The organism is Kitasatospora sp. NBC_01250, assembly GCF_036226465.1.
Lineage (GTDB): Bacteria > Actinomycetota > Actinomycetes > Streptomycetales > Streptomycetaceae > Kitasatospora.
This window is the reverse complement of record NZ_CP108476.1, coordinates 1-456906: the sequence shown is the minus strand read 5'-3', so window position 1 is coordinate 456906 and position 456906 is coordinate 1. Positions and strand designations below refer to the sequence as shown.

Sequence of the window (456906 nt, the reverse complement as noted above, 5' to 3'; positions counted from 1 at the left end):
CGGTGGTCTGCGTGCAGAACTCCTACGGCCTGGACTGGCGTCGCGCCGACGAGAGCGGAATGGTGGACCTGTGCCGGGAGCAGGGCATCGCCTTCGTCCCGTTCTTCGCCATCTCGGGGCTGCGACGCGAGGCGGTCCCGGCGCAGGAGCAGGACGCGCGTGTTCACACCGTCGCCCGCGCCCACGGTGCGACGCCCGCCCAGGTCCGGCTTGCCTGGACCCTCCACCGCGGTCCGCACGTGCTGGCCATTCCCGGCACCGCGAACCCGGCGCATCTCAGCGAGAACATCGCCGCCGGCGCCCTGCGCCTGACGGAGGAGGAGCTGACCCTCCTCGACAAGCCGGCCGGGACCGACGCCTGAGGCGGCGATGTGACGGACCGTTGTACCGCGCGGGATTTCAGCCGGACGGCGTGACCGGGGACCACATGCCGAGCCACTGCTCGGCGCCCCAGGCCTCGAACCGCTCCACCTCGGTGAACCCCAGCTTCGCCGCGAGACGCATCGAGCCGAGGTTGGCGCTCTGGGTGGCGAGCACCACCGGTTCGCCGGGAAGTGCGTCGGCGAGCCAGCCGAGTGCCGCCGCGCACGCCTCGGTGGCGTACCCGGATCCCCACGCCCGCGGCAGGAACAGGTAGCCGAGACTGGCCTTCCCCGCGGCAGCCGGGCGACGGGCCTCCACTGCTCGCCTGAGCAGGATCTGGCCGATCATCGACCCGTCGAGCTCGACGACGAAGCTCCCGGGCCACGGCTCGGGCACCGCGGGCATTTCGCGCTCCAGCTCGTCCCGCGGCCGGGGGCCGCCGAGAAAGGTGTGCACCTCCGGCGAGGCGAGCAGCTCGATGAATGCCGCACGGTCCCGGGCCTCGGGCGCACGGAGCACGAGCCGCTCGGTCGTGATCGGCTCGGGCGGCCACGTTATGGATCCCAGATCTCCCATCCGCGCACGCTAACACGTGGTCGAACCAACCGAACGCGACAGCTACTGGGCGACCGGCGGGCTCATCCGGACCTCGTCGCCGCAGATGGTGATCTGGGCCGGCTTGCCGCTCCGGTCCACCACCGGGACCCGGACCACGGTGGCGTCACCCGGGGCGGCGACATCGGCGGATCCGGCGGTGACCAGGCAGTTGCCGCTGTCCGGGCCCTTGCCGTTCAGCTCGGAGTAGCGCAGGGCGATCACCGCCTTCCGGCCCGCGCCCAGCGTCACCGCAGCAGGGGTGCCCTTGCCGACTCCGAGGGCCTGCGGCCCCTTGCCCACGTGGAATTCGAGCTTCGGGTAGCCGGCCAGGGTGCAGCTGTCGGAGCCGGAGTTGAGGGCGACGAGTTCGGCGTTCGCCGGGTCCTTGGCGTCGGTGCTCGCATCGGCGAGGTTGGTGAGGGTCCACTTCAGGTTCTGCGCGGAGCACTTGGCGGCCTGCGGGCCGCCCGAGCGCGTCGGAGCCGTGGCACCGGCCGGTGTGGCGGAGCCCGGAGCCGTGGCCCGGGCGGGCGTGGCCGACTGGCCCGCGACCGGCGTGACGGCCGCCGGTGCAGGGGCCGCCGGTGCCGCGGACTGGCCCGCGATCGGTGCGGCGGACACGGGTGCGGCGGATGCCGGCGCGGCCCCGGCGGCCTTCGCCGGGCCGGCCGTCGAGCTGGAACCGCAGGCCGTCAGGCCGAGACCGGCCAGCAGCGCGGAGGCGGAAACCGTCAACAGGAAACGCGAGCGCATGGGGATCCCCCCGGATCATCGGAACAGCTGAGGGGCCACCTCTGCCCGGGGCCCGGCTGTGCGTACTCGGAGGAGAGGACACGGCGCAGGGCTCGTCCGGTTGCGCCTGGATGAGAATTTCCTGAGAGAGATTCAGAAGTCGTTCGGCCCACCGTCATCGGCCGGTCCCCGGCCCAACCGGTGTGTACGGGCATCCACCGCGGAACCTGGGGGCGCAGCACCCATGTGATCTTCGCACCCGGCTGAGATCGTTGCGGGGGCCGCACGTTGGCCGGCCGCCATGATCGGTTCGCGGGGACGCGTGAAGAAGGGCCGCAGATGAGCAGTGACATCGGTTCCACCGTCGGGGCCGTGGGCTCCCTGGCGGCGGTCGCCGAGCTGTTGGTGGGACTCTCCGGCCAGCTGGAGCGGTGGCAGGCCGAGTTGGCGCTGGCACAGGCGCAGGTGAGGTCCCTGACCGAGCAGAACGAGCGTCGCCGCCGCGAGGAGGGCCGCCCGGCGGTGCTGACGTGCGAGGAGGCTGTCCGCCTGGTGGCGGCTGTGCTCGCCGAGGGTGCGCAGTGCGTCTGGCACGTCCGCACGTCCGACACGACGTTCCTGGACCGTCTGAGAACGCGGGGTGCGGTCTGGCCGTCGCCCCGGCTGGCCGTGCGGGAGTTGCTCAGCTGCCCGGCGAGCCTGGCGGGGACGATGGTGCCGGGGGAGGACGGTTGCCTGGTCAGGACGGTCTGGACCGAGCTGGACGAGGTCCTCATCATCGACGAGGCCATCGCGCTGATCCCCGCACCGGGCGCGGTCCAGGTCACCGTGGTCCAGCAGCCGCCCTTGGTACGGCAGTTGGCGTTGTTCTTCGAGGCCACCTGGGCGCAGGCGGTGCACCCGCAGGAGTCGGTGCCGATCCCGGGCACCGAGGTGGAGCTCAAGCAGCGGATCGTCCGGATGCTCGCGGAGGGGGCCAAGGACGAAGCGGTGGCCCGGCGGCTGGGGATCTCCCTGCGGACGTGCCGACGCCATATCGCGGAGATCCTGCACCAACTGGGCGCCTCGAGCCGGTTCCAGGCCGGAGTCCGAGCGGCCACGCTCGGCGCCGTCCCGGCCCTGGGCCGAGGCTAGGCCAGTCCTTGCCTCGGCTGACAACGCGCTCGAAGGGCGAAAACCCCTGGATGTGTTCCGCGCCGTACGAGATGCTGCCGGGCATGATCGAGCGTGACTTCGCGATCCGGGTGGCCCAGGAAGACCTCGACCGCAGGTACTCGCCAGAAGACCAAGACCTGGCGTGGCGTGGCCGCCCGCCACGACCAGGCTCACGAGAGCTGGGGAGGGTGGATCATGGAGGACCCGGAGTTCAGTGTGCTGCTGACCGGGGTCGGCGACAGGAGGTTGGACCTTGTCCGGGTCGTCCGGTCCGTGTCGGGCCTGAGTCTCTGGGACAGCAAGCTCCTGCTCGATGCAGTCCCGGCCGTAGTCGTGAAGGACACCTGGTACGAGGCCGCGGACGAGGTGGCGAGGCGTTTGGAAGCGGCCGGTGCCCGTGCTGCTCTGTCGTGCGGGTGGTGCTCGCGCACCATTCCGTGTGGAACTGGGCCGGTGGATCCAGGTCCCTGTGAAGCACCGTACTGGCCGGCGGAGAACTGCCGCGCGAGCTCGCCGAAGCACTGAACTCGGCGACGTGAAGCGACTGGTCGGCACCGCCTGAACGGCTCGGCCTGCTCGGCTATCGCCGTTCGCGCCACCGAACCCAGTAGTCGACCCCGTCGACCCGGTACCGGTCCCCGTCGTCGTAGCGCCACTCGGCGACCAGCAACCGTGCGCCTGCGGGCGCTTGCCGGTGCGGGGTGAGCAAGGCCGTCAGCTCGTCGTACCGGGCGTCGACGCCGCCGTGGCCGGGGTGCCGCTCAAAGCCAGCGGTGCCGTCCTCGTACCGCTGGTTCCACTCGACGAAGAGTGCCCACTGCTCCCGCTCCAGCCCGGCCAGCGCCGCGTCCGCCGGCCACACGACGTACTCGTCCGGTGCAACGGCGAGGTCGATGTCATGGCACCGGAAGTAGTGGGGCACTCCGCCCACGCCGACGAGCCCGCCGCGGGGACCGTCGTACCAGTCCAACTCGCTGGACACATGCTCGAACCCGTCGGCGGCCAACTGCCGCTCGTCCCAAACCTCAGCCACCGGGGCAGGCTACCGGCAGCCGCATGTCACCGCGTCGGCGGGCTCGGCCCAGGTGCACACCGCCGTCGCCCACGGTGGTGTCCCGCTCGGGGCCGGATTGTCGCCCAGCCCGCCGGTGAACAGGTAGCGGTGGCTGACCGTGGTGAGATGCCCCAGGACGCCGAGGCAGTCGTCGACGAAGTGCGTGAGGCCCAACCGCGTGCAGATCGGGGCCTTGTCGGCACGCTCGCGAACGAAGTGCAGGTTCGCGGTGGGGATGCCGGTGCGACGGAAGAACTCGTGGTGGTGCAGCCACGCCCGGGTGTTCGCGGCCACCTTCGGGCCGGCCTTCGAGATCAGGTGCACCCGTCCCTCGAAGGGCTCCGCCGTCAGCCGGGCCAGGACTTCGAACACGCCCTCCACCGCCGGAGTCAGCAAGGGCTGCGAGCCGAAGAACGAGGTGTCCTCGCCGGCGGCGACGCGGTCGACGATCACCCCGCCCACGTCCACCCCGAGCATCGACAGCACGTACGCGCCGGGCGCCTCGGCCGGCGACCCTGGCCTTCGGCGGAGCAGCACCTCATCCCCAGGTCGCACACGGACGCCCGCCGCTGCCCCCGACAATGGGCCGATGGCCACCATCTCCCGAACTCCGTTCACGGCCCCTGGCAGACAGGGCCGGGGACCGTGGCGCGCGCTCGCAGAAGTGAGCGGCGGCGCGCTGCTGATGGTCCTGACCGATCAGATCGTGCGGAGATCGGGCTCGTTGGGCGGCATCCAGCTGCTCCTCGCCGTCGCCGCCCTTGCCCTGCTCGCCGGCCGCCGTCGCTTTCCCACGACGAGCCTGCTGGGCATCTCCGTCGTCGTGGGCCTGCTGCCCACCGCCGCCGGGCTGCCGGCCGCCGTGATCGCGTACACCACGGCCAGGCACCTGGTGACTCCTCGGCGCCGCATCGTCGTGCTGCCCGCCTCGGCCGTGCTGGCGATGCTGGCGTGTGCGGCGTTCGCCCCGGTCATCGGGATCGGGCGCCATGCGTTCGGGCTCGCGCTCGGTGCCGTACTCGCCGCAACCACCCTGGTGGTGCCGGGACTTCTCGGCATCTCGAGCGGACAGGAGGAGCGGCTGCTGCGGGCGCTTCGGGAGAGGGCCGCCGCCGCGGAGGGGGCCCGCCTGCTCGCGGAGAGCGAGTCCCGGATCCAGGAACGGTCCCGGATCGCCGCCGAGATGCACGACCTGATCGGCCACCGGCTCAGCGTGATCTCGCTGCACACGGGTGGCCTGGAGATGGCCCTGCAGAAGGAGTCGCCCGAACTGCGCGACGAGGCGGTCCTGGTGCGCCGGGCCGTCGCGGAGGCGATGCGGGAGCTGCGTGAAGTGCTCGGTGTCCTGGGCCCGTTGGGACGGGACACCGGGACCGACGCGCTGACCGACACGACGGGGACCAGGTCAGACGTCGAGGCGCTGGCCGAGGAGTCGCGCAGCGGCGGCATACCCGTCGAGCTCACCTGGGACGGCCCGGACCTGAACGACCGCGCGGCCCAGGTGCGGCGTGCGGTGCACCGTGTGGTGCGCGAGTCGCTGACCAACGTGCACCGGTACGCGGCCGGGGCCCAGGTCACCGTGGCGGTCACCCACACCGACCGCCGGGTGGACGTGCGGGTGCGCAACGAGCCGCCGCCCGTGGCCCCGCAGGCGGGGACCGGCCTGGGCTCGGGGCGCGGCCATGTCGGGCTGCGGGAACGGGTCGCACTGCTCGGCGGCACCCTGGAGGCGGGCCCGACGCCGTCCGGCGGCTTCGCGGTGACGGCACGGATCCCGGCGCGGCCGGACCCGGGAGCGCGCCGGGCCGTCACGGGCGCTCCGTCGCCCGAACCGATGCGTGAACCGTCGCCCGAACCGATGCCCGAATCGTCGCCCGGACTGCCGTCCGCGCCGCGCCCCGGCCTCTCGCCCACCGCTGTCCAACGCCGTGCCGTCAACGCCCTCAGCGGGCTCCTCGGCCTCATGGGCGTGGGTGTGATGATGCTGTGCGGCCTCCTGCTGGTCGCTCACGCGTTCCCGGCACCCGATCCCGTTCCCGGCGCTCGCGATCAGCAGCCGCCCCGGATCGGGATGCCGCGCACGACGGTGCAGCAGGCCGTGTACGACAGCTCGGAGGCGCGCGCGGCGGCGACGGGTCACGAGCCGGCCCACGCGCAGTCCGTGACGAGCTGCATGTACTCGGCGGCGTCGTTCGGCGACTCCACGCCGCCGGCCGGGGACAGCGGCCGTGCGGACTCCGCCGCCGCGGGCACCGGGCAGGATCCCGACCGCCTCGGCATCACCCGCTACTGCTTCCGTGGCGATACGTTGGCCACGATCGACCGCTTCACCGTGCCCATGGTGTCGCGCACAGCACCCTGGGAGTCCCCGTGACCGACCTGCCCGCTCGCGACCACCGCCCGATCCGGGTCCTGCTCGCCGACGACGAGGAGCTGATCCGGCACGGCGTGCGGCTGATCCTGCGTCATGCCGAGGGCATCGAGGTGGTCGGCGAGGCGGTGAACGGCGAGGAGGCCGTGCGGGTCGCCGCTGAGACCCGTCCCGACGTGGCCCTGATCGACATCCGGATGCCCGTGCTCGACGGGCTCGCCACGATCGAGCGCCTGCTGGCCCTGCGCCCCCGGCCGCAGGTCGTCATGCTCACCACCTTCGGCGACGAGAGGAACGTGACGCGGGCGCTGCGGTCCGGCGCCACCGGCTTCCTCCTCAAGGACGAGGGCCCGCAGGAGCTGATCAGCGCGGTCCGGGCCGCCGCCGCGGGCGACGCCGTCCTCTCGCCCAAGGTCACCCGCGCCGTCATCGGGCGCATGCTCGACGCGGATCCCACCCGGCCGGGACCTGAGGGGGCGTCAGCACCGCTCTCCGCCTCGGTGCCCGAGCAGCGGCTGGCGGCGCTCACCGGCCGGGAGCGCGACGTCCTGACGCTGCTGGGCCAGGGCCTCGCCAACGCGGAGATCGGGCGTCACCTGGGCATCGGCGTGGGCACGGTGAAGACCCACGTCAGCGCCGTCCTGGTGAAGACGGGCACCGACAGCCGGGTCCAGGCGGCGGTCCTCGCCTACCGGACGGGGCTGCTGGACTGAGCGGGGCGGCTGCCGGACCGAGCAGCCGTCCCCGCACGCCGTCTCTGCCGGAGGACAGAGACGGCCGTCCGCCCTGAGGACTACGCACGCCCCCGGCCCCGACCTTCGACAGACGCCTCATCCACACCCTGAGGCCGACGGTTCGACAGCACGGCGCTCCGAGGATGAGAGGAAGCCACCGAACCTCCTCCCCCTCCTCCCCGCGACTCCGGAGCCGACATGTCACCCGAGGCCACCCGCGCCCGCTCGCTCCTGCGCCCACGAGGTGTGCGTGCGACGGCCATCGCTCCCGCCGCGCCGGGACCGCGGACCGCCGCACCAGGGCAAGAGCGCATGGTCGTGCTGCCCCCGATCCTGCTCACCCTCGCCCTGGGGCTGTGGGGGATACGCCGCCGGAACAGCATGTGGGGCGACGAGGCCGTCACCTGTGAAGTGGCCCACCGGAGTGCCGCTCAGATCTGGCGCACCATCCAGCACGTGGACCTGGTGCACGGCGTCTACTACCTGCTCATGCACGGGCTCTTCGCCGTCTGGGACGGCGGCCTGCTCACCCTGCGACTGCCCTCGGTGGTCGCCATGTCGCTGGCGGCGGGCGGCGTCGCGCTCCTGGGCCGGCGCCTGGCCGGCCCCCGCGCCGGCCTGCTGGCCGGCCTGGCCCTCCCGGCGATCCCGCTGGTGCAGCAGTACACGCAGGAAGGGCGCTCCTATGCGATCGTCTGCGCCCTGGTGACCTGGTCCACCTGCCTGCTGCTCGATGCCGCCGACCGGTCGTCATGGCGGCGGTGGGCCGGCTACGCGGTGCTGCTCTGGGGCGCGGTCATGGTCCACGAACTCGCCGCCCTGGTGATACCCGCCCACGGGACGGCCCTCGTGCTCGCCGAGCGTCCACGGGCGCTGATCCGCGCCTGGGCCACGGCCGCGGGGTGCGTGGTGGCCGGTGCGCTGCCGCTCATCGTCCTGAGCGAGCGCCAGGCCGGACAGGTGGCGTGGATCGGCTGGCCGGACGCCCTGCAGCTGCTGGGCCTGACGGCCATGGCGCTGGCGGGCCTGTGGTGCGCCCGCCACCAGGTCCGGGCCGGGGAGCTGTCGCGCCTGTCCGCTCTCGCACTGCCGCTGCTGCTCCTGCCGGGCCTGCTCCTGCTCGCGGCGGCCGTCGTCAAGCCGCTCTTCGTCGACCGCTACGTCCTCTACTGCGCCGTCGGGTTCGCGCTGCTGCTCGGCGCCGAACTCGACCGCCTCTGGGGCTCGCGACCACTGCCCCGCTGGGCCGGGTGGGTTGCGCTGGCGGCGGTGCTGGCGGCGCTGGCACCGGTCAGCCTCTACCTGCGCACTCCCCAGAGCCGGCACGACGACGCCACCGCCGTGGGCCGCGCCGTTCGGCAGGCCGCCCGCCCGGGCGACGGCCTGCTGTTCATCCCGACGGGGCACCGCGTGTGGGTCTCGGCCCACCTCCAGGACACCCGGGGCCTGACCGACCTCGCCCTCGCCCGGGACCCGGTCTCCTCCGACACCCTGGACGGCGTCGAACTCCCCGCCCAGGACATCCCCGCCCGGATGCGCGCCTTCCCTCGCATCGTCGTCGTCCACGACGCCGCCGACGAGCCCCCCGACGACGACCCGAGGGAGACGGCCAAGAGCTCGACGCTGCGCGACGACTTCCACGCCTGCGACCGCACCGCCGAGGTCACCGGGGCACGCATCACCGCCTACTGCCGCAACAGTTGACGACGGGCCGGGTCAACTCGACGGAGTGCTCGGGCGGGTCTCGGTCCAGTCGACCATCAGCCGTCGTTCGGCGAAGAACCACGCGCCCTCGCGCCTGACGAACCGGTCCAGGTAGCGGATGGACGCGATCATGACCGTCCGCTCGGCATCCGTGCCGTACGAGAGGTGGTGGGCCAGGCAGTAGCTCTCGCCGCTCGCGCGGTCGCCCTCCAGCGTCACGGTGCTCTGGCCGTTGAAGTGGGTGGTGGCCCGGTAGGTGTTCAGGTTGTCGAAGACCGGCGCGAGGGCCTCGCGCCCGTGCAGTTCCTGGGTCGGCTCGGAGGCGGTGGCGTCCATGAAGACCAGGAAGCGACAGTCCTCGGTGAACAGGGCCAGCTGTCCCTCGGCATCGCGGCGGTCGGCGCAGTGGGCGTAGGCGTCGATGAGCTCCCTGATGGCCAGCCGGTCGGCGGCCTCCTGCGGCGGGACCGATTCGTGAGCGGACACGGCGACTCCCTCGTGATGTGAGTGACACCTGTATCAGAGCACCGCCGGCGGAGCCGCTCAACCGGTCGACGCCCGCCGCAACCGCTCCGGCGCGAGCGGACCACCGCCCGGTCCTGCCGTCGGCGTGGGCGGCGGGCAGGACCGGGACAGCGTGCGGGCCGGTCGGCCGGGGGAGCGGTGAGGGCGGGTCAGATGGTCTTGGTGCGCTGGTCGCGCTGCTGGCGCCAGGCGGCCATGCCGCCGTAGATGTGCATCCGGGCGCGCGCGACCGCGCCGATCGGGCGGTGGTCCTTCAGGGCGTGGGCGATGCTGAAGGTGAGTTCCTCGGCGAGCCGGTTGCGCTCGGCGGTACGGAAGTCCTGCTGGGCGATGGTCACGGTGGCGACCTTCACGAGCGGTGCCTTCTCCTCGTCCCACCGGACGGCGATGTCCTCGACGGGCATGGTGTCGGGGTCGGTGCGGACCTGGACCATGAAGTCGAAGGTGGCCTCGGTCTGGGAGAGGTGCTCCTGGAGGTGGTCGCTCAGGTAGTAGTCGTCGTGCTTCTCGCGCTTGGGGCTGGTGTAGGCCGAGGTGGGCAGCAGGACGTACTTGACGACCAGGTCGGGGCCCAGCAGGGAGGCGGTGTTGCTCCAGTAGGGGATGTCGGCGGGGGAGGTGGGGGTGATGACCGCCTTGGCCAGGCCGGCCACGACGTGCGGGTGGGTGGGGAGCATCTTGGCGGCGAACTTGGCCTGGCCGAGCGTGATGACGCCGTGGAAGAGCTTGACCGTGCCGAGCGGGATGGCCGGGGTGTTGAGCAGGATGAAGTCCTGGGTGGTCGGCTCGTCGCTCTCGGGGATGCGGTCGCCGGGCACGTCGTGCAGCTTGATCGCCGCCCCGCGCAGGTCCTTCACGCCGTCCGACTGCGGCTTGCCGTTGCCGCTGGAGAAGCGCAGCCAGCCCTCGTAGGTCCTGGGCTCGGCGAAGACGCCGATGCGCAGGTGGTCGGGCAGGCTGGGCTCCACGGCGAAGGCGATCTTCACCAGGCCGGTGTGCTTGGCGTGGGCGGCGCGGCCCGTGGCGCCGGGCGGGAAGTCCTGCTCCTGCTGGTGGTGCATCGCCTCGATCATCTCGGCCACGAGTCTGTCCTCGTCCGGCTCGAGCGTCTCGTACTGGGTGAGCGTGCTCATGGGCGTCCTCGCAGGGGAGAGGGGTGGGGGTCGCGCGGGCGGCCGGGCAGGCCGCTGGGTGCCGCCCGCCTAGCGATACCAGGCTGCGGGCCGTGGAGTTGGGGGCGCCACGCGAAGGGGCCCGCCAGGCGGCCAGGTGGCCCACAAGCGGCGATGGTGGCGCGGAGCCGGTCGGAATGGCGCCGCTCTCTGATCACATTAGCTACTTATAGTGCTTTTACAATCACTCACTGTAGTGCTGTGGTGGCGTGGGGCTCCGGCTGTGATCACGCCCGACTGGAACGGAGACGGTATGGCACGCAGCAGACGCTGCCGGTCGCGCGGCGGGTTCGCCGCGGCGATCGGGCTGGCGCTCGTCGGAATGGCGGCAGGCTGGGGAGGGGGCACGGCCCAGGCCTCCCCGATGCGGGACGTGGCGTCCCTCGGGCCCACCGCCGTGCTGTCGGCGGACCACGCGGGCAAGAAGTCCGCTTCGGGCGATGACGCGGACAAGAGGTCCGAGAAGTCCGGGACCCGAGCGCTGACCTGTCAGCCGGTGCCGCTGTGGGCGAACAGCGGCGGCGGCAACGACCACCTCTTCGAGTACAGCCCGACCGGCACCCAGCTGGCCAGTGTGCCGTTGGTGCGCGACTACGGCGACATCGCCTGGAGTGCGGACGGCACCACGCTGTATGCGGTGAGCTGGAACACCCTGCCGCCGGTGCTGTACACGATCAACCCGGCGACCGGCGCGGAGACGAGTTCGGTGACGATCACCGGCCCGGCTGCTGGTTTCGCGGGGTACGCGACGAACGCGCTGAGCGCCCGGCCGGACGGCAGCCTGCTCGTCGGGTCGTTCTACTCGAACGAGATCTGGACACTCGACCCGACCACCGGGGTGAGCACACTGTTCCCCGCCTCGTTCCCGGCCGGGCTCGTCTCTGCGGGCGACTTCATCACCCTGCCCGACGGTGACGTCCTGGCAGCCGCGTTCGATCCGGGCACGCTTCACCCGACCGACTTCTTCCGCATCCACCCGGACGACACGATCACTGAGATCGGCAACGTGCCGGGCTCCGTCTACGGTCTGGCCCAGTCCGGCGGCAGCATCTACGCCTTCCGAGCGAACGGCACCATCGAGACGCTGAACTCGGTCCCGACCGGCTCCTCGACCGCGGAGATCCCCACCACCGTCGTCGTCAACACGGGGGTCCCCTTCTTCGGCGCCTCCGCCACCCAGGACAGCGGGAACTGCAACCTGCCGGCCGGCACCTCCTACACCGTGGCGAAGTCCGTCTCCCCGGCCGGCCCGGTGAACCAGGGCGCCACCTTGACCTACACCGAGACCGTCACCAACACCGGCACCAACCCGGCCACGGCGGCCGGGTTCAGTGACGACCTGTCGGCCGTGCTCACCGACGGCACGATCGTGCCCGGCTCCGTGACCGCCAGCTCGGGAACCGCGAGCGTCACCGGCACCACCTTGACCTGGTCGGGCACGCTCACCGCGCCGCCCGCTACCGGCTCCACCGTCACGGTGACCTACCAGGTGAAGGTCAACGACCCCGACACCGGCACCTTCGCGCTGACCAACACCGTCGCCCCGACCATCGCGGGCGGGACCTGCGCGAGCGCCACCGGCTGCACCACCACCGTGCTGGTCACCGTCCCCGCCCCCACGGTCACCAAGAAGGCGGCCGAGGCCTCGTTCGTCGCCGGGCAGACGATCCACTACACCTACACCGTGACGAACAACGCCCCGGTGGCGCTGACGAACATCGCGCTCACCGACACCGGCCCCGGCGCCCCGAGCGTCATGTGCCCCGAGAGCACCCTCGCGGCCGGCGCCTCGGAGAACTGCACCGCCAGCTACACCGCGACCGCCGCCGACGCCACGGCCGGCAAGATCGTCGACGCCGCGAACCTGACCGCCACCGTCGGCACCCAGAACGTGACGGCCACCAGCAACACGGTCACCGTCCCGCTGCGCGCGCTGACCATCACCAAGTCGGCCGTCCAACCGGACTTCACGGCCCCGGGCGAGACGATCAACTACACCTACACCGTCACCAACACCGGCCAGGCCCCGCTGACCAACGTCACGGTGACGGACCTGACGCCCGGCGTCACCGTCTCGGGCTGCGGGACCAACCAGCTCGCGCCCGGCCAGTCCACCACCTGCCAGGCCACCTACGTCACCACCGCGGCCGACGTCGCCGCCAAGAGCATCCCCGACCAGGGCCAGGCCACCGGCACCGACACCGGCGGCCAGACGGTCACGACCACCAGCAACCAGGTCGTCACGCCGCTGGACGCCGTCTCGGTGACCAAGAAGGCCGCTCAGGACCAGTTCACCGCCGCCGGACAGACCATCACCTACACCTACACGGTGACCAACAACGGCGCCCAGCCGCTGACCGGCATCACCGTGGTGGACAACGGCCCCGGCACCCCGACCGTCAGCTGCCCGCAGACCACCCTGGCCGCCGGCGCCTCGGAGAACTGCACCGCCGGCTACGCCACCACCGACGCCGACGTCGCCGCCGGCAAGGTCGTGGACACCGCGCAGGTCACCGGCACCACCCCCAGCGGACAGAACCTCACCTCCGCCAGCAACACCGTGACCGTCCCGTACGCCGGCCTGAAGATCGTCAAGGCCGTCCAGGAGACCGCCTACTCCGCCGCCGGACAGGCCCTGCACTACACCTTCACCGTCACCAACACCGGCAACGTGGCACTGAGTTCGCTCGCCGTCACGGACTCCGGCCCGGGCACGCCGGTCGTCTCCTGCCCGGTGGCCACCCTGGCGCCGGGCGCCTCCACCACCTGCACCGCGACCTACAGCACCACCGAGGCCGATGTGAAGGCGGGGAAGATCACCGACACCGCCACCGTCACCGGTACCACCCCTGACGGCGCCTCCGTCACCGCCACCAGCAACACCCTGACCGTCATCGCCTGCACCCCGTGCAAGGACGACGACCACGGCGGCTGCGACGGCCACAACTCCGGCGGCACGGGCGGCTGGGGCGACCACAAGCCCGGCCGTCCCGGCCAGTGGGACGTCCACCCCGACGGCGCCACCGCGGGCACCGCTCCCGCCACCGGCCACGACGGCGGGAACCGTCCGGTGCCCCCGCAGGCCCACACCCAGGACCACGGGGGCTCCCTCGCCCACTCCGGTGCGCAGGTGGCGTCGGCCGGCATCGCCGGAGTCGGGCTCCTGGGTCTGGGAACCGTCCTGACCCGTATCGCCAAGGCCCGCAGGCGCCTGGACGGCGGCACCAGGTAGTCGAGGCACCGCCGGCTGAACACCGAGAGCCGGCGGGAATGGAGCGGCCCGGGAACCACCTGGTTCCCGGGCCGCTCCAGTTGCTGCGGCGGGCACCTGGACCGCGCGGACGTACCCTCCCCGCACCCGGTCAGGGCGCGCCGGCTCCCGGACCGGCCCCGCCCAGCACGGTGGCCACCGCCCCGGCCAGCGCGCTGCGGACGCGCCGGGGCGGGGCGAAGCGGCTCTGGTTCATCGCGCCGTGGCGCAGGATCAGCAGCGTGTCGGCCGCGCCCTGCGGGTCCGGATGGCCGGCGGCGGTGAGAAGTTCGAGCAACCGGGCGCGGAACCAGTCCATGTGCTCCTGGATCGCCCGGCTGACCGGATGGTCGGGGTCGGGGTAGTCGGCGGCGGCGTTGATGAACGGGCAGCCGCGAAAGCCCGGCTCGCAGAACTGCGCCGCGATCCCCTCGAAGACGGCCTTGACGGCTTCCTGCGGGGAACGCCCGGTCACCGCCGCTGCGGCGGCCTCGCGGAACACCCGGTCGTGCTCCCGGACGTAGGCGAGCACCACCTCGTCCTTGGACGGGAAGTGCCGGTAGAAGGTCGCGTTCGCGACCGCCGACTCGCGGATCAGCTGGTCGATGCCCACACCCCGCACGCCCTGGGCGTAGAAGAGCCTCATCGCCGCGGCCAGGATGCGCTCGCGCGGTGGGCTGGAGTCGTTCGTCGTCATGACTTGACGCTAGCAGAAGGAGCGTTCTACCTTGAAGAGAGAGAACGGTCCTTCTACTTCGTTGGTACCGCTTCCCACGACTGCCGCCCGCAGGCGGCCCCAGCATGCCCGAACCCACCAAGGAGTCACCCCGCATGCCCGCCAACCGCACCCCCGTCATGTTCATCCACGGCCTCTGGCTCCACTCCACGAGCTGGCAGCCGTGGGCCGACCGGTTCCGCGAGGCCGGCTACGAGCCGATCCTCCCCGAGTGGCCCGGGGTGCCCGCCACCGTCGCCCAGGCCCGCAGGAACCCCGACCCGCAGGCCGGCATCGGCCTCGCCGAGATCTCCGCCCACCATGCCCGCATCATCCGCGAGCTGGACACCCCGCCCATCCTGATCGGCCACTCGGTGGGCGGCTTCATCGCCCAGCACCTCCTGGGCCAGAACCTCGCACGCGCGGCCGTCGCCGTCTGCCCCGGCCAGATCAAGGGCGTCAAAGCCGTCGGACCCGCCCAGGCGAAGTCCGCCTTCGCCTTCCTGCGCAACCCCGCCAACACCAAGCGCGCCGTCTCGCTCAACCCCGCGCAGTTCCGCTACGCCTTCGCCAACGCCGTCGAACAGGCGGAATCCGACCAGCTCTTCAACGACTGGACCATCCCCAGCCCCGCCCGCCCCCTCTTCCAGCTCGCCCTGAGCAACTTCGCCCCCGGCTCACCCGCCAAAGTCGACACCGCCAACCGCACCCGCGGCCCCCTGCTGCTCCTGTCCGGCAAGCTCGACCACACCGTCCCCGACGTCCTGACCCGTTCCACCCACAAGCAGTACCGCAAGTCCCCGGCCGTCACCGACTACCACCGTTTCGAGGACCGCGGCCACTCCCTCGTCGTCGACCACGGCTGGCGCGAACTCGCCGACCACTCCCTGACCTGGCTCGACCGGCACCCGCACTGAGCACCTTGCCGGTCGCCCCTCCCTGGACCTTCGCTGTCCGCCGCTGGTCGGCCGGCCTGTCCGGCGGCGGACCACAATCGGGAAGCCGTGGACCCGGTGGCCCTGCGCAGCACGATGGGGCGGCGGTCGGCTACTTGAGGGCGGCGGTGGCGAGGCGCAGTTCGCGGAAGGCCTGGTCGAGCTGGTCGTGGACGGTGGCCGCGCCGCTCAGGAACCCCTCCTGCGCGCCGGCCGCGCCACCGACGTGGCCGGCCTGCCGGACACCTCCACGGGTAGCGCACCCCGGCGAGCGGGCGTGAGCGGCCGGCGCATGGGTTTCGTCAAATCGGCTGTCGGGGGATGCGGGTCACTCGCTCTTCTCCCGTAGTGTCCGAGCGCGGTCAGATGTTTCGTCCGTGTGAACCGGGTGCCTTCCGCTCGTCGTTGACAAGGGGCTCATCATGAAGACCTCGCACCTGTGCGCAGCACCGCCCGTGCCATCCGCCCAGCCCAGCGCTCCGGTGGCGGCCGAGGCCGCCGACCTGGTGCGACAGCTCGGCGCGGAGGGGCTCCGGCCGGCCGAGGAGGTGGAGTGCCGGGTCGGGGAGATCGTGGCGGAGCTTGCTGCCACGGGGAGTTACCGACAGAGCGTGCGGGAGCTGTTGGCGGGGACCAGGATCGCCTGGCGCAACAACCCGCAGTGCGTCGGCAAGTTCTACTGGAAGGCACTGGAGGTCCGGGACTGCCGCGAGGTCGGTGTCGGCGGCGGTGTCGGCGGTGATGAGGGCGACGTGTTCGAGGCGTTGGTCGAGCACCTCCGACTGGCGTGGAACGGTGGGAGGATCCGCCTGCTGCTCAGCGCGTTCGCTCCGGCCGAGCCCGGCAGGCCCGGGCCCAGGGTGTGGAACGGCCAGCTCATCCGCTACGCCGGCTACCGGCGGCACGACGGGTCGGTGCTGGGTGACCCGGGGACGGTCGAACTCACCGAAGCCGCAGTGCGGTTGGGGTGGCGCGGGCGGGGGACCGAGTACGACGTGCTGCCGCTGGTGGTCCAGTGGCCCGGGCGCGAGCCGAGGTGGTTCGAGCTGCCGCCGGACGCGGTGCCCGAGGTGCGGATCAGCCACCCCGAGTACCCGTGGTTCGAGGATCTCGGCCTGCGCTGGCACGCGTTCCCGACGATCTCCGACCAGGTCCTGCACCTGGGCGGCCTGCGCTACACGCTGGCGCCGTTCAGCGCCTGGTACACGTGCACCGAGATCGGTGCCCGCAACCTGTCCGACACCAACCGCTACGACAAGCTCCCCGCGGTCGCCCGCGGCATGGGCCTGGACACCAGCCGCGACCGCACGCTCTGGCGCGACCGCGCACTGCTGGAGCTCACCGCGGCCGTGCTGCACTCCTACGACCGGGCGGGGGTGTCCATCATCGACCACCACTTCGCCACCAAGCAGTTCGTGCGGCACGAGGAGCGCGAGCTCAAGCACGGCCGCCGCTGCCCCGCCGACTGGTCGGCCATCGTGCCGGCCACCAGCGGCTCGGCCACCCCGGTCTGGCAGCGCCGCTACGAGCCGACCAGGGAGCGGCCCAACTTCTTTCCGCACCAGCTGCCGTGGGCGGCCGACAGCTCAGCCCAGGTCGCGGGCGCCGACCAGGAGGTGTGAGGGGCCCTCGGCCTGCGCGAGCCGCCACTCGCGCTCGCGGGCCCTGCCGTGCGGATCCGCGTCGAGGATGCGCAGCGCGTCCCCGGAGGCGGTCGGTTCGGGCCGCAGTTCGGCCCCGACGCGGTGCGGCAGGGTGGAGCGCACGATCTCCCAGCGGCCGTCACGGATCCGGCCGAGCGACACCTCGCAGTCCAGGAGCGCGGCGGCCTCGGCCCGCCCGGCGCAGCCGAGCACCTGCTCGGCGAGCGGTGCCGAACGCGGTCCGGAGGTGTGCAGTGCGGTGGTCCGGTCCCGGGCGTAGCCGAACCAGGCGCCCACTCTGACGAGTTGACCCGCGCAGCCCTCCGCCGGATCCTCCAGTACCGCGCCCGCCAGGTAGTCCGACGGCTGGCCGTCGCGTTCCCAGTGCTCCAGGTAGTCCTCGTGCACGCCGTGCTCGATCAGCACGCCGTCCTCGAAGCGCAGGGTGCCGGCGTCGGCCAGCGGGGCCGGCGGATGCAGGTCGATCAGCCGGGCCCAACCGAACACCTCGCCCTCCTGTTCCAGGACGCCGGCGAACGCCTTCTGGGTGCTCAGCGCCAGGAGTTGCGGGCGGTCCAGCTCGGCCGGCGGCCTGCCGCGGACCGTCTCGGCGAGGCCGGGCGGCTGGCGCAGATCCGTGAACAGCGCCAGGCCCTGCAGCCAGGTCGTGCGGGTGGTGGTGTCCGTCGAGCCGTCCGCCTCGCGTGCCAGGGTGCGCCGCCACACGCCGTGCAGGTCCGCGAGGGCGGGGTGGTGAACGCGCATCGGGGCTCCGATCCTTGGGTTTCCGACGATGGGGGGCGGGACACGCCGCAGCGTGGCTCACCCTCTCATGTGCTGCCCCGCACTCGCGGGCCGTAGACCGCGTCCGGGCCCACGGGAGGTCCGACATGGGGTTCTGTCAAGGATTCATCAGGGCGAGTGACGCCGACTTGCCCCGGGGTGCGTGGCGGGCTTGAATCATCGTCATGACCCGTCCGGCACGCCACCACGACCGTCCGCCTCATCCGCGGACGCCGGCTGCCGCCATGGTCGCCCGCGCCGTCGGTTAGCGCCGGTACCCTCCCGCGGCAGGCCGTGCGTCGATCGCGCACCGCGGGCGGGCGGTAGCAGCAGCCCGCCCGCACATCTCAACACCTCCCGGGAGCAAGGCCGACGGCCCTCCCGGACGTTCTCCCACCTCAATCGCACCCCGGCACCCGGTCGGCGCGCGTCCGCGCGCCGGCCGGTACCCCGGGTGTGCCCATACACCCATGGATGGACCATGTCCGCTGTCCTGTCCGCTCGCGTTGCCCTCGTCACCGGAGCCTCCTCCGGGATCGGCTGGGAGACCGCCCGACTGCTCGCCGAGCTCGGCGCCACCGTCATCGTCCACGCCCGGACGGCGGAGGAGGGGGAGGGCGCCGTCGAGCGCCTGGTGAAGCTGGGCGCCAGTCGCGATCAACTCCACATGTTCGCAGCGGATTTCGCCCGTCTCGCCGAGGTCGCCGAGCTGGCGGAGACGGTTGCGCGAGCGTTTCCGAAGCTGGACCTGCTGGTCAACAACGCCGCCGTGATGGCCCCCGAGCGGTGTACGCTCACCGAGGACGGGGTGGAGATCTCCTTCCAGGTCAACTTCCTTGCCGCGCACCGGCTCGCCAAGCTGCTGCAGGCGCCGCTGACCGCCGCCGGCAGCGCGCGGATCGTCAACGTCTCCTCCTCGCTGCACCGCACGGCCTCGATGAACTGGGCCGACCCCAACCGCGTCAAGAAGTACTCCCGCGTCGCGGCGTACGCGCAGTCGCAGTTGGCGCTCTCCATGGCGGCCGGCGACATGGCGCCCGAGGACAGCGGGATCACCTCGGTGAGCGTGAACCCGGGGCTGTGCGACACCGCGCTGCTGCCGTTGTACGGCCGGGTCGGCGCGCCGGCGGCCGAGGGGGCGGCGGCGGTCGTGCGGCTCTGCCTGCCCGAGATCCGCCTCGCCAACGGCGAGTACTACGACGGCGGCGACATCGCACCGACCGCCGCCACGGTGCACGAGGCGCGCTCCCAGCGCCGCCTGGGCAAGCTCGCCGACTCGCTCGCGACCAAGGCCTGACACAACCAGGGCCTGACACCACCAGGGCCTGACAGCACCGCTACCAGCACAGACACCACGGAGAACGATGTCCAAGCGCGCCCGCAAGAAGAGGTCCCGTCGCAAGAAGAAGGCGAACCACGGCAGGAAGGCCTGCCTGTAGCCGCCAGCTGGCCCACCCGACCCGCCCGGCGCCGAGTGCCACCGGCGCCGGGCGTCCACCTGCCGAAGCCCTGGGAGTCCGCCGACCCCCAGGGCTTCGGCCTGTGCGCGGTCAGCTGCGTGTGCGCGCCCGCTCCGCCGCGCTGCGTTCCACGCAGAACTCATTGCCCTCGGGGTCGTGCATCGTCACCCAGCCGGTTCCGTCGGGCCTCCGGTGGTCGCCCTGAACGGTGGCGCCGAGCGAGAGCAGGCGCTCGACCTCCTCGTCCCGGGAGCGGTCCTGGGGCTGGAGGTCAAGGTGCACACGGTTCTTGGCCAGTTTGCGGTCGGCGACCGTGACGAACAGCAGGGTGGTGCCGGCAGCCGTGACCACGGCCTCCGGATCCCCCGGCAGGTCGTCGTTGGCGAGCGAGCCGTCCAGCGCCTGGGCCCAGAAGCCCGCAAGCGCATAGGGATCGGTCGAGTCGATGGTGACATGGCGGATCAGAGAGCTCATGCCCGCGATCCGATCATGAACGCCTGCTGCCGTCCAGAGGCGGACTGCAGCGGGACCTGCGGGAGCTGAGGGAGCTGCGGGATCTTCGGGAGCAGGCTCTCGCGCGGCTGCCCGACGTAGTAGCAGACCTCGGTGCGGACCGGCCGGAAGCCGGCGGTGCGGGCGAGCGCCAGGCTCGCCTCGTTGCTGCGCGGGGCCGACCAGGTGGGCACGCGGCCCCGGGCGCGGACGGCCAGGGTGAGGCCGTTGACGCAGGCCAGCGCCAGGCCCGAGCGGCGGAAGGCGGGCAGCGTCAGCACGGCGACGTCCTCGTGGGCCCGGCCCTGCCAGTAGGTGCAGGCGACGGCGGCGAGCCGGTGGCCGTCCGTGAAGGCGCCCCAGGCCCGGCCGCTCGCCGCGAGGCCGTGCGCGCCGCCCCAGGTCTCGGTGATCCAGCGGAGCGACGGTGGCAGCGTCGCCACCTGCGAGGCATCGCCGGGCGTGAGCGCCCGGACCTGGACGCCCTGCGGGGCGCGCGGCCGGTGCGGGCGGTACTGCTGGACGCTGAGCGTCCGCTCCCAGGGGCTCACCAGGGCGAAGGTGCGTCCGAGCAGCGGCAGGAAGCGCTCGGGCGCGGTGAACTGACCGTGCGCCAGCGACGCGAGCCGTTCCGGGGCGAGCCGTCGCGGGTCCCCGCGCAGCAGGCGGTGGCCTGCGCAGTGGATCGCCTCGACGCGCGGACACCTCGGCCGGTCGGTCAGCCGACCGCCGAGGCCGGTGGTGCGGACGTGGGCATCCATCGCGTCGAATCCGGGTCGTTCCGGCAGGGACCAGTGCACGGTTCCCAGCTCAGCAGAGGCGGCCGGTGAACCGGGTGGCCTTGACGCCGGGCTGATGCCCGCGGCGGGATTACTGACGGGTCCTTCGCACCTCACGGTGCGGACCGGCTGCCCCGCCGGAAGCTGCGGTGCCTGCTCCCAATGGACCACGCATGGTGAGCGGGCCGTCGCACCCCGGCACAGAATCGTGGGGACCGACGACACGTTGGGCGGAGCCCCCATGACCGACCTTGCCTTCATCGGCGTCACGATCCTCGTGTTCGCCGTCCTCGCCCTGATCGCCAAGGGGGTGGAGCGGCTGTGACCACGCCTGCGCAGTGCTGCGCCGCTTGGGGGGCGCGATGACGGCCGACAACATCGTGGGCCTGGTCGTGGCCGCCGCGATCGTCGTCTACCTCGTCCTCGCCCTGGTCCGCCCCGAGAGGTTCTGAGGTGACCCCGACCCTCGCGGGCTTTCTGCAGGCGCTGGCACTGGTGGCGGCGCTCGCTCTCTCGCACCGCCCGCTGGGGGACTACCTGGCGCACGTGCTGAGCAGCGCCAAGCACCTGCGTGCCGAACGCGGTGTCCACCGGCTGATCGGCGTCAACGGGGACTTCGACCAGACCTGGATGGCGTACCTGCGCAGTGTGCTCGCCTTCTCCGCCGTCTCGGTGCTGTTCCTCTACGCCTTCCAGCGGTTGCAGAACCACCTCTGGCTCTCGCTCGGGTTCCCCGCGGTCCACCCGGCGACGGCCTGGAACACCGCGGCCTCGTTCGTCACCAACACCAACTGGCAGTCGTACTCCGGCGAGTCGACGATGGGTCACCTGGTGCAGATGGCGGGGCTCGCCGTCCAGAACTTCCTGTCGGCCGCGGTCGGCATCGCCGTGGTGGCCGCACTGATCCGCGGTTTCCGGCGCACCGGCACGGACCGGGTCGGCAACTTCTGGGTGGACCTGGTGCGGGTGACGGTGCGGCTGCTGCTGCCGGTCTCGGTGGTCCTGGCGATCGTCTTCGTGGCGTCGGGCATGGTCGAGAACCTGCACGCGGCAGCCCAGGTCAGCACGGTGGGCGGGGGCAGCCAGAGCATCACCGGCGGTCCGGTGGCCTCGCAGGAGGTCATCAAGCTGCTGGGCACCAACGGCGGCGGCTTCTACAACGCCAACTCGGCGCACCCGTTCGAGAACCCGAATCCGTTCACCAACTGGCTGGAGATCTACCTGCTGCTGGTGATCTCCTTCTCGCTGCCGCGCACCTTCGGCACGATGGTGGGCGACCGGCGCCAGGGCTACGCGATCGTGGCCGTGATGGCGCTGTTCTGGGTGGCCTCGGCCGCCCTCCTGACGTTCTTCGAGTGGCAGCACACCGGCACCGCGCTGCACGCGGCCGGAGCCGCGATGGAGGGCAAGGAGGTGCGCTTCGGCATCGCCTCCTCCGCGCTCTTCGCCTCCTCCACCACCCTGACCTCCACCGGCGCGGTCGACTCCTTCCACGACTCCTTCTCGCCGCTGGGCGGCGGGGTGACGATCTTCGACATGATGCTGGGTGAGATCGCGCCCGGCGGGACCGGCTCCGGGCTCTACGGGATCCTGGTGCTGGCCGTGGTCGCGGTCTTCGTGGCGGGCCTGATGGTCGGGCGCACGCCCGAGTACCTGGGCAAGAAGCTCGGCGGCCGGGAGATGAAGTTCGCCTCCCTCTACATCCTGACCACGCCGGCGATCGTGCTGATCGGCACCGGCACGGCGATGACCTTCAAGGCCGAGCGGGCCGCCATCCTGAACAGCGGTCCGCACGGATTCTCCGAGGTGCTGTACGCCTTCACCTCGGCGGCCAACAACAACGGCTCCGCGTTCGCCGGCCTGACCGCCACCAGCACCTGGTGGAACACCGCGCTCGGCCTGGTGATGCTCTTCGGCCGCCTGCTGCCGATGGTCTTCGTGCTGGGGCTGGCCGGCTCGCTGGCCCGCCAGCAGCCCGTCCCGGTCACCGCGGGCACGCTGCCGACCCACCGGCCGCTGTTCGTGGGGATGCTCTGCGGTGTGGTGCTGATCGTGGTCGGCCTCACCTACTTCCCCGCCCTGGCTCTGGGGCCGCTCGCGGAAGGCCTGCACCGATGACCGTTCCCAGCGCCCGGACCGGCGGCGAAGCGCCGGGCGAGCCGCACGACGCGCACCGGGTCTCCGGCGGACTGATGGACCCGGCGCAGCTGCTGCGCTCGCTGCCCGACGCCGCCCGCAAGCTCGACCCCCGGGTGATGTGGCGCAACCCGGTGATGTTCGTGGTCGAGGTCGGCTCGCTGCTCACCACCTACGCGGCGATCCGCCACACCAGCGCCTTCGCCTGGGTGATCACCGTCTGGCTCTGGCTGACCGTCGTCTTCGCCAACCTGGCCGAGGCGGTGGCCGAGGGGCGCGGCAAGGCACAGGCCGCCACGCTGCGCCGGGCCAAGTCCGAGACGACGGCCCGTCGCCTGGCCGGCTGGCCCGCCTCGCAGACCGAGGAGGAGGTCCCCGGCACCGCGCTGAAGCTCGGCGACCACGTCGTCGTCGAGGCCGGTCAGGTCATCCCGGGCGATGGCGACGTGGTCGAAGGGGTGGCCAGTGTCGACGAGTCGGCGATCACCGGCGAGTCCGCGCCGGTGATCCGCGAGTCGGGGGGTGACCGCAGCGCGGTGACCGGCGGCACCAAGGTGCTCTCCGACCGGATCGTCGTGAAGATCACCTCCAAGCCCGGCGAGACGTTCATCGACCGGATGATCGCGTTGGTCGAGGGCGCCGCCCGGCAGAAGACGCCGAACGAGATCGCGCTCAACATCCTGCTGGCCGCGCTGACCATCGTCTTCCTGCTCGCGGTCGTGACGCTGCAGCCGATGGCGGCCTATGCCGGAGCCGAGCAGACGATCGTCGTGCTGGTCGCCCTGCTGGTGGCGCTGATCCCGACCACCATCGGTGCGCTGCTCTCGGCGATCGGCATCGCGGGCATGGACCGCCTGGTGCAGCGCAACGTGCTCGCCATGTCCGGCCGTGCGGTCGAGGCGGCCGGCGACGTCTCGACGCTGCTGCTGGACAAGACCGGCACGATCACCTTCGGCAACCGCCAGGCGGCCGGGTTCACCCCGGTCACCGGCGTCGAGGTGGGCCAGCTGGCGGATGCCGCGCAGCTGTCCAGCCTCGCGGACGAGACGCCCGAGGGCCGCTCCATCGTGGTGCTGGCCAAGGAGAAGTACGGGCTGCGGGCCCGCACCCAGGCCGAGATCGGCCAGGCCGAGTGGATCGAGTTCACGGCCCAGACCCGGATGAGCGGCGCCGACCTGCACGAGGACGAGGGCGAGCGGCGGATCCGCAAGGGCGCGGCCGGCTCCGTCGTCGCCTGGGTGCAGGAGAACGGTGGCCGTTCCGGCGAGGAGATCGGCACGCTGGTCGAGGCGATCTCCTCGGCCGGCGGCACTCCTCTGGTGGTCGCGGACCACCACGTCGGTGGGGCCGCCCGGGTCCTCGGGGTCATCGAGCTCAAGGACGTGGTCAAGCACGGCATCCGGGAACGCTTCGAGGATCTGCGCCTGATGGGCATCAGGACCGTCATGATCACCGGTGACAACCCGCTGACCGCCCAGGCCATCGCGGGTGAGTCCGGCGTGGACGACTTCCTCGCCGAGGCCACCCCCGAGGACAAGATGGCCCTGATCCGCCAGGAGCAGGGCGGCGGGAAGCTGGTCGCCATGACCGGTGACGGCACCAACGACGCCCCCGCCCTCGCTCAGGCGGATGTCGGGGTGGCGATGAACACCGGCACCTCGGCCGCCAAGGAGGCCGGGAACATGGTGGACCTGGACTCCGACCCCACCAAGCTGATCGAGATCGTCGAGATCGGCAAGCAGCTGCTGATCACCCGCGGCGCCCTGACCACCTTCTCGATCGCCAACGACGTCGCGAAGTACTTCGCGATCATCCCGGCGATGTTCGCCAGCGTCTACCCGGGCCTGCGGCACCTCAACATCATGCACCTGCACAGCCCGACCTCGGCGATCACCTCGGCGATCGTCTTCAACGCGCTGGTCATCATCGGCCTGATCCCGCTCGCGCTGCGCGGGGTGCGCTACCGGCCCTCCTCGGCCTCCGCCCTGCTGCGCCGCAACCTCGGCGTCTACGGCGTCGGCGGGCTGATCATGCCGTTCGTCGGGATCAAACTCATCGACCTGGTCGTCCAGTTCATCCCCGGTCTGCACTGAGCGAAGGAGCCCGCGCGTGGCACGTCCCCTGCCGGCCCTGGTCCGGCTGCACCTCACCGGCCTGCGCCTGCTGCTGGTCTTCACCGTGGTCTGCGGCCTGGCGTACCCCCTGCTGATCACCGGCATCGCCGAGCTCGCCTTCTCCCACCAGGCCAACGGCTCGCAGCTGAAGCAGAACGGCCAGGTGGTCGGCTCCAGCCTGCTGGGGCAGAACTTCGACCTGCCGAAGCAGAACCCCGCGGATCCGAACGAGGCGGCCCGGCCCGACCCGAAGTGGTTCCAGCCGCGTCCTTCGGCGGCCGGCCCCACCGGCTACGACCCGCTGGCCTCGGGCGCCTCCAACCTCGGCCCCAACGACGCGGGCCTGACCCGGACCGTGCGCGAACGCCGCGCCGCGGCCGCCGCGTTCGACGGCGTTCCGCCCGGCCAGGTGCCCCCGGACGCGCTCACCGCGAGCGGCTCCGGGCTCGACCCGGACATCTCGCCCGCCTACGCTGATGAACAGGTCGACCGAGTGGCGAAGGCGCGCGGTCTCGACCCGGCCAGGGTCCGTCAGCTGGTGAAGGACCACACCCAGGGCCGCGACCTGGGCTTCCTCGGCGAACGGCGGGTGGACGTCGTCACGCTCAACCTCGCGCTCGCGCGGCTCGGCTGACCCCGGCCGGCAAGGAGGCGCGCGGTGGTCGAGCAGAAGGCGACCCGGGCCGGGCCCGGCCGGCTGAAGGTGTACCTCGGCGCCGCGCCGGGCGTCGGAAAGACCTACCGCATGCTCGACGAGGCGCTGCGCCGCCGGGCCCGCGGCACCGACGTCGTCGTCGCCTTCGTCGAATGCCACGGCCGGGAGCGCACCGAGTCGCTGCTCGACGGCCTGGAGTGCCTGCCGCGCGCACACCGCACCTACCGGGGAGCCGAGTTCACCGAGCTCGACGTCGACGCGGCGCTCGCCCGCCGCCCCCAGGTGGCGCTGGTCGACGAACTCGCCCACACCAACGTCCCCGGCGGGCGCCATCCCAAGCGCTGGCAGGACGTCGAGGAACTGCTGGCCGCCGGCATCGAGGTCATCACCACGCTCAACATCCAGCACCTCGAATCCCTCACCGACGTCGTCCTCAAGGTCACCGGAGTCCCGCAGCACGAGACCGTCCCCGACGAGCTGGTGCGCCGCGCCTGGCAGATCGAGCTGGTCGACATGGCACCGGAGGCGCTGCGCCGCCGGATGGTGCACGGGAACGTCTACGCCACGGAGAAGGTCGACACCGCGCTCGGCAACTACTTCCGGACCGGCAACCTCACCGCGCTGCGCCAGCTCGCCCTGCTCTGGCTGGCCGGCCGGGTGGACGAGCGGCTGCAGGACTACCGCGTGGAGCAGGGCATCAGCGGAATATGGGAGACCAGCGAGCGGGTCGTGGTCGCCCTCACCGGCGGGCCCGAGGACGACACACTGATCCGCCGCGCCGCTCGGATCGCCGCCCGCACCGGCGGTGGCGACCTGCTCGCCGTCCACGTCGCGCACGGCGACGGGCTCGCCGATGCCCGCCCCGAGGCCCTCAGCGCCCAGCGCGGCCTGGTCGAGAGCCTGGGCGGAAGCTTCCACTGGGTGGTCGGCGAGGACATCCCCACCACCCTGCTGGCCTTCGCCCGCTCGCAGAACGCCACCCAGCTGGTGCTCGGCACCAGTCGCCACGGCCGGCTCGCCCGCGCACTGGGCGGCCGCGGCATCGGGGAGACCACCATCGCGCTCTCCGGCGACATCGACGTCCACATGGTCACCCACGAGGCCGCCGCAGGGCGGGGGCACGGACGCTTCGGCGGGACCAGGCAGCACGGCCCGGGCGGTCACGAGGCCACCGTCGAACCGGCACCTCGCGGCACCGCCCCGGAGCTGTGACCACTGCCCCTGACCGGGCCGACGTCAGGGGTTCGTCAGGAAGCGGCGACGGCGCGTCTCGGACGCGTTAAGAGCCGGCGATGGCGCGCATCGCCAGGGTTCCATGGATCAGCGGGACGGCCGACCACGAGTCGACTGTTTCGAAGGTCCAGTCCGTATCGCGGCTGGAAAGCGAAGGCCCTCTGCGGGGCCTGAGGATCGAGGAAGTGCAGCACCATGGCCGAGACCAGCCGGGTCGTCGTCGGAGTCAGCGGATCGAAGCGGAGCGCGGCGGTCCTGCGGCGCGCGGTGGACGAGGCGACCAGGCGCGGTGCCGTCCTCGTCCCGGTGATCGCCTGGACCCCGGTCGGCGGGGAGCGGGCCCACCCCTGCCCGTCGCTGGCGGCGCTCTGGGAGCAGGCGGCCCGTACCCGACTGGACGACGCGTTCGCGGACGCCCTCGGCGGCTACCCGACGAACCTGCGGATCGACCCCGTGGTGATCCGCGGCGAGGCCGGCCGCGCCCTCGTCCGGATCGCCGACCGCCCGGGCGACGTGCTCGTGGTGGGCACCGGCCGCCGCGGCCCGCTGCAGCGGCTGGTGCACGGGACGGTCAGCCGCCACTGCGTGGCCCGGGCCCTGTGCACCGTGATCGCCGTGCCCTCCGGAGCGGTCGTCGCGAGCACGGCCCGTGCGGCGGACGACGCGCCGCGGCTGATCGCGGCGTAGTGCGGTTGGCGGCGGGCACCTGCCGGCGCGGGCCGGTGAGCGCCGAGCAGTGTCGCTGCCGGTCGGCACACCAGGCTGACGCCGACCACGATCGCAGCAGGACCGGTCGGCGAGGTCCGCGACGCGTGGTCCGGGTGGGCCGCCGCCCGGGTGCTGCTCGGTCAGCGGGCGGCGGAGGTGCCGCGCGCGGGCCGGGCGGGAACGGTCCGTGCTGTTCGGGTCGCGGCCAGCAGGACCGTGGCGGCCGTGATCAGGAGGGCGCCCTCCACGGCGACGCTGATGAGGGCCAGGGGTTCGGTCCAGTTGCCCCTGTCGTCGCTGTAGTCGGGCAGGCCGGGTCCCCGGGAGAGGACGAAGCCGACGAGCGGGCCGAGCGCCACGGCGGCGGCGAGCAGCCAGTCGAGCGGGTAGGCGCTGGCGCGGGCGGTGCGTGGTCGGGTGCCGGCCAGCAGCAGGACCGCACAGAGCACGCCGGTCACCTCCAGCAGGTAGTAGCCGACGCCGACGTAGTGCGGCGTCTTGTCGCCGGGAAAGCCGCCCTGGTCCTGGACGTGGATCCAGGACACCGCCAGGCAGAGCAGTGCTGCCGCCGTGCGGGCGAGCACGCGGGCAGGGGGGACAGCGGTCAGGGGCATCGGAGCCTCCGGGGCAGGGGAGAGGAACGGGGCGCGGGCGGGGAACGGCGGGCCGGGTGCGGTGCTGGACCCGGAGAGCCGGACGGGCAGGCCGAAGTGTCGCCGAGGGAAAGCGACTTGACGTTGCCCGGTCAATGCTGGCGTCCGGCCGGCACGATCGCCATGTTCCTGCCTGCTGAGATTCCTCTGAATCGTGGCCCGCTCAGCGCTCCCCGGGCGCATGGCCCGCGACGTCACCCGGGCCACCGAACGCGCCGAGCACCTCATCGAGGCGTTGCTCGTTGCCTGCTCGGCCTGCTGCCCGGATCACCCTGACGGCCGAGGGCCACCTCGCTCCGCTCCCGCTGACCCAGGCCGAGGCCGTCCCCGCGCCCGCGCGGAAGCCGCGCCGCCCGGGCCGGCTGCTCGCGGTGGAGCGCGCTGCGCGACGGCGGACCGAGTGCACCGCTTACCCCCTCAGCGTAGGAAGCCGTGCCCGGACCGTGCGCCGGACCGGAAGGTGATGGAGGCTGGAGAGGCAGGCCGAGCAGATCCTGGACGGGAGCGGCCGACGAAGGAGGGCCGCGTTCCTGTCCGGACCTGAAACGCCACGACGTGCGGCGGCCACCAGCGCACACGAGGAGGCATCGTGCACCCGGACCCCGCTCCCACGTCCGCCGCGCTCGCCCGTCGGATCGCCGACCGGTCCGCCGAACTCGGTCTGACCGAGGCCAGGTTGGCCGCCAAGGCCGGGATGTCCCCGCAGTACCTGACGCTGCTGATCGAGGCCGGTACCGCATTCGACCCGTCCGGGTTCCTGCGCCTTGCCGCCGCCCTCGAACTCACCTACCAGGAGCTGCTGGAGGGACGCCGGGACGCCGCTCCCGGCAGCGGTGGGCCGGCCCCGCATCCGGTGCTGTCCCGCCTGACCGGGACGGAGTGCTGGGAGCGCCTCGGCACCCACGGTGTCGGTCGCGTGGTGGTGCCGGCCGAGCCCGCGCCGCAGGTGTTCCCGGTCAACTACACCGTCGACGCGCACACGGTCGTCTACCGCACCGCACCGCACAGCGCGCCGGCCGCCGCGCCCGGCAGCACCCTCTCCTTCCAGGTCGACCGGATCAACGACCACCTGAGCCAGGGCTGGAGCGTCCTGATCGCCGGTACCGCCCAGCCCATCGAGGACGCCGCCACCATCGGGCGACTGGCCCTCCTGCCCGGGACCGAGCCCTGGGCGGGTGGCAACCGCCCGCTGTGGATCCGCATCACTCCGGACCGGATCAGCGGGCGCCGGGTGGGGCCGGGGTGAGCCGTCGGCGGGGCGGCGGCAGTGGACCTCCGGCGGGGTTTCGCGAGAACCGGCCATGCACTGGACAGGCCCGCTCGGCCCAGCCGTGGGCTCGCTGCCCCGGGCGGGCCGGGGATCGGCACGGTAGCGCTGGACGGTGGGGGCGAGGAGGTCGGCGCCGTTCGCCTCGTCGCACGGCCCGGGCGCCGTTTGCGGGCCGACGACCGCGACGGCCCTGCTCCGGGCCGGCTGTGCAGGCGTAAGCGCCCGGTCACCGCGCCATCAGCACGGCGACGCCGGTGACGCGCCCCGCCGCGAGGTCGGCCAGCGCGGTGTCGGCGTGGCTCATCGGGTAGCGCTGCACATGGACCGTGGGGCGGTGCCGGGCGGCCTCTGCGAGGTAGGCCCGGCCGTCCTCGCGGGTGTTGGCGGTGACGCTGCGCAGCGAGCGCTCCCGGAACAGGTGCTGCTGGTAATCGAGTGGGGGGATGTCGGAGAGGTGGATCCCGGCCACCGCGAGGGTGCCGCCGCGGTCCAGCGCGGCGAGCGCGACCGGCACCAGATCGCCCACCGGGGCGAAGAGGAGGGCCGCGTCCAGCGGTTCGGGCGGCGTCTCGTAGGCGTCGCGCGCGGAGGCCGCGCCCAGCTCCAGGGCCAGGCGCCTGGCCTCCGCCGCCCGGGTGAGGACGTGCACGCTCGCGCCCCGGGAGAGCGCGAGCTGGGCGGTGAGGTGTCCGGAGGCGCCGTACCCGTAGATGCCCAGCCGGCCGCCCGGCGGCAGCTGGGCGCGTTCCAGGGCGCGGTAGCCGATGATGCCCGCGCACAGCAGGGGAGCGATCTCCTCGTCGGGGCGCTCGTCGGGGAGCGGGTAGGCGTAGCGGGCGTCGACCAGGGCCTGTCCGGCGTAACCGCCGTGGGTGTCCCACCCGGTGTACCGGGAGCGGGGGCAGAGGTTCTCGTGGCCCGCCCGGCAGTACCGGCAGGTGCCGCAGGTGCCCGCGAGCCAGGCCGCGCCCACCCGGTCACCGGGCCCGAACTCCCGTACCTGGGAGCCCGTGTGCAGGACGCGGCCCACGATCTCGTGCCCGGGCGTGCAGGCCGGCAGATGCGGTGCGAGGTCGCCCTCGGCCAGGTGCAGATCCGTGCGGCAGACCCCGCAGGCGCCGACGTCGATCAGCAGCTCCCACGGCCCGGGCTCCTCCAGCACCCGCTCCACCCGGCGCAGCGGGGCGGAGCCGATCGGGCCGGGGCGTTCCACCACCCAGGCCGTCGTGCGCTGGTGCGGATATCCGGACGCGGTCATGGCCGACTCCTCCGGTAGAGGTGCGCTGCTGCGCCGTCGTTCCATTCTGGGGCGCGGCCGGCCGCGACGCGGGTGGGGCGACGGTCGACCACCCACCGTCACTGCCGACTACGGAACGGCGCCGTCGGCCGGCTCGGCGCGGTGCAGCGGGTTCGGCTGGGGGAGGTAGATGTCGCCGCGGCCGGGAAACAGCCGCATCGTGAGCAGCGCCTTCTGCGGCAGGCCAGGGCCCAGCAGCGCCGCGGTGTCCTGGGCCACTCGCCCGGCCAGCCGGGGCGTCGCGCTGCGCAACACGTCCGCGCGGGTCTCCTCGACGGCGGCCCGGACCACGTCCCACAGGGCCTGTGCGGGCAGCCCGTGGTCCAGCCGCAGCCGGTCGATCAGGATGCCCAGATTGGCGTGGAACACCGCGTGGCAGAGCTTGGCGCGGACCTCCCCGATGTCCTCGGTGGCCGTCAACGAGTGCGGATACGGGGTGAAGTCGGACCCGGTCGCGCGGAAGCGGCCCAGGTGCAGGCGCAGCCCGGCGCTGTCGCGCAGCACGAGCCGGGTCGGACGCGGGTGGCGCAGCACCAGCAGGGTGTTCTGCAGATGCGCCTCGATCGCGATCCCGTGGCGCCACAGCAGGGGCAACGCGGCCGAGCAGAGCAGGTCGCTGTACTCGCGCAGGAAGACCAGCGCGGCGGCGCGAGGTGCGATGCCCTCCGCGATGGCCCGGGCGTTGACCACCTCGGTCAGCAGGGGGCGTCCGGTCACCGGTGAGCGGGCCAGCAGGGCGACGCAGCTGACCATGGTCTCGCCCGGGCGGAGCCCTTCCGCCGGGTCCGGGCGCAGCAGGGCGGACAGTCCCCGGTGGCGGGCGTCCGGAGCCGACGCGCCTTCCGGTGGGCTGAAGGCGACGCCGGCCAGCTCCGGGACGAAGTCCACCCGTCCGGTGGCCCGGGGCTCGGCGGCCAGCAGTTGCTGCAGGAGCGGGCCAAGGCGTGGGCTGTTGCGGGTCGTTGCGGGCGAGATGGTTCGGCGTCCCCCGGTGAGTCGTATGTCCAGGGCGAGTTTGAGGGTGACTCGCTTCCCGTCCTGGCCCGGCTCGGTGGTGACCACGGTGCGGATGCTGGACGTCGGGCGGCACTCCAGGGCGGCCTCGGGCAGTCGCACGATCCGACCGGCGTCGAGGTCGGCGCCGTAGACGGACGGGAGCGCGTTCCGTGCCTGCCAGGGGTGCACCGGGACCAGCACGTAGGCGTCCGGGTCGTGCCCGCGTTCCTTCAGACCGCGCACGGCCCGGGCGGCCGTGGCGGGGTAGGCCGCTGCGAGCAGGTCGCCCACGGTGCGCCCGTCCTCGTCCGGTGTCTGCAGAACGGAGTCGCGGTGGACGGCGGCCAGTTCCACGGTCACCGTCGCGCCGGATTCCGGGGTGTGGGCGAGCACGTCGGCGGTGGAGAACCCGAGCCGGGTGCGGCGGCACGGGTGCAGGGCGTGGCCCTCGGTCTCCAGGCCGTCCAGCAGAAGGGTGACGTCGGAGGGTGAAAGTCCGGCGGGAACCGACGTGAGCAGGCCGGCAGCCCCCGTGGCCTGGAGTGCTTCTCTCCGGCGCCCGGCCATGGCCCGGCTCAGGGCCAGGTTGGCGGCGGAGTCGACCAGTTCCTCCCGTACGGCCTCCCAGTTGCCGCTCGCGGTCCGCAGCTTGTCGACCACCTGCTCGGGCCGGTCCGCGTCGCACGGTCGGCCGGTGGCGACGCCATTCACAACGCCACTGACAGGGCCACCGACAGCGCCACTGACAGGGCCACCGACAGCGCCGTCGACGATTCCTTCGCGTTGCAGTGCCGCGAGGAGGTCCTGCGCTGTGTCCCGTCGCGCGCCGTCGAGTTCGGTCAGCCATCGGATGGCCAACTCCGGTTCGCGGGAGCGAAGTTCGGCCAGGACACCGGCCGCCGCCTCGCCGTCTGCTCGGCGCAGCGGGTTCGGGCCGCTGAAGTGGGGCTGCTGCGCCACCTGCCCGGCCAGGCGCAGCCGCAGCAGGGCCTTGAGCGGCCAGGGATCTTCGAGCAGGGCCAGGGCGTCGGCACAGGCGTCCGCTGCCTCGGCCGTGTTGGGCGCCCGGGCGATCAGGTGGCGGAAGGCCTGCAGACAGACATCCCGGACGACCGGCCACAGCTCCTGCTCCCGGCAGTCGGCTGCCTCGGCCAGGGCAGGCACCAGCTCGCCGAGTTGGTGCGTGAAGAGCGCGAAGTACAGCTTGGACCGCAGCGGGTCGGTGCCCGAGGCGTGCAGCGCTGAGCCGGGCGCCAGCGTGACCGTGTGCCCCCGAGCGGCCAGGCGCGAGGACAGGATGCGGATGCTGCCGAGATCCCGGACCAGGACCCGGCTGGGCAGCCCGCCGCGCAGGGCGAGCAGGGTGTTCTGCGCATGGGCCTCCAGCGCGATCCCGTACTGGGTCAGCAGGGTCAGCGTGGGCGGCACGATCAGCTCCAGGTACCGGCGGAGCCAGCTGTGCACCGCGTCGGCGCGGGACGTCTCCCGGCCCGCCAGTTCGGTGACCACATCGTGAACCACCGTCCGGCCGGTGAGCGGTGACCGGGCGAGCAGCGCCGCGACCGGCAACGCCACCTCGTCCGGCGCAAGGAGGGTTTCCGGGTCCTCGCGCAGGATCGCTCCCAGGGACCGGCGGCGGGCGCTGTGGTCGGCCCCGGCCTGCTCGACGGGCACGAAGCAGACCCCGGCCAGCTCCCGGCAGATGGTGAGGGTCCGCAGGCCCGGTTCTTGCGCGGCGATGTCCGCCAGAAGCGCCGAGAGCCGCGGGCCGTTGTGCGCGGCCTGGAAGGAGACACCGCGGACCGCGTTGGTGATCTGCACCTCCAGGGCCGTCTTGATGTGCAGGCCGGCCGCAGCGCCCGGCTCGCGGACGGCCAGGGTGCGGGTGGACAGCAGCGGACACGCCGGGAGCGTGGCGGACAGCGGCACGACGAGTCCAGCCGTCAGGGCGTCACCGTGCAGTCGCGGGAGGGCGTGGTCGCGCTGGTGCGGGTGGACCGGCAGGAGCACGTACCGATCGGGGGCGTGCCCGGCCTGCGCCAGTTCGGCCCGGGCCGCCGAGACCGCGGCGGGAAAGGCCTGTGCCAGCACCGCCTCGGCCGCCGCCAGGCCGGCACCGCGGTCGCCGGACTTTGTCCTGCCCCGGCCGTCCGCCCCGGAGGCCCCGCCCCGGCCGTCCGCCCCCGAGGCTGCCTCGCGTGCCACCGCGACCAGGGCGAGCGGGAAGGCGGCGCCGGATTCGGGAGCGTAGCGCAGCGCGTCGGCGGCGGACATCCCGAGCCGTCCCTTGGCCGCCGGGTGCAGGGGATGACCGTCCACGACCAGCTGCTCGAACCCCACCAGCGGCGAGTCGGCGGGCAGCCGCTCCAGCAGAGCGGTGAAGGGGCGCAGCGGATCCCACGGACCGTCGGCTCGCGCCTTGCCCGCCTGCCGAGCCGCCCCGTCCAGCGCGAGCGCATGTCCCTCGACGCTGGCCGCGACCTCGCTGCGGACCCGTGCCCACTCCAGTCCGCTCGCCGGCACCAGCCCGCGGCGGAGCAACACGTCGATGAGGCGGACCGGTTCGGTGATCGGCTCCCGCGCGTCGGCGCCGGTCCGCAGGGCGACGACACCGTCGACCACCAGCCGCCCGGCCGAGGTGACGTGCCGCACCGGAATGGTCAAGCCCTGCTGCTCGGCCTCGTCGAGGTCCAGCAACTCCTCCCGGACCAGGGCCGAGACCAGCCGGTCGAGGCCTCGCGCACAGGCGGCCTGCCTGGATTCGTCGGAGACGGCATGCGCCTGCGTCTGCTGCGGCGCCGAGCGCGGGACCTCAGCCATCCGTTGTCCCCCCAAGGTTCGATTCCCTGCGACGGTGCAACGGGCTGCTGCGAGGCGGACACATCAGCGCGGTGCGGTGAGTTCGTCCGTCAGCTCTCGCTGAGAGGCCGCCCGGCGACCGCTGTCGACGGGGTGCCGTCCACCCCGACCGGGACATCGCCGGCGACCATGACCCGGTGCAGGACGCGCGGGGAGCCGAGCTGCTCACGGTCCTGGGCGCCCAGGTGGATGGTGGCCCGGTTGTCCCAGAACGCGACGCTCCCGGGCTCCCACCGGAACCGGACGGTGTACTCGGGCCGGGTGGCCTGGTCCACGAACATGTCGAGCACGGCGCGGCTCTCGGCCCGGGAGAGCTCGACGAACCGCTCGAGGTAGTACGGGTTGACGAGCAGCAGCCGCTCCCGGGTCTCCGGATGGACCCGCACGAGCGGGTGGATCGAGACCACCGGCTGCTCCTGCAGATCCTTCAGGTAGGAGTCGGGGCCCGGCTTCGGCAGATACCCGACACCTCGCCGGTGCTCGGCCCGCAGGCTCTCGGCGAGGCGCTGCAGTGGTTCGGACAGGCCGGCGTAGGCGGTGGCCAGGTTGGCCCAGGTCGTGTCGCCACCGTAGGGCGGGGTGGCCTCCGCCCGCAGGATGGTGGCAGCCGGGGGATCGATCCAGGGAGTCAGGTCACTGTGCCAGTCGTGGAGCAGTGAGTTCCGCCGCCGGTCCCGCCATTGCGCGCGGTCCTGCCCGTAGCGTCCGGCCAGTTCGAGCCGGTCGACCATCGTCTGCACCTGCGGGAACTCCGCCGGGGAGGCGTCGCCGCGCGAGGGCGAGACGATGGGTTCGCCGAACCGGCGGGCGAAGGCGAGATGCCCGGCGTGGTCGAGGTGCTGCTCACGGAAGAAGACCACCTTCCACCGCAGCACCGCGGACCGGATCGCGTCGACGACCTCGTCCTCCAGCGGGCCGGAGAGATCCACACCGGAGATCTCGGCTCCGATGTGGGTGGCCATCGGTCGCACGTCCAACCCAGCGATGGCTGGATCCGTCACCGCATGCCTCCTCGGACGCAGTGCCACCTGCTTCGTGGCTCCGATCTTCGCCGCACCGGGTGGCAGCATGCCCCGGTGAAAGTCGGGTGAAACGCTGCCCGCATACGCACCGGAGCGGAACGCGGTCGAGGACCTGGGGGCTCGCACACATGACGCCGCGTCAGACAGCACCCGCTCCCGCAAGGCAGCGCGGGCAACCGGGACTTGCCGGTGCGGGGTGGGGCTGCCCCCATCGCGGGCGCGGGTGGTAGCTCCATCGTGGGTCGCCCGGCTCCTCCCTAGCGTGGCTGTCGCACCGCTGTCGTGGTGCGTTCGTCATTCCGCGAGGAGGCAACTCATGCGTAACAGACACCCGCGTCGCATCGGTGCCGCGGTGCTCGTCGCCGCGCTGGCCGCGCTGGCGTGCGCGCCGGCGGCCGGCGCGGCCGCCGCCCGACCAAGCTCGCTGCAGGGCGAGGTGAACGCGATCAAGGCCACCGGCAACGAGGGCGTCGTGGCCGAGGCGACCGGCGCGCGCGGCCACCGTTTCGCCACCGCGGGACAGGCCGACACCAGCACCGGCGCGCCCGCCGTGCGAAACGACGCCTTCCGGATCGCCAGCCTCACCAAGACCTTCACGGCCACCGTGCTGCTCCAACTGGCCGGCGAGGGACGGCTGTCGCTGGACGACAGCGTCGATCACTGGCTGCCGGGCGTGGTCTCCGGCAACGGCAACGACGGCAGCAGGATCACCGTGCGCCAACTGCTGCAGCACACCAGCGGGATCTACGACTACACCCACGACCTGCCCGTGCTCGCCTCGACGTCGGGCTTCCTGGCCAACCGGTTCACCAGCTACACCCCGGCGCAACTGGTCGCCATCGCCATGCGGCACGCCCCGTCCTTCGCCCCCGGCACCGACTGGCAGTACTCGAACACCAACTACATCCTGGCCGGCATGATCATCAACCGGGTCACCGGGCACACCTGGCAGGACGAGGTCACCGCGCGCATCATCCGGCCCCTGGGGCTGCGGCACACCAGCGCACCGGTCGCCGACCCCTTCATCCCCGGCCCGCACCTGCACGGCTACTCCACCTTCGGGTCCGGCCCGACGATCGACGTCACCGCGCTCAACCCGACCCTGGGCGACGCCGCCGCGGAGATCATCAGCACCACCGCGGACCTCACCACGTTCTACACCGCGCTGATGCGCGGTCAGCTGCTCGCCCCGGCCCAACTGGCCCAGATGGAGTCCACCGTGCCGGCCCCCCTCTGGCCCGGCGCGCGCTACGGCCTCGGCCTCTGGTGGGTACCGCTCTCCTGCGGCGGCGGCTACTACGGCCACTCCGGCGGCGCCCCCGGCTACAACACCCTCGTCGGCGCGACCCCCGACGGCCAGCGGGCAGCCGTGGTCGCGAGCACCGGCGACGGCGACGCGGACAGCCAGGCCGCCCTGGACACCCTGGTCGACCAGCAACTGTGCCAGGCGGGCCCCGCGTAGCCACCGGACGGGGCACGTGCCGCTGGACTGCATCCAGGGGGCGACACCCCGATGGGCGAGGGAGGTACGGGTTTCCGTACCAAGCACTCGGGGGTGAGCACGATCGATTCCCTGACCTCGTCCGCCGAGGATGACGTCATGGATGACGTCATGGTCGACAGGACAGAGAACACCTGCTCGTCGAGCCCCCACGCCGCTGTGCGGGCCGAGGAGCTGAGCCGGCAGTACGGCCGGGGCGCCGGGAGCGTACGCGCGTTGCACGCGGTGACGCTGGAGCTGTGGCCGGGCACCTTCACCGCGGTGATGGGGCCGTCGGGTTCGGGCAAGACCACGCTGATGCACTGCCTGGCCGGCATGGACCGACCGACCGGCGGGGCGGTCTGGTGGGGGGACACGGAGGTGTCGCGGCTGGCGGAGCGGCGGCTCGCCGTGCTGCGGCGGAGCCGGGTCGGCTTCGTGTTCCAGGCGTTCAACCTGATGCCGGCCATGACGGTGGCGCAGAACGTCGAGCTGCCCGGGCGGCTGGCCGGCGAGCGGGTCGACCGGGCAGCGGTGCGGGCGGCCCTGGAACAGGTGGGCCTGGCCGGCCGCGAGCGGCATCGGCCCGGCCGGCTCTCCGGAGGCCAGCAGCAGCGGGTGGCCATCGCCCGGGCGCTGGTCTGCCGGCCCTCGGTGCTGTTCGCGGACGAGCCAACCGGGGCGCTGGACCGCCGTACCGGGCACGAGATTCTTGCGCTGCTGCGCGACGGGGTGGACCGGCGGGGGCAGACCTGCGTCATGGTGACCCATGACCCGGTCGCGGCGGGCTACGCGGACCGGGTGGTGGTGCTGGCCGACGGTCGGGTGGTCGACGACCTCGACCGGCCGTCGGTGCCAGCGGTCGCCGACCGGCTGAGCCGGCTGGGTGGTTGACCGTGCTGAGCTTCGCCTTCGGGCAGATCAGGCTGCGGCCCGCAGCGTTCGCCGGTCTCGCGGCGGCGCTGTTCCTCGCGGTCGCCACCCTCACGCTGTTCGGCTCCCTGCTGGCCGCCGGTATCGCCGCTCCCGCCGCGCCGGGACGGGCGGTGGCCGGGCCCGGCCTGACCGTGATCGCCGCCGGGTTCGGGGAGATCGCCGTGCTGGTGTCGTTCTTCGTGGTGGTCAACACCCTCGGCTTCGCGATCCGCCAGCAGCACTGGGAACTGGCCCTGTTGCGCACCGTGGCGGCCACGCCCGGCCAGGTCCGGCGGCTGGTTCGATGGCAGGTGCTGGTGACGGTGCTGCTGGTCGCCCCGGCGGCCCTGGCCACGGGGGCGGCGGGAGCCCGCTGGTTCCTGCACGCGCTGGTGGTACGCACCATGGCCGCCCCCACGGTCCACGTCCCCGCTTCACCCGTGCCGCTGCTGGTGGCGGTCGTGGCCGCGCTGGCCGTGGGCCTGCTGTCGGCCTCGGTCGCCGCCCGTCGGATCACCCGGATCGCGCCGGCCGAGGCCATGGCGGCGAGCACGACCGAGCACCACCGGACGGGCTGGTTCCGGGTGGTCGCAGGGCTGGGCTGGCTGGGCGGCGGGGGTCTGCTGCTCCGTCTGGTCGCCACGCAGCCGGCCGACAAGGCGGGCCAGGCGGCGCTGTTGGCGGCGCTGGTCCTGCTGGTGGCGGTCGCGCTGCTGGGGCCCTTGCTCGCCAGGGCCGTCGTGACGGTGCTGGGCGCCCCGGTCCGGGCCTCGGCCAGGTGCTGCGGCTGGTTGGCCGACGCCAATCTGCGGGGCTACGCCCACCGGCTGTCGGCCGCGGTGGTGCCGGTGTCCCTCCTGGTGGGGCTGTCCTGCACCATGGTGTTCATGACCACCACCGTCGAACACGCGACCGGGCGGCCTGCGGACGCGAGCCTGTCGACGGTGAACTCGGCCAGTGACGTCTGGTTGCGGCAGGCCGAGCTGGCCATGCTGGTCTGCTTCGCCGCCGTCTCGACGGTCAACACCCTGGCCGCCCTGACCGCCGACCGCCGCCGCGAGTTCGCCCTGCTCACCCTGCTCGGGGCGACACGTCGTCAGCTGGCGCGCACGCTCTGCGTCGAGATGCTCCTGACCGCGGCGGTGGGCGTGCTGCTGGGCACCGCGGTCGCGGGCACCACCGCGGCGGCGTTCAGCCTGTCCGTGACGGGCTCCGCGCTGCCGTCCGTGCCGTGGCGGGCGTACGCCTGGATCGTGCTCGGTGCCCTTGCCCTGACCGCACCGGGCATCCTCGGCGCCGGTCTGCGCGCCACCTCGGGCCGCGCGACGGAGCTGGTCGGAGGGCAGCGTGGCTGACCGCGGGCGCGGCCTGCTCCGGCGCTCGCGGCCTGCCGTACGCGCCGGGGACATCGCCTTCGCCGTGGTCGGGCTGCCGCCGGCGATCATCGGCTTCGGCTATGTGCTCGCGGTCCTCTACGCGGGCACGCTGCTGTCCCTCACCGTGCTCGGGCTGCCCCTGGTGGCGGCCGCGGTCCGCGGGGCCCGCGCCCTGGGCACACTGCACCGGCACCTGGCGGGCCGGTTGCTCGGGGAGGCCGTCGAGCCGCCGGCGCCCCTGCCCGCGGCCCACGGCGTGATCGCCCGGGTCCGGACACTGCTGACCGACCCGGTGGGCTGGCGGGCTCTGCTCTACCTGGGCCTGCGCCTGCCGGTCGGCGTGCTGACGTTCGCCGCCGCCGTCGTCCTGCCGCTCGCCGCCGGATGGTTGATCGGCTTTCCCCTCTGGGTGCGCCTGCTGGCCCCACCGGACCGGCCCGCGTGGTGGCTCGACCCGGTCGGCCTGCTGCTCGGCGCTGCGCTGCTCGTCGCCGTGCCCGCCGCGGTCCGCGCCATGAGTGGGCTCAACCGCCGTCTCGCCCGGCAGTTGCTCGGTCCCGCCCGTGCGCACCGGCGCCTGCGGGCACTCGAACAGGCCCGCAGCACACTGGCCGCGGAGAACACCGAGAACCTGCGTCGGCTGGAGCGCGATCTGCACGACGGCACCCAGGCGCAGCTGGTCGCCATCGCCATCACCCTGTCGCTGGCCGACGACGCGCTCACCCCCGAGGGCGGCGCCGACCTCGCGCGCCTGCGCACGCTGCTCACCCGCGCGCGTGAGCAGACCGATGGCACCATCGCGGGCCTGCGCAGGCTCACCCGGGGCATCCACCCGGTGGCCCTGGACGCAGGCCTCGGCGAGGCGTTGCCCACGCTGACCGACGCCGGCCCCGTCCCCGTCACCACGCGTCTGGACCTGCGGGAGCGCCCGGACCCGGCGATCGAGCGGGCCGTCTACTTCTGCATCGCCGAACTCCTGACGAACATGGCCAAGCACAGCGGAGCGCAGGCGGCCACCGTCGAGGTCCGCTCCGCGCAGGGACGGGTCCGCGCGGTGGTGAGCGACAACGGCCGGGGCGGGGCTCTCCCGGGTGCCGGAAGCGGCCTGACCGGCCTGCGCGAACGGCTGGCCGCGGTGGACGGCACGCTGCGGATCGCCAGCCCGGTCGGCGGGCCGACCGTCATCACCGCCGAACTCCCCACCCGCATCTGATCAGCCAGCATCTGATCAGCCCGCGGGGGATCAGCCCGCATCCGATCAGCCTGCATCCGAAAAGCCCGCGGGGGATCAGTGCGCGGGTGGTGCCGAGCCCGCCTCGGCCAGATACGCCAGCACCACCTTCACCCGGCGGTTCTCGGCCTCACGGGCCGGCAGGTCGAACTTGACGAAGATCGCGGCCACGTGCTTCTCCACCGCCCGCTCCGACACCACCAGCCGCGCGGCAATGGAACGGTTGGAATGGCCCTGTGCCATCAGCTCCAAGGTCTCCCGCTCCCGTGGCGTGAGCGACTCGATCCGACTGCGGCGCCGCCCGCCGCGGATCAGCCGGGTGACGATCTCCGGGTCGAGCGCGGTACCACCCGCGGCCACCCGATGCAGCGCCTCGACCAGTTCCGAGGTGCGGGCGATGCGCTCCTTCAGCAGATAGCCGACCCCGGCCGCACTTCCCTCCAACAGCCGCTGGGCCCAGACGGTCTCCACATGCTGGGAGAAGACCAGGACACCGAGCCCCGGCCGGGCGGCCCGTAGCTCGACGGCGGCACGGATGCCCTCGTCGGTGTACGTGGGCGGCATCCGTACGTCCACCACCGCCACGTCGGGGCGGCGGTCGGCCGCCGCCGCCAGCAGCTCTTCCGCAGTCCCGGCCGTGGCGACGACCTGGCACCCTCTCGCGTTGAGCAGCTCCACCATGCCGTCGCGCAGGATGACGGAGTCCTCGGCCAGTACCACGCGTAGGAGACGGTCAGTCATGATCCCATTGTCGACCGGCCGGGCAGGGCCGGTGACACCGCCCCCCCGCTGCCCGACCTCCAGGTCATGGCGGGTCCGTGGCAGAGCCCGATCGCGCCACTGCGTCCGGACGGGTGGCAGGTGGCGCGGCCATGCCCCGTCGGTTCGTGTACCGGGCTATGTTGCTGTGCCATCAAGGACCACCACCTGCGCAACTACCTGGCGGCGTTCGAGAAGAACCTCGCCACGTCCGGCGCGCGGGGCTGAGCCCGACCGCCGCGGGCACGGACCGGCCTACGGTCGGCTCTCACCCGCCCCCTCAGCCGGGCGCGCCCATGCGCTGCGTGCCGACGACGGACAGCAGGCGCAGTGCCTCCGCCGACGGCGAGCCCGGAGCGGCGGTGTAGATGATGAGGTGCTGGTCCCGGTCGGTGATGTCCAGGACGTCGCAGCTGACGCTCACGGGGCCGACGAGGGGGTGCTCGAAGGTCTTGCAGAGAGTGGGGCGGGCGGTCACATCGTGGGTGGCCCAGAGGCGGGTGAACTCCTCGCTGCCGGCGAGGAGTTCCTCGACCAGACCGGCCACCTCCGGGTCGTCCGGGTAGCGGGCCGCGGCCGCTCGCAGGTGCTGGGCCGACGTCCGGGCGAACTCGTCGGCGTCCGAGACGCCGTACAGCCGTCGGCCGTGCCGGTGCGGGCCGAGGAAGGCGCGTCGCAGGAGGTTGCGGTCCCGACGGGACAGCGCGGAGAAGTCCTCCATCAGGGCGGTGGCCAGTCCGTTCCAGGCAATGACCTCGTACGTCGCGGAGATCACGATCGCCGCGGTCTCCGGCAGCCGCGGCAGCAGATCGGTGATGCTCTGCCGCACCTCCCGCGACGGCCCCGGCGGCGGTCCGGGCGGGGCACCGCCGAGGTGGTGGAGGTGATCGCGCTCGGCGTCCGACAGACGCAGCGCGCGGGCAAGTTGGGCCAGAACCGCGCGCGAGGGGTGCGGGGCGCGGGCCTGCTCCAGACGCGCGTAGTACTCGGTCGAGATGAACGCCAGTTGTGCCACCTCCTCACGGCGCAGTCCCGGGGTGCGGCGGCGCGCCCCTGCGGGCAGCCCCACGTCGGCGGGGGTGATGCGCTCGCGCCTGCTGCGCAGGAAGTCACCAAGCTCTCGTCGTACTCGTCGATCCACCTCTCCAGTGTGCCCGGGCGCCGAGGCACCCAGCCAGGTACTGCCGGTGCCTGGATGAGCGCGTCGGCCGGGCACAGGCTCGTCGGCATGAACAACACACCGACCACCTCGCCCATCACGACCTCGGGCCTGCTCACCGACAAGGTCGCCTTCATCACGGGTGCCGGTCGCGGCATCGGCGCCGCGGCAGCGCGGCTGTTCGCCCGGGAGGGTGCCCGGGTGCTCCTCGCGGCACGCACGGAGGCCCAACTCAAGGCGGTGACCGAGGAGATCCGGACGGCCGGCGGCACCGCGGACTACGCGGTGTGCGACCTGGCCGACCCGGCAGCCGTCCGTGCCGCCGTCGACCGGGCCGTGGAGCTGTACGGCCGGCTCGACGTGGCCTTCAACAACGGTGCGACGGGTCAGCCGCCCGGCCCGATGGACCAGCTGTCCGAGGCCGACTTCGACCACGTCTACGCCGTCGATCTCAAGGGCCCGTGGCTGGCCATGACCGCCGAGGTCGCGGCGATCCGCGCCACCGCGAAGCGCGGAGCCATCGTCAACACCTCCAGTGTCGGCAGCCTGATGGCCAATCCCGAGCTGCCCGTGTACGGCGCGGCGAAGCGGGCGGTCAACAGCCTCACCGCATCGGCAGCCGTCACGTACGGACCGGAGGGCATCCGCGTCAACGCCGTCGCGCCCGGCGTCATGGACCGGCCCGCGATCGCGCAGACCCTGTCGATGAGGGTGTGGAGATCGCTGAACATGTCGGTGTCCCACAGCCGTACCGTGCCGTCGTCGCTGCTGGTGGCCAGGGTCTTTCCGTCGGGGCTGAAGGCCACCGACGAGACGATGCCGGTGTGGCCGGTGAGGATGGCCAGTTCACGGTGGGTCCGCACGTCCCAGAGGCGGGCCGTGCGGTCGTCGCTGCTGGTGGCCAGGGTGTTTCCGTCGGGGCTGAAGGTCACCGACGAGACGATGCCGGTGTGGCCGGTGAGGATGGCCAGTTGACGGTGGGTCCGGACGTCCCACAGCCGCGCGGTATCGTCCCTGCCGCTGCTTGCGAGGGTGGTGCCGTCCGGGCTGAAGGCCACCGATTGCACCATGTCGGTGTGGCCGGTGAGGGTGGCCAGGGCGTGGTGGGTCTGCACGTCCCACAGCCGGACCGTACCGTCCCAGCCACCGGTGGCCAGGGTCTTTCCGTCCGGACTGAAGACCATCGAGCTCACCCAGCCACCCTGGTCGGCGAGGGGGGCCAGCGCACGGTGGGTCCGTACGTCCCACAGCTGCACCGTCTGGTCGGCGTAGCCTCCGCCGGTGGTGGCCAGGGTTGCTCCATCAGGGCTGAAGACCACGTGCTCTGGTGAGCTGGTGAGGGTGGCCAGCGCGCGGTGGGTCTGCACATCCCACAGCCGCACCGTCTGGTCGACGTAACTTCCGGTGGCCAGGGTCCTACCGTCCGGGCTGAAAGCCATCGAGCTCACCTCGCCCCGGTGGCCGGTGAGGGTGGCCAGGGTGTGGTGGGTCCGGGCGTCCCACAACTCGACCTGCCCGTCGTCGCTTCCGGTGGCCAGGGTCTGCCCGTCGGGGCTGAAGGCCATCACGTCCATCGAGCCGCCCTGTCCGGTGAGGGTGGCCAGCGCGCGGTGGGTCCGGGCGTCCCACAACTCGACCTGCCCGTCGTCGCTTCCGGTGGCCAGGGTCTGCCCGTCGGGGCTGAAGGCCATCACGTCCATCGAGCCGCCCTGTTCGGTGAGGGTGGTCAGCGGACGGCTGGCCCGCATGTCCCACAGCCGCGCCGTGGCATCTTCAGCGCCGGTGGCCAGGGTGTTTCCGTCCGGGCTGAAGGCCACCGAGCGCACCGAGCCGGTGTGGCCGGTGAAGCTTGCCAGCGCACGTCGGGCCTTCACGTCCCACAGCCACACCGTGTGATCGTCGCTGCCGGTGGCCAGGATCTGCCCGTTCGGGCTGAAGGCCACCGAAAACACCGTACCGCCCTGTCCCGTGAGGGCGGCCAGCTGACGGTGGGTCCGAACATCCCACAGCCGCGCGGTGCGGTCGTTGCTGCCGCTGGCGAGGGTGCTTCCGTCGGGGCTGAAGGCCACCGACTGCACCAAGGCACCGTTGTCGGCGGTGAGGGTGGCCAGCAGGCGCTGGGTCGGTACGTCCCACAGCTGCACGAGCGCGTCGCTGCTGCCGCCGGTGGCGAGGGTCTTTCCGTCCGGGCTGAAGGCGACGGACAGCGTCGAGGAGTCCTTGTGGCCCGTGAGAGTGGTCAGCAGATGCTGGGTCCGCACGTCCCACAACCGCACCGTCCCCTGCTTGCCGCCGGTGGCCAGGGTCTGCCCGTCGGGGCTGAATACCACCGGGGTCGCCGTGTCGTCGAGGGTGCTGAGAAGGTGTCGGGTCTTCACGTCCCACAGCCGCACCGTCCCGTCCTCACTGCTGGTGGCCAGGGTCCTTCCGTCCGGGCTGAACGTCACCGAATCCACCGAGCCGCTCTGTCCGGTGAGGGTGGCCAGTTGACGGCGGGTCTGCACGTCCCACAGTCGCACCGTCCGATCTCGACTGCCGGTGGCGAGGGTGTTTCCGTCCGGGCTGAAGGCCACCGAGGCCACCGGCCCGGTGGAGCCGGTGAGGGTGGCGCGTGCGGGTGAGGCGAGGGTGGTCAGGAGTCGGGTTCGGGTGTCGGCGGTGGGGTGGATGCGCTGAGCGGCCAGAGCGAGGCGGGCGGCGAGGGCGGGGTCGGCTGCGGCCTGGAGCTGGCTCTGGGAGGTCAGTTGCTGGGTGGCGGCCAGGTCGCGGTGGTCGTCGCTGCTCCGGGCGTTGATGGACGCGAGGCCGGAGGCGACGAGGACGAGGGCGGTCAGCAGGACGAAGCCGGCCAGGACGAGGCGCCGCCGGCGGGTGCGCCGGCGCTGGGCCTGGACGCTGGCATCGACGAACCCGGCTTCCTCGGCGGATATTTCGGCGGCTCTGAGGCCGAGCCACCGCTGTGCCTCGGCGATTCGTCTGCGGTCGAGGGCGAGTTCGGGCGGTTGGTCCTGTTCCTGCCAGGCCCGCAGGGCGCGCCGAAGCTCCTCCTGCCAGCTGCGGAACCCACGGTTGCGCTCGACCCAGCGCTGAAGTCGCGGCCAGCTCTCCACCAGTGCCTGGTGCGCGAGTTCGGCCGTGTCCAGCTGCGAGGGTCGGCGGGTCACGACCACCAACCGGGTGCTGGCGAGGCGGTGGATCAACGACCAGTCGTGCTCGGAGAACTGTGTGCGGTCGGCGACCCTTCGTGTGTCGGGGCCGCGTTCGCCGGCGTCCAACTGTTCGGCGGGGCGGACCAGCTGGATGAAGATCCGCTCCAGTGCCGCCTGCTCGGAGTCGTCCGCCCACTCCCACAGGGTGCGTTCCGCGTTGCCGACCAGGGCTCCTTCGACCCCGCCGAGCGCCTGGTAGGCGGAGCTGGTGAGGAAGCCGCGTTCCTGCCGTGCCCACAGCTGGCTCAGGGTGTACTCCAGCATGGGCAGTGCGGCGGCACCGCGCGGGGTGTCGTGCAGCAGCTGCTCGACCAGACCGTCGGCGAAGCGGATGCCCGCGTGCCCCTCCAACGGGCGGGTGATGGCCAGGAGCAGCTGATCCCGCGTCATCGGCGGTACCACGATGTTGGTCGCTTCCCACGCCGCACGAAGGACGGGCAGCTTCTCGATCTGCGGCAGGAAGTCGATCCGGGCGACGACCACCGCCTGAGCCGGCCGGCTGCCATCGGTTCGACGCGCGGTCAGGACGCCGATCATCGTGTCCAGCTTGCGCGCGGTCTCCGGCGCGTCCGCGAGCAGGGTCTCGAACTGGTCGACGACGAGCAGGAGTCTGGACCGCCTGCCCTGTCGGGCCAGTGTCTGCTCGAGCGCGGCGCGCAGTCCGTGCTCGTCGCCCAGCCGGCGGGTCAGGTCGGTCCAGCGTTCGTGCCAGTCGGCCGTGGTCGTGTCCGGGTCGCCCGCAGCCGCCAGCGCCCAGGCGAGCAGTTCCTCGGCGGTCAGCCGTAGGCCGTGGGGGAGTTGAGCGATCAGGTAGCTGCCGTCGTCGACCCGTGCCAGCAGGCCGGCGCCGGTCAGCGAGGACTTGCCGACGCCGGAGGCGCCGAGGACCGGCAGGACCGGGACCTGCTGTTCCACGAGGAGGTCGAGCAGTTGACGCGTCTCGTGGTCGCGCCCGTGGAACACCGCGCTGTCCTGCTCGGTGAAGGGCAGGAGCTCGCGAAAGGGACTGTCGGCGAGCAACCGCTGGCGCAACTGCGGCCATTCGCGGGCGAGCGACTCCACCGTCAGCGCGTAGCCGGTCCGGCGCCGCTGGTCGCCTTCGACGGCGACGACGACACCGACCACCCCTTGGTACTCCTCGTCCCACACGGGCGCCCCGCTGAAGCCGCCGGCCAGTGGAAAGCCCGCGTCCTCGTCGCAGGTCAGCTGCCACCAGCCGGTGCCCTCCCGGCCCTCGATGGTGCCGCGGGTCCAGATCCCGGCGTCCTTGCCGCCGTTCGGGCCCGGGTATCGCGGGAACCCGAACGCCCGCCAGCGGTGCCCGGCCAGGTCGTCCGCCTCCAGGATCCGCAGCGGGACGGCGCCGGCCGGTGGCTGATCGGTCAACTCCAGCACGGCGACGTCACCGCTGTTGTCCGCGGCCACCGGCACGCTGAAGTGCACCGTGGCTGCTGCCACCGGGTGGCCGGGCAACAGCGGGAAGTCGACGGTCACGGGGAGGTTCGCGGGCAACGGCTGGTCGTCCCGAAGACCGGCGATCGCGGAGATGACATGGGAGCAGGTGAGCAGGAGCCCACCGGGGATCAGGAAGGCGCCCCCGACCGGGCGTCCGCCGTCCAGGACACGTGCCGTACCCCGCTCCCAGGCCATGCTGCCCGGTCTGTCCGGCGACCGGCTCACTCCTCGCCCTCTTGGCGGCTCCACTCCAGTTCCAGGGTGATGTGCGCATCGCCCGACGCCTTGGCCACGACGAGCCCCGCCTCGGCCGTGACCTTGATCCCGAACTCGGCCCGTATGTGATCGGGGCTCCTGGGCAGGTCCTTCAGCCGCTCCAGCAGTGCCGTGGCGAGGTGTCGCACCCGGACCAGGCCCGCCTCGAAGGTCTCGGTGGAGGACTCGACCAGCCCCTCGCCGCGGCTCGCCCGGATGACTCCGGAGCCCTCTCCCTCGGAGAGTTCCACGACAAACGTCTCACCGTTGTCGAAGGGCACACTCAGGTACATACGACTGCCTCTCCTCGATTCCGGCAAGTCGCCGAATTCGCCCACACGTTGAACGGCACTCCGCTGCTGTGCGGCCATGCTAGGCCGTGTCTCACCATTCCCGCCAGGCGCGCGACGCCGGCCCGCAGCGTCAGCTGCTGATGTCGCTGCCCGCCTGGACGCACCGGCGAATCATCCACGTACGACCCAGTACGAGGATGCTTCGCCGGCACGCCCAGCCGGGCGCCACCCAGCCGCCAGGCTGGGTGGCGGGGGTACCTCCCGGCCGAAGGCTGGGGGAGCCGCGCGCTGATCCGACGCGAATTGTGAGACACGGCCCAGGGGAGCGGGCGCCACCGGACGAGGGAACGGCGAGGACGGTCTGCCTTTTCGCAGTCCGGGGCGGACGGCGGAAGCGCCCGGTCGGCGCGTCCGGAGGCCGCCCCGGCGGCACTCCGCCGGCCGCGGGTGCGGGAACCGCTCAGCCGTGGGCCTCCACCAGGCGGGCGAGGACGGCACGGCCGCGGTCGATGAGCATGGCGTTGTCCACGGTGAGGCCGGTGGTCAGGTAGGAGACGGCCAGTCGCGTGGTGAGGAGGGGAAGCGCCCGCCGTTCGGCGTCGGTGAGGTCGCGGGCGAAGCCGGTGAAGAAGGCGTCCTTGAGGTCGGGGCGGATCGGCCACAGCGCTCCGTGCAGCCAGATCAGGTCGCCCACCGCGCTGCCGTGGGCGGACAGCTGGAAGTCGATCAGGCCCAGGGACTCGGCCGACTCGTCCCAGAGCCAGTTGCGCGGCGAGAAGTCACCGTGCTGGTAGACGATCGGAAGCTGCTCGGCCAGAGCGGGAAGCTCGTGGACCACCTGCTCGACCAAGGCGTACTGGTCGTCGGTGAGTTGTCCGGCCGTGCGCTCCAAGCACCGGGAGGCTTCGTCCGCCTGGGCGGTGGCCGACGCGACGATCCGGCCGCGGACCTGGTCGGGGTCGGTGACAGGGTGGTCGTGCCAGCGGCGGAGCAGCTGGCCGGCGAGCTCGTGCGCCCGCTGCTCGGCCCGCGGCTCCAGGGGCAGATCACGCACGACGCGGCCCGGCAGCGGGGTGGTCAGCAGCGCGCGCAGGTGCGGGTCCGCCGAGAGCAGGCGCGGCGCCTCGTGGTCGGCGAGAACGCCGGCCACGTGCTCGTAGGCGTACACCTCGCGCTGGTAGTCCTCCACGGACGGGCTGATCTTCGCGAACGCCGCACCTGCAGGCGTGGAGAGCCGCCAGACCCGGGAGCTGTCGCGGGGCCAGGACACGTCCGTGACGGCCTCCAGCTCCGGCAGGCGGTCGGCGAGCCAGCGCTGGAGCGGGGGCGGCAGCAGCGGCGTGTCGGCGGTGGCGTCGATCATGGTGTGGGCGTCTCGCAATCGCGGTTGTAGGCAGCCTAGGAGGCTCGTGAAGATCTTGGGTTCTGGCCTCGCCGCGCGAGCGGCGGGGCCAGACTGTTTCTTGTGGCGATGGGTGAGTGGTCCGGGGAGACGGTCGGGCCGGATGTCTGGGAGACGTGCCGGGGGTTGATCCCGGTGGGCAGCGTGTTCGCGTTCCTGGCCGAGCACCGTGGTGAGTTGTTCCCGGCGGTGATGTTCGCGGACATGTACCCGTCGGCGAACGGGCGGCCGAGCATGCCGCCGCAGATCCTGGCCGCGGCGATCGCGCTGCAGGCCCTGCACGGCCTGTCGGACTTCGAGACGGTCCAGGAACTGCGGTGCGACCTGCGGTGGAAGGCCGCGTGCGGACTGGGCCTGAACGACACCGCGTTCGACCCGTCGCTGCTGGCCTACTTCCGCCGCCGGCTGGCCCGCTCTCCCCGGCCCAACCGGATCTTCGAGGCCGTGCGTGAGGTCGTGCGGGCCACCGGCGTCCTCAAGGGCAAGCACCGGCGGGCGCTGGACTCCACCGTGCTGGACGACGCGGTCGCCACCCAGGACACCGTCACCCAGATCATCGCCTCCGTCCGGGCGGTGATCCGCGAAGTCCCCGGCGCGGATGCGGTCGCGGCCGTGCACTGCACCGCCCACGACTACACCGACCCGGGCAAACCCCGCATCGCGTGGAACGACGAGCAGGCCCGAGCCGACCTCGTCGACGCCCTGGTCGGCGACGCGCTGCGGCTGCTCGGGCACCTGCCCGAGCAACAACTCGGCGAGAAGGCCGCGAACGCGGTCGGCCTGCTGGCCCTGGTCGCGGGACAGGACGTCGAGCCCGCCGAGGACTCCGACGGACGCGACGGACGCTGGCGCATCACCCGGGGCACCGCCCACGACCGGATGGTCTCCACCGTCGACCCCGAGGCCCGGCACGTGCACAAGACCCGCACCCACCGGCAGGACGGCTTCAAGGCCCACCTCGCCATCGAGCCCGAGACAGGGTTATACACCGCGGTCGCCCTGCGGCCCGGCGCTGGAGCAGAACACCACGAGGCCGCCGTCGGACTCGACCTGCTCGCCGACGAGGACGCCCCGGTGGACGCCTTCGCAGACACCGCCTACTCCACCGGCGACGCCCGCCAGGCCCTGGAACAGCAAGGGCACCGACTGTTCCTCAAACCCGCCCCACTGCGGGCAGCCGTCCCCGGCGGCTTCACCCTCGACGACTTCACCATCGACACCACCGCCGCCACCGTGACCTGCCCCGCCGGACACACCGTCCCGCTCTCCGATCCCGGCGGCCGCCACCAGCAGCGCAAGGCCACCTTCGCCGGCCTGTGCACCGGGTGCCCCCTGCGCGAGCGGTGCACCAAGGCCAGGGCCGGACGCACCCTGACCATCCGCCCGCACCACGACCTCCTCACCGCCGCCCGCCGCCAGGCCGCCACCGACCCCGACTGGCAAGCCGACTACCGCCGCTGGCGACCACCCGTCGAACGCGCAGTCGCCTGGATCGTCCACCGGGGCAACCGCAGACTCCGCTACCGCGGCACCATCAAGAACGACACCTGGCTCCACACCCGAGCCGCCGCCCTCAACCTCCGCCGCCTGATCAACCTCGGACTCACCCACACCGGCAGCACCTGGCAACTCACCCCGGCAACCAACGCATAACCAGAGGGGCAGCCCGGCCTACGGCCGGACAGCCCCTCAACAAGATCTTCACGAGCCTCCTAGGCCGTGTCTCACAATTCGCGTCGGATCAGCGCGCGGCTCCCCCAGCCTTCGGCCGGGAGGTACCCCCGCCACCCAGCCTGGCGGCTGGGTGGCGCCCGGCTGGGCGTGCCGGCGAAGCATCCTCGTACTGGGTCGTACGTGGATGATTCGCCGGTGCGTCCAGGCGGGCAGCGACATCAGCAGCTGACGCTGCGGGCCGGCGTCGCGCGCCTGGCGGGAATTGTGAGACACGGCCTGAGCCGCTCGACCGGATAGCACCGCATCGCGGCCGACCTCGCCCCGCCGCAACACCCGCTCGGGTGCACGGAATGTGCCCGCAGAGTGCGCCTGCGGCGCGTGCCGGCTCGTACGTGCGCCGGGCGCAACTTTGTTCATCATATGAGTATTCGTCTTCCGTTTTTCAAATAGGCCGAATTGTGGAAATCCGAGGAGTGAAGCGGAAAACACGAGGAAGGCGAGGTGACGTGGTGAAGGTCGAACGTCTGCTGGCCGACTGTCTCGAGGACGTGCGCGACAATCCTCTGGGCGTGGTGCCGGTTGATTCCACCGGCCCCGGATACGACGCCGCGCGCCACACATTTCTGACGGCCGGTCTGGCCGCCCTGCGCGACGACGTGCCGGAGAGCGGCTGGGTCCAGATCAACCTCGCACCGGGGCCCGCGGCCTGGCACCGGACGTACCAGGTCGTCGCGGACACGGCCCGCAAGCTGATCGCCGCCGGGGAGGCGCGTTCCTTCTTCTTCATGCACAAGCCACCGGGCCTGCGCGTCCGCTTCGATGCCGGCCGACCGGAGGTCGAACCGCTGCGCCGTGAACTGACGCACTGCTTGCAGGATTTGGACGGACAACAGCGCCCGCCGATCTGCGGACGGTACGAGCCGGAGACGTATCTCTTCGGCGGCCCGCAGTCCATGAAATACGTGCACGATCTGTTCACGGCGGACTCCTTCGCCTGGCTCGATCACCACGACGCCATCGCCGCGGCAGCAGAGGAGGGCGGGCCGGAGCCGATTGCGGACTGGCGGTTCTCGCTCCACCTCCTCGGTGAACTCCTGCACGGCCTCGGCGTCGTCGGCTGGGAGCACCGCGGGGTCTGGCAGGTGGTCCGGGACGACACCGGGCGCAGGCTGGGCACCGAGCTGGACGACGACGCCCGGCGTGCCGCCGCCGGCATCCTCGCGGCCTGGCAGGCCGGCGGGCCGGCCCTGCTCGCTTCGGCGCCGCCGGAGCGGCGAGCGGCGATCCAGGCGCACGGGGAGGCCGTGCGCCTGGCCGCCGAGCAGTGGCGCACCGGGTACTTCGAGTCCGGTGAGGCGCTGATCGGCCCGCGCCGCGCCGCCGCCTACCACGTCATCTTCCACTGGAACCGGGGACGGCTCTCCGGGGCCCGGCAGAGCCTGCTGACCCACGCGCTCCTCGGTGACGGGAGGTCATGACGTGCATGAGGAACGGAAGCCGGGCCCAGCGGCACTGCTCCGGGTGGCCGGCGTGCCCTTGGCGGCATGGGCATCGGCAGGAAACCCGGAGCTGTTCGCCCAGGTCGCCGAGCACGCCCGGCAGGACGACGAGCGAGGCGGGCAAGCCCGCGCGCTGGCCGAGCGGTTGGGCGCCACCGTCGTGCCGCACGACGGCCTCACGCCCGCCGACCGCCGCGCCGTGCTGGCCCTGCGCCGTCGGCTGCACGCCGGCGCCGTGCCGGGACCGGCCGACTGCCGGCTGCTGGACCGGTTGCCCGTCGCCGGTGGCCTCGCCGCGGACGCCGCGCGGCTTTCCCGCCAGGGGGAGTCCGCGACAGCGGCCCTGCGGCGACTGGAGTGCGCGGTGGCGGCCGAGCGCGAGCGCGTGGGCGCTCTGGGCTGGTCCCTGGTGTGCGGGTCTCCCGTCATGCGGGCCTTCCTGGACGAGGCCGACCCGGGAGCCGCCGCGGACGTGGCCGCGCGGCTGGCGGCGGGCGAGCCCTGGGGCGGGAAGCGGCTGCGCAAACGCGGGGCGTACCTGTGGCGGGCGCTCGGCCGGGCCGCGGCGAAGACCACCCCGCGCGGCTGGGTCGGTCAAGTCGGCCTCCTGCCGGTCACGGTCACGGTGACGGACGACGCAGGCGACGAGGTCGACGCTGCCGCCCCGCGCCTCCTCCCACCCGGCTCGGCCCTCGGCGAGTTGGCAGCCGACGCCGTCGAGAACGTCCACGCGATGCGCGCCCGGCTCGGCGCCCTGGACCTGCGGGTGGCGGACCCGGCCACCCTGCTGGCCCCGGCACCGCTGCACTTCCTCCAGCCGGCGGGCACCGGATCCGACACCGGCGTGCTGCGCTGCTGGGTGATCGACCCGCACGAACGCGCCCGGATGCGGCAGGTCGTCCTGCGCCGCGTCCGCCCGCTGGAGGCCGTGCTGGCTCTTCTGGCCGACGGCCCACGCCCGTTGGGCGACCTCGAAGCGGCCCTGCTGGGCCCGGCGGCGACCGGCACCGCGGCGAGCGGCGCGGCGCCCCCTGACCCCGCGGTGCTCCGCGGCCTCCTCGCGCACCTGCACGGGCTCGGCGTGCTCCAGGCCTGCGCGGCCCCGCGCCGCAGCGCCACCGGCTGGCACGCCGCCGAGGCCGTCCGCACACTCGGCACCCTTCCGCAACGGATACCGACACCGACACCGACACGGATACCGGGCGACGATCCCGCCGCACCCGCACCCGCACCCGCACCCGCGCCCGCACCCGCACCCGCGCCCGCATCCGCGTCCGCACTGGAGTCGGCACCCCACGCCACCGACGCCGACGCCCCCGCCGACCGCTCCCACCCCTGGTTCACCGACTCCTACCGCACCACCGTCTCCGCCGTACCCGCAGCCGCCGCCCGCCAGGTGCAACGGGGCCTCGCCATCGCGGCGCGCGTGGCCTGGCTGCGCGAAGCCGATCGGATCACGCCGCCAGGCACGCCCCGGCTGCCCGCGGAGCTGGCGCAGCTCACCGAAGAACCGTGTCCGCTCGGCGAGATCCTCGCGCGCCACCTGCCCGACGGCTCCACCCCGCCATCGCAGACAGCGCAGACCCTGCGCCGCTCCACCGGCTGGCACCCCGCCGAGACCCCCGGCTCCGGTTACGCCAGGCTGCTGACCCACCTGTCCGCCCGGACCGGCAGCGCCCAGGCCGACGGCAGCGCCCGGACCGGCAGTTCCCAGGCCGGCAGCGCCCAGGCCGGCACCGCGCAGGTCGACCTGGACGACGACCTGCTCGACGCCCTCGGCGCGCCACCGGCTCGAACGGCACTGCCGCCCTGGCCCCTGGACTGCCTGCTGCGTCCACTGGCAGGCCCCGGACCGGTCGCCGTCCTGGAGAGCGCCTCGGCGGCAGGCATGCTGGACGCGCGCTTCGCCGACGCACTCCACACCCTGTACGGCGGATACGACAACCTCCGGCGCTACCAGGACTTCCTCACCGCCGTGGAGCGCCTGTCCGGGGCCCGCTTCGTCGAGGTACTGGTCCCGCCGCTGGCCGAGCGCGCCGCCAACGCCGTCCGACGCCCCGTCATCACCGGCTGGTGGACAGGCGACCCGGACCCGACGCCGTACCAGGGCCCGGCCGGCCTGACGGCCCGCTACCTGCCGCTGGACCGCATCACCCTGCGACGGGACGGCGCGCAGATCATCGCCGAGGCCGACGGGTGCCGGATCCTGCCCGTCCACCACGCCACCCGCACGCCGCTGCCCCCGTACGACCTCCTGCTCCGGCTGCTGTTCTCCGCCGGCCACCCGGCGGTCGCGAAGGTCATCTGCCTGGACGGTCTCGCCGAAGCGTTCCCCGACACGGACCACCTGCCCCGGGTGACCGTCGGCGGCACCCTGGTCGTCAGCCCCGCGGCCTGGCGGGTGCCCCGGTCCCGGCTGTGGCAGCCGGGGGAGAGCGACCTGGCCAAGGTGCGCGCCCTCGCCGACCTCGGGCGCTCCGCCGCACTGCCGCGCTTCGCCTTCGTCCGGGCCGTGCCCCACGCGAAGCCGGTGCCCGTGGACTTCAAGGCACTGACCGCCGTACCCCTGCTGGAGCGCATCTGCGCCCAGCAACCCGGCGAGGACCTGTTGGTCGAGGAGATGCTGCCCGCCCCCGGCGACCTGCTGCTCCAGGACCCCCTGCACGGCGGCGCCGCCGTCGCCGCCCAACTGCTGCTGCGACTTCCGCACGACCAGAGCGCCGAGCACCTCGCGGCGCTCGCCGCCGCCGCACTGCGCGGCGAACCCGACGTCCCCGGGGCACTCGCTCCCAGTGGGCGGGCCACCGGGGCGGCCCACACCGATCACCAGTCCTGAAGGAGGACAACCATGCCCGACACCATGGCGCTCACCGACCTCGACGCCCTGATCAGCGACCTGGACGAGCGCATCACCGAGACCACCCTGCCGACCCCCGAGGCCTCCTCCGGGGAGTGCAGCGGCCTCTGCACGGTGGCCTGCGCCACGGTCCTCATCTGCAGCGGGATCATCGGCGTCTGTTGATGTTCCCTCAGGTACTCCGAGGGCTCCTCGGAGTACCTGACCGCACCACCCGCACCACCCGGCAGCGGCCTCTGACGGCCGCACCACCGGCGTCCCGCCCGGCCTGTTCGGCCGCAAGGGCGGGGCGCCGGCCCGTCACGCCCGAGGAGGTACCGTGCCGCAGCACACCCAGAAGGCCGAAAGAGCCGAGCAGACCGAGCACACCACCGCCGGCACCGCCGTCACCGAACTCGCGGCCCGGCTCCTCGACGCCTGGTCCGCCCGGCCCCGCGACGGCCGGCCAGGAGCCGAGCCCCCCTCCGACCCGGGCGTTCCCGTCCTGGCGTCCCTGCTGCACGCCGCAGGGACGCCGGAGGCCGCAGCCACCGCGGCGCGTGCCGTGGCGGTCTGGGCCCGCACCGCCGGTCGGGGGCCGGGCCACTGCGGGCTGTACAACGGCGGCCTGGCCGGAACGCTGGTGGGCCTGCGCCTGGGCGCCCGGGCCCAACCCGGGCTGCAGCCCGTCGGCGACCGGCTCCGCGACCACCTGGTCCGCACCGCGCCGGCCCTCGGCTGGCGACGCGAGCAACTCGCCTTCGAGGACTACGACCTGATCACCGGACCGTCCGGCATGCTGCTCGCCCTGAGCGCGGGCACCCGCCCGACGCCGGCCGAACTCGGCCCCTTCGCCGACCAGCTGACGCAGCTGTGCGACGCCGACGAGCTGCCACGGCTGCGGACGGCGGGCTACGCCGGCCATCCCCACCTCGCCTGGATCGACGGACGGATCAACACCGGCATGGGCCACGGCACCGCCGGCGTCGTCGCCGCGCTCACCGCCGCGGTCCGCCGCCTCGGCCCGCACCCCGACCTGACAGCCGCCCTGCACCGCGCGACCCGCTGGCTGATGCGGCAGTCCTTCGACGACGCCCGCTCCATCCGCACCTGGGACGGCGCCGGACTCGACGCCCCGCCGCCCGCCGGGCCGCGCGCCCGCCAGGCCTGGTGCTACGGCACCCCCGCAGTGTCCTGGGCGCTGTGGGACGCGGCGGACGCGCTGGGTGACCAGGAGACCGCCGCCTGGGCCGCGGCAGCCTTCAGCACGCTCGCCGAACACTACGACGAGGACTTCCACCTCTTCGGCGACCAGCCGGCCGATCCGCTGGCCCTGTGCCACGGCGCCGCGGGCGTCCTGGCGGTGGCCGACGCCTTCGCCCGCCACGCCCGCCTGCCCGCCGCGGACACCCTGAAGGCCCGCCTGTTCGCGCACCTGATGGACCGCCTGCCCGCGGTGCAGACCCTCGGCGGGAGCGGCATGGGACTGCTCGGGGGAGCAGCAGGCCCGCTGTGCGCCCTGCTCACCGCGGGCCACGGCGCCTCCCGAGCCTGGCTGCCCTGCCTCGGCCTGCGCTGAGTCGGCCGCACAGCGCGATCGCCCAGCTGCCGACCGGCCCCGTCGAACCGGTGGAGTACCGCGCCCCAACGCGGTACTAGGCCGTGTCTCACAATTCGCGTCGGATCGGCGCGCGGTTCCCCCAGCCTTCGGCCGGGAGGTACCCCCGCCACCCAGCCTGGCGGCTGGGTGGCGCCCGGCTGGGCGTGCCGGCGAAGCGTCCTCGTACTGGGTCGTACGTGGATGATTCGCCGGTGCGTCCAGGCGGGCAGCGACATCAGCAGCTGACGCTGCGGGCCGGCGTCGCGCGCCCGGCGGGAATGGTGAGACACGGCCTAGCCGCCCCGGGTGCTCCGCACCAGGTCGGCGGCGGCCTCGGGCCAGCGGGTGTACGCGAAGTCGAAGCCGGCCTCCAGTAGCCGGCCGGGGACCACCCGACGGCTCTTCAGCAGCAGTTCGGTGTCCGATCGCAGCGCGAACGCGCCGAGCTCGGCCATCCACCTGGTCGCCGGCAGGCCCAGCGGGACGCCCCATGCCGCCCGGACGCCCTGCATGAAGTCGCGGTACGGCAAGGGGGTGGGAGCCGCAAGGTTCACCGGTCCGCTGAGGTCCTCCCGGCCGACCAGGAAGTCGAGGGACCGGACGAGGTCACGGCCGTGGATCCAGGACATGTACTGGGCGCCGCCCGCGACCGGACCGCCGAGCCCCAGCCGTGCCAGCCACAGCAGTTGGTCGAAGGCGCCGCCTCGCCCGGGGCTCATCACCATGGCGGTGCGCAGCGCCACCCTGCGCGTCCGCGGGGTGTCCGCCTGCGCCTGCGCCTGCTCCCAGGCCTTGGCAATCTCGACGCTGTAGGCCCAGTACGGCGGGACACCCGGTTCGGCGCCGCCGAGCAGGCCGGTGGTCTCGTCGTTGGCCGCGTCGAAGCGGTGGGCGTAGATGGTGGCGGTGCTCATCTGGAGCCAGACCTTGGGAGGCCGGGCGGCCGCCGCGATCGCCTCGCCCACGACCCGGGCGGAGTGCACGCGCGAGTCCATCATGGCCCGGAGATTGGCCGGCGTGTAGCGGCAGCTGACACTCCGTCCGGCGAGATTGACCACGAGGTCGCTGCCATCGATCTCCGCGGCCCAGGGGCCGATGCTCCGGCCGTCCCAGTGGACCTCCCGGCCACCGCCCGACTGCCTGGTCAATATGACGACCTCGTGGCCGGCAGCGGTCCACGCGCGTTCCAGCAGCCTGCCCACGTGCCCGGAGCCCCCGGGCAGCACGATCTTCATCGGATCCCCCTTGGATGGTGCCTGGGGGAACTCTAGCCAGAATCTGAACGCGTTCAAAACATGGCCGCTCCGCGCGGCCGGCCGGCAGCCGGGCCGGAAGACCCCGGCTGCCCCTCCGCCCGGAGGGCGTGTCAGATCGCGGCGAGCCGGTCCACCAGCAGGTCCACCCGCCGCTCGGCTTCCGCCGGTGGCAGCCGTCCCGCCCGGGTCAGGGTGGCCAGTCCGTGCAGGGACGCCCAGAACACCTCGGTGAACAGTCCCGGGTGGACGCCGTCCCCGGCGACGTCGCCGAGGCTCTCCAGCAGGGCGGCGAAGGCGTCCTTCAGCGGCTCCGGGGTGTCCTCGACCGCGAAGGCCAGGCCGCCGTCGAGCTGGAACATGGCGTCGTAGACCGCCGGGTTGCGTTCGGCGTAGTCGAGGTAGGCGAGGGCGAGGGCGGTGACCCGGGTGCGCGGGCCGTTCGCGCCGCAGGCCGCGGCACGCACCGCCGCGGCCATCTCGGCGGCGCCTTCGAGGGCGACGGCGCCGATGATCTCGCGCTTGCCGCGGAAGTGGCTGTAGAGGACGGGCTGGCTGTATTCGATGCGCTCGGCGAGCCGGCGGGTGGTGACCGCGTCCCAGCCCTGCTGCTCGGCGAGTTCGCGGGCCGTCGCCACGATGAGGCGCTCGCGGGCCGCCCGATCGCGTTCCTTGCGTTCCTGTACCGACATGATTCGATCCTAGCATCGCTAGACAAGTGAGCGGCAGCAGTACTAGCGTTATCTCATTACCTAGCAGCGCTAGATCCCAGGAGGGGTCGTCATGCTCGACGTACTCGAGGTCGTCACCATCGTGGTCTTCGGCGTGATGGTGGGGGTGGAGTTCGCCGTCGCCTTCGTCATCAACCCGATCCTCGACGCACTTCCCGGTGACAGCGGCCAACTCGGCCGCGCCCACGGGGGCCGGATGCTCGGCGCCGTGATGCCGGTCTGGTACATCGGCTCGCTCGTCCTCGTCGCGGCCCGGGCCGTCGCTGGATGGCACCAGCACGGCACCGGCCTTGTCGTCACCGCCGGAGCACTGCTGATCACCAGCGTGATCATGTCGCTCCTGCTGCTCGTCCCGATCAACAACCAGAGCAAGACGTGGACCCCCGAGAACCGGCCCGAGGACTGGAAGGAACAGGCGAAGCGCTGGGACCGCTTCCACTACGTCCGCGTCGCCGTCCTCATCGCCGCCTTCGCCCTGCTGGCCGCCGCCCTCGCCTGAGCCCGCGGGTACCCGATGGGCGCCGGACAGGTCCTGGCGTTCGCAGACGCCGGCGGTGCGGCCGCGTGCGAGGACCGGGGAGTCGATGGCGGCGAGGAGGGCGCGGGGCCGGGACTTGATGAGCGCCGCACGGTCCGGGCGGTCCAGGAGACGGGTGCCGAGTGCGTAGATCTGGAAGACGTAGCGGTGCGGCCCGTGGCCCTTGAGGGATTCCGGTCCGTAGTATCCGCGGCCGATGAGGGATCGCAGGAGGGTGACGCCCGGGGCGGGACTCTTCTTGGCGAGTGCGCCGGGGAGCAGTTCGTGTGGCGTCCGGAGGCCGGAGGCTTGCGGCGGGCGTTCTCGGGGTGCGCCCGTCGCTGAGGCCGCGCGCGGCAGGATTGTTGCACATCAACTGTTGTCGTCCCAGCCTCGTGCCCGAACAGCACGGCGCGGCCGGCTGACGGAGCCTCTGCCGGGGGCGCAGAGGCTTCTCGTCATGGTCGGCCGAGAGGAACGCTGCCGAGAGGAACGCTGGCGAAGGTCTCCCACTCGTACATCCGGCGGTCGCGGTGCAGGACGATCAGCTCGGCGCCGGCCACGCGGACGACGGCGCGGCGGTCGGCCAGGGGCTCGAGGGCCCGCAGAGCCGGGGCGGCCGGGCCGACGGCGTTGGAGTAGGCGACCGAGACGTGGGGGTGGAAGCCGTCCGCGGACTCGGGGACCTCGGGGCGCACGTGGGCGATGGCCGCGCGGATGGCACCTCGGACCTGGCGAACGGCGTCGGCCGGCTCGGCCGGCAGGAGCAGGGCCTCGGGGACGACGATCGCCGGGCCCAGGGTCATCGTGAACGCGGGGACGGTCGCGAGGGTGTGGGCTGCGGCCCGTACGACGGCACGCGCGTCGTCCTCGCCCACCTCGGTCGTGAAGCCGAGCCCCTGCATGGTCAGGTGCAGCCACGGGTCGGGGATGAGGTCCAGGCCGGGCACCTCGGCGAGCGCGGCCCGGTGCTCCGCGGCGAACCGGTGCACCTCGGGGCTGCTCTGAAAGGTGAGGTGCCAGGCGTAGCAGCGCGTGCCCGGCTGCCACCCGGGGCGCCACCACCAGTGGTCGGTCATCTCGGGCAGCTCGGCCGTCTTGCTGTTGTCATCGGTCATGGTCGTGGAATCCCCTCAGCAGGCGGCCTGGTCGCGGGCAAAGGCGCAGCCCAGCACCGGCAGAACTCCCGGACCTGGGACGACCCGGGCCGCAGGCCCCCATACCCGCCGAAGCCCTCGGGAACCGTGCCGCTGAAGGTCGGAGGGTAGGGCGCGGGGCATGAGCGAGGGTGGGGAACCGCGCGTCTTTCAAGTACCGCCCGCACTTCCCGCCACCCGCACTTCCCGCCGCTCGCACCGGCGCCGACCGCACCGACCGGGCCCGACCCCGACCAGCCGGATCCCGGCTGGTGACATCGGTACGTGCGGTGTCATACCGCTGACGGCACCTGGTGGAGTGCGGCGGGGGTGAAGTTGCCGGTGCGGGCGACGCTCTGGGCGATGGTGCGGACGGCGCCCACGAAGCGGGCGATGTTGGTGGCGGCGAGGGCGGTGTCGGGGTAGCGGGCGAACAGGTAGAGGCCGTCGGGGGAGCACATGGCCCACAGGCACGCCTTGCCGCTGTCGGAGATCCGGGTCAGCAGCCGGGCGTTCCACCGGGTCCAGTCCTGGGCGCCGGGAAGGTTGCGCAGATCCATGTACGAGAGCAGCGAGAACGGATCGGGCGCGGCCTTCCTGAAGTCCACCCCCAGGAGCTCGGAGACCCGGAAGAACGGGACCCGGGCCGCCTGCCTCGCCTCGCGGGCCGACCCCTGGGCCAGGGGGAGGGCGGCGCGGAAGTCGCACTCGGGCGGCAGGTCGACCTCCACCGGGCCGACACCCACGAACCAGCCGACCGAGGAGGTCCACTCCGGTCGCGAACGGGTGTGGAAGGGCATCACCGTGCGGTAGGGCCCTGGCGCGCCGAGCTCCCGTGCTGCCAGGGCTGCTGCCGCGAGCACCCCGGAGGGCAGGGTGGTGTGTTCGGACTGGCAGACCTGCGCGAAGGCATCGGTCTCGGCGGGATCCAGCAGCCACTCGAACAGCGACTTCTGGGGCAGGAGTTCGCCCTCCTCCTGGGTGCCCAGCGGCAGCGGGAAGCGCGGTGGCCGGCCGCCGCTGTCCGCGATGAACCGCTCCCACTTCAGGACGGTCGGATGCTCGCGGCTGATCAGCAGTGCCTCCCGGCGTTCCACATCGCAGTAGCTGACGTGGCTGCCGGCCGCCGCCACCGCGGGAGTCCGCCTTTCGAGGGCGGCCAGGTAGAACTCGCGGACCTCCTGCACCATCCCGAACAGCGTGTAGCCGTCGAAGTGCATGTGGTCGAAGGCCAGCACCACCGTCACCGAGTCGGCCCGCTGAACCGTTTCCCCCACGAAGCTCGGCCAGCGCAGCGTGTGGGTGCCGGCGTCGAGCCGGTCGCGCAGAAAGCGGCTCAGCGTCGCGGGATCACGAAAGGTCCCGAGGACTTCGCTGCTCACCTCGATCGCCTCCGCGGGCAGCGTGAAGCGGTGCAGCTGCCCAGCCGACCTGCGGAATCCGCTGCGCAGCGTCTCGTGCCAGCCCATCCAGTCCACCAGGGCCCTGCCGAACGCCGCCACGTCGAGCTCGCCCGGCAGCTCGAACGCCACACCCGCCCAGTCGGCGGTCCGCGCCCCGCGCTCCTCCAACCGGGCCATGGTGAGGATGTGGGACTCCTGGTTGTACGAGGGTGGCGTCGAAGCCCGCTGCGCCTGATGGGCGGCCGAGATCACGGACGGGTGCAGCGTCCACTCCCGTACCTGCCCAGGCCGCACCGGATAGTCGTCCAGCTCGGTCATCTTCATGCACGAGACAACGAACCAGCACCGCAACGGGCACTGGCCCACGGACAGGGATCGGCGTGCGCGCCGCTCCAGGCTGCCGGGGCGGCTGTACGGCACTGATCCGCCACCCGGCCCGGCCCGGCCCGCACGCATCCGCCCGAGGCGCGGGGCACCATGGGAAGAGCACCCCAACGCCGCGCAGGAGCCGGCACGTCTGCAAGCCCCAGCGCGCGGCGCACCCGATCGGCCCACCCTCTGGGAGGACGTGCAATGTCTGCCCGACCCCTGGCGGAGCCACTGAGCGTCTACCTGAACGACCACCTGACCGGTGCGTTCGGCGGCGCCGCGCTCGCCCACCGCATGGCCGACACCCACCCGGACAGCCGGCGCGCAGCCGAACTGCGCCGCCTGGCCCGCGACGTGGAGCAGGACCGCGACGACCTCGTACGGATCATGAACAGCCTCGCCGTACCCGTGCGCCACTACCGCACCTGGCTGGGTCTCGCGGGTGAACGGATCGCACGCCTCAAGCCCAACGGGACGCTGGTGCGCCGCTCCCCGCTGAGCGACCTGATCGAACTGGAGGCGATGCGCGTGGGCGTCGAAGGCAAGACCGCGCTGTGGCAGGCGCTGCGTGCCATCGCCGACGACGACCTGCGACTGAATCCGGACGAGCTGGATCGGCTCATCCAGCGTGCAGCCGAACAGACACGCACACTGAACGGCTGGCACCAGGTGGTCAGCGCCGAGGTCCTCACCGGAGAGGGCGGCACAGCGGGCGCGGACAGCGGCACGCTGCCTCGCTGAACCCCGGTGTCGGCCGGGCCGCTTCCTCCGTCCGAGCCCGCCGGCGCCTGGCCGTGGGAGCAGGACACGGTCCTGCTCCCACGGCCAGGCGCCGGGTTGTGCCGCGGTCGCGCGGTGGCCGGAGCCGAGCAGGATCGGGCCACCGCGGCCGGGCGGTCAGTGTTTGAACGCGTCCTTGATCTTGGCGCCGGCCTGCTTGGTGTTGCCCTTGACCTGGTCGCCGCGGCCCTCGGCCTCAAGGGTGCGGTCGCCGGTGGCGCGTCCGACGGTCTTCTTCACGCCGCCCTTGACTGCTTCGGCCTTGTGGGCGGCCTTCTTACCGATACCCATGACGGGTTCCTTTCGTGAGTGCATCAGACGGGGCGGGTACGGCGGCCGGCCTACTGGAGGCCGGAGCGGTGCCCGAGCAGATGCGGCCTGCGGTGCCCGGTGTCGGGCGCAGGCTCGTCCTCGGCCTGCGGTGTGCTGCTCTCGGCCGGCGCCATCGGCGTGGCGCGCGTGCCGGCCGTCTGCTCGCGGGATGCCTCGCTCTGTCGAGTGATCGCGTCGTCGCGCTGGCCGGCCAGGTCGTTCCGCTGCCGGGCGAGGTCGTCGCGCTGCGCGGCCAGCGCATCACGCTCCTGGGCGAGGCTGTCGCGGTCGTCGGCGACCGAGGCCGCCTCCGCGCGGGCGTCGTCGCGCTGTTCCACCACGTCGTCGCGGCGCTTGCGGGCGGCGGCCGTCTCACGGCGCGAGTGCCGCAGCCCGTGGCGGGCTTCGGTGGCGCGGCGCGAGGTCCGACGCGCGCCGGTCAGCAGGAGGCCGAGCCCCAGCATGGCCACGGCTCCGACGATGATCCCGTAGAGGAACAGCGTGCCGGTGGAGCCGGTCATGTGGTGCCCGAACACCGAGAACGCGTTGGTGAGCGCGTGGGCGCTACCGGTATTGCCGAAGATTCCGGCTATCGCGACGACGGCCGCGACGACCAGGAGGATGAGTCCTAGGATAATGATCATGACGCGCTCCTCAGGGATCTGCGTCGTATGCCTGAAGCCGACTCGCGCCCTCGGTCGGCGCCTTTCACCTCTGATGGTCGGCGGGCGGCCGTGGACGGCGAGCCGGGCTTCCTGGGATGCGCATGTCCGGTTCCGGGTGGACCAAACGCGGTTCACCGAACGGGCGGGCTGCTGCGCGGTTCGTGCGCGCGCGGGTTCGGGTGCGGGTGCGGGCGCGGTGCTACTTCGCCGATGCGGGGCGGCCGATGTGTGCGGGCTCGCCTCCCAGTGCCTGGTAGAGGTCCATCCAGCGCACGTCCGTCGGGGTGGGCGGATGTCCGTCACAGAAGGTCTTGGTGCCGTTGGCCGTGTAGTAGCGCATCATCATCAGGATCGACTCGGTGTCGGCGCCGGGGCCGGCGGTGTAGCGGTGGCCGGGTTGCTGGGTCTGATGGGCCTGGCAGGTGCGGGAGGCGGTGGTGGCCCGGGCGTCGAAGACACCGTCGCTGGACGGCGAGCATCCGCTGGCCAGGCCGCAGGCGAGCAGGAGGGCCAGGGCGGCTGGGGTGTGGCGCTTCACGGTGATTCGGCTCCCTCGGGGGGTGTTCGGGAGGGCGGTTCAGATGAGGGGGTAGAGGCTGCGCAGCGTCAGGCCCAGTCCCACCAGGACGACCAGTGCTGCGGTGAGGGCGGCCGCGTGCGGGGCGATGCGGCGGACGGTGGCGAGCAGGCGCGGGTTGGTCATGGCGGAGAGCCGGTCGCCGAAGCGGACGAGGGCAAGGCCGACGGCGGTGAGGGTGGCCGCCATGCCCAAGCCGTAGGCGAGGACCAGGGTCGCGCCGAAGACGGTGCGGCCGAGCGCGATGGCGCCCAGCAGGACGACCAGTGCCGAGGGGCTGGGGACGAGGCCGCCGGCGATGCCGAGGCCGATCAGCCCCCGAGTGGTGAACGGCTGACCTGCTTCGACGGCGCTGTGGTCGTGGTGGAGGGTGTGGCGGTGACCGAACAGGCCGTGGCGGTGGGGCCGGTCGTGGGGGTAGAGGTGGAGGTGGAGGTCGGTCCGGTGTTCGTGCTGGTGCGGAACCCCTTCGCGGTCGTGATCATCGGCGTGGTCGTGGTCGTGGGTCAGCGTGTCGGCGTGCTGGTGCTCGCGCCGGCCTGCCGTGGTCTCGTGCTGGTCCGCAGCGTGGTCCCCGGCGTGGCCGGCGGCGGGTGCCGCCACGGCAGCGAGCAACTGGTGGGGGTGTTCGCCCGTCGGAGCGCCCGCTCGGGGCGTGCGTGACCGACGGGCCTGCCGGACCGCGTCGATCAGCAGGCCGGCGCCGACCAGGGCGACCAGGGTGCCGCTGGCCACGCCGAGCCAGCCGAGCAGTGTGTCGCCGGCCAGGCCGGTGAACACCGTCAGGAGCATGCCGATGACCAGGACGCCGGCCGTGTGCGTGAGCGTCACGGTCGCGCCCACGGTCAGCGCGTCACGGGGCCGGCCCCGGCGCCCGGCGAGGTAGGCGGCCATCACGGTCTTGCCGTGACCGGGCAGCAGCGCGTGGCCCGCGCCCAGGGCGATGGAGAGCAGGACGGCCAGCAGACCGAGCGGCACGGTCAGGTGCCGGGCCGCGGTGAGAGCGCTCAGGTGCTTGGCGATCTGCTCCACGCGGGCGGTGGGCCCGTCCGCGCTGCCGAGTGCGGGCAGCATCCCGAGCGGGGCGGAGGCGCCGCCGCCTGCTTGCGCGGTGAGCTCGGCGCTGGTGTCGCCACGGGGGGAGTCGAGCAGGTCGCGGGGGTAGTCCCGCAGCTCTCGGGAGGGCGAGGTGTCGGGCACCGTGCTGTGGGTGAGGCGGACCTGCTCGCCACGGGCGGTGATCTCGTTCCAGCCGACCCGGCCGCGGTCGACGCCGGTGTCCACCCGCAGGGTCAGCGGGGCCGCGGTCAGGTCGGCGGGGGCCTCCAGTCGGCATTCGAGGCGGCTGGTGCGAAGCCCCGCCTGCCCGTTCTGGTAGTCGAAGGTGGCGGAACGCACGGTCAGGTGCAGTGGCGCGGGGGTGGTGATCCGGAGGCGGTCGGCGCTCTGGGCGCACCGTGCCCGTGCCCAGGCGGCTCGTTCGGCGTCGCTGGCCGTCCCGGCGCCGGGGTGGACTTCGGGGGCTTCCTGCAGGGTGGGGATCTCGGCGCTGTCGGTCACGGCCAGGACCTCGACGCGGTCGGGGTGCAGGGTCAGTCCCGTGTAGTGGTTGACCGAGAAGTTGCCCAGCGGGTGGGCGACGGCGCTGGGGGCGAGGGCGAGCAGGGCCGCCGCGCCGCCGGCCGCCGCGGCTGCTCGCCACAGGTGATGACGGTAGGTCATGGGGACTCCGGATGGGCAGGGCAGCCGCGCGCCCGGGGAAGGCTGCCGGGACCCGTCCGGCGGGCTGATGGTCTACCTGGCACGATGACCGCGCCGGTTGCCGCGCGGACGCATTGGACGCGGCGCGACGGGCCTGCTCACCTGCTTGGCGTACCCGGCTCACTCGTGCGGCGGGCCGGGCCCGCGCGGGCAGGCGGCGGCCCCTTCCAGGACGGCGCCTTGCGCGGCCGGCGGAGTGAGCGGCCGGCGCCGATCGGCTCAGTGCGGTGGCAGCGCTGTGCCGGTTGGTGCTGACTGGGGAGCAGCTCAGGTGTCTGGCAGAGGTGCCCGCTGAATCCCGTGGACGCGCAGCGACGCGGAGACGGCGCTGTCCGTCTGGGCCGGGAGCGTTCACCGCTCTCCCCGATTCCACCGCCGGCAGGGCTGTCGGCGGTGTTCCCCCCATCGGAAACGGATGGCTCATGCAGCACCCTCGTTTGCTCCGCCGCAGCGGTGGATCCGCAGGCCCCGCCGAACGCTCGATCGCCTCCCTCGGCGTCCTCGCACTGGCGGCCGCCGCCTCGATGGCCGGGCTGGCGCCCGGCGTCAGCTCCGCCTCCAGCCACCGCGAGGCACCGCTGATCTCCGGCGACCCCAAGGCGGACAACACCGACGTCTACGCCTTCACCAGCCCGGACAAGCCGGACACGGTCACCCTGGTGGCGAACTGGATCCCGTTCGAGGAACCCAACGGCGGGCCGAACTTCTACCCCTTCGCCAACGACGCCCGGTACAACATCAAGATCGACAGTCAGGGCACCGGCAAGCCCGACACCACCTACACGTGGACGTTCAGCGACCACATCCGCGACGACGCCAACCAGTTCCTCTACAACACCGGTGTGGTCAAGGCGCTGGACGACCCCAACCTGAACTTCCGCCAGACCTACACGCTGACGGTGACCGGCCCGGACGGGACCACCAAGACCCTGGTCAAGGACGCGCCGGCGGCGCCGTCCAACGTCGGCAAGGCCTCGATGCCCGACTACGCCTCGCTGCGCCAGCAGGCGATGGTGTCGCTGCCGGGCGGCGGGCAGAGCTTCGCCGGGCAGGCCGCCGACCCGTTCTTCCTGGACCTGCGGGTCTTCGACCTGCTCTACGGCGGCAACCTGTCCGAGACCGGCCACAACACGCTCGCCGGCTACAACGTCAACACCATCGCGCTCCAGGTGCCGAAGAAGGACCTGGCACTCAAGGGCGATGCGACCCGCAACCCGGTCATCGGCGTGTGGGCCACCACCGACCGCAAGGGCGCCGTCGTCACCGCCGACAAGGGTGGCGAGAGCAAGGGCGGCGAGGGGACGAACGCCGGGGACGGCGGCTGGCACCAGGTCTCCCGCCTCGGCAACCCGCTGGTCAACGAGGTCGTGGTGCCGCTGAAGTACAAGGACGCGTTCAACGCCCTGGCCCCGGAGAACGACCACACCGTCACCCCGGTCGTCGACAAGGTCAAGGACCCGATCGTCCCCAAGCTCATCCAGAGCATCTACGGCATCCCCGCCCCCGCGACGCCGCGCAACGACCTGACCGAGATCTTCCTCACCGGCATCTCGAAGAACTCCGGCGGCCCGATCCAGGCCGACCTCAACTCCCAGCTGCTCAACGCCGACGTGAGCAAGGACAAGTTCACCCCGGCCGAGGAGCTGCGCCTGAACATGGCGGTCCCGCCGAGCGCCAAGCCGAACACCTTCGGTGTCCTCGGCCAGGACCTGGCCGGCTTCCCCAACGGCCGCCGGCTGACCGACGACGTCGTCAACATCGAGCTGCAGGCCCTGGAAGGTGCCGCGCAGACCGGCAAGATCGTGCCTGCCCTGGCCAACGGGGACGGTGTCCACACCCCCTACCGCCAGCCCGGCACCACGTTCCCCTACGTCGCGCTGCCCAACACCGCCGCGGTCGACCAGGCCGACACCGCCAAGCCCGACGGCGGCGTGCACGCGGGCCTCGGCGGCGCATTGACGAACAGCGGCTTCCCGGTCATTCCGGCGACCGCGTTCGGCGGTGGCGTGCTGCTGGCCGGCGCCGGATTCATCGCCCTGCGCCGCCGGCGCGCGAACCAGGCGTGAGCACCGCCTCCCCATTGGGCCGCCCGCCCCGCACCAGCGTGGGCGGGCGGCTGCGCCGCCGGATGCGCACGGCGCGGCTCGCCCGCCCGGCCGCGGCCCTGATCACGGCCGTCGGGGTGGCCCTGGCCGGATCCGGCGCCACCGCCTACTTCCTGGCCGCGCCGCCCGGGGCCGTGCGCAGCGCGGCCCGCACGGACGTCGGGGCACTGCCGGTGTCACCGGACGCATCCGCCCCAGCTGCCGCTGCCGCAACGTCCGCGGCCCCGCCGGTGCGGCTGCGAATACCCGTGATCGGCGTGGACAGCTCACTGGCCGACCTGCACGTGCAGCAGGACGGCCACCTCGCCGCGCCGGACGATCCCGACCAGGTCGGCTGGTGGAGCGAAGGGCCCCGCCCCGGCGACCAGGGCGCCACCGTCCTGGTCGGGCACGTCGACTCCCGCACCGGGCCCGCCGTCTTCTCCAACCTCTCGGCCCTGCACCCGGGCGACTCCATCACGGTCGAGCGCGCCGACCGCAGCAGGCTCGGCTTCACCGTCAAAGCGCTGCGCCAGTACGCCAAGGACGACTTCCCCGACGACCAGGTCTACCCGACCACCGGACCCCCGCAGCTGCACCTGATCACCTGCGGCGGCGACTACGACCGCACCCACCACGACTACACCGACAACCTCGTCGTCTACGCGACCCTCAGCGACAAGGCCTGACACCGTCGAGGCCGCCCCGCGTCGGCACCCTGAACTCCGGAGCACCCGTGACCCCTCGCCCCGCACCGCGCTCGAGGTGGCGGCGCGCCACGCTGGCCGCCGCCGCAAGCACCGTCCTGGGGGCGGGCCTCTTCCTCGCGGGCGGGCTCGGCCTCGCACCCGCCGACACCTCCGGAGCCCCCGTGGACGCGGGCACCGGTCGGGCGGGCAGCAGGTCCGGTGACACGCTCACCGGTGAGATCGGGGCCATGCAGGAGCGCCTGCGCGCCGCCCCGGACGACGCCCAGGCACTGGCCACCCTCGGCATGGACTACGTCCAGCAGGCGAAGGCCACCGCCGATCCCGCCTACTACCCCAAGGCCGAGGACGCGCTGCACCGCTCGCTGACGGTCCAGGGCGAGGACAACTTCACCGCGATGGGCGGCATGGCCGCCCTCGAGGCCGGCCGCCACCACTTCCGCGAGGCTCTCGACTGGTCCCGCAAGGCGATCGACGTCAACCCGTACAACGCCACGCTGTACGGAACCCTCGCCGACGCGTACACCCAGCTCGGCCAGTACCCCGAAGCCGCACAGGCCGTCCAGCACATGGTGGACCTGCGCCCCGGCACCCCCTCGCTCTCGCGGGCCTCGTACGTCGCCGAACTGCGTGGCGACACCGCCACCGCGCGCGAGGACATGCGGCGCGCACTGCAGGACGCCGGTGCCCCGGCCGACCAGGCCTTCGCCCGCTACTACCTGGGCGAAATCGAATCCAACAGCGGTGACCCGGCCGCCGCCCTCGCCCAGGCCAGGGCAGGCCTGACGACGGCGCCCGGCCAGGCCGCCCTGCTCCAGGCCAAGGCGAGGGCGGAGGCGGCCCTCGGCGACACCGAGGCGGCCGTCAACGACTACCGCCAGGCCGTCCAGCGCGTCCCGCAGCCCGACTACGTGCTCCAACTCGGCGAGCTCTACCAGTCCCTGGGCCGCAGTCAGGAGGCCGAGGAGCAGTACCGGGTCTTCCGTGCCGAGGAGAAGCTCCTCACCGACAACGGGGTCACCCTGGATTCGGACGCCGCGCTGTTCGAAGCCGACCACGGGAACCCCGAACAGGCCCTCACCCTCGCCCGCCAAGCGCTGCTCTCCCGCCCCTTCCTGGAGACCCACGACGCCCTGGCCTGGGCCCTGCACGCCTGCGGTCGCGACCGCGAGGCACTCGCCGAGGCCGACCAGGCCCTGACCCTGGGCACCCGCAACGCCCTCTTCCACTACCACCGCGGCGTGATCGAGAAGGCGCTCGGGGCCTCCGCCGAGGCCCGCACCGACCTCGGCCGGGCCCTGGCGATCAACCCCCACTTCAGCCCGCTGCACGCACCGAAGGCCACCGCTGCCCTGGCCGAGCCGGCGCCCGCCGACGGCAGGGCGCACTGAGGTCAGCGGGCGGTGCCGGTCCCGGCGGTGCCTGGGGTGCTTGCGGTGCCGGCGCTGCTTGCGGCGAAGATCTCCTGGGGAAAGGCGCCGTTCGCCGCGGAAGTCGCGCTCAACCGCGCGGCGATCTCGCTGAGCCGGCCGAGCGCCTCCTCGCCCAGCTGGCGGTAGGGGGCGCCGGCCAGGCGGTCGGTGCGGTCCTCGATGTCCTGGCGCAGCTGGCGGCCCGCCGCGGTGAGGGCGTCGTCCGCGTCCAGCAGACCGCGCTCGCGCAGCCGCTCCTGCGCTGCGCTCCACTCGTCGTCGCTCCAGCCGCGGGTGTGCTTGGCCATGGCGGGGACGAAGCCCTTGCCCGTGGTGGTGTGGGTCACCAGCGCTTCGAGGCCGTCGAGTTCGGCGTCGAGCAGCGCGGCGATGTGCCCGTCGCCGCGGTGCTCGCGCAGCAGGGTGGCGGCGTGCCAGAGCGCGAGGTGCGGCTCCTGCGGCACCGGCAGGTCGGCGTGCGCCGCGAAGAGCGGCCGGCCGGCGGGGGAGCAGGCCTCGACGGCGCGCAGCGCCAGCTCGGCCGCCTCGCGGACCTCGGCACCGGCCACGGTCTCCGCCCCGAGCGTGCGCAGCTGCGCGGCCTCGACCGCCCGCAGCCGGGCGGCCAGCACCGCCTGGGGCGAGGCGATCTCCCACGCGCGCGGCAGGTGGCGGGCGACCAGCGCCGGGTTGAAGTTGTAGAACGTGGCGGCCACCGCGCCGGCGCCCACCGCGCCCATGGCCGCCGAGCGGCCCGCGAAGTAGCTCATGGAGCCTCGCGAGAGACCGAGGGCATGGAACTGCTCCTCGGCCTCGGGCGCGAAATAGACCATCGAGTGCAGGGAGTTGAGCGCTTGGTAGCAGCGCCTACCGGCGAGTAGCGTCATGACGGCACCGTACGCGATCACCTGTGGCGGCGGCCAGCCTCACGGTGGCGATCGGCCAGCGCCTCGGGCAGGCTCTCGGCCCGCTCGGCGCCAGGGCCTGCCCGGCGGATCCTGCCGGGCGCACGCCCACCCGGGTCCCACGCCTCGGTGCGCCCGAAATCCGCCCGGCAGGCCCGTACCTCGTCGGCCTCACGGTCCGGGCGCGAGCGCCACGTCCATCCCCCGGGCGGCGACGATCCGCGCCGTGCCGTCGGAGAGCCGGTAGCAGAGGCCGACGACCGCGGTACGCCCAGCGGCGACCTGCTCGGCGAGCACCCGGGACCGGTCCAGCATCAGGTCCACGGTGTGCTGTATGTGCGCCTCGATGAGCTCCTCGGGCGCCTCCAGCCCGGCCGCGCGCGCAGCGAGGACGCTCGGAGTGACCCGCTCCACGACGTCGCGCACGTACCCCGCCGGCGGCAGCCCGTTCTCCAGCGCGGCGCTGGCCGCTGCCACGGCGCCGCAGGAGTCGTGGCCGAGCACCACGACCAGCCGGCAGTCCAGCACGCTCACGCCGTACTCGATGCTGCCCAGGACCTCCGAGCCGATGACATGACCGGCGGTCCGCACGACGAACAGGTCACCGAGCCCGCGGTCGAAGATGATCTCGGCGGCCAGGCGGGAGTCCGAGCACCCGAAGAGGACCGCGAAGGGGTTCTGCACGGGGGCGAGCGCGGCGCGGCGCGCGGCATCCTGGTTCGGATGCTCCGGTGCGCCCGACACGAATCGCTGGTTGCCGCTGAGCAGCATTTCGAGCGCGTCACCGGGGGTGAGTGGAACAGAGCTGGACATGATCACAGCCTAGACGAGAAGGTTCGCCGTCACAGCGGGCGATCAATGGCGGGGTCCGGGCCGTGAAGTGGAGTACGGCTGGGGGCCGCCCCCGCAGGGTGGCCTCCAGCCGTACCTCCGCCAATCGGTCAGGCGGCAGACCGATCAGAAGATCTTCATAGCGTCGAGTTCCACCCCGCCGGGGTGGTTCGGGAAGGTGAAGTAGGTGTACTTCCCGACCGGGTTGTCGGGTTGCCACCTGTTGTCCGACTCGTACTGCACGACGTTGTTGCCCGTCGAGAATGCGTCGAGCCAGCAGGGGCCGCCGGTGCACTGCTGATTGTCCGGGAACGAGTAGGTCCCGGCGTTGGCGAAGCAGATCTCCTCGGCGCGCGGGCTCTGGTTCTCCTGATGGAACCAGACCTGCAGGTAGTCGTTGCTGTTGCAGAGGACGGCGTCGATAGCCGGTTTGGCGGTTTCCGCCGACGCGATTCCGGTGGGGGTGATGGCCAGCCCGGCCGTGGCCAGGACGGCGACGAGAGCGGCCACGGTCTTGTTCTTCAGGTGCGCCACGGGGGTCTCCCTACAGTCGAGTACGAATGCGATGTCGGAGTTGGCGGGGGTACGGCTGGCCGGACGAGCGCCGGACAGCCGGACAGCCGTACCCCCGCCGACCGGTCGGGCGGCAGACCGGATCAGAAGATCTTCATGGCGTCGAGGTCCACCCCACCGGGATGGTTCGGGAAGCCGAAGTAGGTGTACTTCCCGACCGGGTTGTCGGGTTGCCACCTGTTGTCCGACTCGTACTGCACGACGTTGTTGCCCGTCGAGAATGCGTCGAGCCAGCAGGGGCCGCCGCTGCACTGCGGGAACTGGAACGTGTACGTCCCGGCGTTGGCGAAGCAGATCTCCTCGGCGCGCGGGTTTTCGTACTCCTGATGGAACCAGACCTGCAGGTAGTCGTTGCTGTTGCAGGGGACGGTGCTGATTGCCGGTTTGGCGGTTTCCGCCGACGCGAATCCGGTGGGGGTGATGGCCAGCCCGACGGTCGCCAAGCCGGCGGCGAGAGCGGCCACGATCTTGTTCTTCAGGTGTGCCACGGAAGTCTCCCTCTGGTCCAGCACGAACGCGATGCCGTTGCCTCGGACATGGGCGGCCGGACGAGCGCCGGCCGCCGGTCGCGCGAGGATCGGCCTGCCGACGGGCCCGGGTGCCGCCCCGCCGACGGTCCTACTGTGCGACCACGGAGCATCTCATGTCTATTGACCATTCCGTATGGGCCAATACGCTGCGTGTATCGCCCTGCTCACAGGGGTATTTGAGGCACTGTCAGAGCGCCAGCAAGGGACCCGTCCGAAATAATGTCCGAATTCCCGTCGCCTCAGGTGCTCTTCGACCTGCGCCTGGTGTGGTATTTCACCGTCGTGGCCGAGTACCGGCATTTCCGCCGCGCCGCCGAGGCGCTGCACACCACCCAGCCGTCCTTGAGCCGGCAGATCCGCCGCCTTGAACAGCAGCTCGGCACCCGCCTGTTCGAGCGCACGCCGCACGGCAACCACCTCACCCAGGCGGGCGAGGTCTTCCTGCCTCTCGCCACCGCGCTGCTGCACCGCGCCGACCAGGCCGCGGCACACACCCGCGCCGCCGCACAGCCGGACCGCATCACCGTCGGCTACACGCCGGGCTTCATCATCACCGCGGCCGTGCGCGCCCTGCGCCGGCAGCACCCCGGCGCCGAGGTGGCGACCCGGCACCTGGCCGTGCCCGACCGGCCCCGGGCGCTGCTGGACCACCGCGTGGACGCCTTGGTCACCCGGCTGCCGTTCGCGACCGACGGCCTGGAGGTGACCCCCCTCTACGACGAACCCCGCGTCCTGCTGGTGCCGTTGGAGCACCGGCTGGCCGGCCGGGAATCGGTCACCCTGGACGACATCGCCGACGAACCCCTGCCCAAGGTGCGCGGTTGCGACCCGATGGTGAGCGCCTTCTGGCGCATCGACCCCAGACCCGACGGACGCCCGGCCCCGGACGGCCCCCTCGCCGAAACCACCGAGGACCTGATCGAACTCGCCGCCACCGGGCAGGCCGTGTTCATCACCGTCGCCGCCGGCCCCGTGCGCCCGGACCTCACCGCCATCCCACTGGAGGGCGTCGAGCCCAGCCGCGTCGTGCTCGCCACCCGGGCCCGCGACCGCAACCCCCTGGTGGCGGCCTTCCGCGCCCACGCCCGCGCCCATCTCACCGGCCGGGACCCGACCGGGCCTCCCCGGAGTCTCCAGCGAAGGACCGACGGATGATCGAGGTCGAGGTCGAGGACGGCGCCACCCTGGCCACGTCACTGAACCTGGACCCGCGCGAGAGCCTGCAGCCCGCCGACGCCGACAAGAAGGATGACCACCACCACCGACTACTCCGCCGCTCGTGCAGCCACCCTCCAGGCGGCCGCCGATCTCTTCGGCCCGGGCAGCGACACGGTCGCCACCGTCGCCGCCGCCTGGAACGCCGTCAACGTCACCAGCTGACCACCACCCGCCGGGCGCACCGCGCGCCCGGTACCACCCCGCCGGAGGCGACGTCCGTGCACGGCGCGATCAGCCGGTGCCGCTGGAACGGGTCGTCCGCTGACGGAAGGCGCCGGCCTGCTGCTGGCAGTGGTCGCGCTGGACCGGGGGCCGACCGCGCGGGTATCCAGGCCGGCCCCGGGAGCACCGGGAACCGGCCGCGTCGCTCCACTGCTGCCGCGCGATCGGCAGCGCCGAGGGCTACAGGTGGACACGCCCGCCTCACGGCGAGGGCAGCGGGACGGCGTGCGGGGCCTCGTGACGTTGCGGGGTCAGGGTGCGGGCGGAGGCGGGGAAGGCCTGCTCGGCCCAGATGACCTTGCCGTGCGGCGTGTAGCGGGTGCCCCAGTGCTCGGTGAGCTGGGCCACCAGGAACAGCCCGCGGCCGCCCTCGTCGGTGCTCGCCGCGTAGGTCAGGTGCGGCGAGGTGTTGCTGCCGTCGGAGACCTCCAGGATCAGGCTGCGGTCGCGCAGCAGCCTGACCCGCACCGGGGCCGAGCCGTAGCGGATGGCGTTGGTGACCAGTTCGCTCAGGGCGAGCTCGGTGGCGAACGACAGCTCGCCCAGGCCCCATGCGTCCAGCGTCGCCGCGCTCCACGCCCGGATGTCGGCGACGGCGGCCGGGTCGCCCGGCACGTCGCGCTCGGCGACCCGGTCGGGGCCGAGCACCCTGGTCCTGGCGATCAGCAGTGCCACGTCGTCCTGCGGGCGCTCCGGCAGCAACGCCTCCAGCACTGCCCGGCAGTGCTCCTCCGGCTCCCGGCCGCGCTGCGACAGCGCCGCGCGGAGCAGGTCCATGCCGACGTCGAAGTCCCGGGTGCGCTCCTCGATCAGGCCGTCGGTGTAGAGCACGATCTGGGTGCCCTCGGCCAGCTGCACCTGGGTCGTCTCGTACGGCATCCCGCCCGCGCCGAGCGGCGGGCCGGTCGGCAGGTCCGGGAAGACGACCCTGCCGTCGGGATCGACCAGCGCGGGCGGCGGGTGGCCGGCGGTCGCGATGGTGCAGAGCCGGGAGGTCGGGTCGTAGATCGCGTACAGGCAGGTGGCGCCGGTGACGCCGATGCCGGTACCGCTGTCGCTCTCCTCCTGGTCGATCCGGTTGACCAGCTCGTCGAGGTGGCCGAGCACCTCGTCGGGCGGCACGTCGAGCGCGGAGAAGTTGTGGACGGCGGTGCGCAGCCGGCCCATGGTGGCGGCGGCGTGCAGCCCGTGGCCGACCACGTCGCCCACCACCAGGGCGACCCGGCTGCCGGGCAGCGGGATCACGTCGAACCAGTCGCCGCTGACGCCGGACTGCGCCGGCAGGTAGCGGTGGGCGACCTCCAGCGCGCTCTGGTCGGGCAGGGCGCGCGGCAGCAGGCTGCGCTGCAGGGTCACGGCCATGGCGTGCTCGCGGGTGTAGCGGCGGGCGTTGTCGATGCTGACGGCGGCCCGCGCGACCAGCTCCTCGGCCAGCGAGCGGTCGTCCTCGTCGAACGGCTCGGGCTTCTGCGACCGCCAGAAGTTGACGACGCCCAGGATGATGCCGCGGGCCTTCAGCGGGATGGTGACCAGCGTGTGGACGCCGTAGTCGAGGATGTGCCCGGTCCACTCGGGGTCCTGGGCCTGCCAGCCGGGCGCGACCCGCAGATCGGGGACGACCTGCGAGCGGCCGCTGTCGAAGCCGCGGGCCATCGGGGTGGACGGGATGAAGGCGGTCAGTCGGCCGCAGGGGTAGAACGGGTGGTCGTCGCGGATGCCGTGGACAGCGGTGCGGCGCAGGTTGACGGCGCCGCCGGTGGGCTCCTCGCCCTGCAGCACCGGGTCGGCGAGGTCGACGGTGACGAAGTCCGCGAAGCCGGGCACCGCGACCCGGGCCAGCTCCTCGGCGGTGCGCTCGACGTCGAGCGTGGTCCCGATGCCGACACCCGCCTCGTACAGCAGGGCGAGGCGCTGGCCGGCCACCTCGGCCTTGCCGGAGAGCGCGAGCAGCTCGGTGGAGTCGCGAAGAGTGGCGACCGTGCCCATGGCGCGGCTGTGCGGGGCGGTCGGCCGCTGGTTGACCGCGACGAGCCGGCTGCCGACGTGGAGCAGTTCGTCGGTGACCGTCCGGCCCGACAGCAGCAGGTCGGTGGTCTCGGGGGTGAGGCCCTCGATGTCGCCCAGGTGCCGGCCCTCGGCCCGGGCGGGCAGACCCAGCAGCTCGCGCGCCTCGTCGTTGGCCAGCAGCAGTTGCCCGTCCTGTCCGACGATGACCACGCCCTCGCGGACCGCGTGCAGGACGGCGTTGTGGTGCTCGTACATCCGGGCCAGCTCGCCCGGGTCCATGCCGTGGGTCTGGCGCTTGAGCCTGCGGGCGATCAGCGCGGTGCCGGTGGTGGCGATCACGACGGCGACGGCGCCGGTGCCGAGGATCAGTGGCAGCTGCCGGTTGTCGGCGGCGGTGACGTTGTTGACCTTGAGCCCGGCCGACACCAGGGCGGGTATCGATCCGTCCGGGGCGGTCACCGGGACGGTCGCCTGGACTTCGTGGCCCAGCGGGCCGTGCACGCTCTCGGTGTAGATCTGCCCGTGCAGGGAGGGGCCGATGGTGCCGACGAACCGGTGGCCGATCTCGCTCGGCATCGGGTGCGTGTAGCGGATTCCCTGGTCGTTCATGACGACGATGAAGTCGACGCCGGCGACTTTGCGGGTGGCCTCGGTGATCGGCTGGAGAATCGCCGAGGGATCGGGCGACTTGAGTGCGGCGAGCAGGCCGGGAGAATGCGCGAAGGTCTCCGCGACCGCGACCGACCTGTTCTTCGCCTCGGTATCGCTGCTCCGCCGCGACTGCAGGACCTGCGCCAGGATCGCCCCGAGCACGAGGAGGACCACGACCACGAGTTCCAGCGCGAATACCTGAGTGGCTACGCTGCGTCGGTTTCTCGCTGTCGGTGGCTTTCTGAATACGACCCGCGATCGGTCGGTATGTTCGACCATGTTGTCATGTTTAGCACCATGCCCGGATTTTCCTGCCAGGTTCTTCTCGTTGTCTCGTTCCTCGGATTTCTGCCATTCGCATTCTCGGCCCCGGACAGTCACTCCCGGTGACTGCGTTCGGCCCGCCCGGCGGGCCGTCGTGCTGCGGTTGCACCACCGTGCGCGGGTGCCGCGCCGGGATCCGGGGACACCCCGAAGCCTCCGCGAACCACCAGTAGGCTGATGTGCCGGCCCAGGTGATGTCAGCAGGCCTTGGCCGCACCGCCCCGAGGAGACACGTCATGGCCGATCACCCCCACGCCCACCTGCTCACGGCCATCGAGCTGGCAGCCTCCGCGCGAGCGCACGGCAACCATCCCTTCGGCGCCCTGCTCGCCGACTCCGGCGGGGGCGTCCTGCTCACGGCCGAGAACACCGTGCTGACCGACCACGACGTCACCGCCCACGCGGAGACCAACCTGGTCCGGCAGGCCTCCCGCGCCCTGGCCCCGGCCCAGCTCACCGAGGCCACCCTGTACACGAGCACCGAGCCGTGCGCGATGTGTGCCGGCGCGATCTACTGGAGCGGCATCCGGCGGGTCGTGTACGCGCTCGCCGCGACCGAGCTGAACGCCATCGCGGGAGTGGACCCGGACGAGCCGGTGCTCGACCTGCCGTGCCGCCAGGTCTTCGCAGCCGGCGGGAACAGCGTGGAGGTCTCCGGGCCGCACCTCTTCGAGGAGGCCGCAGCGGTGCACACGGGGTACTGGGGGTAGCCGCCCGGCCTGGACGCGGTCCGTCGGGTGGCGGGGCGGCCCGGGCTGCTGGTGGTCCCGCGCGGGCGCGGCCGAACCCGCCTTCCGATCCCCGACGGGCTCTCTCCCGATCGGGCCGCCGTCGCCGGTGGTCCGATTCGGCTCGTCCGGCCGCAGCCGGTTCCGGCCTGGTCGGCGCAGCGAAAGCCGGGTGCCTGCCGATTGCGCCGCCGGACGTGCGAGGGCCTGGCGGTGCGGCACACGATGGCGGGTGTGGGCGGTGTCCGCCGTCCACCGGGGACGTGCCGCAGTGCACAGTCCATCGCCCAGCGGGTGGGCCGACGGAAAGGGATGACGCGTGGACGGGCCTGGAACTGGTGTGGTGGTGACCGGCTTGGGCGCGACGACTCCGCTGGGAGGCTCGGTCGCGGACACCTGGGAGTCGCTGCTGGCGGGCCGCTGCGGGGTGCAGGCGCTGGAGGAGGAGTGGGCGGCGGCGCTGCCGGTGCGGATCGCGGCGCGGGCGAGGGTCGAGCCGCGGGAGGTGCTGGGGCGGGTGGAGGCCCGCCGACTGGACCGCTCCGGGCAGTTCGCACTGGTCGCCGCCCGGGAGGCGTGGGCGGATGCGGGGACGCCGGTGGTGGAGGGGGCGCGGCTGGGCGTGGCGGTGGCCACCGGCATGGGCGGGGTGACGACGCTGCTCGCCGCGCACGACCTGATGCGTGAGCGGGGGCCGCGTCAGGTGTCGCCGCTGTCCGTGCCGATGCTGATGCCCAACGGGCCCGCGGTGGCCCTGGGGGTCGAGTTCGGCGCGCGGGCCGGGGTGCATGCGCCGACGTCGGCGTGCGCGTCCGGGGCGGAGGCGATCGCCCAGGGCTTCGAGATGATCCGCGCCGGTCGCGCGGACGTGGTCATCGCCGGCGGCGCGGAGGCCGCGGTGCATCCGCTGCCGATCGCGGCGTTCGGCAACATGATGGCGCTCTCCAGGCGCAACGACGATCCCGCGCGGGCCTCACGTCCCTACGACCGCGACCGGGACGGTTTCGTGCTGGGCGAGGGCGCGGGCATCCTGGTCCTGGAGTCGGCCCGGCACGCCGCCGCCCGTGGCGCGCGGCACTACGGCCGGCTGGCGGGGGCGGGTCTGACCAGCGACGGCTACCACGTGGCCGAGCCGGCCCCGGGCGGCGGGTCGCTCGCCGAAGCCGTCACGCAGGCCCTGGCCGCCGGTGGCATCGATCCCTCGCAGGTCGCGCACGTGAACGCGCACGCCACCGCCACCCCGAAGGGCGACCTCGCCGAACTCGCCGCCCTCAAGGCCGCGTTCGGCCCGCTCGCCACCGGGCTCGCGATCTGCGCCACCAAGTCCATGACGGGCCACCTGCTGGGCGCGGCGGGCGCGGTGGAGGCCATCGCCACCGTGCTGGCCCTGCACCACCGCACGGTGCCCGCCACCGTCAACATCGAGGAACTCGACCAGGCCGTGGACCTCGACATCGTCCGGGACAAGCCGCGCGACCTGCCGCTCGGTCCGGTCGCCGCGCTCAGCAACTCCATCGGCTTCGGCGGGCACAACGTCGTCCTGGCCTTCCGCGTCGACTGAGCCGTCCCGGGCGCCCGCCCTCCGGAACACCGCACGCACCAGCACCAGAAGGGACCCGCGTGCCCACCAGCACCAGCCTCGGACCTGACAGCCTGCTGCGCCGGATGTTCTCGCCCACCGGCCGCACGGACCCCTACCCCTGGTACGCGCAGCTGCGCGAGTGCGCCCCCGTGCACCGCACCGCGACCGGGACGTACGTGTTCAGCCGCTACGCCGACGCGGCCTCGATCGCCCGCGACCCCGCCTTCGCCGTGAAGGACGCGGCCTGGTTCGACGCGCACACTCCCCACTGGCGCTCCAGCGCCGGGATGCGCCTGTTCGGTGCCGCCATGCTGTTCTGCAACGGGTCGGACCACCTGCGCGTCCGCAAGGTCATGTCGGCCGCCTTCACCCCCCAGCGCCTCCATGAGTTGGAGCACCTGGTGCGCGGTATCACCGGGCAGCGGCTCGAGGCCCTGGGCCGGCTCGCTGCCGACGGCCGCTGCGTCGACCTGCACGCGCTGCTCACCCTGCCGCTGCCCCTGGCGGTCGCCTGCACTCTCACCGGCGTGCCCGCCCAGGACAGTGGCTGGGTCTACGAGTTGGTCCAACCGCTGCTCGCGCTGCTCGACCCGTACGTCGACACCCGCGCCCTGGAACGCTGCGACACGGCCGCCGCGGCTCTTCGCCCCTACCTCTCCGCGCTGCTGGCCGAGCGCCGCCGACGCCCCGGGGACGACCTCGCCTCCCAGCTGGCCCGGGCCCAGGCAGCCGGCCGGCTGACGCAGGACGAGTCCGAAGCAGCACTGACCCTCGCGATGGCCGCGGGCTTCGAGACCACGACCGTCCTGCTCGACCATGCGATCAGCGCCCTGATGGCCGACCCCGGACAGTCCGCCGCCGTCGCCGAGGATCCGCGCGCCGCCGCTGCCGCGGTGGAGGAGACCCTGCGCCACGACCCGCCGGTGCAGTTGTTCACCCGGATCGCCCGCCGGGACACCGCCGTCGGCGACCTGCCGGTGAAGGCCGGTCAGGAGGTCCTGGTGCTGCTCGCGGCCGCTCACCGCGACCCGGAGCGCTTCCCCGAACCCGACGCCTTCGACCTGCGGCGCGACACCGGCCAACTGCTCTCCTTCGGCGGCGGCGCCCACTACTGTCTGGGCGCCGTGCTGGCCAGGATGGAGGCACGGGTCATCCTGCCGGCCCTGTTCCGCCGCTTCCCGGGGCTGCGGGCGGCCGGCCCGCCCCAGAGCAACCACCGCATCACCATGCGCGGTTGGACCACCCTGCCCGTCACGCTCGGCCCCTGACCGGGACTGCTCGGGCCGGCGGCACCCGCACAGGGTCCGTTCGGGCCTTCACGGTTGCCGAGGGCGGGAGTGCACCGATCTACTGAGGACAGAACGGTGCGTAGTCGAATCAATGCGTACCGGCAACGGCGCTGTCCCCAGCGCGACCTCCCGAAACGGACGGACCCCATGCTCCTGCTCGCCCCCAAGTCCGCGGCCCGCGTGTCCCGGCTGCTCGCCGCTGCCAGCGCGGCCGGTCTGCTCACCGGTGGACTGGCGCTCGCGGCCCCCACCACCGCCTCCGCCGCGACCCTCGTCGCCACCTGCAGCTCCACCTCCACCGACTCCTTCGCCCAGCCCCTTGACCCGGGCAGTACCGACAACCCGCAGTCCGAGACGTACCGCGGCACCGGGACCATCACCTGCCTCGACGTCGGCGGCAAGCTCCTCGCCCGCGGCACGACCAAGTTCAGCGGCTCGATCGCCGCAGCCGAGTGCACGGGCGACGAGACATCGGGCAGCTACACCGTCGAGGTCGACTGGTCCGACGGCACCAGGACCACGGGCACCTACACCAAGTTCGACGAACTCGACGCCGACGGCACCGGCGCCGTGACGATCAGCGGCACCACGGACGTCGGCAGCACCAAGTTCGCCGGCTACGCCTCGACCATCACCGGGACCTCCAGCGGCACCGGCTGCGGAACCCAGGCCGGCGAGAGCAGCAAGTCGCAGACCTCGGTCGTCACCTTCTCCAAGCTCTGACCCTGACCGGAAATCTGGCAGCACCGCGAAGGCGCGGGCCGGTGCGGGCGGACACGACCCGAGGGCCGTCTCCGCCCGCACCGGCCCGCGCCAGTAGTCACCCCACCCGGCCACGGGCCCGGACGACGACTCGAACCAGGGGACACACCCGCCCATGACCCAGACCATCCAGAGCCTCCCCACCGGCCGGGAGCGGTACTTCGACCCCTTCGACCCCGCCCTGCACGCCGACCCCTACAGCCGCTACGCCCTGGCCAGGGAGTCGGCGCCACTGTGCCAGGGCCCGCACGGCCTGACCGTGGTCACCCGCCACCGCGACGTCTCCGCCGCACTGCGCGACACCCGCCTGGGCCACGGGCCGACCACCGCACCCAACCGGATCTTCTCCTTCCTGGGCCTCGATCCGCCCGAGCACGGTCCGCTGCGCCGGGTGGCCGCCCAGTTCTTCGGCCCCCGGACGATCAGCGCGCTCGCACCCCGCATCAGCGGATTCGTCGACGACCTGCTCGACACCGCGCTGCAGAAGCAACACGTCGACCTGCTCGGCGAGTTCGCCTACCCGCTGTCGCTGCGCGTCATCTGCAGCCTCTTCGACCTGCCCGAGCAGGACCAGCCCTGGATCCGGGCCCAGACCCCGCCGATCGGCCGGCTGCTCGATCCGCCCTACTCCATCAGCGGGCCCGACCTCGCCGCCGCCCGACAGGCCGCCGCCGTCTTCGTCGCCTACCTGCGTGAGCAGATCACCCACCGGCGCCGACACCCCGGCCCCGACCTGCTCAGCCGGTTGATCTCCCATGCCGACTCGGGCCCGACCCTCACCCCGCGCGGCCTGATCCCCATGTGCGCGCTGCTGCTGATGGCCGGTTACGAGACCACCGCCAACATCATCGCCAACGGCGCCCTCGCCCTGCTGCGGCACCCCGCCCAACTCGAAGCAGCCCGCGCCCGTACCACCGACGGCCTGCTCGACCCCGCCGCCATGGACGAACTCCTGCGCTACGACTCGCCGATCCAGATCACCTTCCGCACCGTCCAGCAGGAGACCGCCGTGGCCGGCACCGCCCTGTCGCCGGGCACCCCCGTCGCGCTGCTCATCGGATCCGCCAACCGCGATCCGCGCGCCTTCGCCCGGCCCGAGCGACTCGACCTGCAACGCGCGCCCAACCCGCACCTGTCGTTCGGAGCGGGCATCCACTTCTGCCTCGGCGCACCACTGGCCCGCCTGGAGGCCGGCCTCGCCCTGGGACACCTGCTGGCCCGCACCCGCCACCTGGAGCTGGCCGGGGACCCGTCCCACAAGGACATCACCGCCGCCGTCCGCGGCCTGAACGACCTCCCCCTCGCGCTCACCCCTCGCTGAGGGGGCGCTCCCGTCGGTCCCACCGCTCCTGCACGTCCGGGTAGATCAGCTCCAGGTCGTTCGGCAGGGCAGCCTTGATCCGCCGGGTGCGCTCATCGGCCAGGACCTCCTCCCGGCCCTCCTCCACGGCATCCAGCGCCCGGGCGGCCACCGTCTCGGGACCGATCTTGAATCCGCCCACCGCGGCGGCCATCTCCGTGTCGATGAACCCGGAATGAACCGCGACCACCAGCGTGCCCTGAGCGCGCAGCTCGACGCGGGCGCCGTTGGTCAGCGCCCAGGCGGCTGCCTTGGACGCGCAGTACGAGCCCATGCTCGGCAAGGTGATCCAGCTGGCCGCGGACAGCACGTTGACCAGCGCTCCTCCGCTGTTGCGCCCGAGAACGGGGGCGAAGGCCCGGCACATGGACAGCGTGCCGAAGTAGTTCACCCCCATCTCCGTCTCGGCGGCTCCGTTACGGTCGACCGCCAGGAACGGACTGCTCATCAGCACACCGGCGTTGTTGATCAACAACGTCACGTCGGAGCACGTGGCCGCTGCCGCCGCCACGTGCTCGGGCACGGTGATGTCGAGCCGGACCGGAACGCCACCGGATTCACCGACCCCGCGAGGATCACGCGCAGCGCAGTAGACGGTCCGCGCGCCACGCTCCAACAGTGCACGGACGAACGCCCGCCCGAGCCCCCGATTCGCACCGGTGACCAGCGCGACCGAGCCTCTCACCCGCACGCTCGCCTCCCGAACGCCTCGTCACCGAAAAGCCACCGACCAGTGATCATCCGGGGTCGGGCGCCCGGTGATCCCCGGGCGGCACGCCGCCTCACCCGTTCGAGCGGCCCGTCTGGGCCGAGGGGGCTACCGCACGGCGTCGCCCGACACCGCGGGGGACAGGGTGGGAACACGAAACGACCGCTCTCCCTGCCACCGCGATGGAGCCCTCGTGTCCCAACAACAGCCGCCGGGAGGCGCCTTCGCCACCTCGGCCTGCCCCCACGCCCAGCTGGTCACCGGCGAACCCGAACGCTGGGACGCACACCGCGACTACCGGGCGCTGCGTGAGCAGGCCCGGGTCCAACAAGTCGTCGTTCCCGGCGGACTCGTGGCATGGCTGGTCACCGGCCACGCCGAGGCGCAGCAGGCCCTGACGGAACCACGGTTGGCCCATGACATGCGCCGACTGCCCACGGCCGACCAGGGCTTCGGCGGCAGGCGCTACCCCGACGACATCTTCGCCGTCGAGGGCCGCCACCTGCTCAACAGCGACGGCCCTGACCACGCACGCCTGCGCGCCGTCCTGGGGCCGCTGCTTTCACGCAGCGCCACGCTGCGCTGGCGGCCACTCGTCGACCGGGTCTGCGCGGAACTGCTGGACGAGCTGGCCGAGGCGGACACCGCCGATCTGGTGGCCGACTACGCCCGGCCGCTGCCCGCCCGCGTGACGGCGCAGATCCTCGGCGTCGGAGCCGGGCACGTCCCCCGGCTGACCGAGCTGACGATCTCCATGGTCACCGCCCGCGACCCCGACCTGCCGGCCGTGCACCGGGACCGCGAGGAGCTGTTCCGGCTCTGGGCACGCATCATCGGGGCCAAACGGCGGGAACCGGGCGATGACCTGCTCACCCGGCTCCTGCGGAGCTGTGACCGCGGCGACCTGTCCCCGCAGGAGCTGGCGTCCGTCGCCTGGGGCGTCTTCTCGGGCGGCATCGCCTCGACCACCACCGCGATCACCGCCGGGGCGATCGAGCTGATGCGCACCACCGATCCGCTCGGCGCTTTGGCGCACGAGCCGGACGCGAGCCGTCTCGTCGAGGAGATCCTGCGCCTCACCAGCCCGTTCGCCTTCGCCGCCTGGCGCTTCGCCACCGAGTCCGTCACGATCGGCGCGACCACGATCCCGCAGGGCTCGGTCGTCCTGGTCGGCCTGGCCGCCGCCAACCGCGACCCCCGGGTCTTTCCCGTCCCGGACGCCCTCGCCGGCCGCGGACACGGCCGACGTGCCCACCTCGCGTTCGGCCGCGGCGCCCACTACTGCCCCGGAGCGCAGCTGGCCCGGATGGAAGTGGCCACTGCTCTGACCTCGCTGTTCGAACGCCTCCCCACGCTGCGGCTCGCCGTCCCGGAAAGCGCACTGCGCTGGCGAGGCGTCCTGCTGGAACGCTGCTACGAAGCCGTCCCGGTGCGGACCGGCGCGATCCGCGTCGCATGCTCCGCCCGGTAGCCGGCACTCCACCGAACCGTGCGGGTCGGGGCGACCGGCCCAGGACGCGGCCCGCTGGACCCTGGGGGCGCCAGCGCGCGGCGCGGCGGACCGGGATCCGTCAGCTCCCCGGACCGCGGACCACCACCACCGGGCAGCTGGCGTGCTGGACGCACTGCTGGCTCACCGACCCGAGCAGCGCCTCGGCGAAGCCGCCGTGCCCGCGGTTGCCGACGACCAGGAGCGTCGCCCCGTGGGCGGCGTCCAGCAGTGCGGCCGCGGCGTGGCCGCGCACCACCAGCGGGCGGATCTCAACCGGATGACCGGTACCCACCGCTGTGCGGATGGTCTCGGCGAGGGCTTGGCCCGCGTCCTTCTCGTAGTCGGGGACCTCGGCCGAGAGGGAGGGCCAGCCGTAGGTCTTGGGCAGCTCCCAGGAGGTCAGCGCCTCGACCGCGCTGCCGGTCAGCTCCGCCTGCCGCACGGCCCACCGCAGTGCGGCCTTGGACGAGTCCGAACCGTCGACACCGACCACGATCCGAGGCGCTTCGATCGCTTCCTCGGTCATCGTCGCTCACCTCCGTCCGCCCCTGGGTGCCCTTTCCACCATCCCCGGAAACGGCTCGACCGGCCACCGTACGCCGGTGGCGCGTCAGGAGCCTTGGAGCCCTCACGAGGGGATCGCCACCGGTCACTGCGCTCGTTCCGGTCACTCCGGGACGGTGAACGCCTGCGAGATGCCGCCGTCGAGCGGCAGTGCGGCTCCGGTGATGAAGCCCGAATCATCCCCGGCGAGGAAGGCGATCGCCCCGGCAGCCTCCTCCAGCGTGCCGAACCGCCCCATCGGCGTCCGCATCGTGCGGTCAGGGTGCGGATGCCGCTACCGGAGGCGGGCGGGTGAGCAGCGGCTTCCCGTGCCCGCGCGGGTGGGCAGGTGGTCAGGGGCGCAGGATCAGGCGGATCGGGTCGCCTTCCTTGGTGTGCAGGCGCCGGACGGCCTCGGCGGCGTCGGCCAGCGGCAGCACGTCGGTGATGGAGCGTGAGAAGTCCAGCCGGCCGCCTTCGGCCAGGGCGATCAGCTGCGGGACGGCGTTGTCCTCGGAGCCGTAGTGGCCGAGGATCTGGTGCTGCAGGTAGCTGAAGCGGGTGCCGTCGGTGACGGTCAGTGGCTTGTCGGTCAGTCCGACCAGGACCAGGCGCCCCTTGGGGGCGAGGACGGTCAGGGCCTGTTCGCGGACGGCCGCGACGCCGGCGAAGTCGAACGCGGCCTCCAGCGCCCGGTTGCCGGTGGCGGCCAGGACCTGCTCGCGCAGCCGGGGGTCGGCGGGGTCCAGGGCCAGGTCGGCGCCGAACTCCAGGGCCCGCCGGCGGGCGGCCGGTGCCGGGTCGACCGCGACGATCGGGCAGGCCCCGACGGCGCGCAGCAGCTGGACGGCGTGGGCGCCGAGCCCGCCGACGCCCCACACGCCCACGGCCTGCGCCGGGCGGACCCCGGCGGTGGTGGTGATGGCTCCCCAGGGGGTGGAGACCGCGTCCGGGATGATCGCGGCCTGCTCGAACGGGATCGCGTCGGGCAGCGCGAACAGTGTCCCGATGCCGGCCAGCGTGTACTCGGCCCAGCCGCCGTCGTAGTCGACACCTCGCGTCAGGAGACGGCCGTCGCGCGCCTCGCCCGCCTGCAGCACGACCCGCTGCCCGGCCGTCCAGCCGGTCACGTCCGGTCCGAGTTCGGCGATGGTCCCGGCGACCTCGTGTCCGAGGGTGACGGAGTCGCCCGGCGGGTAGGTCGGCGTGAGGGTGCCGTCGATCAGGTGGACGTCGGACAGGCACACGCCCGCTGCCTCGACCTTCACCAGCACCTGCCCGGCGCCGGGCACGGGCCTGGGCACGTCCTCGATCGCCAGGGTGTGGGAGGGGAGGTGCAGCCGCGCGGCGCGCATGAGGTCCATGGCGGGTCCGTCCGTTCGTCTCGGCGGCCTGCGTCTTATCGCAAGTCGTCTTGCTTTCCAACGTACGTCCGTGGGTTTCGTATCGCAAGAGAGCTTGCGTTAGGCTCGATGGTGTGACGGACGACAGAGAGGCACCGCCGCTGCGGCGCCGCGGTGAACGGATGCGGCAGGCCGTCCTGGCCGCCACTGTCGACCTGCTCACCACGCAGGGCCTGGCCGCGACCACGGTGGCCGCCGTCGCCCGCGCGGCCGGCGTCCACGAGACCTCCGTCTACCGGCGCTGGAGGACCCGCGAGAACCTCATCTTCGACGCGCTGGCCACCCACTCGGACACCGCGCTCCCGGCACCGGACACGGGCGACGTGCGCACCGACCTGTCGCTGCTGTTCGCAGCGCTGGCCCGGTACCTGGCGACGCCGGCCGGCAGCGCACTGCTGCACCTCGGCACGGTGCGCGGCGAGAGCGACCTGGAGGAGGGGCGGCGCTCCTACTGGCAGGCCCGCCTGGAACGCGCCGAAACCCTCGTCCGGCGCGGCATCGACCGAGCAGAGCTGCCGGCCGACACCGACCCCCACCTCCTGGTGGAAGCCATCGCGGGCCCCCTGCTCGCCCGGGTCCTGCTCACCGGTGAACCGCTGGAGGCGACCCTGGTGCCGCGCCTGGTCGACCTGGTCCTGGACGGCGCGCGCGCCTGACCCGGCAGCCGCGGCGCGCCTGCCGCAGCGTCCGTGCCGCTTGCGCCGCTTCCGCCGCGGCAACCGCGAATCTGGTGTCGTGGCTGGTGTCGATTTCGCCGAGGGCTGTTCGTCCAGAGGGTGAGTCGAGCCGCACAGGAGCGGTCCGCGGATGGAAGGAGCAGGTCATGCGGTCTGTCACGGCCACGATGTCGGTCACCCTCGATGGGGTGGTCCAGGGCCTCGGACGCGCGGATGAGGACACCCGCGGCGGATTCGCCCACGGGGGCTGGGGCGGGCCGTACAACGACCAGGTCATGGGCCGGGAGATGAGCCAGAGCATGGCCAGGCCCGGCGACATGCTCTTCGGCCACCGGACCTGGCAGGACTTCATCACCGTGTGGGCGGGCGCGACCGACGGCAACCCGTTCACCGCGCACATGAACGCCGCCACGAAGTACGTCGTGTCCCGGACCCTCGAGGACGCCGACGCCTGGCAGAACTCGATCCTGCTGAGCGGGGAGGCCGCCGAGACGGTGGCCGACCTCAAAACCCGGCCCGGCAACGACCTGTCGATCATCGGCAGCGCCTCGCTGGTCCACGCCCTGCACGCCGCCGGCCTGATCGACCACTACCAGCTGCTGATCCACCCGCTGACCCTGGGCGGCGGCACGCGCCTGTTCGAGGGCCCCGCGCCGCTGACCGAGTTCGAGCTCACCGACTCCGTCCCCACCACCACGGGCGTGATCATCGCCCGCTACACCCGCCGATAAGGGAGGGACCATGCCGCAGTACCTGCTCTCGATCTACCAGCCGGACGGCCCGGCGCCCGACGCCGAGACCATGGCCCGGATCACCGCCGACCTGCACCGGCTGAACGAGGAGCTGCGCGAGAGCGGCTCGTGGGTGTTCACCGGCGGCCTGCACGCGCCCGGCACCGCCACGGTGGTGCGGGCCGACGGCATGATGACCGATGGTCCGTACGTCGAGGGCAAGGAGTGCATCGGCGGCATCTGGGTGATCACCGCGCCCGATCTGGACGCGGCGCTCTCCTGGGGCCGCAAGGCGGCAGCCGCCACGACGCTGCCGATCGAGGTCCGCCCGTTCCAGGACGTCGAACCGTTTTGAGCCGCAGTCCGATGACGCCCCAACAGATCGCGGCCGTCTTCCGCGCCGAGTACGGCAGAGCCGTCTCCGTCCTCGTGCGCGGGCTCGGCGACATCGACCTGGCCGAGGACGCGGTGGCCGACGCCTTCGCGACCGCGCTGCTCAAGTGGCCGGTCGACGGCGCCCCGCCCAGCCCGGCCGGCTGGATCATCACCACCGCCCGCAACCGGGCCATCGACCACCTGCGCCGCGAAGCCGTTCGCGCGCACAAGTACGCCGAGGCCGCACGTATCGGCACCCCGGCGGCCGAACCCGTCGAAGGGGGCGCCGTGCCCGACGACCGGCTGCGGCTCGTGTTCACCTGCTGCCACCCCGCGCTGGCCCGCCCCGCCCAGGTGGCGCTCACCCTGCGGCTGCTCGGCGGGCTCACCACGGCCGAGACCGCCCGCGCCTTCTTCGTGTCCGAAGCCACGATGGCGCAGCGGCTCGTGCGGGCGAAGGCGAAGATCCGCGACGCGCACATCCCCTACCGGGTGCCGTACGAGGCCGACCTGCCCGAACGGCTCGACGCGGTGCTCGCGGTGCTCTACCTGATCTTCAACGAGGGCTACGTCGCCACCTCCGGCGCAGAGCTCGCCCGCGGCGACCTGTGCATCGAAGCGATCCGGCTCGCCCGGCTGCTGGTCGAGCTGATGCCGGACGAGCCGGAGGCCGCGGGACTGCTCGGGCTGATGCTGCTGACCGAGGCGCGTCGCCCCGCGCGCACCGACGCCGACGGCGCTCTGGTGCGGCTCGCCGACCAGGACCGCTCGCGGTGGGACGCCGGCCTGATCGCCGAGGGCAGGGCGATCGTCCGCGCCTGCCTGCGCCGAAACCGGCCCGGCCGCTACCAGTTGCTCGCCGCGATCAACGCCGTGCACACCGACCCGGTCACCGACTGGACGCAGATCCTCGCGCTCTACGACCACCTCGCGCGGCTCGACCCCGGTCCGATGGTCGCCCTCAACCGCGCGGTCGCCCTCGCCGAGGTCGAGGGTCCCGCGGCGGCACTGCGGCTGGTGGACGACCTGGACCACGGCACCTCCCACCTGTTCCACGCGATCCGCGGCGACCTCCTCGCCCGCCTCGGGCGGGGAGGCGAGGCCCGGCAGGCCTTCGAGGCCGCAGCCCGGCTCACCGACAACCAGGCGGAACACGCCTACCTGATCGCCCGGCGCGACCGGCTCGGCGAAGCACCCGGGTGACCGCCCCGGTGCAGCACGGCAGGCACATCTCCGGCAGGATCCGCCGGGCAGGCGTGCTGGGCCGTGTCTCACAATTCGCGCGCCTGGCGGGAATTGTGAGACACGGCCCAGCGTGGGCGCACGGCGTAGGTCAGGTGTGTCACCCGCGGCGACGGCTCCGAACGGATCGGCTCCAGCGCGATCCTGGACGCGTCCACGCCCTCGAACAGGCGGGTTCCGGAGCCGAACAGCACGGGTGACAGGGTGATCGAGAACTCGTCGACCAGGCCGGCGTTCAGGTGCTCCAGGATCGCCGCGCCGCCGCCGGCGATGCGCACGTCGCGCTCGCCGGCGGCCTCGCGGGCCTGCTCCAGGGCGTGCTCGATGCCGTCGTTGACGAAGTGGAAGGTGGTGCCGCCGGGCCGCACCCACGGGTCGCGCTCGGTGTGCGTCACGACGAACACCGGGGTGTGGAAGGGCGCCTCCTCCGGCCACGACTGCTCGCCGAGGTCGAACATGCGCTTGCCCATGACGCTCGCGCCGGTGCGCTCGTACGTCTGCCGCGCGATGTCGTTGTCGAGTCCTTCCTCGCCGCCCTCGCCGAGCCGCAGGTTCTCCCGGAAGAACCGCTGCGGGAAGATCCACTGCTGCAGTTCCATCCACTGTGCCATCCAGCGCCGGACCTGCGGGTCGTCCTGCTTCTCGGGCGCGAAGAAGTTCGCGACGGACGGGGACTCGGGGGCGATGAACCCGTCCAGCGACATCGACACGCTGAAGAACACCTTGCCGGCCATCAGCGCTCAGCTCCCTTCCGGAGGGTCTCGGTGACGTAGGCAGCCAGGTTGCCCAGGGTCTGCCGACCGCCCTCGACGGCGTGGTACTTCTCGACCGCCTCGTCGCGCAGTTCCTTGGTGGGGAACAGCGTGCGCATCTCGATCCGGGTCGCCGCGCCGTCCGGTGCGAAGGTCAGGACCGACTCGAAGGCGTTCGGGTCGTCGCAGGACTCACCGTGCAGCAGCACGATCCGCTCCGGCGGGGCGATCCGCTGCCAGCGGATCCACTCGGAGTAGTCGGTTCCGTCCGGCCCGTGCAGCACGAAGACCCACTCCCCGCCCTCGCGGAACTCGAAGGACCGCGTGGTGGTGGTGAACCCCTGCGGACCCCACCACTGCGAGAGGTGCCGGACCTCGGTGAACGCCTCGAACACCAGCTCCCGTGGGGCGTCGACGACCCGGGAGACCACGATCTCCCGGTCCGCCGTCGCCGGCTCCGCCCGCGTTTCCTGGCTTGCCCCTGCCATCGGTCATTCCTCCTGCCGTGTCTGCTTGAGGTCCTGCACGTAGCTGTCCAGCCGGTCGAAGCTCTCGTTCCAGAACCGCTCGAACCCGCCGGCCCAGTCGTGGACCGGTCGCAGCCCACGGGCGTCCAGGCCGTAGAGGCGCTGCTTGCCCGCCTTGCGGTCCCGCACCAGCCCGACCTCCCGGAGCACCCGCAGGTGTTTGGACGCCCGCGGCTGGGTCATCCCCAGCTCCTGAGCCAGCTCGGTCACCGGCCGCTCGCCCGCCCGCAGCAGCGCCAGGATCTCCCGGCGCTGCGGCTCGGCGATCGCGTTGAAGACGTCCGATGTCGTCGCTGCTCGTGCCATAGCACCGATCATATGCCCATATCGGCATGCGTCAAGCGGAGAGGAATCCAGTGGGTCCGGTCGGGTGACGGTGGCGGCACGATCAGGCCGTCACCGGTTCTTGAACTCCTCGATGGCCGTCCGGGACGCCTGGTGCATCGCCTGGCTTCCGGCGTGCCCGCAGTCCTCGATGATGTGCAGTCGCGAATCCGGCCACGCCTTCGCCAGCTCCCACGGCGCCTGGACCGGGCAGCTCATGTCATGTCGGCCGTGGACCATCACCCCGGGGATCCCGGCCAGCTTGTGGGCGTTGCGCAGCAGTTGACCGTCCTCCAGCCATGCGTTGTTGCCGAGGATGTTGGCGCAGATCCGGACGAACGCGATCTGCGCGTCGACCTCGCGATCGCTGTACAGGCCGGACACGCCGTTGGGCTCGGTCGAGATGACCGCGTCCTCCCAGGCGAGCCAGGTGGCTGCGGCCTTCTCCCGAACGGCCCGGTCAGGGTTCTCCATCAGCCGCGCGTACGCCGCCGGCAGGTCGCCGTCCCGCTCATCCTCGGGAACGCCGTCGCGGAAGCGGTCCCACGCCTCGGGATGGAACCGCCCGGCGCCCCGGTAGAGCCAGTCGACCCCGGAGCGGTCGGCGATCATCACCGCTGAGACGACGATCTCGCTGACTCGCTCGGGGTGCTGCTGTGCATAGGCCAGCACGAGTGTCGAGCCCCAGGAGCCGCCGCAGAGCAGCCACTTCTCGATGCCGAGGTGCTCGCGCAGCCGCTCCATGTCGTCGATCAGGTGCTGCGTGGTGTTCAGACTCATGTCCGCCGCCGGGTCGCCGGCGTGCGGGGTGCTGCGACCGCAGTTGCGCTGGTCGAAGCGGATCAGGCGGTAGCGCTCGGGGTCCCAGGCCCTCGTCGGCCGCTGCGGCGCGCCCGACCCCGGGCCGCCGTGGACGTTCAGGGCGGGCTTGCCGTCGGGGTTGCCGAGCTGCTCGTAGTAGATGCGGTTGCCGTCCCCGGCGTCGAGGAAGCCAGTGTCGTAGGGACTCGTCGGAGGGTAGAGATCAACCATAAGCGTCGACCCTAGGGGAGTGGTCGTCACCGCGCTGCGAAACCGGGAATCCTGGTGATCAACTGACCCTCACCGCACGGCCCCTACAGCGGCAGCCCCAGTTGCTCCGCGAAGAAGGCGAGCAGGTCCGCGTAGAGGTCGGCCAGGCGGGAGGTGGAGCGGGCGCCGTGGCCGGTGCCGCGTTCGAGGCGGAGCAGGACGGGGCGGGCGCTGGTGGTGGCGTGTTGCAGGGCCGCGCACATCTTGCGGGCGTGCAGGGGGTCGACCCGGCTGTCGCCGTCGAAGACGGCGAGCAGGACGGCGGGGTAGGCGGTGTCGGGGCGGACGTGGTGGTAGGGGGAGTAGGAGAGCAGGGCGGCGAGTTGCCCGGGGTCGGCCGCGCTGCCGTACTCGCCGACCCAGCTGGGCCCGAGTCCGGAGAGCTCGTAGCGGGCCATGTCCAGCAGCGGCGCCACGCAGGCCGCCGCCGCGCAGCCCGCCGGGCGCTGGGTGAGCGCGGCGCCCACCAGCAGGCCGCCGTTGGAGGAGCCCCAGAGGCCGAGGCGCTCGGGGGTGGTCCAGCCGGCGTCGACCAGGTGGTCGGCGGCGGCGTGGAAGTCGTCGAAGGTGTTCTGCTTGCGGTCGAGGGTTCCGGCGCGGTGCCACTCCTCGCCCTCCTCGCCGCCGCCGCGCAGGTTGGCCACCGCGTAGACACCGCCGGCCTGGACCCAGGCGAGGGCCTCGGGGGAGTAGACGGGGGTGAGCGACTGGCCGAAGCCGCCGTAGCCGGTGAGCAGGGTGGGGCGGGGGCGGTCGGGGGCGCCGGTGGGGGAGAGGACGAACATCCGCACCGGGGTGCCGTCGCGGGAGGTGAAGGTGGTCTGGACGGTGACGGTGCCCGCGGTGCCCGCGGTGCCGGCGGAAGGAGCGGCGACGGCGCCGGAGGGCTCCTGCCACGGCGTCAACTCGCCCGTCCGTGCGTCGTAGCGCAGCACCGTGGTCGGGGTGGCGAAGCCGGTGCAGGTGAACCAGGCCTCGTGCGCGTCCTGGGCGGCGACGCGCAGGCGGCCGACCGTGCTGCAGGGCGGGAGCGGCAGGCGGGTGAGCTCGCGCCCGTCGGCGAGGTCGTGGACGGTGGCCTCGGAGACGGCGTGCCGGGTCCGGACGACCAGCAGCAGCGGGCGGTCCAGGTCGGCGCCGTCGAGGACGGCGAAGTCCTCCAGCACGGCGTGCGGGTCCTGCGGGATCAGGTCCCGCCAGGTGTCGGGGGTGGGCCGGTCGGCGGTGGTGGTGACCAGCCGGCCGCGCGGGGCGTCGAGGTCGGTGACGAGGTGGCACAGGGGGCCGCGGCGCGGGCGCAGCACCGTGCGGGCGTCCAGGTCCTGCTGCACCGGGCGCCAGCGCGGCGCCTCGGGCGGTGCGCCGGTCAGGTCGGCGAGCCAGAGGTCGCGCCGGCGCGCGGTGCCCGCACCGGCGCTGACGGCGAGCAGGCGTCCGTCGGGGCTGATCCGCACGGTGTAGTGCTGGGTGCTCTCCCGGCCCGCACCGAACACCACCGGGTCGGTGTCGGGATCGGTGCCGAGAAGGTGCAGCCGGACCCGCCGGTGGTACTGGTCCTCGGCGCGCAGCCGGCGCACGTAGTAGAAGCCGCTGCTGTCGGGCAGCCAGGCGACCGTGCTGCGGCGGACCCGGTCGATCGGCGGGTCGAGCAGTCGGCCCGAGTCGACGTCCAGCACCAGGAGCACGGCGTTCTCGGTGCCGCCGGGGGCCAGTTGGTAGCTGAGCAGCCGCCCGTCCCAGGAGGGTTCGAACTCCTCCAGGGTGGTGCTGCCGCTCGGGTCGACCAGGGCCGGATCGACCAGGACCCGCTCGGTGCCGTCGGGTTCGACCACCACCAGCTCCGGCAGCTCGCCGCCGGGGCGGCAGCGGGCCAGGAAGAGCCGGTCGCCGGCCGGCCGCGGCGCCGAGGGCGTGCCGACCCGGTCGAGGAGGACGCGCAGCCGCTCCCGCGCGCCCGCCCGCGAACGCCAGCCGTCGGCCGCGGCGCGATAGGCGGCCTCCTGCTTCTCGGTCCACTCGCGCACCGCGGGATCGTCGGCGTTCTCCAGCCAGCGGTACGGATCCGCGGGTTGGCCCGGCTGGCCCGGCTGCTGGGCGGGTGGGTCGGCGGCGCGGGTGTCGCTCACGGGCGGTCTCCCTCGGCGTGGGCGAGAACGGCGCTGTCGGCGACGGCTCGCGCCCTGGTGGCCGTCAGGGCCAGCCAGCCGCCCAAGGTGGCCGCGCCGGTCAGCAGGGCGAGCACCAGCCAGGTCCGGGTGCCGCCGATCGCCTGGTACGCCGCGCCGGCCGCCACCGGGCCGAGCGCGGCCAGGCCGTTCAGCAACAGGCTGGTGGCCGCGCTGACCCGGCCGACCAGGTGCCGCGGCGTCTTGCCGAGCAGGGCCTGGAAGACCGCCACCCCGGCTGCCGGGGAGAGCAGCATCATCACGGCGAGCAGCGCCCCGACCAGCACCGGCTGGAACGCCACCGTGAACACCGCCAGCTCGGCGGTCCAGATCACGCCGATGGCCAGCACCATGGCCGGGATGCTCAGCCGCCGCACCAGCCACGGCGCGAACAGTGCGCCGACGATCCCGCCGGCCCCGATGCAGGCGATGACCGCCCCGATCACGGTGCCGGAGGCGCCGCGTTCGCGCAGCTCCAGGATGACCACCACGTCGACGGCGGCTGCGACCAGGTTGACCACGGCCGCGTAGAACAGGACCACCAGCAGCTCGCGGTGGGCCGCGAGCCAGCGCAGGCCCGCGGTCGCGCCGCGCTCCGCCGGCTCCGTGGGCTCCGCGGCGCCGGGCGCGGCCGCGGGGCGGACGGTGATGCGCAGGATCAGCAGCGCGGAGGCGGCGTAGCTGACGGCGTCGACGGCGAACGGCAGCATCCGGTCCACGGCGAACAGCACGCCGCCGAGCGCGGGCCCGGCCAGCGAGACCGTGTTCAGCATCGCCTGGTCCGCGCCGAGTGCCTGGGAGAGCTGCTCCTCGCTGACGACGTCGCGGGTGAGCACCGAGTTGGCGGGTCCGAACAGCGCGGAGGCCAGCCCCTCCACCACGGCGACCAGCAGCAGCTGCCAGTACTGCGGGGTGGACCAGAGCGCGGCCAGCGGGATGCTCGCCAGCGTGGCGCAGCGCACCAGGTCGGTGGCCATCATCACCACCCGCCGGTTCCAGCGGTCGACCAGGGCGCCGGCGGGCAGCCGGAAGCCGAGCCGGGTGACCAGCGAGACGGTGGCCACCAGGCCCGCCTGGACCGCGCTGCCGCCCAGGCTCAGCACCAGCAGCGGGAAGGCCAGGCCGGAGATCGCGGAGCCGAGGTTGGAGGTGAGGTTGCCGAGGAAGGACCGGCGCAGGTCCGGGTTGCTCCAGAGCACGTGATCACGCAGCGCCGCCACGGCCGTCCTCCCCTTCACAGCCGGCCGCTGGCGAGCAGGTAGTCCAGGACCCGGCCGTCGACCTCGTCCTGGAAGCGGTCCATCACCCCGGTGTCGGCCTGGGCGTACTCGTAGCCGCAGCTGACCCAGCGTTCGGGCACGCTCGTCGGGTCCAGGTAGCCGTGGTCGATGTGGCCGACCTCCATGCCGGGCTTGCCCGCCGACTGCCAGCTGCTGAACAGGGTCCCGTCGGCGTTGACCACCGCGCCCTGGGCGCCGCCGGGCGTCGAGCAGATCTGGCAGGTGGTGTGCATCGAGGGGCGCACCACCCGGTAGCCGCGCTCCAGGCTCTCGATGCTCCACTCGACGAAGCGGTCCGCGACGGAGGCGGTGCGGCCCAGGTCGTTCTGGTAGCCGATGCCGGAGTCGCCGACCCAGGCGAAGGTGACGGTGCAGCGGCTGGGGTCGGTGCGGCCCTCCAGCTGGGCGAAGAGCTCCCCGACCCGGTCGGCGTTGTGGTGCGAGACGTTGACCCGGAAGTTCCAGCGCAGGCCGGTCCGTTCGGTGGCGCTCGCCACGTTGGCCACGATCCGGTCGAAGGTGCCGCCGCCGGTGTGGGTGACCCGGGTGGCGTCGTGGTCCGTCCGGCTGCCGTCGAAGGTGATCTGCACCGCCTGCAGCCCGGCGTCGTGGAGCTGGACCGCCCGGCGCGGGTGCAGCAGCACGCCGTTGCTGGTCATCGCCGCCCGGTGCAGGCCGATCGACCGGCAGCGCCGCAGCAGCTCCAGGCACCCGGCCGGGTTGAGCAGCGGCTCGCCGCCGAACAGCAGCAGGAAGAGGCGTTCGAGGCCGGCGTCCGCCATCCGCGGGGCGGTGAAGCCGACGATCCGGTCGATCGTGCGGGTGTCCAGCAGTTGCCGCTCGATCCGCGGTGGCCGGTGGCCGCCTTCAGGGTCCTGGCCGGTGTTCTGGAAGCAGTAGCCGCAGCCGAGGTTGCAGGCGGTGCTGGTGAGCACGGTGAGCGAGAAGGACTTGGTGGTGCGTTCGCGGAAGGCGCCCTCGTCGCGCAGGAATGTGTCGATGTCCGCGCGCAACGAACCGTCGGGAAGGACGTGTTCGGGTTTCAGCAGGGTCCAGGTGCCGTTGCCGATGAACCACCAGCCGCGCTCGGTCCTGATCATCCGCGGCGCGTCGACGTCGTCCAGCCGGGTGCCGATCACTGATACCTCCGGAGGTCACGGGCGGTCGCCGTCCTGGCGTGCGCGGTACGGCGGGGAGGCTAGGAGCGCGCGGTTTGGCCTCGGTATGCGCAGAGTTGACCGCTGGGCGGACGCCGGCGGCATACCGGACGCAAACCGGGGGCCAGGCGCTCCGCCCTAGCCTCGAACCCTACCGGGAGCCCGCCCGGCGTCAGCGAAGGGGCCTGATCGAGGTGACCGAACCGACACCCGCGGGGCCGACACCCGCGGGGCCGACACCTGCTGGGCCGACGCCTGCTGGACCGACACCCGCCGGGCCGACGCCTGCTGGGTCCACACCCGCAGGTTCGCCGCTCGACGACCGTGCTGCTCCCGCGCGGAGCGCGCCGGCTGCGGGGGCCGCCGGGGTCGCGGGGGTCGTGGGGGCTGCCGAGGCCGCCGACGAGCCGACCGAACCCGACGTCGTACTGCACGCACTGGACGAGGAGTTTGGCGAAATGCCTTGGTGCATCGGCGATCTGACGGTCTGACAGATGACCATCCAGCCGGGCGGCTGCACGTCCTGCGGTGTGGACCTGCCCGCGGGGGCGAGGTTCTGCGCCCACTGCGGCCTCCCGGTCGACGGCGCGCAGGCGGCCGAGGAGCGCCGGGTGGTCACCGTGCTCTTCTGCGATCTGGTCGACTCCACCCAGCTGTCCGGACTGCTCGACGTCGAGCTGCTGCGCACCATCCTGCTGCGCTACTACGCGCTGATGCGCGAGCGGATCGAGGCGCACGGCGGGATCGTGGAGAAGTTCATCGGGGACGCCGTGATGGCCGTCTTCGGCCTCACCGCGACCCGGGAGGACGACGCCCACCGGGCGCTGGCCGCCGCACTGGAGCTGCCCGCCGCGCTGGAGGGGCTCAACACGGAGCTGGAACGCGAGCACCGTGTCCGGCTGCGGATCCGGATCGGGGTGCACACCGGCGAAGCGGTCACCACCGTCGACCCGGCCCGCCGGCAGGCGCTGGTCTCCGGCGAAGTCGTCAACATCGCCGCCCGGTTGCAGGCGGCGGCCGAACCGGGCGCGGTGCTGCTCAGCGACCGGACCTGGCGCGCGGCCGGGCCCGGACCCGCCGTCGAGCGGGTCGGCGCGCTGCACCTCAAAGGCGTGGCCCACCAGGTCGAGGCCGGGCGACTGCTGGGGATGAGCGCCCCCGACCCGGAGCGGGCGCGCCGCTTCGACGTGCCGTTCCTGGGGCGCGACCGGTACCTGAACGAACTCGACCTGGCCTGGCGCAGGGTGGCGGAGGGCTGCGACGTGCACGTGCTGACGCTGCTCGGCGAGGCGGGCATCGGCAAGTCCCGGCTGGTGGAGGAGTGGCTGCGCCGCACCGCCCCGGGCACCGGTCCGGTCGGCACCGGGCGCTGCCGGGCGGGCGGGACCGAGGGTCCGCTGCAGGCGCTGGCCGGCTGCCTGGAACCGCTGGTCGCCGAGCCGGCCGCGGACGAGCGGACCACCGCGGCGGTCGCCCTGCTGCGCGGCGGGCTGCTGCTGGACGGCGCCCCGGCCCCGTCGGTCGACGCCACCTGCGCGGCGATCGCCCAGGTGCTGACCGAGCGCAGCCGCGCCCACCCGGTCGTGCTGGTCCTGGACGACCTGCAGCACGCCGAGCCGCCGCTGATCGACCTGCTGGAGCGCCTGGTCGACGAGGTGCGCGGGCTGCCGATCCTGCTGCTCTGCCTGGCCCGTCCCGAGCTGGTCGACACCTGCCCCGGCTGGGGCAGCGGCCTGGCCAACACCAGCACCGTGACCCTCACCGGCCTGTCCGCGGCCGATTCGGCGGTGCTGGCCGCCCACCTGGTCGACCTCGCGCTGCACGACGGCGCCGCCACCGAGCAGATCGTCGCCCAGGCCGACGGCAACCCGCTCTACCTGGAGCAACTGGCGGCCACCGTCGAGGAGACCGGCTCGGTGCAGCAGCTGCCGCCCACCCTGCAGGCGCTGCTGGCGGCCCGGATCGACCGGCTGGCCGAGGCCGAGCGGCGCACGCTGCGCCACGCGGCCGTGGTGGGGCGCGAGTTCGACGCCGCGGACCTGGCCGAGCTGACCGAGGGCGACGAGGCCGAACGCACCGCCGTGCTGCGCACCCTCACCCGGCGCGGGCTGGTCCAGCCGGTCCGCCGTACCGCGGGGTCGGTCCACTGCTTCGTCAACGGCATCACCCAACGGGTCGCCTACGAGGGGCTGACCAAGCTGCGGCGCGGCGAACTGCACCAGTGCTACGCCGAGTTCCTGCTGGCCACCGGACGGCCCGATGCCCTGGTCGGCACCCACCTGGAGCAGGCGCACCGCTACCTGAGCGCGGTCGGGCGACTCGACCAGGCGACCGCGACGCTGCGCCGCCGGGCGGTGCGGCACCTGGTCCGGGCCGGCACCGGCGCGCTGGGCCGGGTCGACCTGCCCCGGGCGCTGGCGCTGCTCCAGCGGGCCTCGGAGCTGACCGAGCCCGGCGACGCGGGCCGCCCCGAACTGCTGCAGCGCCTGGGCGAGGTGCACCTGACCATGGGCAGCGCGGCCGAGGCCCGTGCGGCGCTCACCCGGGCGGTGGCCGAGGCGGAGGCCGTCGGCGCGCCGGGCGTGGCCGCCCACGCCCGGCTGCACCTGGCCGCCGCCGCCCGCGACCAGCGCGAGCTGGAGCGGGCCGCGGCCGAAGCCCTGCCGGTCTTCGTGCGCACCGGCGACCGGCTGGGGCTGGCCCGCGGCGCGCTGGTGCTGGCCGGCGGCCACCGGCAGCGCGGCCGCCACGCGCGGGCGCTGCACGAGCTGGACCGGGCGCTGAGCCACGCGCTGGCCGCCGCGGCCGACCGGGAGGTGGCCAACACCCTGGGCACCATGGGCCTCTCGCTCTGGCGCGGCCCGGAGCCGGCCGACACCGCCGTGGCCCGCTGCCGGGACCTGCTGGCGGCGCACGGCGCCGATCGGCCGGCGGTGCGCAGCACGCTCGGCTTCCCGCTCGCCGTGCTGCACGCGGTGCGCGGCCACGCCGACCTGGCGGCCCAGAGCCTGGCCGCCACCCGGCAGGCGATGGACACCCTCGCGCACGCCGAGGGCCGCGCCTTCGGGCCGCTGCTGGAGGGGATGCTGGCCCAACTGGCCGACGAGCCCGCCCGGGCCGCGCGGGCGCTGACCGAGGCACTGGCAGCGGCCCGCGCCATGCAGGCCCAGCCGCTGGCGCGCAGCTGCGCGCTGGAGCTGGCCCGGCTGCGACTGGCGGACGGCGACTGCGCGGCTGCCACGGCGCTCCTCGGCGGCCTGACGGTGCCGCAGGACCAGCCGAGCACGGCGGCCGACTGGTGCGGGGTGCGGGCGCGGATCCACGCACTGCGCGGCGAGCACGCCCAGGCGCTGGCGCTGGCCCGCCGTGCGGTCCGCCTCGCGCACCGCACCGACTCGCCCGCCGACCGCGGCACCGCGGCGCTGGACCTGGCTCACGCCCGGCGGGCCGCCGGCCTGCCCGAGCAGGCCCGCGCCGCCCTGCTGGCGGCCCGCCGCCAGTTCGCCGCCAAGGGGCACCTGGTGGCCCTGGCGCGCACCGACCGCCTGCTGGCCGAGTGGGCCGCCCCGTGACGACCCCCGCTGCCGCCCTCACCTGGAACCTGCTGGACCGCCGCCCGCAGGACATCGCGATCGCCGCCGCGGGAGCCGAACGGATCACCCCCGCATGGGCGTTCGGCGGGGCGGACGGCGCCGGGGTGCGGGTCTGCCTGGTGGACAGCGGCGTCGAGGCCGGCCACCCGCTGATCGGCGGCCTGGCCGGCAGCCACGCGGTGGTGCTGCGCGGCGGCGAGGCCACGGTGGTACCGGTGCCCGCCGAGGACATCTGCGGCCACGGCACGGCCTGCGCCGGGATCGTGCGCCAGGTCGCACCGGCCTGCGAGCTGCACAGCGTGCGGATCCTGGGCGGGAACGGCAGCGGCAGCGGCGAGGCCCTGCTGGCCGGGCTCGGCTGGGCGATCGACCAGGGCTTCGACGTGATCAACCTCAGCCTGTCCACCTCCCGCCCGCAGTTCAGCCAGGGGCTGAGGGAGCTGGCCGACCGGGCCTACTTCCGCCGCTCGGTGATCGTCGCCTCCGCGCACAACGCCCGGGTCGAGAGCTTTCCGTGGCGGTTCTCCTCGGTGGTCTCGGTCGGCAGCCACGCCGAGGACGACTCCAGCCTGGTGCTCTACAACCCCACCCCGCCGGTGGAGTTCTTCGCCCGCGGGCAGGCCGTGCCGGTCGCCGCGCTGAACGGCGGCAGCACCCGCAACACCGGCAACAGCTTCGCCGCCCCGCACGTGGCCGGGCTCAGCGCGCTGATCCTCTCCAAACACCGGGACCTGACCACCTTCGAGCTGAAGACCATCCTCTACCTGACGGCAGCCAACGTGCGAGGAGCCCGATGATGACCGAGCAGCCTGCGGGCGACCCGTTGGACCCCGCGGCGCTGGCCGCGGTGATCTCCGGCGTGCTGGCCGACCCCGGCCCCGACGACCGCGAACTGCTGTCCTCCGTCGTACAGGTGGCGCGCTCCATCTTCGGTGCGGCGGCCAGCTCGATCTTCCTGTTCGACCGCGAGGGCGACGAGCTGGTCTTCGAGGCGGTCTCCGGCGAGGGCGAGGAGTTCCTGGTCGGCACCCGCTTCCCGGCCCACCGCGGCATCGCCGGCTGGGTGGTGGACACCGGGGAGCCGATGACGGTCAACGGCCTGTCCGGCAACCGGCTCTTCGCCCAGGACCTGGCGGAGCGCACCGGCTACGTGCCCGACGCGATCATGGCGGCCCCCGTGCTGCACCGCGAGGAGGTGCTCGGCGTTCTCCAGGTCCTCGACCCGCACCCGCAGTCCCGCTCCACCCTGGCCGACCTGGACCTGCTGTGTGCCTTCGCCGGCCAGGCCGGCCTGGCGCTGGCCGGGCTGCTGCGCGCCCGCGCCGCGCGCGGTGCACTGGCCAGGGGCGGCGGGGAGTTCGAGCAGCTGGCCGGGATCGTCAAGCTGCTCGCCGAGCTGCCGGCGGACCGGCGGGCCAGCGGACTGCGGCTGGTGGAGTCGTTGCACGAGGTGCTGGCGGGGATGGCGCGGTAGCGCTCACCACCGGGGGGAACCTGACGTTCGATCGATCTGACTCACCGTCAAAATTCTGTCAGCGCGCGGGTGGTGTGGCGGCCCGGTGCAGCGCGGCGGCGTAGCGGTGGGCGAGTGGCGCGATCCGGTAGCGGACGGTGTGCGCCACCACCTCCGCCTCGTCGCCGGCGTCCGCGATGCTCACCAGGTGCGCCTCCAGCAGCTCCTCGGCCACCCGCTGGGCCGGACCGCTCAGACCGTCCACCCCGTCGATCACCGCCTGCAGGCGCGCCAGGTCGAAGGGGGCCGCAGGCAGCGCGCCCAGCGCCCCGAAGGCCGCCCGCTGCGCCGGGGCCAGCCCCTGGTGGAAGCGGCGGTAGCCGTCGTGCAGGCAGGCCTCGCCGACCCGCAGTTCGTCCAGCGCGGCCGGCAGGCGCACCAGCTGGTCGGCGTACTCGCGCAGGGACAGGTGGCCGAGCACGGTCAGCTTCGCGGCCAGCGCCCGGACCACCGCGGGCGACAGCCCGTAGAGCTCCCGGACCCGGTCCAGCGACTGCTCGTGGCCCGCCACCCGCGGCCCGCCCAGCACCCGGGCCAGCAGCTCCCCGGCCTCGGCGGAGCTGAACTCGTCCAGCTCCACGCGGTGCACGCACTCCAGCGCGCCGAACCGGCGGGCGGTGGTCACCAGGGTCCGGCTGCGGCTGCGCCCGGGCAGCAGCCGGCGCACGTCCGCCTCACTGGTCGCGCCGTCCAGCACCAGCAGGAACTGCCGCTCGGCGAGCCAGGAGCGCCACAGCGCCAGCGCGGCGGCCTCCCCGGCCGGCGGGTCGATCTCCAGCCCGGTACTGCGCAGCAGTTCGGCGAGCACCTCGGGCCAGGGCCGGGGAGTCCCGTCCGGGTGGCTGAGCGAGCAGACCACCTGGCCGTCCGCGAAGTGGTCCGCCACCAGGTGGCCGGCGTGCACCGCCAACGCCGTCTTGCCGGACCCGGCCGGCCCGCTGACCAGCACCACGCCCGGACACGGCCCCGCGCCGGTCAGTGCCGCCCGCAACTCCGCCACCACCTTGTCCCGGCCGACGAAGTCGGACAGGTCGCAGGGGAGTTGGGCTGGTCTTATCCGCACCCCGACCGGCGCCGCAGCGGTCGGCGCCGAGGCCGGCCGGGAAGCGGGCGACTCGCCGAGCAGGATCTCCCGGTAGAGGCGGCGCAGGTACGGACTCGGGTCCAGGCCCAGCTCCCGGGCGATGAACTGGCGGTGCGCCTCGAAGCAGGCCAGCGCCTTGCGCCGGCCGCCGACCTGGTCCAGCGCCGTCATGTGCAGCGCCACCAGCCGCTCCCGGAAGGGGTGGTGGCCCGCCAGCTCGCCCAGCTGGTCGAGCAGCCCGTGCGCCCGTCCGGTCTCCACCTCCAGCTCCGCCCAGTCCTCGTAGGCGGCCAGGAAGCGCTCGGTCAGCCGCTGGGACTCCTCGGCCGCGAACGGGCTGTCGAGCAGGTCCACCAGGGGCCGGTCCCGCCAGAGCCGCACCGCCCGGCCGAGCAGCTCCGCGGCACCCGCCCGGTCGCCCTGGTGCTGCGCGTGCCGGCCGGCGGCGGTCAGCTCCTCGAAGCGCAGCAGGTCGGACTCCTCCGCATCCGCCACGAGGGTGTAGCCGTAGGGGAGGTGGTCGATGTGGTCGGGCATGATCTTGCGCAGCGCGGAGACGTACACCTGGAGGTTCTTGCGTGCGGTGCGCGGTTGGCCGTCGGGCCAGAGTGCCTCGATCAACTGGTCCACCGAGAGTACCGTGTTGGCCCGACAGAGGAGTGCGGCCAACAGCAACCGCTGCTTGTAGGGCCCGAGTTCGAGCGGGCGCGAATCGCGGCTGACCCGCAGCGGACCGAGCAGCGTACAGCACAGCCGACCGGGCGGAACGACGTCACCGCGCATGCGGTCCCCCTCGCAGTCGGTTCGGGCCGTTCCGTCAGCTTCGGCGAAGCAGCCCTGACCCGCAAGAGTGCGGGCAGGAAGTGATGGACCGGCAAAGGTCCCGTGCGTCGTGCCCAAGCCCCCAGGCAGCCGCGCGCATACCGCGGCCCAACCGGGCGCCCCTAGCGTCGCCGGTGGTGTCGGACGCGGGTTCGACCCGGACGGAGGAGGTCCCCATGAGCAACCCCGACGTGCAGGCACACTTCAGCGACGATGACGAGGACGGCGCCGCAAACGGCTGCGTCATCCAGTTCAACGCCGTCCCGGACGACGTGGAGGCGCACAGCGCCGGTGGGGATGACGAGGACGCGGCGCCGTGTGGTGTTCAGTTCGGCGTGGCGGCTGTGCCGGGTGATGTGGTGGCGCACAGCGCTGGTGGGGATGACGAGGACGCCGCGCCCTGCGGCATCCAGTCCGGCGCGTCCTGACCACCCCGTCACCGCGTCCCACCCCGATCGCCAGTCCGGGCCGGCAGCTCTCGCCGACCCGGACCGCCTCGTACCCGGAGGTACCATGGACAGCCTGCGCAGGCTCACGGAGGATCCCGTCGGGCTCGAACGCGCTTGGGACCGCGAGCCGTTCGTCAGCTCGGGGCTGGATGATCTCGGCGACGTGTTCTCGCTCGCCGCCGCCGAGCGGATGATCCACACCGGCCTCCCGCTGACCGCCGTGCGGCTCTTCCGCGACGGGAAGCTGCTGCCCGACGAGCACTACCGGCGCTACCGCGGCACCAACCCGCGCAGCCGCGAGCAACTGGCCGACGGCGGCCGGATCGCCGAACTGGTCGGACAGGGCGCCACCCTGGTGCTGGAGGAACTGCAGACGCACGCCCCGGAGGTGGCCGCGTTCGCCGCCGAACTCGCCCGCGAGACCGACTACGAGGTGGACTGCGCCGCGTTCCTCACCCCGCCCCGGGGCCGCGGCGCCGCGCCCCACTACGACCTCGTCGGCGTCTTCCTGCGCCAGCTGCAAGGCTCGAAGCGCTGGCGGGTCGGCCGCCCGGTGCGGCCTCTGCCCAGCCGCGTGCTGACGGTCGACCCGAAGGCGGTCGAGCCGGTGCTGGACGCGGTGCTCAAGGAGGGCCAGAGCCTCTACATCCCGCGCGGCTTCGTGCACGCGGGCGAGACCGGCGACGAACCCTCCCTGCACATCACCATCGGCTTCAAGGGCGTCAGTTGGGAGAGCGTCCTGCGCACGGTGGTCGCCGGGGCCGCCGAGCGGATCGAGGAACTGCGCGAGTTCCTGCCACCGGCGTTCGCCACCCTGGACCGCGAGGCACTGCTGCGCGAACGCGTCACCCAGCTGACCGCGCACCTCGCGGACCTCACCTGGGCCGCCCTGCCGCCCGCCGCCCTGCACCCGCGCCAGCCCTCGGCCGACCCCGTGGCCGGCTCCCTCACCGCCGCCCTGCGCCGGGCCGGCGAGCAGCCGCGTCGGTCCGGCTGACCGTCCCCTCGGCCACTGGCGTCGAAAGCGCATCGCCGGAGGAAACCGGTCACCGATCTGACGCGTCCTTACTTCACGGTGCTGAACGGGCACTTGATGCGGCGTAAGGTGCTGTGCAGGCGCGTACCGGAAGGGGCACGGGGATGTTGGCTCAGGAACTGGCGGTGTTGGCCGCAGCAGGCGGGACCGCGGTGGTGCAGGCGGCGGGGACGGACGTGTGGGCCGGATTGCGGCAGGCGGTGGCTCGTTGGTTCGGCCGCGGTGACGAGCTGCGCGAACGGGCGGAGCTGGAGCGCCTGGACCAGGCCGCCGGCGAGCTGGAGTCCGCCGGGGTAGCCGGGGCCGAGCGGGTGCGGATCCGCCAGGAGGCCGCATGGCAGACCCGGATCGAAGCCGTGTTGGAGAGCCTGGACGGGGCCGAGCAGACCCGCGCCGCCGAGGAGCTGCGCGCCCTGCTGGCCCAGTACGCCCCCTTCGCGGTATCGGTCGGTGACGGCGGTCAAGCGGTGGTCGGGGATGTGCGGATCCGCGCCGACCACGGCTCCGCAGCGGCGTGGACCATGGGGAACGTGACCTTGGGAAACCCTTCGCAGCCGGGTCCGCAGCAGGGCTGAGCGTACCCGGAGACATCTCGGCCACTCCTGCTCGGCTCTTCGACGTCTTCGCCGATCACGGCAGCGTTGCCGTCGGCTACGCCGAGCAGGTCCACCACCACGCCCCACCTCGAACTCCGGCCGCCTGGCCGCATCAGGTCGGGGTGATCCCCCCTCGGGCCGGATCCTTCCAGCACCGGGCCGAAGTCCACCAGTTGCGGGACGCGGCCGACGGCGGAGGCACCACGGTGGTCAGCCAGGTGCTGACCGGCAGCGGCGGGGTGGGCAAGACGCAGCTGGCCGCCGACTACACCCGCACCGCCTGGGAGCAGGACGGGGTGGACGTGCTGGTGTGGATCAGCGCGAGCAGCCGCCAGGCGATCAAGGACGGGTACGCGCAGGCCGGCATCGAGGTGCTGGCGGCGGACCCCAGGAAGCCGGAGCAGGCCGAGCGGGCGTTCCTGGCCTGGCTGGAGCCCAAGGCCGGTCAGCAGCCGTGCCGGTGGCTGGTGGTCCTCGACGACCTCGCCGAGCTGTCCGATGTGCGCGGGCTGTGGCCGCCGGACAGTCCGCACGGGCGGACGCTGGTCACCACCCGCCGTCGCGATGCCGCCCTGGCCGGCCCGGGCCGGCGTTTCGTACAGGTGGGGGTGTTCGCACCCTGCGACGCCGCGGCCTACCTCACCACCGCACTCCGGACCCACGGCCGCCACGAGCCCGCCGAGGAGATCGACGGCCTGGGCGCCGATCTGGGCCACCTGCCGCTCGCCCTCGCCCAAGCCGTCGCCTACATCGTCGACGCCGCCATCACCTGCGCCGACTACCGACGGCTGCTGGCCGACCGGAAGCGGAACCTGGCCGACCTGGTGCCCGAGGCCGACAGCCTGCCCGACGACCAGGCGGCCACCGTGGCCGCCACCTGGTCACTGTCCATCGAACGGGCCGACCAGCTCCGCCCCGGCGGCCTCGCCCGGCCCATGCTCCGATTAGCCGCGATGCTCGACCCCAACGGCATCCCCGGCCACGTCCTGGCCGGCGCGCCCGCCCTGGCCCACCTCGGCGAAGACCGTGCCACCGGCGAACAGGAACCCGCCCCGGTGGCGGCCGAGGAAGCGAGAGGCGCATTGCGTGCTCTGCACCGCCTCAACCTGATCGACCACACCCCCGACACCCCCCACCACGCCGTTCGCGTCCACCGGCTCGTCCAGCGCGCCACCCGCGACACGTTCACCACCACCCAGCACGACCGGGTCGCCCGTACCGCCGCCGACGCGCTCGTCGCCGGATGGCCCGACGTCGAGCGCGACACCGCCCTCGTGCAGGCCCTGCGCGCCAATTCCGGCGCCCTGACCGGCCACGCCGAAGACGCCTTGTACGATCCCCGCGCCCACCCGGTGCTGCAACGCGCGGGCCGGAGCCTCGGCGACGGCGGCCGGGCCGGTGCCGCCCGCGAGTACTTCGAGCGCTACGTCGTGGAAACAAGGCGTCGCCTCGGCCCCGACCATTCCGACACCCTCTCCGCCCTCAACAGCCTCGCCTACGCTCGGGGGCTCTCGGGAGACGCAGCCGGAGCCGCCGCCGCGTTCACGGAACTGCTGGCGCTCGTCACGCAGTTGTTCGGCCGCGACCACCGCCACACCCACATGGTCCGCCAGAACCTCGCCCACGTCCGGGGGGAATCGGGGGATGCGGCCGGCGCCGTCGTCGCCTACCGCGCCCTGCTGGCCGACCGTGAGCGGGTGCTGGGCCCCGACCACCTCCACACGCTCGTCACCCGCCACTACCTCGCCTCCGCCCGGGTTCAGTCGGGGGATACGGCTGGGGGCGCGGCCGCGCTCGCGGAACTGCTGCCGGACCTGGTGCGGGTGCTCGGCCCCGACCACCCCACGACCCTCGCCACCCGCCACGGCCTCGCCCACGCCCGGGGGGAGTCGGGGGACACGGCCGGAGGCAGGGCCGCGTTCGCGGAGCTGTTGGCGGACCAGGAGCGAGGGCTCGGCCCCGACCACCCTCACACGCTCACCACCCGCCACAATCTCATTGCCCTGCAGGGGAAGTCGGGTGATGCGGCCGGCGCCGTCGTCGCCTACCGCGCCCTGCTGGCCGACCGTGAGCGGGTGCTGGGCCCTGACCACCCCGACACCCTCGCCACCCGCCACGGCCTCGCCAACTCCCGCGGGGAGTCGGGGGATCCGGCCGGCGCCGCGGCCGCGTTCGCGGAACTGCTGGGCGACCGTGAGCGGGTGCACGGCCCCGACCACCCCCACACCTTGACCACCCGTTCCGCGCTGGCCCACTGGCGCGGGACGGTGGGGGATCCGGCCGCAGCCGCGACCGCCTACGCGGAGCTGCTGCCGGACCTGGCGCGGGTGTTCGGCCCCGACCACCCGACAACCCTCAGCACCCGCCACGGCCTCGCCCACGCGCGGTGGAAGGCGGGGGACCCGCGCGAAGCCGGCGCCGCGTTCGCGGAGCTGCTGCCGGACCTGGCGCGGGTGTTCGGCCCTGACCACCCCATAACCCTCAGCACCCGCCGCGGCCTTGCCCATGCTCAGGGGGAGGCGGGGCATGCGGCCGCGGCCGTGGCCGCGTACACGGAACTGCTGGAGCACCTGCTGCCGGTGCTGGGCCCGGACCACCCGGACACCCTCACTGTCCGCGCCAGTCTCGCCCACTTTCAGGGCGAGTCCGGGGACACAGCCGGTGCTGCCGCCGCGTTCGCGGAGCTGCTGCCGGACCTGGTGCGGGTGCTCGGCCCCGACCACCCCGAGACGCTCACCGTCCGCTCCCATCAAGCTCGTTGGCGCAGCGAGGCAGGAGATGCGCGGGCCGGTGCCACCGACTACGCCGCACTGCTGGCCGACCGTGAGCGGGTGCTGGGCTCCGACCACCGCGACACCCTCTCCGCCCGGCTCCACCTCGCTCGGCTCCGTGGACGAGAGGGTGATGCGGCCGGAGCAGTGGCCGCGTTCGCCGAACTGCTGCCGGACACCGTGCGCCATTTCGGTCCCGACCACCCCCAGACCCTCGCCGTCCGCGCCAACCTCGCGGACTTCCGGTCCATGGCGGGGGACGTGGCCGGAGCTGCCGCCGACTACGCCGACCTGCTGCCGCAAGCGGTGCGGACACTGGGCCTCGACCACCCCCACACCCTCATGATCCGCAACAACCACGCCCATCTTCGCGGGCGAGGAGGTGACGCGGCCGGAGCCGCCGCGGAGTTCGCGGAACTGGTGTCGGCCATGGAGCGGGTGCTCGGCCCGGGCCACCCCCAAACCCTCAACGCCCGTCACTCCCTCGGGCACTGGAGTCGGGCCGCGGCGGGGCACGGCAGGGGACCGGGACGTTGGTGGCGGCGCTGAGAGTGCTCAGTCGATACAGAACTCGTTGCCCTCGACGTCCTGCATCACGATGCACGAATCATGGCCGTCGTACAGCAGTTGAACCCGGACCGCACCGAGCGCGAGCAGTCGTGTGCACTCGGCCTCGAGCACGGCGAGGCGCTCCTCACCCACGAGCCCGGTGCCGACCCTCACATCGAGGTGCAGCCGGTTCTTGGCGGCCTTTCCTTCGGGAACGCGCTGGAAGTACAGTCGCGGGCCCACACCTGAGGGATCACTGCAGGCGAACCACGAACCCCGATCCTCAGGGGCTCGGGAGTCGTCGTACTCGTCCCAGGTGGCGGACCCCTTCGGTGGCGGCGGTGCGACGTACCCCAACACCTCGCACCAGAAGCGAGCGACGCGCTCGGGTTCCGCGCAGTCAAAGGTGACCTGGAACTGCTTGATCGATGACATGCGCGCACGATAGCAGGGGGGCTCTCGCCGGCCAAAGATCAATAAAGGGCCAACCCTGAGGCACCAAGCAGCTGTTGACGCTGGAAGAGTCCCTCCGGGCGGTCCCTCCGGCCGCACCGCCCTCAGGCACGCAGAGCGGCGTCGAGCTCGCGGATGAACTCTCCCGTGCGACCGCCCCCGGCAGGCGCGGCGGGCAGACGGCCGAGTACCGCGGTGACCGCCGGCGGGGCATGATGCCGCGCCCATGCAAGGGTGCCCGCGCCGACACGCGGGTCTTCTCCGGACACCAACTCCTCTGCCCGTGCCGCATGCGCTGCCGCGCCGAGGATGTGCTTCACCTGATGGGCATCCGCCAGGGGATGAAGGTACGCCGCGCCCGCCGCATGGCTGGCCGCCCGCGCCGCGTCGACCGCGGCGGGCGAACCGGCCTCCCGTGCCGCTCTGAACGCCGCCCACGCGCTCTGCCGCAGGGCGGCCGTGCGCCGCCCGCCCTCGGCGAAAGCGCGTGCCGCATCGATGGCGTCGCGAGGGCGCGGGTCGGCAGGGAGATCCCGTTCGAAGATCGACAGCGCCCTGCGCGCACAGTCCGCCGCGAAGCCTGTGATCTCACGGAGTTCGCGTTCGCTCAGCTCGATCCTGTCCGACTCCATGCCCCCAAGGATAGGGGCCGGGTCCGACGCCACCACGCGCCCCGACCCGCACAACGGTGACAGCGAACGACGGCTGACGCTCCGATAAGTCCTGCGCATTCGAACGGATCGTTGGATACTGTTCGCCCGTGACTGATCAGCAGGGGACAGGGCTGTCGGCGGAGCCCGGCAGCGAGCCGGGCAAGGAACCGGACATACGGGTGGGCGCCCAGGTGGTGGCGGCGCTGGCGATGGGCGGGGTGCTGGTCGCCGGGCTGCTGGTGCTGCAGCACCGGCAGGACGCCGCGGGCAAGCCCGCCGCGGCGGCGACCTGCCAGGCCGCAACCGCCGACGATTCCCCCAGGTACCCGGCGCTCTGCGCCGCGTTGAACCGGCCCGACCTGCCGGTCCTCGTCGGGGCACCCATGGACCGGGTCACCGTCGCCGGGCCCGGTCCCACCCACTGGACCAGCTCGGACGGCACCAAGGAGGTCGTCCACGGCGCCGAGGTCCAGATCGGCCAGATCTCCCTGCGCCTGACGGACGACGACGACCTGGACGTGACCGATGCCGAGATCATGGGCACCGCGGCACACCACCGCGCTCAGGTGCTCGGCCACCTCAGCACCACCTACGAGATGAACACCTTCGGCTTCAGCTTCTCGCTCGGCGGCGGCCCCGCCTCGTCCGAGCCGGGCGGGGTCGCGCACAACCTCGTGATCGGCAAGCACCCGGACGGGCACGGCGGTTCCTACGAGCTCGCGATCTGGCGCCAGGACGCCGGAACCCCGGACGAGGCAAGCCTGTACCGGATCGCCGAGGCGGTGCTGCCGAGCCTGCCGGGATGGGACACGGGCACCATGGCCCCGAGCGCTCCGCCTGCCACCCCGTCACCGGCGGCGGAGACGGTCCAGTAGCCCGGCAGACTCTCAGGGCTGTGGTTGTCACAGACGTGGGCGGCGGGGGCGTGGGACGCGGCCGATGCGGAGGACGTCCTGCAGGAGACCTGGCTGAGGTGGGCCGACATCGACCGCTCCCAGGTCCACGAGCCGCGCGCCTACCTCGTTCGGGCCGTCACCCGCCAGGCGCTCAACCGCCTGCGGACGCTCTCCCGCCGCCGCGAGGAGTACGTGGGCGAGTGGCTGCCGGAACCCCTGCTGACCCACCCCGATGTCGCCGACGACGTGGAACTCGCGGAGAGCGTCTCGATTGCGATGCTGGCCGTCCTGGAGACGCTGCGCCCCACCGAGCGGGCGGTGTTCGTGCTCCGCGAGGTGTTCGGCGTCCCGTTCGAGGAGGTCGCCGAGGCCGTGGGCAAGAGCCCCGCCGCGGTCCGGCAGATCGCACGGCGGGCCCGCAGCCACGTCGCCGGCACCGACCGCAGCGTCATCGGGACGACGGCGGTGTGGCTCGACGGCGCTCCCGCGCTCCGGATCGGATCCGCCACCGCAGGGGCCGCGGTCAGCCTCACGGTCGAGAACGGGCGCATCACCCGGATCTACGCGACGGCCAACCCGCAGAAGCTCACCCGACTCGACACACCGGTCGACCTCATCCGGTAGACCGCCGCACGGCCCCAGGCGGTGCGTGCCTACCGGCGCCTGCGTCGGCGCGGATGCCAGTGCGTGGCGGGAACAGCCGTGCGGCCCCGGGGAGCGCAGCTCGGCGACCATGGCGCGCCGTGCCCGACCTCCTGGGCGTTCCACCGCAAAAAAATTTCGGCGGCGATGTCGAGAACCCGCGTCCGGCTCCGTCCCCGGGGTGAACGCGACCACAATGGGTCGCACGATCACCGAGGAGAACCACGATGGCCAAGTACCTGCTGCTCAAGCACTACCGCGGCGCCCCGGCGCCGGCCAACGACGTGCCCATGGACCGGTGGAGCCCGGAGGAGATCTCGGCCCACATGCAGTACATGAACGACTTCGCCGCCCGGCTGGAGAAGACCGGCGAGTTCGTCGACGGTCAGGCGCTCGCCCCCGAGGGAGCGTGGGTCCGCTACGACGGCGAGGGGCGCCCGCCGGTCACCGACGGACCGTTCGCGGAGACCAAGGACCTCATCGCCGGCTGGATGGTGATCGACGTCGACAGCTACGAGCGCGCCGTCGAGCTGGCCGGGGAGCTGTCGGCCGCCCCCGGGGCGGGCGGCAGGCCGATCCACGAGTGGCTCGAGGTGCGCCCGTTCCTGGGCGCGGCACCCTGCATCACGGAGTGACCTCAGCGATGAACGAGGCCCTGCTGAGGAGCCTCACCCCGAGCGTGCTCGGGATCCTCGTCCGCCGCGGAGCCGACTTCGCGGCGGCCGAGGACGCTGTGCAGGACGCGCTCGTCGAGGCGCTGCGCGTCTGGCCGGCCGACCAGCCGCGGGATCCGAAGGGCTGGCTGGTCACCGTGGCCTGGCGCCGGTTCCTCGACCAGGCGCGGGCGGACGCCGCCCGCCGCCGGCGCGAGGACCGCGTCGACGAGGAGCCGCCGCCCGGGCCCGCGCCGGCGCTGGACGACACGCTCCAGCTCTACTTCCTGTGCGCCCACCCGTCGCTGACGCCCGCGTCGGCCGTCGCGCTCACGCTGCGCGCCGTCGGCGGGCTGACCACCCGCCAGATCGCCCAGGCCTATCTGGTGCCCGAGGCGACCATGGCACAGCGCATCAGCCGGGCCAAGCGCACCGTCTCCGGCGTGCGGTTCGACCGGCCCGGCGACGTCGCCACCGTGCTGCGCGTCCTCTACCTGGTCTTCAACGAGGGCTACTCCGGCGACGTCGATCTCGCTGCCGAGGCCATCCGGCTCACCCGGCAGCTCGCGGCCCACGTCGAGCATCCCGAGGTGGCGGGGCTGCTCGCCCTCATGCTCCTCCACCATGCCCGGCGGGCCGCGCGGATCGCGCCTGACGGCAGCCTGGTCCCGCTCGCCCAGCAGGACCGCGGCCGCTGGGACACCGGGTCGATCGCCGAGGGGGTCGCGATCCTGCAGACGGCGCTCGCCCGCGACAAGCTGGGCGAGTTCCAGGCCCAAGCCGCCATCGCGGCGCTCCACGCCGATGCGCCCACCGCGGAGGAGACCGACTGGGTGCAGATCGTCGAGTGGTACGACGAGCTCGCAGGCCTGACCGACAGCCCGATCGTCCGGCTCAACCGCGCGGTCGCCGTCGGAGAGGCGGACGGACCGCGCGCCGGCCTGGCGGCGCTCGCCGCGCTGGACGCCGCACTGCCCCGCCACGCCGCGGTGGCGGCCTACCTCCACGAGCGTGACGGTGACCTGGCGACGGCGGCCCGGCTGTACGCCGAGGCGGCCCGCAAGGCCCCCAACCTCGCCGAGCGCGACCACCTGACGCGCCAGGCCGCCCGGCTCAACGCCGACGGTGGCCACTGACGGGCCGGTCACCCCACGGTGTCGTCCGGAGTCATGCACAGTGCTGCCCGACTGCCCGACTGCCCGACTGCCCGACTGCCCGGCGTCAGTGGATGCGGGGGCCGCTCGGCCGGAGTTCCTCCTCGCGCGTCGACTCCCGTTCTCGCCAGGCGCCGGGCGGTTCGCCGTGGTGGCGGCGGAATGCGGCCGCGAAGGCGTAGGGCGAGCCGTAGCCGACACTGCGGGCGATGCCCGCCAGGCCGAGTCGGCCCGTGCGCAGCTGCTCCCTGGCCAGCGCCGCCTCCAGCAGCCCGTTGCCGATGTCGCCGGAGAACCGGTAGGCGCCGCAGAGGCCGCAGGCGTCCGCCACGTCACCTGCCTGAGCACCTACGGCGCCGACACCGCCCCACCGGGGATCGACATCAAGGCCGTCGAAGCCGACCTCGCCGCCCGAACGGGCATCACCCACTGCGTGGTCCGCCCCGCCTGGGTGATGCAGAACGTCACCGACAGCCACCTGCCCCTCATCGGCGGCGCGATCACCGTCCCCGCCGGCAGCGGAACCGAGGCCTTCGTCGACGCGGCCGACATCGCCGCCGTCGCGGCCGAGACGCTGCTCGCCCCCGAGGCCCACGCCGGCGCCGTGTACGCGCCCACCGGTCCGCAGGCCCTCACGGTCGGCGACGTCGCCGACCTGATCGCCGCCGTGACCGGACGGCCCGTCGCACACCAGGACCTCGACCCGGAGGCCTGGATCGGCGGCGCCGTCGCCGCCGGGATCGTCCCCGCCGACTACGCGATGATGCTCCGTTGGCTGACCGCCACCGTCATCAGCGCTGACCGTGCAGCGGGACACGCTGCTCCGGCTTGCCGACGGCGACCGGGCGCTGCTGCCCGACCGCGCCGTGGTGCTGCTGGAGCGGATGGCCAGCCTCGGCTTCACCGCAGACGAGGTGGCGGCCACCAGGGAGGGCTGGGTGCTGGCCAGGGCCCTGGTCCCGGAGAGCTTCGACGACTACCTCGACCACGGCGAACAAGCCCTGCGGGACACCCGGTTCGTCGCCCTGGTCAGGCGCGGTGCCGAAGCCGTGGCCTGGGATCCGGACGACCCGCGCATCGACGAGCTCGCCACCGCCATGGCCGACCACTACCTCGCCAACCCCGCACAGCTGAAGACCGTGACCAGCTTCCAGGCCCGCACCGAGACCGCGACCCGGTACCGGCTCATCAGCCGCTTCGGCAACCAGTCACCGGCCGGGGCCCGGATGGCCGATCTGATCGAGGCCAAGCTCCGCGCCGCGGGCGTCCCCATCCCGCGCCCCTGACGGCGGCCGGGCGGCCGGGCGGTCCGGCGGTCAGGCGGCCCGGCGCCGGTCGGCGGCATGCGCCCCGTGCTCTACCAGACCCGGTAGGGCCGGAACTGCACGCTGATCCGGGGGCCGGTGGGCCGGGCGGTCTTCGGGACGGCGTGCTCGAAGGTTCGCTGGCAGGAACCGCCCATCACCAGCAGGTCGCCGTGGCCCAGGGTGTGGCGCCGGGTGGGACCGGTGCCACCGTGCGGGCGCAGCAGCAGGGCGCGGGGTTCGCCGACGGAGAGGATCGCGATCATCGTGTCCTGGTCGGCCGCTCGTCCGCCGCGGTCGCCGTGCCAGGCCACGCTGTCGCGCCCGTCGCGGTAGTAGCAGAGCCCGGCGGTCAGGAACGGCTCGCCGAGTTCGGCCGCGTAGTGCTCGCTCAGCCTCCGGCGGGCCCGGGTCAGCACCGGGTGCGGCAGCTCGGCCCCGGGACCGTAGTGCGCGAGCAGCCGCGGGACGTCGACCACCCGCTCGTACATCGGCCGCCGCTCGGCCCGCCACGGGACCTCGGCGGCGAGGTGTTCGAACAGTTCGTCCGCCCCGGTGAGCCACCCCGGCAGCAGGTCGACCCAGGCGCCGTGTCCGAGCTCGACGCGGCGGACGGCGGTGAGCGGGCCGAGCCCGAGGGCGTCGGCGCTGCCGAACAGGGTGCTCTGGAGGTGCTGCATGGGGACAGGGTAACGCGATAATCGCTCGCATGTTCGATTAATTGGAGGCTGCGGTGCCTCGCACAATGCCGTTGGCGGACCATGGCGACACCTGCTACCTTTCCGGAGGCCGTGCGAGAGAACGAGGAGGTGGTACCCGTGAACGCAGTATCGACATGGGTGCTCCCCTCCGGGGTCACGGTCGGGCGATAGGTCGTCCGGGAGCGCCTTCATGAGCACTCCCGAAAGGCACGACCATGCAGTTCACTTCCGAGCAGCGCCTCGACAACGGCGTCCTCGAGCGCGAGTTCACCCTCGGCGAGATCCCCGGCACCCTGTGGACGCCTGAATCCGCCGCACCCGTCCCGCTGATCCTGATGGCCCACAACAACGGCCTCCCCAAGCGGGAACCCCGACTGGTGGCCCGGGCCCGGCAGACCGCCGGGTACGGCTACGCGGTGGCCACCATCGACGCCGCCGGGTGCGGTGACCGGCTCCGTTCCGCCGCCGACGAGCAGGCCCGCGCCGAGCTCCGCCGGGCGATGCAGGCCGGCGAGCCGGTCGATGAGATCTTCGAGTCCTTCGTCGGCCCGCTGGTCGAAAAGGTGGTCCCGGAATGGCGGACCGCCTTGGACGCCCTCCTCGCACTGCCCGAAATCGGCGGCCCGGTCGGGTACTCGGGGTGGACCGCCGTCGGCATCCGCCTCGCGGTGGTCGAGCCGCGCATCGAGGCCGCCGGCTTCTTCGCCGGGGGCTACGTGCCCCACGCCCAGCGCGAGGAGGCCCGGCAGGTCACCATTCCGCTGCTGTTCCTGCTGCAGTGGGACGACGAAGGCAACCCCCGACAGCGGTCCCTGGACCTGTTCGACGCCTTCGGCTCCAAGGAGAAGACGATGCACGCCAATCTGGGCGGGCACGCCGGTACCCCGTGGTTCGAGGTGGAGGAGGGGGACCGCTTCTTCGGCCGGCACCTGAAGTGAGGCCGGGCCGTCAGGCCCGCAGCACACGGTAGGCGCTGCCGTCCGGGCTGCCGCCCATCGAGGACAGGTCCCGGCCCTCCTCGATGGCGGTGGCCGGCAGCTGCCCCCCGCTTCTCAGTTCCTGCCCGACCCGGACCCGCGCCGCCCCGAGGTCGACATCTCCTTCAAGGCCCACCTGCCCTACGCCGACTTCCGCCGCCCCCATCGCGGGCCTGTCTGACCGTTCGCGTCGAATCGGCGGGTGCAGGTCGCGCCGGCCTGGGGGGCGCGTCGACCGCACGGCGGACATGGTCGGACAGGACCTACGAACGGCGGGCCAGCAGGTGGGCGTCGAGGAAGCCCCGTTCGGAGGCCGGGTCGTGGAGCAGCCGGGCGAAGGGAACGAGCCCGGCGTCGGCCAGCAGGTCGGCGAGGCGGTCCACCGGCCAGCTGTAGGCAGGCGTCACCTTGTGGTCGAATCGGACCGGCTCCGGTCCGTCGGTCCCGAAGCAGGAGACCAGGAGCAGGCCGCCCGGTGCCAGGACGCGTGCCTGCTCGGCGAGCAGCTCCGGCAGTTCCTCCGGCGGGGTGTGGATCATCGAGTAGTGGGCCAGGACGCCGCCGAGCGCGCCGTCCTCGACCGGCAGGGACTCCATCCGGGCCTCCTGGAAGCGCAGGGCCGGATGGGCCCGCCGGGCGTGGTCGACCATGCCCGGGGAGAGGTCCAGTCCGAAGGCGTCCAGGCCCAGTTCGTGCAGCATGGCCGTCAGGTGTCCGGGCCCGCACCCGACGTCCGCGGCCCGCGGGTTGCCCGTCGCGCGCACCAGCTCGGCGGTCTGCGAACAGCGACGCGTACCGCTCGACGACCCCGTCGTAGGCCGCCCTGGTCTCGTTCTGATGATCCGCCACGGGAAGGATTCTAAAGCTGGCCTGATTAAGTGATCTTGTGGCAGGTCGAGGTGAGGCGACGGTCGCGGCGTGGGAGCGGATCGAGCCCTTGTTGCCGCAGGTGGACGGGCGTCGCCGTCCACGATCAAGCACGCCCACCAAGCGCGCGGCCGGCGCCGGCCGCATGGCTTCGACAGCGTCCTCTACCGCGACCGCTCCCGTCCGGCCCGCGCGGGGCCGGACGGGCCGGTGGGAAACCCTTGGGGTGTCAGCTCTCCGCCCAGTACAGGGTGGGGACAAGCGTCGGGTTGCTCTGGTAAAGCAGTTCCATCACCGGGTCGTAGTCAAAATCGCCCTGCTTGAAGTTGCTGGTGATGCTCCGGGCGTCCTTGCAGAACTTGGCGTCCTTCGAGTTGAACCTGGTGAGCCACCAGTCCTCGTCCAGGATGAGCGGGCGATAGTTCTCCTTGCTGACCGGGTCGGTGATCGCTTCGATGAACTTCGAGGCGTTGCTGTAGCTCTTGTCGGGCAGCAGCCAGAAGACCAGACCCCGCTCTTTCTTCTGCAGGACGAGAGACTTGAAATCATCATCGAATTCGAGGTACTTGGACGGCTGCGACCGTGCTTCGAGCATCTCCTCCCTGTTCGTCGGGAACAGCCAGCTCCTCTTTGCGCCGAAGAAGAAGATCGCGTTGTCGAGCGTTTCGTCAGGGATGGACTTGTACTGCTTCGAGAGGAATGTTGCACTGAGAAAGGCGTAGCGCCGATTGTCCTGGTCGACCATCGTTGGCCCCCTTCTTGTCTTTCTTGTCCCGATGAACTGCCAACGCCCAGTTCTCCCCAGGGCAGCAGCGGGGAAACACCCGGACTCCGGCTTCACCCGAACGGGTGCGGCCGACGGAAGCCCGTCAGCGGGACGGGCTTCCGGACGCCCTTCGGGCCGCGAGCCGGTGTCCTGTCGCAACTGCAACGCGGCAGAGCTTGGGCAAGCCTCGTCGTTCCAGCCCAGCCGAGGGTGCCGTGGAATCGGTGATGGTGATTCACGGTCCCACCGGGGAACGGTGGAAGCCATGAGCGATGCATCGGAGCTGGTCCCGGTCACGCCGGGCGGCAGGCTCGGTCCTGTCGCCCGGCACCCCGGTCTGCGCGACCCCCGCTATCTGGCGCGGCGAGGCGCGCTCGTCGCGTTGGCGCGCGGCCACCGGGTCGGCGATCCCTCGCCGTCGGTCGCGTACCGCACTGCGGAGCACGCGACGTGGCGCACGGTGCACGCGGCACTGGAGCCCGCCCTGCGGGCCCACGCGTGCCGCGCGGTGCTGGCCGCCCGCGAGGACGCGTGCATTCCCGCAGACCGCATCCCGCAGCACGACGAGGTCGGGGCGCACCTGCGGGCCCGGACCGGATTCGCCTTCACCCTGGCCGGTGGCTTCGTGCCGAACCGGCGGTTCCTGGGGGCGCTGCGGCACGGCTACTTCCACGCGGTGCAGTTCGTCCGGCACCCCGCAGCGCCGCTGTACACGCCCGAACCCGACGTGATCCACGACGTGTTCGGCCACGGTGTCCACCTGGCCTCGACCCGGTTCGCCGAGCTGTACCGCCTGATCGGCAGGGCAGCCGCACAAGTGCGCACCGAGCAAGCCCTCGGCCTGCTCAGCCGGGTGTACTGGTACACCCTCGAATGCGGCGTGGTCGCCGAGGCCGGGGCGGTCAAGGCGTACGGCGCGGCGCTGCTCTCCTCACCCGGCGAGCTGCGCCGACTGCCCCGGTGCGAGATCCGCGACTGGGACCTGCGCGCGATGGCAGGCACCGCGTACCGGGTCGATGCCTACCAGCCCGTCCTGTTCGCCGTACGCTCGATGGATCATCTCACCGATGCCCTCGCCGCGTTCTGCGCGGACTTCGACGACGACACCGGGGCCCGGCTGAGGACCGCTGGGAGTGCCCGCCGGTAGGGGGCCTCCACAAGACCCATCACACCAGGTCAGGAGCACCCTGCCCACGTCTGCCTCCAAGGAACGCACCCCAGGGGAAGCCACCGGGTTGACGCTTCGACAAGTGGGCCGCTGCGCGCGGTCGTTCCGGCCCGCCGGTGGCTCCGGCCCTGCCACAGCGCTCACCTGACGGCGGGGCCGGCTGGTCGGCGTGCCACCGCCTTCGGCCCGGACCGCCGGACGGTTGTGGCCGCCGCAGCGCCGGTGTGAAAGCCCCGGGGGAGGGTAGCCGAGCAGAGCAGGGGTGGGACCGGGACGGGCGCAGGCGGAGAGCGCCGGGATGAGTGGACGAGGAGGCGTGCGATGGGCGAGACGTCGATGAGGGCCACCGGGTGGGCGCGGTCCTTCCCGGTCAGTGGCGGAGTGCGAGCCGGCCGACGGTGGGCGCGCGTGCACCTGGACGCCCTGGGGTGGACGGTCCACGCGCCGGACACGGCCGACGATGTGCTGCTCACGGTGTCGGAGCTGATCACCAACGCCCACCTGCACGCGCACAGCGACGCCCAGCTCGTCCTGCTCTGGGACCGGCGTTGCCTCCACGTCAGCGTCCACGACGCCTCCACCGAGCTGCCGCAGCTACGATCGCCGGACCCGGTGCGGCCCAACGGGCGCGGCCTCGCGATCGTCGACACCCTCGCCGACAGCTGGCGCGCGCACCCGCAGGGGGGCGGAAAGACCATTACCGCGTGCTTCCACGCGCCGGGCAGACCCGGTCCCGCGCCCGCGCCGCTGACCGACGGAACGGCCGACCGCGCCCCGGGGTAGCCACCGGGCGGTGTGGTCACTTGCCCGGAGACGGCGGGCGCGACGAGGATGGTGGTGCCGCCTCGCGGCGCACAGACCTCACTGGAGCCGGGCCGTCGCGACGGGGACCAGATCCGGTGAAGGAGCGTCCATGCTGACCGAGCCGACGGCATCCGCCGAGCTGATGGCACCCGGCCGGGCCGGGCAGGGCCCTGAGCGGCGCCGCGCCGTCGCGGCGGCCCCGAGAGGCGAGCGGCGGAGGGGTGGTGCGACCCAGTGACCCCGCCGCCCCTTCCGGGCCCCCTCGCCCACCTCGCCCCTCTGCTGGACCACTACGGCTACCTGGCGCTCGCCACGCTGGTCTTCCTGGACAACGTCCTGGTCCCGGTTCCGGGGCAGACGGTCCTGATCGCCGCAGCGGTGTACGCCGGCGCCGGGCGGCTGAACATCGTGGCCGTGATGTGCGTCGCCGCCCTGGCAGCGGTCCTGGGGAGCTGCCTCGGCTATGTCATCGGCCGCCGTGGCGGGCGGCCCTTCGTCCACCGCTACGGCCGCTACGTGCTCCTGACCCCGGAGCGCTTCGCCAAGGCCGAGGGCTTCTTCCAGCGCAACGGCGGCAAGGTCGTCACGGTGGCCCGGTTCATCGACGGACTGCGCCAGACCAGCGGCGTCCTCGCCGGAACCACCGACATGCCGTGGCGCCCCTTCCTCCTCTTCAACACCCTCGGAGCCGCCCTGTGGGTCGGGCTGTGGGGCGGTCTCGGCTACGCGGCCGGCGCCGACATCAACCCCCTCTACCACGAGGCCGTCCGCTACCAGACCTACCTGCTCATCGCCCTCGCGGTCGCAGCCGCGGCGCTGCTCGTCCGCTTCCTCCTGCGCCGACGCCGCTCCTCGGACGGCGACAGCTGAGCAGCCGGCCCTCGGCCGCCCAGGTACCCGGCACGGGGCGTGGGGGGTTCAGCGGGAAAGGTGCGTGAGTCGCCTGCGACCGGGGGCGATACGACTCACGCGGCCCGCAGCTCGTCCGCCCCGCGCTTGGACAGCCTGACGCGCACGAGGGCGGCCGCGAGCCGGGCCAGGTCCTTGGGCGGTACGAGCTTCGCGAGGCCGTCCGGGGTGTGCGGAAGACCGAGTCCGGCGGCGGTCGCGCAGGCCCGCTCGTCGAAGAACGGACGCAGGTCCGGCCACACGGCCTGGACCTCCCGGCAGAAGATGTCGGCGCCCACCGGCCCGATTCTCGGCACCTCCTGCAGCAGCTCCCGGAGCCTTCCCAGGTCGCCCCCGGCCTGTGCGCGCATCTTCCGCAGGTCGCCGCGGTAGCGGTCGAGCAGCAGCTCGGCGCCGTCGCCGAGTGCGGTCGCGGTGCTCTCGTCGTACCGGACGTAGTGTGCCCGCCCGAGTGCGTCCACCCGCTCCTGCCAGCCGGCGCTCGCCATCGCCTGCGGTGTGCGCAGCCCGGCGGTGAACAGTTCCCTGGCGGCGGCCGTGGCGATCTCCGCCTTGATCCGGATCGAACACAGGACGGTGAGGACCAGCAGTTGGTACAGCGGTGCGGGCTTGTCACGAAGGGTGATGCCGGCTTCGTCGGCATAGGTCCGCCCGTGCGCGCGCAGCAGCCGGGCGACCATCTCGGCGGTTTCCATCGGAGTGCTCCTTCCCGCCGCCGTCCCGCGGGCCCGGACCGGACATCCGGCCCCTGACAAGGCAGCTACCCGTGCCGCCCGCGATGACACAGGATGCCGCTCCCACCGGGGAAGGCCTCTTCGTCCCGCGGCACCTGGTCACCTCCGGGCAGACACGGCATCAAGGCGGTGATACCGCCCCGTCACTGTTCTCGGTGGTCCCGCCGCCCCGTTCGCACGGGCGCGGGACGCCGTCGTCGCGTCATGCCGACCGCCTCAGGACCGGGCGCGCTGCGCCGCCTCGTCGAGCGCGCTCACGGCAGCCCGGTGGGGCGCGAGCGCGAGGCAGGTGAGGACGGCGCCGAGGGTGGAGAGGGCCGCGAGGGCGAGGCCGAGGGTGTGGATGGCGCTGGTGAAGCCTGCTGCCAGGGCTGCGTGGTGCGCCTCGGCCACCTCACCGTGGACGGCCTGCCCGGCGATGCGGGTGGCGGAGTCGGGGGAGAGGCCGCTGCCGTCCAGCCGGGCGGCGGTGAGCGTGGTGAGCAGGGCCGCGGCGCCCGCGACGGCAACGGACTCGCCGGTGATGCGCATGGTGTTGAAGATGCCTGCTGCGGCTCCGGCGTTCTCGACCGGAACGGTGCTGACCGCGGCGTTGTCCATGACCCCGAACGCCAGGCCGACCCCGGCGCCGAAGGGCAGCAGCGGAAGAGCCAGCGCCGGCCAAGATCCGTCGCTGCGCAGGGTCACCAGGAGCAGGGCGCCGGCCACGATCAGCGCGGACGCACCCGTCAGCACCGCCCGCACGGAGGTGCGCGCGGCCAGTCGGCCGGCGGCGAGCGGCAGGAGCAGGACCGGGGCGGTCATCGGCAGCAGGAGCAGACCGCTCGCCACGGTGCTGCGGCCGCCGACACCCTGGAGATAGGCGGGCAGGTAGACCAGCAGGACGACGAAGCCCAGGGTGACCGTGAAGGGCTGGCAGACCACGGCGACGAACTCGGGCCTGCGGAACAGGCGGACGTCGAACATCGCACGGTCGGCCAGCCGGATCTCCACCGCGGCGAACAGCGCCACCAGCCCCACGGCGGCGGCGAGCAGCAGCAGGGTGCCCGGCGCGCTCCAGCCCGCGGCGCCGGCCCGGACGAAGGCGAAGGACAGACAGGTCAGCCCGGCGGTGAAGGTGACCAGCCCGGCCACGTCGAGCGCGGGCTGCTCGGGGTTGCGGGACTCCGGGGCCCGCAGCGCGCACCGCCAGGCGAGCACGGACATGGCCGCCACCAGGAGGAACACCGGGCGCCAGCCGGCCGCCTCGACCAGGGCCCCGGCGACCAGCGGTCCGATCGCCAGGCCCGTGCCGAAGGAGGTGCCGAGGATCCCGAAGGCCAGCTGTCGGCGCCGCCCGGAGGTGGAGTGGGCCAGCACCGCCGCGCCCGAGGCCAGTACGGCTGCGGCTCCGCAGCCCTGGACCACCCGGGCCGCGTCGGCGACGGCCATCGAGGGCGCCAGCGCGACCAGCAGGGACAGCGCGCCGACCAGGGCGATGCCGGTCAGCAGCACGCGGCGCCTGCCGAGCCGGTCCGCGAGGCTGCCGGCGGCGAGCGGCAGGGCGGCGAAGGTGATGTTGAAGCCGTTCAGCATCCACTGCGCGGTGCCGACCGAGGAGCCCAGGTGCGCCGACATGTTCGGCAGGGCCACCGCCGCCCCGGTCACGGAGAACGGCAGCATCATGCTGGCGGACCCGACCGCGACCACCGTGGGCCAGTAGCCGCGCCCGGGGCAGGGAGCAGGGGGAGAGGAGAGGGAGGGAGGAGCGGAAGCAGTGGACATGCCCTCGATCGTTCGCGATGGCCGGCGGCCGATGAAGAGACTGCGGTTCCCTGGGTCCCACAGGGCCACCTTCCGGCCACCGCACCCCTGGCCGCGCCCGCCATACTGGGGCGCATGGCCGACACGATCATGATCGCCAACAGCCTCGGCGACTACCTCCGAGCCCGGCGGGCCCTGGTGGCACCGGCGGAGGCGGGCCTGCCGACCACCGGCCGGCGCCGGGTGCCCGGCCTGCGCCGCGAGGAGGTCGCGGAACTGGTCGGGCTCAGCACCGACTACTACGTACGTCTGGAGCAGGGGCGCGCCGAGCACCCCTCGGACGAGGTCCTTGACGCGCTCAGCAGGGCACTGCGGCTGGGCTCCGCCGAGCGCGCCCACCTCCACGACCTGGCCCGACCACCCCGCCGCGCCGGCGCGGCGGCAGCGGTCACCGGACGGGGCGAGGCGCTGCGTCCTGCCCTGCGGCAGGTGGTCGAGGCCGTCCCGAACGCCCCCGCCGTGATCATGAACGACCGCAACGACGTCCTGGCCTGGAACCGGCTGGCAGCCGCGCTGATCGCCGACTTCCCCAACCTCGCGCCGCGCGAGCGGAACATGGCCCGCCGGATCTTCCTGGACCCGGACGCGCGCGACATCCACCTCGACTGGGACGAAGCCGCCCGCACCACCGTCGGCATGCTGCGCATGGCTGCCGGACGCCGTCCGCACGACCCGGAACTCGTGCGCCTGATCGGCGAACTGTCCCTGGGCAGCGACACCTTCCGCAAGCTGTGGGCCGGCCACCACGTCCACGAGAAGACCCACGGACCCAAGCACTTCCGCCACCCCGCCGTCGGCGAGGTCATGCTGAACTACGAGACCTTCCAGGTCCCCGGCGCCGCCCACCACCTGCTGGTGATCTACACGGCCCAGCCCGGCAGCGCCGCCGAGGAGGCCCTGAACTTCCTCGCGAGCTTCGCCTGCCGGTGAGGTGCGGCCCGGTGACGCCTGCCGGTCCGGTGGCGCCTGTCGGGCTGCTCAGCCACGGGTGATGCCGGGGTTGGCGGCGATGATCTCCTCCGCCGTCCGCCACACCAGGGGCAGCGCGGCGACGGTCTCCTGTGCCCGGGTCAGGAGGTCGCCCGTGGAGGTGATGCCGAGGTCTGCCAGGAGCTCGGCGAAGGCGGGCCGGAGGGCGCGTTCGCGGTGCGGGGCGTCGGTGGCCAGGATCTTGTGGCAGCGCGCGAAGGTCGCGGTGATCCAGAACCCCGCTTCCCGGTGGTCGCCCCGGCGCGCGAGCTCGTGGCAGGCGTCGACGGCGATGGGCCTGGCCGCCGCGGTGATGTCGGAGCTGAAGAGGAACGGTGTCCGGGCGCACGCCGCCGCCTCGTCGAAGGTCCGCGCCAGGGCGTCGACATGCTGGTCGACCCGCTCGGCCGTCAGGTCCTGGCACCCCGTCAACCGCAGCAGGCCCGGGTACCGCTCGGCGAGGCCGTACTCGTCAAGGACCTCGCGTGCCCGCAGGTAGCGCAGCCGGACCGTCGGGTTCCGCAGGGCGGCGACGAGCAGGAGATGGGTGGTGACGCCGGTCGGGAAGAGCCAGCCCGTCACCTGGTCGTGCCAGGGCGCCGTGGTGTCGAAGGACGTCAGGGAAGTCTCGATCCTCCGGCGGACGTTCTCGCAGCGGCGCCGCACCCATGCCTCGTCGGCGAAGGAACGCGCGACCTGCGCCTGCAGCTCGCGCAGGTCGCCGGTCGGATCGTCGATGACGGTGTCGCGGCTGAGCCCCGCGGCGAGGTGGTAGTCCGCGAGCACCGAGGGGGCCGACCGGAGCTGCTCCCAGGAAAGGTACGTGACCTCCAGCAGTGCGCCCCGGTGCTCGAACTTGCCGAGCTTGGGCCCCGCGACGGGCCTGCCGGTGACCACCACGAGGTCCACGTCGGTGCCGACGGGCAGCGCCGCGTCCGGAGCCAGGGCCACCGTCGAGCCGGTGAAGTACGCGCCGCGGTAGTCCTCGTGGCGCCGGACTTCGCCCATGACCCAGTGCGCTGCCGTATCACGTGCCGTCGCGATGTCCACGGGCGCCATTGTGCCGTGGGCCGGGGCCGGCGGACCGAAGGCCGGCGGATCGAAGGCTCGCGGACGGGCGTCGGCGGACCGGGTCGGCGGCCCGCGTGCTCCGTTCGGGTGATAGCGGGGTTCGGTGGTGCGGTGGGGCGGGCAGAGCCTTCGGCATGACCTCTCCCTCGGCCAGACACCACCACCAGCACCGCCGCCCGGCCGCCGCGCCCGGCTCAGCCGCCTCAGCGCACCTCCAGCCGCCGTCGGCCGCCGCCCGGCCACGCGGCGCGGGCGGGTGCTGCCGGACCTGGTCCAGCGAGCACCGCACCCGGGGCGGGGAGGTGGTCCGCACGACCTGGCACGAGCCCGCGTGCACGACCTGGAGCCGTCCGTGACCGGCTCCGGCCACTCCGGGCGCCTTGCAGCCCGCCTGCCCCTGCGGGGCCGACGCCAGGCGCTCAGGGCCCGGTCGTCCGTGGCGGCCGGGCCGTCGCGGACGTCGCCCGGAGTGACGAACCCGTGATCGCCCGGGCGAGCAGCGTGGACGACTCCTGACCGGTCGCGCGGACGTACCGCCTCTTGCCCGGCATCCACCGTCCGGTTCACCGGCCGATCGGCCGGTCAGCCCGTGGGTGGAGACCGGGGGAGGGGCGAACTCCACCTTCGGATCCACCCGTAGGTGCAGGTGCCCGCAGCCTCGTCACAGCAGGCTGGAGCACATGACAACGACCGAATGGATCACCGACCTCGCCCTCATCCTCGTCGTCTTCCGGCAGCTGCGGGAAGGTCGGCTCGACCTCAGGTCCTTCCTGATCCCGCTGGGGATCGTGACCTTCGTGGCCTACTCGTACCTGGACAGCATTCCGACTGCGGGCAATGACCTGGTGCTGATCGGGGTGCTGATGGGCGTGGGTGCGGTGCTCGGCATCGCCGGCGGCATCTACACCCGGATCCGCACGGCCGGCGGGCACATCCTGATCAAGGCCGGTGCGGTGTCGGCGATCCTGTGGGTCGTGGGCATGGGCGCGCGGATGGGGTTCCAGATGTGGGTCGAGCACGCCGGCGGGGCCGCCGATGTCGCCCGGTTCAGCCTCACCCACCACATCACCAGCGACCAGGCGTGGGTGGCGGCGTTCGTGCTGATGGCGCTCACCGAGGTGGTCACGCGGCTGGCCACGATCTTCATCCGGAGCCGCACCCTGACGGTGGCCCGCCCCGTGCGCGTCTACGACCGCACCGCCTGACCATCCGTCGGTTCCGCCCCCGCGCGAAGGCCGCGGGCCCGCTCTCCGGGCCCGCGGCCTTCGCGCACCAACGTCCTCTGGTGCAACGTCCGACCGCTGGCCCGGCGGGCCGTCGCTGGTTCGCAGTGTGCCGCCAATACCTCCGACGGCTGGGGCATGTGCAGCGTGGGCCGGCGCTCGACCGTGCGGATCACGGTGACCGACAGCTTCGGTGCCACCGCGTCCGCGCGGGCGAGCCTCATCTGCCTGGACCAGTAAACTGCCGCAACCGGCCGGGCACTTGGGCCGGACATCTCGGCGGCGCCCCTGGCTCCACAAGGCGCGAGCGGCCGGCGTTGCACGCCGTCCGCTCGCTGCCAGGCTCTCGCGGCCTTCCGCCGCCGTTGCCGGCGCTCCCTACTGCCGTGCGGCACCCGGTTCTTGCGCGGGCAGGCCGCGCAGCAGTGTGTCCAGGAACAGCTCGAAGCGCGGGGTGCTGTCGCCGAGGTCGAGCGGGTGCTCCTGGACGGCGAGCCAGCTGACGATGGACGTGATGAAGATGTACCAGCTCTGCTCGGCCAGGTGCGGGGAGACCCCGGCGCCGGTGAACGCGGTGGTGACGCTGCTGCGCAGGCGTCCGAAGGTCTCGGTGGTGTGGCGGTGCGGCCGCGAGAGGCGGGTGGCGTAGCCGGGCAGGGCCAGGAAGTGGTCGTGCATGCCCCAGGCGAGGTCCGCGAGCCAGGGCCGCCAGTCGGCGCCCCGGGGGCCCTCGGCGGGAAGGATGCGTTCGACCATGACCTCGTTGATGAGGTCGGACAGCTGGTCGCGGTTCTTGACCCAGCGGTAGAGCGCGGCGTGGGTGACCCCGAGGCGGGTGGCGAGCTCCCGCATGGTCAGGGTGTCGAGGTTCCCGGTCGAGACGGCGGCGTCGACGATCAGCTCGCGGCTGATCTGCGCGGGGCGTCCCCGGCGTGATCGGGTTGTCGGGGTATCGGCCATGGCCAGGACTATACGAGACCGCGGTCGGCGGGTGCCCGTGATCAGCGGGCTTCCCATCAGGACTGGACCAGCGCGGCGTAATAAGTAACCATTGGTAGCTAAGTGGGCTGTGCCTCGTCGGACGCCCGCCGACAACCCATGTCGTGACAGAGCTGGGAGGAAGCGCAGATGCACGCAAACGTGGTGCAGGGTACGGTCGCCGACGGGTTCGAGCCGGTCCGGGAGGAGCTCGCCGCGGTCGCGACGGGGGAGGGCGGCGACCATGCCGCGCAGCTCGTGGCCTACCGGCACGGGGAACGGGTCGTCGACCTGTGGACGGGCCCGGAGATCACCGGGGATTCACTGTTCGGCGCGTACTCCGCGTCCAAGGGCGCCGCGCACCTGGTCGTCGCCTCACTCGTCCAGGAAGGCGTGCTGGACCTGGAGCAGAAGGTGAGTCACTACTGGCCGCAGTTCGCGGTGGAGGGCAAGGCGGAGGTGACCCTGCGCGAGCTGCTGGCGCACCGGGCCGGCCTGGTCGGCGCGGATGCGGGGTTCACGATCGAGGAACTTGCCGACGACCGGCAGGTCGCCGAGCGTCTGGGCGCACAGCGCCCGTACTGGCGGCCGGGCACCGCCTTCGGCTACCACGCGCTGGTCATGGGGGCGCTCAGCGGCGAGGTGGTGCGCCGCGCCACCGGGTGCAGCGTCCAGGAGTTGTTCGCCGAGCGCGTGCGCGATGCGTACGGAGTCGACTTCCACCTCGGACTGCCGCAGGAACAGGAGTCACGATTCCTCCGTGCCCGACCGATGGTGACGACCCCCGAGCGGCTGGCCGCGCCGGCCGCGTCCGCGAGCGGTCCGAACAGCCTGTCCGGCATCGCCTTCAACCGCAATCACCCGCAGAACCCGGGGGTGTGGGAGCTGCCGAACTTCCAGGTGGTCCGCAGCTCGGGGACGGCCTCGTTCGGCGGGGTGGCCTCGGCGCGCGGCCTGGCCCGGATGTACGCGGCCACGATCGGCTCGGTCGACGGCTCGGTCCCCCTGCTCAAGCCCGAGACGCTCGCGATGGTCAGGCAGATTCAGTCCATCGGCCACGACGTGGTCCTCGGTGCGCAGAAGGCGTTCACCATCGGGTTCCACGCCACCTCCGAGTACTACCCGCAGCTCGGCCAGGGCTCGTTCGGCCACAGCGGCGCGGGCGGTCAGCAGGCCTTCGCCGACCCGCGCAACGGCATCGCCTACGGCTACACCCGTCGGCGCACCCCCTTCCCCGCTGCCGCCGCCCCGGAGAACGACCGCCTGATCCGCGCCCTGTACGGAGCCGCCGTCGGACGGTGACCGCCCGACGGGGGCAGTGGTCACCCGGGTCGCACACTTCTCCTCGTCCGTCGGGCAGGCGGCGCCGGTCGGCCCCGACGGCGGAAATCCGATGTGCCGGGGATGATCTTCGTGGCAGGCTCCGCCTGACCGACCGTCATCCCGTAGGGAGCCGCTCCACCGTGCGCCGTAGTCTCGTCCAGGTCGCTGCCGCGACCGCCACCACCCTCGCCGTGCTCACGGGGTGCGACAGCGCCGGCCACTCCGCACCGGCCGCCGCACCGGGCTCCTTCGACCCGGCCCAGGCCGTGGCGAACGCGAGCAAGGAACCGTATGCGGTGTCGGTGAAGGTGACCGGCGGGCCCGACGCGATGGTTCTCACCGCGCGGCAGAACGTCAACACCCTGCAGACCGGCCACCGGGAGCAGAAGGACCCCGACGGCAGCACCATGGAGTTCATCACCACCGCCGACGCCGAGTACATGCGCGGCTACGACGCCAGCGGCCGGTGGAAGAAGATCCCGAAGTCCAACGACGCCTGGGAGCTCGACTTCACGGGCTACGCCCCGCTGCTGCTCGCCCAGGGGAACGCCACCCGCAAGGGCATGGAGAGCCGGGACGGCGTCCCGGTCTACCACCTCGCCGGCCACCTGGGCATCGAGCAGGTCGCCGGCGTGACCCCGGAGTTCTACCGGGCCACGAAGTCCAGCGGCGTCACGGGCTTCGACCTGGACCAGTGGATCGACGCCCAGGGCCGCACCCGCTACGTCGAGGAAGCCATGGTCGTCGACGGCGCCATGAGGGTCATCAAGGCGACCTACAGCGACTTCGGCCCCGCCGAGACCTTCACCGCCCCACCCACGGACGCCGCCTGACCCTGCGCCGGGCCCACCGTGCGGTCCCGTCGGCCGGTCACCCCGGCCGCCGGCTGCTCCCGCCACCTCGGTGCCCGGCCGCGCCGGGGCCCGGGTCAGCCCTCGTGGACCGGCCGGCCGGCGCCGTCGCTCGGGGGAGCGGCCGCTCATGCCTCCTGGTGCGTGCCGGGCGCGGCGGAACGGGGGCCGAGGACGGTGTCGACGTGGGCCATGAGCGAGGAGCGCAGGCCGTCGGGTGTCATCCCCTGGTCGTCGAGCAGGTGGGCCACGAGGTCGGCGCGGATGGTGGCCAGCAGCGCGTGGGCGGTGAACGCCGCGTCGTGGACCCCGGGCACCTGATCCAGTGCCGCCCGCAGCACGGCGTGCCACCAGCCGTAGTGCTCGGCCTGGTAGGGGCTGCTGAGTCCGGCGTCCTCGGCGGCCGCCATCAGGTTCCGGTTTTCGATCTTGAAGCGCAGCGAGGCGTCGAGGAGGTCCAGCACCCGCTGCCGCGGCGAGGACCCGGCAGCGTCCTGCGCCTCCTGCACGGCCTGCTGCACGGGTTCGAGACGGGCGGCGATCACGGCACCGACCAGGCCGGCGCGGTCGCCGAACCGGCGGAAGAGGGTGCCCTTGCCCACGCCCGCGGCCGTCGCGATGTCGTCCATCGACACGCTGAGGGGGCTGCTGCTGGCGGCGAACAGGGCGTCGGCGGCAGCCAGGACGACTTCGCGGTTGCGCAGGGCATCCGCGCGCTCGGGGCGCTGGGTCACAGGTCCTCCTCGGTCTTCGGCCTGTCCCGGCCCCGGGGAATGATATGCGGCTGCCTCGCGCGGGCGGCGGCTCGCGCCCGGCTTCCCCGGCGGCGATGCGATGCGGTGCGGTGCGGGCCGAACGGCGACCGCCGGCGCCGGACGGCCGTGGCGCATCAGCTGCCCTGCGACAGCTCCCGTTCGACGAAGGCGCGGAAGGTGCCCGCGGGGCGGCCGGTGAGGCGCTCGACGGTGTCCGAGGTGCGGTCCTCGGCGCCGGCGGCGATGGCGCGGTCCATGCCGGCCAGCATGGTGGCGAACTCCAGCGGGATCTCGGCCGCCCAGCGATCGCGCAGTCGCTCGAAGGTCAGGTGGCGGTGTTCGACGAGCCGGCCGGTGGCCTCGGTGATGATCGCGGCGACCTCGTCGTAGCTCAGGGTCTGCGGCCCGGTGAGGACCAGGTCGGTGTTGGGCGCCCGGTCGTCGAGCAGGGCGTGGACCGCGACGGCGGCGATGTCCTCCGCGTCGACGAACCCGACGCGCCCGTGTCCCGCGGCCGTGAGGATGGCGCCGTTCTCGCGGATGCTGCGTGCGTGCGGGCTGGAGCCGGCGAAGTTCTGCATGAACCAGGAGGGCCGCAGCACCGCCCACTCCTCGAACAGGTCGGGCAGGTGCGCGTGGACCCGGCCCACCGCCGGACCACCCGCGGGGATCGCCGAGGAGCTGAGCAGCACGGCGCGGCGCAGCCCTGCCGCGCGGGCCCTGCGGAGGAAGGGCAGCATGACCGTGGCCGGCTCGGAGGAGCCGACGGGCGGGACGAGGTAGGCACGGTCGACGCCGTCCAGGGCCGCGTCCCAGGTCGCGGGCTCGTTCCAGTCGAAGCGGACGGCCTGCGCGCCTGCCAGCGGGGTGGCGGACCGGCCGGCGGCCTTGGCGCGCCGGCCCTTGCCGACCAGGCCGGCGGTGACGCGGCGACCGGTGGTGCCGGTGGCCCCGGTGACCAGGGTGCTGCTGGTCGGGGTCGTCATCGGTGTGCTCCGGTGAAGTCGGCGCCGGGCCGGGAGACGGCGAGGGGGTTCCAGTAGTCGCGGTAGGAGGTGATGAGACCGTCCTTGACCGTGACGACGGCGATGTAGGTCAGGTCGAAGGGGCTGCCGGTCTCCACCAGGCGGCCGACCCCGCGCATCTCCACCACGATGGTCGCGGGGGTGGTGGTCTGGTGGATCGTCACGTCGGGGAAGTCGTGCAGGTCGATGTGGTCGGGGTAGTGGCGCATGTAGGCGGCGACCGCGGCCTTGCCTTCGAGGCGAGGGGGCCAGCCTTCGGGTGCGAAGGGGAATTCGAGGACGCCGTCGTCGTCCCACAGGTCCACCCAGGCGGAGATGTCCTTCTGAAGCAGCAGGTGCAGGCCGTGGCGGTACAGCTCTGCGGGGGTCATGGGGGGCGTCATGGTCAGGGCTTCCATTCGCTTCGAAGTCTCGAAGTGTCGAAGTGTCGAAGTCTCGGGGTGTCGGCGGTTGCGGCCCGTCGGGGCGGCGCATCCGCAGGAGACGTGAAAGCGGACCGGCGGTCCGCATGGCATGGAGCATACGGACTGCCGGTCCGCTTAACAAGGCCGGGCCCAGGGGGAAAGCTCGCCGCCGGACCGTTCGATCGCCGTGCTGGCAGGATGGCGGCATGGAACGTGTGCTTGGAATCGGTGGGTACTTCATGAGGGCTGCCGACCCGGAGGCCCTGGGCGCCTGGTATCGCGAATGCCTGGGCCTGGAGGCCGACGAGAACGGCCTGTGGAGCCAGGGAGCGGGGCCGACGGTGTTCGCGACCTTCGGGTCCGAGACCGACTACTTCGGGTCCCGCACCCAGCAGACCATGCTCAACTTCCGGGTCCGCGACCTGGACGCGATGCTCGCGCAACTGCGCGCCAAGGGAGCGGAGGTGGCCGAGGGGACGCAGGAGATGGCGGGCGTCGGTCGATTCGGCTGGGTCACCGATCCCGCGGGCAACCGGATCGAGCTGTGGCAGCCCGCGTGACGGCGCTCTCACGCAGGCGTGGGGGCCGGCCCGAGCCCGGGCCGGCCCCCACGGGACGCCGGTGGTGGTGACCGGTCAGGCCTGCTGGCCGGTGGCGGCGAGCACGATTTCGCGGATGGTGACGTTCGGCGGCTGCTGGTAGGCGTAGACGATGGCCTCGGCGACCGTCTGCGGGTCCAGGGCGCCGCCGGCGGACTTCTTCCACGCCTCGTAGTCGCTCTTGATCCGCTCGTCGGTGGTGTGGGAGAGCAACTCGGTCTCCACGGCGCCGGGGGCGATGGTCACCACCCGCACACCCGAGGAGGCGACCTCCTCGCGCAGGTTCTCGGACAAGGCGTGGACGGCGAACTTGGTGCCCACGTAGGCGCTGTGGTTCGGGTAGGTCTTGCGGCCGGCGACGGAGCTGACGTTGATGATCGTGCCGGTGCCGCGGGCGACCATGCCGGGCAGGACGGCGCGGATGCCGTAGAGCACGCCCTTGATGTTCAGGTCGATCATGCGCTCCCACTCGTCGGCGTCCTGGTCGGCGATGCGTCCCAGGAGCATGACCCCGGCGTTGTTGACGATCGCGTCGGCCGGTCCGAACCGCTCCTCGGCCTCGCGTACCGCGGCCTGCAGCGCGTCCCGGTCGGTGACGTCGACCCCGCGGCACAGGGTCTCGGGCAGGCCGAGCTCCTCCAGCTTCTGCAGCCGCCGCGCGAGCAGGAGCAGCGGGTGCCCCTGGGCGGACAGGAGGCGGGCGGTGGCCGCGCCGATGCCGGAGCTGGCGCCGGTGATGACGATCAGGGGCTTGGACAAGGCGATCCCTCTTCAGACAGGTGCGGACGGTGTGCCGTTCTCCAGTTCACCACCCGTGCGGCGGCGCCGCCGGACATTCGGGTGGCCGACACCCTCCGCGCCGGGTTCGGCGCGACTCATGGCCCGACGGCTCGTTGATCAGTGGGTGGGACAGAGGCAGTGGTCGCGTGCCTGGATCGTCCCGGACGAACTGCGAGGTTCGGTCGCGCGGTTGCCGCCGGCAGCCGGTCCACCGTTCGCGGGAATCGTTCGGCCGATCAGGGGCAGGAGGTGCGGTACAGCGCACGAGACACACCACTACCACGACCACCCGGAACCGACTGGAGGCTGAGATGGACACCCGTGGGCTGATCGAACAGACCGGTGAGATGGTCAAGGGCGTGATCAAGGAGTACGCCGGCATGGTGACCGGTGACGAACAACTGCTGGCCGAGGGCCGGGCCGACCGCGAGGGGGCCGACACCGGCGCCGGTGCCGACGCCGACAGCGGCGCCGACGCGAGCAGCGAGCGGACCGAGGCTCCGGCAGGGCCTGCGGGAACGGGACGACCGACGTAGGGAACCCGTCGGGGCCGGCTACGACTCCCGGTCGATGTGTCACCAGGGCGCGGGCGCATACCGTCGTCCTCGTGACCCTTGACCTTGATGCCTACTTCGCCCGGATCGGCTGGAACGGCCCGGCGCCGCAGCCCTCCGCTGCCGCGCTGCGCTCGCTCAACCTGGCCCACGTCCGCGGCATCCCCTTCGAGAACCTGGACCCGGTCCTCGGCACGGTGCCCTCGCTGGCGCTCGACGACATCCAGCGCAAGCTGGTGCACGGCGGCCGGGGCGGGTACTGCTACGAACAGAACACGCTCTTCGCGGCCGTCCTGGAAGCGCTGGGCTTCGGCGTGACCCGGCTGGCCGCACGGGTGCGCAGGGGCGTGCAGCCGGGGGAGACCAGGCCCAGGGCGCACATGCTGCTGCTCGTCGACGTCCATGGTCTGCCGGGTCCCTACCTCGCGGACGTCGGATTCGGCAGCGACGGCGGGCTGCTGGAGGCGGTTCCGCTGGTCGCGGGGAGCGAGTTCGGCGGGGAGCGGCGGCACCGCCTGCTGCGCGAACGGGGGCAGGGACGGGAGCCGCTGGAGTACTGGGTCCTGCAGTCCCGTCAGGAGGACGTCTGGTGCGACCAGTACGCCTTCACCCTGGAGCCGTACGAGACGGCGGACTACGAGATGTTCAACTGGCACATCGCCACCGGCCCGCGGTCCCCGTTCCGCAAGACCCTCTACGTCCAGCGCACCCTCCCCGGCCGCCACCTGTTCCTGACGGGCCGGCGGTTCACCGACACCCGCGCCGACGGCACGGTGCTGCAGCGCGACCTCGCGGACGGCGAGGAGGTGCTCCGTGTGCTCGCCGAGGAGTTCGCGATAACCCTGCCCGAGGGCGTCGTCCTGCCGCAGTGACGCCGGCGCGGGGCAGCGGCCGGCCCTCCTCGCACGGGAACCCTCAGGACAGCTCGCCGGACCGGCTGCCGTCCGGGGCGGGCGGCAGCCGGAAGCCGACCTCGGCGCCGCCGCTGGGGGCGGCGGTGGCGAAGACGGTGCCGTGGTCGGCGGCGACGAGGTCGTGGACGATGGCCAGGCCGAGCCCCGAGCCCGGGGTGGACTGGGTGGCGGCGGCGCGGTAGAAGCGCTCGAAGACGGCCTGCCGGTCACCGGGGGCGATGCCCGGCCCGTGGTCGCGCACGGCCAGCCGGGTGCCGGTGATGTGGACCTCCACCGGCGCGCCGTCGGGGCTGAACCTCACCGCGTTGCCCACCAGGTTGTCCACGCAGCGCTGCAATGCACGCGGGCGGGCCAGCACCGCCACGGGCTCTTCGGCGCGGACGCTGATCTCGCGCCCGGTGCGGCGGCGGAAGCGCCGGGCACTGTCCTCGGCGGCGGGCGGCAGGTCGACCGGCTCCGGGTCCTCCGCGGTCTGCTGGTCGGTGGCCAGCTCGACCAGCTCGCGCACGAGTTCGTCGAGTGCGACGGTCTCGGTGACCAGCGTGGCGAGGATCTGCTCCTCGTCCTCGGGGGCGAGCCGGCCGCGGGCGCGCTGGAGGAGTTCGGCGCAGCCGCGCACCGAGGTCAGCGGGGTGCGCAGCTCGTGACTGGCGTCCTGGACCAGGCGCTGCTGCTGCTCACGCGAGTGGCGCAGCGCGCCGACCATCGACTCGAAGGCGCGGGTGAGGCGGCCGACCTCGTCGCGTCCGGCGGCGGGCAGGGACGGGGTCAGATCGCGGGTGGTGGTGATGTGTTCGGCGGCGCGGGCCAGGCGCTGCACCGGGCGCCGGTCAGGCCGCTGGCAGAGCGGTGACAAAGGTGTGTAAGAACTCCGGCGTGGTGGGCGGCGCAGGGGGAGTGGGCACGCTGTCGAGGGTGGACGCGAGGGCCGGCCGCTCGCGGCCGGCGGCATCTCCGACTCCGGGCGGCGGCTGTTCAGCGGCCCAGGGGCGCGGCTGCGGCCCGGGCGGGCACCGCAGCCGCGAGCGGGCACAGGCGTCAGGCGCCCATGCCGTTCCACTCCGCGGGCTGCACAGCGGAACCGGTGGAGCTCCACTCGGCCGGAACGATGTCCGAGGTGGAGCTGTTCCAGTCGGTGGGCTGGACGCCGGCGCCGGTGTTGTTCCATCCGGCGGGCTGTGCGGCGGAGCCGGTGTTGTTCCAGACGGTCTGCTGGATGCCGGAGCCGGTGTTGTTCCAGACGGTGGGCTGGACGCTGGCGCCGGTGTTGTTCCAACCAGCGGGCTGCACAGCGGCGCCGGTGTTGTTCCAGCCCGACGGCGCCGCTGCCGCGTCGCTCTGCGCGAAGGTGGTCACCGCCGCCACCATGCCCGCGGCGCCGAGCAGCAGAGCCGCCAGGCCCAGCCCGGCCACCTTCGGGCGCAGCCCGCCCGCACGGCTCGGCGCTGCGGTCTTCGTCACTCCTGCGATCGTCATCTTGATCCCCCGTTTGTCTGGTCACGCAGCTGGCGTGGGCACGGCCGACGTTCGGCCGTGCGAAGGGGATTGTGCCAGTTGATGATCAAGAGCGACAGCGATTTACCGTCACCTGAACATGCGGTCGCCGCTGGTGGCCATCCGGTGGGTGCCGCCGTGGTGGTCGACCCAGTCGCGGACGAGCTTGATGGCATTGGCGCACTGCCAGCTGTCGTCGTACTCGCGCACCCCGGTGAAGTCGCCGTAGCCCGCGATGATGCCGTCCACCCGTGCATCGCCCAGCAGCTTGTCGACGTACCACGGGTCGTTGTAGGTGGCCGTCCAGGACAGGGTGGCCGCGAGCTGCCCGGCCGCACGGTCGGCGGCGCCCTTCTTCAGCTCCGCGCACGTGTTGTAGGTGGCCTCCGTGCAGTTGCCGAAGCCCTTGGTGATGTTGGTGTCGCCGTAGTCCATCGCCCGGTGACCGACCGGGATCCCGGCACCGGACCGGTCGAACGCGCCGCGGACCTGGTCGCGGGTCCCGGTCGTCGTCATGCCCTCCAGGCGGCCGAGCTTGCCTTCCAGGCTCTGCCAGCCCCGGCCGCCCACGTCCGGGGTGCTGCCGCCGTGGTATTCGTAGAAGCCGTAGAGGACCTGGATCCCGGCGGCCGTCAGCCGCTGCGCCTTGTCGTGCAGTCCGGTGACGCTGCAGCCGCGGTTCGGCTGTTCCCCGCAGTAGTTCGGGTCCTTGATGTCCAGCCAGACCAGCGACAGCCGGCGACCCGCGTTGGCGTTCGACACAATGCGGTCGATCATGCTGTCGAAGCTCGGCCCCAAGCGATTGTCACCCGCCGAGGAACAGTCGTGGTAGGCACGCCATTCATTGGGGTTCCACCAGGCGCAGACATCGATCTCGATTCCGTTCGCGCCGTGTTTGAGCGCTGCGTCCACGCCGTCCACGGTGTCGACCCGGTGCGCGATGGCGTAGATCGCCTGCCGCTGGTCGGCGGCCGCCGCCGGCGTCGCGCCGAGTGCGGTGACGCCGGTGATCGCGCACAGCGCCGCCATCAGGGCCGGCACCATGCGCGCGCCGACACGACGCCTGAGGTGAGAAGTCAAGATCAGGTACTCCTTAGGAGCTTCAGAGGGCGGGGTCGACGCCGTGGCCGGCGGCGAGCCGTCGGATCCGCGGCGGAATCTGTCAGGCTGCTCGGCCGGATCGCACCCGGGCGCGAGCGTGCCGCCGGGTTCCGATCGAATGCCCACGGCGGCTCGCCCAGCTGTCGGCGCGGCGGATCCGTGAGCAGAGCTTCGATGTTCCCTGCGGCCACGCGTTATTGACCTGGACTTTGCTGGGAATCATCTGTTGCTTTGCCAAGCCGCGATGGCTCAAGCGTGGAGTTGGGGAGGGCGAGTGCGCCAGAAAGATCTGATGTTCTGTCTGGAAACGGTCAATTCGTGTCCGAAACGGATTCGCTTCCCCGTGTCGGGGCCGGCTGCCATCATGGGTCGGACGTGGCGCTGTCGCTGCCGCTGTCTCCGGGCGGTCGGTGGCGACAGCGCCGTTGCCGGCCGCTGTCCTGGTGAATCGCCCAGTGTCAGGCGACGGTTACTCCGCCTTCGGTCGAGTCGGTGGAGCGGCTGAGGTCCTCCCAGGCGTCGAAGTCGTCCTGGACGCGCTGGCGCCCGGCGGCGACCAGGCGTAGCGCGTCCGAGCCGAGCAGGATGTGCACGGGAGGCTTCTCCACGTCCAGGAGGGCGAGGATGGCGTCGCCCGCGCGATCGGGGTCACCGATGCCCTGACCCGCGAGGGCCTGGCGGCGGGTGCGGATCGGGTCGAACAGTGCGTCGTAGTCGGCGATGCTGCGTGGTGCGCGGACCAGTGACCTGCCTGCCCAGTCGGTCTTGAACGCGCCGGGAGCCACGGCGGTGACCCGCACGCCGAACTGGCCGACCTCCTGGGCGAGGGTGTCGGTGATGCCTTCCAGGGCGTGCTTGCTGCCTTCGTAGAACGCCAGTCCGGGGAAGGTGGTGAGCCCACCCATCGAGGTGATGACGAAGATGTGGCCGCCGCGCCGCTCCCGCATGCCGGGCAGGACCGCCTTCACGGTCGCTACCGTGCCGAAGACGTTGACCTCGAACTGGCGGCGCAGGTCGGCCATCGATGACTCCTCGAAGGTGCCTTCGAGCCCGTAGCCGGCGTTGGCCACGAGCACGTCGATCGGGCCCAGTTCCGCTTCGGCGGACCGCACCACGGGGTCGATCCGGTCGGCGTCGGTCAGGTCGAGGACGAAGGCACGGGCGCGGTCGGGGTCCAGCGCCCGGAAGGCGGCCGCGTGCTGCTCGGTGCGCACGGTGCCCGCGACCCGGTGCCCGGCCGCCAGGGCTCGTCGGGCGATGGCCAGTCCGAGGCCGGTGCTGACGCCGGTGATCAGGAATGTCTTGCTCACTACGGGTGTCCCTTCGTGAATGAGTGTCAGGCCGCAGGCGTGCGTGGGCACGGCGGCATCGACCCCGCGCGTACGGCGGGGCCGTGTCTGGGTGGTGCTGGTGCTGGTGCTGGCGCCGGATCGCCCGGTTCGGGCGGTGGTGAGGACCCGTCGGGCGGTGGTCAGGACTCGGCGGTGGTGCCCCGGGCGGTCGCGGCGGCGGGTTCGCTGCCCCAACTGGCCAGCAGTCGCAGGCGCTCCTGGGACGGCGAGCCGGACGGCGCGCTGTAGACGACGAGCGATTGGCCCGGGTCGGCGACCGAGGTGAAGATCTCGTACTGCAGTTCCAGGTCACCGACGACGGGGTGGCGCAGGCGCTTGACGCCGGTGCTGCGTTCCTGGACGCGGTGTTCCGACCACCACGCCGGGAACTCGGGTGAACGCATCATCAGCTCACCGATCAGGGTGGCGATGCGCTGATTGCGCGGCTGGGCGGCGGCGGCCAGCCGCAACCCGTGCACGTAGTCGCGGGCGACGCGTTCCCAGTCGCACCACACCAGCCGGGCCCGCGGATCCAGCAGCGTCCAGCGCGCCATGCTGCGTTCCCGGCGCGGCAGCTCGGCCACACCGGGAAACAGCAGCGCCCACATCGTGTTCCCGCCGACGACAGTGAGGTCCCGGTCGCTGACGAAGGCGGGAGCCAGATCCATCGACTCCAACACCTGGCGCAGCGCCGGTCGGAGCCGTGACGCCTGCTCGGCCCGGTCCTTGTGCCCGGCTGCGATGCCCGCGAGGGCGAACAGGTGCCGCCGCTCGATGTCGTCGAACCGCAGCGCCTCGCAGAGGGCATCCAGCACCTGCTCGGACGGCTGCCGGGCGCGGCCCTGTTCCAGCCGGGTGTAGTACTCGGTGCTCACCCCGGCCAGCTGCGCGACCTCACCGCGCCGCAGACCGGCGACCCGGCGACCGGCGCCGAACTCGGCCGGCAGACCGATCTCGTCCGGCGTGAGTCCAGCACGGCGGGCCCGCAGGAAGTCGCCCAAGTCGTTGTTGCCCATGCCCTCAGTCTGCTCGTCACCCCGCCGATCACCAAGGGCCTGGCTGGCCCTGCCAGTACTACACAGCGGGTCGTGCGAGGCCGCGTCCGGACGGGACGTGGCGGGTGGTCATCCCCTCCATCCGGTGTGGTGCAGCCAGCCCTCGAAGGTCATCAGGTTTGCTGACCGACGTGGGCCGGACGCTGGTGGAGCCGATCGCCGTGCTGACCGAGTGGGCTCACGAGCACGGCGCGGCCGTGGTGGAATTCCAGCAGCCCACAACGGACGACGGACGTCGGCTCGTCAGGCGGAAGTCTCCGAGAGACCGTCAGTCTGTGGTCCGCTCCCAGGAGAAGCAGTGAGGTCGGCCACCACCAGCTCGGCCGCCCGCACCGGGTCCCCGCCGGCGCGGGCTAGCAGCGCGGCCGCGGCGTAGCTCGCGCCGACCGTCTCCCGGTGGGTCACTCGCATCCTGTGCACCGAGTCGTAGCGCGGCGAGCTGAGCGCCGCGCCGATCCCGGGGCGCAGCCGCTCCAACTCCACGACGACCGCCCAGGCGTCGTCCTCCAACCGGGCCCGCCGCACCGGGTCGCAGGCCGCGATGGCCCGGTCGGTCTGGGACGCGTCGAACTCGTAGGCGGCCAGAGACGGCAGGAGCTCGGGAACGCCCAGGATCTCCGCTGCGTCCAGGGTGAAGATCTGGGACCCGTCATCGGAGTCCAGCAGGTGCGCGATCAGTGGGACGGCCCGTGGGTCGTGCCGCCTGGCCAGCCCACGCGCGCCCTCCTGCCGGACCTCGTCGTCCTCATCGGTGGTGCACTTCCACAGCGCGTCCCTGATGGCGGTCGTGTCCTGCTCCAGTTGGAACCCCAAGGCGAAGGCCGCCCAGTTGCGGACCTCGGAGTCCTGGTCCTGGGCGAGCCGGATCAGCGCCCGGACATCGGGCCCGTCGGGCAGTCCGCTGTTGAGGGTGCCGAATACCAGGGCGACCCCATGTCGCACCTCGGTGTCCTCGTGGCCGGAAAGCCCTACCAGGACGGGAACGGCGCGCGGGTCCTGCGCCGCGCCCAGGCCGATGACGAGGGCATGCAACACGCAGGCCTCGGTCTCCACCTCGGCCAGCGCCATCAGGGCGGTTGCCGCCTCGCCACGCAGGCACTCGTGCGTGGCGGCCACGTCGCGCACCAGATTGCAGCCCACCTTCCGCTCCAGGACCTCGGCCGACGCCAGCAACCCCAACCCGCAGCGCAACGCGGTCTCCCCGCTCTCCCCCTCCGCCGCCTCCCGGACCAGGTTCCAGTAGGCGTGCCCGTCCTGGTCCTCCTCCGAGGTCTGCTCCAGTCGCGCCGCAGCCATCAAGCGCCCCGCCAGACCCACCGCGTTGTCCATGCGCGCATTCTTACCCGAACGGCTTGCTGCCGGGTACTGAATTCCTACGCCGGCCGGTCCCCGACCTCCAGCTGCCGCCTCGGGCCGGCACCTGCTGCCCGCCGCCGGTCACCACCGCGCCGCCCACGCAGCGTCGCCGGGCAGGAGGCACTGGCCCGGGTCTGACGGTGCATCACTTCTCGCTCGCGGGAGTCCAGGAGGGACACCACAGTTCTGTGGTGTCGGTGGCTCACGGTAGCGTGCCGGGATGGAGAAGACCGTCACCTATCTCGAGATGACCGCTCGCGAAGAGCTGAAGCCCGGACGGGTCGTGCCTGCGTTGGAACTTCGACGCGAGGAGGGGCTGACGGCGCTGGCGCGCTCGGTGCAGGCCCGGGTCGGTGCGGCCCACGGGTGGCGCAGTTCGACGCGCTCCGACCAGGAATGGCACGACTTGGCGACGGCGCACCCGCGCCGCCAGTACTGGTTGATCAGGCTGGCGGGCGAGACAGCCGGGATCGTCGCGCTGGAGCCCCAGCCCGGCGGCGACGTGGAGATCCGCACCTTCGGACTCCTGCCCCAGTACGTCGGCCAGGGGCTCGGCGGGCATGCCCTCACGCTGGCGCTGCGGCAGGCCTGGGCGACCGAACCGTTGGAGGCTGCGGCCGTCCGCAGGGTGTGGCTGCACACCAGCTCCAACGATCACCCGGGCGCGCTCCTCAACTATCAGCGCCGAGGACTTCGCGTCTACCGCACCGAGGTTGAGGAGTAGCCGCGCAAGCCCGGGCCGCTCATGCGTGAGTTGGGGTTCGGTCTCGATCAGTGTGAGCCAGGAGGGTCACGTCGTGTGTGGTGTGCCCGGTGCTGCTGGGCGTCCTCGGCGACGAACACCGACCAGACCATCTGGATGGTCCTGGTGCGGGAGATAAACCGCAGTCCGTATCGGTCGGCGGCGGGTTCGGTGGTCAAGGCCAGGTCGGCTGTCCGCTCGCGGACAGCTCGGGCGGCCGCGCTGGTCGAGGGCGTCAGGGTGATCTTCCGGCCCGTGTACCGGGCGGGGAGTAGCTGGTCGACGAGCGGCACCGGAGCGGGGTGGGTGGCCACCACCGGGACGGCGGGGACCTTGTGGTCGAGATCTCGGGCGATGCCGTACAGGGGAGTCTCAAGGACGAACGCGGCAGCCAGCGCGATCCGGGTGTCCATGTAGAACTCGTTGATTCTCGCGTAGGCGTTGGCGATCACCACATGGCTGATCTCGCCCGAGCGCAGGGCGTTGCCGGCCTGCTCGTACGTGTCGTACAGCCCCACCTGTGGTTCGCACTTGGGCGCGCCGCCGTGGAGTCGGTCCCAGAGGAAGCCGGCGGCTTCCTCACTGCTGGTGCCCTGGGGGCCGAGTGTGCCGACCAGTCGGGCAGGGCGGTGCCGGATGATCTCCCGGGTGAGCAGATCTCCTGCTCCACCGGGAAGGTCGACCCCGCCCGCCGGCCATGCTCCATGGCCGGCGGGCACCCGGTGTTCTGCGGCGAGGTGGTCGGAAGCTGCGGTGGTCACCATGGGTTCAGCCTTGGTCGATCCGGACGGAGGTGAGCCAGTGGTGGTGTCGAACGTCTCCGCCGCCGCGGATGGTCCGGGCGTAGTGGTGGGCGAGGCTTCGGGCGATCGGGCCGGGTTCGCCGACGCCGATCGGGTGCCCGGAAACCTCGTTGACCGGGGTGATTCCGATGCCGGTGCCGGTGAGAAAGACCTCGTCGGCACAGCGTAGATCGGACACGTCCAACTCGTGTTCGGCAGTCTCGATGCCGAGATCGGCGGCGAGGGCCAGCACGGTGTCCCGAGTGATGCCGGGCAACAGGTCCGCGGTGGCGGGCGGGGTGAGCAGTCGGCCGGAACGAGCTGCGAAGACGTTCGCGGTGCTGGCCTCGCAGACCCGGCCACGGTCGTCGAGCAGGATCGCGTCGTCGTATCCGGCCGCCCTGGCCTCGTCGGCGGCAAGCGCGTTGTTGACGTACCCTCCGGTGACCTTGGCGTGGATCGGGATCGCAGCACTGCGCGGCCGTACCCAGGAGCTGACCGTGCAGCGGATGCCGCCAGGCGGGGTGTAGGCGCCCATCGGGAAGCCGGTGATCGACAGGGCGTCGGAGACGCCGCTCAGGCCGACGCCGGGCCGCGTGCCGGGTAGCAGAGCGAGCTTGTAACCGAGTGGCCGCAGGTAGGTGTCGGCGGTGGTGCCGTTGCGCCGGAGCAGCTCACAGGTGATCTCGACCAGTTCGTCGACGGTGTGCCCGGTCTCGATGCGCAGGAGGCGGCAGGAGCGCAGGAAGCGCTCGTAATGGTCGCGGACCCGGAAGAGCACCAGTTTCCCGCCATCGGCGCAGCTGTGCGCACGGATGCCCTCGAAGACCCCGGTGCCGTACTGCAGGGCCTGGGTGGTGAGCGGCAGACCGGCCTCGGCGAACGGGACGAACGCACCCTGGTGGTAGGCCATGGCGGCGATGGCGGGCCTCGCCCGGGTGGTCATCGAGTCCTCCCGGCCGCGATCTTGGCGGCGGCCGACGCCTCGGCGTCCTGGCCGCCCGCACGCAGGTCGATGACCCGGGCGGCCTTCCAGCTGACCATCGCGCCGGTGGTGGTGATGCTGCCGAGGGTGCCGGTGCCGACCTCCAGCTCGGTGCCGAGTTCGTCGCGGCACTGCTCGACCGCGCGGGCGGCGCCCTGGGCGACGGCGGCCGCGCCCGCACGGCCTGGCAGCTGGAGGGTCAGGGAGAGCCGGTCGGTACCGTCCACGCGGTCGATGGTGATCTGGTAGTCCAGGTAGCCGCGCAGATGACGCAGCAGCAGGTGCTCCAGGTCGTAGCCGGTGATCAGGTGCCCGTTGAGGGCGAGTCGGTCACGGACCCGGCCGAGGGCGGCGATCGACGGAGCCGGAACGCTCTGCCCCGGACGCGGATCGGTGATCCTGACCAGGTCGCCGGTACGGTACCGGACCAGCGGCTTGGCACCCTGGTACAGGTGGGTGACGACCAGTTCTCCTTCCCGGGTGCCGTCCGCGTCGGGCTGCACCCAGCGGTCGGTCTCCGGGTCGACAACTTCGTTGTACGAGATGAGCGGAGCGGTGTACAGCCGCCCGTCGGTGGCGGCGGCGCCCATCACCGAGGCCTCCTGCGAGGCGTACAGGGCGTTGTAGGCGTGAGCCCCCCAGATCTCGCCGAGGTTGGCGATCAGGCTGGGCGAGGCGAGTTCGCCGGTGGTCATCAGGACGTCGAGGCGGAAGTCCCGGCGCGGGTCGAGCCCGGCGGCGACGGCCCGTTTGGCGAGCATCAGTGCCATGCCAGGGGTGCAGAACAGGCCAGTGATCGGGAAGGACCGCATCACCTCCAGAGCCCGGTCGAAGCCGACCATCGGGGAGTGCGGCCACATCTTCGCCACGGCCAGGCCGAGGTTGCGGCAGACGTCGCCGAAGGTGTCCGAGAAAGCGTGCAGCTCGGTCGGCCCTGCCACCCCGATGACCTGGTCATCACCGTACTGGCGGAAGACTGTCCCGTAGTAGTGCGTGAGGACGGTGTTGTTGGCGAGCGAGTCGATATCGTCGCGCGGGCAGGGAGTGGAGCAGCCGGTGGTGCCCGTGGTCTCGTAGAAGATCCAGGCGTCGGCGAGCGGCCGGGACAGCAGGCCGTGCTGGGCGGCGCGCAGGTCGTCCTTGGTGGTGAACGGGATGCCTGCGAGGGCGCGCTCGTCCAAGGCGGTGATGGTGGACGGGTCGACTGCGGCGAGGTGGGCACGGTAGAAGGAGGAGTTCTCCTTGACATAGCGGAGTGTCCGGCGCACCGACGTGAGCTGGTGCTCTGCCAGACCGGTCCGGTCCCACTGGCCGGCGAGGAACGAGCGGTGCTGGTCGCGGAGTTCGACGGCCGGGCCGGCCAGCTCGGGACGGTAGATCGTGAACATGGGCGTCCTGTGCGGTTGGGGGAGCGGGGTGGGCTCAGACGAGGGCGGGTTCCGGCTCGACGAGGTCGGCCACCACCCAGTCGCTGATCGGCCGCCACTTCTCGATGGCCTGTCGGTGGAACGGGTGGACGAGGTAGCGCTCCAGCGCTTCCTGGTCCGCGAGCAGGCCGATCACCGCGAAGTCGTAGGCGATCGGCCGGGCCGAGGTGTTCCGGCCGGTCTGCCAGTGCAGCAGTTCGGGGACTTCGGCGCCGATGCGGGCGGCGATCCGCTCGGCCTCGGCCACGGCCGGGTCGTCCCAGCTGTAGTCCGGTTTGAGCTTGAACAAGGCGATGTGGCGGATCATCGGTTCCTCTGGAGGGCGGGCGTCACGGCGGCGGAGGCCGACCGCCGCGACGGTCCGAGGTCAGTGCGCGCGGGCGGCGAGCAGCCCGCCGGCGTGCAGGTGGTGGACGTAGTGGTCGAGGAGCGCGGTGTCGACGGCCGGGCAGGACCGCTTCCAGTTCGGCCAGATCTGCTGGATGCGGGTCTGGTCCATGCGGGGGAAGACGGATTCCAGGAACAGCTCCTTGACGCTGATGTCCGCGTGGTTGGCGCGGGTGGCGAACAGCGGCGCGAACGGGGCGACCAACGTGTCAGGGTGTTCGCGGACGTGTTCCAGCACCAACTGCACCCAGTCGCGGTAGGGCAGCTCCCGGATGGTGTGCCCGGCGGCGCGCAGCCGGCCGACCATGTCGCAGAGCAGTGCGGGGCGCGGATTGGTCAGGTGGAACACCCCTGCGACGTGCGGGTAGGTGGTCGCCACGCCGACGATCGCATCAGCGACGGAATCGACGGGAACCAGGTCGAACGGCAGCCGGATGGCCGGGGCGGCCCCGAGCCGGGTGATCGCGTCCAGGAGAGCGCACAGCGCGGTGTCGGTGTTCCACGCGCCGGTACGGCTGTGCCCGGTGATCTCGTACGGCCGGTAGACGGTGACCGGCAGTCCGGCCCGGGCGGCGTGTTGCAGCAGGCGTTCGGCGACCCACTTCGACTCGCCGTACCCCAGGCTGATCAGTTCGGGATGGCTCAGCGGGCTGGTCTCGGTGAACTGCCGGACGCCCGCGGCACCGCTGCCCGCCAGCACGGCGACGCTGGAGACGTGGTGCAGCGGGATGCGCCGGGCCGCGGCCAGGCCGATCAGCTCGCGGACCGCGGTCACGTTGGGGCCGCGCAGCGCGCTGTACGGGTAGATGAAGTTGACGTGGGCGGCGTTGTGCAGGACGAGGTCGATCGAGTCCGCGAGCCGTCGCCGGACCGCCGTCGCCAGGCCCAGCCCGGCGCGGGACAGGTCGGCCGGGTGGACCTCGATCCGTTGCGGATCGGGCTGCTCGATCCCGTACCGCAGCAGGTTGGCGCGGACGCGGTCGCGCGCGTGGTCCGGGTCACCGGCCCGCACCAGGCAGTGAACGACGATGTCGGGGTGGCGCATCAGGCGCTCCAGCAGGAAGGCGCCCAGGAAGCCGGTGGCCCCGGTGAGGAGAACGCGACGCACTGGGCCGCTACCGACCGCCGGCCGGTCGAGCGGAGGCAGCGTCAGATCGAGCGAAGCCTCGGCCTCGAAATAGGCGTGCTCGGCCGGGTCGGGCACCGGAGCGGAACCGGACTCGCGGAATCCGGCCAGCGCGGCACGGTGGGCCGAGAAGGCGGGCTGGGCCAGCAGGCTGCGCAGCAGCGGTCGGAACCGGTCCGGGGGCAGACCGAGTGCGGTGAGCGTGCGGTTCACGACGTGTGCCGCAAGCAGGGAGTTCCCGCCGGCTTCGAAGAAGTGGGTGTCCGGGTGGACCGACACACCCAGGCTGTCGGCCCAGATGCGGCGCACGGGGTCGTCGTCCGCCGGTGCGCCGTCCTGCCCCGGCCTGTCGTTCGCGGGTGCCTGGAGGTCGGCCCGCAGGGCGGCGTAGTCGATCTTTCCGTTGTCGGTGAGCGGGAACCGGTCCACGGGTCTGATCGGAGTGGGGATGCTGTGCGCTGGCAGCCGCTCGGCCAGGAACATGCGCACCTGCTCCGGGTGAACGGGACGGTCCGGGCGAGCGGAGGTGACGAAGGCACTCAGCGTCCTGCTCATGTCGTCCTCCCCCCGAAGCAGGACGGCTGCCTCGGCGACGTCCGGGTGCGCTCGCATCTGCGCCTCCAGGGCGTCCAGTTCGATCCGGCATCCGCGGATCTTCACCTGGCGGTCGGACCGTCCGAGGAATTCCAGGGTTCCGTTGGGGTTCCACCGGGCCCGGTCGCCGCTGTGGTACAGCCGGACGCCGGCCCGGCCGCCGACGGCCATGGTGACGAACGCCCTCCTGGTCTCCTCCGCACGCCCCAGATAGCCCAGCGCCAGCCCGTCACCGCCGATGTACAGCTCGCCTTCCTGGCCGGGGAGCGCCGGGCTGCCGTCCTCCAGCAGGACGTGGCACTCGCTGCCCGCCACCGGCTGCCCGATGGGAACGGAAGCCGCATCCCGCGCGATGCTGCGGAGGTCATGCGTGGTGACCAGGATGCCCGCCTCGGTCACGCCGTAGCCGTGGATGAGCTGGCGCGGCGCACCGCTGTCGAGGACCGCACGGGCGAGCCCGACGGCCATGGCCTCACCACCCGTCAGCACCATCTCCAACCCTGCGAAGATGCCGGGTCGGAAGCGGACCGCGTGGTGGAACAGGCTCATGGTCAGGAATGCGTGGCTGACCTGCTCGCGGTCCATCAGGGCCTGCAGCGCACTGGGATCGAGCAGCTCGTTGGGCCCCGCCACCACCAGGCAGCCGCCGTTGAGCAGTGTCGACCACACCTCCATCAGTGACCCGTCGAACGACAGGCCGAAGGTCTGCAGGACCCGCTTGCCCGGCCCCGCGCACCACGGAAGACCGTCGAGACCGAGCCGCGCCACCGCCTTGTGGGGCACCACCACCGCCTTCGGCCGTCCCGTGGTACCCGAGGTGAACAGGATGTACGCGGCATCCTGTGCCTGGCGCGTCCGGTCGCCCGGAGCGGGCTGCGCAAGCCCGGTCGGCCGGTGCTCAACTGCTTCGGCGAAGGGCAGCCATCGCACCGGCAGCGACTCGCAGACGGATCGGTGACCGGTCAGCAGCACAACCACGTCCGCCCCGGAGTCGACCATCATGTCGCTCATCCGTGCGGACGGGTGATGGGCATCCAGCGGGACGGCGACGGAACCCGCCTTCAGCACGCCGCACAGCGCGACCGTGGACTCCCAGGATCGGGTACCGAGCACCCCGACCGTCATCCCGGGGCGCACACCGCGGTCCGTCAGCGCGCCGGCGACAGCGGCAGCCATGTCGTCGAGTTCCCGGTACGACAGCTCCCGCCCTCCGTCCCGTACCGCCGGCGCCCCGGGGGTCCGGGCTGCCTGCCGGGTGAGCAGCTCAGAGAGCGAGAGGTCCCCCGAATCCGGTGCGGCCGGCCGAAGAGGGGCAGCGGCTTCCACGACATTTCCCATGATGATCACCTCGGTTGACCCTGTGAGATTCCGCGCCCTTCGATGCCGGGACCGTCAGTCGATCCGCTTCCACGAGATCCAGGCGATTCTCATGATCCCGCCGCGCACCGCCGCGGTTGTTCCGCGCACCGTCTCGCAGGTGGCCTGGTAGAGGCGGTCGCCGCCGATGGCCCGAGCCTCCTGCTCGCGCTCCGAGAGCCGGGAACCGGCCGCCTCCAGGGTGCGCAGCATGTCCTCGTGCTGGGTCACGATGCTGACCGGCTCCCACAGGCCGGAGCCGGCGTTGAGGAGGTCACCCAGGCGCGGCATGATGGCCTGCCGGGAGTTCCTGAGCACCTCCGCGTCGAGTTGCTCGTGCAGGTCGTCCCGGGTCTCGGCCGGTCCGGCAACGCATACCTCGGCGGCGAACCGGCCGCCCGGCACCGTCCACGCGTGAATGCGCCGGAGCATCTCCCGCATGGCCTTCGGATCGCTCCCGCAGTCGGCCGGAGCGCCTGCCAGCACGTGCTCCAACGACTGCACCGCGACCACGGAGTCGAAGCCGGCCGTCTCGACGGGAAGGTCCCAGAAGTCGCAGTCGCTGACCTCGACGGCGGGATTGCCCAACGATTTGACATGCCCCGCCTGGGACGCTGACGTGGTGATCCCGAGAGCGTGGCCGACCTTGCGCTCGTCGACGGCGAAGGTCAGGAGACCGCCGTATCCGCAACCGATGTCGAGGACCTTTCCACCGGGCTTGAAATCCGCAAGATCGGCCATCAGGTTGAGCTTCTGCTCCTGGGCCCGGTCGAGGTCCAGGTCCGGGCAGCCCTGCCACAGCGCGGAGCTGATGGTCAGTCTCGAATCCGCCCAGACCCGGACGAATTCCGGACTGCTCTCATAGAAGTCGACGTTCGTGTCACCGGACATGGTGAACCATCCTCACTCTCGGGATGCTGGCTACGGAAAACAGCCGATCAGGACAGAAATCAGAAGAACCGCGGACTGTGCCCGACGGCGGAAAGAATGGGCGAGGAGATCCGAGGTGTGCCCGCGGCCGGGCCGCGAGCACACCTTCTCCCGGTGCTCGGATAAGGGGAGCGGCCCGGGTTCAGTGCCAGAACTCGAAGGTTCCCACGACGTCGTTGGACGTCAGGCCCGCCTCCTCGCAGGGCTTGGGGTGGGTGGTCATGACGATGCTGGTCTCCTCGAGGCTGTCACCCTGGTACGGGCCGGACAGCACCTTGCCGACGGCCCTGGTCAGGACCTCGTCACCGTCGTGGTTGTCGAAGGCGAAGGCACCCTCGATGTGGCTCTTCTCGCCGGTGGACCAGATGATGTCCTGCGCCCACCTCGCGCTGTGGAAGTCCGCGGCGGTGCAGCTGGCCATCTCGTGGCCGACCTCGTGCACGGCACCGTCACCCGTCGGGGCCTCCTGGTCGTCCCCGGTGTTGCAGTTGGTCAGTACGCCGTCCACGGTCCAGTGGATCAGCTGCGGGTCATCGGTCACCTTGTCCATGACCTTGGCCTTGGCAGTTCCCCGGCAGGCAAGGTCGATGGTGCGGCTGTCGGCCTTGGGCTTCGCCTCCGCCAGGGCCGGGCCGGCGGTGAGCAGCAGCGCGATGCCGGCGGCAACCGCGACCGTACGGCCACGCAGCGTCGAACGACGCGAGCCGCCCGTACGAATTCTCGATGAGGTCTGCACCTCTCAGTTCCTTCCACTTGTCAGCTGATCGGGAAACAGGCCGCATGCGGAACGCATCGGCAACGATGCGCAACCGGTCGGACATCTGTTCGGGTGCAGTAAATCCGAACGAACAGAAAAATGTCACGCACCAAAGATCGTGTTCACTCGAATGCGGGCACGGACAAGGAAGAGTCGCCAGAGAGAGGCGACAGTATTTACGTGTATATGACGATATGAATTCTCTTGAGCCGCGGGAAAGCGCCGACTCGGACGATTCGCAACCAATCCGGTCTCTCTCAATTCATCGGCTCGGCCGCATGCTGTCGATACCATCGCGGTGACTGGCCAGCCACACGTCACATGGGCGGTCGCGGGGTCCTCAACGAGAAGAGTTCACGATGCTCCTGATCGACCGCGCCACCGTGCGCAAGGTCTACCCGATCCGGGAGGCCACACAGGTCATGGCGGAGGCGATGCGCCGGTACAGCAAAAAGATGGTGGACCTGCCCCTGCGCACCATTCTTCGCCCGGAGAAGGACACCGGCCTGCTCGGCACCATGCCGGGCTTCGTTTCGGGAGAGGGGTGGGCGGGGTACGGGGTGAAGGCCATGGTGCTCAAGCCCGAGAATCCGGGCCGCGGTCTGGAACTGCACATCGGCGTCGTCCTCGTCTTCGACCCCGACACCGGCGCTCCGCTCGCGCTGATGGATGCCGGAGCAGTGACCGCCATCCGCACCGCCTCGGTCTCCGCCGCCGCCACCGATGCCCTGGCACGGCGGGATGCCGGGGATCTCGCCGTCCTCGGCTCGGGTGTCCAGGCCCGCAGCCATCTGGAGGCCATGCAGGTGGTCAGGCCACTTCGGAGAGTTCGAGTCTGGAGCCGCACCCGTGCCAACGCCGACGTGTACCGCGCATGGGCGGCCACCGAGCTCGGCATCGAGGTGGAGGTCACGGACAGCCCCGCGGAGGCCCTGGCCGGGGCGGATCTGGTGTGCACAGCGACAGCGGCCAAGGAACCCCTCGTCGAGGCCGCAGACCTTGCCCCCGGAGTGCACGTCAATGCTGTCGGTGCTTCCTTCCTGGACCACCGCGAGCTCTCCTCCGCGGCAGTGGCCAAGGCGTCCTTCTTCGTGGACAGTCGGGAATCCGCCGCAGCGGAGTCCGGTGACCTGCGAGCGCCGATCACGGAGGGGCTGATCGGACTTGACCACATTCAGGCGGAACTGGGCGAGGTGCTGCTGGGAGCCCATCCGGGACGCCGCGAGGAACGCGAGGTCACCGTCTTCAAGTCGCTCGGGCTCGGCGTGCAGGACATCATGTCCGGCTTCGCCATCGCCGAGGCAGCGGCGGCTCAGGGACTGGGCCAGTGCATCAAGCTCGACTGACTCGACGGCACCGGAATCTACGCCCCTCCGGGCAGGCCCCTGCCACCGCCCGCACTGAGCGCAACGCTCAACAACCGTGCGCGGGCACCGCGTTTTGATAGCGGCCAGTTGGGCTCGATCTGGCCGCTGTCGTTCACGCCGCACGCACTTTTGACGCTCCGGCTCACGCCGCTACCGGCACGCACTCGGCGAGCAGGCCGACGATGTCGCGCCAGGCTCGCTGCGCGTGCTGCGGGTGGTGGCCGACGCCGGGGAGCACGGTGTGGTCGACCGGCGGGTGGTGGAAGGCGTGCAGAGCTCCGCCGTAGACCACGAGGCGCCAGTCGACGCCCGCGGCCTGCAGTTCGGCGGTGAAGGCGTCCCGCTGCTCGGCGGGCATGATCGGGTCCTCCGATCCCACCCCGGCCCACACGGGGCAGCGGATGCGCGCGGCCTCGCCCGGCCGCCCCGTGGTCAGTGCGTTGACCGTCCCGATCGCGCGCAGGTCGACGCCGTCCCGCCCGAGCTCCAACGCGATGGCGCCCCCGGTGCCGTAGCCGATGGCGGCGATCCGGTCGGGGTCGGTCCGGGGCTCGGCGAGCAGTACGTCGAGCCCCGCGTGGCCGATGCCCCGCATCCGGTCGGGGTCCGCGAGCAGCGGGGTCACGTACGCCAGCATCTCCTGGGGATCGGTGAACCAGCGCCCGCCGTTGATGTCGAAGGCCAGCGCCACATAGCCCAGTTCGGCGAGGGCGTCGGCTCGGCGGCGCTGGAAGTCGTTCAGGCCCGGACCCTCGGGCCCGATCAGGACCGCGGGCCGGCGGCCGGCCCCGGCGGGGAGCGCAAGGTGCCCGATCATCGTCAGTCCGTCGGCCGGGTATTCGACCGTGCGTGTGGTGACAGTCGTCATGAGACCAGACTGTAGCGACCGTCGAGCCCGATCGGGCCGGTCTTCACCGTGGGCAGAACGGCGCGGTCGCGCACGGATGCTGGTCGGGCCGCGAGCCGGTCCGCGAGGCCCATCAGGACACGCGCGGGGCCGCCTCCACGGAGTCCAGCAGCAGCTGCGCGACGTCGACCACCTTCAGGTGCTCCTTGGCCGCGCCTTCGTTCTTCTTGCCGTTCACCGAGTCGGAGAGCATCACCAGGCAGAACGGGCAGGCGGTGGAGACGATGTCGGGGTTGAGCGACAGCGCCTCGTCCACCCGCTCGGTGTTGATCCGCTTGCCGATCCGCTCCTCCATCCACATCCGCGCGCCACCGGCGCCGCAGCAGAAGCCGCGTTCCTTGTGACGGTGCATCTCCTGCTGGCGCAGCCCCGGGACCTTGTCCATGATCTCGCGCGGCGGGCTGTAGACCTTGTTGTGCCGACCCAGGTAGCAGGGGTCGTGATACGTGATCAGGCCCTCCACCGGGTTGACCGGGACCAGCTTGCCCTCGTCGATCAGGTGCTGCAGCAGCTGGGTGTGGTGGATGACCTCGAAGTGGCCGCCGAGCTGCGGGTATTCGTTCGCGATGGTGTTGAAGCAGTGCGGGCAGGTGGCCACGATCCGCTTCTTCGGGGCGTCCTCCAGCGCGGCGTTGAGCGTCTCGACGTTCTGCGCGCCGAGCATCTGGAACAGGAACTCGTTGCCCAGGCGGCGGGCCGAGTCGCCGGTGCAGGACTCCTCCTTGCCCAGGATGGCGAACCGGACCCCGGCGGTGTGCAGCAGTTCGGCGAAGGCCTTGGTGGTCTTCTTCGCCCGGTCCTCCAACGCACCGGCGCAACCGACCCAGTAGAGGTACTCGACCTCGGCCGGCTCGATGTCCTGGCCGATCACCGGCACCTCGATGCCGGTCTCCTTCTTCAGCTCCTTGACCCAGTCCAGGCGCGCCTTGGTGGCCATGCCCCACGGGTTGCCCTTGTTCTCCAGGTTCTTGAGCATCGTCCCGGCCTCGGTCGGGAACGAGGACTCGATCATCACCTGGTAGCGGCGCATGTCGACGATGTGGTCGATGTGCTCGATGTCCACCGGGCACTGCTCGACGCAGGCACCGCAGGTGGTGCAGGACCACAGCACGTCGGGGTCGATCACCCCGTTCTCCTCGGCGGTGCCGATCAGCGGACGCTCCGCCTCGGCCAGTGCCGCCGCCGGCACGTCCTTCAACTGCTCCGCGGTCGCCTTCTCGCTGCCCGAGCCCTGCCCTCCCTCCGGAGCGGTCTTGCCGCCGCCGGCCAGCAGGTACGGCGCCTTGGCGTAGGTGTGCTCGCGCAGGCTCATGATCAGCAGCTTCGGCGACAGCGGCTTGCCGGTGTTCCAGGCCGGGCACTGCGACTGGCAGCGGCCGCACTCGGTGCAGGTGGAGAAGTCGAGGATGCCCTTCCAGGAGAAGTGCTCGACCTGCGAGACGCCGAAGACGGCGTCCTCGGCCGGGTCCTCGAAGTCGATCGGCCGCCCGCCCGAGTGCATGGGCTGCAGCGCGCCGAGCGCGACCCCGCCATCCGCCTCGCGCTTGAACCAGATGTTCGGGAAGCCCAGGAAGCGGTGCCAGGCGACGCCCATGTCGGTCTTGAGCGAGACCGTGATCATCCAGATGAAGGACGTCGCGATCTTGATCGTCGAGGTCAGGAGGACCAGGTTCTGCAGGGTGCCGGTGCTCATTCCCCTGAAGGCGAGGACCAGGGGGTAGGACGCGAAGTGCGCGGCGTCGTAGTGGCCGATGCGGACGAGGGCTCCCTCCAGGCCGCCCAGCGTCATGTCGCAGATGCCGATGATGAGGATGACGGCCTCGACGAAGTACGCCTGGCCGAGGTTCGAGCCGGCGAAGCGTGACTTGCGGCCGGCCCGCCTCGGGTGGCTGAGCTGGCGGATGGCGATGAGCACGAGAATGCCGAGCGTCATCGTCGTGACGAGGAACTCGAGGAACATCTCGTACGGCACCCAGTGGCCGATGATCGGAAGCGTCCAGTCGGCGCTGAAGAGTTGGCCGAAGGCGTTCGCCAAGGTCAGTACGAGCGAGAGGAAGGCGATGGCGATGAACCAGTGTGCTGCACCGACCACCTTCCACCGGTTCATCCGGGTGTGGCCGAGGAACTCCCGGAGCACCGTGACCGTCCGCGCGACCCGGTTGTCGGTGCGGGTGCCCGCGGGGACGTCCTGGCCGAGTCGGACGACCCGGTAGACCTGCGCGAAGGCTCGGCCGAACAGTGCCACGCCGACCACGGCGAGGACCAGCGACACGGTGATCGCGGCGAGTTGCATGAGGGCTCCTCCAACCTGCGCGAGCGGAAGCTCGATCCTACTGGCGGGTAACCTTGTGCTGATGAGCAGTCAGATTACCGAGCATGGAAGGCTTCCTGAAGATGTGCGGCTGGTGATCTGCGTCGCCGGGACCACCACGGCGCGAGGCACGGTGTGCGGGCAAGATGGTGTGCGGACTTCGGGGCATCCTCGTCCGGCCACTGGTGGCGGGCCGTCGTCTACGCTCGACCTGTTCACGTATTCCACGGGAAGGGGGGTGAGGTCCGTGCTGCACACAGACCTGGTCGAGGTGACGTCACCGGAGGAACTGGGGGAGCTGCTCGGCGAGCCGACACCGGGCGCGCTGGTCAAGGTGCGGCCGAGCCTGCACGAGCACGACCGCCAGTGGCTGGCCGCCTCGCCGCTGTGCGTGGTGGCGACTTCGGGGGCCGACGGAAGCTGCGACGCGTCACCGAAGGGCGACCCGGCCGGGTTCACGCTCGTGCTGGACGACACGACGATCGCGATCCCCGAACGTCCCGGGAACCGCCGGGCCGACGGGTTCCGCAACATCCTGGCCAATCCCCACGTGGGGCTGCTCTACCTGATCCCCGGCCGCCCCGACACGCTGCGCATCAACGGCCGCGCGCAGCTCGTGCGCGACGCGCCGTTCTTCGACGACATGGTGGTCAAGGGGAATCGTCCGCAGCTGGCCCTGCTGGTCGAGATCGACCAGGTCTTCTACCACTGCCCGAGGGCCCTGCTGCGGGGCGGAGTCTGGCAGCCGGAGACCTGGGAGCCGGACGCGGCGCCCTCCCGTGCGGTGCTCGCGAAGGCCCACGATCGCCGTCCGGAGAGCGTGGCGGAACTGGAGGCGTACTACGGCCCGCAGTACCTGGAGCGCCTGTACCAGTAAGGGCCTCCTGCACAGCTTCCCTGCATGCTGCCGAGTCGACGAGGCAACAGGAGGCCCTGGTTCCCGCCAGGAGCGGCCGAACCAGCGGCGCTTGGCCCGGGGTTGCTGCTGGGGCTGGGGCGTTGCGCCGTTCGCCGGGGCCACCGACGGGTCGTCGTACTCGCGGGAGATCACCTGGACCCGGCCCGACTCGGAAAAATCAGTTGGTGGGGTAACTGCGTTGCAAGACCATGGCCGCATGCGCATCCTCGGCCTCGTCTTCGCCGGCACGTCCACGCCCTATCGCTCGCAGATGGCCGGCTTCCTTGGCGACACCCTGTTGTTGCCCCGTGCCCAGGTGGACGGCGTTGAGGCTGACTTGTTCGAGCTGCCCGACGGATCCAGCTTCGCGGTGTCCTCGCCCGGCGGGATGGGGGATGCGCCCCGTTCTGTCGGCTTTCTCGTCGACGATCTCGCTGCTGCCGCGGTGGTCCTGCGTGAAGCAGGCGTCGAGGTGGGCCCGGTCGGCGAGAACGAGCGCGATCGGTACCTGCACTTTCGCGCTCCGGACGGCGAGCTCTACGAACTGGTGGAACGCAAGGGCGGAACCGTGTGACCTTCAGGGGGGTCGATCTCGGGGCAGGTCGCCGGTGGCCGGGCCTCAGCAGTAGCCGTGGAGCTTGGCGCTGCCCTTGGGGGCGAGGCTGGGCCAGGGCCGGCCGGCGCCGGCCGCGGCGGCAGAGCGCAGAAGGTCGACGAGGGTGCAACCCGGGTAGCCCTGGAAGCTCTGGTAGGCGTTGCGGTAGTAGCAGCTCCAGTAGCTCACGACCCGCCGTTGCGTGCGGGCGAAGAAGGCCGGGTTGGCCACGATGAACTCACCGTAGGCGTGGCGGAAACCGTCCCCGGGGACGCCGAGGCCGCGAAGTCCATGGGTGATGTCGACCAGGATCTCCAGGACGTACTCGCCGACGAGTTGAACGACGAACGGGATGACCCACGGGTCCGCAGAACCGAGGACCTGCGCCAAGTGGCGTTGCCTGACCCGGCCGTCGCAGTGCCGCGAATACAGGCAGTGCAGAACTCGTCGCTGACGCAACGAGAGGGCAGCAACGGCTTCCGGCGGCGGCTCGTCGTTGTAGATGCGCTCGGGGATGGCGAGTTGCTCTCCCCACACCAGGACCGAAAACTGCCCGACCGGCCGGTGCAGAGGCGCAGGTGCGACCGCCAGAACTGCTTGAACGTCATCGGCCAGATCGGCTGGGAACGCCGCGGTCAACAGTTCACCGGGGGTGGGGAGTGGTTGCACGGTCCGAGCATACGTGCAGCCCTGTGGGCAGTCCCGGCGACCGTGAAGCGGCTGACTGCGTGGTGGGCCCGGCCCGGCCCCGCGCCGCGGCGGCCGCTCTCGGCCGCCTACAGCGCCAGGAACTCCTCGGCCGCACGCTTCGGGGCAGGCGGCACGTCGGTCGACTCCGAGACGATCGAGTGGACTTCACGCCTGAGCCCGGGGGACTCGCCCCAGGAAGCAGTTGTTGATCCTAGGCCGTGTCTCACAATTCGCGTCGGATCAGCGCGCGGCGTTGGGCGCCCGGCTGGGCGTGCCGGCGAAGCGTCCTCGTACTGGGTCGTACTTGGATGATTCGCCGGTGCGTCCAGGCGGGATGCCCGGCGTCGCGCGCCTGGCGGGAATTGTGAGACACGGCCTAGGCAGGGCGTCCGAGGCCGCCGCCTCGGACGCCCTGCCGCTCGCGCATCCCCCGCCGTGAACGCGCGCGGCGTGTCACCGGGCGGGCCGGGGGTGCTTGTTCTTGCTCGGCCTTACTCGGCCTTACTCGACGACGAGGGTGACCGGGATGTTGCCGCGGGTGGCCTTGGAGTACGGGCAGTACGCGTGCGCCTGCTCGACCAGGGCCTGGCCCTCCTCGCCCTGCAGGCTGTCGGGGAGCTCGACGCGCAGCGTGACGGCGAGGCCGAAGCCGCCGTCGGTGTCCTTGCCGATGCCGACCTCGGCGGTGACCGAGGCGTCCTTGGTGTCGATCTTCGCGGCCCGGCCGACCGCGCCCAGGGCGCTGGCGAAGCAGGCCGCGTAGCCGGCGGCGAAGAGCTGCTCGGGGTTGGTGCCCTCGCCGTTGCCGCCCAGGGCCGCGGGGAACGCGAGCTGGAGATCGAGTCGGCCGTCGGAGCTGACCGTGCGGCCCTCGCGGCCGTTGGCGGTGGCGACAGCGGTGTACAGGGCATCCATGAGGAATCGTCCTTCGTGCGTCGTCGACCACCCGGTGGGGTGCCCGGGTGGGCCGGCCGAGTGGTTCGGCCGCTCCACCAGCATGGCACACAATTAAATTGTGCGCAATCAAATGATGTGCGATCGAGTTGTATCCTTGGGGCATGGCCACTGCGAACCCGAGCACCCAGCCGCCGAACGGCGAGGATCTGCCCCCCGACCTCGACCTGTTCCAGCTCGACCTCCAGGTCTGCTTCGCCGTCCACGCAGCCGCCCGCTCCTTCGACCGGGTCTACCGCCGCCTGCTCCAGGACCTCGGCCTGACCTATCCGCAGTACCTGGTGATGCTGACGCTCTGGGAGCACGGCGACCTGCCGGTCAAGCGGCTGGGTGAACTGCTCCGGCTGGACTCCGGCACGCTCTCCCCGCTGCTGAAGCGCCTGGACGCGGCCGGCCTGGTGCAGCGCGAGCGCAGCCCCGAGGACGAGCGCTCGGTGATCGTGCGCCTCACCGCGGAGGGCACCGCGATGCGCGCCGCCGCCCAGCGGGTGCCCCGGCAGATCGCGGTCGCGAGCGGGATGACCGCGGAGCAGGGCCGCGAGCTGCGCACCCGGCTCGAGCAGCTGACCGCCACCCTGGACCTGTTCGGCACCGAGGCGGCGGTCGGCGAGGCACTCGGTGAGGGCTTCGGCGAGGCCTGAGTGGGTCCGCCGCCCCGGCGCATCCCGCGGGTGTCGGGCCGCCACGGAGTCGGGCCGCTTGCGTCCGGCGACGGGGGCCGCCGCGTGCGCCTGGTGACCAGTGGCCTCCGGCGCCACGCGCGCAGCCCTGTTCGCCATATGCCCCAGCAGCCGCAGTGCAGTTGGGCGCTCCCTGCCGGGCGACGGCGTTTTTCGGACGGGTTGCGCTGCCCCCGTTGACCGTCGTCGGCGTCCGGCGATTGGCTCTCCCCGAACCCACCGGCGGGGGAGCAGAGGTGGGCCGGGGACAGCCATCCGGGGAGGACCGGTCAGCGTGAAATCGATCAGCCGAACGGCACACACAAGAGGCAGACTCGCCCTCGGCGCCTGCGTGTTGGCGACTGCTGCGGCCGTCGCCGGCACTGCGGTGCCTGCCAGGGCCGCGGCTCCGGCCTGGGGCCCCACCGCCCAGGTCGACCTCGGCGCGAACGGCGTCCAGGCGGACCAGGCGTCGACCGGCCTCGGAGTCAGCGCGGACGGCCGCTACGCCCTGTTCAGCTCGTCGGCGACGAACCTGGTGCCGGACGGGGCGAACATCGGCTTCGGCCTGTACGTTCGCGACCTGCGCACCGGGCGCACCGAGCTGGTCAGCCGGGCCGACGACGGCACTGCGCTGACCGCGCTCGACGAGGTCGCGGGGATCAGCGGCGACGGCCGGTACGTCGTGTTCTCCAGCGGCGCGGCCCAGGTGGCGCCCGGGCAGCCCGCGGACGGTGCGTACAACGTCTACGTCCGCGACCGCGTCAGCGGCCGCACCCGACTCGTCAGCGCCGGGACCCCCAGCGGCGGAGCCCAGGACGACCTCGGCGCCTACCACCCGGCCATCAGCGCCGACGGTCGGAGCATCGTCTACATGTCGGTGCGCACCGACCTCGTGCCCGGTGCTCCCGTCAAGCCGGACACGCGCAACATCTACGTCACCGACCGCATCACCGGCCGCACCCGCCTGGCCTCGGTCGGCGTGGACGGGCAGGCGGCCGACAATAACTCGGACAACCCGACGATCAGTGCGGACGGCGGTACCGTCGGCTTCACCTCGAGCGCCTCGAACCTGCTCCCGCCGTCGGCCCGGACGCCGAACGCCGCCGCCTCCCCGGCCATCGGGCGTTACACCACCCTCTACACCCGCGACCTGAACCGGGGCACCACCACCCTCGCCGGCCTCGCCGCCGACGGCACGGCCGGGTCGGCATCCCCGACCATCCGGCTCAGCCCCGACGCCCGCTACGCCGCCTACGCGCTCGGCGCGGCCCCGCTGCCGGGCGGCAAGGCCCGCACCGAGCTGTTCGTCCAGGACCTGCGGACGGGCCAGGTGAGGAGCATCCGCACCTCGACCAACCCGGCGGCGATCTGCTGGGCGGACCCCTCGGCGGCCATCAGCGCCGACGACCGGTGGGTCTACTTCTCCGGCGGCTGCTCCGACACGGTCATCCACGCCTCGCAGGCCCGTTTCGACCTCTACCGCCAGAACCTGGCGACCGGCCGCACCGAGGCCGTCAGCACGGCCCCGGACGGGTCGCAGCAGGACGGCGCCGCCTACGGGCCCTACCTCTCCGACAGCGGCAGGACGGTGGTGTTCACCGACGACAGCACCGACCTGCTCCCCACCGGCACCACCTCCAACGACTGGCACGTCTACGCCCGCACACGCGGCGAGGACTGAACAGACCTCAGGTGGGCCCGATGCGAAGGTCGGGCCCCACCGGCCTGCCGGCTCCGGCGGATCTGGCCGGGAAGCTGCCGACGTCGCCCGGTTCGGCGCTGCTCACCGGATCGTCTGTGACGTCGACACCGAGGCACACCGGAGGCGGCCGGGCTGCGGTGCCGCCCGCTCGCCGAGACGGTGCGCGACACCTGGGCCTGGCTGCAGGAGCGCGGCCCGCGCGAGGAGCCCTACACCCAGGGCCTGCAGGGCGACGTGCTCGGTATCGACCCGCAGAAGGAGCGCCGGATCCTGGCGGGCGAACTCTGACGACGATCAGGGCAGCATCCAGGACGGGGCCCGGCGGTCGAGCAGCTCTGCGCGCCCACGGGACAGCTCCCGCTTCGATGTGTACGATACGAGTACCGTACACATGGGAGATGGTCATGGTTCGAGGACAACCACGCGTGGACGCGATCCTCGCGGCTGCGACGGAGCTGCTCGCCGAGGTGGGCTACCACGCGTTGACGATGGACGCCGTCGCGGCCAGGGCGCATGCCAGCAAGACGACCATCTACCGGCGCTGGCGCAACAAGGCCGAGCTGGTCAAGGCCGCGCTCGACGCGCAGGACCAGGACTTCAACGACAGCGTCGCCGACACCGGCTCGCTGCGCGGCGATCTCGTCGCCGTCCTGCGGATGCTGCGCGTCAAGGCCGCCCAGCTGCCGCCGAAGGCGTACCACGAACTCGCCGAGGCCATGCGCGAGGACGAGGAGCTGGCCGCGTTGATCGAGGCGCACCTGGCGGACGGTGACCTCTCGCCCTGGCACGAGCCCCTGCACCGGGCGGTGGGCCGCGGCGAGGTGCCGGCCGGTGTCGACGAGGACCTCGTGCACGACGTCGCCGAGGCGATGATCCTGCGCCAACTGCAACTCGGCGAGGCCCTTGACGAGGCCTTCGTCGATCGGCTCGTGGACGACGTGCTGCTCGTCCTGCTCACCCGTGGAGGAAAGCGATCATGACTGTCGTGATAGCCGGCGCCGGCCCGACCGGGATCACGCTGGCCTGCGAACTCGCCCGTCGCGGCATTGCCTGCCGGGTGCTGGACCAGGCGCCCCGGCTGTTCGAGGGCTCGCGCGGCAAGGGCATCTCGCCGCGCACGCAAGAGGTCTTCAGCGACCTCGGCGTGCTCGACCGGATGCTCGCCGACGGCATGCCGTTCCCGAAGTTCCGCCTGTACGCCGGGCACGATGTCGTCTCCGAGCAGACCGTGAGCGAGCTGCTCGGCGTCCAACCGCTGCGGCGCAGCCCCGAGCTCCCCTATCCCGAGACCCTGCTGCTGCCGCAGTGGCGCACCGACGAGATCCTGTACGAGCGGCTGCGCGAACTCGGCGGTCAGGTCGAGTTCGGCACCGAGGTGACCGGCTTCGACCAGGACGAGGACGGCGTCACGGTGCACACCTCGGCCGGCCCGATCCGGGCCAGCCACCTGATCGGTTGCGACGGCGGTCGCAGCCGGCTGCGCAAGGCGCTCGGCGTCGGCTTCGCGGGCGAGACGCTGGAGACCGAGCGCACGATCATCGGGGACGCCCGCGTGGACGGCCTCGAAGGCGTGTTCTGCCACATGTTCACCAAGGCCGGCGACATCGGCGAGCGGTTCTCGCTGTGGAGCATGCCCGGTGGTGAGTACTACCAGTTCGTGGCCACCATGCCGACCGAGCGGACGCCGGAGCTGACGCTGGACGCGATGAACCGGCTGCTGCGCGAGCGGTCCGGCCGCGACGACCTGCACCTGCACGGGCTGCGCTGGATCTCGCTCTACCGGGTCAACGTGCGGATGGTCGACCGGTACCGGGTCGGCCGGGTGCTGCTGGCCGGCGACGCGGCGCACGTCCACTCCGGGGCCAGCGGCCAGGGGATGAACACCAGCGTGCAGGACGCCTACAACCTCGGCTGGAAGCTGGCCGCGGTGCTCTGCGGAGCGCCCGAGGAGCTGTTGGACACCTACGAGACGGAGCGGATGCCGGTGGCCGCGAACGTGCTCGGCGTCAGCACCCGGCTGCACCGGCTGAACTTCCAGCGCTCGACCGAGCCGGTCGCGGTGCACCAGCTCGACGTCAGCTACCGCGGTGGCCCGCTCGCCGTGGACGACCGGCGCACGCCCGGTCGACTGCGGGCCGGCGACCGCGCGCCGGACGGGCTGCTCGACGACGGCACCCGGCTGTTCGACGTGTTCCGCGGTACGCACTTCACGCTGCTGGCCTTCGGCCGCCGCCCCGACGCCGATTTCGGCAGCGGCGTCCGGGTGCACCGGGCCGCCAAGTCCGAGGGCTACGACGTGGACGGCGACGCCCTGGTCCTGGTCCGGCCGGACGGGTACGTCGGCGTGATCTGCGACCGGGTCGAGACCGTGCGCGAGTACTTGGAGCGGGTCTCCGGCACCGCGTGAGCCGCACGGACGCCTCGCCAGGCCGCAGTTGTCGCCGCGGGACGGACAACTACCCGGTAACCCGGTTCGAGGTCGCGTGGAGGGAGCCGAGCAGGGCGAGGGCCTGGGCGCTGGAACTGCCGGGCTCCGCCTGGTAGACGATCAACTGCTGGCCGGGAGCGTCGCGGACGTCGAAGGCCTGGTAGGTGAGGATCAGCGGGCCGACCTCCGGGTGGCGCAGGTGCTTGGCCTCCTGGGTCTTGCCGCGCACGGCATGGGCGCTCCACAGACGGGTGAAGTCCGTGCTGTGCCCGGTGAGGGTGCGGACGAGTTCCCGCAGCCGGGGGCTGTCGGGGTCGAGCCCGGCCGCCTGCCGCAGGTGGCCCACGACGGCCTGGGCGGTGTGGCCCCAGCGTTCGTAGAACTGCCGGCCCGCCGGGTCGAGGAAGGCCATCCGCGCGAGGTTGTCCACCTGGTCGAAGGGGGAGTGCAGCGCCTGGGCGAGGGCGTTGGCCGCCAGCACGTCCAGGGTCCGGTTGATGACGAACGCCGGTGCGCCCGGGTAGCCGTCGAGGAGTTGGCGCAGTGCGGGGCCGACCTGGTCCGTGGTGTGGGCGAAGCGCTCGCTCGGTACCGTCCCCGCCACCTGGTGCAGGTGCGCGTGCTCGTCCGGGTCCAGCTGCAGGGCACGGGCGAGCGCGTCGAGCACCTGGGCCGACGGGTGGCGTTCGCGGCCCTGTTCCAGGCGGGTGTAGTAGTCCGCGTTCACCCCGGCCAGGACGGCGACCTCCTCCCGGCGCAGTCCGGCGACCCGGCGTACCCCGTGGCTCGCCATGCCCGCGTCCTCGGGCCGCAGCGCTGCCCGGCGTGCGCGCAGGAACTCTCCCAGCTGATTGTCACTCACGGGTTCACCCTAGGCGGCCCGGGCGGCACCGTGCCTGGGTGCACCGCACCCGGGCAGGGCACGGCCTGGTCGTTCGTCCCCGTCCCGCCCAGACTCGGTCGGGCGCAGCGGATCCGGAGCTGGATCCGGGGCCGCGTCCGTATCCGGATCCGCATCCGCGGAACGGGGTCCGCCACCACGAACACCCGGTGCTCCACCGGGGGGAGAAGTCGTCATGACGCAGACAAGCAAGGTCGTCCTGGTCACCGGAGCGAGCAGCGGGATCGGCGAGGCCACCGCCCGCCGGCTCGCCGCCGATGGTCACCGGCTGTTCCTCGGGGCGCGGCGCACCGATCGTCTCGAGGCGCTCGCCGGGGAGCTCACCGCTGCGGGCGGCACCGCGGCGTTCCGGCGCCTGGACGTCACGGACGCCGCCGACGTCCAGGCCTTCGTGGCCGCCGCCCGTGCGTGCCACGGCAGGGTGGACGTGCTGGTCAACAACGCCGGGGTGATGCCGCTCTCGCCGCTGGAGGCGCTGAGGACCGAGGAGTGGGACCGCATGATCGACGTGAACGTGCGGGGAGTCCTGCACGGCATCGCCGCGGCGCTGCCGGTGATGCGGGCGCAGGGCGGTGGGCACTTCGTGAACATCGCGTCCGTCGGCGCGTACGAGGTCTCGCCCACCGCTGCCGTCTACTGCGCCACCAAGTTCGCGGTCCGGGCGATCTCCGAAGGGCTGCGCCAGGAGTCCACGGGGGACATCCGGGTCACTCTCGTCTCTCCCGGCGTGACCGAGTCCGAACTGGCCGAGGGGATTTCGGACCCCGTCGCCAGGGAGGCGATGAAGGCCTACCGCGCGGTGGCACTGCCCGCCGCCGCCGTCGCGCAGGCCATCGCCTACGCCGTCGCCCAGCCCCCGCAGGTCGACGTCAACGAGCTCGTGGTCCGCCCGGCGGGGAGTGCCCAGTGACCGCCGCCGATCTCCCGCCGGTCGTGGTGGTGGGCTCGGCGCCCGCGTCGGCCGGGGCCGGGCGCTGAGGCCGGCCGCGGGGAGGCCGCGGTGCCTCCCCGCGGTGGCCTGAGGACGGCTCAAAGCTGCACTGTGACTCTACTGTTACAAGCTGGAGAAAATATTCTTACTCTTTTCCCAGTGTGAGAACGTACGGTCAGCGCCATGGTGTCGAAGCCCCCTTCCAGCGCTTCTCGTCCGCTGGTGTTGCTCTCCTCAACTGTCCGCCTGGTCGGCGCGAGCGGCGTAGCCGGCGTCCTGGTGGCCGGAATGGCTCTTCCGTTCGTAGGCGGAATCGGCCTAGGCGCGAAGGACTCGGTCGACAGTTTCAACAGTCTGCCGAGCGACTTCAAGACGCCGCCGCTCTCGCAGGCCTCCACGATCTACGACGCGGACAACGGTGTGATCGCCACCGTCTACGACCGCGACCGCACGGTGGTCCCGAGCGACCAGATAGCCCCGCTGATGAAGTCGGCGCTGGTGGACATCGAGGACAACCGCTTCTACCAGCACGGTGCGATCGACCCGAAGGGCCTGCTGCGGGCGCTGGACAGCAACGCGAGCGGTGGCGGCACCCAGGGCGCGTCCACGCTGACCCAGCAGTACGTCAAGAACGTCTTCGTCGACGAGGCGGGCAACAACGCGGCGGCCGTGCAGGAGGCGCAGCGCCAGACCGTGGGCCGCAAGATCCAGGAGATGAAGTACGCGATCAGTGTCGAGCAGACCCTGACCAAGGACCAGATCCTCACCAACTACCTCAACATCACCTTCTTCGGCGAGAACGCCTACGGGGTCCAGGCGGCGGCCCAGCGGTACTTCAGTACCGACGCGAAGGACCTGACGCTCCCCGAGGCCGCCCTGCTGGCCGGTATCGAGCAGTCGCCCACCAACTACGACCCGATCGTGCACCCGGACAACGCGAAGGCCCGGCGCGACACGGTGCTGAAGAAGATGGCCCAGTACGGGACCATCACCGAGGCCGAGGCCAAGCAGGCGATCGCCACGCCGATCCAGCTGCACGTCACCTCGCCGCAGCAGGGGTGCATCACGGCCAAGGCGGGCGAGGGCTTCTTCTGCGACTACGTGAAGCAGATCATGCTCTCCGACCCGGCCTTCGGTCCCAGCGCCGCGGCGCGGCAGGCGCTGTGGAGCCGGGGCGGGCTGCAGATCCACACCACCCTCGACCCGAAGGACCAGAACGCCGTCAACCAGTCGATGGCGGACAACGCGAACGCCTCCGACAAGCCGGCGGCCGTGATGAGCGTCGTGCAGCCGGGCACCGGCAAGATCCTGGCGATGGGGCAGAGCCGGCCCTACGGGCTGGGGACCAACCAGACCACGATCAACCTGAACGTCAACAAGGCGCTGGGCGGCGGCCAGGGCTTCCCGACCGGGTCGACCTTCAAGCCGATCGTGGCGGCGGCCGCGATGGAGAGCGGCATGGGCGCCGACACGAACTTCAACGTGCCGTACAGCATGCCCTGGCCCACGATGAAGGACTGTCAGGGCAACGTGTACAAGGCGAAGGGCCAGACGGTCCACAACGACTCCACCTCGGAGGCCGGCAACATGGGCATGCCGCAGGCCCTGGCCGAGTCGATCAACACCTACTTCGCCATGCTGGAGGGCCAGACCGGTCTCTGCTCGGTGGACCAGATGGCCAACCGGCTCGGCATCACCCAGCAGGCCGGCGGCGACAAGCTGCAGGTGGTCCCCTCGATGACGCTGGGCGTCAACTCCCTGACGCCGCTGCAGATGGCCGGCGTGTACGCCACCTTCGCCGCCCACGGCACCTTCTGCGCGCCGACCGCGATCAGCTCGGTGACCGGCCCGGACGGCAAGGACGTGTCGGTCCCGTCGGGCAACTGCTCCCAGGTCATGTCGCCGACCACCGCCGACACGATCACCGCGATGCTGCAGGGCGTGGTGCAGGACGGCGGCACCGCCAGCGGTCAGGGCCTGGCCGGCCGCCCCTCCGCCGGCAAGACCGGTACCACCAACCAGGCCGAGCAGGCCTGGTTCATCGGCTACACCCCGGACCTGGTGGGTGCCACCGTGGTCGCCGACACCGGCAACCAGGAGCCGCTGCAGGGGCAGAACTTCGGCAGCGGCCCGATCGAGACCGCGTTCGGCGCCCAGGTGGCGGGCCCGGTCTGGCACGAGGCGATGCAGGCCATCACGGCCGGCACCCCGGTCAACGACTTCCCCGACATCCAGCTGCCCAGCGCACCGCCGCAGGACAACTCCAACGGTCCGACCGACGGCGCCTCGCCCACCGACGGTGCCTCCCCGACCGACGGGGCCGCCGGCGGCCAGTGACGCGGTCGAGCGGCACCGCCGCCGTGCTGCGCCGATCCCCCGGCCCCGGCCGGGGGATCGGCGGATGCGGCCGATCCGCCAGGATCCGCGAGAGGGGCCCGGGTCGCCCGGTCGTGCAACTCCTGCGGGAGAGGTGACCGTTCGGGCAGCGCGCGTGGCCCGCTGTCCGCCCTCCCCGCCCTTCCCCCGCGGCGGTCGCCGGGGCAGAGTCGTGTGTCGAGGCGATGCAGCAGGTCTCATGCGAGGGGATCTTCCATGCGGCGCACCACCGTGTCCCGATCGAACACCGGCTCCGACCGTGAACGGGTCGGGCCGGGTGCGCCCGTGCGCGGTTCCGGAACGCGCTCCTCCGGCGCGGCCCCGGTCGCAGGCGGCAGGCCGCTGCCGGGTTCGCCGGCCGCCCTGCAGCGGGCGGTCGGGAACGCCGCCGTCGCACGGATGATCGAGCGCGAGCGGGGCCGGGAGGGCGCCGGCCACGCCGCCGTGCAGGCCTTCGGGGGCGGCGGCGCGAGCGGGCCCGACGTCGTGCGGGAGGCCGCGGCAACGGCCGGGCGCGGCGGCAGCCGACTGCCGGCCGGCGTGCGGACGACGATGGAGAACGCCTTCGGCACCAGGCTCGACCACATCAGGGTCTCGGTCGACGAGCAGGCCACCGCGAGCATCGACGCCAGGGCGTACACCGTCGGCGACAACATCGTCGTGCAGAGCGCGAGCGTCCTGCGCGACGTGGAGACGATGGCCCACGAGATCCACCACACCACCCAGCACGACGCCCCCACCGGCCTCAGCGATCCCGACGACCGGTGGGAGCGCGAGGCGTCCGCCGTCGGGGCCCGGGTCGCCCGCGGCGAGCGCGTCCACCGCTGCGCCGACGACGAGGAGCACCGGGGCGGCGCCGTGCACCGCAGCGCGGTCCAGCGCCGCGTCGGCTTCGAGTTCGAGTCGCAGTGGCGGGTGCGCGACCACAACAACCTGACCGCGGAGGACGACCAGCGGCACCTCGACGAGGTCGCCCAGCGCGACGCCCAGATCGGCGTGCAGGTCCTGGTGCGGATGGCCGACCGGCGGCAGAACAGCGACCTCCTGGACGAGACGGAACGGGCCAAGGCCGGCGAGGAGTTGCAGAACGCCTGGCTCACCGCCCTGCCGGGCAGCCCGGTGCGGTACCAGGCCACGGAGGAGGGCAGGGCCCGGCTCGCCCGGGCGCGGCAGGACGACCCCGGCTCGTACGCGCGGCACGTGGATCTCGCGACCCTGTCACTGCTCCAGAACGGCCGGATCCGGGAGACCCCCATCCCCGGCCGCGACGTCCCCAAGATGGGCACGGTCGGTGGCGGCGCGGGCTACCGGCTCACCTCGGACGTCAGCCCGACGGGCGGCTCGGCCCTGGAATGGGTGACCGATCCGCTCACGACGAAGGACGAACTCCTGCAGGTGATGGCCGAGATCACCCAGGTGTCGGGCGCGCTGGACGCCCGCAAGGACCAGGCGTCCTTCCCGCTCCAGGAGGTGGACCTGGGCGGTTTCAGGGCGGCCCCCGGGATCATGGTCTTCCCGCTGGACGGCGCGCTCGTCTACGCGCCGCAGATGACCGGCGGGTTCAAGCTGGACGAGCTGCCCCGGCTGGTGGAGTACCTCCAAGCGCCGGACAAGCGCCCCACGTTCACCACCCCCGCCGCCTTCGAGCAGCGCAAGGAGGCCAAGCAGGATCTGCACCAGGACAGCATCCGGCTGGCCGACGGCATCCGTCGGGCGGCCGAGGCCCGGGCCAAGCGCCTGCCCGAGGAGATCACCGGCGGCGCGGACACGGACGGGCTGGTCGGCCTGGCCACCCTGATCGGCAGCTACCTGACGTACGGTGCCGAGCTGGGGAACCGGGCGAACTCGAAGTCGATCGCGGGCGGTCTGATGTCCCGCACCTCCTTCGCCCACAACTTCACGCTGCTGCCCCGCCCGATGCGGGTCTACTACCGCGAACACCCGGACGAGTTCGCCGCGTTCGTCCTGGAGGCGGCCGGTCTCAGCCCGACCGACGAGCAGGCCCTGGTGTACCCGAGGAGCGTCGAGCACGGGGACGCCGGTCACCGCGTCGAGCGGCAGATCCCGCTGACCCGCCATCAGTGGCTCAAGGGCATGCCGGCCGGCAAGGACCTGCTGCGGAACTACAAGCACCTGAACGAGGCGGAGAAGATCCAGGCCAACGAGGCGGACTGGAGCCACATCCACGGCTCGCTGGGCGCCCTGGGCTCGGTGGACGACAAGGTGGGCACGCCCGGCAGGGAGGAGGTGGCCCTGGTGGCCGAGCTGCGCCGGATGAAGGACGGCCTGCGCACCGCCGACCTCACGCCCCTGGCCGTCGCCGCCTTCGAGCTGGTCCAGCGCCTGAACGAGGGAAGGAGCCTCAAGTACGAGAAGAAGAAGCGATAGCGGCCCGCCCGCTGGGTCGGTGACGTCTCGTCAGCTCGCCTGCTGGGGCCAGGGGTTGAGGGCCAGGATCAGCCGATTGCGGGTGAAACCGGGTGATCCCGGCGTCCCCACGAGCACCTTGTCCGTCCGGCGTCGGGCCCTGGGCCGGTGGAAGGCCGACCTGACCGCGCCCAGGCCCCTCGGCTCGTAGAGCACGGCCGGCGGATCGGAGGGTGGCCGTCCGGGGCGATGGGTGGTCGTCGCGGCACGGCCGCCCTGGCGGTGCGGGCTGTCGGCAACGGCCGGGCCGGTCATGCGCTTTGCGTGCGTGACGAGTGCGGAGCTGTTCACGGGTGTGGCCTTCCTTCTCCTGGCGAGCGCAACTCGGCTCGGGCGACTGGTGTCATGGCTTCGGGACGCCCTCCTGGAGTTCGGGAGGCGTCGGCGGAGTAAAGTGTTCGGGCAACGCCTTGAGGTGACACCCGTTCCGGGCGCAGGCGGTGGTCACGTCGGCAGGTGGTGCGCACTGCAGGTTCCGCTGGATGTGCAGTCGACCAGTCCCCGTTGTCTGGCCGCTCGCCCAGTCGGCGCCACCGGTCGGGTCGCCGTCCGGTTGCGGTGAGTCTCGATCGTGCATACCCCAGGCGGACCTTGTCAAGGATATTTGACGCCGGCGAACGCCTTGGTGATCGACCGTCAAGTATTCTGGATGTGTACGCTGCGCGCCCCACATCCGTGAAGGAGACACAAGACAGATGGCCGAGGACAGCATGGCCTACCAGACGACCATCGCGGAGCGGCTGGACCACCTCATGCGGACCGGCCATCCCGAGGGGACCGGGCCGCAGAGCTACGAGGCCGTCGCGCTGGCGAGCCAGGAGCACGCGAGGCTCCACGGCGGTCCGACCGTCAGTCGTCAGACGGTCTTCAACCTTCGCAACGGCAAGCTCGCGAATCCGAGCATCAACAGTCTCCAGGCCCTCGCCAACGTCTACGGCGTCTCGGTCGAGCACTTCCTCAAGAACGGTCCCCTCACGGACGACACCCGCAGCCGGGCCGCCGACCTGGACCCGCCGGCGCCCGGCGCACCGGCCGTCCTCGGGCGGTTGGACACCCTGCTCGGCGCACTGCAGCCCGAAGACCCCACCGCGCCACGCACCGACCAGGACCGCGCCGCCATCATCGCCACCTGGGGCGGCCGCATCACCGGCGAGCACCTCGCCGTGCTGCGCTCCGGCCGGTGGGACGAACGGCTCCGCGCACCCCTGCGCGACTTCGCCGAGCACATCGGCATCCCGTCCGACTACTTCGTCGACGACGAGACGGCCGCCGCCGCCTCGCCCGACCTGGGCGTCCTGACCGCCCTCAAGCAGTTCGGCGCCCGGAGCATCGCGATGCGCCGCGTCGCCGAACTCCCGGACGACGCACTGCAGGCACTGGTCCCGGTGCTCGAGCACCTCAGCCGACAGGGGCCCCGTCAGCGGATGTGACGGACCGCCCGGCGCCGGGCACAGGGGTTCGCATAGGCTCCGTGCTGCGCCCCGGATCCCGCGGTCGGCTGTGCCGGGCCGCGCCAACGGCCGGGGGTCGGTATGGAGTTTGTTCGCTGGACGGACGCTGACGGTTTAAGGGGACCGGAGATGGACGGCACGGAGCTGCGAAGGCGCTGCACCGAGGCAGTGGCTCAGATCAGGATCCCGAGCCCGTTCGACATCAACGCGTTGGTCGACGCCGTCGAGGGCCGGCGCGAGCGGGAGATCTCCCTCGTGGCCATGCCGCTGCCCGTGCAGCCGGGCAGCCCCTGCGGGCTGTGGGTGGCCACCGACCAGGTCGACTACATCCTGTACCACCGGGACACCAGCAAGGCCCACCAGGAGCACATCGTCATGCACGAGCTCGGGCACATGCTGCTGGGGCACGGATCCACCGACGCCGATCAGGACGAGGCCGCGAAGCTGCTGATGCCCAACCTCAAGCCGGAGTTCGTCCGGGCCGTGCTCGCCCGCTCCCTCTACACCAGCGAGGAGGAGCAGGCCGCCGAGCTCGTCGCCTCGCTGCTTCCCCTCCAGGCCCGCCGCAGCGGCGGGCCCGCACCGCAGCGGCCGGTCAGCCCCGGCGTGGCGAACCTCGTCCACCACCTCGGCGCTGCCCTGGAGCGCAACTCACGAAGGACCTGACCCTGTGCTGCTGCTCACCGTCGTCTACGGCGTCCTGTCGGTCATCACCTGGGCGGCCTTCGTCTACAAGGTCCGCGACCTGATCGGCAATTGGCGCAACCGCGAACTGCAACTGCTGTGCCTGGCGATCGCCACCTTCGCCGCACCGTTCGTCCTGGCCTCGCCGCACGTCTACATCCTGATCGACCGCGTGATCGGGACGCCCAACATCGCCTCGCTGATCATCTACATCTGCGTGGCGATCTGCCTGACCTCCTTCGTCGCCCTGCTGGTCTCCTGGTCCTCCGCCCAGGCCAGGCTCCGGGCCCGGCACTGGGTCGGACTGGGCTACGCGCTGGCGACGCTCGCCGTCATGACGATCTTCTTCTTCCTGGGGGACACCGGCTCCGTCGAACACCCCATCGACTTCGACGTCACCTTCGAAGCAGTCCGCTACGTCGACGTGTTCCTGCTCAGCTACCAGCTGCTGTTCACCCTCGCGATGGGCATGCTCGTCGTGCTGTGCCGACGCTACGCCGCCATGGTCGACCGCCCCTGGACACGACGCGGCCTCAGGATCGTCACCGCCGGCGCCTGGTTCGGCCTCGGCTACTGCGTGCCCAAGGTCGTCAACATGGTCTGGGACCTGTTCGGCTCCTCCCCGCTGCACGTCGTCAGCAGCATCGTCGCACCGCTCTCCGCCAGCGTCTCCGCGGCGCTCTTCAGCCTGGGCTTCACCATGCCCGCCTGGGGCGCCGGCGTCAGCCAACTGCGGGACCTCACCGCCGTCTACCGCTCCTACCAGCGCCTCTACCCGCTGTGGCGGGACCTCGCGGTCGCCTTCCCCGAACTCGTGCTGATGTTCGCACCGACCGAGCGCACGAACCGCTGGTCGCTGCGCACCGCGCACCGCATCTTCGGCCGCCAGGTCATCGAGCTGCGCGACGGCAGCATCGCGCTGCGGCCGCACAACGGCCCCGAGGACGGCCTCGACTCGGTCCCCACCCTCAGGGACCTGGAACTCCTCGTCACCCGCCAGCAGGTGGAGATCCGCGACATCCAGCTCCGGCTGCGCCCGCACTACACCGAAGCGGTCGCCGCCGCGGCCCGCGAGCAGGCACAGCTCCACCGACTCGCGGCGAAGGACATCGAAGCCGTCGTCGAGGCGACCCAACTGGCCGTCGCCCTCCATGCGCACAACGCCGGCATCCCGCTGCCGGCCCTCGCCGTCCAGGGGATCGACGACCCGGCCGGCGGAGACCGCGCCGAAGAACTCGCCTGGCTCGTCAAGGTCGCCGCGGCCTATGGCAGCTCGCCCGTGGTGGCCGACGTCAGGACACGCTTCGCCGGCTCCGACACCGGGGTGTCGGCATGACGGGGCCCGGGCCGGGTGCCGAGGCGCCCGAGCTCTTCGACACCGCGCTGCTGCACGACCCGCACGGCGGCTACGGCCGGCTGCGTGCCCAGGGCCCGGCCCTGCGCACGACGACACCCGACGGGGCCCCGGTCTGGCTGGTCACCCGCCACGCGGACGTGCGGGCCGGGCTCACCGACCCGCGGCTGTCCCTGAACAAGGCCACGGCCACCAGCAGCGGGCAGCACGGCGCCTCCATGCCCGCCGAACTCGACGCGCACCTGCTGAACATGGACCCGCCCGACCACAACCGGCTGCGCCGCCTGGTCGCCCCCGCCTTCACCCCGCGCAACATCGCCCGGCTGCGCCCGGCCGTCCAACAGCGCACCGACGCACTCCTCGACACCTTCCACCACGGCTCGGCCGACGTCATGGCGGACCTGGCGACACCGCTGGCACTCGCGGTCATCTGCGACGTGCTGGGCATCGCCGAGCAGGACCGACGCGACTTCCGTACCTGGACGAACGCGCTGCGCTCCCCGGCCCCGGACGCGGCACGCGCCTCCCGCCAGGCGCTCAAGGACATGCACACCTTCCTGGTCGCGCTGATCACCCACAAGCGCTCCCACCCGGGCGACGACCTGCTCACCCAGATGATCTCCGCGCGCGACCACGACGACCGGCTCTCGGAAGCGGAACTGGTCGCGATGTCCTTCCTGCTGCTGTTCGCCGGCTACGACAACAGCGCCAACCTGATCGGCACCACCGTCCTGGCCCTGCTCACCCACCCCGACCAACTGGACTCCCTGCGCTCCGGCACCCTCGACATCGCCCGGGTGGTGGAGGAGGTCCTGCGCTGGAACGGCCCGTCCATGCTGGCCTCCAGGCGGTTCGCCCGTGAACCCGTCCAGATCGGTGACGCCCGGATCGCCGCCGGAGAACGCATCTGGATGTCCCTGGCGTCCGCGAACCGGGACCCGCAGGCCTTCGGCGACCCCGAGCAGTTCAACGCCGACCGACCGGAGAACAGCCACCTCGGCTTCGGCCACGGCATCCACTTCTGCCTGGGCGCCGCCCTCGCCCGCCTGGAGGTCGAAACCGCCGTCCTCACCCTCCTGCGCCGCTACCCCTCGCTGCGCCTGGCCGGCCCCGCCACCGAGCCCACCTGGTGCGACTCCTTCCGGAACCGGGGCCTGCTCCACCTACCGGTCACCTGGGCGTAGGGGGAGCGATCCGGGCAGCGGAACCCGGTGATTTGCGTAGTCGGAGCCCGTAGTTCTACCGATGCCCCCGTGCCCCGCCGCGGGGGAGAATCGCCCGCGGCGACAGGAGCCGAGGCCGATGCGAGAGGAACCGTGTGATGGGCTGTGTGGGTCGTGCGATCGGCTTCGTCCTGCTGGTCACGGTCGTCGGCACGGTAGCCATGATCGTGTGGTGGAAGTCGGGCGACCAGTCGGGCATGCTGAGCCACGCTCAGCTCCAGGCGCTGAGACTGTCCGGCACCTGGAGGAACAAGGACGGCGCAACCATCACCTTCACCAGCCAGCCGACCGCCGCCGACGGTGCCCAGGGCAGCGCCACCTTCAGCAACGTCCTGCACTTCTTCACCTACGGGCAGGGCACACCACCGATGTCGGGCACGGGACACTGGCAGCTGGGCAAGGTGTGGTACGGGCCCACCGGCGTGCTCATCAGCTTCAAGGACAGCGCATCGCAGCAGAACTCCCCGACCTCGGTGGTCCTGCTCGCCGAAGGCAGTCCGACCTCTCCCACGCTGATCTGCGACAGCAGGAAGTCGACTCCCGCCTGCGATTTCACCAAGGTCTCCTGAACCTTGGCCCCGGCAGAGCGCCCCGTGCCCGCCGGTCCGCGGACGGGCGCCGCACGTAGCCTGACGATCGCGACGCTGAACACGCGCGGGACCCCGCTGCTGGGCACCCACCGGGCCGAGCGGTCCGCGGCCGTCGGCGCGGAGTTCGAGCACTCGCCCGTCGAGGTCGTCGGCTTCCCAGAGGTCCACACCTACCAGCATGTGCGGCAGCCCAGGGCCGCTCTGCCCGCGTTCCCGCACGTGGCGTACGCCCGCACGCCGGTCGGGCCCGCCGGCGGGTTGGCGATTTTCTCACCGCACTGCATCGACTTCATCCTGGCCCGGCGAGGACATCGTGGCCGAGCACGCGGAGCTGATCCTCGACCAGCAGATCGCGATGCCCTCCGGCCGCGGCTTCGTCTCCGACCACCTCGGCCTGCGCGCGGACCTGCTGGTCCGCGGTGGGTGAGGTCCGGCGCCACCTCTCCAGCTGAGGCCGGGCGGCTTGACCTTCCTTGTCGGTGCTGACGAGTAGGGTGCGATCGCAACGTCGGCCATCGCTATGGGGAGGATTCTTGGGAGCCAGGACCGGTCTGCTCGTGTACTCCGATGGAGCGGCGCCGGACCTACTGAAACGGGTCGGTGCGCCGGATCTGGAGCGGACGACCGCGATGATGCGATGCCTTTACCCGGGCTGGGGCATCGAAGCGACCTCCGGCTCGACCTTGGCGGACGGGGCCCATCCTCCGGACGGTCGGGTCTACGCGGGAAGTTGGCCGGGGGTGGACCTGGTATGCGATGGACGTGTCATGGTCGACCTCCCGTCCCGACTCCCGGACGAGCTGGTGGCGGCAAGTGCGGGCCGGCGCATGGTGCTGCACGCCATGCACAGCGTGGTGGACTGGCTGGCATTCGGAGTCTGGGAGGATGGGCGTCTCATCCGGTCGCTGAGTCTGTCCCCGGACAGTGGGATCGCCGAGGACATCGGCGATCCCCTTGCCTTCGAGCAGCCCTACTGGGCCGGGGACCGCGCAGCGGGGGCCATCGCATGGCCGGGCGAGGACGAAAGGCCGTACCCGCTGCCATTTCACCCACTGGACATGGGCGAGGATGCGCTGCGCGCGCTCTGTGGGTTCGTCCTGGAAGGCCGCCCGGAGCCCAGGGACGTGGAGGCGGACGCCGTCGACCTTCACGGCTTCCTTGTGCGGGATCCGAACGCCCCGGATCCCGCGGAGAAGGAGGCGGCACTCAGGGCAGCCGTGGCGGCCATGGGCCCGCCGCGTGCCTACCTGCTCGGCGCCGACGGCACGTTGGTCGAACGAGAAGCACCTGGGGGTGGGTTCTCGGCGGCTTGACGAGGGCCCACCCCTTGTTCGCGCTCCCGGTTACTGGATCTTCGCGGGCCCGAGCGGCCTCCAGGCGCACCCGGCGACTGCGAGCATGACCACAGCGGCCACCCAGAACGGAGTGGTGAGTCCCAGGCTCTGGGCGAGAAACCCGCCGGCGATGGTCCCGATGGCGGCTCCGCCGAGGTCACACAGGATCCGGACGCTGCCGACGCGTCCACGCAACTGGTCCGGGACGGTCTGCTGGTAGAGCGTCGAGGCGACCGAGCCCCACACCATGGTGTGGATGCCGAAGAGGATGAGTACGGGGGCGGCGATCCACACATGCGTCGTCGCGGCGAGCGCGGCATGCGTGAACGCCTCGATGAACAGCCCTGCGCGCAGCAAGGTGGCGGCTCGGTAGCGCTGTTTGAGGTAGCGGACCGAGAGGGTGCCGAGGGTGCCGCCGATGGCGAAGGTGGTCAGCAGCAGGCCGTACCCGAGGCCGGTCACACCCAGACGTTCGCGAACGTAGAGGACGAACACCGAGAATGCGGCGCAGAAGACCGCGTTGCCGATGCCCATGCTGAGCGAGACGGTTCGCAGTACGCGGTGGCGGGCGAGCCAGCGTGCCCCGGTCGTCACATCCCTGCGAAGCGGGCTGCGAGCTGAGCTGGTGGCCGGAGGCGGGGTGGTCCGGACAGGGCGGAGAGTCGCTGTGAGCGCGGCGGCGACAGCGAAGGTCAACGCGTCGGTGGCGAACGGCGCCCCCACGGCGAGGGCGAAGAGCCAGGCGCCGAGCGGTTTGGCCATGAACTGGTTGCCGATGGTGAAGGTGAGCGAGAGTCGGGCGTTGGCTTCGGCAAGCCTGTCCTGGGCGACGACGGCCGGCAGCAGCGCTCCGCTGGCGGTGTCGGCGAGGGTGTCGGCTGTGCCGAGAGCGAAGAAGACGGCGTAGATGAGCGGGAGACTCACCGCGCCGAGTGCCGCGGCGGCGGCCAGCGCGCCGAGCGAGACCGCGCGCGCCAGGTTGACGGCGACGATCAGCCTGCGTCGGTCCAGCCGGTCGACGAAGACTCCGCTGACCAGGCCGAACAGTAGCCAGGGCACCTGCTGGCTGAACGCCGCGACGGCGACGGGCACAGGCTCACGGGTGATCGAGGCGACAATCATCGGGCCGGCAGCGAGGGTGATGCCGTCGCCGACGGTGGAGATGGCTGATGCGGCCCAGAGCGTGCGGAATCCCGCGCCGAGCGGCGCGGTGTTTCGGGCAGACAAGGATGGCTCCTCGGTGGGAGAGAACGGTCGGAAGGTCCGAACCCGTCTCGCCGAAGGAGCTACGGCGCAGATCGATGGTCTGCGAACGGGCGCGATCAGCGCGCCCGCAGCTCCCGGGACGAGGCGGTAACCGTGTCCAAGCCGAGGCGCATGCCACATCCCCATCTCTCGATCGGTATCTGCAGGCACGTTACCGGGCCGCGTAGCCACGACGCCATGGGTTTTTGCGCCGTGCGCGGCCCGAATGGTCGTCAGGAGGCCTCAGGGGCACCGCCGGGGCCGACGATGATCTAGTGTCCGCCACCGCCGCCTGAGCGCGGAGGTCACCCCCCGCCGGGATGACCCCGAGTCAGGGAGGGTTGTGTGCTGATCGCTTCCGCGCTGCCTTGGCGGGTCCAGGTGGGTCGAGTGCGTGGAGAGGACCACGTCCGCGAGCACGTCGTCCACCACTTCGGCGACGAGCTAAGCGCCGAGCAGTTCGCCGGCGCGCTGTCGAACGCCGAGGCGGCGTAGGTGTCTTGAGGTCCGGCCCGTGTCGTGGCCTTCGCAGCTGCCCGGCCTCGCCCCTCCTGCGCCCGAGGGCGCGGCAGCCTGCGCCGGTCGGTCGGTCGGTCGGTCGGTCGATCGGTCGGCCCGGCCCGGCGCTCAGCGTCGAGGCGTGAGTGCGGCAGGCCCGGTGGCCGCGTTCTGTGACGCCGTATCGATCACTTCGTCAAGGACGTCGCGCGAGCGGACCAGTTCGACGATCATGCGGTCGATGCGGTCGCGCTCCGCCGCCAGCTCGTCGACCAGCTGCGGGGTGGCGGCCTCGTTCGGGCGACCGTCCGTATCCCTCATGCAGGGCAGCAGTTGGGCGATCTTCTTGCTGTTCAGGCCCGCGGCGTAGAGCGTCTGGATGCGTACGACGCGGTCGACCGCCCACTCGCCGTAGTTCCGGTGGCCGCCGGGGGTGCGCTCCGCCCGCAGCAGTCCTTGCGCCTCGTAGTACCGCAGCGAACGCTCGCTCACCCCGCTGCGCCGCGCCAGCTCACCGATCCGCATTCCCATCCCCACCCCGTGTGACGACGACTTGAACCTGACACCGATGGCAACTTCTACCATGCCGGCATGACGAGCACACCGTTTCGGGAGGAGACGTCGATGAGTGAGCTGACCGGCAAGGTGGCGCTGGTGACCGGGGGCAGCCGCGGCATCGGCGCGGCGACAGCCAAGCGGCTGGCCGACGCGGGGGCAGCGGTGGCGCTGACCTATGTCGAGGCCGCGGACCAGGCGCGCGAGGTCGCCGAGCAGATCGAGGCGGCCGGCGGCCGGGCCGCGATCATCCAGGCCGACCTGACCCGGCCGGAGGCCGCAGCGCAGGCGGTGGAGCAGACGGTCCGGGAGCTGGGCCGCATCGACATCCTGGTGAACAACGCGGGCTTCCTCACCTACGGTCCGCTGGCCGAGGTGTCCGCCACGGAACTGGACCGGGTGCTCGCCGTGGACGTCCGGTCGGTGTTCCTGGCGGCTCAGGCCGCCGCCCGTCACATGGGGGACGGCGGGCGGATCATCAGCATCGGGTCGTGCTTCAACGGGCGGGTTCCCGGCTCGAACTTCGTCCTGCAGGCGATGGCCAAGTCCGCGCTCGTCGGGCTGACCAAGGGCCTCGCCCGGGAACTGGGGCCGCGCGGGATCACCGCCACCATCGTGGATCCGGGCCCGATCGACACCGACATGAACCGGGCCGACGGCGGGACCGCCGATTTCCAGCGCTCCCTCACCGCGCTGGGGCGTTACGGCGAGGCCGAGGACATCGCCGCCGCGGTGACCTACCTGGCAGGCCCCGGGGGCCGCTACGTCACCGGCACCGCCCTCGCCGTGGACGGCGGGTACACGGTCTGACGGCGCCTCGTCCCTGCCCCCGTCCCCGTCCCTGTGCCCTCGCACCCGACCGGCCGCGAGGGGACGGGGACATCGTCGTGCTCCTGGCCCACTGGATGGAGCCGCACCCCGCGGCCTCACCTCCGCCGCACCGGATGCCCGAACCGTCAGGCGGCAGCGGCCAACCACGCCCGGGGCGCGCGCTGGTGGCCCCACCTGGCCCGGAACACCGCGCGCAGTCGCTCGGTCCCCGGCTCGACGCCATCGCCGCGTTCCGTAGGGTGGGCCGTTCGGAGGATCAGACGGCACGAGGGGTGGGCACGCGTTCGATGAGGTTTTCCAGGACGTGGGACGGTTGGCGAGTCCCGGCGCGGTCGCTGCGGCGGGCGTGGCGGGCGTGGCGGGCGTTGTACCGACGGTGGCCGCGGCGGCGGATCCTGCTCCTGATCGCGCTGGCCCTGGTGGCCGCGCTGCTGCTGCCGGTGGCCGGGATCGGCATCGCCCTGCGCCTGGAGGCCGGCGGCACCCCGGCGCCGCAGGCCCGCACCCGCGGGCAGGACGCCGCCTGGCTCGGTCACGCCTGGGTGGACGGCAGCAAGGGCCCGGCCGACCTGGCCGGCCTGCCGCAGCTGGTCCGCGGCGGGATGCGCGACCTCTACGTGCACGCGGGGCCGCTGAACGACGACGGTACGCTGCCCGCTTCCCGCTACCCCCGGGCGGGCGAACTGCTGGACGCCACACACCGCGTGCTGCCCGGGGTGCGGGTGCAGGCCTGGCTGGGCGACTTGGTGGAGCCGGAGGAGCACGGGCTGCACCTGGACGACCCTGCGGTGCGCCGGCGGATCACCGACTCGGCCGCACAGGTACTGGACGCGGGCTTCGCCGGGGTGCACCTGGACCTGGAGCCGGTGCACTCGGGCGACGCCGGCTACCTCGCGCTGCTCGGCCAGGTGCACACGCTGACTGCCGCCCGGGGCGCGCTGCTGTCGGTGGCCACCCCGCAACTGGACCCGCTGCCCGCGCTGCACACCGTGGCGGGCGTGTTGGCCGGGCACCCCAAGTGGTGGTCGCAGGACTACTTCGGGCAGGTGGCCCGCCGGGTGGACCAGGTGGCGGTGATGTCCTACGACACGGCGATGCCGCTGCCCTCGCTCTACACCGGCTACGTCGCCCAGCAGACCGCGCTGGCTCTGGAAGCCACCCCGGACCCGGTCGAGCTGCTGATGGGCCTGCCCGCCTACGATGCCGAGGAGATGGGCCACCACGGCTCCGCCGAAACGGTCCCGGCCGCGATCCGCGGGGTGCGCCTGGCACTCGGCCGCCACGCGCCGACCCGCGCGGCCTTCGGGGTCGCGGTGTACGCGGACTTTACCGCCACGCCGGCCGACTGGGCGTCCTACCGGCAGGACTGGTGCGGCGTGGAGTGAACCCCGCGCGGCAGAGGAGCCCCTGCGGCACCCTGCTGCGCGCCGCAGCCGCATCGGTGCCTTGTCCGCAACTCGTGCGGGTGAGATGCCGTGTTATCGCCCCGGGGGCGCCGATCAGCCTGCAGAATATCCGGGTCCGTAGATCGTGCACACCGAAGGATCACCATGGCGGAAGAGCTGTACGCGACACTGAAGACCAACAAGGGGGACATCGTGATCCGGCTGCTGCCGAACCACGCCCCGAAGACGGTGAAGAACTTCGTGGAGCTGGCGAAGGGCGACCGCGAATGGGTCGACCCGAGCACCGGGCAGCGGAGCACCGAGCCGCTGTACGACGGGACGGTGTTCCACCGGGTCATCGAGGGTTTCATGATCCAGGGCGGCGACCCCCTGGGCAACGGGACGGGCGGCCCCGGGTACAAGTTCGCCGACGAGTTCCACCCGGACCTGGCGTTCACCAAGCCCTACCTGCTGGCGATGGCCAACGCCGGGCCGGGGACCAACGGGTCCCAGTTCTTCATCACGCTCGGGGCGACCACGTGGCTCACCGGCAAGCACACCATCTTCGGTGAAGTGGCCGACGAGGCCAGCAAGAAGGTCGTCGACGCCATCGGCACGACGGAGACCAACCCCCGCAACGACCGCCCGGTGCAGGATGCGGTCATCGAGAAGGTCGTCATCGAGACCCGCTGACCACCGACAGCAGTCCGGGCCCGGGGGTTCGCGACACCACTCTCCCGTACTGAGCCCACCCCCGACCTGGCCCGCTCGAGGACTGCCCCACACCGGTCTCGGTGTGGGGCAGTCCTATGAGGCCGCAGGCCCGTCAGGCCCCTCGCAGGGATGTCCTGGAAGCCCCCGCCGGACTGGCTGGGCGCGCTCACGTCACGCCCGCCCCCGAACGATCACGTACAGCCTTCCGCGCGCCCGGTCGGCTTCCAGTACCCAGGGCAACCGCTGGGATTGGGCGTGATGATGGATCGATCGGCCCACGACCCGCCACGCATCCCCTCAGGGGGCCGGGGAGTTCGCTCCCGCCTCCCGGCGGCAGGATCCCCGTCAGGAACTCGCCACACCCTGGGGCAGGTTGGCGATCGCCTGCCGCAGACTCCCTGCCCTCCCCGTCCGCTGCGCACCCGCGGACAAGGCTGCCGCGGGGCGCCCGCTCGAAGCCGACAACCGCCGTTCGGCAGGATCGGCAATAATCACAGGGCTTTGACCATTCTTTACCTGTGCCATAATCCTTGATGGGAGAGCCGGCCGGCGGACGTCACGGTGGCTCTCGCCGGCCTCGCGCACCGATGTCAGCGGCCGCGCGGGAGCTGCTCGGCCAGTACCGTCGGCAGGCCCGTCCAGTCGCAGGAGACGAACGAGGCGTGTGCGGCGGCGAGTTGGGCCACCCGGGCAGCTGCGTCGGCTGCGGTCGGGGCGGTGTCGGACAGGGCGGGGGTCACGTTCTGGGCGTCGGTCATGACCAGCAGGTAGTGGTTGGTGTCGTACCAGGAGGTGTCGATGCCACCGTCGACGTAGGCGTGGGCGTCGCCGTCGAAGACGACGAACCACGGGCGCAGCGAGGCGTCGGGGTAGCGGGTGCGCGGGTCGCCGGGGGCGGCGTTGAGCACGGAGGGGAAGACCTGTGCCTGGCCGAGCGTGCCGGCTGCCTGGAGTGCGGCCAGGTGCTGGGCGTACTCGGTGTCGGTCCACAGGTGGTCGAAGGGGTTGCTCTGCTCGAACGTCCCCGGGATCGCCTCCAGGATCACCTTGCCGGCCAGTGCCGAGCGGGTGGGCCAGTTGCCGGCCCGCGCTGCCGCGTCGAGTGTCGGGTAGCTGCCCAGCAGGTCCGCCGGGCGGTAGACGTCGGCGCCCAGGTGCGCCTGGACGAGCGCGTCGAGCTCGGTCGGGCCGAGGCCGACCGTGGCGTCGAATCCCGCCTTCATCTCCAGTTTGACCATGATCGGTGAGTGGCCGGGGTGGGCCGCGAGCCAGATGCGCAGGTCGTCGAGGCAGCTGCCGAGGTCCTTGTTGGCGCCGCCGCGGTAGAGGTCGGCGGCGGTGGTGGCGTCGACGCAGTTGTTCTGGTTGCCGAGCGGGTTGGAGTGGCTGACCTTCCACTCGTGGGTGAACGGATCCACCCAGGTGTCCAGCTCGATGAGCGAGGTCCCGGTGTCCAGGGCGTCGGCCAGGTGGGGGAACTGGCTGGTGTCGTCGTAGGTGTTGTGGATGCCGACCGAGGTGGCGGCCGCGAGCGAGAGGCCGCCGGTGTCGGCGGCGGTGGACGTCCCGGTGGCGAGTGGGAGCGCGCAGGCGACGGCGGCGAGCAGGACGGCCGCACGGCGGACCGGGCGAGCCAGGGCGGCTGGGAAGGACATGGGACCTCCGCGGGTGGGGGCGGACCTTCTGGCATGTACGCGGTCAGGCTAGCGGGCGCCGGTGGAGTTCATATGGCGATACGTCAAATACCGTCGAACACATGGACGGCGGCGTGGACCTTCTCCGGGGGGCGCGCCGGGGCCCTGCTCGTGGATGGAGGGTCCGTCAGCGGTCCGGGTCCTGCTGGGCGCCGGAGACGGCTTCGGCCCGCCGCTGCGCACGGTCGTAGCGCCCCGCCAACGGGCCGTAGGTCAGCCCGTGCAGAACCAGGCTCATCAGCACGGTCATCACCATCACCTGGCCCACCAGGTCCGCGGCGTGCGGGTCCGCGGGGGCCAGGCTGATGAAGGCGAGCAGGCCGAAGACGATGGAGGCCAGGCCGCGCGGTCCGAGCCAGGCGAGCAACAGCCGGTCGGCCCGGCTCAGGCCGCTGCCCACCAGGCAGAGCAGCACGGGCGCGATCCGCACCACCGTCAGGGTCAGGAACGCGTAGGCCACCACCCGGGCGTCGAAGGCGCCGGTGAACGCCTGGGTGACCAACTGTCCGAAGACGAACCAGAGCGCGAGCGAGAGGAGCGTCCCGATGTCCTCCAGCAGGTGCGGTGCTTCGGGCGGCAGCGCGCGGGAGGCCGGGGTGAAGAGCAGGCCGGCCACGAAGGCGGCGACGAAGCCGTTGCCGTGCAGCTCGGTGGCCAGTGCGTACGCCATCAGCGGGAGCGCGACGATCCCCAGGCGCAGTGCGGCCGGCCGGGTCCACTCGGCCAGCCAGGCGCGGCGCAGCAGCCAGCCGCCGGGCTTGCCGACCAGGGCGCCCGCGACCACTGCCCACAGCAGCGCGTCGAGGGCGTCGCCGAGGTCGTCCGAGGGGGTGTGCGCGGCACCGTGTGCGACGCCGCCGTGGGCCTCGAAGCCGGCGAGGCAGAGCAGGAAGAGCGGGGCGACGATCCCGTCGTTCAGTCCGCTCTCGACGGTGAGCACCCCGCGCAGCCAGGAGGGCAGCCGGACGTCGCGGATCAGCTCGACCGCGGGGGCCAGGTCGACGGGTACGGTGATCGCGGCGAACAGTGCGGCCAGCCACCAGTTGTGGGCGGGGAAGAGCAGGACGCCCGCCAGTACGGCGACACCGAAGGTGAGGGGCAGGGCGAGGACCAGCAGCCTTACCAGCAGACCCCGTTGGCGGTGCATCACCTGGCTCGGCACCGCGGTGGCGTCGACGAAGAGGAGGACGGCGAGGATGATCTCGACCGCGTGCTCGGCGTCCGAGGTGGTCAGCGTGATCCGGACCAGCGGGTGTGGTCCCACGGTCAGCGCCACGCCCGCGGCCGTCATCGCGACCGGCGCCGTGATGCTCCACCGGGTCAGCCGGCCGGCCACCAGGGACCAGGCGAACAGCGTGCCCATGCTGACGACCAGCGCGATCACGGATGCACCTGCCTTCCCTGGTTCTGTGGTCCCCGGTTCTGTTCGTCCCCGGTTCGTGATCATGACGGCGGCACAGCCGTCATGATCATAGGGCGCGCCACCGCACCGGACGCGGGCTCCGCCGTTCCCGCGTGTCCCGTTGGCGTGTCCCGTTCGTGGGTCCCGGCGTCGAGTGCCGGCGCTCACGGGGTCGGGCGTTGGGGCGGGGTGGCGGTTGTCCGGTCAGCGGTCGTGCGAGGCCAGGTCCAGCACGACGATGTCGCTCTCGTGCAGACTGCCCGCCACGACGGTCCCGTTGTGCTCGGCGACGCTGGTCACGAGTCCGTAGGATCCGTCGCTCGCCCGCAGGTCGTGGACGAGGCGGCCGTCGAGGTCGAAGGCCATCACCTGGGCCAGCGGCGCCGGCTTGGGGCGGACGGCCTCGGGGAGGTTCCACACCAGGATCCGCCAGAGCCCTGCGAGCGGCAGCAGCTTGTCGAGCAGGGCGTTGCGCGGGGCGGCGATCGAGACCCACAGGAGGCCGTCGCTGCCCAGACTCATGTTGTCCGGGAGCCCGGGCAGGTTGTCGGCGAACGGCTCCACGGTTGCGGCCCGGGCGCCGGTGAGCCAGTAGCGGCTCACCCGGTATCCGCCGGTCTCGGCGAACAGCAGGTGCGAGGCGTCGGGAGCGAGCACGAGGCCGTTGGCGAACTTGAGGTCGTCGAGCAGCACGGTCACGGTGCCGTCCACGTCGCGGCGTACCAGCATGCCGGTGCAGGAGTGTTCGATGATGTCGCCGAGGTAGTGCTCGAGGTCCCAGCGTCGCGTGGAGACGGTGAACCAGATCGTTCCGTCAGGACCTTCGACCACATTGCTGGTGAAGGTGAGCGGGCTGCCGTCGACCTCGTCGACGAGGACCTGGACCGACCCGTCGGGGCCGACGCGCAGCAACCCGCGGTCGTGGTCGCAGACCAGCACGCTTGCGTCGGCGCAGGGCTCGAGTCCCAGCGGGCGGCCTCCGGTGGTGCCCAGCACGGTGCGGGCCCCGGTCGCGGGGTCGAGGCGGACGATGCTCCCGTCGGCGAGCCCGGTGAGCAGACCACCCTGCCGGTCGAAGATCACGTCCTCGGGCCCGTGCCCGCCGGTCGCCAGGCGGCGGGCGATCCGGAAGCGGCTCGTGCCGTCCGTGCCGCCGTGCCCGGGGGCGGCCGGCGGTGGGGTCCAGCGGCGGGGGGAGATCAGGCGGCGGTGCGGTTTCACGGCGGCGTTCCTGCCTGCAGATGGGGCGATGTCGGGGCTCAAGTGTGCAGCAGCGGAGGTGATACGGCGTCATCGCGAGTGCTGCGGCGGGCTGATCGGTGTCCGTCCGCAGCCGGAGGCGGGGGAGCGGATCGTCTGTCGGGAGCAGGGCCCGATGGGGCTCTCCGCCTACCCGCCCGCAGGTACTGCTGTTGCGTGGGTCTACCTCGTCGGCCGTGCTCAACCCCTGGGGTTGGCGCGGGCGTTGGAATTCTCCAACCACGGCTCGACGCGCGGTGGGCTGCGGCGGCGGCAGAGTTCTCGCTGTCGCCCCTGGCCAAAGGGTCGGATGGGGGACATCATGAAGCTGGCTCGGACCGCCGTTGTCGCAGCAACGGTGTTCGCAGCGCTCGTTCCGTCGGCCGTCGCGTTCGGCGCGGACTCGACCACGGACCCGGTCGCGGACCCGTCGAGCGTGACGGACATATCCGGTGCGTCCGACTCGTCCGATGCGCCGGCCACCGCCGCGCGGCCGCACCAGGACTGGGCCACGCCGACCGGCGCCCTGCACACCCCCGGCAGCACCAAGCACGACTGCAGCGGCAGCGTGGTGCGGAGCGGATCTGGTGTGGAGTACAGCCCCTGGTTCGCGGACACCTTCGCCGCCGCCTACGACTCGGTGAAGTAGGCCATCGCCGGGTGCTGTTCACGCCGTTCACGCCGTTCGTGCCGAGATAGCCGCGATGGCTGCGACGGCTGCGACGGCTGCGACGGCCGATTTGTGCACGGCTTCGGGCGGCATCAGGGCCCATGGCGGCGTCCGAAGTGTCCAGGAGTCGAGGCAGCGCCATGTGCGGCCTGGGCCCGGTTCGCTTCAGTAGGGCGGTGGTGGGGGATCCCGGGGAGTCAGTGGCCGAGTTCGTCGATGCGGGAGAGGACGGCACCGGCGCCGTCCTCTGCCGCTATGCGCCGGGCGATGTCGGCCGCGCGGCGTCGGACGGTCTCGGCACTGGCGGCCGTGATCGCGGCGGCGAGGTGCTCGGCGGTGAGGTCCGGGAACGGGAGCGGCTGAGGGGCGACTCCCAGCCGGTGCAGGCGTGCCGCCCAGAACGGTTGGTCGGCCATGACGGGGACCGGCACGGCGGGGATCCCCGCGCGCAGTCCGGCTCCGGTGGTGCCCGCTCCGGCATGGTGGACGACGGTGGCCGTGCGGGGGAGCAGCCAGTCGTGGGGCAGGTCGCCGACGGCCAGGAGGTCGTCACCCGTCCCTCCCAGTCCGGCCCAGCCTGCCTGCACCACCGCGCGCACACCCGCCCGCCTCACCGCGGCGGCCACCAGCTCGCTGAGCCGCTCGCCCTCTCCGGGTGCCATGCTGCCGAAGCCGATGAACACCGGGGCCGGACCGGCTTGGAGGAGGTCGACCAGTTCGCCCGGGGGCTGCCAGCCCTGCGGTCGAGCGGGCCACCAGTAGCCCGTCACCTCGGCCCCGGACGGCCAGTCGGCCGGACGCGGCACCACCAGCGGACTGAAGCCGTGGAGGACCGAACCGGTACGCCCGGGCGGTGCCGGGGGCGTTGCGGCGGGCAGTCCCAGGCGGTGGCGCAGCCGGGTCGCAACGCCGGTGAGGAGCGCCTCGCCGCCTCGGAGCACCGCTTGGCCGGCCGCGAGATTGCCGTCCGGCCCCAGGTCGTCGACGCCCCGGGCGCCGGGCAGCGGGAACTCCCTGGTGGCGAAGGCGGGCGCGAGGTACGTGCCGATGACCGGCGTGCCGAACGCCTCCCTGGCCGCCCGGCTGAGCGCCGACGGGCCGAAGGCGGTGAGCAGCAGGTCGGCACCGCCCGCCACAGCCTCCACCACCCCATCGGCGAGTCCGTCCAGAAACGCCGCCATCACTGCCCGGGCCTCCTGCGGGGACGCCGCCTGGCCCCTGGAGCGGATGAGTGCCCGCGGGTCTCCCGGCAGCGGCCGGTACTCCAGATCGCACGCCTCGACCAGCGTCGCGAAGGGCGGGTGAGCGGCCACGGCAACGTGGTGCCCCGCCTCCAGCAGACGCCGGCCCAAGCCCGTGAACGGCGCGACGTCCCCTCGTGAGCCGGCCGTGATGATCACAATCCGCATGGAGCGATTCTCCACCACGGCGGTTCGCGCCCGAACGCCCCTGACCGCCAGCGGGACCGCTCCGCTGCGGAACGAGCCGGAGCGGGGCCGGTGCGACTCCGGTGCCACTCCCGTGCCCGGCGCTGTTCGCGCCGAAGGCCCGGCCGGGGCCCCGCACCCGGCTGTCCGCTGTCGCGCTGCCCCCGGGCGCCGGTGGCCGGTGCTGGTGCCGGTGGCCCGGGGTGTTGGTGAGGTGCTAGAAATCCCTGGTGGACGATCACCCCGAGCCCCTGACCCTGCGTGTCTTCGTGGCACTGGCTCCGCCGGACGCCGCGAAGGACGAGCTGGCCCAGGTCCTGCGGCCCGCTTACGCCAGGTATCCGCGGCTGAGGTGGAACCGGATCGAGGACTGGCACATCACGCTGGCCTTCCTCGGCGAACTCCCCTCCACGACCGTACCGTTGCTGCGGTCGGTGCTGGCCGGCCGGGCGGCGTCGCACCCCGCCCTGCAGCTGGGCCTGCGCGGTGGCGGCCACTTCGACGAGCGACTGCTGTGGAGCGGGATCGACGGGGACCTGGAGGGACTGCAGCTGCTCGCCGCCGATGTCCGGGAGCTGGTCAGATCCTGCGGGATCGAGTTCAGGGACCGCGCGCTGCGCCCCCATCTGACGCTGGCACGGTCGCGCCGCGACGATCCCACCAGCGTGCCGCAGGCTGCGGCCGAGCTCAGCGGGTTCGTGGGCCGACCGTGGCAGGCCGAGCGCCTCCACCTGGTCGGCAGCAACATCGGCCGTGGGCCTGGGCCGATCCGGTACCGCGACATCGAGGCGTGGCGATTCGGCGACGCGATCCCGGCCGAGGACAGCAGCGCCCCCGCCGAGCCGTAGGCGGTCCGGGGGCAGCAGAGGAGCTCGTCGTCCGAGCGGCGGTCGATCGGTAGACGGCCCTCGACCTCGCCGGCGGGCCGACGGTGGTCACACCGGCGCCGCGTCGGGCAGGGACCACCCGAACGGCCACAGCGCGTAGCCGGTCGGGTGTTCGTCTCCCTTGGTCGGGCGGGTCCGCTGGGCACATGACCATGGTGCGGCACCGGGCTGACGGCCTGCTGACGCGAGCCTGACGCTCCGTCGTCGCTGATTCGGCGCAGGCGTTCAGGCGCGGAGCAGCCGTCAGGCGTGCTGCCCGGCCGCCGAATTCACGGGAAACTCGAAGCTTCCAGGCTCTTGCCCAGCGCATGACAATAGGTCACTCTGTACTGCCCCCCAAGCCCCCCACACGGCTCGGGCGGGCTCGCGAGCATCCTGTTCGTCCCCCCACGGAGGAGCCAGCATGCGCAAGTTCCTGATACGCGTCGCCACCCTCGCGGCAGCGGCCACCGCTCTCGCCCCCGTCGCGCCGACCACTGCGGCGGCAGCCCAGCACCTGGCGTTCCGCCCCCTGAGCTACAACATCAACGGCTACAACTGGGGCGGCTACGCCGCTACCGGCAGCGGCTTCACCTCGGTCTCGGCCACCTGGACCGAGGCGCGCGCGACCTGCAACTCGACCAACGACCTCTACGCCCCCTGGGTCGGCATCGACGGGTACGGATCGTCCAGTGTCGAGCAGACCGGCGTGGCGACCGACTGCTCCAGCGGCAGCCCCGTCGACCAGGCCTGGTACGAGATGTACCCGGCGAACCCGGTCTACCTGAGCACCAGTTCGTACCCGGTGTCGGCCGGGGACGTCATCAACGCCTCGGTGACCTACGCCGGGAGCAACAAGTACAACCTGAAGCTGACCGACTCCTCGCGGGGTTGGACCTACAGCACCAGCAAGACCCTCTCCGCGCAGCGGGCCAGCGCCGAGGTGATCATCGAGTCGCCGAGCGGGGCCTACCCCAACTTCGGTACGCTGAACTTCAGTTCCGCCACCGTCAACGGCAAGTCCCTCGGTTCGTCGAACCCGGTCGCGATGGACCCCTCGAACGGCGCCTACGAGGCCCGCACCAGCGCGCTCGGCTCCGGCGGCACCAGCTTCAGCGAGACCTACCTGCAGGAGTAGTCGCACCGGCGCTGGGGCGGCCACCCGCCCCAGCGCACGCGGTTCGTCGGTTCGTCGGTTCATCGGGCCGTCTGGTGCAGGAGTTGATCCGCTCCACATCCTTCGATGTGCGCGGTCAACGACGCTGTGGCGCACCGGACTTCACGGCGGAGGACGCCGGTCGGGGATCAACCGGCCGGTCCGAGTCTGCGGTTGGTGCCGGAGCGGGCGATGTCGAGGTCGAGGAACGAGGTCAGCGGGGTGCCGTTGTTCCAGAAGCCGAGCAGGTCGACGTCGATGAGGGTGAGCCGGTGTTTGGCGGCGAACGTCCGGGCCGGCTTGGTGAACACGCAGGAGGCGACGAACAACGGGACGTCGGCGTGGTGTTCCAGCCGGGCGGTGCCGTTGAAGAGCTGGATGTCGCGGCTACCGACCGAGCGGTGCGGGGCGTAGCGCTTGCACTGGATGACGAGGCGGCGACCGTCGGGCAGCGTGGCGGTCACGTCCGCGCCCAGGTCGCCGGCGCCGCCGACGCGCTGGACGGAGCTGCAGCCGTCGCGGCGGCACAGCGCGGCGACGTGGTCCTCGAACTGGCGGTCGTCCATGGCCCAGACGGTGTCCATGGACCGGCGCGCCGCCAGGGCGGCCTCGCCGGCGAGGCGGGCCCGCTCGGCTGCGGACTCCCGCCGCCCGGCCCGCACCAGACCGGTCAGCAGCACCCCTGCGGCCAGCGCCCCCAAGACGATCACCAAGACCACCACGCCGGGTCCCCCCTCGTCGCCCACCTGACTGCCGTCCTTCTTGCTGCCCACGCAGTCAGGTGTCTACGCGCTGCTTCAGCTGATCCGGTCCCGGATGCACGGATCCACGGGTGCCCGATGCCGGCCCAGGCCACCTGGTCGTGATCCACCGACGGATCGCCCTGGGCGCGGATCAGCCCCGGTTGTGGTCACCGGTCGAGCCGTCGACGAGCTCGCGCAGGATGTCCATGTGGCCCGCGTGCCGTGCGGTTTCTGTCGTCATGTGGATGAGCACCCAGCGCAGCGACACGGCGTTGCCGGCGTAGGACGTGCCGAGGTCGTCGAGGCCGAGCTCGTCGATCACCTGGTCGGCGGCGGCCCGGGCACGACCGTAGAACTCCAGGATGTCCGCGGTGGACTCGTGCGGTTCCACCCGCATGTCGGAGGTCTCGTCCCGATCGAAGTCGAAGGGCAAGGGCCCCGTTTCGCGGCCGAAGGTCTCGCGGAACCAACCGAGCTCAGCGCCCCCGAGGTGCTTGACCAGCCCCAGCAGGTTCGTCCCCGACGGCGTCATCGGCCGCCGCAGCTGCTCGTCGTCGAGGCCTTCGAGCTTCCACAGCACCGCATCGCGATGCCGGTCGAGGGCGGCGTACAGACTGTCCTTCTCGTCACCGGTAAAGGGCACGCTCTTTGTCATGCGCGGACGGTAGCAGCCGCGGGGCACCCCAGCTTCGGGAGCCCCGGAGCACTGCCCGGCGACACTGCCCCCGAGGGCCCGACGCCTCGGTCGAGGCCCAATGGGACCATCACGAACAGTAACTTCCCGGGTACTCGACGTAGGGTGGCGTCATGGCGTGACAGCTACGAAGGAGGACGTCATGGCAGGCAAGGCCAGCATCGTTTTCGCGCACGGACTCTGGGCCGACGGGTCGTGCTTCAGCAAGCTCATCCCCGTGCTGCAGGCCGAGGGCCACCAGGTCTACAGCTCGCAGCACGGCCTGGACTCCCTCGAAGGCGACGTCGCGTGCGTCACCCGGGCCATCAACCACGTGCCAGGCCCGGTCGTGCTCGTCGGGCACTCCTACGGCGGGACGCTGATCACCAAGGCGGGCATGCACGACCGGGTGGGCGCGCTGGTCTACATCGCCGCGCTCGCGCCCGACGAGGACGAGACCTCGCAGAGCCAGCAGGAGAAGTTCCCCAGCATGCCGGTCTTCAAGCACCTCGACGTCGCCGACGGCCGCCTGTGGCTGCTCGAGTCGGGCATCGGCGACTTCTGCGGCGATCTGCCCGCGTCCGAGCAGCAGCTGGCCCTGGCGACGGGCGCGGTGCCGGTCGCCGACCTGTTCACTCAGCAGGTCCCCGGCACCGCCTGGCGTACGAAGCCGAGCTGGTACATCGTCGCGAACAACGACCGCACCGTGAACCCGGAGCTGGAGCGGGCCGCCGCCGAGCGCATGGGCGCGAAGACCTACAGCGTGGACAGCAGCCACGTGCCCATGCTGTCGCACCCCGACTTCGTCCTCGACGTCATCCGCGACGCCGCGAAGGCCCTGGAGGCGTAGCCAGGGCTCTCCTACGGATCGGCGGGCCGACCAAGCTTCGTGGTCGGCCCGCCGCGCGAGCGTCCGATGGCGTGGTGGACGGGTTCGCCGAGGGCTCCTGCACCTGCTCGAACTGGAGCGAGATGACGCGGATGCCCTCGGGGCGAAGCCGGTGGGAGAGGATGTCGGCGAAGCTGGCCTGAGCGGCTTTGGCAGCGTAGAACGCGGGGTGTGCCTGGGCGCGGTGGTTCCGGGGTTCCTGCCCGGCGGGGCTTTCCGGTCTTTCCGGGTGCACGCAACTGGCACCGCGTCGGAGCGCGTCCTGCTGCGTGGCGACGTCAGAAGTCGTTGCCCGCCATGGCCGTACGAGCGAACCGTGTGGCCGAGAGGATCAGGAGCCGTTCCATGCCGGACGAGACCACCGTGAACCCCGTCGCCTGGCCGCCTGCCCCGATCAAGACCGGGCGGCTCGTGCTCCGTGAGGCCGAGGCCCGGGACCGTGCGGCGCTGATCGAGCTGGCCGCCTCACCGGAGGTGGGCACCTACGTCGGCGGCGCTCGACCGCGTGACGAGCTCGAGCGCGCGATGCCCGAGGTGCCCGGACAGCGCTTCGGCTTCTTCGTGGCCGAGCTCGACGCGACAGCGATCGGCATGATCACGCTCGATCGGCGCGACCCGGAGCGCAAGGGCCACATCCGTTCGGAAGGCGGGGAGCCCGAGCTCGGCTACCTGTTCCTGCCGCAGGCGTGGGGGCGCGGGTACGCCACCGAGGCATGCGCGGCGGCGCTCGACTGGTTCGCCGACGCGCATCCCGGCGAGCCGGTGGTGCTCTCCACCCAGACCGCCAACGCGGCCTCGATGCGCGTCGCGGCGAAGCTGGGGTTCACCGAGGTGGAGCGGTTCGAGGACTACGGCGCCGAGCAGTGGCTCGGCGTGTGGTCGCGGGGCACGACGTCCGACTGACCTTGCCCGACAGAGGGTTCGCGCCGAGCGGGTGGGTGCGGCAGGGCCACCTTCCTCGCGGTGCCTGCCCCTACCGTGGTGGGCATGCACACGAAACGGCTGAGCGAGTTCCTGCGGGCCCGGCGCGCGCTGGTGCGTCCCGAGGACCACGGGATGCCTGCGGGGGCGCGCCGTACTCCCGGTCTGCGACGCGAGGAGATCGCGGTCCTCGCCGGGGTGAGCACCGACTACTACGTGCGGCTGGAACAAGGGCGTGAACGCAACTCCTCGCCCCAGGTCCTGCGGGCCCTGGCGGCAGCCCTGCTGTTGAGAGGCGAGGAAGCCGCCTACCTGCGCGCGCTGGTCGATCCGCCGCAACCAGGGCGCCCCAAGCCGGCCCGGGAGTACGCGGGCCCGCAACTGGTGTCCTTGCTGGACACCTGGGCGGACACACCGGCTCTGGTCTACGGCCGGTACCTCGACCTCCTGGCCCTCAACCCCCTGGGTGAGGCGCTGTTCTGCTGGCTGGGCAGCGAGACCAGTCTGATCACGGCGATGTTCCTCGATCCGGCCGCCCGGGACTTCTACCGCGACTGGGCCGTCGTCGCGCAGGGCTGCGTGGCCGCGCTGCGAGCCGCCAACCCCACGGCGGACGATCAGCGGCTGCAGGAGCTGGTGGGCGAACTGTCCGTGCGCAGCCACGACTTCGCACGGATGTGGGCGCGCCATGAGGTACGGGCCAAGACGGCCTCGGTGAAACGCTTCCACCATCGGCTGGTCGGAGACCTCACCCTGGGCTTCGAGACCTTCTCCGTCAACAGTGCCCCCGGCCAGCACCTCGTCGTCTACCGGGCCGAACCCGGCACCGCCGCCGAGCGGTCACTGGCCCTGCTCGCCGGCCCCACCCTCACCCATTTCCACGATACTTCGAGCGAAGGGCACCTCCCGCATGACCTCCCCTGACGTACCGGTCTGGTTCATCACCGGCTGCTCCTCCGGCCTGGGCCGGGCACTGGCCACCGCCGTGCTGGAGCGCGGATGGCGGGCAGTGGTCACCGCCCGAGACCCCCGCGCGGTCGCCGATGTGATCCGTGGACACGAAGAACGCGCCCTCGCACTGCCGCTGGATGTCACCGACTCCGGGCAGATCGCGACGGCGGTCGCCCGGGCGCAGACCGCCTTCGGAAAGATCGACGTCCTGGTCAACAACGCCGGCTACGGCTACCTCGCCGCCGTCGAGGAGGGCGAGGACGACGAGATCCGCTCCCTGTTCGACACCAACGTCTTCGGCCTGGCCGACACCACCAAAGCCGTCCTGCCGGGCATGCGCGCCCGCCGCGCCGGCCACATCGTGAACGTCTCCTCACTCGGCGGCCTGGTCGGCTTCGGCGCCACCGGCTACTACCACGCCACCAAGTTCGCCGTGGAGGGCCTGTCCGAGTCGCTCGCCGCCGAAGTCGCCCCCCCTGGGCATCAAGGTGACGATCGTCGAACCCGCCGCATTCCGCACCAACTGGTCCGGGCCCTCCATGCGCCAGTCCGCCACCACCATCGACGACTACGCCCCCACCGCGGGCACCCGGCGCGCCGGCACGCTGGCCACCTACGGCCACCAGCCCGGGGACCCGGCACGCGCCGCCCGGGCCGTCATCGACGCCGTCACGGCCGAACAGCCACCGCTGCGCCTGCTGCTGGGCAAGGCCGCCTACGACATCGCCACCGCCAAGCTCGACACCCTCAAGGCCACCTTCGACGACTGGCGGGAGGTCACCCTCAGCACCGACTTCCCGGCGACGCAGGCCGCAGACTGACGGCGTGCCTCACCGATCCCGAGGCTGACCACGGGCGCGCGCGGCCGGCGTTGGACAGGCTGCCGCCGGTCGGTCACCGCTCGGAAGGCACCGGGCGCAGGGCCGCTGCTGGCATCATGGGTCCCGGCCGCGCTGTTTGTGGCGGCGGCCGGCCTCAGGCCCGGGCTCAGGTCGCCAGATCCGCCAGCAGGCTGCGGCGTGCGGAGTCCACGTGCTCCGCTGCCCGGCGGTCCAGTGTCCGACGGTCGCCGGAGCGCAGCAGTACGGCCAGTTCGCGGTGCTCGTCGACCACGCGTGCCCGGTAGTGGCCGTAGCCGGCGTCCACGCGGCGCAACTGGAAGAGGTGCAGCTGGGAGCGGATGGCCTGCCAGGCGGTGACATCCGGTCATCGTTCGCACCAGTCAATCCTGTACGGACGGCTGCCTGGCCCCTCCGTGGATTCCCAATGTTGACATCAAGACATTGCCCTGGGCAGGCTGATCCGGTCAGCGAGTCCGCTGGAGAGGAGCCCCAATGCTGTGCGACGAGTCGATGGTGTCCGCCCGATGAGGGGCGTCCTGGTGACCGGCGGCTCGCGCGGCATCGGCCGTGCGGTCGCGCTGGCCTTCGCCCGCGGCGGCGACCGCGTCGCGGTGCAGTACGCCGGCAGCCGCGCGGATGCCGAGGAGACGCTGCGGCAGTTGCCGGGGGAGGGGCACACGCTGCTCCAGGCCGATCTGGGGGAGCCCGGCGCGGCCGAGCGCGCGGTGGCCGAGGCGCTCGCCGCCCTGGGCACGCTGGACGTCCTGGTGAACAACGCAGCCGTCGCTCCCACGGCCGAGACCCGGCACCCGATCGCGCACACCCCGCTGGCCGACTGGCAGCGGATCTGGCGGCGCATGGTCGAGGTCAACCTGCTCGGTGCCGCCGACCTGAGCTGGGCCGTGGCCCGCCATCTCGTGGAGCGCGGTGCCGGCGGCGCCATCGTGAACATCGGCTCACGCGGAGCGTTCCGGGGCGAACCCGACTTCCCCGCGTACGGAGCGACGAAAGCTGCGCTCCACGCGCTCGGCCAATCGCTGGCCGTGGCACTGGCTCCGCACGGCATCGCGGTCACTTCCGTCGCCCCCGGATTCGTCGCCACCGAGCGACAGGCGGCGAAGCTGTCCGGCCCGCAGGGCGAACGCCTGCGAGCGGAAAGCCCGTTCGGCAGGGTCGGCACCCCGGAGGAGATCGCCGCCACTGTGCACTTCCTGGCCTCTCCCGCGGCGGTCTGGGCCTCCGGAACCGTCGTCGACCTCAACGGTGCGTCCCACCTGCGTACATGAGCCCAACGGCGGCAGCGGGCGAACAGCCAAGCTGACGAACACCCCGGACGCATCACCGAACCGGACGCCTCACCGAGCCGGACGCAGACCCTGGGCCGGACAACTCAACTCCGCCGTCCGCCAGCTGGATTCGATCCTCAGCCCGCACGGCTGGAACCGCCAGGCCGGTGTCGGCAATCAGGAACGTCGAAGGTGGCGGGCCTTCATCGAGCGAGACCGGCCTCTCGGTCCGCGGCAGCGATCTGGTCGAAGAAGCGCTTGTGAACCCAGTGACGCTCGCCAAGGATGCTCACCTGCCCCCAACGGCCGGAGACCGGGCCGAGCCGGGTCTGCCGTGGCATCGTGCCCGCCAGACGCCGTGGGCCGGCGCCGCCGGAGAGCTTGCCACTCTCCAACACGGGGATGGCGCCCCAGATGAACCCCTGCCGTACCTCGCTGCCGGCGGGAAGAAACGGTGCCGCACGCCGCGCCAGATCCGGTCGCGGCTCGGGGACTCGTGGACCGCTCTCATCAGTTCCGTCGATCAAGGCGACCCCTTCCCCCTGCCGCGCATCCCCAGCGCACGAAGCTACCGTACCGCCCTGGCACGGCGTTTCGTCTGCGGGCGGGCGTGACGGTACCTCCAGGAGGGTTCACTGACGGATGATCAGAACCACAGACCCGCCCGCGGCCAGCACGAGCACCCCGGCCGAGCACGCAGGAGTGCGGTGGCGTGCTGGGCGCTCATGCGAACCTCGACGAGGGTGCGCCAGTGCCGTTCCGCCCGGAGAACCTTCCGCGCCGTGCCTGCGTCCTACCTCGCGACCGCCCCCACACATCCAGGAGAACAGAGCATGGCCGACCGAGACGTTGAGCAGACCGAGGAGCAGGATGGCTCCCACGGCGCCTGGTGGGCGGAACTCGGGACGTGGGGAGCCGTCGCACTGATCGTCTTTGGGGGACTCGCGGCCGCGTGGGTCTCTTTCAGGCTGCCCGGCACACCGGAGGAGCCGGCGTCCGGCTACTACCAGGCCGCCAGGGTCGTCGCCATCGGCCTGGTGACGGTGGGATTCACCGTGTTGGGCCGCCGCCGCGCCCGGGCCGCAGCAGTCGAGGACGTGAGCGAGCAGGAACGCGCCTGATCCCCACCGGCCGGTAGCAGGCGCTCGGGCAGGGCAGACTGCTTGGACCGGACGTATCCATGCCCGGTGCGGGGGAACTGAGCACGACAGCACGACAGCACGGCAGTGGCCGGTCGTCCGGAGGCCGCGCTCATGCGCCGGCTCCGTGCACCGACCACAACGACCGCGCTCGCTCTGTGGTTGGCCCCGCGGCAGTACCTGCCCAGGAATTGAGCGACGGGGGTTCGATGACCACGCACACGGACGGTGAGCCGTACGGCCCGTACGGCTCACCCGAGTCGAACGGGGCGGCGCAGCCGCACCTGGCGGCACCGACGCAGGGTGAAGCGGATCCAACCGGGCAGCAGCAGTCGACGGCGTACGGGGAGCCGGTGTACCCCTACCCGCCGGTCCACGAGCAGCAGCAGCCGTACGGACAGCCGCAGGGCGACGGGTCGGCCGACGGCTTCGGGCCGGTGCAGGCCTACGGCCGGACAGGGGGATACAGCCGGCTGCCAGGGCAAGGCGGGCAGTCGGGCGCCGAGCAGTACTCCGCGGGGTACTACCGGACCGAGCCGGAGCCGTACGCGGTCTCCCAGCCGTACGTCCTGCCTGCGGACTACGGCATGCCGATGGCCTTCAACGACCCACCGACGATGTCCCTTCGCACCGTCTCCGTCCAGGACGCCTACCCGCCGCAGGCCCCCGCCCGACTGCCACAGCAGCGGGAGACCGGTGAGGCGTCGGCGAAGCCCGCGGGGGAGGAGACGGCCGGGCGCCATGGTCTGATCATGGCCCTCGGCACGCTGGCGTCCCGGGCGCTGGGCTTCGTGCGCAGCGCGACGGTGGCCGCGGCGATCAGCGTCGGCGCTGTGGCCGGCTCCTACACCATCGGCAACACGATCCCCACCGTCATCTTCGTGATGCTCGTCGGCGGCGCGCTCAACTCGGTCTTCGTGCCCGAGCTGGTCAAGGTCGCCAAGACGCACAAGGACGGCGGCGCCGCCTACACGGACCGTCTGCTCACCCTGTGCGGCGTGGCCCTGGTGGCGCTGACCCTGGTGGCGGTGTTCGCCGCCCCGTGGATCGTCAGCGTGTACGCACCGAGCTACACCGGGGCGCAGCGCGATCTGACGGTCACCTTTGCTCGCTACTGCCTGCCCGAGATCCTCTTCTACGGCATGTTCACCCTGCTGGGGCAGGTGCTCAACGCGCGCGGCAGGTTCGGCGCGATGATGTGGACCCCGGTGCTGAACAACCTGGTGGTCATCGCGGTCTTCGGGCTCTACATCGTGATGGGCGGCCACGCCAAGGCGGCCGGTGACGTGACCTCGGGCCAGGCGATGCTCCTGGGCGTCGGCACCACGCTGGGCGTGGTGGTCCAGGCGCTGGGCATGCTGCCCTCGCTGCGGGCGGCGCAGTACCGCTTCCGGCCCCGGTTCGACTGGCGCGGCGCGGGCCTGGGCCGGCCACTACGGGCCGCGAGCTGGGCGCTGCTGCTGATGATCGCCACCCAGGTGGCCTTCACCGAGCTCACCGCGCTGACCACCGCCGCCGACGCGCTCGGCGCCAAGGTCCACCTGGACGGGGTCGGCAATGCCGCCTACTCCAACGCCTACCAGCTGTTCGTGGTGCCGCAGGGCGTGATCACCGTCTCGCTGGTGACCGCGCTCCTGCCCCGGATGTCGCGGTCCGCGACCGAGGGCAACCTGACCGGGATCGGCGAGGACCTGGCCGGTGTCCTGCGCACCTCGGCCGCGATGATCGTCCCGGCGACCGTGCTGTTCGCTGCCTTCGCCGGTCAGATCTCCGGCCTCGCCTATGGATACGGCGCCGCCGCCAGGAACGGGACGGGTCTGACCGTCATCTCCGAAACGCTGCTGGCGTTCGCGATCGGCATCCCGTTCCTCTGCGCCCAGTACACGCTGGCCCGCGGCTTCTACGCGATGGGCGACGCGCGCACCCCGTTCTGGCTGACCGTGGTCTCCTCCGGCACCAACGTGCTGCTCTCCTACCTGGCCTACCTGCTGCTCGGCCCGCGCTGGATCGTGGTGGGAATGGCCAGTGCGCAGACCGTGGCCGGTGTGATCAGCATGGTGATCACCGGGCAGGCGCTGGCCCGCCGGCTGCGCTCGCTTCCCGCCGCTCCCGACGACCCCGAGGCTCGCACCCGGGTGCTGCGCGCCGCGCTGAGCGCACCGATGCGCAGCGGCCTGGACGGGCGGTGGGTCTACGGGCTGCACCTGGGGCTGCTGCTCGCCTGCCTGCCCGGGGCGCTGGTGGGGCACTTCGTGGCGGGCCGGATCGGCGGGATGTTCGGCACGGCCAGCACTGTGAACATGTTCCTCGGCAACGCGACAGGGCTCGCCGTCGGGTCGCTCTGCGTACTGCTCTCGCTCTTCGTGCTGGCCAAGCCGGCCGGCGCCGCCTCGGCGGTCGCGCCGCTGGCCCGCAAGCTGCGGCTGCCCTACCCGCAGGCGCCCAAGCCCGGCGGACGGCGGCGGCGTGGCCGGGGCTGAGCGGCCGTCAGACGGGCACGGCGTCCGTCGTGGAACTTCTTGACGCTCTGCGACCACATGCAGGACTGTGCCTGCCTGCGGCTCGCTGTAGGGCGGGCCGCAGGCAGGCCCGGGGTCAGCTGAGGGCCTTGGCCAGCCGGGTCAGGCCGTCCGCGATCTCGGCGGGGGTGTGGGTGGTGAACGACAGGCGCAGCGTGGCCGGGTCCGGGTGGCCGGCGAAGAAGGGAGCGCCGGGCACGTAGGCCACGTTGTGGGCGACCGCCTGCGGGAGCAGGGCGGTCGCGTCGTAGCCGGAAGGCAGGCTGGCCCAGAGGAACATGCCGCCGTCCGGACGGTTCCAACTGCTCCCGTCCGGCAACGCGTCGGCCAGTCCGGCGAGCAGGGCGTCGCGGCGCTCGCGGTAGGCGTCGCGGACGGTGACGAGGTGGGCGTCCAGGTCGCAGTCGGCGAGGTAACGGGCCGCAGCGGCCTGGTCGACCGTCGAGGTGTGCAGATCGGCGGCCTGCTTGGCGATCACGCAGGCGCGCCGGATGGCGGCAGGTCCGCGCAGCCAGCCGAGCCGCAGGCCGGGAGCCATCACCTTGGAGAAGCTGCTCAGCAGCACCGTCCGGTCCTCTGCCCCGGCGCAGCCCGAGATCCACTGCACCGGCTCGCCGCTGAAGCGCAACTCGCCGTACGGGTCGTCCTCGACGATCCACAGCCCGCGCCGCGCCGCGACCTCCGCGATAGCCCTGCGGCGCGCGAGCGGGAGGGTCCGGCCCGTCGGGTTCTGGAAGTTGGGCACCAGGTACAGCAGCTTGGGCCGCTCCGCCGCGATGAGCGCGTCCAGCGCCTCCACCATGATGCCGTCACCATCGGTGGGGACCGGGACAATCCGCGCGCCCGCGAGTCCGAAGCACTGCAACGCGGCAAGATAGGTCGGGTCCTCGACCAGAACGGTGTCGCCGGGCTCCAGCAGGGCCGAGGCCAGCAGCGACAGTCCCTGCTGCGAGCCGCCGGTGATCAGCAGATCCTCGGGATCGGTCGGCAGTCCGCGCGTGCTGAGCCGGGCGGCGACGGACGCGCGCAGCAACGGGTCGCCCTCGGTGGTCGAGTACTGGAGCACCTGCCGCGGCGACTCGCGCAACACCGCGTCGTAGGCCGCACGGATGCCCTCGGCGTCGAAGAGCTCGGGAGCGGGCAGGCCGCCCGCGAACGAGATGACCTCGGGGCGAGCGGTCAGCGCCAGAATCTCCCGGACCGGGGACCCGGCCACGGCGGTGGTGCGGGCGGCAAGAGCAGGGGCAGGGGCAACGCCGAGATTAAGTGTTGTCGTCATACTGGCCCACCTTACGAAGACTCAGTCGTTCGTCCAGCAAGATTCCATGATCCGGTCGCCGTGCGGCCGGCCGGGTGCGACGCGGTGACGGTGCTGGTCGCCGGGATCAACGAGCGGCCTTGACCAGCACCTTCGCGCAAACCCTGGGCCGTGTCTCACAATTCGCGTCGGATCAGCGCGCGGCGTTGGGCGCCCGGCTGGGCGTGCCGGCGAAGCGTCCTCGTACTGGGTCGTACTTGGATGATTCGCCGGTGCGTCCAGGCGGGATGCCCGGCGTCGCGCGCCTGGCGGGAATTGTGAGACACGGCCTAGGTCCAGACCTCGGCGAGCAGGCGGTTCACGGATGCGGGCTGATCCTGGTGCGGTGCGTGGTCGGCCCCCATGATCCGGGCGTGGCGGGCGCCGATCCGGTCCGCGATGAACTCGCCGCACGCCATCAGGGCCTCGCCGATGAACGCGCGGTACTCCGGGTGCGCCCCCTCCCAGGTGCCGTTGACCACCAGCTTCGGAAAGCCGGCCAGCAGGAGCGGGGCCAACGGGATCTCGGCGTCCCAGGCGACGCGCTCCGCCATCGCCGACGCGGTGGCACGCAGCAGCTGCGGCGTGAACTCGGGCACCGGGAGGCCGTAGCCCTCCGTCGAGTAGCGCAGGTACTCCTCGGGGCTCATCGGCGCGCGCTGCTCGCCGAAAGCCGCCCGGATCCGGACCAACGCAGCCCCCACCGCCGGGTGCTCCTCGGCGACGCGCAGCGCGGAGGGCTCGATCAGCGTCAGCGACTGAACGGCCTCTGGACGGCGCGCCGCCGCGATCATCGCACCGGCAGCGCCGTAGGAGTGCCCCACCAGGTGCGCGCCGGCGCCGAGCAGCTCCACGATGTCCTCGGCGTCCACCTCGTAGTCGCTGCGCTCGATGTCCGGACTCTCCCCGAAGCCGCGCCGGTCCATCAGCTCCAGCCGGAACCGGTCGGCGAGCGGGCGCTGGCCCCGGAAGGAGTCGGTCCCCCAGCTCATCGTGCCGTGCACGAGAAGCACGCGGGGAACGGTCGCCGCCGATGCCTCGTCCTGCCACAGCGTCACATGCACTGATTCGCGTTCCATGCGGTTCATCCTACGAACCGTCAGCCCTGGTGAAGGGAGCCGAGTGCGAGCGAAGGCGTTCGGACGGTTGGGCTCAGCAGCCGCCCGCGCAGAGCGTTCGGCTGGGCCTCAGGGCCGCGTCGTTGAGTGGATCTTCCCGATGTGGCGGGTCAGTACGGCAGCTGTAGATCGTGATCTTGTCCTCGAGCGGCCCTCTGCGGCCCTCTATCCTGCCGACCCGCCTGCTGGGTCCTCTGTGCCGTCGACGACCGAACGAACGCACCTCATCCAGTCCTCCCACGCAGCGGGGTCCGTCGTCCCGCCGTCCGCCTCGATGCCGATGTCGCCGAGGAGCGTGAGAAGGTCGTCCCCGGCGCGGTTCGCGAACTGCCACACGAACCGCGACATGGCGACGAAGGCTTCGCGCTCGTTCAACTCGTAGCGACTCATCAGGGCTTTCCATCCTCGGGCGGCGCCCGGGAGTCCAGGGCCGTGGGCCGTGACCTTGCTCGCCTGGGCAACAGCGCGGCCACTGAAGACCATCGTGGTTTGTGAAGACAGTGAAGGATCAGGCAGTGGCCGCAGGTCACAGCGTAGACGTTGAACGATGGCAGGCGATGTTCGAGGGCTTGATGGGCCGTGTCGCAGGTCGGTTCGCCCGGGTGGAACCCCGACGCCGGGCCCGCTCACTGGTACTTGGGCCGCTGTGTCGGACCTGCCGTGCAAGCACTGCTGGACGATCGCCGAGCACGCCGGGGACACCAGCCCGCACGGGATGCAGCACCTACTGGGCCGTGCCAAGTGGGACGCCGACGCGCTGATCCTGCGGCCCGCCCACACCGCAGCGCACCGCCTCCGCTGGTCCCACTGGCGACGACGCCACCAAGCCCGAGCCCGCGACAGCCACCACCTGCGACAAGCAGCAGCTCAACCATGATCACGATCTACAGCTGCCGTATTGGGCCGAGCCGTGCAGCCCAACCCGCCATGTCGGGAGAGACGTCCTCCACCTCGGATGAGTGGCCGTACGGGCCCCGGGTAAACCATGAGCCGGTGGCCCACAGCACTCGTCACACGGTCTTGCTGCTCGTCGCTCTGGTGAGGCGTCGCCGATGTGAGGATTCGTCCGGTCGTGGTGACGCGAGCATCACGCCGTGCGGCAGGGGCGGTCCCTTGTAAAGGAATCCGCTCTTCGCGCATATCACCCTCACATGCTCCAGGTGCTCCCCGAGTGTCGCCCCGACGACCGGGACGCTGAGGGCATCCAGCCGCAGCCCACGGCATGGCGTATGCGAACGGTCCCTCTGGGTGCAGGTCTTCGGCGGGAGTCGGGCGGATCGTCGGCAGATCGAACCGGGTGCTGCCCGCCGAACGACCGATCTCCGCCGCGGGGGCTGATGTGAGCTTCGCCACGTAGGCGGGAATTGCGTACCCATGTGCGGTTGCGGCATGGTGAGGCTTCTGTCAGGCCCCGCGTACGGCCCGTTTGTTGGGCGTCAACTGAATACCGATGGTCCGTACGCCGCCCGAACTCCTTGCCCGCACCGGCTCGTCCGGTACCCGGGCTCCGGGCCAGCGTCTCCCGTGACCAGCTACAGGTGGAGGCCAGTGACCAGGGCACATTGCGTCCTCAAGGTCACGCGGGGGGCGACGCTGGAAGGAAACCATGTGACTCGGATCTCGGTCCGGGGAGTTGCTGTGGTCTCTGCCACCGCCGTCACCGCCGTCGGTGCCGTCGTGGGTGTGGCCTCGAGCAGCGAGGGCGCTACGCCCCAGTCGGTCGACGTCGCGGGAGCCACGCTCCTCGCGGACGTGCCGTCAGCCGCCCAGGCGCAGATCGTCAGCGACAACTTCGCTGTCCAGTCCTCGGCTCAGCAGCAGTCGGCCGACCTCGCGGCGCAGACGGCCGCTCAGGAGGCCGCCCGGCTGAAGGCCGCCGCTGACGCGCAGGCGAAGGCCGACGCCGACAAGGCGGCCGCCGATGCCGCCGCAGCTCAGAAGGCCGCTGCTGACGCGAAGGCCAAGGCCGACGCCGCCGCGCAGCAGGCTGCCGCCCGCGCCGCGGCCAGGTCGCAGCTCGCCACCACCACGGACTCCGCCTCGCCCGGCGACTCGTCCTCCGGGGGCTCGCCGCAGTCGATCGCGGCCAGCTTGATGGACAGCACCCAGTTCCAGTGCTTCAGCAACATCGTCACGCGTGAGAGCGGCTGGGACGTCACCGCCCGCAACCCCTCCTCCGGCGCGTACGGCCTGGTGCAGGCACTGCCCGGTTCGAAGATGGCCTCCGTCGGCTCGGACTGGCAGACCAACCCCGCGACCCAGATCAAGTGGGGCCTGGGCTACATGAACAGCACCTACGGCAGCCCGTGTGACGCCTGGTCGTTCTGGCAGGTCCACCACGCGTACTAGCGTGATCGTCGGGCAGCCGCGCCTTCCGTGAATCCCTGACGTCGGCGCCGCTGTGACGAAGAGCCGTCGGGGCGTCTCCCTCGCACACACGGGGGAGGCGCCCCGGCAGGCGTGGACAGGTTCAGCTTGCACTGGCAGACAAGGGAGACGCCCTCGGCGGGCGTGTTGTTTTTGGTCACACAATCTCAACAGCCACCGGGGGCGCCTCAGTTACGCCCGCCCTCCACTGCGGGCCCGGTCACAGGCGTGCGGCCGAGCGGCCGTCGGGCAGCTTGCGCATCCAGCCCCGCCCGGCGAGCTTGGACAACTTCCCCCGCAGCGGCTCCAGCTTGCCCCGCACCGCCACCTGAAGCCCCAGCACCTCGCCGACCTGCCGGGTCGGCACCGGGCCGCCGCTCGCGCACGATAGCGAGGATGCACGCCGGCAGTCCGGCGGCAGCGCGTCCTCGGCCACGGCGGGCCCCCGGGTGCGGGACAGCAGCACCGCTCGGCCCGCCACCTCCACCGGTGCCGGTTCGGCCGCCGCCTCCGCGGCCAACTGTTCAGCCATCCGCCGCCAGACCCGTTCGGCGACGGCGAGTTCGTCACGCTCGACCCGCAGCTCCTCCACCTGCTTGACCAACTGGTCTTCCAGTTCGTCCAGCCCCGCGCGGCGCGCCGCGATCCGTGCAGTGATTTCGGACTCCACCATGAATCGGACCGTAGGCGGCACAGGGCCGACGACGCGGAGGAACCCGCGAAACCGCCCCGGGCCGCCCCGTCAGACGATCAAGACGGCAGACAGCCACCCGCGACCGGCCCGAGCACCCCCACCGAGCGCCATACCAGACCCTCCGACCAGCACGTTCGAGGATGGCGAAGCTACAAGACCGCAGAGTCCCGCCCGCGATCAGCACGGGCGCCCGGAGAACCGCCACGTCAGCCCCTCCGAACAGCACGTTTCGAAGGTGGCGAAGCCTCACCGCTGGTATCGGCTGGCCATGGCGCGGAAAACCTGCTTCGGTTCCCATCGTGATTCGTCGAGCATGCGTACGACGCCGTAGGAGGCGATGTCGCGTGCGCCGGGCTTGTCGCAGTTGGCGAAGCTGAACCAGAAGGCGGTGTCGACTCCCTCGGTCTCGAAGATGTCGAGGAGTTCTTCCAGGTAGCGGACCTGTTCGTACTCGTCGGGGACGGCGTCGGCGGGTGGCTGCCAGGCCATGCCGCCGAGGTCGCCTGCGCCGCGGTAGGCGCAGGTTCCGTACTCGGTGACGGCGACGGGCTTGCCACGGGTGACGAGCTCGCGCACGTGTTCGCGGAACCCGTCGGCGTTGTGGGCGGCCCGGTAGGCGTCGACGCCGATGAGGTCGAACGGGGCCCAGTCGACGTCCTCCCAGGGGCCGGCGGCGTAGCTCACGCGTCCGCCGAAGCGGGACCTGACCGTGGTGCAGGCCTGATTGAGGAACTCGTTGAGGCGCTGCTGTACCGGGCCCAGTGAGGTCCACCATTCAAGGCCGCCGGATACCATGCCCTGCAGCCGGTCGAGGTAGGTGGCACCGGGCAGGAAACCCTGGCCGAACGCGCTGAGCTCGCATCCGGCGACGAATACGACTTGAGCGCCGGTGCTCCGCACTGCCTCCGCGCGTTGGGCGCTGTCGTCCAACACGGCCAGCGTGTCCTCGGGTGACAGGTCGACGGGGAAGGGCGAAAACCACACCTCCAGCCCGGCGGCCGCAGCGGCCGTCGCAGCGACCTCCAGCCGCTCCGGTTCACCTCCGGTGACGCGGACGGCGTCGCAGTGGAGGTCGCCGGCGAGCACGGCCATCTCCTGGTGAACCGCCTGGGCATCCAACAGGGTCCGGGTGAGTCGGCCGCCGAGGAAGGTGCCGGTGTCGTAGGTGATGCCCCTTGCGCGCATATCACGGCCTTTCGTTCTTTGTCGTGCTTGCGCCTGTACCGGTCACCGCTGTGCGGGCCAGTCCGTGTTCCAGCAGGTCGAAGGCGAGCTCCACCTGGTCCGCCAAAGCCTCGCTGGCGGCTTCGCCGGAGGATCCGTCGAGGAGCAACTGGAAGAACGACTCCTGGAGCACCAGCAGTGACGCGGTGACCTGTGCGGCCATCAGGGCCGCAACGTTCGCGTCGTACTCCAGGGCCAGGGCCCGCGTCAGCTGCTGCCGCTGCTCGTACAGGAGCGCTTCGGCGCTGGCACGCAGCGCAGGGCTGCCGTGGATGACCCGCACCTGCGTGACGAGCGAGTCCAGCTCCGCCTGCCCGAGCCGCCTTGCGGCGATCGCACGGTGATGATCGCGCAGCGCCGCCAGGAACGAAATGCCCGGCGGCCGGGCGGTCACCACCTCGGACAGGTCGTCGCCCGCCACGTCCGCCAGAACCAGCGACTCCTTGGTGGGGAAGTACACGAAGAGCGTCGCCCTGGCGACCTCCGCCGCCTCGGCGATCTCGTTGACCGTCACCGAGTCGAAACCGTGATCGATGAACAGCCGTAACGCGACCGCGGCGATCCGCTGGCGCGTCTGCTCCTTCTTGCGCTCCCTGAGTCCTGCCATGCCATCAGGATAATCAGACTAAGTCTGAAAACAACCCCAGTCTGATAATTGCCCCGCTCGCCGGACCGCGTGGGCCGCAGCGCGCTCCAGTAGGACCGATGGATCGGGATCCTGATCAGACGCAGGGACCGGCGAAACCGCCCCGGCCCTCCCCGTCAGACGATCAAGACCGCAGACTCCCGCCCGCGACCAGCCTGAGCACACCGGAGAATCGTCACGCCAGACCCTCCGACCAGCACGTTCGAAGATGGCGAAGCCTCACTGTTCGGTGCATCGGAGGCGGAGGGGAAGCGCGACGTGCTGGAAGGGCGGATGCTCTGGCTCGCCCTGGAGGCGGTGAGGCTCGGCACCAACGTCGTGGTGGACCACGGTTGTTGGTCCCCGACCGGCCGCCCGGGGCCACGTGACTGGCCCGCGCCCTTTCGCTGGGCGCGGGCGGCTTCGCCCCGAGGGGCCTGTGCGCTGTGATGCCTGCGGGCCGGCGTCGGGGGACGCATCAGCGACGACGAAGATCCGTACGCCGGACTGAGGCACGCGGTACCGGTGGATCTCCGTGGCCGAGGGGTCGTTGTCCGGTTCGACCGAGACGCCCGGGGCGGCCACTGCCGCGCTCAGCTCCTCGAACGTCGTCCGGGGCGGGAACGCACCGTACGAGTCTCGAAGGGGCCCGGACACCGCGGAGGGGCCGTCCAGGCGTAGGCGGTGGACCTGCACGCTGATGCCGAAACAGGACCACCCGTTCCCGCCCGGTTGGAAGTCGACCTCGACGAGTCCGTAGTCCCGTCGGATGAAGCCCGGCGAACCGACGTCCAGATAGTGGGGGCGGGCTCCCGCTGCTCCGTGTTCTACGGGCCGGCGAGGATGTGTACGACTCGGATCTCCGTGTCCAGGATCCGGTGGACGATCGTCATACCGGGAACCGCGCGGTCGCCCGGGGCGACCACCAGACGGCCCGACAGATCACCGCCGGGGGTGTACGGCCTGCCGATCTCCGGGTCCCGCTGGATGCTCCGGAGCGTGTGCAGCAGTTTGCGACGCTGGTCCGGGGTCAGGGTGACGGCGACGGTGCGGGCGGAGTCGTCGAGGTAGACGTCGGGCAGGTCAGACACCGGTCTCCTCCCACTCGGGGAAGATCTCGCCGATCGGGGTGCCAGGGCGATCGCCGGCGCTGCGCAGTGCGTCGCCGATCTCGGGGATCGCCCGCAGGCGCAGGACGTGCTGCCAGGCCTCCAGGTACCGGTCGATCTCGTGCAGCGGCACGTCCTCGACCTCGCTGTTGAAGACTTGCAGGTCGCCGGCGGGGAGGACCGCCCGGAACTCCCTGATGGTCTGCGGGAGTCGGCTCTGAGGCAGGTGCTGCCCGATCGGCTGTGCGGTCATGGCGAAGAGTCCGTTCGCTGTGGCGAGGGCGGCTGCGCCCTGTCGGGACGGGCCTACGCTACCCGGTGGCGCGGCTCGTGCAGGCACGGTCGGTCGACCTTGTTCACCTTGGACCAGCCCCGGAGGCCGGGTTCCGTTTCCGCACCTCGCATCGTCGTCCGCTGGCACACCCTTTCGGCCGGGCGTCGTCAGCCGTGGGTTCGCGGCTGGTTGCCGGGTCGGTGCCTTCCGGCTCGGTTCAGTGCGTCCCCGACCTGGGCTGCCAACCTGGTGACGAGGTCGGCTGCGGACGGCAGGTCCGTGATGAGGTCGGCCGCCTCACCGTGCCCTGCCCCGCACCCACGCCGCTCACCGACGTGCCGAAGGGCGGGGCGCGGTCAGCGCGCCGGTCGGCAGCGGCCCGTGTCGCGCACCCTGGGCCGGCCCCGCCGGGGGTGTGACGGCCCGGGGTGCCCGGCGTTCAATCATGGAGCCCGGGGGAGCCGCCGAGCCATGTCCGTGCGACGTCTTCCAGCGATCCGAGCAGCGGGTTGGGGTCGTCAGTGCGCGTGACGAGCACGACCTCGCAGGGAGCGATGTCGATGACGGGCACCAGGGCGATGTCCTCGCGCACGGCAGCGCGTCGATCGCCGGCAGGGAAGATGGCGACACAGTGGCCGGTGGCGATGAGTTCCAGCTTGTCCTCGTAACTGTCGTCGATCGCGGGCGGGGGCGGTGCCGGGCGGTTGCCGACGGGCTTGGGCGTGCCCCAGAGGACCGGAGTGCTGGCGCAGGCGACCAGTCCCTCGTCCGACAGGGCCCGCAGGCTGACGGCCTCTTCGTTCGCCAGATGATGACTCGCCGAGGTGACCAGCACCCGCGGCTCCTCGTGGAGCTTGGTCACCCGGAAGCCGTCCGTGGGCAAGGGCAGGGGCCGGTACGCGACGAGGGCGTCGACCCGCCCCTCGGCGAGGGCGCGCGTGTCCCGCCAGTCGAGGTGCCTGGTGCGGACCCGGCCGTCCGGGTGCCGGCGGCGCAGCTCCTGTACCCAGGCGGTGATGACCAGTCCTTCGGCGCAGCCGACGGTGATGGCGGGGGACTGGACGGCGGCTCTGGCCGTGTGAGCGGCTTGCTCGGCCTCGTGGAGCAGTCTCCGGGCCCTGGGAAGGAAGGCCTGACCGGCGTCGGTGAGGCTGCTGCCCTGCGGCGTGCGGTCGAGGAGCCGGACACCGAGCTGGGCCTCCAGCCGCTGGATCTGACGGCTCAGCGACGGCTGCGCCAGGTGGAGGCTGGTGGCGGCCCGGCCGAAGTTGCCGTACTCCGCCACGACCGTGAAGTAGCGCACGAGCCGCAGGTCGAGGTCCATCCGCCCAGGGTACGTCCCGCGCCGTCATGCGCCTGGGGCATGACGGCATGCGGAACGGGTCTTGGACAGGGTGTGCGGGTGGACGTTTGGCTTGAGGGCATGACCACTTATGACGGCAAGAAGATCGTGATCACGGGCGGAAGCAGCGGTATCGGCCTGGCTACGGCCCGGTTGTTCGCCGACGGTGGGGCACAGGTACTGATCACCGGCCGGACCCGGTCCACCCTGGACGCCGCGCTGGAGCAGTTGGGGGACAAGGCGATCGCCGTGCGCAGCGACGCCGCGTCCCTGGAGGACGTCAAGGCGCTGGCCGGCACGGTCCAGGAGCGGCTCGGCGCGGTGGACGCGCTGTTCGTCAACGCCGGCGTCACCGCGTCCGCGCCGTTCGACTCGACGACGGAGGAGATGTACGACGCGCTGTTCGGCGTCAACGCCAAGGGCCCGTACTTCACGGTGCAGGCGTTGGCGCCGCTGTTGCGCGAGGGAAGCGGCGTGGTCCTCACCACGTCGGTGGTGAACGTCCTTGGCCTGGACGCGCTCAGTGTCTACTCGGCGAGCAAGGCAGCCCTGCGGTCGATGACGCGCACCCTGGCCCGCGAGCTGCTGCCGCGCGGGGTGCGCGTCAATGCCGTGAGCCCCGGGCCGATCGACACGGGCATCCTGGACCGCTCCTTGCCGGCCGACGTCGTCGAGACGATGAGGGACACCTTCCGGAGCGGCAACCCGATGCAGCGGCTGGGGTCGTCCGAGGAAGTGGCCGCCGCGGTGGCGTACTTGGCGTTCGGTGCGACCTTCTCGACCGGAGCGGAGTTCCCCGTCGACGGAGGAGCCACGCAACTCTAGCCCGGGAGGACACTGGCGCCGTTGCGGGTGGCGCGGGTGATGGTGCGGTGGTGCCCGGACCGGTCAGCGGTCAGCGGTCAGTGCTCGGACAGTCCGGGCACCGGAAGCCGTGGCGATGGACGACGGAACCGTCGTGGCCGGTCAGGACGGACCGTTGTGGCCGGTCAGGACGGCGGACCAGCTCAGCCACACGGCGTCACCGTCCTTCCGCGGCAGGCCTCCGGCCGCCCGGGGATTCGCTGCTCCCGCGGGAGTACGCCCGAAGCCGTCCGCCGGAGGACGCCGGCAGCAGCGCCGATCCGGTGGACTGAACGGCGCCGGACCTGGGCCTCCCAACCGGCACCGTCCCGACAACCAGAGGCTGTTGACCGTGTCGCCCTTCACCCCGCCTGCCCGACGGTCTGCAGGAGCAGTCAGCGGCGTACTGTACGCCGTCCTCTTCGTGGCCGGCCTCGTCGCCGGCGGTGTCACCGCGCCGTCCGGGCCGTTTGCGACCCCGTACTCGGGCGACGACGTGGTGCGGCGCTACCTGGCCGCCGATCCCGCTGCGCTGCACCGCTCGCTGCAGCTGACGGCTCTGTTCCAGATGCTCTCGGCCTTGGCGCTGCTGGCCTTCGTCCCGTGGCTCACGGACTTCGTTGGACGCCACGGCACCGCGGTGCGGGCGGGCGTGGTCCGGGCGGCGGGCACTGCGTCCGGGGTCCTGCTGGTGTTGTCCGCGAGCGCGGGTTGGGTCCTGTCGCTCCTGGGCTCCGCCACGGACCTGTCGGTGTCCCGCGCCCTCATGGACCTCGCCTTCATCACCGGCGCCGCCCCCGCCATCGGCACGCTCGGCCTGGCCCTGTGGCAGGTGTCGCGCACCGCACGGGGGAGTCGGGCGCTGCCCGCGTGGCTGTCCTGGACCGGGCTGGTCCTGGCCGACACGCGCGTTCCGTCCCGGATCAGGGAGCGGAGTTCGGCACGTCCGGGTTCTGCGCGAACGCCTGGACCGGGGAGCCGAACGCGGTGGTGTCCTCGGTGCTGACCTTGGCGCAGCCCGGTGCGGCGGCGGCGTTGAGCGCGTTGGTGTCGCCGGGCGCGGTGGTCGGGGCGGTAGCGGGGGGAGCGCTCTGCGGGGCGGTGGTGTGGACGGCGTCCGCGGCCTTCCCGGCGTTCGGTGGCGTGCTCGGGGGAGCCGCCGCGGGGCTGCCGGTTCCGGAGAACGACCGGTCGGCCAGGATCGCCCGGAAGACGGCCGACGCCCCGGGGGCCGGTACGAGGTCCTGCGCGAAGACCGGATCGGCGCCGGTGTAGGGCGAGTTGGGGGTGGTCAGGAAGGTGATCCGATTGGTGGGCACGTCGTTGAGCTGGTTCGCGAGGTCGGCGAGGTCGGCGAGCCCGTTGAGGGCGGGGTCCACGGTCAGGGCCTTGGTCGCGGCGCTGGCCAGCGAGTAGAGCGTGACCGGGTTGGTCAGCGTGCCGGCGCTCTTCAGCTTCTGGACCATCGCGGACAGGAAGATGTGCTGGGCGTCCTCACGGCCGAGGTCGCTGCCGTCGCCGAAGCCGTGCCGGGTGCGCAGGAACTCCAGCGCCGCCAGGCCCTGCAGGGTGTGGGTTCCGGCAGTCAGCTTGAGGTGCGAGTCCGGGTCGTAGACGTTGTTGTCGACGCAGACCCGGACTCCGCCGACGGCATCGGACATGTTCACCACCCCGGAGAAGTCGATCATCATGAAGTGGTCGACGGTGATCCCGGTCAGCTGGTGGACGGCGGCCACCGTGCAGCCGGGGCCGTACTGCAGGCTGCTGGTGATGACGGCCTGGCCGGCGCCGGGGTGGACCTGCCCGGTCGTCGGGTCCGTGCAGCCGGGCAGACTCATCACGACGTCGCGCGGGATGCTCAGCACCGTCGCGTTGGTGCGGTCGGCGGCCAGGTGGACGAGCATCTCGACGTCGGCGTTGGCCCCAGGGCCGCAGTCCCCGCCGATCGCGCAGTCGGCGGCGGAGTCGCGGGTGTCCGAGCCGATCACCAGGATGTTCTCCGGGCTGCGGCCGGCCGCGTCCTTCGTCTCCGGGGCCTGACCGCCGGTCCCACTGAACAGCGCGCTGCTCCTGATGTTGCCGTCCAGGTCCACGTACACGTACGCGCCGGCGCCCAGTAGCAGGGCCAGGGGGACGCCGAGCCACAGCACGATCCGGCGCCTGCGCCGCCGCTGCTTCGTCACCTGGTCCGCGCCGTCGCGGGAGGGCTGGTGGTCACCCATGCGTGTGTTCGTTCCCCGTCCGTGCCGACGGCAGGTCCTCGGCCGAGTCGTCGCCGCGCCGCCTTCGCGCCGCCTTCGCAAGGCGCAAGGCCCCGCCTCTGATGAACCATCAGTGTGCCTCCGATCGGTCCCCGGTGCCGCGCGACGCACCCTGAACCGTCGGGCGTCCGCCCGTCCGGAGGCTCCGCCTGCGCACGTCGCCGTCCGGTCCACCGGCGACCCGGTGGAGTGCGGCGCGGGCCGACCCGGAGAGCGGGCGTCGCACGGGCCCGGCCGGCCGGGCGCTGCCGTCAGGTCTGTTCGACGACCGGCTCCAGGAGCCCGGAGCGGGCGGCGATGGCGCCGGCCTGGAAGCGGCTGTCGGCGTCGAGGGCGTCCAGCAGCTCGGAGATGTGGCGGCGGCAGGCGCGCACGGACAGGCCCAGGCGCTTGGCGATGGCTTCGTCCTTGAGACCGTTGGCCATCAGGGTCAGGATCGCGGCCCTGATCTCGGTGGCCGCCGTCCGGGTTGCCGAGGGGCCGATCCGGTAGGGCGAACCGAGGCTCCAGGCCTGTTCGAAGGCCGAGCAGAGGTAGTCGAGGATCGACGGTTCGCGCACGACGATGGCCCCGGCGGGATGGTCGCGGTGCGGCAGGAAGGCGATCTGACGGTCCAGGATGATCATCCGCCCCGGGATCTCGGCGACGGTGCGAATCTGCGAGCCGGCCGCGAGGGCCTCCTCGGCGTAGGCCTGGGTCGCGGGGTGGAAGCGGGCCGTGTGCTGGTAGAGGCTGCGCAGGACGATCCCGCGGTCGAGCAGCTCCAGGTCCCTCGGCAGGGCTTCGGCCAGGGCCGCCGGCGGGCGGCCGCCGCCGGGCTGGCAGGCCATGATCTCCCTCTCGCAGGTCGCGGTCAGGTCCGCGATCAGCGCCCGGACCGCGAACATGTCCGTCAGCACGTCCACTCCGCCCGACCGCTCCAGGTGCAGCGGATCGGCATAGGTGGGCTTCAGCGCCGCCAGGCGGGAGCGCAGCCGCACGGTGCGTTCCCGCTCGGCCGCGAGATCGGCCTCGGCCCGACGGTGCGCGCTCTCCCGCGGGCCCACCAGGGCCGCGATGGCGACCTCCGGGCTCGCGGCGACCACGCCCTGCGCGCCCACCACCAGCACGTGCCGCTCCACCAGTGCCGCCACGGCCGCCCTGGCCGCCTCGTCCCCGCACCCCACCTCACGCCCCACCCGGGTGAGGTCCTGCTCCGAGGGGCGGCGCTGTGCCACCACCCACGCGTAGACGTCCGACACGACGTCCTCGTCGATCAACTCCACTGACGAGCCCCCGAACTTCGCTACGGCTTCACCCGGTTCGGGCGTTTTTGGCAGCCGTCCTGTTGTGCCCCCGTCACATGATGATCCCCCAAGTCCATGGCGGCCGATACCCGTTGCACGGCACTGTGGGGCCGGCCGATCGGTGCGGCCTCCGGGGGCCGGAACGACCGCTCGACCTCACCAAGTCTCAAAGGGGGATCTTCGTCATGCGCAAGCTCGTGTTCCTGGGTCTGGCGGCCGTCGCGCTCTTCGGCGTGACGGCCGGGGCGCAGGGCGGTACCGTCACGGCGTCCCACGCGCACACCGTCCTGGCGGACACCGGCTGGGGCCACCCGTGCACCCGTTCGGGTTCACCGGAGATCAGCTGCGGCGGTCCCCGCGTCAACCACTGAGCGACCGGTGTCCGCACCCGGGCTCGCTGATCGGCGGGGGCCGACGGGGCCCGGGGGAGTTCGACAGAACCACCAGGATCCACAGCCGGCGGCACACGCCGCCACAGCCGAGGTGCCCGGCCGCGAACGCGGCCGGGTCGGCTGACCTCACGACCCACACGAAGGAGAAGATGACCATGGGCAAGAAGACGATCGGGACCGCGGTCGCGGCGGCAGGCATCGTGGCGGCGCTGACGATGGGCGGCGGCACGGCGTTCGCCAACGGCCAGACCGTGGGCACCCCGGGCGACAACGTGCCGAGCCCCACCATCGCCTCCAACACCAGCACCCACTGCCTGAGCTACACCGCCAACGAGCACGACGGCTGGAACTGGGGCGGATTCCGCGTCGTCGACAACGACACCCACGTCCAGGTCGGCGGCGGCAACATCGAGGCGTTCAGCCTGGATGTGACCGGCAACATCTGCGGCCTGTACGGCAAGCACTACTACATCCAGGTCTGGGGCGGCAGCGGCTTCGGCAGCCTCTCCAACTGACTGTCCCACCGGACCGACGCCGGGGCCACCGAGGTCCCGGTGCGGGGCGCGCCTGCCACCGCGGGGCAGGCGCGCCCCTCCCGCATGCCGTGCCGCGCGTGACGGCCCGGCCCGGCAGCAGCCGCCCGCACCCCGATCGCCGCCTGGCCGACCGGTGCCGCAACCGGAACCGCAAACCCGCCCCGCGCCCCTTCGCCGACTGGGCCGTGCGCAACATCGCCGCGTTCCGCTGAGACCGGAGACTCTCCGGGAACGCCTGAGGGGCCCGGCGCGCGGGTCGCGTGCTGGGCCCCTCGGGGGTGACCCGCTGGGGGTCGCTGATCGGGTGATCAGTAGTTGTGGTGGACCTGCCAGTAAGCCCAGGCCTGGTTGGGGCTGCCGTAGCGGCTGTTCATGTAGTCGTAGGTCCACTTGATCTGGGTGGAGGCGTTGGTCTGCCAGTCGGCGCCGGCGGAGGCCATCTTGTTGCCCGGCAGGGCCTGGCCCAGGCCGTAGGCGCCCGAGGAGGGGTTGGTGGCGGTGATGTTCCAGCCGCTCTCGTGGGAGACGATCTGGTCGAAGGAGGCCAGCTGGTCGGCGGGGACGATGCTGGCGGCGATCTGCTGCGGGGTGGCGGCAGAGGCGGCGGTGGGGGCCACGGCGGCGCCGATGGCGACGATGCCGGCGGCGGAGGCGAGCAGGGCGGCGGACTTGCGCATGCGGGTGGAGATCACGGGCATGTGGAGTTCGACCTCAGATCACTTGGGCACCTGTCCCGTGGCTCGGCGGACCCGGTGGGGCCCGGCGGGCGGGTGTCGGTGCCGGGGCGGTCGGTCTCACAGTGAGCGACCGCCGGACGGGAGTGCGGCAGCGGATCGAACCGCCGCCGCAGCTGGCGACTCAGCCATTGTTAGCGGGCCGGTCGGCCGGCTCCAAGGGGTGCCCGCTACGACGGTGCGTCGTAGCGGTGCCGGGTGAACGCGCCGGTGGGGCGCGGGCGGCTGGGTGTGGTTCGGGCGGTTAAACCTGCTCTGGCGCGGCTTTTTGGGCGATTTGCAACGTTTTGACCTGCGGAAACGGTGCGGACCAGGCCGCAGGCACGGGAGCGCGGCCATGGTGGCGGCCGGCCGGGCGGGCCCGGTGGACGGGAGTGGTGAACGGTCTACGAGGAAGGGTAGGAGGTGCCCCCAGCGCGTGAGGACCATCACGGCCCACCCCCGTCCGGCACCCGCCCCAAGGGGACCCAGCTCACATCATGGTGACTGTCGGCAACCGCTCGATGGCGGCGGTCCGTACCCGGGGGGCTCAAGGAGGTCGGGCCCGCCGGGGTGCGCCGGTGGTTGCGGCTTCGTACAGGGCCCGGGTGGCGGAGCCGACGTAGGCGCTGTAGGACACCTGGGGGTGTTGCCACGGCTTGGTCAGGCATCGAGTTTCAGGTCGACGGAGCGGCCGGTCCGATGCCGGACGATCAGGATCACGATGCCGATGACCAGCCAGCAGGCCCCGCCGATCTGGGCATGGGGGCTGGCCTTGGCCAGCACGTAGCCGATGATCAGGAAACCCAGCAGCGGTACCACCAGGTGCATGCCGTACGTGCGTTGACGCTTGCGGAGCAGGAAGTGGCACGCGACCGACAGGTGCAGCAGCAGGAAGGAGAACAGTGCGCCGAAGTTCACCAGCGACGAGAGCAGCGCTACCTGGCCGACCAGGCTGAGCCCGAGTGCCAGGCTGATCAACGAGACCAGGAGGATGGCCCGTTCGGGGACCTGGCGGTCGGCGTCGACGTGGGACAGGAAGCGCGGCAGGAAGCCGTCCCGGGCCATCGAGAACAGGAGGCGGGAGGTGGCGGCCTGGGCGACGAGCGCGTTGGCCACGGCGGAGGCCAACGCGCTGGTGAGTGCGACGACGTTCTTGAGCCAGACTCCGCCGGCCGTTCTGGCGACGTCGTAGAACGCGGTGTTCTCCGCCGCCTGGTCCGGTAGCGAGGTGCGCCCCGGCAACAGCAGCGCGGCCAGGTAGGACTGCACCACGAAGAGCGCCGCGACGATGCACAGCGAGAGCAGGGTGGCCCTGCCCACCACCCGGGCGCCGCCCTTGACCTCCTCCGCCAGGGTGGAGATGGCGTCGAAGCCGAGGAACGAGAGTACGGCCACCGACAGCGCCGAGAACACCACCGGGATCGAGAAGACCTGTGGGTTGTACAGCGGGTCGAGGCTCCAGTGCGCCCCGTTCACCCCTCGGACGACGGCTGCGGTGCTCAGGGCGACGAACAGCGCCAGCACGATCAGCTCGGCCAGCAGGAACAGCTTGTTCATCCAGGCCGTGGTCCGGATGCCGAGCAGGTTCACCACCGTGTTGAACACCACGAAGACGGTGATCCACAACCACTGGGGGACGCCGTCACCCACCACCGCCTGAAGGGCCACCGCACCCGTCACGTACAGCAGGGTGGGGACCAGCAGGTAGTCCAGCAGGATGGCCCACCCCGCCAGGAATCCGACCTCCGGGCGGATCCCGCGCGCCGCGTAGGCGTAGACCGAACCGGAGATCGGGAACTCGCGGGACATCTCGCGGTAGCCCAGCGCGGTGAAGAGCATGGCGACCAGGCCGACGAGGTAGGTCAGCGCCACCATGCCCCGGGACAGGTCGAAGACCACGCCGAAGATCGCGAACGGGGCGATCGGCACCATGAAGACCAGGCCGTAGACCAGCAGGTCGCGCAGGCGCAGGGTACGACGGAGCTGTGACCGGTATCCGAACCGGGACAACGGGTCCGTGGTGCCGGATTCGTCCGGGGCCGCACCGGGTTGATCGGACATGGACGTTCCCTCCGGACTGCCGGCGGCCGAGGCGGTATCCCGTTCGGTCAGTATGCGACATCCGTGGGCTGCTGAGGCCGCAAGGAAGGGGTGCGGGGCCCGGCGGGTCCGCCCGACGGCGACGTTGTCACATGCCACGGTGGGCCCGGGTGCGAAGGGCAGGCGAGGGTCGCACCTCATGCGTGCGTGGCGCACGCTATTCGCCGTGCGAGAGCGGTGGTCACGGGCGTCGCTTTCGTCATATTGACGATAAGTGAGAGGTGCAGTTATCGTCAGCGAGACGAGAAGGTGTCTCGGAAATGAGGACCCATGGCTGACATCACGAAGCGCTTCGGTCTGCTGCACCTGCGGGCCGCCCCCACCGCCCACATCCGCCACCTGCGCGGCGGCACCGTGGCCCACGAGGGCACGGGACTGGCGTTCTGGTTCCGGCCGTTGGCCGCGGCGATCTCCGAAGTGCCGGCCGACGACCGGGAGCTGTCGTTGCTCTGCCACGCGAGGACCGCCGAGTTCCAGGACCTGGCCATCCAGGTGACCCTGACCTACCGCATCACCGATCCCGAACTGGCCGCGACCCGGCTGGACTTCAGCATCGACCCGGAGACCGGGGCATGGCGGGCCGAACCGCTGGAGCAGCTCGGCACGCTGCTGACCGAGACCGCCCAGCAGCACGCCTTGGAACTGATCGCCCGTACCACGCTGGCGGTGGCGCTGGCCGAGGGCGTGCGCACGGTGCGTCGGGCGATCGCCGAGGGGCTGGCGGACGACGCGCGGCTGGCGGAACTCGGCCTGGTGGTGCTCGCGGTCCGGGTGACCGCGCTACGGCCCGAGCCGGAGCTGGAGCGGGCGCTGCGCACCCCGGCCAGGGAGCAGGTGCAGCAGGAGGCCGACCGGGCCACCTACGAGCGGCGAGCGGTCGCGGTCGAGCGGGAACGCAAGATCGCCGAGAACGAACTGGCCAACAGGATCGAACTCGCCCGCCGGGAGGAGGAGCTGATCGCCCATCAGGGCGTCAACGCCTACCGCGAGGCGGAGCAGCAGGCTGCCGCCGACCAGGTCCGGGCCGAGGCGGAGGCGCAGCGCCGTACCCGGTTGGCCACCGCGGAGGCCGAGGCCGCCGTACTCCTGGCCGACGCCCAGGCCGCGGCCGAGCGGGCCCTGAGCGAGGCCAAGGCGGCCGGCCAGGCCGCCTGGCTGGCCGCACACCAGCAGGCCAGCCCCGAGGTGTTGCAGGCCCTCGCGCTCGGCCGGCTGGCCGAGAACCTGCCGAAGATCGACAGCCTCACGCTCAGCCCGGACCTGCTGACCGGTCTGCTCGCCCAGCTGGGCCGCCCGGCACCGGCCGGCGGTGCCCGGTGACCTTGGTCCCGCGCGTGGTGCTGGTCCACCGGCACACCGAGTACCAGGAGTTGCTCGCCCGGCACGGCTCGCGGGGCCAGGCCGCCTTCTTCCTGGCCCGTCGCGGCCGGTCGCTGGACGAGGTGGAGCAGCGCCACCGGCGGCTGCAGGCCGCGTTGACGGCGGTGGCCGCCGCAGTGCCGCCGGACTGGCGGCGCAGCCGGATCGAGCGCGGTGATCTGGACCGGTTCCTCTTCGGCCCGGAAGACCTGGTGGTGGTCGTCGGTCAGGACGGACTGGTGGCGAACGTCGCCAAGTACCTGGCCGGCCAGCCGGTGATCGGGATCGACGCCGAGCCGGGCCGTAACCCGGGTGTCCTGGTCCGTCATCACGCCGAGGACGCCGCCGAGTTGCTGCGGCTGGCCGCCTCCACCGCGGTGGACCTGCGGTCGGCCGAGTGCACCATGGTGGAGGCGGTCGCCGACGACACCCAGCGGCTGCTCGCCCTCAACGAGATCTACCTGGGCCAGCGCGGTCACCAGACCGCCCGCTACCGCCTCACTCCGCCCGGCGGCGGCCCCGACGAGGCGCAGGCCTCTTCCGGCGTCCTGGTCGGCACCGGCACCGGGGCCACGGGCTGGTGCCGCTCGGCCTGGCTGGAACGCCGCAGCGAGGTCCCGCTGCCCGCCCCGGGCGCGCCTGCCCTGAGCTGGTTCGTCCGGGAGGCCTGGCCCTCGCCGGTCACCGGGACCACCCAGGTCCAGGGCTGCTGCGGCGTCGGCCAGGAGCTGACGCTGACCGTGGAGTCGGACCAACTGGTCGCCTTCGGCGACGGTGTGGAGTCGGACGCCCTGCAGCTGAGCTGGGGTCAGACCGTGCGGGTGCGAGTGGCACCGGAACGACTGCGGCTGGTGGGGTGAGCGGTCGACTCGCGCTCGGCGTGCGCCGGAGAACCCTTGGACCACTCATCCGCCGCCACCGCCTTGAAGCGCCGAGCTCAGTGACCGTGTCAGGACGGACAGATGAGTGACCCGAGCGGCGGACAGGGAATGACCAGCGTGCTGACGCCAGGGCGCCCGACGAAGGCGCGGGCAGCGGCGGCCTGGCGGCGCTGGGACTCCAGGTCGTCGGCGCGCCAGGCGTCCCGCCGGGCGCGGGCGTTGTCCCAGTTGTAGGAGACGGCGCTGATGGAGGCGTTGGCGGCGGCGCGGCTGATGTCCGCCTTCATGATGGCGCGTTGGAGCGCGGTCTGGGTGGCGGCGAGGTCGATCCGGGCGATCAGGACCCCGGGGGTGTTCGGCACCCGGGTCGGAACGAGGGCCTGGGGGAGCAGGGAGATCCCGGTGTCGTGGCGGCCGATGTTCTCGGTGGAGGCCCTCGCGGCGTCCCGGGACATGATGTGCATCTCCTGGTGTATCCAGACGAGTTCGTCGAGGTCGGCCATGGTGATGCGGATCCGCTGGTAGATCGCGCGGAAGCGGGGGTCCTCGTGCAGCGGCCGGAGCGCGGCGGCGTGGAGGGCGACGCAGTCGTTGAAGCCGGCCGTGACGGCGGCGTCGAGGTGGAAGAGTGCCTGGTCGATCTCGCGGTGCAGGAAGGCCAGGGCGGCGAGCCCGCTGTGCCCGGCGCCGACCAGCCAGGCCGCGTCCGGGCCGAGCGCGGTGGCGCGCGCGATGACGTCGTGGAAGCCCGTGGCGACGTGGGCGGCCGAGGCCGCTGGACTGGTCAGGTTCGCCACCAGCAGTTCCTGGACACGGGACGCGAGCGAGTTGATGGTGTCGGCCATGGATCTCCTCAGGCAGGGGTGGCGCACACGGTCGGCACGAACCTACGGCACTGGCCCGACAAGGCCTGGTGCTCCGAACCGCCACCCGTGGTACCGCAGGATCCCGTTTCCGGCCGGCCCGTGAACGCGAGCACCTCGTACGGAGACGCGCTGAAGCACCGGATGCTCCGGGGCGACCGCCAACGCGGCGCGAGAGCCGGGCCAGGGATCGGCGGTCCCCGGATGAACGCTCCGCTCCCGCACGTCGCGGTGCGGGCGCAAGCTGGGTGGTAGAGCGACGACGACGGAGGAGAACGCGATGCAGACACGAACCCTGGGCACCACCGGCCCCACCGTCTCCGCGATGGGTCTGGGCGCGATGGGCATGTCGGGCGTCTACGGGGAGGCCGACCGCGCGGAGAGCATCGCCACCGTGCACGCCGCGTTGGAGCGGGGCGTCACACTGATCGACACCGGCGACTTCTACGCGATGGGCCACAACGAGCTGCTGATCGCCGAGGCGCTGCGCGGCCGGGACCGGGACGGCTACCAGCTGAGCGTCAAGTTCGGCATGCTGCGGGCGCCCGGCCCGGGGTTCGGCGGGATGGACGGCCGGCCCGAGGCGGTGAAGAACTTCCTCGCCTACTCGCTGACCCGCCTGGGCACCGACCACATCGACATCTACCGCCCCGCCCGGCTGGATCCGGCGGTACCGATCGAGGAGACGGTGGGCGCGATCAAGGAGATGATCGACGCCGGGTACGTGCGGCACCTCGGCCTCTCGGAGGTCGACGCGGCCACGATCCGCCGCGCGCACGCCGTGCACCCGGTCGCCGACCTCCAGATCGAGTACTCGCTGATCTCCCGCGCGGTGGAGGCGGACATCCTGCCCACGCTGCGGGAGCTCGGGATCGGCCTGACGGCGTACGGCGTCCTCAGCCGCGGTCTCATCTCCGGCCACTGGTCCGCCGGCCGCACCGCCGGCCCCGGTGACAGCCGCGGCTTCAACCCGCGGTTCTCGAGCGGGAACGTGGAACACAACCTCGCCCTCGTGGAGGCACTGCGCCGGGTCGCCGACGCGAAGAGGTGCACGGTCGCCCAACTGGCCATCGCCTGGGTGGCCGCCCAGGGCGAGGACATCGTGCCGCTGGTCGGCGCCCGCACCCGCGAGCGGTTGGTCGAGGCACTGCCCGCGATGAAGCTGACCCTCACCGCGCAGGACCTCGCGGAGATCGAGAAGGCGGTGCCGGCGGGTTCGGCGCGCGGCGACCGGTACCCGTCCGCATTCATGTCCGGCCTCGGCACCGGCAACTGAGCCCCCCCGCACCGCACCCCAGCACCGCACCGCACCGCACCCCAGCACCGCCGCGCAGGGCAGGGCGGCACGACCGAACGGACCCGTGGCAGCGTGGTCCGCCGCTGCGGCGGCGCCGTGCTGGAACAATCTCGACCGTGACCGATGAGACAGCCGTCCCAGGTCCCGCGGAGTCGGTGCGGCCGCTGGAGCTCTTCTTCGACCTGGTCTTCGTCTTCACGATCACCCAGGTCGCCTCGCCCCTCACCGTCGCGCCCACGCTGCTCGGCGTGGGCCGGATGGCGGTGCTCCTGATGCTCGTCTGGTGGATGTACGCCGGCTACGCCTGGCTGACCAACGCGCTCGATCTCGACCGCACCGGCCCTCGCCTGCTCCTGCTGACCGCCATGGCGGGGTTCTTCCTGATGTCGATGGCCGTCCCGAAGGCGCCTGGGCACGGTCCCTGGGCGCTCATCCTCGGCGCCGGCTACCTCCTGGTCGTCACGGTCCACCTGGTCGGATTCATCGGGACCTCCGGCCACCGCGGGATCATGCGCATCGGTCCGCTGAACCTGGCCAGCGCCCTTGTGGTGCTGGCGGCGGCGGCCGCACCGCCGCACGCACGACTGTGGTTGTGGACGCTGGCGGCCGCCATGGAGGTGATGACACCGCTGGTCACCAGGGCCAGCGGGTTCGCGGTCGGTGCCGGGCACTTCGTCGAGCGCCACGGACTCGCGGTGATCATCGTGCTGGGCGAGTCGATCACCGAGGTCGGAGCCGTGACCTCGCGGGAGAACAGCGTCACCACGTCCATCCTGGGCGCTTTGCTGGCGCTGGTGCTGAGCGCCGAGATGTGGTGGCTCTACTTCGGGCGGGAAGAACGCGAGAGCGAGGCTCGGCTGGATCGGGTCCCGGCCGGGCACCGATCGCGCGTCGCTGTCTACTCCTTCGGTTACGCCTACTACGTGATCATCTTCGGCATCGTGGTCGCGGCGGTCGGCATGCAGAAGGCCATCGACGAGTTCCTCCGTCCCTCCCACCACCTCGCCGCCCTCCTGCTGCCCCTCGGCACCGCCCTCTACCTGTCCGGCCTCGCCTGTTTCCACCGCGCCCTCGCGGGCAGCTGGCCCCTGCCCCGCATCCTGGCCGCACTCGCCACCGCCGCACTCGTGACGCCCGCCGCGCTCTGGAACAGTGGCGCCGCCGCGCTCGCGACGGCGGTCCTGGCCCTGCTCGCCCTGATCGCGTGGGAGGCCGCCGAGCCCGCGCAGCCGAAACTGGAGGAGGCCCCGCACACCTGACGTTCCCCCAGGAATCCGCCGGTCGGTCCGCCGAGTCCTTGCCCCGCTCTGCTGCTTCTCCTGGAACACGGAAGCGCGGGCGGGCCGCCGCCGCAGGCACCACGGGCGGGTGTGCTCAGGGGGTCGCCGCGGGGACGAGGTGGTCGAGGCCCTGAGCGCTGCCCGTCGCGGCCTCGGCCGAGCGCGGCAGCATGATGCTCTCGTAGGCACGGACGGCGTCGCTGATGCTGGGCTCGGCCACCAGGGCGTGGGCGAGGTCGGAGCCGTCGAGCATGGCGAGGTTGGCGCCCAGCCCGACCGGGGGCATCAGGTGCGCGGCATCGCCGAGCAGCGTGACGCCGGTAACGTGCTCCCAGGTGTGCGGGGCGGGCAGCACGAACAGGGACCGGTTGACGAACCCGCTGTCGCCGTTGCGCAGGATGTTGCGCAGGCTCTCGTCCCAGCCCTCGAACATCCTCAACAGCTGCGTCCGCACGGCCTGATGGTCGCCGAGGTCGACACCGGCGGCCACGTGCCAGTCCTCCGGCTCGCGGAGCGCGATGTAGGCACGGATGTGGCCGTTGCTGTTGCGCTGGGCGACCAAGGTCCGTCCGGCGCCCTTCGCCAGCATCGATCCGTTGCCGACCAGCCGGGCGAGGTCGGGGTGGCGGGTGTCGCAGTGGTCGAATCCGGTCTCCATGAAGGTGACACCGGTGTAGCTGGGGGCGGCGTGCGACAGGGCCGGCCGGACGCGCGACCAGGCGCCGTCGGCGCCGACCACCAGGTCGAAGTGTTCGGCGGTGCCGTCGGTGAAGAGCAGTCGGCAGGTGCCGTCCGCCAGCGGGGTGACGGCGCTCACGGCTCGGTTCCATCGCACCGTGCCCTCGGCGATGGACTCCAGGAGCAGACCGCGCAGTTGGCCCCGGTCGATCTCCGGCCGTCCGTCGGCGTCGGGGGAAGGCACCTGGTGCGCCAGGACGCCCGCGGTGGCGAAGTCGAGCACGCGCCACTCGTCCCCTTCGGGGCGGGCGAGGGCGTGGAAGTGGTCGAGGAGCCCCGCCGCGCGCAGCGCGGCCTGGCCGGTGTCGGCGTGCATGTCGAGGCTGCCGCCCTGCGGGCGGGCGTCGGCGGATGCCTCGCGTTCGAAGACGGTGACAGAGCGGCCGTGTCGCTGCAGGACTCGGGCGCAGGTGAGGCCGCCGAGGCCGGCGCCGACGATCGCGATGCGGGGATGACGAGCGGAGTTCATGGAGTGCCCTTCGGGAGGTGGGTGGGTCACCGGGAGGCCCGGCATCACCACGAAAGCACACTCGCTCAATAAGTGCAATGACTACACTTTTGAAGTGAATGCAGTTCGCGATAGAGTGTGCGCGTGACCGAACCGACCGGGCGCCGCGAGCGCAAGAAGGCCCAGACCCGCCAGTCCCTGGCCGACGCCGCACTTGAGCTCTTCCTCGGGCGTGGCTACGACCAGGTCGGCGTCAAGGACGTCGCCGACCTCGCCGACGTCTCGGTGACCACCCTGTTCAAGCACTTCCCCGTCAAGGAGGCCCTGGTCTTCGATCAGGAGGACGACCTGGAAGCCGCACTCGTGGCCGCCGTGCGCGATCGCCCCCCGGGCCAGTCGATCCCGCAGGCGTTGCGCGAGCACCTCCTGCTGAAGCAGACCCAGCTCGCCATCCATGCCGCGGACCCGCGGTTCGCCGACTTCACCCGCCTGGTGCAGGAGACCCCTGCTCTGCGCGACTACGCCCACCACATGTGGACACGCCACGAAGCGGCCCTGGCGAGGGCCGTCGCCGCAGCCGTGGGCGCGCCCGAGGGCGACGTCAGCTGCGCCGCCCTGGCCCACTTCGCCCTGGAGGCCCGCAGCCTCGTCCTGCGGCACCCCGAACCGCGCCGGGCCGCCGAGGAGGCCTTCGCGCTGCTCGAACACGGCTGGGCGGCCACCCACCCGGGCAACTGACCAGGCCCGCAAGGAATCCCGGCGGGCGCGGATGCAGTGCGGGCTCTCGGTCCTGTCCTCGTAAGGCTACGGCAACGGACATGCAGCGCGGAGCACGGCACAGGGACGGGGGCGCAGAGTCCGGACCCGCTGGAGGGCGGGGCCGCGGGAGCCGGCCCGGCTGCAGTACGGCCCGTCAGGGCGTCCCAGCCGCTCCGAGGATGGAGACGATTTCACTTCGTGCCTCTGGACCATGGGAAAGTCGCGGGGCAAGGTCACGGGCAGAGCAGCGGAATCGGGCACGCCAACCGAATGGCATGGCCGCAGCCTTGCACGAAGAGGTCCGGCATGATGATGCGCTGCTCGCACTCGTGATGGGGACTGGAAGTCCGGACGGCGCCTCGTCGCTCGTACGGTGCCCTCGGGGCACCTCTCCGGTGCGTCCCTTCCTCGCTGCACGATCGAGGAAGGGACCCTGCCGGTGTCAGTCCGTCAGCATCCGCAGGAGGCGCTGCTCCTCCTGCTCGCCGAGCCCTTCGCGGTCCTGGGGCAGCGCGCCGCGTGCGGTGTCCCAGGCGAGCGTGTCCACCAGGGTCCGCGCGAGCGGACGGAGCGTCAGCCCGGCGGCCAGCGCGCGCGAGACGTCGACCCGGTTGATGGCCTCGCACGCAGGGTCGGCGATCCACATGGGAACGCCCATCCAGGGGTCGACCCCGGCCGCGAGCAGCCGCTCGCTCGGCACCCAGACCGTCTCGGCGCGAGCGCCGGCGAGCGCGCGGCACGCCTCGAAGAACGCGCCGAAGGCGAGCGTCGGGCCGGTCACGTTGAAGACGCCGCTCCGCTCCTCGCCCACGCAGCCGACGATCCAGTCGGCCACATCCCGGACGTCGATGAACTGGGCGGCATCCGCCGGGTCACCGGGAAGCAGCACACGCCCGCCACGGGCGAAGCGGCGCGGCCAGTACGCGAAGCGGTCCGTCGGGTCGTGCGGCCCGACGATCATGCCAGGGCGGACGATGGACGCCCGCTGCGCGAACGCGTCGAGCACCACGCGCTCGCAGGCGGCCTTGCGGGCCCCGTACGCCTCCTCGGGCGGCATGTCCTCACGCAGCACGAGCAGTTCGCCGTCCTCGTTCTGCGGCGTGCTCTGGTCGGCGAGGACGGACAGGGAGGAGACGAAGACGTACCGCCCCACCCGGCCGCGCAGGGCGTCGACCGACAGGCCGACCACCTGCGGGTCGTAGCCGGCCACGTCGACGACCGCGTCCCAGCGCCGGTGGGACAGGGCGGACAGGTCACCGGTGCGGTCGCCGATGACGGTCTCGACCCCGGGGAACAGGCCGGGGTTGGTGCGGCCGCGGTTGAACAGTGTCACCTGGTGACCGTCGGCCAGTACGGCCTCGACGACGGCGCGGCCCAGGAAACGGGTACCGCCGAGAACGAGAAGACTCAGCGGGCGGAAGGTACTGCTGCGCATGGTGTGCGACTCCGGAAAGGGATGCTGGGGTCCGGGCCGCGGCGGCATGACGCCGACTCAGTCGGCGACCCGGATGAGGACATGGCGAAGCTCGCTCACGGCACCCATAACCCCACCTCCCTCGGTCGCGTTCGACACCGGGCACTGTAGCGGCAGGCGTCCACCGCGACCAGGGATTTTCCGTCATCGGCGCAGGCGGGCTACGAGCCAGGGCGAGGGCACCGACCTGGTACCGGGCGATGAGTCGTCGCCCGTTGGGCGCGGGCGAGGGGCCTTCGATGTTCAACCACGTAGGGCACCTGACTGTTTCCCGGGGCCGAAGCTGGTGAAGGGGGCATCCATGTGGCGGGGGCCGAGGCCCGGGGCAGCCCGGCGAGAGTGTGGACGTCCGGTCCGTCCGGTGTGGTGAATCGCCCACGAAACTGGCTAGCTTGACACCGGACCGCCCGGTGTCGAACGAAGGAGCGGCAGCCATGAGCCAGCAGAGGATGACCTTCAGCGCGATCAGGGTCGGTGACGGTGGCGATGGGCAGTGGGCAGCCCACGCGCAGGCGCTGTGGCCGGTGGCGCAGGGGTGGTTGACCGAGGAGGGCCGGTCCCCGCAGGGGGCGGACCGTGCGCGGAGGCTTTTCGAGTCGCACATGCCGGAGCTGGTCCCGGTGCTCGACCGGCTCGGCCGCCAACTCGACCGGCCCGCAGGGGAGACCCTTCTCACCCACGCTGCCCTACGGCCGTTCTTCTCGGGCTGCACCCAGATCGGCGGTGCGGGCACCCTGTTGCGCAACTATGACTTCAATCCCGACGAGTGTGAGGGGGGCCATCGTCTCGTCCCATTTCCTGCGCCCGGTGATCGGGACGCAGGAGGCGCTCTGGGGCCTGCTGGACGGGATGAACGACGCCGGCCTCGCGGTCTCGTTGACCTTCGGTGGACGGTTCGTCCACGGCCCCGGCTTCTCCATCCTCATCGTGCTCCGCTACCTGTTGGAGACGTGTGACACCGTGGGGGAGGCGATCGGCAGGCTCCGGTCCCTCCCGATCGCGATTCCGCAGAACGTCACGCTCGTCGACTCCCAGCGCGCGGTGACGGTGTTCGTGGGGCCGGACATGCCGTTGACCGTGGCTGCGGACGCGTGCGCGGCCAACCATCAGCACCTGCCGGTGCCCGAGGAGCAGGAGCGGTTCTCCCGGACCGGGGAGCGGCTGAGCGCCGTACGGGCAGCGGGGACGGATGCGGCGGCGATGCTGAAGCCGCCGCTGTATCAATCTGCTTACGAGGAGGGGCTGGGAACGGTGTACACCGCCCACTACCGGTCCGGCGAGGGCCGTGTGACCTACTACTGGCCCGGCGAGTCCTGGGAGCAGTCCTTCGGTGACTTCGCCGCGGGGTCGCGCACCGTGACCATGGGCGAGGCCAACTGAGCCTGTTCCTCATCGGCCCTGCGGCCCGCTGAACGCCTCGCGGGCGGCCCGCAGGTCTCCCGCGAGGAGTTCGGCCCAGGCTCAGACGGTCGCCTTGAGGGTGACGGGGATGTTCCCTCGGGTGGCGTTGGAGGACGGGCGCACCTGGTGGGTGGTCTCCACCAACTGGTCGGCGGTGGCCTGGTGCGGGCCGGGCAGATGTGCCGACAGTGCGACCTCCCGTGAGAAGCCCCCGTTGTCGAGGGCGATCAGGTTCACCGTGGACCTGACGGTCGACTCGGCCAGCTTCACGCCCTGCTGACCTGCTATCAGGCACAGCCCGTGGTGGAAGCAGACGGCGTGGTCGGCGGCGAAGAGCTGCTCCTGTCGCCGCCGGGGCCGCCCATCTCCTCCGGGACCGCGAGGAGTTCGTCGAGCGCGCCGTCGGCGGTGCGGACCTCTCCGTCTCCACGCCGTCAACCGCGGCAACGCCGAAGCCCTCTTCCCCCGCCTCGCCCGCGCATGACGCCAGGGACCACGCGTGACGCCAGGAGCACAGCGACGGACCGGTCCGTCGATTCCCGGCGTGCGCACCTGGATGTGCCCGGTCGGGCCGGTTCGGTCGGCCCCACCCCGCCTACCGCTCCGTCAGGCACCGACGTGCATACTTGCCGGACGATCAGCGGGACGTAGAGGTGATGACGCGGTGAAACTGGCTGAAGCGCTCGCGCAGCGCGCGGCTGCGGTGCGGCGGGTGGAGCAGTTGCGGGCGCGCGTCGTCGGCAGCGCCCGCTACCAGGAGGGCGAGGAGCCGGCCGAGAACGCGGCGGAGGTCCTGGCCCAGGCCGGAGAGGTGCTGGACGAGCTGGAGCGGCTGATCCGTCAGATCAACCGGACCAACTCCACCGCGGTCATCGAGGGCGGCGGCACCCTCACCGACGCCCTCGCCCGCCGGGACGTCCTGCGGCTGCGCCACTCGGTGACCACCGCGGCCGCCGACGCGGCCTCCGGACGCGACCAGCGCGGAGCCGTGCGGCAGTTGAGGTCCGAACTCAGGATCCTCTCCGCCCTGCCGGTCGCCGAGCTCCGCGCCCAGGCGGACGTCCTGGCCAAGGAGATCCGCGAGGTGGACACCCTGATCCAGCGCACCAACTGGGAGATCGACCTGATCGAGGACTGACCCCACAAGCTGGGTGTGGGAAGCAGGTAGTCGTCACGGAGGCGTGCACACACCGCGGGTCGGCGGTCTATCCGGCCCATGGCGCGTGAAGAGCAACGCAGGGGGTTCGATTCCCCACCAAACAAGGCAGCTCAGCATCGCGTACAGGTGACAGAGCACACCGCACAGCTCACCACCACGTGCAGATCCGGACGACGAGGGCGGGAACGGGGCGCCCCACACCCGGAGCGAGGGCCGTGCAACACCAGCACGGTCCTCGCACCGTCTCCGCCCCGGCACCACTCGCGGACACCATCGGTGCTTGCCCGTGGACGACGTACGTTGTGACGACGTACGTCGTCCTGACCGCGCACGGCTCAGGTCACGCCGGCCCACAGGCAGACGGCGAGGCCGAGACCGATGCAGGCACTGGTGATCCGGGCCGCGGCGGGGGGCACCCGGCGGGTCACCGCCGGGCCGAGCGCGCTGCCGAGCAGGATGCCGAGACCCAGCGGGACGGCCGCCGCCCAGTCCACCGGCCAGAACACCAGGAAGACCGCGCAACAGGCCGCGTCGGCTATGCCGAGCACCATGTTCTTGAGCGCGTTGGCCTGGGCGAACCGCAGGCCGGTGGTGATCATCAGCACGCTGAGGGTCATGATGCCCGCCCCGGCGCCCCAGTAGCCGTCGTACAGCGCGCACAGGCCCAGGCTGATCGGCAGTACGCCCCTCGGCGCGCCCGTGCCGTCGCCGCGGGCCAGCCAGGCCGAGATCCTCGGTTGCGCGAGCAGCGCCACCGCCGCCAGGGCCAGCAGGAAGGGGGCGATCCGGTTGAAGGCGGTGGCCGGGGTGACCAGCAGCAGCCCGGCACCGAGCGCGCTGGCCAGGCCGGCCAGCGGCGACCAGCGGCGCAGCCACGGCCCCTGGCCGCTCAGCTCCGGCCGCCCCCCGAGCGCCGAGCCCGGCCAGTTGGCCAGGAACGCCACCGCGCTGGTGACATTCGCGGCCAGCGGTGTGAGCCCGGCCGCCAGCATGGCCGGGTAGGCGATCAGCGAAGTGGTACCGCCCGCCGACCCCACCATGCCGCTGACCGCCCCCGCGACCAGCAGCAGCACGACGCGAAGCACGTCTCCCCCCCCTCACGGCAGCCAGCAGCATATCCCCAGGACTTCCCCGGGGACGATCAGTTGATGATGTGACCCTGGTGATCGCGTGCAGCACGGGCTCCGTGCACCTTGGGCAGGGGTTCGTCGGCGATGTTGTCCAGCGCGACCCGCTCCCGGCCGGCCAGCCGGTGGTCCAACGACACCAGGAGGAGGCGGGGTTCGTCGTAGACCGGGTGATCCGGAGCGCCACCGGCCGGCTCCCCGCCTGGCTTCCCGTGTCGCGCCGGCTCGGTTCGACGGAGGCCCGGGGCGGGGGAGGACGCCTCGCCGGCGAGAGAGCTGACCGGTGGTGTCATCGTGCCCTCGATCGTCGCTCCCGGAGCGTCCGTAATCGTCCGCTTCACCGTATGGCCACGAGGCGGCTGATGTCCTTGAGGCGTCGATGCATGGGTCGGCTTTCTGTGGTTGCCCGATGATTCGTCAGTCGCGTGATCTCGTCGGTCGCGTCGCGCGGGCCTGGGCACGATCCGGGCAGGTCCGCGGCCCTCTGCCGGTCCTCCTCGGGGCACGGGTGCCGGGGTCAGAGCGCGCAGTAGGCGTTGGCGAGGGCGGTGCCGGTGTCGATCTGGCCACTCGTGTGAGGGAGCAGGTGGAACTCGTTGTTGGCGTGTGCGACCTGCTTGGTGCCGTCCTCGCTGCTCAACCAGGTGCTGTAGTAGCCGAGTATCTCGCCGTTGTGCCCCCAGGCCCACTGGCCGCAGGGCAGTTGGACGTGCTCGATGCCGAGGCCGTAGGTCGTGGTCCCGGCGCTGTCCACGGGCACCGTGGTCTTGAGCTCGGCCTCCTGGGCAGGCGGCAGCAGCTTGCCGGTCAGCAGCGCCTTGCCGAAGGCGGTGAGGTCGTCCAGGGTCGAGACCATGGCCCCGGCCGAGCCGTAGAGCTGCACGTTGGAGACCGTGACGTCGTTGGTGTAGAAGGTCACGGGGTGCACGTAGCCGTGCAGGTAGTTGCCGTACAGGTTCGGGTCGCTGGTCGGGAAGGTGGTGTTGGTCAGGCCGAGCGGCGCGATGATCCGGTGCTGGATCTCGGTGGCCGGGCTGTTTCCGGTCACCGCGGTGATCACCATGCCCGCCAGTACGTAGTTGGTGTTGGCGTAGCTCCACGTCTGACCGGGTGCGCTGGCCGGCTGCCGCGAGGCCAGGGCGATGTCCACCAGTGACTGCGGCGCAAAGGCCTGGTTCGGGTTGAGGTCGAGGACGTAGGGGCCGGCCACCCCCGCGGTGCCGGCGTAGTCGGGCAGGCCGGAGGTGTGGTTGAGCAACTCCCGGATGGTGATCTTCGTGCCGTCGTAGCCGTTGGCGTCGACCGCTCCAGGCAGCCACTTGGCGACCGTGTCGTCGAGCGAGAGCCGGTGCTCGGCCTCCAGTTGGAGCAGCACGGTGGAGGTGAACGCCTTGGTGTTGCTGCCGATCCGGAACTGCGCCTTCGGGTCGGCGGGCGCGTTGGTGGCGAGGTTGCCCGTGCCGGCCTCGACGTACTGGGTGGTGTCGCCCTGGCGGACCAGGCCGATCACCCCGGGGTACCCGTCGGCGACACCCTCCTGAGCGCCGGCCTGCAGGATGCCGGCAGCGGTCGGCGTGTCCGCATGCGCTGTGCCGGCACCGGCGAGGGCGGCGAGCAGCAGTGTCGTGCTGACCGCGGTCAGGCGTAGGGACTTCATCGGACTCCTTCGTCCACGGGTGGTCTGGTTCGTTCCCGCGGGGGCGTCGGGCCCCCTCGGGCGCGGTGGTCAGCGCTCCCGCGCGGGTTGACGCGGCGTCGGGAGCTGCCGACCAGGCACCTCGATGCTGGTCCACGGGCCCGGCAGACGCCCAGGCCAGCACACCGGCCATCCATGGCCGGTCGTCCTGGCCCGGGCATGGCGGGTTCACGGAGCCGCGGACCATCGATCGGGACGTGGCCGACGGCGAGCGCACGTACGCCCCCGGCGGCAGGCGCTTCCCGCTGATCGCCTTCCACCAACGGAAGGGTTACTTCCCCAAGGCGTACCAGGGGCCCCAGTTGCCGGACGTGTCGTGGACACGGTTCCACCACTGGCCGTCCGTACCCTTCGCCATGATGGCGAAGTTCTCCCCGCTTGCCGGGTTGCCCTGGACCTGAACCTGACTCAACACGTAGCCGCCCAGGGAGTTCCAGTCGCTCATCTGGCTGCCGGAGTCAACCGTCCAGCGTTGCCACACGGCGTGGTCGGTACCGACGACGAAGACCTCTTGGTTCCCGCCCGGCAGGTTGGCGAAGGTCTGCCCGTCGCGGCCGTAGTCTCCCCCGCAGAGAAACTGGCCGCCCCATTGCTTGCTGCCGCAGTTCGCGGGGCTGGCCTCGGCGGGAGCCGCGGTCAGCCCCACGCCGGCGAGGACGCCCGCGATGGCAACGGCGGCCTTGATCTTCTTCACACGCACTCCTGACGTCGTCGATACACCCCCGGCGCTTCCCGAGCGGCCGGCCGGATACCGGACAGCGCCTGGCCGCCGGGCCCGGCAGAGGGTCCAACCCTCGTGACGTCCCGTCATCTCGGAAAGGTTCATCCCCACCCCCCACCCCCCACCCCGACCGGGCAGCATCCGGCCGGGTACGGGAAGAGGAATGCGGGGCTCAGCTTCCCGCCGGCCCGCGGCGCAGTGAACGGACCGCCACCCCCACCACCCGGTCCTGCGCCACGTAGCCGAAGTGGCGGGAGTCGAGGCTGAGACCCGGGTTGTCGCCCAGGACCAGGAGCTGGCCCGGTGGCACGGTCGAACCCGGTGGGCAGCCGAGCCGGGTGGCCAGGGGCGGCGGGACCAGGTCACCCGGAGCGGCCGCTATCCGCTTGATGAGCAGTCCGCGCGGCCCCGCGCCCGGGACGCGCCTGGCACCGTCCGGTCCGAGCACCACGATGTGGCCGCGGGACAGGCGGCGCGGGTGCCGGCGCATCACCAGGACGCGGTCGCCGTTGCGCAGGGAGGGCTCCATGCTGGGGCCGGTCACGGTGACGGCGAGCAGGCGGGTGCGCAGCAGGCGGCGGACGAGCCGTTCGATCACGACGCCGTCCGGTGCTCGCCGAGGGCGACCCGCACGGCCGGTGCGTCGGGTGACCGCGCTCCGTCGTCCTCGGCGGGTGCGTAGCCGCTGGCCTGGAGGCGGAAGAGCCGGGCGTAGGAGCCGTCGCGACGGACCAGCTCCTGGTGCGGTCCCGCCTCGGTGATCCGACCGTCCTCCAGGACGGCGACGGTGTCCGCGTCGCGCAGGGTGCTGAGGCGGTGTGAGATGAGCAGCCCGGCGCGGCCGGCGCGGTGCCGGCGCAGGCGCCGGTGGACGGCGTACTCGGCTTCCGGGTCCAGGCCGGAGCTGGGTTCGTCGAGGATGAGCAGGTCCGCGTCGGTGCGGACGAGCGAGCGGGCCAGGGCCAGCCGTTGCCACTGGCCGCCGGAGAGCACCAGGCCGGTGTCGGCGTCCTGCTTGTCCTGCTCGCTGAAGAAGATGCGGCTGAGCAGGGTGTCGTAGCCGTTCGGCAGGCGCGCGAGCCGGCCGTGCACGCCGGCGAGCTCGGCCGCCCGTTCGATCCGGGGATCGTCCGCCAGCGCCGTGAGGTCGCCGAGAGCGATGTTCTCGCGTGCCGTGAGGTCGTACTCCATGTAGTCCTGGAAGGTCGCTCCGATCCGTCGGCGCAGTTCGCGCGGGCACAGTTCGCGCAGGTCCGTGCCGTCCCAGAGGATCTGGCCGCGGGTGGGGTCGTAGAACCGGCAGAGCAGCTTCACCAGGGTGGACTTGCCGGCGCCGTTGAGGCCGGCCAGGCCCACGGACCGCCCCGCGGGGATCACCAGGTCGACGCCCTGGAGCACCCAGGGCTGCCCGTCGCCGTAGCGGAACCACACGTCCCGGAACTCCACCGCGTGACGTAGCGGAGGCACGTGGACGGGCCGTGCGGGCAGCGGGAGGTCGGGCGGCGCGCCGGTGACGGCGATGAAGTGGCGGAACATCAGCACGGCCTGGTGGGTGCGGGCCAGTTCGAGCGCGAGGTTGGCGAGTGCCGCCTGTACCGCGGGCAGGGCGGCCACCAGCAGTGTGACGTCCCCGACGGTGACGCGGCCGTAGCGGGCCGCCGTCACGGCCCACAGCAGGCCGGCGCCGGCCACCACGGCCGACAGCAGGGCGAGTGCGGCCTGGACGGTGAGCTCCTGACGGTCCATCCGCGCTTTGGCGGTGTCGGAGGTACGGCGCTCCACCAGCATCCGCTCGCGCAGGAACCGCCCCACGCCGAAGAGCCTGATCTCCTTCGCGGCCCGCAGGTTCGTCAGCAGGGCGCTGTAGAACAGCTCCCTGCGTTCCACCGGGCCGACGGCCCAGGCCACCGCCGCCCGGCGGCGGCTGAGTGCGATCTCGGCGCACAGGACCGGTATGCCGGACGCCAGGACCGCCGCCGCCATCCAGGGCCCGAGCAGGGTGAGTGTCCCGAGGAACCCGGTGAGGGTCACCAGCGCTCCGATGAGCCCGATCCCGCTGCCGGCCGCGTCCACGGGGGCGGAGCCGCCGAACTGCTGGGCCAGCCGCAGCCGGTCCAGGAAGCGCGGGTCCTCGAAGCGGCGCAGTCCCACGAACCGGTCGACCGCCGTGTGCAGTTCCAGCTGGGCCCGCAGCCCCACCGCCCGGCGCAGCCGCGCCTGGACGTACTGCAGCAGTTGGGGGACGACCGCTGCGGCGACGCCGCAGCCGACCAGCGGCAGGGCCAGAGCGGTGAGCTCCGCGGCGCCGGGGCCGGCCCCGATCCCGCTGCCGGCCCCGCTGCCGGCTCCGCTTCCGGCTCCGGCGACGAGGCGGTCGAGCAGGGTCCGCAGGATCCAGGCCGCGGCCACCGGTAGCGCCGAGGCGGCGAGGGTGAGCAGCAGCCAGGTGGTCAGGCCGACCGGCGCGGCGCGGTGCACCAGGCGGATCGCGGCGGCCAGGACGCGCGGCGCTCCGCGGGGGTCCTGCGCATCGCCGTTCGGCACCGGCGCGCTCACAGCGCGGTGGCGACGGCCGCCTGCGGCCAGACGTCGGCCTCGGTCACCACGAGCCGCCCGTCCGCTGTGCGTCCCACCCGCGCACAGGTGGGGAAGGCGCGGACGGCGAACGCCGTGGACACGGGCCCGTCCTGGTCCTCCTGGACGGCGGGCACCGCGGCGGCCAGTGAGGCGAGCATCGGCGCGCAGGCCTCGGCCTCTCCGACGACGACGGCAAGGACGCGGTCCCGCTCCTGCGGCCGGTCCGCGAACCGTGCGACGAAACCGGGCAGCTTGTCCCGGCAGGGCTTGCAGGTGGGGGAGAAGAACGCGACCAGGGTTCCGTCCGCCAGGTCCTCGTGGCCGAGCGCGTCGTCGGCCGTCCCGGTGCTCCCGGTGCTCCCGGTGCTCCCGGTGCGGAAGGTTCCGACCGGGGTTCCGACCGGCGCAACGGCCCGCCCGGGTGCCCCGGCCACGGGCCTGGCGGCGTTCGCCAGCTGTTCGGAGTGCTCGCGCAGCCGCCTGACGATGCCGAGGGCGAAGACGAGGTTGAGCAGGGACAGGGCGCCGACAGCGGCAACGGCGACGGTGAGCGGGCTCACGGTGGGTGTTCCTTTCAGGGCAGCGGCCGGAAGAGTGCGACGAGGTCGTCGAGCACCGAGGCGAGCAGGCCGAGGACACCGCCCGCCAGGAAGGCGGTCGCAGCTGTCGCAGCCGTCGCGGTCGTCGCCGGTGCGGCGTGTCCCGGCCCGGACAGGACCGTGGCGGTCAGGCCGGCCCCGGCCAGGGCGAGCAGTGCGGCGTTGCGCACGGCGTGGACGGTGCCCAGGGGAGTCGACGAGCGGCCGAAGCAGCGGCACGGGGTGCTGCTCCCGGCGCGTGACGCGGTGACGGCCAGCACGGTGAAGGCGGCCAGCAGGACAGCGCAGAGGGCGAGCCCGGCCACGGCGGAGCCCGGCACCGCGAGCGTCACCACGATCGTGGCCTCCGCGGCCACGACCAGGGCGGCGAGCGGCCGCGCCCGGTCGGCGAAGGCCGGGACCAGGGCTCGCACGGACTCGGTGAACTCCTCGAAGGCGCGCCGGCCGCGCACCTTTCCGTGGACGGACAGGGCGAACACCAGCAGCAGGCAGCCCCGGCTGACCCAGGTGACAACGTCCATCGCGTGAAATCCTCTTGGTGCTCGGAGATCCGGCGGGAGGCGGTGCCGGCACTGCCTCCCGCCGGGCTTCTCACCGGCTCGGCGGCTCTGTCAGCGGGCCCTGCCGTCAGCAGTTGGCGCAGTGGGAACTGACGAAACTCGTCGAGCCGTCGGCGCAGTGCAGGTAGGTGAACAGCATCTTGCGGTTGGTGCTGCTGCACGCCTCGGGAGGACCAAAGCTGCACCGCTGCTCGGTCCAGCAGTTGGTGGCGGCGGCGGCCTCCGCCTTCGGGACCAGGCGGTCGACCAGGGAGTCGGAAAGGTTCTGGAGCCACTTGCGCATGGGTCGTCCATTCGTCTCGTTGCGGTACGGGCCGCGCCCGGGGCGTACCCGATCGGGAACGGCACCGCCAGCATGTGGGAACGACCTTGCAGGATTCGTGATCAAACCTAGAATCGGCCGACAGGGCGGCATCCCACGGGGACTCAGCGCGAGACGGGCGGGACACATTGACGATCGGGTTCGCGATGCTCGGAGAGATCCAGGCACACCGGGACGGCATCACCGTGAGCCTGGGGCCGACCCGGCAGCGCACCGTGCTCGCGGCCCTGCTGATGGACGTCAACCGTGTGGTGCCGATCGAGGGGCTGGCCGACCGGGTGTGGGGCGCTCAGGTGCCGCAGCGCGTCGGGCCGGCGCTGTACAGCTATCTGTCCCGGCTCCGGCAGGTGCTGGACGCCGCGCCGGGTGACGCTTCGAGAGGCGCGGCCGCCACGGAGCAGCCGTCCATCGCCCGGCGCCCCGGCGGGTACGCGTTGCTCGCCGACCCGGGCGCCGTGGACGTGCACGTCTTCCACGACCTGGTCACCCGGGCGCGGGCGGCCGACGACGACCGCGCCATCGCCCTGTTCGACCGGGCACTGGGGTTGTGGCGGGGCGAACCGTTCGCCGGCGTGGACAAGCCGTGGTTCAACTCGGCGCGGGGACTGCTGTCCGAGATGCGGCACGCGTGCCGACTCGACCGCAACGACCTGGAGTTGCGCCGCGGTCGCCATGCCGTGCTGCTGGCCGAACTGGCCAACTGCCACGAGGCGCACCCGCTGGACGAACGCCTGGCCGCTCAGTTCATGCTGGCGCTCTACCGCAGCGGTCGCACGGCCGAGGCCCTGCGCTGCTTCGAGCGGGTCCGGTGCGCGCTCGTGGAGGAGCTGGGGAGCGATCCGGGCCCCGAGCTACGGCAGTTGCACCAGCGCGTGCTGGCCGGGGATCCGCTGGTCGACGTGTCGGGCTGGCCGGGCGCGGCGGACGGCGCGACCGCGGTCTGCCTGATGGCCGCCGCGGGTGGTGCGGCGGCAGGTGGTGCGGCGGGTGCGGTGCCGGCCGCCAGTGGTGCGGCGGGTGCGGTGCCCGCCGTCAGCGGTACCGCCGGTGCGGTGCCCGCCGCCAGTGGTACCACGGGTGCCGTGCCCGCCACCGGCCTCGCCATGCTGCGGGAGAGTACGGTCCCTCGCCAACTGCCCGCCACACCGGGCTGGTTCACCGGGCGGTGGCGTGAACTCGCGATACTCGACCAGGCCCTGCAGCAGGCCGGCCGCGGTGGCGGGGCGGTGCCGGTGTGTGTGGTCAGCGGCGGTGGCGGCATCGGGAAGACCTCGCTCGCCCTGCACTGGGCGCACCGGAACACCGACCGCTTCCCCCAGGGGCAGCTCTATGTGGACCTTCGCGGCTTCGACCTCCGGGGGGAGCCGCTGGCGCCCGCCGCCGCGATCCGGGGCTTCCTCGACGCTCTGGGAGTGGACCCGGGCTCGGCACCGGTGGACCCGCAGGCGCTGACCGGGCTGTACCGCAGCCTGGTCGCGGACCGGCGCATGCTGATCGTGCTGGACAACGCCGCGAACGCCGAGCAGGTGGCCGCGCTGCTGCCGGGCGGCGCCGGATCCGCGGTCCTGGTCACCAGCCGCCGGCGGCTCACCGAGCTCGCCGTCACCCACGGGGCGCACCTGCTGCCCCTGGACGTGTTCTCCGCGTCCGAGTCCCGCGATCTGCTCGGCCGTCACCTGGGCGAGGACCGGGTCTGCACCGATCCCGAGGCGGTGGCCGCGATGCTGGAGCACTGCGCGGGCCTGCCGCTGGCGATCAGCATCGCAGCAGCCCGCGCGACGGCCAGGACCGGCTTCCCGCTGGCGGCCTTCGCCGCGGAACTCCAGGACGAGTCGGCGCGGCTGGACGCGCTGGACGCGGGCAGCCCGTCGGCCGACGTACGGGCGGCCTGCCTGCTGTCGTACCGGACCCTCGGCGCGGGGGCCGCCGAGGCGTTCCGGTTCCTCGCAGTGGCCCCGGGCCCGGAGATCGGGCTCGCCGCGGCCGCGAGCCTGCTGGGCCGTTCACCGGCCGCGACCCGGGCGGCACTGCGGGAGCTGGAGGCGGTCCACCTGCTGGAGCAGCACGCGCCCGGCCGGTACCGCATGAACGACCTGATCCGCCTGTACGCGGCCGAGTACCGCACGGCGGAGCCGTGCGAGCGCGCGGTGCGGCGGGTCCTGGACTTCTACCTGCAGACCGCGGCCGCCGGTGACCGCGCGCTCGGCCCGTACCGGCGCCGGCAGCTGGAACTCGAACCGCCGCTGGCCGGAGTGACCCCGCAGCCGCTGGCCGACCGCAGGGCCGCCAGGTCGTGGTTCCGCGCCGAGCGCACCTGCCTGCTCGCCGCCCAGCAGCTGGCCGACCGGCAGGGGTGGGACACCCTGGTGTGGCAGCTGGCCCGGGCGCTGGACGGCTTCCTCGAATGGCAGGAGCAGCCGCACGACCAGGCGGCCGTGTGGCGTCGGGGCCTCGCCGCGGCCGAACGCCTCGGCGCCGTCGCCGACCGCGCCTGGGCCCACCGCCGCCTGGCCGATGCCTGCACCCGCACCGGCGACCGGACCGGTGCCCGCCGCCACACCCGCCTGGCTCACATCGCGTCGGCGGAGAGCGCCGGCCTCGCCCGGGGCGGCTGGATCCACGACGTCCTCGCGTGGTCGCCGACCGGGCGGGGGCGCTCCGCCCCGCCCCGGCACCTGCCGTGCCTGGCCTGAGCCCGACCCTGTCGGTCGCTGCTCGACGAACCGGACATCTGCTCAGGACGCGGGGCCTGCACGATCAGGGCGCGGATCGCGAAGACCCCTCGGCACTTCCCGGCTCAGCTCAGCGTCTTGAGCGCCGCCGCGTCGTAGGGCCGCATCTCCTCGAACCGCCCGCCCAGGACCTTCGCCGCCCACTGCGGGTCCTGGAGCAGGGCGCGGCCGACGGCGACCAGGTCGAACTCGTCGCGCTCCATGCGCTCCAGGAGGTTGTCGATGCCCCGGACCGGCGCGCCCTCGCCACTGAAGCCGCGGAGGAAGTCCCCGTCGAGGCCGACCGAGCCGACGGTGATGGCGGGCCGCCCGGTGAGCTTCTTGGTCCAGCCCGCCAGGTTCAGTTCCGAGCCCTCGAACTCCGGGAGCCAGTAGCGGCGGGTGGAGGCGTGGAAGGCGTCGACGCCGGCCGCGGCGAGCGGGGCCAGGATCGCCTCCAGCTCCTGCGGGGTCTCGGCGAGCCGCGCGTCGTAGGCCTCCTGCTTCCACTGCGAGTAGCGGAAGATCACCGGGAAGCCGGGCGAGACGCGCTCGCGCACGGCGGCCACGATCTCGGCGGCGAACGTCGTGCGGGCCACCGGGTCTCCGCCGTAGGCGTCGGTGCGGCGGTTCGTCCCCGCCCACAGGAACTGGTCGACGAGGTAGCCGTGGGCGCCGTGCAGTTCCACGCCGTCGAAGCCGATGCGCTCGGCGGCTGCGGCGGCCTCGGCGAAGGCGCCGATGACATCGTCCAGGTCGCGCCGGGTCATCGCCTTGCCGGTGCCCTCGGTGCCGTCCACGCGGATGCCGGAGGGGCCGACGGCGGGGGCGTCGGCATAGGGCGGCTCACCCTGCTTGCGCACCATGCCGATGTGCCACAGCTGCGGCACGATCGTGCCGCCGGCCGCGTGCACGGCCTCGGCGACCTTCGCCCACCCCGCCAGCTGCTCCTCGCCGTGGAACCGCGGCACGCGGTCACTCTGCCCGGCCGACTCGTGGCCGACGTAGGTGCCCTCGGTGACGATCAGGCCCACGCCGGCGCCGGCACGACGGGCGTAGTACGAGCGCACGTCCTCGCCGGGGACGCCGCCCGGGGAGAACATGCGCGTCATCGGTGCCATCACGATGCGGTTCGGGACGGTCAGGCCGTTGATCGCGAGGGGCCGGGACAGGATCTCGGCCGCGCGGGAGGGGGAAGACGCAGTGACGGTCATAGGGGTGTTCCTCGTAGCTGCCAGACGGTATGTGCACGTGCATTGAAATACATGGAGACCCTACCCCTGAAATATTCAGTTGTCGATGTTTGACAGGCCAAAGCATTTCTCGGCAGAGTCGCTTCCAGCGCGGGCGACAAGCCAGGGTCCGCCCTGCCGTAGTCGCCCCGTGCCCACGCGGGCACCGCGGGCGGAGTCTCACCCCCTCGGGGGCAAGGACTCCGCCCGCGTGACGCTCGTCCCGGCAGGGTCTGAACCCGGCTGACATCCCGGTCGCCGCGACGCCGTCCCCGTGCCGCTCGTCCTGCAGGGCTCGTCCGCCGTGGCCGACGAAGTCACCAGCCTGCTGGGTGTGTTGAAAGCCGGCGTGAGGATGGTGCCGTCCCGGCGGTCAGTTGGTGACGTGGTTGGCCCAGAGCGAGGGATCGTTCACGTTGTCCTTGGTGACGAGAACTGAGGGGAGTTGGTCCTCCATGCCGTTGGGCAGCAGCACGATGGTGGAGCCGTGGTCGGTAGGACCGGCGTGGAAGATCCTGTTCTCGGAGGCGGCCTGGGCGTAGAAGAGGGCGTACTTCGCGTACAGGTCGGCCGGCTGGCTGGCCGTGGCGTCGATCTGGCCCTGGCGGATCGCGTCGAGTTCCTGCGGGATGCCGTCGTTGGAGACGATCGCGATGTGGCCGGGCTGCCCGACCGGCTTGAGCAGGCCCTTCTGCTGCAGCAGTGCGAGGGTGGGCTGCAGGAAGACGCCGCCGGCCTGCATGTAGATGCCGTTCAGGTCGGGGTTGGCGGCCAGCGTGGACTGCAGCTTGGCGGAGGCCACGTCGCCCTTCCAGTCGGTGGCCAGTTCGATCACCTGGATGCCGGGAAACTCGCTGCGCATGCAGAAGGCGAAGGCTTGGGACCGGTCGTAGCCGTTGATCGAGCCGAGCGAGCCCTGGAGCTCGGCCACCTTGCCCTTTCCGCCGAGCTGTTTGCCCAGGTACTCGCAGGACTTGGTGCCGTACGCGCGGTTGTCGGCGCGGACCACCATGTAGGTCTCGCCGCTCTCCGGCACGGTGTCCACGCTGATGGCGCCGATGTGCCGGGCCAGCAGGTCGTCCAGCACCGCCGAGGTGTCCGTGGTGTTCTGTGGGGCCATCACGATCGCCGTGGGCCGCTTGGCGGCGAGCGCTTTGACGTTGGCGGCGAGCTTGGTGTCGTCACCGTCCGACTCGGTGATCGGCAGGACGTTCAGATTCTGCTCGGCGATGTCTGCTCTCAGGTACTGCGCGTACGCCTTCCAGAAGGCGGAGTCGGTCCGCGGGATGTCGATCCCGATGCCCGCCGACGCACTGCGAGTGGTGGGGGAGGCCCCTCCGCAGCCGGTGAGTGATCCGGTCAGCAGCAGGATGGCGCCGCTGACCGCCGCGGAAGGTGCGATGGTTGACTTCACTTGTCAGACCGTTCTGGAGATGGGGTTATCCCGCCGTGTGGCGGACAGGGGCGGGGCCGAGGCCCTGGCAGGTGGCCAGGGGGTGAGCGTGTCCAGGGCGACGGAGCCGATGGTGGTCCCGGCGGCCAGCCACTCCTCCACCGCGGCGACGTGGACCGCGCTGGCGGCGGCCGCGAGCCCCGCATCGCGGGCGGCCAGGGCTCGCCAGATGGCCTCGTGCTCGCGATGTGCCTGCGCACGGGCGGTCGAGTGACTGGTGCCGCGGACGATGCGCAGCCGCTGGGTGTGGGTGGAGAGGATGCCCAGCAGGGTGGAGAGGACCGGGTTGCCGACCGAGTCGGCGATGGTGCGGTGGAACTCGATGTCGAGCTCGACGAACTCCTCGATCTCGACATCGCCGGCGCACCGGTCGAGGATGCTCCGCAGCGCTTCGAGCTGCTCCCCGGTCAGCCGGCCGGCGGCGAGGGCGGCGGCCGGCGGTTCCAGCAGGCTTCTGACCTGCAGGAGTTGGCGGGCACTGTGGCCGTGGGAGACGTCGGCGGCGAAGGTCATCGCCTCCAGCAGGAGGTGTGGTTCCAGGCCGGAGACATAGGTGCCGTCGCCCTGCCTGGCGACCAGGATCCGCATGGCGGTGAGGGCTCGGACGGCCTCGCGCAGCGAGCTGCGGGACAGTCCGAGCTGCTCGGAGAGGTCGGCCTCGTTGGGCAGCCGCGTGCCTGGTGGCAGGAGGCCGGAGACGATCATCTCCTTGATCCGCTCGATGGCCTGGTCGGTCACCGCCATGCTGCTCGCACCTCCGTGGTGGATCGGACTTCGAGGGGCCTCTCCCTCCACGACGGATCCCCGGAGGGCCTCAGCGGGCCTCAGTGGGTTCGTGCGGGTTCTCGAAGCGGCGCGACCGGGTGCCCGACCTGTGCGACAGCGCCGCGGTGGCGGCTATCGTGCCTGACCCTTCGTCACTCCTGCTTCTCGCCGGAGGCGAAGCGGGAGATGATCAGGGCGACGATGATGATCGCGCCGTTGAGGAACTGGTTCCACAGCGGCGGTACGCCTGCCAACGTCATCACGTTGACCACCAGTTGCAGGGTCAGCACGCCGGTGAGGGCGCCGAAGAGGGTACCGCGGCCGCCGTTGAGGCTGACCCCGCCGATGACGGTGGCGGCGAAGACCTGGAAGATCCAGCCGTTGCCCTGGTCGGCGGAGATGGAGCCGTAGTGGCCGGTGTAGAGGATGCCGGCGAAGGCGGCCAGCACGCCGCCGAGGATCAGCACGGTCCAGGTGATCCGGTCGACCCGGATCCCGGCGGCCCGCGCCGCCTCGGCGTTGCCGCCGATCGCGTACAGCGCCCGGCCGTGCCGCAGCCAGGCCAGCGCCGCGCCGCCGACGGCGTACAGGAGCGCGCAGATCCAGATCGCGGCGGGTGCGCCGAACCAGGAGGCGCTGCCGAGGTAGCTGAAGGAGCCGGGCAGGTTGACGATGGACTGGCCCTGGGAGATGGCTACTTGGAGTCCGCGCAGCAGGGTGAGCGCGCCGAGGGTGACGATGAATCCGTTGAGCCGCAGTTTGAGGATGAGGAAGCCGTTGATCGCGCCGATCAGCGCGCCGACCGCCAGGCAGAGCGGGATCGCGGTCCAGCCCGGGAAGAGGCCGATGCCGTTGAATCGGGCGCCGTGGTCGGGCAGGACCAGCCAGACCGCGATCACGGGGGCGACACCGATGGTGGACTCCAGCGAGAGGTCCATCCGGCCGCTGATCAGGATCAGGGCCTCGCCCAGGACCAGCAGGCTGAGCTCGGTGGCCTGTTGGCCGACACCGAGCAGGTTGTCGCTGGTCAGGAAGGCCGGTGAGACGGCGAAGCCGATCACGCCGAGGACCAGCAGGACCGGCAGCAGCGACAGGTCGCGGTAGCGGGCGAGGTCGAAGCGGCGGCCCGCCGCGGTGGCGGCGGCCGGGGGTGCGGCGAGCTCAGTGGTGGGGGCCATGGTCTTCCTTCGTGTCAGTCGTGCCGGCCATGCCCTCCATGGCTGCGACCAGCTGTTCGTCACTCCAACCCGAGGGGAACTGCGCGACGACGCGGCCGTGGAACATGGCCACGACCCGGTCGCAGGCCCGCAGGTCGTCGAGTTCGTCGGAGACGATGACGGCGCTCCGGCCGCTGTCGGCGACCTCCCGGATGGTGCCGAGCAAGGAGTCCTTGGACTTGATGTCCACGCCGTTGGTGGGGCGGATCGCGACCAGCACGTGCGGCTGGGTGGCCAGCGCCCGGGCGATCACCACCTTCTGCTGGTTGCCGCCGGACAGGGCGGAGACTGGCGTCGCCGGTCCGGGGGTCTTGATGTCCAGATCGGTGATCATGCGCTGGGCGAACTCCCGGATGCGGGAGGGCAGTACGGTGCCGAACGGGCCCAACTGGTCGGTCACCGTCAGGGTGGCGTTCTCGGCGACGCTGCGCTGCGGGACCAGGCCCTGGAGGTGCCGGTCCTCGGGGACGAACCCGATCCCCGCGGCCAGCGCCGCCGGCACCCGGCCCGGGCGTACCGGGCGGTCGGCGACCGTGATGGTCCCGGCCTTGGGACGGTGCAGTCCGGCCAGGGTCTCGCCGAGTTGGACGTTGCCGCTGGCCGCGGCCCCGGCGAGGCCGACGACTTCGCCGGCCCGGGCGGTCAGCGAGATCCCCTGGTAGGCCCCGGGCAGGTCGAGGTCCGTGACCTTGAGCAGCACGTCGCCCGCGGCGCGGGTTCCTGCGGTGGCCGACCAGGACGGCTCTGCGCCCCGCGAGGCCTCACCGGTCATCGCCTCGACCAGCTCGTGCTGGTCGAGTCCGGCGACCGGGGCGGTGAGGATGTGCCGCGCGTCGCGGTAGACGGTGACGGTGTCGCAGAGATCGTAGACCTCCTGGAGGTGGTGCGAGATGAAGAGGAACGCCACGCCCTGGCACTGGAGTTCGCGCAGCTTGGCGAAGAGCCGCTCGATGCCGCGGGCGTCCAGCCTGGCGGTCGGCTCATCCAGGATGATGAACCGGGCGCCGAACGAGAGTGCCCGGGCGATCTCCACGAACTGGCGCTGTTCGACGGTGAGTTCCTCGGCGCGAGTGCTCGGGTCGACGTCCACGCCGTACTCGGCGAGCAGTTCGGCGGCACGTAGGCGCAGCTGCCGCCAGCTGATCGGACGCAGCGCCCGCGCACCGTGCCGGTCGAGGCCGTGCCTGTTCAGGAACAGGTTCTCCGCGACGGTGAGTGCCCCGATGACCGTGGAGCGCTGGTAGACGCAGGCGACCCGGGAGCGCCAGGCGTCGGTGTCCCCGGGGGCCGGGGCCGGGTCGCCGTTGAAGCGCAGGGTGCCGGTGTCGGCGTTCTGCAGTCCGGTGAGGATGGAGACGAGAGTGGATTTGCCTGCGCCGTTGCGACCCACCAGGGCGTGCGACTCGCCGGGGGCGACCGAGATGCGGGCGTCGCGCAGCGCGACGGTGGCGCCGAAGCGCTTGCTGATCCCGTCGGCCTCGACAACGGGGCCCCGGATGGGGCTGGAGTCCGCCATGGCGGGGATGTCCTTTCCGCAGAAGACCCGAGGGCGGCGGCTTCGAGGGTGGTCGGGTGCCGCCGCACCCGGGGGCATGGGATGACCTGGTCGGGCTACTTAGCGATGTTGTTGGCCCAGAGGGTCTTGTCGTCCACGTTGTCCTTGGTGATCAGCGGGGCGGGCAGTTGGTCCTCCAGTCCGTTGGGCAGCGTGATGATGGTGGACTGGTGGTCGGTGGGGCCGGCCTGGAAGGTCTTGCCCTCGGCGGCGGCCTCGGCGTAGAAGAGCGCGTACTTGGCGTACAGGTCGGCCGGCTGGGAGATCGTGGCGTCGATCTGGCCCTTGCGGATCGCGTCGAACTCCTGCGGGATGCCGTCGTTGGAGACGATCGCGATGTGGCCGGGCTGCCCGACCGGCTTGAGCAGGCCCTTCTGCTGCAGCAGTGCGAGGGTGGGCTGCAGGAAGACGCCGCCGGCCTGCATGTAGATGCCGTTCAGGTCGGGGTTGGCGGCCAGCGTGGACTGCAGCTTGGCGGAGGCCACGTCGCCCTTCCAGTCGGTGGCCAGCTCGATCACCTGGATGCCGGGGAACTCGCTCTTCATGCAGGCGGCGAAGGCCTCCGAGCGGTCGCGGCCGTTGATCGAGTCGAGTGCGCCCTGGAGTTCGGCGACCTTGCCCTTACCGCCGAGCTGCTTGCCCAGGAACTCGCAGGCCTTGGTGCCGTACGCCTTGTTGTCCGCGCGGACCACCATGTACACCTGCCCCTTGTCGGGGCGGGTGTCGACGCTGACCACGGGGATCTTCTTGGCGGCGAGCGCGTCCAGCGTGGAGGTGATCGCGCCGGTGTCCTGCGGGGCCATCACCACGGCCTTGGCGCCGGTGCTCTCGAACACCTGAACGTTGGAGACCAGCTTGGTGACGTCGTTCTGCGAGTTGCTGACCGGCAGCGCGTGCAGGCCCTGGTCGGACACGTCGGACTTGATGTACTGCGCGTAGGAGTTCCAGAAGTCGGAGTCGGCCCGCGGCAGGTCGATCCCGATCGCCGGTTTGCCGCCGGCGGCGCTGCTGCTGCTCCGGTTGCAGGCCGTGGCGAACCCCGCCAGCACGACGAGGGTGGCGGCGGTCGCCGCGATTCTGGTGGGGACGCGAGGCTTCATGGTGCTGATCTCCTTGGCTGGGATGCCGGGTGCCCGAAGGGGCAGGGTGGGGACTGGTGTTGTGCGAGACCGCGGGAACCGGCGGCCGTTGTGGTGAGCTTGTTTCCGGAGTTCGACACGTGACCGCCCCCCTCGGCCCTCTTCCGAGAGGGGCGGCTGGTGTCGATCTGCGGCGCTCCGCTGGGGCGACGGTGTGCGTCTCCCGCAGTCATCGGATGGATCACGGTACCGAGGACCCTATGAGCCGACAACCTGGCTGGCAAGAGAAGGCCTCTGACGATTCTCAACCGTTATGTCCAGGCTTCCAGCATGTGCCGTGAGATGCGAATGTCCTACCTGGGGTGCGGTGTTGTCGAACGCCGTGCTCAGTCGAGAAGAGTCATCGGAGGACTTCTTGCAGTCCCGGGCTCTCTGCTCGTATGGTCTGACGGCAGCACAGAGATCCGATGTATTCGGTTGCGCTCGATGGCGGAGGTTCCCACCTCCAGAACGACGGGAGACGAGAGATGAGGCTGCTGCGGCTCGGAAATCCGGGAGCGGAGGCTCCTGCGGTCCGGACCGGGGACGGCCGGACGTTCGCGCTGTCGGGCCTGACCGGCGACATCGACGGGGCGTTCCTCGCTTCGGGCGGGATCGAGCGGGTCCGGCGCGCGCTGGCCGAGGAGGCACTGCCGCTGCTCGATCCGGCCGGGCTGCGCGTCGGCGCCCCGGTCGCCCGCCCGGGCAAGGTGGTCTGCGTCGGGCTCAACTACCGCGACCACGCCGAGGAGACCGGCGCCGCGATCCCGCCGCGCCCGGTGGTCTTCATGAAGGACCCGGCCACCGTGGTCGGCCCCTACGACCGGGTGCTGATCCCCCGGAACTCGGTGAAGACGGACTGGGAGGTGGAGCTCGCCGTGGTGATCGGCCGCAAGGCCCGATACCTCGGATCCCCCGCCGACGCAGCCGGTGTGATCGCCGGCTACGCGATCAGCAACGACGTCTCCGAGCGGGAGTTCCAGCTCGAATTCTCCGCCCAGTGGGATCTCGGCAAGTCCTGCGAGACCTTCAACCCGCTGGGCCCCTGGCTGGTCACCCCCGACGAGGCCGGCGACCCGCAGCTGCTGGGCCTGCGCCTGGCCGTCAACGGCACCGCACGCCAGGACGGCAACACCAAGAACATGATCTTCGACGTCACCTACCTGGTGTGGTACCTGAGCCAGTACATGGTGCTGAACCCGGGCGACGTCATCAACACCGGCACCCCGGCCGGAGTCGCGCTGGGCCTGCCCGGCACCCCGTACCTGCGCGACGGCGACACCGTCGAGCTGTCCATCGACGCTCTCGGTACCCAGTGCCAGACCTTCGCCAACGCCTGAGAGGCACCGAGTTGTCCGCCCACACCGCACGGATCACCGCCGTCGACACCTACGACATCCGTTTTCCCACCTCGCGCGAGCTGGACGGGTCCGACGCGATGAACCCGGACCCCGACTACTCCGCCGCCTACGTCGTCCTGCGCACCTCCGCGGGCGGCCACGAGGGCCACGGCTTCACCTTCACCATCGGCCGGGGCAACGACGTCCAGGTGGCCGCGATCGACGCTCTGCGCGAGCACATCGTCGGACGTCCGGTCGCCGAGCTGTGCGCGGACCCCGGATCGCTCAGCCGCGACCTGATCGGCGACAGCCAACTGCGCTGGCTGGGGCCCGAGAAGGGCGTGATGCACATGGCGATCGGCGCCGTCGTCAACGCCGTGTGGGATCTGGCGGCCAAATGCGAGGGAAAGCCGCTGTGGCAGCTGCTCGCGGACGCCGACCCCGCCTGGCTGGTCTCCCAGGTCGACTTCCGCTACATCAGCGACGCCCTGACCCCCGAGGAGGCGCTGGATCTGCTGCGCCGGGGCAAGCAGGGCGCCGACGACCGCGAGGCCGAGCTGCGCCGGCGCGGCTACCCCGGCTACACCACCTCCCCCGGCTGGCTCGGCTACAGCGACGAGAAGCTGACCCACCTGGCCAAGGAGGCCGTGGCCGCCGGCTTCACCCAGATCAAGCTCAAGGTCGGCGCCGACCTGGCCGACGACATCCGCCGCTGCCGCACCGCCCGCGCGGCGATCGGCCCGGACATCCGGATGGCGATCGACGCCAACCAGCGCTGGAACGTCGCCCAGGCCATCGAGTGGACCAACGCGCTGGCCGGGTTCGACCCGTACTGGATCGAGGAGCCCACCAGCCCCGACGACGTGCTCGGCCACGCCGCCGTCCGTCGCGGCGTCCAGCCGGTCAAGGTCGCCACCGGCGAACACGTCCAGAACCGGGTCGTCTTCAAACAGCTGCTCCAGGCCGGAGCCATCGACGTCCTCCAGCTGGATGCCGCCCGGGTCGGCGGCGTGAACGAGAACCTCGCCATCCTGCTGCTGGCCGCCAAGTTCGGCGTTCCCGTCTGCCCGCACGCCGGCGGCGTGGGCCTGTGCGAACTGGTCCAGCACCTGTCGATGTTCGACTACGTCGCGCTCTGCGGCACCACCGAGAACCGCGTCATCGAGTACGTCGACCATCTCCACCAGCACTTCGTGGACCCCGTGGTGATCCACGACGGCCACTACCAGGCGCCCACCGCCCCCGGTTTCTCCGCCACCATGCACCAGGCCAGCATCGACACCTACACCTACCGCGACGGCGTCTTCTGGGCCGCCGACCGGCTCACCGAGACGGAGCTCAGCGCATGACGAACGATCTGTTAGGTCTGCGCGCCCTGATCACCGGCGGCGCCTCCGGCATCGGACTGGCCACGGCCCGGCTGCTGAGCGAGCGCGGCGCACGGGTGGCGGTGCTCGACCTCGACCCGCGCGGCGCCCGGCCGCCGCTGCTCGGCTTCACCGCCGACCTCGGTGACGACGCGTCGGTGCGCGCGGCCGTCGAGGCGGCCGTCGACGCGCTGGGCGGCCTGGACATCCTGGTCAACAACGCGGGGATCGGCGCGGCCGGCACCGTGGCGGACAACCCGGACGAGCAGTGGCACCAGGTGCTGGACATCAACGTGGTCGGCCTGGTCCGCACCACCCGCGCCGCCCTCCCGCACCTGCGCCGCTCCGCCAACGCGGCCATCGTCAACACCTGTTCGATCGCCGCCACCGCCGGTCTGCCGCAGCGCGCGCTGTACTCGGCGAGCAAGGGCGCCGTCCTCTCGCTGACCCTGGCGATGGCGGCCGACCACGTGCGCGAGGGAATCCGGGTGAACTGCGTCAACCCCGGTACGGTGGACACGCCCTGGGTCGGCCGGCTGCTGGACGCGGCGCCCGACCCGGCAGCCGAGCGGGCCGCACTGAACGGCCGTCAGCCCACCGGTCGGCTGGTCAGCGCGCCGGAGGTGGCCGCCGCGATCGCCTACCTGGCCTCCCCGGCCGCCGGCAGCGTCACCGGAACGGCGCTCGCGGTGGACGGCGGGATGGCCGGCCTGCGGCTGCGACCGGAGCCGCCGCGATGAAGCTCGGATCCAGCCGGGTCGACGTCGGCCCGTTCGCCTTCGGCGCCGCCGCGATCGGCAACCTGTTCACGCCGGTCACCGACGCCCAGGCGGAACAGGCGCTGCAGGCCGCTTGGGAGGTGGGCGTGCGGTACTTCGACACCGCACCGCACTACGGGCTGGGCCTGTCGGAGCGCCGGCTGGGAGCGGCGCTGCGCGGGCGGCCGCGCTCGGAGTTCACCATCTCCACCAAGGTCGGCCGACTGCTGGAACCGCTGCCCGCCCCGGCCGGGGACGACCTGGCCGACGGCTTCGCCGTGCCGGCGACCCACCGGCGGGTCTGGGACTTCAGCGCCGACGGGGTGCGCCGCTCGATCGAGGCCAGCCTGCAGCGCCTGGGCCTGGACCGGATCGACCTCGTCTACCTGCACGACCCGGACGACCACGTCGAGCAGGCCCTGACCGATGCCTACCCCGAGCTGGAGCGGCTACGTGCCGAAGGCGTCGTCGGCGCGATCGGTGTCGGCATGAACCAGGCCGCCGTCCCTGCCCGGTTCGTCCGCGAGACCGACATCGACGCCGTCCTGCTGGCCGGCCGCTACACCCTGCTGGACCAGAGCGGACTGGCCGAACTGCTGCCGCTGGCCGCCGAGCACCGGGTGGCGGTGGTGGTCGGCGGGGTCTTCAACTCCGGCCTGCTCGCGGACCCCAGGCCCGGTGCCACCTTCGACTACACCGCCGCTCCGCCGGAGGTCCTGGCCCGGGCGCTGGGCTTCAAAGCCGTCTGCGAGCGGCACGGCGTGCCGCTACGCGCCGCCGCGCTGCGCTTCCCCTTCGGGCACCCGGCGGTCGCCGGCGTGCTGGTCGGCGTCCGCAGCGCGGCAGAGGTGAGCGACGCCGCCGCCATGCTGCGGCTCACCGTGCCGGCAGCGCTCTGGCAGGACCTGAAGGCGCACGGCCTGCTGGCCCCCGGTGTACCGATGCCCGAGGAGGCGAGCTGAGTGCGCATCGCCCTGTTCATCACCTGCTTCAACGACACCCTCTACCCCGGCACCGGCCGGGCGGTCCTGACCGTGCTGGAACGCCTGGGCCACACCGTGGACTTCCCGCAGGAGCAGACCTGCTGCGGTCAGATGCACTTCAACACCGGCTACCGGCCGGACGCCGTCCCGCTGGTCACCCGGCTCGCCCGCGCCTTCGCCGGCTACGACGCGGTGGTCACCCCCTCGGCCTCCTGCGCCGGCATGGTACGGGAGAACCACCCGGTGCTCGCCGAGCGGTACGGGTCCGCCTCCCTGCAGCAGCAGGTCGCCGAACTCGTCCCAAGGGTCTACGAGTTCACCGAGTTCCTGACCGACGTCCTCGAGGTCACCGAGGTCGGCGCCCGGTTCCCGCACAAGGTCGCCTACCACCCCACCTGCCACTCGCTGCGCGGCCTGCGCCTGGGCGACCGGCCGCTGCGGCTGCTGCGTGCGGTCCAGGACCTCGACCTGGTGGAACTGCCCAGCGCCGACTCCTGCTGCGGCTTCGGCGGCACCTTCGCGGTGAAGAACGCCGACACCTCCAGCGCGATGCTCGCCGACAAGGCGGCCGGGGTGCTGGCGAGCGGTGCCGAGGTGCTCTGCGCCGCCGACAACTCCTGTCTGATGCACATCGGCGGCGGCCTCTCCCGCCAGGGCAGCGGCGTGCGGACCATGCACCTGGCCGAGATCCTGGCCGGCGCCGAAGGGGAGGAGCGATGAGCGACCGCGGTGTGGTCTGGCTCGGCTCGCCGTCCTTTCCCGAGGCGGCCCGCACCGCGCTCGCCGACCAGCAGCTGCGTACCAACCTGCGGCGCGCCACCACCACCATCCGCGACAAGCGCCTGGCCGTCGCCGCGGAACTCGACGACTGGGAGGAGCTGCGCACCGCGGCCGAGGCGATCAAGCGCCGCACGGCCCGTCACCTCGACCGGTACCTGCTGCAGCTGGAGGAGGCGGTCATCGCCGCCGGCGGATCCGTGCACTGGGCGGGCGACGCCGCCGAGGCCAACCGGATCGTCGCCGCTCTCATTCAGGCCACCGGAGAGCGCGAGGTGGTCAAGATCAAGTCGATGGCCACCCAGGAGATCGGCCTCAACGAGGCGCTCGCGCGCGAAGGGATCACCGCCTACGAGACCGATCTGGCCGAACTGATCGTGCAGTTGGGCGAGGACCGCCCCTCGCACATCCTGGTACCGGCGATCCACAAGAACCGCACCGAGATCCGCGACCTGTTCGCCGCCGAGATGGCGCACTGGGGCGAGCCGGCCCCCGAGGGCCTGAGCGACGATCCCCGCGAACTCGCCGAGGCGGCCCGGCGCCACCTGCGCAAGAAGTTCCTGGCCGCCAAGGTCGCCGTCTCGGGCGCCAACTTCGCGGTGGCCGACACCGGTACGGTCACGGTGGTGGAGTCGGAGGGGAACGGGCGGATGTGCCTGAGCCTGCCCGAGACGCTGATCACCGTGATGGGCATCGAGAAGGTCGTCCCCACCTGGTCGGACCTGGAGGTCTTCCTGCAGCTGCTGCCGCGTTCCTCCACCGGCGAGCGGATGAACCCGTACACCTCGACCTGGACCGGGGTGACCGAAGGCGACGGCCCGTCGCAGTTCCACCTGGTGCTGCTGGACAACGGACGCACCGACACCCTGGCCGACACCGTCGGACGGCAGGTGCTGGCCTGCATCCGCTGCTCCGCCTGCCTGAACGTCTGCCCCGTCTTCGAGCGCACCGGTGGCCACGCCTACGGCTCGGTCTACCCGGGGCCGATCGGCGCGGTGCTCACCCCGCAGCTGGTAGGAGTCGAGCAGGCCGCCTCACTGCCGTTCGCCTCCACCCTCTGCGGGGCCTGCTACGACGCCTGCCCCGTGAAGATCGACATCCCCGAGGTGCTGGCCCACCTGAGAGCCGAGGTGGTCGAGGCCAAGCGCCACGCGCTGAGCCCGGAAGCCCTCGCGATGAAGGCCGCCGCCACCGTGCTGGACTCACCCCGGCTGCTCTCCGCCGCGCAGAAGGCGGCCTCGCTCGGCGGGCGGGTGCTGGCCCGCGAGGGCAGGATCGGCCGGCTGCCCGGACCGCTGCACGGCTGGTCCGACACCCGCGACAGCCCCGCGCCCCCGGCCGAGTCGTTCCGGACCTGGTGGCGCAAGAACCGAGAGGGAACGCCGTGAGCAGCCGTGAGACCGTCCTGGCCCGGATCCGGGGCGCGCTGGCCGACGTCCCCGCCGAGGAGGGACCTGAGCACGTCGCGGTGGAACGTGCGTACCGGCGCAGCCACCTGGAGCCGGGGCAGGACCCGGTGGAGCTCTTCGCCGAGCGGGTCGCCGACTACCGGGCCACCGTTCACCGGGCCGCCCCCGAGGACGTGCCCGCGGTGATCGCCCGGGCGCTGACCGAGCGCGGCGTCAGCCGGCTGGCACTGCCATCCGGGTTCCCCGCCGAGCTGCTGCCGAGCGGGAGCCGGCAGTGGCAGCCGGAACCCCTGACGGTGCCGGAACTGGACGCGCTGGACGGCTCGGTGACCCTGGCGGCCGTCGGCATCGCGGTGACCGGCACGATCGTGCTGGACGCGGGCCCCGGCCAGGGCCGGCGGGCGCTGAGCCTGGTGCCCGACTACCACCTGTGCGTGATCCGCGCCGAGCAGATCGCCGACGACCTGCCCGACGCGCTCGCCCGGCTCGACCCCGCCCGACCCCTCACCTTCATCTCCGGACCGTCGGCCACCAGCGACATCGAACTCGACCGCGTCGAAGGTGTGCACGGCCCGCGCACCCTGGACGTCGTCATCGTGGAGCAGTCGGTGGAGCAGTCATGAGAATCGCCCTGCACACCCGCGTCCGCCCCGACCGGATCGAGGAGTACGAGGCCGCTCACCGCGCCGTCCCCGCCGAACTCGCCATCGCCATCCGGGCCGCCGGGGTCTCCTCGTGGACCATCTGGCGCAGCGGCACCGAGCTGTTCCACCTGCTGGACTGCGAGGACTACGGCCGACTGCTGGCGCAGTTGGAGCAGCTGCCGGTCAACATCGCGTGGCAGGCCCGGATGGGCGACCTGCTGGACGTGGTGCACGACTACTCCGCCGAGGGCGCCTCGGCCGGACTCCCGGTGGTGTGGAACCTGTGACGCACCACAAGATCGTTGACTCGCACCACCACGTCTGGGACCTGGCAGTCCGTCCGCAGCCATGGATCTCGGGCCCGGCGCTGGCCCCGCTGGCGCGCTCCTTCTCCCTCGCCGACCTGGCACCCGAGGCCCGCGCGGCCGGGGTGAGTGCGGCCGTGGTCGTGCAGACCGTCTGCGTACCCGAGGAGACACCCGAACTGCTCAGACTGGCCGCCGAGGACGCGCTGGTGGCGGGCGTGGTGGGCTGGACGGAGCTGACCGCCCCCGACATCGCGGACAGGCTCGCCGAGCTGCATGAACTTCCCGGTGGGGAGCGACTGGTGAGTATCCGTCACCAAGTACAGGAGGAGCCGGACCCGAACTGGCTGCTGCGCCCCGAGGTCCGGCGCGGTCTGCTCGCCGTCGCCGCCGCCGGGCTCGCCTACGACCTGGTCGTCACGCCGGAGCAACTGCGGGCCGCCACCGCCGCCGCGGCCGCCCTGCCCGGACTCACCTTCGTCCTCGACCATCTGGGCAAACCGCCGATCGCCAGCGGAGCCCTGGGAGCCTGGGCCACCCGGCTGCGCGACTTCGCCGCCCTGCCCAACACGGTCGCCAAGCTCTCCGGCCTGCTCACCGAGGCCACCCGCGGCGGCTGGACCCTCGACGACCTGCGGCCCGCCGTCGACACCGCCGTCGAGGCCTTCGGCCCGCAGCGCCTGCTGTACGGCTCCGACTGGCCGGTCTCCACCTTGGAGGCGCCCTACAGCCGGGTGCTGGCCGTCACCGAGGAGCTCACCGCCGGCCTCGCCCCCGGCGAGCGGCAAGCCCTCTTCGCGGGCAACGCGATCCGGGTCTACCGGCTCGCCGGGCACTGACGGGGGAGTGGGGGCAGTGCTGCCGCCACTGGCGGTCCCCTCCTACTCCAGGGCGTTCCGCAGCCACTGCTCCACTCCCGCGACGTGCACCGTCGCCCAGGAGCGGGCGACCTCGGGCTGGCGGGCGGCGATCGCGGTGTAGATCGCGCGGTGCTCCTCGGTGGTGCGGGTGACCGCGCCCTCCTCGGTGATGCCGCGCCAGACGCGGGCCCGGGCCGTGGGACCGGAGATGCCCTCGATCAGCGAGCAGAGCACGGTGTTCCCGGCGCCGGCCGCGATCCGGCGGTGGAACTCCAGGTCGTTGGCGATCAACTCCTCGAGCGAGGGCTCGGCGGGCAGGCGCTCCAGGACCTGGGCCAGCTCGGCGACGGCCTCCTCGGACATCGCCGTGGCGGCCATCGCGGCGGCGGCCGGTTCCAGGATGCGGCGCACCTCCAGGAATTCCAGCACCGTGTCGTCCTGGTGGAAGTCGACCACGAAGCCGAGCGCGTCCAGAAGCAGGTGGGGTTCCAGGCTGGTGACGTAGGTGCCGTCGCCCTGGCGCACGTCGAGCACCCGGATCAGCGAGAGCGCCTTGACCGCCTCGCGCAGCGAGTTGCGGGACAGACCCAGCCGCTCGGCGAGGTCGGCCTCCTTCGGCAGGCGGGCCCCGGGGTACAGCTCGCCGCCGACGATCATCGCTTTGATCTTCTCGATCGCCTCGTCAGTGACCGGCACTGGCCCCACCCTCCAACGTCATATGGTCCCTTCCGCTGCCCGCAGACTAGACCACCTCGTAAGAGGTCCCATGTTATCCGCCTTCGGGGCGGACAGGCGCCGGATTCCCTGGGGTATCCCTGGGGCTCTTGTCCGACACATCCGATGTATGGGTGGTTCGTGCCCGCGGCCGCGAACGTTGGTCTTCGCAGCGGGTGCTGGTGCCCGGTGCGCGTGTCCGGTGCGGTGGGATTCCTGTGGGGGATCTGGTGTCACGGGGTGACGATGTCGAATTCCACGTCGCGCAGAGGGCTGATGGCGTCGTCGGCGCTGCTGAGGTGGACCCAGCCGCCGGTCAGCTGGCTGTGCGGGGCGGCCGTCGTCGCGATCCGCACCGGAAGCAGGACGGTGGCCGTTCGCAACGCGCGCAGGCCTGGGGGGAATGTGCAGGTGACGACGGTGCCCTGGGCGCTGGTCGTGCAGGTCGAGGGGAAGGTTGCGCCTGGGGTGGTGGCGCCGCCGGGCAGGGTGATCCGCACGCTGTGGGGCGATGCGCTGGTGTCGGGGCCGTTGTTGACGACGAGGACGTTGACGGTCGTCGTCCCGCCCGGGGAAGTGGGTGGGGCGGTGACGCTGACCACGGAGTAGTGCGAGTTGGAGGGTGTGGCGGCCAGGGCCGGTGTTGCGCCGACCGCGCATGCGGCGGCGACCGCCCACAGTGCCGGCTGTCGGCGCGGGTGTGGAGCGCGGGTCATGGACATCACCTTCCTGTCGGAGATTTCAGCTGGGGGTGTGTGCGTGCTGCTGCGGGCAGTACCGGGCCCGCCGCCTTGAGGGGGTGCGCTCAGCGGTACACGCGCACGTAGTCGGCGGCCGATGTGATCGGTGTGGTGTTCTGCGGCGCGGGGTGGTAGGTCCCGGCGTCCACCGACAGGTTCAGGATGAGGTAGGCGGAGAACGACGTGCCTACGCCGGTGTTGTCGGAGAAGACCTTGACGCCGTTCACGTACCAGTCGACCGAGCTCGCGCCGTAGACCAGCCCGATCACCACCCAGTCGCCGGGGGCGACCCCGGCGGCGTCGGTGTAGTAGTCCTGGGAGTTCTTGATGTGGTTGGTCAGTTCCAGCAGGTTGGGGTTGTCGGGGTGGTACTCGTACTTGTCGACCTCGGTGTCCCCGTTGCGCCAGCTCCACAGCGCGGGCCAGGCGCCCAGGCCGGAGGGCATCTGGACCCGGGTCTCGATGTAGTCGTTCGTCCGGACCTGGAATCCCTCGGACGAGCCCTCGGTGGTGAGCAGCCCGGTGTCCCACGCCCGCTTGCCGTTCTCCAGGGTGTGGGAGCCGGGCTGGGCGGTGAAGGTGGCGACCCCGCCTGCGACGTTCACCGCGGACTGCTGCAGCCAGTCGAGTTTGTCGTCGTTCGGGTTGTGGTTCCCGTACTGGTAGGCGCTGGTGGTGGTGCGGATCCAGCGTGTTCCGTAGGCGATGGGCTGGTTGAACTCCTCGTCGAAGGTGAGGGTCTTTCCCTGGGCCGGGTTCGAGGGAGCCCCCGATGGCGGAGCCACCGTCAGGGACTGCGAGGACAGGTTGTGGTAGCCGGTGCTGTCCAGGTAGTAGCCGAACTCCGTGTAGGTGCCGGCGAGGAAGGTGCGTGCGCCCGAGGTGTACGTGAACCCGGACGGGCAGATGGTCACGTTGCTGAGCGAGTTCGGGAAGTCGAAATTGCGCCCGGCCGAGTCGCGTACGGCGATCCCGAGTTGTTGCACCGTGGTGCAACTGGTCGAATGCACCTTCAGGGTGGCGGTGGTGGAGATCCCGGGCGAGGCGCTGGTCGGTGCGAGGCTGTCCTGCGTGATCGTGGTGGCCGCGTGAGCCGGCCCGGGGACGGCGAGGACGATCACGAGGGCTGCCGAGGCGGCTGTCGCGGCAGACCTGATACGGGCGAGTGTGCGCAAGAGGGGCGATCCTTCTTCGGGGAGGCGGGCGCAGGCGCGGTGCGAAACGAGCGCCCCGGGAGGAAGCGCAGTGTGTTCCAGTAGCCGTGCACGGGATACGGAGGCTCCGCCACCGGCACAGGAGGTGACGCACATGCGACGATCGGCTGTATGCGAACTCTAGTCGGATGCCGACTCGGCGTCGGGTAGGCGCGCCAGCGAACCGGCGCGCCCCACGGCAGCGCACTCTCGCCCTGCGGCGCTCTCGGCGCCTACGCCGCCTCCGTCCGTACGTCCGACGCCTGGTGGAGTGCGAGCAGGGCCGTGTAGCGGCGCAGGACGTCCTCACGATCGGCCGGCTCGGGTACGGACGCCTCGCAGGCGCGCCAGATCATGGCGCCCTGGTCGGCCAGGACCTGGCGGCGGCGGGGGATCGTGGTCTGCTCCATGACGCGGCACAGTGCGTCCAGTTGGCGGATCATCACGGCCGGCATGCCGGCCGAGCACTGGCGGATCTTCTCGAAGGCGCGTTGGACCAGGCGGTCGTAGTCCGCCTGACAGGCGATGACGCGGATCCGGCCGGAGCCGTCGCGGTGGACGCGTTGCGGGTGCCAGCCGTGGGTGATCCGGCACAGGCAGTGGCTCAGCCAGTCGATGCAGGTCAGTGCCGTGAACGTGTCGTTGACGGCGGGGGACAGGGCGCGGATGGCGATCTCCACCAGCTGGTCGAAGCCGAAGGAGACGTCCTGGGTCAGGGCGCGGTAGGGGCCGGTCACCTGGACCCGGACAGTTGGGCGGCCAGGCGGGGCGCGGCGGCGGGCGGCCAGACCACGGCCAGCGGTTGCCCCTGGACCAGGAAGTGCCCCGGTCGGTACGGGAGGTGGAGCACTGCGTCCGCCGTCGTGGCGAGCCGGACCAGCTCGTCGTGCTTGAGGAACTGCAGGTAGCCGGTGGCCGGGGTCGGGATGACCGTCCCCGAGTCGCCGATCCGGCGGAGCAGGTCGTCGGTGTCGGGACCGCAGCCGGAGCGCGCCGACGGGAGCTGGTCGGTGCCGCTCTGGGCCTCGATGGCCGAGGCCAGGTCGTCGGCGATCATGGCGATGACCTGCGGCAGCTGGATCATGGTGGCGATGTGGTGGATGAAGTAGATCAGCACGCCGAGGTCGAGGGTGATGATCCGGCTGTCATGACCTGGATTCCCGGGGCGCGGGCCGGAGCTCGAAAAGGTGCTCGGTGCTGCTGGAGAGGCCGTGAGGAGGCTTGCGCTGCTCCGCGTCGTAGCGAGGTGACGCTCGGTCGGGGCCTCCTGGCCAGGGCCCTCCGGCCGGCGCCGGGCCGTCAGGGGCCGTGCCCGCTGGCTGGTGCGTGCGGTCCGGCAGTGACGGGCAGCCCGGGCTGTCAGAGGTGCGTGAGAGTCTTCGGGGAGCCGTAGGGCGAATCGGGTTGGATCTCTCCCGGACGAGGCGGAATCCCCGCTCTTCGGAGGGGGAGCAGTCAAGCTTGGAGGCACCATGAAGCTTCTTCTCACTTCCGCGGGCGTCAAGAACGCGAGCATCCATGACGCGTTGGTCGATCTCCTGGGCAAACCGATCGCCGAGTCCAACGCCCTGTGCATCCCCACCGCGGGCTACGGGCACCCCGCCGGCAGCCCGGCCGGGGCCTGGCGCTTCATCACCGGGCAATCCTCCACCCCGATGTGCGAGTTGGGGTGGAAGTCGCTGGGCGTGCTGGAGCTCACGGCGCTGCCCAGCATCGGTGCCGAGCGCTGGGTGCCCTGGGTCCAGGAGGCGGACGTGCTGCTGGTGAACGGTGGCGATGCGCTGTACCTGTGTCACTGGATGCGGCAGTCCGGGCTGGCGGACCTGCTGCCGTCGCTGCGCGAGTTGGTCTGGGTGGGGCTCAGCGCGGGGAGCATGGTGATGACTCCCCGGATCGGGGCGGACTTCGTGGGGTGGCAGTCGCCCACCGGGAGTGACGGCACGCTGGGGGTTGTCGACTTCTCGATCTTCCCGCATCTGGACCACCCGGCCCTGCCGGAGAACACCATGGCCGATGCGGAGACCTGGGCGGCAGGCCTCTCGAACCCGGCGTACGCGATCGACGACGACACCGCCATCAAGGTGAGCGACGGGGTCGTCGAGATTGTCTCCGAGGGACGCTGGCGGCTGTTCTCCACCTGACCTCTGGTGTGCGGCAGGAACGTGGTGGCAGACCATTCTCGGCATCCGGATGCGGCCACCTGCACGCCGACGACGAGCAGTTCGCCGGCAGTTCGCCGTGCAAGCCTCTCGCTCTTCACCCGTAGTGGTGAATCACCCCCGAGGGGACCGGCAGTCGGCCGGGTCCGGTTCCCGGCACTGCTACGTTCTGTGTGCTGATCGCTACGGGGGGAGAGGGACGTGTTCGACGCTGCTGTGCCCGAGTTCCGGCACGAGGCGGAGGTGGTCGTCGTCGGCGCAGGCCTGTCAGGGCTGGCCGCCGCTGTCACGCTGCGCCGCTCGGGCTTCGAGGACGTCGTTGTACTGGAGAAGTCCGACCGGCTCGGCGGCACTTGGCGCGACAACACCTACCCGGGGTGCGGGTGTGACGTGCCGTCACTGCTGTACGAGTACTCGTTCGCGCCTGGCCCCTGGAAGCGAACCTTCGCCACCCAGCCGGAGATCCTCGCCTACCTCCGCGCCACCACCGCCGAGACCGGCACCGACCGGTCGGTCCGCTACAACGTCGAAGTGCACGGAGCGCGTTGGGACCGGACGAGCGGCCGCTGGCTGCTGGCCACCTCCGCGGGCGGGTATGCCGCCCGTGTCCTCGTCATGGCCACCGGCCCCTGGAACCGGCCCCGTTACCCCGAGTTGACCGGTCTCGCGGACTTCCCCGGCACCGTCTTCCACTCCGCCCGCTGGGACCACACCGCGGACCTGTCCGGCCGCCGCATCGCTGTCATCGGCAACGCCGCCTCCACCGTGCAGTTCCTGCCCGCCCTCCAGCGCCACGCCGCCCGCGTCGACATCTTCCAGAGCACCGCCCCCTGGGTGCTCCCCAAGCCGGACTACGCCCTCCCGGGAGGCCTGCGCCGGCTCCTGCTGCGCCGGCCCGCAGCGCGCCGCGCCGCCCGCGCCGCACACGCAGGGACTCAGGAGGCCATCGGCTTTGCCATGCGCCACCCGCGGCTTCTGCCGCCGCTGGAAGCCATGGCGCGCCAGTACCGGCGCCGCTGTGTCCCCGACCCCGTCCTGCGCCAGGCCCTCACGCCCGACCACCGGCTCGGCGCGCGTCGCATGCTGACCTCCGACACCTACTACCAGGCTGTCAGCCAGTCCAACGTTCACTTGCACCCCACCCGGGCCACCCACATCGACGGGAACGACGTCGTGGGCGCGGACGCTCGACGGGTCGGCGCGGACATCGTCGTTCTGGCCACCGGCTTCCACATCGGCGAACTGGCCATCGCCCCACACCTGTACGGCAGCAACGGTCGGAGCCTTGCCGACACGTGGCGCAGTGGTCGCGACGCCTACCTCGGGACCAGCGTCAGTGGGTACCCCAATCTCTTCCTCCTCCTCGGGCCGAACATCCTCAGCGGCACCAGCGCCGTCCCCGCCGTCCTGGAGGCTCAACTGCGCTATCTCACCGACGCACTCACCCACCTGCGTGCGGGCAACCACACGGCGCTCGATGTGCGCCCGGAGGTGGCCGACACGTACAACCACGCCGTGCAGGAAGCCCTGAAGTCGACCGTGTACGCGGACGACGACTCCGGCTACTACTTCGGCACACCCGGCCGGAACACCTTCTGCTGGCCCTGGTCCACCCGCCGACTCCGTCGCCGGCTCCACGCCTTCGACCCGAACTCCTACGACTGGCAGCCGTCTCGGCCCATCATCGGCCGCCCGCGCGGCGAAGCGGCCATCGGCCGACCGCACGGCACCGCCGGTGGTGCCGCCGTGCCCGCACCGGTTCAGCCGACGGGCCTCCTTCCGGTTCCACCAGGCAGCAGCGGTCATCCTCGCTGATACCGGGATGCCTGGGACCCGCGACGGGCCGCGTCAGCCGCAGGCGTGCCGCCGCGGGGCACGGCCACCAGGTCGCGTCCACGGCCCGCCCCGGAACCGGATTACCGAGGAGCCGTCGGTACGCCACTCCAGCGGATGTGGCCCTACCGATCACCAGGCCCGCGCGGTGGCTCCGGTGCCCTGGTCAATGGTCGTGCGCCTCGCATCGGTACCGTGCGGGCAGAGGAGAACCTGCAAGGTGGGCTCCCTTCGCCGGCATTGTCCGGATCAGGTGGTGGAGGTCGCCTTCCGGTCTCACAGACCTTCCGGCCTCTCAGCCCGACCGTCGACCAACGTCCCGCGCGGAGCCTCCGCCCATCGCTCAGGACCATCCGGTCGAACTCCCTCGCTCGCCCTGCAGGCTGAATTCCACGATACTCCCGCCGCCGTTCAAGGCGCCCGTCCCGGCGCCCACGGTGCCCTGCCGCTCCGGGCCGCCGGCAGCCGCGTCCATCGCCAACCGGACCGCGGCCGGACACGGGCCGCCGCCATCGAGCGGTTGCCGACAGTCACCATGATGTGAGCTGGGTCCCCTTGGGGCGGGTGCCGGACGGGGGTGGGCCGTGATGGTCCTCACGCGCTGGGGGCACCTCCTACCCTTCCTCGTAGACCGTTCACCACTCCCGTCCACCGGGCCCGCCGGGCCGGACATCGTCATGGCCGCGCTCCCGTGCCTGCGGCCTGGTCCGCACCGTTTCCGCAGGTCAAAACGTTGCAAATCGCCCAAAAAGCCGCGCCCGACCAGGTTTAACCGCCCGAACGACACCCAGCCGCCCGCGCCCCACCGGCGCGTTCACCCGGCACCGCTACGACGCACCGTCGTAGCGGGCACCCCTTGGAGCCGGCCGACCGGCCCGCTAACAATGGCTGAGTCGCCAGCTGCGGCGGCGGTTCGATCCGCTGCCGCACTCCCGTCCGGCGGTCGCTCACTGTGAGAGCGACCGCCCCGGCACCGACACCCGCCCGCCGGGCCCCACCGGGTCCGCCGAGCCACGGGACAGGTGCCCAAGTGATCTGAGGTCGAACTCCACATGCCCGTGATCTCCACCCGCATGCGCAAGTCCGCCGCCCTGCTCGCCTCCGCCGCCGGCATCGTCGCCATCGGCGCCGCCGTGGCCCCCACCGCCGCCTCTGCCGCCACCCCGCAGCAGATCGCCGCCAGCATCGTCCCCGCCGACCAGCTGGCCTCCTTCGACCAGATCGTCTCCCACGAGAGCGGCTGGAACATCACCGCCACCAACCCCTCCTCGGGCGCCTACGGCCTGGGCCAGGCCCTGCCGGGCAACAAGATGGCCTCCGCCGGCGCCGACTGGCAGACCAACGCCTCCACCCAGATCAAGTGGACCTACGACTACATGAACAGCCGCTACGGCAGCCCCAACCAGGCCTGGGCCTACTGGCAGGTCCACCACAACTACTGATCACCCGACCAGCGACCCCCAGCGGGTCACCCCCGAGGGACCCAGCACGCGACCCGCGCGCCGGGCCCCTCGGCCGCGTCCATGATCAACCTCATGACCCGCCGACCCACCAGCGAAGCCACCCCCACCTGGCGGGGCACTAGATGATGAAGCGGTGGATGGCCTCGTTGGCGTGGTCCTGAAACGACGGGTTGGCCAGGTCAGGGAAGATGTCCGCTTGGTCGACCAAGGGGCCCTTCAGCTTGTTGGCCGCGCTGGCGTAGAACACGCCGCTGGACAGGGTCGGGTCGGTGACACCGTCGACCAGTCGCTTCGCGCCGACCTCAAGCTTGTGGGAGATCCCTAGGGACTGTTCTGAATTCGGATCATGAGTTCGTGGATTCGGGTGCTTCGGCGGTGCTGCTGCTGGTAGAAGAAGGCCATGACACGCGGAGATCTGACGGACGGTGAGTGGGAGCTGGTCGAGCCGTTTCTGCCGATGGCGGCGACAGGGCCGATCCCGGACCTGCGGCGGCAGTTCGATGCGATCATGTGGCGGTTCCGGGTGGGCAGTCCCTGGCGGGACGTCCCCGAGCGGTACGGCAACTGGTCCACGATCTACGGCCAGTTCCACTCCTGGGCGCTCAAGGGCGTCTTCCAGGCCCTGATGGACGGGATGATCGCTGAGGCCGCCGCGCGCGGCCAGGTCGACTTGTCGCTGGTCAGCGTGGACTCCACCGTCGCCCGAGCGCACCACCACGCGGCCGGGATGGTCGTGGACGCCGAGTTGCTGGAGGAGTTGGAGAAGGCAGTCGCTGAGGAAAAGGGGATCCTGCGAAGGGACAAACCGGGCCGGTAGCCGACCAGGGCAGTGCTGCGGACGAGGCCGCGCGGGAAGGAAAGCGCCGCATGCGTCGGCGCCGCCGGGCGCGGCTCAAGGCAGCCGCGCTGGGGCGTTCGCGGGGCGGGCTGACCACGAAGACCCATCTGGCGGCCGAGCGGCGCTGCCGTCCGCTGTCCTTCGTGGTCACGCCGGGCCAGAGCGCGGACAATCCGCAGTTCGCCGCCGTCATGGACAAGATCAAGGTCCGCGGCCCGGTCGGCCGGCCCCGCACCCGCCCCGACGCGGTCTCCGCCGACAAGGCGTACTCCGCCCGCGGTACCCGCACCTACCTGCGCAGACGCCGCATCAAGGCGGTGATCCCGGAGAAGGACGACCAGGCCGCCAACCGCAAGAAGAAGGGCAGTAGCGGCGGACGGCCCGTCAGCCACGACGCGGACCTCTACCGCGACCGCAACACCGTCGAGCGCGCCATCAACAAGATCAAGAACTGGCGGGGCCTAGCGACCCGCTACGACAAGACCCCGGCCAGCTACGAAGCCGGCCTGCACCTGTGCGGTGCCGTCATCTGGCTCCGCAGCCTGAGACCCGCATCATGATCCGAACTCAGAACACTCCCTAGGGCGGGCATGACGTACTTGGCCGCCATACGCAGCGGTAGGGCAATGTCGTTGGAGGCTTGGGTGCCGGTGGTGGCGCCGGGGCTCACGGTGATGAAGCGGCGGTCGGGGTGTTGGCGGGCCAGGTAGGCCATCCATAGGGCCCCGATGTACTTGGCCTGCCCGAAGGCGAGGTTGAAGTCAGTCTTTCCGTCGGCGAAGAATCTGCCGTCGATGACGGTGGCGAGTTCATCGGCAGAGGTTGAGGCAAAGGACGGCCGTTTCATCCGCAACATCGGAAGTCCCCTGGCTGCTTCACTTCCGGCGAGGACCGCGACCTCGCCAAGCCGCCCTTCGGCCAAGAGCCCTTCGAGGAGGACGACGTGGCCGAGAACATTTGTCGCGAACACCTTGGTGACCCCGTCGGCGGTCAACTCCATCGACTGCGGGCCAATGACACCAGCGTTCATGACCAACGCGTCGACGGATCCGTCGATGGCCGCAAGGCCGGCTCGGACCGAGCCCGGATCGGCGACATCCATGACGACGATGTCAAAGATGCGCCGACCGGTAGCGGCTTCGAGCTCGGCCTTTGCCGTTGTCGCCCGATCTCGGTTGCGGCATGCCAAGTAGATGCGGGCCGTCTCCGGTCGCAGAGCCAGTTGGCGGGCCACGTCCTTGCCGATCCCGACGTTGGCGCCCGTAATCATCACGGTCTTTCCTGGGAGTGTGCTCATCGGGATTCCCTCTCATCTTCTGTGGGGCTGTTCAGGTTGGACGACTCTTGCTGCGTCGCGGGGCCGGTGCTCCGTTGACGAGCCATCCGTTCTTGGTCGAGGGCTCTGCTGCCACTGCTGCACCCCTGACTTTGGACGTCAGGTTCCACCCGAAACGAAGGGGGGTCAGGCACTCAGACGCCGCGACCGGCGTCAGGTCGATACTCGGCCCCCATCAACGGGAACAGTGACGCCATGGATAAAGCTGGCATCCTCGCTGGCCAGGAAGACGATCACGGAGGCAAGTTCCTCGGCCTCAGCTACGCGACCAGCTGGTGCTAGGGCGGCGAGCTGGTCCACCATCTCGTCGGGAATACCTTCGGTCATCCGGGTGCGCGTCGGGCCGGGCGCAACGGCGTTCACGCGAACACCACGCGGGCCGTATTCGGCGGCCCATGCCTTCGTCAAGAGTTCGAGGGCCGCTCGGCTCGCGCCGTACATCGCCATGCCGGGCTGTCCGAAACTGGCGACCATCGTGCTGACATTGACGATCGAGCCCCATCCGCGCTCGGCCATCGCAGGTGCCAGGGCCGCGACGAGGAAAAACGGAACCTTGACGTTAAGTGCGAAGGTCTCGTCGAACTCTGTTTCGGTCGCAGCGTCGCTCGGCCCCAGCAAGGCGACTCCAGCATTGTTGACGAGAATGTCGACGTGACCATCGCCGGCCTCAGTGGCCCATCGCGCCAGGTCTTGTGCCGATTCCAGGTCTCCCAGCGTGGTGAGCCTGAACGACGCTCTACCTCCGCCGCCTTCGATCTCGGCCACGACCCGCTCGGCTCTTTCCGCGTTGCGTCCGACAACCAGGACATGAGCGCCGCGGGCAGCGAGAGCCATGGCCGTCGCCTTGCCGATCCCGCTCGTAGACCCGGTGACCAGTGCAGTTCTGTCCTTCAAGTCAGCAGGCATGCGTTGCTTCCTCCTCCTGCTTAAAGTGGGTTGTGCAACTCAGTCTGGCCTGGCTGGACTGGGCTGTCAAACCCAGAATCGCTACTATGGGTGGATGGTGAAGAAGACGAACGATCGGCCGCGGCTGACCCCGAAGGGTGAACGTGTCCGGGCTCGGATCGTGGAAGGGGCTGCGGCCTTGATCCACGAGCGCGGGGTCGCGGGTACCACCTTGGAAGACGTCAAGGTGGCAGCGGAGGTCAGCGGTTCGCAGCTCTACCACTACTTTCCCGACAAGAACGAGCTCCTGCAGGCGGTCATCGGCTACCAAGCCGACACCCTCGTCAATCACAATCGGCAGGCGCTCGGCAGCGAGGACGGAGTCGCAGCCTGGCGGAACATGCTGATCGCCGGGGTGAAGCATGGAGAGGCACAGGGCGGCTGCCCACTCGGTTCGCTCGGCGGTCAACTCGCCGAGAGCGACCCCGAGGCCCGAGCCCTCATCGCCGCCGGATTCGAGCGATGGTCAACCGCCATCAGCGAAGGACTCAGGTCGCTTCATGCCGAGGGGAAGCTCGCACCCGGCATTGACCCGGACGCCCTCGCCACCACGATGCTCGCCACCCTGCAAGGGGGACTTCTACTCGCCCAGGTGCAACGGAGTACGCGTCCCTTCGAGGTCGCGGTCGATACCCTCCTCGCCCTTGCCATCCAGCCTTGAGACTCAAAGGCCGGTTCCGATATGGGGGGACAACCTCCGGACAGTCCCCGAAGCCACCGGCCGGGGGCCGTCAGTGACACCTCGGACAAGTCACGCGTGGGCGTCCCCACGGCTGCCCCGGCGGCGTCCCTCCCCGGAGGGTGCCGGGCGGAACTGCCCGGCAAAGTCGTGAGGACGGGTGTTCGGCCCGCGGCCATCGGGCTGTACCAGTCCGTGATGCGCCCGCGGTGTATCGGTGGAGTGCTGATCACCGACGGCGACGACTCCTGCGGCCTGCTGCGCATGGTCGACGGCGGGACCGGCGCCTTCGCGGGGCCCGACCTGCGCCGGCGGCTCTCACCCGATGGCGATGCGCCGGCTCGTGTTCGAGGCTCCGGCGCCCGTCAGTGGCGCAGGGCGGCCGCGATCTCGGCGGAGACACTCCCGGACAGGGTGCGGTTGGAGCGGGCCGTGGCGGTCCTGCTCGCACCGGAGTTCACGGCATCGACCGACACCACGACGGCGTCGAGGAGGTTGCCACCCGGATCGCGGAAGCTGACCGCGACCGTGTAGTCCGCGGTGCCGGAACCGTGGTTGGTGACGGTGACCACGGCCGTGGCCCGACCGTCGGCGTCCGTGGCCGCGGCGCCCACCGAGACATCGGACCTGGCATCGACGCCGTTCTTGACCGCGGCCAGTTGGGAGGCCGCCGCCGAACTCGCGGCGGCCACGGCGCTCTGCAGGGCCGAGACCGCGGAGGTGGCCGCGGAACCCGCCGCGGAGATCCCGGCTGACCGCGCTGCAGAGCCGACCGCGGCCGGGACACCACTGCCGCTGCTCGAACACGCCGTCAGCAGCGCTGCGGTGAGGACGCCGCCGAGCACCTGGAACGAGCGGCGCGCCACGGTTCGCCGTCCCGAAGGCCCCGCCAGGCCCGATGCCTGGTGTGGGCGGTGGGCGGGAGCGGTCTTCGCCTCAGTGCCGACGGCCCTGTGCTCATCGGCTTCCACGGTGGTCATCACTGTCTCCCGACTCACGACGCTCGGGTCCCACCCTTGAGCCCGAACGTCGTTCCGGCAACTCGGAGAGGTCTCCGAGGAGGGCGCTCGGCCCTCTCCGGGCGGCTGATCCGGCCGGCATCGAGAAGCGGACAACGGCCGTCGTGGCAGTGGTGGGCCGTGCGTCCGGCACACCTCGGTTGCCGGTCGCCGGCGAGCGCTGCTCCGCCAGCCGGGGGTCTTGCCACGCGGGTGGCGACCGGAACGCCGCCGACCGGCGGAACCCACCTCGACGAGGACACGGACACCACGGAGCCGACGCGCGTCACGCAGCGGTGAGCCGTCACCGCCACGTACGCTCGACCGGATCAGTGGCTCGGAAAGGCCCGGAGGACCGCACGGCACGCTTCGACCGCGAACACGTCATCAGGGTGCTGACCTTCTGGCTGCGCCCGGCCTTCGCGCTGCGCGTCGTCAACCGGTTCCAGAAGACGGTGGGCTTCGACCGCGCGATGTCCCTGGCCTCCAGCGGACTCACCGCACTGATCCCGCTGGCGATCCTGCTCTCCTCCTTCCTGGACCGGTTCGGGCAGGGCGACCTGGCGGACCGCATCGTCAAACGCTACGGGCTCACCGGCGGCGGTGCCGAGGCGGTCAGGCATCTCTTCTCGTTCCCGGCCGCCGACCCCGGCACCAGCGTGCTGGGCCTCCTGTTCCTGCTGATCTCCGCGCTGAGCTTCTCCCGCGCCGCGCAGCGGCTGTTCGAAACGGCGTGGGACCTCACCCCGCTCAGCGTGCGCAACACCAAGAACGGGCTGCTGTGGAGCCTGTCGCTGGCGGCCTACCTGGTCGTCGTCGGCTGGCTGCACGCGCTGCTCGGCCGTGGGCGCCTGGACCTGGCCGCCGTACTCTGCCAGGTCCCGGTCACCGTGCTCTTCCTGCTGTGGAGCGGGCGGCTGCTGTCCGCACGGCGGATCGACCGGTGGGACCTGGCACCGTTCACGCTCCTCGCGGCCGGCGCGAGTGCGGCCTACTCGGTGGCCGCCACGGTCTACCTGCCCCGCCTGTTCAGTTCCTACGCGACCCGGTTCGGTGCCGTCGGGGCCGTGTTCGCGATGCTCACCGCCCTGTTCGGCCTGATGTTCGTCCTGGTGGGCTCCTGCGCGGTCGGGCGCGAGGTGCGGGACGAAATGGGCCGCATCAAACGCGGCCTGCGACCACCGGACGACGAGGTCCGGCGCCAGTGGGCCGAGCTCGTCGCCCGCATGCGCGAGGGCTGGCAGGCCGCCCGTATGGAGCACCTGGGCCGCCGACCGCCCGGTGACCGTGGCCGATCCTGAGGCGGTCATTGAGGACCGGCTCGGAGTTCTCGCACAGGTCGACCCCGGCTGGGGAGTTCGGTCCGACGGAGCCCCGGGCCACGGCGGCCTCGCCCGCCGGCCGTCTCTGCGGGCCTTCGTGGCCGCGCCACGCGGCTGTGTGCGGCCGCGGCAGGCACGTGCGTGACCCGCCTGATCCGGCAGGCCCGGTTCGTCGCGAGGGATCTTGGCCGGTGTTTCGGATGGGTCGTGTTCGGATGCCGAGCCGCCGCCATGCCGTCTTCCGGTCTGCCTTCCGGCGCCGGTAGAGGTGGTTGGGGGCCGGACGGCCTTCGGGTCTTCATGGTGCTGTCTGCAGGAGCGTCCGGAGGGTGTTGAGGCAGACGGCGATCGCGGGTTCGTGTGCCGTGTCGTGGCGGACGGCGATCTCGATGGTGCGGGCGAGGGTGGTGTCGGTGATCGGTCGCGCGGTGAGTGTGGGCGGGAGGTGAGCGGTGGCCATGCGGGGGATGAGGGTGGCGTGTCCGGTGCTCTCGGTGAGAGCGATCATGGCGGCGAAGTCGGTGCAGGTGTTTCTCACCTGGGGGGTGAAACCGGCGGCGCGGCAGGCTTGGAGGACGGCGTCGCCGCAGGCGGTGTGGGGCGGCGCGATGGTCCACGGGGTGTCTGCGAGGTCGCGCAGGGCGATGGGGGAGTGGGCGGTCAGCGCCGCGGGGTGGTCGCGGGGCAGGACGGCGAGGAGGGGGTCGGTTCGCAGGGTTCGGGTTTCCACCTCGGTGAGTGGGGGTGCGGCGAGGTTGTCGTACCGGTAGACGAGGGCCAGGTCGGCGCGCCGTTGGAGCAGCAGCCGGACCGCGGCCTCGGGTTCGGCCTCGGTGATGTGGAGCTGCACATCCGGGTGGCTGTCCTCCAGGGCTTTGCCGAGGGGTGCGGCCACCGGGGTGAGGGCGCTGGGGAAGCAGGCGAATCGTAGGGGGCCCTGGGGGGTGCCGGTCCGGGTGTGCAGCCGGATGCGGGCGCGCTCGAGTGCGGCGAGTACGTGCTCGGTGTCGCTGTTGAGGCGACGGCCTGCGGGCGTGAGGTGGACCGAGCGCCCGGTGCGTTCCAGGAGGCGGGTGCGGGTCTCCTCTTCCAGCAGGCGCAGTTGCTGGGAGACGGCGGAGGGTGTGACGCCGTGGAGCTCGGCGACGGCGGTTACCGTGCCGTGCACTTCCAGGTCGCGGAGCAGGACAAGTCGTCGCACATCGAGCATCAGTCCATCTTAAGCATCTGCTGTAGCAGATGTAGCTGGACGCTGGGGCCCTCGGGCGGTGACTCTGGTTGCCGTCAGCCCCGCGTCCTGCGAGAAGTGCCAGGAGTTACTTGTGCGTGCCACCGTGATCCACGGCCCCCGTGACATCCGGATCGAGGAGGTCCCCGACCCGGTGGTCCAGCGGCCGACCGATGCCGTGGTGCGGGTGGTCAACGCCTGCATCTGTGGCAGTGACCTGTGGGCCTACCGCGGGGTGGCCGCCCGTGAGCCGGGGCAGCGTATCGGGCACGAGTTCCTCGGCATCGTCGAGGAGGTGGGCTCCGAGGTCGGCCGGTTCGAGGCCGGGGACTTCGTGGTCGCACCGTTCGTCTGGTCGGACGGCACCTGTGACTTCTGTCGCGACGGGCTGCAGACGTCCTGTCCGCACGGCGGCTTCTGGGGCAGTGTCGGCTCGGACGGCGGGCAGGGCGAGGCGGTGCGGGTTCCGTTCGCCGACGGCACCCTGGTCAAGCTGCCCAGGGACGCGGCCACCGACCAGGCGCTGCTGCCCAGCCTGCTCGCGCTCTCCGACGTGATGGCCACCGGGCACCACGCGGCGGTCTCGGCCAGGGTCCGCCCGGGGTCGACGGTGGCGGTGGTGGGCGACGGCGCGGTGGGCCTGTGCGGGGTGCTGGCCGCGCACCGGCTCGGCGCCGGCCGGATCATCGCGCTGGGCCGCCACGAGATGCGCACCGGGATCGCGCGCAGGTTCGGCGCCACCGACGTGGTGCCGGACCGCGGTGAGGCGGCGGTCGAGAAGGTGCGCGAGCTGACCGGTGGTCAGGGCGCGCACGCGGTGCTGGAGGCGGTGGGCACCGAGGAGTCGATGCGCACCGCGATCTCGATCGCCCGGGACGGCGGTGCCGTCGGCTACGTCGGGGTGCCGCACGGCGGCAGCGCGGGCGTGGACATCGGCCAGATGTTCGACCGGAATGTGACACTGGCGGGCGGCGTGGCACCGGCCCGCGCGTACATCCCCGAACTGCTGCCGGACGTGCTCCGCGGTGCGATCGAGCCCGGCCTGGTCTTCGACCGCACCGTCGACCTCGCCGGAGTGCCGGACGGCTACCGCGCCATGCACGAGCGCGAGGCGCTGAAGGTCCGCATCGCCTTCTGACGGTGCCTCCGGCAGCCTCCCGCTCCGATGGGCGAGATCAGCCTTTCGCGATGCGGGGCGGGATCAGGGGAGCCTCCGTCGAACCAGGGCGGGGTCCTCGGCGAGGTCCGCGAGGAGTGCGTCGAGCTTCGTCCGGTCCACCGAGGGCATCACGAACACGTGGACGTAGGCGCGGCGGGTGGACTCGTCGCCCGGGACCATGACAACGTCCTGCGAGGAGAGCGACCACTTCGCGACGAGCTCCGCGCTGGGCTTGCGGAACCGGACGGTGACGGCGCCCGGGGTGCGTGCCGGCCAGAGTTCGACGCCCGACTCCCGTTCCATCGCCAGCAGGCGCCGCTCCAGGTAGTGGGCCAGCTCCTGGGCGCCGCGGATCCGGTCCACCTGGTCCTGGTAGGAGTACCGGGACAGGTGGTCCCAGAGGACGAGGGGGGAGAACCCGTTGCGGGAGCCCGCGAAGGTGGTGTCGGGCGCGCCTATGTACTCCGGCTGGGACGGCGGCGAGATCTGGTACTTGACCTTCGTCATGTAGATGCCGCACGGCCACGGCGCGCCGGCCCACTTGTGGCCGCTCATCGCAATCGAGGAGACCATGTCGACCTCGCCGAACTCCCTTGTGGGAAGCGTGAGTCCGAAGTCGTACTCGGGCAGCTCGACCTCGGGGGCCCAGCCGTACGCCGGGTCCTGGGCGGCCATCCGCACGAACGGCGCGTAGCCCGCGCCGAGGGCGCCGTCCACGTGGATCCAGAACCCGCGGCGCACGTCGACCAGCGGCTCACCGGTGGCCGGGTCGGTGCCGTGGACCACCTCGCGGTGGACCAGGCCGTGCTCCTCGAAGATCGGCAGCAGCCGTTCGCACACCTGCCGGACGTCGTCGTGGGCTCCCTTGAAGGTGCTGCCGAGGTTGAGGTTGACGAAGATCGGGTGCCCCTTCGCGGCGAAGAACTCGACCAGCGCCGCGAGCGCGTCGATGTCGATCTCGCCCGGGCCGTCCCAGGACAGGCCCGAGGGGCCGGCGGCGGAGGGGACCTCGGTGGGCCATTGGCGACGCCCGGTGACGGGGTCGGGCAGCGGGCACTCGTCCGGGTACAGCTCGGTGCCGACGGCGTGGAAGGTCTCCACGTTGAGCACCCGGACGGCCTTGGCGAAGGAGTAGTGGGTGTCCTCGGAGTAGAACGCCACCGGGCGGTGGGCGTTGGGGTTGGTGCAGTCGGGCCGGGCCCCGACGTAGCGCAGGGCGTCGAACGGCACCGCCGGGGGCTGGATCAGCGCCTTGCCGCTCAGGTAGTCCCGGGCGTTCCAGAGCGCGTACATGTTGCCCTCGGTCGAGCCCATGGACAGCATGTAGCCCCAGTACGACTCGGGGTCGGCCGGGTCGTGCGGTCGCCCGGCGTTCCACAGCGCCGCGTAGTAGTCGAGCACCGCCCGTTCCACGACCTTGGTGTTGGGCTTGTAGCCGCCGCTCTGGAACGGGTCGCCGAGGTTGTTGATGTTGTTCGGCATGAACCGGGCCAGGTCCAGCGCGCAGCCCTGCATGTCCTGGGTGGCCTGGTAGCCGACCAGGTGCCGGCGCTTGCGGGTCAGGTACTCGTCCACCGTGTCCAGTGCGCGCAGCCGCTGTGTGTCGTCCAGCCCGGTGGTGGGCAGTGCGAAGTCGCGACCGTCCAGCTCGGATCCCGGATCCACAACCGGCGCCGCCGCCGGCTCGGCGTCGGCTGCGGCGAGCGTGGCGTCCGCATCGTCCGCGGTTGCGGCTGCTGCGGCGGCGAGGGTGGCGGTCGGGCTCATGGGCGGGGCACTCCGGGATCACTGGATGACCGCTTCGCGGGGCGGTGCGCGGCGCAGGGGTGGTCGCTGCTCGCGGAAAGAATGGAACTTTGCGACGCAGGAGGGAAGAGACGCTGAAGAAAATTCGATGATCCGGCCATCAGCTATTGGAATCGTCGCCCACCGGAGCGATCGTGGAGAGCATGCCGAACAATCCGCAGCCCCGCAGAGCGCCCATCGACGAGGTGGACCGGGCGATCATCCGCGCCCTCGCCGACAACGCCCGGATGCCGAACAACGCCCTCGCCGAAGCGGTGGGCATCGCCCCCTCGACCTGCCTGGCCCGCACCCGTGCGCTCCAGCAGCAGGGCGTGATCCGTGGCTTCCGGGCCGAGGTCGACCCCGCTGCGATCGGCCTGCCGCTCCAGGCGATGATTTCGGTGCGCCTGCGTGCCCACACCCGCGAGCAGAACGAGAGTTTCCGCAGCACCGCCCCCGACCTGCCCGGCGTCCTCGCGGTCTTCCACATGGCGGGCTCCGACGACTACCTCCTGCACGTCGGCGTCGCCGGCCCCGAAGCCCTGCGCGACTTCGTGGTGGACCACCTCACCACCCACCCGGCGGTTGCCCAGACCCGCACCAACCTGATCTTCGAGCAGATACCCGGCCGCCGCTACCTGGCCGCGGTGGTGTGACGAAGCCGTGCCCGTTGCGGCGAGGGGGTCTGCTCGCAGGCGCCGCGCCGGCCAGTCGAGTGCGAGGCCGGCGAGCTTGCAGACCCTGTCATGAGCCCGGGAGGCTTGGCCCGGGCAGGGCGCGAGTGTTTGAATTCGCGTCAGTTGTGCTTGCCACAGGGGTGAGTCATGAACACGACGGGCATGATCATGAAATCTGGACGAGCTGGTGGGTTCACCAACGCCGTCGCCGCCGCCGGCCTCGCGGCGGCGGCAGTCCTCGCAGCAGGCGCAGCGACTGCCGGTCACGGGTCCCGGCACGCCGAGGCAGGCCCGCACCCCTTCATCCACGCGGTGCACGTGAGTGCCGGGGTCAGGCCGGCCGACGCTGCCGGGACCGTGTGGCCCAGCGTCGAATCGTGACCTGAGCCGCGGACTTGGAACTCCTGCTCGGGCCCTCTCAGGCCAACCCGACAGAGCGGGATGTCCCGTCCAAGGCTGACAGCGAGGGCCTTCGCCCTGCTCGGGCCGGCTCTACTCCGCGGCCGGGTTGCTCTCGGCCGGTCGGACCACGTAGATCGCCCTGCCGACGACCATGACACTGCCGTGGGGTCGCAGCCTGCCGTCACGCCATGGTGTGCGCGGCAGTTGTCGGACGGCGGCGACAGCCTCCGTGTACGTGGGGTTCACCCATCCCTGCACGGGTCACCTCGCCCTTACCGGATTGCCGGGGCGGTCGAGCCAGGGCCGTCCGCCATCCTGATCGACGGTCAGCCCGAATCTCTCGAAGCCCGGGCGCCCCGCACCCGTCCACCACTGGTACGCCGTCTCGATCTCGTCCCACAGCCGGCGTGGGCCGGACTGGCGGACATCGAACTCCGCGTCACCGGGAGTGGAGTCGACCGTCGCCCAGGACGTGACGCCGGTGTCGAACAGCCACCACGTCCAGCCGTCGCCGTTCGGGGTCCGACGGTAGTAGACGTCCGGCAGTTGGAGGCCGATGACGAACTGTGCCAGCCAGTCGTCGCCGATGGCCTCCGGGTCGAGGCTCGTCAGGGAGGCGCCCGCGTCGCCGGGCCACTCGCCGGGCAGGTAGTCGTCCACCGGCGGCGCCTGGTAGCGCTGCTGACGGAGGAGCATGAACGCGGACGAGCCGACGAACGGCCCGCTGGCCGTGCCGTCCGGGCCGACGGTGAGCTTGGCCAGGGCGCCGCCGCCGAAGAGCGTTCCGACCGGGGTGACGATGATCCCTCCGGGTCTGGTCTGTGCGATCCACGCCTGCGGAATGTCGATGACGGAGCACGTCGCCAGGACCCGGTCGTATGGTGCGTCGCCCGGCCAGCCGTGTGCCCCGTCGCCGGTGATGACCTGCGGGTGCAGGTCGGCTTCGGCGAGGGCTTTGCGGGCCTGGTCGGCGACGTCGGGGTCGACCTCGACGGTGACGACGTTCGTTCCGCCCAGACGGTGGGCGAGGAGGCCGGCGTTGTATCCGGTGCCGGTGCCGATCTCCAAGACGGTTCCGCCGGGCTGGACTTCGAGGTGGCGGAGCATCGTGGCGACCATCGTCGGCATGGACGCGGACGAGGTCGGGACCTGTTCCCCGGTGCAGGCGCCGTCGTCCCACTGGGTGACTATGGGCACGTCCTGGTAGGCGTAGCCCATCCAGCCGTCCGGGGTGCTGGTGCGGTCGACCTTGACGTACTCGGTGGTGGTTGCCCAGTACACGTCGGGAAGGAAGAGGTGCCGCGGTACGGCGAGGATCGCGTCGCGCCACTGGGCGTCGAGGGCACCGGCCGCTTCGAGGGTCGCGGCGAGCCGCCGGCGGCCGGTTGACGCGTCGGTCATCACTTGTGCTTCGGGTCGGGGGTCGGGCCCTGGCCGTCCGGGTTGGGCTTGGGCCCGATCGACGGTCCGCCGGGCTTCGCGTGGCCGCCGCCCTTGCCGTCGCTGGCGCCGCCCTTGCTCTGGTCGCCCATGACTGTCCTCCTCGATTGTCACTGACCGGCTACGGTTCGTAGTGAGTCAATCGCAAGCTGGTCGGTGCCGGTAGGGCGCGCAGGGTGCGCACGGGGGCGCGTCAGGCCCGGTGCTGCCCTCGCCCATCCGGGGCGTGGCCGCGAGATGCGCGCCCTGGCCGACGGGTCGACGCTCGCTCACGCGGCAGGTCGGGAAGTGTCCGCCCCACACACGTGGGGACACACCCCGGTCAGCCCGCACCACCCCCTGGGCCAGTGAGCCGGAGCCTCCGAGGGCCTTTCGGCCTCGGTCACGGGAGTGAACCAGCGCAGGTCCCAGTCGCTCTGCGAGTCGACCGGAGCCGGCTTGACGAACGCGGTCTCGGAAAGGTCCATCTCTGTGGCCACGGCCCGTAGCCAACTCTCCTGCGGCCAGGGGCCTTCCGGAAGCACACAGACGGCGGCCGGATTGCCCGTGCACGGTTGGTCAGTGAACGCGTCGACGATCCAGATCTTCATCCGTCGACCGTGGACAGCACCCGTTCACGGCAGAAAGTGCCAATGCCGAAGACGTGGACCGTCCGCGGTCCGGTACCGACATACGTCCCGTACATGTCTGGTCGGCCGGTACACTCGACGGCTGTGGCAGACACCCAGTACGAAGACCTCTTGCGCCTGGTGCTCGCCTCCGGGACGGCCAAGGCCGACCGGACGGGCACTGGTACCCGAAGTGTCTTCGGGCACCAACTGCGCTACGACCTCGCGCAGGGATTCCCGCTGGTCACCACCAAGAAGGTGCATCTCAGGTCCGTCGTGTGCGAGTTGCTGTGGTTCCTGCGCGGCGACTCGAACGTCGGCTGGCTGCACGAGCACGGCGTCACCATCTGGGACGAGTGGGCCGATGCGAACGGCGAGCTCGGCCCGGTCTACGGCGTCCAGTGGCGCTCCTGGCCCACCCCCGACGGCCGGCACATCGACCAGATCAGCGAGGTTCTCGACACGCTGCGCCGCGATCCGGACTCCCGCCGGATGATCGTCTCCGCGTGGAACGTCGCCGAGCTGGCCCAGATGGCGCTCGCGCCGTGTCACGCCTTCTTCCAGTTCTACGTCGCCGACGGCAGGCTCTCCTGCCAGCTGTACCAGCGCAGCGCGGACCTGTTCCTCGGTGTCCCGTTCAACATCGCCAGCTACGCCCTGCTCACGCACATGGTGGCGCAGCAAGTCGGCCTCGAGCCGGGCGATTTCATCTGGACCGGTGGTGACTGCCACATCTACGACAACCACGTCGAGCAGGTGACCGAGCAGCTCTCGCGCACCCCGTTCGAGTTCCCCGGGCTGCGTCTGCGCAGGGCCGACTCGCTCTTCGACTACGCCTACTCCGATGTGGAGGTGCTGGGTTACCAGCACCATCCGGCGATCAAGGCACCGGTGGCGGTGTGAACGTCGGGCTGATCTGGGCACAGGCCCTTGATGGTGTGATCGGCGCGGACAACACCATTCCGTGGCGCCTGCCGGAGGACATGGCGCATTTCAAGGCGACAACCCTCGGCCATCCGGTGGTCATGGGGCGAAAGACGTGGGACTCGCTGCCGACGCGGTTCCGGCCGCTGCCGGGCAGGCGCAATATCGTGGTGACTCGCGATCCGGGTTGGGCGGCCGAAGGCACCGAGCGTGCCGGTTCCATCGCTGAGGCGCTGAAACTCGCGGCCCGGTCGCCGGAGCCGACCACTCCTGTTGCCGCATGGGTGATCGGTGGCGGTGAGATCTACCGTGCCGCCTTGCCGTACGCCACGATGCTCTCGGTGACCGACATCGACACGGTGGTGGATGGCGACACCTACGCCCCGGCGCCGGGCCCGACGTGGAAAGTCGCCGAGGACCAGGGCTGGCAGTCCTCGGCGCTCGGGTTGCGCTACCGCATCCGCAGGTACACCCGTGACAGTCCGTCCGTTCTGATCGACTTCTGAACAGGCGCTGGCCGGCGGTGTGTTGCCCCGGCAGGCCGACGCGCTCCTGTCGCACCTGCCCGAGTTCGGACGTGCTGTGCAGCGCTGCCGCCACGGTTCGGCTCATGTGGACCTCGTCGAGCCAGGCCGATCGGAGCAGCTCATGCCTGACCCCGGACCGGCCCCGTCATCCCGCTGCCGCCGCATGGATCACGTGATCGGCCAGGCGCCCCGCCAGGCGCCCCGCCGGGCGCGCCCCGGCGGGTATGGGCGTACCCGGACAGCTGCCCGGCCGCGCCCATGAGCGGGGAAGGGGTGGCGCTGCGACGCCTCGGCGTGCCTGGAGTTGTCCGGGCTGGCGCACCACGGGCCGGTCCCGGCGGCTGAGCGCGGCGGGGAGGTCAGGCGTCTGCTGGGGGTCGTGGGTCGCCGGCGCTCTGGCGGAGTTGTTCGTTGATGCGCAGGGCTTCTTCGAGTTGGTCTTCGAGGATGATGATGCGGCAGGCGGCGTCGATGGCGGTGCCCTGGTCGACGAGGTCGCGGGCGCGCATCGCGATGCGCAGTTGGTAGCGGGAGTAGCGGCGGTGGCCGCCCTCGGAGCGAAGTGGGGTGATGAGGCCCTGTTCGCCCAGGGAGCGTAGGAAGCCGGGGGTGGTGCCGGTCATCTCGGCGGCGCGGCCCATGGTGTAGGCGGGGTAGTCGTCGTCGTCGAGATTGTCGGGGGTGTGCGGTCGCATGGTTGCCGTGGTCACTGCACCTCTTCTGTGTTGGTTCGGGGACGCGTCGAGGGGCCCCGGCGCCATAGCGGCTCCGGGGCCCCGAAGGGGAACAACACCATCTACCGGCCTGGGCCGGGTTCCTTGTTCCGCAACTCCCCGGGGGTGGGGATGTGCGGGGATCGCGTATGCGTGACCGGAAACCACCGTCCTCGTACTCAAAAGGGGGTCTGCGGTGTCCGCCCGGGTGAATTCCTCACGGGCCGGGCGATCCTGATGGCGCTCTGTCCCTCCGTTCATCCTCTGTACTGACTGGAACTGCGAACTGCGGTACTGCCAACTACCTGTTTCCTGCTACGACCCTCCCGGGTCGCCTTGGTCCGACAGCCAGCCCCGTCGCCCGTCCTGCTCACCTGCTTGGCTTGGAACCCCACTGCCGAACTCCCAGCACGCGCGCCCGCAGTCCTGGCGCCTTTGCTGAGATACCGCGTACTGCGACTGCTGGTACCGCTCAACTCAACTTCACCTGCTCGAACTGCACTTTCACGTACCGCGGTACCACTCGGTGGCGGCCCCTGATACCTACGGGCCGCCGGCCCGGCCGCCGATTCCGTCGCCGTCCTGCAACTGCCCTGGCTTCGGGATCCCGCGACCGTGCTCACCTGCGAACTTCTGCACTGCTGCCCACCAGTTCGTGTCTGGTGGGTACTGCTTGACCGCGTTTACGAGAGAAACACTAACCACGGCACCGCCCGATGTCTACTCCGGGCAGCATAGATTTTTGCGCGCCCGCGAGGGAGGCAGTCGGTCTCCGCGCTGCACGTGACCTCCGCCGGGCCCCGCGGGCACAGTCCTGCAACGCGGGCACAGTCCTGCAACAAGGAGCCGCATCGGCGGTGAGAGGGCGGAGAGGGGTCCGTGCGGCGCCGACCGGGTGCCCCCGACGGTGTTCCTCTGCGCCAGGTCCATGTTGCCCGCGTGGCCGGGCCACGAGGTGCAGATCCGCCGACACCTGCCCCAGCCCGCCTCGCCACCTGCACGGGAGGTCGGAGGCGGTGCTGCCGCCGAGGTGGTGCGGGAGGAGGATTCCCCTCCCGCCTTCTGTCCGCCCCGGCCTCTCGCCGCGGTCGGGGCTGGGGTGCGCGGGGTCCCGTTGGCGGGCCAGGCGGGAGGGCCGTCCGCTCAGGCGGCCAGGCAAAAATCTATCGTGGCGGCAGTAGACATGTGCGCACAGGGTGGTTAATCTTTCTCCTGCTTCTGGGAGGCTTCAATGTGAGGAGCACCGGCGTGACGTCCCTAACCCCAGGGTTCCGGTGATGCTGATGCGAGAGACCTTCGATGGTCATGAAGAGGTATCGGCTCCTGGCCACCGCCGCGCCCGTACTCCTCGGCGGGCGTCATGCCCGCTCGGCGGCGGCCGGGGAGCTGAGCGGCCGTGACCCTCACCGTGTCCGCCGTGCTGTTCGTCGGCATCCTCCTGGTGGTCCTCGTCCGCAACCGGCAGTCCACCTGGTCCACCGCCTGTGTCGCGGTCACCTTCGGATTCCTCCTCGCCTCCACCAACCTGGCTCCCGACATTCATGACCTCCTGTTCAGCGTCGCCGCCACGCTGAATCAGCTCGGCTGACCGGCCTCTGCCAACCGCCACCCTTGTCAGTTGTCGGTGGTTCGCCGCCGAGCAACGCCATTGGAAAGCTGGCGAGTTGCGTCGGCCGATGGTGTCGTGACCCTTCGCGAGCACGGGCCCTTCGACGGGCAGCTGACCGACGTCGCCACTGAAGTCCGGGGGAGCGGGCGCCCGCACTCCTGCCCCGGTGTTCTAACCTGGGGTCCATGTCGAACCCTGACGGGTTGCTCGTCGACATCGCCGCAATGGTCGAGTCCGAGCACAGCAACCAGATGTCCTTGACCGTGGTGGTCCCCGGCGCGGTGATCACCGGCAGGCTCGCGCCGGTGTCCCTGTGGTGGGAACGGGTGGCGGAGGTCCTCCAGGCCTCGGATCACCTGAAGCCGTTCGCCGCCCTCTTCGCTCCGCCCGACGAGGGCACGCCCGTGCGGCCCACTCACCTCCACCTGCACCGCGCTCGCATCCTGCAGGGCGACTTCGGACTGCCCCACACGGGCGGCATGTACCGCATCGCCATCGAGGACGTCAGCAGCTGGACGATCGGGGACCTCAGCTACTCCGACAGCTGATCCGACAGCTGAACGGCGCGTGGGGGCCAGGTCCGTTCCGGGTTGGCGCCGGGGTGCGCCCAACTGGAGCGCGCGGCCCGGCGTCGCCGGCACGCTCCTTGCGATCAGAGTGTCGTGGGGCTGGGGGTGGTGGCTGCCGAGATGTCGGGGTGGAGGGTGAAGACCCGGTCCAGTCCGACGATGTGCAGGATCCTGATGGTGTTGGCCGGGACCGCGGCCAGGGCCATGTCGGCGCCCTGTTCGGCGGCCAGGTTGCGGGCGGCCAACAGGGCGGTGATGCCGCTGGAGTCGCAGAACTCCAGCTGCGTCAGGTCCAGGACCAGCCGTTGTCCGGTTGTCAGGGTGAGGTTCTCCACGGCCTTGCGAAGTCCGGGTGCGGTCGCGTAGTCGAGGTCGCCGGTGATCTCCAGTACGGGACCGGTCGCGGCGTCTCGGCAGGTGATGGTCAGCGGATTCATCTCAGGTCTTCACTCGCGGGACTGGTGAGCGCGGCGGGCGCGCCGAGGGCAAGCAGTGCCGTGTCATCGTCGAGGCCGTCGCCGAAGCCGGCGAGCAGCCCGGCCAGGGCGGTGATCAGGGCCTTCGGGCCTGCTGGGGGTTGGGCCGTGGTGAAGGCCTGCAGGGCCTCCTCTCCGTACAACTGGCGCCCGGGCCCGGTGCGGGCCTCGGTCAGGCCGTCGGTGTAGAGGAGGAGGGTGTCACCGGGCAGCAGCCGGGTGCGGGCCGCGGTGAACTCGGCCTGGGGCAGGACGCCGATGAGCATCCCGCCGGGGGTCGGCAGGTAGTGCACGGTGCCGTCCGCGCGCTGGATCAGCGCGGACGGGTGGCCACCGGAGGCCAGCTGCAGGTGGACGGGGCCGCCGTCAGGCTGCAGAACACCGAAGATGGCGGTGCAGTAGCGGGTGTCGCCGCTGGTGTACCGCTCGTGCAGCACGGTGTTCAAGGTGGTGAGCACGGTGACGGGGTCGGGGTCGTGCAGGGCCGCTGCCCGCAGGGTGTAGCGGGTGAGTGAGGTGATCGCGGCAGCCTGGGGGCCTTTGCCGCACACGTCGCCGAGGAAGAACGCCCACCGATTCGTGCCGAGGGGGAACAGATCGTAGAAGTCTCCGCCGAGCAGGTCGGGGGAGGCGGTGTGGTAGTAGGAACTGGCTTCGAGGCCGGGGACCTGGGGCAGCTCGGCAGGCAGCAGGCTCTGCTGGAGCACGGCAAGGGCTTCCTGCAGCCGTTCGCGGTCGGCCTCGGCCTGCCGGCGCGCTTCCTCGGCCACCTGGCGGCTTCGCAGCAGCTCCTTCTCGTAGGCGCGGCGGTCGCGGGCGTCGAAGACGGACGTACGGATCAGCAACGGTTCACCGTGGTCGCTGGTCTTCACCCTGGAGGTGACCAGGACCGGCATCCGCGTCCCGTCGACACTCTTGATGTCCAGGGCGATGCCGCCGATCTCGCCCTTCATCTGCAACAACGGGGCGAAGTGCGTCTCGTGGTAGAGCTTGCCGCCCACGGTGAGCAGGTCGGTGAACCGCATCCGGCCCACGACCCGGGAGCGGTCCAGTCCCAGCCAGTTCAGCAGAGTGGTGTTGATCTTGGCGATGGTGCCGTCCATCAGCGTCGACAGGTAACCGCACGGAGCGTGCTCGTACAGTTCCTCCGCGCTGTCCTCCAGCAGGGCGGTGAAGGCCGCGGCGGTTGCGTCCTGCTCCCGGTCCGGGTCCTGCTCGGTGCGGCACATCACCGCAGCGTTCCCAGGAAGTCGAGGATCGCGCCGCTGGTGGCCTGCGGGGCGCTCAGCTGCGGGCAGTGCCCCGTCGCCTCCAGGGTGACCAGGCGGCTGCCGGGGATCGCGGCGTGCACGTAGGCGCCGACCTCGCGGGGCGCGATCACGTCCTGCCTGCACTCCAGGACCAGAGTCGGTACCGCCACCGTCTTGAGGTCTTCGCGGCTGTCGGACAGGAACGTCGTACGGGCGAAGACCCGGGCCATGTCCGGGTCGGTGGCACAGAACGAGGTCGTCAGCTCCTGGCCGAGTTCCGGGCGGTCCTCGTTGCCCATGATCACTGGAGCCATCGCCGCCGACCAGCCGAGGTAGTTCGACTCCAGCGACTCCAGCAGTTCAGTGATGTCCTCGGCGCTGAATCCGCCACGGTAGCCGTCATCGTCGATGTAACGGGGCGAGGGTGCCACCATCACCAGGTGGGAGAACCGCTGTGGAGCCCGGGCCGCCGCCAGCACCCCGACCATCGCGCTGACCGAGTGCCCGATGAAGGTCACGTCCCGCAGGTCCAGCTCCTCGCAGACCTCCAGGACGTCCAGGGCGTAGCCCTCCAGTGAGCTGTAGCGCTTCTCGTTCCAGGCCGAGTGGTCGGAGCGGCCGGAGCCCACGTAGTCGAAAAGCACCACCTGGAAGTCCTCGGCCAGGCTGGGGAGTGCCAGACGCCACATGTTCTGGTCGCATCCGAACCCGTGGGCCAGCAGGAGCACCGGTCCGTCCGCGCGGCCGGTGACGGTGACGTTGTTCCTGCGACGGATATCCATGCCCACAGTCTGCCATCCCCGTTCCGCCCCCGACGGTAGAGCTTTGCCCGGCCCCGGGCCACGGTACGGCGGGGCTCGGGCCTGAAGGGTCGCCTGGGTGAGCCTTCGCGCCGGAGGAACGGCTTCCAAGCCGGGTCGCTGACATCCTGTCACGGACCTGCCGCCACGTTCGCTGCCACCGGGACCAGGAGGAGGGAGCGGCCGTGGGACAGCCTGGCGGGGTCGCCTTCGTCTGCCCCGACCACGCGGAGCCATGCCTACGCCTTCGGTCGGATCGGCAACACCGGCGCACCGCTGCGCTGGTGTGAAGCTCCCGGAGCGGGGAAGCCGAGCAGCCTGACCCGAAGACCAGGGTCCAGGGCGTCATGGACGCGAGAACGGCGGCCGGCCGGGTGCCGGACGAAGCCCAGCCCCCGGCGGCGGATTCCGTGGCCCGATGAGTCTGCAAGTCTTCAGCCACCAGGAAAGGGCGGACTACATGAACCGCACACATTCGTTGCACCACCTCGCGGCGGAGACCGGCAGGTCCCTGGCCGTGGACGCGGCACGCGCCAAGCGGGCCACGACTCGATCCGGCGAGCAGGCACTGCGCCGCCTGTCACCTCGGGTCGAGGCAGCAGCGGCCGACTGGAGTTCCGCTGCCCGGCATGTGACGGACCGTGCGCGGCGCCCTCGTCGACGCATGCCGTGGCACGGGACACTCACGGCTGCGCCCGCCAGGGCAAGTCGACTCCGCGCGGTGGTGATCGCCTGCGCGGGTCTCCTCGGGTTGACCGCACTGGCCTGGCGGTGGCGGGTGGCCGGCGGGGCCGAGCGATGGTTCCCGACGCCGGTCGACCGTTCCGAGGCGGCGCAGCAGCCGAGCGAGGCGGTGGCTGCGGTTTCCGCCCGAGGCATCGAGGCTGCGGAAGCCGTCGAGGAGAGCACCTTGACGACAGGGACCACCGGGGCGGAGTGAGCGAGGCGGTGCACATGCCCGCGCGTTGTCGGTGCGCGCCCCACCGAGGGCCGGGGGACGGCAGCGGGCGGGCAGCCTCCCGGTCCTTGTGATGTCCGCCACAGGTGAGCCACGTACTGATCGGCCTTGGTGCATCTCTTGCGGCGGGCAGCTCTGACGCCGGTTTCCGCTGGTGATGGGAACCGTTTCGGCTCAGTGGTCTGTGCCTGCCCAAGCCGTGGGGTAGCCTCCTGGCGGTGTGTTGACGTGCCGGGAGGCGCGGGGGCGGCCGTCGCGACGATGCGATGGGCGCCGCACGGGGTGACCTGTCAGACAGCCGAAGGGCCCAGGCGTTCTACGGAGGCGACTCTCGATGGCAGGCTCGACGAAGTCCAGCACTGTTCCTCAGCGGCGCGGCGCGCCCGGTTCCGGTCCGGCGCAGGTCGGTGAGCCGGAGCTGCGCCAGTTGCTGGCGGGTCTGACAGCGGTGCGCGACGGCGACTTCGGTACCCGGCTGCCGGGTGACGCGGACGGCCTGTTGGGTGAGATCGCCACCGTCTTCAACGGGATGGTGGATCAGCTGTCGCTGTTCACCTCCGAGGTGACGCGGGTGGCCCGGGAGGTCGGCACCGAGGGCCAGCTGGGCGGCCAGGCGGAGGTGCCGGGGGTCTCGGGCACCTGGAAGGACCTGACCGACTCGGTCAACGCCATGGCGGGCAACCTCACCAGCCAGGTTCGGGACATCGCCCAGGTGGCCACGGCGGTCGCCAAGGGCGACCTGTCCCAGAAGATCGATGTCGCGGCCCGGGGCGAGATCCTGGAGCTGAAGAACACCGTCAACACGATGGTCGACCAGCTCTCGTCGTTCGCCGACGAGGTGACCCGGGTGGCCCGCGAGGTCGGCAGCGAGGGACGTCTGGGCGGGCAGGCGCAGGTCCCCGGCGTCGGCGGCACCTGGCGGGACCTGACCGACTCGGTCAACTTCATGGCCGGCAACCTGACCGACCAGGTCCGCAACATCGCCCAGGTCACCACCGCCGTCGCCAAGGGCGACCTGTCCCAGAAGATCACCGTGGACGCGCGCGGGGAGATCCTGGAGCTGAAGAACACCGTCAACACGATGGTCGACCAGCTGAGCGCGTTCGCCGACGAAGTCACGCGGATGGCCCGCGAGGTGGGCACCGAGGGCATCCTGGGTGGTCAGGCCGACGTCAAGGGCGTCTCGGGGACCTGGCGGGATCTGACCGACTCGGTCAACTTCATGGCCGGCAACCTCACCGCGCAGGTCCGCTCGATCGCCCAGGTGGCCACCGCGGTCGCCAAGGGGGACCTCTCCCAGAAGATCAACGTCACCGCGCGCGGGGAGATCCTGGAGCTGAAGGACACCATCAACACGATGGTCGACCAGCTGGGCGCGTTCGCCGGCGAGGTGACGAGGGTGGCCCGCGAGGTGGGCACCGAGGGACGTCTCGGCGGACAGGCCGACGTCCGCGACGTCTCGGGGACCTGGCGCGACCTGACCGAATCGGTCAACGTCATGGCCGACAACCTCACCGCCCAGGTCCGCTCGATCGCGGAAGTGACGACCGCGGTCGCCAAGGGCGACCTGTCGCAGAAGATCCGGGTGGACGCCCGCGGCGAGATCCTGGAGTTGAAGGAGACCATCAACACGATGGTCGACCAACTCTCCGCGTTCGCCGACGAGGTGACGAGGGTGGCCCGCGAGGTCGGCACCGAGGGCAACCTCGGTGGGCAGGCCACCGTCCGCGGCGCCTCCGGCACCTGGAAGGACCTGACCGACAACGTCAACGTGATGGCCTCCAACCTCACCGGCCAGGTCCGCTCGATCGCCCAGGTCGCCACCGCGGTCGCCAAGGGCGACCTCTCCCAGAAGATCAACGTCGAGGCCAAGGGCGAGGTCGCCGCGCTGGCCGGTGTCATCAACACGATGGTCGACACGCTCTCCGCCTTCGCGGACGAGGTGACCCGGGTGGCCCGCGAGGTGGGCACCGAGGGCACGCTCGGCGGTCAGGCCCGGGTGCCGAACGTGGCCGGCACCTGGAAGGACCTCACCGACAACGTCAACTTCATGGCGCACAACCTGACCAGCCAGGTCCGCAACATCGCCCAGGTCACCACCGCGGTCGCCAACGGCGACCTCACCCGCAAGATCGACGTGGATGCGCGCGGCGAGATCCTGGAACTCAAGACCACCATCAACACCATGGTCGACCAGCTCAGTTCGTTCGCCGCCGAGGTCACCCGGGTGGCCCGCGAGGTCGGCAGCGAGGGCCGACTCGGTGGTCAGGCCGAGGTCGAGGGCGTCTCCGGCACCTGGAAGCGGCTGACCGAGAACGTCAACGAACTCGCGGGCAACCTCACCCGCCAGGTCCGTGCGATCGCCGAGGTCACCGGCGCCGTCGCCGAGGGCGACCTGACCCGCTCGATCACCGTGGACGCCTCCGGCGAGGTCGCCGACCTCAAGGACAACATCAACTTCATGGTGGAGTCGCTGCGCGAGACCACCCGCGCCAACGAGGAGCAGGACTGGCTCAAGTCCAACCTGGCCAGGATCTCCGGCCTGATGCAGGGCCGCCGCGACCTTCCGGTGGTCGCCGAGCTGATCATGGACGAGCTCACGCCGCTCGTCTCGGCGCAGTACGGGGCCTTCTACCTCGCCGAAGAGACCAATGAGGCGACCTACCTCAACCTCGTCGGCTCCTACGCCCATCCGGACGAGGCCACGGGAACCCGCTTCAAGCTGGGCCAGTCCTTCGTCGGCCAGGCAGCGCGCAGCAAGCGCACCATCGCCGTCGACGACCTGCCGCCCGGCTACGTCACCGTCACCTCGGGGCTGGGGCGCACCGAGCCGGTCTCCCTGCTCGTTCTGCCGATCGTGGTGGAGGAGCAGGTGCTGGGCGTCATCGAACTCGCCACCGTGCACGCCTTCACACCAGTGCACCGCGCGTTCCTGGAACAGCTGATGGAAACTGTCGGCGTCAACGTCAACACCATCATCGCCAACGCCCGCACCGACGAGCTGCTCGGCGAGTCCCAGCGCCTGACCGCCGAACTCCAGACCCGTTCCGAGGAACTCCAGGCCCGCCAGGAGGAGCTGCAGTCCTCCAACGCCGAACTGGAGGACAAGGCCGAGCTGCTGGCCGCGCAGAACCGGGACATCGAGACCAAGAACCTGGAGATCGAGCAGGCCCGGCAGGAGCTGGAGGACCGCGCCCACCAGCTCTCGCTCGCCTCGAAGTACAAGTCGGAGTTCCTGGCCAACATGAGCCACGAGCTGCGCACCCCGCTCAACAGTCTGCTCATCCTGGCCCAGTTGCTCGCCCAGAACCCCACCCGCAACCTGACGGCCAAGCAGGTCGAGTACGCCGGCATCATCCACTCGGCCGGCTCCGACCTGCTCCAGCTGATCAACGACATCCTCGACCTGTCCAAGGTCGAGGCCGGCAAGATGGACGTCAACCCCGAGCGGATCCAACTGCGCAAGCTGCTGGACTACGTCGAAGCGACCTTCCAGCCGCTGACCAGCCAGAAGAGCCTGGCCTTCACGGTCAAGACGGCCCCTTCGGTGCCGGCGGAGCTGCTCACCGACGACTACCGGCTGCGCCAGGTGCTGCGCAACCTGCTCTCCAACGCGGTCAAGTTCACCGAGAAGGGCAGCGTCGAACTGCGGATCGAGATGATCGAGGAGTCGCGGGCGCCCGAGGTGGCCAGGCGCGGCGGCCCGGTCATCGCCTTCCACGTGGTGGACACCGGCATCGGTATCGCCCCCCAGCACCTGGAGACCGTCTTCGGCGCCTTCCAGCAGGCCGACGGCACGACCAGCCGCAAGTACGGCGGCACCGGCCTGGGCCTGTCGATCAGCCGTGAGATCGCCTACCTGCTCGGCGGCGTCATCACCGCCGAGAGCGCCCCGGGCCAGGGCAGCACCTTCACCCTCTACCTGCCCGCCGCCAGGCCCGACTTCGCTGAGATGAGCGCCCACAGCGCGCAAGGGGCACTGGAGCCCGCCCTGTCCGAAGCGCTCTCGGCCGCCCCCGCCGAGCGCGACCCGCACCTTGCCTCAGCAACCGCACCCGAGCCGGTGCAGCCCAAGCGGCTGCTCGTCATCGAGGAGCGGCCACGCGGCCTGCTCTCGCTGGTCGCGGAGAGCGCCGTGGCGGACCTGGCCGGCCACCCGAACCTCGGAGACCCGCGCGAGCTGGTCGAAATCATCACCACCATCGGCGCGCAGGAGGCGGCCACCGCCCTGGCCACCACCCCCTGCCACTGCGTGGTGCTGGAGATCGACCTGCCGGACGGCGCCGCTCTCAGCTTTCTGGAGGAGATGGCGCGCGACGCAGCGCTGCACGGCGTGCCGGTCCTGGCGCACAACAACCGCCGCCTGGGTACCGAGCAGGAACAGCAACTGCAGCAACGCGCCGCCACCCAGCCGCTGGAGCTCATCTCCAGCCTCGACGAACTGCGCGAACGCATCGCCCTGCACCTGAGCGCCGAACAGCCCGGCGACGTGCTCCCGCTGGTCCGCACCGAGGAGCAGGCCACGCCCCTGAGCCCGGACGTCGACGGCACGCTCGGGGGGCGCACCGTGCTGGTCGTCGACGACGACGACCGCAACCTCTACGCCATCACCGGCATCCTCGAACTCCACGGGATGCGCGTGCTCCAGGCGGAGAACGGCCGCGCGGCCATCGACGCCCTCGCCGGGCACCCCGAGATCGACGTGATCCTGATGGACGTCATGATGCCCGAGATGGACGGGTACGCGGCCACCTCGGCGATCCGCGCGATGCCCGCCCACACCGCCCTGCCGATCATCGCCGTCACGGCCAAGGCGATGATCGGGGACCGGGAGAAGAGCCTGGCCTCCGGAGCCTCCGACTACGTCACCAAGCCGGTGGATGCGCACGATCTGATCGCCCGGATCAAGCGGCAACTGGCCTCCTAGCCGCCGCCCGAGGTCCACCAGCCGCCACCAGCGTGAGGAGCCACCATGGTGCCCAGCCCCCAACAGCCCGGGGAAACGGAACGCCAGACCATGCGTGAGGTGAGCGGGCGGGTCCTCTCCACGCAACCGGTCTCCTCGACGGCGCAGGCGGGAGCGCCGGCCACCGAAGAGTGGCAGTACCCCGGTGAGGCGGCTGCCGCCACCGCGCCGGCCGAGGCCGCCACGGCGCAGCGGGGCACCTTGCCCGCCTCCGCGGCCGTGGGACGGTTGGCGGACGCCGTCGATCGGCTGCGCCGCGAACTCCGGCAGGCGCACGCCGAGGCGGACGGCCGGGCGCTGATCGACCTGGCCAAGGGGATCCTGGTCGAACGGCTGGGCTGCAGCCCGACGGAGGCGGCCGGGCAGCTGAGGGGCCTGGCCGACCAGGCGGGCGTGGTGCCCCTCGAGCTGGCCGCCGACCTGGTCAACCAGGCCTCGCGCGACCGGATCGCCGACATCGCCCGGGATTTCGTCGCCGCGACGTCCGACGCCTCGTCCCTCTCGGTGGGAGTGCGGCTGCGCAGTGCCGAGGCGGGCGCCGCGTCGGGCGGTGACGCCCGGGCCGTGGCGCATTCGATCCTGGAACACGCGTTGAGGCCGCTCGACGCCAAGGCCGTCGCCATCTGGGCCGCCCACGCCGACCAGTCCCTGACGCTGGTCGGCAGCGCAGGCTTCGGCGAGGAGGAACCGAACCGGTGGCGGCACGTGCCACCGGGCGTCCCCACTCCGGCTCGCCAGGCCCTGGACAACCGGACCACCACGGCCTACGACGTCCTCGCGGACGCCGGCCTGCCCTCGATCGGGCAGCGTGAGGTGACCGGTGGCCGCCTCGCCGTCCCCACCGGCACCGGTGGGCGGATCACGGGCGTGCTGGAGATCTGCTGGGCCGGCCCACTTCCCCCTCAACCGCAGTCGCTGCAGAGGCAGTTCGAGGCACTCGCCACCCTGTGCGCCACCACGCTGGAGGCCGTGCCCACGTCCGCCGGCGCCGCGGCGGATCCGGTCGCGGATCCCCGACTCGCCGAACTGCTCGAACTCATCGACGGGATCGACGACCCGTGCCTGGTGCTGCAGGCAGTCCTCGACGAGTCGCAGATCCCGGTCGACTTCGTGATCCGACACGTCAATCCCAGGTTCGTGGACTTCGCCGGACGCCCGCGCAACACCATCGCCGGCGCCCGCCTGTTGAACGCCTACCCGCTGGCCGCCGAACCCGGCGGTCTGTACGAGAAGGTCGAACACGTCCTCGCCAGCGGTGAGCCGTTCCGGGCGGACCGGATGCGGCTCGCGGCGCTGGTCGACGGCGTAGCGCTGACGACCCAGGCCAAGGTGAGCATCAGCCGGTCGGGCAACGACGTCGTGGTGATCTGGAAACTGGAGGACGGCATGCCCAAGGTGGCCAGCCTCCTGCAGCACGCCCAACGCCTGGGCCGGATCGGCGGCTTCGAGGAGAACCTGCTCACCCAGGAGATCGCCTGGAACGACACCCTCTTCGAGCTGCACGGCCTGCCGCCCACGGCCAAGCCCATCGCCTTGGAGCAACTGCCCGCCTGCGCCCACCCGGACGACGAACACGCGATCGGCCGCTTCCTGCGCACCCTGCTGCACCATCAGCGCCCCGCCTCGACCGCGTTCCGGCTCCAGCGCCCCGACGGCATAGCCCGCCACATCCGGGTCGTCGCCGAACCGGTCCTGGACGACGACTCCCGGATCACCTCCGTCCGCGGCGCCTACCAGGATGTCTCCGCGCAGCACTGGACCGAGGTTGCCCTCGCCGCCACCCGCGACCAGCTCGCGCAGAGCGAGCAGCAGGCCGCCGAGCGCACCCGCCTCGCCCTCCAGCTCCAGCACGCCATCATGCCGCCCAGCCGCGGCCCGCTGGACCTGCACGACCTGCGCGTCGCCGTCCGCTACCGTCCCGCGGAGAAGGACCACCTGGTCGGCGGCGACTGGTACGACACGGTGGCGCTCCCCAACGGCCAGGTGCTGCTGTGCGTCGGCGACGTGGCCGGCCACGGCATCCAGGCGGCCACCGGCATGGTCGCCCTGCGCAACGCCCTGCGCGGCCTGGCCGCCACCGGCGCGGGCCCGGCCCAACTGCTGGCGTGGCTCAACACCGTCACCCACCACCTGACCGACAGCGTCACCGCCACCGCCATCTGCGGACTCTACGAACCCCGGACTCGCCGGCTCCGGTGGGCCCGGGCCGGCCACCTCCCACCCGTCCTGCTGCGCGACGGCCACGCGACCACGCTGCCCGACCTCCGCGGCATCCTGCTCGGCGCCATCGACCAGGCCGACTACGAAGAGGGCCAGGCCCAGCTGAAGGCCGGCGACACACTGATGATGTACACCGACGGCCTGATCGAGCGCCGGGACCGCTCGGTGGGGGAGTCCCTCGACGACCTGCTCGCCGTCGCAGGCGCCCCGCTGCCCGGCCCCGTCGGCGAGCCGACCGACCTCGAGCACCGCCTCGACCACCTGCTGCGGTACACCAACGCGGACACCGACGACGACACCTGCCTCATCGGGGTCAGGGTCTGCTGACCGCGCGTGCCGAGGCGGGGTGCACGCTGTCGCGTGCACCCCGCCTCGGGTCCGGCCCCGGCCGCTCCTACCAGCGGTACCAGCGGTGGCGGCGGCCGGAGGGGTGCGTGCCGCGAGCGATGAACCCCGCGAGCCAGACCACCAGCACGACGACGGCGACCCACCAGAGGATCTTCACCGCGAACCCGATACCGAAGAGAAGCAGCGCCAGCAGCAGTACGAGCAGAAGGGGAACCATGGTGACCTCCAGTGTCAGTGTCGAGAGACCGGATGCCCTGGCCTGGCGACCATATTCGTAGGAATCTTCCAGCGGAGGGCGGGCAAGCGACCCGACGTCAGGTAGCACGGCGCGCCGACGGTGAGGAGAGTGCGATGAGCTTGGGCGACAAGATCGAGAACACCGGCGAGAAGATCAAGGGCATGGTCGAGGAGACCGTCGGCAAGGCGCTCGGTAACGAGCGGCTTGAGGCCGAGGGCAAGGCCGACCGGGTCAAGGGTGATGTCAAGCAGGCCGGCGAGCACGTCAAGGACGCCTTCCGACGCTGACCGTCAGAGGACGGCCGAGCCGGCTGCTGCGGCGCGGCTGTGACGGATGCCGGTTGTCGTGACCGCACGAGGTCCGACAGCCGGCATCGCCGTATTCGGCCCCGGAAGCACGGGCGACGGGGTGTCGCGGGGCGCCGCCCCGCACTGAGCTGGAGCGATTTTTCCTGGTGGACGCGGGCCGGGAGCTCATCGAGTCCAAGAGGCGGCCCCACAACCGGCTCGGCTTCGCGGTGCAGCCGACCACAGCGCCGAAGGTGGCCACCCTGGACGCGATGTGGGAGCAGATCGAGGCGGTCGTCCCCCGCGAGGAGCCGGCCGCCGCGATCTCCGCGCTGTTCGAGCTGACACCGCCGCTGGACTCGGACGCGGACTCGGACGAGGCGTGGCGGGCGATGGCCTGCCGGAAGGTGCGGGTGAGCACCTGTCGGCGTATGCCGCGCTGCTGGACGGCACATACCAGGAGGTCGCCTCCCGGCTGCCGGCGAACGCGCCGAGCCGGCAGCAGCGATGGACCCCGGCACCGTGAACCGCAGGTGCCGGCCGGCCGGGGTCGGCCTTCCCGCCGTCGCCCCGGGGCGGTGACGTCAATCGACCTGAGTGCCCTGCGCGTTCACGAGAGCCCAGTCCGTTCCCTGCCGAACCGGCTCGGAGACGAATACATGGGTATAGCGGCTGGCGCTGGACAGCGCGCTCGTCGGGTGAATGTCAGGTGCTGTCCGTGCGAGGGAAGACGTACGCATCGAGGACGAGGCCGAGCGCGATCGCGGCCGGGACCGCGACCAGCGCGCCGACCAGGCCGAGCAGTGCGCCTCCGAGCAGGACCGCGACCACGGTGACGATCGGATGGACGTCCACCGCGAACTTCATGGCCCTGGGCATGATCAGGTAGTCCTCGAGGAGGCGGAAGGCGATGTAGAAGCCGGCGGTGGCGATGGCGGTCGGCAGTGAGACCGACAGGGCGACGAGGCTGACGACGATTCCTCCGATCGTCGAGCCGACCATGGGGACCAGGTCCATCAAGGCGACGAAGACCCCGAGGGCACCCGCGTAGGGAACCCCGGTGGCAAGGCACCAGACGAAGGTCGCCAGCCCGGCGATCGCGGAGGTCAGCACGTTGCCGAGCATGTACCGGCCGGTCCGGTTGAGGATCTCCTCGGTGATCACCTCGACACGGTTGCGGCGGCTGCGCGGGACGAAGCGGTAGCAGAACGCCTTGATGTCCGGCAGAGCGGCCATGACGTAGAGGGAGACGCTCATGACGATCACGGTCGCTGTCACGGTGTTCAGCAGGAGCTGACCCGCGCCGAGGACGCCGCCCAGCACTCCGGAGGACGAGCCGGCGGAGCCGAGCTGCGCCTTCACCCTCTCGACCACGTGATAGTGGTCCTCGAGTCGCCCGAGCGTCGACTGGTGGTCGTGCAACTGTTGCAACCAGCCCGGGACCGCGTTGACCAGTGCGGTCGTTTCGTCACTGACCGGCGGGATGACGATCGCGAGAAGGCCGGTCAGGCCGACGACCAGGGCAGACACGACCACCGCTACCGACCAGGCCCGCCGCAGGCCCCGGCGGACCAGCCACGCGACCACCGGCTCCAGGCTGACCGCGATGAACACGGCGAGCAGCAGAAGCGTCAGGAGCGAGGTGAGTTGGACGACCGCGTCCACCACGTGCCAGGCGAGCAGCGCTCCCACACTGAGTGCGAAACCCGCGCCGAACCAGGACCTCACCAGGGGCGGCCGGCGCTGCGGGTTCGGAATCCGGGTGCGCGGTCCGCCGCCGCGCCTGGCCGGTGGCAGATCATGCGTGGCTTTCGCCGCGGGCGCGTCCGGCTCCACAGCCCCTCCTCGACCTTCGACCTTCGACCGTCGGCAGCCGTGCGGGCCGCCGGTGACCGTCTTCCCCGCGAACCCCCTGCCGAACGCCCGAACGCGGCGCCGGTTCCCCCGGCGCATCGGAGGGCGGCCGACGGGAGGGCCGACCGCTCCCGCGCTCCGGAGGCCGGTCGTCGACGGTTCAGCCTGCCGGGAGGTCGATCTCGATCCAGACGGACTTGCCGGGGCCGTCGCTGCGCGCCGTGGTGCCCCAGCGGCTGGCGAGGAGGGCGACGGTGTGCAGGCCGTGCCCGCCCGGCTGGCCCGGGCGGTGCGGCACACGGCGCTGCGGGGGCGCGGCCACTCCGTCCAGCACGTCGATCCGCAGCTGCCGCCCGGTGGCGTGCAGGATCAGCTGGTCGGGGCCGTTGGCGTGGCGGCAGGCGTTGGTGACCAGTTCGGAGACGAGCAGCAGGATGTCGTCCGCACGCGCCTGCTGGTCCGGGTCGTCGGTGGGCAGCCAGCCCCAGTCGAGCAGCGCCTGGCGGGTGTGGTCGCGGCAGCGGCCCACGACGCCGGCGGTGCCGGTCAGAGCGAGTCGGCGCACCTGGCCGTGAGCGGGCAGCGAGGGCAGCACCGGCCGGCCGGTGGTCCGGGAATCGGTCGCGCTCATCTTTCCTCACTCTGACGATGCGAATAGGCGATGTGAACAGCGGGATTCGAGTGCGTTGCTGGGTACTCGGCTGCCCGCCGGACAGGGTGGCACACCTGGCGTCTACGTCAGGGCGGAGTCCACGTCGGGCCGGATGTCGAACACGGCGTCGGTGCCGGTGACCTGGAAGACCCGGGCCACCGCCGGCCGCAGACCGACGACGATCAGCGGGCGGCCGGCCTCCTGCGCCGCGCGACGGGCCGCCAGCAGGGAGTTGAGGCCGGTGGAGTCGCAGAATCCCAGCTCCCGGCAGTCCACCACGACGCGGTCCGCGGCGGGCTGGGCCAGTGCTTCCTGCAGTCGCTCGCGCAGCAGACCGACGCTGTCCAGGTCCAACTCGCCGTTCATCGCGACGATGACGCTCCGATCGCGGGTCTGTGCCCGCACCGTCAGGCGAGTTGTCGCGTCGCCGCTCCCGTCGACGGCACTGCTGTGCATGGTGCTCCTTCGAACAAGCCGGGGGTGCTCTGGCGACAGTCTGCCACGGGGACGCCGCCGGGTCACCGAGGAGGTCGGGACCCTGGGAAGTCCCGGGGGACCACCCGGCATGAAGGTGAAGGTTTCCTGGAGAAAATGGAGATCTGGTGTGGAACGGGATTGCGCGGGCGGATCGCGGGCAGCCGGTTCGCGGTTAGTCTGCCTGGAGCACCAGGTTCGAACAGCAACGACGAGGAGCGAGAGAGATGCCGGCCACAGTGTCAGTTGAGGCGCCCACCACCGCACGGATCGCGAGTGCTCCCGAGCTCCGGTCGGTGGCGGCAGGGCTGGGCGTCGATCTTGAGGACCCGGCGAAGGTCTGCCCGGCGGACGCGCGCGAGCTGTCCAGGATCCTCTTCGCCCGGCTGCGCGCGGTAGCAGAGGAGAGCGCGGAGTACTCCTACATCCGCAGCACCCTGATCGAGCTGAACATGACGCTGGTGCGGTTCGCCGCGAGCCGGTTCGGACACCGGCGCGAGCCGGTGGAGGACATCCTCCAGGTGGGCACCGTCGGCCTGATCAAGGCGATCGACCGCTTCGACCCCTCCTACGAGGTGGAGTTCTCCACCTTCGCGATCCCCACCATCACCGGCGAGATCAAGCGGTTCTTCCGCGACACCACCTGGATGGTGCACGTGCCGCGCCGCCTGCAGGAGCTGCGGCTGACCCTCGCCAAGGCCTCGGATGCGATGGAACAGGTCCTCGACCGGGCTCCCACCGCCGCCGAGCTGGCGGCACACCTGGAACTGACCGAGGCGGAGGTGCTGGAGGGCCTGACCGCCTCCCAGGCCCAGAGCGCCCGCTCGCTCGACGCCCCGGCTTCCGAGGAGGACAGCAGCACCGCCCCGGCCCTCGCCGCCAGCCTGGCCTTCGAGGAGCCCGCCTACGAGCGACTGCTGGCCCTGGAGGCCATCAAGCCCCTGATCGCGGAGCTCCCCGCACGCGAGAGGCGCATCCTCGCGCTCCGCTTCTCCGCCGACCTGACCCAGGCCCAGATCGGCCAGGAACTCGGCATCTCCCAGATGCACGTCTCCCGGCTTCTCAACCGCACGCTGAGCAAGCTACGCACCGCCCTGACCGCGTAGCGCCGCGCGCTTCCCGCCACGGTGTGGGGCCGTGTTCCTGGGGCCGGCCCCACACCTGCGACGCCCCATCTGTTGTCCTCCGCCCCGGCCTGCCCTGTGGCCGGCAAGTCCGTCTCTCCTGCGCTGCCCGGCCGCGTCGGTGTGGTCGACCGCCTGAAGCGGGGCGCTTCGCTGGTGCAGCGCCGCGTTGATCCTTCGGTGGTTCATGCGGCTTTGAGCGGGCTGCTGGGTCGTAGGTCCAGCGGTAGGGCTTGGCGTCGTGTTCGTCGTAGGCCAGGACGAAGGTGGCGCTCGACGATGCCGGTGAAGGGAACCCCGCGCCGCACGACGTACTCCCGGCGGGTTACTCCGGTACCTCGCGGAGGCTACGAACGACACCAGAATGCTTACATCGACGGGCTGATTCGATACGGAGCTGCGGAACCTAGCGTCGATCCCATGAAACGCAATCGCCGTATCAGCGCTGTCGCGGCGCTGGCGCTCGCCGCCCTCGTCACCGGAACCGGCGCCGGGTTCGCCGCCACGACCACACCGTCGGCCACACCGGTGGCCACGCACGCGTCCGACACCGCACCGGCCACGGCCACGGCCACCACGCCCACGCCGTCCTTCCAAGGCACGCTCCCCGCGCCGACCGGCCCCTACGCCGCCGGTGAGGACGTCATCCACCTCACCGACGCGAGCCGTCCCGACCCGTGGGTGCCGTCATCCGGCCCCCGCCAACTGACCGTCACGATGGTCTACCCGGCCGTCCCCGGGACCGGGACGCCGGCCCCTTATATGACCCTCGCCGAGGCAGCCGGACACATCCAGCAAGGGAAGATACCGGCGAGTTCCGGCATCACCCCGCAGAACCTTTCCAGCGTCACCACGCACGCCTTCGACGGCGCGCGGCCGCAGAGGGGCAAGTATCCGCTGGTGGTCCTCTCACCCGGGTTCGGGGACCCGCGCATGGTGCTCACCTCGCTCGCGACCGACCTGGCCAGTCACGGCTACGTCGTCGCGCTCGTCGGCCACACCTACGAGGACAGCGGCGAGACGCTGGCGAACGGCCAGACGCCGCCGTGCGCGATCTGCGACGACCCGGCGTTCGACTTCGACTCCGTCACTGCCAGCCGCGCGCTGGACGTGTCCTTCGTGATCGACCAGTTGACGCATGGCACTACCGCGTGGCGCCTGGCACACCTCATCGACAAGCACGAGATCGGCATGGCCGGACACTCCATCGGCGGAGCGGCGGCCGCCACCACGATGATCGCCGACCCGCGAGTACGGGCCGGAGTGAACATGGACGGCACCTTCCACCCGGCCCCGATGCCCGGCCAGATCAACCGGCCGTTCCTCATGCTGGGTGCGGCCGCCTACCACTCGGCCGGCGGCGACAACTGGGGGCAGGCCTGGGCCGCCCTCGGCGGCTACAAGAAGTGGCTGGCGGTCACCGGCGCCAACCACCCCAGCTTCACCGACGTGGACCTGCTCGAGGAGGAGGCCGGGTTCCCGACGCCGCCCCTCGACCCCGAACGTGGAATCGTGATCACGCGTGAGTACGTGACGGCGTTCTTCGACCAGACGCTGAAGGGGATCCACAGTCCGCTGCTGGACGGCCCCTCGCCGAACAATCCGGAAGTACTCTTCCAGCCCTGATGCAGCGCCGCGTTGATCCTTCGGGGGTTCATGCGGCTTTGAGCGGGCTGCCGTCGCAGGTCCAGCGGTAGGGCTTGGCGTCGTGTTCGTCGTAGGCCAGGACGAAGGTGTCGATGGCCGCGGCCAGTTCGTCGCGGGAGGCGAACTGGCCGCGGCGTAGGAGACGTCGGGTCAGGGTGGAGAAGAACAGCTCGACTTGGTTGAGCCAGCTGGCGTGATCGGGTGTGTGGTGGATGTGAAGCGGGGACGGGTGGCCGGCCAGGCCTCGGCGACCCCGCCGGCTGACCGGCAACCCCGAAGGATCAACGCGGCCCGCTGCACTGGTTCCGCCGTGCCTGTCAGCGGCTGAGGCCACGCACGACCAGAACGATGATCACGATAAGGACGATGGTGCCGAGTCCTATGTACATGTGAGTTGTTCCTCTCCAGCCTGTACTGCGACGGCAAGTTGTCGGATTGCAGAGCGGCTTCCCCGATTCCGTCGCGTCATGCCGGAGACGGACGAGACCTGTCGTCCGGGCGCCCGTTGTCCTCACTCGTGTCACGGCGGGAGGTGTTGAACCGCCGGCGGAGGGCAGACGGGCGGCGACCGGGTCCGCTGAACACGAACCCGCAGAACGACAGGAGGAACCCAGGTGAGTGCACCAGTGCAGTACGCGATCGGCGCCGATGTCCACTGCCCGGACGGCACCTACGGCCACCTGAAGCGGGTGGTGATCGAACCGCAGTCGGCGCGGGTCACCCACCTGGTGATCGGTGGCCGTGACGCCACCGACCGGCTGGTTCCCGTCGACATCGTCGATGAGACGGCCGGCGACGCCGAGAACATCAGGCTCTTTCGCGACACGGCGGCCGTCGCCCAGCTCGACGCAGCCGAGGAGACGGAGTTCCTGCCCGGCAGCGAGGAGCACCTGGGCTACGAGCCGGGGCAGTGGCTCACCGTACCGGCCGCCGGCCTCAGCGGGGGCGGCGCCGTCCCCATGCCACTGCTTCTCGACGCGGGTGCGCCGCACGCGGTCGTCCACGAGCGGGTCCCGGGTGACGAGGTCCAGATCCGCCACGGTGACCGCGTCGAGGCCACCGACGGCGAGATCGGCCACGTCCAGGGGCTGCTCGTCGACCCGCGCGACCACGGCACTACCCACGTGCTCCTCAAGGAGGGCCACCTGTGGGGCAGGAAGACCGTCGCCATCCCGATCAACGAGGTGTCCTGGCAGGGCGGGACCGTCACCACACGGCTCAGCAAGGCACAGCTGGGCGAGCTACCGCCGGTCCGGATCGACAGCCGCCCCTGACCCCCGGCCGGCAGTCCAGCAGCCTGCCGGGTGCGGACCGATCAAGCATCGCCCCGAGGCGGGATGCCGGTGCGGGAGCGAAAGAGGAGCACGACCCTCAGGAACCCTTGACGGCGGTTGTGCGGTCGGGACGTCCTGACGGTCCATCGGCCCCTCGGGGAAGCCGCCCGGTGCGTGAGCCGGGCGAGGGCGAGGGGCCGATGGACTCGGTCTGCCGGCGGGTGCTCTGCGGCGCTCGGCTGTCGGGTCGTGCAGGAACGGGGCGTGGGTCGTTACTGCGCGGGGCGCACGCCGACCTGGTCGACGTAGGCCTGCTGCAGCACCGACTCCTCACTGATGACGGTGCCCTTCGGGCCGATCCGGGAGTCCGAGGTGGTCTCCCAGTTGAGCCCGAGGTACTGCAGGCTGTCCTTGTCGAAGACCCACAGGTTCTGCGCCCCGCCGTCCACCAGCCGTTCGCGCTGCCTTCCGTCGAGATCAGCCCGGTCTTGCTGCCGTCGACCGACTCCCAGATGCCGGCCCTCGGTGTCCGTGGTGAATCGGACGACATCGCCCTCGGCCACCCCCTCCTGGAGCAGCGGGACGTTCTGCACCCGCGCGGTGTCCTCGCTGAGCAAGGCGGCCCACAGTCCCTCGGTGTCCTGAGGGAGCCAGCCTTCGCGCGGCACGAACCGGAACCGCCCACCGGCGTGACGTCGTCACCGGCCTCAACGACAACGAGCACTTTCTCGCTTCCAGCGGATGGTCCTGGCCGCGCCGAGCCTGCGGCTGCGGGTCCTGGAGCAGACGACCCGCACGGTGGACGCACTCGCCGCCCGCCCGCCGATCCTGTCCTGGCTTGGGGGCTTCTGACTCCCCGTTTGATGGTCTCTGGTCAAGATGCCCGCGCGGGTGTGGGTCCGCCGTGGTCATGTTGGCATCGGGGTTGGGTGGGGCGACGGGAAATGACGTCGATCGAGCGGACGGCGTATCCGCGGTTCAAGCGACTGATCACCGCGCGTGAGCTGCATCTGTTCTTCTCGCCGAGCCGTGAGGAGGTGCTGTGGTCCCGGGAGCGGGCGGACAGCGAGGACCGTCAGCTGTCGCTTCTGCTGCTCAAGTCCTACCAGCGGATGGCTCGGTTCCCGAAGCGGGACGAGGTGCCCGAGATGGTGGTCGACTTCGTCCGCAAGGCGGTGGAGTTGCCGGAGGGGGACCGTGGCGGGGCGGTACGCCTCGGCCCGCACGGCGGGGTCGACGGGCTCGGCGCCACCGGCGCGTGGCTGGAGGGCCTGGCGGTGGCGAAGATCGCGGACTTCGCCGGCGAGGCGGAGGCGGCGGACGTGGGCGTGATGCAGGACTACGCCGAGGCCAAGCGGATCACGCTGATGGCGTGTCTGGTCCACAAGGCCCGGATGCGGGTGCGCGACGACCTGACGACGATGTTCTGCAAGCGGGTGGCCATCAAGGTGAAGAGGGCCCGCAGCGAGCTGGAGGAGGTCCGCCTCCAGCAGCAGTCCAAGGACCTCGACGCTCGACTGCTCAGCGGGCCGGGTGGTGGGCGCAACCGGCCGGCGCTCCACCGGGAGTGGTCCTCGCGGGACCACCCCCGATCGTTTGCAGCCGGCATCGGCCAGATCCGCGACGCATGATGCCCTGCCGACTCGGCCGGCGGGGCATCGGCTGATGCTGGGGCAACTCTGCTGTGCTGTCGGGCTTCGGCGGCCCGGGTGCCGGCGGCTTGGCTCTGGCCCACCGCCTCCGCCTGCGTGCTGCTGGTCCCGCCGACGCCGCTTTCACGCCCAGGCCGGCCGCTACGAGCGGCTGCCCGAACACCTCCGAGGCCCACCTGGACCGGGTCCGGCGGCCTCGCGGGTGTTCTCCGGCTGTCCGGTTGCCGACTCCCTCGACGGGTACGGGCCGGTCCTGATCACCCGGCGGCCGGGGGACCCGGGACGGCCGGCGCGGGGGCGAGAGCGCTCAGGACCGCGGCGCTGTAGGCGTAGAACGCGGGAGTTCGAAAGCGCGGGTCGTTGATCCGATCGCGCCCGAGGTCGCCGTCCTTGAGGAACTTCCGACGCTGTCCCTCGCTGATCTCCAGCTGGACGCCTTCTCCCCGCTGGTCGCGGTTGGCGATGTTGCAGGGCTGGACGCCGGCGAGGGCGCCGGGATTGCGGGCCGCGACGGCGAAGCCTCGGGTGCGAAGGGCGGCGGCCACCCGCCGGGCCGCGTGGATGTCCAGGCCACCCACATATGTGAGCGGTTCGACGCCGGCCGCGCCGTGCCAGGACACGCTGTACCGCGCCGTCTCGGCCAGCGCGAGGGCCCGGGGGTCGTCGAAGTGCGTGGCCGTGACGTGGAGATCACGTTCGTCCCCGTTCCCGAGGCCCTCGAGGGAGTAGAACGAGCTGCCGGTCATCCTCGCGCTGTAGTCGGCGAGCTGGGTGGTGGGAGGCTCGATCCCGCCCCCGTGAATCGCCAGTTGAACCACCCGCGCCTCCTCGCCGACACCGCGACGTGCGGTGACCCGGTAGTCGGTTCCCTCCCTCTCGTGTGCGGCCAGATCGGCGAAGTCGACGTAGCGGTCCCTACCGGCGGAGCCGGCCGGGGTGCAATCGCGGGCTGGCGCCACGGGAGTGACCGTGCGGTGCGCAGCCGCCGCGGCGGCCGGCTGCGGGAACAGGACGAGCAAGGCTGATGCGAGCGCGAGTCGCACCTGTCGAGCGGTCAACCTGGGCTCCTCGATGGGGGTGGGAGTGGGAGTGCGGGCGTGACGAGCCCGGCTCTCCCGCAGTGTCGGAGTGCCGCGGCGAAGCAGCGCCTCGGGCCGACGACAGCCGGCGCGGAGATCAGTGGCCCGCGCCGGGGTACGAGCGCGGTGCGGAAGTGGGGGATGCGGCCCAGGCGGTGTTCGCGTTGGTACCGAGGGTGTAGTCGAGTGTTCCGCCGCTGCTGATCGCCTCGGCGGGGGCGTAGGCGTTGTTCCACGGGATGCCGTTCCAGCGGGCCTTCTGGACGTAGGGGGCGTTGTCGGCGGCGCCGTCGGCCTTGATGGTCAGGGTGTGGCCGGAGGGGAGGGTGACGAGCGCGCGGGTGAACAGGGGGCTGCCCAGTGCCAGGTCCGCGGTGCCCGGCGTTTCGGGGTACATGCCCAGGGCGGACCACACGTACCACGAGCTCATCTCGCCCAGGTCGTCGTTGCCGGCCAGTCCGGAGGGGCTGTCGGTCCAGATCTGGTCCTGGATGCGGCGCACGGTCTGCTGGGTCTGGTAGGGCCGGCCGATGTAGTCGTACTCCCACGGGACGTCCAGGCTCGGCTCGTTGCCGAGGTCGGTGTGGCCGCCCGCGCCGGTGAACGAGGACAGGTCGGTGTCCAGGAAGGCGGCCATCGCCGCGTTGCCGCCCATCGCGGTGGCCAGCCCGTGCAGGTTGAACGGCACCATCGGCGTGTACTTCCACGAGTCGCCCTCGACGAAGTTCTTGCCCGACGTCGGGTCGAATCCGCGTGTCCATGAGCCCGAGGTGTCACGGGGTTGGATGAAGCCGCTGGCGGGGTTGAAGAGGTTGCGCCAGTCCTGGGCCCGGTCGGCGAACGAGGCCTGGTGCGTGGTGTCGCCCAGGGCGCCTGCCAGGGCGGAAATGGCGAAGTCGGCGGTGTCGTATTCCAGGGTGGTGGCGGCCGGACCGTAGAAGTTGCAGCAGCCGTAGGTCCCGTCGCTGGGCAGGTAGCCGAGCTGTCGGAGGTAGTTCAGGCCCGGACGGTTGCTGTTGGCGTCGGTGCCCTCCTCGATCATGCCGGCCAGGGCCGCTGCGCTGTCGAAGTGTGTGGCGCCGAACGCGTAGTAGTCGGCGAGGATCGCGTCGGCCGGGTCACCGACCATGATGTGGCTCTCGCCGTTGTTCTCGGACCACTTGGGGAACTGGCCGGTCTGGTCGTAGTCGTCGAGCATCGACTGCGCGGTGTCCGAGGCGGCCTGCGGGTCGACCAGGGCTTCGAGCTGGGCCTGGGAGCGGTAGATGTCCCAGCCCGAGTAGTTCGCGTAGGCGGCGCGGTGGCCCCGGTCCACGGTATGGGTGGTTCCGTCGAAGCCGGGATACTGGCGGTTGCTGTCGCTGATCAGGTTGGGGTGCAGCAAGGAGTGGTAGAGCGCGGTGTAGAAGACCGTCCGCCTGGCGGGGGTTCCGCCGGCGATGCGGACGCGACCCAGTGCGGAGTCCCACGCGTGCAGCGCGGCGTTGCGCACGCTCGTGAGGTTCCAGCCGGGGTTCTCGGTGGCGCGGTTCACCGCCGCGTTGGCGACGGACACGTAGGAGAGGCCGACCTTGGCCTGTACGACGTGGGACCTGGTGGTGTCGAAGGTGACGTGGCCGTCGTTCAGCGCGCCTCGCGCGGCGGGGGCGGACTGGGAGGGGGTGGGCTCGGTGCCGTGGAGCCTGGGGGGATTCGCCGCGTCGGGGGCGCCGGGCGGTGTGCTTGGCGCGGGCATTGCCGGTCGGTGTGCTGCCGTGGCGGCGTCGGTGCCGAGGGAGGTGAACGGCCGGTCGAAGACCATGTCGAAGTACACCGTGTAGGTGTTGCTCGCCTTGCAGAACCCGCCGCTGGTGACCTGCCCGCTGACCTCGGTGTCGCTGACGGCGGTGAACGCGGTCCGGCTGTCACCCGCTTGGCTGCCGGACAGCTTGAAGAGCAGGTTGGCCGCAGTGGTGGAGGGGAAGGTGAACCGGGCCATGCCGCTGCGGGGTGTGGCGGTCAGTTCGGTCGTCACTCCGTTGTCCAGGGTCACCGCGTAGGAGCCCGGTGAGGCGGACTCGTGGGTGTGGGAGAAACCCTCGGTCGCGCTGGTGTCCACGGCGCCGATGGTCGGCAGGACCGGGATGTCGCCTGCGCCGTCGCAGCCCGGGCCGGAGAGGTGGGTCAGGCTGAACCCGGTGATCGCGGAGTCGCGGTACTCGTAGCCGCCGCCGTGCGGCCGGGACGGGGTGTCGGGGCTCCACTGCACCATGCCGAAGGGCAGGTCGGCACCGGGGAAGTCGTTCGCCCAGTTGGAGGTCCCGATGAACGGGTCGACCAGCGAGGCCGGTGCGGTGACCAAGGCGGCTTCGGAAGTCCTGGCAGACCCGGGGGCCGCCCCGACGCACGCCGCCAGCAGGCCGGCGAGCACAGTCACCCGCCGGACGAATCCACGCCCACGACCCCGCCGGACCAGCCACGCGCACTTCCCTCGTGGCACAGGTGACCGGAGCGGAACAGCCGAGGGAGCGCCGGACCGTGACTCATCGTCCGTTCCAGCCCGCCCGACAGCCAGGGGCGCAGCGGCTGTCGCCGACCTCGCTCCGGACCGAGGTACGCGGCCGGGCACCAGGACACGCAGGGTGCCCACCGCCGACGCGAGCGGAGCTCGAAGCCTCGATGAGGTCACTCCTGCCCGTGCCCGGTCATCACGGCGCAGACGACGGCGACGGCACACGATGCCGGACCAGAGGGAGCTGATCGAGAGAAGAAAGGTAGGCACCCCTCCATCCCATCTCACCCGGGCAGTGACAGAGCGTCATGCACCCGACCCAGGGCGCGTCGCGGTGGCGGAGCACAGGGACCCGGCTCGGCCGCGCATCGACGGCTCCGTGCCCGCAGAGGAGCCGCGCGTACTTGACGCTCCCTCGCTCAGCCATCGAGCCTTCGAGCGCAGCGGCCAAGGACTCCGATCTCAGGGCGACCACGGCGAGGTCGGCGATCCTGCGTTTGACGTGTGCCCAGACCCGTTCGACGGGGTTGAGGTCGGGTGAGTGGGCGGGGAGGAGGAAGACCGTCAGCTACCCGGGGGCGCGATGCACGTGCCGAGCTCGCTGGCTATCCGCCGGCGTGGGTCGGTGGTGTGCAGAAGCGGATAGCGGCGCGATCGCCGTTCCAGGGAGGCTGTACCGCGATGCGAGGAGCTGCCGTGTCGCAGCGGGCGCCACGCGACGCCCACCGCCCGAGCGCCAGGCTCCGAGCGGCACAAGCCGCGGGCCCGCGGTCCGCGGCCGATTCCGCACTGACCGATGAAAGGAAGAACATGTCGCTCAAGAAGATCTCCAAGGTCGCCGGAGCCCTCTCCGCTGCCGCAGCTCTCGCTTTCACCGCCGCGCCTTCGGCGTCGGCCGCCTCTGGCAACCAGCTGCAGAACCAGAACGGCGTGTGCCTCGGCAGCCAGAACGGTGCCAACGATACCCACGCGATCGTATGGGGCTGCAACGGCAACCCCGACCAGACCTGGCACGCGGTCTTCAAGGGGTATGACTACACCATCGTCAACGGGAATGGCCAGTGCCTCGGAGTCAACTCCGGGGGCCAGGCCATGGTCTGGGACTGCAACGGAAATCTGGACCAGCAGTGGGGTGTGAGGGCGGGAAGCAACGGCTGGAACGCCTTGGTCAACGCGAACGACGGCACCTGCCTGGGCACCCAGGGCGGTCTGTCGGCCCCGGGCACGTACGCGATCACTTGGGGCTGCAACGGCAACTCTGACCAGCAATGGTCCTCTCTCTGACACCACTGCTGACGCTCATTGGTGCTCAGCGTCGGGACAGACCTGTTTACTGACTTCGGGCTCGTCGGGGTGATCCCTCTTGAGGCGCCTGATAGGGCCGGGGCGTGGGCTGTATCCCGTGTTGTATGAGACAGGCGGACGGGGGCGGGCTGACCGCCGCGGGACGACTGCGCCGTGAGTCGGTGCGGGTGCAGGGAGCCGAGTTGCTCGAGGAGGTTGTCAAGCTGCCGGAGGTGGCTCGGCGTCTGCGAGTGAGTCCGAAGTCGGCTTACCGGTGGCACCAGTTGTGGCGCGAGGGCGGGGCCGAGGCGTTGGCGTCGCGCGGCCCGAGTGGGTCGCGGTGCCGGCTGTCGCCGCGCTGCCTGGAGAAGCTGGCCGTGTACCTGGAGCAGGGCCCGGCCGCGCACGGCTGGGACCAGGACCAGGTGTGGACCGCTGCGCGGGTGGCCACCCTGATCGGGCGGAAGTCCCACGTCTCGTACAGCGTCTCGGACGCCACGAGGATGATGCACCGGCTCGGGTTCTCCCCGCAGATCCCCGCACGTAGGGCGGCCGAACGCGACGAGCAGGCTGTGAAGGTATGGAAGGAGGCAACCCGGGCGGAGGTAGAAGCGCCCGGGCGGCCTGCGGGGGCTGCATCTGCTTCGAGGACGAGGCAGGCTCCACCCGGCGGTCGGACATTCAGCAAGACCGCCGTCGTCGTCATCACCGCGAAGTCCGCCGGGCGCAGGGTCTTCGGCCTCGCCATCGCAGGCGTCCGTCCCGCTCGACCTCTTGCGCGTCAGTCCGGCAGCCAGTGCAGCTCGTGCGCCAGGGCTTTGGCGACGGCACGGATACGGCGGTGCAGTGGTGACTGCTCGCGTGGGAGGACCAGGTGGATCGTCAGGCTGGGCGCGCCTCGCAGTGGTCGCCAGGTGAGACCAGCCGGTTGTGCCGTGGCCGCGGCTTCTCCGGCCGGGGCCACGGTGACCCCGTCGCGCAGGTCGCGCTGAGACATGTCGAAAGAGACTGCGGGCGTGTGGAATCGGGGGTGTGGTCGGATGTCTCGGAACAGTGCGGACAGCTGATCGTGGATCACGGGGTTGGCCGCACGGTCCGGGAGTCGCAGCGGATACGCGGCCGCGTCGGCGATCTCGATCTCCGGGTGTCCGGCCAGCGGATGGTGCTGCGCCAGCTGGACCCCGATGCGCGCACGCCGCAGCAGGAACCGGCGCACGCCACGGCCCGGCTGTTCACCGCGGGTGATCCCGGCATCGATGCGGCCGTCGGCGACCGCGGGGGAGATCTCCGGTGTCGCCATCGGGACCGCGCCGACCTCAAGTCCGCCGTTGCCGCGAACCAGCCTGTCCACCAGGGCCGGTGCCGTCTCGGCCCCGGTGCTGAGGCTGTATCCGATGCGCAGCGTGCCCAGTTCACCGGCCGCCGCGCTCCGGGCGGTGTCCCATGCCCGGTCCAGCGCCGCCAGCGCGGGCGGCGCGGACTCCGCCAAAGCCGCACCGGCCGCGGTCAATACGACGCTACGCGTGTTGCGGACCAGCAGGGCCGTACCGAGTTCCGCCTCCAATCGGCGCATCCGGGCGCTGAGTGCGGGCTGTGCGACACCGATCCGTGCGGCCGCGCGGGTGAAGTTCAACTCCTGCGCCAGCACCAGGAAGTACCGCAGGCTCACCGTATCCGGCGCCACGTGCCCTCCCCGCCGATTGATAACGATCCGTTCTGAGCCTATCCCGTACCGGTCTTTCCCTTGACCGCACATCAAGCCCTAACCTGCGCATATGACGATCCCACTGACCGCAGTACCCGTGACCGGGATCGATCGATCTGAGTGTCAATTCGACGTCGGACGTGTCCGGCCGAACACAGGAGGTTTCCATGGCCAAGGGCTACTGGGCCAGTGTCTACCCCGCCATTTCCGACCCTGAGAGACTGACTGCCTACGAGAAGCTGGCCGGTCCGGCTGTCCGGGCTGGGGGCGGGCGCCTCCTGTCCCGTGGCGGTCGAGTCGTCGCCCACGAGGCCGGAATCACGCAACGCGTCGTTCTGATCGAGTTCGACAGCTTTGAACAGGCCGTCGCGGCATACGAGAGCGAGGCATACCAGAAGGCGTTGGTGGCCCTCCCCGACGGCGTCGAGCGCGACTTCCGCATCATCGAAGGCATCGACTGACCGGCGGGCCCAGCCATCGCTGAGCATCCGTCACCTGATACGCACACGGTGCTGAACAACGACTCACGAGACGAGTTCGAAGCGATGCCTCACGGACCTCGTCCGCAGCCGCCGAGGCCAACTGCTGCCCGCCTGGATCCGCCAGGCCGAACAGTCCGACGTTCTCCCGGTCGCCAAGTTCGCCTCGCTCCTCCGCCAGGACTTCGACGCTGTCACCGCCGGACCCACCCACGAATGGAGCTCAGGCAAGGCCGAGGGCCATGTCAATCGCGTGAAAACGATCAGGAGAGTCATGTGCGGCCGAGCCGGCTCCCGGCTACTACGGACCCGAATCCTCACCCGCACATCGTCGTGGACCGGTCACAAAATCCAGCCGGCCACCACCCGCTCGGCCACCGAGAAGTCGGTCCCGCAGTCCGGGCAGGCGGCCCGCCCGGACAGGGAACGGACGCCATGCGCCAGACCCTCCTGACCGTCCGCCAAGGCCCGCGTGAACAGCCTCCGCGGCAGCCCTTCCAGCTCCTGCGTTCGCGCTGGTTGGAGGGGTGACTTCCGCACTTCCTGCAGCGCGTAGTCGTCAGTGCGGCAGAAGGAGTCGTCCTGCCCGATGACGACGAACATGTCGACGCCGCAGTAGGGGCAGTCGACCTCGTACTCCCCGGTCTGCAGGCCGTCCAGGCAGCGATCCCAGATCGCGACGCCCTCGAAGGAGAGCAGGGCCTGCAGCAGGTTCACGTACTCCTCGGCGTCGGCCGGCTGGCTCAGGCGGCGATCGGTGAGGTTACGCAGAACCGCAATCGGAGCCGAGAAGACCGTCAGAGGGCTGTCGGCATCGGACAACCCGGGCGAACAGGAAGCGATTGCTCCCGCCGCCAGAAGCACCCAGCCCAGGGTCTCCGGCCTGCCCGCAGTCGCGATCTCGGCCAAGCGCGGAAGTGCTGCGAAGCTGGCGGTGAAGGCGATGTCCAGCTGCGGACACAGATGGTCCATCAGCTCGGACCACACACCGCTCGGATCGGCCTCGAACCGGTCCAGGAGAGCAGGCACATGCTCTGCCGAACCGTGAACAGTGCCTGCGCCTGTGGCGGGAACTGCTCGACGCAGGAGTCTTCACCGCCCCCATGACCCACCCCGCCGTCCGGGCAGGCCACGAGGTCCTGCGCATCACCCTGACGGCCGCCCACACGGACCGGCACCTGACCCGGGTGCTGGCCGCATTCGAGGAAACGGGCCGCAAGGCGGGCCTCATCCCGTGACCATCCCTCGGCCGGGCAACCTGGACGACGAAAGTCCGGTGCATCGATGAAGCGCCACCCCTAGCATGCACGGGTGAACCTCTCGCATCTCGGCGCGCCGATCAGGCCGATGATCCGCGTCCACGGCGGGTTCGCCAACCGGATGTACCGGCTCGACACCGACCAAGGGTCCTTCGCGGTGAAGGAGTTGAACCTCCTCGACCGCCGCTGGACCTACCACGCCGAGGACGTGTTCAGGTTCGAGCAGTCGGCCTTCGCCGCCGGCATCCCGATGCCGGAGCCGATCTCGGCCGGCCACCACATGCTCGTCCACCGATGGGTCGAGGGAGAAACGCTGCCCGAAGCACCGGTGTCGGCGGCGTACGCGTTCGAGATCGGTGAGATCCTCGCGCGCATCCACGCGCTCGACGTCGCGTGGACCCACGTGCCGATCGAGGAGCCGACGCCACGGGACTGGCCCGAGCTGGCCGAGCGGGCGGCGGCGACCGGACAGCCGTGGGCCGGCGAACTCGCCTCCCACGTCGGGGCGTTCCTCGCGATGGCCCACTTCGTCGACACCTGCGAACGGCCGGGCCCCGTCGTGCTGACCCACAAGGACATCCAACCGTGGAACCTGCTCGCTCGAGAGGGCCGGCCGGTGCTGCTCGACTGGGAGCTCTCGGGGATGCTCGACCTGGCCGGTGAGCTCGGCTCGACCGCGCTGAGCCTCGCGAAGGGACCCGGCTTCGACGACATCAGGCCCGCCGTCTTCCGCTCGGTCCTCGACGGCTACGTCGCCGGGGGCGGAGCGCTGCCGCCCTCGGGTCCGAGTTGGTTCGTGTTCATGATCGGCGGCTGGCTGGGGCACACGAGGTGGAACATCCTCCGCTGCCTCGCCGGCGTCGAGGCGAGCACCGGCCCCGACCTCGCGCTGTCGCACGAGTCCGTGCGCAACGGCCTGCGCGGCCTCCCCGACCTGTTCGGCCGACTTCCCGAGCTCGAGGCGCTGCTCGTGTGACAGCGACCCGCGTCCGTGCCCGCAGAAGACCGGACCCCGTGGGATCCCCGGCTCCACCCCTCCCGGGCCCGGCGCGGCGGACGCCGCCGGATCACACTGCTGAGCCGTGCACCGGTCGGGGTGATTGAAGCCGGGGTGGGCGGGCAGGCGCCCGTCGGTCCGGATCGTCCGGATCGGCCAGACGAAGGGAGTGCCCTGATGAGCAGGGTTCAGGAAACGATCGACGTCGATGTCCCGGTGCACAGCGCGTACAACCAGTGGACGCAGTTCGAGGAGTTCCCGAGGTTCATGGACGGCGTGGAGGAGATCCGGCAGATCGACGACCGCCGCTCCCACTGGCGCACGAAGGTGGGCGGTGCCCACCGCGAGTTCGACACCGAGATCGTCGACCAGCTGCCGGACGAGCGGATCTCGTGGCGCACGGTGAGCGGCGAGGTCCGGCAGATGGGCGTCGTGACGTTCCGGTCGCTGGACGAGCGCCACACCCGGGTCAGTCTCGCGATGGAGTTCGAGCCGCAGGGCATCGGTGAGAAGGCCGGTGCGATGCTCGGCGTCCTGGACCGTCAGGTCAAGGGCGACCTCAAGCGCTTCAAGGGCTTCATCGAGGAGCGCGGGCACGAGAGCGGCGGCTGGCGCGGCCGGATCACCCCGGGCGGCACAGCCGCCGCGGGAACCGCCGGCCACCCCGCCGACGCGCCGCCCCGCGAGACCCCGCAGGCCCGGATGACCGGCGAAGGGGCGCCCCCGGCCGACCAGGGGCTGTCCGAGGGGATGCAGGGCGGCACCGGTCCGGCCTCCGCCATGCCGCCGGACCCGGACGACATGCGGCACGGCTGACCCCGCGACTCGCGCTGTCCACCGCCCGGGCCCCGACCACCCCACCGGTCGGGGCCCGGGCCTGGGCGACTGACGCGGCCCGACTCCCCCCTGCGGGGGACCGGCGGCGTGCCAGCCAGGGGTTCGGCCGGCCGGGCACCGGGTTTCGAAGCCGGCCGGCCGAACCCTCGGCCGACGAGACCCCGCCGCTCGACCTCGGCGAGCAACATCCTGGCCACTCCCTGGAGCGGGCCCCGCCCGCCATCCGCCGCGTCTTCCCGTCGGTGGCCGGCGCGACCGCATGGGACCACCACGACCACGACCACGGCCTCGCACCCAAGTACCCGCTTCGCACGCGAGATCTCCGACCACGCGGGACCAGAGGCCCCCGCGCTGAACGACGTCCCGCGCACCCGCGCGGCGCCTTCCAACGGCCCGTGAAGCACACCATCCCAAGGCGTGCTCCGGCGCAATCCGCGGGCGTCCGTGGGGGAGGATCGCTCCGGCCGAAGGGATGATCTGTGTCCGTTCAATTGACGGTCCCTTGGCCGAGCCAGGAATCTGGGAGACAGGACTTCAAGGGGATTTCGATCGCACTCGGGAGGGCACGATGAGAAATGACCACCGATCACGTGAGCGCCGGATGGTTGTGGCTGTGGCCAGTGCCGGCGCGCTGCTCCTCGGCGGTGCGGTGGCCCTTCCCGCCGGTGCTGCTGCCCCCATGTCGGCAGCCAGCCGTTGCACCGGAAGCTACAAGGACGTGTACAGCGCGGAATCCTTCAATTCCTCCCGCACCCAATCGGTGGCCGTCTGGCTCCAGTACAACCCGACGTGCAGGAGTGTGCGTGCCCAGGTCGCCAGATGGTCGGACACGGGCTGGGAGATCTGGGTGTACAACGAGGACACCAAGGAATCGGCCACCCAGTACAGTCCGGGTCAGACCACGAGCTGGCTCGACGACGCGGGAACGCACTCCCACGCCTGCGTCCAGCAGTACGGCTCCGCGAAGGCGTGTACGCCCTCCTACTGATGGCGTTCCTTCCAGAAGGAGAGGCCCCGTCCTGTGACGGGGCCTCCGGGCGGTGCCCGGCCGACCGTTCCGTCGCCGGCCCCGCGGTACACGGGCCTGCGGCGGTTTCATCGCGGCTCCGGCGGACGAACTGAGTCCGTACGTGGACGAGGCCCAGCGCCCGGTGCGGATGTCAGCTTCTCGGCACGCTCGTCCGGACCGGTGGCTGCAGGCGGCCGAAGTCGTCATGGTCAGGTGAGTTGGTTGACCAGCGCGGTGAACACCGCAGGAGCGCGGGCGGCCAGCGGGACGATCCCCGGGGCCAGCAAGGAGCTGGCGCGGATGCGGACCAGCGTGTCGGTGAGCAGGCGGTGGCGCCGGGTGGCACGCCGCCAGGCCTGCTCGTACTCCTGAGGCCGGCCGGCGCGCAGGCAGCGCACCAGGTGGGCGGCGCCGGTGAGGGCGAGGGAGATGCCTTCGCCGGTGAGGGCGTCGATGTAGCCGGCCGCATCGCCGACCAGCAGGACCCGCCCGGCCACCCGCGCCCGGACCTGCCGGCGCATCGGTCCGGCGCCGCGCACGCTGGTGGCGGACCGCAGGGGCAGGCGGTGGCGGAGGGCGGGGAACGCGGTCAGCAACTCGTCGAACGGCAGGCGCTCGCCGGTGAGGACGGCCACGCCGATCAACTCGGGGGCCAGCGGGGTGACGTATGCCTCGCCGAGCGCGGACCAGTGGACCTCCACGCAGGTGGTCCAGGGCGCCACGGCGAAGTGCCGCCGCAGCCCGAACCGTGCCCGTCGGGGGTCGGGGCGTTCCAGGCCCAGCTGCCGCCTGATGGGGGAGTGCAGGCCGTCGGCTGCGACCAGGTAGCGGGCGGTGAGGCCGGCGGCGGTGACGCTGTCGCCGTCCTGGCGGATCCCGGTGGCCTTCCTGGCCAGCATGGGCACGCCGAGGTCGGCCGCCCGGCGGAACAGTGCGGCGTGCAGGACGGTGCGCCGCACGCCCATGCCCGCCTCCTGCCGGAACCTGCCCTCGGCGAGGCAGCGCCCGTCCAGGTAGCGGATGCCGTGGATCGGGTGCCCGTCGAGCGTGACGCCCAGCTCGGCCAGGGCGCGGACGGCCCCGGGCATCAGGCCCTCGCCGCACGCCTTGTCGATCGGTGCCGGCCGTGGTTCGAGGACCACCGCGTCAAGCCCGGCCCGGGCGGCGTGGATCGCGGTGGCCAGACCGGCGGGTCCGCCGCCGGCGATCAGCAGGTCGATCACGCCGGCACCGGCGCGCAGCGGGTCAGGGCGGCGTTCTCGCAGCGCAGTCGGGTGGCGAGCAGGGGCAGGTTGAGCAGGGTGAAGCCGGCCGCGGTGAGCCAGGCGCCGTGGACGAGGGGCAGTGCGGCGCCTTCGAGGACGACGGCGAGGTAGTTGGGGTGGCTGAGCAGCCGGTACGGTCCGGCGGTGACCAGGGGCAGATCGGGCACCACGATGACCCGGGTGTTCCAGCGCGGCCCGAGCGTGCGGATGCACCACCAGCGCAGCGCCTGGGCGGCGAGCACGAGGGCGAGCATCGGCCAGCCGAGGGCGGGCAGGAACGGGCGGGCGGCGAGCTGGACCTCGGCCAGGCACCCGGCCAGCAGCCCGGTGTGCAGCAGGACCATCACGGGGTAGTGGCCGCGGCCGTACTCGACGCCGCCGCGCGCCATGCTCCAGGCGGCGTTGCGGCGCGCGACGGCGAGTTCGGCGAGGCGTTCGGCGGCCACCAGCACGATCAGCAGGGTGTAGGGAGACACGTGGACCTACCAGCGCAGCAGGACGAGTTCGGAGCAGAAGCCGGGCCCCATGGCGAGCATCAGGCCCGGCGTGCCGGGCGGCGGCGGGCGCAGGGCGAGGGTGTCGCGCAGGATGTGCAGCACCGAGGCGGAGGAGAGGTTGCCGACCCGGGCCAGCGAACGCCGCGTCAACTCCAGTGCTTGGGAGGGCAGTCCGAGCGACTCGGCCAGCGCGTCCAGGACCTTGGGGCCGCCCGGGTGGGCGACCCAGCCGGCGATGTCCGGTGGTTTCAGGTCGTGTTCGGCGAGGAAGGAGCGGACGTCCTCGCCGACGTGCAGGCGGACCAGTTCGGGCAGTTCGGCGCCGAGCACGATCTTGAAGCCGCTGTCGCCGATGTCCCAGCCCAGCGCCCGTTCGGTGCCGGGGTACAGCCGGCTGTGGGTGGCCACCACCTGCGGGCCCGGGAACTCCCCGCACCGGGGATGCTCCCGGCCGACGGCCACCAGGGCCGCGGCGCCGTCGCCGAAGAGCGCGCCGGCCACCATGTTCTGCACCGACGGGTCGGTGCGCTGCAGGGTGAGCGAGCACAGTTCGACCGAGAGCAGGACCGCGACCTGCCCGGGATGGCCCTCAAGGTAGTCGTGCAACCGGGCGAGGCCCGCGGCCCCGGCGACGCAGCCGAGACCGAAGACCGGCACCCGCTTCACGTCCGGCCGCAGGCCCACGCGCCTGGCCAGCCGCGCCTCCAGCGAGGGCGCCGCGATGCCCGTCACGGAGGTGGAGATCACCAGGTCCACGTCCTCGGCCGCCAGCCCGGCCGCCGCCAGGGCGCCGGTCAGCGCCTGCTCGGCCAGTCGCACCCCGGCTTCGATGAACAGGTCGTTGGCCTGCCCGAAGCCGCTCAACTCGCGGTAGCGATCCAGCGGCAGGGCCAGGTGGCGGGAGCCGACCGTGGAGGTGGCGTGCAGCCGCTCCAGGACCCCGCGCTCGGCGTCCTGCTGCGGGCACATCACCGCGAGCGCCTCGGTGATCTCGCCTTGCTCGTACCGGTGCGGCGCGAGCACACCGTGGACAGCCGCGACTGTGGTCATCGGGCCAGAATAGGTTCCAGCTGACCATTCATCACCACATGACCGGTATTCGGCGGTTCGACCGATCTAGTGCCGCGTCAGGCAACTGTCGCGACGGGGCGAAGGTTGCCTGACGCGGCACTAGCATGAGGGCGTGCACACCGCCGGAGCCCAGCCCGCGCCCGCAGCCACCGCCGGAGCGTCACCTCCCGGCGCGGGCAGGCCTCTGCGGGGGCTGCTGGCCGCCTCTCACGCCGCCCCTTCGGTCGCCGTCACCGCTGTGATCACCGCGCTGGCCGCCGCCTCGGGGCGGGGAGCTGCGGGAAGCGCGCTGGTGGCCTCGGCGGTGCTGGCGGGACAGCTCTCGGTGGGCTGGTGCAACGACCGGCTCGATCTGCGCCGGGACCTCGCCACCGGCCGGAGCGACAAGCCCCTGGCGGCAGGTGCGGTGCGCCCGCACACCGTGGCGATCGCCGCCGGGTGCGCGCTCGCGCTCTGCGTTCCGCTGTCGCTGGCCAACGGGCTTGCGGCCGGTACGGCCCACCTGGTCGGGGTCGCCGCGGCCTGGTCGTACAACCTGGGCGTCAAGCGCACCGTGCTCTCCTGGCTGCCCTACGCCGTGGCCTTCGGACTGCTGCCCGCCTTCGTCACCCTCGCACTGCCCGGCCACCCCTGGCCGGCCGGATGGGTGATGGCCGCCGGCGCACTGCTCGGCACCGGCGCCCACGCCACCAACGTCCTGCCCGACATCGATGGCGACCTGCGAACGGGCGTGCGCGGCCTGCCCCAGCGGCTCGGCCCGCGACGCGCGCGTATCCTGGCCGCCGCCCTGCTGCTCGCCGGGGCGATCGTCCTCGTCCTGGGACCGCCCGGGCGGATCACCGTCGCCGGCTGGGTGTCGCTCGCCGTCACCGGCGCGCTGGCCCTCGGCATCGCGCTGCCGACCCGCGCCGACCCGCGAAGCCGGTTGCCGTTCCTGGCCACCCTCGCCCTGGCGGCCCTCGACGTCGCCCTGCTCCTGCTGCGCGGTGCCGCCCTGGCCTGACAGGGTGTGCACAGACGTCTGGGAGCAGGGCCCGGCTGCGCAGGCGAGTACCGGGAGAGCTGCAGCTCGATCTTCTGGTCGGCGGTGCGGTTGGCGGAGTTGAGCCAGTGATCGCCTTCGTTGGCGGCGAAGTCCGGTACGAAGCCGATCCGCGACCGCTGGAGCGCATGAGGCAGTGGATGGACACGCTCGCCACTGCCTGGGAACACCGCCTCAGCGCGATCAAGGACCTGGCGGAAGGAAGCAGCACGCCCTGAACCGGTGACGGTGCTTCACGAGGTCCGCACAGAGCGCAGCCCCCTCCAGCAGATGAGTACGCACCCGAGGGGGAGGAGAACCTCGCGGGTGTCGTCGCGGATCTCCCAGCAGGTACGTAGGCGACGAACGGTCGGGGGCGGCATCCGCTCGCCAGTCGATCACCGGTGTGGCGGCGGGCGCGTGCCGGTCAGCGGGGCAGGCTCTGGGTGACGCGCCACAGGCGCCGCGGCAGGCCGCCCTCTTCGAAGGGGTGGACCTCGGCGGGGGACCAGCCGTCGGCGAGGGCATCGACCAGGTCTGGGGGGAAGAAGTGGACGGCGAAGCCGCCGTGCTCCCAGATGTCGTCGCCGTGCCCGGTGCCGGCTCCATAATGGGCGTCGCCGGTGTGGCGGACGGTGTAGACGAAGGTGCCGCCGGGCCGCAGGACCCGGCGGACCTCGGCGACCAGGGCGTGGATCTCCCCGGTGGACAGGGCCATGCACAGCAGCATGTGGGCGAAGACGGCGTCCACGCGGGCGTCACCGAGCGGCAGCGGGTCGCGCACGTCGTGCACAGCGGTGGCGACCCGCCCGGCCAGTCCCTCGGCCGTCGCCGCTTCGCGCAGTTGGTCCAGGCCCACCGGGCTGAAGTCAGCGGCCAGCACGGTGAATCCCGAGCGGGCGAAGTACAGCGCATCACGGCCGTGGCCGGCGCCGAGCTCCAGCACATTGCCGGCGCCGGCGGCGCGGAAGATCGCGGCGGCGTGGACGGCCGCGTCGGAAGGCCGGGCGCCGTACATGCCGGGGTGGGTTCCGTACGTCTGCTGCCAGTGCTCGCGCTGCACCGCGGCCAGGTCCTGGTCCTCGCGCATCGCAACTCCTCCCGCTGTCCCGGCCCGCCCAGGCTGCTGCCAGCGTAGGCCGGGCTCACCCGGGGTGCTGATCGTCCGGCGAGTCGTGCAAGGAGGGGGCGTAGGAGATCCCGACGATCAAGCCGTCCGCGGTGAGAAGTCTGGCCACCGTCTGACCCCACGGCTCGGTGCGGGCCTGGTGCACCAGTTGGAAGCCCAGGCGCTGAAGCTCGGCACCGGCGGCAGTGACGGCTTCCGCGTCCGCCACCTCGAACTCGATCGATGCCTGCGGAACCACCCGGTCGGCGGGCCACTGGGTGGTGCCGAAGCATGCCTCGGCTGCCTGCGAGAGCGGCCACAGGCCGAAGTGCTTGCTACCGGGGACGCTACCGCTGGAGTAGTAGCCGTTGCCCTCCCCCTGCAGGGGGAGCCCAAGAGCCTCGATGAACAGCTTGCGGCTCAGCGGGGGGTCGGCGACGACGACCGCCACGCTCGTGATGAAGAGAACGTCCATGCTGATGCACTCCTGCTGCGATGGACCGCGAGGGCCGGAGATCCAGCTCGAAGCCGTTGGGCGGGAGGGGATGTGGCCGGCTTCCGGTGTCAGTAGCCGCCGCCTGACGTGCTGCTCGATGTGGAGGCAGGGGTGGTGGCCGCGGTGGTGATCGCATCGCCGCTGGGGCTGATGACGTACCACTTCCCGCCGAACGCCGTGACACCCTGACCATTGATCTCACCGGCCTTGGAGTCGTCGGTGAAGGTGTACAGCGGGTGGCCCTTGTACGTGACCTGGGTCGTGTGGTCCGTCCTCACGCTGGTGCCGACCAGGGAGGCCGTGAGTCCGCTGGAGTTCGGCGTTCCGCTCGTGACGACCGGCGGCCACGCCGCAGCGCACGCACCGTTGCAGGTCGAGGTCGAGCTGGTGTCCGACTCGAACACGTACAGTGTCCGGCCGGCCCCGTCGACCAGGATCTTCCCTTCGGGCGAACCGGCGGTCTTCAGAGTGGCAGCCCCACCGGCCGGCGCGGAGGCGGAGCTTGATGCGGACGCGGAGCCGGAGCCGGTGCTCGATCCTGAGCTGCTGGAACAGCCGACCAGCAGGGCCGCCAGGGCGGCAGCCCCCGCAGTTGCGGCGAGAACAGGCTTCATGACGGACTTCCTCCGCTGGAATCGTCGCAGCGCCTGATGCACCACGGCCGGTCCGCAGACCCACCGAAAGCGGGCCCGCAAAAAAATGCCGGCTCCGCGGGCACACCGGCAGCGGTCCACCCAGGGTGACGGGCACACGACCAGTGTCAGCGTCCACGTCCACACCCACCACCCGATGCGGTGCCCGGCGCCGCCGGGCGGAGCACCGGGAAGGCTGGTGGCGCTGTACAAGCGGCCGCTGGACGGGCCGGAACCACGATCCCGGGACGGCGCACCGGCTTTGGGGCATCCGGGTGTCGGAGGCGCCGGCGAGGGCGACGGGCAGCCGGCGGTGGTGGGCGACGGGTGGCGCCGGGGCCTCGAGCTGGGGATACCAGTCGTCGGAGCCCTCGGAGCCGGCGCCGACGGTCTCGCCGGGGTCGAAGGGCAGCTCGCCGGTGGCAGCCTCGTAGAGGGTGACGCCGATGCCCCGGACGTCGGTGGCCGCAGTGCGGCTGACGGGGACGTCCTCGCGGCTCGGGAACTCGCCGACCACCGTGTGATCGAGGTGTTGCTGCGCGGCCTGGAGAAGCGGTCGTCGGCGGAGCCCGGCTTCAACCGGGGCGCAGGGCGCCTGGTCGAAGAGGTGACCAAAGACCTTGGGGAGGGGGGCTTCGGGTGAACGTGATGACCGGGCGGCGGTGGAACCCGGACGACGGGGGGAGGAGCGGGGCCGCTGGCGATCACCGGGTGGTCGGCGCTCTGCGTGGTCGTCCTTCTGCTCGCCCGCACCTTCGCATGGTGAGGCAGGCCGGTCAGAGGCTGGTCAGCTTCCGTCGTGCCGAGCGTCGGCGCAGCCTTGGCAGGCGACGCACAGCGCGTTCGGCGGCCTGTCGCTGACCTTCGTGCAGGACGCCGTAGGCGAAGGCATCGTGCTTGGCCCGGTCGGTGCTCTCCGTGCTCCCGGCGTCCAGCGTGAGCAGCGCCTGCCGGGTCACCACGCTGTCCTGGTGGACGCCGAGGACCTTGTGGAGCCTCTTCATCCGCGCGCCGTACTTCGCCGTCCGCTTCGCTGCGTGCCGCGGGAGCCCCGAGCCTGCCGCCTCCGCGGTGTAGCGGGCGCGCTTGGCCGCCTTGCGGGCGCGGTGCAGCGCGCCGTCGCGCTGTGGGCCCCGCGCCGTGCGAAGCGCGCGGTCGAGCCGCTTCAGCATCCGGCGCTGCTCCTGCCGCAGCACGTCGGCGCAGTAGCCGACGGCGGCCGCGCCGGCCCGGCCGCGCAGCGGAGGGCGGGCCGCGAAGTCGTCCAGCCGGTCGAGCAGCGTGAAGTAGCGGGGACTGGCGAGTTCGCGGACCGCCTGCCGCCAGGCGCGCCGGTAGGCGTGAGCGTACCGCTCGGTGATCCGGCCGCGGAGCGCGTGCCGGCGCACCTGCGCGGGCACCGCGTCCAGACCGGCCACCAGGTGCTCACCAAGGACCTCCTGGTCCCGGGCCTCGCCCAACACCCGCCCGATCCACTGGAGTTCGGCGGCCAGCGGATCGGACCGGCGACGGTCGAAGAGCCGGTGGTGGGCCTTGAGCAGGCTCCGCAGGCGCCGCGCGGTCACCCGCATCCGGTGCACCGAGTCCGCCTCCCCGCGGCGCACGGCTGCGTCGAGCGTCAGCAGTTCCCCGACCAGTGCCCGGTAGGCCGTCATGACGACGGCGCCGGCGGTTCCGGGCTGTTCGGCGCGAGCGGCGGTCAGCTGCCCGTCCGCGGGCCCCAGCTTCCTGTCTGCGGGCCCCTGCTCCCCGTCTGCGGGCCCGGCGGTGGTGCCGACGGCCCGGGCGAGCTTCGAGGGCCACGCGGAGCGGGCCAGGCCCGCCTCGGTGAAGGCGGTGTCGATCCGGTCGAGCAGCTTCGGCGTCCCGTCTGCCAGCTCGACCTCGAATTCGGTCCAACCGCTGATCTCGGTGCTCGTGCCGCTGCTCGCCTGCCCGGGGTCGAGGAGCTGGGCTGCCACGCGGTCCTCGGTGACCTCCGCGAGGGTGGCGCCTTCCTCGTCCTGGAGCAGTCGACGGGCCCGGTGGGTGCGCAGGTGCGCCACCGGCAGCAGGGTGGCGTCCCGGGTGAAGGCCGCCACCCGAGCGGTGAGTTCCGCCGGGACTCTGCGCTTGCTCCCGGCCGCCAGCGGCAGCTGGATCTCCGCTCGCGCGTCGTCCGCGAGCGGCAGTTTGAGATGCCAGCCGGCGTCGTCGCCGCCGGTCCGCCGGCGTAGCGTGATCCGGCGGCGCAACAGGCGCAGGTCCGGCGAGTCGTAGTAGACGGCGTCGAGGTCCTGCTGGTCCACCCACTGCGCTGTCGCCACGCCCGGCACGCTGTCGAGGCTGCTCGGCAGCGCGGTTCCCTCGTACTTCCGCTCGGTCTCCACATGCTTCCTGGCCATGCTCGGCGCCTGCCCGGCCTCGTCCTCGTCATGCATTCGCGCTCCTGTCCGCCACGCACAGCCGCGCGGGGAGCCCTGCGGTGCGCATGAACCGTGGAAACCGGGACAGCCGGTGGATGTCCCGGTCACCGCTCGAAGAAAGATGAGGCAACCATGGCCGCCCTCTTGCTGGTTCTGCTCCTCGCTGTTGTGCTCTTCGGTCTCGGTTTCGCCGTGAAGGTGCTCTGGTGGGTGGCGCTCGTCGTTCTCGCCCTGTGGCTGATCGGCTTCGTCGCGCGTGCCACGGACGGCGCCGGCGGGCGGAGCCGCTGGTACCGCTGGTGAGGCGCGCCGCCGTCCGTCCGGACACTGCCCGGCGGAACACCGGCCGGCCGAACTCCGTCCGGCGTTCGGCCGGCCATGATCGTGGAGGTTCGCATGACGTCAGCTGTGCGGCTGATCGCCGCCGACGTGAGCCAGGCGCTGCTGGTGATGGTGGTGCCGACGCTGATCATCTTCGGGGCCCTGATCGGTGCGTTCGTTTGGGGGAGCCGTCGTCGCGCTCGCCACCAGCCCCCGCCGACCCGGCCGGTTGACGCCGCGGGGCCGGAGCCCGGCTCCTGGCAGACGCCGGGGGCGGGCCCCGACCCGGCGGTCCGCGGCGGGGGACCGGGCAGGCCGAGTGCCCGCGGCGGAAGCCACCGACGCCGACCGCGGTGACCTCGCCATCTCGCGAGACGGTCGAGCGGGACAGCCGATTTTCGACCATCACGGCGACACCCGCACAGTGGTCGCGTCCCGGAGCCGTTACCCGCCGGCTCCGGGACGCGACCACTGTGCGTTGGGGGGTAACACGCAGGCGGTGCCTGCCCGGTGCGCGAGCCGCTCTCGCGCACCGGGCAGGCACCGCCCGTTCCCCGGGGCCCTCAGGCAGCCGGTCCGACCTCCTGGCCCCGTCCCCGGGGCAGCGCGCGGGCCGGCCGGTCCCGCCGCGCCCACCGTCGCCGAACCGCTGAGCAGGCGCAGCCGGGGCCGGCCCCGAAGGCGGCGCGCCCAGCCCCCGTTCCTCGAAGCGGCCGAGCAGCGGCACTCCGAGCAGCAGGGCCGGGGCACGAGGAGTGCGCAGACGATCACGAGGCCTTCCCGAGGGGCCGTCTGGTCAGGCTCCGGCCACCCCGTGCCCGCCGGGTCAGGACTCTGCTTCGAGGAAGGTGAGCATGTCCTCGGCGTGCTCCTCCTCCCGCGCCAGGATCTCCTCCAGGACGCGCCTCGTCGTCGGGTCGGCGTCGCCGAGCCAGCCGATCATCTCGGTGTAGGAGGCGACCGCGATCCGCTCCGCTACCAGGTTCTCCTGGATCATCTGCTTCAGGTCGGCGGCCGGGACGTACTCGGAGTGGGCGCGGCCCACCACCCGGCCCGGGTCCAGGTCGGGTGTGCCGCCGAGCTGCGCGATGCGGGCGGCCAGCAGGTCGGCGTGGCCCTGCTCCTCGTTGGAGTGGGCGAGGAACTCCTGGGCCACCGGCTCGGAGTTGAGGCCCTTCGCCATGAAGTGGTGCTGCCGGTAGCGCAGCGTGCAGACGATCTCGGTGGCGAGTGCGGTGTTGAGCAGCTCGATCACCTTCGGGAGGTCGGCCGCGTAGGCATCGGTGACCGGGCCCTGCATGAGGTGTGCGCGAGCCTTGTCGCGCAGGGTCTGGATGTCGGTGAGGAAGTCAGCCATGGGGGTGTCCTCCGGGGAGTCGGATGGGTGTCGAAAGCCGGCCTGGCGGCCGATGCGGTGTCAGGCGGTCGGCTGGGCCAGGCGCAGTCCGCGCGCGAGCAGCCGGTGGCGTTCGTCTTCGGTCAGGCCGCCCCACACGCCGTAGGGTTCACGGGCGGTGAGGGCGTGGCGCAGGCAGTCGAGCCGCACGGGGCAGTCGGTGCAGATGGCCTTCGCCGCCGCTTCGCGCTCGTCGTGGGCCGCGCCGCGTTCCCCGGGCGGGTGGAAGAAGAGGCTGTTCTCGGTGGCACGGCAAGAGCCGTGCAACTGCCAGTTCCAGTGGTGCTCGTAGGCGCCGGGCAACCGGGAGACGTTCACCATCGCAGAGTCCCTTGCGTTGTCGCGGAAGGTGGCCGCACGCTCGTCTGTCCGGCTTCCCCCGGAACAATCCTCCGTGTTCGGGCTTCGGCGACCACACTCCCGCTCGGTCCGTGGCCATCCCCGAAGGCGCCCGGCCCGGCGCCGACGACCACTCGTGGTACCCACGCCGGGGCATTCGGCCTGCCTGCTTTTCGGCAGCCGTGCACGAGGTGATACCGCCGAGGTCCCCGGGGTGGTGCCACCTGTGGCCGTTTCATCGCCTTTCCAGCGGTTAGCCGTGCCTCGTGGGGCCTCTCCGGTGATCGAGAGGCCAAAGCTGTGCTGTGGAGGAGCGGGCGATGAAGGTTTCCGACCATGTCCTGGAGCGGCTGCGCGCGTGGGAGGTGGAGTACGTCTTCGCCTACCCGGGTGACGGGATCAACGGCCTGCTGGCCGCCTGGGGGCGCGCCGAGGACCGGCCGCGGTTCATCCAGGCCCGGCACGAGGAGATGGCGGCCTTCCAGGCCGTCGGCTACGCGAAGTACTCCGGTCGCACCGGGGTGTGCGCGGCGACCTCCGGGCCGGGGGCGATCCACCTGCTGAACGGCCTGTACGACGCGAAGCTCGACCACGTGCCGGTGGTGGCGATCGTCGGGCAGACCGACCGCAGCGCGATGGGCGGCTCCTACCAGCAGGAGGTGGACCTGCTCAGCCTGTACAAGGACGTGGCCTCGGAGTACTGCGAGATGGTCACCGTCCCCGCCCAGCTGCCGAACGTGCTGGACCGGGCGATGCGCATCGCGGCGACCCGCCGCACGGTGACCGCGGTGATCATCCCGGCCGATGTGCAGGAGCTCGACTACGAGCCGCCCGCGCACGCGTTCAAGCAGGTCCCCTCCAGCCTCGGCGTTCCGCACTACGCGCCGGTCCCGGCCGAGGAGGACCTCGCAAAGGCCGCGGAGATCCTCAACGCCGGCGAGAAGGTGGCGATGCTGATCGGGCAGGGCGCCCGGCATGCCCGTCCCGAGGTCGAGCAGGTCGCCGAACTCCTGGGCGCCGGCGTGGCGAAGGCGCTGCTGGGCAAGGACGCGCTGCCCGACACGCTGCCGTACGTGACCGGGTCGATCGGTCTGCTCGGCACCAGGCCGTCGTACGAGATGATGCGGGACTGCGACACCCTGCTCGTGGTCGGGTCCAGCTTCCCGTACACCCAGTTCCTGCCCGAGTTCGGGCAGGCCAGGGCTGTGCAGATCGACCTCGACCCGTCCATGGTGGGCCTGCGCTACCCGTTCGAGGTCAACCTCGTCGGGGACGCGGGCGGGACGCTGCGCCGGCTGATCCCGATGCTGGAGGCGAAGCAGGACCGGGCGTGGCGCAAGACGATCGAGGACAACGCCGCCCGCTGGTGGGAGGTCATGCAGCGCCGCGCCGAGGTGCCCGCGGACCCGGTCAACCCCGAGTACGTCGTCCACACCCTCGACGCGCTGCTGCCCGAGAACGCGATGGTGGCGGCGGACTCCGGGTCGGCGGCCAACTGGTACGCCCGCCACCTGCGGTTCCGCGGCGAGATGCGCGGTTCGCTGTCAGGGACGCTGGCGACGATGGGGCCGGGCGTGCCGTATGCGATCGGCGCGAAGTTCGCCCACCCCGACCGGCCGGCGATCGCGATCGTCGGTGACGGCGCGATGCAGATGAACGGCCTCGCCGAGCTGATCACCGCCGCGAAGTACTACCAGGAGTGGTCCGACCCGCGCCTGGTAATCGCGGTGCTGAACAACCACGACCTGAACCAGGTCACCTGGGAGATGCGCGCGATGCAGGGCGCACCGCAGTTCGAGCCCTCGCAGAGCCTGCCCGACGTCCGGTACGCCGATATCGCCCAGCTGCTCGGCCTGTACGGCAGGCGGGTCGAGCAGCCCGAGGACGTGGAGACGGCCTGGCGCCAGGCACTCGCCGCGGACCGGCCGTTCGTCATCGACTTCCGTACCGACCCGGCGGTGCCGCCGATCCCGCCGCACGCCACCTGGGACCAGATCAAGGCCGCCGCCCTGTCGGTCCTCAAGGGCGACAGCGACCGGCGATCGGTGGTCCAGCAGGGCGTGAAGGCGAAGATCCAGGAGTTCCTGCCCGGCAACGGAGGGAGCTGACCGGTGACCGGCAGCGAGAGTGTGGATCAGACCGCGCTCGAGCGGGCGCTGCGGGCCGAGGTGGACGGCGAGGTCCGCTTCGACGCGGGCAGCCGCTGGGCGTACGCGACCGACGGTTCCAACTACCGGCAGGTCCCGCTCGGCGTGGTGGTGCCGCGCACGGTGGAGGCTGGAGCAGCGGCGGAGTCCGTGAGCACCCCGGGGAACGGGCGCCACGACAGCGCGCCCCGGACCGTCGGGTACGTATTCGGGGGATTCATCCCTTCTGGCGGGGGCAGGCGGTGGGCCAACGCAGCTTCGATGCTGTGCCGACCCAGAACCGGAGGCTCGACATGAGTGCCAGCGACAAGATCGAGAACGCCGCGGACAAGGCCAAGGGCGCGGTCAAGGAAGGCGCCGGCAAGGCCACCGGCAACGAGCGTCTGAAGGCCGAGGGCAAGGCCGACCAGGCGAAGGGCGACATCAAGCAGGCAGGCGAGCACCTCAAGGACGCCCTGGACCACTGACCCCCCTCACGCCGTGCAGCGGTGGCCCCACGGGAAACGGCGGGGCCACCGCTGCACGTGCGTGGTCGACCCCCAGCCCCGCAACAGCGCGGCCTCCAGGCCTGCGACGCCACCACGAGGACTGCTCCACGGTTCGGACCCACGAGGCCAAGCCCACCCGTGACGGGACCGCGGTCTGCGACCAGGACGGGCTGCCCCGCACCCCGGCTCCCGCGGTGAACGCCGACTCGCCGGACCGACCCGACCGGCGAGGTTACGGTGCCGTACGGCCGTGCGGGGCCGCCGAGGCGGCCTGGACGGGAAACCGGGGGAGGAGCACGGACTGGTCCGGGAGAACCGTCAGGTGGCGACGGCCGGGTGTGGATCCGCCGAACCGGGTTACCCGTCAGTCGTGAAGACGACTGGCGACTGCGTGAATGCACGGGGAATCAGCGTGCACGGGCCCCGGGGCCCGGTGTTCGAGAACGTCGACCTCGACGTGCCCGCCGGCGGCCTGCTGGTCGCCCACGGCCCGGCAGGGTCGGGCCGTACGGCACTCCTGCTGGCGCTGGCCGCACGGATGCGGCTGACCACCGGGGTGGTGCGGGTGGGCGGAGCCACCGCGCCCGGGCGCGGTGCGCACCGGATCCGCCGACGGGTCGCCATCGCCAGGGCCGACGCCGCGCTCGAGCTGGAAGGGCGGCTGAGCGTTGCCGAGTTGGTGGCCGAGCGCCGCTGGACCGACCGCGCGGTCACGGTGCGCGGCGTGGTGACGGCGGCCCGCCTGCTGGGCCTGCGGCTACGCGGCTCGACCCTGGCCGAGGACTTGGATCCACTGGAGGCACTGCTGTTCGCAACGGCCCTCGCGTTGGCCGCCGGGCCCGCGGCACTGGTGGTGGACAACGTCGGCCGGGGCTGTCCCGATCCGGACCGCCACCGCGCCTGGCAGGCGCTGCAGGCCGTGTGCGCCACCGGGTGCACGGTGCTCTCCTCGGCCACCCAACCGCCGGAGGACCCCGCACCGGGCACCGTTCTGCTCGACCTGCCCCGGCGCAGTGCGACGCGACTGCCCGCCCCGCGCCCGGCCCGCCGCCCCCGCGATCTGGCGGCCCGCGGATGACCGCGCTCAGGCTGGCCTTCCTGGAACTGCGCCGCTTCCGCGGACCGTTGCGCCGCCTGGTGCCGCTGGTCCTCTGCCTGGTCCCGCTGCTGTACGGCGCGATGTACCTGTGGGCCAACTGGGACCCGTACGGCAAGACCGACCGGATCCCGGTGGCCGTGGTCAATCTGGACCACCCCGCGACGAGTTCCCGCGGCCAGGTGGTCGATGCGGGAGACGAGCTGGTGCAGCAGCTCAAGGCCTCCGGAACCTTCGCCTGGCGCTTCGTCGACCGGCCCACCGCCGCCGCCGGACTGCGCTCGGGCCGGTACGCCTTCACCATCGAGATCCCCACCGATTTCAGTACCCGGCTGGCCAGCGCGGGCGATTCCCAGCCTCAACCGGCCGGCTTGCGGATGGAACTCGACGACGCCAACAACTACATCGCCGGTGTGATGACCGAGACCGTCCAGTCCAAACTGGAGGCGCAGATCGACGCGGCCACCCACCAGGCCTACGTCCGCAGCCTCTACGGCCAACTGTCCGAGGTCCGGCAAAAGTTGACCACCGCCTCGACAGCCGCCCACCAGCTGGCCGGCGCCACCACCACGGCCCAGCAGGGCAGCTCGGCCCTCGCCGCCGCCAGCAGCACCACCGGCACCGCGGCGGGCCAGGTGGCCACCGGCAGTCAGCAGATCAGCCAGGCCATCAGCCAGGTCGACACTGCGGCCACCACACTGAACTCTGCTGCCACCGGCCAACTCCCCACCGTCGCCGCCTCCCTGGCGACCGCCGCCCAACTCGCCGAACAGGGCACCGGCGCGGTGCACACCGGGACCAGCCAGATCCACCGCACGACCTCGCAAGCCGTCGCCGACCTCCAGCAGTTCGCCACCGCCAACCCCCAACTCGCCCAGGACCCGGGCTTCCAGAAGGTCCTGGACGGCATCCGGCAGGCCGACGCCACCGCCGGGCAGGTGGACGGCCAGGCAGCGGCCACCGCGGACGCGGCACCGCAGGCGGTGACGGACGCCCAGCAACTCCAGAGCCAGGTCGCCACCCTCCAGCAGCGCATCGCCGCCCTCAACACCCCCCTGCGCCTGGTCGACTCCGGCAGTCGGAGCGTGGCCGCCGGTGCCGCCACCCTCACCACCGGCCTGAACAGCGCGCAACAGGCGGCGGATGCGGCCAAGAGCGCGGCCGACCAGGCCAACAGCGGCGCCACCCAGCTCTCGCAGACCGTCGACGCCGGCCTCGCCGACATCCCCGACCTCGACGACCAGCAGATCTCCGCCGCCTCCCAGGTGCTCGGCACGCCCGTCCACATCGACCGCGAGAACCTGCACCCCGCCGGGGTCTACGGGCGCGGCATGGCACCGTTCTTCTTCGGCATCGCCCTGTGGGTGTTCGGCCTCTTCGCCTACCTGCTGCTCCGGCCGACCAACCGCCGTGCACTGGCGGGACCGGCCCGCGCCCGCAGCATCGCGCTGGCGGGCTGGCTGCCGGCAGCCGCCCTGGGGGCGGTGGCCGCCCTGGTCCTCTATGGCGTGGTCGACCTGGCGCTCGGCCTCCATCCGCTCCACCCGCTGGCCACGATCGCCCTGCTGGTTCTCGCGGTGGGCTCCTTCGTGACGATCGACCACTTCCTGCGCACCACACTGGGGATCGCGGGCGACGTCCTCTCCCTGGTCCTGCTCATCCTCCAGCTCACCGCCTCGGGCGGTCTCTATCCGGTGGCCACCACGCCCGCCTTCTTCCAGGCACTGCACCCGCTGCTGCCGATGACCTACCTCATCGACGGCCTGCGGGTGACCGTCTCCGGTGGCCTGACCTCGCACCTGGTGCGCGACGCCGCCGTCCTGGCCGCCTGCGGTGTCGCCTTCCTCGCCCTCACCACCCTGGTGACCCGCCGCCGGCGCCTGTGGACCATGGCCCGCCTCCACCCGGACATCGAGCTGTGACCACACCCCAACCGGCACCGGCGTGTCGATGCAGAGTGGCGCCTCGCGCCGGCGCGTCACCCGGGCGATGCGGCGGGCCGGGCCTCCGGGACGCCCCTACCAGGACAGCCCACAGTCCTGGATGACCGCCGAAGGCGCTCCGCCGCCGCTTGCCGCCACCCCGCCGGGCACCTCCCAGGGTCGGCCGGCCTCCTCGCTCATCGGTCCGGGCGACATGCGGCACGGCTGACCGGCCCGGGGCCCGGGGTGTCTGGCCAGGGTGGCGCTGCCGGCGTCCAGCAGCTCCAGGAGGCCGGTCCGGTGAAGATGCGCGATGCCTTCGAGAGGGTCCGGGTGGCGCAGCAGGGCGCTCACCCGTTCGGCCCAGTCCGTCGCACGGCCGACGAGGTCGTCGATCTCACCGTTCTTCTCACCGGTCTCCTGCCACGGGCGACTGCGGCGCTGAAGGGCTCGCCTCGGGCTGTGGTGCTGTCGCCGGATGCTCGAAGGATCTTCGGATTAGCGTGATGGTCAAGCGCTGCCTGGGGTAGCCGCCGTTCAGAAGTCAGGGAGACGTTTGGAGAGGAGCAGGTTCGATGACCGAGTACGGCTACTTCCTGTCGTGTGAGGAGTTCACCCCGGCGGAGCTGATCGACCAGGCCCGGCGGGCGCAGCAGGCGGGGTTCACCCGGCTGGCGATCTCCGACCACTTCCATCCGTGGAACGACGCGCAGGGCAACAGCGCGTTCGTGTGGTCGATGATCGGTGCGCTGTCGCAGGCCGTGAGCCTGCCGGTCACCACCCTGGTGACCTGTCCGACGGTGCGGCTGCACCCGGCGGTCACCGCACAGGCCGCCGCCACCTCCAGCGTCCTGCTCGGCGGACGCTTCGCCCTGGGCGTCGGCTCCGGGGAGGCACTGAACGAGCACATTCACGGCGACCGCTGGCCCTCCTTCGAGCTGCGGGCGGAGATGCTGGAAGAGGCGGTCGAGGTGATGCGCGAGCTGTTCACCGGCCGCCTGGTCAGCCACCACGGCCGGCACTACACCGTCGACAACGCCCGTCTGTACACCGCGCCCGAGCAGCCGCTGCCGGTCCTGGTGTCCGGATTCGGGCCGAAGGCCGCCGGGCTGGCCGGGCGGATCGGGGACGGCTTCGTCACCATGACCCCGGACGCCGACCTGGTGGGCGCCTTCCGGGAGGGCGGCGGCACCGGCAAGAGGGTCGTGGGCGGGGTGAAGGTGTGCTGGAGCAGCAACCGGGACCAGGCCGTCGACGTCGTGCACCGCCTGTGGCCGACCGAGCTGCTGCCCGGGGAGCTCGCCCAGATCCTGCCGACCCCGGCCCACTTCGAGCAGGCCAGCCGGCTCGTCACCCGCGACATGGTGGCCGAGGCCGTCACCTGCGGCGACAAGGTGGAGGAGCACGTCGAGACGGTGCGCGCCTATGCGCGAGCCGGCTTCGACGAGGTGTACGTCGGACAGATCGGGCCGGATCAGGAGGTGTTCTTCGACGCCTACCGCGAACTGGTCCTGCCGGCCCTGCGGTCCTGACCAGGCCGAGGAGCCGGTCACCGCCGATCCCGATCGCTGCGTGGCTGCGGGCCATCCCCGGGAAGCGGCCGACGGTGAGTGAGCCCGCCAGGCCCGGTGCCGGTGCGGAGGACCACCGCCGGTGCGGCGCCAAGGCGTTCACACGGATGGCGGCCTGCGGGGAGCTGGACCTGCCGCTGCCCGGCGCGGGGGCGGACCCGTGCCCGTTGGGAGGCGCTCACCCGCTGGGCTCAGTGGGACCTGTCTCTGACCCGGCTTGCCGAGGGCCGCACGGACGCCGTCGCGATCCTCGCCGAGCTCGACGCCCCGAACGGGGAATTCCTGCCCTCAGGTGCGGACAGCGCCCGCTGGGGGGTGTGGGCGGCCGAACCGCCCGGCTGCACCCTGGAGGCACGCCGGGTACCGGGCGGACCGCGGATCGCGCCACGAGATGCGGCGGGCGCCGTCTCGCTGCCCGTTCCGGTGCCCGCACACCGAGCCGGCCCGAACACGGGATGTATTCGGGCCGGACGGTTGCCATGCTGGGGGCCGGCGCTCCACGGCCCGCCGCGTTGGTCAGTCCTCCGTCTCGCCAGGTGCGCTCAGCGCCTTGGCGATTCGCCTTCCTGCTCCGACGGCCACGTTGACGCAGGTGACAGCGGCCAGAGCGGCGAGGAGGTAGGACTGCCGCAGCAGGGCGAGGACGGTCAGCGCGAGGCTGACGGCGGCCATGCCGACGCAGAGGGCAGCCACGAGCTGCTCACGGTGCTCCCTGAGTCTCAGCACCGTTCGGGCCAGATCAGCGGGAAGCAGGCGGATTTGGGGTTGTAGCGCCCGCCATGACGAGGGCCACGACCGCGGCTGTGGACCTGCGTGATCTGCCGAGCCTGGTTGCCGTGGGCGGGAGGGCTGCCGATGAGCTGCGCCAGCTCTCTCGCGCTCTGCCAAGTGGGCCGTCTCTGGGAGGAACACGTCCTGGACGACGGTGAACAGCCGCTCCTGGTCGAGGACGGAGCCGAAACGGAGATCTGACGCTGTCGCAGTTCCTCCCGATAGCTTCTCGACGGTTTCCCGACAGCGTCAAGCCCCGGCGTCGTCGCGGCGGCGCCGGACCGTCGTGGCCGAGCGGGAGGGCTGGGCCCGCATGTGGTCGCGGACCCGCGCCATGATCTCGGCCAGCTGCGGCAGGTCGTCGCCGGTCAGCGAATCGAAGAGCAGGCGCCGGGCCAGTTCCACGTACGGGGGCAGGACCTGGTCCAGCAGCGCGCGGCCGGCGTCGGTGAGGGTGACGGCGGTCGCGCGGTCGTCGTCCGGGTCCGGGCCGCGGGTGATCAGCCCGGCCTTCTCCAGCAGCCCGGCCTGATAGGTGATCCCGCTGCGGCTGTAGACCACGCCGTCCGCCATCTGGGTCATGGTCTGCGTCCCGCCCGCGTCGCGCAGCCGGACCAGGAGCTGGAACTGCACGAAACTGACGCCGGCGATCTCCCGCTCGCCGGTACCCGCGGCGACGCCACGCATACGGACCTGGTCGTGCGAGGCGGGCTCGCGCACATGGGAGAACCCGGTGCCGGGCCGATCGCCTTCGCGTGGCTCGATCAGGCGCTGGCGTCCCGGTCCTGAGACGACGGCAGCCACGTTCCCCACGCGGTGATCGCCCTGACAGGCACGCACGATCTGACACCACTTGGCTTGATGTTCAAGGTTCAAGCTCAGCCGGTGGCCAGCCGGTCCGAAGACCAGCCGGCCGCCGTCATACCCACACGGCAGCGCACGGCCCGCACCGCCGCACCCGCACCGCTCGCGTCAGACAGTGCCCTGGTAATACCTGGTTTCCGACAACTTCTTGACAAGGATTGGAACATGACCCTCATCGCCATCGAAGAGCACTGGCTCACCCCCGATCTGACCGCCGCCCTCAAAGCAGTGCCGCGCCCCGACGAAAGTCTCGTCCTCAACGAGATGGGCGATAACCTTCAGCGCCTGGAAGACCTGGGCGCAGGGCGGATCGCCGCCATGGACGCCCAGGGGATCGACGTGTCGGTTCTCGCTCTGACGCCTCCCGGCACCCAGCCGTTGCCCCCGGAGCAGGCCGTGCGGCTCAGCCGTGCCGCGAACGACCTGGCCGCCGCGGCTGTGGCCGGCCACCCGAGGCGGTTCCGCGCGCTGTCGACGTTGCCCATGTCCGCACCGGAGCACGTCGCCGACGAGCTCGCCCGGGCCGCGGGAGCCGGGCATGTCGGCACCATGGTCTACGGCCGCTCCGGCGACCGCTTCCTGGACGACCCGGCGTACGAGGACTTCTTCGCCGCCGCGGCGGAGCTGGGACAGCCGGTGTTCATCCACCCGCAGATCCCCTCCGACGCGCTGCGTGACGCCTCCTACCGCGGCTTCGGCGCTATGACCGATCTGGCGCTGGCCACGTTCGGCTGGGGCTGGCACATGGACGCCGGCACCGCGGCGCTGCGCCTGATCCTGCGCGGCACGTTCGACCGGCACCCGAAGCTCCAGGTGGTGCTCGGGCACTGGGGCGAGATGCTGCTGTTCTGGCTGGACCGGGCCAACAGCCTGTCTCGCATCGCCGGCCTCCAGCGTTCGGTGTCGGACTACATCCGGTCGAACTTCTACATCACCGCCTCCGGCATGCTGAACCCGGCGCTGTTGCGGCACGCCCTGACGGTCACCACTGTCGACCGGCTGATCTTCTCGACTGACTACCCGTTCCAGCGCCCGACCCACGACGACATCACCGCCTTCGTCGGACACTTCACCTCGGAGGAGGACCGGCGGAAGTTCAGCTGCGGCAACGCGGCGGCGCTTTACGGCATCGAGCTCTGATCAACCTCAGGCAAGGTCCGCGGCAGGCAAGGACCGTGACCGCCTGAAGTGCCCCATGATGTTGGTACTGATCGCCTGCCGTCGCTGGGCCGTTCGCCGGCTTCGGGTGTCATCGGCATCTGTCCGCACCGGGACCGCACGCGATCAGCGTTCCGTCTCCTGGCGCTGACGGGCGGCCGTTCGGCGCAGCACGACCTGGGGCAGGACCAGCCAGGCGGTGGTGAACCAGAGCAGGACGGCGGCGCTGAGGAGCCACGCCACCGTCGCGTTGCCGGTGGCGGTGCGCAGCAGGAGCAGGAGCGCGGCGGCGATGGTCAGGGCCAGGGTGACGAGGCCGGTGGCGATGAGCCGGCCGGCGATGTGGACCAGTTCCGGTTTCATGCCGTGGCCGGCGAGGAAGCGGTGGAAGGCGACGGGTGCCACGAGCGCGCCGGTGGCGATGGCGCCCAGGACGACGGTGGCGTCGTAGAGGTTCTTGTCGAAGTCGGGCAGGCTCGCGAACCGGGGGGTGAAGGCGACGCTGAGGAGGAAGCCGAAGAGGATTTGTGCGCCGGTCTGGCACACGCGTACCTCTTGGAGCATTTCGCTCCACAGCCGGTCCGCCCGTTCCTGAGGTGTCTCCTGCCGGCCGGTCCCGGCCGCGTCTTCGCCGCTGGCCTGTGCCACCGTGCACCTCCCTTGTCCTGTGCCACCCCGACAGCCCGACTCGCTCTATGCGGGGTGTCCGGCGTCGATGTCCTTGGCGTCGTGGAACGTCAGCGGCCTGCCGTTCGATGCGGTCGCGGTGTCGAGAGGTTCGAGGAGGAGGCCCAGGTGGTCGCCCCAGTCGGCCCGGTCCAGCACACGGCCGGCGAACCAGGCCATGGCGCCCGCCAGTACCGGAACTCCGTACGGACCGGCCTCCCACGACGTGGCCGCGAACTTGTCGACCTCGTCGCCCGTACGGCCGCCGAAGAGCTCGGCGAGCTCGTGTCGGTCTGCCGGGAGCAGGTGGACCACCAGCACCTGCGAGCGTGATGCGACGGCGTGGGTGCGGTTCGCCTTGGAGATCCACACAGCGAACCGGGGTGGCTCGATCGAGCACTGGCCGGCGAAGCCGACCAGGCACCCCGCGCGCTCCTGTCCGGCCGCCGCGGTGACGACGTACACCGGGTAGTCCAACAAGGCGGTGAAGGATTCGAATCGACCCATGATGCTGTTTCTTCCCTCGGATCTGGCAGCTATGGCCGGGGGCTCCGAAGCCCGTCGCCGGCTGCGGGGGACGGGTGGAGGGCGCGTCGCTGGAAGCCGCCGTGCCTACGGTGTGCGGGCCTCTGCCGTCGCCCTGCACGCCCCCGGGTGGACAACCCGGCCGGCGGCTCTCCTCTCGACCCGGTGCCAGGACGCGGATCGGCGAGCGGCCCTGGCTCCTCACGGCCGGTCGTCGTGGAGACCGCAGAGCCAGGCGAGCGCCTGGTAGGAGCCGAGGACGTAGCCGGCGTCGGTGCCATCGCGCAGGGCCGTGCGCAGCTTCACGGCGGCGCTCCGGCACTCGGCGAGGAGTTGATGGCGGCAGGGCCCCAAGGTCCCGGGTGACGGGACAGCGGTCAGGGGTGCTTCGGGCTGGGCTCCGGTGGCCCACTGGTAGGACGCCAGCACGCCGTGCTCGAAACCGGTGCACGGCGAAGGCCGCCGGCTGACCCCCTTGATCGCCTCGAACACCTCGTCCTGCCCGTGCGCCCCTACGGCGGGCGCAGTCGTCTCGTCTGTGGTCATGTCAGCAAAGTACGTCCGCGAGCCATCGGCCGCCTCCCCGCCCGGCCGGGCCCCGCGCGCCCCGCCCATGTCAGGCAACCGTGATCAGGCGACCGTGCCGGACGGCACCCGCCAGCGGCGCAGGCACCATGGAGGAGGACCTCCACGCCGTGCACCCCCGGCAACCGCTGCCCGCCCCGGCCCCGCGGTGCTGTGGGCCATTCCCTCGGAGGACAGGCGATGCCTCCCCAACTTCTGGCGGAACCCCTCAGCGTCTACCTGAACGACCACCTGACCGGTGCGTTCGGTGGCGCCGTACTCGCCCGCCGCATGGCCGGCACCCACCCGGACAGCCGGTGCGCGGCCGAGCTTCGCCGCCTGGCCCGCGAGGTGGAGCAGGACCGCGACGATCTGGTTCGGATCATGAACAGCCTCGCCGTGCCCGTCCGCCACTACCGCACCTGGCTGGGCCTGGCGGGTGAACGGATCGCGCGCCTCAAGCCGAACGGGACGCTGGTGGGCCGCTCCCCGCTGAGCGGCCTTCCTCTCGACCGGCGAACACGATGAGCGACCAAGGGGCGGAAGACAGGACTGGGACCAGTCGACCGCAGCGCCGGGCCGTGACGCGGGCGCTTCTGGCGGTCAGCCGGCTCCGGCCTCATGGCGGGCCGGGGCCGCGAGAGCGCTGCCATCGAGGCGGGCGAGGAGCTCGCCGACATCGGCGTGGACTTCGAGGGCGCCGGCTTCACGTAGGGCCGGTTCGCCGAAGCCGCCCGTCAGTACCGCCACGCACGGCACGTGGGCCCGGGCGGCGGCCTGCACGTCCCACGGGGTGTCGCCGATGAACAGCGCCTCACCCGGCCCGGCACCCGACTTGGCCAGGGCGGCCCGGACGATGTCGGGGGCCGGTTTGCTGGCGTCCACGTCGTCGGAGCCGGTGGCGTGATCGATCGCGTCGTCGGCACCCAGGGCGCGGCGCATTGCGGCAAGGTCGCGTCCGGAAGCCGAGGAGGCGAGGGTGATCGTCCAGCCGCGCCGCTTCAACTGCCGCAGGAGGTCGCCGGCACCGTCGAAAGCGCGCAGGCGGGGCCAGAACCGGGCGAACAGCGCCTGGTGCGCCGTGCTGATCGCCTCGTCGAGGTCGTGGTCGCGGCCCTCGCCGAGCAGGTGGTCCAGGAGCTGGTCGCTGCCCATGCCGATCGCGCCGTGGATGCGGGCCATCGCCGGGGTGTGGCCGAACTGGGTGAGCGCCTCCGTCCACGCGATCGTGTGCCAGTAGTTGGTGTCGAGCAGTGTGCCGTCGACATCGAACAGCGCTGCGGCCGGCATCACAACCTCCCTCACTCACGCCCGGGACCGGGGATCCCCATCGGTTCGACGCTACGACTCGCCCCGGCGCCCCGCACGGCCACCCGTTTGCCGCACCGGATCGCGGACAGGCGGACGGCATGGACGATCGGGAAACCACACCACGCACCGTCGTGATCACCGGGGCCAGCGGCGGCATCGGCCGCGCCTGCGCGGTCGCGTTCGCCGCCCGCGGGGACCGGCTCGCACTGATCGCCCGGGGCCGGGCCGGCCTGGAGCGGGCGGTGCACGAGGCCGAGCGGGCAGGCGCCGCCAAGGTGATCGCCATCGAGACGGACGTCGCCGACGCCCAAGCGGTGGAGGCCGCCGCCGAGCAGGCCGAGGCGCAGCTCGGGCCGATCGACGTGTGGGTCAACGACGCGTTCGCCTCCGTCTTCGCGCCCTTCACCGAGATCGCCCCCGAGGAGTTCCGGCGCGTCACCGAGGCCGCCTACCTCGGCTACGTGTACGGCACCCGCGCCGCCCTGAAGCGGATGCTGCCGCGCGACGCGGGTGTGATCGTGCAGGTCGGTTCGGCGATCGCCTACCGCGGCATCCCGCTGCAGAGCGCGTACAGCGGCGCCAAGCACGCGATCCAGGGCTTCAACGAGGCGCTGCGCTGTGAACTCCTGGCCTCCGGCACCGGGGTGCGCACCACGATGGTGCAGATGCCGGCGGTCAACCCCCCGCAGTTCGACCGGGTCCGCTCCCGCCTGCCCGAGCGGGCGCAGCCGGTACCGCCGATCTACCAGCCCGAGGTCGCCGCCCGCGCCGTGCTGCACGCGGCCGGTCGTCCTCGCCGGCGCGAGTACTGGGTCGGCGCCAGCACGGTGGCGACCCTGGTGGCGAACGCGATCGTGCCCGGGCTGCTGGACCGCTACCTGGCCAGGACGGGGTTCGACTCCCAGCAGGACGGCCACCGGCGCCGCGTCGGCGAGCCGGACAACCTGTTCGAACCGGTGGACGCCGGAAAGGACTTCGGGGCGCACGGCCGCTTCGACGACCGGGCCCACGCGCGAAGCCTGCAGCAGCAGGCGGCGCACGCGCCCGCCGCCGTCGCCGCCGGGCTGCGGCGGGCCGCCGGACGGGTGGGAGCGGGTTTGCCCGCCGCCGCGACCGGGTTTCTTACACGGATGCGGGGCAGAGGAGCCCTGCTGTCGTCGGAAAGGAGGGCGTGACGTGCCCAGCGGATCGAGCCCCAAGCGGGAGCGGCAGTACGAGCACATCAAGGACAGCGCACTGGACCGCGGTGCGAGCGAGAAGCGCGCGAAGGAGATCGCCGCCCGCACGGTGAACAAGGAACGCGCCCGGCACGGTGAATCGAAGACCGCCAGCCGCAGCTCGCTGCAGGACATCTCGTCCTCCCGGCGTGGCGGCCAGCGCTCGCACAGCGGCGCCCAGGGCCCCACGAAGGACCAGCTGTACAACGAGGCCAAGCAGCGCAACATCCACGGCCGCTCGAAGATGAACAAGAAGGAACTCGAAGATGCCCTCGGCCGATAGGATCCCCACCATCATGGGCACCGTTCCCGTGCCGCCCGACCCTGATACCAGCCCGGTCCCGCCGCCCCAGCCCCCGCAACCGCCGCTACCGCCGGAACCCGTGAGGCCCCCGGGCCCGCCCGCGCCGGTGGAGCCGCCGGTGCCACCGGACCCGCCGGCGCCACCCGGCTCACCCGTACCACCGCCCGAGCCGTACCGCCCGCCCGAGCCCGGCCCGGAGCCGGCGGCCCTACCGCAGCCGGGCAGCCCCCGCCCGCCGGAGCCGCCCGACTGAACCCGGGCCGCGGCGACGCAGGCCGGTGACGCCTGGACGCGCCAGCCGTCGCCGGGCTTGGGCTGGCGGCGCGGGCGTCGACGCCGACCGCCCGTCGCCGGGCCCGGAGCGACCAAGGCGGGTGTGCCCCAGCCGTCCCGGGCCCGGCGGCGATGCTGTCTCGAGGTGTGCAGCCGACCGGTGTTCACCAGTAGTGGCGGCGACCACCGACCTCGTGGCCCACTGCGCCCATGACCCACAGAAGTAGGCCGATGAGGGCCAGGACGATGCCGATGGTCCACAGGATGGAAATACCGGTGACGAATCCGATGACGAGGAGGATGACTCCGAGAGCGATCATGATGAACTCCGTTGTTGGCTCCCCCCGCCGATGCACTTCTCCGCCGGTGCGGAGAAGGATTCACTCCCTTCGCTGCCGGACCTGACTGCGCGCGGACCGCTTGCAGGCACTCGCGCTCGCGGCATGACGCGCGAACGCCCCGCTCCGCCCCGCCGCTCTTGCCATCGGGCGGCTCGACTTCGGTTGATCAGTCGGCCGGGGGTTGCTGCGGCCGCCCGGCAGCATCCTGCTCAGGGGCAGGACGGTCGGCTCCAGCCTGGTCGTGCCGGGCGTGCTCGATGTGTTCCTCGTTCTTCTCGTCGACCTCGTCCTTGAGATGCGAGAGGTCCTTGGACTTCCGGTGGGCTTGCTCACGGTCGAACTCCGTCAACGGACTTGCCTTCCTGCGTCGCCGGTGGATACCTGCCGGGGCCGGGGCGTCAGTCGGGCCATGTGCCGGTCAGGCGATGGGTTCCGACCGCGCCACTGCGGTCGATCGCGGCCCTGACCAGCGCGAACACCGCCCCCTGCAGGGCGGCGGCGGTCAGGACTTCCTTCCAGGTGCGGTCCTGGTCAGTGGCTTGGGGTGCTTCCGCCTCATGTCCGAGCAGAGCCCACAGGCGCTTGAAGACCGCACCCGCGATGACCCCACCGAGGGCGCCGAACAGCAATCCGAGCGGCTTGTAAAAGATCTTCACCATAACGATCTCCCGGTACATGCGACCGCCGTGAGGACGCGGCTGCCTGGCGTCTGTCCGAAAATGGCGCGGCCAACCGCCGCCAGGGACGCAGGTTGCCTGGGGGATCAGATGGCGGGCAGGTCGGTGAGGTCGTCCACGTGCTCTTCCGCCCCGGATTAGCGTGCGCTGCGCACGCATATGGTGATAGGGTCAATGCGAAGCGTGCGCAGCGCACGCAGTTGCTGCGATGGCACGAAGTACGCAGACCGGACCATCGGCACCGCCCGCTGACCTCCGCCACTCCCCGCCGCCACTCCCCGCCGCCACGGCCGGCAGCCAGGGCATCGCGGCCGCGCAAGGCCTGACGGGTCTGGCTGGCACTGCCACAACGCCGGGCGATCAGAATGTCTACGGCGAGTAAGCCTGGCCTATCGGCGGTCAACTCCCCTCCGCCACAGGTCAACCAGGCGGGGCGGGGTTGTCTCCGGCAGCGTTTGCCGAGCGGCATTCGCAGTCCCGCGTACCGGGCCCCAGGATCGGGCCGCTCCCCGCGGTCGGCCGGATCAGCTCGGCGTTGAACTTGGCTCCGATCAGGAGCACCAGGTTGCAGATCCACAGCCAGACGAGGAACACCACCAGGCCCGCAAGCGAGCCGTACAGGCGGCGGTACGTTCCCGTCTGAGATGCGTACAGAGCGAATCCGGCCGACGATGCCAGCCACAGGCCCACCGCCAACGCGCCGCCCGGCGCCATGCGCCGTACCGGCCTCGAGACTGCCGGGCCCGAGCGGTACAGGACCAGTACCAGCGTGACGGCGATGATCAGGAGAACCGGCCACCGCAGGGCATCCCAGACAGCAATCGGAGCGTTCCCCCACTCGAACAGCCGGCCCACCCGGCGGGCCAGAGTCCCGGTGAACACCAGGGCCAGCGCGCTGACCACCAGCAACAGCACCAGCACCAACGCCGTGAGGACGATCCGTGGAGCCGTTCGTCGAACGGGTCGGTCACTGTCCAATCCCTCTATGGCGTACAGAGCTCGACGGAAGACCCCGAGGTAGCTGGATCCCGACCACAGGGCCCCGACCGTGCCGAAGAAGGTCAGCAGCCAGGCGGCCGACCGTTGCTGGGTCATCTCCTGCAGAGCGCTGCTCAGCAGCTCCCGCGACTGGACCGGCGCGGCCCCCGCGATGTGCCCGATCACGCCGGCAGTGGACGCCGGCTGGGACAGACCGAATACCGACAGGACGACGAGAAGCACCGGAAAAAGGGCCAACACGGTGTAGTACGTCAGCGCGGCTGCCCAGTCGGTGAGGTTCTCCTCCCACACAGCTACCGGTGTACGTCGCAATGCCGCCCAGTAGACGGCGGGCCAGGCGGGGGCCTCGCGGGAAGCAGACGCGGAGGCGTCTTCGCCCGGACCGTCGATCCCCGCGACCACCCCCCGCTCCGCCGCCTTCCCGCTGAGCCCGCCGACGGCGTGCGCCATGGGCTTTGGTCGTCGGTCCCACAAAGCAACTCACATCCCAGCGGTAGAGCCATCGGGCGGCAACGGACCAGCGCACGGGGTGTTTTTGGTGGCGGCATCAGAGTTGCCGCGCGTCACCGGGCCGGTCCTGGCCCCTGCCCATCCGCGCGTGCTGCGACTCAGAACGTGAGGCCGCCGTAAAACGGGCCGTAGTAGCTGCCGTACGCTTCCCGGGACCCGGCGTCGGCGTCCTGGTGCTTGTCCTTGTCGAACTCCGGGCCGTTCTTGATCTCGTCCTTCGTCCGGTCCACGTAGATCCTCTTGTCCTCCTGGTCGACCCGCACGACGGTTCCGGCGGGCAGCAGGACGTGCTTGCCGAAGATCCACGGGCCGGTGTCGACGACGAGGTACTGGGAACCGACCTCGTCGGAGTGCTTGTCGACCTTGCCGATCGGCCCGTCGGTCGCCTCGACGTGGAAGTCCACCAGGTCGGTGCCGGGGACCTGGCCGGAGGTCGAGCGGAACTCCCAGATGTCGATGCTGCTCATGCTTGTTCCCCTTCTCATAGGTGCCCACCGAGCTGTTCTCGGCCGACGCGTCCTTGGCTGCCCCGAATGCCGCGCCTCACACCTGACGGGTCGTGAGCCGTTGCGTTGCCGGTCGGCTGGCGGGGACGGGCGCAGCCGACCGGGGGATTGAACGCCGCGCCACGACGGACGTGTCACCCTCGTCCGGCCGCCCCAACCGCGCCAACCGCCTCAACCGCACCAACCGCACCAACCGCACCAACCGCGCCAACCGCGCCATCCGCGCCGACGCGAGCGGCCCGCGGATCAGCAGCGGACCCACTCTCGGCACGAGGAGCAGCGCAGTGCGGGAGAAGGCGCCGAACGGGCTTCCGAGTGTTTGGCGCCGTCAAGAACGGTCAGGTGCTTGTACAACCTCAGGTGCCTGTACAACCGGCGTCCCGGTCCGTGTGCCGGGCGCCGCAATGGTCGCCGACCCGACGGGAGAACAGCATGCCCATCAATCCCGGCCCCCCGGAACCAGGGCCCGAGCGCACTGCCGACGACGAACCGCACGTCAACCCTGGTCCCCCCGAGCTGCAGCCGACGGACAGCGGCGACCGGCGGAACCGCAACCCGGGGCCGCCCGAATGCCGTTCGCACGATTCGGCCCAAGGCCCGGACGCCGGTCCCCCGCACGCCAACCCGGGGCCGGCCTGAGTGCGGCTGCTCGGGAAAGGGCCGGTCCCACAGAGTCGGCGCCGTCCTCCGTCGGCCGGTAGAACGTTCACAGGATCCCTTGAATGACCGCATACCTCCTGGCTGTACTGTTCCTCGCGCTCTTCGGTCTCCGTGTCCGTCGCGACCGGCGCCGCTTCGGCAACGGGGTTCTCCTCGGCCTCGCGTTCGCGCTCCTGACCGTCGGCCTGCTGGGCGAACTCGACCGGCTTCCGACCGCCCTGACGCGCATGGCAAGCGGCGCGCTTCCGGTCGTCGCCACGGTGGCCAGCGTGGTGACCGCGACGATCCTGGTGGCCAACGGCATCACGATGATCCGCAAGGAGGGCGGCCAGCCGGCCAATCTGCTCTCGTTGTTGGCCGGCGTGGGCGTCTTCACCCTCATCGCTCTGGTTCTGGTTGCCGTACGAGCCCACAGCCGTCCACTGCACATTGCCACGGCAGTCGTGCTGCTGCCGGTCGGCTACCTCTCGTTCCTCCTGCTGTGCTTCGTGGGCTACTCCCTCCTCTACGGACGGCTGACCGTCCGTCGCTCGGTCGACTTCGTGGTCGTCCTGGGCTCGGGGCTGATCAACGGCTCCGAGGTACCGCCGTTGCTGGCCAGCCGACTTGACCGCGGACTCGCCGTCCACCGGTCGCAGAGCGCGCGCGCAAGCTCGCCGACGATGGTCGTCTCCGGTGGCAAAGGGTCCGACGAGCGGAGCCCGGAGTCGCAGGCGATGGCCGACTATCTGATCTCACGAGGAGTGCCGCTCAAGCAGATCGTGCAGGAGGACCGGTCGACCAGCACGGAGGAGAACCTGGAGTTCAGCCGGTCCCTGATGGAACAGGTCCGGCCGGGTTACCGGTGCGTGATCGTCACCAACAACTTCCACGTGCTGCGGTCAGCACTGACCGCCCGTAGAGCAGGCGTGCGCGGTCAGGTCCTCGGCGCGCCCACGGCGGCGTACTACTGGCCCAGCGCGATGCTCCGCGAGTTCGCGGCCGTCATCCTGTCGTACCGGATGGTCAACGTCGGCATGTGTGCGCTGCTCGTCCTGCTCGGCGCGGCCGACAGCTGGCGGGCCTGAGGCGCTCCCGGGCACACGCGTCGGACCCAGGCGCGTGCCCGGGAGCGCCTCAGGCGGCGCCGAGCGCACTCACCGGTCCGGGGGTGTACCACGGCCAGTCGGCCAGGCGGGCCGGGACAGAACACAGTTCGCGTTCCGGCCGCTGATTCGATGATGCTGCCACCACCATGTAGGGAGAACACGTGCTGCACGAGAGCGACACCCGGCCCACCGACCAGCCTTCGGAGGATCTCGCCACACGGAAGCAGGCCCTGCGGCGGCGCCTGGAGCGGCTGATAGGAATCGCCGCGACCGAGGGCAACGAGCTCGTGCCGTTGCGCAACGGGGACGAGATCTTCCCCGCGATGCTCCAGGCCATTCACGAAGCCCAGTACACCGTGGACATGACGACGTTCGTCTACTGGCGCGGCGACATCGCCCACCACTTCGCCCACGCGCTGGCCAGCAAGGCACAGCAGGGCATCCGGGTGCGACTGCTTCTGGACGGCTTCGGCAGCCGCCTGATCGAACGGGACCTCCTGGACCTGATGGACGCCGCCGGCGTCCAGGTGGCCTGGTTCCGCAGGCCGGCCTGGCTCTCCCCGTTGAAGCAGAACCACCGCTGCCACCGCAAGGTCCTCGTCATCGACGCCCGAACGGCATTCACCGGCGGCGTCGGCATCGCCGAGGAATGGTGCGGCGACGCACGCAACCCGCAGGCGTGGCGCGACACCCATGTCCAGGTCCGCGGGCCGGCGGTGGACGGCATCGCAGCCGCCTTCGCCCAGAACTGGGCCGAATGCCGCGAGGACGCGCTCTACGACGCGGCGGACCGGTTCGGCGAACACGAACAGCCGGGCGACGCCGTCGTCCAGGTCGTCCGCGGGTCGGCCAGCGTGGGCTGGCAGGACATGCAGACCCTGCTACGCGTCGTCATCACCTCCGCCCAGGAGCGGCTGCGTCTCGCAACCGCCTACTTCGCCCCCGACCACTACTTCATCGACCTGCTCTGCACAGCGGCCTCCCGGGGCGTGCAGGTGGAGATCCTGCTGCCCGGGCCGCACACCGACAAGCGCGTGTGCCAGCTCGCCGGCGAGCGCTTCTTCGAGGAACTCACCGCGTGCGGCGTGAAGATCTGGCAGTTCCAGCCAACGATGATGCACGCGAAAGTACTGACCGTGGACGGTATCGCCACCCTGGTCGGGTCGACCAACTTCAACCGCCGTTCCCTCGACCACGACGAGGAGATCATGCTCGCCGCCGTCGACGAGAGGTTCACCGCGCGCTTGGACCAGCACTTCGACGAGGACCTCGCCCGCAGTGAACCCCTCGACCCGGCGCGCTGGCGTCGCCGCTCCGCAGGCCGACGCGTGCTCGAGGCCTCCACGGCACCGATCCGACATTTCCTGTAAGAGATCCCGCTGGTAGGGGCGCCGTCGCGAGCGCCGCGACCCTCACCGGGCGGATGCACGACGTGGTCAAGTCCGGGAAGGTCCGCTACATCGGAGCCTCCTCCATGTACGCCTGGCAGTTCGCCAAGGCCCTGTACCTGGCTGACCTGAACGGCTGGACCCGGGCCGTGTCGATGCAGGACCACTACAACCTCATCCACCGGGAAGCAGAGCGGGAGATGCTCCCGCTCTGCGCCGGCCACGCGCAACGGAACGTGCCCGTGGGCGCCGAAGAAGCTGACGTCCACCGACCGCTCCTGAGCTGGGTCGATTGGTTGACTTGACGGCCCTCCTGCCGTACTGATCCGTGTCGCGATCTGGCTGAAGCTGGGCATGCCGAGATCGATCACTTGGTGGTCGACGACGCCGGAAGTCCTTCGGGGGTTGACGTGAGGTCAGGGCGCAGGCGGAGTGAGGATCGCAGGGTCGGTCCGGCGAGGTGGAGGCCGCAGGTGCAGTCAGGGGGCACCTGGAAATAATCGGTTGCCAGTTGGCGATGGTGGTGGATGCAATGTCCGGCGTGATCATTTAGGTGCGCCCGCCACGGCGAGATGAGATGAACGCGTACCACCGGGCCTTGCCGCTCTGCGCACCGGGCGGACTGCACCGACTCGTCACAAGGGAGACGCCACGCATGAGTACGTCGCCATCGCCGGCTGGGGCGGAGCGGACTGACGGATCGTCCATCCGGATCGGCGCTCTCGTTCCGCTGACTCGGCCCGGCTGGGTCGAGGCGGGCCAGCACTTGCTCGCCGGACTGGAGCTGGGCGTTCGCGAAGTCAACGAAGTCGGCGGGATCGGCGGAAGACCACTTGAGCTGGTGGTCCGAGACACCGCGGCTGATCCACAGAGGGCCGCGGCGGCCGTGGACGAATTGGCCGGCCTGGGGGTGGCCGCCTTGGCGGGGGAGTATCACAGCGTCGTCGCGCGCGCCGCTGCCGGCAGGGCCGACGCCCTCGGCCTGCCGTTCCTCTGCTCTTCAGCGGTTCTCGACGCGCTCACCGAACAGCCGACGGAATGGGTCGCGCGCCTCTCCCCGCCGCAGTCCCGCGGCTGGCAGGTCTACGCGGACTTCCTCCTCGGCACGGGCCACCGTCGCATCGCCGTAGCGGCCCAGCCGAGTGTCTACTGGGCAACCGGTACCCGCATTGTGCGGGACCACCTCGCTGCACGCGGCGGCACCGTCGTCGAACTCGACATGAGTGCGCTCACCCCCGCGGACGTGTGCGACGAACTCGCCGACAATCGGGCGACGGCCCTTCTTCTGCTGGTCGGCCACCCGGATCCGGCAGTGCCGATCGTCAAGTCCGTCCGCGGCGACCAGCGCCTCGCCGAGATCTTGATCGGTGCTCCGGCCGGGCAACCGGAGTTCGCCGAATGGGCGACATCGCTGGGCGACGACGGCGCCGGGGTCCCGTTCTTGCGCTACTTGCCGCCCGAGGGCCTCAGCCCACTCGGTGCACGAGTCGAGAAGGCCCTGCGCGAGCAATTGGGCGAAGCGCTCTCCTTCGTCGCCTTCGAGGGCTACGACACGGTCACCGTCCTCGCCGATGTGCTGCGTTCTCACGGCGCGGACCGGGCACGCATCGCCGCAGCCTGGCCGCGCGTCGCGGTCGTAGGCACCCGCGGGCAGATCCAGTTCTCCCGCGCGCCGGGCACCAGCGTCTGGCAATGGGCTGGGACGCCGATCCAAGTCGTTGATCGAGATCCGGCGGAACCCGATCGCTTCCGGATCCTTCACGCCGGCTGAGCCGAGGAGAGCACGGAGGTCCGACTACCCGGATCTGTCCAAACTCGACTCGCCAAGGCGCTGGCCTGCCAGTTGCCCGCCGAGACCGGCGTGCCGCTGTCGCGCTGGTCCTGCCCGGAGTTGGCTGCCGAGCTGACCGCGCGCGGGATCACCGACACCGCCTCCGCGTCCACGGTGCGCCGCTGGTTGCGCGAGGACGCGCTCAAGCCCTGGCAGTACCGGTCCTGGTTCGGCAACGGGACCGCAGCGGGGGAGGAGTGCTGGTGGATGGGCCGGGCCCGGCTCGTCGCCGAGACCTGAGCCATCTGCGTGTCAATCAGGCGGGCTCGTGTCGCCGGTACTTGTCGGCGCGTGCATGCGGAGCGCTCAGAGGGGTAGCCGAGCAGTCATGGGACGGATCGCGGAACTCGACAGCAGGCTTTTCACGCGGGTGGCGCGCGCACGACTGCGCGGCGTCGATGTCTGGTTGCCCCGGCTGAGCCGGTCTGCGAACCACGGCGTCCTGTGGACGGCCTCGGCGGGGCTGCTGGCGGCCAGTGGTGACCGCGCCGCTCGCAGGGCCGCGCTGCGCGGCGTGGGATCGCTTCTCCTGGCCTCGGCGGCGGCCAACCTGGTGGCGAAGTCCGTCACGAGACGTCAACGGCCGCTGCTCAACGACGTACCGCTGGTTCGCAGGCTAGCCCGGCAGCCCTTCACCACGTCCTTCCCGTCGGGGCACTCGGCGTCGGCCGCCGCCTTCGCCACTGGTCTCGCGTTGGAGTCACCGGCGCTGGGCGCGATCGCGGCGCCCGTGGCGGGCGCGGTGATGGCCTCCCGGGTCTACGTCGGCGCGCACTATCCCAGCGACGTGATCGCGGGGGCTGCTCTCGGCGCCTCGATGGCCGCACTCACGCTGCGCTGGTGGCCTCGTCGGGCCGACAGCCCGGCCAGCGCCGCACGGCCGGGCGTCGCCGTCCCGGCGCTACCACGTGGCGAAGGACTGAGTGTGGTGGTGAACAGCAGATCGGGCAGCTCGCTCCTGCCAGGCTTTGACGCCGACCCCGACGGCGTGGTCGCCGAGCTGCGCGAGCTGTTGCCGGCGGCCGACATCCGGGTGTGCGGCCACGAGGATGACCTGGCGAAGGTGATGGCCGAAGCCGCTGAAGGCTGCCGGGCGCTGGGCGTGTGTGGCGGGGACGGGACGGTCCACCTGGCCGCCTCGATGGCGTCCGAGCGGGGCCTGCCGCTGGCGGTGTTCCCCGGGGGCACCCTCAACCACTTCGCGGTCGACCTCGGGACGCACAGTCTGCGCTCGACGGCCGAGGCGGTTGAGGCCGGCAGCGGCGCCGCCGTGGACGTGGGCCGGGTATCCCTTTCCGGGGACAACCACCTGTTCCTCAATACCTTCAGCCTGGGCGTCTATCCTGAACTCGTCTGCATCAGAGAGAAGTTGGAGAAGCGTCTCGGCAAGTGGCCGGCGTTGGCCGTGGCACTGGTCCGCGTGCTCGCCACTGCCGAGCCTGTCCGGATGGAGGTCGCGGGAGAGCCCCGACAGGTGTGGCTGCTCTTCGCGGGCAACGGATCCTACGACCCGCCGGGCCTCGCCCCCAGCCACCGCAGCGCGCTGGACGAGGGGAAGCTCGACATCCGAGTGGTGGACGGCAGTCACCCGTTCGCCCGGACCAGGCTCGTCGCCGCCTTCCTCTCCGGCACTCTCGCCCGCTCCCGGGTCTACCGCGCGGCGCGACTGTCCGCACTCGACCTCACGAGTCTTCACGACGTCACCCACATGTCACTGGACGGCGAGATCGTGGAGGCCCCCGACCGCTTGCGGCTGAGTAACGCCGCCAGGGGCCTGACCGTCTACCGACCCGAGCGACCCGCCATTCCGTGACCCGGGACGGGGCCCGAACCGGGTCAGGATTCGCGAGGTCGTTCGACGAGCTTTGATCTGCACCCGGGCGATCTGTCGTACCAGGGGTGTGAGCTGACCGCCCGCCTGGTCGGCGGGGTTCTGCCCGATCGCGGGGCCGGGAGGTCATCGTGCCTCCAACGGCCGTGCTGGGCAACGTGCTGACCTCGGCGATCGCGGTCCTCGTCGGAGGCGCGCTGCCAGGCCTCGCCGGCGCGCTCGTCGCGGTGCCGGCCACGGTCGCGCTCGGCCTGGTCCTTGACGAGTACGTCTTCCCCCGCACGGACAACGCCTGACCCGACGGGCCAGGCCCGGGCCGCTTCCGGGGGGTCTGCGGCGCCGAAGGTGGCTTGGCCGCCGTGATTCGGGTTAGACGGTGGCTGTGCTGAAAACAATGTGGGTTGCTCTGCTGGGCTGCGTGGCCGTCGTCGCTGTCGTGGCGGCTGCGCTGGTGTCGCCGTGGTGGTGGCTGGCGGCCGGTCCGCTGGTGGCCGTGCTGCTGTTGGCGGGATGGGACCTGCTGCAACGCAGGCACGCGATCCTGCGGAACTACCCGGTGCTGGGCCATCTGCGGTTCGCCCTGGAGGGCATCCGTCCGGAGGTGCAGCAGTACTTCGTCGAGCGCAACGTCGACGGGCGTCCCTTCGACCGTGACACCCGCAGCATCGTCTACGAGCGGGCCAAAGGAACCGACGCGGAGGAGCCGTTCGGCACCGAACTCGATCTGTACGAGAGCGGCCGCGAGTTCCTCCTCCCCTCCATGGCCCCGCGCGCGGTGCGCTCGGACCCGCCGCGCGTGCGGATCGGCGGCCCGCACTGCTCCCAGCCCTACGACATGGCGCTGCTCAATGTCTCGGCCATGAGCTTCGGGTCGCTGTCCGCCAACGCCGTGCTGGCCCTCAACACCGGTGCTGCGCTGGGCGGATTCGCCCACGACACCGGCGAAGGCGGGCTCTCCGAGTACCACCTGCGGCCCGGCGGCGACCTGGTGTGGGAGATCGGCACGGGCTACTTCGGCTGCCGGACCAAGGACGGCGCCTTCGACGAGAAGCAGTTCGCCGAGAAGGCCGCCCACCCGCAGGTCAAGTGCGTGTCACTGAAGCTCAGCCAGGGCGCCAAGCCCGGCATCGGCGGAGTCCTGCCCGGCGCGAAGGTCAATGCCGAGATCGCCGAGGTCCGCGGCGTCCCGCAGGGCAGGACGGTCGTCTCGCCGCCGTACCACAAGGCCTTCTCGACACCGCGCGAGCTGGTCCGCTTCATCGCGCGGATGCGCGAACTGGCCGAGGGCAAGCCGACCGGCTTCAAGCTCTGCATCGGCTCCCGCCGCCAGTTCCTCGCCGTCTGCAAGGCCATGCTGGAGGAGGACGTCACCCCGGACTTCATCATCGTCGACGGCGCCGAGGGCGGCACCGGCGCGGCCCCGCTGGAGTTCGCCGACCACATGGGCATGCCCCTGACCGAGGGCCTGATGACCGTCCACAATGCTCTGCTGGGGGCCGGACTGCGGGACCGGATCCGGATCGGCGCCAGCGGCAAGGTCGCCACCGGCGGCGACGTGGTCAAGCGGCTGCTCCAAGGCGCCGACTACACCAACGCCGCCCGGGCCATGATGTTCGCCGTCGGCTGCATCCAGGCCCAGCGCTGCCACACCAACACCTGCCCGACCGGCGTGACCACGCAGGACCCGCGCCGGGCCCGGGCGCTGGACGTCGGCGACAAGTCGCAGCGCGTCGAGCGCTTCCAGGCGGCGACGGTCAAGAGCGCCCTGCAGATCATGGCGGCCATGGGCGTGGACGAACCGTCCCAGCTGCGCCCGCACATGCTTCAGCGCAGGATCGACCCGCAGACCATCCGCTCCTACGCCGAGCTGTACCCGCAGCTCGCCCCAGGGCAACTCATCAACGACGCCCCCGAAGCCTGGGCCCAGGACTGGCACGCCGCGCACCCCGACCACTTCACCGCGTGACTGGGCGACCTGCCCGAATGAGAAGCGTGAACACGAGGCCGTGCTTCACCGAATGAACCGGAGGACCCGCCCATGGCACGCACCGTTGCCCAAGTGATCGTCGACGCCCTGCAGGAACTGGGCGTTCGCCATGTGTTCGGCGTCGTCGGCGACGCGCTGAACCCGCTCACCGACGCCATCCGCACCACCGACGGCGTCGCCTGGGTCGGCTGCCGCCACGAGGAGGCCGCCGCGTTCGCGGCCGGCGCGCAGTCCCAACTGTCCGGACGCCTGGGCGTGTGCATGGGCACCGTCGGCCCGGGCTCCGTGCACCTGCTCAACGGCCTCTACGACGCGGCCAAGAGCCGCACCCCGGTCCTCGCCATCGCCGGACAGGTGCCCCTGGCCGAGCTGGGCAGCGACTACTTCCAGGAGGTCGACAACGACCTGCTCTTCCGCGACGTCGCCGTCTACCGCAACACCGTCACCTCCCCGGACCAGATGCCGCGCATGCTGGAGGCCGCCGTCCGCGCCGCGATCAGCGAAGGCGGCGTGGCCGTCCTGACGGTGCCCGGGGACCTCGGCGACCAGGAGCTGACCGACGACCGCCCCGCACGGTTCCCCTGTACCCGTCCCGTCACCCGCCCGGATGAGCCGGGTATCCGCGAGGCGGCCGAGATCGTCAATGCGGGCTCCAAGGCCACCCTGCTGGTCGGGCGCGGCGCCCGCGACGCACGCGAGGAGGTCCTGGCGCTGGCCGAACGGCTGGCCGCGCCGATGGTCCTCACCCTCAAGGCCAAGGAGGGCTTCGAGGGCGAGAACCCGTACCAGGTCGGCCAGACCGGACTGATCGGCAATCCCGCCGCCGCTTACGCCCTCGACACCTGCGACACCCTGATCATGCTCGGCACCGACTTCCCCTACCGCGACTGGTACCCCACCGACTGCAAAGTCGTCCAGATCGACCTTCAGGAAAGCAACCTGGGACGACGGATCCCGGTCGACGCGGGCCAGGCCGGCGACGTCGGCGCCACCCTGCGGGCACTGCTCCCGCACCTGGACGCCGCCAAGGACCGCTCCCACCTGGAGTCCACCCGGGAGCGATTCGACAGCTGGCGCGCCTCGCAGCAGCGCCTCGCCGACCCCGGCCACGACAGGCACCTGCTCGGACGGCTGCGCAGCGCGCTGGACAACCGCAGCCACGAGATCCGTCCCGAGGCGCTGGCCGCCGCCGTGGACGCCTGCGCGAGCGCGGACGCGATCTTCACCTCCGACACCGGCATGGCCACCGTCTGGCTCTCCCGGTTCGTCACGATGCACGGGCAGCGGCGCCTGCTGGGTTCCTTCAATCTCGGCTCGATGGCCAACGCCATGCCGCAGGCCCTCGGGGCCCAGCTGTGGGCGCCGGACCGCCAGGTCGTCGCGTTCTGCGGGGACGGCGGCCTGAGCATGCTGCTCGGCGACCTCATGACGATCAGGACCTACCAGCTGCCGGTGAAGCTCGTGGTCTTCGACAACCGCCGCCTGGGCATGGTCAAACTCGAGCAGGAACAGGCCGGACTGACCGAGTTCGGCACCGAGCTGGACAACCCGGACTTCGCCGCGGTCGCCACCGCCCTGGGGCTCACCGGCATTCGCGTCACCGACCCCGCCGAACTCCAGGACAGCGTCCGCCGGGCCTTCGACACCCCAGGGCCGGTCCTGCTGGACGTCCTGACCAATCCTCAGGAGCTGGCCGTCCCCGGAAAGCCGACGGTGCAGCAGGGCTGGGGCTTCGCCATCGCCAAGGTCAAGGAGATGCTGCAGAGCAACGAGGACTGAGCGGACCAGGCGCATCGACGCCTCGACCACGGCGGCGTCCAGGAACGGCATTGCCTCGCGGACCGTGCGGCCCAGGTGCATCTCGATATCCGTCGACGCGCTCCACCGAGCAACTGCCGGTGGCCATAGCCCTCCGGCCGCCCACCGCGTCCCTCCAGCCACCCAGGGACCGGCATCGCCTCAGAGCGATCTCAATAGCGTCTCGCATGCGTGGCAGCGTCGGTCGGACAGTCCTGGCGGATACCAGGGCTCGCCCGGTCGAGCCGGCCGGTAGTGGGCGTGCTCCATCGGCTCGGTTTCGAGCCCGCAGAGAGTGCGCGGAAGCGGATCCTCGGGCACGTCCGGGTCGGCACCCGCTGCGTGCACTGCGATCACCACCGGCTCCACACCATCCGGACCAAGAGCCTGATCCTGCTCCAGCTCAAGCAGCACGACGATTGTTGCCATGCTTCGAGAGTCGAGCACACCGACGATGCCCACACTCGGGGTGAGCTTTCCGTGGCGCGGCCGAGGAGGGGCGGCATCGAACTCGAAGGAAGCGACCGGGCCGAGCGAACGCAAGGCCGAGCACTTCCTCGCCTTCGCCGGTATCGCGGCGATGTGCATCTGTATCCGCAGGCCGGCCGGCTGGACCGGGCCCGGCGTGTTGTAGCGGTCCAGGACGATGGCGTACTCGTGATCGTCCTGCGCGTACCGCTTCGACTCGGGAAGGCTGTGAAAACGCACCCACACCTCCCGGTACGGGCCGCGGAGCTGGTGAGCCACGGGGGGACAGTCGGCCCACCGCCGCTGCCACAGCTCCGTCAGCGGGGTTCGCCCGATCTCGGACACCTGCAGAACACGTTCTCGCCTTGCCCTGCGACCGTCGACCATGATGCCCGATGCATCCAGCCAGAAGGAACGTCGTCATGAACCCGCCGACAGCCGCCACTCCCGCCTGATCAGCCCGTAGACCCACGAGTCGGAGACGTCGCCGTTGACGACGCAGTCCTCCCGCAACGTCCCTTCCCGCACGAAACCGAGTTTCTCCAGCACGCGGGCAGATGCCACGTTGCGCGTATCGGCCTCGGCTTGGACGCGATTGAGGTCCAGCGTGTCGAATGCCCACCGCAGTAGGGCGCGCGCGGCCTCGGTCGCGTAGCCGTGGCCCCAGGCCGCATCGTCGAAGCAGTAGCCGAGCGACGCGCTGCGGTAGTCCGGATTCCACCTGCTCAGGCTGCACCAGCCGATGAACGCCCCGTCGGAGACACGATCCACGGCCAGCCGCGCCCCGGTGCCCTCCTGTGCCATCTGCCGGCAAGCCGTGATGAACTGCTCGGCGCGCACGCGTTCGCTCCACGGTGGCGCGTCCCAGTAGCGCAGCACGTAGGCGCTGCTGTGCAGTGCGAAGAGGTCGTTCGCATCCGCGTCTTCGAAGGCACGCAGTCGGAGGCGAGCGGTGTGCAACGAAGGGGCGGGAAGCGACCTACGCATGTTCAGTCTCCTGATCGGTGGCCGACCAATCAGACATCCGATACGGGGCACTCGCAAGGGGTTTTCTCGGCGGGCCGGCAGAACGCCGTGTCCGCTCATCGTGCGACCGAGAGTGCGCAAAGGGTGATGGGCGAGGACACGCATGATTGTGTCGCAATACGCGATTTCACGCGCGAATCTCTCTCGAGCCGACTTCATCGCAAGCGTCGTTCGGCGGGCTCGCCCACCTCACCAGGCGAAGATGCGAGCGACCAGGAAGACGACCACGCAGAGCACCAGCAAGCCGATGACCACCAGCGGCCACGGCCCCCACGCCTGCCGCAGCTCCACCGGCTCGGGCACCGAGATCCCGGCCGTGGTGCTCCCCTCCGCCGGCGGGGTCTCGGTCGGTGCAGGCCCGGCCCGCCGCCCTCGCCCGCCTGCCGCCTGCCCGCTGTCGGTCCCGGCCGCCGTGCCGTCCTCCTCCAACGCGTCCAGTACCTCTGCCAGCAGCAGCTCCAGCCGGCCGCTGCCTGCGCCCAGTGCCCGCCCGTAGGCGAACTCCCCGTCGTGGGAGAAGAGCGCGACCAGGGTTCGTCCTGGCCGGGTCAGCCGCAGCCGGCCGCCCGCACCGCCGTTCCGGCCTTCGGGCTCCCACACCATGTGCCAGCCCCGCGCTGCTGCTCGGCTCCTGACCAGGGTCTGATCAGTGCTCCACCGTGGCTCCATCCCCGCACCGTGCGGGGCCGGTATCCCGTTCTCTGCCATGACTGCTCCTGCGGCCGGACCGGAGGGTGCAGCGCCGCACCCTCATGGCGCGTGGACTCACCCGCCGTGGACCCTGCGCATACCCGGCGATCGCGCTTCACACGCGCCGCGAGCAGCTGTCATCGCCCCGGCCTGCGCAGCGGCCGATACCGCGACTGACGGCCGCAATCGCCAGGCGCCCGAAACAAGCGAGCACGGGACAGCACGGAGCGGCGGCGACGCGGCCGCTGCAGCTCCACGGGGTGGTCGGGGCGGACCGGGCGAGCGGGACCTCGGGGAGATCGCGACGCCGCCGCCCAACCCCGACGCGGCAGGCGTCGCCGCTATGCCGCACTGCCCGACGGTGTTGGCCGGTTGCGGCCCACGCCGCCGCATGCGGCGAACGCGACCATGGCGATCCACCTCATCAGCAGCGCGCCACCCGGGGAATGGGCGTCGCCCTGTCGCATCGTCACCACGCCCGCCGCGGTCGGCGTGCAGCGGCCGAGCCCGAGTGCCGGTTTGCCAATCCTACTGGACCAGCTGAACCGGCCCCGGGCCCGGCCCACCCTCTAGCGTGGCCGTCAGTGGGGGAGACCACTGACTCTTCTGGAGGTGGGCCGTGCGCCCCGAGTTGACATGGCGTCAATCCGATCCGGTGTCCGAGGACGGCCCGGCGGAGCGCTGTCTCCCGCGACCGGGCGCCGTGCTCTCGCTGGCCGCGGCGGCCGTCCTGCTGTTCGCCGGTGCCGGGAGTGCCGCAGCCAAGCCGACGGGCGGTCCCGCCGTGTCGTCGGTGAGCAGCTCCGCGTCGGCCGCCCGGCAGAGCGCGACCACCAGCAGCAGTTCCCCGGCGAGGCTGTCCGACGGGACCATCGTCGACTCGCCGGCCGCCGCGGGCAAGGTGCAGGACTACTGGACGTCCGAACGGATAGAACGCGATCCCGCGCGACGTGCCGGAGCCCGGCACACCTCCCGCCGCCAGCGCCGCCCCCGCTGCCGTGCCGACCGGCGAGGCGGGCAGGATCGAACCGGTCGCGCCGACCGTCCCGAGCCAGGCCGGGACGAGGGCCCCGCTGATCACCGAGTCCGCCGAGGTCGGCAAGGTGTTCTTCACCGACCCGAGTGACGGGAAGGACTATGTCTGCAGCGGCAGCGCGCTCAACAGCCCCTCCAAGCAGATGGTGATCACGGCCGGCTCCTGCGTGCACGGCGGCCAGGGCAGGACCTGGATGACCAACTGGACCTACGCACCCCGATACCGCTCCGGGGACCGTCCGTTCGGCACGTTCGCGGCCAAGCAGTTCCGCACTTTCAACGCCTGGATGGACAGCAGTGCCCCCGGCCGCGACGTGGGCCTGGTGACCACCTGGCCGCTGAACGGCACCCGCCTGGTGGACGCCACCGGCGGCCAGGGCCTTTCCTGGAACTACCCGCAGAAGGTGGACGTCACCATCCTCGACTACTCGACCGACCGAAGCGGCGGCGAGATCCAGCAGTGGTGCACCGGCCCCACCGCGCAGGGCTACTTCAGCGGGACCATCGGGATCTACTGCATGTTCGGCGGCAGGGCGAGCGGCGGACCCTGGCTGCAGCAGTTCGACGACTCCAGTGGCATCGGCTATGTCAACGGTGTGATGTCCGCCATCGACTGCTCCGGCTGGAACCAGAGCCCGTACTTCGACAGCGCGGTGAAGTCGATGGTCGACGCGCAGGGCAGCGTCACCTGACGCCGCACCGGCCACCCGCACCGCGGCCGCCCGGCGCAGCCTCGCGCCCGGGCGGCCCGTGCGTATCCTCACTGCCGCGAGGAGCACCGAGTCGAGTACGAATGCCAGCGCGCCCCGGCAGACCGCCGCTGAATCGCCCGGTTGCGCAGCAGCAAGGCCCCGGCGTTGCCGACCGGCTGATCTTCCGCTGGGCACGCCGACCGACGTCCGAAGCCTGAGACCCCGACGTCACAGGACAGCCCTCAGGAGGGGAGTCATGTCAGGCGGTTGACGCGCTGCCCGCGCGCGTGCGCAGCCAGGCGTCGACGGGGTCGGCGGCTCCGAGGAGCGCTCGGCGAGCGCGGCCCAGGCCCTGCGGATGTGTCCCCGCGCCACAGCGGCCCAGACCCCGGTCACGGCCAGGGTGGCCGCGCCGAGGAACGGGGCCAGCGTCACCGCCTGGTGGGCGCTGTCGAGGAGCGCCTGGATCCCGGGCAGCGGGGCGGTACTCATGCCGGCACCGGCTGGAGCCAGAGGCGGTCGGGGATGTGGAGCATGGTGACCTCCTGGTCGAGGACGGCGGAAGACCTCTTCACCCACGCCAAGCCGGAGCGCGGGGCCGGTTCGGACATCGCCGACCAAGGCTTTGCCAATCCGTCACCCAATCGCGTGTGGTGACGGCGAATCAGCAGGTGAAGTCCAGCCAGCTCTGTCCGGTCTCGGCGACCGGGCCCATCGGCGGCCAAGGCGGCGGACACAACGCCTCTGAGAAGGGAGAGCGGACGGCTACAGCACCGCCCTGGTCGCGACGGCCCGAGTCCGGGGGGCTATCGGCCGCGGCGGGGCTTGAACTACCTTGATCCGTAGTCGAATCAGGGGGTCACCACATGGACGAGGTCTTCTCCGAGCAGCCGAGCACGTCTGCCGCCGTGCTCGCCGGGCGCCGCGGTCTGGGCGAATGGGTCAGGACGTTCGCTTCGAAGCAGGGCTGGAAGCAGCGCAAGTGGCAGGCGTGGCGGCTCTACGTCTACACCGGTGGCTTGGTGGTGAGCAGCTTCGACGGCTTCGAGGCCGCGTACGACTGGGGGACGACACGGGCACTGCGGTACTACCGCAGCGTCAACGGCGGCCTGGTGGACGCCCGCTACACCCTGATCGACCCGAGCGGCAACGCGCTGAACATCGGGCTGGGCACCCGGACCCTCCTCAAACGGCACAAGGAGCAGTTCGGCATCACCGAACTGGTGAGCGGCGCGCCGTTCCAGTACCCGGGCGACTGGGGTGACTACCTGCTGCGCGGCATCACCCGGGCGCAGCTGCCCGGGGTGCTCACCCGCATCGCGCGGGGCGAGACCGTGGACTTCGGCCCTTTCACAGCCGACCGCCACGGCCTGACGGACCACAAGCGCACGGTGGCGTGGTCGGACATCGTCAAGATCAGGACCAACGACGGCCGCGTGTCGTTCGACGGCATCAACAAGCTGCTCGCCGTGGGGCCCGGCGCGGCGGCGGACATCCCCAACGTCGATCTCTTCCTCAACCTGTGCCACGAGCTGAAGGGCTGAGCCCTACCCGCGTGATGCTCCGAGCGACACGACACGCTCCCTCGGCGGCGGGGAACCCGGCCGGCCGTCCCTGCGGTAGCGCGCCGAGAGGCAGGATCTGATCTGACCTGTCATCTGGGACGGCCGCGACCCGCGGTGATGAGCGCGTGTCCGGGCGACTTGTCGGCGGGCTCGTCCGGTCGATCTGTCAGATCCCTTCATGTTCCTGACCGGACGGCCGTGCTGACGGTGACTTTCCAGAAGCCGTTGCTGTACCGATCTCGCTGTACATGAGTTCAGTTGTGGCGGCTCGAAGAGGTGATCCTTCGACACCGCAAACCCGTGACATGCGGGTTCGACCGGGAAGTGCCGTTGACCAGGCGAAACCACTTTCGGTGGTTCGCGCCGGTCGGTGGCACTTCTGGCTCTCGAGTGCCCCCCAGGTGTGCCCTGCAACGCGCTCATGCTGGTCAAGGACTCGTATCACTGTGGACATCGTCCGACCGGGCGGCCGGTCCGACAACAACGGCTGTCCCCGCGCCCACCGCGGTTCAGACAACAGCAGTGAGGACCCGAAAGTATGGACGCCCGCCACTTGGCGGATTCGGCGTGGCCCAAACGAGCGACAGAGCAACGTACGGGCTCTGAGAGCTCGCCGAACAGGACACCTTGGGAGGAAAGCCCCACTCCCAACTCCAAGGATGCCTCCATGCGTTTCCGTACTTCTCTCGCCGTTGCCCTGGGCGCGCTCACGCTCGCCGTCAGCCTGCCGACCTCGGCCCACGCCGCGACCGGCCAGTTCTTCTTCACGTACAACCGCGACGGCAAGACCCTCGAAGGCTACCTGCGCGACCCGAGGGCGCGTTATTGCATCACTCTGGAAGAGGCCGCCAAGCCGGACTCGACGCCCGCATACTCCCCTCGCAACCGGACCAACTCGATCGCGACGGTGTACACCGACGTCGACTGCGAGGGCGAGTCCTTCCCCCTGAAGTCGGGCGGCGGCCACGGCGGCGCAAATGTGAAGTTCCGCTCCGTCGTCTTCAACCAGTAGGCGGCGCCTGACCGCGTGCGTTCGCAGCACGGTCCACCACACGCCAACTCCTTCGAAGGGGTAGCGCCGGCCGGACGGGAGTCTCGATCGGGTGAGTGTGGCGACAACCGTGCATGAGAGCAGGGCCTCTTGGTAGCTCGAATGGTGTCGAAGCCGACGAGCCCTCCAGGAGGCCCTGGTGTCGCACGCGTACGGCATCACCGGGGTGGAGTCCACTTCGGCAACTCTCGCGTGTGACTCCGGTTCGGGAACGCCGGCGACCACGGGGTGGGTGGGCGCCGCTGTCCGACGGACATGTCGGATGCGGAGTGGGCGATGGTCCGGCCCCTGCCCGGCCACGACCAACTCGGCCTGGAAACGGTCTGCCTCCTTCCGCAGTGCTGCGACACGCCGGCGAGCGGTCAGCTCATGCTCTTCCAGCAGCCCCACGACCGCCGGCATCTCCGGCCTCCACCAGAGCGACGACACGACACGTCACCACTCCCCGGGGTCGGCCGGGGTGTTCGCCCCGGCGTTGCCCGGTCGCAGGATGCCGGCGAGGGCCTCGCCGGTGCTGTCGAGGAAGCAGAGCATCGGGTGATAGCCGAAGCCGCGTTTGTAGACGGCGGCGCACTGCTCCCCCTCGGAGTGGCAGGTGACCAGGGTGCCATTGATGTCCACGACCAGGCCTGGTCGTTCACGCCCTCCGGTGCGCGATGCGGGTGTGCGGCCTCTGGTCTCGTCGGCTTGCAGCCAGGCGGTCGGGGCGGAGGGAGACGGGGCCGAACACGTCGCGCTGGTCGCGCACACGGCCCGGTCTGCGGTCGCTTCGCTGTGGCACGCCTCGTCGACCTGGGGTGGGAACAGGTCGACGGGCAGCCGGGGTTCGAGGAGGTCACGGACCGCCCGCTGTGCCGGGTGGGCTGCGGGCGCCGCGGCGCTTGACGGGGACGCGGTGGGAGCGACGATGGCCGTCAGGAACAGGGGGCGGCGGCCAGGCGCCGCAGACTTCTGTGTCCGGTCATGTGAGGTGAACGAGGGGGGTGGACCTTTCAGATACGCGAAATACACCTGCACGGTGCAGCGTGAGGGCCGGAAGTCGGCGCCCGGTCCGCCGCCGCGGCCGCAGGTCAGCGCAGTTGGAGGGCGCTGGGGGCGTGGTCCTCGATGATCTGGACCAGCCAGTCGAATACGGTCGGGCCTTGTCCGGCCCTGGCGGCCCGCAGTTCGTCGGCGACCTGCGGGCGGTTCGAGGGATGACAGCGGGCCAGGCGCAGTTCCAGCTGGCGGGCCGTCTCCGCGTACCCCAGGGCACCTCGGGAGACCTGGTGGTCACGCCACTCGATGCGGAAGTCACCGTCATCGGGGGTGCCGAACCCCCCGAAGAGGCAGTCCGCGAACGCATCGAGGTTTCGCCCGAAGTAGCCGCCCGGCCCGTTCACGGCCGCACCGATCTCGGACCAGAAGTCTTCGAGGGTGTGGATCCGGGTCCCGTCCAGCAGATAGGTCGTTGTCACGGAGCCGAGCCTAGACCGACCGGCACATGATGGGCGGAGGAAGAAGCGGCGTCCGGGCCGAGTCTGGGCAGTGCTGACGAAGAAGTCCATGCATGTGGTCGGTGACCGACCAGCCGAGCACCCTGCGGCTGAAGCCGGCCGGCACCGTGGCCAGGCGGAGGAACTGTCCACCTGGCCACGGCGCCGGCCGGCTTCATCACCACGCTGCACGTCGTCGGCTGGTTCACCCCTCTCGGGGTGACCGCCTGCATCCCGGGTGTGCGGCACGCCGGGGAACTTCAGCGGCCCGCTTCACCCGGGAACCCGCGGGTCTGTCCCACCGCGTGGGTGGTGGGGCAGACCCGCGGGTGCGTCAGGCGACGAGCTTGCCCATGGCGTGGGCCTCGTCGACCACGCCCGCGTTGAAGAAGCTCCACGGGAGGTTGGCGAAGCCGCCGTTGCCCCAGCTGCTGGTGCCCCAGCTGTTCTCGATCGTCACACCCTGGTCGTTGTAGGCGACGATGGTGATCTCGTGGCCGCCGACCACCGGGTCGCTGCTGGTGTCGCCGGGCGTGTAGCTGTAGTCCGACGCCGTCTGGGAGTTGAGGTCCATGAAGCTCTGCTGGACCGAGAAGCCGATCGGCACCGGCTCGCCCTGGGAGATCGCGTCCTCGATCGCGGTGCGTGCCGCGTCGCCACTGGTGGGCAGCTCGACGAAGCCCGAGAGCTTGTAATTGGCCGCGTTGGCCGTCTCGTTGGCATCCGGCTGGGTGGTGAAGTCGGTGGTGCCCTGCCAGTAGTCGGACTGGGTGTCGATGCCCTGCTGCTGCTCCATCGGCAGCGCGACGCTCGCGTAGGTACCGGTGTCGTTGCCCTGGGCGATCTGCGAGTAGATGTACATCGGGGCCATCGGTGCGCCACTGATGCCCTGCTCGTTCATCAGGACGCCGTAGCCGGTGTAGCCGGTGGCCCAGGTGACGCAGGAGCCGACCTGGCCCTGGTCGCCGGGGGAGAGCGCGTACTGGGTCAGGTCGGCGCTGGCGGGCGCGGCGCCCGAGCGGGCGAACGGCGCGATCGCGCTCAGGCTCTGGGCGGTGGCCGTAGCGGGGCGCATCATGTGCTGGTGGGCCTTGAGAGCCGTCAGGTCGAGGCCGGTGGCGAAGTGCTTGTGGTGGACGTGGTGTCCGGCCGGCCGCGCGTTGGGGGTCACGGCGGTGGCGGTGCCGGCCAGGGCCAGGCAGGACGACAGTGCCAGGGTGCCGGCGATGCCGATGGCTATGCGGGAACGCATTGATGAGCTCCTTGTGGGGGCGCCGGCTGTTGGATTGCCGGCATGCCGCACCGCGCCGCGTGTGGGGGCGGCTCGGTACGGTGAGCGAAAAGTGGGGGTTCGTTCGCTCCGGTTGACGCGACGTCAGTCGGAGCGCTGCTCACCGTAGGGCCCGGAGCCCCTGCCTGTCATGGGCAGAACATGAAAATGGCGGGAAGTGGACAGGATTCTCTCAGGGTTTGACAGCAAACTCACAGGAAGTTAGATTCCGGTTCTGGCCGTCCGCCCGCGACAGTGACGAAGCGTCAGCTCAGGGCTGGTCGGGAGCCTTGCGGCCGGTCCCAGGGGCGCCCGCTCCACACGCCGCATCGGGTGCGCCGCTCGGGTGCCGGTCGGTATCGCGTCGGCGTCGGAGAAGAAAGCGCTGACTGCGCCATCGAATTGGTGCGTCAACCGGCCACGAGGGGCTTCAAGAAGAGCGGTGCGGCAAGGATCTGACGACCCGGATCTCTGCCACTCCTGCTCCTGTTGCCCGCGCCCGGTGGCGAGAATGCGCCGGCGGACGCAGTCCGTGATCGCCGGGGCGCCGTCCAGCTGATGCGAGACGGTGGGAGGCCGGCCCGTACGGGTCGGCCTCCCACCGTGCTCCGCGATTCCGGTGGCGGACCGCCGGGGATGCCCGGGTGGGGCTCAGGAGGTCGGGCCCGCCGGGGGTGCGCCGGTGGTCGCGGCTTCGTACAGGGCCCGGGTGGCAGAGCCGAAGTAGGCGCTGTAGGACACCTGGGGGGTGTTGCCGCCGGTGTGGTAGCCGCCGATGAGTCCGACCACCGCCCATCCGCCCGGCCACGGCACCAGCATGGGGCCGCCCGAAGTCCCGCCCACGAAGCCGTCGCACGCGATGCGTTCGAAGGTGCCGGGATCCGCGGGGTCGTCGCTGACCCACCGGGTGGTCCAGCTCAGGCACTCCAGGGGCTTCTGCGCGCCGGCCGGGTACCCGATCATCCGTACCGGAGCGTGCTGGTAGCCGGTGCCGGTGAGCAACTCGACTGAGCCGGCCGCGTCCTGGATGCGTACGCCGTCCTGGTTGGGCTCGGTCACCGCGAAGGCGAAGTCGTACGCGGCCCCGGCGTGCTCACCCTGGTCGTAGTACTCCTGCGAGATGTAGACGCCGTCGTCCTTGACCGGGAAGATGCCGAGCGGCGTGAGCCCGTCGTGGTACTGCGGAACGAATCCCAGGTGCCGCTTGGGGGAGGCGCCGGAGGATCCCGTGAGGCAGTGTCCGGCGCTCAGCACCAGGTCGTGTCCGGGGCTGCGGACCACGGAGCCGCTGCAGGTGCGGCCGGTGCCGCCGGCGTCGGTCCAGAAGAACGTGCCGGCTTGCGGGATGCCGTCGAAGCTCCTGCTCGGAGGGATGAACTCGCCGGGCTGCGGCCCGTCCGATGCGGGCGCCGCGGCCACTGCGGCGGGTTCGGTCCGGTCGGGCAGCGCGGCCGTCATCCGGGCCGCGGTCCAGTACGTGCTGAGCTGCTCCGCATCCGAGCTGCCCGCGCTGGGCGTTGCGGCGGAGGCCGCCGGCGCGAGCCCGGCGCCCAGCAGCAGGGCGGACGCGACTGCCGCGGCACGCCTGACGGCTCGCGTCCTCTTCGGTGACGGGGTGACATGACGGGCGGGAAACTTTGTCATGTCCGCAGTATCGGGTCCGGGCACGGTCCGGCGGGCGTCTTTCGCGATCGCCACGCGAATTCCTGAACGGCATGGGTGAGTGCGGCCGTTGCCGTACACCCCGCCCGGCCCGGGGGCCGGGATCCGCCGGCCGGTGACCGGGGCTTCGGCCGGGAACTCCGCCGCCGGCTGACGGCCGCTCAGCACGGCCGCCCGGCGGATAGCCTGGGGCCCGCGGGCCGTGCGGCCCCTCGACGACGAAGGACGGACACCCCGTGGCCTCTCCCGCCGGTTTCTCCGTCGCGTCGCTGTCCCCGCTGGGGCAGCGGCTGCGTGTGCTGCTCGGCGCCGATCGCGTCGTGGACGACCTGCGCCGGTACTTCGGGGTCGGCCTGCCACCGGGCGCGGCACCGTTCACGGGCAGCCGGTTCGAGCACCTGGGCGGCGGGGGAGACCGGCCCGGGACCGCCGACCGGATCACGGCGGAGGACCTGGTCGCGGTGCAGACCCTGTCCGTCACCGTTCCGGCGCCGGTCGCGCTCGACCTCCTGGAGGGTTCCCTCGGCGTGCGGCTGTCCGCTCTGCTGCGGGCCATTCCAAGGGAGCAGGAGATGACCGGAACCGATCCGTCCGACCTGGCCCCCGGTTCACCGGCGGACCGGGCCTGGCACCTGCTTCGTGACCGGCCCGATGTCGGATGGGTCATCGCAGGGAAGCTGCTGGCCCGGAAGCGTCCGCGCCTGCTCCCGGTCTACGACCGAGTGGTGCGGTGCGCGCTGGGCCGCCCGCCGTCCTTCTGGCTGTCCCTTCGGACCGCGTTGTCCGAGGACGACGGTTCGCTGTACCAGAGCCTGCTCGACCTGAGGCAGGCCGCGGGTCTGCCACGGACGGTCAGCGCGCTGCGCGTGTGCGACGTGGCGGTGTGGAGGAGCCACCGCGCCCTCGGCCACGCCTGCCGCTGACGGTCCGTCAACGGATCACTGCGCGCCGGCCCCGGGCCGGGTCCCTCGCCGCCACCGATCGATCTGCCGGGCGGCTCAGGCGCCGATGGTCCCCAGGTCGTCGAGCGCCGGGCTGCCGGGCAGTTGCTTGTCGTAGCGGGGGTGGCGCCTGTCGTGGCGCTGGTGGCGCCGGGAGGAGTGCAGCCGGCTCAGGCCCGGCTGGCTCAGGCCCAGCCGCTTGAGGAAGCGGTGGACGGCGGAGCAGGCGATGCCCTCCTCGTGGTGGCGCCGCTGCCACCGGTAGGTGTCGGTCCTCTTGGTACGGCCTCGGCGGCCTCGGCCCTTGACCTCGTACATCTTCTGGTCCGCCCGGCCCAGTGCCGCGGACAGGTCGTGGGATCGTGTCACCCGGGCCGTTCCCAGCGACGCCCCGACCGTGAGGGACACGCCCTGGTGGGTGACGGGAGCGCAGATGGTGGTGCGCAGCGCGGTCAGCCGGTCCTGCAGGTGTGGGTCCCGCCGTGCGAGGACCACGAACTCGTCGCCGCCGAGCCGTGCGGCCACCTCCTCGGGTGCGGTCCAGAGGGCGATCCGCTGCCCCACTGCGGTCGTGGAGCTCACGTAGGCCATGGTTGGTTGTTCCACCTCTCCTGACATGGAGTGAGGGTGTGTCCGGGGGTCGACGTCCGGCCGGATGCGCAGCCGCTCCCCGGGGTGCGGCCCGGGGCATCGGCCTCACCTGCGCGACCTGCGTGCCTGCCGCGCCCGACGGCAACTCGCGCCGCTGCCAACGGCGCGGGGCGGACGGCTCACGAGCGTGCACGGCAGCCGAACCGCTCCGGGCAGCGGTGAGCGACGCCGGGTCGACCTGCGGCCTCGGTTGTGGCGCTGCACGGTGGACGGCCGCTCTGCAGGGTTGACGTCCGGGTGCGGCGGTCCGGTAGCTCGCCTGTACGCGGATGCGGTTCCCGGGTGCATTGATCGGCGGCGTTCAGCGCGCCCGGGACGCTGCCGGTGTGTCCACCTGCGGGGTCCCGGTCCCGGGCGGCGCGCGCCGGGTGCCGCTGGGCGCCGGGGCTCAGGCCGCCGAGGCGGCGGAGCGCAGCCGGGCGGCGGAGCGGGCGAGGCGGAGCGCGGCGATGAGGGTCGGGCGGCATGGGGTCACTGCGGGTCGGCACCGGGGCCCACGCCCGTGTCGGCGTCGTCGTCGGGGTGGTTCGCGGCGGCCTGCTCGGCGCGGTCTGCTATCTGCTGGAGCGCGGCCACGTGTGCGCGCAGCCGGTCCCGGCCGCCGGCGGTGGCCCGCACCCAGGTGCAGCGCCGCTTTCCGACGTAGCCCTTGCGGATCTCGACGAGGTCGGCGCCGCTGAGCGTGGTGAGCTGCTTGGACAGCGCCGAGTCGCTCAGCCCGGCATGGTCGCGGACGAAGGCGAACTCGCACCAGGTGGTCGCGGACACCAGCGAGACGATGGTCAACCTGGTCGGATCCAGGAGGAGCTGATCCAAGCCGGGGACGATGCCGGCGGCCGGTCCGGTCGCGCTCATCGGGTCGCCGCGCGGCGGGCCAGCCGCCGCAGTACCGCGCTGATCAGCAGGCCCACGGCAACGCTGAGGAGGGCGTACGGAAGCGCCACGGTGGTGTACGGGTGCTCGCGGATCCAGGCGGGCATGCCGGAGCCGGTCAGCATGCGGTAGACGGCGGGGCCGGCGAAGTGCTCGACGACGACAACGATGAGGCCCACCAGTACGACGGGCAGCCAGGCGTACCCGGGAAGGGCACTGCGGTGCAGGGTGCCGGAGGCAGCGGCCACGCGCGGGCTGCGCCGCCCGGCGACGACCCAGGCGACGGCCAGGGCACCGAAGCCGAGATTTGCGACCACCACGGCGGCGGAGCCGAAGTCGTTGGCGGCGAGGACCGGGGCCACGACAGCGCCGGCCGCCGCCCACAGCCACCAGGGCGTGCGCAGCGATTGGGCGGCGTCGAGTCGGACCTCGCGGACACGGGCCAGCGCTTCGCGGGCCTCGGCGGGGCTGGGCGTACTCATGCTCTTCTCCCCTCGGCGATGACTTTCCTATGGGGAAAGTAGCGCTCACTTTCCCCTCAGGCAAGTAGGCGGTGAAGGACACGCCCGCTGGCGCTGCAGGTGCTACCCCCCGTGGCAGGTCGGTTTCAGTGGGCGGTGAAGGGCGCAGGCCGCCGTGAGGGGTGCAGGCCCGGCCGGGCACAGGTGGCTGACGGTGGCCCCGGCGACCCCTCGGTCGTGCCTCGTCGACCGGCCCGCCATGGGCCCGCAAGCAGTGCGCCGCCCGTCAGGGGGCGCGCGCCGTGCACCACGCGCCCTGCTGTCGGCGAACGCGGCCTTCGCGGCGGTGTGTCCGATCCGGCGCCGGTGCCCGCCTCGGCACGGGCCGCAGCGGCAGAACGCCGGGTGGGCGGGGCCCGCCGCGCCCGGGCGCTACTGCACCTGCGCGAGGGCGCGCAGGTAGGTCTCGGTGAAGAGTTCGCAGACCTCCTCCACCGGCGGCAGGTCGCTGCCCATGGTGGGTCCGATGACGGGCCGCAGCAGCAGGTGGGCGAGGATCGGTCCCAGCAGCAGGTGCGTCAGGAGCGGCAGCGGCATCTCGCGCAGCCGGCCCGCCGTCACGTGGGGGAGCAGCAGCCGGTCGAGGCAGTGGTACAGGCGCGGGTAGTAGCCCCGCATGGCGTGGGCGGCGGGTCCGTCCGGCCGGCTGAAGAGGTCCGCGAAGAGGGCCGGGATGACCCGGGGCTCACGCTGGAACGCCGTGACCACCGCGCGGCAGAGCTCCCGCACGGTGTCCTCCAGCTGCTCGGGCGGGTCGGCGGCGAGCGCTTCCAGCTCGGTCAGGGGGCCGAACCGCTCGTAGACCGCCGCGAGCAGGCCGTCCCGGCCCTCGAACACCGTGTGCAGGCTGGGCAGTGAGCACCCGGCCCGCTCCGCGACGGCGTCCAGGGTCACCGCGCCCAGGCCGAGCTCGGCCGCCAGGTGGGCCGTCGCCTCGATCGCGCGCTCGCGCACCGGCGGCCGGCCGCCAGGATCGACGCCGGACTGTCGCACCGCCTCGTCCAGCGCGCCCCGGGAGCCGCCGAGCCTGCGCAGCAGCGTGCTGCGCGAGACTCCGGCGGCCGTGGCGATCGCCGTCAGCGGGAGGTCCGCGACGTCCGTGCCGCGCTTGCGCGCCTCCGCGAGGGCGGCGGCCACCAGGTCCTGCAGCTGATCATGCTTCGACATGTGGACCATGGTACTGCTTGACGCCTGACACTGTTCCAGAGACACTGTCTAAGAAAGTTCCAGGCGGAATCCCGCTCCTGGACCGATGCACTCGCAAACGATGGGAGGGAGCCATGACTGTCGTCATCTCGGGGGGTGGACCGGCCGGCATGATGCTGGGCCTGCTGCTGGCACGGGCCCACGTCGAGGTCACGGTGCTGGAGAAGCACGCCGACTTCCTGCGCGACTTCCGCGGCGACACCGTCCACGCCTCCACCGTGCGCTTAATGGACGAACTCGGCCTGGGCCGGGAGTTCGCCGCGCTGCCGCAGAGCAGGCTCGGCGACATGGAGCTGCCCGTCTCGGACGGCCGACGCGTGCGGATGACCGACTTCGCGCGCCTGCCCGCGCCGTACAACTACATCGCGATGGTCCCGCAGTGGGACCTGCTCAACCTCCTCGCCGAAACGGCCCGCCGCGAACCCGCCTTCACCCTGCGGATGAACACCGAGGCGACCGGACTGCTCCGGCAGGGCGGCAAGGTCGTCGGCGTCCGCTACCGCACCCGCGACGGAGAGGAGGGCGAGCTCCGGGCCGACCTCACCGTCGCCGCCGACGGCCGCCACTCCGCGCTGCGGCAGGACGCCGGCCTGGTGCCGGAGGAGCTCCCGGTCCCCTTCGACACCTGGTGGCTGCGGCTGCCCAGGCACCCCGAGGAGCAGGCCGAGGAGAGCAGGCTGATCCCCTCCTTCGGGACCGGAGCCTTCGCGCTGAGCCTCACCAGGAACGACTACTTCCAGATCTCCTACTCCACCGCGAAGGGCTCCGACGCCCGCCTGCGCGCCGAAGGCATCGAACGGTTCCGGGCGCGGATCGCCGAGTTGATGCCCCGCTTCGCGGACCGGGTCGACCACCTGTCGAGCATGGACGACGTCCACCTGCTGGAGGTCCGGCTCAACCGGCTGCGCCGCTGGTACACCGACGGCCTGCTGCTCATCGGCGACGCCGCGCACGCGATGTCCCCGGCCGGCGGAGTGGGGATCAACCTCGCGATCCAGGACGCCGTTGCAACGGCCGCCCTGCTCGCCGAGCCGCTGCGACGCGGCCGGCTGACCACCGCCGACCTGGCCAGGGTCCAGCGCCGGCGCCGGGGACCGATGATGATCATGCAGCGGCTGCAGCTGATGCTGCAGCAGTCCTTCTTCGTCCCGGTGCTGCGGGGCAGCCGTACTACCGCGCCCGGCCCGGTGGTCCTGGCCGCCCGCCACCTGCCCGCCTTCCGCCACCTCGTCTCGCGGCTGATCGCCGTGGGGCCGCGACCGGAACACGCCCCGGCCTTCGCCCGACGCTCCCCGGTGGGGGCGGAGGCGGCGCAGTAGCCGATGCGGTGGCCGGGCGGCGTTCGCCGGGGAGGGCCGCTGCTGCGGCCTGGTTCCTGCCGCCCCCACTCCCGCCCCCCGCCTACGAGCCGGACTCGGCCAACCGCGCGACGATCCCGGTGGGTTGTCGGTGTGCTCCCTCGGGGTCAGGAGGAGAGTGTGTCGCGCACGCGGGTCCGTTCGGCTCGCGAGACGGCGGCGGGGCGCCCGGCCGTCATGCCACCGTCGACCGCGAGGTCCTGCCCGGTGACCAGACGGCTGGCGTCGCCGGCGAACCACAGTGCCGCAGCGGCCACGTCGTCGGTCCGGACGGTGCCGGGGATCGGTTGGCTGGAGTCCAGCAGTGGCTTGAACGCCTCGGCTACCGAAGCGGCCGTGGCGTCAGCAGCCGATGCGTCGGCTCCGGCGCCCTTGGCGAAGATGCCGGTCGGCACGAAACCGGGGGACACGCTGTTCACGCGAACCTCGTGCTCACCCAGGTCCACCGCCGCGCACCGGGTCAGGTGGAGCACCGCGGCCTTGGCGGTCGAGTAGTCCAGGCCGGACCAGCCGGCGATCTTTCCCGCCAGGCTCGCCACATTGATGATGCTTCCCGAGCGCTGGGCGGCCATCTGCCGTCCGGCGTGCTTGATGCCCAGCATGACGCCCGTGACATGGACCGCCAGCGTCCGTGCGAACACGGCCGGGTCGAAGTCGGTGACCGACGCCATGTTCCCTGGCCCGCCTGCATTGTTGACCATGATGTCGAGCCGCCCGTAGCGCTCGACGGCGTGGGCGACCAGTGCCTCCACGTCCGCCTCCACCGACACGTCGCAGCGCACGAAGGTCGCCGACTCGCCCAGTGCCGCGGCCCGCTGCTGTCCCTCCCGCTCGCGGCGCCCGGCGAGGACGACGTGGGCGCCCTCGGCGGCGAACACCTCCGCAATACGGGCTCCAATGCCGCTTGTCGCCCCGGTGACGATGGCGACCTTGCGGTGCAGACTCTTCAAAACGCAACTCCGGTGTCGGGTCCGAGGCGCAGGCAACAGGACCGGGTAACGGCAAGGGTTGATCATCATGATCGGCCATCAGGGATCCCTGAACAAGTCAGCGCCATCCGGCGATCGGGATCGGTCGCCGGATGGCGCCGCCGCCCCTGCTCGCCGGACCCGGTCGCTGATCACCCGGTCGCTCGGGTCGGACCCGCCCGTCGGCCCCTGCGGATCGGGCCGGTGAGAACCGGTGGCGGCGGCGGCGACGGTTGCTGGTGGGCCCTACTGGCTCACGGGGGCCGGCGTCAGGTGGGACCCGGAAGGACCCGCGCCGTCTGTCACGGAGTCAGGAAGAGAATCGCCGTCATGGTGCCGCGCGGTGTGGGTGGGGAGCCCGCCGCGCTGATCCACTTCTCCATGCGGGCAGTGAGGCCGCCCGAGGCACGCGCACCACCGGGGCAACCGCGCAGCCAGAGGTTGCCCTCGCCGCATGAGTTTGCCCCCCGGTGGCAGCGGTGCGTGCACCTGCTGCTCTCTCGCCGAGCACGAGGAGGAGCACTCAGAGCATGGGGGGCCAGTGCATGGTGTTGAGGTTCCGCGTCAGGAGGCGTTCCTGTGCGTCGATGTCGTCGAGGATGGCCCGTCCGGCGGCGACCAGGGCGGGGAAGGCGGGCTCGTCGGAGTGCAGATGGGGAGCCACTTCGCTGACGGGGATGCGCTGGAAGGCGAGCAGTGCCGCGCCCTGGAGGGCGGCGATGAGGTGCGTGTCCTTGCTGTGGGCGAGGATCCATCCGTCCGGGCAGCTGGAGAGCCAGAACGTGCGGCCGCTGTGATGGACGGACACGCCGTGGGGACGGTCGCCGTCGACGACCTGGTCAACGAGTTCGAGGGGTCGTTCGGCGGCGAGCTCCGCGAGGGTGCGAGGGTGTTCGAGGCCGGCGTCGATGAGGGTGCGGATGGTGTCGGCACGGGACTTGCCAGCAGCTCCGGCCCGGTCGTCGAGGCGCCGGAGAGTGTCGAGCGGGAGGCGAACATCGATCTTGGGGCCGACTTCGGGGCGGCCGCCGGGATTTGTCGGCGGGATGGGGCCCATCGTGTCCCTCGGGATAGGTTTCCGCATGCGTCAACCATACGGGGGTTTCCGCATGCGTCAACCCCCGTGAGTGACGATGCGCCACTCAGCACCACCCGAACACATCGATCCCAAGCCGTTGACCCGCAGAAGAAGATGGGAAGCAGCGTCTGAGCGAGGCAGAGCCGGTGGAGGTGACCAGGGGTCAGCCGCGTTCGCTGTCGCAGCCCTCCAGGTGCGCCCGGATCCGGGCGGCATCGGGCGTGCCCAGCGGTTCGGCGAGCCGCAGGGCCTCGCGCAGCCGGGCGTGACCGCGGTCGGCGTCGCCGAGGTGGCACAGGCAAGCACCGATGCCCTCCAGCGCGAGCACCTGCTGCAGCGGAAAGGCCATGGGCCGGACGATCTCCAGCGCCCGCTCGTGGTGAGCCAACGCCTGCTCGGCGGCCCCGGCCGCTGCCCCGGCCCCTTCCCCGGCCTGCCCACCGGCCGGCGCACCGACGATCGTCGGCCCGCCGTCCGTCGGCCTGCCGTCGAGGGCCATCAGCAGCGCCACCCGGCCGATCTGGTTGAGGACCTCCGCCTCGGCCGGACCGGCCAGCTCGCGGGAGACCGGCAGCGCCCGGTCCAGCGCGTCCGCGGCACCCGCGTGGTCACCCGTCGCGTGCCGCGCGAGGGCCAGGCAGGCCAGTGCCCGGGCGTGGCCGAGGTTGTGCTCGCTCTCCTCGAAACCGGTCACCGCCTTCTCCGCGTACTCGACGGCGGTCCCGGCGCGTCCGGTCTCCAGCAGGAGATGGCCCAGCTGCAGCAGTGCGTTCAACTCCCCGCGGACCAGGCCGTGTTCCCGGTCGAGGTGCAGCGCCTCGCGCAACGCGGCCTCGGCCTGCTCGTAACGCCCCGTCACGCGCAGGACGTAGCCCAGGTTGATGAGCGTGTTCGCCAACCCGTTCTGGTAGCCCATTTCGCGGTAGATCTCCCCGGCCGCCTGCTGATGCTCGGCGGACAGCGCGTACTGCCCCGTGAACTGTTCCACCGTGCCGAGGCTGAACAGCGTGTTCGCCTGGCCGAAGCGGTTGCCCAGCCCCTGGAAGAGGGCGAACGCCGCACGGTGGCCGGCGGCGGACTCCTTGTACTGACCGAGGATCTCCTGGACCGCCGACAGGGCGCTGAGGCTGTTGGCCTCCCCGAGCCGGTAGCCGAGGACACGGAACAGCTCCAGCGCGGGTCGCAGGTGCGTCACCGCCTGGTCGTACTGGGTCAGCAGGTAGTGGACGTACCCCAGGTTCAGACCGGCGGTGGCCTCACCCCGCCGGTTGCCGAGCGCCCGGTAGCGTTCGAGCGACTGCTCGTTGCTGCGTGCGGACTCCTCGCACCGGTTCTGGAGGTACAGCACGTCGCCGAGGAGGCCGAGCACGCGCGCCTCGCCGAGCCCCTCGCCCGTCTCCAGGTACAGCGCGAGGGCCTCCCGGTAGCGCTCCTCCGCCAGCGTCAACTCGCAGGACAGTGAGTCCAGTACGCCCAGATTGGTGAGCGCGTCCGCCCGCCCGGTCCGGTCGCCGGTGCGGTCGGCGACCTCGAGGGCGATGCCGTGCAGCACGCGCGACTGGTGCCAGCGGCCCTGACCGCGCAGGAACTCGTGCATCGCCACTGGCAGGGCGATGGCGTGCTCGGGGCGCCCGTGGGCGGCGGCGTACTCGACGGCCGCGTGCAGGTTGACGCGCTCCGCCCGGAGCCAGGCGTCCGCCTGCGCCAGGTCCGCGAAGTCCGGGACGGTGTCCGGGCGGGCGCCCAGGGAGCCCCGCGGCACCGGGTGGTGGCGGGCGATGTGCTGGTCGGCGGCCTGCGCGCCGGCCAGGTAGTGGTCCAGCAGCCGGTCCACGGCCGCCGCGCGTGCGCCCGGCCCCTCGCCTCCGCTTCCGCTCCCGTGCCCGTCCCCGTCCCGGCCCCCGTTCTCGGCGAGGTCGCGGGCGTGCTCGCGGATCAGGTCGTGCATCCGGTAGCGGCCGCGCACCGGCTCCTCGATCAGGTGGTGGTCCTCCAACTCCTCCAGCAGCCGGCGGGCCGTACGCAGATCGGTGCCGGCGAGGGCGGCCGCGGCCCGGGCGTCGATGTCGTCGCCGACGTGCAGGCCAAGGCTCCGGAGCAGGCCACGCTGATCGGGGGCCAGGTCGCGGTAGGAGAGGTCGAAGGCGGCGGCCACCGACAGGCCCTCGGCGCGCAGGACGGACAGCCTGCCGCTGGTCGCCCCCAGGTCCGCGAGCAGGTCGGCCACCGTCCAGCTCTGGTGGTGGCGCAGCCGGGCCGCGGTCAGGGCCAGCGCCAGCGGCAGGTACCCGCACAGGCGCACCAGCTCACGGACCGCCGCGTCCTGGGCCGTCAGCTCGGGGCGCCCGGCCTTCGCGATGAACAGGGCGGCGGCCTCGTCCGCCGGCAGCACGTCGAGGGTGACGGGCACGGCGTCCGGCAGCGCGGGCAGCCGCCGTCGGCTGGTGACCAGCACCAGACTCCCGGGGGTGCCGGGCAGCAACGGAGCGACCTGCCTGCTGCTGCGGGCGTCGTCGAGGACCAGCAGGATCCGCTTGCCGGCCAGTCGGCTGCGCCACAGGCTCGCCCGGGCGTCCAGACCGGCGGGTATCTGCCCGGGCCCGATGCCCATCGACAGCAGCAGGCCGAGCAGCGCGTCGGCGGGTTCGACGGCCGGAGTCCCGGGCGTGTGGGCGTGCAGCGGCAGGAAGATCTGGCCGTCCGGGAACCCGGCGGCCAGCCGGTGCGCGGCGTGCACCGCCAGGGCGCTCTTGCCGACGCCGGGCATGCCGTCCACCGCGTGGATCCCGATGACGCCGGCCTCGTGGGTGATGCTGGCCTGGCAGGCCTCGAGCAGGTGGTGCAGCTCGGCCGAGCGGCCGGTGAAGGAGGCCACGTCCCGGGGGAGCCCCGAGATCGCCGTGGCGGAGGTCGCCGGTGCTCCACCGGCCGCTCGACCGAGAGGACCGCCGCGTTGCGGGGCGGCACCGCCGAGGACTTCCTGGTGGGCGGCCTGCACGGCCCGGCCCGGTTCCAGCCCCAGCTCCTCGACCAGGGCCTCGCGCAGTCGGCGGTGGACGTCCAGGGCTTCCGCCGTCCGCGCGCTGCGGTGCAGGGCGAGCATGAGCTGGCGGTGGAACGCCTCGCGCAGCGGGTGCTCGGCGGCCGCCCGGGTCAGTTCGGGGATCAGGCCCTGGTGGCGGCCGAGCTGCAGTTCCGCCTCGAAGTGCCACTCCAGGGCCTGCTGGTGCGACAGGGTGAGCTCGTGGATCCGCGCCGTCGACGCGTCGGCCAGTGTGGGCAGGTCGACGAGCGGGGTGCCCCGCCAGAGCGCGAGCGCCGCGGCCGCCTCCGCGCCGGCCCTCGCCCAGTCCCCGTCGGCCGCTGCGGCCCCGGCCGTGTCGAGCCGGCGGGTGAAGACCTCGGCGTCCAGCTCGCCCTCCCGCACCTCCAGCAGGTAGCCGGGCGCGGCGGTGCGCAGCCGCGACGGCTCGCCGGGTGCGCAGGCCGCCGCCAGGACCCGGCGCACCTGCACGACCTGGTTGTTCAGCGCGGTGCTCGCCGTCGCGGGCGGATCCTCTCCCCACAGCGCCGCCACCAACCGGTCCCGGGACACCGCCTCGTTGGGCTGCAGGAGGAGCATCGCGAGCAGCAGCCGAGCCTTCGGCGAGGAGAGCGGGAGCGCCAGGCCGGCGCTGTCCTGGACGGTGAGCGGGCCCAGCAGGCTGAAGTGCATCCGAGCATCCTAGGCACGCTGCCGGCACCGTCCTCGCCCACCCCACCGGTGGCAGCGCAGCGTCGAAGGTGATGTCGACGCTGCGGTGGCGTCCGAGGCGCTACACCGGCACCGGACCCTCCCTCGACCTCCCACCACCGACATGTGAAGCGCCGATGTCAGTAGTCCTGGCCGGCCTCGCGCAGCAACTCGCGGAAGCCCGCCGTGGTCCGGTCGCGGAAGCCGATGAAGAACTTGTTCGCCAAGGGGACGGCCCACCTGCTGCCCCGACCGGCCACGTTGAAGACTCGATGCGTGACCCGGGTGCGCCCGGCCTCCTCGGTGACCTCGTACTCCCCGCGATACCACCAGCCGCCCTGACAGGCGAAGCGCCCGTGCTCCCGGTCGATCTCGATCCGGGCCGGATCCAGCCCCACGACTCCGCCGAACCGGCGTGCAACGAGGTCCAACACACGGTCGGCCGAAGCGTCCACAGTGTCGGTGAGCACGATCATCAGCTTCCCCGTCATGGTGCCAGTCTGCCAGGACCGCCTCTCCACGCGTGGTGCCGCTGGTGGACCGGTGGAGATGCCCGCACGTCCCGGCATACCGACACGAGCTCCTGCACCTCAGTGACGACCGTGCCGGGTTCAGTTCGCCCACCGCCACCGCCACCGGGTATCAGGCGGACGAGACGATTGCCCGGGTGACGGCGGTGATCGCCGGGGCCGGGCGGCCGGGGAGCCGTGCCACCAGAACCCGGCGGATCTCGGGAGCTGCGCCTTCGACGTGCAGCAGGCTCACCCCGGGCGGCAGCACCGGCGAGAGCCGGGTGGGCACCGTTGTCACCCCGAAGCCGCCGGCGACCAGCTGAAGCTTCGTCAGCCAGTCACGCGCACTGTGGACGATGCGCGGCCGTCCGGGCAGGCCGGGCCAGACGCCGAGCAGCGGCTCGGAGTTCGACGCCGGGGTGGCGATCCACGGCGCGTCGACCAGTTCGTCGACGTGCACCGCGGTGCGGCCGGCGAACTCTCCGGTCGAAGGCACCGCCACGACGAGTTCGGTGTCCACCACGGTCTCGACGTGCAGGCGCGGCGACTCGCCGTCCAGGGGCCGGTGGGGCGGGCGGGACGTCAGGACGGCGAGGTCGATCGAACCCGCGCGAAGCGCCCGGACCAGGGCGGGCGTGGTGCCCTCGCTGGTCGTGACCGTGATCTGCGGGTCGGTCGCCGCAAGGCGGGCGAGCGAGGGAGGCAGGATGGCCGCGCCCGCGCTAAGGAACAGTCCGAGCCGCACCAGTTCGGTCCGCGGGACGGCGCCGGTGAGGTCGCGCTCGGCCTCCGTCAGGCAGTCCAGGATCGTGCGGGCGTGGCGCAGCAGGGTCAGACCCGCGGGGGTGAGCCGCACACCGTCGGGGCGGCGCTCGAACAGGGCGGTGCCCGCGCTTCGTTCGAGGGAGGCGGCCTGGCGTGAGACCGCCGACTGGGTGTAGCCGAGCCGGGTGGCCGCCGCGGTGAAGCTGCCGGACTCGGCGATCTGCCGCAGGACCCGCAGGCCTGTGCTGGAGATGTCCATGCGGTATACGCATACCACAGATGCTTGATCGTCGCTTCCCGCATGCCTGCCGGACTCCTAGTGTCGATGGCGACGAACACGGACGAACACGGAGGCCAGCACGTGCGAGCAGCAGTTCTGACGCAGTTCGGCGCCCCGCTCACGGTGCGGGAGGTGCCCGACCCCGAGGCCGGCGGCGGCGAGGTGGTGGTCGAGGTGCTCGCCACCTGCGTGGCCCCGTACGCGGCCGAGGTCTTCAGCGGCAAGCGGAACTACCCCCTGGTCCCTCCCGTCGTGCCCGGGATCGGCGGCGTGGGACGGATCGTCCACGTGGGCCCGGACGCCACCCGGCTGCGCCCCGGCGACCTGGTGTGGTGCGACTGCACCGTGCGCTCGCGCGACGACGCCCTGACGCCCGACATCACGCTCCAGGGCTGGAGCTCCCGCGGCGAGGGCGGCGCGCGGCTCGCCCGCCACCTGCACGACGGATCGTTCGCCGAGCTCATGCGGGTCCCGACGGAGAACGTCTTCCCGCTGCCCGCAGCAGCGGGGGAGGACCCGGCCCGCTGGGCCGCGCTCGGCGTGCACGTCATCCCGTACGGCGGGCTGCTGGCCGGCGTGCTCGCCGCCGGTGAGACGCTGCTCGTCAGCGGGGCCACCGGCAACCTCGGCAGCAGCGCGGTCGCGGTCGCGCTCGCCATGGGAGCGGGCCGCGTGGTGGCCCCGGGCCGCAACCGGGCCGCGCTCGACCTCCTCGCCGACCGATTCGGCCCACGCGTGCGCCCGGTCCCGCTGACCGGGGACGAGGCCGGCGACCGCGCGGCGATGTCCGCGGCGGGCGACGGCCCGATCGACCTGGTGATCGACCTGCTCCCGCCGAGCGCGCCCAGCTCGGCGACGCGCACGGCGGCCATGACCGTGCGCGAGTACGGCCGCATCGTTCTCATGGGCGGCGTCGGCATGCTCGGCGGCGACGACCTCGCACTCCCGTACCCATGGATCATGCGCAACTCGATCACGGTGCGCGGCCAGTGGATGTACCCCCGTACGGCGAACGTCGGCATCATCCGGCTCCTCGCCTCGGGCGCGCTGGACCTCGCCCCCGAACGGGTCCGGTCGTTCGGCCTCACCGCCGTGAACGACGCCGTCACCTACGCCGCCTCGCATGCTGGCCCGTTCGACCGCACCATCCTCACCCCACCGGCTCGCTGACAGGACCCAGCGATCTCCCCGGTTCAGCGGCCGCGGCCCACCGCCCCCAGGCGTGCAGGCCCACTGGGTGCGAACCGATCGGACACGCCGGGCCAGATCACCGGACGGGTGGGGAGATCCCCCGTCCCGGGGGCATCCGCCTGAAGGGCGCGCGCACCTGTTCCGATGCCGGACCGGACGAGGCGAGGCACTGATATGCAGTCAGATGTGACGCTCACCAAGGCTGGTCAGTGGTAGATCCGCGCTGCCCGCACCGGATCCTGAGCAATGTTGGCGATGAAGAGGCCGAAGTCGAAGTCTTCGGCCTCGGCGAACGGGGTCAGGTCGTTCCCCAGGTCATCCCACTCCTGCGGGGCAGGGTGGTGAAGCTTCAGCCCGTGACTGATGGTCAGGAGGCATGTGGTGGCGACGACCCGATGCTCGATCTTCGTGGAGCCATCGAGTTCGACCCGCAGGGCGCCCGTCCGTAGCCAGAGCACATCCGCTGCCCGGTACAGCACTGTTCGATGGCCACTCAAGGTGCCGTAGTGGCCCTGGGGCATCTCCCCGGACCCGAGGGCTCGCTCGGGGCCGAGCTCACCGGTCTCCGGGTCGAACCGGGCTCCCCACCCGAAGTCGTCGTAACGGGCGACCAGCATCGTTACCTCTTTCCTGGACGTGACCCGAGGCCCTGGCCACCAGTCCGTGTCGCACTGATCATTTCCAGATTCGGTTGCCGTTGTCGCGGACGCAGGCGAGCCGGTCGGGCTCGATCAGGGTGCCGTCCGGGATCACGTGGGTCATGGCCTCGCGTCGGCACCGGTCCAGGGCCTCGTGCAGGTCCGGGGCTTGGCAGGCGAGATGTCGATGCCCTCGTGGAGGTAGCGGTAGCCGGCGGCCTGGGAGATGCCGGGCGTGGCGACACAGGTGACCGATGTGAAGCCGCTGGTGGTTGCGGGCGTCACCGGCCGGCCCGTTCTTCCGAGGCTCGGCGGGCTCGGCGGGCTCGGTGGGCGAGCCGGCTAACGCGCCACGCGGTGGCGGAGGTAGACGACTCTCGAGCTGAAGGTGCGGGTCTCGACGAGTTCGAGATCCACCCGGCGCTGGCCCTGGGGAAAGAACGGAATGCCACCGCCGACCAGCACCGGGTGGACCATGGCCCGGTACTCGTCGATCAGATCCGACGCAGCCGCCTCGGCGGCGAGAGTCGCGCCGCCGATCGCGATGTCACCCTCTCCCGGCTCGGCCCGCAACCGCTCGACCTCCTCCGCCACGCTGCCGGAGGCCAGGCGGGCACGGCCCTGCACCGCCGACAGCGTGGTCGAGAACACCACCTTCGGGAGCGGCTTCCAGAGCGCGGCCCACTCGCGCATCGAGTCGTCGAGCGATGGATCCTGGTCGGCGGTCTCCCAGTACAGCATCGTCTCGTACAGCCGTCGCCCCAACAGGTGGACGCCGACCTCTCGAATCTCGTCGATCCAGAAGCGGAAGACCTCCTCGTCGGGCGGCGACCAGTCGAAGCCGCCGTCCGGCCCGACGATGTAGCCGTCAAGTGAGACGCCCATCGAATAGGTCACACTGCGCATCAGAAGTCCTCCTCGGTAACGGGTTCGACTGTACGACCGCCGGACGTCGCAGCCGCATCGCGGCTCGCGGGACCTCCCTGGGCCGAGTCACCTCACGGGATCATTTCGTTGGGAAAACCTCAGTCGACACTCGAACCCAGGAGATGCTGCGCTGCCGGGTACGGGAGCGGGCCCGACGATCAGAGGACCCGTCCCCTGCTGATCATCGACACCTGGTCCGTCCGCATGGCGGCCGGTGATCGAAGATCAGTGGCGAACGAAGATCAAAACGGAACCGGCAGCCCCGCCTCGCGCAGCTTGGACAGGGCGGCGGACATGCACTGCTGCACACTCCTCCCATCAGCACGCAGGCCATGCGCCAAGGGGCCCCCACTGGCGGCGAACGTCCATGCCGGCGCGTTGTCGGCCACCCTCTCGGCGTCCACCCTGATCAGGGCATTCACGCCCTGCTCACCCAGCCATTCCAGGATGAGTAGCGTCACGTCCTCGACGCCACGATCCTGGTCGGTCATTGGCCAGCGGCCCCGGTTGCCCGTCATTGCCCAGACTCTACCGAGGGCCCCGCAGCAGTCGGCGCGACCAGTGGCCAAGGCCGGAGGATCAGTGCCCGACTTCCAGCATGACGAAGACCTGCGGTGGCTGGAGTGCCCGTGACTGGGAAGGCGAGTGGGCCCAGGAGGCCATCCAGCGGATCACCACCGAGAACGCCACCCTCAAGCAGCGCATCCGCCAACTCACCGCCGACAAGCGGTCCTTAGCGGTGCGGCGTGCTGCCCCGGGCGCCGAAGCGTTGGCCGGGACGGCCCGCCGAAGTCGAGGGACCTGTTCAGGCCCGCAGGTGAACCCGCCTCACCCGGTGGGTGATCGCCGCCGTGCAGATCACCAGGGAACGACGCCGGCGTCGTCGAAGAACTGGCCGGTCGGGCCGTCGTCGGGCAGGGTCGCGAGCTTGATGGCGATCGCCGCGCCCTGTTCGGGGGTGCGCACGCCGCGGAAGCCGTTGAGGTCGGTGGCGACGTAGCCGGGGCAGCCGACGTTGATCAGGATGTTCGTACCACTCAACTCCCGGACGTACTGGAGGGTGACGGCGTTCAGGAACGTCTTTGACGGTGCGTACGCAACGGACACCGGACCTGCCGTCTGCTCGGCAGCGGGTCCTGACTGCCGGGTGAGGGAGCCGACGCTGCTGGACATGTTCACGATCCGCGGTGAGGCGGAGCGGCGGAGCAGCGGCAGCATCGCGTTGGTGACGCGGATGACGCCGATCACGTTGGTCTCCACGACCGTTCGGATGGTGGCGGGATCGACCCGGGTGGGTTCCTGGGGCATGCCGCCGGTGATGGCGGCGTTGTTGACGAGCACGTCGAGGCGTCCGGCCTGTTCCTCGATCAGCCGTGCGGCGGCGGTCGCGCTCGCGTCGTCGGTCACGTCCAGGGGGACGCCGAACGCGTCGGCGCCGGCTGCGCGCAGTCGCTCCACCGCGGCCTTACGGCGCTCATCGTCGCGGGCGCCGACGCCGACGCTCCAGCCGAGGGCGCCCAGACCCGCGGCGATCTCGTAGCCGATTCCCTTGTTGGCGCCGGTGACCAGCGCAATCGTTCGTTCGCTCATGGGGACCATGCTGCTCTCCGGCCCCGGCGGAGTCCAAGACCGATCGGGTGGGCAACGATACCGTCCAGGTATTGATCCGGGATACCGTGGCGGTATGGAGACCCGGGAACTGCGATATTTCGTCGCTGTCGCTGAAGAGCTGCACTTCGGGCGCGCCGCGCAGCGGCTCGGGATCGCGCAGCCGCCCTTGTCGCGGGCGATCCAGCAGCTCGAACGCCGGCTCGGGGCAGCGCTGCTGGATCGGACCAGTCGCACGGTCACGCTGACCGAGGCCGGCGCGGTGCTGTTGGTCGAGGGCCGGGCGGCGCTCGACGCGGTCGACGCCGCCGAGCGCCGGACCCGCCGCGCCGCCCTCTCCGTGACCGGCCCTCCCGGCTTGGTCCTCGTCACGAAGGCCAGCGCGTCCAGAGAACTGCTGGCGAGACTGCTCGACGCGTACGCCGCCGAACCCGGCGCGGTTCCCGTCGACGTCATCCTGTGCGGTCCGGCCGAACAGGAACGACTCCTGCGCGAAGGCCGGGCCGATGTGGCGCTGCTGCACCGGCCGTTCGACTCGACGGCCGGTTTCGACACCGAGGTGCTCGGCACGGAGGGCCAGGTCGCGGTCCTGCCGGCCGGGCACCCGCTCACCGTCCGGGCCCACGTGCAGATGGCCGACATCACCGGGCTGCCGGACCTGCCCCTGCCACGCTGGCCCGACCCCGACGGCACCTACCCGCCCGGCCCCGGCCCGCAGGTCCGCGACCACGCACAGTTGTTGCAGCTTGTCGCGCTCGGCCGCGCGTGCGCGGTCTCACCGGAGTCGTGCCGAGCACAACTGCCCGGTGACCTCGCCGCCGTGCCCGTGCTGGACGCGCCGACAGTCACCACCGTGATCGCCTGGCCACCGCACAGCCGGTCCAGAGCCGTCGCCGACCTTGTCCGGACTGCGACACGTCTCTAGCTCGTGCGTTGACCACGAACGTTGCCGGGGTTGTTCAGCCGGCGCTCGTGGGCGGATCCAGCGCCTGGCCCGGGGCACCGTCCAGGACACGGCAGTGCCCGGGCGCCCGGGCCCGCCGAAACCCCGCTCCGCTCCGCTCCGCGGGAGGGCGGCGGCTGGAGCGGGGCTGGTCGAGGGGCCGGTCGGACCCGGGCGGTGCGGTTCAGCCGGTGGCTGCCGTCGTCACGCTCACGAGTCCTGGCCCGACGGGTGGCTGTGGTCGTGGTCGTGGCCGTGCTCGCAGTCGATGCGCAGGGTCAGGGACTGGTCGGCCTCCTGGTTCTGCGCGAAGTCGATCGAGCGGTACAGCAGTTCGTGCCGGCCGTCCGTGGTCAGCGCGATCGGGCCGGTGTAGTCCGTCCAGCCGGCGCCGTCGAGGTTGTACTCGGTCCGGCTCACGCCCGAGATGTCGTCCGTGGCGCTGAGGGTGACGGTCACGTCCGTCGTGAAGTAGTCCTTTCGGCCGTCGGCCGGGTCGGTGGTGGCGGTGGTGACCGGCGGCGTGGTGTCCAGCGGCAGGACGCCCTCCTCCTGCTCCATGGTCGGCTCGTTGTTCGGGGTCGGCGGGTCCGGGAGAAGGGGGGCGCCGGGCAGGCCGATCCCGCCGGCGCGCAGCCGCAGGGCGCTCCAGTCGTCGTGGCCGGAGAGCCGGGTCTTCTGCCCGTCACCGTTGACGTCGGCAGTGACCACGCCGCGGTTCTGGACGCCGTTGCAGTTCCAGTCCACCCAGCCCTTGCTCCGCGGTGTGGTGATGTACGGGCCCTTCGGGTCGTTCTGGCAGTAGTGGACGACGTCGTAGTCCTTGCTGCTGAACGGGTAGGTGTTCTCGTCGATGAACACCTCGTTCAGGCTTCGGGCGTCGCGGGAGTAGTCGGCGATGCCGGTGGTCGTTCCGGCGGTCAGGCCTCGAACGGAGTACGAGTAGTTCATCACGCTGAAGTACTGCGGCTTGTTGTTCGGGAGGTCCGCGTCACCACCGTGCCGCAGGTCCAGGTTGTGGCCCAGTTCGTGCATGAAGTCGACAGCCTGTGCGGCGATCTGGGGGACGTCGGGGGAGAGGGCACCCAGGCTGAGGATGAAGTCACTGCCCGGGAGCTCGGCGATGCCGAGGGTGGTCGAGCCGGGCGCCAGGTGGTCGGCCGAGATCGCGTAGTGGAAGATCGGGACCCGGCCGGAGCTGACGAAGCCGCCCTTCTCCGCCTTGATCGTGTCGAAGGCGTCCCACAGGTAGTTGCCGTTGCCGTCCACGGTGCCGAGGTTGGTCGTCTCGGTCAGTTGCCGCGCCTTGCTGAGCTCGCCCCAGGTGGCGTTGGTGTCGAAGTTGAGGATGCTGTCCGGCCCGGCGTCGATGTGCAGGTTGATGCCGGTGGTCGGCGAGTGCTTGTTGTACGGGGAGTTCTTGAACGCCTCGACCACCTGGCGGATGGCCTGCGGGTCGAGTGCGTGGCTGTGGGTCTCGTCGGCCATCCAGTCGAGCTGGACGAAGATGTCCGGCTTGTTCACGGTGGCGCCCATCTTGGGCAGGTCGATGAACTGCGGGGCGCTGCCGTCGCTGGGAGTGATGGTGACGCCGTTGCGCTTCCAGTCGTCGGGGATCCCGTCGCAGGTGGTCGAGTTGCAGTCGAAGGTGAACTGGACCGTCGGGTTCGAGCCCCCGCCGCCGCTGTGGCTGATGACGTAGCCGCCCGGTGCCGTCTGGGTGTAGCTGTTCGCGCCGGTGGTCGGGCTGTCCCAGCTCACCTGCACCGTGCCGACGGTCTCCCCGGCGACCCGGAAGGAGGCGTTGCCCGCGCTGCCGTTCGAGCCGAGGCAGGGCTCGGACGACCAGCTGGCTGAGGTGCCCGCGGCGATCTCGCTCGGCTGACTGCCGATCAGGCAGCCCCTGGTCATGGTGAACGTCGCGAGTGACAGGGCGCGGTCGCTGTTGTTGGTGAAGTTCACCGTCACGCTGCCGCCCTCGCGCCGCGTGGCGGCGGCCGGCGAGATGACGGCGGCGAAGGTGAGCATGGCCAGCGCCATCACCAGCACGGCAGAGAGCCTGGTCCGCGGTGCGCGGCCGGGTCTGCCTGCCCTGCCCGGTTCCCCGGCTACGGAGCGTGCATATTCTGTATCCATACCGTCACGCTAGGGTGCGCGCTGACAGCGGACTGGCACGACCTGACGGGTTGTCACCCTCTCGGACGCGCTCCGCTTGCCATCCGGGCCGGGTGAGAGCACACCGGGTGGCGCTCTGCTCGATAGGGATCAAGGCGGGGATCGCGACGGCGGCGACCCGCGAACCGACTGCGGCCGGCCGACGCATTCCGCGCGTGACGGCGGCCGACCGCCGCGAGCAACGGACCGCCGCCGGCAACGGACCGCTCGACGGGCCGGTTGCCGGGCCGGAGCGCGGGTGGGCGCGCCACATCGGAATCCGACCGACGCGAGGTGATCGACATGACCGGGCTGGACGGCCTGACCGTCGCGTTCCTGGTGGCCGCCTCCAGAGCCGGCTCGCTCTGGAGGCGGGCCGGTCCGTCCGCCGCTGCGCCCTGGCCGTCGCCCGGTTCGCTACCCGGCGGGCCGCAACATCGTGCACGCTACGAGGATGGAGGCGATGAGCGCGGCATCAACGGTCGGGGGCAGCCCGGCCTTCGGCCGCGAGGCTTGACGGCTCCGCTCGTGCGAGTCGTTTCTTCCGCCGACGGGTGCGTGCCCGACAATCAGGTACCACTCCGGTGCGCACGACTGAGCAGGGGATACGACATGAACAGGGCCGATCTCGCCGCGAAGTACACCTTCCTGGAGACCGCGGACCTCGACCACCTCGACGGTAAATCAGACAGTGAGCAGGATGCGTACGCGTTTGCCCGGCTACAAGCGATGCTCAGCAGGCCGCAATACTGCCTGGGTCCCGGCGGGGCACACATGCCCATCGGCACGCTGCGCTTGGACGACCTCGCCGGCAAGACCTACGTCTACCGGTGCGGCCCGGGACTGCTTGGGACGGTCGACTGGATCAACACCGGAGAGAAGGCCGGGCAGGGGCCGTATCGTGGTGTCCGTGATCCGGCATCGGACTTCACCATCCACAAGGGCGACAACGGCAATTTCTCCCGCGTGAAAGCGGCACTCACGGGCCAGGTCGGCTGGGACGGGCAGTACCAGAAGCTGACTGTCACCTTCGAGGCGATTCCGCAGTACTGGAACGAACTCCTGTGGGAGGAAGAGGGCCACAAGGGGATTGTCACTGCGCTGAGCATCACCCTCTCCATCACCGGGCCGGGCGGCTCCGTCGTCACGTCCGAACCAATCACCCACAACCAGAGCGGCACGGGCGATCCGATCAAGTTCACCATCACCCGCGAATTCAAGAATCTCCCAGTGGGTGACTATCGACTCGCCGTGTCAGGCCAGAAGACCGGCGGGCGGCGGACCAGAGTCAACAGCAAGGAGACCGGTCGGGTGGCGATCCAGGAGCACGTGGTGTCGTGCACCATCGGGCGTGAGTAGCGCGGCACCAGCGGAACGCCGGGGTGCTACGGGCTCGGTGGGCCCGCAGCTCCCCGGTCGGGGTGCCGGTCATGGCGTCGGCAAGCGGGGCCGCGCGCGGGATGGTGCGTCGGCCCGGCGGTGCGTTGCGGTGCCGGGATTGCGATCACGGTAGGGGCTCCCAGGCGGATCGGCTGCAGGGGGCGGCGCTGGGCGGACGCCCGGCGCCGTGTGCCGGAGCGTCCGAGGCCGGCCCGGGCGCGGCGGGTGCTGCCGTTCCGTTCAGCTGTCCAGGCGGCGCTTGCTGAGCCAGGCGACCATCTCGGGGTCGTGGTGGTCGAAGAACAGGGTCTTGCCGGTGTCGAGGGCGGCGATGGCGGCCATCTGGTCATCGGTCAGTTCGAAGTCGAGGACGTCGATGTTCTGTGCCATCCGCTCGGGGTCGACCGACTTGGGAATGGTGACGATGTCGCGTCGGATCAGCCGGCGCAGCACGACCTGGGCCACGGACTTGCCGTGGGCGTCGCCGACCCTGCTGAGGACGGGGTGGGTGAACAGCTCGTTCCTGCCTTCGGCGAAGCCGCCCCACGCCTGGTGCTGGACGCCGTGCTCGCGCATCAGGTCGTGGTCGGCGGTGCGCTGGAAGAAGGGGTGGGTCTCGATCTGGTTGACCTGCGGGGTGATCTCGTTGTTGAGGATCAGGTCCAGGAGGCGGTCGGGGTAGAAGTTGGCGACGCCGATCGCCTTGGCCAGGCCCTCGCGGTTGGCGGCCTCCATGGCGCGCCACTGGCCGTACACGTCACCGAAGGGCTGGTGCATCAGGTACAGGTCGACGTGGTCGAGGCCGAGCTTGGCCAGGGAGGTCTCCAGAGCGCGCCGGGTGTTGTCCTGGGCGGGCGCGTCCTGGACCCAGAGCTTGGTGGTGACGAACAGCTCCTCGCGGGGGATGCCGCTGTTCTTGACGGCGTGGCCGACAGCCTCCTCGTTGCCGTAGGCGGCGGCGGTGTCCAGCAGCCGGTAGCCGGCGGCGAGGGCGTCGGCGACGGCCTGCTCGGTCTTCTCCGCCGGGATCTGGTAGACGCCGAAGCCGAGGATCGGCATCCGGACGCCGTTGTTCAAGGTGACGTGCTGCACGGGACTCTCCTGGGTGGGCTGGTGGCGGGAGGTGACGGTCGGTCAGCCGATGGGTTCGGTGACCGTGGCCAGGAAGCCGGTGGCGCTCATGGCGGCGGGCCAGCCGGCGTAGCAGGCCGGGTGGGTGATCGCCTCGGCGAGTTCGTCCGGGGCGAGGCCGTTGTCGAGGGCGCGGCGCAGGTGGCCGGTCGGCCGGGCGTCGCGGCCGAGGGCGACCGTCGGCCGAGACGCTGTCGGCGGTGATCACGCCATTGCCCACACCGCCCATTACTCACCGGAAGGAACGGCCGCACCCGCTCCCCGTCCGACGGATCGCCGCGTTCCCAACGCCCCATGCCCGGAACAGCGAGCTGATCAGCGACGGTCACATGATCGGCCGGGCAACTCCTGGGCGCGGCCACACTCACCAGGCAGGGAACCCGATCTCAGAAGCGTCACGTACTGTCGGATGCGCAGCGCGTCATCGGGGAAGCAGCTGTCCCAGCCCTGGTCCAGCCGCATCCAGGCCGCGGGCTGCCCGTCCTCCGCGATCAGTGGCTGTTCCGGGTCGCCGATCGCGGCATAGGAGAGGGACAGCGTCTCCGGCAGATCCGGGCCGAATGACCGCACCGCCACCGCGGCGGGCCGCTCCAACAAGCGCGGCCGTAGCCCAGTCTCCTCGGCCAGTTCCCGGGCCGCGCCATCACGCGGACACTCTCCGGGCTCAACCTTGCCACCTGGCGGGACCAGCCCGCGCCACGGATGCCTGACCAGCACGATCTGCTCCAGGGCTGTATCCAGGACCCACACCTCGGCGCCCAACGGCTCCACGGCGCCAACCAGCGCAGAGCGCAACCAGGCCCTGGCCCGGTCGAACTCCAGCGTCGCGCTCCCGGCGTCAGCGACGGCAGCATCAAGCGGACGCTGCTCAAACACGCTACGGATCATTGCGACAGGCTATAGACCGTCACCGACACCACCGGGCTGCCGCGGTGGGCCGCAGCAACGGCCGTCGCCGCGGCGGCCGCGCAGACCGCCACGCCACATCGAACAGTCTCCGGCACCGATCACAACTCCGGACCAGACCCTAGGAGGGCGGTTCGCCGGTCCCGTCCGGATCGGCCGCCAGTGCCTCCCAGAACGTCACATAGCTCTGCTCGTGAGCGATTCCGAGTGTGATCAGCCGGGTGCGGGCCGGGGTGTCCGGGGCGTGGGGGTCGAGGTGGTCGCGGAGTTCCTGGTACGTGTCGCGCCACTGCCGGTGCTGCGCTGCCTGGGCCGCCGCCAGCTCTGCGACCTGGCCGGGCGCGCCCAGGTCGGCGAAGGTCAGCTTGAGCAGGGCGGGGTTGCGGGTCTCGGGCTCGGGTGTCGCGGGGTCGGCGAGCCAGTGCCGCAGGGCATGCCGGCCGGCGTCGGTGAGGTGGAACACCCGGCGCCTGCGGCCGTGCTCCTCCGCCTCCTCGCGCAGCAGCCCCAGCTCGGCCAGGCGGGGTGGGTCGCGGTAGAGCTGGGCGTGCGGGAGCGGCCAGTAGTGGCCGACGGAGCTCTCGGCCTTGGCTTTCAGGTCGTACGGCGTCATCGGCCCGTTCCGGGCGATCAGCCCGAGCACGACGAGCTGCGACGGCGTCAGATCCTTCGCCACGGCGGTTCCTCTCTCATTTTTATCCATTGACACCGTATCAATGAGATCATTACCTTCATCGTGCTGCAACCATATCAATGAGACCATGGAGCCTCGATGCGCCTGCACCCCGAGATAGCCGGTGTCCTGGACGGTGTCCCGCCCTTCGACCCGCTGGCCGACCCGCCGGCCACCCGGGCGTACCTGCGGTCGCTGCTGGCCGCGAAGCCCCCGGCGGACGACCCGCGCATCGCCGTGCGCCACACCGTGATTCCGGGCCCGGCAGGCGACCTCACCGTCCGCATCTACCGCCCGACCGGGGCGAGGGGCGCGTGCCCCGGCGTCCTCTACTTCCACGGCGGCGCCTTCATCGCCGGCGACCTCGACACCGGCGACGGCAACTGCCGCGACCTCTGCCTGGCGGCCGGGGCCGTGGTCGTCTCCGTCGACTACCGGCTGGCCCCGGAACACCCGTACCCCGCCGCCTTCGACGACTGCTACGCGGCCCTGTGCTGGACCGCCGACAACGCCGCTCGCCTGGACGTTGACCCCACCCGCCTCGCCGTCGCCGGCCGCTCCGCCGGCGGCGCCCTTGCGGCGGCCCTCGCCCTCGCCGCCCGCGACCGAGGCGGCCCGACCCTCGCGTTCCAGCTCCTGCTCGTCCCGGCCCTGGACGACCGCTGCGCCCTCCCGTCCATCGACGAGTGCGCTGACAACCGGATCGTCGACGGCCGCGTCGTACGCGGCATGTGGAAGCCCTACCTGGCCTCCACCGAAGCCGACCCCTACGCCGCCCCCGCCCGCGCCGAGGACCTCAGCGCCCTGCCACCTGCCTACCTGGAGATCTGCCAGGCCGACGCCCTCCGCGACGAGGCCCTCAGCTACGCGAACCGCCTGATCGCGGCCGGCGTCCACACCGAACTCCACGTGGTCCCCGGCGCCTTCCACCTCTTCGAGGGCTACGCCCCGACCAGCCGCCTGGCCCGCCGCGCCACAGCCACGTGGACGTCGGCGGTAGCGGCAGCGCTGACCTGAACCATCGACGCCGGCTGCCCCGCACGCACGCACGACCTGGCCCGAGCACGGCCGCACGTGGCCACCGCGGCCCTCGCCCAGGCGCCGGGGCCCGGCGGAAGCAGCACGACTTCGTCGAACGGCGGGCGGCCCCGGGCAGGCAGGGCGGTGCGACCAGGGCCTGTGGCGACCCGACGATGGCCTCCCCGGTCGCCGCCGCCGCATTCGACATGGCCGACCGCTTCTCCCTGGGCCCCGTGGCGGCGCCGGGTGAAGGCCGGATACCGGCGAAGGGGATGAGGAGCAGGGGAGCCGGCGCGCGGACGGGATCCCGGCAACCTGATGCTGCGCGCCGACGTGGCGGGTCATCCGCGGCCCGGCGGCCCGGCGGCCCCGCTGCGCGGTGCGACGGCCTCGTCGCCCTGCTGGCGGCCTCGCAGATCTCCCTGCGCGAGCACGTCGTGGCCTGTGAACTACCCCGCGCACTGGACGAGTTCGCAGCCGATGCGGGGCTGCGGCACGACATCGGACGCTGACGCTCCAGCTCGAACGCATCATGGCGGGCAGCCTGCGCCGGCATCAGCAGACGCACCGCTACCACGATGTCGAGCTGTGGCGCCCGTCCTCCTGAGGCTCCCGGGCCTCCGATCCTCGCCGGCCGGAGCCCAGTGGCCGCGCCGCGCCGCGGACTTGTCCATTACCGAAGTGGTCGAGCCCGCACGCGGAATGCCTCGACGTACCTGCGGGGGTCACGGCGCAGGTCGCTCTCCCAGCGCGCCGTGCACTGCTCGGCGAACGTCCGCCCGGTGGCGAGGACTTCGTCGAGCGGGTCGAGGTAGGCCAGCACCCGCCGGGGCTCAAGTCCGGCCTGAACGCGGGCGGTCAGGCCGGCGCGGGCGAGGCGGAGCAGCTCGGTGGCGAGGTCGCTGACGCGGTCGCCGCCGAGCGTGGTGCGCAGGCCCTGGCTCGGCAGGGCGTCGAGGGCGCCGCGACGCTCACGCAGGGTGTAGCGGCCGAGCAGGTCCCAGGCGGCTTCGCGTGACGGGGGGTGGTAGCTGAGGCCCACCCACAGCGCCGGGATCGAGGGAATGTGCTCGTAGGGCGGCCCGTCGGCGCTGCGCAGTTCGAGGGTCCGGCGCACCCGGACGTCCGTCCAGATCTGCGACATGTGGGAGGCCCAGTGGTCGAACGTCGCCATCGTGCCGTCGTCGAAACCCTGTTCCAGGAGCGCGGCGAACGGCCGGTCGGGGGCGGGCCGGTAGCGTCCGTCCGCGGTCCGGTAGTAGATCATGGGGATCCGCAGGGCCCAGTCGATGACGTCGTCGGCGCCGACGTCGGGCCGCAGCGCGGGTGGCAGGATGCCGCAGCGGTGCGGGTCCATCCGCAGCCAGGCGCGCGAGCGGTGCGACAGCAGTCCGTTCGCACGTCCGCCCTGTAGCGGTGAGTTGACGAGCAGTGCGGCGACGACCGGGGAGGCGGCCACCTGCATCCGCAGCTTCTGGGTGAAGTCCTCGGGGGAGAGGTAGTCCAGGTGCACCTGGGTGGAGAGGGACATCGACATGATCTCCGTGCCCCGGCTGCCGGCTTCGCCGATGCGGGCGAAGAAGTCCCGCATGATGGCGCCGCGGGTCATCGGGACCCAGGAGACGGTGTCCAGGCGGTCGAAGGGGAGGGCGGAGCCCGGCAGCAGGGCCAGGCCGAAGCGGCCCACGAGTTCGGCCAGGCGCTGCAAGGCGGCGCCCGCGTCGTCCACGGCGAGGGCCAGACCGTCGGCGGGCGCGGACGAGTACTCGAGCTGGCCGCCGTGTTCGAGGGTGATCTGGCTCCCGTCCGCCAGCAGGACGCCGGTCAGCCGGCCGGCGTCCTGCTGGCGCTCGCCGCCCCACTCGGCGAGCACCGCCTCCAGGACGGCCAGCACGCCGTTCTCGCCCAGGTAAGGGGCGGCGCGCCCGGTCTGCGGGTCGACCAGGCCACTCTCGATCTCCAGCCCGACCCGCTCGCGGGCCCCGGCGCGCGGGACGAATAGCGACCGCAGGTCCTCGCGCTCCAGCCGGGAGGCCCCGCTCGCGCGGCTCCCGTTCACGCGGCTCCCACCCGCGCGGCGACCTCGGCGTGCCGGCTGCGGTCGAGCAGCAGGCCGACCGCGCCGAGGGCGGACTGGGCGGCGCCCTGGCACCACGCGTGCGCCCCGGAGAGGTGCTCGCCGGCGAAGAAGATCCGCGGGTCGCCGACCGGGTGCGGGGAGCCGAGCACGGTCAGGTAGCGGGTGTGCTCGCCGGGCGGCAGGTGCGCGAAGGCGCCGCCGCCCATGCCGACCTGTTCGTCCCAGTTCCAGTGCACGATGTCGTCCACGTCGTCGCCGATGCCGGGGTGGAGCTGTTCCAGGCAGGCCAGCACCAGCCGGTCGCGGTCGGCCGGCGGCAGCGCGGCGGCGCGGCGGGCGTTGGCCCCCCAGAGGTAGGCGCCGAGCAGCACCGACGGCTCCTCGGACCGCCGCGGGTCCTGGGCGACCCACCGGAGGGTGGCGCTGCCGTCGGCCCCGTCCCGGACGGGACGGGCGTTGTCCGACGGGTACCAGCACTGCTGGATCGGCAGGTCGGTGAAGCTGCCGCCGCCGAAGATCCCGTCCTGCGACTCCCACCTGCGGCGCGTCAGGTGCAGCAGCGACTTTGAGCTGCTGGCGTAGCTGATGCCGCGAACGGCGTGGCGCTGGGGGTGGGGCAGACCGGGCAGGAAGGTGATCTGGTCCAGCGCGGGCGCCGGCACGCAGCAGACCACGAAGTCGACCTGCTCGGTGGTCGGATGGTCCATCCGCCTGCCCCGGACCAGCACTCCCTCGCCGGTCAGCACGAGTTCGCTGATGTTCGTGGAGAGTTGCAGGGTCCTGGGCCGCAGCGCGCGGACGAAGGCGCGGGTCAGGGAGTCCATCCCGTCGACCAGCTCCAGCTGGCCGGCGTGGAACAGGCCGAAGTAGTCGACCAGGACCTCCAGCAGGGAGGACTGCTCGTAGTGGGCCAAGCCGCTGGCATGGCCCACCAGGTCCCAGGCGTCCTGCGACAGGTTCTCGTGGACGAACTGCCACAGCGACACCGAGATCAGCCGGTCGAGCGCCGGGTCGTCCCAATGGCCCTCCAGCACGCGGCGCTTCTGCCCGGTGGTCAGCGTCTCCCACACCGCGCCCAGGAGGCGGTCCAGCAGCCGGGTCGGAGCCTGTTTCTCCGCGTCCCGAAGCGCGAACTCCGGGAACAGCGCATGCACGTCCCGGGCTCGCACCCGGTGGCCGCGCAGGTGGTAGTAGGCACTCGGATTGGCGTTGACGAACGGCCGGGTCCGCAGGCCGAACCGGGAGACGTAGTGCAGGACGCAGTGGTGGTTGCCCGGGATGCGCATGGCGCCCAGGTCCGCGTGCGTGCCGTCCCAGAAGCGGTGGGTCCGCACCCGCCCGCCCGGCTGGCGCGAGCGCTCGTACAGGACCACCTGGAAGCCGCAGCGCTGGAGCTCGTACGCGCAGACGAGGCCCGCGACACCGGCCCCGATCACGGCGACCCGTCCGGAGGAGCCGCCGACCCGGTTCACCAGGGCGGGCGGAAAGGCAAAGCTCTCGTCGAACATCTGCGCCCTTCCCGTCGGCTCGGTGCTGGGTCACGGCTCAGCCTGGACCAGCCCGCTGCCGCGAGCCAGCGGACCGCACCCGTCCGGAGAACGGCACGGCGTCGGGCGGTCCCACCGGGCGGCCTGCGGCGCGGCGGCAGCCCTTGAGCGGCTGGTGCGTGTACGACGGGGGCGAGCGCCGCACGCGACCTGCCTGCACCGGGCGCGACCCGTCGAAGACCGGAGAGGTTCCTCCATGCCCGTACCGTCCACGATCGACCATGGCGCCAAGGGGTACAGCGTTCCCCATGCCTACTGGCTGGCCAGGGCCTGCGACCTGGCCTACAAGGACCGGGCCACCATCGAGGAGCAGGCGGCGTCCTGGGGCTTCGGCCAGGTACGCCACCACGAGACCCGCTTCACGCCGCCGTTCCCGCTGCAGGACACCCAGGCGTACACCATGGCCGGCGACCGCATGATCATCACCGCGTTCCGCGGCACCCAGCCGGCGGAGATCCGCGACTGGCTCTCGGACGCCGAGACGCCGCCGTGGGCCGGCCCGGCGAAGACCGGATACGTGCACTACGGCTTCGCCGAAGCACTGGAGTCGATCTTCCCGTCCGTCCGGGACGCCCTGGCGGAGCTGCGCACCGAAGGGCAGAGCGTGTGGTTCACCGGCCACAGCCTCGGCGGCGCGCTGGCCATGCTCGCCGGCGCCCGGATGTCCCTGGGGGAGCCCCGCCTGCAGGCGGACGGCGTCTACACCTTCGGCCAGCCCCGCACCTGCGACCGGATCCTCGCCGCCGCCTTCAACAAGGGCTTCAAGGACCGCATGTACCGCTTCGTCAACAACAACGACATCGTGCCGCAGCTGCCACCCGAGCCCGTCTACACCCACGTGGACAACCTGCGCTACATCGACTCGGCCGGCCGGATCCACGACTCCATGACCCTGCAGGCCGGCCTGGCGGACCGGGCCAAGGGCCTGACCGCGGACGCCTTCGCCCCCGCCAGCGCCGGCATCCGCGACCACTTCATGCACAACTACCTCGCCGCGCTGGAGAAGAACCTCCCCTGACCGACACCCCCCACTGCCCCCCACCGCCCTCGGCCGCGCGAAACCTCGGTCCCCGGGTGCTGCGAGGACGACAGGCCCGGCCTGGCCGCGGACCTGGTCGGACCTGCCCGTCGTCCCGCGTCTGGGCATCGGCACTGCCGCCTCAGCCGCGCAGGGTGACAATATCGGTCACGTCGATTGGAACAACCATGCGGCCGTCACCGGCGACGGAGGCGGCAGGGCCTTCCAGGGTGGCTCGCAGTTCTCCGCCGAGGGCGCCGTGGGCTGCTGCGGCTGACAGCCGCTCCGGCCCCCGGCCCCCGGCCGGGGGCAGAGTCCACGTTGAGCTCCTCGCGCCACCGCAAGCAGTTCCTGCCCGTCTCGAACGCCCTTGGTCGTCCGCTTAGGTGAATTCTCCTCCGCAGCCCCCTCTTCGGTAAAGCGGGGGCCTTGTGGCGGGCCCCTGCGACGCGGGCAACGCCAATTGGCGTTCGTACGCGCGCCCTGCGCCAGGAGCAACAGCCACGTTCGACAGGGAAAGCTCCGTGAAGGGCGGTCCAGATGCCTGCATCGACAGCGACCAGCAAGGAAGAACAAACCTCCAGTCGGGCTTGCAACGGGGGCGACGCTCAGCGATGGCTACTGCAACCTGATGCGGCGGTGTCGGGTCCAGCGGACTGCATACAGCGTTTGGGGCGGTGCGCTCAGTTCTGGGTCGCCGCGCCGGAATGCCCGCCCTGGGGGGACCAGTGAGCATCACTGAATGTAGTCGAGTTCGCGGCTAGGGACTGATCTGAATTCAGATCATGATTGGGCCGGTTCGGGTTCCTCGGCGGCGTGGCGGCTGGTAGAACGAGTGCATGACGCGCGGGATCTGACGGGCAGTGAGTGGGAGTTGGTCGAGCCGTTCCTGCCGATGGCGGCGACGGGGCCGATCCCGGACCTGCGGCGGCAGTTCGATGCGATCATGTGGCGGTTCCGGGTGGGCAGTCCCTGGCGGGACGTCCCCGAGCGGTACGGCAACTGGTCGACGTCATCCTCGTCGGGATACCCGATTCCGGGCACGCGCCGCACATGACCGGCCAGCGGTGATCGGTGTCGCCGTCCGGGGCGGGGGTGTGCGGTGTGCGGTTCACCGGGGAAGGTGGCCAGGAACGATGTGGCCGTGGTAGGGCGGGTCGGCGACCGCTTCGGGGAAATCTCGTCATAGGCTGTGGCATTGTGCATGAACAGTCGAAGAAGCGTGAGGCCGCGATGCGGCTCAGGCTTCGTGGGACATTCGATGCCGATGCCGGCGCCTACCATCGCGGACGCCCCGGTTATCCGGCGCGGGTCTATGAGATTCTCTCTGAACGTTGCGGCTTGGGGCCGGGCTGTCACGTACTGGAAGTCGGACCGGGAACCGGCCAGGCGACTGGGGAGCTCTTGGCCCGGGGCGCCCGAATCCACGCGGTGGAATTCGGTGAACAAATGGCCCGTCAGCTGCGAGGGGCTTTCCATGGGAAGCCGTTGAGCATTGCCGAAGGCGACTTCGACCTTGTGCCGATTCAGCCCGCCACCTATGACCTCGCCGTGGCGGCAACGTCCCTGCACTGGCTCGATCCCTGTACTGCGGTACCCAAGATCGCGGATGCGCTCAAGCCGGAGGGCTGGCTGGCCGCCTGGTGGACGGCCTTCGGCGATCCTGAGCGCCCGACGGCATTTCGTGCCCACGTGGAACGCATCCATGCCCGGCACCTGCCGGAGAAGGACCGCGGGACCGGTCACCTTCCCTATGCCCTGCGTATCCAGGACCGCGTCGCGGACCTTCGCGCCGCCGACAGATTCGGCCCCGTGGAGGTGACGACCCTCAGGTGGGAGGCAGTGTTCAACCCCGCACAGATTCGCCGGTTGTTCGCGACCTTCTCCCACCTCCTCGATCTGCCGCCCCATCGACGGGAGATGGTCCTGGACAAGATCGCACAGGCTGCGGAGAGCCTCGGCGAACCTGTCGTCGAGCCCTACGTCACGACTCTCTTCTTGACCCGTCGGACCGTTTAGCTCGGTTGGGGAGTGCCATCCTCGACCCTGCTGAACCCACCCTGCTGAACCCACCCTGCTGAACCCACCCTGCTGAACCCGCACACCCGGCACTGCGGCCGGCATGTTGCCTCGGCGGCATGCCCGTCCCGCGCACCCAGGACGCCCACGCCCTGACGGGTCGCCATACCGGATGTGCTGCGAGGGCTGGCCGCCGCGGAGGACTACCCGGAGGCTCGCCACTGGGGCGACCGCCTGTTCGACCTGGTCTTCCACAGCCACTCCGGCAGCTACCTGCTCCCGGCCGCGCCGGTGGTGCCGCTCTTGGTGCGGCTCAGCTGCTCGGAACGGGCGGGGGGGTGCAGGCGGTGGCTCTGGGGTTCCTGGTGCACCTGGGCACCAGCGAGAGGTCCCGGGCGGAGCGCTGCCCGGCGGGCGAGGACCTCGAACGGCGTGTCTCGGCCGCGGTCCAGGCGGGCATGCCCACGTACTACGCGCAGTTGGAGGCACACGACGCGAGGGTGCGTTCGGCGGCGTTCGTGCTGATCACCGTCCTGGAGCACGCGGCCCTGCAGCGGTTCACCCTCGCCGCCGTCAGCGCCGGCCTGACACTGCCGTGGAGCTCCGGCGTCGTCGAGGGCCACGTCGACCGAATCAACATGATCAACGCCAGATGTACGGCCGGGCCGGTTTTGGGTCTGTTGCGGAAACGGGTCCTGCTGGCGTCCTGACCACCTTCCGGGTCGTATGGTGGCGCTGTCAGGAGTCTCGTGCAGGCTGCTCGGACGACGTCCGGAGCAGGTCGGCGGGGATCCGGCCGACGGCGATGGCGATGGCTTCGGCGGCTGTGGCGGCATGGTGGAGGTCGGGGCCGTTCCACCACTCTCTGATGGTGTAGTCGCCGGTTCCCCAGGGTGAGCCGATCGAGACGAAGGACGGGGTGGAGTACGGGACGTCGGGCTTCTCGGTGAAACCCAGTGCCCAGTGGCTGGTGTAGGGGTAGAGCCTGCGGAGCTTCGGTTCGGCATGGGCGGACTCGATGAGCGCCTGGTACTGCGGCCAGTCGGCGCGATCGGCGTCCTTCAGCAGCCACTGCCACTCCGAGGCGATGACGTCGGCGGGGTTGTTGTCGGGGACCTCGAAACGGCCGGTCAGAAGGTCGAAGGTCGCGGTCCTCCTGATCTCGTCGAGGCCGGCCCCCTCGGCCCAGCCGCGGATCACTTGGGGAAGCTCGCGTATGTCCTTGGTGCTGCCGCAGATCATGAGCCTGTTGTTGGACGAGCCCCAGAAGGTCCAGTTCCGCTCGTGATGCCACGCCGCGACGTAGGACGAGTGGCGATGCCGCACGACACTGGTGATCGTGGCATGACGCAGCGGATCGGACGAGGTGACGGCCAGGGGAAGGGACATGCCTTGGGCCGCGGCTTCGCTACGGAGTGCTGCAGCGAGGCTGCCGTGGGCGGCCACATCCGGGTAGAGGACGGCTGGGTCCGGTTCGCGACTCATGATGTTCCGATCCTCATGCCGGTGTGGTGCGCGGGGTCGGCCGTCAGAGGTGGCCAGAGGGGAAGGCGGAAGGCGGGATCTGCCAGTCACCGTCTGCCCCGCACCGCCCCCGCGCGATTCGCCCAGGTGGTGCTCAGCGCGTGGGTTCGTCGCCGAGGCCGTGGACGGTGGTCAGTTGCGTCAGACCGGAGATGGCGAGCAGGGGTGCCAGGAGCGGACCGGTGATCAGGTGGATCTGGTGCGCACGGGCGAACAGGACGGTCAGGCCGGCGCTGTCCAGGTACTCGACCGCACGGAGGTCGACGACGAGCGGGGTGGCGGCTGCGACCTGCTCGTCGATGGCGGCGGCAAGTGTGTCGACGTTGCTCATGTCGATCTCGCCGACGGCGCGCAGCACGGTCGAGCCGTCGGGGCGACGGCCGGGGGTCAGGGTGAGTGCGGTGGTCATCAGGAGATCCTCGTGTGCATGTCGACGACGGTGCCGGCGATGCCGGGGGTGATGGTGACCTGCTGCATCAGGGCGTTCATCAGGGCAACGCCGCGGCCGCGGTGGGCGTTGGCTTCGGGCTGGGGCACTTTCCAGGTGCCGGTGTCGGCGACGGTCAGCCGCAGATCGGCGGCGGTGGCGGCGGCGCGCAGGTGGATCCGGGCGCCGGGAGCATGGCGGTGGCCGTGCTCGATGGCGTTGGCGCAGGCCTCGCCGGCCGCGACCAGGACGTTCTGCACGGTGTGGGTGGGCAGCCCGCACTGGTCCAGCCAGGTCCGCAGCGCCTTGCGCACGGGGGCGAGTTGCCCGGACTCGGCCGGGAAGGAGACGTCCAGGGGGGCCGGGTGCCGGTACAGCAGCAGAGCGACGTCGTCGTCGAATCCGCCGGCGGGGGCGAGGGTGCTCATGATGGCGGTGGCGAGGTCCTCCACCGGGGTGGCACGCCCCTCCTGGACGGCGGTGCTCGCCTGATCGATGCCCTCGTTCAGGGGGCGGCGGCGCCGCTCCACCAGGCCGTCGGTGTAGAGCAGCAGGGTGGAGCGGGGCGGCATGGCGCAGTGGGCCTCGGGCCGGTTCTGGCCGACCCTGACGGCCAGCGGAAGGGCCCGGCCGTCCTGCAGGAGCCGGGTGGTGCCGTCGGGGTGGGCGAGGATGCCGGGCGGGTGGCCGGCGCTGGAGTAGACCAGGTGGCCGGTCGCGGGGTCGAGGATGCCGCAGAAGATGGTGGTGCAGATGGCGCCGGGGACGTCGGCGGCGAAGCGGTCCAGGGCGGTGAGGGTCCGTGCGGGTGAGGGGTCCTGGAGCAGCAGGGCGCGGCAGGCGCTGCGGAGTTGGCCCATGACGGTGGCGGCCTTCAGGCCGCGGCCGACGCAGTCGCCGACCACGATGCCGATGCGGCCCCCCGGAAGGGCGACGGTGTCGTACCAGTCGCCGCCGACCTCCAGCGGGCGGGCGGCCGGCTCGTAGCGTACGGCGAAGCCCTGGGGCAGGAGGGAGGGGCCGAGGATCGAGCGTTGCAGGGCGATCGCGGTCTCACGCTGCTGGTCGATCTGGTGGGCCCGGGTGAGTCCCTGAGCGAGCCGTCCGGCCAGCAGGGAGAGCAGCAGCAGGTCCTGCTCGGTGAAGGACCGCCGTTCGCCCTGATCGATCCACAGCACCAGCGGCCCCTGCGGGTGTTCGAGGACGATTCCGGCGCCGCCCGCCGGGCCGGCGCTCGGGGCGAGCGGGGGTTGCTCGCGCAGTGCGGCCAGGGTGTCGCGGCGTGCCGCCGACAGGTCGCGCCATGCCAGTTGCGGGTCGGTCGCGGTCAGGACCGGCTCGCCGCCCTCGGGGAAGACCGCGGCGAGGACCTCGTCGGCCTGCCACACGTGCCGCAGTTCGGCCAGGGCCGCGTCGAGGGCGTCGGGCAGGTTGGCGGCTTCCGCCAGTCGCGTGCTGAGTGCGGCGAGGGCCAGCTCCCGCCGGGTCGCCTGGCGCTCGGAGGTGACGTCGCGGAAGGTTCCGACGATGACGCGGCGGCTCGTGTCGGGGTCCTGGACCTGGTTGAAGGCGGCCGTCACCCACAGCCGACGGCCGTCGCGGTGGGTGACGGGGATGGTGCAGCTGCCGCGTTCCTGGCCGACGAGTCGGGCGAACGCGTCCTCCACCTGCCGATGGCCCTCGGGGTCGACGCCGGGGTCGGGCCACCAGGGGTGGCGCCGGCGGTAGGGCAGCCCCTGGGGTCCGTAACCGAGGATGTCGGTGAACGCGGAGTTGATCTCGATGACGTCGCCCCGCTCGTCGCAGACGAAGAACGCCTCCTGCAGGGAGTCGACCAGGGCCGTGCGCCAGCGCGCGTGGCGGTTGCGCAGCCTGGCCATGTCGATGTTGGTGCGCACCCGGGCCAGCAGTTCCGCGGCGCTGAACGGCTTGACGAGGTAGTCGTCGGCGCCGGCGTCGAGGCCCTCGATGGAGGACTCCTGGCCGGCGCGGGCAGACAGCAGCAGGACGGGCACGGCCGCGGTGCGGGTGTCCGCGCGCAGGGCCGCGACCAGTTGCAGGCCGTCCAGCCGGGGCATCATGACGTCGCTGATCAGGAGGTCGGGCGCCCGGGTGCGGATGGCCTCCAGGGCGGCCTGGCCGTCCGGGACGGGCTCGACGTGGTAGCCGGCGCCCCGCAGGAGGCGGCCGAGGTACTCGCGCATGTCGGCGTTGTCGTCGGCCACCAGCACGCGCGCGGGGGCGGCCGGTTCGGACGGCTGTCCGCCCGGTGCGTCGGTCGTGCCCTCGGTGGCGCCGGCAGAATCGTCCCCCGGCAGCCAGCGCAGAGCCTCGGCGATGTACGGGGCGGCGGCCGACCCCTCGGAGCGCCCGGCCGGGACGAGCGCGTCGGCGGGCAGGTGGGCGTGGCCCAGCGCCAGACGGATGGTGAAGGCCGTGCCCTGTCCCTCCGTGCTGCGGGCGGTGATCGTCCCGCCGTGCAGCTCGACGAGTTCCTGCACCAGGGCCAGCCCGATGCCGCTGCCCTCGTTGGAGCGCGAGCGCGCGTTCTCGATGCGGTGGAAGCGCTCGAACAGGCGCGGCATCTCGCCTTCGGACACTCCGACGCCGGTGTCGGCGATCGTGACGACCGCGTGCTCCCCCTCGCGGCGCAGGGCGACGCGGATCGAGCCTTCGAAGGTGAACTTGAGGGCGTTGCTGAGCAGGTTGAGGACGATCTTCTCCCACATACCCCGGTCGATGTGCACCGGCTCGGCCAGGGGCGGGCAGTCCACCTCGAAGGCCAGGCCGGCCCTGGTGACGGCGGAGCGGAAGACGCTGGCCAGCTCGGCGGTCACCGCGGCCAGGTCGACGGGCTCGAAGGCGGCCTGCATCCGGCCGGCCTCGATGCGGGAGAAGTCCAGCAGCGTGTTGACGAGCTTGCCCAGGCGCAGGCCGTTGCGGTGCATCGCGTCCAACTCGGCCCGCAGCTGCGGGTCGACCGGGGAGAGCCGGCCACGCAGTTCCTCCAGCGGACCCATCATCAGGGTCAGCGGCGTGCGGAACTCATGGCTGATGTTGGAGAAGAACGCGGTCTTGGCCCGGTCGAGCTCGGCGAGTTCGTCGGCACGCTTCTGCTGGGCCTGGTAGCTGCGGGCGCTGCCGATACCGGCCGCGACGTGCCCGGCGGCGAGTTCGAGGAATCCGCGGTACCCCTCGTCCAGCGCCCGGTAACGGTTGAGTGCGGCCACCAGGAAGCCGTACGGCGCGCCGCCCTGCTGCAGCAAGGGCAGGACAAGCGCCTGGGTGGGCGCCTCCGTCCAGCCGCCGGTGGGCAGGTCGGCGAACGCGGGGCCGCCGAGCGTCAGCAGGACCGGCTCTCCGCGGCGTACCGCCGCCAAGGGCCACAGCGTCGCCGGGCCGTCGGCCGGCAGGACCGCAGGGGCGATGGTGTGGCCCGCTGGGATTCCCGTCGTACTGGAGAGGCGGGCGGAGCCGTCGCCCTGGGACAGGTAGGTCAGGGTGAAGGGAAGGTCGTACGGGTTGCGGTCCAGCTGCCGGGCGGTGAAGGCGAGCATCTGCTGCTCGGTGCGAACGACGCTGGGGTCGGACCCGAGGTCGCGCAGGGTCGCCATGCGCCGCTCGCCGATGACCCGTTCGGTGTCCTCGCTGACCACGCACAGCATGCCGACCACGCGGTCGTCGTCGTTGCGCAGCGGACTGTAGGAGAACGTGTGGTAGCTCTCCTCCGGATATCCCGAGCGTTCCAGGAACAGCCGCAGTGCCTCGTCCCAGGTCGCCTGTCCCGTGGTCAGAACGGTGTCGATGCGCGGACCGATGTCGCTCCAGATCTCCGCCCACACCTGGCTGGCCGGCCGGCCCAGCGCCCAGGGGTACTTGTGGCCCAGGGTGTCGCGCCGGTAGGCGCTGTTGCAGAAGAACGTCAGCTCCTCTCCCCAGGCCATCCACATCGGGAACCGGGAGGAGAGCAGGATGCTGACCGCCGTGCGCAGGCTCTGCGGCCAGCCGGACGGGACGCCCAGCGCGGTCGCGGCCCAGTCCACCCTGGCGAGATCACGGCCGACCTCGTGGTCACCGTCGAACACATCGACCCCGGCCACCGCCGGTGCTCGGTGCTCCGCGCCCTCAGGCTGCCCCATCCGATCCCGTCCTCTCCCTCGAGCGGCCACTGCCCATCGGCACCTGAAGCACACCCGTTCGAACTCTACGGTGCCGACGTCGGACGCACCGCGATCCCTGTGACGCACGGACCCCGCCGGCTGCGGCCGACGGGGCGCCCCTCACTCGGCGGTGATGACGAGCACCGCCTGGTCGTCGTCCTCGGCTGCGGTGTCGCTGAAGGCCCGCATCGCCGAGACCAGGCTCTCCAGGACGACGTCGGCGCCGGCGCCGGGAGGGGCGGCGGCCACCGCGGCGGCGAGGCGTTGCTCGCCGAAGAGCACCCCGTGCTCGGAGCGGGCCTCGGTGATCCCGTCGGTGACCGTCACGAGGCTCTCGCCCGGCTGCAGGCGCAACTGCGCGGCCTGGAGCCGCAGGCCGGCATCGACTCCGAGGAGCATCCCCTCGCTCTGGACCTCCTCGACCCGGGCGCCGGTGCGCAGATGGAGTGGGGCGACGTGACCGGCACGGACGAGGCTGACGGCGAGGCCGTCGCCGGCCGGCCGCAGCTCGCCGTAGACCAGGGTCACGAAGCCGGTGCCATGGCTGCGGGGGCGCTCCAGGAGGGCGGTGTTCACCGCGGACACCACAGCGGGCGGGTCCGGCACGAGGCGGGCGACGGCACGGGCGGTGTTGCGAACCAGCGCGGTCGTGGTGGCGGCCAGCGCCCCGCGCCCGCAGACGTCGCCGATCATGAAGGCCCACCGGCCGTCGGCGATCGGGAAGACGTCGTAGAAGTCCCCGCCCACGTCGAGGCCCTCGCCGGCGGGACGGTAGTGGGTGGCGATCCGGGCGCCCGGCACGTCCGGCGGGTCGGGCAGCAGGAGTCCGGCCTGCAGGTCGCGCGAGAGCTGCACCCGGGCGGTGTACTGGCGGGCGTTGCGGGCTGCCAGGGAGGCGCGGCGGGTGAGCTCCTCGGCGAGGGCCACCGTGTGTCCGTCGAGGGTGTAGTGGTTGTTCGTCAGCAGGGTGAGGGCGCCGAAGGGGCGCCCGCGGTCCAGCAGCGGGACGCACAGGTAGCCGGTGACCGCGAGATCGCTCCAGGGACCAGGGCCGGTCGGCGGACGACGGGCGACCTCGGTGGTGCCCGAGGCCAGGACCCGCGCCACGGTGTTCTCGGCGTCGTACACGGGCGTGTGCGAGGCCAGGACCCGCTCGCCGGCTGCGTCCACGCCGGCGGTGGCGATCCGCCGCAGCCGCCCCTGGTCGACCACGTCGATCGCGCAGAGCGGGGCGAGCACCGGGACGCACAAGCGCGCCAGCCGCTGCAGGCTCTGGGTGAAGTCGAGGTCCTGGGACACGGCGGTGCCGGCGTCGAGCAGGAAGGCGAGACCGTCGCGGGCCGCCTTCTCGCTGGCTTCCGCCGCCGAGCGGGCCACCTCGGCGCGATGGCGCTCCACGGCCAGAGCCGCGGTGCCCGCGAACACGGCGCTCAGTGCCAGGTCCGCCTCCTGAGGAGCGCGCGGCGAGCGGTGGTACATGGCGAAGGTGCCGAGCAGTTCGCCGTCGCGCCCCATGATCGGGGTCGACCAGCAGGCCGCGAGGCAGGCCTTGGCCGCCAGGTCCCGGAAGTCGTCCCAGAACGGGTGGGTGGCGATGTCGGTCACGATGACCGGCTCGCGCCGGTGCGCGGCCGTTCCGCACGACCCGACGCCCTCACCGGTGGCGATACCGTCGATGGCCTCGTTGTAGAAGGCCGGCAGGCTGGGCGCGGCACCGTGCCGCAGGCGGCGGCCGTCCGGATCCGCGAGGAGCACGGAGACCAGGACACCCGGCGTCGACTCCTCGATCGCCCGGGCCATGCCGTCCAGGACCTGCTCCACCGGAGCGTCCCGGGCGATCTGCTCCAGCAGGGCCCGGTGCTCGGCGGCCAGCCGCTGCGCATGCTTGACCTGGGTGATGTCCACACCGACGACGGTGACTCCGACGACGTTGCCGCCACTGTCGCGGCGCGGCTCGTAGGTGAAGTCGAAATACCGTTCCCGGACTTCTCCTTCGGGCCCCAGGAGGATGCGGGCATCGCGCTCGGTATGGGCCCTGCCGGTGCGGTAGACGGAGTTGAGCAAGGCGATCAAGCCCTGGTCGGCGAGCTCCGGCACCAGGTCAGCGATGGCGATGCCGGTGCGGCGGCGCGCGTCGCCCCCGATCGCGTCGAAGAAGGCGGCATTCGCGCTCTCCAGCACGTGGGCCGGACCGGCGAGGGAGGCGAAGGCGGCAATCGACTCGCCGAACAGCCCTCGGAGATCCCGCTGCCCTCCCGCAGGACCCCCGCGGTGGTGGACCGCCGAACGATGGGGTGCCTCGTCGCTCGCGGTCATCGCCACTGCCCTTCCTCGGTCAGCTCCGACGGCACGGCGGCGCCGGCCTCGTCCGACCCGTCCCCGGCCTGCGCGGCGACGTCCTTCAGCGCGGCGGCGACGGTGTCATGGCAGGTGAAGAGCGAGCTCAGGCCGGTGATCTCGAACATCCGGCCCAAGTTCGCGGGAATCTCGGCGATGCGGAACGACCCGCCGGCCCCCTGGACCGCCGTATAGCACCGGATCAGGGCCGAGACGCCGGTGGAGTCGCAGTAGTCCAGCGCGGCGCAGTCGGCGATGAGCACGTTGACCGGGCCGTCCTCCTGCACCGCGGCAAGGGCCTCGTCGACCTGCACGACACTGTGGTAGTCCAACTCGCCCTCCAGCGCCAGCACGACGACGCCCGGCCCGACCCTGCCCATGTGCGCGTTGAACACCGACACTCTCCTTCTCGTTCCGTGACCGGCCGCGCGGGCGGCCTGCACTCATCGTAGAAGCACCGGAGGCGCCGGCGGAGACGAGCAGGGATTTCAGGACCAGGTCTGCTCGTTGAGGCGTGGTCGCGCCAGTCCGAAGGCTGCCAGGTCCGCCGGAGGAGGTCGGGATCGAGCCTCACGTCCGGCACCTTGAGGAGGGCAAGCTCCTCCGCGCTGCCCCAGTGGCACTCGCAGTTGGCCTCCTCGGGGTGAGCGGTCACCCCGCGGAAGACTGCGAGGCCCTCCATCGCCGCGTCGAGGCGAGCCTTCGCACGTAGAGCGTGCATGTCGGTCATCGGCGTCTGCCTTCGAGGACTCCGCAGGAGCGCACCCGGCGAAGATCCCCACGCTACCGGCCACCGGACCGGTGCGATCCAGCGGGGACGCCCTCTTCTGCAGTCGGCTCACCGCCGCTGCTTGCGGCAGACAGCGTCAGTCAGTGGTGGCGCGTCGGGGGCCTCGGCCCGCGGGGCCGGCTGTGTCTGCCGTCAGGCCCCGGACGAGGAGATCACGGTCAGGCTGATCGAACGGCCCAGACGGAAGCGCGAATCCCGCAGGCCGACGCTCCGTGCCAGCAGCTGGTGGCGACTGCCGGGCGGCACGTCGAGGACCAGCGGGGCGCTGCCGATCCCGCCCCACCAGGAGAGTCGCACCAGGTGGGTCCCGGGCGCGACCGGGAATTCCACCCGTGTTCCGACGCGGATCCTGCCCGCGACCGCGCCGTCGATCAGCACCCTGAGGGCGGACATCGATCCTTCCAGCTGCTCCACCATGCGGTAGAGGCTGATGATCCCGTAGGTGGACACGAGCCGACTCCTCGCTGCGGACCTCTTCCCCGGCGACATACCGGGCATGACTTTATCCGCCCTGCCGCGCCGTCATCCAGCAGCTTGTTCGTTGCCGCGCCAGCAGCTGGCGCGTGCTGTGCCCTGGAGGGGATGGGTGCCTTCCCCTGCGCGTGGCGGGGCTGCTGCCGCTGAGCGTGAGAGGAAGCCGTCGTCACCGTTTCGTCGCGCGGTGACCTGCGACGTTTTGCTGTCGCAGGTCACGAGACGGCCCAGTACCGGTTGTGACGCAACCGCCGCTGCGGGCGGGCGCCGCCTGCCTGCGTTGCTCCATCGTGCCCGGCTGTTGTCGGCCATGAGAGCAGAGGCGCGGGCGGACCAGGAAGGAAGCGCTGACACCATGTCAGTGGGGGAGCCGCTGTTCGAACCACACGATTTTGCCGCCGCCCAGGCGGGTGGAGCCCCAGGAGTCGGCGCATTTGGCAACCAGTTCGAGGCCGCGCCCGCGTTCCTCGTCCGGGCCGATCCTGCGGCGGCGGGGCAGTTGGGGGCTGTCGTCGCCGATTTCGCAGCGCAGCACCAAGGTGCGGACCAGACGCAGGGTGATGGGCTTCTTGGCGTGCTGGACGGCGTTGGTGACCAGCTCGCTGATCATCAGCTCGGTGTCCGCGGCCAGCTCGTCGAGCCCCCAGCGGCGCAGCGCGCGGCCAGCCAGCCGGCGGGCCCGGCCCGGGGTCTCGTTGCGCGGCTGGAGGTACCAGTAGGCGACGTCGTTGGCCGGGATCCCGTCGAAGGCTGCGGCGAGCAGGGCGATGTCGTCGCCGCGGTCGCTGGACTGCAGGATCTGCAGCGCCTCGTGGCAGAGTCGCTCGGGAGTGAGCTGATTCGCCCCGGAGAGCCGGTCCCGTAACCGCTTCAGACCGACCGAGAGCGGCTGATCTTGGGTCTCCACCAGCCCGTCGGTGTAAAGCAGCAGCGCCGAGCCGGGCGGTGTCTCCAGCTCCTGGGAGACGAAGTCCACCCCGCCGACCCCGATCGGCGCGCCCGCAGGGAGCTGTTCGAGCAACTCGGCCCGTCCGTCGGGATGGATCAGCACGGGCGGCATGTGCCCGGCGTTGGCCAACACGATCCGGTTGGCGATCGGGTCGTAGACGGCGAACACGCAGGTGGCCAGGTGCTGCTCCCGGCCGAGACTCTGGGCCAGCTCATCCAGGTGGTAGAGCACTTCGTGTGGCGGCAGGTCGAGGGCGGCCAGGGTCCTCGCGCTGGTCCGCAGCTGGCCCATTACAGCCACCGAGGTCAGCGAGTGACCCATCACGTCGCCGACGAAGAGTGCCACCCGGTTGCCGGGCAGCGGGACCGCGTCGTACCAGTCGCCGCCCACAATCTCTTCTGACTGGCCAGGAAGGTACTGGTGAGCCAAACGCACGCCGCTGGGCTGGGGCAGCCACAAGGGCAATAGCGCGCGCTGGTATTCACCGATGATCTGCCCCCGCTGCTCCGCAGCGCGGAATTCTGCAGAGCCGGCGAGGTAGAGCCGAGCATTGTCCAACGAGAGCGCGGCACGATCCGCCGCTTCCCGCAGGAGCGAGACATCCGGCTGTGCGAAGGGAGCCTTGCCAGGAAGCCGCAGGAGATGCACGACGCCGAGCATGATGCCGCGGGCGGAAAGCGGCAGCGCCACGACCGAGCAGCCAGCCACAAGGGGGACCAGACTGGTGTCGCCGCCGAGCGCGACCGCGTAATCCTCCGCCAGGTCCTCGCTGATCACTGGGACCAGCGCCTCCTGGCCGCTCCGCAGGGCCAGACCGATCGCCGTACTCGCGGGAACCAAGGGAAGCGTGCCGTTCTGCAGGACCTCGCCCCAGTTTCCGGACTTGGTATCCCAGGTATAGGACATCCGCCTCAGCAGCGAGTCGCTGTCCGGCGGGTCGGTGGGCAGGTTCGACTCCCAGAAGAGCCGTTCCAGCAGGTCGACGCAGACGAGGTCAGCGAGGGAGAGCAGCATCTCGCTCAGCTCACGGGCAGTGGCACCCAGATCCAAGGTGGTGCCGACCCTGCCGCCCACATCGCTGAGCAGTGCCAGACGAGTCAGTGCGGCGTCAGAGATCTGACCTTCGGCCCAACTCGCACGCTGCGCATCAAATTCAGCCTCCAGCCCCAGCAACTGCTCCTCGAGGCGCAGGCACCTGTCCTCGCTCTGGCCCTTCAGGTCCCGGGCACGCGCCAGCTCCTCACGGAGCCCCTCCACCTCGGACAGCAGCCCAGACAACTCGTCGCGCAGCCCGCCGGCTGCCCCTGACAGCTGGACGCGCTCGATGACAACCAGGCTGTCGGGCTGACCAACGGCCAGGTCAGCCTCCAACTGCCGGTACCGCTGCTCCGCTCGGTAGGCCTGCTGCTCCGCGTCCTGCAACGCCTTCAACAACGTCCGCTCCCGCAGGCCCGCCCGGGCAAGCTCGCGCTCAGCCGCACCCAGCCGCTCGCGGAGCACCTCAACCTCGTGTCCCGACTTGCTCCGAACGGACAGAGCCGCCATCCGCAGTCGGTACGCCTGTTCCTGAACCTCGGGCGTCACCGGTCGCCCGTATTTCTCGGCGACATGGCGCAGGAGATCATCGACGAAATCCCGAGGCGCGATGCGTTGGCCACTCAGATAGCGCGAGACCGAGCCCTTGTCGCGGTTGCAGCGCGCTGCGTACCGGGTGATCGATGTCGGCGCGAGGGCTCGCAACAGCTCGCTCAGGAACTGGGTGAACGCCTCGACTGCCGGTTCGAGAGCTTGCCCCGGCTCCACCGGTTCCGGTGGCGGTAGCCACTTCTCTAACAAGATCACTCCCTGTGGCTGCCCACGCGTTGCCGCCACTTGGCAACGCGTGCCGCCACTCGGCAACCCGTACCACCGTGCGCAACGCCACGCCCTACTGGGAGCCTAGGGGAAGGCCCAACGACCCCGCAGCGAAAGGCAGAAGATGTACCACGCACTCACCCGCCACCTGGCGGCCTGTCAGCGGACCGTTCTCGTCGCACTCGCCCTGTGCCCGATGATCCTGGTCACCATGGCTGTCGTGCCCGCCCTCATGGTCCTGCCGTTTTTGGCCAACGGTCACCAGCGCGCCACCGAGATCATCTTCCAGCTTCGGCGATGGACCCGCATCGCCCTCGACCACAGCCGCACCTCCCCGACGACCAATGAGACTCAGTAGTGGATCCGCACCGACGCCGGCCTCAGCCAAGGGGGGCTTCTCGTTCATTCCGCTCGCACAGCGGGCCTTGGAACGGTCCATCGCCCTTCCCGTCAGGTAGACACCCGATCCGACCCGTGGGCCCGGGGCCGGAAGTTCTTACCCCGGGGGACGTGGGGCCCGGGCCGCCCGGCTGCGCCCGCGTGCTCTTGACGGTGCGTCAGCCGAGCGGAACGGTGGAGGCGCAAGGATCCGCAACCGGCTTGGCACAAGGAGCGGTCATGGCACTACGGTTCAGGGGCATCGACCCGGACACGCCCAACGGTGGGTCTCCGACCGTGTGGTTGGAGGACGAGAAGGCGGAGATCGTCATTCAGGGCTGGCTGCCCGAGATGGAGATGTACCGCGTGATCAGCGAAACCGAGTGGGTGGAGGGCCACCCCACCGGCGTCCCGGACTACGAAGGCGTCATCCGGATCCCGGTCCGAATGATCCCGTTCCTGCGAAAGGTGCGCGATGAAGCCGAGCGTTCCGGACTTTGGCGCCCTGCTGAGGAGCGCTGAGCGCTCCGCCTGCCACCTGGAGATGCGCGACACCTACATGGACGACCCGGTGTTCGCCGACTGGCGAGCCGGCCTCCCGGTGGACCGGCCCGAGGCGTATGACCTGCCGGAGGAGTACACCTCCTGGGCTGCCCTGGTGCAGGAGACGGTCGGCCGCGGGGTGGTGATGCGCCGGGCTCGGATCGTCTCGGAGCCGGTGACCGCCTACATCCGGTGGGAGCACGCGATCACCGAGCGGCACAACGTCGCGCTCGGTGAACAGGTCCGCTGGCTGCCCAGGTCGAAGGCCTCCGACCTCGCGCTGCCGGGCAACGACCTGTGGCTGGTCGACGGGGGCCTGGTTCTGTTCCACTGGTTCACCGGTGACGGCCAGTGGGCCGGTCACGAGGTCACCGCGGATCCGGCCGTGGTGAAGATGGTGACCGGCGCCTTCGAGGCGGTCTGGGACCGGGCTGTCCCGCACGCCCGGTACGCCGTCTGATCAACCCGTCCACCACCACCCCCCGGGCAGCCAGCACCATGTCGTCGTCCCCGTCGTCCAGCGTCATCGAGGCGCGCAAGGCGCTCGCCAACCGCCTGGTCGGCCTGCGCAAGGACGCAGGCCTGACCGGTGACGAGCTGTCCGCCCGCTGCGGGTGGCACCCGGCCAAGACCTCCCGGATCCAGAGCGGCAAGTCCGCCCCGTCCGAGGACGACCTGCGCGCCTGGTGCATCGCCTGCGGCGCCGGCGACCAGGTCCCCGACCTGATCGCCGCCGCCCGCGCGGTCGACTCCATGTACACCGAGTGGCGCCGCATGGAGAGCAGCGGGCTGCGCGCTGCCCAGGAGTTCGTGGCCGCCCTCTACCGCCGCACCGGCTTGTTCCGCGTCTACGCCAGCCGCGTCATGCCGGGCATGGTGCAGACCCCCGAATACACCACCGCAGTCCTGCGCTCGATCCTTCGCGCCCGCGTCGAAGTCGACGACGTCGCCGACGCGATGGAGGCCCGGCTGGAGCGCCAGCGGATGCTGTTCTCCGGCCGGCACCGCTTCGGCCTGCTGATCGAGGAGTGGGTGCTGCGCGCCGCGGTGTGCGACTCGGAGACGATGGCGGCTCAGCTCGGCCAGCTGCTAGCCGTCTCTTCCAGCCCGTTCGTCAGCGTCGGCGTCATCCCGACCGGGCCCGACCGGCCGCACCTGCCGGTCGAGGACTTCTACCTGTTCGACGAGGCGGAGGCGGCCGTCGAGCTGACCTCCGGCTATCTGCGGATCACCCAGCCGCGCGAGATCGCCGACTACGTGCGCACCTTCACCGACCTGGCGTCCATGGCCGTCCACGGAGCCGGGGCCCGTCATCTGATCACAGCGGCGATAGCCACTCTCGGGTGACTTCGCGCAAGATGGCGCAACCTCGTTGAAGGCCCCCGCCGCTACTCCCTACCGTCGAACCGTCGCCCGCCGTGACGGACCGGACCCCCGGACCCCGGCGGGCGAGTTGGGGCCGCTGCGCCCGCCTGCCCCCCGTCGGGTGGGCGCAGCCGTCACCGCCGACGAGAGAGCGGAGTACCCGCCGTGGCCGCGCACCCCATACCTCGCCCACCGGTTCCGGCTGCGGCCGCGCCGGGGCGGCGCCGGCGGGTGCGAGGCGCCCGGTGACCACGACCGTCGAGACCCCGACGCGGCCGCCGGTCGCCGACGCCGCCAGGGCGCTGCTGCTGTACGAGCCGCAGTCCGCTTCGGCTGCCCGGCGCCTGGTGCGCACCGCGCTGCGCGGGTGGGGGCTGGAGGACCGCGGCCCGACCGTCACCCGCGAACCGGGGCCCGGCGGAGTGGACCCGTGAGCGGCTCCTTCGCCGTCGAAGAGCCGGCCCCTGTCGGCCCGGTCGTTGAGGCCGATCTGCAGCACCGTCGGCGGTTGGAGGAGAGCGACGAGGCCCGCCGCCGCCGGCAGCAGGAGCAGGAGCAGGGGGAGGGGGAGGGGAAGGAGCGGGCCGCCCTGGACCGTGCCCGGGAGGAAGGGCAGCCCGCCGCTGAGGCGGTCGGCCTGTCGCTGGACCTCGGTGTGCGTGACGGCGAGCGAGTGCGGCGCGGTCTGCCCCGTGCTGCTGGCCGTCGAGCAGTCCTACGCCGAGCTGGACACTGGAGCGCCCGGGCACGGGGGAGCCTGGACCTCCTTGCTGGAGAAGTTCGGCGGGGTGTACCGGCTGCTGCCCCAGGGGCCCACCCACCGCCGGACCGATCGGCTGACCCCGTCCCGCCCCAGGGGCCCGCGCCTTCGTCTCCGGGGGTGCGGGCCCCTGTCATGTGCGAACACTTGTCCAAATGTGCAGGTCAGGGTCCAACTCACTTCAAAGCAGCCGTAGTTGTCAGTGGTGGGTGCTGTACTCGGCGGTTGTGCGGGGAGCACTCAACAACCCTCCTGGGGGAGTCATGACCAAGACCGTTCCTGTTCGCGGCCACCGCAGGGCCGATGGCACGTACGTGCGGGCCCATACCCGGAAGGTCAACGGCAGGACCGCTGCAGTCGGTGGCCGCGCCACTGCCGCCGACGGCGCCTTCACCGTTCCCGTTCGCAGCCACACCCGGGCCGATGGCACGTACGTGCGGGCCCACACCCGGCAGATCAGCGGCACGACGGTCGCCGTTGCCGGCGGTGGCGGCGGGGTGGCCCTGTTGATCCTGTTGCTGCTGTTCGGCGTCGGCAGCCACGGCTCCGGTACCACTACCAGCAATCCCAGCCCCGTGATGACCAGCACCGTCCAGAGTGTCCGGGTCGGAGCCGCCCACACGCCCTGACCCCTCCGCTTTCAGGCCTGGGTCCGGACCGTCCGCACGGTCCGGACCCAGGCCGTTTGCGCCGCCCGGCACAGGCCGGCGCTACTGTGCCGGTATGACGATCACCGGGGAGGACCAGGAAGTGCGGGGTCAGGTGCTGCTGCTGGCCGCAGCCCCCCAGCGCAGCCGCCGACGGCTGCTCGACCCCGAACCGGGCGCGATCGCGATGGCGAACGTGCCCGTGCGCGGCCTGCTGCCCCACTGGCGCGGGCCCGCCGACCTGGTCCAACTCCTCGACCCGGCCGAGCCGCAGGCCGTCCTGGCCCGCCTGCGAAGCGCTGCCGCCGTCCGGGGCCCGCTGCTGCTCTACATCTGCGGCCAGCTCACCCGCGACCACCGCCAGCATCTGGTGCACCTTGCCCTGGCCCGCACCACCGAGACCACGATCCGCTGCACCGCCCTGCCCTGGGCCTGGATCGCCCGCGAGCTCGCCGACCGCCGGCCCGCCACCACCACGGTGATCCTCGACCTGGTGGCCGATCCCTCCTGCCTGCCGATGTGCGACGCCGACCTCGCCCTGCCTGCACACGTCGCCCGATGGGGGGCCGTCGCCCCGCCGATCAAACGCGGCCCGCGCCAGGCGCCCGCCTACACCCGAGCCCTGAGCGAGCTGCTTCGCAACACCCCCGACCGCCAGCACCTGGCCCACCTGCACCCGCTGGCTGCGGGCCAGGCCCGGCTGGAACGCGGCACCGTGCTGCTCACCCCGGCCGAGCCCGTCGCCGTCGAACTGCCCCGGCCCCGGCCGGCCGCGGCGGCGCCCACCGCGCCGCCCGCACCGAGCGGCGAGCCGGTGGACGATCCGCGGCCCGCGATCGCCCGCGCGCTGCGCGCCGGCCACCACCACACCGCCGCCGAGCTCGCGGCCCACTGGGAACACGCCGTTCTGCGCTCGCAGGGGCGCGCCACCCCGTCGATGGGGGACGTGCTGGAGGTCCAGGCCACTGTCGCGACTGCCGCCGGTGGCGGCGCCCGCGCCGCCGACCGGTGGCTGGCCACCTGCGAGCACCGCCTGCAGTGGACAAGCCCGCGCCAGGAGACGGTCAGACTCGCCGCCCGCAACGCACTGGCCTGCTGGCAGGCCCTGGAGGACGGCGAGCCGCACCTGGGCGAACTGGGCCGGCGCCTGGCCATCGTCCTGCGCACGGTCGGCGCCCAGCACCCGGCCGGTGCTGTCGAAGCCCGCCTGGCCGAACTGCAGGAAACCGTCGTCTACAGCCCGCCACCAGGATGGAACCGGTAGCTCGGGCCGACACGGCCGTCCGCCGCCGACGGGTGCGGGAACCCGCGGGGTCTGCGACCGTGTCACAGGCCGCAGACCCCGCGGGGCGCTCGGTGCCGTCAGGTCGTGAGCCGGGCGGTGTCCCTGACGGCGGCGTAGTCGAGCACGGCCTGTGCGGGCACCCGTAACGCCCGGCCGACCCGGACGGCCGGCAGCTCACCGCTGTGGATGAGGCGGTACACCGTCATCTGGACCACGTCCCGCGTGCTGTCCCGGTCGCCGGTCAGCACCGCGGTGTGGGCCAGCACCTCCGTGTACGTGGCCCTGAACAGCACCGAGACCGCCTCGCTGACGTCCGCCGCAATACGCCTGGTCACTGTCACTCGTGCGCCCCCTCACCCGCAGCCGGTGTGCCGTTGGCCTGCTCTGTGCCGACCTGGACCCGCATTCCGGGCCCGCCCATCCCGCTCTCCTGTTCCACGACGGTGCCGAGCGTCGACCGTTCGACCAGCGCGACCAGGGTGCGGCGGCGCTGCCATTCGGCCAACTGCCGCACCACCACGGCCAGTACCCCGGCAAGGACCAGCATGATCCACGACGGGTGGCCCAGTGCCACGAACGGCACTGCCGGGGTCCACCCGGGGAGTTGGGATTGATGCCTCATGCCCAGAAGTCGAATGGCGGCGCCAAACGTCTACATCGGAGAGAAAAATGTCACGAGCCGTCAGAATCCCGGTATGCACGCTGGTCAGGCAGCTGCCAACCGGGGCTGCTCGCTTGCCGGCAGTCCGCGGTTGTCCAGCAGCCAGGCCCGGTGGGCCGAAGACGAGGACCGTGCGCCGGCCGAGTGGAAGCAGGATCTCCTCGGTGGCAAGGATCCCTCCGGCCGGGCTCTGGATCTGGATCAGCTGGTCCCGGCGGAGGGGGGCCGGACACCCTTACGGCGTCGGCTGCGCAACCGCGGCGAAGGGGGGCCGGGAAGCAACGGGCCGAGTGCTCTCCCGGGCTGCACCATCGGGACGTCAGCTGGCCTTGAGTTCTTTCGCCATCTGCTGGGACCCGTAGATGATGCTGCGTGAGAAGGGCCAGCTCATCGGAGTGAGGGTTTGCACCCCTCCTGGAGGGCTGTCTGGGTGTGTTGCAGTGGGCGCGTTGCACTCTGAACGGCCCGGTGTCCAGCGCGGGGTGGATCCGGGTTGCGGCCCCTTACCAGTTCAGGGCCGCTGCCGCACGGCACGGAAGCGTCGGATAACCGTTCGATCAACTTTATGGACTGAACGCCCTGTCGATCACCAGGATTCCTACTGGCCCGCAACCCAGCAGAGGCTCATTCATACCCAAGGGGGACCTTCTATGCGAATTCGCACCATCGCCACCGCCGCAGCGGCAGCCCTGACCATGGGCGTCGGAACGGCAGGCACCGCCAACGCCGCGGCTCTTGCCACCACCTCCTGCAACGCAGAGCAGGTCGGCGACTCCCAGAACTACACGGCTTACGGCATGACGGCCGGAAACATCTCCCAGATCTACAACGGCTGCGGGGACGTGTTGGCGGAGTGGATCTGGAACTACTCGTTCGTCAAGGCGCACCCCAACTCGGTCGTCCGGGTCGCGATCGCCTCCGCGGGGTACCAAGGTGGCGCTCCGGTCGACCCGCTCAGCTTCTCGACTGCGTACACCACCGCCACCCAGGGCTACGTGGTGGACTCAATCCTGGTGCCCATTCACAATGCCAGCCCGGACTCGTGGCGTGCGGGTGCTGAGCTCGACTACAGCGGATGCGCCGCGTGGTCTTCGCAGCATTACTACGGCAATGGCTCGGAGACTGCTGGTCCCTACGCTGGGTGCAACGACTGGCCGAACGTGAACCAGATCCCGTGGACCCGGCCGTAAGGGTTCAACACGCAGCACACGGGACCTGATCGGGGCCAGCGGCGACACCGGAGTACTCGCTTGAGGCGCCCCGGGCCGGACCGGCGGCCTTACACCGGCCCGGCCCGGGGCAACGTCGTGCCGCTTCGCTTCCGCTCGGGTTCAGGAGGCGTGGCGGCAGGCCAGGACGGCGTTGTGGCCACCGGAGCCGTAGGAGCCGCTCAGTGCGATCTGTCCGGTGACGGGCAGGGGCGGGGGTGCCGGTGACGACAGTCCAGAGCGGGTTCCTGGTCCGGGGCGGCCCGATCGCCGGCGGCGGCGCGCACGCGTGCCGATCAGCGGCGGGCTTCTGGCTGAATGGCCACTACTTCGGTGACGACCGATCAAGTCGGCCCAGGCACGCTGTCCCTAGAAGTCGACGAAGCCAATGAGCAGACCGCTCCGCCGCCACCGCCGACAGAACTCGCGGGTGGGTCCTCCGGGAGCTCTGAAAATGGCACACCAGGCGATCTGCCTGCGACTATCGTGCCTCCGTGACGCTGACCGACACCGAGATAGCCGCCCTGATCGCACCCGCCGGGCTTCACTTCGTGCAACGGCGCCGGGACGAGGTCCCGCTGCCGCCACTGCCCGCGGGGTGCTCGCCAGCGAGTGCCCGCCCCGAGCACGGGCGATTCGACTCATACCCGGACGAGATCGCCGACATCGATGCCCCGGACACGGCTGACAAGGTCAACGCGAGTTGGTATCGCATGGCAACGCAATACGGACTCTTCGACCAGGACCGCGAGTTCCTCCTCGGCATCGACGACAACACGCACCCTACGGTCGGAGAGCCCGAAGATGACGGCTGGGCCTGGATCCAGGTCCGCCTCCTCGACGACTGGGACCTGGTCACGAGCGAGGTGACCCAGCTACGGAGCGGGTTCGCGACACTGTTCACTACGCGCTTCGTGCCGGAATTTACCGCGGTGTCGCTGGACGGACGCATGATGATGAACACCACCGTCTGGGGCAACGGCACCGTCAGCACCATCGCCATCCGCCCCTAGCGATCAACTACGGAGCTCCACTCCTGCTGACGATGAACTCAGTCGTCGCAGGTCAGAGCGTCGTCGTCGACTAACTTCGCTGTCCAAGGACAGAACCCATCGACAAGCGCTCTCGGTTCTCACCTACGCAGCCACCTGACGGACCGTGCCCGCTCACAGGTGTTGACCTTGCTGTTCGGCCGGGCGTTGGATGGGCGCTCCAGGTCGGGCCCCACTCTTGGCCCGCAGCACAGGAAGGAGCTGGTGCCCTGTTGGCCGACTCCCACGCCGAGCAGCCGAGCACCCGCTGCCTTATCGACTGTCAGGACTGCCAGGCCGGGCCGGACGGCGGCGACGTCCGCACCATCTCCATCGGCCGGGACATGGCCGTCACGGAGATCTGGCACACCGGCAAGTGCCTCGCCTGCACGATCGAGCGGATCCTGCTGGAGGCCGGCGCCGCGAAGGTCAAGGAAGCAGGACGCGAGGTCCAAGGATGCCTTCCCCGCCGCCCACCAGCGGCTCCGCGAGGCCGCCGCCACCATCCCGGCCGACAGTGCTGCAGCACCGTTCGTCGCGGCCCTTCTGGAACTCGTCCAGGCCCAGGCCGACGACACTGGCCGCTTCGTCACCCTGCCGACCTGGACCGAGAACCTCGACCGGAACTTCCCGCTGCAAGACCCAACCTGAGCGGTACCGCCGCACCCAGCTGGCGACGATATGCCGAAGGCGCTGGCCCCCAAGATCTGATCGATCAACCGAAGTGGTGCGGTGGACTCTCGAGTTCGCCTTCCATCACGGTTGTGGACGGTTCGGTGCCGGGGTCCGTCTACCAGTTGGTGGGGAGGCTGGGCCACTGGTTGTGGATCTTGCGAATGCCGGACGAGTCGCTGATATAGGCCTCGTCGCCCTGGATGACGCCGTAGGCGCCGCTGTTCTGCCAGTGGAACACACAGTCGGGGTCGGCCCAGGGCAGCCCGTTGATCAGGTCGTCGAGCGCCTTGACGGTCCCCTGGCCCCAGTCGGTGACGTGTACCTCGGTGCCGCGCCTGAACCCCACTGCACCGCTCTCGTACACCCACGCGTCCGTGATGCCGTCAGACCAGTTGGTGGGGAGGCTGGGCCACTGGTTGTGGATCTTGCGAATGCCGGACGAGTCGCTGATGTACGCCTCGTCGCCCTGGATGACGCCGTAGGCGCCGCTGTTGTGCCAGTGGAACACACAGTCGGGGTCGGCCCAGGGCAGCCCGTTGATCAGGTCGTCGAGCGCTTTGACGGTCCCCTGGCCCCAGTCGGTGACGTGTACCTCGGTGTCGCGTCTGAACCCCACTGCGCCGCTCTTGTATACCCATGCGCCTGCGATGGCGGTCATTCGATCCTGCCTCTTGTTCTCGAATGCGGTTCTGGTACGGCCCTATTCCGGGAGGGGGTCAAGGGGAGACCGCCGTCGATCCGGGCCTTGTGGTGGGCGGGCCTGTCGTCGCACTACAAGCCGACGGTCCCACTCACGTGAAGGACCGTTGGCAGAGAGCGATGTGCGCTCCACCGCTGAGGCCAGCCTCGCGGAAAGGGGATGGTCAGTGCAAGGACAGTCGTCTGAATGGCCCAGCGGTGAGCGGTGGCGAGGCGTGAGTGACGCCCTGTCAGGTCAGTGAGCGCTTCGAGTCCTCTCCCATCGGGGAGAGGACTCGAAGCGCTCAATACGTCGTTCAGGCTGCCGGGCTGCTTTTCTTCGCCTTCGCCGGCTACGTGCGGATCGCGACTCTCGGGGAGGAGGTGCGCGATCCGGGCCGCACCATCCCCCGCGCGATCCCGCTGGCGCTGGGCATGGCACTGGTCGTCCACGCGGCCGTCGCGGTCGCGGTGCTGGCAGCAGCGAGCCCAGGGCGGCGACGGCGGCACCGACCCACGTCCCACGCCGTGCCGAAATCGCAGTGGGCGCAGTGGTCGCCGTCCTCGCCGCGACGACGGACGTACGCGGTGCGATCGGCTTCTCCTCGTTCGGTGTCCTGGCCTACTGCGCCGTGGCCAACGCCGCCGCCTGGATCCTCACCCCCGCCGAAGGACGGCCGCTCCGCGTCATCCCCGTCCTCGGCGCGGCCGGCTGTCTCGCCCTGGCCCTCGCCCTGCCGGTCGGCTCGATGCTCTGGGGATCCCTCGTGCTCGCCCTGGGTGCCGCAGCCTACGGCTTGCGCCAGGCGGTCACCCGCAGCTGACCCGAGCAGGTCGAGCACACGTCAGCCGGGCGACCCGAGCCGCATCACCGGCAGCCACTCAGCTGGCCGGCCCCGCCCGAGCAGTCCGCTGGGGACACACGCGGGGCCGGTGGCTCACGCGGCGATCCACCACGCGCGGTGCCCCGTCGCGGTCGTCCCGTCCCGCTGAGCCGCCGACATCGCAACGCAGCAGATGGAGCAGTGGGTTGGCACCCGAACGGGACGTGGACAAACAATCTCGATGGGAGCCGACACCACGCACTTTCCCCCCAGTGCTGGAGGACAGCGCTCCGTGTCGCCGTGCGACAGCCATCCCATCTGCTCAGGAGGTCCCCGCCTTGAACCCCACGTCCCTGCGCCGAAGAATCGCGACCGGTGCGGCAACACTTCTCCTCACAGCCTCGTTCATCGCCCTGACCGCACCCGATGCCAGCGCCGGAGATGTCACGTACACCCGTTGCGGCGGCACGGGCACGACCCAGGCCGTCAGGATCGACGGCGTGAGCGGCAGCGACCCGACGCTGAACCCCGGCAAGCCCTACCCCGTCGAGGTCGACCTCATCCCGTCCTCTGCGGCCCCCGCACTCCACCTGAACGTGACGGCGGACTACCTCGGGTTCCCTGTGGAGATCATCAACACGAACCTTGCGGACTCCTCGGTCCAGGCCGGCGTCCAGTACACCGTGAGGTTCACGGTCACGCCCAACGACATCCTCGTGGGAAACCGCGTCCCCCTGCGCATCACGGTCTCCCACGAGAACACCGGACTCGTCGAGATCTGTGACAGCGTGCCGGTTCGCATCGAGCGGTAGCAGGGTCTGCCGGCTCGGCGTTCCCGCTTCCCGCAGCACGGGCGCAGCGGCCGGAATCCGCCCACGAGGCCGACCTGGTGGACGCCCCGGCAAGGATGAGGTGACAGCCGCCACCACGGTGGCGGAGCCCGTCTCCGGGTAGCGGCTGCGGCGGACCGGCTCACGCATGTGCGGCGCGGCCCGGCGCACCGCTGGGCCGCGCCGGGCTCGGCGAAGGAGTCGGTGGAGGTGCGTCGGGCACACTGCGGTTCATGACTCTCGCTCCGGCTCCTGGCCGGGCAGCACTGCCGCCACGGGTATCCGGTACCGGGCGGGGCCGTCCAGCAGGGCACGCAGCGGGTCGAGGCCGCTGCCCAGCGCGGTCGGCGCGATCGGGACGATCGGGACGATCAGTGTGTCAGCTGTCTGACTGTCAGTCAATACTCCTATACAGCGGGTGAGTTCATCGGGTCGACGGCCGCGATGGTGTCCACCGGGCTGCTCACCGCAGCGCCGTCCGGCAGCAGCTCCCGCAGCGCGGCGGCCGAGCGCCCGGCGTCGACGGTGAGCACCGGCAGGCGGCGGGTGACCCGGCGGGCCGTGCGGGAGAATACGCGCGGATTGCCGAAGGACTCCAAGTGGAGCAGCGCCAGGTCGGTATTCAGCTGCCGGGCCCGGCAGGCGTCGAGCCCGGCCGCGAGGACCACCAGAGTACGGACCCCGGCGACCCCGTACTCCTCGGCCGCATCGGGCACGACCGCGGCGGGTACCGCCAGCAAGGCGAGTTCGGGGGCGCGCGGCAGGGCGGCCGGCGAGCGGAAGGCGGGCTCGCCCGCCGCCTCGTCGGCGTAGGGATTCCTGGCCGCCGGTCAGGTGCCGGGGGCGTCGTGGGTGAGGCGGACCGGGGGTTCGTGGCTGTTGCGGTGTTTGCGCACACTGCAGTGGTAGCTGGTGCTGGTGCTGGCGCCGGTGAGCGTCTGGAGTCGTAAGGCGGCCTCGATCGTGTCTAGGTGCTCGGCGTTGGCGGGTACCACCCAGTGATTGCCTGGGGTTCCGGGCATGGCATGGGCCAGGGCGTCGGCGAGTGCCTGGGTCCGGGCGCTGGGCAGCAGGGGCGCGAGCGCGACGATGCGTCGCAGGACGTCGACCTCCGACCCGGTGAGGTCGATCCCGGCGGGCACGGGCGGCCGGGGTGGCAGTTCGCCGGTGGCCGAGGCGATGTGCAGCTCGCGGTAGCGCAGAACCGGTTGTCCGTCGGGCAGGATCCGGGCGGCCCACGCGGGCCGGCGGCCGTCGTGGTCGCGCAGCTTCTGCAGGAGCTGGTCGGAGGCGAGCTCGCACAGGCCCTCGGGGGCGAGTTCGCGGACCGCGGTGGCGCGTCGGCGCCGGCCCTCGTCGGTGGGGCCTTCTGCGACCCAGCCGCTGGGTGTCTGGGCGAGGGTGGTGAGCAGGTCCCACTGGTCAGGTCGCAGGGTCATCGGGTGGCTCCGTCTCGGCGTGCGGTGGTGCGGCGGTCGAGGACCAGGCGGCGCCAGCGGGTACGGACCATGTCCTGGCTGTCCAGCCACGCGGTCCCGGACCAGGCGGTGGGTTCCTGGTCGGCCATGGACGCCGCGATGTCGAGGTAGTAGGCGTAGTCGCCGCCGGCGGTGAGAGCGCGCAGTCGCTCGGCCGAGGCCTCCAGTTGGGCGTTGTCGCCGGTAACGGTGTGCTGGAAGGCGAGCGCCAGTTCGAGAGTGGGCGCGGTGGTCGCGGTGTGGCCGGCCGCGGTGATCTCGGCGCGCAGCGCGTCGGCCCGCTGCTCGATGCAGGGGGTGCCGGCGTCGCGGACCAGGTGACACCTGACCCTGCCGCGCATACCGCGCCGAGCGTGGGCCGAAGCCGTCGTACTACCTGGACGCGCTGCGCGAGCAGGAGAAGCGACGGCGTTGCATGAACGCCAAGCACCCTTGCTTTCACTGCCAGTTGACTGGCCGCCCGTGCCGGTCCTTCCTGGAAGGCCACCCTGGCGTCTGACCCTGCTGGCCGTCCACGCCGCCATCCGTCTCGGGCAGCGCGACGCGCTCACCCCCACCGCCATTCTCTACACCCATACCAGCTGCTGGCCATCGAGCTGCAGACCGGTTCACCACCGAGCTCCAACGCGCGGTCCCCAGCCGCTGGTTGCGGAAAGCCGGGGATCACCTCTTGGTGGCTGGCCCGCTCGATCGCCTCGGCCGCGTGCTGGCGGACCAGGGCGTGGTGCTCGTGCTCCTGGCGGCCGGCGAGCGAGCGCAGCCACGCGACCGCTGCCTCCCCGGTGTCGCGGGCCCGGTGCAGCGTGGCCGGCACGTCCGGGTCGAGCGCCTGGCTCTGTTCACAAGGGCGGGCAGCACGTCGACGTCGGTTCGTGTCCTCGGACAGCGATGCTTGTCCGGGCCTCGACGTCCGCCTCGTTGACACGCACGTTGGTCCGCGCAGGTCGGGTCACCCCTGACCGGTCAAAACGGCGCGGTCCGCGTTCAGCTCTTGCGCCCACTCAGGATGCAGAACTCGTTGCCCTCCGGGTCGAGGAGGGTCACCCAGTGCTGCCCGTCCTGTGCGGTGTCGGCGCGCCGGGCGCCGAGGGAGAGCAGCCGGGCGACCTCGGCCTCCTGGTCGTCGGGGCGGAAGTCGGGGTGGAGCCTGTTCTTCGACGTCTTGCCCTCGGGGACGGGTACGAAGAGCAGGCCCGGCATCCGGTCCGGCTCGGGCCGGATCTCGATGGTCTCCTCGGATTCGTCGACCACGACCCAGCCGAGAGCCTCGGCCCACCAGTGCCCGAGAGCGACGGGGTCGGCGCAGTCGACGATGATCTGTTCCCATTCCAGTGCCATGGCCCTGAGCATAGGCGGACCGGCGACCCACCCCGCGAAGCGGCCACTCTTCCCACCCCAGCAGCCCCAGCGCGTTCGCCTCGCATGGCTGGGTTCACTGGCCAAGAGAGGTGCCTCCCGTTCTCGTGAACATCGACCGCGGCCCGGGCGAGGCGCCTCCTGCGTGCGCGGGCACCCGGCCGTCGCACAGCGGAACCGCCGGACGCGCAGCTGCACGACGACGCGGCGGCCACCCACCGCCGAGTCGGTGAGTTGACGTTCGTAGCCGCTGTGGACCCGCAGCGTCAGCGCGCCGCAGGTCGGACATCGCGCCCCGGTCGCACGGGCCCGTGCCACCACCCGCACTTCGCCCCCGACGAGATCGACGTCCTGCACCAACAGGCCGGCCCGGTCAGGGAACAGCACGTCCTCCATGTCGCTCATGGCGGTTGATCGTCACAGCAGCGGGGATGCCCCGTCAGCCGGGGACCGAAAGTGATCGCAAGAGGTTGCAGTCGTTTGTGGTGGGGGTCAGGTCTGATCTTGGGGCGGTGACGGCGGGGTTGACGTCGCCGTTCAGTTCGGGGGCGGTGGAGGGACAGGTGAACCGGATCAAGATGCTGAAGCGGCAGATGTTCGGCCGGGCCGGTGTGGACCTCCTGCGCAAGCGCAATCTCCTCGCCCGCTGACCCGCTTGCCGCCAACCCCGCGACGGTGACCCTCCGTCAGCCCTGCACCAGAAGTGACCCAGAACCTCAATAGTGAGCCGCCAGCTGTGCACGGAACTTGATCACTGGACTACTGTGGCGGGCATGAACGCGGACGGCTGGTTGGCAGACACCCGGACCTCCTACGACACCGTCGCAGTCAGCTATGCCGACTACATTCGCGACGCTCTGGCTGGGGCGCCGTACCTTCGAGCGGCTCTGGCGTTGTTCGCCGACCTGGTGCACGCCACCGGAGGCGGACCAGTGGCGGACGTGGGTTGCGGCCCGGGACACATCACCGCCCACCTGGACGAGTTGAGTCTCGACGCCTTTGGTATCGACCTTTCACCCGCGATGATCGACGTGGCCCGGCGTGACCATCCCGGCCTGCGGTTCGAGGTGGGCTCGATGACAGACCTCGATCTTGCCGACGAGTCGGTCGCCGGCTTGCTCGCCTTTTGGTCGCTGATTCACATCCCCGACGATGCGGTCCCCGCGGTCTTCGGTCACTTCCGGCGGGTGTTGCGTCCCGGCGGACCGCTGCTGCTCGGCTTTCACGTCGGCACCGAGTCGCGGCTGAAGACGCAGGGCTACGGCGGTCACCCGATGAAGGTCCACGTCCGCCGCCGCCAACCTGACCAAGTGGCGGCCTGGCTACGCGATGCCGGGTTTACGGTTGAGGCCCATATGCTGACCGACCCCGACGAGAGCACACCGGGGGCGCTCCTTTTCGCGCGCCGCCCGCCTCGCAGTAGCGAACCGCAGGCGGGTCGTCACACGGTCCGAACACAGCTGTAGCCGGGGCCGATGGCCCGGTGCCTGGCCTTCACGCGGCCAGGCACTCTCGGTAGCAACCCCGGTTTGGCGGATCAGAGCGGTTTGCTCGGCTGGTCGGTGGGGTTCTCGGGTCGGATGAGGACGTCGGGCGGATCGGCTCGCGCATCCGCTTTGTCCCAGGTGCGGTCCGCGTGGCCGCCGGCCAGGTCTGCCAGGACACGGCCGGTCTGGGTGAGCAGGCCGCGCAGTCGGTTCTTGATCCTCGTGGACTCACCCGCGAGGTCGTCGTCGAAGCGGTCGGGCCGGGCCCGACCGGGCCGCGGCGGTGCTTTTGCCAGCGGGCTGACAGCGGCCCGGCAGCGGGTCGGGCGAGGGTGTGCCGCACGGGAACGGCGAGGTGTGGCCAACGACGCCACGGCCGTCCCGGCTGAGACACCGAGAAGGCACTGATGATTCCCGTACTCCCGCCCGGAAGCCCGGCCGCACGCCTGCGCCGCCCGCTGCCCTTGTCGCCCTCCGCATCCCGCACAACCGTCCGGGCGCAGCACACCGCCACGGCCCGGCGCAGCGGCCGCGCCGCCGTGGTCGTTGCCGTACTGGTCGCAGCGGCCCTGCCGGCCTCCGCCGGAGCCGCGACCGCGCTGCCGTCCGCCGGGACGGCCGCGGCGGTCTCGACGGCCGGGGCGCCGGTGCCCCGGCTCGACTGGCAGGCGTGCGGCGCGGGCTTCGAATGCTCCACCGCTCGGGTGCCGCTGGACTACCGGGCACCGCACGGCGCCACGATCGACGTCGCGGTCATCAAGCATCCGGCGACCGACCCGGCGCACCGGATCGGGTCGCTGTTCTACAACCCGGGCGGCCCCGGTGTCCCGGGCACCCAGGCACTGCCCGCTGTCCTCACGCTCTTCCCCGAGCAGGTGCGCGCCCGGTTCGATCTCGTCAGCTTCGATCCGAGGGGCATCGGCGCGAGCACCCTGACGCGCTGCTTCGCCGACGGCACCGCCGAGCAGAAGTTCCTCGCCGACGTTCCGACGGGCTTTCCGGTGGGTCCGCAGGAGGAGCAGACCTGGACGGACGCCTACGCACGCCTGGGCCAGGAGTGCCTTCGGACCAACCCTGACCTGCTACCGCACCTGTCGACGGCGAACGTTGCCCGGGACATGGACCTACTGCGCCGCGCTGTGGGGGACGCCCAGCTCACCTACTACGGCACCTCCTACGGCAGCTACCTCGGCGCCACCTACGCCAACCTGTTCCCCGGCCAGGTCCGCTCGATGGTCCTGGACAGTGCCATGGACCCGGTGGCCTGGTCCACCGGCCGCGGCGGTCAGGCGGACCGGTTGGGCTCCTTCCTACGGGTCGGAACCGACGTGGCCGCGGAGCGCACCCTGAACGCCTTCCTCGACCAGTGCGGCGAGGCCGGCCCGCAGGCCTGTGCCTTCTCCGCCGGCGACGCGGCCGCGACCCGCGCCAAGTTCGCCACCCTGCTCCAGCGACTGCGGCAGCGGCCGGCCGTCCTCGGACACCCGCCTCTGACGGCCACCTTCACCTACGCGTCCACGCTGGAGAGCACACAGTTCCAGCTCTACACGGCGGTTGCGCTGCCGGGCGGTCTGGCGTCCGGCTGGGCCGGGCTCGCAGGGCAGCTCCAGCAGCTCTGGACGGCTTCCGCCGGCGCTGCCTCCGCCACTCCTGCTCCCGCCGCTGCCCCGGCCGCTGCTGACAGCGGTGCAGGTGCCGGTGAGGGTGACGGCGCCGCGCCCGCAGTGGTGTCCGAGCCCTACCAGGGGCAGGAGCAGGCCCTCGGAGTGATGTGTGCGGACAGCGCCAACCCGCGCGCCGCCTCCGGCTACCCTGCGCAGGCCGCGCTCGCCGAGGCCAGGTCCGGTGGCATCGGCCGGTACTTCGCCTGGGCGACGGAGCCCTGCGCCACCTGGCCGGTCACCGACCCCGACCGCTACGACGGCCCGTGGAACCGCCCGACCGCCCACTCGGTCCTGGTCGTCGCCAACACCGGGGATCCGGCCTGGCCCTACCAGGGCTCGCGGGTCATGTCCCAGTCCCTGGCGCACGCACGCCTGCTCACCGTCGACGGCTACGGCCACACCGTCCTCACCAATCCCAGCAGTTGTGCCGTCGCGCACGAGGTCGACTACCTCGTCGACGGCACCCTGCCCCCGCCCGGCACGGTCTGCCGGCCGGACCAGCAGCCCTTCGCCGCCGCCCACTGACCGGTGTCCCGCAACCCCGGGGCGCTCCTCCGCCGGGCGTTCACCCGGCGGCGAGCGACTCGGGCCGGGGCAGTGCACGGCCCCGGTTCCAGGCGGCGGTGTAGGCGGTCGCGTCCAGCGCCGCGGCACAGCCGTCCAACAGCCTCCGCAGCTCAGGGTCACCCGCGTCGTGCGTCCCGCGCAGTGCGTGCGCGGCCCCGAGTGCCGCCACCGCCCGCTCGGCCTCGCCGCGCGCCAGGCAGTACTCGGCGAACCCCTCCAAGGCCGTGGCCCTGACCGGGTGGTCGTCACAGTCGGCAGCCAGTTCCAGGGCCCGCAGGTGCCACCGGAGGGCCTGGTGCGGGCCGTCCCGCCGCAGCCGGATCCGCCCCAGGCTGGTGTGCAGCAGCGCCGAGAGCTGGACCTGCTGCGCAGCGCCGGTCCCGACGGCGGTCAACTGCGGCAGTGATTCCACGGCCGCCTGCTGGCACTTCAGTGCATCCTCGAAGTCACCCGCACGCCGGGCGAGTTCACCGATCGCATACTGCGATGCCAGCAGCAGCTGCGTGTCCCGTCGGCCCGTAGCGACCTCACGCGCCTGTTCCAGGTCGGCCCGTGCTCCGGACAAGTCTCCGCCGCGCGCACGGAGTTGTCCCGACAAGACCAGCAGCACGGGGGAGTCCCCCAAGCCACCGGCCGCCGCGTCGTGGCCACGGGCCTCCTCCAGTGCCGCCATCGCCTCGGCCGCCTCCCCGGTGACGGACAGCAGGCCGGCCAGCGTGACCAGCGCCAGCGCCAGACCCCACCGGTCACCGATGCCGCGGAACCTCAGCAGCGAGCTCCGCAGGCAGCGCTCGGCCCGCTCGATCCGGCCACCACTGAGCTCGATCCGGCCGAGGACCAGGTGCGCGAGGGCCGCGGTCCACGGGTCGCGGTGCGTGCAGAACCGCCGGGCCGCCTCGGCCACCTCGTTCGGTGGGCCGCTCGCCGCGAGGAAGAGGGCCGCACCCAGCGCGACGGGGTGCTCGAACCGCTGCGCCGCCACCAGCGCCTGCCCGAAAGCCCGTGCCGCATCGGCCCCGGTGCCGCCGGCGTCGCCGCCATCGACTCGGCCACCGGTGTCGCTGCCGTCATCGCGCGACGGCAGGGTGAGCTGTGCGACGATCACGCAGATCGCGTGGGCTCGCTCGGAACCGGGCGGCGGCGTGTACCCGCAGGCGCGCAGGGCCTCGGCCGCCCGTTCCCCGGCACGATGTCCCTGACCACGCATCAGCCACGGCCATACCAGCGCCGCGGTCAGCCGCAGCGCCCGCTCGGCCGCCCCGATCCCGATCCCGTTCCCGGCCCCGGCCCCTGCAGCGGCGGCCGCGCGCATCGCGCGGCCCAGCGCGGCGTCCAGGTTGCCCTGTTCGGCGTCGAGCCGGGCGAGCCGGGCCAGTTGGTCCGCAGTGCGCAGCCGGGGCTCGGCGGCCTCGGCGAGCTCGAGGAAGCAGTCGGTGTGCGCCTGCCCGGCGCTCCCGTCCTCGCCGGCCTCCGCGAGCCGGTCGGCGGCGTACTCACGAACCGTTTCCAGCAGCCGGTACCGCACGTCGCCCGCCGTGCCCGTGCCCGTGCCCGTGCCCGTGCCCGTGCCTGGGCCCGCGGCTGTGCCTGGGCCCGCGGCCGTGCCTCGGCCCGTGGCCGCGGCCGTGCCCGTGGTACCCGTACCGATCAGGCCCGCGCCGTCGGCCGTGACCACCACCAGCGACTTGTCCACCAGCGCGGCCAGCAGGTCCTGCACCGCGGCCTCGTCAGGGCGGCCGTCCTGCGGCCAGTGCCGCGCGCACACCCGGTGCACCTCGCCGGGCCCCGCCCCGCCCGAGAACACGGACAGCCGCCGTAGCAGCACCTGCTCGTCCGGCGTCAGCAGCGCCCAGCTCCAGTCGATGACGGCGCGCAGCGTACGGTGCCTGGGGAGCGCGGTGCGAGTGCCCTGGGCGAGCAGCCGCAGGCGGTCGTCGAGCCGGTCCGCCAGCTGCGCGGTGGTCAGCGAACGCAGCCGGGCCGCCGCCAGCTCGATGGCGAGCGGAAGGCCGTCCAGTTCACGGCAGAGCCTCACCACGTGCCGAGCGCTCTCGTGATCGATCACGAAGCCGGGGCTGACGGCCGACGCACGGTCGGCGAACAGGATCACGGCGGCATGGGTACCGGCCTTCTCGGGCCCGGCGTCGGGCCCGGGGACGGAGAGCGGGCGAACGTGGCACAGCGCCTCTCCGATGACGCCCAGCGGCTCCCGGCTGGTGGCCAGCACCCGGACCCGCGGCGCGGCGCTCAGCAGCCGCTGGACGAAGCCGGCGGCCTCCTCCACCACGTGCTCGCAGTTGTCCAGCAGCAGGACCGGGCCTGCCGTCAGGGCTTGGACGATCCGTTCGAGCGGGTCCCCCGCGCTGTCCGCGGCCGCCAGCCCGCCGGCCAGCACTCCGGCCGCCGGGCGGCAGACTGCGCTCAGCACCGCCGCCGCGAGTCCACCGGGCCCGGTGACGGACGCCAGGTCGGCCACCCGCACCCCGCCGCGGATACCCGTCCCACCTGCCTCCTTGGCCTCCTTGGCCTCCAGGGCCTCCAGGGCCTCCAGGGCAAGCCTGGTCTTGCCCACGCCGCCCGGTCCCGTCAGGGTGACCAGCCGGTGCTCGCCGAGCAGTCGCCGGACCTCGCGCACCTCCTCCTCCCGGCCGACGAAGCTGGTCAACCGGGCCGGCAGCCGGGTCGGGGGGTCGGTCCGCCCGCCGCCCGCCTCCGGCCGGCGGGCGGGGCGACCGTCCGCGGCCGGGGCGCCGCTGTGCCCCCTGCTGTTCGTCAGCAGGCCGCGCAGCACGCCCAGGTGGACATCACGCAACTCAGGACCCGGGTCCGTGCCGAGCTGCTCCGCGAGCTCGCGACGGGTGCGGTCGTGGACCGCCAGCGCGGCGGCCCGCTGCCCGTCCGCGTGCAGCGCCCGCATCAGTCGCACCGCCAGCCGCTCCCGTAGCGGATGGGCCGCGCGCAGCTCGGTCAACTCGGCGATCAGCCCGGGCATCGTTGCGGCCTCGCCGGCGTCCGGGCCCGGCGACCCGGCCGACGCGAGTACGGCATCCGCCCGGTCCTCGACCGCGGCCAGCCGCATCTCGTGCAGCCGGGCCACCGGGCCCAGGGTGAACCCCGCGCCGCCGGCATCCGCTAGCGGGTCCCCGCGCCAGAGCGAGAGCGCTGCGTGGAGCACCTGTGCGGCCCGTGCGAATTCCCCGGCCTCGAGCGCGGTGCGCCCGTGCGTCACCTCCCGCTCGAACGTCCAGGCATCCACGCATTCCGGTGGGAGGTCGAGCCGGTAGCCCAGAGGGTGCGAACCGATCGCCGCCCGGCCGGTCTGCGGGTCGGCGTCCAGGACGCGCCGCAGTCGGGAGACCAGGGACTGCAGTGCCCCTGCGGGGTCGGCCGGCGGCCGCTGCTCCCAGAGGTCCTCGACCAGCCGGTCGCCGAGCACCAGCCGCCCCGGGTCGAGTGCGAGCCGGATCAGCAGTGCACGCAGCCGGGCTCCGCCGACCTCGATCGCCTGGCCGTGCGTACCGCACAGGACCTGAAGCGGACCCAGCACCCCGATGCGCACAGCCCGCGCCCCTCTCCACCGTCCGAACCGATGATCATTGTGCCTTCTTCGGGGCCGAGGCACATAGCCGTCGCCGGGCGGGGGCAGGCGGGCGCCGGGCAGCAGGCCCGCCCGGTCCTGCCGGGTGCGTTCCTGGCCGGGCTTCGAGAATCCTCCCGGTCGCCACCCCACGAGGCGGTGACCGGGAGGGTGGAACGGGCGGTGGGCAACCGGTCGGTCACATCACGGGGCGCCAGGGGGTTCCAGCTGCCGGCAGCATCGCGGTCACGGGCCCACGGCCGACCGTCGCTGCCCCTGGCCGCGATGGTGAGCACCGATGTCCCCGGGCGGCTCGGCGAGAGCCATGTTCGACAACTGGCAGGCCTGGGGCGCCCGAGACCTGGCGGTGATCGGCGACAGCCTCACCGGAGACGAGATCGCCGCCACCTTCGCCCGGGTCACGGGCACCCCGAGCACCTACGTCCCGGTGCCGCACGAGGAACTGCGCTCCGCGGTGCCCGACTTCGGCCACGACTACGCGGCGATGTTCCGGTTCTTCGCCGACCGTGACCTCTACACCCGGGACCGGGACATCGGCCTCCTGCGCCGCCTGCACCCCGGCCTGATGACCTTCGAGGACTGGCTGCGCCGCACCGGATGGACCGGGCTGGCCCCCGCCACCTCGCGTCCGGAGGCGGGCTCGCGCGGCAGGGCTCCCCGCTTCGGAGCGGGGCCGGCGCCGGCCCGGGGGCCGGCTGACGCGGCGTGGCCCGTACGAAGGGTGCGCTGGGGAGGGGCGGGTCACGGGGGATCGGGGTGTCGTGGGGCGGCAGGTCGGGGCTCCCGGGCTCGGGGTGGCCCGGCGGCTGCTACGGTCCGCGCATGACGAAGAGTGTGCCGTTCACCGGTGATGAGAAGGACAGTCTGTATGCCGCTCTGGACCGGCATCGTGAGGTGGTGCTGTGGAAGCTGGAGGGCCTTGACGACGAGCAGCTGCGGCGGCCGATGACCCCCTCGGGGACGAACCTGCTGGGTCTGGTCAAGCATCTGGGAGGTGCCGAGCTCGGGTGGTTCTGTCAGACGTTCGGCCGTGAGACGGGGCCCTTGCCCTTCGATTTCGAGGTGGACGAGTCCGACATGCGGGTGGAGCCGCACGAGTCCACCGCGGACATCCTGCGGTTCTACGCCCGCGCCCGGGCCGCCGCCGACCGGACCATCGCCGAGCTCGCCCTGGAGGACCTGGGGACGTCCTACTCCGGCAGGGCCGTCTCGTTGCGCTGGGTGCTCATCCACATGACGACGGAGACCACACGCCACGCGGGCCACATGGACATCCTGCGCGAGCTCATCGACGGTTCGACCGGCGACCACGACCGGAGCTGATCCGCGCGCGCCGGCGTCGCCCGGGCGGGGCGCCTCCCGGAGTGGGCTGGTGGTGGATCCTCCAGGACAGTCCCTCGTCCGGACTCCCACGGTCCAGGCCACCGGGACACCCGCCACGACGGGGCGGTCCGCCGCGGTGGCAGCCCGCTGCCCCGAGGGCCACCCTGGAGAAGGGGACGGATCCGGGGGCGCATCAGGAGTCTTCAGTGGCACGCACCGGCACAACGGACGTACTCGTCGTGGGCGCCGGCCCGGTTGGGCTGACGGCTGCCGTGGAGCTGCGGCGGCGCGGGATCGACTGCCGCGTCGTCGACCGGCTGACGGCCAGGGTGCCGTTCGCGAAGGCCGTGGGTATCCAACCGCGCACCCTGGAGATCTGGGACCGGTCGGGTCTGGTGCGCCAGGCGCTGGAGGCTGCCGTACCGATGCGCGGGCAGCTGACCTACCTCGACGGCGTCGAGCAGGCCCGGCTCGAGCTCGTGCTGCCGCCCGAGGTGCCGTACGGCTTCGCTATGTGGCCTCAGTGGACCTGAAACGCAGTGGGGCATCTGATGGTCTCTGACCTGCTCTGTTTCACAAACTGAGAGACCAGGTAGGCGTACTGCAACAGGGTGTTGACCTGGCTCTTTGATGTACGGTGCGTCAGAGAGTGCTCCGTGTAGGGCATCTGAGCTGGAGTGTTTCAGGAGATGCAACTACGTTCCAAGGCCTATGAGAACGCCGTAAGGGGCTCTGGCTCTTGGGGCTGCCAGTCAGCCTACCGGCGAGGGGGCGGGTGTCAGAGCGGTACCGGCCCGGCGGTCCTGTCCGGGTTTCTGTTGGCGCTGGTGCTGCCAAGGATTCGGGACCACAGGGGGCGTGGCCCTGGTGGTTGCATGTGCCCAGGGCTTGCTCAACCAGTGCCACCGCGCTCTGTCGGGTGGGGCGCGGCTTCGGGGCCGCGCTGGCGACAGCGAAGGGAGGAAAGACACTCCCGGGTGCTCATGCGGAACGTATGGAGAAGGCCCCGGGGATGACTGTTTCCGCCTCCGGCGGCCTGCCCATGTTCACGGGCAGGACAGACCCTCCGGGCCGGCGTGTGGGCGGCCAGCATGCGAGCGGGCTGCGATGTCCGCTTCTACGACCCGCAGTGAATGCTGCCGCTGCTTCCTTCCGTTGAAGCTCTGGGGGTGAGTGGACTGTGCGCTGCGGACACGGTCCGCTGTCCGACGGCGCTTCGGCGACCGGACAGCGGTCGGGTGGGTGGGGCCAGGCGGGGGAGCTACCCGGCCGGGTCGTTGCGGCCGGCGCGGATCGTGTCGAGGAGTTCCTTGGTGATGGCCTCGCAGGTTGGGTCGTCCATGGCGGCTTGGGCTGCCTGGCAGATGAGGAAGGTGAGGGTTTCCATGTAGCCGCCGGTGCGCTTGTGGAGGTAGAGAGCCATCTCCTTGGTGGTGAGCGTGCCCGGCTTGTGCCGGTACAGGCGCAGGTCCCCCTCGATGCGCTGCAGGACGTTGATCCAGTCGCTTCCCTCGCTCTTGCCGAGGGAGACCGGGCCCACCCAGAGCACGGGGATGTCGCTGTCGAAGGAGGCACGTTGGTGCGGCATCCGGCTGCGGTACTTCTGGTAGGCCGAGCGGACGGTCTCCTGGGCGCTGACACCGCAGAAGACGAAGGTGGCCGGAACGTGTTCTTGCAGGGTGAAGAAGTACTGGAAAGCGATGTGGCGCTCGGCTTCGGTGAGCCGGTGGATGCTGTCGATGAGGATCAGCTCGGTCTGGGCCGCTTCCATGACGCGGGTGATCGGCCCCGTCATGTCGAAGCTGCGGTCCTCGCGAGCACCGCCCTGAGCACTGGTGCGGGCGGGCTGGACCAGGTGGTTGAGACCGAGGAAGTCGGCGAACGGCAGTGACCAGTGCAGGTTGCTGTCGCGTTCGAGGGGGACGTCGATGTAGACGACCGGGATGCGCTCGGGGTCGACGCCGTGGGCTTCCTCGACTTGCCCTTGGTGGGCCCGGCCGATGAGGCGCAGCAGCGTGGTCTTGCCGGTGCCGCGGTCCCCGTCGATGGCGATGTTCACCCGGCGGCCTCTGCGTGAGCGGTTGGCCCGCAGGATCCGCCGGGCGTCGACCAGGCCCCGCCACAGGTCGTCGGTGTCCACGGGCAGCATCTCGCCGTGGTGGAGCATCCGCGGGTCGTTGTCGCGGACGGGTGTGCCGAGCGGAGCGCAGTCCTGCAGGTCGGGCGCGGCCAGGATGTGGTGGGCGAACTCGTTCCAGCCTTCCTTGGTGGTGAGCCGGGCGGGCCGGTAGGCGCCGGTGACCGCGATGCCGTGGGGGAGCGGAGTGGACCGGATCAGGTCCAGGCGGTTCATGCGGGCTCCTTCGACGGGTCATCAGGGAGAGGATTGCCAGTGGCCGGCCGGCTCTCGGCCCGGGGCAGAGCGGTGAGGTTTCGGAACAGGTCCGCGGCGCTGGCGGCCAGTCGAGGCCGGGAAACTCTGGCCCGTTTGTCGGGGGAGCCGAGTCCAGGGGTTTCGTCGTCCGGGGTGTCCGCGGCTGCGGCGGGTGCGGGCGTTTGCCCGGAGGCGGGTGCGGCGGCCGTGGAGACCGTCGGCGGCGTCGCGGGCGACCACTGGCCGGGGAACAGGTTCTTCACCGACGCGTCCAGCACGCGTGCGGCTGCCACGGTCTCCGGAGTGGGGAGTGTGATGCCCTCGTAGGGGTCGACCTCAGGCACTCGCACCGGCAGGTCGGGACCGGTGAACGGGGCAGCGGGCCGTGGGCGTCGCCCTGTCCTGTCCAGGGCGGGCTGGTCCTTGGGGCCGCGGCGGGCGCGCTCGCGCAGTTCCCGCACCGCCTGGGCGATGGCCTGCTGCTGCTCCTTGGTGCTGCCCCGGGCCAGGTGGTGGGCGGTTGCGACCTCCCACTCATACTGGGTCCACTCGTCGCCGATCTGCTTCTGGTGGATGAACTCGGCCTCGGCCCACTGCCCGTCCCGGTGGTCGTACAGCCACACGTACCGCGGCACGTAGGGGTGATGGCGGATCTCCCAGCGGTGTCCCTGCCCGGCGATGCCGGTGTGCAGCCGTGCGTAGGCCTGCAGGGCATCGCTGTTGTAGGTGCGGTTGTTGATGGTGACGCCCTTCTCGGTGATCACCCGGCGCTCGCACAGCAGCAGCTTGCGGTTCTGCTCTGCGCTCAGCGGCAGCGGCACCTGTCCCTCGCAGGCCACCAGCACCGAATACATCTGGTTCGGGGTCAGCTTCATGCCCGGCAGCAGGGGGCTGCGGAGCCCGTCGTGCGGGGTCTGCTGCCAGCGCAGGGCGATCCACTCGTCCAGCAGGTCCTGCAACTCGTTGATGCTCCACAGTGGCTGCTGCGCGACCAGCTTGCCGCGCTTGGCCAGGCTGGAGCCGGTGTAGCCGGACACGTACTGGCAGAACATCTTCTTGATCGCCGAGAACGTCGACTCGATGACCGCCTTGTCGGTGGGGGTGCGCTCCCGCGCGGGCCTGACCGAGATCTGCAGAGAGGTGCACACGTCCACGAAGTGCTCGCTGCGGTAGATCGACCCGTGGTCGACGACGACCATCTTGGGGCGGATCACCGGGCGAGCGGCCGCGCCGGTCATCCGCGGATCGCAGGCCACCAGGTCCGCGTAGGGCAGGTCGGACCGCTCGGCCAGGGCCAGGGGCGACCAGCCGGCCCGGCCTGGCATCGGGGCAAGGGCCTGCGCGAGCAGGAGCGTCGCGTCGAACGTCCGGGTGGCGCGCCCGCCGAGCCTGCGGCCGCGCGGCCCCCGGCCCGGGCTCTTGGGCACGATCATCGCGCCGATGATGCTGCGGGTGGCTACGTCGATGGCGCAGGTCAGCTCCGCGCTCACGGTGAATCCGTCGTCGCCGACCGCCAGGATGTCCAGGCCGGTGGAGTCGATCTGCACCTGCTCGCCCAGCATCGTCGCCGTGGTCGGTGTGAACGGCGACGCGGGGGAGTTCTCCTGGTCGAGTCGGTTCTGTACCGGGGCCTGCAGATAGGCGGCGGAGATCCCCAGACGCTTGATCAGCCGGTAGAACGTCGCCGGTGAGATTGCCAACTTCTTGTACTCGGAAGGGTGTTCTGCGTGGAGAGCGGTCAGCAGCCGCTCGTAGACCCGGTTCGCCCATCCCGAGGACTCGCCGACCGCGAGCTTGACTTCGCGCAGCAGCAGCTGGATCACCCGCTCGTCGGTGCGGACCTGCCCGATGGCGAGCCGCGCGAGCCCGGCCACGCCTTGGTCCTGGTAGGCCAGGAACTTGCGCCGGATGGTGCTGTTCGACACGCCGCGCCAGCCCAGTGCCGTCAGCTCCGCCGCTTTGGCGGCGAACCGCTCCCGCTGCGACCTCGTCGTCTCGTAGGCGGAGCGCGGCTTCGTGCCTGCTGCTGAGTCGGGCGGGACTCCGTCGCGCAGCTCGACCAGATGCCACTCCCACGCGCGGATCCGCTCGCGCCTGCCCTGATCAAGCACGTCGAGGATGTCCACGTCCGGGACCTGCTGCAGCGGCCTGGGCGCGCTGACCGCGTCGAGGACCGCGAAGTCCGCAGCACCGGTCAGCACCTGGAGGAGCACGGCGGCCGACCTGCAGGGCTCCTGTTTGCACAGCAACTGCACGCTGGGGCCCCGGACACCGGCGACCACGTACTCCTCGCCGTCGAACCGGACCCGCTGGCCGGGCTCGAGAGCGCACACGGCCGCCGAGCTCTCGGCAAGTGGCGGTGTGCTGTCCTGGGTGACGGTCACGTGTCCTCCGTACTGGTCCACACGGTCGATGTCGGCAGTAGCGGCCGGCTCCAGTCGGTCATCAGGTCACCGGTCCAGAGCAGGTGGTAGGCACGGGAGTTGCTGCCCGGCAGTAGGCCTGCGGCTGCCACGCCGTCCTGGAGTGGGCGCGGCACGCTGAAGGTCTTCCGTAGTGCAGTCCGTACCTGGGGGTCGTCGAACTCGGGGAACCTGAACGCTGCGGCGCGTTCCAGGCTGGCGATCCGGATCCCGTCAGGCGGCCCGAGCTCGCGCAGGGCCCACCCCGCGGCTTCGGCAGCCACGTGTAGCGCCTCGCGTTCGTGTCGGCCCCGGGTCCCGGGCCGTGGCGGGTGGACGACCGCCAGGCGCTGCCCGGCGCAGGTGCGGGCGAAGAACACCGGTGCCACCGTGCCCCGTTGGTCCTCATGCTGCCATCGCAGCCGCACCCGGGACGCGGCGAAACCCGCAACCGACGGATCGAAGTCGAGGAACACGGCGCCGCGGCGCTCCACCTCCGTACCGCACTCCACGAGAGCGCCGGTGGTGGATGCCCACCACCCCGTCGCGATGCCCTGCCGCCCCGGATAGGTCGCAGGGATCGACGACGGCGCCTCCTCCAGCACCTCCCCGCGCAGGACTCGCGGATCAACCCACGACGCCCCGTCCTCGCCGGAGCTCACCGAGGCCCAGACATCCACCCTGCACTCCTCTCCGCCGGCTCTGCGCCGGAGCCCGGCGCATCAGCCTTGAGTACTGCCGACTCCGGCTGCTGGTACCCATGGCCGACGACCGCATCGGGCTGCTGGCCCGCTTTCTGTGCACTGCGGCTCCCTTCACAGGAAGGGCCGGTCGAATGGGCTGGCCGCCGGGCCGGAGGGCAGGCAGCTGAGCTGCTGCGCCGAATCCAGCGGTGCGATCCGTGTGTGCGGTGAGACCAGCACGGCCCGCCCCAACTCACCTCTGCGCCTCGGCTCCGGGCCCGGCACCGGCTTGTGGCACTCCATCCACCGCCTCAGCACTCCCCGGTACCTGGGGCCCAACTCCTGCGAACTGCGCGCGAACCAGCCCTCGTAGGAGTCCGCCGTCAGCTCCCGGCCGAGCCGGCGACGCTCGACCCGAGCCAAGAGGCGGGCGATGCGCACGGTGTGCGGGTAGAACAACAAGGAGGCAGCACGGGCCTCCCCGAGACGGTCGGCCATCACCCGGAGCCTGTCCGGCGCGCTCGGGTCGGCTCTGCTCATCGTGCGCGCGTCGGCGAACAGCGCGCGTGCGGTGCGGCCCAGGCGCCGCTCCATGGCCACCCGCTGGCGTTCCGCCGCCAGGATCTGCGGCCAGTCAGCCACATTGATCCAAGGGGTCTGCGGATCACGGGAGTTGTCCGACCATCGTGCGTGCCGGGCGCACAGGTGCCAGGGGTCCGCCACCATCATCCAGGTCGGCTCGCCGATGCCGCGGCGGGCCGCGCACAATGCGCAGGCCCGCACGAGATAGCCGTCCCGCACTGCCCACGGGAACGACCAAGCGGGAGTTCCGTCACCTTCGTCGAGCAGGTATGCCGCGTCCAGGCTCGCGAGCGCCCGCCGCATCACCTCCAGCGGACGGCCGGCCAGGGCGGCCAAGCGCTCGGCGGCAGGACGGTTGAGGTAGAGCTCGGTCAGGTGCGGCGCGACAGCCCTCGTGCTGCCCTGCCCGACCTCGTCCAGCAACTGCTGGACCTCAAGCCCGTTTCGGCCGGCGAGGCGGGTCACATAGGAACCGGTCGACTCGCCCGCCATGAACCGGACGTGCAATGGCAGCTCGCGCACCCGTACCCGATCCAAGCCCGCCACCGAATCCATGACCCTCCCTCGCCTCTGCGGCCATGGCTACCACACCGAGCGGCACGAGGAGCGGGAATAAGGAAAAGAATCCGGCAAAGCGTGCCAATTCTTGACAGCGATCTGCCGAATATGAGAATGGTCGCCCTGGTGGCCGAATGGGAGAAGCGTTTCCTCGCGTCCGAAGGGCCGCCGCCGCAGAGGGCGGCTGAAGCGGTCGGCCACCGCACTGCGGGGCGTGGGACACGTCACCTTCGGCCACCTGGCGGGGCGACTCCTGCCCTACCTGCTGAAACCCGGCTGAGGATACTGGCTCGGTGAGCCGACGAGGCAGCTCCTCGGCGCCCGCGGCTCAGCCGATTCACGCGGAACAGCGGCCTCAAGGCGAACCGAACGAATCAGAATGACATTTACGGTCCTGAAGGCGCCACCCCGGCAGTCAAATCGACGAGAATTCCGAAGCCTGCTTGACAAGGAACACCGGAAAGACGATCGAATTGGTGTCCGGAGCGGGGCACGAGCCATGCAGGCACGGCGATCGCCCCGCCGATCCAGCTGCCGGTCGCCGAGGACGCCCACGTGCCCCACCAGCCCATCCGACTACGCCCGCACCAACAACGCGCCGTCAGCGCCATCACCGCAGGCCTCCAACGTCACCCACGAGTGACCGTGGTCGCGGCCTGCGGCACCGGCAAGACCATCATCGCCCGGGTCAGCGCCGACACCTACACCTCCCACGGCAACATCCTCGTGCTCGCCCCCAGCCAGGATCTGGTGGCGCAGACAGCACGCGAGTGGGACCGCGGCCATCCGGACGAGAAGCACATCGCGGTCTGCGCCCTGCCCCCGTCCGGCCGAGGCGCCCTGTGCATCCCCTTCACCACCAGCCCGGCCGAACTCGCCCGCCACGTCGCCGACCACAGCGGCCCCACCATCGTCTTCTCCACCTACCAGTCCCTGCCCGCGATCGTCGAGGCCCACCGCCGCCACGGCCTGCCGGAGTGGGCCCTCGCCGTCGCCGACGAGGCCCACCACACCACCGGCAGCCTCGACAAGAGCTGGGGCGACATCCACGACGATGCCCAGATCCCCGCGCAGCGCCGCCTCTACATGACGGCGACGCCACGCCGCTGGAGCCACCCGAAGTCCAGAAAACCCGGCGCGTACAAGCAACCACTGGCATCGATGGACAACCCCGCAGTGTTCGGACCCGTCGTCTTCCGCCTCGAACTGGCCGAAGCCATCGCCCAGGGCATCCTCGCCGACTACCGCGTCGTCGTCCCCGTCATCAGCGCGGAGGACCTGCACGACATCCTCACCACGGCCGAGGCAACCCCTCACCTGGACGGACTGCGCCTGGCAGCCATGCAAGTGGGACTGCTGCGCGCCATACAGGACTACCGCCTCAGCCGCGTCCTGACGTTCCACCGCCTGATCGCGGCCGCTCGCACCTTCGCCCGGACCCTGCCACGCACCGCCACGGCTTTCACCCAGGGCGGCCAGCCGATGCAACTGTGGGCCGCCGCTGTCGACAGCCGCCAGCCCCGCTCCGAGCGCAACACCAAACTCTGGCGCTTCGCGGGAAGTTCCTGGCAGAGCCGCACCGCCCTCCTGCCCGGACAGACCCACACGCACATTCTCAGCAGCGTCAGATGCCTGGGCGAAGGCGTCGACATGCCCGAAGCCGACGCGGTGCTGTTCGCCGACCCCAAACGCAGCGTCGTCGACATCATCCAGACCCTCGGCCGCGCCCTGCGCCAGCCGCCAGGCAGCGGCAAGATCGCCACACTGATCATCCCCGTGTACATCCGCCCGGGACAAACCACCCGCGAGGCCATGGAGTCCTCCGACTTCCGCGACCTGTGGGCCATCCTGGACGGGCTGCGCACCGCCGACAGCAAGTTCTACACCCGCCTGCGCCGCGGCTCCGGCCGCCGCTCCGAGGACCCGGTCCTGACCGAGCCCGAGCGCCCCGACGAGATCGCCGGCGTACTCTCCCTACGAGCCCACCAATTCCAGGGCGACGGCTGGAACAGCGGCTACGAGGCTGCCATGCGCTTCTACGAGGAGCACGGCCATCTCGAAGTCCCCACCGACCACCGGGACTCCGCCGGCGTCCACCTCGGCTCCTGGATCGGCGAGCAGCGCAACCGCTATGCCGAGGGCACCCTCGACCCCGACCAGGCCTTCGCCCTGTACGCGCTGCGCATCTCCTGGCCTCACCCACCCGGCAGCTTTGAGCACTACCTCGCCGTGGCCCGCGACTTCGCGACCGCCCACCACACCCTCGCAGTCCACGCCGGTACCCCCGACGTGGACGCCGGCCTGGCCCAGTGGCTCGATCAGATGCGAGCCATGACCCGCGAGGACGAGCTGCCCCCCGAACGCCTCGAGGCGCTGAACTCCATCGACCCTTGCTGGAACCCGGCCTGGAGCGTCGACTGGCAGTACAACTGCGCCCGGCTGCGGCGCTGCCTCGCCACCGGCGACTGGCGGCCCACGTACCAGGTCGCTGCCGAGACGGACCTCTCACTGGAGGCGTGGCTGGACCACCAGATCGATCAAAAGCCCGTCCTGGAGCCGGGGCAGCTCGCCCAACTCACCCTCCTGGCACGCCAGTACCCGGACCTTCACCCCCATGCCCTGCTGCTGTTGTGGCAGACCAGCGGCCCGGCGATGACCTTCGCGCGCGGACTGCGCGCCGCGCGCAGGTTCCTCCGACGTGAAGGCCACCTCCAGGTTCCCGACGGACATGTCGAGGCCGTCGACACCGACCACGTCAGGCTGGACACCTGGATCGACCAGCGCCGGTACGACGCCGCCCAGCTCACCCCACAACAGGCCGCAGCACTCGACGCGCTCGGCCTGCCAGTTGCGCCTCGGTTCCTGGAACCGGAGCTCCCCGAAGTCGCCTGACGGTGTGGGTGTTCGTGTGCGCCATCGGTCGGGGTCTGGCTCACCGTCTGACAGCGGCCGCCCTCGCAACTCACCAGCTTCGCAGCTGCGCAGTCTTGGGATCCCGCAATCTCAACGTCCCGCTCGTACCGGCGGGCGGTGCCACCGAGGGATGCCAGAGTCAGTAGCTCCAGTCCACCGACAACTCGTGCTGCCGTCGACCAGTTCATGGACCGCCAGGATGATGGCGGGAACGTCCTCATCGCGCGCGGGCCGACGCCCTGGGAACCTTGGGCAACTTCCGCACCTACGCGCAGATCACCGCACACATTTGACACGGTGCTGACCGACCGGCTCGCCTGCTCCGGCGGCGCCATGCTCGCCAGGGCATAAAGAGCGCTGGCGCCCGGGGTGCAGCGACTGAAGTCCGCCGGCCATCAAAGCGAACCCTGGAGGCCCGTGCCCGTGCCGTGCGCTGACAGTGGTCGTGCGGAGGCCGGCCCGTGCTGCCGTCAGCGCCGGGTTCGTGGAGGGCCGGGAGTGCGGACGGCGGGGAGGTCGTCACGGTGGGAGTCACCGGTGAGCGCGTCGGTGCGCAAGAGACGGTATGCCCGCAGGATTGCGGCCAGGTGCTGGGGGTCGGTGCCGGCTGCGGTGACGAGGGCGGCGAGGATCTGCGAGCGGGATGTGTTCTCGCCTGCGGCGGTGGCAGAGCGGACGAGGATGTCGAGTCTGCGGTCGACGTCCTCGGGCCAGGTGATCAGCGTGTTGCGGCGGGCCTGCTGCCACAGCAGTTCCACGGGTACCCCACTCCCTGTGACAGGTTACCTACGGTCAATATATATTCACCCTATGGTGATGATGCTGCAAGGTCCTGAGGGTGTGCGCGGGGCGCACCCGGGGCCTGGGACGGTGCGGGTGGCGGGCCGTGTGCTGCGCCCGACGGCGGTTTTCGACACCTACTGGCGTTTTGCCGCGGCGCGGCAGGAGGTGTACCTGGGGCGGCTCGAGGGGCGCGGTGCGCCGTGGACGCAGGATCCGATCCTGGCGCAGCACCGGTTCACCAACTGTTTCCGAGCGGCGGACCGGGTCAGCCAGGCGTTGATTGCGGAGGTTTCCTACCGCGGATCCCAGGCGTGGGAGGAGGTGTTCTTCCGTACCCTGCTGTTCAAGATCTTCAATAAGGTGTCGACCTGGAGGCTGCTGACGCGGTCGCTGGGGGAGGTGCGGTGGGACGCCTACGACTACGGCCTCTACGACAAGGTGCTGTCGGAGCGCTTCGACCGTGGCGAGCGGCTGTACTCGGCGGCGTATATCGTGCCGCCCCCTCAGCTGGGGGAGGGGCGCAAGCACCGCAACCATCTGCGGTTGCTGGAGTTGATGATGAGCAGGTCGGCTCCGGAGCGTGTGCTGGCCGCGCCGACGATGCGTGACGCATACGAGGTGCTGCTCGGCTTCCCCGCGATCGGCCCCTTCCTGGCGTACCAGTACTTGATCGACCTGAACTACGCGGAGCAGATGCCGTTCTCGGAGATGGACTTCGTGGTGCCGGGGCCTGGGGCGCGGGACGGGATCCGCAAGTGCTTCGGACGGTCTGCGGACGGCATCGAGTCCGAGGTCATCCGGTACATGGCCCGGAGCCAGGACGAGCATTTCGCCCGTCTGGGCCTGGTGTTCGGCGGTTTGAAGGGCCGGCCGTTGCAACTGATCGACTGCCAGAACCTCTTCTGCGAGGTGGACAAGTACGCCCGGGTGGCCCATCCGGAAGTCCAGGGGATCAGCGGGCGCAGCCGGATCAAGCAGGTCTACCGCAGCGACGCAGCACCGATGACGGCATGGTTCCCGCCCAAGTGGGGGCTGAACGGGACCGTGCCGCCGCCGGCCGGTCCGCTTGCGCCGCGCTGAGGGACATTCCAGGGGCCTGGGGGCGTCTATGCGGTGATCAGCGGCTGCGCACCCGTCAGGAGAGGCCTGATCTGGGTGATGGGACCGTCGAGCTGGGCGTAGCCGGCGATGACCGTGAGGACGCCGGGCCGCAGGCCCGCCTGCCGGGCGACGTACTGGGTGAGCCTGCCGAGACCCAGGTAGTTGCCGTAGGCGCGTTCGAACATGAAGTGACTGCGGTAGAAGGCGGCGCAGTGCAGGACGCCGTTCCGGTCGAGCTGGAACGAGCAGTGGCTCAGGCAGGGGAAGCCGCGTAGGGAGTTGTCGTGGTCGGGGGCGTGCACGAGTGCGCCGGTGGTGACGGTGTCGTCGGGGTGGGCGATGTCGGTCTCGTAGGCTGCGGTCATGGCACCCGCCTTGGAGCTCTGCTGAGTGAGCCGGTCGATCACTTTCCCGATCTGGTCGATGCGGCTGCCCTTGGCGCCCGGGTAGTCGACCAGGCGGCCGAAGTAGGTGCCGCGATTGTTGCCTGGGAACCGCCGGGCCGCTTCGTACAGCTTCCGGTAGCGGCTGGCCAGTTCGTCGTGGCTCTTGCAGCGGTCGGCCAGTGCGGCGGGGAAGATGGTGCTCGCCACCGTCTCAGTGGGGTGATGGCCTTTGCCGAGGCGGACGCGGTCGAGGTCTTCGCGGAACCGCAGGTCGTCCTTGGTGGCGTCGCTGATCCTCACCACCGTGTGGTAGCCGGTGCGTGCCGTGTTGTCTTTGCGGTCAAGTGCCCTGCACGCCGCGATCCAGGCGCTCGTGACATCGGGCTCTTCCACGGTGAACGTGTGCATGGTGCTCCTTACGGGTCTGGTGCCGGGAGCGGTGCAGGTTAGGTCGGCCAGATGTCGTCCGACCCGGTGCGCGGGGACTGGCGGGTGACGGCCAGGCCGAAGGGGTCGTCACTGTCGGCGATGTTGACGGTCACCGTTGCCGAACCGTCGAGGTCCTCCGTCACCTGAAGGGTCTGCCACTTGTGGGGGAGGCCTTTGCCCTGGCCGTCTCCCGGTGCACCACCGGTCCAGAGGGCCAGCCCGGGCGGGGGCGGATCGAAGTGGGCGCCGGGCATCAGCAGCACCAGGAGGTCGCCTGTGTCTGCGTAGACCCGGCGACCGTGGCAGGGGGTGCCGACGGCGTGGACGTGGGAACCAGAGGGCACGTTCCGCCCGCCGCACAGCGAGCTCTTCAGAGCTGAGGGCGCTATCCCGTGCCAGCGGTCGGCCTGTTCGTGTGTGAGCAGGCGAAGCCGGGCCAGGTGCCGCACCGTCCCCGCGTACGACGTCCCGAGCGCCCGGGCGACCAGATAGACATGCTCCGGTCGGCTCGGGCCGGCACCGCCCGCGACCTGCTTCACCGCCCGCAGCACCGCCGGGCGAGGCATCAGGAACCACGCCGCGAAGGCCTCGGCGACCTTCTCGTGATCGGGCCAGCTCCGGTCTCCCCAGCGAGCGGACGGGTCCAGGTTGTCGTCCGCCGCGCTGCGGTGCCCGAGCCGGTGATGCCCCAGCTCGTGCGCTGCGGTATGCCGCTGTGTGATCACATCCAGGTCCGCGTTCAGCAGGACTGCCGGCCCGTCGTCGTCCTCGTCCATGTAGAGACCGAAGAGCCTGGGCATCGGCTGCGCCATCCCGATCAGGCCGGCGGTCCGCAGCGCGGCATGGACGTGAACGTAGTCCTCCCGGTCCACTGCAAGGTCACGGTGGGCCTGCGTGGCCGCGATGCTCGCGATCCGGTGTGCGACGTCCCAGTTCACTGCGGCGGCTGCCCCGGCTCCGGGGATGCGGCCTCGGCGTTCTCCGCGTCCGCAGCGCGGCGGAACCGGAGGTACTCGGCGAAGTCGAGAACCGCCTGCTTGTCGCCGTTGGTGAGTCCGGACAGGGCACGGGGAAGGCCGGCGAGGACGTGCTCGCCGATGTCGGCGTCGTCCTCTTCCGCGAGGAAGTAGGAGACCGGCCGCCGGTACAGGCGCGCGAGCTTCTTGAGTTCCAGGCTGTCGACCCGGCGTCCGCCGCGCTCGATGTCGCTGATGGCGGAGCGGGGGATGCCGGTGCTGTCGGAGACGAACTGCTGGGACATGCCCAGGTAGTCGCGGGTGCTCTTGAGCCGCTCGCCGAGCCTTTCCAGCTCCGGGTCGCGGGAGCGGAGCTCCGATGACGGTGGAGTCATGACTGCTGCCTTTCGATGATGGCTTCCAGTACTGCGTCGGCGAAGGCATGGACCGACCGGGTCGCCCGGGCGGCTTCGGCGTCGGCCGGGATGCCGATGCCGTAGTGCCCTTCGACACGGGTGAGGATTTCGACGATCAGGATGGAGTCCACCGGGAGGTCCGTGCCGGCCTTCTCCAGCTCGGCCCGGACCTCCTCTGCATCCTGCTGCTCCAGTTCCGCGAGGAACTCGATGATCACGGTGACGATGTCGTCGACCGTGGGCCGGTTCGTGTCCAGCGCTCTTCCCCAATCGTCTGAATTCCCGACGCCCATGTCCTATTCTACGACAGTGTCGGGGATTCCGACAGGCCTGTCACAAGATCAGACAGAAGGAGAGAGGCGTGGACTTCCAGCGCTACCAGCAAGCCGCCGTCAAGACCCTCCAAGCCGCGACGCCCGGAACGGACCCGGTCCTGATCCCGCTGCTCGGCCTTGTCGGCGAAGTCGGCTCCTTCGCCACCGTCTACAAGAAGCGCCTGCGCGACGGCACCGCCTTCGAGCCGGGCAAGCAGCAACTCCGCGAAGAACTCGGCGATGTCCTCTGGTACATCGCAACCCTCGCCCACCGATTCGACCTCTCACTGGAGGACATCGCCGCAGCCAGCCTGGAGAAGACCAAGGACCGTTGGCGCCCCACCCCTGCCGGTGAGCGGACCGCCTTCGACGACGGCTACCCCGACCACGAGCAGCTCCCCCGCAAGACCACCCTCACCTTCACCCCCACCCCTAACGCCGACGGCCGCACCGTCATCGTCCTCACCCGCGCCGACGGCACCCCTGCAGGCGACCCGCTCACCAGCGCCTCCCGCATCGAGGACGACTACCGATTCCACGACGCCTTCCACCTCGCGCACGCAGCCGTCCTTGGCTGGTCCCCTGTCACCCGATTTCTCCTCGGCTGCAAGCGCCGAAGCCGCCCCGAAACCGACGAGGCCGAAGACGGCGGCCGCGCCATCGCCATCGAAGAAGGAATCTCGGCCCTCGTCTTCTCTTACGCCGCCCGGCACGGCTATTTCAAAGACGTCCAGCACGTCGATCAGGAACTGCTCACCACCATCAGCCAGATGACCGCTCACCTCGAAGCCGGCGCCTGCCGGGCTGCGGACTGGGAGCGCGCCATCCTCACCGGCTATGCAGCCTGGGCGAAGCTCCGGGCGCAGGGTGGCGGGACTGTCGAACTGAACCTGGACCAGCAGAGCCTGATCGTGCTGGAGAGCTGAGCCAGCCCGGCGTCCGACCTGCTGTCGCTGTGAGGCGGCTTCAGCGCCAGCAGCGTCGGCCGGGAGGCGTAGAGTCGAGTGCCATAGCGTTTTAAGTTAGATGGAGAGGCGTGGAGGTTGTGGGTGTGTTCGTGACGACGGGTCAGGCCGGGGCGGCGTTGGGGTGTTCGATCCCGACGGTGAAGAAGTTGCTGGCCACCGGCGTGGTCCCGGGCGTGCGAGAGACTGGCCGGCAGGTGTTCCCGCTCGCTGCCCTCCAGCAGCTGCAAGCCCGGTCTGCCGCCGACCTGACCGCGTTTGGCACGGCCGAGGTGGCGGTGCTGCGCTCGGACGCCCCCGCCAGGGTGGACGAGGTGGACCGGGAGTGGATCGGCTTCGGCACCGGCCTGGACCAGGTGCAGCTGCTGGCCGCGCTGTCGGGCTGGTGGCGGTGCGACCCGGCCCGGGTCGCGGCCGGCGACGTGCTGCCGGTGACGGTGGCCGGGTTCGTGGTCGCGGTGCTGACCGGCCTGGCCGAGTGGGAGGCCGACGGCACCATCGGCACCGCGGCCCGCTTCCGCTTCCCGAAGGCGCGCCTGGCCGGCTACCTGACCGACCTCGCCGCTCCCGCGAACGCAGCCGACCCGGCCGACCCCGAGGACGCCCGTTTGGCGGGCCTGCTGCTCGGCAAGCGCCTGCCGTCGGTCTCGGGCGGCCCGATCGCCTACGTCCCCACCCGCCCGACCACCGACCAGCCCGCCACCGAGGGGGAGTGACCCGCTGATGGACCGTAAGACGTACACCGCCGAGCTCGCCGGTCTGCGCGAGCTGCGCACCGAGATCACGGTCGCCGAGAAGACGGTCGCGGCTGCGCAGAAGGAGTTGGACAAGCTCACCGCCCAGCGTGCGCGACGGGTTGCCGGCCTGGCGGGGTACGAGGGCGCCGGGGCGTCGGCCATCGCGAAGGCCTCCGGGTTGTCGGTGGGTGACGTGGTGCGGATCGCGCCGCTGCTGGACCCGACCCCGGCCGCCGTCCGCGCCGCCAAGACCGACGACCAGGCCGCCGCCGTCGCTGCGCCCGCCCCGGCGTCCGTGGCCGAGCCGGTCGCCGGGCCCGCCGTCGCGGTCGCCCCGGCGCTGACCCGCCCGGCCCCCGTACTCGAGCAGCCGGCTCCGGCCGCCCCGGTGACCGAGGCGCCGACCGAGGTTGAGGACCAGGCCGGCGCCGAGCAGTCCGCCGTGCTGCAGGCAGGGTCGGCCACATCGGCCCCCGGGGAGACAGAACCCGGCGTACAAGCCGCCTCGGACCGCACCACTGCGTCGATCCCGGGCGCTACTGGGCAGCATGCGGTCACTCCGGTCGCGGCCGCGCCGCGTCCGGTGGTCGAGGCCGGGCCGCGTGAGCTGCCCACCCTCTCCGAAGGCCCGGCCGGTGCCCGGTTCGAGGCCGTGGCGACCGGTCTGGTGTCCAAGCGCCCCAACTTCACGCAGCAGGCCCGCGCCACGGTGTTCCTGGACGCGGCGGCCGGGACGCTCGCGGTGCGCGACCAGGTCATCCGGGTGGACCTCGGCGCTCGCACCCCGGGCGAGATCCTGGACGCGGTCCTGCACGCCGCGCCGGGTACGGAGCGGGTCTACATCACGGCCGGCGCCCCCTGGCACGACGGCGCCGAGCGCTACTCCACGCTCAAGGACGCGGTCGCCGCCTGGCTGAACACGCAGTCCGAGCGGTGGACCACCGCCGTCGGCTCCGGCCGGGACAAGCTGGCCGGACACTTCGTCCACCAGCGCCAGCCGGTCGGCCGCTACGCCCCCGCCGCCGCCCCGGACAGCGGCAGCACCGAGATCCGGTCGATGGGGGAGTGGTTCGACCCGGACGGCGCGGACGTGGTGACGTGCCGTCAGGCGCTCACGCTGCTGTGGCAGGCGCTGCGCCGGCACTGGGACGACGCGGTGCTGATGGGCTCGCCGTCGCAGACGGGCCGGGACCTGTGGTCACGTACGATCCCGACCACGGGCAAGTGGGCGGGTGGCTATCCGGTGCTGTCCGAGGAGCTGCGGGGGCTGCTGCACGCGACCGGCGGCCAGGGCCGTACCGAGCTGATCCTGCCCCCGCGCGTGCCGGAGCAGCTGCCCGCGCTGGTCGAGTACGACCGCACCTTCGCCTACGCCAAGCACCTCTGGAAGTCCCCGGTCGGCACCCCGCGCCGGATCACCGCGGCCGGGTTCGCCGCGATGACCGAGCAGGAGCAGGTCAAGGCGCTGATGTCTTGCTCGCACTGGAACGTCAAGGTGACGGTCCCTCAGGGCTGGGACCACGTCGGCCTGCTGCCCGCCCCGGTGACCGGGGACCGCGCCTGGGTCTACCCCTCGGAGCCGGGCACCACCTTCACCACCTGGGCGGGCGGCGCGGAGGTTCACCTCGCCCTGTCGAACCACCTGATGCCGTGGAAGGTCGAGATCCTGGGCGGCCTGCTGTTCGAGGACGGCAAGCCGCTGGACGAGTGGGGCAAGCGCCTCAAGTCGGCGTGGGCGGACCTCACGAACCTGTCGAAGCTGCACGGCGACGAGCGGCAGCGGCAGGCGGCCTACCTCGCCTCCCGGGCGGTGCGTTCGGTGCTGCTGTTCGGCCTGGGCGGCTTCGCGCAGCGCCCGCGCCTGGTCTCCGGCACCACCCCGGTCGGCGAGGCGCTCCCCGCCGGGGTGGAGATCCTCGGCCAGGACAGCGAGGTGGTGACCTGGCAGCGGCAGGCCGGCTTCTCCCGCGACCCGTACGCGCACCCCGAGTGGGCGGCCTACGTGTGGTCGGGGGCGCGGGCGGCGCTGCTGGACATGCGGTACCGCCAGGGCAAGGAGGTCATCGGCTACGCCGGGGCACTGCACGCCAAGCCTGGCACGGTCGTCTACTTCGGCACGGACGGCATCGCCCTGACGGAGCGCCAGCCGTGGCCGTACCGAGGGGAGCCGGGCGACTACCTCCTCAAGGGCCACCTGACAGGCCCGGTGGAGCACCCGGTCAGCCAGGAGCAGTACCTCAAGCTGCGTGGCCTGGGCCGCGCCGAACTCGCCGCCGCCGTTGAGAAGGGAGCTGACCAGTGAGCCCGGCCGATCCGAACAACCCCAACGAGGCCGCGAGGCTGACGCAGGAGCTGATCGACCAGGGTTACACCAAGCGCCAGGTCGCCAAGATGCTCGGCCGCGACGCCTCCCTGGTCTCCCAGTTCTTCACCAAGGGCAAGGGCGCGAGCATGGTCAACGCGCTGCGCCAGCTGGTCCGTGCGGTGCGCGGTGGCGAGCGCGACGAGGAGGCCCTGTCCGGGATCGCCGAGGCCAACACCGCCCGGCGCCGCACCAAGACCGGGCAGAAGGTGCGGGTGCGGGGCAAGGACACGGTCGGCGAGGCGGGCGGGTCGATGGCCGGCCGCGCGGGAAAGCAGGCCATCAAGTCCGGCGCCTCCCACCTCGCCCCGGTGGTGCACGAGACCGGCCAGGCCGGCGGCCGCCTCGCCTTCACCGTCCGGATGAAGGCCGATCAGTACGTCTACAGCGCCGGGTCGGAGAAGGACTCTGGCGGTATCCGGCGTGGGTTCATCCCGCGCGCGGACGGCACGGAGGAGCGCACTTACGGCTCCGCCTCGACCGGCGGATTCGAAGCCGCCGAGTGGTCCCAGCGGGTCGCGGACCACCACGGCGACGTGACCGAGGCTATGCGGGAGTGGCTGGTGGAGACCGGCCGCGCGGTCGAGGACGCCGACATTGCCTACCTGGAGGTGAGGGGTTGGATCCCCGAGGACCAGCAGTAGGTCTGGTCGGCTGTGACTGAGCGTTTCAGTCGGCCGGTGAGAAGTTGAACTGGCCAGTTGAGCAAACGGCCCGCAGAGAGGACGGCGTGTGAAGACGCTGGTCGAAGAGGACGTCGTGGAGGAACTTCAGACCGGGGGAGACGAGGCGGTCCGCCTGTATGTCGCGGCCTGCGCCGAGCGGATGGCTCCGCTGTTCCTCGGTCTGCGCACGGGTGAGGCGGGCCGGGAAGCCGACGTGGAGCTCTTTACGGAGTCCGTGCTCGACCTCTGGGGGACTGACCGGCCGCTGTCCGACGCCGCCGACCGGGCACGCCTGCTGGAGGGGTTCCCCGAGCTGCAGCTCACCGAGGACGGCATCACCGACATCGTCGGCACCTACACGTTCTTCGCGTGCCTGGTCCTGCGGTACGCCCTGCTGGCCAACGGCTCCGGGAGCGCCGACCATGCGCTGTCGTGCGGCCACGCGGCGCTCACCGCGATGGGCATGCTGGACCAGAACATCGCGGGTGCCGGGTTTAGAGCCGAGGAGCAGCGACTTCAGAGCCTCTCGGCGTCCGGCAATGCCGCGGGTGTGCGGGACGCGAGCGTGAGAGCCGGCCGGGAGTGCCTTCGGGCGGTGGTGAGCCGCATGGGGAGACAAGCCCGCTGAAACGGCTGCTCAACTGGCCATCTGAAGTGCTCAGTCACAGGTCGGCCTCTTCCCATCCATGACCTGGTCCCGGGGAGAGGCCGCCCGCCCCGACCCTCCCACAGCCCCGCCCGCACCGGCCCCGCCGTCTCAGCCTGCGAAGGAGAAGCACCGTCGTGGAGACCACCACCGTCACTGAGGCCGGCGTGCCGGTCGCGTTCCGCGCCGGAGCCGCTCAGCCGGTCCCGGCGCAGCCGTCCGGCACTACCGCGGTGAACCCGCTGCCGCTGCACTGGTTCCAGAAGGACGCGGTGGCGGCCGCGGTGCGCGAGGTGAAGGACGGCGGCCGCGCAACCGTCGTCGCGGCGACCGGATCCGGCAAGACCCTCATCGCGGCCGGCTGCGCCCGACGTCTGGCCGCTCGGGGCCGGGTGCTGGTGCTGGTGCCGACGATCGAGCTGCTGGAGCAGACCGCCGAGGCCTGGTCGCTGCGCGGCGGGCGTCGGGGCCTGGCGGTCGCGGCGTGCTCGCGGGAGGAGGCGCTGGAGAGCGCGGAAGCCGGCGGCCGGATCCACGCCAAGGTGACCACGCAGGCCGTCCGGATCACCGACCTCGTCAACGGCGCCCCGGACGACCAGCCGGTCACCGTCTACGCCACCTACGCCTCGCTGGAGCGCATCGTCCAGGCCCACCAGGGCTGGGGTTTGGCCCGGTGGGACCTCGTGATCATCGACGAGGCCCACCGTACGGCGGGCGCCGAGGGGAAGGCGTGGGCGGCGGTCCACGACGACGCCAAGGTCCCGGCGAAGCGCCGGTTGTACTTCACCGCGACCCCGCGGATCGCGGACGACCGGCGGGCGAAGGACGGCCTGGCCGACCTCGCCGACGCCGATGGCCAGGCGCTGCCCGTCCTCTGCTCCATGGACGACGAGACGATCTACGGCAAGACCTGTTTCAGCTGGACCCTCAGCCAGGGCATCGAGCACGGCTACCTCGCCGACTACCGGGTGCTCGTGCCGGTGGTGACGGACGAGGACCTGCGCGAGCTGCTGAACCTGCCGGCCGTCGCCGACCTGCGCTCCCAGCGCAGCAACGAGGAACTCCTGCGCCTGGCCCTGCAGATCGCGGTCCTGCGCGCGATCGCCGACCTCGACCTGCGCCGCGTCATCACCTTCCACTCCCGGGTCACGGCAGCCCGCGAGTTCGCGAGCACCCTGCTGGGGGCCTCCGAGTTGCTGCCCGACGCGGAGCGCCCGGAGCGGCTGACCGCCCTCGCGGTGGCCGGCACCGACCGGCTCAAGGACCGCCGGGCCGCGTTCGCCACCTTCAAGGCCTCCACCGGCGACGACGGCGAGGAGTGCTGCATCATCTGCAACGCTCGCCTCCTGTCAGAAGGAATCGACGTCCGAGCCGTGGATGCGGTGTGCTTCGCGGACCCGAAGTCGAGCGTGATCGACATCGTCCAGGCCGTCGGGAGGGCGCTGCGCCAGTCCTACCAGCAGGGCAAGGTGTCCTGGGTCATCATCCCGGTGTACCTGCCGACGCCGGAGGTCGGCGACGACACGGCGGCCGCCGACCCGGCCGAGGTCCACGACGCCGCAGAGGCCGTGAAGGCCGAGGCCGACGCCGAGATCGAGGCCAGCAGCTTCCGGACGATCTGGCGGGTCCTGCGCGCCCTGGCCGCGCACGACGCCCGGGTGGTCGGCCGGATCACCGAACTGCGCGCCAGCCGCTCCCAGGGCACCGCCCACACCACGGCGGCCAAGCCGGCCGAGAGCGAGGCCGGCGAGCCCGGCGGCGAGGGGGAGCAGCCGCCAGCTCCGGTGGAGTCGCCGATCGAGTGGCTGCGGATCAACGCCCGCCAGCACGCCGCCCGGATCCTCCAGACCGTCAAGCTGCGCGCGTTCAACCCGCGCGCGGTCGAGTGGCAGCGCATGCACGCCGTCGCCGCCATCTTCCACCTCCAGCACGGCCACCTCGACCCCACCGACAAGACCAAGCACGCCGAGCTGATCTCCTGGCTCACCCGCCAACGCCACCTCCACGGCCAGGGCCTGCTCGACGCCGCCCGGATCAGCGAGCTGGACGCCCTCGGCATGATCTGGTCGAAGAACGCCAACGCCTGGGAACGCGGGGCCGCCTACGCCGCCGCGTTCCACCACCAGCACGGCCACCTGGCGATCCCGGCGACCGCGAAGCTGGACGACTACGCGGTGGGCGCGTGGATGCGCCGCCAGCGCAAGGCCGACAACCTCACCACCGACCAGGTCGCGAAGCTCGACGCCCTGGACGAGCTGTGGCGCCTGGAGCCGGACTGGAACCGCTCCTACCGCCGCCTGCTCGCCTACCTCGCCGCCGGCGGCACCCTGGACGGCCCGGTGAACCGCACCGGCCTCGGCGACGACACCGCGTTCCGCCCCGGCACGTGGCTGCGCAAGCAGGACAAGGCCCGCACCGAAGGCAAGCTGACCGACCACCAGGCCGCGCTCCTGGACGCGCTCACCCGGCACGCCGAGACCGTCACCGGCTGACCCTTCCCGCAAGATCCCGCCGTCCCGGCCCACCCAGGCCGGGACGGCCGTCGCACCTCGTTCCCGACTTCCGGAGGCACCGCGCGATGACCGACACCACCCGCCCCGACCCCGCCGCCGCCCCCGATCGGCTGGAGCTGGCCCTGTACAGCAGCCGGCCCGCGCCCGCCGACCGAGACCTGGGCCGTCCGATCCTCGACTCGCCGCCGATGCGCGGCTCGATTGGCGGCGAGTCGTTGGAGGTGATCACGAAGAGCTTGTCCTGAGGGTGACGGGAGATGTGCCTCCTGTGAAAAGATCGTCGCCACCCGAAGTAGACGCTGCTGAACACGGGGGTCACATGGCAGACAAGACGGCGCCCTTCGAGGCATCGGCCTCCGCAGTCGGCTATGTCTACCAGCTGCGCAAGGCGCTCCATGCCTGCCTCGAACGTCATGTCCGAGGACTTGAGTGGGGGATCGCGATCGAAGCCGGCGACGATGTCGAGGAGGTCACCGAAGGCGGCCGGGTCTATTACCAGCTCAAACACCGCGCCCCGGGCACCAAGATGTCGGACGCCAGCACGGACCTGTGGAAGACGCTGCGGATCTGGGCATATGCGGTCACCACCGAGCTTGTGGAACTGGAGGAGACTGACCTGCTGCTGCTGACGACTGCCGAGCTGTCGCCCGGCTCCGCTGGCTTCATGCTGCAGCCTGCAGCCTCAGGAGTCAGGAACGAGGAGCAGGCCCTGCAGGCGCTGGAGGCGGCCAGGAAGACCTCCATCAGTAAGGACAACAAGAAGGCGTACGAGGAGTTCGACAAGCTCGGCGCCGAGCAGCGGCGCGCCATGCTCGCCCGGGTGCAGGTCATCGGCAATGCCCCCGACGTGGACGCCATGGAGGCCCTGCTTCTGGAGAGGGTCGTGCCGGCGGTCGGCCACCGCTACGCCGGGCCGTTCCTGGAACGCCTGGAGGGTTGGTTCTACCAGCGCACCATTCGGCAACTGCGCACCGAGGACATGGACGCGGTCACTGGCGAGGAGTTCGACCAGGTCTTCACCGATTTGCGTGACCAGTTCCGCCCAGGAAACCTTCCGATCGACGAGGACATCGCCACCCTCGAACCGGACCCCTCCGAGTACACGGACATGACCTTCGTCCGCCAGCTGGGGCTGATCAACGCAGGCGGCGCCCAGGTCAGGATCGCGGTGCGCGACTACATCCGCGCCTTCACCCAACGCTCCCGCTGGTCCCACGACAACCTGCTGCTCACCGGGGAGATCGGCCGCTACGAGCGCCGACTCGTCGAGGAATGGGAGGACCTGTTCGCTGACATGGAGGGCAACCTCGGCCCCAATGCGGCGGAGACCGAGAAGGTGGCCGCGGCCAAGGAGGTCTACCGGTGGGTGACGAAGGAAGCACGACGTCCCATCCGCCCCGACTGCGACGAGCCGTTCGTCTCCAAGGGCTCCTTCCACATCCTCGCCGATGACCTGCGCATCGGCTGGCACATCGACTTCCTCGCCCGGCTCATTGCCGTACTGGAGCCGGCGGCGGTGTCGCACAGATGACGGACTTCGCAGAGTTCAGCCGCGAGGAGCGGGCCCTGTACAACCCGGCGTTCACCGCAGTGCTCACCGCCCGGGCGGTTCAGGGCCACCAAGTGCAGTACGGCAGGTCATGCCCGCCCGCAGTGGCCGTGTTGTCCTCGGTCATGGCGCTTCAGCCCTCCATCCGCCAGCTTCTACCGAAGACCATCGGGAGCGGCCTGACCCGCTGGTTGGAGGAGAACAAGTCCGTCAAGGCGGCCATGGCCCAGAACGCCACCGCGCTCGCCGCAGTGGTCCGGCCCGGTCTCCTGCTGGCGCTGCAGAACCGCCTTCTGGAATACGGAGACGACGGGCATCTCAGCGTGCGCCCCAAGGCGCTGCCCACGGCGCCCACCGGCAGCACGCCGGAGGTCGTCGCCATCCAGAAGGCATCCCACATGCTGGGCCGCTGGCTACCCAGCACCGGCAGCTTCAGCACCGTCATGACCCTGCTAGGAGTCCGGCCGTGACCTTCCAGATCAGTGCCATCTCGATCTATAACAACGACGGCCACATCCGCACCGTCCCCCTTGAGACCGGCAAGCTCAACATCATCACCGGCGACTCAAGGCGAGGTAAGAGCGCCCTGCTCAATATCGTCGACTACTGCCTTGCCAGCACCGACTACGTCATCAAGGGCGCGGCGCTGCGCAACTTCGTCCACGTCTTTGCCGTCACCCTGGTCAAGGACCGGCAGCAGTTGTTTGTCGCCCGCCCCGCCCCCACCGGGAAGGCCGCCACGACGGCCAACCTCTGCGTGACTGTCCAGGCTCTCGGCGATCAGCCCCTTCCGTACGCGCAGATCAAGTTCTCCACTCCGCTTGATATCGCCAAGGGCCTGCTGTCAGAGTTCGCCGGCATCGACCGCGCCACCCGGATCCCCGCCGTACGCAGCAGCAGCCCGATCCCACCCTCCATCCGCCACGCCCTCTTCTTCTGCCTGCAAAAGCAGAACGAGATCGCCAACCCCGACCTGCTCTTCCACTCTCAAGGCCAGGACTTCCGCCCTGCCACTATCCGGGCGATGATCCCTTATTTCCTCGGCGCCATGGACCCCGCGCAGGCCCTGCGCGAGCACCGACTGCGGCTGCTGCGCCGGGAACTGGCCGACATGGAGACTCAGCTCGCCGCGGTCCACAGCCTGTCAGTCGCTTCCGGTCAGGCGCTGGCCCTGTTGACCGAAGCCGTTGAGGCCGGCCTGCTGGAACCAGTGCCCACGGAGCAGATGACAACTGAGACTGCCCTCGACCATCTACGCCGTGCTGCGGACGTCACCGCACCTGGTCACCTTCCAGAGACAGGAGACGATCCGGTCGCCGTGCTGATAGAGGGGCGCCGTGCGCTTCGCGCACAGTTCACCCGGACCCGTGCCGGGATCACCAACCTCAAGCGGGCCGTCCAGGAGAACGACGACTTCCTGGGCCAAGCCACCGAGCAGCACGCCCGCCTTGCCACCCTCGGCCTGCTCGGCCCTGCTGGCGATGGCCAGAGGCGGTGCCCAGTGTGCGACAACCCCACCCCCCACATCGGTCAAGCCGTTGAGGTCATGACCAGCGACCTCGCACGCCTGGATGCCGAGATGACCGTCATCGGCAATGACACCCCCGAGATCAACGCCCTCATCGCAGCCGAAGAACGCACCCTGCAGGAGCTCCGCGAGGCCCTGGCTCGCAATCAGGACCATCTGGACACCCTCACCGCCGGCCAGCGCGTCGTCCAAGACCACCCGGAGACCTCCCGGCGCGCGGCCATCGTCCAAGGCCGCATCAGCCTCTTCCTGGAGACTGCGGCCCGCCACATCCACGTTCCCCAGATCGTCGACCGCCGCGACGAGCTCACCGAAAAGATTGCCGAACTCGAAGACGAGATCGGCGTGGGTGCACGCGACGACCGGCTCAGCAGCTACATCTCCCTGATCAACCAAAAGATCAAGGACAAGGCAGTAGCACTGGAACTGGAGCACAGTGAGTCGCCCATCCGTCTGGACCCGCGTGCACTGACTGTGGTGGCCGACACCCGCCGCGGGCCGGAACGCCTGTCCGACATGGGCGGTGGTGAGAACTGGATGGGCTACCACGTTGCCACGCTGCTCAGCCTGCACGAGTGGTTCTGCGAGCAGGACAACCCAGTGCCCCGCTTCCTCATCCTCGATCAGCCTTCCCAGGTGTACTTCCCTGAAGACGCCACCGACGACAGCGTCCTCGTGGGACAGGACCGTGCCTCGCTGCTGAACTTCTACCAGACCGTCCAACGGACCATCGACGCCCTCGACGGGGCCCTCCAGGTCATCGTGATGGAGCATGCCGACCTCGACGACGAGCCGTTCCGCAGCGCGGTCCGGGACCGGTGGCGGCGCAGCAACGGCAAGGCACTCGTACCCGATGCCTGGATCACAGAAGAGATCCCAGACCGATGATCCAACGGCTCCGGGCACACCTGGTCGTGCCGGACAACCGCGTCGCCCGCGAAGCAGCCGCCGTGCTGGACGTGCAAGGGGCTGCCGGGCGGGCTCTACGACTCCGAGGGTGAGCTGCATGTCGAGGCGGAGCCGCAGTACC

General features: G+C 71.6%; 425 protein-coding genes and 20 pseudogenes (1 of these 445 only partly in view). 221 read left to right on the top strand and 224 right to left on the bottom strand.

Going from position 1 to position 456906, the window contains the following annotated elements:
* On the top strand, positions 1 to 362 hold the 3' portion of the coding sequence (locus OG500_RS02210) for an oxidoreductase (protein ID WP_329575850.1). 544 nt of this gene lie to the left of the window's left edge; the window shows 362 of its 906 coding nt (coding positions 545-906); its start codon lies beyond the left edge, outside the window; its stop codon occupies positions 360 to 362.
* Between the two features lie 37 nt (positions 363 to 399).
* Here the strand turns inward: OG500_RS02210 and OG500_RS02205 are convergent, their stop codons facing one another.
* Together OG500_RS02205 and OG500_RS02200 are read right to left on the bottom strand one after the other, a co-directional pair.
* Positions 400 to 939, bottom strand: a complete 540-nt coding sequence (locus OG500_RS02205) for a GNAT family N-acetyltransferase (protein ID WP_329575847.1) — start codon at positions 937 to 939, stop codon at positions 400 to 402.
* 42 nt (positions 940 to 981) lie between these two features.
* The gene (locus tag OG500_RS02200) at positions 982 to 1695 is read right to left on the bottom strand and encodes a DUF4232 domain-containing protein (RefSeq protein ID WP_329575844.1); all 714 of its coding nucleotides are present in this window, start codon (positions 1693 to 1695) and stop codon (positions 982 to 984) included.
* Between the two features lie 336 nt (positions 1696 to 2031).
* On the opposite strand from OG500_RS02200, the gene OG500_RS02195 reads away from it, so the two are divergent.
* Both OG500_RS02195 and OG500_RS02190 read left to right on the top strand, forming a co-directional pair.
* The gene (locus OG500_RS02195; RefSeq protein ID WP_329575841.1) at positions 2032 to 2826 is read left to right on the top strand and encodes a helix-turn-helix transcriptional regulator; all 795 of its coding nucleotides are present in this window, start codon (positions 2032 to 2034) and stop codon (positions 2824 to 2826) included.
* A gap of 216 nt (positions 2827 to 3042) precedes the next feature.
* Positions 3043 to 3372 carry a ribosomal protein L7/L12 gene (locus OG500_RS02190; RefSeq protein ID WP_329575838.1) on the top strand — a complete coding sequence of 110 codons (330 nt, stop codon included), beginning with the start codon at positions 3043 to 3045 and terminating at the stop codon, positions 3370 to 3372.
* A 55-nt stretch (positions 3373 to 3427) separates the two neighbouring features.
* Here the strand turns inward: OG500_RS02190 and OG500_RS02185 are convergent, their stop codons facing one another.
* Together OG500_RS02185 and OG500_RS02180 are read right to left on the bottom strand one after the other, a co-directional pair.
* Entirely contained in the window at positions 3428 to 3880 is a 453-nt protein-coding gene (locus OG500_RS02185) for a hypothetical protein (protein WP_329575835.1), read from the bottom strand.
* A 9-nt stretch (positions 3881 to 3889) separates the two neighbouring features.
* A complete protein-coding gene (locus OG500_RS02180) occupies positions 3890 to 4438 on the bottom strand; it encodes a hypothetical protein (protein WP_329575832.1) in 549 nt (182 codons plus the stop codon).
* A 52-nt stretch (positions 4439 to 4490) separates the two neighbouring features.
* On the opposite strand from OG500_RS02180, the gene OG500_RS02175 reads away from it, so the two are divergent.
* The 3 genes from OG500_RS02175 (at position 4491) to OG500_RS02165 (ending at position 8710) form a co-directional block, all read left to right on the top strand.
* Entirely contained in the window at positions 4491 to 6275 is a 1785-nt protein-coding gene (locus tag OG500_RS02175; RefSeq protein ID WP_329575830.1) for a histidine kinase, read from the top strand.
* A complete protein-coding gene (locus OG500_RS02170; RefSeq protein ID WP_329575828.1) occupies positions 6272 to 6985 on the top strand; it encodes a response regulator transcription factor in 714 nt (237 codons plus the stop codon). Before OG500_RS02175 ends, OG500_RS02170 begins: the two co-directional genes overlap by 4 nt.
* Before the next feature lie 333 nt (positions 6986 to 7318).
* Positions 7319 to 8710, top strand: coding sequence for a glycosyltransferase family 39 protein (locus OG500_RS02165; RefSeq protein WP_329575826.1), 1392 nt, complete (start codon positions 7319 to 7321; stop codon positions 8708 to 8710).
* A 12-nt stretch (positions 8711 to 8722) separates the two neighbouring features.
* On the opposite strand, the gene OG500_RS02160 is transcribed toward OG500_RS02165, so the two are convergent.
* Both OG500_RS02160 and OG500_RS02155 read right to left on the bottom strand, forming a co-directional pair.
* Positions 8723 to 9196, bottom strand: a complete 474-nt coding sequence (locus OG500_RS02160; protein WP_327064631.1) for a nuclear transport factor 2 family protein — start codon at positions 9194 to 9196, stop codon at positions 8723 to 8725.
* A gap of 188 nt (positions 9197 to 9384) precedes the next feature.
* Positions 9385 to 10368, bottom strand: a complete 984-nt coding sequence (locus OG500_RS02155; protein ID WP_329575822.1) for a hypothetical protein — start codon at positions 10366 to 10368, stop codon at positions 9385 to 9387.
* Between the two features lie 292 nt (positions 10369 to 10660).
* On the opposite strand from OG500_RS02155, the gene OG500_RS02150 reads away from it, so the two are divergent.
* A complete protein-coding gene (locus tag OG500_RS02150) occupies positions 10661 to 13639 on the top strand; it encodes a DUF7507 domain-containing protein (protein ID WP_329575819.1) in 2979 nt (992 codons plus the stop codon).
* Positions 13640 to 13769: 130 nt separating this feature from the next.
* Here OG500_RS02150 and OG500_RS02145 read toward each other — a convergent pair whose 3' ends face one another.
* A complete protein-coding gene (locus OG500_RS02145) occupies positions 13770 to 14354 on the bottom strand; it encodes a TetR/AcrR family transcriptional regulator (protein WP_329575816.1) in 585 nt (194 codons plus the stop codon).
* Positions 14355 to 14488: 134 nt separating this feature from the next.
* Between OG500_RS02145 and OG500_RS02140 the strand changes: the two genes are divergently transcribed.
* Positions 14489 to 15289 carry an alpha/beta hydrolase gene (locus OG500_RS02140; RefSeq protein ID WP_329575812.1) on the top strand — a complete coding sequence of 267 codons (801 nt, stop codon included), beginning with the start codon at positions 14489 to 14491 and terminating at the stop codon, positions 15287 to 15289.
* Between the two features lie 440 nt (positions 15290 to 15729).
* Entirely contained in the window at positions 15730 to 16929 is a 1200-nt protein-coding gene (locus OG500_RS02135; protein ID WP_329575809.1) for a nitric oxide synthase oxygenase, read from the top strand.
* On the opposite strand, the gene OG500_RS02130 is transcribed toward OG500_RS02135, so the two are convergent.
* Positions 16894 to 17715, bottom strand: coding sequence for a hypothetical protein (locus OG500_RS02130; protein WP_329575806.1), 822 nt, complete (start codon positions 17713 to 17715; stop codon positions 16894 to 16896). The genes OG500_RS02135 and OG500_RS02130 overlap by 36 nt on opposite strands.
* Before the next feature lie 499 nt (positions 17716 to 18214).
* On the opposite strand from OG500_RS02130, the gene OG500_RS02125 reads away from it, so the two are divergent.
* Positions 18215 to 19030, top strand: a complete 816-nt coding sequence (locus tag OG500_RS02125) for an SDR family NAD(P)-dependent oxidoreductase (RefSeq protein WP_329575803.1) — start codon at positions 18215 to 18217, stop codon at positions 19028 to 19030.
* 67 nt (positions 19031 to 19097) lie between these two features.
* Complete coding sequence (locus tag OG500_RS38040; RefSeq protein WP_442789302.1) at positions 19098 to 19172, top strand: 50S ribosomal protein bL37; 75 nt, start codon at positions 19098 to 19100, stop codon at positions 19170 to 19172.
* 111 nt (positions 19173 to 19283) lie between these two features.
* On the opposite strand, the gene OG500_RS02120 is transcribed toward OG500_RS38040, so the two are convergent.
* Together OG500_RS02120 and OG500_RS02115 are read right to left on the bottom strand one after the other, a co-directional pair.
* Positions 19284 to 19667 (bottom strand): VOC family protein, encoded by a 384-nt coding sequence (locus OG500_RS02120; protein WP_329575800.1) that lies wholly within the window; start codon positions 19665 to 19667, stop codon positions 19284 to 19286.
* A complete protein-coding gene (locus OG500_RS02115; protein ID WP_329575798.1) occupies positions 19664 to 20446 on the bottom strand; it encodes a GNAT family N-acetyltransferase in 783 nt (260 codons plus the stop codon). The genes OG500_RS02120 and OG500_RS02115 overlap by 4 nt, the downstream gene beginning before the upstream one ends.
* A gap of 380 nt (positions 20447 to 20826) precedes the next feature.
* On the opposite strand from OG500_RS02115, the gene kdpF reads away from it, so the two are divergent.
* The 6 genes and pseudogenes from kdpF (at position 20827) to OG500_RS02085 (ending at position 27289) form a co-directional block, all read left to right on the top strand.
* The gene (gene kdpF / locus OG500_RS02110; protein WP_329575795.1) at positions 20827 to 20916 is read left to right on the top strand and encodes a K(+)-transporting ATPase subunit F; all 90 of its coding nucleotides are present in this window, start codon (positions 20827 to 20829) and stop codon (positions 20914 to 20916) included.
* Position 20917: 1 nt separating this feature from the next.
* Positions 20918 to 22582, top strand: coding sequence for a potassium-transporting ATPase subunit KdpA (gene kdpA, locus OG500_RS02105; RefSeq protein ID WP_329575791.1), 1665 nt, complete (start codon positions 20918 to 20920; stop codon positions 22580 to 22582).
* Positions 22579 to 24693, top strand: a complete 2115-nt coding sequence (gene kdpB, locus OG500_RS02100; RefSeq protein ID WP_329575788.1) for a potassium-transporting ATPase subunit KdpB — start codon at positions 22579 to 22581, stop codon at positions 24691 to 24693. Before kdpA ends, kdpB begins: the two co-directional genes overlap by 4 nt.
* Positions 24694 to 24709: 16 nt before the next feature.
* A complete protein-coding gene (kdpC, locus tag OG500_RS02095) occupies positions 24710 to 25348 on the top strand; it encodes a potassium-transporting ATPase subunit KdpC (RefSeq protein ID WP_327064618.1) in 639 nt (212 codons plus the stop codon).
* Positions 25349 to 25372: 24 nt separating this feature from the next.
* Positions 25373 to 26488 (top strand): annotated as a pseudogene (locus tag OG500_RS02090) (universal stress protein); the annotation flags it as partial.
* 309 nt (positions 26489 to 26797) lie between these two features.
* Positions 26798 to 27289 (top strand): universal stress protein, encoded by a 492-nt coding sequence (locus OG500_RS02085; RefSeq protein WP_327064617.1) that lies wholly within the window; start codon positions 26798 to 26800, stop codon positions 27287 to 27289.
* Between the two features lie 161 nt (positions 27290 to 27450).
* On the opposite strand, the gene OG500_RS02080 is transcribed toward OG500_RS02085, so the two are convergent.
* Complete coding sequence (locus OG500_RS02080; RefSeq protein ID WP_329575783.1) at positions 27451 to 27924, bottom strand: hypothetical protein; 474 nt, start codon at positions 27922 to 27924, stop codon at positions 27451 to 27453.
* Between the two features lie 628 nt (positions 27925 to 28552).
* Here OG500_RS02080 and OG500_RS02075 point away from each other — a divergent pair.
* On the top strand, positions 28553 to 29209 hold the full coding sequence (locus tag OG500_RS02075; RefSeq protein WP_327064615.1) for a helix-turn-helix domain-containing protein: 657 nt from the start codon (positions 28553 to 28555) through the stop codon (positions 29207 to 29209).
* Positions 29210 to 29459: 250 nt separating this feature from the next.
* Here OG500_RS02075 and OG500_RS02070 read toward each other — a convergent pair whose 3' ends face one another.
* The 3 genes from OG500_RS02070 to OG500_RS02060 form a co-directional block, all read right to left on the bottom strand.
* Positions 29460 to 30491 carry a zinc-binding alcohol dehydrogenase family protein gene (locus OG500_RS02070; protein ID WP_327064614.1) on the bottom strand — a complete coding sequence of 344 codons (1032 nt, stop codon included), beginning with the start codon at positions 30489 to 30491 and terminating at the stop codon, positions 29460 to 29462.
* Positions 30492 to 30599: 108 nt separating this feature from the next.
* Positions 30600 to 34346 carry an IucA/IucC family protein gene (locus OG500_RS02065; RefSeq protein WP_329575777.1) on the bottom strand — a complete coding sequence of 1249 codons (3747 nt, stop codon included), beginning with the start codon at positions 34344 to 34346 and terminating at the stop codon, positions 30600 to 30602.
* A gap of 89 nt (positions 34347 to 34435) precedes the next feature.
* Positions 34436 to 35347, bottom strand: coding sequence for a TauD/TfdA dioxygenase family protein (locus tag OG500_RS02060; protein ID WP_329587361.1), 912 nt, complete (start codon positions 35345 to 35347; stop codon positions 34436 to 34438).
* A gap of 376 nt (positions 35348 to 35723) precedes the next feature.
* Here OG500_RS02060 and OG500_RS02055 point away from each other — a divergent pair, with 376 nt between their 5' ends.
* From OG500_RS02055 to OG500_RS02040, 4 genes are all read left to right on the top strand, one after another.
* Complete coding sequence (locus OG500_RS02055) at positions 35724 to 36869, top strand: serine hydrolase domain-containing protein (RefSeq protein WP_329575774.1); 1146 nt, start codon at positions 35724 to 35726, stop codon at positions 36867 to 36869.
* Between the two features lie 138 nt (positions 36870 to 37007).
* A complete protein-coding gene (locus tag OG500_RS02050; protein ID WP_327064611.1) occupies positions 37008 to 37781 on the top strand; it encodes an ABC transporter ATP-binding protein in 774 nt (257 codons plus the stop codon).
* Between the two features lie 2 nt (positions 37782 to 37783).
* Positions 37784 to 39157, top strand: coding sequence for an FtsX-like permease family protein (locus tag OG500_RS02045; protein WP_329587358.1), 1374 nt, complete (start codon positions 37784 to 37786; stop codon positions 39155 to 39157).
* Positions 39150 to 40391, top strand: a complete 1242-nt coding sequence (locus OG500_RS02040) for a sensor histidine kinase (RefSeq protein WP_329575771.1) — start codon at positions 39150 to 39152, stop codon at positions 40389 to 40391. Before OG500_RS02045 ends, OG500_RS02040 begins: the two co-directional genes overlap by 8 nt.
* A gap of 75 nt (positions 40392 to 40466) precedes the next feature.
* On the opposite strand, the gene OG500_RS02035 is transcribed toward OG500_RS02040, so the two are convergent.
* Entirely contained in the window at positions 40467 to 41150 is a 684-nt protein-coding gene (locus tag OG500_RS02035) for a response regulator transcription factor (RefSeq protein WP_327064609.1), read from the bottom strand.
* Between the two features lie 298 nt (positions 41151 to 41448).
* Entirely contained in the window at positions 41449 to 42309 is an 861-nt protein-coding gene (locus tag OG500_RS02030; protein ID WP_329575767.1) for a helix-turn-helix transcriptional regulator, read from the bottom strand.
* 54 nt (positions 42310 to 42363) lie between these two features.
* On the opposite strand from OG500_RS02030, the pseudogene OG500_RS02025 reads away from it, so the two are divergent.
* Positions 42364 to 42996 (top strand): annotated as a pseudogene (locus OG500_RS02025) (SDR family NAD(P)-dependent oxidoreductase); the annotation flags it as partial.
* A gap of 68 nt (positions 42997 to 43064) precedes the next feature.
* On the opposite strand, the pseudogene OG500_RS02020 reads toward OG500_RS02025, so the two are convergent.
* The 3 genes and pseudogenes from OG500_RS02020 to OG500_RS02010 all read right to left on the bottom strand — a co-directional run.
* A pseudogene (locus OG500_RS02020) lies at positions 43065 to 47186 on the bottom strand (nSTAND1 domain-containing NTPase); the annotation flags it as partial.
* Between the two features lie 26 nt (positions 47187 to 47212).
* A complete protein-coding gene (locus OG500_RS02015; protein WP_327064605.1) occupies positions 47213 to 47539 on the bottom strand; it encodes a CU044_2847 family protein in 327 nt (108 codons plus the stop codon).
* 460 nt (positions 47540 to 47999) lie between these two features.
* Positions 48000 to 48902 (bottom strand): aminoglycoside phosphotransferase family protein, encoded by a 903-nt coding sequence (locus OG500_RS02010; RefSeq protein ID WP_329575763.1) that lies wholly within the window; start codon positions 48900 to 48902, stop codon positions 48000 to 48002.
* 108 nt (positions 48903 to 49010) lie between these two features.
* Here OG500_RS02010 and OG500_RS02005 point away from each other — a divergent pair, with 108 nt between their 5' ends.
* From OG500_RS02005 to OG500_RS01985, 5 genes are all read left to right on the top strand, one after another.
* Positions 49011 to 50594 carry an IS1182 family transposase gene (locus OG500_RS02005; RefSeq protein ID WP_327071662.1) on the top strand — a complete coding sequence of 528 codons (1584 nt, stop codon included), beginning with the start codon at positions 49011 to 49013 and terminating at the stop codon, positions 50592 to 50594.
* A 530-nt stretch (positions 50595 to 51124) separates the two neighbouring features.
* Positions 51125 to 52093, top strand: a complete 969-nt coding sequence (locus OG500_RS02000; RefSeq protein WP_329575760.1) for a thiopeptide-type bacteriocin biosynthesis protein — start codon at positions 51125 to 51127, stop codon at positions 52091 to 52093.
* Between the two features lies 1 nt (position 52094).
* Positions 52095 to 54950 carry a lantibiotic dehydratase gene (locus OG500_RS01995; RefSeq protein WP_329575757.1) on the top strand — a complete coding sequence of 952 codons (2856 nt, stop codon included), beginning with the start codon at positions 52095 to 52097 and terminating at the stop codon, positions 54948 to 54950.
* 12 nt (positions 54951 to 54962) lie between these two features.
* Positions 54963 to 55136 carry a hypothetical protein gene (locus OG500_RS01990; RefSeq protein ID WP_327064600.1) on the top strand — a complete coding sequence of 58 codons (174 nt, stop codon included), beginning with the start codon at positions 54963 to 54965 and terminating at the stop codon, positions 55134 to 55136.
* Positions 55137 to 55290: 154 nt separating this feature from the next.
* Positions 55291 to 56529 carry a lanthionine synthetase LanC family protein gene (locus tag OG500_RS01985; RefSeq protein WP_327064599.1) on the top strand — a complete coding sequence of 413 codons (1239 nt, stop codon included), beginning with the start codon at positions 55291 to 55293 and terminating at the stop codon, positions 56527 to 56529.
* Positions 56530 to 56843: 314 nt separating this feature from the next.
* On the opposite strand, the gene OG500_RS01980 is transcribed toward OG500_RS01985, so the two are convergent.
* The gene (locus OG500_RS01980) at positions 56844 to 57785 is read right to left on the bottom strand and encodes a TIGR01777 family oxidoreductase (RefSeq protein WP_327071416.1); all 942 of its coding nucleotides are present in this window, start codon (positions 57783 to 57785) and stop codon (positions 56844 to 56846) included.
* A 131-nt stretch (positions 57786 to 57916) separates the two neighbouring features.
* Positions 57917 to 58495 (bottom strand): TetR/AcrR family transcriptional regulator, encoded by a 579-nt coding sequence (locus OG500_RS01975; protein ID WP_329575751.1) that lies wholly within the window; start codon positions 58493 to 58495, stop codon positions 57917 to 57919.
* 91 nt (positions 58496 to 58586) lie between these two features.
* Between OG500_RS01975 and OG500_RS01970 the strand changes: the two genes are divergently transcribed.
* Entirely contained in the window at positions 58587 to 59033 is a 447-nt protein-coding gene (locus tag OG500_RS01970) for a DUF1772 domain-containing protein (protein WP_327064597.1), read from the top strand.
* A 72-nt stretch (positions 59034 to 59105) separates the two neighbouring features.
* On the opposite strand, the pseudogene OG500_RS01965 reads toward OG500_RS01970, so the two are convergent.
* From OG500_RS01965 to OG500_RS01955, 3 genes and pseudogenes are all read right to left on the bottom strand, one after another.
* Positions 59106 to 59282 (bottom strand): annotated as a pseudogene (locus tag OG500_RS01965) (YbhB/YbcL family Raf kinase inhibitor-like protein); the annotation flags it as partial.
* A 227-nt stretch (positions 59283 to 59509) separates the two neighbouring features.
* On the bottom strand, positions 59510 to 60169 hold the full coding sequence (locus OG500_RS01960; protein ID WP_329575748.1) for a 2'-5' RNA ligase family protein: 660 nt from the start codon (positions 60167 to 60169) through the stop codon (positions 59510 to 59512).
* 311 nt (positions 60170 to 60480) lie between these two features.
* Positions 60481 to 61908, bottom strand: a complete 1428-nt coding sequence (locus OG500_RS01955; RefSeq protein ID WP_329575746.1) for a condensation domain-containing protein — start codon at positions 61906 to 61908, stop codon at positions 60481 to 60483.
* A 255-nt stretch (positions 61909 to 62163) separates the two neighbouring features.
* Between OG500_RS01955 and OG500_RS01950 the strand changes: the two genes are divergently transcribed.
* Positions 62164 to 62700, top strand: a complete 537-nt coding sequence (locus tag OG500_RS01950) for a hypothetical protein (RefSeq protein WP_329575743.1) — start codon at positions 62164 to 62166, stop codon at positions 62698 to 62700.
* Positions 62701 to 62856: 156 nt separating this feature from the next.
* Here the strand turns inward: OG500_RS01950 and OG500_RS01945 are convergent, their stop codons facing one another.
* The 4 genes from OG500_RS01945 to OG500_RS01930 form a co-directional block, all read right to left on the bottom strand.
* On the bottom strand, positions 62857 to 63030 hold the full coding sequence (locus tag OG500_RS01945) for a CsbD family protein (protein ID WP_327064593.1): 174 nt from the start codon (positions 63028 to 63030) through the stop codon (positions 62857 to 62859).
* Positions 63031 to 63080: 50 nt separating this feature from the next.
* Positions 63081 to 63695: a hypothetical protein gene (locus OG500_RS01940; RefSeq protein WP_327064592.1), complete on the bottom strand. Its 615-nt coding sequence runs from the start codon at positions 63693 to 63695 to the stop codon at positions 63081 to 63083.
* Between the two features lie 220 nt (positions 63696 to 63915).
* Positions 63916 to 64254 (bottom strand): hypothetical protein, encoded by a 339-nt coding sequence (locus OG500_RS01935; RefSeq protein ID WP_327064591.1) that lies wholly within the window; start codon positions 64252 to 64254, stop codon positions 63916 to 63918.
* 39 nt (positions 64255 to 64293) lie between these two features.
* Positions 64294 to 66015 (bottom strand): nickel/cobalt transporter, encoded by a 1722-nt coding sequence (locus tag OG500_RS01930; protein ID WP_329575738.1) that lies wholly within the window; start codon positions 66013 to 66015, stop codon positions 64294 to 64296.
* A gap of 461 nt (positions 66016 to 66476) precedes the next feature.
* Between OG500_RS01930 and OG500_RS01925 the strand changes: the two genes are divergently transcribed.
* From OG500_RS01925 to OG500_RS01915, 3 genes are read left to right on the top strand one after another with little or no spacing between them, the layout of a single operon-like run.
* Positions 66477 to 68120: a DUF4331 domain-containing protein gene (locus OG500_RS01925; protein WP_327064589.1), complete on the top strand. Its 1644-nt coding sequence runs from the start codon at positions 66477 to 66479 to the stop codon at positions 68118 to 68120.
* The gene (locus OG500_RS01920) at positions 68117 to 68827 is read left to right on the top strand and encodes a class F sortase (protein WP_327064588.1); all 711 of its coding nucleotides are present in this window, start codon (positions 68117 to 68119) and stop codon (positions 68825 to 68827) included. Before OG500_RS01925 ends, OG500_RS01920 begins: the two co-directional genes overlap by 4 nt.
* A gap of 47 nt (positions 68828 to 68874) precedes the next feature.
* A complete protein-coding gene (locus OG500_RS01915; RefSeq protein WP_327064587.1) occupies positions 68875 to 70236 on the top strand; it encodes a tetratricopeptide repeat protein in 1362 nt (453 codons plus the stop codon).
* A 2-nt stretch (positions 70237 to 70238) separates the two neighbouring features.
* Here OG500_RS01915 and OG500_RS01910 read toward each other — a convergent pair whose 3' ends face one another.
* The 4 genes from OG500_RS01910 to OG500_RS01895 all read right to left on the bottom strand — a co-directional run bounded on the left by OG500_RS01910 (position 70239) and on the right by OG500_RS01895 (position 73054).
* Positions 70239 to 71144: an SCO6745 family protein gene (locus OG500_RS01910; RefSeq protein ID WP_327064586.1), complete on the bottom strand. Its 906-nt coding sequence runs from the start codon at positions 71142 to 71144 to the stop codon at positions 70239 to 70241.
* A gap of 189 nt (positions 71145 to 71333) precedes the next feature.
* Positions 71334 to 71975: a carbonic anhydrase gene (locus tag OG500_RS01905; protein ID WP_327064585.1), complete on the bottom strand. Its 642-nt coding sequence runs from the start codon at positions 71973 to 71975 to the stop codon at positions 71334 to 71336.
* Between the two features lie 144 nt (positions 71976 to 72119).
* Positions 72120 to 72527 (bottom strand): beta/gamma crystallin domain-containing protein, encoded by a 408-nt coding sequence (locus OG500_RS01900; RefSeq protein ID WP_327064584.1) that lies wholly within the window; start codon positions 72525 to 72527, stop codon positions 72120 to 72122.
* 122 nt (positions 72528 to 72649) lie between these two features.
* Positions 72650 to 73054 (bottom strand): beta/gamma crystallin domain-containing protein, encoded by a 405-nt coding sequence (locus tag OG500_RS01895; protein ID WP_329575730.1) that lies wholly within the window; start codon positions 73052 to 73054, stop codon positions 72650 to 72652.
* Between the two features lie 261 nt (positions 73055 to 73315).
* On the opposite strand from OG500_RS01895, the gene OG500_RS01890 reads away from it, so the two are divergent.
* Both OG500_RS01890 and OG500_RS01885 read left to right on the top strand, forming a co-directional pair.
* A complete protein-coding gene (locus tag OG500_RS01890; RefSeq protein ID WP_329575727.1) occupies positions 73316 to 74251 on the top strand; it encodes a LysR substrate-binding domain-containing protein in 936 nt (311 codons plus the stop codon).
* 93 nt (positions 74252 to 74344) lie between these two features.
* Entirely contained in the window at positions 74345 to 74476 is a 132-nt protein-coding gene (locus tag OG500_RS01885) for a M4 family metallopeptidase (RefSeq protein WP_442906991.1), read from the top strand.
* A 261-nt stretch (positions 74477 to 74737) separates the two neighbouring features.
* Here OG500_RS01885 and OG500_RS01880 read toward each other — a convergent pair whose 3' ends face one another.
* A complete protein-coding gene (locus tag OG500_RS01880; protein ID WP_327064580.1) occupies positions 74738 to 77473 on the bottom strand; it encodes a SpoIIE family protein phosphatase in 2736 nt (911 codons plus the stop codon).
* A gap of 281 nt (positions 77474 to 77754) precedes the next feature.
* On the opposite strand from OG500_RS01880, the gene OG500_RS01875 reads away from it, so the two are divergent.
* From OG500_RS01875 to OG500_RS01855, 5 genes are all read left to right on the top strand, one after another.
* Positions 77755 to 78228 carry a nucleoside deaminase gene (locus OG500_RS01875; RefSeq protein WP_327064579.1) on the top strand — a complete coding sequence of 158 codons (474 nt, stop codon included), beginning with the start codon at positions 77755 to 77757 and terminating at the stop codon, positions 78226 to 78228.
* A gap of 337 nt (positions 78229 to 78565) precedes the next feature.
* The gene (locus tag OG500_RS01870; protein ID WP_327064578.1) at positions 78566 to 79807 is read left to right on the top strand and encodes a beta-ketoacyl-[acyl-carrier-protein] synthase family protein; all 1242 of its coding nucleotides are present in this window, start codon (positions 78566 to 78568) and stop codon (positions 79805 to 79807) included.
* 59 nt (positions 79808 to 79866) lie between these two features.
* Positions 79867 to 81096, top strand: a complete 1230-nt coding sequence (locus OG500_RS01865) for a cytochrome P450 (protein WP_329575722.1) — start codon at positions 79867 to 79869, stop codon at positions 81094 to 81096.
* A gap of 168 nt (positions 81097 to 81264) precedes the next feature.
* A complete protein-coding gene (locus tag OG500_RS01860) occupies positions 81265 to 81840 on the top strand; it encodes a hypothetical protein (protein WP_327064576.1) in 576 nt (191 codons plus the stop codon).
* Positions 81841 to 81994: 154 nt separating this feature from the next.
* Positions 81995 to 83200, top strand: a complete 1206-nt coding sequence (locus tag OG500_RS01855) for a cytochrome P450 (protein WP_329575719.1) — start codon at positions 81995 to 81997, stop codon at positions 83198 to 83200.
* On the opposite strand, the gene OG500_RS01850 is transcribed toward OG500_RS01855, so the two are convergent.
* Positions 83187 to 83924, bottom strand: a complete 738-nt coding sequence (locus OG500_RS01850; protein WP_329587353.1) for an SDR family oxidoreductase — start codon at positions 83922 to 83924, stop codon at positions 83187 to 83189. The genes OG500_RS01855 and OG500_RS01850 overlap by 14 nt on opposite strands.
* A gap of 217 nt (positions 83925 to 84141) precedes the next feature.
* On the opposite strand from OG500_RS01850, the gene OG500_RS01845 reads away from it, so the two are divergent.
* Positions 84142 to 85419 carry a cytochrome P450 gene (locus tag OG500_RS01845; protein WP_329575716.1) on the top strand — a complete coding sequence of 426 codons (1278 nt, stop codon included), beginning with the start codon at positions 84142 to 84144 and terminating at the stop codon, positions 85417 to 85419.
* 100 nt (positions 85420 to 85519) lie between these two features.
* Here OG500_RS01845 and OG500_RS01840 read toward each other — a convergent pair whose 3' ends face one another.
* From OG500_RS01840 to OG500_RS01830, 3 genes are all read right to left on the bottom strand, one after another.
* Positions 85520 to 85966, bottom strand: a complete 447-nt coding sequence (locus OG500_RS01840) for a universal stress protein (RefSeq protein WP_329575713.1) — start codon at positions 85964 to 85966, stop codon at positions 85520 to 85522.
* Positions 85967 to 86107: 141 nt separating this feature from the next.
* Positions 86108 to 86254: an SDR family oxidoreductase gene (locus OG500_RS01835; RefSeq protein ID WP_327064572.1), complete on the bottom strand. Its 147-nt coding sequence runs from the start codon at positions 86252 to 86254 to the stop codon at positions 86108 to 86110.
* A gap of 82 nt (positions 86255 to 86336) precedes the next feature.
* Positions 86337 to 87347 carry a zinc-binding dehydrogenase gene (locus OG500_RS01830; RefSeq protein WP_327064571.1) on the bottom strand — a complete coding sequence of 337 codons (1011 nt, stop codon included), beginning with the start codon at positions 87345 to 87347 and terminating at the stop codon, positions 86337 to 86339.
* 161 nt (positions 87348 to 87508) lie between these two features.
* Here OG500_RS01830 and OG500_RS01825 point away from each other — a divergent pair, with 161 nt between their 5' ends.
* The 4 genes from OG500_RS01825 (at position 87509) to OG500_RS01810 (ending at position 90372) form a co-directional block, all read left to right on the top strand.
* Positions 87509 to 88042: a TetR-like C-terminal domain-containing protein gene (locus OG500_RS01825; protein ID WP_329587350.1), complete on the top strand. Its 534-nt coding sequence runs from the start codon at positions 87509 to 87511 to the stop codon at positions 88040 to 88042.
* Between the two features lie 167 nt (positions 88043 to 88209).
* A complete protein-coding gene (locus OG500_RS01820; RefSeq protein WP_327064570.1) occupies positions 88210 to 88794 on the top strand; it encodes a dihydrofolate reductase family protein in 585 nt (194 codons plus the stop codon).
* 10 nt (positions 88795 to 88804) lie between these two features.
* A complete protein-coding gene (locus tag OG500_RS01815) occupies positions 88805 to 89149 on the top strand; it encodes a YciI family protein (protein WP_327064569.1) in 345 nt (114 codons plus the stop codon).
* Between the two features lie 11 nt (positions 89150 to 89160).
* A complete protein-coding gene (locus OG500_RS01810) occupies positions 89161 to 90372 on the top strand; it encodes an RNA polymerase sigma factor (protein WP_329575708.1) in 1212 nt (403 codons plus the stop codon).
* Between the two features lie 68 nt (positions 90373 to 90440).
* On the opposite strand, the gene OG500_RS01805 is transcribed toward OG500_RS01810, so the two are convergent.
* From OG500_RS01805 to OG500_RS01775, 7 genes are all read right to left on the bottom strand, one after another.
* Positions 90441 to 91145 carry a dihydrofolate reductase family protein gene (locus tag OG500_RS01805; protein WP_329575705.1) on the bottom strand — a complete coding sequence of 235 codons (705 nt, stop codon included), beginning with the start codon at positions 91143 to 91145 and terminating at the stop codon, positions 90441 to 90443.
* Positions 91145 to 91651, bottom strand: coding sequence for an SRPBCC family protein (locus OG500_RS01800; protein WP_329575702.1), 507 nt, complete (start codon positions 91649 to 91651; stop codon positions 91145 to 91147). The genes OG500_RS01805 and OG500_RS01800 overlap by 1 nt, the downstream gene beginning before the upstream one ends.
* A 3-nt stretch (positions 91652 to 91654) precedes the next feature.
* Positions 91655 to 91996 (bottom strand): ArsR/SmtB family transcription factor, encoded by a 342-nt coding sequence (locus tag OG500_RS01795; protein ID WP_327064565.1) that lies wholly within the window; start codon positions 91994 to 91996, stop codon positions 91655 to 91657.
* 90 nt (positions 91997 to 92086) lie between these two features.
* A complete protein-coding gene (gene pip / locus OG500_RS01790; RefSeq protein WP_329575698.1) occupies positions 92087 to 93046 on the bottom strand; it encodes a prolyl aminopeptidase in 960 nt (319 codons plus the stop codon).
* 83 nt (positions 93047 to 93129) lie between these two features.
* Positions 93130 to 95211: a prolyl oligopeptidase family serine peptidase gene (locus tag OG500_RS01785; protein WP_329575695.1), complete on the bottom strand. Its 2082-nt coding sequence runs from the start codon at positions 95209 to 95211 to the stop codon at positions 93130 to 93132.
* Positions 95208 to 96470 (bottom strand): MFS transporter, encoded by a 1263-nt coding sequence (locus tag OG500_RS01780; protein ID WP_329575692.1) that lies wholly within the window; start codon positions 96468 to 96470, stop codon positions 95208 to 95210. Before OG500_RS01780 ends, OG500_RS01785 begins: the two co-directional genes overlap by 4 nt.
* Before the next feature lie 14 nt (positions 96471 to 96484).
* Entirely contained in the window at positions 96485 to 97669 is a 1185-nt protein-coding gene (locus tag OG500_RS01775; RefSeq protein WP_327064562.1) for a radical SAM protein, read from the bottom strand.
* A 512-nt stretch (positions 97670 to 98181) separates the two neighbouring features.
* Here OG500_RS01775 and OG500_RS01770 point away from each other — a divergent pair.
* Genes OG500_RS01770 through OG500_RS01760 form a run of 3 tightly spaced genes read left to right on the top strand, consistent with a single transcriptional unit; the run spans position 98182 to position 102754 of the window.
* Positions 98182 to 101259, top strand: coding sequence for an adenylate/guanylate cyclase domain-containing protein (locus OG500_RS01770; RefSeq protein ID WP_329575687.1), 3078 nt, complete (start codon positions 98182 to 98184; stop codon positions 101257 to 101259).
* A complete protein-coding gene (locus tag OG500_RS01765; RefSeq protein WP_329575684.1) occupies positions 101256 to 102077 on the top strand; it encodes a S8 family peptidase in 822 nt (273 codons plus the stop codon). Before OG500_RS01770 ends, OG500_RS01765 begins: the two co-directional genes overlap by 4 nt.
* Positions 102077 to 102754: a GAF domain-containing protein gene (locus OG500_RS01760; protein ID WP_327064559.1), complete on the top strand. Its 678-nt coding sequence runs from the start codon at positions 102077 to 102079 to the stop codon at positions 102752 to 102754. Before OG500_RS01765 ends, OG500_RS01760 begins: the two co-directional genes overlap by 1 nt.
* A gap of 58 nt (positions 102755 to 102812) precedes the next feature.
* Here the strand turns inward: OG500_RS01760 and OG500_RS01755 are convergent, their stop codons facing one another.
* A complete protein-coding gene (locus tag OG500_RS01755; RefSeq protein WP_329575681.1) occupies positions 102813 to 104660 on the bottom strand; it encodes an AfsR/SARP family transcriptional regulator in 1848 nt (615 codons plus the stop codon).
* Positions 104661 to 104875: 215 nt separating this feature from the next.
* On the opposite strand from OG500_RS01755, the gene OG500_RS01750 reads away from it, so the two are divergent.
* From OG500_RS01750 to OG500_RS01735, 4 genes are all read left to right on the top strand, one after another.
* The gene (locus OG500_RS01750; protein WP_329575678.1) at positions 104876 to 105127 is read left to right on the top strand and encodes a hypothetical protein; all 252 of its coding nucleotides are present in this window, start codon (positions 104876 to 104878) and stop codon (positions 105125 to 105127) included.
* An 85-nt stretch (positions 105128 to 105212) separates the two neighbouring features.
* Positions 105213 to 106145: a JmjC domain-containing protein gene (locus tag OG500_RS01745; RefSeq protein ID WP_329575674.1), complete on the top strand. Its 933-nt coding sequence runs from the start codon at positions 105213 to 105215 to the stop codon at positions 106143 to 106145.
* Between the two features lie 143 nt (positions 106146 to 106288).
* Positions 106289 to 106759 (top strand): hypothetical protein, encoded by a 471-nt coding sequence (locus OG500_RS01740; RefSeq protein ID WP_329575671.1) that lies wholly within the window; start codon positions 106289 to 106291, stop codon positions 106757 to 106759.
* A 143-nt stretch (positions 106760 to 106902) separates the two neighbouring features.
* Complete coding sequence (locus tag OG500_RS01735; RefSeq protein ID WP_329575668.1) at positions 106903 to 110100, top strand: tetratricopeptide repeat protein; 3198 nt, start codon at positions 106903 to 106905, stop codon at positions 110098 to 110100.
* A 6-nt stretch (positions 110101 to 110106) separates the two neighbouring features.
* Here OG500_RS01735 and OG500_RS01730 read toward each other — a convergent pair whose 3' ends face one another.
* Complete coding sequence (locus OG500_RS01730) at positions 110107 to 110535, bottom strand: VOC family protein (RefSeq protein WP_329575665.1); 429 nt, start codon at positions 110533 to 110535, stop codon at positions 110107 to 110109.
* Between the two features lie 122 nt (positions 110536 to 110657).
* A complete protein-coding gene (locus OG500_RS01725) occupies positions 110658 to 111185 on the bottom strand; it encodes a putative immunity protein (RefSeq protein WP_329575662.1) in 528 nt (175 codons plus the stop codon).
* 128 nt (positions 111186 to 111313) lie between these two features.
* Between OG500_RS01725 and OG500_RS01720 the strand changes: the two genes are divergently transcribed.
* From OG500_RS01720 to OG500_RS01705, 4 genes are all read left to right on the top strand, one after another.
* On the top strand, positions 111314 to 112081 hold the full coding sequence (locus OG500_RS01720) for a DUF6215 domain-containing protein (protein ID WP_329575659.1): 768 nt from the start codon (positions 111314 to 111316) through the stop codon (positions 112079 to 112081).
* A gap of 24 nt (positions 112082 to 112105) precedes the next feature.
* Positions 112106 to 112726: a sigma-70 family RNA polymerase sigma factor gene (locus OG500_RS01715; RefSeq protein WP_329575656.1), complete on the top strand. Its 621-nt coding sequence runs from the start codon at positions 112106 to 112108 to the stop codon at positions 112724 to 112726.
* A 245-nt stretch (positions 112727 to 112971) separates the two neighbouring features.
* Positions 112972 to 113379, top strand: coding sequence for a YciI family protein (locus OG500_RS01710; protein WP_327064550.1), 408 nt, complete (start codon positions 112972 to 112974; stop codon positions 113377 to 113379).
* Positions 113380 to 113387: 8 nt separating this feature from the next.
* On the top strand, positions 113388 to 114533 hold the full coding sequence (locus tag OG500_RS01705) for an RNA polymerase sigma factor (protein ID WP_329575654.1): 1146 nt from the start codon (positions 113388 to 113390) through the stop codon (positions 114531 to 114533).
* Between the two features lie 85 nt (positions 114534 to 114618).
* Here OG500_RS01705 and OG500_RS01700 read toward each other — a convergent pair whose 3' ends face one another.
* Complete coding sequence (locus OG500_RS01700; protein WP_329575653.1) at positions 114619 to 115368, bottom strand: helix-turn-helix domain-containing protein; 750 nt, start codon at positions 115366 to 115368, stop codon at positions 114619 to 114621.
* On the opposite strand from OG500_RS01700, the gene OG500_RS01695 reads away from it, so the two are divergent.
* Entirely contained in the window at positions 115355 to 115837 is a 483-nt protein-coding gene (locus OG500_RS01695) for a hypothetical protein (RefSeq protein WP_329575652.1), read from the top strand. The two genes, OG500_RS01700 and OG500_RS01695, sit on opposite strands and share 14 nt — an antisense overlap.
* Before the next feature lie 71 nt (positions 115838 to 115908).
* Here the strand turns inward: OG500_RS01695 and OG500_RS01690 are convergent, their stop codons facing one another.
* Positions 115909 to 116535 carry an alpha-ketoglutarate-dependent dioxygenase AlkB gene (locus OG500_RS01690; RefSeq protein WP_329575650.1) on the bottom strand — a complete coding sequence of 209 codons (627 nt, stop codon included), beginning with the start codon at positions 116533 to 116535 and terminating at the stop codon, positions 115909 to 115911.
* A gap of 236 nt (positions 116536 to 116771) precedes the next feature.
* Here OG500_RS01690 and OG500_RS01685 point away from each other — a divergent pair, with 236 nt between their 5' ends.
* Positions 116772 to 117494, top strand: coding sequence for a dienelactone hydrolase family protein (locus OG500_RS01685; protein ID WP_329575647.1), 723 nt, complete (start codon positions 116772 to 116774; stop codon positions 117492 to 117494).
* Positions 117495 to 117504: 10 nt separating this feature from the next.
* Here OG500_RS01685 and OG500_RS01680 read toward each other — a convergent pair whose 3' ends face one another.
* The 3 genes and pseudogenes from OG500_RS01680 to OG500_RS01670 all read right to left on the bottom strand — a co-directional run bounded on the left by OG500_RS01680 (position 117505) and on the right by OG500_RS01670 (position 119145).
* Positions 117505 to 117669, bottom strand: coding sequence for a hypothetical protein (locus tag OG500_RS01680; RefSeq protein ID WP_327064544.1), 165 nt, complete (start codon positions 117667 to 117669; stop codon positions 117505 to 117507).
* A 127-nt stretch (positions 117670 to 117796) separates the two neighbouring features.
* Positions 117797 to 118382: pseudogene (locus tag OG500_RS01675) on the bottom strand (class I SAM-dependent methyltransferase).
* Positions 118383 to 118629: 247 nt separating this feature from the next.
* On the bottom strand, positions 118630 to 119145 hold the full coding sequence (locus OG500_RS01670) for a hypothetical protein (RefSeq protein ID WP_329575643.1): 516 nt from the start codon (positions 119143 to 119145) through the stop codon (positions 118630 to 118632).
* 286 nt (positions 119146 to 119431) lie between these two features.
* Here OG500_RS01670 and OG500_RS01665 point away from each other — a divergent pair, with 286 nt between their 5' ends.
* From OG500_RS01665 to OG500_RS01655, 3 genes are all read left to right on the top strand, one after another.
* A complete protein-coding gene (locus tag OG500_RS01665) occupies positions 119432 to 120313 on the top strand; it encodes a phenylalanine 4-monooxygenase (RefSeq protein WP_329575638.1) in 882 nt (293 codons plus the stop codon).
* A 342-nt stretch (positions 120314 to 120655) separates the two neighbouring features.
* The gene (locus OG500_RS01660) at positions 120656 to 121117 is read left to right on the top strand and encodes an ATP-binding protein (RefSeq protein ID WP_329575635.1); all 462 of its coding nucleotides are present in this window, start codon (positions 120656 to 120658) and stop codon (positions 121115 to 121117) included.
* Positions 121118 to 121372: 255 nt separating this feature from the next.
* On the top strand, positions 121373 to 122008 hold the full coding sequence (locus OG500_RS01655) for a DedA family protein (RefSeq protein WP_327064539.1): 636 nt from the start codon (positions 121373 to 121375) through the stop codon (positions 122006 to 122008).
* Positions 122009 to 122103: 95 nt separating this feature from the next.
* Here the strand turns inward: OG500_RS01655 and OG500_RS01650 are convergent, their stop codons facing one another.
* Complete coding sequence (locus OG500_RS01650) at positions 122104 to 122742, bottom strand: endonuclease (RefSeq protein WP_327064538.1); 639 nt, start codon at positions 122740 to 122742, stop codon at positions 122104 to 122106.
* Positions 122743 to 122997: 255 nt separating this feature from the next.
* Positions 122998 to 124545, bottom strand: a complete 1548-nt coding sequence (locus OG500_RS01645) for an MFS transporter (protein ID WP_329575632.1) — start codon at positions 124543 to 124545, stop codon at positions 122998 to 123000.
* Positions 124546 to 124659: 114 nt separating this feature from the next.
* On the opposite strand from OG500_RS01645, the gene OG500_RS01640 reads away from it, so the two are divergent.
* Positions 124660 to 125514 (top strand): helix-turn-helix transcriptional regulator, encoded by an 855-nt coding sequence (locus OG500_RS01640; RefSeq protein ID WP_329575629.1) that lies wholly within the window; start codon positions 124660 to 124662, stop codon positions 125512 to 125514.
* A 48-nt stretch (positions 125515 to 125562) separates the two neighbouring features.
* On the opposite strand, the gene OG500_RS01635 is transcribed toward OG500_RS01640, so the two are convergent.
* A complete protein-coding gene (locus OG500_RS01635; RefSeq protein WP_329575626.1) occupies positions 125563 to 126612 on the bottom strand; it encodes a hypothetical protein in 1050 nt (349 codons plus the stop codon).
* Positions 126613 to 127304: 692 nt separating this feature from the next.
* On the opposite strand from OG500_RS01635, the gene OG500_RS01630 reads away from it, so the two are divergent.
* On the top strand, positions 127305 to 127829 hold the full coding sequence (locus tag OG500_RS01630) for a hypothetical protein (RefSeq protein WP_327064534.1): 525 nt from the start codon (positions 127305 to 127307) through the stop codon (positions 127827 to 127829).
* Between the two features lie 396 nt (positions 127830 to 128225).
* Here OG500_RS01630 and OG500_RS01625 read toward each other — a convergent pair whose 3' ends face one another.
* Positions 128226 to 128807, bottom strand: coding sequence for a TetR/AcrR family transcriptional regulator (locus tag OG500_RS01625; protein WP_329575624.1), 582 nt, complete (start codon positions 128805 to 128807; stop codon positions 128226 to 128228).
* 168 nt (positions 128808 to 128975) lie between these two features.
* Here OG500_RS01625 and OG500_RS01620 point away from each other — a divergent pair, with 168 nt between their 5' ends.
* Complete coding sequence (locus OG500_RS01620; RefSeq protein ID WP_329575620.1) at positions 128976 to 130127, top strand: serine hydrolase domain-containing protein; 1152 nt, start codon at positions 128976 to 128978, stop codon at positions 130125 to 130127.
* 161 nt (positions 130128 to 130288) lie between these two features.
* Positions 130289 to 130981, top strand: a complete 693-nt coding sequence (locus OG500_RS01615) for a hypothetical protein (protein WP_329575617.1) — start codon at positions 130289 to 130291, stop codon at positions 130979 to 130981.
* A gap of 146 nt (positions 130982 to 131127) precedes the next feature.
* Here OG500_RS01615 and OG500_RS01610 read toward each other — a convergent pair whose 3' ends face one another.
* The 3 genes from OG500_RS01610 to OG500_RS01600 all read right to left on the bottom strand — a co-directional run bounded on the left by OG500_RS01610 (position 131128) and on the right by OG500_RS01600 (position 133162).
* Positions 131128 to 131733: a TetR/AcrR family transcriptional regulator gene (locus OG500_RS01610; RefSeq protein WP_327064530.1), complete on the bottom strand. Its 606-nt coding sequence runs from the start codon at positions 131731 to 131733 to the stop codon at positions 131128 to 131130.
* Positions 131734 to 131888: 155 nt separating this feature from the next.
* On the bottom strand, positions 131889 to 132740 hold the full coding sequence (locus OG500_RS01605; protein ID WP_329575613.1) for an NmrA family NAD(P)-binding protein: 852 nt from the start codon (positions 132738 to 132740) through the stop codon (positions 131889 to 131891).
* Positions 132737 to 133162 (bottom strand): nuclear transport factor 2 family protein, encoded by a 426-nt coding sequence (locus tag OG500_RS01600; RefSeq protein ID WP_327064528.1) that lies wholly within the window; start codon positions 133160 to 133162, stop codon positions 132737 to 132739. Before OG500_RS01600 ends, OG500_RS01605 begins: the two co-directional genes overlap by 4 nt.
* 227 nt (positions 133163 to 133389) lie before the next feature.
* Here OG500_RS01600 and OG500_RS01595 point away from each other — a divergent pair, with 227 nt between their 5' ends.
* Positions 133390 to 133743, top strand: a complete 354-nt coding sequence (locus tag OG500_RS01595; RefSeq protein WP_327064527.1) for a VOC family protein — start codon at positions 133390 to 133392, stop codon at positions 133741 to 133743.
* Positions 133744 to 133818: 75 nt separating this feature from the next.
* Here OG500_RS01595 and OG500_RS01590 read toward each other — a convergent pair whose 3' ends face one another.
* On the bottom strand, positions 133819 to 134541 hold the full coding sequence (locus OG500_RS01590; protein WP_329575608.1) for an SDR family oxidoreductase: 723 nt from the start codon (positions 134539 to 134541) through the stop codon (positions 133819 to 133821).
* A 332-nt stretch (positions 134542 to 134873) separates the two neighbouring features.
* Here OG500_RS01590 and OG500_RS01585 point away from each other — a divergent pair, with 332 nt between their 5' ends.
* Entirely contained in the window at positions 134874 to 135098 is a 225-nt protein-coding gene (locus OG500_RS01585) for a hypothetical protein (protein WP_327064525.1), read from the top strand.
* 71 nt (positions 135099 to 135169) lie between these two features.
* On the top strand, positions 135170 to 135988 hold the full coding sequence (locus tag OG500_RS01580) for an arylamine N-acetyltransferase family protein (protein WP_329575602.1): 819 nt from the start codon (positions 135170 to 135172) through the stop codon (positions 135986 to 135988).
* A 43-nt stretch (positions 135989 to 136031) separates the two neighbouring features.
* Here the strand turns inward: OG500_RS01580 and OG500_RS01575 are convergent, their stop codons facing one another.
* The 6 genes from OG500_RS01575 to OG500_RS01550 all read right to left on the bottom strand — a co-directional run bounded on the left by OG500_RS01575 (position 136032) and on the right by OG500_RS01550 (position 142340).
* Positions 136032 to 136850: a sensor histidine kinase gene (locus OG500_RS01575; protein WP_329575599.1), complete on the bottom strand. Its 819-nt coding sequence runs from the start codon at positions 136848 to 136850 to the stop codon at positions 136032 to 136034.
* Between the two features lie 218 nt (positions 136851 to 137068).
* Complete coding sequence (locus tag OG500_RS01570) at positions 137069 to 137491, bottom strand: hypothetical protein (RefSeq protein WP_329575596.1); 423 nt, start codon at positions 137489 to 137491, stop codon at positions 137069 to 137071.
* Between the two features lie 123 nt (positions 137492 to 137614).
* Positions 137615 to 138604, bottom strand: coding sequence for a phospholipase (locus tag OG500_RS01565; RefSeq protein ID WP_329575592.1), 990 nt, complete (start codon positions 138602 to 138604; stop codon positions 137615 to 137617).
* Positions 138605 to 139083: 479 nt separating this feature from the next.
* The gene (locus tag OG500_RS01560; protein WP_329575588.1) at positions 139084 to 139935 is read right to left on the bottom strand and encodes an oxidoreductase; all 852 of its coding nucleotides are present in this window, start codon (positions 139933 to 139935) and stop codon (positions 139084 to 139086) included.
* Between the two features lie 161 nt (positions 139936 to 140096).
* Positions 140097 to 140972, bottom strand: coding sequence for a helix-turn-helix transcriptional regulator (locus OG500_RS01555; RefSeq protein WP_329575585.1), 876 nt, complete (start codon positions 140970 to 140972; stop codon positions 140097 to 140099).
* A gap of 282 nt (positions 140973 to 141254) precedes the next feature.
* Complete coding sequence (locus OG500_RS01550) at positions 141255 to 142340, bottom strand: HEAT repeat domain-containing protein (protein ID WP_329575582.1); 1086 nt, start codon at positions 142338 to 142340, stop codon at positions 141255 to 141257.
* 247 nt (positions 142341 to 142587) lie between these two features.
* Here OG500_RS01550 and OG500_RS01545 point away from each other — a divergent pair, with 247 nt between their 5' ends.
* The gene (locus OG500_RS01545) at positions 142588 to 143091 is read left to right on the top strand and encodes a GNAT family N-acetyltransferase (protein ID WP_329575579.1); all 504 of its coding nucleotides are present in this window, start codon (positions 142588 to 142590) and stop codon (positions 143089 to 143091) included.
* Positions 143092 to 143138: 47 nt separating this feature from the next.
* On the opposite strand, the gene OG500_RS01540 is transcribed toward OG500_RS01545, so the two are convergent.
* The 7 genes from OG500_RS01540 to OG500_RS01510 all read right to left on the bottom strand — a co-directional run bounded on the left by OG500_RS01540 (position 143139) and on the right by OG500_RS01510 (position 151432).
* On the bottom strand, positions 143139 to 143873 hold the full coding sequence (locus tag OG500_RS01540; RefSeq protein ID WP_329575576.1) for a prephenate dehydratase domain-containing protein: 735 nt from the start codon (positions 143871 to 143873) through the stop codon (positions 143139 to 143141).
* Between the two features lie 4 nt (positions 143874 to 143877).
* A complete protein-coding gene (locus tag OG500_RS01535; RefSeq protein ID WP_329575573.1) occupies positions 143878 to 144837 on the bottom strand; it encodes a branched-chain amino acid transaminase in 960 nt (319 codons plus the stop codon).
* Positions 144834 to 146264: a phenylacetate--CoA ligase family protein gene (locus OG500_RS01530; RefSeq protein ID WP_329575570.1), complete on the bottom strand. Its 1431-nt coding sequence runs from the start codon at positions 146262 to 146264 to the stop codon at positions 144834 to 144836. Before OG500_RS01530 ends, OG500_RS01535 begins: the two co-directional genes overlap by 4 nt.
* 34 nt (positions 146265 to 146298) lie before the next feature.
* Positions 146299 to 146610 (bottom strand): Dabb family protein, encoded by a 312-nt coding sequence (locus OG500_RS01525; RefSeq protein ID WP_327064513.1) that lies wholly within the window; start codon positions 146608 to 146610, stop codon positions 146299 to 146301.
* A gap of 60 nt (positions 146611 to 146670) precedes the next feature.
* On the bottom strand, positions 146671 to 149748 hold the full coding sequence (locus OG500_RS01520; protein WP_329575567.1) for a non-ribosomal peptide synthetase: 3078 nt from the start codon (positions 149746 to 149748) through the stop codon (positions 146671 to 146673).
* Positions 149749 to 149802: 54 nt separating this feature from the next.
* Positions 149803 to 150657, bottom strand: coding sequence for an SAM-dependent methyltransferase (locus OG500_RS01515; protein ID WP_329575565.1), 855 nt, complete (start codon positions 150655 to 150657; stop codon positions 149803 to 149805).
* Positions 150658 to 150838: 181 nt separating this feature from the next.
* Positions 150839 to 151432, bottom strand: coding sequence for a hypothetical protein (locus tag OG500_RS01510; RefSeq protein WP_327064510.1), 594 nt, complete (start codon positions 151430 to 151432; stop codon positions 150839 to 150841).
* A gap of 380 nt (positions 151433 to 151812) precedes the next feature.
* Here OG500_RS01510 and OG500_RS01505 point away from each other — a divergent pair, with 380 nt between their 5' ends.
* Complete coding sequence (locus OG500_RS01505) at positions 151813 to 152799, top strand: ornithine cyclodeaminase family protein (protein WP_329575559.1); 987 nt, start codon at positions 151813 to 151815, stop codon at positions 152797 to 152799.
* Positions 152800 to 152962: 163 nt separating this feature from the next.
* On the opposite strand, the gene OG500_RS01500 is transcribed toward OG500_RS01505, so the two are convergent.
* Both OG500_RS01500 and OG500_RS01495 read right to left on the bottom strand, forming a co-directional pair.
* Positions 152963 to 153688, bottom strand: a complete 726-nt coding sequence (locus OG500_RS01500) for a dienelactone hydrolase family protein (protein WP_329575555.1) — start codon at positions 153686 to 153688, stop codon at positions 152963 to 152965.
* 112 nt (positions 153689 to 153800) lie between these two features.
* Entirely contained in the window at positions 153801 to 156020 is a 2220-nt protein-coding gene (locus tag OG500_RS01495; protein WP_329575552.1) for a (Fe-S)-binding protein, read from the bottom strand.
* 265 nt (positions 156021 to 156285) lie between these two features.
* On the opposite strand from OG500_RS01495, the gene OG500_RS01490 reads away from it, so the two are divergent.
* Together OG500_RS01490 and OG500_RS01485 are read left to right on the top strand one after the other, a co-directional pair.
* The gene (locus OG500_RS01490; RefSeq protein ID WP_329575550.1) at positions 156286 to 156915 is read left to right on the top strand and encodes a pyridoxamine 5'-phosphate oxidase family protein; all 630 of its coding nucleotides are present in this window, start codon (positions 156286 to 156288) and stop codon (positions 156913 to 156915) included.
* A gap of 238 nt (positions 156916 to 157153) precedes the next feature.
* Positions 157154 to 157510, top strand: coding sequence for a VOC family protein (locus OG500_RS01485; protein ID WP_329575547.1), 357 nt, complete (start codon positions 157154 to 157156; stop codon positions 157508 to 157510).
* 45 nt (positions 157511 to 157555) lie between these two features.
* Here the strand turns inward: OG500_RS01485 and OG500_RS01480 are convergent, their stop codons facing one another.
* Both OG500_RS01480 and OG500_RS01475 read right to left on the bottom strand, forming a co-directional pair.
* Positions 157556 to 158200, bottom strand: coding sequence for a hypothetical protein (locus OG500_RS01480; RefSeq protein ID WP_329575544.1), 645 nt, complete (start codon positions 158198 to 158200; stop codon positions 157556 to 157558).
* Between the two features lie 522 nt (positions 158201 to 158722).
* Complete coding sequence (locus OG500_RS01475) at positions 158723 to 159136, bottom strand: organic hydroperoxide resistance protein (protein ID WP_329575541.1); 414 nt, start codon at positions 159134 to 159136, stop codon at positions 158723 to 158725.
* A gap of 143 nt (positions 159137 to 159279) precedes the next feature.
* Between OG500_RS01475 and OG500_RS01470 the strand changes: the two genes are divergently transcribed.
* The 5 genes from OG500_RS01470 to OG500_RS01450 all read left to right on the top strand — a co-directional run bounded on the left by OG500_RS01470 (position 159280) and on the right by OG500_RS01450 (position 163946).
* Positions 159280 to 159816 carry a MarR family winged helix-turn-helix transcriptional regulator gene (locus tag OG500_RS01470; protein ID WP_329575538.1) on the top strand — a complete coding sequence of 179 codons (537 nt, stop codon included), beginning with the start codon at positions 159280 to 159282 and terminating at the stop codon, positions 159814 to 159816.
* A gap of 406 nt (positions 159817 to 160222) precedes the next feature.
* Positions 160223 to 161518 (top strand): hypothetical protein, encoded by a 1296-nt coding sequence (locus OG500_RS01465; protein ID WP_329575535.1) that lies wholly within the window; start codon positions 160223 to 160225, stop codon positions 161516 to 161518.
* A 180-nt stretch (positions 161519 to 161698) separates the two neighbouring features.
* Entirely contained in the window at positions 161699 to 161827 is a 129-nt protein-coding gene (locus OG500_RS01460; protein ID WP_327064500.1) for a hypothetical protein, read from the top strand.
* Positions 161828 to 161964: 137 nt separating this feature from the next.
* Positions 161965 to 162519, top strand: coding sequence for a TetR/AcrR family transcriptional regulator (locus tag OG500_RS01455; RefSeq protein WP_329575532.1), 555 nt, complete (start codon positions 161965 to 161967; stop codon positions 162517 to 162519).
* On the top strand, positions 162516 to 163946 hold the full coding sequence (locus OG500_RS01450; protein WP_329575529.1) for an FAD-dependent monooxygenase: 1431 nt from the start codon (positions 162516 to 162518) through the stop codon (positions 163944 to 163946). Before OG500_RS01455 ends, OG500_RS01450 begins: the two co-directional genes overlap by 4 nt.
* A gap of 49 nt (positions 163947 to 163995) precedes the next feature.
* On the opposite strand, the gene OG500_RS01445 is transcribed toward OG500_RS01450, so the two are convergent.
* Positions 163996 to 164829, bottom strand: a complete 834-nt coding sequence (locus OG500_RS01445; RefSeq protein ID WP_329575526.1) for a helix-turn-helix transcriptional regulator — start codon at positions 164827 to 164829, stop codon at positions 163996 to 163998.
* Between the two features lie 214 nt (positions 164830 to 165043).
* On the opposite strand from OG500_RS01445, the gene OG500_RS01440 reads away from it, so the two are divergent.
* The 10 genes from OG500_RS01440 to OG500_RS01400 all read left to right on the top strand — a co-directional run bounded on the left by OG500_RS01440 (position 165044) and on the right by OG500_RS01400 (position 177217).
* Positions 165044 to 165778 carry an SDR family oxidoreductase gene (locus tag OG500_RS01440; protein WP_327064496.1) on the top strand — a complete coding sequence of 245 codons (735 nt, stop codon included), beginning with the start codon at positions 165044 to 165046 and terminating at the stop codon, positions 165776 to 165778.
* A gap of 309 nt (positions 165779 to 166087) precedes the next feature.
* Positions 166088 to 168136 (top strand): transglycosylase domain-containing protein, encoded by a 2049-nt coding sequence (locus OG500_RS01435; protein WP_329575522.1) that lies wholly within the window; start codon positions 166088 to 166090, stop codon positions 168134 to 168136.
* A gap of 255 nt (positions 168137 to 168391) precedes the next feature.
* Positions 168392 to 170563 carry an eCIS core domain-containing protein gene (locus OG500_RS01430; protein ID WP_329575517.1) on the top strand — a complete coding sequence of 724 codons (2172 nt, stop codon included), beginning with the start codon at positions 168392 to 168394 and terminating at the stop codon, positions 170561 to 170563.
* 734 nt (positions 170564 to 171297) lie between these two features.
* Positions 171298 to 172032: a helix-turn-helix transcriptional regulator gene (locus OG500_RS01425; RefSeq protein ID WP_327064493.1), complete on the top strand. Its 735-nt coding sequence runs from the start codon at positions 171298 to 171300 to the stop codon at positions 172030 to 172032.
* A gap of 150 nt (positions 172033 to 172182) precedes the next feature.
* A complete protein-coding gene (locus tag OG500_RS01420) occupies positions 172183 to 172719 on the top strand; it encodes an ImmA/IrrE family metallo-endopeptidase (protein ID WP_327064492.1) in 537 nt (178 codons plus the stop codon).
* Between the two features lie 4 nt (positions 172720 to 172723).
* On the top strand, positions 172724 to 174073 hold the full coding sequence (locus OG500_RS01415; RefSeq protein ID WP_329575511.1) for an MAB_1171c family putative transporter: 1350 nt from the start codon (positions 172724 to 172726) through the stop codon (positions 174071 to 174073).
* The gene (locus tag OG500_RS01410) at positions 174070 to 175275 is read left to right on the top strand and encodes a cytochrome P450 family protein (protein ID WP_327064490.1); all 1206 of its coding nucleotides are present in this window, start codon (positions 174070 to 174072) and stop codon (positions 175273 to 175275) included. The genes OG500_RS01415 and OG500_RS01410 overlap by 4 nt, the downstream gene beginning before the upstream one ends.
* 137 nt (positions 175276 to 175412) lie before the next feature.
* On the top strand, positions 175413 to 175883 hold the full coding sequence (locus tag OG500_RS01405; RefSeq protein WP_327064489.1) for a hypothetical protein: 471 nt from the start codon (positions 175413 to 175415) through the stop codon (positions 175881 to 175883).
* A 24-nt stretch (positions 175884 to 175907) separates the two neighbouring features.
* Entirely contained in the window at positions 175908 to 176390 is a 483-nt protein-coding gene (locus tag OG500_RS38035; RefSeq protein ID WP_442906988.1) for an endonuclease/exonuclease/phosphatase family protein, read from the top strand.
* Positions 176391 to 176437: 47 nt separating this feature from the next.
* Positions 176438 to 177217 (top strand): DUF6928 family protein, encoded by a 780-nt coding sequence (locus OG500_RS01400; RefSeq protein ID WP_329575507.1) that lies wholly within the window; start codon positions 176438 to 176440, stop codon positions 177215 to 177217.
* Between the two features lie 30 nt (positions 177218 to 177247).
* On the opposite strand, the gene OG500_RS01395 is transcribed toward OG500_RS01400, so the two are convergent.
* Positions 177248 to 178465 (bottom strand): MFS transporter, encoded by a 1218-nt coding sequence (locus OG500_RS01395; RefSeq protein ID WP_329575505.1) that lies wholly within the window; start codon positions 178463 to 178465, stop codon positions 177248 to 177250.
* Between the two features lie 645 nt (positions 178466 to 179110).
* Positions 179111 to 179506: a MerR family transcriptional regulator gene (locus tag OG500_RS01390; protein ID WP_329575502.1), complete on the bottom strand. Its 396-nt coding sequence runs from the start codon at positions 179504 to 179506 to the stop codon at positions 179111 to 179113.
* 99 nt (positions 179507 to 179605) lie between these two features.
* Here OG500_RS01390 and OG500_RS01385 point away from each other — a divergent pair, with 99 nt between their 5' ends.
* The 3 genes from OG500_RS01385 (at position 179606) to OG500_RS01375 (ending at position 182445) form a co-directional block, all read left to right on the top strand.
* A complete protein-coding gene (locus OG500_RS01385) occupies positions 179606 to 180346 on the top strand; it encodes an SDR family NAD(P)-dependent oxidoreductase (protein ID WP_329575499.1) in 741 nt (246 codons plus the stop codon).
* Between the two features lie 386 nt (positions 180347 to 180732).
* Positions 180733 to 181752 carry a hypothetical protein gene (locus OG500_RS01380; protein ID WP_327064485.1) on the top strand — a complete coding sequence of 340 codons (1020 nt, stop codon included), beginning with the start codon at positions 180733 to 180735 and terminating at the stop codon, positions 181750 to 181752.
* Between the two features lie 165 nt (positions 181753 to 181917).
* Entirely contained in the window at positions 181918 to 182445 is a 528-nt protein-coding gene (locus OG500_RS01375) for a peptidylprolyl isomerase (RefSeq protein ID WP_327064484.1), read from the top strand.
* Positions 182446 to 183056: 611 nt separating this feature from the next.
* Here the strand turns inward: OG500_RS01375 and OG500_RS01370 are convergent.
* The 3 genes from OG500_RS01370 to OG500_RS01360 form a co-directional block, all read right to left on the bottom strand.
* On the bottom strand, positions 183057 to 184121 hold the full coding sequence (locus OG500_RS01370) for a phosphatidylinositol-specific phospholipase C domain-containing protein (RefSeq protein WP_329575494.1): 1065 nt from the start codon (positions 184119 to 184121) through the stop codon (positions 183057 to 183059).
* 166 nt (positions 184122 to 184287) lie between these two features.
* Positions 184288 to 185544, bottom strand: a complete 1257-nt coding sequence (locus OG500_RS01365; protein ID WP_327064482.1) for a cation:proton antiporter — start codon at positions 185542 to 185544, stop codon at positions 184288 to 184290.
* Positions 185545 to 185766: 222 nt separating this feature from the next.
* Positions 185767 to 186783 (bottom strand): SMP-30/gluconolactonase/LRE family protein, encoded by a 1017-nt coding sequence (locus tag OG500_RS01360; RefSeq protein WP_329575490.1) that lies wholly within the window; start codon positions 186781 to 186783, stop codon positions 185767 to 185769.
* 340 nt (positions 186784 to 187123) lie between these two features.
* Between OG500_RS01360 and OG500_RS01355 the strand changes: the two genes are divergently transcribed.
* Entirely contained in the window at positions 187124 to 187450 is a 327-nt protein-coding gene (locus OG500_RS01355) for a hypothetical protein (protein WP_329575487.1), read from the top strand.
* 218 nt (positions 187451 to 187668) lie between these two features.
* Here OG500_RS01355 and OG500_RS01350 read toward each other — a convergent pair whose 3' ends face one another.
* Entirely contained in the window at positions 187669 to 188880 is a 1212-nt protein-coding gene (locus OG500_RS01350; RefSeq protein ID WP_329575484.1) for a glycosyltransferase, read from the bottom strand.
* Positions 188881 to 189128: 248 nt separating this feature from the next.
* On the opposite strand from OG500_RS01350, the gene thpR reads away from it, so the two are divergent.
* Together thpR and OG500_RS01340 are read left to right on the top strand one after the other, a co-directional pair.
* On the top strand, positions 189129 to 189746 hold the full coding sequence (thpR, locus tag OG500_RS01345; protein WP_329575482.1) for an RNA 2',3'-cyclic phosphodiesterase: 618 nt from the start codon (positions 189129 to 189131) through the stop codon (positions 189744 to 189746).
* A gap of 442 nt (positions 189747 to 190188) precedes the next feature.
* The gene (locus tag OG500_RS01340) at positions 190189 to 190902 is read left to right on the top strand and encodes a G1 family glutamic endopeptidase (RefSeq protein ID WP_327064477.1); all 714 of its coding nucleotides are present in this window, start codon (positions 190189 to 190191) and stop codon (positions 190900 to 190902) included.
* 167 nt (positions 190903 to 191069) lie between these two features.
* On the opposite strand, the gene OG500_RS01335 is transcribed toward OG500_RS01340, so the two are convergent.
* Positions 191070 to 191693 carry a restriction endonuclease gene (locus tag OG500_RS01335; protein ID WP_329575477.1) on the bottom strand — a complete coding sequence of 208 codons (624 nt, stop codon included), beginning with the start codon at positions 191691 to 191693 and terminating at the stop codon, positions 191070 to 191072.
* 121 nt (positions 191694 to 191814) lie between these two features.
* Positions 191815 to 192318: a DinB family protein gene (locus OG500_RS01330; RefSeq protein WP_329575474.1), complete on the bottom strand. Its 504-nt coding sequence runs from the start codon at positions 192316 to 192318 to the stop codon at positions 191815 to 191817.
* A gap of 181 nt (positions 192319 to 192499) precedes the next feature.
* Here OG500_RS01330 and OG500_RS01325 point away from each other — a divergent pair, with 181 nt between their 5' ends.
* The 5 genes and pseudogenes from OG500_RS01325 (at position 192500) to OG500_RS01300 (ending at position 195918) form a co-directional block, all read left to right on the top strand.
* Positions 192500 to 193186 (top strand): alpha/beta fold hydrolase, encoded by a 687-nt coding sequence (locus OG500_RS01325; protein WP_329575472.1) that lies wholly within the window; start codon positions 192500 to 192502, stop codon positions 193184 to 193186.
* A gap of 384 nt (positions 193187 to 193570) precedes the next feature.
* A complete protein-coding gene (locus OG500_RS01315; RefSeq protein WP_329575469.1) occupies positions 193571 to 194128 on the top strand; it encodes a GNAT family N-acetyltransferase in 558 nt (185 codons plus the stop codon).
* Between the two features lie 84 nt (positions 194129 to 194212).
* On the top strand, positions 194213 to 195070 hold the full coding sequence (locus OG500_RS01310; RefSeq protein ID WP_329575466.1) for a helix-turn-helix transcriptional regulator: 858 nt from the start codon (positions 194213 to 194215) through the stop codon (positions 195068 to 195070).
* Positions 195057 to 195515, top strand: a pseudogene (locus tag OG500_RS01305) (SDR family NAD(P)-dependent oxidoreductase); the annotation flags it as partial. The gene OG500_RS01310 and the pseudogene OG500_RS01305, both read left to right, overlap by 14 nt.
* Before the next feature lie 70 nt (positions 195516 to 195585).
* The gene (locus OG500_RS01300) at positions 195586 to 195918 is read left to right on the top strand and encodes a hypothetical protein (RefSeq protein WP_327071817.1); all 333 of its coding nucleotides are present in this window, start codon (positions 195586 to 195588) and stop codon (positions 195916 to 195918) included.
* 166 nt (positions 195919 to 196084) lie between these two features.
* Here OG500_RS01300 and OG500_RS01295 read toward each other — a convergent pair whose 3' ends face one another.
* The gene (locus tag OG500_RS01295; protein WP_329587949.1) at positions 196085 to 196243 is read right to left on the bottom strand and encodes a hypothetical protein; all 159 of its coding nucleotides are present in this window, start codon (positions 196241 to 196243) and stop codon (positions 196085 to 196087) included.
* Between the two features lie 220 nt (positions 196244 to 196463).
* On the opposite strand from OG500_RS01295, the gene OG500_RS01290 reads away from it, so the two are divergent.
* From OG500_RS01290 to murJ, 3 genes are all read left to right on the top strand, one after another.
* Positions 196464 to 197225: an SDR family NAD(P)-dependent oxidoreductase gene (locus OG500_RS01290; RefSeq protein ID WP_327064468.1), complete on the top strand. Its 762-nt coding sequence runs from the start codon at positions 196464 to 196466 to the stop codon at positions 197223 to 197225.
* 833 nt (positions 197226 to 198058) lie between these two features.
* A complete protein-coding gene (locus OG500_RS01285) occupies positions 198059 to 198346 on the top strand; it encodes a hypothetical protein (protein WP_329575463.1) in 288 nt (95 codons plus the stop codon).
* Positions 198347 to 198573: 227 nt separating this feature from the next.
* On the top strand, positions 198574 to 200844 hold the full coding sequence (gene murJ / locus OG500_RS01280) for a murein biosynthesis integral membrane protein MurJ (protein WP_329575460.1): 2271 nt from the start codon (positions 198574 to 198576) through the stop codon (positions 200842 to 200844).
* Positions 200845 to 200959: 115 nt separating this feature from the next.
* On the opposite strand, the gene OG500_RS01275 is transcribed toward murJ, so the two are convergent.
* The 3 genes from OG500_RS01275 to OG500_RS01265 form a co-directional block, all read right to left on the bottom strand.
* Positions 200960 to 202162: an aminotransferase-like domain-containing protein gene (locus OG500_RS01275; RefSeq protein ID WP_327064465.1), complete on the bottom strand. Its 1203-nt coding sequence runs from the start codon at positions 202160 to 202162 to the stop codon at positions 200960 to 200962.
* A 308-nt stretch (positions 202163 to 202470) separates the two neighbouring features.
* On the bottom strand, positions 202471 to 203259 hold the full coding sequence (locus tag OG500_RS01270; RefSeq protein WP_329575457.1) for an alpha/beta fold hydrolase: 789 nt from the start codon (positions 203257 to 203259) through the stop codon (positions 202471 to 202473).
* A 204-nt stretch (positions 203260 to 203463) separates the two neighbouring features.
* On the bottom strand, positions 203464 to 203688 hold the full coding sequence (locus tag OG500_RS01265; protein WP_329575454.1) for a hypothetical protein: 225 nt from the start codon (positions 203686 to 203688) through the stop codon (positions 203464 to 203466).
* A gap of 182 nt (positions 203689 to 203870) precedes the next feature.
* Here OG500_RS01265 and OG500_RS01260 point away from each other — a divergent pair.
* Positions 203871 to 204058, top strand: a pseudogene (locus OG500_RS01260) (IS701 family transposase); the annotation flags it as partial.
* A gap of 848 nt (positions 204059 to 204906) precedes the next feature.
* Entirely contained in the window at positions 204907 to 205647 is a 741-nt protein-coding gene (locus OG500_RS01255; RefSeq protein ID WP_442789095.1) for a lytic transglycosylase domain-containing protein, read from the top strand.
* A 238-nt stretch (positions 205648 to 205885) separates the two neighbouring features.
* Here OG500_RS01255 and OG500_RS01250 read toward each other — a convergent pair whose 3' ends face one another.
* The 6 genes from OG500_RS01250 to OG500_RS01225 all read right to left on the bottom strand — a co-directional run bounded on the left by OG500_RS01250 (position 205886) and on the right by OG500_RS01225 (position 210915).
* The gene (locus OG500_RS01250; protein ID WP_329575450.1) at positions 205886 to 206338 is read right to left on the bottom strand and encodes a hypothetical protein; all 453 of its coding nucleotides are present in this window, start codon (positions 206336 to 206338) and stop codon (positions 205886 to 205888) included.
* A gap of 267 nt (positions 206339 to 206605) precedes the next feature.
* On the bottom strand, positions 206606 to 207451 hold the full coding sequence (locus OG500_RS01245) for a hypothetical protein (RefSeq protein ID WP_329575448.1): 846 nt from the start codon (positions 207449 to 207451) through the stop codon (positions 206606 to 206608).
* 94 nt (positions 207452 to 207545) lie between these two features.
* The gene (locus OG500_RS01240; protein WP_329575445.1) at positions 207546 to 208190 is read right to left on the bottom strand and encodes a TetR family transcriptional regulator; all 645 of its coding nucleotides are present in this window, start codon (positions 208188 to 208190) and stop codon (positions 207546 to 207548) included.
* Between the two features lie 845 nt (positions 208191 to 209035).
* Complete coding sequence (locus OG500_RS01235) at positions 209036 to 209299, bottom strand: hypothetical protein (RefSeq protein WP_327064458.1); 264 nt, start codon at positions 209297 to 209299, stop codon at positions 209036 to 209038.
* Positions 209292 to 209570: a hypothetical protein gene (locus OG500_RS01230; protein WP_329575442.1), complete on the bottom strand. Its 279-nt coding sequence runs from the start codon at positions 209568 to 209570 to the stop codon at positions 209292 to 209294. The genes OG500_RS01235 and OG500_RS01230 overlap by 8 nt, the downstream gene beginning before the upstream one ends.
* A 460-nt stretch (positions 209571 to 210030) precedes the next feature.
* On the bottom strand, positions 210031 to 210915 hold the full coding sequence (locus OG500_RS01225) for a LysR family transcriptional regulator (protein ID WP_329575440.1): 885 nt from the start codon (positions 210913 to 210915) through the stop codon (positions 210031 to 210033).
* 99 nt (positions 210916 to 211014) lie between these two features.
* On the opposite strand from OG500_RS01225, the gene OG500_RS01220 reads away from it, so the two are divergent.
* Positions 211015 to 211758 carry an SDR family oxidoreductase gene (locus OG500_RS01220; protein ID WP_329575438.1) on the top strand — a complete coding sequence of 248 codons (744 nt, stop codon included), beginning with the start codon at positions 211015 to 211017 and terminating at the stop codon, positions 211756 to 211758.
* A 442-nt stretch (positions 211759 to 212200) separates the two neighbouring features.
* The gene (locus OG500_RS01215) at positions 212201 to 212782 is read left to right on the top strand and encodes a hypothetical protein (protein WP_329575435.1); all 582 of its coding nucleotides are present in this window, start codon (positions 212201 to 212203) and stop codon (positions 212780 to 212782) included.
* Here OG500_RS01215 and OG500_RS01210 read toward each other — a convergent pair.
* Both OG500_RS01210 and OG500_RS01205 read right to left on the bottom strand, forming a co-directional pair.
* Complete coding sequence (locus OG500_RS01210) at positions 212700 to 213998, bottom strand: LCP family protein (protein WP_329575432.1); 1299 nt, start codon at positions 213996 to 213998, stop codon at positions 212700 to 212702. The genes OG500_RS01215 and OG500_RS01210 overlap by 83 nt on opposite strands.
* Positions 213999 to 214288: 290 nt before the next feature.
* A complete protein-coding gene (locus tag OG500_RS01205) occupies positions 214289 to 215302 on the bottom strand; it encodes a helix-turn-helix transcriptional regulator (RefSeq protein WP_327064452.1) in 1014 nt (337 codons plus the stop codon).
* A 206-nt stretch (positions 215303 to 215508) separates the two neighbouring features.
* On the opposite strand from OG500_RS01205, the gene OG500_RS01200 reads away from it, so the two are divergent.
* The 3 genes from OG500_RS01200 to OG500_RS01190 all read left to right on the top strand — a co-directional run bounded on the left by OG500_RS01200 (position 215509) and on the right by OG500_RS01190 (position 216463).
* Positions 215509 to 215694 (top strand): hypothetical protein, encoded by a 186-nt coding sequence (locus OG500_RS01200; protein ID WP_329575429.1) that lies wholly within the window; start codon positions 215509 to 215511, stop codon positions 215692 to 215694.
* Between the two features lie 176 nt (positions 215695 to 215870).
* Positions 215871 to 216230 carry a hypothetical protein gene (locus OG500_RS01195; protein ID WP_327064450.1) on the top strand — a complete coding sequence of 120 codons (360 nt, stop codon included), beginning with the start codon at positions 215871 to 215873 and terminating at the stop codon, positions 216228 to 216230.
* 98 nt (positions 216231 to 216328) lie between these two features.
* Positions 216329 to 216463, top strand: a complete 135-nt coding sequence (locus OG500_RS01190) for a hypothetical protein (RefSeq protein WP_327064449.1) — start codon at positions 216329 to 216331, stop codon at positions 216461 to 216463.
* A 96-nt stretch (positions 216464 to 216559) separates the two neighbouring features.
* On the opposite strand, the gene OG500_RS01185 is transcribed toward OG500_RS01190, so the two are convergent.
* Positions 216560 to 216949 (bottom strand): lytic transglycosylase domain-containing protein, encoded by a 390-nt coding sequence (locus tag OG500_RS01185; protein ID WP_327064403.1) that lies wholly within the window; start codon positions 216947 to 216949, stop codon positions 216560 to 216562.
* Between the two features lie 678 nt (positions 216950 to 217627).
* Positions 217628 to 219028, bottom strand: coding sequence for an APC family permease (locus tag OG500_RS01180; RefSeq protein ID WP_329575425.1), 1401 nt, complete (start codon positions 219026 to 219028; stop codon positions 217628 to 217630).
* A gap of 309 nt (positions 219029 to 219337) precedes the next feature.
* Between OG500_RS01180 and OG500_RS01175 the strand changes: the two genes are divergently transcribed.
* The gene (locus OG500_RS01175) at positions 219338 to 220387 is read left to right on the top strand and encodes an SPFH domain-containing protein (protein ID WP_329575422.1); all 1050 of its coding nucleotides are present in this window, start codon (positions 219338 to 219340) and stop codon (positions 220385 to 220387) included.
* The gene (locus tag OG500_RS01170; RefSeq protein WP_327064445.1) at positions 220384 to 221286 is read left to right on the top strand and encodes a hypothetical protein; all 903 of its coding nucleotides are present in this window, start codon (positions 220384 to 220386) and stop codon (positions 221284 to 221286) included. Before OG500_RS01175 ends, OG500_RS01170 begins: the two co-directional genes overlap by 4 nt.
* An 89-nt stretch (positions 221287 to 221375) precedes the next feature.
* Here OG500_RS01170 and OG500_RS01165 read toward each other — a convergent pair whose 3' ends face one another.
* The gene (locus tag OG500_RS01165; RefSeq protein ID WP_329575419.1) at positions 221376 to 222152 is read right to left on the bottom strand and encodes a hypothetical protein; all 777 of its coding nucleotides are present in this window, start codon (positions 222150 to 222152) and stop codon (positions 221376 to 221378) included.
* A 298-nt stretch (positions 222153 to 222450) separates the two neighbouring features.
* Here OG500_RS01165 and OG500_RS01160 point away from each other — a divergent pair, with 298 nt between their 5' ends.
* A complete protein-coding gene (locus tag OG500_RS01160; RefSeq protein ID WP_327064443.1) occupies positions 222451 to 223446 on the top strand; it encodes an aldo/keto reductase in 996 nt (331 codons plus the stop codon).
* A gap of 137 nt (positions 223447 to 223583) precedes the next feature.
* Positions 223584 to 224726, top strand: coding sequence for a low temperature requirement protein A (locus OG500_RS01155; RefSeq protein WP_329575416.1), 1143 nt, complete (start codon positions 223584 to 223586; stop codon positions 224724 to 224726).
* A gap of 115 nt (positions 224727 to 224841) precedes the next feature.
* Here OG500_RS01155 and OG500_RS01150 read toward each other — a convergent pair whose 3' ends face one another.
* The gene (locus OG500_RS01150; RefSeq protein ID WP_329575413.1) at positions 224842 to 225954 is read right to left on the bottom strand and encodes an FAD-dependent oxidoreductase; all 1113 of its coding nucleotides are present in this window, start codon (positions 225952 to 225954) and stop codon (positions 224842 to 224844) included.
* Positions 225955 to 226077: 123 nt separating this feature from the next.
* On the opposite strand from OG500_RS01150, the gene OG500_RS01145 reads away from it, so the two are divergent.
* Positions 226078 to 226671: a TetR/AcrR family transcriptional regulator gene (locus OG500_RS01145; RefSeq protein WP_329575410.1), complete on the top strand. Its 594-nt coding sequence runs from the start codon at positions 226078 to 226080 to the stop codon at positions 226669 to 226671.
* 463 nt (positions 226672 to 227134) lie between these two features.
* Here OG500_RS01145 and OG500_RS01140 read toward each other — a convergent pair whose 3' ends face one another.
* Positions 227135 to 228127 carry an SDR family oxidoreductase gene (locus tag OG500_RS01140; RefSeq protein ID WP_329575407.1) on the bottom strand — a complete coding sequence of 331 codons (993 nt, stop codon included), beginning with the start codon at positions 228125 to 228127 and terminating at the stop codon, positions 227135 to 227137.
* A gap of 846 nt (positions 228128 to 228973) precedes the next feature.
* On the opposite strand from OG500_RS01140, the gene OG500_RS01135 reads away from it, so the two are divergent.
* On the top strand, positions 228974 to 229546 hold the full coding sequence (locus tag OG500_RS01135) for a C45 family peptidase (protein WP_329575404.1): 573 nt from the start codon (positions 228974 to 228976) through the stop codon (positions 229544 to 229546).
* A gap of 81 nt (positions 229547 to 229627) precedes the next feature.
* Here the strand turns inward: OG500_RS01135 and OG500_RS01130 are convergent, their stop codons facing one another.
* On the bottom strand, positions 229628 to 230119 hold the full coding sequence (locus tag OG500_RS01130) for an OsmC family protein (RefSeq protein WP_329575401.1): 492 nt from the start codon (positions 230117 to 230119) through the stop codon (positions 229628 to 229630).
* A 112-nt stretch (positions 230120 to 230231) separates the two neighbouring features.
* Between OG500_RS01130 and OG500_RS01125 the strand changes: the two genes are divergently transcribed.
* Positions 230232 to 230705, top strand: a complete 474-nt coding sequence (locus OG500_RS01125; protein ID WP_329575398.1) for a DIP1984 family protein — start codon at positions 230232 to 230234, stop codon at positions 230703 to 230705.
* A gap of 356 nt (positions 230706 to 231061) precedes the next feature.
* On the opposite strand, the gene OG500_RS01120 is transcribed toward OG500_RS01125, so the two are convergent.
* The 9 genes from OG500_RS01120 to OG500_RS01080 all read right to left on the bottom strand — a co-directional run bounded on the left by OG500_RS01120 (position 231062) and on the right by OG500_RS01080 (position 238289).
* On the bottom strand, positions 231062 to 231811 hold the full coding sequence (locus OG500_RS01120; RefSeq protein WP_329575396.1) for a sulfite exporter TauE/SafE family protein: 750 nt from the start codon (positions 231809 to 231811) through the stop codon (positions 231062 to 231064).
* A gap of 56 nt (positions 231812 to 231867) precedes the next feature.
* Entirely contained in the window at positions 231868 to 231993 is a 126-nt protein-coding gene (locus OG500_RS01115) for a hypothetical protein (protein WP_329575393.1), read from the bottom strand.
* A gap of 377 nt (positions 231994 to 232370) precedes the next feature.
* Positions 232371 to 233510 carry a serine hydrolase domain-containing protein gene (locus tag OG500_RS01110; RefSeq protein ID WP_329575390.1) on the bottom strand — a complete coding sequence of 380 codons (1140 nt, stop codon included), beginning with the start codon at positions 233508 to 233510 and terminating at the stop codon, positions 232371 to 232373.
* 310 nt (positions 233511 to 233820) lie between these two features.
* Positions 233821 to 234243, bottom strand: a complete 423-nt coding sequence (locus tag OG500_RS01105) for a hypothetical protein (protein WP_329575387.1) — start codon at positions 234241 to 234243, stop codon at positions 233821 to 233823.
* 199 nt (positions 234244 to 234442) lie between these two features.
* Positions 234443 to 234868, bottom strand: a complete 426-nt coding sequence (locus tag OG500_RS01100; RefSeq protein WP_329575384.1) for a S26 family signal peptidase — start codon at positions 234866 to 234868, stop codon at positions 234443 to 234445.
* Complete coding sequence (locus OG500_RS01095; protein WP_329575382.1) at positions 234865 to 236814, bottom strand: ABC transporter ATP-binding protein; 1950 nt, start codon at positions 236812 to 236814, stop codon at positions 234865 to 234867. The genes OG500_RS01100 and OG500_RS01095 overlap by 4 nt, the downstream gene beginning before the upstream one ends.
* Before the next feature lie 8 nt (positions 236815 to 236822).
* On the bottom strand, positions 236823 to 237407 hold the full coding sequence (locus tag OG500_RS01090; protein ID WP_329575379.1) for a hypothetical protein: 585 nt from the start codon (positions 237405 to 237407) through the stop codon (positions 236823 to 236825).
* A 14-nt stretch (positions 237408 to 237421) separates the two neighbouring features.
* Positions 237422 to 237967, bottom strand: a complete 546-nt coding sequence (locus OG500_RS01085) for a MauE/DoxX family redox-associated membrane protein (protein ID WP_329575377.1) — start codon at positions 237965 to 237967, stop codon at positions 237422 to 237424.
* Positions 237968 to 238073: 106 nt separating this feature from the next.
* A complete protein-coding gene (locus tag OG500_RS01080; protein ID WP_327064429.1) occupies positions 238074 to 238289 on the bottom strand; it encodes a hypothetical protein in 216 nt (71 codons plus the stop codon).
* A 185-nt stretch (positions 238290 to 238474) separates the two neighbouring features.
* Between OG500_RS01080 and OG500_RS01075 the strand changes: the two genes are divergently transcribed.
* The gene (locus OG500_RS01075; protein WP_329575374.1) at positions 238475 to 241021 is read left to right on the top strand and encodes an AfsR/SARP family transcriptional regulator; all 2547 of its coding nucleotides are present in this window, start codon (positions 238475 to 238477) and stop codon (positions 241019 to 241021) included.
* 104 nt (positions 241022 to 241125) lie between these two features.
* On the opposite strand, the gene OG500_RS01070 is transcribed toward OG500_RS01075, so the two are convergent.
* The 6 genes from OG500_RS01070 to OG500_RS01045 form a co-directional block, all read right to left on the bottom strand.
* Positions 241126 to 242253: an NADH:flavin oxidoreductase gene (locus OG500_RS01070; protein ID WP_329575371.1), complete on the bottom strand. Its 1128-nt coding sequence runs from the start codon at positions 242251 to 242253 to the stop codon at positions 241126 to 241128.
* A gap of 391 nt (positions 242254 to 242644) precedes the next feature.
* Positions 242645 to 243685 carry a sugar ABC transporter substrate-binding protein gene (locus tag OG500_RS01065; RefSeq protein ID WP_327064426.1) on the bottom strand — a complete coding sequence of 347 codons (1041 nt, stop codon included), beginning with the start codon at positions 243683 to 243685 and terminating at the stop codon, positions 242645 to 242647.
* Between the two features lie 3 nt (positions 243686 to 243688).
* Positions 243689 to 244468, bottom strand: coding sequence for a FadR/GntR family transcriptional regulator (locus tag OG500_RS01060; RefSeq protein ID WP_329575367.1), 780 nt, complete (start codon positions 244466 to 244468; stop codon positions 243689 to 243691).
* 173 nt (positions 244469 to 244641) lie between these two features.
* A complete protein-coding gene (locus OG500_RS01055) occupies positions 244642 to 245667 on the bottom strand; it encodes an ABC transporter permease (protein ID WP_327064424.1) in 1026 nt (341 codons plus the stop codon).
* A complete protein-coding gene (locus OG500_RS01050) occupies positions 245651 to 247222 on the bottom strand; it encodes a sugar ABC transporter ATP-binding protein (protein ID WP_329575365.1) in 1572 nt (523 codons plus the stop codon). Before OG500_RS01050 ends, OG500_RS01055 begins: the two co-directional genes overlap by 17 nt.
* Before the next feature lie 95 nt (positions 247223 to 247317).
* Positions 247318 to 248361 (bottom strand): sugar ABC transporter substrate-binding protein, encoded by a 1044-nt coding sequence (locus OG500_RS01045; protein ID WP_329575362.1) that lies wholly within the window; start codon positions 248359 to 248361, stop codon positions 247318 to 247320.
* A gap of 506 nt (positions 248362 to 248867) precedes the next feature.
* Here OG500_RS01045 and OG500_RS01040 point away from each other — a divergent pair.
* The 9 genes from OG500_RS01040 to OG500_RS01000 are packed head-to-tail and all read left to right on the top strand — an operon-like array spanning position 248868 to position 256801.
* Positions 248868 to 249719: a fumarylacetoacetate hydrolase family protein gene (locus OG500_RS01040; RefSeq protein ID WP_329575360.1), complete on the top strand. Its 852-nt coding sequence runs from the start codon at positions 248868 to 248870 to the stop codon at positions 249717 to 249719.
* Between the two features lie 11 nt (positions 249720 to 249730).
* Entirely contained in the window at positions 249731 to 251068 is a 1338-nt protein-coding gene (locus OG500_RS01035) for an L-fuconate dehydratase (protein WP_329575357.1), read from the top strand.
* On the top strand, positions 251065 to 251826 hold the full coding sequence (locus OG500_RS01030) for an SDR family NAD(P)-dependent oxidoreductase (protein WP_329575353.1): 762 nt from the start codon (positions 251065 to 251067) through the stop codon (positions 251824 to 251826). The genes OG500_RS01035 and OG500_RS01030 overlap by 4 nt, the downstream gene beginning before the upstream one ends.
* Positions 251823 to 252806: an aldo/keto reductase gene (locus OG500_RS01025; protein ID WP_329575350.1), complete on the top strand. Its 984-nt coding sequence runs from the start codon at positions 251823 to 251825 to the stop codon at positions 252804 to 252806. Before OG500_RS01030 ends, OG500_RS01025 begins: the two co-directional genes overlap by 4 nt.
* Positions 252807 to 253547 carry a (Fe-S)-binding protein gene (locus OG500_RS01020; RefSeq protein ID WP_329575348.1) on the top strand — a complete coding sequence of 247 codons (741 nt, stop codon included), beginning with the start codon at positions 252807 to 252809 and terminating at the stop codon, positions 253545 to 253547. It abuts the gene before it with no gap.
* Positions 253544 to 254992, top strand: coding sequence for a LutB/LldF family L-lactate oxidation iron-sulfur protein (locus OG500_RS01015; protein WP_329575345.1), 1449 nt, complete (start codon positions 253544 to 253546; stop codon positions 254990 to 254992). The genes OG500_RS01020 and OG500_RS01015 overlap by 4 nt, the downstream gene beginning before the upstream one ends.
* Entirely contained in the window at positions 254989 to 255636 is a 648-nt protein-coding gene (locus OG500_RS01010; protein ID WP_329575342.1) for a LutC/YkgG family protein, read from the top strand. The genes OG500_RS01015 and OG500_RS01010 overlap by 4 nt, the downstream gene beginning before the upstream one ends.
* Positions 255633 to 255944 (top strand): L-rhamnose mutarotase, encoded by a 312-nt coding sequence (locus tag OG500_RS01005; protein WP_327064414.1) that lies wholly within the window; start codon positions 255633 to 255635, stop codon positions 255942 to 255944. Before OG500_RS01010 ends, OG500_RS01005 begins: the two co-directional genes overlap by 4 nt.
* Positions 255941 to 256801: an amidohydrolase family protein gene (locus OG500_RS01000; RefSeq protein WP_329575339.1), complete on the top strand. Its 861-nt coding sequence runs from the start codon at positions 255941 to 255943 to the stop codon at positions 256799 to 256801. Before OG500_RS01005 ends, OG500_RS01000 begins: the two co-directional genes overlap by 4 nt.
* Positions 256802 to 256843: 42 nt before the next feature.
* Here OG500_RS01000 and OG500_RS00995 read toward each other — a convergent pair whose 3' ends face one another.
* From OG500_RS00995 to OG500_RS00975, 5 genes are all read right to left on the bottom strand, one after another.
* Complete coding sequence (locus OG500_RS00995; protein WP_327064411.1) at positions 256844 to 257518, bottom strand: FadR/GntR family transcriptional regulator; 675 nt, start codon at positions 257516 to 257518, stop codon at positions 256844 to 256846.
* Positions 257519 to 257769: 251 nt separating this feature from the next.
* Positions 257770 to 258252 (bottom strand): hypothetical protein, encoded by a 483-nt coding sequence (locus OG500_RS00990; protein ID WP_327064409.1) that lies wholly within the window; start codon positions 258250 to 258252, stop codon positions 257770 to 257772.
* 89 nt (positions 258253 to 258341) lie between these two features.
* Positions 258342 to 259451: a glycoside hydrolase family 16 protein gene (locus OG500_RS00985; RefSeq protein WP_329575336.1), complete on the bottom strand. Its 1110-nt coding sequence runs from the start codon at positions 259449 to 259451 to the stop codon at positions 258342 to 258344.
* A gap of 251 nt (positions 259452 to 259702) precedes the next feature.
* Positions 259703 to 260206, bottom strand: a complete 504-nt coding sequence (locus OG500_RS00980) for a DUF2254 family protein (protein ID WP_329575334.1) — start codon at positions 260204 to 260206, stop codon at positions 259703 to 259705.
* Positions 260203 to 260943 (bottom strand): DUF2254 family protein, encoded by a 741-nt coding sequence (locus OG500_RS00975; RefSeq protein WP_329575331.1) that lies wholly within the window; start codon positions 260941 to 260943, stop codon positions 260203 to 260205. The genes OG500_RS00980 and OG500_RS00975 overlap by 4 nt, the downstream gene beginning before the upstream one ends.
* Here OG500_RS00975 and OG500_RS00970 point away from each other — a divergent pair.
* From OG500_RS00970 to OG500_RS00960, 3 genes are all read left to right on the top strand, one after another.
* Entirely contained in the window at positions 260942 to 261610 is a 669-nt protein-coding gene (locus tag OG500_RS00970; RefSeq protein ID WP_329575329.1) for a Type 1 glutamine amidotransferase-like domain-containing protein, read from the top strand. The genes OG500_RS00975 and OG500_RS00970 overlap by 2 nt on opposite strands.
* Before the next feature lie 219 nt (positions 261611 to 261829).
* The gene (locus OG500_RS00965) at positions 261830 to 263443 is read left to right on the top strand and encodes a flavin-containing monooxygenase (protein ID WP_327064405.1); all 1614 of its coding nucleotides are present in this window, start codon (positions 261830 to 261832) and stop codon (positions 263441 to 263443) included.
* A gap of 1070 nt (positions 263444 to 264513) precedes the next feature.
* Positions 264514 to 264903, top strand: a complete 390-nt coding sequence (locus tag OG500_RS00960; RefSeq protein ID WP_327064403.1) for a lytic transglycosylase domain-containing protein — start codon at positions 264514 to 264516, stop codon at positions 264901 to 264903.
* Between the two features lie 139 nt (positions 264904 to 265042).
* On the opposite strand, the gene OG500_RS00955 is transcribed toward OG500_RS00960, so the two are convergent.
* The gene (locus OG500_RS00955; protein WP_329575324.1) at positions 265043 to 265171 is read right to left on the bottom strand and encodes a hypothetical protein; all 129 of its coding nucleotides are present in this window, start codon (positions 265169 to 265171) and stop codon (positions 265043 to 265045) included.
* A 153-nt stretch (positions 265172 to 265324) separates the two neighbouring features.
* On the opposite strand from OG500_RS00955, the pseudogene OG500_RS00950 reads away from it, so the two are divergent.
* Positions 265325 to 266322: pseudogene (locus OG500_RS00950) on the top strand (IS5 family transposase).
* Here the strand turns inward: OG500_RS00950 and OG500_RS00945 are convergent.
* Positions 266256 to 267059: an SDR family NAD(P)-dependent oxidoreductase gene (locus tag OG500_RS00945; protein ID WP_329575322.1), complete on the bottom strand. Its 804-nt coding sequence runs from the start codon at positions 267057 to 267059 to the stop codon at positions 266256 to 266258. The pseudogene OG500_RS00950 and the gene OG500_RS00945 sit on opposite strands and share 67 nt — an antisense overlap.
* A 192-nt stretch (positions 267060 to 267251) precedes the next feature.
* The gene (locus OG500_RS00940) at positions 267252 to 268004 is read right to left on the bottom strand and encodes an SDR family NAD(P)-dependent oxidoreductase (protein WP_329575319.1); all 753 of its coding nucleotides are present in this window, start codon (positions 268002 to 268004) and stop codon (positions 267252 to 267254) included.
* A 94-nt stretch (positions 268005 to 268098) separates the two neighbouring features.
* Here OG500_RS00940 and OG500_RS00935 point away from each other — a divergent pair, with 94 nt between their 5' ends.
* Positions 268099 to 268704: a TetR/AcrR family transcriptional regulator gene (locus tag OG500_RS00935; RefSeq protein ID WP_327064400.1), complete on the top strand. Its 606-nt coding sequence runs from the start codon at positions 268099 to 268101 to the stop codon at positions 268702 to 268704.
* Between the two features lie 383 nt (positions 268705 to 269087).
* On the opposite strand, the gene OG500_RS00930 is transcribed toward OG500_RS00935, so the two are convergent.
* Positions 269088 to 269588: a hypothetical protein gene (locus OG500_RS00930; protein WP_327064399.1), complete on the bottom strand. Its 501-nt coding sequence runs from the start codon at positions 269586 to 269588 to the stop codon at positions 269088 to 269090.
* 464 nt (positions 269589 to 270052) lie between these two features.
* Between OG500_RS00930 and OG500_RS00925 the strand changes: the two genes are divergently transcribed.
* Positions 270053 to 271021, top strand: a complete 969-nt coding sequence (locus OG500_RS00925) for a hypothetical protein (RefSeq protein ID WP_329575315.1) — start codon at positions 270053 to 270055, stop codon at positions 271019 to 271021.
* Positions 271022 to 271340: 319 nt separating this feature from the next.
* On the opposite strand, the gene OG500_RS00920 is transcribed toward OG500_RS00925, so the two are convergent.
* The gene (locus OG500_RS00920) at positions 271341 to 272252 is read right to left on the bottom strand and encodes a LysR family transcriptional regulator (protein ID WP_329575313.1); all 912 of its coding nucleotides are present in this window, start codon (positions 272250 to 272252) and stop codon (positions 271341 to 271343) included.
* A gap of 112 nt (positions 272253 to 272364) precedes the next feature.
* Between OG500_RS00920 and OG500_RS00915 the strand changes: the two genes are divergently transcribed.
* Complete coding sequence (locus OG500_RS00915) at positions 272365 to 273408, top strand: zinc-dependent alcohol dehydrogenase family protein (protein ID WP_329575309.1); 1044 nt, start codon at positions 272365 to 272367, stop codon at positions 273406 to 273408.
* Between the two features lie 63 nt (positions 273409 to 273471).
* On the opposite strand, the gene OG500_RS00910 is transcribed toward OG500_RS00915, so the two are convergent.
* Positions 273472 to 275196 carry a histidine decarboxylase gene (locus tag OG500_RS00910; RefSeq protein ID WP_329575306.1) on the bottom strand — a complete coding sequence of 575 codons (1725 nt, stop codon included), beginning with the start codon at positions 275194 to 275196 and terminating at the stop codon, positions 273472 to 273474.
* Positions 275197 to 275378: 182 nt separating this feature from the next.
* On the opposite strand from OG500_RS00910, the gene OG500_RS00905 reads away from it, so the two are divergent.
* Positions 275379 to 275870 carry an Lrp/AsnC family transcriptional regulator gene (locus OG500_RS00905; RefSeq protein WP_327064395.1) on the top strand — a complete coding sequence of 164 codons (492 nt, stop codon included), beginning with the start codon at positions 275379 to 275381 and terminating at the stop codon, positions 275868 to 275870.
* 684 nt (positions 275871 to 276554) lie between these two features.
* Here OG500_RS00905 and OG500_RS00900 read toward each other — a convergent pair.
* The 3 genes from OG500_RS00900 to OG500_RS00890 all read right to left on the bottom strand — a co-directional run bounded on the left by OG500_RS00900 (position 276555) and on the right by OG500_RS00890 (position 278323).
* On the bottom strand, positions 276555 to 277694 hold the full coding sequence (locus OG500_RS00900; protein WP_329575302.1) for a methyltransferase domain-containing protein: 1140 nt from the start codon (positions 277692 to 277694) through the stop codon (positions 276555 to 276557).
* Entirely contained in the window at positions 277694 to 277825 is a 132-nt protein-coding gene (locus OG500_RS00895; protein ID WP_327064393.1) for a hypothetical protein, read from the bottom strand. Before OG500_RS00895 ends, OG500_RS00900 begins: the two co-directional genes overlap by 1 nt.
* 177 nt (positions 277826 to 278002) lie before the next feature.
* Positions 278003 to 278323 (bottom strand): PhzF family phenazine biosynthesis protein, encoded by a 321-nt coding sequence (locus OG500_RS00890; protein WP_329575299.1) that lies wholly within the window; start codon positions 278321 to 278323, stop codon positions 278003 to 278005.
* Between the two features lie 123 nt (positions 278324 to 278446).
* Between OG500_RS00890 and OG500_RS00885 the strand changes: the two genes are divergently transcribed.
* The gene (locus OG500_RS00885; RefSeq protein ID WP_327064391.1) at positions 278447 to 279244 is read left to right on the top strand and encodes a thymidylate synthase; all 798 of its coding nucleotides are present in this window, start codon (positions 278447 to 278449) and stop codon (positions 279242 to 279244) included.
* Positions 279241 to 279771 (top strand): dihydrofolate reductase, encoded by a 531-nt coding sequence (locus OG500_RS00880; protein WP_329575296.1) that lies wholly within the window; start codon positions 279241 to 279243, stop codon positions 279769 to 279771. Before OG500_RS00885 ends, OG500_RS00880 begins: the two co-directional genes overlap by 4 nt.
* Positions 279772 to 280151: 380 nt before the next feature.
* On the opposite strand, the gene OG500_RS00875 is transcribed toward OG500_RS00880, so the two are convergent.
* Positions 280152 to 280487: a MerR family transcriptional regulator gene (locus tag OG500_RS00875; protein WP_329575293.1), complete on the bottom strand. Its 336-nt coding sequence runs from the start codon at positions 280485 to 280487 to the stop codon at positions 280152 to 280154.
* A 1414-nt stretch (positions 280488 to 281901) separates the two neighbouring features.
* Between OG500_RS00875 and OG500_RS00870 the strand changes: the two genes are divergently transcribed.
* Together OG500_RS00870 and OG500_RS00865 are read left to right on the top strand one after the other, a co-directional pair.
* Positions 281902 to 282093, top strand: a complete 192-nt coding sequence (locus tag OG500_RS00870; RefSeq protein WP_327064385.1) for a hypothetical protein — start codon at positions 281902 to 281904, stop codon at positions 282091 to 282093.
* A 206-nt stretch (positions 282094 to 282299) separates the two neighbouring features.
* Positions 282300 to 282662, top strand: coding sequence for a hypothetical protein (locus OG500_RS00865; protein ID WP_327064384.1), 363 nt, complete (start codon positions 282300 to 282302; stop codon positions 282660 to 282662).
* Between the two features lie 104 nt (positions 282663 to 282766).
* Here OG500_RS00865 and OG500_RS00860 read toward each other — a convergent pair whose 3' ends face one another.
* The 3 genes from OG500_RS00860 to OG500_RS00850 are packed head-to-tail and all read right to left on the bottom strand — an operon-like array spanning position 282767 to position 285191.
* A complete protein-coding gene (locus OG500_RS00860; RefSeq protein ID WP_327064383.1) occupies positions 282767 to 283120 on the bottom strand; it encodes an STAS domain-containing protein in 354 nt (117 codons plus the stop codon).
* The gene (locus OG500_RS00855) at positions 283117 to 284388 is read right to left on the bottom strand and encodes a PP2C family protein-serine/threonine phosphatase (protein WP_329575285.1); all 1272 of its coding nucleotides are present in this window, start codon (positions 284386 to 284388) and stop codon (positions 283117 to 283119) included. Before OG500_RS00855 ends, OG500_RS00860 begins: the two co-directional genes overlap by 4 nt.
* Positions 284388 to 285191, bottom strand: a complete 804-nt coding sequence (locus OG500_RS00850) for an alpha/beta fold hydrolase (protein WP_327064381.1) — start codon at positions 285189 to 285191, stop codon at positions 284388 to 284390. Before OG500_RS00850 ends, OG500_RS00855 begins: the two co-directional genes overlap by 1 nt.
* A 436-nt stretch (positions 285192 to 285627) precedes the next feature.
* Here OG500_RS00850 and OG500_RS00845 point away from each other — a divergent pair, with 436 nt between their 5' ends.
* The 3 genes from OG500_RS00845 (at position 285628) to OG500_RS00835 (ending at position 293680) form a co-directional block, all read left to right on the top strand.
* The gene (locus OG500_RS00845) at positions 285628 to 286149 is read left to right on the top strand and encodes a hypothetical protein (protein WP_329575281.1); all 522 of its coding nucleotides are present in this window, start codon (positions 285628 to 285630) and stop codon (positions 286147 to 286149) included.
* Between the two features lie 352 nt (positions 286150 to 286501).
* The gene (locus OG500_RS00840; RefSeq protein WP_327064379.1) at positions 286502 to 291094 is read left to right on the top strand and encodes a HAMP domain-containing protein; all 4593 of its coding nucleotides are present in this window, start codon (positions 286502 to 286504) and stop codon (positions 291092 to 291094) included.
* 90 nt (positions 291095 to 291184) lie between these two features.
* The gene (locus OG500_RS00835) at positions 291185 to 293680 is read left to right on the top strand and encodes a SpoIIE family protein phosphatase (protein WP_327064378.1); all 2496 of its coding nucleotides are present in this window, start codon (positions 291185 to 291187) and stop codon (positions 293678 to 293680) included.
* A 67-nt stretch (positions 293681 to 293747) separates the two neighbouring features.
* Here OG500_RS00835 and OG500_RS00830 read toward each other — a convergent pair whose 3' ends face one another.
* A complete protein-coding gene (locus OG500_RS00830; RefSeq protein WP_327064377.1) occupies positions 293748 to 293918 on the bottom strand; it encodes a hydrophobic protein in 171 nt (56 codons plus the stop codon).
* A gap of 134 nt (positions 293919 to 294052) precedes the next feature.
* On the opposite strand from OG500_RS00830, the gene OG500_RS00825 reads away from it, so the two are divergent.
* A complete protein-coding gene (locus OG500_RS00825; RefSeq protein ID WP_327064376.1) occupies positions 294053 to 294226 on the top strand; it encodes a CsbD family protein in 174 nt (57 codons plus the stop codon).
* A gap of 128 nt (positions 294227 to 294354) precedes the next feature.
* Positions 294355 to 294621, top strand: a pseudogene (locus tag OG500_RS38030) (DUF4158 domain-containing protein); the annotation flags it as partial.
* A gap of 310 nt (positions 294622 to 294931) precedes the next feature.
* On the opposite strand, the gene OG500_RS00820 reads toward OG500_RS38030, so the two are convergent.
* The 3 genes from OG500_RS00820 to OG500_RS00810 all read right to left on the bottom strand — a co-directional run bounded on the left by OG500_RS00820 (position 294932) and on the right by OG500_RS00810 (position 297188).
* Positions 294932 to 296062: an AI-2E family transporter gene (locus OG500_RS00820; protein ID WP_329575275.1), complete on the bottom strand. Its 1131-nt coding sequence runs from the start codon at positions 296060 to 296062 to the stop codon at positions 294932 to 294934.
* Between the two features lie 178 nt (positions 296063 to 296240).
* Positions 296241 to 296711 carry an ATP-binding protein gene (locus tag OG500_RS00815; protein WP_327064374.1) on the bottom strand — a complete coding sequence of 157 codons (471 nt, stop codon included), beginning with the start codon at positions 296709 to 296711 and terminating at the stop codon, positions 296241 to 296243.
* Between the two features lie 102 nt (positions 296712 to 296813).
* Positions 296814 to 297188 (bottom strand): STAS domain-containing protein, encoded by a 375-nt coding sequence (locus OG500_RS00810; protein WP_327064373.1) that lies wholly within the window; start codon positions 297186 to 297188, stop codon positions 296814 to 296816.
* A 245-nt stretch (positions 297189 to 297433) separates the two neighbouring features.
* Here OG500_RS00810 and OG500_RS00805 point away from each other — a divergent pair, with 245 nt between their 5' ends.
* Positions 297434 to 298312 (top strand): SigB/SigF/SigG family RNA polymerase sigma factor, encoded by an 879-nt coding sequence (locus OG500_RS00805; RefSeq protein ID WP_327064372.1) that lies wholly within the window; start codon positions 297434 to 297436, stop codon positions 298310 to 298312.
* Positions 298313 to 298750: 438 nt separating this feature from the next.
* Positions 298751 to 299956 (top strand): alpha/beta hydrolase family protein, encoded by a 1206-nt coding sequence (locus OG500_RS00800; RefSeq protein WP_329575271.1) that lies wholly within the window; start codon positions 298751 to 298753, stop codon positions 299954 to 299956.
* Between the two features lie 28 nt (positions 299957 to 299984).
* Here OG500_RS00800 and OG500_RS00795 read toward each other — a convergent pair whose 3' ends face one another.
* On the bottom strand, positions 299985 to 300248 hold the full coding sequence (locus OG500_RS00795; protein WP_329575268.1) for a hypothetical protein: 264 nt from the start codon (positions 300246 to 300248) through the stop codon (positions 299985 to 299987).
* A gap of 343 nt (positions 300249 to 300591) precedes the next feature.
* On the opposite strand from OG500_RS00795, the gene OG500_RS00790 reads away from it, so the two are divergent.
* The gene (locus OG500_RS00790) at positions 300592 to 301251 is read left to right on the top strand and encodes a PRC-barrel domain-containing protein (protein WP_329575265.1); all 660 of its coding nucleotides are present in this window, start codon (positions 300592 to 300594) and stop codon (positions 301249 to 301251) included.
* Positions 301252 to 301748: 497 nt separating this feature from the next.
* On the opposite strand, the pseudogene OG500_RS00785 reads toward OG500_RS00790, so the two are convergent.
* A pseudogene (locus OG500_RS00785) lies at positions 301749 to 301919 on the bottom strand (DUF4265 domain-containing protein); the annotation flags it as partial.
* Between the two features lie 276 nt (positions 301920 to 302195).
* On the opposite strand from OG500_RS00785, the gene OG500_RS00780 reads away from it, so the two are divergent.
* Positions 302196 to 302882, top strand: a complete 687-nt coding sequence (locus OG500_RS00780; RefSeq protein ID WP_329575262.1) for a DUF4158 domain-containing protein — start codon at positions 302196 to 302198, stop codon at positions 302880 to 302882.
* A 278-nt stretch (positions 302883 to 303160) separates the two neighbouring features.
* On the opposite strand, the gene OG500_RS00775 is transcribed toward OG500_RS00780, so the two are convergent.
* The 3 genes and pseudogenes from OG500_RS00775 to OG500_RS38025 form a co-directional block, all read right to left on the bottom strand.
* Positions 303161 to 303862: a poly-gamma-glutamate hydrolase family protein gene (locus OG500_RS00775; protein ID WP_329575260.1), complete on the bottom strand. Its 702-nt coding sequence runs from the start codon at positions 303860 to 303862 to the stop codon at positions 303161 to 303163.
* A 217-nt stretch (positions 303863 to 304079) separates the two neighbouring features.
* Entirely contained in the window at positions 304080 to 306392 is a 2313-nt protein-coding gene (locus OG500_RS00770; protein WP_329587348.1) for a lectin, read from the bottom strand.
* Positions 306393 to 306936: 544 nt separating this feature from the next.
* A pseudogene (locus tag OG500_RS38025) lies at positions 306937 to 307041 on the bottom strand (transposase); the annotation flags it as partial.
* Between the two features lie 242 nt (positions 307042 to 307283).
* On the opposite strand from OG500_RS38025, the gene OG500_RS00760 reads away from it, so the two are divergent.
* The gene (locus tag OG500_RS00760) at positions 307284 to 307757 is read left to right on the top strand and encodes an RICIN domain-containing protein (RefSeq protein ID WP_329575257.1); all 474 of its coding nucleotides are present in this window, start codon (positions 307284 to 307286) and stop codon (positions 307755 to 307757) included.
* 125 nt (positions 307758 to 307882) lie between these two features.
* Positions 307883 to 308572 (top strand): annotated as a pseudogene (locus OG500_RS38020) (winged helix-turn-helix domain-containing protein); the annotation flags it as partial.
* Here the strand turns inward: OG500_RS38020 and OG500_RS00750 are convergent.
* On the bottom strand, positions 308539 to 309426 hold the full coding sequence (locus OG500_RS00750; protein WP_329587345.1) for a LysR family transcriptional regulator: 888 nt from the start codon (positions 309424 to 309426) through the stop codon (positions 308539 to 308541). The pseudogene OG500_RS38020 and the gene OG500_RS00750 sit on opposite strands and share 34 nt — an antisense overlap.
* A 203-nt stretch (positions 309427 to 309629) precedes the next feature.
* Between OG500_RS00750 and OG500_RS00745 the strand changes: the two genes are divergently transcribed.
* Together OG500_RS00745 and OG500_RS38015 are read left to right on the top strand one after the other, a co-directional pair.
* Entirely contained in the window at positions 309630 to 309923 is a 294-nt protein-coding gene (locus OG500_RS00745) for a DUF1330 domain-containing protein (protein WP_327071408.1), read from the top strand.
* Between the two features lie 121 nt (positions 309924 to 310044).
* The gene (locus OG500_RS38015; RefSeq protein ID WP_442907117.1) at positions 310045 to 310395 is read left to right on the top strand and encodes a transposase; all 351 of its coding nucleotides are present in this window, start codon (positions 310045 to 310047) and stop codon (positions 310393 to 310395) included.
* Here OG500_RS38015 and OG500_RS00740 read toward each other — a convergent pair.
* Positions 310284 to 310970 carry a hypothetical protein gene (locus OG500_RS00740; protein ID WP_329575251.1) on the bottom strand — a complete coding sequence of 229 codons (687 nt, stop codon included), beginning with the start codon at positions 310968 to 310970 and terminating at the stop codon, positions 310284 to 310286. The two genes, OG500_RS38015 and OG500_RS00740, sit on opposite strands and share 112 nt — an antisense overlap.
* Before the next feature lie 74 nt (positions 310971 to 311044).
* On the opposite strand from OG500_RS00740, the gene OG500_RS00735 reads away from it, so the two are divergent.
* From OG500_RS00735 to OG500_RS00720, 4 genes and pseudogenes are all read left to right on the top strand, one after another.
* Complete coding sequence (locus OG500_RS00735) at positions 311045 to 311179, top strand: hypothetical protein (protein WP_327064363.1); 135 nt, start codon at positions 311045 to 311047, stop codon at positions 311177 to 311179.
* Between the two features lie 73 nt (positions 311180 to 311252).
* A complete protein-coding gene (locus tag OG500_RS00730) occupies positions 311253 to 312176 on the top strand; it encodes a phosphotransferase family protein (protein WP_329575247.1) in 924 nt (307 codons plus the stop codon).
* 198 nt (positions 312177 to 312374) lie between these two features.
* Positions 312375 to 312830: pseudogene (locus OG500_RS00725) on the top strand (SRPBCC family protein); the annotation flags it as partial.
* Positions 312831 to 313881: 1051 nt separating this feature from the next.
* Complete coding sequence (locus tag OG500_RS00720; protein ID WP_329575245.1) at positions 313882 to 314022, top strand: hypothetical protein; 141 nt, start codon at positions 313882 to 313884, stop codon at positions 314020 to 314022.
* 230 nt (positions 314023 to 314252) lie between these two features.
* Here OG500_RS00720 and OG500_RS00715 read toward each other — a convergent pair whose 3' ends face one another.
* The 3 genes from OG500_RS00715 to OG500_RS00705 are packed head-to-tail and all read right to left on the bottom strand — an operon-like array spanning position 314253 to position 316855.
* Positions 314253 to 315266: an NAD(P)/FAD-dependent oxidoreductase gene (locus OG500_RS00715; protein ID WP_327064360.1), complete on the bottom strand. Its 1014-nt coding sequence runs from the start codon at positions 315264 to 315266 to the stop codon at positions 314253 to 314255.
* A complete protein-coding gene (locus OG500_RS00710; protein WP_327064359.1) occupies positions 315263 to 315784 on the bottom strand; it encodes an isoprenylcysteine carboxyl methyltransferase family protein in 522 nt (173 codons plus the stop codon). Before OG500_RS00710 ends, OG500_RS00715 begins: the two co-directional genes overlap by 4 nt.
* A gap of 6 nt (positions 315785 to 315790) precedes the next feature.
* Positions 315791 to 316855, bottom strand: coding sequence for a type III polyketide synthase (locus OG500_RS00705; RefSeq protein WP_327064358.1), 1065 nt, complete (start codon positions 316853 to 316855; stop codon positions 315791 to 315793).
* Positions 316856 to 316988: 133 nt separating this feature from the next.
* Between OG500_RS00705 and OG500_RS00700 the strand changes: the two genes are divergently transcribed.
* Together OG500_RS00700 and OG500_RS00695 are read left to right on the top strand one after the other, a co-directional pair.
* Positions 316989 to 317879, top strand: coding sequence for a UbiA family prenyltransferase (locus OG500_RS00700; protein ID WP_329575240.1), 891 nt, complete (start codon positions 316989 to 316991; stop codon positions 317877 to 317879).
* Between the two features lie 107 nt (positions 317880 to 317986).
* On the top strand, positions 317987 to 318136 hold the full coding sequence (locus OG500_RS00695) for a hypothetical protein (RefSeq protein ID WP_327064356.1): 150 nt from the start codon (positions 317987 to 317989) through the stop codon (positions 318134 to 318136).
* A 188-nt stretch (positions 318137 to 318324) separates the two neighbouring features.
* Here OG500_RS00695 and OG500_RS00690 read toward each other — a convergent pair whose 3' ends face one another.
* The 3 genes from OG500_RS00690 to OG500_RS00680 all read right to left on the bottom strand — a co-directional run bounded on the left by OG500_RS00690 (position 318325) and on the right by OG500_RS00680 (position 320115).
* Positions 318325 to 318987: a class I SAM-dependent methyltransferase gene (locus OG500_RS00690; protein WP_329575236.1), complete on the bottom strand. Its 663-nt coding sequence runs from the start codon at positions 318985 to 318987 to the stop codon at positions 318325 to 318327.
* 55 nt (positions 318988 to 319042) lie between these two features.
* On the bottom strand, positions 319043 to 319480 hold the full coding sequence (locus tag OG500_RS00685; protein WP_329575233.1) for a VOC family protein: 438 nt from the start codon (positions 319478 to 319480) through the stop codon (positions 319043 to 319045).
* Positions 319481 to 319569: 89 nt separating this feature from the next.
* Positions 319570 to 320115: a COG4315 family predicted lipoprotein gene (locus tag OG500_RS00680; RefSeq protein WP_329575230.1), complete on the bottom strand. Its 546-nt coding sequence runs from the start codon at positions 320113 to 320115 to the stop codon at positions 319570 to 319572.
* 217 nt (positions 320116 to 320332) lie between these two features.
* Here OG500_RS00680 and OG500_RS00675 point away from each other — a divergent pair, with 217 nt between their 5' ends.
* Positions 320333 to 320776 (top strand): hypothetical protein, encoded by a 444-nt coding sequence (locus OG500_RS00675; protein ID WP_329575227.1) that lies wholly within the window; start codon positions 320333 to 320335, stop codon positions 320774 to 320776.
* 133 nt (positions 320777 to 320909) lie between these two features.
* Here the strand turns inward: OG500_RS00675 and OG500_RS00670 are convergent, their stop codons facing one another.
* Positions 320910 to 322553, bottom strand: coding sequence for a CYTH and CHAD domain-containing protein (locus tag OG500_RS00670; RefSeq protein WP_329575224.1), 1644 nt, complete (start codon positions 322551 to 322553; stop codon positions 320910 to 320912).
* Between the two features lie 117 nt (positions 322554 to 322670).
* On the opposite strand from OG500_RS00670, the gene OG500_RS00665 reads away from it, so the two are divergent.
* Entirely contained in the window at positions 322671 to 322841 is a 171-nt protein-coding gene (locus tag OG500_RS00665; protein WP_327064351.1) for a hydrophobic protein, read from the top strand.
* A 75-nt stretch (positions 322842 to 322916) separates the two neighbouring features.
* The gene (locus OG500_RS38010) at positions 322917 to 323216 is read left to right on the top strand and encodes a DUF6479 family protein (protein ID WP_442906987.1); all 300 of its coding nucleotides are present in this window, start codon (positions 322917 to 322919) and stop codon (positions 323214 to 323216) included.
* 469 nt (positions 323217 to 323685) lie between these two features.
* Here OG500_RS38010 and OG500_RS00660 read toward each other — a convergent pair whose 3' ends face one another.
* On the bottom strand, positions 323686 to 324216 hold the full coding sequence (locus OG500_RS00660) for a ferritin-like domain-containing protein (RefSeq protein ID WP_327064349.1): 531 nt from the start codon (positions 324214 to 324216) through the stop codon (positions 323686 to 323688).
* 60 nt (positions 324217 to 324276) lie between these two features.
* The gene (locus OG500_RS00655) at positions 324277 to 324576 is read right to left on the bottom strand and encodes a WhiB family transcriptional regulator (protein ID WP_327064348.1); all 300 of its coding nucleotides are present in this window, start codon (positions 324574 to 324576) and stop codon (positions 324277 to 324279) included.
* Between the two features lie 338 nt (positions 324577 to 324914).
* Here OG500_RS00655 and OG500_RS00650 point away from each other — a divergent pair, with 338 nt between their 5' ends.
* From OG500_RS00650 to OG500_RS00620, 7 genes and pseudogenes are all read left to right on the top strand, one after another.
* The gene (locus OG500_RS00650; RefSeq protein WP_329575220.1) at positions 324915 to 326702 is read left to right on the top strand and encodes a thiamine pyrophosphate-requiring protein; all 1788 of its coding nucleotides are present in this window, start codon (positions 324915 to 324917) and stop codon (positions 326700 to 326702) included.
* 3 nt (positions 326703 to 326705) lie between these two features.
* A pseudogene (locus tag OG500_RS00645) lies at positions 326706 to 326894 on the top strand (hypothetical protein); the annotation flags it as partial.
* Between the two features lie 140 nt (positions 326895 to 327034).
* On the top strand, positions 327035 to 327208 hold the full coding sequence (locus OG500_RS00640; RefSeq protein WP_327064346.1) for a CsbD family protein: 174 nt from the start codon (positions 327035 to 327037) through the stop codon (positions 327206 to 327208).
* Between the two features lie 433 nt (positions 327209 to 327641).
* Positions 327642 to 328307 carry an ATP-binding cassette domain-containing protein gene (locus OG500_RS00635; RefSeq protein WP_327064345.1) on the top strand — a complete coding sequence of 222 codons (666 nt, stop codon included), beginning with the start codon at positions 327642 to 327644 and terminating at the stop codon, positions 328305 to 328307.
* Positions 328304 to 330247: a YhgE/Pip domain-containing protein gene (locus OG500_RS00630; protein ID WP_329575217.1), complete on the top strand. Its 1944-nt coding sequence runs from the start codon at positions 328304 to 328306 to the stop codon at positions 330245 to 330247. Before OG500_RS00635 ends, OG500_RS00630 begins: the two co-directional genes overlap by 4 nt.
* 300 nt (positions 330248 to 330547) lie before the next feature.
* Positions 330548 to 330754 (top strand): hypothetical protein, encoded by a 207-nt coding sequence (locus OG500_RS00625; protein ID WP_327064343.1) that lies wholly within the window; start codon positions 330548 to 330550, stop codon positions 330752 to 330754.
* Between the two features lie 68 nt (positions 330755 to 330822).
* Positions 330823 to 331779 (top strand): TIGR03557 family F420-dependent LLM class oxidoreductase, encoded by a 957-nt coding sequence (locus tag OG500_RS00620; RefSeq protein ID WP_327064342.1) that lies wholly within the window; start codon positions 330823 to 330825, stop codon positions 331777 to 331779.
* A gap of 555 nt (positions 331780 to 332334) precedes the next feature.
* Here OG500_RS00620 and OG500_RS00610 read toward each other — a convergent pair.
* Complete coding sequence (locus tag OG500_RS00610) at positions 332335 to 332511, bottom strand: hypothetical protein (protein WP_329587946.1); 177 nt, start codon at positions 332509 to 332511, stop codon at positions 332335 to 332337.
* A 327-nt stretch (positions 332512 to 332838) separates the two neighbouring features.
* Positions 332839 to 333393: a MarR family winged helix-turn-helix transcriptional regulator gene (locus tag OG500_RS00605; protein ID WP_329575212.1), complete on the bottom strand. Its 555-nt coding sequence runs from the start codon at positions 333391 to 333393 to the stop codon at positions 332839 to 332841.
* 225 nt (positions 333394 to 333618) lie between these two features.
* Between OG500_RS00605 and OG500_RS00600 the strand changes: the two genes are divergently transcribed.
* Positions 333619 to 334593: an amidohydrolase family protein gene (locus tag OG500_RS00600; protein WP_329575209.1), complete on the top strand. Its 975-nt coding sequence runs from the start codon at positions 333619 to 333621 to the stop codon at positions 334591 to 334593.
* 144 nt (positions 334594 to 334737) lie between these two features.
* On the opposite strand, the gene OG500_RS00595 is transcribed toward OG500_RS00600, so the two are convergent.
* From OG500_RS00595 to OG500_RS00585, 3 genes are all read right to left on the bottom strand, one after another.
* Positions 334738 to 335259 (bottom strand): DUF6328 family protein, encoded by a 522-nt coding sequence (locus tag OG500_RS00595; protein ID WP_329575204.1) that lies wholly within the window; start codon positions 335257 to 335259, stop codon positions 334738 to 334740.
* Between the two features lie 45 nt (positions 335260 to 335304).
* Positions 335305 to 335784 carry a flavin reductase family protein gene (locus OG500_RS00590; RefSeq protein WP_329575200.1) on the bottom strand — a complete coding sequence of 160 codons (480 nt, stop codon included), beginning with the start codon at positions 335782 to 335784 and terminating at the stop codon, positions 335305 to 335307.
* Between the two features lie 219 nt (positions 335785 to 336003).
* Positions 336004 to 336348 (bottom strand): hypothetical protein, encoded by a 345-nt coding sequence (locus tag OG500_RS00585; RefSeq protein ID WP_327064337.1) that lies wholly within the window; start codon positions 336346 to 336348, stop codon positions 336004 to 336006.
* Positions 336349 to 336567: 219 nt separating this feature from the next.
* Between OG500_RS00585 and OG500_RS00580 the strand changes: the two genes are divergently transcribed.
* The gene (locus OG500_RS00580) at positions 336568 to 336894 is read left to right on the top strand and encodes a hypothetical protein (RefSeq protein WP_329575194.1); all 327 of its coding nucleotides are present in this window, start codon (positions 336568 to 336570) and stop codon (positions 336892 to 336894) included.
* 75 nt (positions 336895 to 336969) lie between these two features.
* Here the strand turns inward: OG500_RS00580 and OG500_RS00575 are convergent, their stop codons facing one another.
* On the bottom strand, positions 336970 to 337656 hold the full coding sequence (locus tag OG500_RS00575) for an HAD family hydrolase (RefSeq protein WP_329575190.1): 687 nt from the start codon (positions 337654 to 337656) through the stop codon (positions 336970 to 336972).
* Positions 337657 to 337775: 119 nt separating this feature from the next.
* Between OG500_RS00575 and OG500_RS00570 the strand changes: the two genes are divergently transcribed.
* Positions 337776 to 338852 (top strand): SDR family oxidoreductase, encoded by a 1077-nt coding sequence (locus tag OG500_RS00570; RefSeq protein ID WP_329575187.1) that lies wholly within the window; start codon positions 337776 to 337778, stop codon positions 338850 to 338852.
* A gap of 1 nt (position 338853) precedes the next feature.
* Positions 338854 to 339177, top strand: coding sequence for a plasmid stabilization protein (locus OG500_RS00565; RefSeq protein ID WP_327064335.1), 324 nt, complete (start codon positions 338854 to 338856; stop codon positions 339175 to 339177).
* Positions 339178 to 339635: 458 nt separating this feature from the next.
* On the opposite strand, the gene OG500_RS00560 is transcribed toward OG500_RS00565, so the two are convergent.
* The 5 genes from OG500_RS00560 to OG500_RS00540 all read right to left on the bottom strand — a co-directional run bounded on the left by OG500_RS00560 (position 339636) and on the right by OG500_RS00540 (position 342465).
* Entirely contained in the window at positions 339636 to 339791 is a 156-nt protein-coding gene (locus tag OG500_RS00560) for a DUF6131 family protein (protein WP_327064334.1), read from the bottom strand.
* Positions 339792 to 339978: 187 nt separating this feature from the next.
* Complete coding sequence (locus tag OG500_RS00555; RefSeq protein WP_329575181.1) at positions 339979 to 340161, bottom strand: hypothetical protein; 183 nt, start codon at positions 340159 to 340161, stop codon at positions 339979 to 339981.
* Positions 340162 to 340210: 49 nt separating this feature from the next.
* Complete coding sequence (locus tag OG500_RS00550) at positions 340211 to 340489, bottom strand: DUF4235 domain-containing protein (protein ID WP_442906986.1); 279 nt, start codon at positions 340487 to 340489, stop codon at positions 340211 to 340213.
* A 420-nt stretch (positions 340490 to 340909) separates the two neighbouring features.
* Positions 340910 to 341938: a YihY/virulence factor BrkB family protein gene (locus tag OG500_RS00545; RefSeq protein WP_329575178.1), complete on the bottom strand. Its 1029-nt coding sequence runs from the start codon at positions 341936 to 341938 to the stop codon at positions 340910 to 340912.
* Between the two features lie 158 nt (positions 341939 to 342096).
* Positions 342097 to 342465 carry a PRC-barrel domain-containing protein gene (locus OG500_RS00540; RefSeq protein WP_329575175.1) on the bottom strand — a complete coding sequence of 123 codons (369 nt, stop codon included), beginning with the start codon at positions 342463 to 342465 and terminating at the stop codon, positions 342097 to 342099.
* A gap of 761 nt (positions 342466 to 343226) precedes the next feature.
* Between OG500_RS00540 and OG500_RS00535 the strand changes: the two genes are divergently transcribed.
* The 9 genes and pseudogenes from OG500_RS00535 to OG500_RS00495 all read left to right on the top strand — a co-directional run bounded on the left by OG500_RS00535 (position 343227) and on the right by OG500_RS00495 (position 353068).
* A complete protein-coding gene (locus OG500_RS00535) occupies positions 343227 to 344231 on the top strand; it encodes a YdcF family protein (RefSeq protein ID WP_329575172.1) in 1005 nt (334 codons plus the stop codon).
* 182 nt (positions 344232 to 344413) lie between these two features.
* A complete protein-coding gene (locus tag OG500_RS00530) occupies positions 344414 to 345622 on the top strand; it encodes a phospholipase D-like domain-containing protein (RefSeq protein WP_442906985.1) in 1209 nt (402 codons plus the stop codon).
* Positions 345592 to 345892: pseudogene (locus OG500_RS00525) on the top strand (aldo/keto reductase); the annotation flags it as partial. The gene OG500_RS00530 and the pseudogene OG500_RS00525, both read left to right, overlap by 31 nt.
* 403 nt (positions 345893 to 346295) lie before the next feature.
* Complete coding sequence (locus OG500_RS00520) at positions 346296 to 347411, top strand: ABC transporter substrate-binding protein (RefSeq protein ID WP_329575169.1); 1116 nt, start codon at positions 346296 to 346298, stop codon at positions 347409 to 347411.
* 72 nt (positions 347412 to 347483) lie between these two features.
* On the top strand, positions 347484 to 347711 hold the full coding sequence (locus OG500_RS00515; RefSeq protein ID WP_329575168.1) for a hypothetical protein: 228 nt from the start codon (positions 347484 to 347486) through the stop codon (positions 347709 to 347711).
* A gap of 88 nt (positions 347712 to 347799) precedes the next feature.
* Complete coding sequence (locus OG500_RS00510; protein WP_329575166.1) at positions 347800 to 349284, top strand: bifunctional phosphatase PAP2/diacylglycerol kinase family protein; 1485 nt, start codon at positions 347800 to 347802, stop codon at positions 349282 to 349284.
* Positions 349285 to 349433: 149 nt separating this feature from the next.
* Complete coding sequence (locus tag OG500_RS00505; RefSeq protein ID WP_329575164.1) at positions 349434 to 349598, top strand: hypothetical protein; 165 nt, start codon at positions 349434 to 349436, stop codon at positions 349596 to 349598.
* 98 nt (positions 349599 to 349696) lie between these two features.
* Positions 349697 to 351268, top strand: a complete 1572-nt coding sequence (locus OG500_RS00500) for an FMN-binding glutamate synthase family protein (RefSeq protein WP_329575162.1) — start codon at positions 349697 to 349699, stop codon at positions 351266 to 351268.
* A gap of 72 nt (positions 351269 to 351340) precedes the next feature.
* Entirely contained in the window at positions 351341 to 353068 is a 1728-nt protein-coding gene (locus OG500_RS00495) for a thiamine pyrophosphate-dependent enzyme (protein WP_329575159.1), read from the top strand.
* A 180-nt stretch (positions 353069 to 353248) separates the two neighbouring features.
* Here OG500_RS00495 and OG500_RS00490 read toward each other — a convergent pair whose 3' ends face one another.
* From OG500_RS00490 to OG500_RS00475, 4 genes are all read right to left on the bottom strand, one after another.
* Positions 353249 to 353833 carry a DUF3885 domain-containing protein gene (locus OG500_RS00490; protein WP_329575156.1) on the bottom strand — a complete coding sequence of 195 codons (585 nt, stop codon included), beginning with the start codon at positions 353831 to 353833 and terminating at the stop codon, positions 353249 to 353251.
* Between the two features lie 141 nt (positions 353834 to 353974).
* Complete coding sequence (locus OG500_RS00485) at positions 353975 to 354541, bottom strand: GNAT family N-acetyltransferase (protein WP_327064323.1); 567 nt, start codon at positions 354539 to 354541, stop codon at positions 353975 to 353977.
* A 228-nt stretch (positions 354542 to 354769) separates the two neighbouring features.
* Entirely contained in the window at positions 354770 to 355288 is a 519-nt protein-coding gene (locus OG500_RS00480; protein WP_327064322.1) for a DUF6480 family protein, read from the bottom strand.
* 624 nt (positions 355289 to 355912) lie between these two features.
* Positions 355913 to 356170, bottom strand: a complete 258-nt coding sequence (locus tag OG500_RS00475) for a hypothetical protein (RefSeq protein ID WP_329575152.1) — start codon at positions 356168 to 356170, stop codon at positions 355913 to 355915.
* A 50-nt stretch (positions 356171 to 356220) separates the two neighbouring features.
* Between OG500_RS00475 and OG500_RS00470 the strand changes: the two genes are divergently transcribed.
* Positions 356221 to 356997 carry a trypsin-like serine peptidase gene (locus OG500_RS00470; protein WP_329575149.1) on the top strand — a complete coding sequence of 259 codons (777 nt, stop codon included), beginning with the start codon at positions 356221 to 356223 and terminating at the stop codon, positions 356995 to 356997.
* A 228-nt stretch (positions 356998 to 357225) separates the two neighbouring features.
* Here OG500_RS00470 and OG500_RS00465 read toward each other — a convergent pair whose 3' ends face one another.
* Positions 357226 to 357489, bottom strand: coding sequence for a hypothetical protein (locus OG500_RS00465; RefSeq protein WP_329575143.1), 264 nt, complete (start codon positions 357487 to 357489; stop codon positions 357226 to 357228).
* Positions 357490 to 357863: 374 nt separating this feature from the next.
* On the opposite strand from OG500_RS00465, the gene OG500_RS00460 reads away from it, so the two are divergent.
* A complete protein-coding gene (locus OG500_RS00460; protein WP_329575137.1) occupies positions 357864 to 358541 on the top strand; it encodes a DUF6585 family protein in 678 nt (225 codons plus the stop codon).
* 688 nt (positions 358542 to 359229) lie between these two features.
* A complete protein-coding gene (locus tag OG500_RS00455; RefSeq protein ID WP_329575134.1) occupies positions 359230 to 359574 on the top strand; it encodes a hypothetical protein in 345 nt (114 codons plus the stop codon).
* Positions 359575 to 360048: 474 nt separating this feature from the next.
* On the opposite strand, the gene OG500_RS00450 is transcribed toward OG500_RS00455, so the two are convergent.
* The 4 genes from OG500_RS00450 to OG500_RS00435 form a co-directional block, all read right to left on the bottom strand.
* Positions 360049 to 360234, bottom strand: a complete 186-nt coding sequence (locus OG500_RS00450) for a hypothetical protein (protein WP_442906984.1) — start codon at positions 360232 to 360234, stop codon at positions 360049 to 360051.
* A gap of 449 nt (positions 360235 to 360683) precedes the next feature.
* Positions 360684 to 361070, bottom strand: coding sequence for a barstar family protein (locus OG500_RS00445; protein WP_327064317.1), 387 nt, complete (start codon positions 361068 to 361070; stop codon positions 360684 to 360686).
* Positions 361071 to 361422: 352 nt separating this feature from the next.
* Positions 361423 to 362340, bottom strand: a complete 918-nt coding sequence (locus tag OG500_RS00440) for a C1 family peptidase (RefSeq protein ID WP_327064316.1) — start codon at positions 362338 to 362340, stop codon at positions 361423 to 361425.
* A gap of 669 nt (positions 362341 to 363009) precedes the next feature.
* Positions 363010 to 364002, bottom strand: a complete 993-nt coding sequence (locus OG500_RS00435) for a trypsin-like serine peptidase (protein ID WP_327064315.1) — start codon at positions 364000 to 364002, stop codon at positions 363010 to 363012.
* A 254-nt stretch (positions 364003 to 364256) separates the two neighbouring features.
* Here OG500_RS00435 and OG500_RS00430 point away from each other — a divergent pair, with 254 nt between their 5' ends.
* A complete protein-coding gene (locus OG500_RS00430) occupies positions 364257 to 364943 on the top strand; it encodes a DUF6308 family protein (protein WP_329575128.1) in 687 nt (228 codons plus the stop codon).
* A 75-nt stretch (positions 364944 to 365018) separates the two neighbouring features.
* Here the strand turns inward: OG500_RS00430 and OG500_RS00425 are convergent, their stop codons facing one another.
* From OG500_RS00425 to OG500_RS00410, 4 genes are all read right to left on the bottom strand, one after another.
* Complete coding sequence (locus OG500_RS00425; protein WP_329575124.1) at positions 365019 to 365543, bottom strand: diguanylate cyclase domain-containing protein; 525 nt, start codon at positions 365541 to 365543, stop codon at positions 365019 to 365021.
* A 540-nt stretch (positions 365544 to 366083) separates the two neighbouring features.
* On the bottom strand, positions 366084 to 366428 hold the full coding sequence (locus tag OG500_RS00420) for a transcriptional regulator (RefSeq protein WP_327064312.1): 345 nt from the start codon (positions 366426 to 366428) through the stop codon (positions 366084 to 366086).
* A gap of 35 nt (positions 366429 to 366463) precedes the next feature.
* A complete protein-coding gene (locus tag OG500_RS00415; protein ID WP_327064311.1) occupies positions 366464 to 366967 on the bottom strand; it encodes a hypothetical protein in 504 nt (167 codons plus the stop codon).
* Between the two features lie 411 nt (positions 366968 to 367378).
* Entirely contained in the window at positions 367379 to 368173 is a 795-nt protein-coding gene (locus tag OG500_RS00410; RefSeq protein ID WP_329575121.1) for a TetR/AcrR family transcriptional regulator, read from the bottom strand.
* A 113-nt stretch (positions 368174 to 368286) separates the two neighbouring features.
* Between OG500_RS00410 and OG500_RS00405 the strand changes: the two genes are divergently transcribed.
* Complete coding sequence (locus tag OG500_RS00405; RefSeq protein WP_329575118.1) at positions 368287 to 369531, top strand: FAD-dependent oxidoreductase; 1245 nt, start codon at positions 368287 to 368289, stop codon at positions 369529 to 369531.
* Positions 369532 to 369677: 146 nt separating this feature from the next.
* On the opposite strand, the gene OG500_RS00400 is transcribed toward OG500_RS00405, so the two are convergent.
* The 5 genes from OG500_RS00400 to OG500_RS00380 form a co-directional block, all read right to left on the bottom strand.
* Positions 369678 to 370589: an SDR family NAD(P)-dependent oxidoreductase gene (locus OG500_RS00400; protein ID WP_327064308.1), complete on the bottom strand. Its 912-nt coding sequence runs from the start codon at positions 370587 to 370589 to the stop codon at positions 369678 to 369680.
* 472 nt (positions 370590 to 371061) lie between these two features.
* Positions 371062 to 371595 carry a hypothetical protein gene (locus OG500_RS00395; protein WP_329575114.1) on the bottom strand — a complete coding sequence of 178 codons (534 nt, stop codon included), beginning with the start codon at positions 371593 to 371595 and terminating at the stop codon, positions 371062 to 371064.
* A gap of 184 nt (positions 371596 to 371779) precedes the next feature.
* Complete coding sequence (locus OG500_RS00390; protein ID WP_329575111.1) at positions 371780 to 375331, bottom strand: AfsR/SARP family transcriptional regulator; 3552 nt, start codon at positions 375329 to 375331, stop codon at positions 371780 to 371782.
* Positions 375332 to 375489: 158 nt separating this feature from the next.
* A complete protein-coding gene (locus OG500_RS00385; RefSeq protein ID WP_329575108.1) occupies positions 375490 to 375840 on the bottom strand; it encodes a hypothetical protein in 351 nt (116 codons plus the stop codon).
* Between the two features lie 151 nt (positions 375841 to 375991).
* Positions 375992 to 376885 (bottom strand): LysR family transcriptional regulator, encoded by an 894-nt coding sequence (locus OG500_RS00380; protein WP_329575105.1) that lies wholly within the window; start codon positions 376883 to 376885, stop codon positions 375992 to 375994.
* A gap of 102 nt (positions 376886 to 376987) precedes the next feature.
* On the opposite strand from OG500_RS00380, the gene OG500_RS00375 reads away from it, so the two are divergent.
* Entirely contained in the window at positions 376988 to 378076 is a 1089-nt protein-coding gene (locus OG500_RS00375; protein ID WP_329575102.1) for an alcohol dehydrogenase catalytic domain-containing protein, read from the top strand.
* Between the two features lie 227 nt (positions 378077 to 378303).
* Here OG500_RS00375 and OG500_RS00370 read toward each other — a convergent pair whose 3' ends face one another.
* The 5 genes and pseudogenes from OG500_RS00370 to OG500_RS00350 all read right to left on the bottom strand — a co-directional run bounded on the left by OG500_RS00370 (position 378304) and on the right by OG500_RS00350 (position 381252).
* Positions 378304 to 378714 (bottom strand): hypothetical protein, encoded by a 411-nt coding sequence (locus OG500_RS00370; protein ID WP_329575099.1) that lies wholly within the window; start codon positions 378712 to 378714, stop codon positions 378304 to 378306.
* Between the two features lie 97 nt (positions 378715 to 378811).
* Positions 378812 to 378966: pseudogene (locus tag OG500_RS00365) on the bottom strand (IS5/IS1182 family transposase); the annotation flags it as partial.
* 111 nt (positions 378967 to 379077) lie between these two features.
* The gene (locus tag OG500_RS00360; RefSeq protein ID WP_329575097.1) at positions 379078 to 379641 is read right to left on the bottom strand and encodes a dihydrofolate reductase family protein; all 564 of its coding nucleotides are present in this window, start codon (positions 379639 to 379641) and stop codon (positions 379078 to 379080) included.
* A gap of 263 nt (positions 379642 to 379904) precedes the next feature.
* On the bottom strand, positions 379905 to 380180 hold the full coding sequence (locus OG500_RS00355; protein ID WP_329575094.1) for a hypothetical protein: 276 nt from the start codon (positions 380178 to 380180) through the stop codon (positions 379905 to 379907).
* A gap of 340 nt (positions 380181 to 380520) precedes the next feature.
* On the bottom strand, positions 380521 to 381252 hold the full coding sequence (locus OG500_RS00350; protein WP_327064299.1) for an SDR family NAD(P)-dependent oxidoreductase: 732 nt from the start codon (positions 381250 to 381252) through the stop codon (positions 380521 to 380523).
* 94 nt (positions 381253 to 381346) lie between these two features.
* Here OG500_RS00350 and OG500_RS00345 point away from each other — a divergent pair, with 94 nt between their 5' ends.
* Positions 381347 to 382195 carry a LysR family transcriptional regulator gene (locus tag OG500_RS00345; RefSeq protein WP_329587337.1) on the top strand — a complete coding sequence of 283 codons (849 nt, stop codon included), beginning with the start codon at positions 381347 to 381349 and terminating at the stop codon, positions 382193 to 382195.
* Positions 382196 to 382423: 228 nt separating this feature from the next.
* On the opposite strand, the gene OG500_RS00340 is transcribed toward OG500_RS00345, so the two are convergent.
* The gene (locus OG500_RS00340; protein ID WP_442907116.1) at positions 382424 to 384253 is read right to left on the bottom strand and encodes an OmpL47-type beta-barrel domain-containing protein; all 1830 of its coding nucleotides are present in this window, start codon (positions 384251 to 384253) and stop codon (positions 382424 to 382426) included.
* A gap of 408 nt (positions 384254 to 384661) precedes the next feature.
* On the opposite strand from OG500_RS00340, the gene OG500_RS00335 reads away from it, so the two are divergent.
* Positions 384662 to 385726 (top strand): hypothetical protein, encoded by a 1065-nt coding sequence (locus tag OG500_RS00335; RefSeq protein WP_329575089.1) that lies wholly within the window; start codon positions 384662 to 384664, stop codon positions 385724 to 385726.
* A gap of 261 nt (positions 385727 to 385987) precedes the next feature.
* Here OG500_RS00335 and OG500_RS00330 read toward each other — a convergent pair whose 3' ends face one another.
* The 4 genes and pseudogenes from OG500_RS00330 to OG500_RS00315 all read right to left on the bottom strand — a co-directional run bounded on the left by OG500_RS00330 (position 385988) and on the right by OG500_RS00315 (position 388460).
* Positions 385988 to 386839, bottom strand: coding sequence for an aldo/keto reductase (locus OG500_RS00330; protein ID WP_329575086.1), 852 nt, complete (start codon positions 386837 to 386839; stop codon positions 385988 to 385990).
* Positions 386840 to 386881: 42 nt separating this feature from the next.
* A pseudogene (locus OG500_RS00325) lies at positions 386882 to 387043 on the bottom strand (carboxymuconolactone decarboxylase family protein); the annotation flags it as partial.
* Between the two features lie 150 nt (positions 387044 to 387193).
* On the bottom strand, positions 387194 to 387766 hold the full coding sequence (locus OG500_RS00320) for an NUDIX domain-containing protein (protein ID WP_329575083.1): 573 nt from the start codon (positions 387764 to 387766) through the stop codon (positions 387194 to 387196).
* Positions 387767 to 387905: 139 nt separating this feature from the next.
* Entirely contained in the window at positions 387906 to 388460 is a 555-nt protein-coding gene (locus tag OG500_RS00315) for a PadR family transcriptional regulator (RefSeq protein WP_327064293.1), read from the bottom strand.
* Between the two features lie 96 nt (positions 388461 to 388556).
* Between OG500_RS00315 and OG500_RS00310 the strand changes: the two genes are divergently transcribed.
* Positions 388557 to 389474 carry an alpha/beta hydrolase gene (locus OG500_RS00310; protein ID WP_327064292.1) on the top strand — a complete coding sequence of 306 codons (918 nt, stop codon included), beginning with the start codon at positions 388557 to 388559 and terminating at the stop codon, positions 389472 to 389474.
* Between the two features lie 676 nt (positions 389475 to 390150).
* Here OG500_RS00310 and OG500_RS00305 read toward each other — a convergent pair.
* Entirely contained in the window at positions 390151 to 391536 is a 1386-nt protein-coding gene (locus tag OG500_RS00305) for a glutamate-cysteine ligase family protein (protein ID WP_329575079.1), read from the bottom strand.
* Positions 391533 to 393065: a flavin monoamine oxidase family protein gene (locus OG500_RS00300; RefSeq protein ID WP_327064289.1), complete on the bottom strand. Its 1533-nt coding sequence runs from the start codon at positions 393063 to 393065 to the stop codon at positions 391533 to 391535. Before OG500_RS00300 ends, OG500_RS00305 begins: the two co-directional genes overlap by 4 nt.
* A gap of 235 nt (positions 393066 to 393300) precedes the next feature.
* Here OG500_RS00300 and OG500_RS00295 point away from each other — a divergent pair, with 235 nt between their 5' ends.
* The 4 genes from OG500_RS00295 to OG500_RS00280 all read left to right on the top strand — a co-directional run bounded on the left by OG500_RS00295 (position 393301) and on the right by OG500_RS00280 (position 396851).
* Positions 393301 to 394122: a lipase family protein gene (locus OG500_RS00295; RefSeq protein ID WP_329575076.1), complete on the top strand. Its 822-nt coding sequence runs from the start codon at positions 393301 to 393303 to the stop codon at positions 394120 to 394122.
* Positions 394123 to 394957: 835 nt separating this feature from the next.
* Entirely contained in the window at positions 394958 to 395179 is a 222-nt protein-coding gene (locus tag OG500_RS00290; RefSeq protein ID WP_329575074.1) for a transposase, read from the top strand.
* A 143-nt stretch (positions 395180 to 395322) separates the two neighbouring features.
* Complete coding sequence (locus OG500_RS00285) at positions 395323 to 396141, top strand: class I SAM-dependent methyltransferase (protein WP_329575071.1); 819 nt, start codon at positions 395323 to 395325, stop codon at positions 396139 to 396141.
* 347 nt (positions 396142 to 396488) lie between these two features.
* The gene (locus tag OG500_RS00280; protein ID WP_329575067.1) at positions 396489 to 396851 is read left to right on the top strand and encodes a hypothetical protein; all 363 of its coding nucleotides are present in this window, start codon (positions 396489 to 396491) and stop codon (positions 396849 to 396851) included.
* A 28-nt stretch (positions 396852 to 396879) separates the two neighbouring features.
* Here the strand turns inward: OG500_RS00280 and OG500_RS00275 are convergent, their stop codons facing one another.
* From OG500_RS00275 to OG500_RS00240, 7 genes are all read right to left on the bottom strand, one after another.
* Positions 396880 to 397626 (bottom strand): DUF6193 family natural product biosynthesis protein, encoded by a 747-nt coding sequence (locus OG500_RS00275; protein ID WP_329575064.1) that lies wholly within the window; start codon positions 397624 to 397626, stop codon positions 396880 to 396882.
* A 133-nt stretch (positions 397627 to 397759) separates the two neighbouring features.
* On the bottom strand, positions 397760 to 398074 hold the full coding sequence (locus tag OG500_RS00270; RefSeq protein ID WP_329575062.1) for an STAS domain-containing protein: 315 nt from the start codon (positions 398072 to 398074) through the stop codon (positions 397760 to 397762).
* Positions 398074 to 402231 carry a SpoIIE family protein phosphatase gene (locus OG500_RS00265; RefSeq protein WP_329575060.1) on the bottom strand — a complete coding sequence of 1386 codons (4158 nt, stop codon included), beginning with the start codon at positions 402229 to 402231 and terminating at the stop codon, positions 398074 to 398076. Before OG500_RS00265 ends, OG500_RS00270 begins: the two co-directional genes overlap by 1 nt.
* A gap of 141 nt (positions 402232 to 402372) precedes the next feature.
* Positions 402373 to 404568 (bottom strand): GAF domain-containing SpoIIE family protein phosphatase, encoded by a 2196-nt coding sequence (locus OG500_RS00260; RefSeq protein WP_327064282.1) that lies wholly within the window; start codon positions 404566 to 404568, stop codon positions 402373 to 402375.
* A complete protein-coding gene (locus OG500_RS00255) occupies positions 404565 to 404984 on the bottom strand; it encodes an STAS domain-containing protein (RefSeq protein ID WP_329575055.1) in 420 nt (139 codons plus the stop codon). The genes OG500_RS00260 and OG500_RS00255 overlap by 4 nt, the downstream gene beginning before the upstream one ends.
* Before the next feature lie 527 nt (positions 404985 to 405511).
* On the bottom strand, positions 405512 to 405829 hold the full coding sequence (locus tag OG500_RS00245) for a hypothetical protein (protein WP_327064280.1): 318 nt from the start codon (positions 405827 to 405829) through the stop codon (positions 405512 to 405514).
* Positions 405830 to 406211: 382 nt separating this feature from the next.
* Complete coding sequence (locus OG500_RS00240; protein ID WP_329575051.1) at positions 406212 to 408638, bottom strand: SpoIIE family protein phosphatase; 2427 nt, start codon at positions 408636 to 408638, stop codon at positions 406212 to 406214.
* 142 nt (positions 408639 to 408780) lie between these two features.
* On the opposite strand from OG500_RS00240, the gene OG500_RS00235 reads away from it, so the two are divergent.
* The 7 genes from OG500_RS00235 to OG500_RS00205 all read left to right on the top strand — a co-directional run bounded on the left by OG500_RS00235 (position 408781) and on the right by OG500_RS00205 (position 413613).
* On the top strand, positions 408781 to 409014 hold the full coding sequence (locus OG500_RS00235) for a dTMP kinase (RefSeq protein WP_327064278.1): 234 nt from the start codon (positions 408781 to 408783) through the stop codon (positions 409012 to 409014).
* Between the two features lie 260 nt (positions 409015 to 409274).
* Positions 409275 to 409556 (top strand): hypothetical protein, encoded by a 282-nt coding sequence (locus tag OG500_RS00230; RefSeq protein ID WP_329575048.1) that lies wholly within the window; start codon positions 409275 to 409277, stop codon positions 409554 to 409556.
* Positions 409510 to 410037 carry a DUF6879 family protein gene (locus tag OG500_RS00225; protein WP_327064276.1) on the top strand — a complete coding sequence of 176 codons (528 nt, stop codon included), beginning with the start codon at positions 409510 to 409512 and terminating at the stop codon, positions 410035 to 410037. Before OG500_RS00230 ends, OG500_RS00225 begins: the two co-directional genes overlap by 47 nt.
* A gap of 38 nt (positions 410038 to 410075) precedes the next feature.
* Positions 410076 to 410924, top strand: a complete 849-nt coding sequence (locus OG500_RS00220; protein ID WP_327064275.1) for a helix-turn-helix domain-containing protein — start codon at positions 410076 to 410078, stop codon at positions 410922 to 410924.
* A 263-nt stretch (positions 410925 to 411187) separates the two neighbouring features.
* The gene (locus tag OG500_RS00215) at positions 411188 to 411376 is read left to right on the top strand and encodes a hypothetical protein (RefSeq protein ID WP_327064274.1); all 189 of its coding nucleotides are present in this window, start codon (positions 411188 to 411190) and stop codon (positions 411374 to 411376) included.
* A 589-nt stretch (positions 411377 to 411965) separates the two neighbouring features.
* A complete protein-coding gene (locus OG500_RS00210; protein ID WP_327064273.1) occupies positions 411966 to 412331 on the top strand; it encodes a hypothetical protein in 366 nt (121 codons plus the stop codon).
* A gap of 94 nt (positions 412332 to 412425) precedes the next feature.
* Positions 412426 to 413613, top strand: coding sequence for a hypothetical protein (locus OG500_RS00205; RefSeq protein ID WP_329575045.1), 1188 nt, complete (start codon positions 412426 to 412428; stop codon positions 413611 to 413613).
* Between the two features lie 98 nt (positions 413614 to 413711).
* Here the strand turns inward: OG500_RS00205 and OG500_RS00200 are convergent, their stop codons facing one another.
* Positions 413712 to 413900, bottom strand: a complete 189-nt coding sequence (locus OG500_RS00200; protein WP_329587334.1) for a helix-turn-helix domain-containing protein — start codon at positions 413898 to 413900, stop codon at positions 413712 to 413714.
* Positions 413901 to 413971: 71 nt separating this feature from the next.
* Positions 413972 to 414256 (bottom strand): hypothetical protein, encoded by a 285-nt coding sequence (locus OG500_RS00195; protein ID WP_329575042.1) that lies wholly within the window; start codon positions 414254 to 414256, stop codon positions 413972 to 413974.
* Positions 414257 to 414945: 689 nt separating this feature from the next.
* Here OG500_RS00195 and OG500_RS00190 point away from each other — a divergent pair.
* Together OG500_RS00190 and OG500_RS00185 are read left to right on the top strand one after the other, a co-directional pair.
* Entirely contained in the window at positions 414946 to 415485 is a 540-nt protein-coding gene (locus OG500_RS00190; RefSeq protein ID WP_327064270.1) for a hypothetical protein, read from the top strand.
* A gap of 512 nt (positions 415486 to 415997) precedes the next feature.
* Positions 415998 to 416516: a hypothetical protein gene (locus OG500_RS00185; RefSeq protein WP_329575033.1), complete on the top strand. Its 519-nt coding sequence runs from the start codon at positions 415998 to 416000 to the stop codon at positions 416514 to 416516.
* 808 nt (positions 416517 to 417324) lie between these two features.
* Here the strand turns inward: OG500_RS00185 and OG500_RS00180 are convergent.
* Positions 417325 to 417867, bottom strand: a complete 543-nt coding sequence (locus OG500_RS00180; RefSeq protein ID WP_329575028.1) for a hypothetical protein — start codon at positions 417865 to 417867, stop codon at positions 417325 to 417327.
* Between the two features lie 332 nt (positions 417868 to 418199).
* Here OG500_RS00180 and OG500_RS00175 point away from each other — a divergent pair.
* Positions 418200 to 418711 (top strand): annotated as a pseudogene (locus OG500_RS00175) (amino acid permease); the annotation flags it as partial.
* A gap of 338 nt (positions 418712 to 419049) precedes the next feature.
* A complete protein-coding gene (locus tag OG500_RS00170; protein WP_329575025.1) occupies positions 419050 to 419523 on the top strand; it encodes a hypothetical protein in 474 nt (157 codons plus the stop codon).
* 249 nt (positions 419524 to 419772) lie between these two features.
* Here OG500_RS00170 and OG500_RS00165 read toward each other — a convergent pair whose 3' ends face one another.
* The 6 genes and pseudogenes from OG500_RS00165 to OG500_RS38005 form a co-directional block, all read right to left on the bottom strand.
* Positions 419773 to 419943 carry a hypothetical protein gene (locus OG500_RS00165; protein WP_329575022.1) on the bottom strand — a complete coding sequence of 57 codons (171 nt, stop codon included), beginning with the start codon at positions 419941 to 419943 and terminating at the stop codon, positions 419773 to 419775.
* A gap of 5 nt (positions 419944 to 419948) precedes the next feature.
* Entirely contained in the window at positions 419949 to 420281 is a 333-nt protein-coding gene (locus tag OG500_RS00160; RefSeq protein WP_442906983.1) for a hypothetical protein, read from the bottom strand.
* Positions 420282 to 420371: 90 nt separating this feature from the next.
* Entirely contained in the window at positions 420372 to 420980 is a 609-nt protein-coding gene (locus tag OG500_RS00155) for a hypothetical protein (protein ID WP_329575018.1), read from the bottom strand.
* Complete coding sequence (locus OG500_RS00150; protein WP_329575015.1) at positions 420977 to 421360, bottom strand: hypothetical protein; 384 nt, start codon at positions 421358 to 421360, stop codon at positions 420977 to 420979. Before OG500_RS00150 ends, OG500_RS00155 begins: the two co-directional genes overlap by 4 nt.
* Before the next feature lie 643 nt (positions 421361 to 422003).
* Positions 422004 to 422357 carry a VOC family protein gene (locus OG500_RS00145; protein WP_329575010.1) on the bottom strand — a complete coding sequence of 118 codons (354 nt, stop codon included), beginning with the start codon at positions 422355 to 422357 and terminating at the stop codon, positions 422004 to 422006.
* Between the two features lie 195 nt (positions 422358 to 422552).
* Positions 422553 to 422771: pseudogene (locus tag OG500_RS38005) on the bottom strand (transposase family protein); the annotation flags it as partial.
* A gap of 128 nt (positions 422772 to 422899) precedes the next feature.
* On the opposite strand from OG500_RS38005, the gene OG500_RS00140 reads away from it, so the two are divergent.
* From OG500_RS00140 to OG500_RS00130, 3 genes are all read left to right on the top strand, one after another.
* A complete protein-coding gene (locus OG500_RS00140) occupies positions 422900 to 423025 on the top strand; it encodes a hypothetical protein (protein WP_442907166.1) in 126 nt (41 codons plus the stop codon).
* Positions 423026 to 423148: 123 nt separating this feature from the next.
* Positions 423149 to 423841 (top strand): class I SAM-dependent DNA methyltransferase, encoded by a 693-nt coding sequence (locus OG500_RS00135; RefSeq protein ID WP_329575005.1) that lies wholly within the window; start codon positions 423149 to 423151, stop codon positions 423839 to 423841.
* Positions 423842 to 424269: 428 nt separating this feature from the next.
* Positions 424270 to 426051 (top strand): alpha/beta hydrolase, encoded by a 1782-nt coding sequence (locus OG500_RS00130; RefSeq protein WP_329575000.1) that lies wholly within the window; start codon positions 424270 to 424272, stop codon positions 426049 to 426051.
* Positions 426052 to 426091: 40 nt separating this feature from the next.
* On the opposite strand, the gene OG500_RS00125 is transcribed toward OG500_RS00130, so the two are convergent.
* Positions 426092 to 429652, bottom strand: coding sequence for an AfsR/SARP family transcriptional regulator (locus tag OG500_RS00125; protein ID WP_329574996.1), 3561 nt, complete (start codon positions 429650 to 429652; stop codon positions 426092 to 426094).
* A gap of 343 nt (positions 429653 to 429995) precedes the next feature.
* Between OG500_RS00125 and OG500_RS00120 the strand changes: the two genes are divergently transcribed.
* The 3 genes and pseudogenes from OG500_RS00120 to OG500_RS00110 form a co-directional block, all read left to right on the top strand.
* Positions 429996 to 430517, top strand: coding sequence for a hypothetical protein (locus OG500_RS00120; protein WP_329574993.1), 522 nt, complete (start codon positions 429996 to 429998; stop codon positions 430515 to 430517).
* Positions 430514 to 431014 carry a DinB family protein gene (locus OG500_RS00115; protein ID WP_329574990.1) on the top strand — a complete coding sequence of 167 codons (501 nt, stop codon included), beginning with the start codon at positions 430514 to 430516 and terminating at the stop codon, positions 431012 to 431014. The genes OG500_RS00120 and OG500_RS00115 overlap by 4 nt, the downstream gene beginning before the upstream one ends.
* 206 nt (positions 431015 to 431220) lie before the next feature.
* Positions 431221 to 431541: pseudogene (locus tag OG500_RS00110) on the top strand (FAD-dependent monooxygenase); the annotation flags it as partial.
* 734 nt (positions 431542 to 432275) lie between these two features.
* Here OG500_RS00110 and OG500_RS00105 read toward each other — a convergent pair.
* The 4 genes from OG500_RS00105 to OG500_RS00090 form a co-directional block, all read right to left on the bottom strand.
* Entirely contained in the window at positions 432276 to 433367 is a 1092-nt protein-coding gene (locus tag OG500_RS00105) for an AAA family ATPase (RefSeq protein WP_329574987.1), read from the bottom strand.
* Positions 433364 to 435772 (bottom strand): Mu transposase C-terminal domain-containing protein, encoded by a 2409-nt coding sequence (locus OG500_RS00100; protein ID WP_329574983.1) that lies wholly within the window; start codon positions 435770 to 435772, stop codon positions 433364 to 433366. The genes OG500_RS00105 and OG500_RS00100 overlap by 4 nt, the downstream gene beginning before the upstream one ends.
* Positions 435769 to 436470 (bottom strand): TnsA-like heteromeric transposase endonuclease subunit, encoded by a 702-nt coding sequence (locus OG500_RS00095; RefSeq protein WP_329574980.1) that lies wholly within the window; start codon positions 436468 to 436470, stop codon positions 435769 to 435771. Before OG500_RS00095 ends, OG500_RS00100 begins: the two co-directional genes overlap by 4 nt.
* A gap of 135 nt (positions 436471 to 436605) precedes the next feature.
* On the bottom strand, positions 436606 to 437610 hold the full coding sequence (locus OG500_RS00090; protein WP_329574974.1) for a TniQ family protein: 1005 nt from the start codon (positions 437608 to 437610) through the stop codon (positions 436606 to 436608).
* 558 nt (positions 437611 to 438168) lie between these two features.
* Between OG500_RS00090 and OG500_RS00085 the strand changes: the two genes are divergently transcribed.
* Positions 438169 to 440505, top strand: coding sequence for a DEAD/DEAH box helicase (locus OG500_RS00085; RefSeq protein WP_329574972.1), 2337 nt, complete (start codon positions 438169 to 438171; stop codon positions 440503 to 440505).
* Between the two features lie 491 nt (positions 440506 to 440996).
* Here OG500_RS00085 and OG500_RS00080 read toward each other — a convergent pair whose 3' ends face one another.
* Positions 440997 to 441284, bottom strand: coding sequence for a hypothetical protein (locus tag OG500_RS00080; protein WP_329574970.1), 288 nt, complete (start codon positions 441282 to 441284; stop codon positions 440997 to 440999).
* 52 nt (positions 441285 to 441336) lie between these two features.
* Between OG500_RS00080 and OG500_RS00075 the strand changes: the two genes are divergently transcribed.
* Complete coding sequence (locus OG500_RS00075; RefSeq protein WP_329574968.1) at positions 441337 to 442389, top strand: nucleotide kinase domain-containing protein; 1053 nt, start codon at positions 441337 to 441339, stop codon at positions 442387 to 442389.
* 26 nt (positions 442390 to 442415) lie between these two features.
* On the opposite strand, the gene OG500_RS00070 is transcribed toward OG500_RS00075, so the two are convergent.
* The 4 genes from OG500_RS00070 to OG500_RS00055 form a co-directional block, all read right to left on the bottom strand.
* Positions 442416 to 443204, bottom strand: a complete 789-nt coding sequence (locus OG500_RS00070) for a thymidylate synthase (protein ID WP_329574965.1) — start codon at positions 443202 to 443204, stop codon at positions 442416 to 442418.
* A 38-nt stretch (positions 443205 to 443242) separates the two neighbouring features.
* The gene (locus OG500_RS00065) at positions 443243 to 444001 is read right to left on the bottom strand and encodes an ImmA/IrrE family metallo-endopeptidase (RefSeq protein ID WP_329574964.1); all 759 of its coding nucleotides are present in this window, start codon (positions 443999 to 444001) and stop codon (positions 443243 to 443245) included.
* Between the two features lie 158 nt (positions 444002 to 444159).
* Entirely contained in the window at positions 444160 to 444576 is a 417-nt protein-coding gene (locus tag OG500_RS00060) for a helix-turn-helix domain-containing protein (RefSeq protein WP_329574962.1), read from the bottom strand.
* Positions 444573 to 444890 carry an acyl carrier protein gene (locus tag OG500_RS00055; protein ID WP_329574959.1) on the bottom strand — a complete coding sequence of 106 codons (318 nt, stop codon included), beginning with the start codon at positions 444888 to 444890 and terminating at the stop codon, positions 444573 to 444575. The genes OG500_RS00060 and OG500_RS00055 overlap by 4 nt, the downstream gene beginning before the upstream one ends.
* Positions 444891 to 444958: 68 nt before the next feature.
* On the opposite strand from OG500_RS00055, the gene OG500_RS00050 reads away from it, so the two are divergent.
* From OG500_RS00050 to OG500_RS00005, 10 genes are all read left to right on the top strand, one after another.
* Positions 444959 to 445837, top strand: a complete 879-nt coding sequence (locus OG500_RS00050; protein WP_329574956.1) for a nucleoside triphosphate pyrophosphohydrolase family protein — start codon at positions 444959 to 444961, stop codon at positions 445835 to 445837.
* Positions 445838 to 445968: 131 nt separating this feature from the next.
* Positions 445969 to 446592: a DNA-binding protein gene (locus tag OG500_RS00045; protein ID WP_329574953.1), complete on the top strand. Its 624-nt coding sequence runs from the start codon at positions 445969 to 445971 to the stop codon at positions 446590 to 446592.
* Positions 446593 to 446599: 7 nt separating this feature from the next.
* Positions 446600 to 448915 (top strand): hypothetical protein, encoded by a 2316-nt coding sequence (locus tag OG500_RS00040; RefSeq protein WP_329574950.1) that lies wholly within the window; start codon positions 446600 to 446602, stop codon positions 448913 to 448915.
* Positions 448912 to 449619 (top strand): helix-turn-helix domain containing protein, encoded by a 708-nt coding sequence (locus OG500_RS00035; RefSeq protein ID WP_329574946.1) that lies wholly within the window; start codon positions 448912 to 448914, stop codon positions 449617 to 449619. The genes OG500_RS00040 and OG500_RS00035 overlap by 4 nt, the downstream gene beginning before the upstream one ends.
* Before the next feature lie 88 nt (positions 449620 to 449707).
* Positions 449708 to 450268 (top strand): hypothetical protein, encoded by a 561-nt coding sequence (locus tag OG500_RS00030; protein WP_329574944.1) that lies wholly within the window; start codon positions 449708 to 449710, stop codon positions 450266 to 450268.
* A gap of 155 nt (positions 450269 to 450423) precedes the next feature.
* Positions 450424 to 452778, top strand: coding sequence for a DEAD/DEAH box helicase (locus OG500_RS00025; RefSeq protein WP_329574941.1), 2355 nt, complete (start codon positions 450424 to 450426; stop codon positions 452776 to 452778).
* 86 nt (positions 452779 to 452864) lie between these two features.
* A complete protein-coding gene (locus tag OG500_RS00020) occupies positions 452865 to 453044 on the top strand; it encodes a hypothetical protein (protein WP_329574937.1) in 180 nt (59 codons plus the stop codon).
* Positions 453045 to 453118: 74 nt separating this feature from the next.
* The gene (locus OG500_RS00015) at positions 453119 to 454330 is read left to right on the top strand and encodes an ABC-three component system protein (protein ID WP_329574934.1); all 1212 of its coding nucleotides are present in this window, start codon (positions 453119 to 453121) and stop codon (positions 454328 to 454330) included.
* Positions 454327 to 454818 (top strand): three component ABC system middle component, encoded by a 492-nt coding sequence (locus tag OG500_RS00010; protein WP_329574932.1) that lies wholly within the window; start codon positions 454327 to 454329, stop codon positions 454816 to 454818. The genes OG500_RS00015 and OG500_RS00010 overlap by 4 nt, the downstream gene beginning before the upstream one ends.
* A complete protein-coding gene (locus OG500_RS00005; RefSeq protein ID WP_329574929.1) occupies positions 454815 to 456764 on the top strand; it encodes a DUF3732 domain-containing protein in 1950 nt (649 codons plus the stop codon). Before OG500_RS00010 ends, OG500_RS00005 begins: the two co-directional genes overlap by 4 nt.
* Positions 456765 to 456906: the final 142 nt, after the last annotated feature.

Coding starts and splice junctions, on each gene's coding strand:
- OG500_RS02205 (WP_329575847.1), bottom strand. CDS start 939: ATGGGAGATCTGGGATCCATAACGTGGCCGCCCGAGCCGATCACGACC.
- OG500_RS02195 (WP_329575841.1), top strand. CDS start 2,032: ATGAGCAGTGACATCGGTTCCACCGTCGGGGCCGTGGGCTCCCTGGCG.
- OG500_RS02190 (WP_329575838.1), top strand. CDS start 3,043: ATGGAGGACCCGGAGTTCAGTGTGCTGCTGACCGGGGTCGGCGACAGG.
- OG500_RS02175 (WP_329575830.1), top strand. CDS start 4,491: ATGGCCACCATCTCCCGAACTCCGTTCACGGCCCCTGGCAGACAGGGC.
- OG500_RS02165 (WP_329575826.1), top strand. CDS start 7,319: ATGGTCGTGCTGCCCCCGATCCTGCTCACCCTCGCCCTGGGGCTGTGG.
- OG500_RS02155 (WP_329575822.1), bottom strand. CDS start 10,368: ATGAGCACGCTCACCCAGTACGAGACGCTCGAGCCGGACGAGGACAGA.
- OG500_RS02150 (WP_329575819.1), top strand. CDS start 10,661: ATGGCACGCAGCAGACGCTGCCGGTCGCGCGGCGGGTTCGCCGCGGCG.
- OG500_RS02145 (WP_329575816.1), bottom strand. CDS start 14,354: ATGACGACGAACGACTCCAGCCCACCGCGCGAGCGCATCCTGGCCGCG.
- OG500_RS02140 (WP_329575812.1), top strand. CDS start 14,489: ATGCCCGCCAACCGCACCCCCGTCATGTTCATCCACGGCCTCTGGCTC.
- OG500_RS02135 (WP_329575809.1), top strand. CDS start 15,730: ATGAAGACCTCGCACCTGTGCGCAGCACCGCCCGTGCCATCCGCCCAG.
- OG500_RS02130 (WP_329575806.1), bottom strand. CDS start 17,715: ATGCGCGTTCACCACCCCGCCCTCGCGGACCTGCACGGCGTGTGGCGG.
- OG500_RS02125 (WP_329575803.1), top strand. CDS start 18,215: ATGTCCGCTGTCCTGTCCGCTCGCGTTGCCCTCGTCACCGGAGCCTCC.
- OG500_RS02120 (WP_329575800.1), bottom strand. CDS start 19,667: ATGAGCTCTCTGATCCGCCATGTCACCATCGACTCGACCGATCCCTAT.
- OG500_RS02115 (WP_329575798.1), bottom strand. CDS start 20,446: ATGGATGCCCACGTCCGCACCACCGGCCTCGGCGGTCGGCTGACCGAC.
- kdpF (WP_329575795.1), top strand. CDS start 20,827: ATGACGGCCGACAACATCGTGGGCCTGGTCGTGGCCGCCGCGATCGTC.
- kdpB (WP_329575788.1), top strand. CDS start 22,579: ATGACCGTTCCCAGCGCCCGGACCGGCGGCGAAGCGCCGGGCGAGCCG.
- OG500_RS02085 (WP_327064617.1), top strand. CDS start 26,798: ATGGCCGAGACCAGCCGGGTCGTCGTCGGAGTCAGCGGATCGAAGCGG.
- OG500_RS02080 (WP_329575783.1), bottom strand. CDS start 27,924: ATGCCCCTGACCGCTGTCCCCCCTGCCCGCGTGCTCGCCCGCACGGCG.
- OG500_RS02070 (WP_327064614.1), bottom strand. CDS start 30,491: ATGACCGCGTCCGGATATCCGCACCAGCGCACGACGGCCTGGGTGGTG.
- OG500_RS02065 (WP_329575777.1), bottom strand. CDS start 34,346: ATGGCTGAGGTCCCGCGCTCGGCGCCGCAGCAGACGCAGGCGCATGCC.
- OG500_RS02060 (WP_329587361.1), bottom strand. CDS start 35,347: ATGGCCACCCACATCGGAGCCGAGATCTCCGGTGTGGATCTCTCCGGC.
- OG500_RS02055 (WP_329575774.1), top strand. CDS start 35,724: ATGCGTAACAGACACCCGCGTCGCATCGGTGCCGCGGTGCTCGTCGCC.
- OG500_RS02050 (WP_327064611.1), top strand. CDS start 37,008: ATGGATGACGTCATGGTCGACAGGACAGAGAACACCTGCTCGTCGAGC.
- OG500_RS02035 (WP_327064609.1), bottom strand. CDS start 41,150: ATGACTGACCGTCTCCTACGCGTGGTACTGGCCGAGGACTCCGTCATC.
- OG500_RS02015 (WP_327064605.1), bottom strand. CDS start 47,539: ATGTACCTGAGTGTGCCCTTCGACAACGGTGAGACGTTTGTCGTGGAA.
- OG500_RS02010 (WP_329575763.1), bottom strand. CDS start 48,902: ATGATCGACGCCACCGCCGACACGCCGCTGCTGCCGCCCCCGCTCCAG.
- OG500_RS02005 (WP_327071662.1), top strand. CDS start 49,011: ATGGGTGAGTGGTCCGGGGAGACGGTCGGGCCGGATGTCTGGGAGACG.
- OG500_RS01990 (WP_327064600.1), top strand. CDS start 54,963: ATGCCCGACACCATGGCGCTCACCGACCTCGACGCCCTGATCAGCGAC.
- OG500_RS01980 (WP_327071416.1), bottom strand. CDS start 57,785: ATGAAGATCGTGCTGCCCGGGGGCTCCGGGCACGTGGGCAGGCTGCTG.
- OG500_RS01975 (WP_329575751.1), bottom strand. CDS start 58,495: ATGTCGGTACAGGAACGCAAGGAACGCGATCGGGCGGCCCGCGAGCGC.
- OG500_RS01970 (WP_327064597.1), top strand. CDS start 58,587: ATGCTCGACGTACTCGAGGTCGTCACCATCGTGGTCTTCGGCGTGATG.
- OG500_RS01960 (WP_329575748.1), bottom strand. CDS start 60,169: ATGACCGATGACAACAGCAAGACGGCCGAGCTGCCCGAGATGACCGAC.
- OG500_RS01955 (WP_329575746.1), bottom strand. CDS start 61,908: ATGACCGAGCTGGACGACTATCCGGTGCGGCCTGGGCAGGTACGGGAG.
- OG500_RS01950 (WP_329575743.1), top strand. CDS start 62,164: ATGTCTGCCCGACCCCTGGCGGAGCCACTGAGCGTCTACCTGAACGAC.
- OG500_RS01945 (WP_327064593.1), bottom strand. CDS start 63,030: ATGGGTATCGGTAAGAAGGCCGCCCACAAGGCCGAAGCAGTCAAGGGC.
- OG500_RS01940 (WP_327064592.1), bottom strand. CDS start 63,695: ATGATCATTATCCTAGGACTCATCCTCCTGGTCGTCGCGGCCGTCGTC.
- OG500_RS01930 (WP_329575738.1), bottom strand. CDS start 66,015: ATGACCTACCGTCATCACCTGTGGCGAGCAGCCGCGGCGGCCGGCGGC.
- OG500_RS01925 (WP_327064589.1), top strand. CDS start 66,477: ATGCAGCACCCTCGTTTGCTCCGCCGCAGCGGTGGATCCGCAGGCCCC.
- OG500_RS01910 (WP_327064586.1), bottom strand. CDS start 71,144: ATGACGCTACTCGCCGGTAGGCGCTGCTACCAAGCGCTCAACTCCCTG.
- OG500_RS01905 (WP_327064585.1), bottom strand. CDS start 71,975: ATGTCCAGCTCTGTTCCACTCACCCCCGGTGACGCGCTCGAAATGCTG.
- OG500_RS01890 (WP_329575727.1), top strand. CDS start 73,316: ATGTCCGAATTCCCGTCGCCTCAGGTGCTCTTCGACCTGCGCCTGGTG.
- OG500_RS01885 (WP_442906991.1), top strand. CDS start 74,345: ATGACCACCACCACCGACTACTCCGCCGCTCGTGCAGCCACCCTCCAG.
- OG500_RS01880 (WP_327064580.1), bottom strand. CDS start 77,473: ATGGTCGAACATACCGACCGATCGCGGGTCGTATTCAGAAAGCCACCG.
- OG500_RS01875 (WP_327064579.1), top strand. CDS start 77,755: ATGGCCGATCACCCCCACGCCCACCTGCTCACGGCCATCGAGCTGGCA.
- OG500_RS01860 (WP_327064576.1), top strand. CDS start 81,265: ATGCTCCTGCTCGCCCCCAAGTCCGCGGCCCGCGTGTCCCGGCTGCTC.
- OG500_RS01855 (WP_329575719.1), top strand. CDS start 81,995: ATGACCCAGACCATCCAGAGCCTCCCCACCGGCCGGGAGCGGTACTTC.
- OG500_RS01840 (WP_329575713.1), bottom strand. CDS start 85,966: ATGACCGAGGAAGCGATCGAAGCGCCTCGGATCGTGGTCGGTGTCGAC.
- OG500_RS01835 (WP_327064572.1), bottom strand. CDS start 86,254: ATGCGGACGCCGATGGGGCGGTTCGGCACGCTGGAGGAGGCTGCCGGG.
- OG500_RS01830 (WP_327064571.1), bottom strand. CDS start 87,347: ATGGACCTCATGCGCGCCGCGCGGCTGCACCTCCCCTCCCACACCCTG.
- OG500_RS01825 (WP_329587350.1), top strand. CDS start 87,509: ATGCGGCAGGCCGTCCTGGCCGCCACTGTCGACCTGCTCACCACGCAG.
- OG500_RS01820 (WP_327064570.1), top strand. CDS start 88,210: ATGCGGTCTGTCACGGCCACGATGTCGGTCACCCTCGATGGGGTGGTC.
- OG500_RS01815 (WP_327064569.1), top strand. CDS start 88,805: ATGCCGCAGTACCTGCTCTCGATCTACCAGCCGGACGGCCCGGCGCCC.
- OG500_RS01810 (WP_329575708.1), top strand. CDS start 89,161: ATGACGCCCCAACAGATCGCGGCCGTCTTCCGCGCCGAGTACGGCAGA.
- OG500_RS01805 (WP_329575705.1), bottom strand. CDS start 91,145: ATGGCCGGCAAGGTGTTCTTCAGCGTGTCGATGTCGCTGGACGGGTTC.
- OG500_RS01800 (WP_329575702.1), bottom strand. CDS start 91,651: ATGGCAGGGGCAAGCCAGGAAACGCGGGCGGAGCCGGCGACGGCGGAC.
- OG500_RS01795 (WP_327064565.1), bottom strand. CDS start 91,996: ATGGCACGAGCAGCGACGACATCGGACGTCTTCAACGCGATCGCCGAG.
- pip (WP_329575698.1), bottom strand. CDS start 93,046: ATGGTTGATCTCTACCCTCCGACGAGTCCCTACGACACTGGCTTCCTC.
- OG500_RS01770 (WP_329575687.1), top strand. CDS start 98,182: ATGACCATCCAGCCGGGCGGCTGCACGTCCTGCGGTGTGGACCTGCCC.
- OG500_RS01760 (WP_327064559.1), top strand. CDS start 102,077: ATGACCGAGCAGCCTGCGGGCGACCCGTTGGACCCCGCGGCGCTGGCC.
- OG500_RS01755 (WP_329575681.1), bottom strand. CDS start 104,660: ATGCGCGGTGACGTCGTTCCGCCCGGTCGGCTGTGCTGTACGCTGCTC.
- OG500_RS01750 (WP_329575678.1), top strand. CDS start 104,876: ATGAGCAACCCCGACGTGCAGGCACACTTCAGCGACGATGACGAGGAC.
- OG500_RS01745 (WP_329575674.1), top strand. CDS start 105,213: ATGGACAGCCTGCGCAGGCTCACGGAGGATCCCGTCGGGCTCGAACGC.
- OG500_RS01740 (WP_329575671.1), top strand. CDS start 106,289: ATGTTGGCTCAGGAACTGGCGGTGTTGGCCGCAGCAGGCGGGACCGCG.
- OG500_RS01730 (WP_329575665.1), bottom strand. CDS start 110,535: ATGTCATCGATCAAGCAGTTCCAGGTCACCTTTGACTGCGCGGAACCC.
- OG500_RS01725 (WP_329575662.1), bottom strand. CDS start 111,185: ATGGAGTCGGACAGGATCGAGCTGAGCGAACGCGAACTCCGTGAGATC.
- OG500_RS01710 (WP_327064550.1), top strand. CDS start 112,972: ATGGCCAAGTACCTGCTGCTCAAGCACTACCGCGGCGCCCCGGCGCCG.
- OG500_RS01705 (WP_329575654.1), top strand. CDS start 113,388: ATGAACGAGGCCCTGCTGAGGAGCCTCACCCCGAGCGTGCTCGGGATC.
- OG500_RS01690 (WP_329575650.1), bottom strand. CDS start 116,535: ATGCAGCACCTCCAGAGCACCCTGTTCGGCAGCGCCGACGCCCTCGGG.
- OG500_RS01685 (WP_329575647.1), top strand. CDS start 116,772: ATGCAGTTCACTTCCGAGCAGCGCCTCGACAACGGCGTCCTCGAGCGC.
- OG500_RS01670 (WP_329575643.1), bottom strand. CDS start 119,145: ATGGTCGACCAGGACAATCGGCGCTACGCCTTTCTCAGTGCAACATTC.
- OG500_RS01665 (WP_329575638.1), top strand. CDS start 119,432: ATGAGCGATGCATCGGAGCTGGTCCCGGTCACGCCGGGCGGCAGGCTC.
- OG500_RS01660 (WP_329575635.1), top strand. CDS start 120,656: ATGGGCGAGACGTCGATGAGGGCCACCGGGTGGGCGCGGTCCTTCCCG.
- OG500_RS01650 (WP_327064538.1), bottom strand. CDS start 122,742: ATGGAAACCGCCGAGATGGTCGCCCGGCTGCTGCGCGCGCACGGGCGG.
- OG500_RS01645 (WP_329575632.1), bottom strand. CDS start 124,545: ATGTCCACTGCTTCCGCTCCTCCCTCCCTCTCCTCTCCCCCTGCTCCC.
- OG500_RS01640 (WP_329575629.1), top strand. CDS start 124,660: ATGGCCGACACGATCATGATCGCCAACAGCCTCGGCGACTACCTCCGA.
- OG500_RS01635 (WP_329575626.1), bottom strand. CDS start 126,612: ATGGCGCCCGTGGACATCGCGACGGCACGTGATACGGCAGCGCACTGG.
- OG500_RS01630 (WP_327064534.1), top strand. CDS start 127,305: ATGACAACGACCGAATGGATCACCGACCTCGCCCTCATCCTCGTCGTC.
- OG500_RS01625 (WP_329575624.1), bottom strand. CDS start 128,807: ATGGCCGATACCCCGACAACCCGATCACGCCGGGGACGCCCCGCGCAG.
- OG500_RS01620 (WP_329575620.1), top strand. CDS start 128,976: ATGCACGCAAACGTGGTGCAGGGTACGGTCGCCGACGGGTTCGAGCCG.
- OG500_RS01605 (WP_329575613.1), bottom strand. CDS start 132,740: ATGACGACCCCGACCAGCAGCACCCTGGTCACCGGGGCCACCGGCACC.
- OG500_RS01600 (WP_327064528.1), bottom strand. CDS start 133,162: ATGACGCCCCCCATGACCCCCGCAGAGCTGTACCGCCACGGCCTGCAC.
- OG500_RS01595 (WP_327064527.1), top strand. CDS start 133,390: ATGGAACGTGTGCTTGGAATCGGTGGGTACTTCATGAGGGCTGCCGAC.
- OG500_RS01585 (WP_327064525.1), top strand. CDS start 134,874: ATGGACACCCGTGGGCTGATCGAACAGACCGGTGAGATGGTCAAGGGC.
- OG500_RS01555 (WP_329575585.1), bottom strand. CDS start 140,972: ATGGGCAACAACGACTTGGGCGACTTCCTGCGGGCCCGCCGTGCTGGA.
- OG500_RS01550 (WP_329575582.1), bottom strand. CDS start 142,340: ATGGACAACGCGGTGGGTCTGGCGGGGCGCTTGATGGCTGCGGCGCGA.
- OG500_RS01545 (WP_329575579.1), top strand. CDS start 142,588: ATGGAGAAGACCGTCACCTATCTCGAGATGACCGCTCGCGAAGAGCTG.
- OG500_RS01540 (WP_329575576.1), bottom strand. CDS start 143,873: ATGGTGACCACCGCAGCTTCCGACCACCTCGCCGCAGAACACCGGGTG.
- OG500_RS01535 (WP_329575573.1), bottom strand. CDS start 144,837: ATGACCACCCGGGCGAGGCCCGCCATCGCCGCCATGGCCTACCACCAG.
- OG500_RS01530 (WP_329575570.1), bottom strand. CDS start 146,264: ATGTTCACGATCTACCGTCCCGAGCTGGCCGGCCCGGCCGTCGAACTC.
- OG500_RS01525 (WP_327064513.1), bottom strand. CDS start 146,610: ATGATCCGCCACATCGCCTTGTTCAAGCTCAAACCGGACTACAGCTGG.
- OG500_RS01520 (WP_329575567.1), bottom strand. CDS start 149,748: ATGGGAAATGTCGTGGAAGCCGCTGCCCCTCTTCGGCCGGCCGCACCG.
- OG500_RS01515 (WP_329575565.1), bottom strand. CDS start 150,657: ATGTCCGGTGACACGAACGTCGACTTCTATGAGAGCAGTCCGGAATTC.
- OG500_RS01505 (WP_329575559.1), top strand. CDS start 151,813: ATGCTCCTGATCGACCGCGCCACCGTGCGCAAGGTCTACCCGATCCGG.
- OG500_RS01500 (WP_329575555.1), bottom strand. CDS start 153,688: ATGACGACTGTCACCACACGCACGGTCGAATACCCGGCCGACGGACTG.
- OG500_RS01495 (WP_329575552.1), bottom strand. CDS start 156,020: ATGCAACTCGCCGCGATCACCGTGTCGCTGGTCCTCGCCGTGGTCGGC.
- OG500_RS01485 (WP_329575547.1), top strand. CDS start 157,154: ATGCGCATCCTCGGCCTCGTCTTCGCCGGCACGTCCACGCCCTATCGC.
- OG500_RS01475 (WP_329575541.1), bottom strand. CDS start 159,136: ATGGATGCCCTGTACACCGCTGTCGCCACCGCCAACGGCCGCGAGGGC.
- OG500_RS01470 (WP_329575538.1), top strand. CDS start 159,280: ATGGCCACTGCGAACCCGAGCACCCAGCCGCCGAACGGCGAGGATCTG.
- OG500_RS01450 (WP_329575529.1), top strand. CDS start 162,516: ATGACTGTCGTGATAGCCGGCGCCGGCCCGACCGGGATCACGCTGGCC.
- OG500_RS01440 (WP_327064496.1), top strand. CDS start 165,044: ATGACGCAGACAAGCAAGGTCGTCCTGGTCACCGGAGCGAGCAGCGGG.
- OG500_RS01435 (WP_329575522.1), top strand. CDS start 166,088: ATGGCTCTTCCGTTCGTAGGCGGAATCGGCCTAGGCGCGAAGGACTCG.
- OG500_RS01430 (WP_329575517.1), top strand. CDS start 168,392: ATGCGGCGCACCACCGTGTCCCGATCGAACACCGGCTCCGACCGTGAA.
- OG500_RS01425 (WP_327064493.1), top strand. CDS start 171,298: ATGGCCGAGGACAGCATGGCCTACCAGACGACCATCGCGGAGCGGCTG.
- OG500_RS01420 (WP_327064492.1), top strand. CDS start 172,183: ATGGACGGCACGGAGCTGCGAAGGCGCTGCACCGAGGCAGTGGCTCAG.
- OG500_RS01410 (WP_327064490.1), top strand. CDS start 174,070: ATGACGGGGCCCGGGCCGGGTGCCGAGGCGCCCGAGCTCTTCGACACC.
- OG500_RS01405 (WP_327064489.1), top strand. CDS start 175,413: ATGGGCTGTGTGGGTCGTGCGATCGGCTTCGTCCTGCTGGTCACGGTC.
- OG500_RS01390 (WP_329575502.1), bottom strand. CDS start 179,506: ATGCGGATCGGTGAGCTGGCGCGGCGCAGCGGGGTGAGCGAGCGTTCG.
- OG500_RS01385 (WP_329575499.1), top strand. CDS start 179,606: ATGAGTGAGCTGACCGGCAAGGTGGCGCTGGTGACCGGGGGCAGCCGC.
- OG500_RS01375 (WP_327064484.1), top strand. CDS start 181,918: ATGGCGGAAGAGCTGTACGCGACACTGAAGACCAACAAGGGGGACATC.
- OG500_RS01370 (WP_329575494.1), bottom strand. CDS start 184,121: ATGTCCTTCCCAGCCGCCCTGGCTCGCCCGGTCCGCCGTGCGGCCGTC.
- OG500_RS01355 (WP_329575487.1), top strand. CDS start 187,124: ATGAAGCTGGCTCGGACCGCCGTTGTCGCAGCAACGGTGTTCGCAGCG.
- OG500_RS01350 (WP_329575484.1), bottom strand. CDS start 188,880: ATGCGGATTGTGATCATCACGGCCGGCTCACGAGGGGACGTCGCGCCG.
- OG500_RS01340 (WP_327064477.1), top strand. CDS start 190,189: ATGCGCAAGTTCCTGATACGCGTCGCCACCCTCGCGGCAGCGGCCACC.
- OG500_RS01330 (WP_329575474.1), bottom strand. CDS start 192,318: ATGACAAAGAGCGTGCCCTTTACCGGTGACGAGAAGGACAGTCTGTAC.
- OG500_RS01325 (WP_329575472.1), top strand. CDS start 192,500: ATGGCAGGCAAGGCCAGCATCGTTTTCGCGCACGGACTCTGGGCCGAC.
- OG500_RS01315 (WP_329575469.1), top strand. CDS start 193,571: ATGCCGGACGAGACCACCGTGAACCCCGTCGCCTGGCCGCCTGCCCCG.
- OG500_RS01310 (WP_329575466.1), top strand. CDS start 194,213: ATGCACACGAAACGGCTGAGCGAGTTCCTGCGGGCCCGGCGCGCGCTG.
- OG500_RS01290 (WP_327064468.1), top strand. CDS start 196,464: ATGAGGGGCGTCCTGGTGACCGGCGGCTCGCGCGGCATCGGCCGTGCG.
- OG500_RS01285 (WP_329575463.1), top strand. CDS start 198,059: ATGGCCGACCGAGACGTTGAGCAGACCGAGGAGCAGGATGGCTCCCAC.
- murJ (WP_329575460.1), top strand. CDS start 198,574: ATGACCACGCACACGGACGGTGAGCCGTACGGCCCGTACGGCTCACCC.
- OG500_RS01275 (WP_327064465.1), bottom strand. CDS start 202,162: ATGACGACAACACTTAATCTCGGCGTTGCCCCTGCCCCTGCTCTTGCC.
- OG500_RS01270 (WP_329575457.1), bottom strand. CDS start 203,259: ATGGAACGCGAATCAGTGCATGTGACGCTGTGGCAGGACGAGGCATCG.
- OG500_RS01265 (WP_329575454.1), bottom strand. CDS start 203,688: ATGAGTCGCTACGAGTTGAACGAGCGCGAAGCCTTCGTCGCCATGTCG.
- OG500_RS01250 (WP_329575450.1), bottom strand. CDS start 206,338: ATGGTGGAGTCCGAAATCACTGCACGGATCGCGGCGCGCCGCGCGGGG.
- OG500_RS01245 (WP_329575448.1), bottom strand. CDS start 207,451: ATGGCCGTGCTCGCCGGCGACCTCCACTGCGACGCCGTCCGCGTCACC.
- OG500_RS01240 (WP_329575445.1), bottom strand. CDS start 208,190: ATGGCAGGACTCAGGGAGCGCAAGAAGGAGCAGACGCGCCAGCGGATC.
- OG500_RS01230 (WP_329575442.1), bottom strand. CDS start 209,570: ATGACCGCACAGCCGATCGGGCAGCACCTGCCTCAGAGCCGACTCCCG.
- OG500_RS01225 (WP_329575440.1), bottom strand. CDS start 210,915: ATGGACCTCGACCTGCGGCTCGTGCGCTACTTCACGGTCGTGGCGGAG.
- OG500_RS01220 (WP_329575438.1), top strand. CDS start 211,015: ATGACCACTTATGACGGCAAGAAGATCGTGATCACGGGCGGAAGCAGC.
- OG500_RS01210 (WP_329575432.1), bottom strand. CDS start 213,998: ATGGGTGACCACCAGCCCTCCCGCGACGGCGCGGACCAGGTGACGAAG.
- OG500_RS01200 (WP_329575429.1), top strand. CDS start 215,509: ATGCGCAAGCTCGTGTTCCTGGGTCTGGCGGCCGTCGCGCTCTTCGGC.
- OG500_RS01195 (WP_327064450.1), top strand. CDS start 215,871: ATGGGCAAGAAGACGATCGGGACCGCGGTCGCGGCGGCAGGCATCGTG.
- OG500_RS01185 (WP_327064403.1), bottom strand. CDS start 216,949: ATGCCCGTGATCTCCACCCGCATGCGCAAGTCCGCCGCCCTGCTCGCC.
- OG500_RS01180 (WP_329575425.1), bottom strand. CDS start 219,028: ATGTCCGATCAACCCGGTGCGGCCCCGGACGAATCCGGCACCACGGAC.
- OG500_RS01175 (WP_329575422.1), top strand. CDS start 219,338: ATGGCTGACATCACGAAGCGCTTCGGTCTGCTGCACCTGCGGGCCGCC.
- OG500_RS01165 (WP_329575419.1), bottom strand. CDS start 222,152: ATGGCCGACACCATCAACTCGCTCGCGTCCCGTGTCCAGGAACTGCTG.
- OG500_RS01160 (WP_327064443.1), top strand. CDS start 222,451: ATGCAGACACGAACCCTGGGCACCACCGGCCCCACCGTCTCCGCGATG.
- OG500_RS01150 (WP_329575413.1), bottom strand. CDS start 225,954: ATGAACTCCGCTCGTCATCCCCGCATCGCGATCGTCGGCGCCGGCCTC.
- OG500_RS01140 (WP_329575407.1), bottom strand. CDS start 228,127: ATGCGCAGCAGTACCTTCCGCCCGCTGAGTCTTCTCGTTCTCGGCGGT.
- OG500_RS01110 (WP_329575390.1), bottom strand. CDS start 233,510: ATGAAGTCCCTACGCCTGACCGCGGTCAGCACGACACTGCTGCTCGCC.
- OG500_RS01085 (WP_329575377.1), bottom strand. CDS start 237,967: ATGGACGTTGTCACCTGGGTCAGCCGGGGCTGCCTGCTGCTGGTGTTC.
- OG500_RS01080 (WP_327064429.1), bottom strand. CDS start 238,289: ATGCGCAAGTGGCTCCAGAACCTTTCCGACTCCCTGGTCGACCGCCTG.
- OG500_RS01075 (WP_329575374.1), top strand. CDS start 238,475: ATGCTCGGAGAGATCCAGGCACACCGGGACGGCATCACCGTGAGCCTG.
- OG500_RS01070 (WP_329575371.1), bottom strand. CDS start 242,253: ATGACCGTCACTGCGTCTTCCCCCTCCCGCGCGGCCGAGATCCTGTCC.
- OG500_RS01060 (WP_329575367.1), bottom strand. CDS start 244,468: ATGGCGGTGACCGACCAGGCCATCGAGCGGATCAAGGAGATGATCGTC.
- OG500_RS01055 (WP_327064424.1), bottom strand. CDS start 245,667: ATGGCCCCCACCACTGAGCTCGCCGCACCCCCGGCCGCCGCCACCGCG.
- OG500_RS01050 (WP_329575365.1), bottom strand. CDS start 247,222: ATGGCGGACTCCAGCCCCATCCGGGGCCCCGTTGTCGAGGCCGACGGG.
- OG500_RS01045 (WP_329575362.1), bottom strand. CDS start 248,361: ATGAAGCCTCGCGTCCCCACCAGAATCGCGGCGACCGCCGCCACCCTC.
- OG500_RS01040 (WP_329575360.1), top strand. CDS start 248,868: ATGAGGCTGCTGCGGCTCGGAAATCCGGGAGCGGAGGCTCCTGCGGTC.
- OG500_RS01030 (WP_329575353.1), top strand. CDS start 251,065: ATGACGAACGATCTGTTAGGTCTGCGCGCCCTGATCACCGGCGGCGCC.
- OG500_RS01025 (WP_329575350.1), top strand. CDS start 251,823: ATGAAGCTCGGATCCAGCCGGGTCGACGTCGGCCCGTTCGCCTTCGGC.
- OG500_RS01015 (WP_329575345.1), top strand. CDS start 253,544: ATGAGCGACCGCGGTGTGGTCTGGCTCGGCTCGCCGTCCTTTCCCGAG.
- OG500_RS01005 (WP_327064414.1), top strand. CDS start 255,633: ATGAGAATCGCCCTGCACACCCGCGTCCGCCCCGACCGGATCGAGGAG.
- OG500_RS00990 (WP_327064409.1), bottom strand. CDS start 258,252: ATGACCCGCGCTCCACACCCGCGCCGACAGCCGGCACTGTGGGCGGTC.
- OG500_RS00970 (WP_329575329.1), top strand. CDS start 260,942: ATGAAGCTTCTTCTCACTTCCGCGGGCGTCAAGAACGCGAGCATCCAT.
- OG500_RS00975 (WP_329575331.1), bottom strand. CDS start 260,943: ATGGTGCCTCCAAGCTTGACTGCTCCCCCTCCGAAGAGCGGGGATTCC.
- OG500_RS00960 (WP_327064403.1), top strand. CDS start 264,514: ATGCCCGTGATCTCCACCCGCATGCGCAAGTCCGCCGCCCTGCTCGCC.
- OG500_RS00945 (WP_329575322.1), bottom strand. CDS start 267,059: ATGAGCACACTCCCAGGAAAGACCGTGATGATTACGGGCGCCAACGTC.
- OG500_RS00940 (WP_329575319.1), bottom strand. CDS start 268,004: ATGCCTGCTGACTTGAAGGACAGAACTGCACTGGTCACCGGGTCTACG.
- OG500_RS00935 (WP_327064400.1), top strand. CDS start 268,099: ATGGTGAAGAAGACGAACGATCGGCCGCGGCTGACCCCGAAGGGTGAA.
- OG500_RS00920 (WP_329575313.1), bottom strand. CDS start 272,252: ATGCTCGATGTGCGACGACTTGTCCTGCTCCGCGACCTGGAAGTGCAC.
- OG500_RS00910 (WP_329575306.1), bottom strand. CDS start 275,196: ATGAGCCCGACCGCCACCCTCGCCGCCGCAGCAGCCGCAACCGCGGAC.
- OG500_RS00905 (WP_327064395.1), top strand. CDS start 275,379: ATGCCGAACAATCCGCAGCCCCGCAGAGCGCCCATCGACGAGGTGGAC.
- OG500_RS00900 (WP_329575302.1), bottom strand. CDS start 277,694: ATGACCGACGCGTCAACCGGCCGCCGGCGGCTCGCCGCGACCCTCGAA.
- OG500_RS00895 (WP_327064393.1), bottom strand. CDS start 277,825: ATGGGCGACCAGAGCAAGGGCGGCGCCAGCGACGGCAAGGGCGGCGGC.
- OG500_RS00890 (WP_329575299.1), bottom strand. CDS start 278,323: ATGAAGATCTGGATCGTCGACGCGTTCACTGACCAACCGTGCACGGGC.
- OG500_RS00875 (WP_329575293.1), bottom strand. CDS start 280,487: ATGCGACCGCACACCCCCGACAATCTCGACGACGACGACTACCCCGCC.
- OG500_RS00865 (WP_327064384.1), top strand. CDS start 282,300: ATGTCGAACCCTGACGGGTTGCTCGTCGACATCGCCGCAATGGTCGAG.
- OG500_RS00860 (WP_327064383.1), bottom strand. CDS start 283,120: ATGAATCCGCTGACCATCACCTGCCGAGACGCCGCGACCGGTCCCGTA.
- OG500_RS00855 (WP_329575285.1), bottom strand. CDS start 284,388: ATGTGCCGCACCGAGCAGGACCCGGACCGGGAGCAGGACGCAACCGCC.
- OG500_RS00850 (WP_327064381.1), bottom strand. CDS start 285,191: ATGGATATCCGTCGCAGGAACAACGTCACCGTCACCGGCCGCGCGGAC.
- OG500_RS00845 (WP_329575281.1), top strand. CDS start 285,628: ATGAGTCTGCAAGTCTTCAGCCACCAGGAAAGGGCGGACTACATGAAC.
- OG500_RS00840 (WP_327064379.1), top strand. CDS start 286,502: ATGGCAGGCTCGACGAAGTCCAGCACTGTTCCTCAGCGGCGCGGCGCG.
- OG500_RS00835 (WP_327064378.1), top strand. CDS start 291,185: ATGCGTGAGGTGAGCGGGCGGGTCCTCTCCACGCAACCGGTCTCCTCG.
- OG500_RS00830 (WP_327064377.1), bottom strand. CDS start 293,918: ATGGTTCCCCTTCTGCTCGTACTGCTGCTGGCGCTGCTTCTCTTCGGT.
- OG500_RS00825 (WP_327064376.1), top strand. CDS start 294,053: ATGAGCTTGGGCGACAAGATCGAGAACACCGGCGAGAAGATCAAGGGC.
- OG500_RS00815 (WP_327064374.1), bottom strand. CDS start 296,711: ATGAGCGCGACCGATTCCCGGACCACCGGCCGGCCGGTGCTGCCCTCG.
- OG500_RS00810 (WP_327064373.1), bottom strand. CDS start 297,188: ATGCACAGCAGTGCCGTCGACGGGAGCGGCGACGCGACAACTCGCCTG.
- OG500_RS00805 (WP_327064372.1), top strand. CDS start 297,434: ATGCCGGCCACAGTGTCAGTTGAGGCGCCCACCACCGCACGGATCGCG.
- OG500_RS00800 (WP_329575271.1), top strand. CDS start 298,751: ATGAAACGCAATCGCCGTATCAGCGCTGTCGCGGCGCTGGCGCTCGCC.
- OG500_RS00780 (WP_329575262.1), top strand. CDS start 302,196: ATGACGTCGATCGAGCGGACGGCGTATCCGCGGTTCAAGCGACTGATC.
- OG500_RS00760 (WP_329575257.1), top strand. CDS start 307,284: ATGTCGCTCAAGAAGATCTCCAAGGTCGCCGGAGCCCTCTCCGCTGCC.
- OG500_RS00745 (WP_327071408.1), top strand. CDS start 309,630: ATGGCCAAGGGCTACTGGGCCAGTGTCTACCCCGCCATTTCCGACCCT.
- OG500_RS00735 (WP_327064363.1), top strand. CDS start 311,045: ATGACCCACCCCGCCGTCCGGGCAGGCCACGAGGTCCTGCGCATCACC.
- OG500_RS00705 (WP_327064358.1), bottom strand. CDS start 316,855: ATGACCACAGTCGCGGCTGTCCACGGTGTGCTCGCGCCGCACCGGTAC.
- OG500_RS00690 (WP_329575236.1), bottom strand. CDS start 318,987: ATGCGCGAGGACCAGGACCTGGCCGCGGTGCAGCGCGAGCACTGGCAG.
- OG500_RS00685 (WP_329575233.1), bottom strand. CDS start 319,480: ATGGACGTTCTCTTCATCACGAGCGTGGCGGTCGTCGTCGCCGACCCC.
- OG500_RS00680 (WP_329575230.1), bottom strand. CDS start 320,115: ATGAAGCCTGTTCTCGCCGCAACTGCGGGGGCTGCCGCCCTGGCGGCC.
- OG500_RS00670 (WP_329575224.1), bottom strand. CDS start 322,553: ATGCATGACGAGGACGAGGCCGGGCAGGCGCCGAGCATGGCCAGGAAG.
- OG500_RS00665 (WP_327064351.1), top strand. CDS start 322,671: ATGGCCGCCCTCTTGCTGGTTCTGCTCCTCGCTGTTGTGCTCTTCGGT.
- OG500_RS38010 (WP_442906987.1), top strand. CDS start 322,917: ATGATCGTGGAGGTTCGCATGACGTCAGCTGTGCGGCTGATCGCCGCC.
- OG500_RS00660 (WP_327064349.1), bottom strand. CDS start 324,216: ATGGCTGACTTCCTCACCGACATCCAGACCCTGCGCGACAAGGCTCGC.
- OG500_RS00655 (WP_327064348.1), bottom strand. CDS start 324,576: ATGGTGAACGTCTCCCGGTTGCCCGGCGCCTACGAGCACCACTGGAAC.
- OG500_RS00650 (WP_329575220.1), top strand. CDS start 324,915: ATGAAGGTTTCCGACCATGTCCTGGAGCGGCTGCGCGCGTGGGAGGTG.
- OG500_RS00640 (WP_327064346.1), top strand. CDS start 327,035: ATGAGTGCCAGCGACAAGATCGAGAACGCCGCGGACAAGGCCAAGGGC.
- OG500_RS00630 (WP_329575217.1), top strand. CDS start 328,304: ATGACCGCGCTCAGGCTGGCCTTCCTGGAACTGCGCCGCTTCCGCGGA.
- OG500_RS00620 (WP_327064342.1), top strand. CDS start 330,823: ATGACCGAGTACGGCTACTTCCTGTCGTGTGAGGAGTTCACCCCGGCG.
- OG500_RS00600 (WP_329575209.1), top strand. CDS start 333,619: ATGACCCTCATCGCCATCGAAGAGCACTGGCTCACCCCCGATCTGACC.
- OG500_RS00590 (WP_329575200.1), bottom strand. CDS start 335,784: ATGGGTCGATTCGAATCCTTCACCGCCTTGTTGGACTACCCGGTGTAC.
- OG500_RS00585 (WP_327064337.1), bottom strand. CDS start 336,348: ATGACCACAGACGAGACGACTGCGCCCGCCGTAGGGGCGCACGGGCAG.
- OG500_RS00580 (WP_329575194.1), top strand. CDS start 336,568: ATGCCTCCCCAACTTCTGGCGGAACCCCTCAGCGTCTACCTGAACGAC.
- OG500_RS00575 (WP_329575190.1), bottom strand. CDS start 337,656: ATGCCGGCCGCAGCGCTGTTCGATGTCGACGGCACACTGCTCGACACC.
- OG500_RS00570 (WP_329575187.1), top strand. CDS start 337,776: ATGGACGATCGGGAAACCACACCACGCACCGTCGTGATCACCGGGGCC.
- OG500_RS00560 (WP_327064334.1), bottom strand. CDS start 339,791: ATGATCGCTCTCGGAGTCATCCTCCTCGTCATCGGATTCGTCACCGGT.
- OG500_RS00550 (WP_442906986.1), bottom strand. CDS start 340,489: ATGTACCGGGAGATCGTTATGGTGAAGATCTTTTACAAGCCGCTCGGA.
- OG500_RS00545 (WP_329575178.1), bottom strand. CDS start 341,938: ATGGCGCACGCCGTCGGCGGGCTCAGCGGGAAGGCGGCGGAGCGGGGG.
- OG500_RS00540 (WP_329575175.1), bottom strand. CDS start 342,465: ATGAGCAGCATCGACATCTGGGAGTTCCGCTCGACCTCCGGCCAGGTC.
- OG500_RS00535 (WP_329575172.1), top strand. CDS start 343,227: ATGACCGCATACCTCCTGGCTGTACTGTTCCTCGCGCTCTTCGGTCTC.
- OG500_RS00520 (WP_329575169.1), top strand. CDS start 346,296: ATGAGTACGTCGCCATCGCCGGCTGGGGCGGAGCGGACTGACGGATCG.
- OG500_RS00510 (WP_329575166.1), top strand. CDS start 347,800: ATGGGACGGATCGCGGAACTCGACAGCAGGCTTTTCACGCGGGTGGCG.
- OG500_RS00500 (WP_329575162.1), top strand. CDS start 349,697: ATGTGGGTTGCTCTGCTGGGCTGCGTGGCCGTCGTCGCTGTCGTGGCG.
- OG500_RS00495 (WP_329575159.1), top strand. CDS start 351,341: ATGGCACGCACCGTTGCCCAAGTGATCGTCGACGCCCTGCAGGAACTG.
- OG500_RS00485 (WP_327064323.1), bottom strand. CDS start 354,541: ATGCGTAGGTCGCTTCCCGCCCCTTCGTTGCACACCGCTCGCCTCCGA.
- OG500_RS00480 (WP_327064322.1), bottom strand. CDS start 355,288: ATGGCAGAGAACGGGATACCGGCCCCGCACGGTGCGGGGATGGAGCCA.
- OG500_RS00465 (WP_329575143.1), bottom strand. CDS start 357,489: ATGAGTACCGCCCCGCTGCCCGGGATCCAGGCGCTCCTCGACAGCGCC.
- OG500_RS00460 (WP_329575137.1), top strand. CDS start 357,864: ATGGACGAGGTCTTCTCCGAGCAGCCGAGCACGTCTGCCGCCGTGCTC.
- OG500_RS00455 (WP_329575134.1), top strand. CDS start 359,230: ATGCGTTTCCGTACTTCTCTCGCCGTTGCCCTGGGCGCGCTCACGCTC.
- OG500_RS00440 (WP_327064316.1), bottom strand. CDS start 362,340: ATGCGTTCCCGCATAGCCATCGGCATCGCCGGCACCCTGGCACTGTCG.
- OG500_RS00435 (WP_327064315.1), bottom strand. CDS start 364,002: ATGACAAAGTTTCCCGCCCGTCATGTCACCCCGTCACCGAAGAGGACG.
- OG500_RS00415 (WP_327064311.1), bottom strand. CDS start 366,967: ATGAGTACGCCCAGCCCCGCCGAGGCCCGCGAAGCGCTGGCCCGTGTC.
- OG500_RS00410 (WP_329575121.1), bottom strand. CDS start 368,173: ATGTCGAAGCATGATCAGCTGCAGGACCTGGTGGCCGCCGCCCTCGCG.
- OG500_RS00405 (WP_329575118.1), top strand. CDS start 368,287: ATGACTGTCGTCATCTCGGGGGGTGGACCGGCCGGCATGATGCTGGGC.
- OG500_RS00400 (WP_327064308.1), bottom strand. CDS start 370,589: ATGATGATCAACCCTTGCCGTTACCCGGTCCTGTTGCCTGCGCCTCGG.
- OG500_RS00395 (WP_329575114.1), bottom strand. CDS start 371,595: ATGGGCCCCATCCCGCCGACAAATCCCGGCGGCCGCCCCGAAGTCGGC.
- OG500_RS00390 (WP_329575111.1), bottom strand. CDS start 375,331: ATGCACTTCAGCCTGCTGGGCCCGCTCACCGTCCAGGACAGCGCCGGC.
- OG500_RS00385 (WP_329575108.1), bottom strand. CDS start 375,840: ATGACGGGGAAGCTGATGATCGTGCTCACCGACACTGTGGACGCTTCG.
- OG500_RS00380 (WP_329575105.1), bottom strand. CDS start 376,885: ATGGACATCTCCAGCACAGGCCTGCGGGTCCTGCGGCAGATCGCCGAG.
- OG500_RS00370 (WP_329575099.1), bottom strand. CDS start 378,714: ATGCTGGTCGCCCGTTACGACGACTTCGGGTGGGGAGCCCGGTTCGAC.
- OG500_RS00360 (WP_329575097.1), bottom strand. CDS start 379,641: ATGCGCAGTGTGACCTATTCGATGGGCGTCTCACTTGACGGCTACATC.
- OG500_RS00355 (WP_329575094.1), bottom strand. CDS start 380,180: ATGACGGGCAACCGGGGCCGCTGGCCAATGACCGACCAGGATCGTGGC.
- OG500_RS00350 (WP_327064299.1), bottom strand. CDS start 381,252: ATGAGCGAACGAACGATTGCGCTGGTCACCGGCGCCAACAAGGGAATC.
- OG500_RS00345 (WP_329587337.1), top strand. CDS start 381,347: ATGGAGACCCGGGAACTGCGATATTTCGTCGCTGTCGCTGAAGAGCTG.
- OG500_RS00340 (WP_442907116.1), bottom strand. CDS start 384,253: ATGGCGCTGGCCATGCTCACCTTCGCCGCCGTCATCTCGCCGGCCGCC.
- OG500_RS00320 (WP_329575083.1), bottom strand. CDS start 387,766: ATGATCCGTAGCGTGTTTGAGCAGCGTCCGCTTGATGCTGCCGTCGCT.
- OG500_RS00310 (WP_327064292.1), top strand. CDS start 388,557: ATGCGCCTGCACCCCGAGATAGCCGGTGTCCTGGACGGTGTCCCGCCC.
- OG500_RS00300 (WP_327064289.1), bottom strand. CDS start 393,065: ATGTTCGACGAGAGCTTTGCCTTTCCGCCCGCCCTGGTGAACCGGGTC.
- OG500_RS00295 (WP_329575076.1), top strand. CDS start 393,301: ATGCCCGTACCGTCCACGATCGACCATGGCGCCAAGGGGTACAGCGTT.
- OG500_RS00275 (WP_329575064.1), bottom strand. CDS start 397,626: ATGAGTCGCGAACCGGACCCAGCCGTCCTCTACCCGGATGTGGCCGCC.
- OG500_RS00270 (WP_329575062.1), bottom strand. CDS start 398,074: ATGACCACCGCACTCACCCTGACCCCCGGCCGTCGCCCCGACGGCTCG.
- OG500_RS00265 (WP_329575060.1), bottom strand. CDS start 402,231: ATGGGGCAGCCTGAGGGCGCGGAGCACCGAGCACCGGCGGTGGCCGGG.
- OG500_RS00260 (WP_327064282.1), bottom strand. CDS start 404,568: ATGACCGCGAGCGACGAGGCACCCCATCGTTCGGCGGTCCACCACCGC.
- OG500_RS00235 (WP_327064278.1), top strand. CDS start 408,781: ATGTACCACGCACTCACCCGCCACCTGGCGGCCTGTCAGCGGACCGTT.
- OG500_RS00230 (WP_329575048.1), top strand. CDS start 409,275: ATGGCACTACGGTTCAGGGGCATCGACCCGGACACGCCCAACGGTGGG.
- OG500_RS00225 (WP_327064276.1), top strand. CDS start 409,510: ATGAAGCCGAGCGTTCCGGACTTTGGCGCCCTGCTGAGGAGCGCTGAG.
- OG500_RS00220 (WP_327064275.1), top strand. CDS start 410,076: ATGTCGTCGTCCCCGTCGTCCAGCGTCATCGAGGCGCGCAAGGCGCTC.
- OG500_RS00210 (WP_327064273.1), top strand. CDS start 411,966: ATGACCAAGACCGTTCCTGTTCGCGGCCACCGCAGGGCCGATGGCACG.
- OG500_RS00205 (WP_329575045.1), top strand. CDS start 412,426: ATGACGATCACCGGGGAGGACCAGGAAGTGCGGGGTCAGGTGCTGCTG.
- OG500_RS00195 (WP_329575042.1), bottom strand. CDS start 414,256: ATGAGGCATCAATCCCAACTCCCCGGGTGGACCCCGGCAGTGCCGTTC.
- OG500_RS00190 (WP_327064270.1), top strand. CDS start 414,946: ATGCGAATTCGCACCATCGCCACCGCCGCAGCGGCAGCCCTGACCATG.
- OG500_RS00180 (WP_329575028.1), bottom strand. CDS start 417,867: ATGACCGCCATCGCAGGCGCATGGGTATACAAGAGCGGCGCAGTGGGG.
- OG500_RS00155 (WP_329575018.1), bottom strand. CDS start 420,980: ATGACCCTGCGACCTGACCAGTGGGACCTGCTCACCACCCTCGCCCAG.
- OG500_RS00150 (WP_329575015.1), bottom strand. CDS start 421,360: ATGCGCGGCAGGGTCAGGTGTCACCTGGTCCGCGACGCCGGCACCCCC.
- OG500_RS00145 (WP_329575010.1), bottom strand. CDS start 422,357: ATGGCACTGGAATGGGAACAGATCATCGTCGACTGCGCCGACCCCGTC.
- OG500_RS00135 (WP_329575005.1), top strand. CDS start 423,149: ATGAACGCGGACGGCTGGTTGGCAGACACCCGGACCTCCTACGACACC.
- OG500_RS00130 (WP_329575000.1), top strand. CDS start 424,270: ATGATTCCCGTACTCCCGCCCGGAAGCCCGGCCGCACGCCTGCGCCGC.
- OG500_RS00120 (WP_329574993.1), top strand. CDS start 429,996: ATGTTCGACAACTGGCAGGCCTGGGGCGCCCGAGACCTGGCGGTGATC.
- OG500_RS00115 (WP_329574990.1), top strand. CDS start 430,514: ATGACGAAGAGTGTGCCGTTCACCGGTGATGAGAAGGACAGTCTGTAT.
- OG500_RS00105 (WP_329574987.1), bottom strand. CDS start 433,367: ATGAACCGCCTGGACCTGATCCGGTCCACTCCGCTCCCCCACGGCATC.
- OG500_RS00090 (WP_329574974.1), bottom strand. CDS start 437,610: ATGGATTCGGTGGCGGGCTTGGATCGGGTACGGGTGCGCGAGCTGCCA.
- OG500_RS00075 (WP_329574968.1), top strand. CDS start 441,337: ATGGTGATGATGCTGCAAGGTCCTGAGGGTGTGCGCGGGGCGCACCCG.
- OG500_RS00070 (WP_329574965.1), bottom strand. CDS start 443,204: ATGCACACGTTCACCGTGGAAGAGCCCGATGTCACGAGCGCCTGGATC.
- OG500_RS00065 (WP_329574964.1), bottom strand. CDS start 444,001: ATGGACGAGGACGACGACGGGCCGGCAGTCCTGCTGAACGCGGACCTG.
- OG500_RS00060 (WP_329574962.1), bottom strand. CDS start 444,576: ATGACTCCACCGTCATCGGAGCTCCGCTCCCGCGACCCGGAGCTGGAA.
- OG500_RS00055 (WP_329574959.1), bottom strand. CDS start 444,890: ATGGGCGTCGGGAATTCAGACGATTGGGGAAGAGCGCTGGACACGAAC.
- OG500_RS00040 (WP_329574950.1), top strand. CDS start 446,600: ATGGACCGTAAGACGTACACCGCCGAGCTCGCCGGTCTGCGCGAGCTG.
- OG500_RS00020 (WP_329574937.1), top strand. CDS start 452,865: ATGACCGACACCACCCGCCCCGACCCCGCCGCCGCCCCCGATCGGCTG.
- OG500_RS00015 (WP_329574934.1), top strand. CDS start 453,119: ATGGCAGACAAGACGGCGCCCTTCGAGGCATCGGCCTCCGCAGTCGGC.
- OG500_RS00010 (WP_329574932.1), top strand. CDS start 454,327: ATGACGGACTTCGCAGAGTTCAGCCGCGAGGAGCGGGCCCTGTACAAC.